General features: G+C 28.5%; 324 protein-coding genes, 11 tRNA genes, 1 rRNA gene, 7 pseudogenes and 1 riboswitch (2 of these 344 running past the window's edge). Of the genes and pseudogenes, 144 read left to right on the plus strand and 199 right to left on the minus strand.

Annotated features, from left to right (window positions below):
- The 4 genes from MHJ_RS01795 to MHJ_RS01815 all read right to left on the minus strand — a co-directional run.
- Positions 1–743 carry the 5' portion of a S8 family serine peptidase gene (locus tag MHJ_RS01795; protein WP_148166899.1) on the minus strand. The gene continues 1636 nt to the left of window position 1, outside the view, so only the first 743 of its 2379 coding nucleotides appear in the window; the start codon lies at positions 741–743; the stop codon falls past the left edge of the window.
- 725 nt (positions 744–1468) lie between these two features.
- A complete protein-coding gene (locus MHJ_RS01805) occupies positions 1469–3856 on the minus strand; it encodes an ABC transporter ATP-binding protein/permease (RefSeq protein WP_011284107.1) in 2388 nt (795 codons plus the stop codon).
- Complete coding sequence (locus tag MHJ_RS01810; RefSeq protein ID WP_237697245.1) at positions 3843–5732, minus strand: hypothetical protein; 1890 nt, start codon at positions 5730–5732, stop codon at positions 3843–3845. Before MHJ_RS01810 ends, MHJ_RS01805 begins: the two co-directional genes overlap by 14 nt.
- A gap of 2 nt (positions 5733–5734) precedes the next feature.
- Positions 5735–6403: a hypothetical protein gene (locus MHJ_RS01815; protein WP_011284109.1), complete on the minus strand. Its 669-nt coding sequence runs from the start codon at positions 6401–6403 to the stop codon at positions 5735–5737.
- Between the two features lie 1371 nt (positions 6404–7774).
- Here MHJ_RS01815 and MHJ_RS03730 point away from each other — a divergent pair.
- Positions 7775–7868 (plus strand) — tRNA-Phe (locus MHJ_RS03730).
- 141 nt (positions 7869–8009) lie between these two features.
- Here MHJ_RS03730 and MHJ_RS01820 read toward each other — a convergent pair.
- Positions 8010–9023, minus strand: coding sequence for a hypothetical protein (locus MHJ_RS01820; RefSeq protein WP_011284110.1), 1014 nt, complete (start codon positions 9021–9023; stop codon positions 8010–8012).
- Positions 9024–9605: 582 nt separating this feature from the next.
- Positions 9606–9800, minus strand: coding sequence for a transposase (locus MHJ_RS04025; protein ID WP_011284111.1), 195 nt, complete (start codon positions 9798–9800; stop codon positions 9606–9608).
- A 213-nt stretch (positions 9801–10013) separates the two neighbouring features.
- On the opposite strand from MHJ_RS04025, the gene MHJ_RS03765 reads away from it, so the two are divergent.
- Both MHJ_RS03765 and MHJ_RS01830 read left to right on the plus strand, forming a co-directional pair.
- Positions 10014–10325 carry a hypothetical protein gene (locus tag MHJ_RS03765; protein WP_167513695.1) on the plus strand — a complete coding sequence of 104 codons (312 nt, stop codon included), beginning with the start codon at positions 10014–10016 and terminating at the stop codon, positions 10323–10325.
- 47 nt (positions 10326–10372) lie between these two features.
- Positions 10373–10930 carry a hypothetical protein gene (locus tag MHJ_RS01830; RefSeq protein WP_237697246.1) on the plus strand — a complete coding sequence of 186 codons (558 nt, stop codon included), beginning with the start codon at positions 10373–10375 and terminating at the stop codon, positions 10928–10930.
- Between the two features lie 853 nt (positions 10931–11783).
- Here MHJ_RS01830 and MHJ_RS03985 read toward each other — a convergent pair.
- The 8 genes from MHJ_RS03985 to MHJ_RS01875 all read right to left on the minus strand — a co-directional run bounded on the left by MHJ_RS03985 (position 11784) and on the right by MHJ_RS01875 (position 18334).
- A complete protein-coding gene (locus MHJ_RS03985; RefSeq protein ID WP_258555395.1) occupies positions 11784–11906 on the minus strand; it encodes a hypothetical protein in 123 nt (40 codons plus the stop codon).
- 581 nt (positions 11907–12487) lie between these two features.
- Positions 12488–12613, minus strand: a complete 126-nt coding sequence (locus MHJ_RS03990) for a hypothetical protein (RefSeq protein ID WP_258556645.1) — start codon at positions 12611–12613, stop codon at positions 12488–12490.
- A gap of 315 nt (positions 12614–12928) precedes the next feature.
- Positions 12929–13005: transfer RNA gene (locus MHJ_RS01845), tRNA-Arg, on the minus strand.
- A gap of 9 nt (positions 13006–13014) precedes the next feature.
- Positions 13015–13089, minus strand: a tRNA-Cys gene (locus tag MHJ_RS01850).
- A gap of 67 nt (positions 13090–13156) precedes the next feature.
- Entirely contained in the window at positions 13157–13993 is an 837-nt protein-coding gene (locus tag MHJ_RS01855; RefSeq protein ID WP_011206194.1) for a Rho termination factor N-terminal domain-containing protein, read from the minus strand.
- Positions 13994–15011: 1018 nt separating this feature from the next.
- Positions 15012–15803: a hypothetical protein gene (locus tag MHJ_RS01865; protein WP_014579804.1), complete on the minus strand. Its 792-nt coding sequence runs from the start codon at positions 15801–15803 to the stop codon at positions 15012–15014.
- Positions 15804–16001: 198 nt separating this feature from the next.
- Complete coding sequence (locus MHJ_RS01870; protein ID WP_044284644.1) at positions 16002–16973, minus strand: DnaD domain protein; 972 nt, start codon at positions 16971–16973, stop codon at positions 16002–16004.
- Positions 16974–16993: 20 nt separating this feature from the next.
- Positions 16994–18334 carry an HAD-IIB family hydrolase gene (locus MHJ_RS01875; protein ID WP_011284119.1) on the minus strand — a complete coding sequence of 447 codons (1341 nt, stop codon included), beginning with the start codon at positions 18332–18334 and terminating at the stop codon, positions 16994–16996.
- A 159-nt stretch (positions 18335–18493) separates the two neighbouring features.
- Between MHJ_RS01875 and MHJ_RS01880 the strand changes: the two genes are divergently transcribed.
- Genes MHJ_RS01880 through hinT form a run of 3 tightly spaced genes read left to right on the plus strand, consistent with a single transcriptional unit; the run spans position 18494 to position 22577 of the window.
- A complete protein-coding gene (locus MHJ_RS01880; RefSeq protein WP_044284645.1) occupies positions 18494–20599 on the plus strand; it encodes a HinT-interacting membrane complex protein P80 in 2106 nt (701 codons plus the stop codon).
- A 15-nt stretch (positions 20600–20614) separates the two neighbouring features.
- Positions 20615–22213, plus strand: a complete 1599-nt coding sequence (locus tag MHJ_RS01885) for a HinT-interacting membrane complex lipoprotein P60 (RefSeq protein ID WP_011284121.1) — start codon at positions 20615–20617, stop codon at positions 22211–22213.
- 31 nt (positions 22214–22244) lie between these two features.
- Positions 22245–22577: a histidine triad protein HinT gene (hinT, locus tag MHJ_RS01890; RefSeq protein WP_011206200.1), complete on the plus strand. Its 333-nt coding sequence runs from the start codon at positions 22245–22247 to the stop codon at positions 22575–22577.
- A 54-nt stretch (positions 22578–22631) separates the two neighbouring features.
- On the opposite strand, the gene MHJ_RS01895 is transcribed toward hinT, so the two are convergent.
- Both MHJ_RS01895 and MHJ_RS01900 read right to left on the minus strand, forming a co-directional pair.
- Complete coding sequence (locus MHJ_RS01895; RefSeq protein ID WP_044284646.1) at positions 22632–24278, minus strand: Mhp366/Mhp367 family surface (lipo)protein; 1647 nt, start codon at positions 24276–24278, stop codon at positions 22632–22634.
- Positions 24279–24391: 113 nt separating this feature from the next.
- Positions 24392–25950 (minus strand): annotated as a pseudogene (locus MHJ_RS01900) (Mhp366/Mhp367 family surface (lipo)protein).
- A gap of 114 nt (positions 25951–26064) precedes the next feature.
- Here MHJ_RS01900 and MHJ_RS01910 point away from each other — a divergent pair.
- On the plus strand, positions 26065–27621 hold the full coding sequence (locus MHJ_RS01910; RefSeq protein ID WP_011284125.1) for an APC family permease: 1557 nt from the start codon (positions 26065–26067) through the stop codon (positions 27619–27621).
- Between the two features lie 376 nt (positions 27622–27997).
- Here MHJ_RS01910 and MHJ_RS01915 read toward each other — a convergent pair whose 3' ends face one another.
- Positions 27998–28744 (minus strand): MIP/aquaporin family protein, encoded by a 747-nt coding sequence (locus MHJ_RS01915; protein ID WP_011284126.1) that lies wholly within the window; start codon positions 28742–28744, stop codon positions 27998–28000.
- Positions 28745–28757: 13 nt separating this feature from the next.
- Complete coding sequence (glpK, locus tag MHJ_RS01920) at positions 28758–30290, minus strand: glycerol kinase GlpK (protein ID WP_011284127.1); 1533 nt, start codon at positions 30288–30290, stop codon at positions 28758–28760.
- A gap of 192 nt (positions 30291–30482) precedes the next feature.
- A riboswitch (TPP riboswitch) is annotated at positions 30483–30575 on the plus strand.
- Positions 30576–30629: 54 nt separating this feature from the next.
- Between glpK and cypl the strand changes: the two genes are divergently transcribed.
- The 13 genes from cypl (at position 30630) to MHJ_RS03770 (ending at position 47003) form a co-directional block, all read left to right on the plus strand.
- The gene (gene cypl / locus MHJ_RS01925; RefSeq protein WP_011284128.1) at positions 30630–31895 is read left to right on the plus strand and encodes an ABC transporter thiamine pyrophosphate-binding lipoprotein p37/Cypl; all 1266 of its coding nucleotides are present in this window, start codon (positions 30630–30632) and stop codon (positions 31893–31895) included.
- On the plus strand, positions 31879–32649 hold the full coding sequence (locus tag MHJ_RS01930; RefSeq protein ID WP_011206207.1) for an ATP-binding cassette domain-containing protein: 771 nt from the start codon (positions 31879–31881) through the stop codon (positions 32647–32649). The genes cypl and MHJ_RS01930 overlap by 17 nt, the downstream gene beginning before the upstream one ends.
- On the plus strand, positions 32642–34348 hold the full coding sequence (locus tag MHJ_RS01935; RefSeq protein ID WP_052259109.1) for an ABC transporter permease subunit: 1707 nt from the start codon (positions 32642–32644) through the stop codon (positions 34346–34348). Before MHJ_RS01930 ends, MHJ_RS01935 begins: the two co-directional genes overlap by 8 nt.
- 107 nt (positions 34349–34455) lie before the next feature.
- The gene (locus tag MHJ_RS01940) at positions 34456–34932 is read left to right on the plus strand and encodes an MAG0490 family ComEA-like DNA-binding protein (RefSeq protein WP_011284130.1); all 477 of its coding nucleotides are present in this window, start codon (positions 34456–34458) and stop codon (positions 34930–34932) included.
- Positions 34933–35099: 167 nt separating this feature from the next.
- Positions 35100–36236 carry a ComEC/Rec2 family competence protein gene (locus MHJ_RS01945; protein ID WP_232039529.1) on the plus strand — a complete coding sequence of 379 codons (1137 nt, stop codon included), beginning with the start codon at positions 35100–35102 and terminating at the stop codon, positions 36234–36236.
- Positions 36155–37084 carry a DNA polymerase III subunit delta gene (gene holA / locus MHJ_RS01950; RefSeq protein ID WP_014579818.1) on the plus strand — a complete coding sequence of 310 codons (930 nt, stop codon included), beginning with the start codon at positions 36155–36157 and terminating at the stop codon, positions 37082–37084. The genes MHJ_RS01945 and holA overlap by 82 nt, the downstream gene beginning before the upstream one ends.
- 314 nt (positions 37085–37398) lie before the next feature.
- Positions 37399–39612 (plus strand): P68 family surface lipoprotein, encoded by a 2214-nt coding sequence (locus MHJ_RS01955; RefSeq protein WP_237697247.1) that lies wholly within the window; start codon positions 37399–37401, stop codon positions 39610–39612.
- 5 nt (positions 39613–39617) lie between these two features.
- Positions 39618–41744 (plus strand): P68 family surface lipoprotein, encoded by a 2127-nt coding sequence (locus MHJ_RS01960; RefSeq protein ID WP_020835723.1) that lies wholly within the window; start codon positions 39618–39620, stop codon positions 41742–41744.
- Between the two features lie 26 nt (positions 41745–41770).
- Positions 41771–42703, plus strand: a complete 933-nt coding sequence (locus MHJ_RS01965; protein WP_011284135.1) for a thermonuclease family protein — start codon at positions 41771–41773, stop codon at positions 42701–42703.
- Positions 42704–42716: 13 nt separating this feature from the next.
- On the plus strand, positions 42717–44894 hold the full coding sequence (locus MHJ_RS01970) for an ATP-binding cassette domain-containing protein (RefSeq protein WP_011284136.1): 2178 nt from the start codon (positions 42717–42719) through the stop codon (positions 44892–44894).
- Positions 44894–45904: a carbohydrate ABC transporter permease gene (locus MHJ_RS01975; protein ID WP_011206216.1), complete on the plus strand. Its 1011-nt coding sequence runs from the start codon at positions 44894–44896 to the stop codon at positions 45902–45904. Before MHJ_RS01970 ends, MHJ_RS01975 begins: the two co-directional genes overlap by 1 nt.
- On the plus strand, positions 45867–46832 hold the full coding sequence (locus tag MHJ_RS01980; protein WP_011284138.1) for a carbohydrate ABC transporter permease: 966 nt from the start codon (positions 45867–45869) through the stop codon (positions 46830–46832). The genes MHJ_RS01975 and MHJ_RS01980 overlap by 38 nt, the downstream gene beginning before the upstream one ends.
- Positions 46833–46835: 3 nt before the next feature.
- On the plus strand, positions 46836–47003 hold the full coding sequence (locus tag MHJ_RS03770) for a hypothetical protein (RefSeq protein WP_011206218.1): 168 nt from the start codon (positions 46836–46838) through the stop codon (positions 47001–47003).
- Positions 47004–47163: 160 nt separating this feature from the next.
- On the opposite strand, the gene MHJ_RS01985 is transcribed toward MHJ_RS03770, so the two are convergent.
- The 7 genes from MHJ_RS01985 to MHJ_RS02015 all read right to left on the minus strand — a co-directional run bounded on the left by MHJ_RS01985 (position 47164) and on the right by MHJ_RS02015 (position 59305).
- The gene (locus tag MHJ_RS01985) at positions 47164–50037 is read right to left on the minus strand and encodes a P110/LppT family adhesin N-terminal domain (RefSeq protein ID WP_011284139.1); all 2874 of its coding nucleotides are present in this window, start codon (positions 50035–50037) and stop codon (positions 47164–47166) included.
- Positions 50038–50049: 12 nt separating this feature from the next.
- Entirely contained in the window at positions 50050–52998 is a 2949-nt protein-coding gene (gene mhp385 / locus MHJ_RS01990; RefSeq protein ID WP_011284140.1) for a P97 family multifunctional adhesin Mhp385, read from the minus strand.
- Positions 52999–53168: 170 nt separating this feature from the next.
- Positions 53169–53648: a PTS sugar transporter subunit IIA gene (locus MHJ_RS01995; RefSeq protein ID WP_011284141.1), complete on the minus strand. Its 480-nt coding sequence runs from the start codon at positions 53646–53648 to the stop codon at positions 53169–53171.
- Positions 53649–53672: 24 nt separating this feature from the next.
- Positions 53673–53963, minus strand: a complete 291-nt coding sequence (locus tag MHJ_RS02000) for a PTS sugar transporter subunit IIB (RefSeq protein WP_011284142.1) — start codon at positions 53961–53963, stop codon at positions 53673–53675.
- 422 nt (positions 53964–54385) lie between these two features.
- Positions 54386–56155, minus strand: coding sequence for a PTS ascorbate transporter subunit IIC (locus MHJ_RS02005; RefSeq protein WP_011284143.1), 1770 nt, complete (start codon positions 56153–56155; stop codon positions 54386–54388).
- A 97-nt stretch (positions 56156–56252) separates the two neighbouring features.
- The gene (locus MHJ_RS02010; RefSeq protein ID WP_011206224.1) at positions 56253–57305 is read right to left on the minus strand and encodes a phospho-furanose lactonase; all 1053 of its coding nucleotides are present in this window, start codon (positions 57303–57305) and stop codon (positions 56253–56255) included.
- A 185-nt stretch (positions 57306–57490) separates the two neighbouring features.
- Positions 57491–59305: a P68 family surface lipoprotein gene (locus MHJ_RS02015; protein WP_011284144.1), complete on the minus strand. Its 1815-nt coding sequence runs from the start codon at positions 59303–59305 to the stop codon at positions 57491–57493.
- Positions 59306–59448: 143 nt separating this feature from the next.
- Here MHJ_RS02015 and MHJ_RS02020 point away from each other — a divergent pair, with 143 nt between their 5' ends.
- The 5 genes from MHJ_RS02020 to MHJ_RS02040 all read left to right on the plus strand — a co-directional run bounded on the left by MHJ_RS02020 (position 59449) and on the right by MHJ_RS02040 (position 65343).
- Positions 59449–60609, plus strand: a complete 1161-nt coding sequence (locus MHJ_RS02020; protein ID WP_044284648.1) for an ATP-binding cassette domain-containing protein — start codon at positions 59449–59451, stop codon at positions 60607–60609.
- Positions 60554–61534: a carbohydrate ABC transporter permease gene (locus MHJ_RS02025; RefSeq protein ID WP_044284649.1), complete on the plus strand. Its 981-nt coding sequence runs from the start codon at positions 60554–60556 to the stop codon at positions 61532–61534. The genes MHJ_RS02020 and MHJ_RS02025 overlap by 56 nt, the downstream gene beginning before the upstream one ends.
- Positions 61518–62357: an ABC transporter permease subunit gene (locus MHJ_RS02030; RefSeq protein ID WP_011206228.1), complete on the plus strand. Its 840-nt coding sequence runs from the start codon at positions 61518–61520 to the stop codon at positions 62355–62357. The genes MHJ_RS02025 and MHJ_RS02030 overlap by 17 nt, the downstream gene beginning before the upstream one ends.
- Before the next feature lie 9 nt (positions 62358–62366).
- On the plus strand, positions 62367–62933 hold the full coding sequence (locus MHJ_RS02035) for a YigZ family protein (protein WP_044272480.1): 567 nt from the start codon (positions 62367–62369) through the stop codon (positions 62931–62933).
- A 109-nt stretch (positions 62934–63042) separates the two neighbouring features.
- Entirely contained in the window at positions 63043–65343 is a 2301-nt protein-coding gene (locus MHJ_RS02040; protein ID WP_011284149.1) for an ABC transporter ATP-binding protein, read from the plus strand.
- Between the two features lie 96 nt (positions 65344–65439).
- Here MHJ_RS02040 and MHJ_RS02045 read toward each other — a convergent pair whose 3' ends face one another.
- From MHJ_RS02045 to MHJ_RS02060, 4 genes are all read right to left on the minus strand, one after another.
- Entirely contained in the window at positions 65440–65772 is a 333-nt protein-coding gene (locus MHJ_RS02045; RefSeq protein ID WP_011206231.1) for a thioredoxin family protein, read from the minus strand.
- 66 nt (positions 65773–65838) lie between these two features.
- A complete protein-coding gene (gene proS / locus MHJ_RS02050) occupies positions 65839–67278 on the minus strand; it encodes a proline--tRNA ligase (RefSeq protein WP_011284150.1) in 1440 nt (479 codons plus the stop codon).
- 44 nt (positions 67279–67322) lie between these two features.
- A tRNA-Gln gene (locus MHJ_RS02055) sits at positions 67323–67397 on the minus strand.
- Between the two features lie 4 nt (positions 67398–67401).
- A tRNA-Tyr gene (locus tag MHJ_RS02060) sits at positions 67402–67485 on the minus strand.
- 247 nt (positions 67486–67732) lie between these two features.
- Between MHJ_RS02060 and MHJ_RS02065 the strand changes: the two genes are divergently transcribed.
- The 5 genes from MHJ_RS02065 (at position 67733) to MHJ_RS02085 (ending at position 74262) form a co-directional block, all read left to right on the plus strand.
- Positions 67733–68137 (plus strand): hypothetical protein, encoded by a 405-nt coding sequence (locus MHJ_RS02065; protein WP_044284650.1) that lies wholly within the window; start codon positions 67733–67735, stop codon positions 68135–68137.
- Positions 68115–69449 carry a site-specific DNA-methyltransferase gene (locus MHJ_RS02070; protein WP_202793361.1) on the plus strand — a complete coding sequence of 445 codons (1335 nt, stop codon included), beginning with the start codon at positions 68115–68117 and terminating at the stop codon, positions 69447–69449. The genes MHJ_RS02065 and MHJ_RS02070 overlap by 23 nt, the downstream gene beginning before the upstream one ends.
- A gap of 52 nt (positions 69450–69501) precedes the next feature.
- Positions 69502–71229 (plus strand): site-specific DNA-methyltransferase, encoded by a 1728-nt coding sequence (locus MHJ_RS03645; protein WP_011284151.1) that lies wholly within the window; start codon positions 69502–69504, stop codon positions 71227–71229.
- A 17-nt stretch (positions 71230–71246) separates the two neighbouring features.
- Complete coding sequence (locus MHJ_RS02080; protein WP_011284152.1) at positions 71247–73679, plus strand: DEAD/DEAH box helicase; 2433 nt, start codon at positions 71247–71249, stop codon at positions 73677–73679.
- Positions 73680–73878: 199 nt separating this feature from the next.
- Positions 73879–74262 (plus strand): hypothetical protein, encoded by a 384-nt coding sequence (locus MHJ_RS02085; RefSeq protein ID WP_002557988.1) that lies wholly within the window; start codon positions 73879–73881, stop codon positions 74260–74262.
- A 229-nt stretch (positions 74263–74491) separates the two neighbouring features.
- Here the strand turns inward: MHJ_RS02085 and MHJ_RS03650 are convergent.
- A pseudogene (locus MHJ_RS03650) lies at positions 74492–75957 on the minus strand (IS3 family transposase).
- Between the two features lie 272 nt (positions 75958–76229).
- On the opposite strand from MHJ_RS03650, the gene MHJ_RS02110 reads away from it, so the two are divergent.
- Positions 76230–77039: a DUF3800 domain-containing protein gene (locus tag MHJ_RS02110; RefSeq protein ID WP_148166903.1), complete on the plus strand. Its 810-nt coding sequence runs from the start codon at positions 76230–76232 to the stop codon at positions 77037–77039.
- 49 nt (positions 77040–77088) lie between these two features.
- Here the strand turns inward: MHJ_RS02110 and MHJ_RS03660 are convergent.
- From MHJ_RS03660 to MHJ_RS03890, 7 genes and pseudogenes are all read right to left on the minus strand, one after another.
- Positions 77089–78516: pseudogene (locus MHJ_RS03660) on the minus strand (IS3 family transposase).
- A gap of 138 nt (positions 78517–78654) precedes the next feature.
- Positions 78655–79512, minus strand: a complete 858-nt coding sequence (locus MHJ_RS02130; RefSeq protein WP_044284652.1) for a hypothetical protein — start codon at positions 79510–79512, stop codon at positions 78655–78657.
- The gene (locus MHJ_RS02135) at positions 79485–80276 is read right to left on the minus strand and encodes a hypothetical protein (RefSeq protein ID WP_002557993.1); all 792 of its coding nucleotides are present in this window, start codon (positions 80274–80276) and stop codon (positions 79485–79487) included. The genes MHJ_RS02130 and MHJ_RS02135 overlap by 28 nt, the downstream gene beginning before the upstream one ends.
- Before the next feature lie 190 nt (positions 80277–80466).
- Positions 80467–81204, minus strand: a complete 738-nt coding sequence (locus MHJ_RS02140) for a hypothetical protein (RefSeq protein WP_011284157.1) — start codon at positions 81202–81204, stop codon at positions 80467–80469.
- 1 nt (position 81205) lies between these two features.
- The gene (locus MHJ_RS03880) at positions 81206–81715 is read right to left on the minus strand and encodes a hypothetical protein (protein WP_237697197.1); all 510 of its coding nucleotides are present in this window, start codon (positions 81713–81715) and stop codon (positions 81206–81208) included.
- Positions 81682–82212: a S8 family serine peptidase gene (locus MHJ_RS03885; protein WP_237697198.1), complete on the minus strand. Its 531-nt coding sequence runs from the start codon at positions 82210–82212 to the stop codon at positions 81682–81684. The genes MHJ_RS03880 and MHJ_RS03885 overlap by 34 nt, the downstream gene beginning before the upstream one ends.
- Positions 82139–83179: a S8 family serine peptidase gene (locus MHJ_RS03890; RefSeq protein WP_237697199.1), complete on the minus strand. Its 1041-nt coding sequence runs from the start codon at positions 83177–83179 to the stop codon at positions 82139–82141. The genes MHJ_RS03885 and MHJ_RS03890 overlap by 74 nt, the downstream gene beginning before the upstream one ends.
- 465 nt (positions 83180–83644) lie before the next feature.
- Here MHJ_RS03890 and MHJ_RS03895 point away from each other — a divergent pair, with 465 nt between their 5' ends.
- The 5 genes from MHJ_RS03895 to MHJ_RS03590 all read left to right on the plus strand — a co-directional run bounded on the left by MHJ_RS03895 (position 83645) and on the right by MHJ_RS03590 (position 86572).
- Positions 83645–84061: a hypothetical protein gene (locus tag MHJ_RS03895; RefSeq protein ID WP_044284653.1), complete on the plus strand. Its 417-nt coding sequence runs from the start codon at positions 83645–83647 to the stop codon at positions 84059–84061.
- Complete coding sequence (locus tag MHJ_RS02155) at positions 84036–85442, plus strand: site-specific DNA-methyltransferase (protein ID WP_408631358.1); 1407 nt, start codon at positions 84036–84038, stop codon at positions 85440–85442. Before MHJ_RS03895 ends, MHJ_RS02155 begins: the two co-directional genes overlap by 26 nt.
- A 125-nt stretch (positions 85443–85567) precedes the next feature.
- The gene (locus tag MHJ_RS03670; RefSeq protein ID WP_160585767.1) at positions 85568–85744 is read left to right on the plus strand and encodes a hypothetical protein; all 177 of its coding nucleotides are present in this window, start codon (positions 85568–85570) and stop codon (positions 85742–85744) included.
- A gap of 140 nt (positions 85745–85884) precedes the next feature.
- Positions 85885–86205, plus strand: a complete 321-nt coding sequence (locus MHJ_RS03585; protein ID WP_237697200.1) for a hypothetical protein — start codon at positions 85885–85887, stop codon at positions 86203–86205.
- Positions 86177–86572, plus strand: a complete 396-nt coding sequence (locus tag MHJ_RS03590; protein ID WP_052259111.1) for a hypothetical protein — start codon at positions 86177–86179, stop codon at positions 86570–86572. Before MHJ_RS03585 ends, MHJ_RS03590 begins: the two co-directional genes overlap by 29 nt.
- Before the next feature lie 28 nt (positions 86573–86600).
- Here the strand turns inward: MHJ_RS03590 and MHJ_RS02165 are convergent, their stop codons facing one another.
- The gene (locus MHJ_RS02165; RefSeq protein WP_011284162.1) at positions 86601–87980 is read right to left on the minus strand and encodes a hypothetical protein; all 1380 of its coding nucleotides are present in this window, start codon (positions 87978–87980) and stop codon (positions 86601–86603) included.
- A 778-nt stretch (positions 87981–88758) separates the two neighbouring features.
- Between MHJ_RS02165 and MHJ_RS02170 the strand changes: the two genes are divergently transcribed.
- The 6 genes from MHJ_RS02170 to metG all read left to right on the plus strand — a co-directional run bounded on the left by MHJ_RS02170 (position 88759) and on the right by metG (position 94641).
- Entirely contained in the window at positions 88759–89199 is a 441-nt protein-coding gene (locus MHJ_RS02170) for a division/cell wall cluster transcriptional repressor MraZ (protein WP_011206239.1), read from the plus strand.
- 1 nt (position 89200) lies between these two features.
- Complete coding sequence (rsmH, locus tag MHJ_RS02175; protein WP_011284163.1) at positions 89201–90091, plus strand: 16S rRNA (cytosine(1402)-N(4))-methyltransferase RsmH; 891 nt, start codon at positions 89201–89203, stop codon at positions 90089–90091.
- 30 nt (positions 90092–90121) lie between these two features.
- A complete protein-coding gene (locus MHJ_RS02180) occupies positions 90122–91105 on the plus strand; it encodes a cell division protein FtsZ (RefSeq protein WP_044284655.1) in 984 nt (327 codons plus the stop codon).
- 228 nt (positions 91106–91333) lie between these two features.
- Entirely contained in the window at positions 91334–92347 is a 1014-nt protein-coding gene (locus MHJ_RS02185; protein ID WP_011284165.1) for a nicotinate phosphoribosyltransferase, read from the plus strand.
- The gene (locus MHJ_RS02190; protein ID WP_011206243.1) at positions 92337–93107 is read left to right on the plus strand and encodes a tRNA1(Val) (adenine(37)-N6)-methyltransferase; all 771 of its coding nucleotides are present in this window, start codon (positions 92337–92339) and stop codon (positions 93105–93107) included. The genes MHJ_RS02185 and MHJ_RS02190 overlap by 11 nt, the downstream gene beginning before the upstream one ends.
- A complete protein-coding gene (gene metG / locus MHJ_RS02195) occupies positions 93100–94641 on the plus strand; it encodes a methionine--tRNA ligase (protein WP_011284167.1) in 1542 nt (513 codons plus the stop codon). Before MHJ_RS02190 ends, metG begins: the two co-directional genes overlap by 8 nt.
- Here the strand turns inward: metG and MHJ_RS02200 are convergent.
- From MHJ_RS02200 to MHJ_RS02210, 3 genes are all read right to left on the minus strand, one after another.
- Positions 94638–95399 carry an ECF transporter S component gene (locus MHJ_RS02200; protein ID WP_237697201.1) on the minus strand — a complete coding sequence of 254 codons (762 nt, stop codon included), beginning with the start codon at positions 95397–95399 and terminating at the stop codon, positions 94638–94640. The genes metG and MHJ_RS02200 overlap by 4 nt on opposite strands.
- A gap of 314 nt (positions 95400–95713) precedes the next feature.
- Positions 95714–96397 carry a ribonuclease III gene (gene rnc, locus MHJ_RS02205; protein WP_011284169.1) on the minus strand — a complete coding sequence of 228 codons (684 nt, stop codon included), beginning with the start codon at positions 96395–96397 and terminating at the stop codon, positions 95714–95716.
- 64 nt (positions 96398–96461) lie between these two features.
- Positions 96462–96989 (minus strand): hypothetical protein, encoded by a 528-nt coding sequence (locus tag MHJ_RS02210; RefSeq protein ID WP_193325075.1) that lies wholly within the window; start codon positions 96987–96989, stop codon positions 96462–96464.
- Between the two features lie 188 nt (positions 96990–97177).
- Between MHJ_RS02210 and MHJ_RS02215 the strand changes: the two genes are divergently transcribed.
- The 7 genes from MHJ_RS02215 to ruvB all read left to right on the plus strand — a co-directional run bounded on the left by MHJ_RS02215 (position 97178) and on the right by ruvB (position 106737).
- The gene (locus MHJ_RS02215) at positions 97178–98851 is read left to right on the plus strand and encodes an Mhp366/Mhp367 family surface (lipo)protein (protein WP_014579826.1); all 1674 of its coding nucleotides are present in this window, start codon (positions 97178–97180) and stop codon (positions 98849–98851) included.
- A 492-nt stretch (positions 98852–99343) separates the two neighbouring features.
- Entirely contained in the window at positions 99344–100693 is a 1350-nt protein-coding gene (asnS, locus tag MHJ_RS02220; protein WP_011284172.1) for an asparagine--tRNA ligase, read from the plus strand.
- Between the two features lie 61 nt (positions 100694–100754).
- The gene (locus MHJ_RS02225; protein WP_011284173.1) at positions 100755–101345 is read left to right on the plus strand and encodes a hypothetical protein; all 591 of its coding nucleotides are present in this window, start codon (positions 100755–100757) and stop codon (positions 101343–101345) included.
- A 1-nt stretch (position 101346) separates the two neighbouring features.
- The gene (locus tag MHJ_RS02230; RefSeq protein ID WP_237697203.1) at positions 101347–103608 is read left to right on the plus strand and encodes an ATP-dependent helicase; all 2262 of its coding nucleotides are present in this window, start codon (positions 101347–101349) and stop codon (positions 103606–103608) included.
- A gap of 1 nt (position 103609) precedes the next feature.
- Positions 103610–105034 (plus strand): hypothetical protein, encoded by a 1425-nt coding sequence (locus MHJ_RS02235; protein WP_011284175.1) that lies wholly within the window; start codon positions 103610–103612, stop codon positions 105032–105034.
- Positions 105035–105137: 103 nt separating this feature from the next.
- Positions 105138–105803 carry a Holliday junction branch migration protein RuvA gene (gene ruvA / locus MHJ_RS02240; protein WP_011284176.1) on the plus strand — a complete coding sequence of 222 codons (666 nt, stop codon included), beginning with the start codon at positions 105138–105140 and terminating at the stop codon, positions 105801–105803.
- The gene (ruvB, locus tag MHJ_RS02245) at positions 105781–106737 is read left to right on the plus strand and encodes a Holliday junction branch migration DNA helicase RuvB (protein WP_011206256.1); all 957 of its coding nucleotides are present in this window, start codon (positions 105781–105783) and stop codon (positions 106735–106737) included. Before ruvA ends, ruvB begins: the two co-directional genes overlap by 23 nt.
- A gap of 15 nt (positions 106738–106752) precedes the next feature.
- On the opposite strand, the gene MHJ_RS02250 is transcribed toward ruvB, so the two are convergent.
- The 5 genes from MHJ_RS02250 to MHJ_RS02270 all read right to left on the minus strand — a co-directional run bounded on the left by MHJ_RS02250 (position 106753) and on the right by MHJ_RS02270 (position 113259).
- Positions 106753–108645: a DUF2779 domain-containing protein gene (locus MHJ_RS02250; RefSeq protein ID WP_044284657.1), complete on the minus strand. Its 1893-nt coding sequence runs from the start codon at positions 108643–108645 to the stop codon at positions 106753–106755.
- A 26-nt stretch (positions 108646–108671) separates the two neighbouring features.
- Positions 108672–109820 carry a DUF1410 domain-containing protein gene (locus tag MHJ_RS02255; RefSeq protein ID WP_011284179.1) on the minus strand — a complete coding sequence of 383 codons (1149 nt, stop codon included), beginning with the start codon at positions 109818–109820 and terminating at the stop codon, positions 108672–108674.
- 256 nt (positions 109821–110076) lie between these two features.
- Positions 110077–110799 (minus strand): hypothetical protein, encoded by a 723-nt coding sequence (locus MHJ_RS03790; RefSeq protein WP_011284180.1) that lies wholly within the window; start codon positions 110797–110799, stop codon positions 110077–110079.
- A 125-nt stretch (positions 110800–110924) separates the two neighbouring features.
- Entirely contained in the window at positions 110925–112610 is a 1686-nt protein-coding gene (locus tag MHJ_RS02265) for a site-specific DNA-methyltransferase (RefSeq protein ID WP_044284658.1), read from the minus strand.
- Between the two features lie 331 nt (positions 112611–112941).
- Complete coding sequence (locus MHJ_RS02270; RefSeq protein ID WP_225972978.1) at positions 112942–113259, minus strand: hypothetical protein; 318 nt, start codon at positions 113257–113259, stop codon at positions 112942–112944.
- A gap of 287 nt (positions 113260–113546) precedes the next feature.
- On the opposite strand from MHJ_RS02270, the gene efp reads away from it, so the two are divergent.
- The 4 genes from efp to mnmA all read left to right on the plus strand — a co-directional run bounded on the left by efp (position 113547) and on the right by mnmA (position 118176).
- Complete coding sequence (efp, locus tag MHJ_RS02275; protein WP_011284183.1) at positions 113547–114104, plus strand: elongation factor P; 558 nt, start codon at positions 113547–113549, stop codon at positions 114102–114104.
- Positions 114105–114141: 37 nt separating this feature from the next.
- Complete coding sequence (locus tag MHJ_RS02280; RefSeq protein WP_011284184.1) at positions 114142–115989, plus strand: transketolase; 1848 nt, start codon at positions 114142–114144, stop codon at positions 115987–115989.
- Positions 115990–116161: 172 nt separating this feature from the next.
- The gene (locus MHJ_RS02285) at positions 116162–117058 is read left to right on the plus strand and encodes an MAGa3780 family membrane protein (RefSeq protein ID WP_044284659.1); all 897 of its coding nucleotides are present in this window, start codon (positions 116162–116164) and stop codon (positions 117056–117058) included.
- Positions 117058–118176 (plus strand): tRNA 2-thiouridine(34) synthase MnmA, encoded by a 1119-nt coding sequence (mnmA, locus tag MHJ_RS02290; protein ID WP_011284186.1) that lies wholly within the window; start codon positions 117058–117060, stop codon positions 118174–118176. Before MHJ_RS02285 ends, mnmA begins: the two co-directional genes overlap by 1 nt.
- Positions 118177–118215: 39 nt before the next feature.
- Here the strand turns inward: mnmA and MHJ_RS02295 are convergent, their stop codons facing one another.
- From MHJ_RS02295 to MHJ_RS02340, 10 genes and pseudogenes are all read right to left on the minus strand, one after another.
- Positions 118216–119442: a YbhB/YbcL family Raf kinase inhibitor-like protein gene (locus MHJ_RS02295; RefSeq protein ID WP_044284660.1), complete on the minus strand. Its 1227-nt coding sequence runs from the start codon at positions 119440–119442 to the stop codon at positions 118216–118218.
- Between the two features lie 204 nt (positions 119443–119646).
- Positions 119647–121035, minus strand: coding sequence for a hypothetical protein (locus MHJ_RS02300; protein ID WP_148166905.1), 1389 nt, complete (start codon positions 121033–121035; stop codon positions 119647–119649).
- A 213-nt stretch (positions 121036–121248) separates the two neighbouring features.
- Entirely contained in the window at positions 121249–123168 is a 1920-nt protein-coding gene (locus MHJ_RS02305) for a hypothetical protein (RefSeq protein ID WP_011284189.1), read from the minus strand.
- 122 nt (positions 123169–123290) lie between these two features.
- Complete coding sequence (locus MHJ_RS02310; protein WP_044284661.1) at positions 123291–123803, minus strand: MPN499 family protein; 513 nt, start codon at positions 123801–123803, stop codon at positions 123291–123293.
- Positions 123796–124692: an HAD family hydrolase gene (locus MHJ_RS02315; RefSeq protein WP_237697204.1), complete on the minus strand. Its 897-nt coding sequence runs from the start codon at positions 124690–124692 to the stop codon at positions 123796–123798. Before MHJ_RS02315 ends, MHJ_RS02310 begins: the two co-directional genes overlap by 8 nt.
- Positions 124676–125398 carry an L-ribulose-5-phosphate 4-epimerase gene (locus tag MHJ_RS02320; protein ID WP_011284192.1) on the minus strand — a complete coding sequence of 241 codons (723 nt, stop codon included), beginning with the start codon at positions 125396–125398 and terminating at the stop codon, positions 124676–124678. The genes MHJ_RS02315 and MHJ_RS02320 overlap by 17 nt, the downstream gene beginning before the upstream one ends.
- A complete protein-coding gene (locus MHJ_RS02325; RefSeq protein WP_044284663.1) occupies positions 125388–126278 on the minus strand; it encodes an L-ribulose-5-phosphate 3-epimerase in 891 nt (296 codons plus the stop codon). Before MHJ_RS02325 ends, MHJ_RS02320 begins: the two co-directional genes overlap by 11 nt.
- Positions 126253–126921 (minus strand): 3-keto-L-gulonate-6-phosphate decarboxylase UlaD, encoded by a 669-nt coding sequence (locus MHJ_RS02330; RefSeq protein ID WP_011284194.1) that lies wholly within the window; start codon positions 126919–126921, stop codon positions 126253–126255. Before MHJ_RS02330 ends, MHJ_RS02325 begins: the two co-directional genes overlap by 26 nt.
- Positions 126922–127235: 314 nt before the next feature.
- The gene (locus MHJ_RS02335; protein WP_044284664.1) at positions 127236–129446 is read right to left on the minus strand and encodes a putative immunoglobulin-blocking virulence protein; all 2211 of its coding nucleotides are present in this window, start codon (positions 129444–129446) and stop codon (positions 127236–127238) included.
- 76 nt (positions 129447–129522) lie between these two features.
- Positions 129523–131181 (minus strand): annotated as a pseudogene (locus MHJ_RS02340) (LppA-related lipoprotein); the annotation flags it as partial.
- A gap of 150 nt (positions 131182–131331) precedes the next feature.
- Here MHJ_RS02340 and MHJ_RS02345 point away from each other — a divergent pair.
- On the plus strand, positions 131332–132990 hold the full coding sequence (locus tag MHJ_RS02345) for an IS1634-like element ISMhp1 family transposase (protein WP_011284197.1): 1659 nt from the start codon (positions 131332–131334) through the stop codon (positions 132988–132990).
- 67 nt (positions 132991–133057) lie between these two features.
- Here MHJ_RS02345 and MHJ_RS03775 read toward each other — a convergent pair whose 3' ends face one another.
- The 12 genes from MHJ_RS03775 to MHJ_RS02400 form a co-directional block, all read right to left on the minus strand.
- Positions 133058–133222, minus strand: coding sequence for a hypothetical protein (locus MHJ_RS03775; protein WP_167513697.1), 165 nt, complete (start codon positions 133220–133222; stop codon positions 133058–133060).
- 196 nt (positions 133223–133418) lie between these two features.
- The gene (locus MHJ_RS02355; protein WP_237697206.1) at positions 133419–135272 is read right to left on the minus strand and encodes an Mhp366/Mhp367 family surface (lipo)protein; all 1854 of its coding nucleotides are present in this window, start codon (positions 135270–135272) and stop codon (positions 133419–133421) included.
- Between the two features lie 783 nt (positions 135273–136055).
- On the minus strand, positions 136056–140477 hold the full coding sequence (locus MHJ_RS03900; protein ID WP_237697207.1) for a hypothetical protein: 4422 nt from the start codon (positions 140475–140477) through the stop codon (positions 136056–136058).
- Positions 140478–141121: 644 nt separating this feature from the next.
- Positions 141122–147538 carry a DUF1410 domain-containing protein gene (locus tag MHJ_RS03905; protein WP_011284201.1) on the minus strand — a complete coding sequence of 2139 codons (6417 nt, stop codon included), beginning with the start codon at positions 147536–147538 and terminating at the stop codon, positions 141122–141124.
- 100 nt (positions 147539–147638) lie between these two features.
- The gene (locus MHJ_RS02365; RefSeq protein ID WP_044284666.1) at positions 147639–152240 is read right to left on the minus strand and encodes a hypothetical protein; all 4602 of its coding nucleotides are present in this window, start codon (positions 152238–152240) and stop codon (positions 147639–147641) included.
- Positions 152241–152374: 134 nt separating this feature from the next.
- Positions 152375–159568 (minus strand): DUF1410 domain-containing protein, encoded by a 7194-nt coding sequence (locus MHJ_RS02370; RefSeq protein ID WP_044284667.1) that lies wholly within the window; start codon positions 159566–159568, stop codon positions 152375–152377.
- Between the two features lie 342 nt (positions 159569–159910).
- Positions 159911–160507: a ribosome biogenesis GTP-binding protein YihA/YsxC gene (gene yihA / locus MHJ_RS02375; protein ID WP_044284668.1), complete on the minus strand. Its 597-nt coding sequence runs from the start codon at positions 160505–160507 to the stop codon at positions 159911–159913.
- Positions 160508–160648: 141 nt separating this feature from the next.
- A complete protein-coding gene (locus MHJ_RS02380) occupies positions 160649–161446 on the minus strand; it encodes a TIGR00282 family metallophosphoesterase (protein ID WP_044284669.1) in 798 nt (265 codons plus the stop codon).
- A gap of 75 nt (positions 161447–161521) precedes the next feature.
- A tRNA-Thr gene (locus tag MHJ_RS02385) sits at positions 161522–161597 on the minus strand.
- Between the two features lie 94 nt (positions 161598–161691).
- A complete protein-coding gene (gene metK / locus MHJ_RS02390; protein WP_044284670.1) occupies positions 161692–162828 on the minus strand; it encodes a methionine adenosyltransferase in 1137 nt (378 codons plus the stop codon).
- 89 nt (positions 162829–162917) lie between these two features.
- Positions 162918–163802, minus strand: a complete 885-nt coding sequence (locus MHJ_RS02395; RefSeq protein ID WP_011284207.1) for an ABC transporter ATP-binding protein — start codon at positions 163800–163802, stop codon at positions 162918–162920.
- 120 nt (positions 163803–163922) lie between these two features.
- Positions 163923–171878 (minus strand): ABC transporter permease, encoded by a 7956-nt coding sequence (locus MHJ_RS02400; RefSeq protein ID WP_044284672.1) that lies wholly within the window; start codon positions 171876–171878, stop codon positions 163923–163925.
- Between the two features lie 192 nt (positions 171879–172070).
- Between MHJ_RS02400 and MHJ_RS02405 the strand changes: the two genes are divergently transcribed.
- From MHJ_RS02405 to MHJ_RS02425, 5 genes are read left to right on the plus strand one after another with little or no spacing between them, the layout of a single operon-like run.
- Positions 172071–172655, plus strand: a complete 585-nt coding sequence (locus MHJ_RS02405) for an FMN-dependent NADH-azoreductase (protein ID WP_011206287.1) — start codon at positions 172071–172073, stop codon at positions 172653–172655.
- Positions 172656–172668: 13 nt separating this feature from the next.
- The gene (locus MHJ_RS02410) at positions 172669–173274 is read left to right on the plus strand and encodes an FMN-dependent NADH-azoreductase (RefSeq protein WP_011284209.1); all 606 of its coding nucleotides are present in this window, start codon (positions 172669–172671) and stop codon (positions 173272–173274) included.
- A gap of 58 nt (positions 173275–173332) precedes the next feature.
- Entirely contained in the window at positions 173333–173554 is a 222-nt protein-coding gene (gene rpmE, locus MHJ_RS04030) for a 50S ribosomal protein L31 (RefSeq protein WP_011206289.1), read from the plus strand.
- Positions 173555–173571: 17 nt separating this feature from the next.
- Positions 173572–174009, plus strand: a complete 438-nt coding sequence (locus MHJ_RS02420) for a Dps family protein (RefSeq protein ID WP_044284673.1) — start codon at positions 173572–173574, stop codon at positions 174007–174009.
- The gene (locus MHJ_RS02425) at positions 173987–174901 is read left to right on the plus strand and encodes an RluA family pseudouridine synthase (protein ID WP_044284674.1); all 915 of its coding nucleotides are present in this window, start codon (positions 173987–173989) and stop codon (positions 174899–174901) included. Before MHJ_RS02420 ends, MHJ_RS02425 begins: the two co-directional genes overlap by 23 nt.
- A gap of 60 nt (positions 174902–174961) precedes the next feature.
- Here the strand turns inward: MHJ_RS02425 and rplA are convergent, their stop codons facing one another.
- The 4 genes from rplA to MHJ_RS02445 form a co-directional block, all read right to left on the minus strand.
- Positions 174962–175657 (minus strand): 50S ribosomal protein L1, encoded by a 696-nt coding sequence (gene rplA / locus MHJ_RS02430; protein WP_011206292.1) that lies wholly within the window; start codon positions 175655–175657, stop codon positions 174962–174964.
- A 1-nt stretch (position 175658) separates the two neighbouring features.
- Positions 175659–176108 (minus strand): 50S ribosomal protein L11, encoded by a 450-nt coding sequence (gene rplK / locus MHJ_RS02435; RefSeq protein WP_011206293.1) that lies wholly within the window; start codon positions 176106–176108, stop codon positions 175659–175661.
- 114 nt (positions 176109–176222) lie between these two features.
- A tRNA-Leu gene (locus MHJ_RS02440) sits at positions 176223–176307 on the minus strand.
- A gap of 5 nt (positions 176308–176312) precedes the next feature.
- A tRNA-Ser gene (locus tag MHJ_RS02445) sits at positions 176313–176405 on the minus strand.
- Positions 176406–176699: 294 nt separating this feature from the next.
- Between MHJ_RS02445 and MHJ_RS03910 the strand changes: the two genes are divergently transcribed.
- The 4 genes from MHJ_RS03910 (at position 176700) to MHJ_RS03925 (ending at position 180769) form a co-directional block, all read left to right on the plus strand.
- A complete protein-coding gene (locus tag MHJ_RS03910; RefSeq protein ID WP_011284212.1) occupies positions 176700–177197 on the plus strand; it encodes a hypothetical protein in 498 nt (165 codons plus the stop codon).
- A gap of 59 nt (positions 177198–177256) precedes the next feature.
- Positions 177257–177538 carry a hypothetical protein gene (locus MHJ_RS03915; RefSeq protein ID WP_044284675.1) on the plus strand — a complete coding sequence of 94 codons (282 nt, stop codon included), beginning with the start codon at positions 177257–177259 and terminating at the stop codon, positions 177536–177538.
- Positions 177522–178094 (plus strand): hypothetical protein, encoded by a 573-nt coding sequence (locus MHJ_RS03920; protein ID WP_237697209.1) that lies wholly within the window; start codon positions 177522–177524, stop codon positions 178092–178094. The genes MHJ_RS03915 and MHJ_RS03920 overlap by 17 nt, the downstream gene beginning before the upstream one ends.
- Before the next feature lie 593 nt (positions 178095–178687).
- The gene (locus MHJ_RS03925) at positions 178688–180769 is read left to right on the plus strand and encodes a hypothetical protein (RefSeq protein WP_237697210.1); all 2082 of its coding nucleotides are present in this window, start codon (positions 178688–178690) and stop codon (positions 180767–180769) included.
- Between the two features lie 206 nt (positions 180770–180975).
- Here the strand turns inward: MHJ_RS03925 and MHJ_RS02470 are convergent, their stop codons facing one another.
- From MHJ_RS02470 to MHJ_RS02500, 7 genes and pseudogenes are all read right to left on the minus strand, one after another.
- Positions 180976–182355, minus strand: a complete 1380-nt coding sequence (locus MHJ_RS02470; RefSeq protein ID WP_044284676.1) for a M17 family metallopeptidase — start codon at positions 182353–182355, stop codon at positions 180976–180978.
- Between the two features lie 143 nt (positions 182356–182498).
- Complete coding sequence (trmB, locus tag MHJ_RS02475) at positions 182499–183104, minus strand: tRNA (guanosine(46)-N7)-methyltransferase TrmB (RefSeq protein WP_011284216.1); 606 nt, start codon at positions 183102–183104, stop codon at positions 182499–182501.
- 23 nt (positions 183105–183127) lie between these two features.
- Complete coding sequence (locus MHJ_RS02480) at positions 183128–183907, minus strand: hypothetical protein (protein WP_011206298.1); 780 nt, start codon at positions 183905–183907, stop codon at positions 183128–183130.
- Positions 183908–184059: 152 nt separating this feature from the next.
- Complete coding sequence (locus MHJ_RS02485; protein WP_011284218.1) at positions 184060–185001, minus strand: aromatic motif membrane protein; 942 nt, start codon at positions 184999–185001, stop codon at positions 184060–184062.
- Between the two features lie 4 nt (positions 185002–185005).
- A complete protein-coding gene (locus MHJ_RS02490) occupies positions 185006–187069 on the minus strand; it encodes an aromatic motif membrane protein (protein ID WP_014579889.1) in 2064 nt (687 codons plus the stop codon).
- Positions 187069–187786 (minus strand): annotated as a pseudogene (locus MHJ_RS02495) (ABC transporter ATP-binding protein). Before MHJ_RS02495 ends, MHJ_RS02490 begins: the two are co-directional and overlap by 1 nt.
- Positions 187786–189567 (minus strand): ABC transporter permease, encoded by a 1782-nt coding sequence (locus MHJ_RS02500; RefSeq protein ID WP_011284221.1) that lies wholly within the window; start codon positions 189565–189567, stop codon positions 187786–187788. The pseudogene MHJ_RS02495 and the gene MHJ_RS02500 overlap by 1 nt, the downstream one beginning before the upstream one ends.
- A gap of 180 nt (positions 189568–189747) precedes the next feature.
- Between MHJ_RS02500 and MHJ_RS02505 the strand changes: the two genes are divergently transcribed.
- The 4 genes from MHJ_RS02505 (at position 189748) to MHJ_RS02520 (ending at position 194116) form a co-directional block, all read left to right on the plus strand.
- A complete protein-coding gene (locus MHJ_RS02505) occupies positions 189748–190662 on the plus strand; it encodes a lactate dehydrogenase (protein WP_011206303.1) in 915 nt (304 codons plus the stop codon).
- Between the two features lie 74 nt (positions 190663–190736).
- Entirely contained in the window at positions 190737–192473 is a 1737-nt protein-coding gene (gene ptsP, locus MHJ_RS02510; protein ID WP_011284223.1) for a phosphoenolpyruvate--protein phosphotransferase, read from the plus strand.
- Between the two features lie 174 nt (positions 192474–192647).
- Positions 192648–193388, plus strand: a complete 741-nt coding sequence (gene nadE / locus MHJ_RS02515; RefSeq protein ID WP_011284224.1) for an NAD(+) synthase — start codon at positions 192648–192650, stop codon at positions 193386–193388.
- Positions 193388–194116 (plus strand): YebC/PmpR family DNA-binding transcriptional regulator, encoded by a 729-nt coding sequence (locus tag MHJ_RS02520; RefSeq protein WP_011284225.1) that lies wholly within the window; start codon positions 193388–193390, stop codon positions 194114–194116. Before nadE ends, MHJ_RS02520 begins: the two co-directional genes overlap by 1 nt.
- A gap of 29 nt (positions 194117–194145) precedes the next feature.
- Here the strand turns inward: MHJ_RS02520 and MHJ_RS02525 are convergent, their stop codons facing one another.
- The 10 genes from MHJ_RS02525 to MHJ_RS02570 form a co-directional block, all read right to left on the minus strand.
- Positions 194146–194802: a 5'-methylthioadenosine/S-adenosylhomocysteine nucleosidase gene (locus MHJ_RS02525; RefSeq protein WP_014579894.1), complete on the minus strand. Its 657-nt coding sequence runs from the start codon at positions 194800–194802 to the stop codon at positions 194146–194148.
- Positions 194783–195868, minus strand: a complete 1086-nt coding sequence (locus tag MHJ_RS02530; protein ID WP_011284227.1) for a nicotinate-nucleotide adenylyltransferase — start codon at positions 195866–195868, stop codon at positions 194783–194785. The genes MHJ_RS02525 and MHJ_RS02530 overlap by 20 nt, the downstream gene beginning before the upstream one ends.
- 3 nt (positions 195869–195871) lie before the next feature.
- Positions 195872–196792 carry a Cof-type HAD-IIB family hydrolase gene (locus tag MHJ_RS02535; protein WP_011206309.1) on the minus strand — a complete coding sequence of 307 codons (921 nt, stop codon included), beginning with the start codon at positions 196790–196792 and terminating at the stop codon, positions 195872–195874.
- Positions 196793–197354: 562 nt separating this feature from the next.
- A complete protein-coding gene (locus MHJ_RS02540; RefSeq protein ID WP_011206310.1) occupies positions 197355–198728 on the minus strand; it encodes an MSC_0618 family F1-like ATPase beta subunit in 1374 nt (457 codons plus the stop codon).
- A 2-nt stretch (positions 198729–198730) separates the two neighbouring features.
- Complete coding sequence (locus tag MHJ_RS02545; RefSeq protein WP_011284228.1) at positions 198731–200269, minus strand: MSC_0619 family F1-like ATPase alpha subunit; 1539 nt, start codon at positions 200267–200269, stop codon at positions 198731–198733.
- A complete protein-coding gene (locus MHJ_RS02550; RefSeq protein WP_044284677.1) occupies positions 200269–202503 on the minus strand; it encodes an MSC_0620 family F1-like ATPase-associated subunit in 2235 nt (744 codons plus the stop codon). The genes MHJ_RS02545 and MHJ_RS02550 overlap by 1 nt, the downstream gene beginning before the upstream one ends.
- Positions 202496–202966, minus strand: a complete 471-nt coding sequence (locus MHJ_RS02555) for an MSC_0621 family F1-like ATPase epsilon subunit (protein WP_011206313.1) — start codon at positions 202964–202966, stop codon at positions 202496–202498. Before MHJ_RS02555 ends, MHJ_RS02550 begins: the two co-directional genes overlap by 8 nt.
- Positions 202967–203833 carry an MSC_0622 family F1-like ATPase gamma subunit gene (locus tag MHJ_RS03800; protein ID WP_179695988.1) on the minus strand — a complete coding sequence of 289 codons (867 nt, stop codon included), beginning with the start codon at positions 203831–203833 and terminating at the stop codon, positions 202967–202969.
- A gap of 18 nt (positions 203834–203851) precedes the next feature.
- Positions 203852–204412, minus strand: coding sequence for a DUF2714 domain-containing protein (locus MHJ_RS02565; RefSeq protein ID WP_011206315.1), 561 nt, complete (start codon positions 204410–204412; stop codon positions 203852–203854).
- Positions 204413–204430: 18 nt separating this feature from the next.
- The gene (locus MHJ_RS02570; RefSeq protein ID WP_044284678.1) at positions 204431–205972 is read right to left on the minus strand and encodes an MSC_0624 family F1-like ATPase-associated membrane protein; all 1542 of its coding nucleotides are present in this window, start codon (positions 205970–205972) and stop codon (positions 204431–204433) included.
- 331 nt (positions 205973–206303) lie between these two features.
- Between MHJ_RS02570 and MHJ_RS02580 the strand changes: the two genes are divergently transcribed.
- Positions 206304–207107, plus strand: coding sequence for a Cof-type HAD-IIB family hydrolase (locus MHJ_RS02580; protein WP_011206317.1), 804 nt, complete (start codon positions 206304–206306; stop codon positions 207105–207107).
- Positions 207108–207151: 44 nt separating this feature from the next.
- Here MHJ_RS02580 and MHJ_RS02585 read toward each other — a convergent pair whose 3' ends face one another.
- The 4 genes from MHJ_RS02585 to MHJ_RS02600 form a co-directional block, all read right to left on the minus strand.
- A complete protein-coding gene (locus tag MHJ_RS02585; protein WP_044284680.1) occupies positions 207152–207847 on the minus strand; it encodes a hypothetical protein in 696 nt (231 codons plus the stop codon).
- A gap of 109 nt (positions 207848–207956) precedes the next feature.
- Positions 207957–209417 (minus strand): magnesium transporter, encoded by a 1461-nt coding sequence (mgtE, locus tag MHJ_RS02590; protein ID WP_044284681.1) that lies wholly within the window; start codon positions 209415–209417, stop codon positions 207957–207959.
- Positions 209418–209426: 9 nt separating this feature from the next.
- Positions 209427–210035 carry a diadenylate cyclase gene (locus tag MHJ_RS02595; RefSeq protein WP_011206320.1) on the minus strand — a complete coding sequence of 203 codons (609 nt, stop codon included), beginning with the start codon at positions 210033–210035 and terminating at the stop codon, positions 209427–209429.
- 235 nt (positions 210036–210270) lie between these two features.
- Positions 210271–213018, minus strand: coding sequence for a hypothetical protein (locus tag MHJ_RS02600; protein ID WP_044284682.1), 2748 nt, complete (start codon positions 213016–213018; stop codon positions 210271–210273).
- Between the two features lie 351 nt (positions 213019–213369).
- On the opposite strand from MHJ_RS02600, the gene MHJ_RS02605 reads away from it, so the two are divergent.
- From MHJ_RS02605 to MHJ_RS02630, 6 genes are all read left to right on the plus strand, one after another.
- On the plus strand, positions 213370–214584 hold the full coding sequence (locus MHJ_RS02605) for a phosphoglycerate kinase (protein ID WP_011284237.1): 1215 nt from the start codon (positions 213370–213372) through the stop codon (positions 214582–214584).
- Positions 214585–214758: 174 nt separating this feature from the next.
- On the plus strand, positions 214759–215013 hold the full coding sequence (locus tag MHJ_RS02610) for a hypothetical protein (RefSeq protein WP_011284238.1): 255 nt from the start codon (positions 214759–214761) through the stop codon (positions 215011–215013).
- 116 nt (positions 215014–215129) lie between these two features.
- On the plus strand, positions 215130–217112 hold the full coding sequence (locus tag MHJ_RS02615) for a PTS fructose transporter subunit IIABC (RefSeq protein ID WP_011284239.1): 1983 nt from the start codon (positions 215130–215132) through the stop codon (positions 217110–217112).
- 2 nt (positions 217113–217114) lie between these two features.
- Positions 217115–217396: a polysulfide reductase NrfD gene (locus MHJ_RS02620; protein WP_020835810.1), complete on the plus strand. Its 282-nt coding sequence runs from the start codon at positions 217115–217117 to the stop codon at positions 217394–217396.
- Positions 217397–217398: 2 nt separating this feature from the next.
- On the plus strand, positions 217399–218331 hold the full coding sequence (locus MHJ_RS02625) for a type I phosphomannose isomerase catalytic subunit (protein WP_044284683.1): 933 nt from the start codon (positions 217399–217401) through the stop codon (positions 218329–218331).
- Positions 218332–218634: 303 nt separating this feature from the next.
- Positions 218635–220293, plus strand: coding sequence for an IS1634-like element ISMhp1 family transposase (locus tag MHJ_RS02630; protein WP_011284242.1), 1659 nt, complete (start codon positions 218635–218637; stop codon positions 220291–220293).
- A 361-nt stretch (positions 220294–220654) separates the two neighbouring features.
- Here MHJ_RS02630 and p216 read toward each other — a convergent pair whose 3' ends face one another.
- The 10 genes from p216 to MHJ_RS02680 form a co-directional block, all read right to left on the minus strand.
- Positions 220655–226291, minus strand: a complete 5637-nt coding sequence (gene p216, locus MHJ_RS02635; RefSeq protein WP_011284243.1) for a P97 family cilium adhesin P216 — start codon at positions 226289–226291, stop codon at positions 220655–220657.
- A 126-nt stretch (positions 226292–226417) separates the two neighbouring features.
- Positions 226418–230701, minus strand: a complete 4284-nt coding sequence (locus MHJ_RS02640) for a P110/LppT family adhesin N-terminal domain (protein ID WP_011284244.1) — start codon at positions 230699–230701, stop codon at positions 226418–226420.
- A gap of 290 nt (positions 230702–230991) precedes the next feature.
- Positions 230992–232272 carry an MFS transporter gene (locus MHJ_RS02645; RefSeq protein WP_044284684.1) on the minus strand — a complete coding sequence of 427 codons (1281 nt, stop codon included), beginning with the start codon at positions 232270–232272 and terminating at the stop codon, positions 230992–230994.
- Positions 232256–233884, minus strand: a complete 1629-nt coding sequence (locus MHJ_RS02650) for a hypothetical protein (protein ID WP_011284246.1) — start codon at positions 233882–233884, stop codon at positions 232256–232258. Before MHJ_RS02650 ends, MHJ_RS02645 begins: the two co-directional genes overlap by 17 nt.
- Position 233885: 1 nt before the next feature.
- Entirely contained in the window at positions 233886–234941 is a 1056-nt protein-coding gene (locus tag MHJ_RS02655) for an asparagine synthetase A (protein WP_011206331.1), read from the minus strand.
- A 208-nt stretch (positions 234942–235149) separates the two neighbouring features.
- The gene (locus MHJ_RS04010; protein ID WP_044284685.1) at positions 235150–237474 is read right to left on the minus strand and encodes an ATP-binding cassette domain-containing protein; all 2325 of its coding nucleotides are present in this window, start codon (positions 237472–237474) and stop codon (positions 235150–235152) included.
- Positions 237474–238526 carry an ABC transporter ATP-binding protein gene (locus tag MHJ_RS02665; RefSeq protein ID WP_011284249.1) on the minus strand — a complete coding sequence of 351 codons (1053 nt, stop codon included), beginning with the start codon at positions 238524–238526 and terminating at the stop codon, positions 237474–237476. Before MHJ_RS02665 ends, MHJ_RS04010 begins: the two co-directional genes overlap by 1 nt.
- On the minus strand, positions 238526–239683 hold the full coding sequence (locus MHJ_RS02670; RefSeq protein WP_011206334.1) for an ABC transporter permease: 1158 nt from the start codon (positions 239681–239683) through the stop codon (positions 238526–238528). Before MHJ_RS02670 ends, MHJ_RS02665 begins: the two co-directional genes overlap by 1 nt.
- A complete protein-coding gene (locus MHJ_RS02675) occupies positions 239676–240716 on the minus strand; it encodes an ABC transporter permease (RefSeq protein ID WP_011206335.1) in 1041 nt (346 codons plus the stop codon). Before MHJ_RS02675 ends, MHJ_RS02670 begins: the two co-directional genes overlap by 8 nt.
- Positions 240716–243565, minus strand: a complete 2850-nt coding sequence (locus tag MHJ_RS02680; RefSeq protein ID WP_408631359.1) for an OppA family ABC transporter substrate-binding lipoprotein — start codon at positions 243563–243565, stop codon at positions 240716–240718. The genes MHJ_RS02675 and MHJ_RS02680 overlap by 1 nt, the downstream gene beginning before the upstream one ends.
- A 998-nt stretch (positions 243566–244563) precedes the next feature.
- Between MHJ_RS02680 and MHJ_RS02685 the strand changes: the two genes are divergently transcribed.
- Both MHJ_RS02685 and lpdA read left to right on the plus strand, forming a co-directional pair.
- The gene (locus tag MHJ_RS02685) at positions 244564–245484 is read left to right on the plus strand and encodes a 2-oxo acid dehydrogenase subunit E2 (protein ID WP_011206337.1); all 921 of its coding nucleotides are present in this window, start codon (positions 244564–244566) and stop codon (positions 245482–245484) included.
- The gene (gene lpdA, locus MHJ_RS02690) at positions 245484–247331 is read left to right on the plus strand and encodes a dihydrolipoyl dehydrogenase (RefSeq protein ID WP_011284252.1); all 1848 of its coding nucleotides are present in this window, start codon (positions 245484–245486) and stop codon (positions 247329–247331) included. Before MHJ_RS02685 ends, lpdA begins: the two co-directional genes overlap by 1 nt.
- A gap of 231 nt (positions 247332–247562) precedes the next feature.
- On the opposite strand, the gene MHJ_RS02695 is transcribed toward lpdA, so the two are convergent.
- The 6 genes from MHJ_RS02695 to MHJ_RS02720 all read right to left on the minus strand — a co-directional run bounded on the left by MHJ_RS02695 (position 247563) and on the right by MHJ_RS02720 (position 252769).
- On the minus strand, positions 247563–248771 hold the full coding sequence (locus MHJ_RS02695; protein ID WP_011284253.1) for an acetate/propionate family kinase: 1209 nt from the start codon (positions 248769–248771) through the stop codon (positions 247563–247565).
- Complete coding sequence (locus MHJ_RS02700; protein ID WP_011206340.1) at positions 248771–249724, minus strand: phosphate acetyltransferase; 954 nt, start codon at positions 249722–249724, stop codon at positions 248771–248773. The genes MHJ_RS02695 and MHJ_RS02700 overlap by 1 nt, the downstream gene beginning before the upstream one ends.
- Before the next feature lie 119 nt (positions 249725–249843).
- Positions 249844–250857 carry a hypothetical protein gene (locus MHJ_RS02705; RefSeq protein WP_011284254.1) on the minus strand — a complete coding sequence of 338 codons (1014 nt, stop codon included), beginning with the start codon at positions 250855–250857 and terminating at the stop codon, positions 249844–249846.
- 4 nt (positions 250858–250861) lie between these two features.
- Positions 250862–251281 carry a hypothetical protein gene (locus MHJ_RS02710; RefSeq protein ID WP_011206342.1) on the minus strand — a complete coding sequence of 140 codons (420 nt, stop codon included), beginning with the start codon at positions 251279–251281 and terminating at the stop codon, positions 250862–250864.
- Between the two features lie 224 nt (positions 251282–251505).
- On the minus strand, positions 251506–251898 hold the full coding sequence (locus MHJ_RS03940; RefSeq protein WP_237697212.1) for a hypothetical protein: 393 nt from the start codon (positions 251896–251898) through the stop codon (positions 251506–251508).
- Positions 251879–252769: a hypothetical protein gene (locus MHJ_RS02720; RefSeq protein ID WP_237697213.1), complete on the minus strand. Its 891-nt coding sequence runs from the start codon at positions 252767–252769 to the stop codon at positions 251879–251881. Before MHJ_RS02720 ends, MHJ_RS03940 begins: the two co-directional genes overlap by 20 nt.
- A 244-nt stretch (positions 252770–253013) precedes the next feature.
- Here MHJ_RS02720 and p46 point away from each other — a divergent pair, with 244 nt between their 5' ends.
- From p46 to MHJ_RS02750, 6 genes are all read left to right on the plus strand, one after another.
- Complete coding sequence (p46, locus tag MHJ_RS02725) at positions 253014–254273, plus strand: surface antigen P46 (RefSeq protein WP_011206345.1); 1260 nt, start codon at positions 253014–253016, stop codon at positions 254271–254273.
- Positions 254274–254398: 125 nt separating this feature from the next.
- Positions 254399–255937 (plus strand): sugar ABC transporter ATP-binding protein, encoded by a 1539-nt coding sequence (locus tag MHJ_RS02730; protein ID WP_044284687.1) that lies wholly within the window; start codon positions 254399–254401, stop codon positions 255935–255937.
- Positions 255937–257187 (plus strand): sugar ABC transporter permease, encoded by a 1251-nt coding sequence (locus MHJ_RS02735; protein WP_011284258.1) that lies wholly within the window; start codon positions 255937–255939, stop codon positions 257185–257187. The genes MHJ_RS02730 and MHJ_RS02735 overlap by 1 nt, the downstream gene beginning before the upstream one ends.
- Entirely contained in the window at positions 257159–257755 is a 597-nt protein-coding gene (locus tag MHJ_RS02740) for a hypothetical protein (RefSeq protein WP_044284688.1), read from the plus strand. Before MHJ_RS02735 ends, MHJ_RS02740 begins: the two co-directional genes overlap by 29 nt.
- Positions 257742–258635 carry an ROK family protein gene (locus MHJ_RS02745; RefSeq protein WP_044284689.1) on the plus strand — a complete coding sequence of 298 codons (894 nt, stop codon included), beginning with the start codon at positions 257742–257744 and terminating at the stop codon, positions 258633–258635. The genes MHJ_RS02740 and MHJ_RS02745 overlap by 14 nt, the downstream gene beginning before the upstream one ends.
- Before the next feature lie 577 nt (positions 258636–259212).
- On the plus strand, positions 259213–260871 hold the full coding sequence (locus MHJ_RS02750; protein ID WP_011284262.1) for an IS1634-like element ISMhp1 family transposase: 1659 nt from the start codon (positions 259213–259215) through the stop codon (positions 260869–260871).
- Positions 260872–260938: 67 nt separating this feature from the next.
- On the opposite strand, the gene MHJ_RS02755 is transcribed toward MHJ_RS02750, so the two are convergent.
- The 3 genes from MHJ_RS02755 to MHJ_RS02765 all read right to left on the minus strand — a co-directional run bounded on the left by MHJ_RS02755 (position 260939) and on the right by MHJ_RS02765 (position 263080).
- Complete coding sequence (locus MHJ_RS02755) at positions 260939–261868, minus strand: hypothetical protein (RefSeq protein WP_044284759.1); 930 nt, start codon at positions 261866–261868, stop codon at positions 260939–260941.
- Positions 261869–261903: 35 nt separating this feature from the next.
- Positions 261904–262431 (minus strand): hypothetical protein, encoded by a 528-nt coding sequence (locus MHJ_RS02760; protein WP_044284760.1) that lies wholly within the window; start codon positions 262429–262431, stop codon positions 261904–261906.
- A gap of 394 nt (positions 262432–262825) precedes the next feature.
- A complete protein-coding gene (locus MHJ_RS02765; protein WP_228365393.1) occupies positions 262826–263080 on the minus strand; it encodes a hypothetical protein in 255 nt (84 codons plus the stop codon).
- 391 nt (positions 263081–263471) lie between these two features.
- Here MHJ_RS02765 and MHJ_RS02770 point away from each other — a divergent pair, with 391 nt between their 5' ends.
- Positions 263472–263744 (plus strand): hypothetical protein, encoded by a 273-nt coding sequence (locus MHJ_RS02770; RefSeq protein WP_044284690.1) that lies wholly within the window; start codon positions 263472–263474, stop codon positions 263742–263744.
- Between the two features lie 535 nt (positions 263745–264279).
- On the opposite strand, the gene pepF is transcribed toward MHJ_RS02770, so the two are convergent.
- On the minus strand, positions 264280–266103 hold the full coding sequence (pepF, locus tag MHJ_RS02775) for an oligoendopeptidase F (protein WP_044284691.1): 1824 nt from the start codon (positions 266101–266103) through the stop codon (positions 264280–264282).
- Positions 266104–266331: 228 nt separating this feature from the next.
- Here pepF and MHJ_RS02780 point away from each other — a divergent pair, with 228 nt between their 5' ends.
- Entirely contained in the window at positions 266332–272253 is a 5922-nt protein-coding gene (locus tag MHJ_RS02780; protein WP_044284692.1) for an SGNH/GDSL hydrolase family protein, read from the plus strand.
- 101 nt (positions 272254–272354) lie between these two features.
- On the opposite strand, the gene tuf is transcribed toward MHJ_RS02780, so the two are convergent.
- The 5 genes from tuf to deoC form a co-directional block, all read right to left on the minus strand.
- Positions 272355–273563 carry an elongation factor Tu gene (tuf, locus tag MHJ_RS02785; protein ID WP_011284269.1) on the minus strand — a complete coding sequence of 403 codons (1209 nt, stop codon included), beginning with the start codon at positions 273561–273563 and terminating at the stop codon, positions 272355–272357.
- Between the two features lie 298 nt (positions 273564–273861).
- A complete protein-coding gene (lon, locus tag MHJ_RS02790; protein WP_011206374.1) occupies positions 273862–276474 on the minus strand; it encodes an endopeptidase La in 2613 nt (870 codons plus the stop codon).
- Positions 276475–276644: 170 nt separating this feature from the next.
- The gene (locus MHJ_RS02795) at positions 276645–277340 is read right to left on the minus strand and encodes an MPN527 family putative ECF transporter permease subunit (RefSeq protein ID WP_011284271.1); all 696 of its coding nucleotides are present in this window, start codon (positions 277338–277340) and stop codon (positions 276645–276647) included.
- Positions 277341–277342: 2 nt separating this feature from the next.
- On the minus strand, positions 277343–277957 hold the full coding sequence (gene upp, locus MHJ_RS02800) for a uracil phosphoribosyltransferase (RefSeq protein ID WP_011206376.1): 615 nt from the start codon (positions 277955–277957) through the stop codon (positions 277343–277345).
- 92 nt (positions 277958–278049) lie between these two features.
- On the minus strand, positions 278050–278715 hold the full coding sequence (gene deoC / locus MHJ_RS02805) for a deoxyribose-phosphate aldolase (RefSeq protein ID WP_011284272.1): 666 nt from the start codon (positions 278713–278715) through the stop codon (positions 278050–278052).
- A gap of 441 nt (positions 278716–279156) precedes the next feature.
- Here deoC and gyrA point away from each other — a divergent pair, with 441 nt between their 5' ends.
- A complete protein-coding gene (gene gyrA, locus MHJ_RS02810; protein ID WP_011206378.1) occupies positions 279157–281718 on the plus strand; it encodes a DNA gyrase subunit A in 2562 nt (853 codons plus the stop codon).
- Between the two features lie 50 nt (positions 281719–281768).
- Here the strand turns inward: gyrA and msrB are convergent, their stop codons facing one another.
- From msrB to pyrH, 7 genes are all read right to left on the minus strand, one after another.
- Complete coding sequence (gene msrB / locus MHJ_RS02815; protein ID WP_011206379.1) at positions 281769–282197, minus strand: peptide-methionine (R)-S-oxide reductase MsrB; 429 nt, start codon at positions 282195–282197, stop codon at positions 281769–281771.
- 75 nt (positions 282198–282272) lie between these two features.
- Positions 282273–282734: a hypothetical protein gene (locus tag MHJ_RS02820; protein WP_011206380.1), complete on the minus strand. Its 462-nt coding sequence runs from the start codon at positions 282732–282734 to the stop codon at positions 282273–282275.
- A gap of 59 nt (positions 282735–282793) precedes the next feature.
- A complete protein-coding gene (locus tag MHJ_RS02825; protein ID WP_011284275.1) occupies positions 282794–284083 on the minus strand; it encodes a glucose-6-phosphate isomerase in 1290 nt (429 codons plus the stop codon).
- A 138-nt stretch (positions 284084–284221) separates the two neighbouring features.
- Positions 284222–288628 carry a PolC-type DNA polymerase III gene (locus MHJ_RS02830; protein WP_011284276.1) on the minus strand — a complete coding sequence of 1469 codons (4407 nt, stop codon included), beginning with the start codon at positions 288626–288628 and terminating at the stop codon, positions 284222–284224.
- A gap of 33 nt (positions 288629–288661) precedes the next feature.
- Positions 288662–289588 carry a phosphatidate cytidylyltransferase gene (locus MHJ_RS02835; RefSeq protein WP_011284277.1) on the minus strand — a complete coding sequence of 309 codons (927 nt, stop codon included), beginning with the start codon at positions 289586–289588 and terminating at the stop codon, positions 288662–288664.
- A 1-nt stretch (position 289589) separates the two neighbouring features.
- Positions 289590–290150 carry a ribosome-recycling factor gene (locus tag MHJ_RS02840; RefSeq protein WP_011206384.1) on the minus strand — a complete coding sequence of 187 codons (561 nt, stop codon included), beginning with the start codon at positions 290148–290150 and terminating at the stop codon, positions 289590–289592.
- 3 nt (positions 290151–290153) lie between these two features.
- The gene (pyrH, locus tag MHJ_RS02845) at positions 290154–290864 is read right to left on the minus strand and encodes a UMP kinase (protein ID WP_011206385.1); all 711 of its coding nucleotides are present in this window, start codon (positions 290862–290864) and stop codon (positions 290154–290156) included.
- Between the two features lie 159 nt (positions 290865–291023).
- Between pyrH and MHJ_RS02850 the strand changes: the two genes are divergently transcribed.
- Positions 291024–292373, plus strand: coding sequence for a hypothetical protein (locus tag MHJ_RS02850; RefSeq protein ID WP_014579943.1), 1350 nt, complete (start codon positions 291024–291026; stop codon positions 292371–292373).
- 38 nt (positions 292374–292411) lie between these two features.
- Entirely contained in the window at positions 292412–292939 is a 528-nt protein-coding gene (locus tag MHJ_RS02855; protein WP_228365394.1) for a tRNA threonylcarbamoyladenosine biosynthesis protein TsaB, read from the plus strand.
- A 145-nt stretch (positions 292940–293084) separates the two neighbouring features.
- Here the strand turns inward: MHJ_RS02855 and MHJ_RS02860 are convergent, their stop codons facing one another.
- The 6 genes from MHJ_RS02860 to MHJ_RS02885 form a co-directional block, all read right to left on the minus strand.
- Positions 293085–294743 (minus strand): IS1634-like element ISMhp1 family transposase, encoded by a 1659-nt coding sequence (locus MHJ_RS02860; protein WP_011284281.1) that lies wholly within the window; start codon positions 294741–294743, stop codon positions 293085–293087.
- A 170-nt stretch (positions 294744–294913) separates the two neighbouring features.
- Positions 294914–295750, minus strand: a complete 837-nt coding sequence (locus tag MHJ_RS02865) for a leucine-rich repeat domain-containing protein (protein ID WP_044284693.1) — start codon at positions 295748–295750, stop codon at positions 294914–294916.
- A gap of 35 nt (positions 295751–295785) precedes the next feature.
- Complete coding sequence (locus tag MHJ_RS02870) at positions 295786–297501, minus strand: hypothetical protein (RefSeq protein ID WP_044284694.1); 1716 nt, start codon at positions 297499–297501, stop codon at positions 295786–295788.
- Entirely contained in the window at positions 297486–298310 is an 825-nt protein-coding gene (locus MHJ_RS02875) for an ABC transporter permease (protein WP_011284284.1), read from the minus strand. Before MHJ_RS02875 ends, MHJ_RS02870 begins: the two co-directional genes overlap by 16 nt.
- Positions 298303–299163 (minus strand): ABC transporter permease, encoded by an 861-nt coding sequence (locus MHJ_RS02880; RefSeq protein ID WP_011206391.1) that lies wholly within the window; start codon positions 299161–299163, stop codon positions 298303–298305. The genes MHJ_RS02875 and MHJ_RS02880 overlap by 8 nt, the downstream gene beginning before the upstream one ends.
- Entirely contained in the window at positions 299150–300484 is a 1335-nt protein-coding gene (locus tag MHJ_RS02885) for an ABC transporter ATP-binding protein (RefSeq protein WP_011284286.1), read from the minus strand. Before MHJ_RS02885 ends, MHJ_RS02880 begins: the two co-directional genes overlap by 14 nt.
- 524 nt (positions 300485–301008) lie before the next feature.
- Between MHJ_RS02885 and MHJ_RS04035 the strand changes: the two are divergent.
- Together MHJ_RS04035 and MHJ_RS02900 are read left to right on the plus strand one after the other, a co-directional pair.
- Positions 301009–301467: pseudogene (locus tag MHJ_RS04035) on the plus strand (putative cysteine peptidase); the annotation flags it as partial.
- A gap of 302 nt (positions 301468–301769) precedes the next feature.
- The gene (locus MHJ_RS02900; RefSeq protein ID WP_011284288.1) at positions 301770–303179 is read left to right on the plus strand and encodes a hypothetical protein; all 1410 of its coding nucleotides are present in this window, start codon (positions 301770–301772) and stop codon (positions 303177–303179) included.
- An 80-nt stretch (positions 303180–303259) separates the two neighbouring features.
- On the opposite strand, the gene MHJ_RS02905 is transcribed toward MHJ_RS02900, so the two are convergent.
- Positions 303260–303955 (minus strand): potassium channel family protein, encoded by a 696-nt coding sequence (locus MHJ_RS02905; RefSeq protein ID WP_011284289.1) that lies wholly within the window; start codon positions 303953–303955, stop codon positions 303260–303262.
- 297 nt (positions 303956–304252) lie between these two features.
- Between MHJ_RS02905 and MHJ_RS02910 the strand changes: the two genes are divergently transcribed.
- Positions 304253–305737 carry a TrkH family potassium uptake protein gene (locus tag MHJ_RS02910; protein ID WP_011284290.1) on the plus strand — a complete coding sequence of 495 codons (1485 nt, stop codon included), beginning with the start codon at positions 304253–304255 and terminating at the stop codon, positions 305735–305737.
- Between the two features lie 307 nt (positions 305738–306044).
- On the opposite strand, the gene MHJ_RS02915 is transcribed toward MHJ_RS02910, so the two are convergent.
- From MHJ_RS02915 to MHJ_RS02935, 5 genes are all read right to left on the minus strand, one after another.
- The gene (locus MHJ_RS02915) at positions 306045–307703 is read right to left on the minus strand and encodes an IS1634-like element ISMhp1 family transposase (RefSeq protein ID WP_011284291.1); all 1659 of its coding nucleotides are present in this window, start codon (positions 307701–307703) and stop codon (positions 306045–306047) included.
- Positions 307704–307971: 268 nt separating this feature from the next.
- On the minus strand, positions 307972–312093 hold the full coding sequence (locus MHJ_RS02920; protein ID WP_044284695.1) for a hypothetical protein: 4122 nt from the start codon (positions 312091–312093) through the stop codon (positions 307972–307974).
- 322 nt (positions 312094–312415) lie between these two features.
- A complete protein-coding gene (locus tag MHJ_RS02925; RefSeq protein WP_011206399.1) occupies positions 312416–312844 on the minus strand; it encodes a PTS sugar transporter subunit IIA in 429 nt (142 codons plus the stop codon).
- Complete coding sequence (locus tag MHJ_RS02930) at positions 312835–313938, minus strand: mannitol-1-phosphate 5-dehydrogenase (RefSeq protein ID WP_011206400.1); 1104 nt, start codon at positions 313936–313938, stop codon at positions 312835–312837. Before MHJ_RS02930 ends, MHJ_RS02925 begins: the two co-directional genes overlap by 10 nt.
- Positions 313938–315413, minus strand: coding sequence for a PTS mannitol transporter subunit IICB (locus tag MHJ_RS02935; RefSeq protein WP_011284294.1), 1476 nt, complete (start codon positions 315411–315413; stop codon positions 313938–313940). The genes MHJ_RS02930 and MHJ_RS02935 overlap by 1 nt, the downstream gene beginning before the upstream one ends.
- A gap of 32 nt (positions 315414–315445) precedes the next feature.
- Here MHJ_RS02935 and MHJ_RS02940 point away from each other — a divergent pair, with 32 nt between their 5' ends.
- Positions 315446–316225, plus strand: coding sequence for a MurR/RpiR family transcriptional regulator (locus tag MHJ_RS02940; protein WP_044284696.1), 780 nt, complete (start codon positions 315446–315448; stop codon positions 316223–316225).
- A gap of 318 nt (positions 316226–316543) precedes the next feature.
- On the opposite strand, the gene MHJ_RS02945 is transcribed toward MHJ_RS02940, so the two are convergent.
- From MHJ_RS02945 to MHJ_RS03950, 9 genes are all read right to left on the minus strand, one after another.
- The gene (locus MHJ_RS02945; protein WP_011284296.1) at positions 316544–318058 is read right to left on the minus strand and encodes a PTS ascorbate transporter subunit IIC; all 1515 of its coding nucleotides are present in this window, start codon (positions 318056–318058) and stop codon (positions 316544–316546) included.
- Between the two features lie 15 nt (positions 318059–318073).
- Entirely contained in the window at positions 318074–318349 is a 276-nt protein-coding gene (locus MHJ_RS02950; protein WP_011206404.1) for a PTS galactitol transporter subunit IIB, read from the minus strand.
- Positions 318339–318794, minus strand: coding sequence for a PTS sugar transporter subunit IIA (locus MHJ_RS02955; protein WP_011206405.1), 456 nt, complete (start codon positions 318792–318794; stop codon positions 318339–318341). Before MHJ_RS02955 ends, MHJ_RS02950 begins: the two co-directional genes overlap by 11 nt.
- Complete coding sequence (locus MHJ_RS02960; protein ID WP_011206406.1) at positions 318781–319095, minus strand: hypothetical protein; 315 nt, start codon at positions 319093–319095, stop codon at positions 318781–318783. The genes MHJ_RS02955 and MHJ_RS02960 overlap by 14 nt, the downstream gene beginning before the upstream one ends.
- Complete coding sequence (locus MHJ_RS02965) at positions 319096–319764, minus strand: hypothetical protein (RefSeq protein WP_011206407.1); 669 nt, start codon at positions 319762–319764, stop codon at positions 319096–319098.
- Positions 319757–320380, minus strand: a complete 624-nt coding sequence (locus tag MHJ_RS02970; RefSeq protein WP_011206408.1) for a hypothetical protein — start codon at positions 320378–320380, stop codon at positions 319757–319759. Before MHJ_RS02970 ends, MHJ_RS02965 begins: the two co-directional genes overlap by 8 nt.
- The gene (locus tag MHJ_RS02975) at positions 320367–321023 is read right to left on the minus strand and encodes a ribulose-phosphate 3-epimerase (protein ID WP_011284299.1); all 657 of its coding nucleotides are present in this window, start codon (positions 321021–321023) and stop codon (positions 320367–320369) included. Before MHJ_RS02975 ends, MHJ_RS02970 begins: the two co-directional genes overlap by 14 nt.
- Positions 321024–321784: 761 nt before the next feature.
- Positions 321785–323464 (minus strand): hypothetical protein, encoded by a 1680-nt coding sequence (locus tag MHJ_RS02980; protein ID WP_011284300.1) that lies wholly within the window; start codon positions 323462–323464, stop codon positions 321785–321787.
- A gap of 61 nt (positions 323465–323525) precedes the next feature.
- On the minus strand, positions 323526–324959 hold the full coding sequence (locus MHJ_RS03950; RefSeq protein ID WP_044284697.1) for a hypothetical protein: 1434 nt from the start codon (positions 324957–324959) through the stop codon (positions 323526–323528).
- Between the two features lie 642 nt (positions 324960–325601).
- Between MHJ_RS03950 and MHJ_RS02990 the strand changes: the two genes are divergently transcribed.
- Entirely contained in the window at positions 325602–327260 is a 1659-nt protein-coding gene (locus MHJ_RS02990; RefSeq protein WP_011284262.1) for an IS1634-like element ISMhp1 family transposase, read from the plus strand.
- Between the two features lie 434 nt (positions 327261–327694).
- Here the strand turns inward: MHJ_RS02990 and MHJ_RS02995 are convergent, their stop codons facing one another.
- Positions 327695–329374 (minus strand): hypothetical protein, encoded by a 1680-nt coding sequence (locus MHJ_RS02995; RefSeq protein ID WP_011284302.1) that lies wholly within the window; start codon positions 329372–329374, stop codon positions 327695–327697.
- A 61-nt stretch (positions 329375–329435) separates the two neighbouring features.
- Positions 329436–330869: a hypothetical protein gene (locus tag MHJ_RS03955; RefSeq protein WP_081430770.1), complete on the minus strand. Its 1434-nt coding sequence runs from the start codon at positions 330867–330869 to the stop codon at positions 329436–329438.
- Positions 330870–331503: 634 nt separating this feature from the next.
- On the opposite strand from MHJ_RS03955, the gene MHJ_RS03005 reads away from it, so the two are divergent.
- Positions 331504–332166 (plus strand): S1C family serine protease, encoded by a 663-nt coding sequence (locus MHJ_RS03005; protein ID WP_002557698.1) that lies wholly within the window; start codon positions 331504–331506, stop codon positions 332164–332166.
- 129 nt (positions 332167–332295) lie between these two features.
- Here the strand turns inward: MHJ_RS03005 and MHJ_RS03010 are convergent, their stop codons facing one another.
- From MHJ_RS03010 to MHJ_RS03025, 4 genes are all read right to left on the minus strand, one after another.
- Positions 332296–332550, minus strand: a complete 255-nt coding sequence (locus MHJ_RS03010; protein ID WP_044284698.1) for a hypothetical protein — start codon at positions 332548–332550, stop codon at positions 332296–332298.
- On the minus strand, positions 332531–333271 hold the full coding sequence (locus MHJ_RS03015; RefSeq protein ID WP_044284699.1) for a hypothetical protein: 741 nt from the start codon (positions 333269–333271) through the stop codon (positions 332531–332533). Before MHJ_RS03015 ends, MHJ_RS03010 begins: the two co-directional genes overlap by 20 nt.
- A 20-nt stretch (positions 333272–333291) precedes the next feature.
- The gene (locus tag MHJ_RS03020) at positions 333292–335157 is read right to left on the minus strand and encodes an AAA family ATPase (RefSeq protein WP_044284700.1); all 1866 of its coding nucleotides are present in this window, start codon (positions 335155–335157) and stop codon (positions 333292–333294) included.
- Positions 335158–335434: 277 nt separating this feature from the next.
- Positions 335435–336799, minus strand: a complete 1365-nt coding sequence (locus MHJ_RS03025; protein WP_011284308.1) for a dihydrolipoyl dehydrogenase — start codon at positions 336797–336799, stop codon at positions 335435–335437.
- Between the two features lie 188 nt (positions 336800–336987).
- Between MHJ_RS03025 and MHJ_RS03030 the strand changes: the two genes are divergently transcribed.
- A complete protein-coding gene (locus MHJ_RS03030; protein WP_044284701.1) occupies positions 336988–338142 on the plus strand; it encodes an amidohydrolase family protein in 1155 nt (384 codons plus the stop codon).
- Between the two features lie 54 nt (positions 338143–338196).
- Here the strand turns inward: MHJ_RS03030 and MHJ_RS03035 are convergent, their stop codons facing one another.
- From MHJ_RS03035 to MHJ_RS03045, 3 genes are read right to left on the minus strand one after another with little or no spacing between them, the layout of a single operon-like run.
- Positions 338197–339027, minus strand: a complete 831-nt coding sequence (locus tag MHJ_RS03035; protein ID WP_044284702.1) for a class II fructose-bisphosphate aldolase — start codon at positions 339025–339027, stop codon at positions 338197–338199.
- Positions 339027–340808: a PTS transporter subunit EIIC gene (locus MHJ_RS03040; RefSeq protein ID WP_148166908.1), complete on the minus strand. Its 1782-nt coding sequence runs from the start codon at positions 340806–340808 to the stop codon at positions 339027–339029. Before MHJ_RS03040 ends, MHJ_RS03035 begins: the two co-directional genes overlap by 1 nt.
- A 23-nt stretch (positions 340809–340831) precedes the next feature.
- The gene (locus tag MHJ_RS03045; protein ID WP_011206422.1) at positions 340832–341596 is read right to left on the minus strand and encodes a glucosamine-6-phosphate deaminase; all 765 of its coding nucleotides are present in this window, start codon (positions 341594–341596) and stop codon (positions 340832–340834) included.
- A 367-nt stretch (positions 341597–341963) separates the two neighbouring features.
- On the opposite strand from MHJ_RS03045, the gene rpsD reads away from it, so the two are divergent.
- The 3 genes from rpsD (at position 341964) to mutM (ending at position 343956) form a co-directional block, all read left to right on the plus strand.
- Entirely contained in the window at positions 341964–342581 is a 618-nt protein-coding gene (gene rpsD, locus MHJ_RS03050; RefSeq protein ID WP_011206424.1) for a 30S ribosomal protein S4, read from the plus strand.
- A gap of 113 nt (positions 342582–342694) precedes the next feature.
- Positions 342695–343129 (plus strand): RpiB/LacA/LacB family sugar-phosphate isomerase, encoded by a 435-nt coding sequence (locus MHJ_RS03055; RefSeq protein WP_011284312.1) that lies wholly within the window; start codon positions 342695–342697, stop codon positions 343127–343129.
- Positions 343129–343956 carry a DNA-formamidopyrimidine glycosylase gene (gene mutM / locus MHJ_RS03060; RefSeq protein WP_011284313.1) on the plus strand — a complete coding sequence of 276 codons (828 nt, stop codon included), beginning with the start codon at positions 343129–343131 and terminating at the stop codon, positions 343954–343956. The genes MHJ_RS03055 and mutM overlap by 1 nt, the downstream gene beginning before the upstream one ends.
- A gap of 110 nt (positions 343957–344066) precedes the next feature.
- Here the strand turns inward: mutM and MHJ_RS03065 are convergent, their stop codons facing one another.
- From MHJ_RS03065 to MHJ_RS03105, 9 genes are all read right to left on the minus strand, one after another.
- Positions 344067–344681 carry a hypothetical protein gene (locus MHJ_RS03065; protein WP_228366113.1) on the minus strand — a complete coding sequence of 205 codons (615 nt, stop codon included), beginning with the start codon at positions 344679–344681 and terminating at the stop codon, positions 344067–344069.
- Positions 344682–344764: 83 nt separating this feature from the next.
- Positions 344765–345898, minus strand: coding sequence for an endonuclease/exonuclease/phosphatase family protein (locus MHJ_RS03070; protein ID WP_011284315.1), 1134 nt, complete (start codon positions 345896–345898; stop codon positions 344765–344767).
- Between the two features lie 21 nt (positions 345899–345919).
- Positions 345920–346804 (minus strand): 5'-3' exonuclease, encoded by an 885-nt coding sequence (locus MHJ_RS03075; protein ID WP_011284316.1) that lies wholly within the window; start codon positions 346802–346804, stop codon positions 345920–345922.
- A gap of 2 nt (positions 346805–346806) precedes the next feature.
- Positions 346807–349752 (minus strand): DNA polymerase III subunit alpha, encoded by a 2946-nt coding sequence (locus tag MHJ_RS03080; protein ID WP_011284317.1) that lies wholly within the window; start codon positions 349750–349752, stop codon positions 346807–346809.
- 50 nt (positions 349753–349802) lie between these two features.
- Complete coding sequence (locus MHJ_RS03085; RefSeq protein WP_011206431.1) at positions 349803–350132, minus strand: ribosome-binding factor A; 330 nt, start codon at positions 350130–350132, stop codon at positions 349803–349805.
- Positions 350133–350143: 11 nt separating this feature from the next.
- Positions 350144–351943 carry a translation initiation factor IF-2 gene (infB, locus tag MHJ_RS03090; RefSeq protein WP_011206432.1) on the minus strand — a complete coding sequence of 600 codons (1800 nt, stop codon included), beginning with the start codon at positions 351941–351943 and terminating at the stop codon, positions 350144–350146.
- Positions 351910–352200: a YlxR family protein gene (locus tag MHJ_RS03095; RefSeq protein ID WP_011206433.1), complete on the minus strand. Its 291-nt coding sequence runs from the start codon at positions 352198–352200 to the stop codon at positions 351910–351912. Before MHJ_RS03095 ends, infB begins: the two co-directional genes overlap by 34 nt.
- 9 nt (positions 352201–352209) lie before the next feature.
- Positions 352210–354054, minus strand: coding sequence for a transcription termination/antitermination protein NusA (nusA, locus tag MHJ_RS03100; RefSeq protein WP_044284703.1), 1845 nt, complete (start codon positions 354052–354054; stop codon positions 352210–352212).
- The gene (locus MHJ_RS03105; protein WP_011206435.1) at positions 354047–354274 is read right to left on the minus strand and encodes a hypothetical protein; all 228 of its coding nucleotides are present in this window, start codon (positions 354272–354274) and stop codon (positions 354047–354049) included. Before MHJ_RS03105 ends, nusA begins: the two co-directional genes overlap by 8 nt.
- 306 nt (positions 354275–354580) lie before the next feature.
- Here MHJ_RS03105 and MHJ_RS03110 point away from each other — a divergent pair, with 306 nt between their 5' ends.
- Positions 354581–356581: a pullulanase gene (locus tag MHJ_RS03110; protein WP_193325076.1), complete on the plus strand. Its 2001-nt coding sequence runs from the start codon at positions 354581–354583 to the stop codon at positions 356579–356581.
- A gap of 100 nt (positions 356582–356681) precedes the next feature.
- Here MHJ_RS03110 and glpO read toward each other — a convergent pair whose 3' ends face one another.
- Genes glpO through trpS form a run of 4 tightly spaced genes read right to left on the minus strand, consistent with a single transcriptional unit; the run spans position 356682 to position 361044 of the window.
- On the minus strand, positions 356682–357845 hold the full coding sequence (gene glpO, locus MHJ_RS03115; RefSeq protein ID WP_044284704.1) for a type 2 glycerol-3-phosphate oxidase: 1164 nt from the start codon (positions 357843–357845) through the stop codon (positions 356682–356684).
- A 60-nt stretch (positions 357846–357905) separates the two neighbouring features.
- On the minus strand, positions 357906–358325 hold the full coding sequence (locus tag MHJ_RS04040; RefSeq protein WP_044284705.1) for an MAG3450 family membrane protein: 420 nt from the start codon (positions 358323–358325) through the stop codon (positions 357906–357908).
- Positions 358318–360057, minus strand: coding sequence for a threonine--tRNA ligase (gene thrS, locus MHJ_RS03125; protein WP_011284321.1), 1740 nt, complete (start codon positions 360055–360057; stop codon positions 358318–358320). The genes MHJ_RS04040 and thrS overlap by 8 nt, the downstream gene beginning before the upstream one ends.
- Before the next feature lie 3 nt (positions 360058–360060).
- A complete protein-coding gene (gene trpS / locus MHJ_RS03130; protein ID WP_044284706.1) occupies positions 360061–361044 on the minus strand; it encodes a tryptophan--tRNA ligase in 984 nt (327 codons plus the stop codon).
- Positions 361045–361110: 66 nt separating this feature from the next.
- Between trpS and MHJ_RS03135 the strand changes: the two genes are divergently transcribed.
- The 24 genes from MHJ_RS03135 to MHJ_RS03250 all read left to right on the plus strand — a co-directional run bounded on the left by MHJ_RS03135 (position 361111) and on the right by MHJ_RS03250 (position 389852).
- On the plus strand, positions 361111–361467 hold the full coding sequence (locus MHJ_RS03135) for a PTS transporter subunit EIIB (RefSeq protein WP_020835878.1): 357 nt from the start codon (positions 361111–361113) through the stop codon (positions 361465–361467).
- A 36-nt stretch (positions 361468–361503) separates the two neighbouring features.
- Positions 361504–364704 (plus strand): DEAD/DEAH box helicase, encoded by a 3201-nt coding sequence (locus MHJ_RS03140; RefSeq protein ID WP_044284707.1) that lies wholly within the window; start codon positions 361504–361506, stop codon positions 364702–364704.
- Positions 364691–365437: a ribonuclease HIII gene (locus tag MHJ_RS03145; protein ID WP_014579979.1), complete on the plus strand. Its 747-nt coding sequence runs from the start codon at positions 364691–364693 to the stop codon at positions 365435–365437. Before MHJ_RS03140 ends, MHJ_RS03145 begins: the two co-directional genes overlap by 14 nt.
- Positions 365421–365723 carry a YneF family protein gene (locus MHJ_RS03150; RefSeq protein WP_011206445.1) on the plus strand — a complete coding sequence of 101 codons (303 nt, stop codon included), beginning with the start codon at positions 365421–365423 and terminating at the stop codon, positions 365721–365723. The genes MHJ_RS03145 and MHJ_RS03150 overlap by 17 nt, the downstream gene beginning before the upstream one ends.
- A 7-nt stretch (positions 365724–365730) precedes the next feature.
- On the plus strand, positions 365731–367248 hold the full coding sequence (gene gpmI / locus MHJ_RS03155; RefSeq protein ID WP_011284327.1) for a 2,3-bisphosphoglycerate-independent phosphoglycerate mutase: 1518 nt from the start codon (positions 365731–365733) through the stop codon (positions 367246–367248).
- 164 nt (positions 367249–367412) lie between these two features.
- A complete protein-coding gene (locus tag MHJ_RS03160; RefSeq protein ID WP_044284709.1) occupies positions 367413–368786 on the plus strand; it encodes a hypothetical protein in 1374 nt (457 codons plus the stop codon).
- Complete coding sequence (locus tag MHJ_RS03165) at positions 368758–370545, plus strand: hypothetical protein (RefSeq protein WP_044284710.1); 1788 nt, start codon at positions 368758–368760, stop codon at positions 370543–370545. Before MHJ_RS03160 ends, MHJ_RS03165 begins: the two co-directional genes overlap by 29 nt.
- A 200-nt stretch (positions 370546–370745) precedes the next feature.
- Entirely contained in the window at positions 370746–372137 is a 1392-nt protein-coding gene (locus tag MHJ_RS03170) for a hypothetical protein (RefSeq protein ID WP_044284711.1), read from the plus strand.
- Positions 372109–373899 (plus strand): hypothetical protein, encoded by a 1791-nt coding sequence (locus MHJ_RS03175; protein ID WP_044284712.1) that lies wholly within the window; start codon positions 372109–372111, stop codon positions 373897–373899. Before MHJ_RS03170 ends, MHJ_RS03175 begins: the two co-directional genes overlap by 29 nt.
- A gap of 219 nt (positions 373900–374118) precedes the next feature.
- Positions 374119–375900 (plus strand): hypothetical protein, encoded by a 1782-nt coding sequence (locus MHJ_RS03180; protein ID WP_044284713.1) that lies wholly within the window; start codon positions 374119–374121, stop codon positions 375898–375900.
- A 197-nt stretch (positions 375901–376097) separates the two neighbouring features.
- Positions 376098–377492 carry a hypothetical protein gene (locus MHJ_RS03185; protein WP_044284714.1) on the plus strand — a complete coding sequence of 465 codons (1395 nt, stop codon included), beginning with the start codon at positions 376098–376100 and terminating at the stop codon, positions 377490–377492.
- A 57-nt stretch (positions 377493–377549) separates the two neighbouring features.
- Positions 377550–379337 (plus strand): hypothetical protein, encoded by a 1788-nt coding sequence (locus tag MHJ_RS03190; protein ID WP_014579984.1) that lies wholly within the window; start codon positions 377550–377552, stop codon positions 379335–379337.
- A 254-nt stretch (positions 379338–379591) separates the two neighbouring features.
- Positions 379592–379697, plus strand: a 5S ribosomal RNA gene (gene rrf / locus MHJ_RS03195).
- Positions 379698–379733: 36 nt separating this feature from the next.
- The gene (gene whiA / locus MHJ_RS03200) at positions 379734–380597 is read left to right on the plus strand and encodes a DNA-binding protein WhiA (protein ID WP_044284715.1); all 864 of its coding nucleotides are present in this window, start codon (positions 379734–379736) and stop codon (positions 380595–380597) included.
- A complete protein-coding gene (locus MHJ_RS03205) occupies positions 380587–381387 on the plus strand; it encodes an MAG0110 family membrane protein (protein ID WP_014579986.1) in 801 nt (266 codons plus the stop codon). Before whiA ends, MHJ_RS03205 begins: the two co-directional genes overlap by 11 nt.
- Before the next feature lie 50 nt (positions 381388–381437).
- Positions 381438–381995 (plus strand): inorganic diphosphatase, encoded by a 558-nt coding sequence (locus MHJ_RS03210; protein ID WP_011284337.1) that lies wholly within the window; start codon positions 381438–381440, stop codon positions 381993–381995.
- A gap of 254 nt (positions 381996–382249) precedes the next feature.
- Complete coding sequence (locus MHJ_RS03215; protein ID WP_044284716.1) at positions 382250–383605, plus strand: BMP family ABC transporter substrate-binding protein; 1356 nt, start codon at positions 382250–382252, stop codon at positions 383603–383605.
- Positions 383606–383766: 161 nt separating this feature from the next.
- Positions 383767–385281 (plus strand): ABC transporter ATP-binding protein, encoded by a 1515-nt coding sequence (locus tag MHJ_RS03220; RefSeq protein WP_014579989.1) that lies wholly within the window; start codon positions 383767–383769, stop codon positions 385279–385281.
- A gap of 2 nt (positions 385282–385283) precedes the next feature.
- On the plus strand, positions 385284–386996 hold the full coding sequence (locus tag MHJ_RS03225) for an ABC transporter permease (protein ID WP_011284340.1): 1713 nt from the start codon (positions 385284–385286) through the stop codon (positions 386994–386996).
- A complete protein-coding gene (locus MHJ_RS03230; RefSeq protein WP_044284717.1) occupies positions 386996–387907 on the plus strand; it encodes an ABC transporter permease in 912 nt (303 codons plus the stop codon). Before MHJ_RS03225 ends, MHJ_RS03230 begins: the two co-directional genes overlap by 1 nt.
- Positions 387908–387965: 58 nt before the next feature.
- Positions 387966–388520 carry a thymidine kinase gene (locus tag MHJ_RS03235; RefSeq protein WP_011206458.1) on the plus strand — a complete coding sequence of 185 codons (555 nt, stop codon included), beginning with the start codon at positions 387966–387968 and terminating at the stop codon, positions 388518–388520.
- A 78-nt stretch (positions 388521–388598) separates the two neighbouring features.
- Positions 388599–388672, plus strand: a tRNA-Gly gene (locus MHJ_RS03240).
- 96 nt (positions 388673–388768) lie between these two features.
- Complete coding sequence (locus tag MHJ_RS03245) at positions 388769–389038, plus strand: HPr family phosphocarrier protein (RefSeq protein WP_011206459.1); 270 nt, start codon at positions 388769–388771, stop codon at positions 389036–389038.
- A 217-nt stretch (positions 389039–389255) separates the two neighbouring features.
- Positions 389256–389852, plus strand: a complete 597-nt coding sequence (locus MHJ_RS03250) for a PTS sugar transporter subunit IIA (protein WP_044284718.1) — start codon at positions 389256–389258, stop codon at positions 389850–389852.
- Between the two features lie 328 nt (positions 389853–390180).
- Here MHJ_RS03250 and mip (MHJ_RS03255) read toward each other — a convergent pair whose 3' ends face one another.
- From mip (MHJ_RS03255) to rplJ, 9 genes are all read right to left on the minus strand, one after another.
- Positions 390181–392637 (minus strand): Ig-specific serine endopeptidase MIP, encoded by a 2457-nt coding sequence (mip, locus tag MHJ_RS03255; protein WP_044284719.1) that lies wholly within the window; start codon positions 392635–392637, stop codon positions 390181–390183.
- A gap of 22 nt (positions 392638–392659) precedes the next feature.
- The gene (locus MHJ_RS03260) at positions 392660–394747 is read right to left on the minus strand and encodes a putative immunoglobulin-blocking virulence protein (protein ID WP_044284720.1); all 2088 of its coding nucleotides are present in this window, start codon (positions 394745–394747) and stop codon (positions 392660–392662) included.
- Positions 394748–395261: 514 nt separating this feature from the next.
- Positions 395262–396155, minus strand: coding sequence for a DNA cytosine methyltransferase (locus tag MHJ_RS03265; protein WP_237697251.1), 894 nt, complete (start codon positions 396153–396155; stop codon positions 395262–395264).
- A complete protein-coding gene (locus MHJ_RS03960; RefSeq protein ID WP_237697217.1) occupies positions 396125–396490 on the minus strand; it encodes a hypothetical protein in 366 nt (121 codons plus the stop codon). The genes MHJ_RS03265 and MHJ_RS03960 overlap by 31 nt, the downstream gene beginning before the upstream one ends.
- A gap of 61 nt (positions 396491–396551) precedes the next feature.
- Positions 396552–396971 carry a tRNA (adenosine(37)-N6)-threonylcarbamoyltransferase complex ATPase subunit type 1 TsaE gene (locus tag MHJ_RS03270; RefSeq protein ID WP_011206465.1) on the minus strand — a complete coding sequence of 140 codons (420 nt, stop codon included), beginning with the start codon at positions 396969–396971 and terminating at the stop codon, positions 396552–396554.
- A gap of 6 nt (positions 396972–396977) precedes the next feature.
- Positions 396978–401216, minus strand: coding sequence for a DNA-directed RNA polymerase subunit beta' (gene rpoC, locus MHJ_RS03275; protein ID WP_011284346.1), 4239 nt, complete (start codon positions 401214–401216; stop codon positions 396978–396980).
- 56 nt (positions 401217–401272) lie between these two features.
- A complete protein-coding gene (locus MHJ_RS03280; protein ID WP_011284347.1) occupies positions 401273–404935 on the minus strand; it encodes a DNA-directed RNA polymerase subunit beta in 3663 nt (1220 codons plus the stop codon).
- A 214-nt stretch (positions 404936–405149) separates the two neighbouring features.
- A complete protein-coding gene (gene rplL, locus MHJ_RS03285) occupies positions 405150–405515 on the minus strand; it encodes a 50S ribosomal protein L7/L12 (RefSeq protein ID WP_011206468.1) in 366 nt (121 codons plus the stop codon).
- A gap of 11 nt (positions 405516–405526) precedes the next feature.
- Positions 405527–406024, minus strand: coding sequence for a 50S ribosomal protein L10 (gene rplJ / locus MHJ_RS03290; RefSeq protein ID WP_011206469.1), 498 nt, complete (start codon positions 406022–406024; stop codon positions 405527–405529).
- A gap of 430 nt (positions 406025–406454) precedes the next feature.
- On the opposite strand from rplJ, the gene MHJ_RS03295 reads away from it, so the two are divergent.
- Both MHJ_RS03295 and mip (MHJ_RS03300) read left to right on the plus strand, forming a co-directional pair.
- Complete coding sequence (locus MHJ_RS03295) at positions 406455–408953, plus strand: putative immunoglobulin-blocking virulence protein (protein WP_044284721.1); 2499 nt, start codon at positions 406455–406457, stop codon at positions 408951–408953.
- Between the two features lie 13 nt (positions 408954–408966).
- The gene (gene mip / locus MHJ_RS03300) at positions 408967–411444 is read left to right on the plus strand and encodes an Ig-specific serine endopeptidase MIP (protein WP_044284722.1); all 2478 of its coding nucleotides are present in this window, start codon (positions 408967–408969) and stop codon (positions 411442–411444) included.
- Positions 411445–411472: 28 nt separating this feature from the next.
- Here mip (MHJ_RS03300) and MHJ_RS03305 read toward each other — a convergent pair whose 3' ends face one another.
- A complete protein-coding gene (locus MHJ_RS03305; protein WP_011284350.1) occupies positions 411473–413122 on the minus strand; it encodes a DpnII family type II restriction endonuclease in 1650 nt (549 codons plus the stop codon).
- A gap of 1171 nt (positions 413123–414293) precedes the next feature.
- Between MHJ_RS03305 and MHJ_RS03310 the strand changes: the two genes are divergently transcribed.
- The 3 genes and pseudogenes from MHJ_RS03310 to MHJ_RS03750 form a co-directional block, all read left to right on the plus strand.
- Positions 414294–415385, plus strand: coding sequence for an ATP-binding cassette domain-containing protein (locus MHJ_RS03310; protein ID WP_237697218.1), 1092 nt, complete (start codon positions 414294–414296; stop codon positions 415383–415385).
- Between the two features lie 10 nt (positions 415386–415395).
- The gene (locus tag MHJ_RS03315) at positions 415396–417009 is read left to right on the plus strand and encodes an ABC transporter ATP-binding protein (protein WP_011284352.1); all 1614 of its coding nucleotides are present in this window, start codon (positions 415396–415398) and stop codon (positions 417007–417009) included.
- Positions 417010–417274: 265 nt separating this feature from the next.
- Positions 417275–417577 (plus strand): annotated as a pseudogene (locus tag MHJ_RS03750) (IS1634 family transposase); the annotation flags it as partial.
- A 172-nt stretch (positions 417578–417749) separates the two neighbouring features.
- On the opposite strand, the gene MHJ_RS03320 reads toward MHJ_RS03750, so the two are convergent.
- The gene (locus tag MHJ_RS03320) at positions 417750–420107 is read right to left on the minus strand and encodes an HsdM family class I SAM-dependent methyltransferase (protein WP_237697219.1); all 2358 of its coding nucleotides are present in this window, start codon (positions 420105–420107) and stop codon (positions 417750–417752) included.
- Between the two features lie 339 nt (positions 420108–420446).
- Here MHJ_RS03320 and MHJ_RS03325 point away from each other — a divergent pair, with 339 nt between their 5' ends.
- Both MHJ_RS03325 and MHJ_RS03330 read left to right on the plus strand, forming a co-directional pair.
- Positions 420447–422057 (plus strand): ATP-binding cassette domain-containing protein, encoded by a 1611-nt coding sequence (locus tag MHJ_RS03325; RefSeq protein WP_044284724.1) that lies wholly within the window; start codon positions 420447–420449, stop codon positions 422055–422057.
- Between the two features lie 8 nt (positions 422058–422065).
- Positions 422066–423682 carry an ATP-binding cassette domain-containing protein gene (locus tag MHJ_RS03330; RefSeq protein WP_044284725.1) on the plus strand — a complete coding sequence of 539 codons (1617 nt, stop codon included), beginning with the start codon at positions 422066–422068 and terminating at the stop codon, positions 423680–423682.
- 87 nt (positions 423683–423769) lie between these two features.
- Here MHJ_RS03330 and MHJ_RS03335 read toward each other — a convergent pair whose 3' ends face one another.
- Positions 423770–425521, minus strand: a complete 1752-nt coding sequence (locus MHJ_RS03335; RefSeq protein WP_237697220.1) for an MIP family Ig-specific serine endopeptidase — start codon at positions 425519–425521, stop codon at positions 423770–423772.
- Positions 425522–425652: 131 nt separating this feature from the next.
- Entirely contained in the window at positions 425653–427785 is a 2133-nt protein-coding gene (locus MHJ_RS03340; RefSeq protein WP_044284726.1) for a bifunctional metallophosphatase/5'-nucleotidase, read from the minus strand.
- Between the two features lie 353 nt (positions 427786–428138).
- On the opposite strand from MHJ_RS03340, the gene MHJ_RS03345 reads away from it, so the two are divergent.
- The 5 genes from MHJ_RS03345 to MHJ_RS03965 all read left to right on the plus strand — a co-directional run bounded on the left by MHJ_RS03345 (position 428139) and on the right by MHJ_RS03965 (position 433045).
- Positions 428139–428876 (plus strand): lysophospholipid acyltransferase family protein, encoded by a 738-nt coding sequence (locus MHJ_RS03345; protein WP_011206483.1) that lies wholly within the window; start codon positions 428139–428141, stop codon positions 428874–428876.
- A complete protein-coding gene (locus tag MHJ_RS03350) occupies positions 428876–429625 on the plus strand; it encodes a segregation/condensation protein A (RefSeq protein WP_044284727.1) in 750 nt (249 codons plus the stop codon). The genes MHJ_RS03345 and MHJ_RS03350 overlap by 1 nt, the downstream gene beginning before the upstream one ends.
- Positions 429615–430202 (plus strand): SMC-Scp complex subunit ScpB, encoded by a 588-nt coding sequence (scpB, locus tag MHJ_RS03355; protein ID WP_044272663.1) that lies wholly within the window; start codon positions 429615–429617, stop codon positions 430200–430202. Before MHJ_RS03350 ends, scpB begins: the two co-directional genes overlap by 11 nt.
- 6 nt (positions 430203–430208) lie before the next feature.
- Complete coding sequence (locus MHJ_RS03360; RefSeq protein WP_237697221.1) at positions 430209–432485, plus strand: lysylphosphatidylglycerol synthase transmembrane domain-containing protein; 2277 nt, start codon at positions 430209–430211, stop codon at positions 432483–432485.
- 173 nt (positions 432486–432658) lie between these two features.
- Positions 432659–433045 (plus strand): hypothetical protein, encoded by a 387-nt coding sequence (locus tag MHJ_RS03965; RefSeq protein ID WP_237697222.1) that lies wholly within the window; start codon positions 432659–432661, stop codon positions 433043–433045.
- Here MHJ_RS03965 and tsaD read toward each other — a convergent pair.
- Positions 433029–433997, minus strand: a complete 969-nt coding sequence (gene tsaD / locus MHJ_RS03365) for a tRNA (adenosine(37)-N6)-threonylcarbamoyltransferase complex transferase subunit TsaD (protein WP_011206487.1) — start codon at positions 433995–433997, stop codon at positions 433029–433031. The two genes, MHJ_RS03965 and tsaD, sit on opposite strands and share 17 nt — an antisense overlap.
- Positions 433998–434080: 83 nt before the next feature.
- On the opposite strand from tsaD, the gene MHJ_RS03370 reads away from it, so the two are divergent.
- Positions 434081–434171: transfer RNA gene (locus MHJ_RS03370), tRNA-Ser, on the plus strand.
- Between the two features lie 362 nt (positions 434172–434533).
- Here the strand turns inward: MHJ_RS03370 and nusG are convergent.
- From nusG to leuS, 12 genes are all read right to left on the minus strand, one after another.
- The gene (nusG, locus tag MHJ_RS03375; protein WP_011284361.1) at positions 434534–435106 is read right to left on the minus strand and encodes a transcription termination/antitermination protein NusG; all 573 of its coding nucleotides are present in this window, start codon (positions 435104–435106) and stop codon (positions 434534–434536) included.
- A 19-nt stretch (positions 435107–435125) separates the two neighbouring features.
- Complete coding sequence (locus MHJ_RS03380; protein WP_232039558.1) at positions 435126–435272, minus strand: preprotein translocase subunit SecE; 147 nt, start codon at positions 435270–435272, stop codon at positions 435126–435128.
- Between the two features lie 91 nt (positions 435273–435363).
- The gene (gene rpmG / locus MHJ_RS03705; protein ID WP_081430772.1) at positions 435364–435504 is read right to left on the minus strand and encodes a 50S ribosomal protein L33; all 141 of its coding nucleotides are present in this window, start codon (positions 435502–435504) and stop codon (positions 435364–435366) included.
- Positions 435505–435554: 50 nt separating this feature from the next.
- A complete protein-coding gene (locus MHJ_RS03385) occupies positions 435555–436100 on the minus strand; it encodes a sigma-70 family RNA polymerase sigma factor (protein WP_044284728.1) in 546 nt (181 codons plus the stop codon).
- Positions 436101–436120: 20 nt separating this feature from the next.
- The gene (gene rlmB, locus MHJ_RS03390) at positions 436121–436822 is read right to left on the minus strand and encodes a 23S rRNA (guanosine(2251)-2'-O)-methyltransferase RlmB (RefSeq protein WP_011284364.1); all 702 of its coding nucleotides are present in this window, start codon (positions 436820–436822) and stop codon (positions 436121–436123) included.
- Between the two features lie 33 nt (positions 436823–436855).
- A complete protein-coding gene (locus tag MHJ_RS03395; protein ID WP_044284729.1) occupies positions 436856–438070 on the minus strand; it encodes a class I tRNA ligase family protein in 1215 nt (404 codons plus the stop codon).
- The gene (locus MHJ_RS03400; protein WP_011206493.1) at positions 438057–438740 is read right to left on the minus strand and encodes a YgjP-like metallopeptidase domain-containing protein; all 684 of its coding nucleotides are present in this window, start codon (positions 438738–438740) and stop codon (positions 438057–438059) included. The genes MHJ_RS03395 and MHJ_RS03400 overlap by 14 nt, the downstream gene beginning before the upstream one ends.
- Entirely contained in the window at positions 438724–439956 is a 1233-nt protein-coding gene (locus MHJ_RS03405; RefSeq protein ID WP_011206494.1) for a CNNM domain-containing protein, read from the minus strand. The genes MHJ_RS03400 and MHJ_RS03405 overlap by 17 nt, the downstream gene beginning before the upstream one ends.
- Positions 439956–441347: a replicative DNA helicase gene (gene dnaB / locus MHJ_RS03410; RefSeq protein ID WP_011284367.1), complete on the minus strand. Its 1392-nt coding sequence runs from the start codon at positions 441345–441347 to the stop codon at positions 439956–439958. Before dnaB ends, MHJ_RS03405 begins: the two co-directional genes overlap by 1 nt.
- Positions 441340–441777 (minus strand): 50S ribosomal protein L9, encoded by a 438-nt coding sequence (gene rplI, locus MHJ_RS03415; protein WP_011284368.1) that lies wholly within the window; start codon positions 441775–441777, stop codon positions 441340–441342. The genes dnaB and rplI overlap by 8 nt, the downstream gene beginning before the upstream one ends.
- Positions 441758–443698: a DHH family phosphoesterase gene (locus MHJ_RS03420; RefSeq protein ID WP_237697223.1), complete on the minus strand. Its 1941-nt coding sequence runs from the start codon at positions 443696–443698 to the stop codon at positions 441758–441760. The genes rplI and MHJ_RS03420 overlap by 20 nt, the downstream gene beginning before the upstream one ends.
- A 60-nt stretch (positions 443699–443758) precedes the next feature.
- A complete protein-coding gene (gene leuS, locus MHJ_RS03425; protein WP_011284370.1) occupies positions 443759–446131 on the minus strand; it encodes a leucine--tRNA ligase in 2373 nt (790 codons plus the stop codon).
- Positions 446132–446278: 147 nt separating this feature from the next.
- Here leuS and uvrB point away from each other — a divergent pair, with 147 nt between their 5' ends.
- Together uvrB and MHJ_RS03435 are read left to right on the plus strand one after the other, a co-directional pair.
- On the plus strand, positions 446279–448318 hold the full coding sequence (uvrB, locus tag MHJ_RS03430; protein WP_044284730.1) for an excinuclease ABC subunit UvrB: 2040 nt from the start codon (positions 446279–446281) through the stop codon (positions 448316–448318).
- A 21-nt stretch (positions 448319–448339) separates the two neighbouring features.
- The gene (locus tag MHJ_RS03435; protein ID WP_011284372.1) at positions 448340–449203 is read left to right on the plus strand and encodes a Sua5/YciO/YrdC/YwlC family protein; all 864 of its coding nucleotides are present in this window, start codon (positions 448340–448342) and stop codon (positions 449201–449203) included.
- A gap of 40 nt (positions 449204–449243) precedes the next feature.
- Here MHJ_RS03435 and MHJ_RS03440 read toward each other — a convergent pair.
- The 5 genes from MHJ_RS03440 to MHJ_RS03460 all read right to left on the minus strand — a co-directional run bounded on the left by MHJ_RS03440 (position 449244) and on the right by MHJ_RS03460 (position 452367).
- Positions 449244–449320 (minus strand) — tRNA-Ile (locus MHJ_RS03440).
- Positions 449321–449390: 70 nt separating this feature from the next.
- The gene (gene rpsI / locus MHJ_RS03445; RefSeq protein WP_011206502.1) at positions 449391–449789 is read right to left on the minus strand and encodes a 30S ribosomal protein S9; all 399 of its coding nucleotides are present in this window, start codon (positions 449787–449789) and stop codon (positions 449391–449393) included.
- Positions 449790–449792: 3 nt separating this feature from the next.
- Positions 449793–450227: a 50S ribosomal protein L13 gene (gene rplM, locus MHJ_RS03450; RefSeq protein ID WP_011284373.1), complete on the minus strand. Its 435-nt coding sequence runs from the start codon at positions 450225–450227 to the stop codon at positions 449793–449795.
- Between the two features lie 132 nt (positions 450228–450359).
- Positions 450360–451139 (minus strand): 16S rRNA (adenine(1518)-N(6)/adenine(1519)-N(6))-dimethyltransferase RsmA, encoded by a 780-nt coding sequence (gene rsmA, locus MHJ_RS03455; RefSeq protein WP_044284731.1) that lies wholly within the window; start codon positions 451137–451139, stop codon positions 450360–450362.
- Positions 451120–452367: a TatD family hydrolase gene (locus MHJ_RS03460; protein ID WP_044284732.1), complete on the minus strand. Its 1248-nt coding sequence runs from the start codon at positions 452365–452367 to the stop codon at positions 451120–451122. The genes rsmA and MHJ_RS03460 overlap by 20 nt, the downstream gene beginning before the upstream one ends.
- A 95-nt stretch (positions 452368–452462) precedes the next feature.
- Between MHJ_RS03460 and MHJ_RS03465 the strand changes: the two genes are divergently transcribed.
- The 7 genes from MHJ_RS03465 to MHJ_RS03495 form a co-directional block, all read left to right on the plus strand.
- Positions 452463–453455, plus strand: a complete 993-nt coding sequence (locus tag MHJ_RS03465; RefSeq protein ID WP_014580023.1) for a ribose-phosphate pyrophosphokinase — start codon at positions 452463–452465, stop codon at positions 453453–453455.
- A gap of 22 nt (positions 453456–453477) precedes the next feature.
- On the plus strand, positions 453478–454086 hold the full coding sequence (gene rsmG, locus MHJ_RS03470; RefSeq protein WP_011284377.1) for a 16S rRNA (guanine(527)-N(7))-methyltransferase RsmG: 609 nt from the start codon (positions 453478–453480) through the stop codon (positions 454084–454086).
- 138 nt (positions 454087–454224) lie between these two features.
- Positions 454225–456108, plus strand: a complete 1884-nt coding sequence (locus MHJ_RS03475; protein ID WP_011284378.1) for an SGNH/GDSL family surface lipase p65 — start codon at positions 454225–454227, stop codon at positions 456106–456108.
- A gap of 197 nt (positions 456109–456305) precedes the next feature.
- Entirely contained in the window at positions 456306–459245 is a 2940-nt protein-coding gene (locus MHJ_RS03480; RefSeq protein WP_011284379.1) for an AAA family ATPase, read from the plus strand.
- Between the two features lie 121 nt (positions 459246–459366).
- Positions 459367–459519 (plus strand): 50S ribosomal protein L33, encoded by a 153-nt coding sequence (gene rpmG, locus MHJ_RS03485; protein WP_011206510.1) that lies wholly within the window; start codon positions 459367–459369, stop codon positions 459517–459519.
- 1 nt (position 459520) lies between these two features.
- A complete protein-coding gene (locus tag MHJ_RS03490) occupies positions 459521–460558 on the plus strand; it encodes an aminopeptidase P family protein (RefSeq protein WP_011284380.1) in 1038 nt (345 codons plus the stop codon).
- 54 nt (positions 460559–460612) lie between these two features.
- On the plus strand, positions 460613–461373 hold the 5' portion of the coding sequence (locus MHJ_RS03495; protein WP_044284733.1) for an LppA-related lipoprotein. 925 nt of this gene lie beyond the right edge of the window; 761 of the gene's 1686 nt are visible here — the first part of the coding sequence; the start codon lies at positions 460613–460615; its stop codon lies off the right edge, out of view.

Consider the following 461373-nt stretch of genomic DNA (forward strand, 5'->3'; position numbering starts at 1 on the left):
TGATCATACTCTACTATTTCTTTTTGTTCATTAAAAAATTTTGGTTGCACGGGCCTAAGAAGTCTTCATAGTTTATTATGATTATCATTTAGTATAGTATGGAATCACTTATTAGAAAACCGTTGGTTTGTAATTTTAAATAATTCAAATGGAAATGGTTTTTCAGAAGTTGTTTTCGGTAAATTATTAATTATTAATGCAATAAAATCTAATTCTTCCAGAAGTTTAAGGGCGACATCCTCGTCTTTAACATCGATATTTATTCATATTATTGGCGATAATTTGCTAATATATTTACTATTAATTTTAATATTATTTTGCAAAAATAACTTAGTTATTTGATCGAAATATTTGTTATTATTAGTTGTATAATGATTAATGTCATCAATCATCGAATTATTGGCAGAGTCACTAAAATCTAATAATAATTTAATATTTATGGTTTCCGTGTCTAATTTTTGTTCTTTAAGGTTGTAATTATTCTTGTTCTCTTTGTGTGAATAACTTTCGAATTTTTTTTTAGAATTACGGCTGAAAATTTTTTTGTGTTTTTTCTGTTGTAAAGAAGAAAAAGAATAGCCTGGTTGAGAATAAATATCTATATTTTTACTAAAAATTGGGTTATTTATATAATTTTTTTTATTATTAATAGGTGTATCAGACCAATAAAACACAGTAATAATTACTATTGCGGATAGGTATAAAATCCATTTAATTAATCGTTTGTATATTTTTTTATTCATAATTTTATCGCTTTCTAATTTGCATTTTCTTAGAGACTAAACAATGACTAAAATAAAGGAATATTCATATCTAATAAGATACAATAACACTAAACTATGAATAGCAAATAAATTATCTATAATATAAATTATAACAATTTTTCTAGCTTCTAACTCAAATGGGGATAATTTTTTTTGCTCTTTTTTCATATTTTAGTCCTTTATGATAAATTTTATCAAAACAGATTTACCTTAAACCACAAAATATTTAATATTCTCCATTTTTAGTAAGATCTAAATTGTGGCTAACTATCAAAATAGTTTTTTTTCAAAAAGAATTTTAACATTTTCAAGATCAAGATTTCCAGTAGGTTCGTCCAGCAAAATAAAGTCAGATTTAGGTGCTAATGATCGCAAGATCGCGATTAGTTATTTTAGCCGCCTGATAAATCACTCATTTTATTAGCTAAATTTTCTTTTCTTTATTATAATATTTTGAAATTAAACTAATAAGTTTCGGCAAATTCTTTTTTGGATCTATATTTAAATAGATATTAGTTATATAATAAAGCCGATTAAATTGAATTTGGTTTGGTAAATTAGGGACTATTTTTAAAATTGAATTTATTTTTTCAAGTTGAGATTTATCATCTGTCATTTTTGCAAAAGCGAAAATATTATTCGCAGTTTCGAAATCATATTCATTTTGAAAATTGTTAATTTAGACATAATATAACCTAGAAAATTTATAAACTATTTTTAAGAAGTTCAGTAACAGGTTTTTTGTAATATCTTAATGATATGAAAAAATAGATAAGAAAAATAAGTAGGCTAGTTGCGAATCAAATTAAAATGAAATTAATAAAAATTTGTGTATAAGTTGGACTGATAAAATCAGCGGTTGTTATCAAATTATAAAAATATGGCATGCTAGGCAAACTTATTATTAGACCTGATATTAAAATTAAGGAAGAAATTACAAAAATATTTAATATGTGTAAGAAAAAGATTTTTCTAGTTTTTTCTCCTAGTGATTTAAGAATTCCAATTGATTTTATCTTTGATTGTGTTAAATTTTTTGCATAAAGAACTGAAAAAACTACCAATAAAACTATAAGAATTATTTGAATAACAAGCAAAACTGCTTTTATTAAAAAAGTGGAGCTTAAAACTAAAACTTTTATTGATTCAAGATCTTTTGAATATAAAAAATTTGAAAAATCCTTTTTAAATGAGGCTAAATTTTCATTGATATTGTCAGATTTTAAGAATATTTTTGCAGCTTGTGGTCTTATTTGGTTTCTATATTCATCACCGTCATTGTGCATTATGATTTGGTACTTAAATTCACGTCTTTCTTCTTCGGGGGCGCCAACTTCAGATTTTTGTTCCTGCAAATGATGGTTTTCCTTTAGATCAAAAGTTCCGACTATTTTAAAAGGAATATCATGTCCAGTTTTGTTTGATAATCGAACTTTAGACCCTATTTTTAGCATCTCGTATTTGTCGATTTTAAAATCATTGTTTTTGTTCAATTCAGTAATTCTATTGTTTAAATTATCGATAATATTATTTATTTTATCAATAGTGTTAACTGAAACAACAATTTCATCTTTATTTTTAGGAAGCTCACCATCACTAATTTTTAAATTTTCTACCTTTAAATCTTTTAAAAAATGTTTTTTTTCCACTTCCAATACTTGAAAATTTTTTGCATTTAAAGGAGCGATTGTTATATCGTTGAAAAGCGAATCGCCGACTGTGTTTTTAACAAAGAAAGCTTCATTAATTTTTTTTGTTAAATTATAATGTAAAAAAGAGGGTATTCTACCTAAGACATTAGTTGAATAGTTTATTCCGACAATAGCAACTTCAAAAATTGTTGGAATTTTATCAACATTCGAATTACGTATAGCTTTAATTTTAATTTTTTTGCCAATAGGATCGGTAATTTTTAATTTTGTAACAACTGAATTTGAAATAATTATCTCATTTTCATTTTGTATAAAATTACCTTGAAGGTTTTTGTCATCAAATTTAAACCTACTTTTAAAAAAATCAGATTGGTCGATTAATTCAATAGTATTTTTTTCAGAAATTAATTCTTTTCCCTTATTATTATAAGTAAAAGCAAAATTTTGAGTTGAATAAACAGGAATAATTTTATTAACAATGTCTTTTTTAGTATTGAATTTCTCGATTTCTCCATCAAAAAATGGTGATATTCCCCTTTTTTTAACCTCAAAAGAATCCAAATTGTATTGATGAATTCGTTGCGAGTCAATACCCTTTGCATGCGTATCAAGTGTAGCAAATAAATTTAGGCTTAAAATGCTAATTAGAAATGTGATAACTAGTAAAGTTGTAATAATTATTTTATTTTTAAAATCTAGCTTCAAAAATAAAATAATTGATCTAAATTTATCACTTATTTTTAAAGGTTTTTTTTCAAATCTAAAATCATAATCAGTTTTATTTAAAGATTCGCCTTTATTTATTTCTTCGATTTTATCAATTTCTAATACAGACTCATTTTTTAGGTAAATTATTCTATCGCCGTATTTTTTAGCAAGATCTAAATTGTGGCTAACTATCAAAATAGTTTTATTTTTCTTTAATATTTGTATTTTTTCAAAAAGAATTTTAGCATTTTCCACATCAAGATTTCCAGTAGGTTCATCTAACAAAATAAAGTCAGATTCACGTGCTAATGATCGCAAAATTGCGATTCGCTGTTTTTGACCACCTGATAAATCACTCACTTTATTTGCTAAATTTTCCTTTGAAATATTAACAAAACTTGCATTTTCTTCAATATTCTTTTCATCAATATTAAAATTTATTGCATTTGTCCCAATTTTAATATTTTCTATGCCAGTAGCAGATTCAATTAGGTTAAAATCTTGAAAAACAACGTCAATTAAAGGGTTTTTAACAACTTTGTTATCTTTATAAAAAAGAATTTCACCTCCATCTTTTTGACTAAAATTAGCAATTAGGTTAATAAGAGTAGTTTTCCCAATTCCAGAAGGTCCAACGACAAAGACCAACTCATTAGATGGAATATCTAGGCTAAAATTTGTAAAAATAGCTCTTTGATTAAAATTTTTAGTCAAATTTTTAATTTTTACCATTTTTAAGTAGCCAATCTATTTGATAAGTCATATAAATAGTTTTAATATTCAAAAAGTGTGTTTTACCTATTTTTTTATCAATTTTAGATAAAATATCTTTTTTTAACAATGAAATAAATTTTTCTAATTTAGTAGAATCTATTTGGTGCTCTAATTTTGATTTAATTGTACTTTGAAATTCAATATACCAAAAAAGATGTTTTAAAAATTCAGCGTTATTTATATTTTTTTCATTAAGATTTTGGTTTATAAATTCAACAATTTCCTTGTTGTCGTCTAATTCATTTTTAAAAATAAACTTAATAAATAAGTTAATAAATTTTAAAAAAAATGGAGCATTTTTTTCTAGTTTTACATTTATAATATTGTCAAAAATTTGCTTGGAAACATTAATTTTTGTTGGCTTGTCTGTATTATAAAAACTATTTAATAGCGCAATTGTTTTAAACAAATAAAAAAAATCAATTGGTTTTTTTACAAATTTACTATAATCAATTATTGTATTTAAAAAATCTTTTTGACTCTTAAAAAAATCGGGATGATTCTTAATTGAAAAAAATACATAATTATATAAGTCCTCAAAAAAATCAGGATTATTTTCTGGTTTTTCAGTTGTTTGCTTAAATAAGGTTTCTATTGTTTGATTTATTTTTTGCACTTGATTATCTTTTTTCTCACTCAAGTCTAAAATCTGTTTTACAAAAATAGTTTTTGTGATGTCAGGTTCGTGAGCAAATAAACCATTTTCAATGCCATAATCTACAATTTCTTCACTTTTTTTAAGTAATTCGGGCTCTATTTTTTTATTATTTCCAAAATAATAGTAAAGAAGACCTGAACCATAAAAACTTGGATCGCTTGATAAGCTAAAATTTATTAACCAATTTTTAGTAAAGTCATTTATTTTTGACAAATACTCTGATGAGTAGTTATAAAAATTCTTGCTAAAATAGTAAAAACTAACCATTGGTGTGATAACCAAATTGCTTTGGTTTTCTTTTCTATCTTTATTTTCAATAATTTGTCTAAAATGGTTATCTCATTTTTTAATTAAAACATTTATTGATTTTTGTTTTTCATTTATAATGTCTACAAAATAATCCTTATCTAAATTATTAATTATTGTTAAAATAGCGATATATTTTCTAAAAAGTAGAAAAGATTTTTTTTCTGAAGTTTCATGAGGTTCATTATCACTTATTAGTACCTCTTCACTTTCAAAATTTGCTTTCTTAAATTCATTTTTAATTCAATCTTTAATATCGAAATATTTTTGAAAATCATGCCCATTTAATTTAAAATATAAAATATTTCATGCTAGAGCTTGAAAATCCTCATCATTAATATTAATAAATTCCCTTTTGTTTTTGTCATAATATTTTGAAATAAAATTAACGAGTTTAGGAACGTTATTAATTGGGTCAATATTAAAATAAATATTGCTTATTTGGTATACATCGCTCAAACTAAATTGTATTCTTCGTGATAAATTAGGCGTAGTTTTTAATATTGATTTAAGTTTCTCAAATTGCTTAATATTATTTGTAATTTTTAAAATTGCTAAAAATTCATTTGCATATTCGTAATTATACTCTCCCTGAAAATTATTTTTTAGAGCATAGTCACTCTTTTGTGTACCTTTTTTTAATTCGTCTTCTAAAATAAAACTGTTTATTTTTTCTTGATCGGAATTAGAAAAAATAGATGCAGATTTTGAATTACTAGTTAATGTTTTAGGCTCGAATCTATTTATTTCAACCGCAATAAAGCTATTAAAACCATAATAAATTAATGGCACACTTATAGCAATTGATCCCAAACTAGCGCCAATAATAGAAAAAATAACTCATTTTTTTGTAAAAATTTTAGGTATCATACCTATTCTTCTAAACTTTCGGACAATCATGAAACTCTATGATAAGAAGAATCAGACAATATACTTGCAGTTTTATATTTATATTTGGCATGTGCAGACGCTGAACTACCAAAGGTCGTTACTTTGTATTTTCAACCATGAAAATCATAATCTATTCCTGCATATCTATGATTATAATCGGTAATTGAGTCAACCAGATATCCATTTGAGTCAATGGAAACACCTGTATTTGCACTTGCCTTAGCCGAAAATTTACCATCGTATTTTATTTCTCCTCCTACTGAAAACGAAGGACTTCCCATTCCAGAAATTCAAGATGTCACCTTTAATTCTAATTTGTCCGGGTTAGAATAATATGAATTTCTTGGTCTAAATTTTGTTCTTGCTTTTCCAGTTCATGAAATTTTGTCTTGATAAAATCAACCGCCATAATATGATAAATGTTGGTGGCCTATTAATGATATTCCGAAATAATAGTCTTTATCATATCTTTGAGCAAGTTGTACTACATTATTTTCGTTTGCTAAAAGCGCAATTCCTGGAAACAATAAAAAACCCTTCGCATTTATTTTTTGACTAGCAACAATTGCCGGTGTTGTGACTGCAAGCGTTAAACTTGTTAATGCTGTTAAGTTTAGTAAAATTTTTTTTATTTTTTTTGTAAAGAACATAAAATATCCTTAGCAAATTTTTACTCATAATTATATTATGCTAAATTAAATAACAAAGAACAAAAACAAGAAAAATACAAAAATATAATTTTTGTTAAAAAACGGTAAAAATTATATTTTTATTCATATTCTATTTTTACAAACTATAAATTCTATAAATATAAAAAAAGGGGAATATTAAATATTTTAGTCCTTTATGATAAATTTTATCAAGACAGATTTGCCTTAAAATACAAAATATTTAATATTCCTAAACAAACTTTAATTAAACAAATATAAAATTACTCCTTTGAGTTTCAATTAAGGGGGTTTTTTATTATTTTAAATTTAACCCTTTGCAAAAAAAAAAAAAAAAAAAAATGATTGGTCTGAAATAAAATTAAGTTATAATTAGACTCACTTAAGAATAATTAATAAATTTTTGATGTTAGAATTAAGGAGGAATTAATAATGTTTTTTTCATAAGAAAATCAGAAAATGCGAATTTTCCACTATTTTTTTAAATATAATGGAATGCCATAAATTTAACCGTTTAGAAACCTACAAATTTATGGCTTTTAACTATTGTTCTTTCAAAACTTCAAATGTTTGTTTTTTAGGCTCTATTTAAACAAGAATAAGCTTTTTATTTAAATAAAGTTTAAATAGTAGTTGTATTTTTTTTATGATTTTTGTTATTTTATCCATAAATTGATTTGTGCCAGTGTTTTATACTAAAAAAGTAGTTTAAATACTTCATATTTTGCTTTTTAAGTTAAAATTTTAGCTTTTTTAGTTTGCTTTATTTGATTAATAAGTAGATTTTTCTTTTATGAGTCTTAGATTTAAAATTCAGTGTTTTTTCCTTGATAGTCATTATTCCTGAGTTTGCCAGTTTGATGGCAAAACTAAGACAAAGGGTTTAATTTAATACCTGAAATCAGCAAATGATATTTAAAAATCGCGATGGTGTTCCTAGTGACCCGAATATTTGAAATAGGTATGATTTTTACTTTGATATCTTAATAAATCAGTAAAAATAGGTAATTAACTTTTGCCAAAAAAGTTAAAAAAGTGCCCAAAACCGGACACTTTTTTAAGATTATCTTATTATACTGGGAAACTTGTGAAAATCAGCCAATTCACAAATTTATTAACTTCAAAAATTTTTTACCAAAAAATTTTTTTGTGTTATAATTATTACTAATAAGAAAAAATCATTATTTTTAGTTATATTCTTCTTACAAAACTTAACCCTTTGCTAATCATTTATTCTTAGGAGCCATTCTTTTGAACTTTTATTTCCTTTAATTTAGAAGTTTAAAAATTTGAATCTAAATTAATAGTAATCCTTTTTGTTGTATAATTATAGTGTTAAATCTTTGTTACTTTGGATCAGTACTCAAGAAGCTTTAAGAAGATATGTTGGAAAAGTATTAAGGGTTCAAGAAAACCCGCTCAGGTTCAAAACCTGTCTGATCCGCCATATTAGCTTCCGTGGGTAAATTGCTATACACCTTAGATCGAGATTCTAATCCGGAAACGAGTGCAAGTTCAAGTCTTGTCGAGAGCACTATGTTTTTTAAATTTAAATAGACTTTACTTATTATTTTATAAAAATTTCAAATTAATTATCAATAATCACTAAACGGTCTATAAGTTCGCTAATGAGTCCTTGAGTTAGATCGATTAATGAAATAATAGCACCAGCATTTGAAAGTACAGTTGAAGCTAATAATGCTGGTCTAACAGTTGTTTCTATTTTTTTAACATTCTTTGCAAGAGTTAAAACTCCTCGAAGTCATTTGTTGACGCTTCCAACAATACCAATTGTATTTCCATGGCTTGCTATTTGTTCTTTGATTTTATCCCTTATATCAAAAGGGGCTTTTTGTAGTTGATCATAAAATTCTTTGTATTTTGCTGAAAGATAAGTAAGCATTGAACCTGCCGCACCGGCTGAAATAGCAGCAACAAAATTAAGAGCAAAACCATAAGCCACAGCTAGTGCAAAATTTATGGCTGCAAATGAAGCAGTTTTTACATGTGATCTTCATACTCCGGCTGAATATCTATTATAACTATCATTGTTCTGAGGAATTCCGGAGGCAGGTATTCTACGGAAGCTTAATTTTCTAGGATCTCAAGGGAATGGAGTACCCATAGATCGGCGGTTTTGTGGTTTGTATTTGTATGCAAATGTTACTGATGGCATTTTGACTTTGTGTTGATATTGTTTTTTTAATTGGTCAAAATTAATGCCTTGTGTAGCTAAGGTGTCTTTTGCAAGTTTTTCAAGATTTGCCCTTGGATTTGCTTTTACTTTATTAATAAAATTATTAAAAACTTTTTTAAATCTACCAAGATTGCCAATTTTTCGCGCTTCTAGTTCAACATCTTGAACATTTAAAAAATTAATGCTAGAATTTTGTTCTAGTTGGCTAATAACGTTATTAGCTTCTGAATCTAAAAAATTGTTAAATTCTTCATTATAAGTTAGACTTGTTGAATCTTTTTGAAGCCAATTTTTTTGGGAAATAACAGAAATTAGTGGAACACTAATTAATAAACTAGCAAAAATTAAATTGGTTAGTAGGCTTAGGCCAAAAATTTTTTTAATATTTTTGTTTTTTATTTTCATAAATCACCTCGTTTGTTTGAATTAAAAAATTTAGTATATATCCTTATTATATAATAAATATTATATAATAAATTTTTTGTTTTCAAATTTTTTTCTTTGTTTCTTTTCTTAATGAAAAAATCTGGAGTGTTTATAATTTTGTGTTTTGAATTTTTATGGATTTCTCAAATAGAAATCTAATTTAATTTTACATTATTTAACCGATTAGGGAAAATAATTTCTAATTGTTTTTTAATTATGTCTCAATTTCTTACCTGCCTTTGTCATTTTTTAGATGCGTTTTAGAGCGTTAAATAAGTTATTTTTGAAAGGTAATTCACACTTTGAATTCCGCTTAGATTATCACAAGAAATTATTAGAACATCTTGCAGCCCACGAGTTTTTAGTTACTAAAAACATCAACTCAATTACTTGCTGATTCCCTATTTTTAGCCCAAAATCCCAGTACTCTTTATTGTCCTGCCAATCAATTGCAAGAATAAGATAAAGTGATTTTTTGAGAAAAACACCGTTTTCTTTAACATTAAAAAATATCCCATCAGTCTACAAAATTGGATAGGAATTCTCAATTTTTTGCGATTTTTACTTTTCAATTTCAGGTAATAATTTGTTCTCAAAACTGCGATTTCGATCTCTTGGTATTTTTAGATGAATATTATTACTATTATAATTCCCAGTTTTGCCCGAAAACCCGTTTGGCTTATTCAGTCTATGTACACCATTTTCGCTTCGGTTACTTTTTTCATAGCCTAAATGTTGGCTTAATTCCGCCTTTAAGAGCGCCTAAGCAAAAGTTTTAGACATATGCGAAATTTCGTTGTGAAAATCTCCTTTTTTAATTTTTTATGATCAGCGTATTTTATGATAAAATTTATCAAAACAGATTTACCTTAAAACACAAAATATTTAATATTCCCTACTTTTTATACTAATTAAAGTTAAAATTAATTTAATAATTTTATATAGTTCAAATAAATTTAAAGGACAATTATGAAAAAAATATTACCTTTTGGTTTGCTAATGCTCTTGGGCTCAATCCCAGTTATTATAGCAGCTTCAATCAACAAACCAAAAGAAGAAAATTATAATTCATATGCTAATATGAATCACAAAAAAGATAAAGTAAACGTTTCTTTATTACGCGAGGAAGCAAAAAAAACATTAGATCATATTAGAAAATTAGATGCTAAAAACTTTAGCACTAATTCTGAGGAAAATAACCCCACAAAAATTGTTGATTTTACAAAATTTGAAAATGATTTTAATTCTTTCCTGGATAAAATTGAAAAAATCCTAGTGTAGATTTAGAAGAATTAGCAAAAACACAGCTTAAAACAAAAGGGTTGGATTTGGACAAAATTATTAAAGAAAATTCTAAAAACGTCAAAACTGAATCTTCCAAAAACACCAAGATTAATTCAGTTAACTTTTCTTCTTATTCAAATACTGATTCTACGACCTTTGAACAATTAGCAAATGAAATTTGAAATGGTCATGTAAAATCATCAGTTTTTGCTGCTATCAATTATGCTCTTACAATCGCTTATGGCTTTTCTTGAAATTTTTTAGGCGCCGCTGCATCTGGAATAGCCGCTGGAACTTTAACTTATTTAGCTGTTGAATATAAGAATGCTTATAATAAAATAACTACTGACCCTGAGTGGGCAAAAATTAAATATCAGTTTGTTAGTATTTTAGATGATTGAAATAAGGGTTATATTCAAGGAATAAAATACTCTAAACTTGGTATTGTTATCATAGTTAAAGTAATCAATCATTTAAGAAATGAAATATTAAAAGCTAGACCAATTTTACTATCTGCTAGTTGAGTGTCTACTAATATAAAAATTGCCATTGCTATAATTGATATTATTCAAAATATAATTTGAAGATACGTATGAAAATAGAGGTTAACCAATTTAATTAGATAATGTTTAATAAGGAAAGTTTAGAAAAATTTTTCAATTTAAAATTCAATAATTGAATTTTTTTTATTCCATTTTTTGGTACTAATACCTATTATAAATTATTCGATTTACTTGTAGAATACAACAGTTTTGAGCCGATTTTATATTATAAAACCAGACTAATTTCATGACTTTTCTATTTAATTCTTAATTTATTTTCAATTATTTTGACCATTTTATTATTTTTGTTAATTTTTGTTTATAGAGTTCATTTTTTTTCTTTTGGTGAAAATTTTGCTTTTAGCCATGAAAATAAACATAATTTTTTTTATGACTATAATATTTGATTTCCAAATATTATGAATGTGGCCATATATTCTTTCATTGCATTTTTTGGGTTTTTTTTAAATGCTTTTTGAGCAAAATTTGTTATTTACTTTTTTAAGAAATTTTTATACCGAAAATATAATTTGAAAAATAAAACCACAACCTTTGAATTTTTAGAAAATTTTAATTTAGAATCTTTTGTAAATTCCGTTCTTGTTGACACTGAAAATTGTAAAAAAAAGAGGAAGAAATCAAGAAAAATTTGTTGAAAATATCAACATAGGGGCACAATAATTAGCTTTCTAATAGAAGGAATTCCCTTCCCTAAACATACTAGACGTTTTGTTAAATATAATTATATTAAGTCAAGGAACCGCAAGGAAATTAGTGAATTTGACTGGGTTGTAACTGAGGTGCAAAACCATTATTGATTTTATACATTTGTTTTTGCTTCAATTTTTAATAAAAATGAAAAAAATTTTAACAGAAAAAAGTTTTTCTACTACTTATTTAAAATTTTATTTTTTTATATTTTATCAATTTGAATTCTTCTTTTTTCAACAATTTTTGTATTCTTTAATCATTTTCTTCTTGATGAACCGACATTTTTGTTAAAAATTTCAGCATTAGGATCTGTTATTGTTGTCATTTTTCTATTCGTTGTTATGCTAAAATCTAAGTTTATTGAGTGGACATACCGCCGCATCAAAAAGCGTTTTTTTGACGCTAAGCTAATTAAGTCTGAAAAACAAGATTCAATATAACTATTTTTTTAACACCATTATCTAAATGCCCTTAAATTAGTGGAAAAATTCAGATTATTGCTTTTTATTTATGATTTTTATTCCACTGTTTTTGTTAATTTTTGGCATTTTATTTTTAAAAAATCTGAATAAATAACTTATTTAATATAAAATTTGAGCCTTTATATGAAAAAGCAATAGTTACATTTTCAAAATTTTTACTTCAATATTGGTTAATTTTCATTGGAAAAACCCAAAAAATTCAATAAAAATGATTGCAGAGTTAATCCTGCCTTTCTAAGAACATTTTTGGATTATTTCTTGATAAATTTAACTGTATTTCCAAAAAACCCTTAATTTTCTATTTCTTTTTTGTGTTAGCGGGATTTATTTTTCATAGACTTATCAAACTTTTTTGCCAATTTATTATTAAATTGTTTCATATACATGCAAAACTGACCGTTTGTGTGAAATTTTACATTTTTCATTATTGATTTTTTATAAATTTCCCTAAATTCTTCTGCAAAATGTAAAATTTTGCTTTTAAAACCTTTAAATTCCACAATTTTGCTGTATGCAATTTTGTCTCAACTGTTAATTTTAATTGTTTCATTTTAACACCTTTTTTGAATCAACTAAAACCAACATACTAATTTATAGTTTATCTAATTTTACATTTTTTTGTCTAGTCTCATTTTTTATAGTAAAACTTAACTCATAAACAATTTGTAAAGGCAGGCCGGATTATGAGGTTTAGCATTTCACCAAGAGAGTTTCAAAAGGAAGACAAACAATTTTATTAGACTATAAAAGCAAAAAATATTTTCCTTTTGTAAGCGGATAAACTGGCTTAGAAAAGAAAAAATCCTTATAAATAAAGGATTTTTTCAAGATTAAAATATTAAACTATCAGATGGAATTTTATATATGGCGCGCCCGGAAGGAGTCGAACCCTCAACCTCTTGGGCCGTAACCAAACACTCTGTCCAATTGAGCTACGGGCGCAATAACTTTTGGAGGCACCAACCGGACTCGAACCGGTACATCAAGGTGTTGCAGACCTATGCCTTACCATTTGGCTATGGTGCCAGAAACTAAAAATATTTTTACATTGAAATTATAGCAGAAAAAATTAAATTTCAAAGAAATTATTTTTTTATTTTTCTTGCTGTCCCAAAATTCGGATTAGAAGTTCGATTAGCTCCTGTTTTTTTAAATCTTGATATCCAGAAATTTCTAGTTTTTTGGCAATTTCATATAAATTTGTCAATGGTAATTTTTCAAGTGCAATTCTAATTTTTTCCGTTTTTGAAATTGGTTTTTCCGTTTTTGCATTATTTATTTCATTATCAACATTTAAATCAGAAGGATTTGTAGTATTATTTTGGTTTGTCTGATGCGGATTATTTTGAGCCATACTAAAAATATCCATATATTTTGAGTAAGTTTGGGGATCATTTTTTAGTTCATTAATTTGTTTTTCAAAGATAATTATTGAATGTGATAGTCGAAAAATTGATTTAATTTTCAAAACTCTTGTATAAAAATAAGGTATTAAAAAGAAAACAAGCCCGACAAGAATAATCTGAATTACTAAAATTAGAATAAAATATTTGTCATCTTTTTTTAAATCTTTAATCATTGACACTGTTGAATGCAAAATTGAAATTAACGACAAGCTAAACCCGATTAAATTTACAAAAAAAGACCGATTGCCAAGACTAGCAAAATCCTTTTCTTTATAAGAAATAAAAAGCGAAATGATATAAAAAAATAAGGTAGCACCAGTAAATAAAATTGACAAAATTGATAAAATAAGTTCAATCCTTTTGGAATCAAAATTTAATATGATTTGCACCCCTAGTAAAATTGCAAGTAAAGCAAGTAAAATAGGATAGGTAAAAATTCAAATCCGATATTGTTTTTTTTCATTTTTTCACAATTCTGCCACTGACGGGATTTTTTTATTACCAAATGGATTTCCTAAAATCATAAAGTCCTTAAAAAATTTTATTTATTTACATATATAATTATAATTCAATTTTTATTAAATATTATAAAAAAATAATAATTTTAAGCAATATAAATTTGCTCTTTCGTCTTAGTTAAATAAAAGTTCCTATTATTATATGAAAAAACCCGGAATTACACCGAGTTTTTTCATATGGTGGAGGTGCGGGGAATCGAACCCCGATCCAAATAAAAAAAATTAATAGAGTCGACAGTTTAAATTTATATAGAAATAAAAAGTTTATTTAAAATTAAGAATAAGTAAAGGAGTAAGCATTCTTAAATAAAACTAAGGAGGATAATCTTATAAGTTTGATAAGTTTGATTATCTAAATTTAAATATTTTTCAAGTTACAGAAATGGGAGGCCCGTATACATGATAAAATTTAAATTTTTAAGGATATATTATAATAAATTGATTAAACGTATGCAAAATTTAATTGGTTATATGATAAAAATGGGTAATCAATTTTTGCTTCGTTTGGAGATTTTTTTGAATTTTTTGCGTTTTGATTATTTCGGTATTATGGTCTACCAAACCACTGCATCTTAGAAATTTTTTTTAATTGTCAAAACCAAAACACCCCCATTTATATTAGATATTTTTTTAAAAAAAATTGTAAAAAAAGTTTTTACAAAGTTAATTATAACATAAATTTTAAAAAAATTAATTTTTTTCTTTGCTTTTTTTATTAGCTCAAATGATAAAGTAGAAAAAGGTATGATTGTGTTAATTTTTTTAGTTTTGATATCGTATATATAAACAAATTTGGAATAATAAACCAAAAATGTATTATCGTGAAATAAAATCCTAATTTTTAATATTTAATTGAATAATTTTATTTAAAAATTTAAATTATTTGGTATTTGATATTCCTGCTGGGAATCAATTTTTTGTTTTCTTATATTTTTATTAAATTGATTTTTTACTAAAGAATCATCTCAATTTGATTCAATTTCCAGTTAATAATAATCTAAAACTTGACTTTTTATAAAAAAAATTAATTTATTTTTTGGGCCTTAGCTCAAATTGGATCAGAAAAACCGTAGTTTTTAATAACGCCAATGATTTTTTTTTCACTATCCTTATTATTGCCATAAAAATTGTCATCAAAACCTAAAAATGTTATTTTCTTATTCATTATTCTATCAATTAAAATATTTGCAAGCTCAACAATAAATCACTTTGTAAAATTATTTACAAGGTCAAATTCAATAAGTAAAATTTTAACATTTCTTAATTTATCTAATAAATTTAGTTTATTTTCATAAATATAGTGACTAATTTCCGACAAACTAAAAAAACCAACATTATTTGAGTTTTTCGCAAAAATAATAGCAAAAGATTTTAAAAGTTCTGAACGTTGAATACTATCCCCACCTTTTAAATAAATTAATTTATGGGTAGTTATCATTTTTTTAAATGAGTTTTTATATTGTTTTAATGGTAGAATTTTTTTAGATTTTGGGTAATTTTCTTTTACATATTTAGCAAACTTTTCAGCATTTTTAAAACTTATTTCTGGTAACAAAAAGTAGTCAAGCCATTTTTTCTGAACAAAATTTTCATTATAGATAAAGGTAGTTTTACTCACAAGCCTTCCAGTGAATAAATTTCGCACTATTTCGTATTTATAATTAGGTTTGCTTAGAAATTGGATTGCTAGCCAAAAAAGATCAAGATTTTCGATAAATTCTTCTTTAGTAATTGAAAGATTTTGTATTCATTTTGCAAAATAAGGGTTTTTCTGTGCGGAATCATAACTAAAATCAAGTTGCTTTTCATTTCTCATATTGTGTTTGCCTATTTTATTTTTGTTTGTTAATAATTGATTATTGAATTATTATTTTGATTTTTTAAATTAAAAATTATTTTCTTAATTTTCAGATTATTGTTTTTTTATTAGTTAAAAATACGCTATAATTGCATTAAAAATTTACCTTATAAAAAACTAAATTAATACAAATTTGATAATTTAATATTTTTTTCTTTAGAGTCAACCTTCACCTGAATTTAATTCATCAACAATTCAGTCAATTTCCCCTAAATTATTTTTTGTTTCTAAATTTGAAAATTTACTATTTTTTTCAAGTTGTTTTTCATCTTCGATGTAAACTAAATTATTTTTGTTTTTCAAAATAAGTAATTTTTGACTATTTTTCTGTTTCTGTTTAAAAATTTCTTTTAATTCAATTTCAACATCTTTCCCATTAATTATTTTATTATCTCATAAATCATCAAGAATTTTTTTCATATAATTAAAAATTATTTGATTATTAGTTTTATAACAATAATCAATTACACAGTTAATTGCATAATTTGAAAAATTCCTTTCATTTTGGTATGCTTTTAATGCATTTCGCACCCGTGGTCGTATTATTTTTTTTGCTAGATATAGATGATAGTCCTCAAAATCCAAGCCTTTTTTTGCTTTTTCATTATCAAAATCTTCTGGAAAAGTAAGTAAATTATTAATTTTTTCGCTATTCAACTCAAAGAGTTCATAAAATTTTTTTGAAAGATTACGTAAATTTAATGTATCAATTTGCTTATTTTTACTAATTTTTTGTGTATTTTTAAATTTTTGAATTAAATTTGTATATGTGGATAATGTTATTTTTTGAACAATTAATGATTTAAGATATGGATTTTTATCGATTTGATTTGAATTCAATGGAGCCTTTAAATTAATAAAATATTTTTTTTGTTCAGAATCATAAAATGTTTCAATCAAATTTAGTGATTCTAAAATTTCCCGATTTTTATTAAAATTTTCAAAATTAATTTCAAAAATTTTTTCTAAAAATTCATAATCCACTGTCTCATCAACATTTTTAATACTTAAAAGGTATCGAAATAATGTAGAGCATTGCGATCCAATAATCGGATAATAAAAGTATAACAAGTTATTTAAATCATTTTTGTTAAAATCAAATTTAGAAATTACAAAACAAGGATGCATAATATTTACAAATTTTATTATTATTTAAAAATTTTAGAAAAAAATTTTAGGAAAAATCCCGGTTTTTTCCATTTTCGATTGGAGATTTTGACATCGTAAAATTGAATTTTGCCCGTGTTTAGGGCCTGATTTTTTAATTTAATATCGTTTTTGACTTTTTTTCTTTTAATGTTTAAAAGTTGTTGTTTTTTACTGGTATTAATTCAAACCACCTTTGAAAAAAATTTGCCGAAATTTGCATTCTTTGTTCATAAATTCGGTATTTCAACAAAATGATAATGATTTTTGCTTAAATGATTTTCTAAAAAAGGGTATATTGATTTTTCGATCAGATCGCGATTTTGCTTACTTTTTAACATAAAATTACGAATTTTATTCTTATTAACGATATTTTCATTAATAAAATCTGGTCTGATTTTCTTGATTATTTTAAAACATTCTCCGCTAGCTAAATAACAATTATGAAAAAATTCATCTGTATATAAGACAGAATAACCAAATTTTTCAACTTTCTTCAAAAAAGTTGTCTTCCCACTGCCGTATTTACCAACAATTGCCGCAGATTTTGGCTCTAGAATGAAATTATTAATTACTTTTGCAACCCCAAATTTTCGTTTATAACCGATAAAATCAGCATTTTTTTTAGCATTTTTTGCACCTGATTGCATAATTATTAACATTTTTACAATTTTTTTTGTTGAAATATCATTTTCGGAATCACCAATATGTAAGGCATAATCTAAAGAAATATTGCTAAATTTAGTGATAAATTCGACTGCTTTTCCTTTTGAAGCGCTAATATCCGTAATTTCGATAACTCTAAATTTTCTAATCAGGCAAATTTGAAGATTATCAGAAAATATTTTTTCTAAAACGTAAGCAAATTTCTTAATTTTTCAAATATTAACCGAAAAAATCAAAATTTTTCTAACATTTTCAGGGACCAAAATTTGCCTAAATGGTCTAAAATCGAAACTTTTTAAAAAAAAGTTCAAAAATTTTATAAACAAATTTTTGAAAAAAAATACTTTCGAGTTAAATGAAATTACAAAATTAAATCTTTTTGTAATTTCAATAATTTTACTAATAATTTCTTGTTTAATTCCAGTTTTAAAAAGTGTGCTAAAATTTTTATCAAAAATTTCAGCACCATTTTGACAAATATAAAATTTTGCCTTAATTTGTCTACCAATAAGGGCAACTTTGGAATTAAATTTTCTTCCTGTTGAAATTACAATGATACATTTATTTGCTAATTTTCTAACAGCATCCGAATTTTTCTTTGAAATTCATGCTTTTCTACCCCTGCCAATATCTAAAAGTGTGCCATCAAGATCAAAAAAACAAATTTTATAGAACATATTTAGCTCAATTTTTTAGATTTTTAACTATAATTATAATAAAAAGTGGTAAAATTATTACTTAATTTGAATAATTATTTGTTTAGATTTCTTAAAAAGTTTTAAAAAACTATATATTATAATATAATTTTAAGGCTACAAGTTAAGGATTTTATTTTTATGAAGAAACAAAATATATTTCAGAAAATTGCTAATTTAAATTCTAATATAAACCAGGAAAAACCAAAAAAAACTCCAAAAAATAACAAAAAAGTTTGGATTTCAATTATTGCTGTAGCAGGTTTTCTAACTGTTATTGGTTTAGGTGTTGGAATTCCGCTAGTTTATTCAAATGTTCCTAAAAATTTTTTATATAAAAGAGATCCAAAATTAGATATTATCCTTCTTAAATCGCCAAAAAGTAATAAAAACCTTAAAGTTGAAGACTTATTAAGTGTTTTTAGATCCAATCATTTAAAACAAAAAGAAAATTTAGAAGAGGGTCAGAAATATTTAATCGAATTTCTTTATAATCAAGAATATCAAGCATCCAAAGTTTTCCAGGCAGCTTGAGAAAATTCTAATTCAGATAAAACGACCGGGAATTCCCGTAATTTTGCTCTTGAATCATTTGCTGAAATCCGTGAAAGTCAAGTAAAATATCTTCAAGATGAAAGAGCTAGATACCAGAAAACTTTCGGCTTTAATAATTGAGAATCTGAATTTAACAAATATCTAAATTCAGATTCTCGTTTTAATAATGCCATTAATTTTGATCAGGCAGTTGATGCTCTTACAATTGAAAAAGCTCGTGATGTTGCTTTTGGCCGATTTAAACTTAGTTTTAATAAAAATTTTACCAAAAGTGATATTCAGGACCGGGTATTAAATGATGATATCAAAGATGAAAAAGGCAAAATAGTCTATAAAAAGGGTGATAAATTATTTAAAGATATTATCGAAATCGGCATAAATGGCTTTATTCCAAATATTATAAATAACCAAAATAATAAAACTGAAGAGCAAAATGTGACTGCTTTTTTAAGCAACTCTTATATAAAAGAGTATATGAATCCCCAAAAAATTATTAATGAGATCTATTTTGATGAAAAAGCGCCTTTAAAAGGAAATTTCAATTTTTTTGAAATTTCCCAGATTAGCATTAACGCAAAACCAAATAATAAGGACGCAAAAACACCTTGGGATCTATCAAAACAAACACTTGAAGAATTATTAACTTATAAAATTCTTAAAACAGATGATAATACCGAACTTGCCCTAAAAGTAAGTAATAATCTTGAATTAATTGAGAAATTTCAAGGCGGAAATTCTGAAGATAGTAGCCAAAATAATCAGGACAAAATTCTGCTTTCAACAATTGATTATCAAAAAAACAAAGAAAATGCTGCTGTTTTTGGTAAACAGCCAATTGCATCTCTTAATCAAATTCTTAATAATAACGAGGCTGGTTATGTTTTTGCTTTCCTTGGCGATTTTGAAAATTCAGAGAAGACTGATAATCTTTTTAGCAAAGTTTTATTTGAAAAATTAAAACTTTTAGTTTTTAAAAATAGTCCAAGTTTGTTAGTTGAACCTAGTTTATTAAATTCAAAGTCAATTACTGAAATCAAATCCTTAAATGAAAGACTAAAAAACTTCATTCAGGGACTTTCAGATAACGAACTAAAAGAAGCTGGCAAGGCTTTCTTAGAAACTTTTGGGGCTAGTCAAAATGATACGCGTACCAAATTAGTCTATAAAATACGGGATAATTTAAATGTTGTCCTTGATTCAAGTGGGATGAAAGTGCTTGCTTATAATAAAATTGCAAGTCTTGAAGAATTTAATGAAATTATTAAAAAACAGTTACAATTAAGCGCAAATAATCAGGTGGATCCCAAACAGGATGCAACAATTAATTTAGACCAACTTTTTGCTGATATTTCCAATAATGATTTCATTCAGGCGCTATTAATTCGCAATTTAGAATATCTAAAGAAGCTTTCCGAGGCAAAAAAAACTCAATCAGAACAAGATAAAACTGAATTTTTAGAATCAATTAAACAATCTGCAGCTAATTATTTAAATTTTTATATTCTTGATCAGGTTTTAAAAATCAATGCAAAACTTCAGGATTATATCTCAAATGCAACTTTAAATGATTTAAATGCCGATTTTTGGTATAATAATCAAAATGAGCGTTGGGAGCTAAGATCAGATCCAAATACTGAACTTCGTCAAGCGATAATTAAGCGGCTTGAAAGCTTGTTTAAATTTAGCTATTAAAAGAAAGGATAATTTGTGAAAACTCGATTCAAAAAGAAAAAAAACTGGTATACATCTCTATTTTTTCTAGTACTAAATTTTTCCTTTCTTAGTCTTAGTAGCTGCAGAGTTATAACTGAGACTTCAGAAAAAGCACAAGAAGATAAAAAAATTAGTTCTGAAATTGTAAAAAATTATATCGAGAATGCTTTTGTTGAAAACATTTTACAAGAAAATGTTTTCAAAACAACAAGTCCAAAACTTGTTTTAGAATTTGAAAATACAAATTCGGAATTTTATAAAAATACAAAAGAAGCTTTTAATTTTTATCAAAAATACCAGGTTAGCCTTGATCCGACTTTTTCACTTAAATTAGTCGCTGATCTCCAGGAAAAAAACGCACTTTCAAGCGCAGATTTTGCCATTCTTTCAGCCCAGGCAGGTTATAATAAATTATTTGATAGTCAGGCTTTTATTATTTTATATAAAAATTTTGCTACTGGAATTTCCCAAATTGTTAATAAGATGCTTTTAGTAAAATATTATCTTGTTAGTCTTGGACCTGATTTAATAAAAGATTCACAAATTTATAAGGATGGAATTGCAGCTTCAGCCTCTTTTACAACAAAGGAAATTTTTGAAAATATAGACCCAAATTCTCCTGATTTTTTCCTAATTCACCTACTTTTAACGAAAAATCCGGTTCAAATTTGACAATTTGAATCAAGTGATCAAAGTAGTATTTCAACCTTTTCACAACTAAAAGTTAAGGATCTAAACTCATTTAACAACCTTTTACGCAGCGAAAATATTACTTCAAAACTTACAAGAAAAGAAAAAGACTTTGAAAAATTAGCAAAAAATGATAGTCTTGATACAACAAATATGCTTGGATATGCCGGGATTTTGTATCGTCAAGATGCAAATTTAGCAGATTTAAGCTTTCAATTTGAAGATTTACGCAAGCAAGGCGAAGTCAAATCCGGCTTTTTAGATCCACAGTCAAATCGAATTTGATCTTCTGAACAAATTAGAAATTTTAGCCTAATTAATAAAGCGAAAATGTTTCCAGTAGAACTAAGGCCAAATTTTGACTTTAAAACAGGTAAAGATAAGGTCCAAATTTCTGATTTTGAAATTAAAAATGATAACAGTCTTCCTGAGGCAAAATATAAAATTAAAGCAATTATCCCTTCTCGAGAAGGTTCTGGTAATAATTTTTTTGTTAGTGTAATTGTTGAGATCGAACTTGGTTCAGCAAAATATTTTTATAATGTTGATGTTAGTTGGGATGAGACAAAAGCATATTATTATCCTGAAATTAAACCCCAAGGTGAAGATCTTCCAAAACTTAGTCAAGGAATCCCAACAACTTTTAAAGATCTTTCAAAAATTTCGGTTAAATACGTTAATAAATTAGCGCCTTTATATGATAAAATAGTGCAAGGCGAAAACGGAAAACGAGCCTATTTTTCTCTTGAAAATACACCTTGAAATACCCAAGAACAAAAAATAAAACTCGCTTATTCTTTATATTTAGCCGATGAGACCGGAATTTATCGGGATGCAAAAAACTTTTTTGAAGGACTTGGTTATAAAATTGAATCAAAAGACGAGATTATCAAACTAGATTAGCGCTAAATTTTACTAAATTAGACAGGAAATTATGGAAAATACTACTTTATTTCTAGATATAATTGCAAAAAAATTACCAGCAAAAATAATTTATGAAGATGAAAAAGTTATTGCTTTTTATGATAAATTTCCAGTTTCACCAGGTCATTTTTTGGTCGTACCAAAAAATTATTCACGAAATTTATTTACAATTAGCGATGAGGATTTTACCTATTTAATCAAAAAAGCACGTGAATTAGCACTTGTTGAGCTAAAAAAATTAAATGCAATAAGTTTTAAATTATTAATCAATAACGAAAAAGAAGCACAACAAACAATTTTTCATACTCACATCCATATTATTCCGTTTTATAAAAAAGATTAACTAGCTAATTATCACAATTTAAAAAAACCAAAAAAATTTGAATTTTTGTTTTTTTTATTCCTTTTTTAAATAAACTTTATTGATTTGATCAACTAAATTATATCTATTTGTCTTAAGTGCAATTCCCGAAGACATATGCGAGGTTAAACGAAATTGATCATAAAAGAGAGATCTAACATTTCCATTTATTGTTAAAATCGATCCATTTATAAAAGCTAAAGTTCCATCGGCATTAAATACACCTGAACCTGAGGCTCCTGGCCCATTAGAAGCAAAAAAGTTTGCCGAAATTAGTTTAGGGTTTTGTGGGTTCCTGCGGAAATTAACACCTTTAAAAACGTTTTTTGAAATTAAATTATTAGCCCAAAACATCCCAATTTTTGTTGTATAATCAAAGTCTTGATCATCTCAACTTTGTTCAGAAATTTTAGTTGGTTTTAATTTTGAAATTTTTTCTCAATATTTTTTAAATTCATTAAAATTTGATACAAATTTCTCAAATTTTCCATTTGCTAGGGTATGAATTGTCTTAATTAAATCTTGATGATTGGTCTGAAAATATTTTATTAAACTTTCAGTTTCACTAATAAATTTTGAATAATTAAAATAAAAAACAGCAACATCCAAACCTTGATTATCAAAATTAGGAACTTCAAAAAAGTTGTTATATAAATTTTGCATATAATCAGTTAATTCTTTGATTTTACACTCTCGACAATCAACCGGGAAAAGTTCTTTGCCATTATCTTTGAGTCATTTTGTTTCCCAAAGACGAAAAAGAATCCGATTATCTAGTTCTTTAATTTTAAAGTCATCATAGTATTGTAAAAATTTTTGTAAGTTAGCATTAAGGGAATTACCGGTAATTTTGGTATTCATTACTTTTCAAAATGGGCCACCGTTATGGTAAGGATATAAAACGTGTCTGTTAGTTAAAAAAGCGGCTTTTCCGGAATTAGCGTTTAAAAAAACTGCAGTTCCAGGGGCAAACCGAATGTTTCGAGTAAAAATATTTGCATATCTTTTTTCTTCAAGACTATCTGATTTAAATCCAAAGTAAGGTAGAATATAATAATTTCCTAGTCTATTTGGGTTAAAATAGGAATAATAATTTGCTTTTGCATTAACATTATCGACTAAATTATTATTCATTTTTTTTATTAGAAAAATATTTAAATTATCATTTTTCTGACCTAAAAAAGTAGTTTCATTTTCTTTTTTTATAACATTTTCCCAATTTTTAAGCTGATATTTATAATAAGTTGGCGTTTTAGCAATATTTTTTACCTCATTTTTGCTAAAATCGCTTTCGCTGGCTTGTGTTAGTTCATTAACATTAATTTTTGTTGAATTTGGATTTACCTTAGCAAAATCAAAACTAGTTTGGTCTGATAAATCACTTGTAGATTCGGACCAAAAATTGCTATCAGTGGTTTGATTATTTTCCGTTCTTTCTGTTTTTTCTGTTTTATTTTGGCTATTTACTACATCTTTTTTTTGGGTATTTTCTTCAACTGGACTTACTTTTGATTCTTTTGTTGGATCTAATTTATCTTCACTTTTTTCGGGAGTTTCTTCACTTCTTATTTCCGGTAATATTTTTTTCTTAGTTTTGCTAGATTCAATTTTATAAGTACAACTTAGAACTAAAAAAGGACTTATAGAACTTAAAACTAGAAAATATTTTACCATTTTTTTCATAATAACTCTCGCTTTTACATTAAAAAATTATCAATTTTTACTTTTTAAATTTTAATTCTGTTAAATTAAAAAACATAATTAAAATTATAACAAAAAACAAGTAAATTTATTTTTTATTTTAGATATGCCTTATAAATCTCATCAACTAAATTATAATCCTTAGTTCTTAGGGTAAGTGCAGATGACATATGCGAAGTTAGCCCGAATTGATCGTAAAAATAAGGCCCGATACTACTTACACCTAAAATTGCTTTGTTTAAAAATGCAAGCGAACCATCAGTGTTAAAAATTCCACTTCCTGAGGCTCCTATTCCGTTGGCTGCAAAAAATTTTGGTGTAATTACATTTGGATTGTTACTTGAATTTTCTTGATCTTGAGGCTCAGGAGAAAAATAAACTCCTTTGAAAATATTTTTTGACACAAAATTTTGTGCCCAAAACATCCCTATTTTTGTTGTATAATCAAAATTATCAGCTTCTCATATTTTATCAGAAATTTTAAGAGGTTCAAATTTTGAAATTTTTTTTCAATATTTTTTAAATTCATTAAAATTTGATACAAAATTATCAAATTTTTCGTTAGCAGGTAATTCAATTGAATTTACAAATTCTTGACCTTTTGCCCTAACCCGATTTATTAAATCTTCAATATCTTTAATGAATTTTGCATAATTAAAATAAAAAATTGCAATATCTAAATTATTATTTTTAAAATCATGCTTTTCTTCAAAATAATCATCATATAAATTTTCCATATACCTATCCAACTCGTCAATTTTGCCTCAAGCGGGATTATACGGAAAATTTTTATCATCAAATCATTTAATTTCTCAAAGTTTAAAAAGAATGCGATTATCAAGTTCTTTAATTTTAGAATCATCATAATATCGCATAAATTTTAGATAACGAGGATTGATTTGGTTATTTTGGTCTTTTTTATTCATTAGTTTTCAAAAAGTTTGAACTGAATCACCAATAACGTGTTTGTTAGTTAGAAAAGCTGCTTTTTCAGAATTAGCATTTAAAAATACAGCTGTTCCAGCGCCAAAACGGATATTTCTTGTGAAAATATCAGCGTATTTTGTCTCTTCAAGTGAATCAGATCTAAAACCAAATCAAGGGAGTTTATATAATCTAGATTCTATCCCCCCCAAGATAAATTAAAATACGTAAAAGGATTTTTTTGGGCTCTAATATCGCTAACTGAAATATGTTCTGTATTTTTTAGTAAATAAATATTTAAATTTTCGCTTTCTTGACCTAAAAAAGTAGTTTGATTTTCTTTTCTTATAACATTTTCCCAATTTTTAAGCTGATATTTATTATAAACTGGAGGTATTGGCTCTAAGGAGTTTTTATCAGTCTGACTTGGATCTAATTCTTTAAAATCAGTTTGATTAGTTTGTGATAGTGAATTAGTATTAATTTTTAGTGAATTTTGATTAATTTGAAAAAAATCAAGACTAGATTTTTCTTTTTCTTGATTTTTTTCAAGTTCAGGTAAAATTTTATTTTCTTGTTCTTTCTTTTCTTGGTCTAAGCTATTTGCCTCCTGTTTTTCTTCAGTTTTTTTGGTAATATTCTTTTTAGAATCAATTTTATCATTACAACTTAGAACTAAAAAAGGACTTAATGTGCTTAAGATTAACAAATATTTTAGTGATTTTTTCATATTTTAGAACCCCTTTAAAATAAAAAATTTAAATTTTTTAAATATTATTTTAATTTTATATTATAATATTTTTTTATTAATAATTAAAATTAAATTTACAGAAACGAGATAAATATGACGCTTAAAAGTTCGCGAAAGCTAGGTTTTTTTGCAGCCCTGTCAATGTTAGTAAGCTCGGTTGTTGGAATCGGGATTTTCTTTAAAAATCAAAGTGTTGCGGATATAACAGGATATAATGGTTATGCTTGACTTTTTGCTTGAATCATCGGTGGCATAATTTCACTTTTTGCGGCAATTACTTTTTCAGAAATTAGCTTTTTAAAACCAACAAAGCTCAACGGGCTGCCAAATTGAACCTGACAAACCGCTGGTAAAAAAATGGGTTATGGTGTTTTATTTAATTATAGCTTTTATTATTCAGGAATTCTAAGCATAGTTTTAGGATTTTTTTCTTCTGAAATAACAATTTTCTTTCTTCAAACAGCAGGGGCTGATATTAATGTTCCAGTTTGAGGCCATCTAATAATTGGGACAGTTTTTTGTATTTTTTTCACTAGCCTTAATTATATTTCAATAAAAACATCAGGATGAATTGCGCTTGCATCAACAATTTTAAAATTTATTCCTTTAGTATTTGCAGTTTTTGCAGGAATTCTATTTCCAAAAACTTATAATGCCGGCGGTTCTAATGCCTTTGTTCAAACAGCTACAAATAGTTTTAATTTTGCAAAATTAATTCTTGCTTTGCCTCCAGTTTTATTTGCATATGATTCATTTTTATCTGTTGGTTCAATTCATAATAGGATCGAAAAAGCAAATAAAAGAGTTCCAATAATTATTATAGTTGGGATGATAATTATTGCGGTTGTCTATACTTTGATTGGTTTATCATCTGCATTGCATAATCAGGGCACAATTAGTGGCTTGATTAGTGATGTTTTTCCAAAAAGTTCTGCAAAATCAATTAGTATTTTTGTTGGATTTTTCCTACTAATTTCTACATACGGTGTAACAAATTCCCTTAGTGCAACCTATGTAAATTCAGTTACTGATTTAGTTAAATTAAATGCGATTGTTGGCGCATTTAGTCTTAAAAAGAAAATGAGTCAAGTAAAAGTGACGATTTGTTACCTTACAATAATTTTATTTTTTTGGGCTTTAATTATTTATATCCCTTCAGTTTCTGTACCTTTTCCATCTGCTAATAATTCTGGTTCTGGTTATGGTACTGATGTTGTTGTTGATTCGATGTCCAATTTTCCAACATTAATTTTTATGTGAGTTTATATGGCTGTTATTATTGCTTATGCACGAAAAAGAAAACAACTTATGGATTCATCAAAGCAAATAAATAAAACATTATTTTGAACAGCTGCAATAATTTCTTCTATATTAATTCTTACAGCTATGGTTGCATATATTTATGCACAAATTGATGCTGTAACAAATGAAAAAAATTCAAGTTCAGGTTCTGGTGTTTTTGCAGCTAATGGGCTTATTTTAACAAATCAGGGAAATTTCTTAATTCTTATTTTTCATTTATTTGTTTTTAGCACCCTCCCTTTCATAAATTATTTATTAATAAAAATAGTTGATAAAATTAATGTACTTGATTATTTTAAAGCTAGCGAAATTGAAAATTTAGAAAGCAAAACAACCACTAGAACATAAACTTAAATTGTTAATAAAATAAAATTATCACATAAAAAAAGCGCTAATTTAGTGCTTTTTTTATTGAATTAGAACAAAAATTTTATTTTAATATTTATTTTTCTATTAGTAAGACTTTAAAAAACCCTTTAATTTATAGTATTTTTTATTTATGTTGGTTTTAATAATTTCATTTTTATAAAAAAAACTTTTTATTCTATTTTTAGGTAATTTTTTTATAATTTATAAAATTTAATTTTAACAGGGAGTCAAAAATGGACTTTTTAAGTAAAAAGTTTCTTTTTTGTGGTTTTAATAAGCTAAATAAAATCACTAAAAATTTAAAAAAAGACTATAAATTTATAGTCTTTTTTTGTTTTATGGTCGATAAAATTATCTAAAGTGCATAAATAATTAATCCAAGAATTAGACCTGCTAAACTAGGAGCAATAATCGGATTTAAGGAATAAGAAAATCCAAAAATCTCTTGCCAATTTTTAATGGCAGCAAATTCCTTTCTTCTTTTTAAAACTAGATTAGCAAAAAGAAAATAAACTAATCTTGGGCCAAAATCACGGGCGGGATTAACTGCATATCCAGTCGAAGATCCTAGTGAAAGTCCAAGTGAGAGCACAATTAGTGCAACAATTACTGGTTTCATTGTTGAAAAAGTTTTATTTAATAAAAAAATTGCTGCTAATAAAACGGTAGTTCCGATAAATTCATAGAAAAAATTAGATATATATGATTTTTTAAAAGCAGGGCTAGTATGATGGCAGGCAGCGATAATTTCTGCTTTTGTTTCCTTTATATGACTTCAGTTGATAAAATTTAGAATAACTTGAGCAAAAATTGCCCCTAAAAACTGAAAAGGAATCAGCGCAAGTAATTCGCTATTTTGAAAAATAATGCCAAAAAATATTGAAACTGCCGGATTTAGATGAGCCGGCGCATTTTCGATAATTCCATTTGAAATAATTATTCCTAAAAGTACCCCAAGAGCTCAACCTAGTGCAATCACAATTCATTTCCCAGATTGATTTGCAAACATTTTAGTCGCATTTACACTATAATTTACGCCATTTCCGAGTAAAATTAGTATCGCAGTCCCAAGAAATTCTGATAAAAAAAAGAGATTATTCATCTTGGATTCCTTTTTATTTAATATCTTTTTTCCAATTTAGCGTTTTTCTAACAGCTAAGTCCCAATTGGAGGTTAATTTTTTTACCATAAATTGGTCAAATTCAGGGACAAAAACTTTTTCAGGAACTAAAATTTGCTTTAATTCAGCTAGTGAATTCCAAAATTTGGCATATAAACCTGCAAGAAAAGCTGCTCCCATTGCTGTTGTTTCAATATTTTTTGGCCTTTGGATTTCAACCTGCGAAATTGATGCCTGAAATTGCATTAGATAATCACTTTTAGAAACTCCACCATCAACTTTCATCAAGCTGATTTTTGTTCCTAGATCTGATTCGATCGCCTTAATTAGATCATTTGCCTGAAATGCAATTGATTCAAGACTTGCTTTGATAAGATGTTCTTTTTTTGTTCCCCTTTCAAGTCCAAAAATTGCCCCACGCGAATAGGAGTCCCAATAAGGTGCCCCAAGTCCGGTAAAAGATGGAACAAGAATAATATGATAATCATTTTTTTTAGCTTTTGAGACTAAAGAATCGCAATCTGAAGAGTTTTCAATCAAAGAAAGTCCATCTCTGAGCCACTGGATTGCGGCTCCGGCAATAAAAACTGATCCTTCAAGTGCGTACTGGATTGGATTATTTCCGATTTGTCAGGCCACTGTTGTAAGTAAATTATTCTTTGATTTTATTAGTTTTTCACCAGTATTAACTAGCATAAAACATCCGGTTCCATAGGTATTTTTAACCATTCCAAATTCAGTTGCAAGTTGACCAAATAAGGCCGATTGTTGATCACCGATTAGTGCATAAATTGGTACTTTTGCTTTTGCATTAATTGATCAATGAAAAGGAGAAACAAATCCAAAATCATCTGCTGATGCTAAAACTTTTGGGAGAATACTGTAAGGAATTTCTAAAAGATCAAGAATTTTTTGGTCTCATTTTCGTTTTTTTATATCAAATAACATCGTTCTTGAAGCGTTTGTTATATCAGTTGCATGTACTTTTCCGTTAGTTAATTTTCAAAGAAGTCAGCTATCAATTGTTCCTGCTAAAAGATTACCAGCAGCTAAAACTTCCTTTGCTTTTTTAACATTTTTTAAAATTCAGCGAATTTTTGTCCCGCTAAAATAAGGATTAATAATTAGACCTGTTACTTCTTTTATATAATTTTGATAACCTTTTTCAATTAAATAATCACAAAAATCACTCGTGCGGCGATCCTGCCAGACAATTGCATTATAGACTGGCTCGCCATTTGTTTTATCTCATAAAACGACAGTTTCCCGTTGATTTGTTAGTCCAAGGGCAACAAAATCAGTCGATTTTAACCCTGCTTTTGTTTTTGCTGCCTGCATTGTATAGACCTGAGTATTCCATATTTCAATCGGGTCATGTTCGACTCATCCTGATCTGGGAAAATGTTGACTAAATTCTTTTTGGACAAGCGAAATAACCCTACCTTTTTGGTCAAAAATCAAACTTCGACATGAAGTTGTCCCCGAATCGAGGGTGATAATAAATTTTTCAGCTGTATTTTTTAGCATTTTTTTAAATCCTTTCAATTTTTATATATTTGAATTATAACATTTTAATCCAAAGTAGCCCTGTGAAATTAACAATTTTGTTAATTTTTTAATTATTTTTGAAATTAAATCTTATAAAATAATAAAATTTAGAAATTTCATTATTTTTTTATAAAAAAAATTTATAATTCTTCCTTCTATGATATAATAATTTCAGGTAAACAGAGGTGTCCATTTTTGGGCTGAGAAAAACTCTTATTAGTTGACCTAGGTAATGCTAGCGGAACGAGTTTGTCTTTTTTTAATTGAATCGTCATAAAACACCTTAGTTTACTGAAATTTTAAAAGGAAAACTGATTTATGATGGTTAAAATAAATAAATTTAATTCGAAAAAAAAGCATTTTTTTAAAAAAATAACTTTTTTTTCGTCATTTTTTCTAAGTTCACTGCTTTTTATTTCAGCAGGCTGTTCATCTACAAGTAATGAAAAAGTAGCACAAGTAGCAGATCTTGAAAAAAATTGAGATACACAAGTAAATCTTGGTCTTGGTCAAAGTTGATTTGAGGCAAAATCAAAAGATCCAGATCGGGTTTCAAAATTTTTAGAAAATTTGAAAGCCGAGTTTAATAAATTAAAAAATGCAAATCCAGATACAAAGGATTTGCCAAATGTAAATTTTGATTTTGTCGGCATTGATGATTCAAAAACTAAAATATCACAACTAAAATCTTCAGATAATTCAACTTCAGCGATTGATTTTGCAATCATTGATGCTACCACAACAATCGAAGACGATCCTGAAAAAGAACTTTATAACGGACTGCAAACTTTAACTTGAGCTTTTAAAAATAGTTCTGATAGTCCAGTTTTTTATCAAAATGGGACTAAAAATGATCCTTTACGCCAATCAGCTAAGGAATTAAGCGATCTTTTTAATAAAATTCCCTATGATCAATGGAAAAGTACTCAAGAAGGCGAGCAAAAATGAGACGGTATTGCCTATCGTTTTTTATATGATAACTCTAGTCCAAAACGGATAATTTCATATTATCGAGGGATGATTATGATAGCAGGAGATGATTCAACTCGCGAAGAGATCAAGAAAGCCTGAGATCAAAAAGACTGGGAAAAATTTCGAAATTTTGGAATTATCCACGGAAAATTAACCTCAGCTGGCAAATTCAAAATGCAAAATTTTATCATTAAGAAACATTTTGGTGCTAATTTTCCAGCAAAAAGTCTAAATGAAGATAGGATAAACCATCCGGATAAATATCTTCAGGCTTATGGATCTTCAATTGGACAAGATCCAAAATATAAAATTGCCTTTGATGATGAAGCTTCATTTGCTTGAACTGAAAGCAAAAATGATAAAAAACAGTATTATTCAAACGAAAAAGACGGAAAAATTGAGATTTTAAGCCTAACTAATCCCGCTTCATATGATATTGGTTCATTCCGTCCAAGTTTTAATAAAATTCAGGCCGATATGATTACTGAAGCTTTTGTAAATCTTGCAAAGAACGACAATGATAGTTATGGACCAAATGTTGGTTATAATGGATACAAAAAAATAAATCAAAAAGATCCTGAATTTCGCCGGATTTATGCAGAATCTAACTAAAAAATTCTGTCTTGAATTAAAAAATTTTTCTTATAAACATATTAAAAAAAGCAAAAATTTAGTAGAAAATCTAAATTTTTCTCTTTGTAGTGGTGATGTTTTATTTGTGATTGGCCCAAGTGGTCAGGGCAAATCATCCTTGTTTTTAGCACTTTTTCAGCATATTTTAACTTCAGGCGAGTTAATTTTTCAAGGAAAAAATTTATTAACAGAGTCAAAAATTAATAAAAAAAAAGTGGCCAAGTCAATTGGATTTTTAAGTCAGACGGCTACTTCAATTAATTTTCAGAGTGTTTATGCAAATTTAGTCAAAAATTTGCCAAATTATAAAAACATTTTTTATAATTTATTTGCAATACCAACAAAAAAACAACACCTAGAAATTGAAAAAATTCTTGATAAACTAGGGCTAAAAGAAAAGATTTACGCAATTTTTCAGGATTTATCAGGCGGTCAACAACAGCGGGTAGAAATTGCAAAGCTGATGTTACAAAATCCAAAAATCATTCTTGCCGATGAGCCAACTTCAGCACTAGATCCGAAAACAGCAACCAAAATTATCGATTTAATTATTGAATTTGGAAAAAAAAATAATTCAATCACATTAATTATTTCACATAGCATTTTTTTAGTAAAAAACTATAAAGAAAAAATATTACTTATTAATGAAGGTAGAGGAAAATTTTATAACTCATTTTCTGAAATTAATGAAAATATGATCGAATTAATTTTTGGTGAGGAAAACAATGGCTAATTTATTCCCTAATAAACCTTATCAAAAGTTTAAAAAATCTAGAATCATCCTATTTTCGATCTTTATAATTTTATTTATTATTTCTTTTTATTCAATTTTTTCCAAAATTAATAATAACGGCTGAAAAATTTTTCAGAAGAACCTTAGTAATTTATTTAGTTTTTCAAATATTCACCCTTATTATAATGATTCAATTTTTGCTTTAAGTTTTAAATTTTTATGAATTACGATTAAATACACGCTTGCTGGAACGTTTTTTGGAACAATTTTTGCTTTTTTTACTGCAATTTTTAGCTCCCAATTTATTAAAAATAAATTAATAAAAATCCTTATTTGGTGAGTTATTATAATTTTAAAAAGCTTCCCAATTATTTTTGTAATCGACCCGATGCGGCTAATTTTCGCCCCAAAATTAGCAGCTTTTTTAATTATTTTCTGATTTAGTTGAATTTGACTACACCGTTATTTTCATTCATTTTTAAATTCTCTTGACTTAACTAGTTATAAAAAAGCAGTTATGAGAGGCCAAAATTGGTTTATTTCCTTTAAAAATGAAGTTTTTCCCTTTGTGGTCAACAAATTTTTTGGGCTTTTTTTGTTTAGTTTTGAGGCAAATATCCGTTGAACAACAATTATTTCGGCAACTGGGGTTATCGGAATCGGAATTTTGATCAATGATGGTATTCAAAATTCAGCTCTAGGCTGGAAAATTATTGGAATTCCCCTTTTAATTCTTTTATTTTTTACTATTATTTTTGATTTTTTAATTATTTTTTTTAATAAATTTATTCTACATAAAAAATCTGTTGACATCCGGCAAAAAAATTCTTTTATTTTATGAATCAAAGTCAATTATGACCGAATTTTAAAGGCTTTTTTTATAATTTTTTTATTAATCTTAATCATTATTAGCCTTACTGATATTGAAAATTGATCGGTAAATACTTATCAAGTCAAGCGTTTTTTTAATTCCTTGTTTGTTTTTGATTGAGAAGTTTTTTTACTTGGTAAATTAGATAATCCTCTTTATATGATTTGACATTTCTTTTGCCAAATCATTGTTTGTTTGACAATAATTGCTTTTATTTCAATTTTTTTTGCAATTATGGCAAACGAAAAATTAAATAATTTACCAAAATGACTGATTTTTAAATTTCTTTTAAATCTCTTTCGAATCATCCCCTCAATTATTATTTTCTATCTTTTTGTTAGTTTCACGGTTAGACCTATTTTGTGAGTTACCTGTTTAGTTGGTTTTAAAAATGGAATAACGATGGCAAAAAAGCTCAATGAGACACTAAATTCGCTTGACTGAGAGAAATATCAACTTTTAAGATTAAAGCAATGAAGTAAAAAAAAAGCAATAATTCATTATATTTTTCCTTCAATTTCTCAAGAATATTTTAAATATTTAACTATTGAAATTGCTAATTCAGCACATGATTTACTCCTTTATGGAATTTTTGGTGGTTCAATGCTTGGGCTTAAAATTTCAACACTTTCACAGACAGGAATATCCGGTGACCGTGGTGGTTTTTTTACTTATTCATGGATTGCTTGATTTTTGATATTAATTATTGAAGTTACTCTGGCTCTAATTGAAAAAAATTATTTCAAAAATTTTCTCTATTTGAATTCAAAATTTTGGAATATTTTACTAAAAACAGTAAGACCGAAATTTTTCTCAAGATTTAAATAAATATCTAGTTTAGTTTCTTGAAATTAATAAAAATAGGAAAAATATTTAATTTTTCCTATTTTTTTCTTTTTTTTCAAAAAAAAGCTTAAAAAATTTAATTTAGGTAAATGCGGAAAGCACATATTGTTAGTTTGGTTATTCTAATTGGCGGATTAATCGGTTTTGGTTTTATAACATATAAATTACAATCACATATCACTCCAAAAAAACAAATTGCGATTACAATTTCTCACGGGGTTCGCAATCCAGGAACTAAATTTTTCGACTATGGGGTGAATTGACGGAAAGTTTTTCAAGAATTTGATGTTATCCGTGGTTATGATATTAGCAAATATAACCTTGATTTAACAGTGAAAAACGATCAACAAGTCGAACTAAAACCAAGTGGTTTTTTAACAAAAATTGAGAAAATTTCGCTTAAAAATGCGGAAAAATTAAAAATAAGTCGAGAGATAGTTGAAAAAATCCGTGATTTTTTAAAAGAAAATAAAAATAAAAAATTAACTTGAAAAGAATTGGAGTGAAAATTAGAAGTTGATTTTGAAACACTAAAGAAGCTGCAAGAAAATTTTACTCTTGACTAGCAGTTTTTCTTGGGCTAATTTTCCTGATTTTAACAGTTGATAAATTTAATTTTTTATGAATAATTTTATTGTTTTTTCTAATTTTTTTTCTAATAATTCTCTCTGAGTTTAAAAAAATTCTTATTTTTATGTTTTTAGCGGGAATTTTTTTAATAATTTATTGACTAATGACACCCAAAATTGATAATCAAGCTCTAAATTTTGAAGCTAAAGTAGTTGATAAGGTGAGTTTCGGAAATTTTGTTGAATATAAATCTAATAAAATTTTTATTCGGGGACAAAACCAGGAAATTGGAACTAATTTATGAATATCAGGTGTATTATCCCGCCCAAGAAATCAATCAGATTTTGATTTAGTAACATATTTAAAATCAAAAGGTTCACTTTTAGTTCTTGATAATCCAAAAGTTACCGTGCTTGAGACATCTAAAAATATTTTTACAAAAATAAGAAATTTTTTTAAAACTGATGGTAGATATTCAAAACAATTAATCCCGATGATTTTCCTAGCAGAGACACCTCCAGAAGCAAATGATTTTCGAAAATGACTTGTAAATCTTGGTATTTATCAAATCTTTGTTATTTCAGGTTTTCATATTAACCTTTTTAAAAAAGCAATTTTTGGAGTTTCGAAAGCTTTTAAAATCAAGCCTTTTATTTATAAGCCGATTTTTTTTGCTTTTTTATTATTTCAGTTATTTCTTTTTAATTTTGCTGTTTCTTTTTTAAGGGGTTTTATTTTTTGAAGTTTAATTGAGATTAATAAACTATTTTTAAATAAAAAACTCAATAAAATTGAGCTATTATCAATTAGCGGGATAGTAATTTTATCAACAAATCCGTTGATTTTTTATTCAATTGGTTTTGTTCTAACTTTCACAATTTCCTTTGTTATTTTAATTATAAATCAAATAAGCTTTTCGAAAAAATGACATAAATTTATAGTGCAATTTCTATTTATTAATTTTTTTAGCGCTGCTTTTTCTGCCTTTTTAAATTCCCAATATAATTTTATTGCCCCTTTAAATGTAGCATTGTTTACTCCATTTTTTACGCTTTTATATACAAGTTTGTTTATTTTTATTTTCAATCCAATAATTATTGAGTGAATATGTAAAAGTTTTATTCAAACGGTTGAATATATTAACGATTTTCAGTTTCTAACTTGAAATATTAGACCAAGCTTATCATTTTTGCTTTTTTCTTGTATAATTTCGTTAATATGTTTTTTGTCTTTGGAAGTGACAATTACATTGTCCAGAAAGAAATTTCAACAATCGCAGAATCTGAAAATTCTAAAATAATTAATTTTTTCATTAATGATTCATATGAATTTATTAAGAAAAATATTATTAATTTTTCGCTCTTTGACAACAAAAAAACCTTTGTTTTTAATGATTTTTTATACTTTTCAACTGATGAGAGCGCAAATGAATTTTTAATTTCAAAAATTAAAAATACAAATCATACAATTATTTTTAAGTATATTCTTAATGAAAAAAATTCTCTTTCTATAGTTAAAGACTCAATAATTTATAAATCTTTTTCAGATAAGGCAAAAATAATTCATACTTTGGAAATTAACCAAAAGAATATTCTTGATTTTATCAAAATTAGCCTAAAAAATTTAAAAATTAACTTAAAAACAAGTGAAATTATTGAGCTTGAATCACGCCTGCCTTTTAATGGTATGATAATTCAAAGTGAATTACTAAAACTAAAAAGTCTAAATTTACCAATAAATTCTAAGATAATTCATAATTTTATAAGCGATTATTCACGCCATTCAACATGAGGTTTTATTAATTCATTTGTAAGTTTGGATTTAAAAAACACCTTCGGATTTTACCGCCAAAAAATATTAGAAGGTCAAACTTTAAGTCTGTTAATTGGGCAGATAAATGCAAAATTAACGCTTAGTTTTTTGATTTATCTTGAAAAAAAGCTTGGTCATAGCAATTTAGAAATTTCTCAGAAAATGGGAATTTCTAATTTTCAAATAAACAAAGCAATCGATTTATATACCAAAATTAGTATTGAAAAACTTGAAAATATGATAATAAAACTGGCAAAATTAGATACTCTAATAAAAAAATCACAAGTCAATGATAAATTAGCTTTTGAATTGTATCTACTTGACCTCATTAAATAGTTTTTTTTGGTTAATTTTTTTGTTTGTTCGGGAACAAGATGAATAACTTAGAAAAAATAATAGATTTTTTTGTTACTTTTTCAAAAAAAAATGTATAATGAGGGTAAATGTTGAGCACAACCGAAAATTATTTGTGGTTATTTGGTCAAAGTTTTACAAGGATTGGCCGAGATAATTTTGATAATTTTTTGTTGTGCTTTTTTTATAAAAATTTTATGGGGGAAAAATTGTAGTTAAAAATTTTAATATCTAATTATAAAAATATAAATTCTTGCTAACTAATTTTAGAAATAATAGGAACTTTTTAAAAAAAAATGAATAAAATTCAAAAAATTAAATCAAAATTTTTAAAATCAGCACTAATTTTAAGCACAATTTTTTCTGTCCCACTTTTAAGTGCGGCTTCTTGTTATAAATCAAAAACCGAAAATCCGGCTACACAATCACAAATTAACAACCCGCTTCGTTATGATACTGAATTAGATAATTCAATTGATTTTCGAATAATTTTTTCTGGATCAGATCCAAGAAATAAAGCTTTGACCAAAATTTTACAGAAATGAAACGAAAAACCCGAGGTAAAAAACAATCAACCTGGATATTTTCCTGCCAAAATTGATCAAGCTATTGCAAATTATCAAGATGATCAAACTTCACTTACAAATTATCTTGAGGCAAAAGAAAATAAAAAATTACCCAATTTAACGCTAAATTATCCAGCACTTGCAAGTACTTTAAACAAATACGGAATGCTTTTAGATTTTAGTAGTCAAAGAGATTTAGATGAAAAAATCAAGTCCGAATATGATGATAAATTTCTTGTTGAAATGAAAAATCTCCCCGGAATTAGCGCTGAAAGAATCCCGTTATTACCAATTCTTAAAACCTCGAAAGTGCTTCTAGTTGACAAACCAGTTTTATCTTATATTCTTGAATCTGCTAAAAAATCAAGTCAAAATTTCAAAATTGCTGAATCCGATCAGCAAAAAGTTAAAGAACTAGATCCCCAAAAAACCGATTATGAATATATTTCCAAAATTTGGGGACAATATCAAAATTTTCCCCTTGATCAAAATGGTTTTGATGGATATACTTTTAGTTTTGAAAAACTTAATAATTTCAGTGATATTGTTGATTTTCTTAGTAGGGTTAAAAAATCTTTTCCCGATGCCCCTAAAGGTCCGCTAACTGAAAAAGTCGATTTTCTTATTGGTTTTAATGATGCAGCTGCCCTATTTTTATTTGCAGCTTTTGCAGTTGCCGATGGTAATTATAATCAGTCAAGTTATTTTCGTGATGATGAAAAACAGCTACTAAATTATAATAATTTATTTAATAAATCAACCAAAAATTACCAAAATACTAAAAAAGCCTACGAAATTATGGCAAAATTAATTAAGGAAAAACTAGCTGGTCCCTGAAAAAAATCTTATGCCAGCGATTATCTTAAAAATCACCAGCTAGTTTTTGCCCTGACTTCTTCAAGTCATTATAGTCGTAATTTTGAAGAATTAGGTCAAGTTTTTCTCCGTTTTAGTAAAGATTCTTTCCAATTTGACTATCCAGTTGGATCAAAATCAAAAATTTGAAAACTAGTAGATCAAGAAAATCTTCCCAAAAATGCGATTGCCAAAGTCCACCAAATTCTTGATAACAAACCTGGTTATGTCTATGTTTTAGCACCTAATTCTACTAGCGAAAATGATATCATCCTTGATCCACAAGTTGATGCAAAATTAATTCAGGAAATAAAAAATACTATAAAAACAAAGGGCGAAATTAATAATTTCAGCTTTTTAAGTTCAGATCCTGATTTTGAAAAATGACTTTTAGAAAAAAAACAGACAAGTTCTGATCTTGCCAGTCTATATTTGGATTTTGGCCAAGAAAGTAAATATAAACTAATAAAACAAAGTAAAAATGTCACTCTTTTTTCAAAGTCCTATCAGAAATTAAATGAAGATGAATTAATGATTCTCCCTGAACCCCAAAAAGTCGAAAAATCAAATAAATTCAACATTCTCACCCTCCAGGGTCCTTCACTGATTGGTTTTCATAATAACGAAAAAGAAGATGTTGCCACACTTAATTTTGTTAAATGATTTATTTCCCAAAAAGAGGAATTTCTAACAGAAAACCAGCAAAAACTTGAATCAACACCAGCAGATTTTCTAGCATTTGCCGCGGGAAATTTAAATCCGACAAAAGCGAATTTAAATTCGGATTTTGAAAAAAATCCACTATTTTTGCAAAATCCAATTTTTCAAATTCCGCTTGCAGAATTCAAAAAGCAGTTAGAAAATCCAGAAAAATACCGTCTTTTTTCAGAACCGGCCGGAGTTGATTCAAATACATTTCGAAAAACCTTATTTTCAACTATAACCCAAATTAATAACCAATTTTTGCAAGATCCCGAATTAGATCTTAATTTTGATTATTTCCTTGAGCAGTTAAGAGCGAATATTGCCCTATCAGTGAAACTGGAAAAAGATCAAAAAAATTCGCAAAATAAAACAGTTAAAAATTAAAAATTATGGAGAAAATTATAATGAAGTATCTTAAGAAAAATAAGCAGAAAGTTAAATTATCCTATAAATTTAGGCGTTTTTTCCTAACCAGCGCACTTAGTTTTGCTCCCTTGGCTTTAGTTGCAAGTTGTGTTAATAATTCCCGATTTGATTCAAATGAGGATAATAAATTAGTTTTTGGTCATACTTTTTCATCTTCAGGAAAAGAAGCAAAAGCACTTGAGAAAATTATTGAAGTCTGGAATAAAACTGCAACTAATCAAAAAGATTTTATCAAAATGGAAGCACAATATTTCCAGAATGGCTATAATGGATCAGCGGCTTCGATTACAAACTTTTTACAGACAAAAGATCGGATAAAACTGCCAAATATTGTCACAAATTATCCTTCACTTCTGGCAATAGTTAATAAATATTCAATGACTTTTCCGCTTGTTAAAGATTTTAGTTCTAATCAAGAACCACAAGATGAAAATGAAAAAGCAATAAAAAAGTTCCTAAAAGAGCAAGGAATTTCTGATTTCCTTGAAATTAATAAAGAAGTTCCTTTCCTTGATACAAAGGGAGTTTATACCCTTCCATTTGGAAAATCAACTGAAGTTCTTACAATTAATAAAGTTTTGTTTGGTTGAATGATTAATAAAGCACTTGCTGATCCAAAAAAGCCAGCAAAAATTAAAGAAGAAGATAAACCTTATTTTGCCGAATTTCAAAAATTAGCCAAGGAAAAAACTGGTGATATTAAGGAAATTGAAAGAATCTGAAAAAAATATGTCTCAGATGATCAAGGACTTGCAGGCTATGAATTTCGCCGATCCGATCTTGAAAATTTTACTGACCTACAGAAATTATCATCACGAATTCTTCGTTCTTTTCCAGAGGCCCTTTCAGGAGGATCCACTGATTCGGCAAAATCAGTTTTAGGAATTGATAATCAAGCAACGCTAGTTTTTGCTCTTGCCAGATCAGTTTCAGAAGGTAATCGATCACAGGAAGTTACCGTTCTTGATAGGCAAAAGAATTTAATTGATTATATATCTTTTATAGATAAACCTGATTCAATTAGATATAAAAATTTAGAAAAAATTTTTAATTTATTAAGCCAAGGGATAAAAGATCGCTCAATTTATTATACATCTGCAGGGGAGTATAATTCAACTTTTTTCCGGAATCATCAGCAAGTTTTCTCAATTGGTTCAACTTCAGGCTATTTCCATAATTTTGTCAAACCAACAGCGACAAATTATCAAATCGGCTTTAACAAAAATGATGGTCTTAAGTCAGTTTATAGCGTTAGCTATCCCAAATTTAGCGCAATTGTATCACTTGAAGATCTCAAGGATATAACCAAAGATCTAGAAATAACAGCAACCGATGGTAGCTCTAAATTAAAAATTGATGCTAAATTTTTAGGAAAACTCAAAGAATATGCACAGCAAAATCCAGTTAAAAAAGTGTTTTATTTTACTGATCGATCAGAAAAACCTTCAGGTATCTTCGAAAAAGATTATATTGTTTTAGGCAAATACAAAAATGATAAAAATGAAGAATTTAATGGCCTTGTAATTCCAACTTATACAGAACTCTATAAAAATTCTGGATCAAATGCCCTTAATGATGATGAACTTGCACTTGAAGCCCCACCGCATAAATTCGATGCAAATAGTAAAATCACCCCCATTGTCGCCCAAGGTCCTGATCTAATTTTTATTCATTCAACTGAAAAAGAAGATAAAGCCGCAAAAGCTTTTGTTAAATGACTTTTGACAGAAAAAATAGTCTTTGAGGAAAATAGTCAGGAAAAAATGACTCCGCTTGAGTATTTTGCCAGAGCAACCTCATATTTATTGCCAATAAAATCAACGCTTGATAAAACCCATTTTAGTCCAAAAAATAGATCTCAGAAATTCATACTTGACCAATTTAGTAAATTTCTTAATGCTGATTCAAAAGGAAAATATTCGCTTGTCTATGATAATGCCGATGCAAATGCTTCATCCTTCCGTGAATCACTAGATTCTTCAGTTGCCCAGATGCAATCATTAAAAGCAAGTGATGGAAAAGTGCGTAGTTTTAAAGAGTTTTTAGAAAAACTAGAGGGAAATTTAGGTCCTGCTTTTAAATCAAAATAAGCAAATTATTTAGTTTTTTAAAAATTATGAAAAAATTTATAAAAAAATTACTTTTTAGTTCAAGTGCAATAATTTTGTCACCTTTATTTTTTATTTCTTGTTATCAAAATGAAGCAACTCGTTTATACCAAGAAGCCCAAAAATACTATAAAATACGTGATTTTTTAAAAAATCCCTTTAATGATTTATTTGATCAACAAAGTGATTATGCAAAAGATATTGCAAAATTTTTAGATCAAAATTATCAATGAACTCAACAAGATAAACTAAAATTTAAAGATGATAAATTACCTGATCAACAATATTTTGATAAAATATTAGCCGAAATTGTTGAATGAAAAGATGGAGATACTGTCATATTAAAATCACTTAATTCTGAAAAACTTCCGCAACTTTTTAGCGTTCGACTTGAAAGTATCGATACTCCCGAAACTGGAATGATTAACAAAGATGGTAAATACGAAAAAACTAGCGGAGTTGAAGCAAAATTCGCTAATAAAGCAACTGAATTTGCCAAAAAAATACTGCCTGTAAAAGCAAAAGTTTATTTTGTTTTTCATAAAACTGGCCCATCACGTTCTTATGAGCGTTATGTTGGTAGCATTTTTTTCGGCCATGATGAATTTTATAAAAATTATTCCCTTGAAATTGTCAAAGCTGGTCTTGCAGCTCCAATTCTCCATAGTGGATTTAGCGCAATAAATGATCCAACGACAATTTATTCATATCTTTCGATCAAACAAGCATCAGCGCTTGAGAATGCAATTAATAAAAAATTCGGCGTTTTTGAGGGAATAAGGGATAAGAAATTTAATTCAATTACTCAAGTTCTTGAAGAAATATGGAAGACCCGAGGTCTCCCCCCGATTAGTAATTTTTTAGTTTTAGGAGATAAAAATAAGAATAAAAATGTTGTTGACTGGTATGAATTTGGTCGAGAATTAAAGGAAAAAAAATAAAAAACGGAAAAAAATGAAAAAAGATAATGAAAATCTAGACTACCAAAATGCTGATTTTGAATATGAAATTAAAAAAATTCGGCAGGCGGCCGAAAATCGTTATAAGTCAAAATCTTTGATTCCAGCAATTGAAATCAAAGATCTAACCATTGATTTTGGTGAAACACTTGCAGTTGATAAGGCTAATCTTAAAATTTTTAAAGGTGAACTTGTCACCCTTTTAGGGCCTTCAGGGTCTGGAAAAACAACGATTTTAAACGCAATTGCCGGGCTTTTAAAACCCACTTCGGGCCAGATTATTTTTAATGGGGATGATGTAACTAGAAAATCACCTCAGCAAAGAAAAATTGGACTTGTTTTTCAAAATTATGCCCTTTATCCGCATTTAAATGTTTTTGGAAACATCGCTTTTTCACTTCATAATGACCCAAGATGAAAACAACGAGCCCTTGAAAAATCTATGCACGCCCAGGTAAATGCTAATTCGATTGTTTTAGCAAAAAATGGCGCTTCCCTTGAAGAACTTGAAAAGTATAAGGCACTTTTATTTGATTATTTTAATGTTTATCGCCAGTTAGAGCATGACTATAGCGAGCTTAAAACTGAAATGTATCTTGGCCTAAACCAGCTCAAATCAGATTATATTTTAATTGATGCCCATAAACAATCAGAAATTAAAAATCTAACAATTGATTTTCTAAAACTAGGTAGATCAGCATCAATTTTTTGAGCAATTTTAAAGAAAATTTTCAAGAAAAATCAAAGTGAAATCTGCCCAATCCAACAGGCAATTTCTTATCGGAAAGCTTATAAATTAAAGCTAAAAAAAATCAGAGAAAAAGCAAAGGCTGATAAAAAGGACTATAAAAACCGAATTATTCAGGAAAAATATGCAATTAAATATGCCCCTGAATTAGTCAAAGCCCGTAAAATTTTTCTTGAAGAAAAATCACAATTATTTGAAAAATTAGAAAATCTTGAAAATTTATATAAAAAATTTAAATTAAATGCGAAGTTAGAATTAACAAAAATCAAAAAAGGTTATAAAAAATTTCGTACTAAAACGAAACTAAAAGATGAAGAATCACTAAATCTTGACTATCAAGAACAAATTGAAGCCTTCAATTTTCAAAAAAAAGAAAAAGAATTATGATTTAAAACCCAAATTCAAACCGAAAAAGCATTAATTAAAAATGAGAAAAAACTCGAAAAACTAGAGCAAAATTACATTGAAAACAAGAAAAAATTTCTAGAAAATAACAGAGCTGAATCACCAAACTTATTACTTTTAAAATCACTTAAACAAAAAATTAAAAGTTATAAAGCCCAAACTTTAAAACGGTTTTTAGAATGAGAAAAAAACCTGATTAGTAAATTTTCCCTTAATATCGAAAAATTATCAGAAGCTGAACTAAAAGAATATCAGGAATATAAATCAAAAAATATTTCGATTAAGGAAGCAATAAATCAGGCCGTACTTCAGACAGCCGAAAAAGTTGAAATCACCAAAAATCTGGCTAAAAAACCGACAAAATTATCAGGAGGTCAGCAACAAAGAGTTGCAATCGCCCGTGGAATCGTCCGTCATCCTGATATTTTATTAATGGATGAGCCACTTTCAAATTTAGATGCAAAACTGCGAGTCCAAACAAGGCAATGAATTAGAAAAATCCAGACAGAAATCGGGATTACAACTGTTTTTGTTACCCACGACCAAGAAGAGGCAATGTCAATTTCAGATAGAATAATTTGTATGTCAACTGGTTATATTCAACAAATCGGGACTCCAACTGAGTTATATCATAAACCTAAAAATGAATTTGTTGCTTCTTTTTTAGGTGTTCCAGAAATGAATATTTTTGATGCTTTCTATGATCAAAAAAGTAAACGCGTTGTTATTGACAATCAAGTAATTTACGAGAATTTAGAAAATTATCCCTATGAAAAAATCAGAGCCGGAATTCGCGCTGAGCATCTAATTGAAGATGCAAATGGCAATTTTTTTGGAAAAATTGCTGCAATTGAATATCTCGGAAAAGATATCCAAGGGAAAATTGAAATTACAAATTTAGGTCTTTTTTCGATTATTTTAAAGAAAAAACCAACCTATGAAATCGGCGAAATTATCCAGTTTAGCTTTAAAAATGGCAAATTACATTTATTTGATTATCAAACAAGGGAAAGGATCTAATGAATTTTATCAGCGGTTTTTTTTATAAAAGGCGGATTCGCAAATCGCGTTTAGAACTAGGGATTCTCGATCAAAAACACCCGTTTTGAAAGCCTTTTTTGGTGCTTTTACCTTCAATTTTAGTAATTTTTTTATTTACCTTTCTGCCTTTTCTTTATTCAATTTCAAAATCTTTAACAATTGAGATCAACCATAATATCGCCGGAAATACCCGTTTTGGCTTTGATAATTTCATTGATTTGATCACAATTGATAAAAATTTTCATTATGCAATTAGAAATTCAGTTGTCTATTCAATTCTAGCCCTTCCTTTTGGTCTAATTATTAGTTTGATAATTGCATCAGCAATTGCTTCCTTGCACCGAAAATATGCCCGTGGATTTTGACAGACGATTTTTTTTATGCCCTATGTAACCTCAGGAATTGCGATTTCAGTTGCATTTGGTTATATTTTTGATAGTGAAACTGGTTTTATTAACAAACTTTTTGGTATTTCAACTAGATGACTAAATTCGGGCAATCCCGGTTCGCTGCATGCACTTTTTGTGGTCTTGATCTCGGGAATCTGACGTAGTCTTGCTTTTGAAGTTCTAATCCTAACAACCGCAATGTTATCAGTAAATCCAACACTTTATAAGGCAGCAGCAATCGATGGCGCCTCACCGATTCGACAGTTTTTCAAAATCACTTTACCTACAGTTTCAAAGACAATAAATTTTTTGATCACAATTGGAATCATCGGCGGAATTAAGGTATTTCCGGTCGGAATTTTCCCAAATGAGACCGAAGCAATTACAAATGGAGGATCAACTTTGCTTGTCTATATTTATAAAAATGTCCGCGGAACGCCTAATTTTGCCCAGGCAGGAACATTAGCAATCTACCTTTTTATTTTCGGAATTGCCCTTTCTATAACAGTAAAAAAATTTTTAAATGGGATATTTTGAATATCTAATAAAATTTCGGAGAGATATGTTTATTCTAAGATTAAAAATTCGCAAATTCATTAGCGATCGCAAAACTGCAAGAGTTATTGAAAACATTAATTCCCAGGTCAAAAATGATAATTTAATTAGTGCAATTTTTAATTTTATCTTTAAATTTATAGTACTTTTTGTTTTTGGTATCTTCATTATTTTCCCTTTTTATTTTATGTTTGTCTATGCTTTAGCCCCCGAAGATCAGATTCTTGATACCCGGGTTCCGGTTTTTTGACCTAATCAATTTACCTGGGATAATTTTACAAAAGCTGCTCAGTCTGGTTATTTTAAAGCCCTTGGAATTACTGCGAGTGTATCTTTAATTGCCGTTGTTGGAAAAGTATTTTTTTCAATGACTTTTGGTTATGCATTTTCTTTAAGAAAATGACGATTTAAACAGTTATCCTGAGCCATTTTCTTATCAATTTTAGTTCTTCCCGAGACAGCTTTAATAATTGGCCAGTATCGAATTATGGTAATGCTTGGTTGAAATGATGGGTTTCAGTCAATTTTTGCCCTAACAGCCCCATTTATTGCCTCAGTTTTCTCTGGTCTAATGTTCCGTCAAGCCTTTGAAGAAATTCCCGATCGGATCAAGGAAGCCTCAATGGTTGATGGCTGTTCACGAATTCGCTACTTTTTTAAAGTCGCAATTCCAATGGTAAGTCCAACAATTTGAACTGTCGGAATTCTAACAGCATTAGCCGCCTGAAATGCGACATCCTGACCACTTGTGATTCTCCAGTCAAATTCGGCAAATGTTCAAACTTTAAATATCTGATTGCTCCAAAAAGTTGGTGTTGCTGATGAGACAATGCAAGTACCAGGAGGATATTTTAAAAACATCCGGATGGCCGGAGCGCTTTTGGCGGTTTTGCCAATGTTTATCGTCTATTTTGTTTTTAGATCAAGAATTATGAAGGCAGTTTCCCGTCAAGAATCAACAGTGAAAGGTTAAATTATGCTTAATTTTAAAGGATTTTTCAAAAAACAGAAGCAAAAAATTAATCTTTTATTTCAGTCAGGATTTATTTGGTTTTCGATGATTAGCGGCCTTGTTTTTACCGGACTAATTATTTGAGGAATTATTTATTTTTTTCAACAAGCTTTTACTGATGGATTTTTATAAGCAAAAATTATTGAAGAACTTTGTTATATTTTTCCTAATTTAATATTTCTAAATTAGGAAAAATAATATTAAAGAAATTATTTAAATATTAAAAAAGTTGACTAAATTTAGTCAACTTTTTTTAATAAATTAGGAATAAATAATCTGTTTTTTAAATTTTTTATTCCATATATTCGCTAAGGAATTTTTCAAGGATATTATTATATTTTTGATTATCTTTTGGTTTATCAAAGAGGGCAAAACCTTTTAGTGTTATTCCGGTTGGTTTTCTACTATCATCTTGTTGTTCTTTGTCAATATTTTCTTGATTGTTGCTTTTTGTTGTACCTAAAGTTAGATTTTTAGCTAGATCGAGATTTTGAAATTGGCTCTCAATTTTGGCTTTTCAGCTAAAAATTTCCTTTTTCCCTTTTTGATAATCACTTGAAAAAAGCTTCATTTTAAGGTATTTTTCTGCATTTTCGCTTTCAACTGTTGCAACCAGAACCATTGTAGCAGCCGGAGCATTGAGGAAATCATGTGATTTATCTGATTGATTTTTAGGATAAAGCGCAACTTTATTATGTTGAAGAAGTTGTAAAAGGAAATCATGAACATCTTGATAAGTTCCGTTAAAAGTTTTTTGCAGCCCACCTGAGGCATCGGTCCATTTTAATTGATTTTTATTATTTTGCTCTACCTTTTCAAAATCAGCACCAATTTTATTAAACCCGGTTAGTAATATTTCTGGTTCGATTAATAAACTGAATTTTGAACTAGAATTATCACTTGCGCTTAATAGAAAATATCTTAAAAGTGATCTTCGTGATAATTTAGTGGGTTTAAAGGCATAAAAAATTGTCTTACCCTCATCAAGTTTAAGATTTTTTGATTGTTCTTGACTTGAGTTTTCAAGACTTATTCCACCTTCAGCTAAATAAATACCGGCTTGATCTAGATGTACTTTTTGCTGCGATTTATTTGAAGGTTCTGGATTTACCTTAAATTTTAAATTCGGATTATTTAGTGCACTAATCGATGCAAGTACTGGTTTATTTTGATATTTTTCGGTTGTTGTAGTTATATTTGATCGTCAATCAAGGAATAAATCGGTATTTGTACTTTGGACTAATGCTTGATAAGCTTTATTATCAGGGGCAACTTTGTCAATTTTGATCTCAAGTGTTTCTTTTGTTATTCCTTCAACTTTTAGTTCTAATTTTAAAATAAATTTATCCCGATAAAAAGTTGATAAATATAATAAAGTGTTTGTCGGGAAACTAGTTTTTTCTAAATTTTCAAAAAGTTTAGATAAGTAAGTTCCACCATTTTCTGCCTGGATTGTTTTAGTTTCAACTTTTGGTACTTGTTCACTTTGATCAGTTTGTTCACTTTGGGAATCTTTACTTGATTTTTCTTCTTTTGCTTGACCTTTTTCCTGACTTTCTTGTTGTTTTACCTCTTCATTAAATAAAACTGCACCAACTTTTTGCATTTTACCATTTGGTGGAGCCATTTTTGTTTCTAATTTTTCATTTTTACTTGTTGAAAAATTAAGAAAATCAAATAAAGGACTCATTTTTTTAGTAATTCCCTTAAGTTCAAGGGGTTTATTTAAAAGATGGGCAATTTTTGTATTAATTGTTGAGGCGAAAACCGTTACTGGAAGATAGCTTTTGACCTCAAGTTTTAAATTATCAAGATTTTTTGCCGTTTTAGCATCAAATAATTCAAGCGCATTTCGAAAATATCCAGAATAAATTTCTTGTGTTGCATCGTAGTCAAAGTCGAAATTATAATTATATTGTTTATCTTGAGTCAAATTTAGACCTGCAGGAACTTGATCATTTACTAAAAAAGTTCCTTCTAATTTTAAATTAATAGTTAATAAATTCTTATTCTGACTAACTTTTTCAGGTTTTTTAACTAAAAAAGCTGCTTTTTTGGCCTCAAAATTAGGAATTAAACCTTTAATATCAGCAAAAAAAGTTGTATTTGGCACTGATTTTTGAATAAATCAGGACTCAAATTTAGTTAAATCAAGACTTTTTGGATTAGAAGACAATGAAAATAATTGTGCAATATCTAAGTTATTTTTGGCTAGGTATTTTGAAATTTCACTATTAAATTCATAGTTTTTCAAAAAACTTGCTAAAAATTTTCCCCCATATTTCTGATTTGTTTTTGGGAGATCAACAAATCTAAGGGGAAAAATTTTCTCAGTTTTAGCTGTTTTATCATATAAAACCATATTAAGAACAAGCTCATTTTTTTCATCATTTATACTTGCAAAAACTAGTTTATTATCTTTTAGATCCGGTTTGATTTCAAAATTTTCTGGAAGGATAAAAATTGGTTCAGAATTTAGGCTAAAGGAGGCCCCACCAAATTCGCCAAAAGTTTCATATAAGGCAATTTTTGAATCAGAAAGTTTATTAAACCGTTTTAGTCAAGCATTATAAAATAAAATTGCTATTTCAGTTGCGGTTTTTCCTTTAAGTGATTCAAGATTTCTAAGACTAATTTGGCCAGTGAAATTTTCGGGTAGAAATTGGAAAGCCTTTTCTTGACCTGAGAAATCAAGGTCGAATTTTGCAGTATAATTTATGGTTTTTGAATGATTAGTTACATTAAGTCCGATATTTTTTAGCTTATTTTCTTTGATTTCAAACCTGGATTTATTATCAGGGATAACCAATTTAAAACTTAGATCAGGATATTTTTGACTTAGACTACTTAAATCAACTGCATCAGCTAGATCGAAACTATAAGATTTATCAAAGTGAAAATTTAGAGCATCAAAAGCGTTTAGTCGCTTGGCAAATTTAGGTTTTACCTTTAAATTTGCAACTAATTTATCAAATTCAGCACTATTAAAATTAGTTCTTGAGGTCAAATTTTGTGCTTTTCCAAGATCAATGTTATAAGAATTTAGTTCTAGATTATATTTTTCGGCTTGGGATGAAAGTGCATAAGGAATTGTAACAGCAAGACTTATAATTGTACTAATTCCAATAATTGAGAAAATTAAATATTTTAGCTTGTTTTTTTTCATTTTTTCTCCTTTTTATTTTAAAGCAAATAGTGATTCTGAACTTTCAATAATAATTACCCTAACTGGCTTACTTGAGTGAATCTGTGGCTGATCTTTTTTGTATACATATAAATCAAAATTATGTCGTATCTGATTGCCAAGTTGAGATATTGTATTAGTAAGAACTCCGGGAATTTCTTCGCTTTGATGAATTTCTTGTTGTTCTGGTTTAGCTGCTACTGGCTTGGCTGCTGAAGGTTTTGCAGCAACTTTTGCTGCTTCAGGTTTACTACTTTCTAAATTTTTACTTGTTTTTATTATATAAAAACCATAATCTGGGTAATTATTTTCAAAAAATTGACTAAAAGGTAGATTTTTGATCTGATTATCAATTTTAACTGGAGTATTTTCCGTTTTAATTACTTGTTTTATACTATCAACAAGTTGGGTATAATCTTCTTTTTTAAGGAAAATAATTTGGTCTGCACTTGGAAAATTAGTAGCAATTTCATTTAATTTTTCTACATCTTCACTAAGCAATTTATTATTTTCATTAACTACAAGATCCAAAGTTTCTTTTTTTGTTTGGTAAATCACTTGAATTAAATTCCCATTTTGATCAACTGAACCAATTTTATATCAATATTTTAATCTTAAATTATTATTTGGATTAGTTTTTTCCTGACTAACTGCTACATTTAGGCTTATAGGTTCGAGTTCAAACTGAATTTTATAGTCTAAATTTTGCCCGAGTGATTCAGCAAGAAGTCCTTGATCTTTTGAATAAATAAGCGAATAAAAAGCAACTAGAAATTCACTAAGATTTGTAATTGGATTTTTACCTTTTTCTTGGATAAAATCTTTTGGTTTAATTGATTTTGCAAGTTCTCTTATATGTTCGACAAAATCTCTCGTGTTAAATGCGCTTTCAGTTTTGATTAAGTCCAAAGTATTTTTTAAATTTGAGTGAAGGTAAAAACTATTATTAAGATAATCAGGGGAAATTAGGTAGTCATTATTTAATGAAAAAAGTCAAAAATCGGAGGTCAGTGAAACTGCTTTTTTCTCAGGAGGCTGAATTTTTATTTGACTTAAATGTTTAAATAAACTATTTTGGTCAAGATTTTCAGGCCATTGTGTTTTTGGATCAATTAATTTAAATTTATTTAAAAGATCATATCAATATTTTGCAACAAAACTGATATCCCTTTTTGCAAGTAAAGATAAAAATGTACTAACCTCTTGATTTGTTTTAAATGACTTATTCCAAAGATTAATAATTCCCTCAGACATTTTCTCAGGAACTACACTTAATTTTGCAAATTCTTCAACATTAGGTAATTGTGAATTATGAACTAATAATTTTAAGCGATCTTCGTTAAATTCATAGCCATAATAATCACCATTTTCAAGGATATTTTTTAATTTATCAAATTTATTGGCATTTAAGAGTGCAAGAATTTCTGATTTTGGCGCACCCTTTTGGTTTGCAATTTTTTTTCTAGTTTCTGGTTTAAATTCAAATTTTGTCTGTTTAATTTGCTTTACTAATTCAGCATCATTTTGCCCGAGACGGTTTAGATGTTCAATAGTTTGGGAAAAGTTTTTTTCAGCGACAATTTGATTTTCAGCATTTCTAAGAATAATTTTTCCGAAAATTTTGGCAACAATTTGGTTATTTTTAAAAGCCAATTTAGTTGAATTAGCATCTAATTTAATATCTAATTTTAAATATTTTAAAAATTTTGCATAATCAATACCGGATAATTTATTTTCAAATTCAACTTTTTTCAGAAGCGGAGTTCTAACAATTTTTGCTATAAGGTTCTTGAGAAAATCTTCTCTCTCGTTTTGAGTTGCAAAAATTTGGTTATTGTAATAATTTAGAAAATCTCAACCATTAATTTCGGCTTCTAAATTTTTTTCAAAATTTATTTGTGGGTAATAATCATCTTCAGAAAATTCAGTTATTTTAATATTTTCAGCGACTGTTTTATCAAGGAAAAAATTATTAAGATCAATGTTAATTCCAAAATGAAACTTTGAACTTTTATTGAGATCAGCCGCAATTTTTTTAGCAAAATTCGGCGAAAAAGCAGCATAAAATGTTAATTTATAAATTCCTTTTTGACCTGTTTTTGCTAAAAAATCCTGACCTAAAATTTGATCTCTTACAAGTTCAATCTGATATTGCGGATTTCATATTCCACTTTCATCTAGATAAGAAAATTCTTTATTATTAAGAATCTCGGCAATAATTTCTTCTAAATTAAAATATTTATTAATAATTTTGCGGGCTTCATTATTATTTATTGCCCAGTTTACTTGCTTTTCAAAGTCTTCTAATTTTACTAATTTTGTAAGTTCTTTTTTGGTTGATAAACTAAATTCCTTGTTGGTATAAGCTCTTAGTTTTTCCAATTTTGAACTTGAAAAATTAGCGAAATTAGCAAGTGAATAATCAGGGAGATAATTTCAGATAACTTTTTGGGTTAAAAGATCAGAAATTGCCTTTTTATCATCAGGTAGTTGATATACTAAACGATAATAAATTTCAAAAGATTGTTCTTGATCAAGTGGTTTTAGATCAAAAACATCAAGTTTGTAACGATTTCAGCCATAATCAGTGGCAAAATTAATTGGTAGGCTCGTGTTATTTTTTTGGTAAAAATCAAAAAACTGGCTATAGTCAATCCCAGTTTTTTTAGTATTATCAGCATTAAAAAGCTGTTTTTTAAGATCAAAATAGCTTAAATTTCCATTTTGATACTCATCTTTTAGTTGAATATTTGTAATTAATTTTGCTTGATTTTGTACTTGAAGTCGTGGATCTTTGATCTTTCAATTAGCAACGGTGACAAGCGGAATTGTGATTATTGCAATTCCGAAAAAAACTGCGGCCCCAATTGTTAAAAGATTTTTTCTAGAAAGGTTAGTGTTTTTTTTTTTTTTTTTTTTGTAGTGCAAGTTGGTGTTTTCCATAAATTTTTTGATTTCCTTAATTTCTTCAATTAAAATCAATATCTCTTAAAAAGAAAGTTTTATACATTAAGAATTATAACATTTTTTTCAAAGACTAAGAAAAAAAAAAAAAAAAAAAAAAACCTACAAAAATTGTAGGTTCTCAAAAATTAGAGAAAAACCTAAGAAATTTAGGTTTCTAAATATTTAGAAAAATCAACTTTCTCAAGCAGTGAAATAATTTCTTCCTTGCTTTGGGCGTTTTTAATCTTTTCAATATTTGCAACATCTTCAAAAGCGGCAACAATTTGGGGGAGTGCTACCGATGTATGAATATCTGAATTGGTAGCTGCCAGGGTAATTAAAATCTGAACTGGACGACTATCAGCTTCAAAATAAAATGGTTTATTAAAAACAACAAGTGAAAAGCCATTACCAAAAACGCCTTTTCCAGCTTCTGCATGAGGCATAGCTAAAAAAGGGGCTAAAATATAATAAGGCCCATTTTCGATTGTTGATTGAATTATCGCATGAACATATTCAGTACTAATTAGACCTTTATCTAATAATGGTTGACAAGAAATTTTGACTGCATCTTGTCAGTTTGATGCTGTCTGATTTATAAGAATTGAATCATTTTCCTTAAGACTTGTAAGTAAATTAACTGACATATAAAAAAATCCTTGATTTTTTGGCTAACTTAGTTCTTTAAGAACCGGAGTTAGCGCAGATTTTATCTCATTTTCATCCATTAAATTAGTTACGCCAACAATTTTTGCTTTTTGTTTTTGACTAAATTCGCTAACAAGATGTTTGGAGGCAATAATGATATCAACTGAATTAGTAAGACCTTTGGATTGGCCCATTGAAAGCGCTTCAACTGTGGCATCTATTCCTAATTCTTTGACAATTTTTTGAACTTTCAACTTGATAATCATTGAAGTTCCCATTCCATTTCCACAAGCAGCAACAATTTTTAATGCCATAAATACCTCTTTTAAATTATTTTTAATTAAAAATAAGATTTGAAATTAAAAAATCTGAAATTTGAATTTAGTTTAATTATACCTTATTTTTAAAAAAAGTTAAATAAAAAAGAGAAAAAAAGTTATAAATCTTGCAAGGATCAAAAATTTTTATAAAAAAATATTATTCTTTATAAAAATTTTTAATTTATTATCATTTAATTTCATTTTTTAACTTTTTTTAAAAATCAGTGTCAAAGCAAAAATAACTAACTTTTAAACCGGAATTTTAAGCTTTTTATGAAATGAAATCAGCTCTAATATTAATATTAAAAAAAGTTTTGATTTTTAGTAAAATCAAAACTTTTTGTTTAAAATTCCTAATTTTTTCCTTTTTTCGAAAAAAATTTAAAAAATCTTTAATATTAATGCACCAGCAAAATTTAGACTTCTTTATTAATTAGATCCACTTCAACTTTTAGTAGTTTTTGTAGTCAGGTTTTTTTTGTTTGGTTAGTAGAATCAACCGCTTGACCTAATAAAATAAGAAGGAGAATCGCAACGATGATCGCAATCCATCCAACAACAAAATGAAACTGTCCAATAATTAAAACAAGTCCAAAGAAAAGGTTTCAATCACCCATTCCCAAAAATCCGGTTGCAACCGGATTTTGGCCTAATGGAATTCCTTCACCACTAATATTTTGTACTAATTTAAGCGCAAAGGAAATTATTATAATTTCAAAAAATCCAATAATTGCTGGAACAATAAATGAAGCTTTTCAACCACCAGAAGCATTGGCAAAAACACCCATAGCCCCAGAATTGAAAAAGAGGGTAATAAATAAGGGAACAGCAACAAGGGAAAAATTATTTCCCGGGATTGCCGCAAGTCCGATTGTAACAAAAACAGCAAGGAATTGACCAAAAACCCCACCTAAAAATCCGTAAGTTACGGCATTAATTGAAAATCCATAAGTTGCGGCAATATCAACAGCAACTACCGCTCCCGGAATTATTTTCTCGGAAATCCCATGGAATGACTGTTGTAATTCAGTAACAAACATTCTTACCCCGGTCATTAAGGCTACTAAAGTTGCTACAATTTTAAGTACTCCACCTAAAATTAAAAAGACAAAGTTAGCCCCACCTAAGGAAGAATTTCAAGCTGCTCCAATTTCTTTAGCTGCAGTTTTAGCTGCAGATGTTGCGCTTTCAGGAGCTGCAAAGCCGTTAAATTTCGGATTAATTACATTTTCAATTCCGTGATAGCCAATGATAATTGCAAAAAGTACGGCAAATAAAACTAAAATGATAATTGTCTGGGTAAAAATATTATCTTCAAAAATTTTAAGCGAACTAGGCAACTTACGATTTTCAGCACTTTGCTCTTTTTTCCCAAAAAAGCGACCGATTTTATAACTTGTAAATAAACTAAGCATCTGTTGATGCCCAACTGCAAAACCAGCATTTTGGGTAACTAAATTAGTAATTTTTAGTGTTGCTCCCGATGCAGTTGCCCAATAAATTCCTAAAAATAGCCCTGAAATTAGCACTAGTCCAACTTGAGATCCAGTTGAGATAGCCCCATCATCAAGAAGCGGGAATGTCCGGAATAAAATTACATATAATAAAGCAGTTACAATTGATGATTGCTGGAGCATTACATGTCCTGTAATCATAATTGAGTTTGTATTTGTAAATCTTTTTGCTAAAACCATTAAAATATTAATAATAAAAGCAAAAATAAAGGTAAAGGAGATCAATGTAAGAAAATCATTAGCAGCCCCAAAACCTTTTTGGAGAAAATTATTAGCGGAAGTCCAACCAAGATAAGGATCTAAGGGCACAACTCCCCCTTCTTTAATTCCTCCGATTGCGTTAAAAACTGGTTTTGCTAGCCCAACAAGTCCGCCGGATCCAACCGTTAAAAGGAAAACTCCAATTGCAGTTTTTAGAGCGCCAAGAATTGCATCGACTTTTCCACGGCCAAGAGCGAGATAACCAAATAATACAAGCGATCCTAAAAGCAAAGGATTTTGCCGGAGATAGTTATCCAAATAAACTACCCGCACTAAAAAGTTAAGGGCACTTGAAAAACTTTCTTGATATTTTCCCATTCTAACCCCGAGTGTGATCCCGATGATTAAAATGTTAATTAACAAGAAAATAAGCAAACCAAAAAGTAATTTTTTATTCTTATTTAAAGACATTTATATTTCCTTTCGAAAATTTAGTCTAAAAAGATCGATTAACGTATAAAAACCAGGGTTTTTTAACAAAAATTTTTGTTAAAAAAACGAAATTCTTCTAGATTTTAAAGGATTTTTTTAATTCAATAATATAATCTGGAAGAATTGATGGATCAAATTTTCTTGGCTGATCAAAGGCAAGAATTTCAGCTGGATTATTAACAAGAATATTATTAATTGTTTCCTTGCTAATTCCAACTTGTTCTAAAAGCGGAATAAACCGATCGAATAAATAGGTTAGTCCAAAAGTTCATTTACCTTTAAGTTTTCCATAATTTCGCTGATATAAAACACGACCGGCATCAAGTGATAAGGTAATATGTTTTTCTAGTCCTAGATCGACAAGATATTTAATATTTTCAGCAAGAGTTGTATCAGGAAAATACTTAACCCGATCAGGACCATCAAAACATAAAGATACCCCAAGTTCTTTAATTATTTTTGCATAATAATATTTATCAGGGTTTTTATTAAGATGTGAGATCTGAATTTTCCGTGGATTTGCACCAAAATCAATTAAATATTTTGCCGCTTCATAGGCCATTGTTCCTAATTGGGTATGAACCAAAATCGGTGCCCCGGTTTCAATTGAGGCTCTTGCTGCAACCTCAAGTGATTTTAATTCAAGTCGATCAATTGCTCCATATCCAGTTCCGGCTTTAATAATTCCTGCTTTGGCTTTTGAACGTCTAACCACAGGACCTGAATAATTATATTCATCCATTCCCTGTGTAATTTCAGCAACAACCATTTTTACAATTTCATCTGTTGGTGCAAGCGCAAGTCATGATGCGCCTTTATCATAGAAAGCCGCTTTATGAAATCCAGTTGCCATAATAATATGCACTTTTCCTTCAAGAGCTTTGGCAATCTCTAACATTCGATAGACATCCCGACCAACATTTGGGGGATCCATTGTCACTATTGTTTTTCCACCCCGGGAAGCATATTCAAGTGATTCAGCAATTGCAGCCTCATTTGATAACATTACAAAATCCGGATGTTCGTGAGCTTCTGGCCCATAATTTTTAATTAAATGATCATGACAGTCAACAACACCTAATTCCGATGGGTGAATATCACCGAGAACAGTTCGTGAAAATTTGTCCATTTTTTAAATAAAATTTATCCTTTCGTTAATTTTGAATTTAATTTGAAAAATTTTTTATTTTTTTGTTATTTTAAACATTTTAATTATAACATTAAAATTATTTTTTATAAAAATAAAAAGCAAAACTAATTTTCTAGTTTTGCTTGCAAAATTAAAAAAAAATTAGGATTTTTTAAGTAAAAATTTTAATTTTGTTCATCAATTAATTTCAGAATTTCCTGCCCGGTTTTGATCTGGGGATTTTCAAACCGGGTTGATTCGATTAGCGAATCAAGTATGATATTAGAAATTTTTGTAGCCTTAAAATCACCATTATCGGTAAGAATTTCTGATTTTTGACCGTTTTTATTATCAAGGGCTTTTAGCATTGACTCCATTGAGATGATTACTGAACGCAGATTTGCTGCTTTTTCGTATAAATTTCAGTCAATTTTTTTGGCATCTTCGCCGATTAGTTCAAAACTTTTTTTATTTTTTTTCTCAAAATCTTTAATTGTGGTATAATATTGATTATATTTTGCTTTGATTTCATCAAGTTTTTCTTTGGTGACCATCGTTTTTAACGGGATAAAATAACCCGTATTTTTCATTAAGTAGTCGGCATTATCAATTAATTTCCCGTCAATATCGTTTTTTCCTGTATATAATCAGGTTAAAAATTTCTGCGTTCCCTTATCAATTTTTTCATTTCCAGTTTTTATAGGAATTAAAGATGAACCGCCTGAATAATAAATTGAAACGGGGGAGTCAGGTAGAGCTTTTAAAGGCTGATTTGTATGGAAAATGTCATTAAAAGTTGCAAATTTTTTAGCCTTTTCGGGCATATTTTTGGCAAATAAGTTTCTTGAGGTTGCTGAATCCATTGATTGCTTGATTCCAACTCCGGGAATATAACCAAAAACCGTGCGATATTGTAAAAGATCATGACTTCCTCACTGGCCAATTCCCGGCGCTTTAAAATTTTTAAACTGGAAAGCTTGAAGGATTTTTGTCTGATTTTTGACTTTTTTGGTCAATTTTTTATTACTTTTAACGTATTTATCATAGGTTTTTATAAATTCTTGGCGCAAATTTGGATCTGAATTAATTAAAAAGTCTAAATTTTTACCTTTTGGACTCCAGAAAGGACTACCTGTTTTTGAGATCAGATCCTTATGGAAAATTATCTGGGAATAATCAAGGTCAAAAATTGTAGCATTCTCAGTTGCCTCATCAAGTTGGGCATCTTCTCTAAATTTGACTCCGTTAATAAATTTAGTGGCAAATTCAAGAGCATTTTCAATATTTTCAAAAGTCGAAAGATCAACTTTTAGGTCCTTAAAAACATCTGGGGCTATAATATCAATTGCCCTGAATAAACTGTTTTTTGGGGTAGAATTCCCATTATTTTCAGCTTCAACTGCTTTTTGATAGAGCTCACTTGATTTATCAATACTACCTCCGCCTTTTTCGATTAGATCAAAAATTATTTTTAGATTATCAAGGTTAAAACCAAGAGCATCAACATCATTTTTATTAAAAGGGATATTATAAAACTTATTCTGACCAAAATCAGAACTATTATAGGCGCTAACAAGTTTATCAACAAATAAATCAGGGCCTAATTTTTCGTTCTTGATTTCCAAAAGTCGGTTATGTTTTGCTAAAACTGAGGCAGTTGAAAGATCGCCAAGAACAAGGCTAGGAATCTGATCGGAGTTTGAATCAAGTAAATTTTTGATATTCTGGGTGAGCTGGGACTGTGTTTTTGCATTTGATTCATTATCAAGCACAAGCCGAACTGGGACAAAATCAGGATCGTCTTTAAACGTCTTATTATAATAAGGAATTAGTCCTTTTTCATTTTTTCCATATTCATTGAGCCCAAAAATTAAAGGCCAAAAAACACCCTGACTTGTGTTTAGTACTACTTGTTCTTTCTGACTACCGCACCCAGCGGCAATTAGGAAAAATGAGGGAGATAAAATAGGGAATAATTTTAAATATTTTTTGAAATTCATAAGATTTCTCGCTTTTTAATTTTTGTGAAATTTTTTATAAAAAAATAAGAAAAATTTTTATTGTTCTTTTAAAATTTTTTGAATATAATAAATTATAAATTAGAAATGCAAAAATTTTGCAAAAAAAAGGTAAAATTTTCATTATGGAAAGTCAAAACAGTGCGATTAAGATTAAAAATTTAATTTTCTCTTATGATAAAAAAGAGTTTTTAGAAATCAATAATCTTGAGATTCCAGCTAAAAAAATTACTACAATTTTAGGGCCTTCAGGGTCAGGAAAATCGACTTTTTTAAATTTATTAGCGGGATTTTTACCTTCAAAAGCAGCAATTGAATATAGCCCGGAATTTGAACATTTTGGCTATATAATGCAGAAAAACAATCTTTATGAAGAAATAAGTGTTAAAAAAAACCTATGGATTAGTACAAAGAACTCTTTAAAATGAAGGAAAAAAGTCTGATTATTAAGTCTTAGGGAATTTGCCAAAATCAAAAATTTACCTGATTTTGGCAAGAATTTAACAAATTTTTTTATAGAAAAATCAGATTCATTTTGAAAAAAAATTGCACAAAAAGTAAATTTTTATATTTTTATCATAAAAAATGTAAAATTTTATTATTTTTATATTAAATTTTGCAAAAAACAATTTGAAATTGAAATTAAAAAAATTTTAAAAATTCTGGAAATTGAAGATATTTTTGAAAAAAAAGCCGCAAAAATCAGCGGCGGCCAGGAACAAAGGGTCGCTTTTGCCAAGTCAATTATAAAAGGTGATAATATGGTTTTAATGGATGAACCTTTTTCCTCCCTTGATACAAAAATAAAAGAGGCAACTATCAAATTATTACTTAAAATCAAGGATGAATTTAAAATGACAATCATTTTAGTAACTCATGATCAAAATGATGCAATGAAGATTAGTGATAAAATTATCCTTTTAAATAAAGGCAAAATTATTCAATTTTCAGTACCTGAAGAACTTTTTGAAAATCCTAATTCATTATTTGCTGCAAAATTTATCGGCTCTCCCGAGATTAATTTTCTTGAAAAAACCGCGGAAAAAAATTTTTATATAAGAGGAAAATATGTTAAAATTTTGCCATGCATAACTAAATCAAACGGCAAAATTTTATATAAAAAAAATCTTGCTGAAAATTTTTTCTACCAAATTTATGATATTGAAAAAAATACTAATCTTGAAATTGTAACTCCGATTGATATTACTGATCAAAAAGTTCAAATTGAGTATGATCAAAGCAAAATTCTTGCCTTTGATAAAGAGGGTAATCGTGTTCGGGATTAAAAAAAATACTATAAAAACCGTTGTTTTTAACAAAAATACGCAGGCAATTTTACTAATTAGCCCTCTTGTAATCTTTCTTTTAATTTTTTCTGTCTATCCTATTTTTCAGTCATTTTTTAATGCTTTCAAGGTTGAAAATAATACAAATTGGCGGCTTGGATTTAGTAATTTTTCTAGCCTTTTTTCCAAGTCAGCTTTCAGGGACGCTCTAAAAAACAGCACAATTTTATTTTTTTTAAGTTCGCCAATTGCGCTTTTTTGTGGATTTGTAATCGCAATTTTGCTTACAAAACTTAAAAACAAAATTGTGCGCAGTTTTCTTATTAGCGGATTTTATTCACAATTTTTCATCTCTGCTTTTGCAATTGGAATTGCTTTTAGTTTCCTTTTTGGTGAAAAAAATGTTTTTTCTAAAATTTTAGGCCTTAATTTTTCTTTTGTTGGCGACCAAAATCGTATTAGTTTGATTTGACTTTATCTAATTTTTCAATTATGAAGGGCGATTCCGTTTAATTCAGTTTTGTTTTTTTTCGCTTTTTCAACAATTAATGCAAAATATGAAAAAAATTTCAAAATTGATAAAATTAGCCTAAAAGATAAAATTTTTAACCTTTATTTTAAAGAAATTAGTACCCAATTTATGGTTATCGCCTACACAAACTTTGTTTTTGCAACGATGTTATACCCGAATGTAATAACGGCAAATTTGAACTTGGATCTCAACCACGGGCATACGCTGGCTTCTTATATTTTGAATGTGCGTGATGATTTAGGACTTCAGGCAGCAGCAAGTTTTGTGAGTTTTCTATACCTTTTAGCAATTTTTTCTACTTTTTTAATTTTTCGGCCAAAAATCTGAAAAATAATTTATAAAAAAATAAAAACAAAAATTAAAAGAAAGGTTGAAAATGCACTTAAAAATTAATTTTAAAAACTCTTTTATTCAACTTTTTCTTATGTTTTTGTTAATTTTTTTATTAATGATTTTTCTATTTCCGCTATATTATTTAATTTTAAATGCAAGTTTACCTGATGAATTACAGGATAATCCGAATCTTTCATTAAAATTAGATAGCTATTTATGAACTAATTTTCAAAATTCAATTAACGAAAATTTCTGAAAAGCGCTAAAAACTTCAATTTTTGTAATTTTATTAATTAATTTTATTAGAATTTTACTTTATTCACTTGCTAGTTTTGGGCTTTGAATGGCTAATAAAAAAATTAAATTAGTATTTATTAGTCTATTTATTGTAATTTCTTTTATTCCCGAAATTAGCATTTATATCCCGCTATCAAAAATTCTTAATGTCAATTATCTAGTTACAAATGCGCCGGTTTTTTCGTTAATTACTAACCAATTTTTTTCCTTCTTTAACTTTTTTTACCTATATAGATCGATTAAAAAAATAGAGAAAAAACAATTTTTTCTAGCAAAAATTGATAAACTTTCAATTTTTGCAAAGTTTAAATTAATAATTTTCCCAAAAATTAAAATTTCTTATTATTTATTAATTATTTTCACAACAATTCAAGCCTGAAATGATTTTCTCTGGCCAAATTATATTTTTTCAAACCGATCTTTTCAGACAATTTCGACATGATTTCATTATTCTGGCCAATCAAGTTTGGGATTTCTGCAAAATATTCAGGCTGCAGGATCGCTTTTTGCAATCCTAGTACCTTTATTTTTTTATTTAATTTTTGCAAAATTTATAAACAAAGCGACTGCTAATAATATAAAATAAACTCTAGAAATGAAAAAAATTATCACAAAAAATGCAACTTTTGAATTCGAAATCAAAAAATCGAAATTTATCTCGCTAAGCTTTCTACTTAAGCATAAGAAAAATTTTGAATTTTTACTTAATTCTGTCAAAAATGAGCATAAAAACGCTACTCATATCGTGTATGCGGTTTGTTTTAGTTTGGAAAATTGTAAATTTAGTGATGCAAATGAACCGAAAGGTTCAGCCGGAAGACAAATTTTCCAGATTTTACAGCGAAAAAAACTAATAAATTCACTAATTATGGTCATACGTTATTTAAATGGTGGCAAATTAGGGCTTGGCCTGCTACAAAATTCCTACAAAAAGGCGGCTCAAGAAGTAATAAAATTAAGTAAAATTGCAGATTTTACCTCCTTTTATAGCTATAAAATTAATACTAAAATTAAAAATTTTAATTTTATTTTACAATTAATCAAGAAAAATAATTGTAAAATAATCAAAAAACAGTTTTCAGAAACAGTTGAAATTGAATTTGAATGCCAAACCAAATTAGATAAAACCTTTGGTTTTGATTTTTTCGAGATAAAAAAATAAGAAAAATCAAAATTTTAATACAAAAAAACTTTCAAAAAACGTTTTTTTGTATTAAAATTTAAGGTAAATTAAAAAAATAGACTAAAAACTAGCGATATTAAGAGAAAAAATGATTCAAATTCGTAATGTTACAAAAAAACTAGGCACAAAAATAATTCTTGATAATATCAGTGTTGATATTCCAGCTAATAAATTAACATTTATTTCGGGCCAGTCGGGGGTTGGAAAAACAACGCTTTTGCATATTATCGCGAGGATTGCCTATGCTGATAGTGGTCAAATTTCTTTTTTTGATAATGAACAGAAACTAATAAAAAACCCAAATGTTGATATTGTTTTTCAAGATTTTAACCTAATTGATAATATATCGGCAGTTGATAATGTTAAAATCGGCACTAATATTTTAGGTTATAGTTTCAAACAAGATGAATTTGTCAAAAATGCAAATTTTTTAAATTTGGATTCAAGTGTTTTTAAAACTAAAATGGAGGATTTATCCGGTGGTGAAAAACAACGGATTTCAATTCTTCGATCCCTAAATCGTGGATCTGAATTTATCCTATTTGATGAACCAACAGCATCACTTGATAAGGAAAATGAGCAAATTATTTTTGAAAAAATTAAACAAATGTCGAGAAATCATACAATTGTGGTAATTAGCCATAATATTGAAATGGTAAAAAAATATGCTGACCAAATTATTTATTTGGATAAAAATGGTCCACCAATTACTGAAATTATTGAAAATAATTCTGATAGAGAACTTGAAAATAATGAGATTCCACCACCAAAAGTAAAAAAAATTTCAAAAATTTTTCAAATTAAGAATAAACTACGAATTTCTCCAATTTTTGTGATTGCTGATATTAGCAAAAAAATAACCTTAACCATATTAATTATAATTGCATTTTTAGCAGCAATTTTCTCAATTAGTTTTGCTTTTCAGTTAAATCTTGGTACTGAAAAAGTTAGTCGGCAACAAAAATATACCCTCGCACTTGATAAAAATTTATTAGAAAAAAAGTCAAAAACTACCTTTAATTTAGATGAAATTAACCAAATCGAGCATTTTGAGTCAGTAAATTCGGTAGTTCCAATTTATTCGATTGCCGATTTAAGTTTTTACTATGAAAACCGAAAAACAGGTTTTGATTCAATCGAGCAAGTCAAAATTAATAAATTTTTTAAGAACAGAATCGAAAATGATATTGTTAATTTTGAGGGAAAATTTATTGAAAATGCTAATGAAATTATCCTTTCAAATGCAACAGCTGAAAAATTAAAAATCAAAAATCCAATCGGAAAAACAATTTATTTAGCCCAGGGAAAAGTTACAGAAATTGCAGCTGCAAAAAACAAAATGGCCCTAAAAATTGTTGGAATTAATCACGGAATTAAAACCTCGGTAGGCAAACTTAATACAAGCTTTAATCTTATTAGTTTTCCAACTTTTATTGCAACAGAAACAATCTTAGCACTAGAAAATTTAGTAATTCAGAATAACAATTTGCAAAAAAAGCTAGAAAAACAACAACTTTTTTCCCAAATTAGTTCTTATTACCCTAATGAAAATCAGCAGAATTCCGCACTCGTCCCGTTTAAAATTCAGTTAAAAAGTACTAATGCACAACCAGAAAATTTAAAATTAATCACCGGAAGAATAGCAAAAAAAGTCGATGAAATACTAATATCTACAAGCGCGGTTGATTTAAATGCAAAATATAAATTAAAAGTTGGTGATGTAATTGAATCAATTTCACCCCTTGATCAAAAAGTTAATCTTGTTGTTGTTGGGATTTTTGAATCAAAAATCTCGGAACTATACTATCATAATCAAGCCAAAGAATTTTATAACCATTATCAACCAGAACAATTAGCGGCTTATCTTGTCAAAACAGAGGAAAATAACGGGCTTGATGGTGAGGCTAAAAGCGCTAAATTCGACCTAAAAATTATTCCACCCTCAAATTTGATCAGAGTAATAACAAGTCAATCACTTGAAATCATCGCGATTATTAACAAGGTAACTTTTGCTGTTTTTATCATTTTTGTCATCATTTTAATTGCTTTTATTCTTGTTTATGCAAAAACAATTTCTGAATCAAAACAGAAAATGATTGGAATTCTAAAGGCGCTCGGCGGCTCAACCCTGCTTACACTTTTTTATCACACACTTAATATTCTGCTAATTTCGCTTGTTGTTCTTGGTCTTAGTTTTTTAGTGATTTTTCCATCGATGGAATCAATTCATACATTAGTTGTTGGTAATGAATTACCTCCAGCTTCAAAATATCATTTATCACTAATTTTACTTTCATCATGAGCTGGGCTTTCAACTGTTTTTATCCTAATTTATGTTTTAATGTCACTGATAACTTATAAAAAAACAACACAACAATTGCTACGCTAAAATAAAAAAATACTTAAATTCAAAGTATTTTTTTTATTTTAGAATCTAATTTAGGAACTTGTATCAATCTATTTTAAAAATTGTAAAAAAAATTAACTAACTAATTAATTTTGAATTCTTTAAATGACCTTCAAGAACTTCTGTGGTAACATAACCCTCAAAACGGCGAACTTGTTTTCCGTTTTTATAAAATAAGGATGTCGGGGTTCCTTGAACTAAATTTTCACGGGCAAAATTAGGATTTTCGCGGACATTCATCCGAATTATTACTAAGTTTTGGTTATCAAATTTCTTATTTACTTCATCAATTGTATTTTCATATAAAATGCATGCGCCACAATTTGGTTGATGGAAAACGATAACTACATTTGGCGATGTGAGAATTTTGTTGTTAATATCCTCAGTTGAGTGGATGTCAAAAATTGGCATATTTCTCCTTTTCTATTTAATTTTACTACATTTTTTGAATTTTTAGAAAAAAATTTAATTAAAAATTTAGTAAGATTTTGCAAACAAAACAAATTTATTTGTTTTTTCGCCACTAAAAATTGAATTTCCTGTCTGTGGTAAGGCAAAAAATGAATTTTTGGGAAGGATGCAGCGGGCAGTAGCTCCGGTTTTTTCCTGAATTTCTTGCTCTCTTTCGGGAGATTCACTAAAAGGGGCAATTACAAATTTATTATTTTTTATTGCCTGTTCGAATTCATTAATAGAATTTACAAAAACTGTATTTTCAAGAAGTCGAATTTTTGCTTTTTTGAATAAATCAGCTTGAATTTGTTCAAGAATTTTACGGCATTTTTCTTTTAACAGATCAATATTGAAAAAAAATTTTTGGTGGTTATCACGTCGAACTAAGCAAATTTGATTATTTTTGACCTCATTAGGGCCAATTTCAATCCGAATTGGTGCGCCGTGAACCTCTGAATTATTAATTTTGTATCCGATTTGTTGATCCGTGTCATCAATTTTATAAGAAATTTTAGCGTTTTTTAAAATTTTTGCGATTTTCTTTGCAAAAATTTTAACTTCTTGATTTTTTTTAGAAAAAAATTCAAGAATATCAACCTGAATTGGAGCAATTTTAGGTGGGAAAATAAGTCCGTTATCATCGCTATGAACCATTACAATTGCCCCGATTAGGCGTGTTGAAAGTCCTCAAGAGGTTTGGAAAGGGATTTGACTTTTATTTTCTTTATTTTTATAGAAAATTTCAAAATTTTTTGCAAAATTTTGACCTAAAAAGTGAGCAGTAGCAGATTGTAGGGCGCGAAAATTTTGCATCATTGCTTCAACTGTATAAGTATTTACAGCGCCAGCAAACTTTTCACGCTCAGTTTTTTGGCCTGAAATAACCGGAATGGCCAAATAATTTTCTAAAAAATACTTGTAAAATCGGGCTATTTTTTTAGCAAATTGGTCAGCTTCGACCTTACTTGCATGGATTGTGTGACCTTCTTGTCATAAAAATTCTGTATTTCGCAAAAACGGGTTAGTAGTTTTTTCTCAGCGTAAAACTTGACTTCACTGGTTTAATTTAATTGGCAAAATGTTATTTTTTGCAATTTCTGCCTTAAAATAATCTGCAAAAAGAAGCTCGCTTGTTGGTCTTATATAAATATTTTCGACTAAATTTTTACCCCCAACTTTGGTAATGGTTAGTAATTCAGGAGCAAAACCTTCAATGTGCTTTTTTTCTTTTTCAATAAAATCCTGTGGAATTAACAGAGGGAAATAAACATTTTCAATTTTTTGCTTAACAAAATAAGCATTAACAATTTTTACGATATTTTCCCAAATTTTATAACCTAAAGGTTTAAAATAAATTGTTCCCTTAATTGGGCCATAATTCATTAAATCTGCCTGAGTAATAACATCTACATATCATTTTGCAAAATTGGCTGTTCTTGATGTTATTTTCTCAGGTTTTTTCATAAACTTGTTTTTTTATAACTTTTTGGGTGTGGTGAATTAACATATGGCTGCCCCAGTTAGATTCGAACTAACGAATGACGGTACCAAAAACCGTTGCCTTACCGCTTGGCTATGGGGCAAAAATGGTGGGGGGTGAGGGATTCGAACCCCCGAATCCGAAGAAAGTGGGTTACAGCCACCCGCATTTGGCCGCTCTGCAAACCCCCCCTTAATTAGCGAATGCAAAGTAATTATAACACATTTTTTTAAATTCTCATTTTTTTTTTTTTTTTTTTTTCATTTATTACTTTTTAAATTAAACTTTTAACTTAAAATTTGACTTTGGTTTTCTTATTTCCTTAATTTAATTTTAAAAAAAGGAAAACCAAAGTAAAATTAGCTAAATATATTAGCAAATTATATTATAATTTTTATATTTTTATGATAAAAATCATATTAATAAAGGAAATTTTCAATGACAGATCCAAAAATCCCGAATTTATTAGAAATATACAAACAAAAATTAGATGAAATTTCATCAAAAGAGCTAAATTCAGACCAAAAAAATTTAGCAATTCAAATTTTAGAAAAATTTGAACCAAGTAAACTTGAATATGTTTTTCAGTTTATTTCTCAACGAATTAAAACCGGTTTTCGCTTTGATTCTGCCCCTGAAAGTGATACAAATACTGTTGCTATTTTAGAAAAAGATGAAAATCTTAGTTTTAAATTCAATGAAAATAATCAAAATCCAAATACCTTAATTATTGGTGAAAATTATGATGGATTAAAAAATTTATTAGTAATCGAGAGAGAGGGGGAGAGGGAGAGGGAGAGGGAGAGGAGGCTTTGATATAATCTATATCGATCCGCCTTATAATACCGAGGCAAGTAAAAATGATGGGAATTCAATTGCTAATGAAAAAGAAGATATAAAAGCAAGTAAATTTATCTATCGTGATAAATTTTCGCGTAATGGTTGACTAAATTTAATGAATGAACGACTAAGGCTAGCAAAGGATCTTCTAAAAGAAGATGGAGTTATATTTGTTTCAATAGATGACAATGAACAAGCTTATTTAAAAGTTTTAATGGATGAAATTTTTGGGGAAGAAAATTTCGTTGCTAATATCGTTTGAAGGAAATCATCAATTGGTTCTCATAAAGATATAAAAGATATCAAAACTGTCAATGTTGTAAATGAATACATAGTAACCTATGCTAAAAAGAAAACTAAATTAAGATTTGATTATGTAAGACATTCTCAAGAAAAGTTAGACAAAGAATATAAGCTTAAAGATGATAATTTTGAACAATATGGTTATTATAGATTAGAAAGACTAGCATATAAAGGATTGGATTATCAAGCTTCTCTAGATTATGAGTTAGAAGCTCCTGATGGAACTAAATTTAGAATTTATCAAAATATTAAAAAACCACAAACAATGTGTTATATATGATCCAAAGAACTATTTGACTATGCGAATTCTTTAAATTTAGTAGAAATCAAAAAAACTCAACAAGGCAACTGAGTTGCTTATAAAAAAGTTTATCAATATGCTAAATTCGATGCAAGAACTAAACAATTTATCTTAGTTGAAAAAGGCGTTCCTTTTACTAATATGATTATTGCTAATCAAAACAATCTACATTTGAATATTTTGACTGAACAAGGTTCTAAAGAAATGACAAGCATTTTCAAAGATAAAATGTTTGACTATCCAAAACCAGTTGAATTAGTAAAGTATTTAATTAAAATGGCATCTAGCAAAAAAGACATTAGAATCCTTGATTTCTTTGCTGGTTCTGGAACTACTGCACAAGCCGTTTTAGAACTCAACAAAGAAGATGGTGGAAGACGTTCTTTTGTTTTAGTAACTAATAATGAAAATAATATTGGTCAAAACGTGACATATGAAAGACTTTATAGAATTAATAAAGGACAAGGCACAAAAGGTCAAAAAGACTTTGAATGAATCAAGAAAAATGAAGCCTTTGATACAAATTTAAATGTATTTTGATCTAAAACTTACAATACCTCTTTGTTAAATAACGATATAACAAATCAAGAATTAAAAGATAAATTTAAAAAACTATTAAAAGAATTTGGAATCCATAAAAATAAATCAAAAGTTAAAGATTCTGTATTAAAAACTCTTTCTTCTTTAAGACCATATAAAGAAGAAAATTAAAAAAAATAATTTATTTGCTACAATCTTTATAAATTATTTATAAGGAGAAAAAATGAACAAAAAAAAAGAACTTTTGAAAGATCATTTAAAGGAGTTAGAACAAATTTCTAAATCATCTTTAAATGAAAATCAAAAAGAATTAATTAAATTAAACTTAGAAATTTTAAAAAATAATGACAAAATTTCTATAGATGACTTTGAACAAATTTGAAGATTTTTAAAACAAAGAGTAGCAACTGGTTTTGTTTTTGATGAAGCTCCAGAAATTAATAATCAAAGCATCGCAATACTTGAAAAAGATGAAAAATTATCTTTTTCTTCTTCAAAAATGAAGGATAATTTACAAAATTCTTTAATCATTGGAGAAAATTATGATGTTTTAAAGAACCTTATAGGAGTAGAGAGAGAGAGAGAGAGAGAGGATTCTAACTTCGATTTAATCTACATTGACCCTCCTTATAATACACAAAAGACATCAGATGATGGAAATAATTTAACTGATGATCAAATAACTGCTGACAAGTTTATATATCGGGATAAATTTTCAAGAACTGGTTGACTAAATTTATTAAATGAAAGATTAAAATTAGCAAGACAACTTTTAAAAGAAGATGGAGTTATATTTGTTTCAATAGATGACAATGAACAAGCTTATTTAAAAGTTTTAATGGATGAAATTTTTGGGGAAGAAAATTTTGTTGCGAATATGGTTTGAAGGAAGTCAGCGCAAGGTACACATAAAGATGTTGAAGTTGATAATTTAAACACTGTAAATGAATACATAGTAACATATGCTAAAGATAAATCAAAATTTAAATTTGATTATGTAAAACATTCACAAGAAAAATTGGATGAAATATATAAATTTAGAGATAAAAATTTTGAAAAATATGGTGCATATAAATTGCAACCACTTGTTAATAGTTGAAACGGTGCCTGATACAGATCTGGACAAGATTATGAATTAGAAGCTCCTGATGGTACTAATTTTAAAATATGACAAAATATCGATAAGCCACAAAGTGCATCTTATTCTTGATCTAAACCTACCTTTGATAAAGCTAAAAATTTGGGTTTAATTGAATTCAAGAAAAATAAACAAGATTATTGAGTAGTTCATAAAAAAGAATATCAATATGCTAAATTTGATACAAAAGAAGGTGTTTTAAAAACTGTAGCAAGAGGTGTTCCTTTTACAAATATGATTGTTGCAAATCAAAATAACTTAGAGAGTGATATTTATACATCTGAAGGTGCTAGAGAACTTAATTCCATCTTTAATAGTAAAGAATTCGACTATCCAAAACCAGTTAGATTAATAAAATATTTAATAAAAATGTTATCTAGCAAAAAAAACATTAGAGTCCTCGATTTCTTTGCCGGTTCAGGAACAACGGGACAAGCAGTTTTAGAACTTAACAAAGAAGATAACGGAACTAGAACATTTACATTAGTAACTAATAACGAAAATAATATTGGTCAAAACGTGACATATGAAAGACTTTATAGAATTAATAAAGGACAAGGCACAAAAGGTCAAAAAGACTTTGAATGAATCAAGAAAAATGAAGCCTTTGATACAAGTTTAAATGTATTTTGATCTAAAACTTACAACACATCTTTGTTAAATAACGATATAACAAATCAAGAATTAAAAGATAAATTTAAAAAACTATTAAAAGAATTTGGAATCTATAAAAATAAATCAAAAGTTAATGATTCAGTATTAAAAACTCTTTCTTCTTTAAGATCATATAAAGAAGAAAATGAAGAAAAATAAAGTAAAAAAGGAAAATAATGGAACTTAGTGAAAAACAATCTCAAGCTGTTGATTTATTAGTTGCTAAATGAGATAATGCCTTTAATAATCAACAAAAAGCCTCTGTTACTTTTAAAGCACCAACAGGTTCAGGCAAAACATTTATTATTGCAAACTTTATTGATAGGATAATGGAAGAATTTGATAAAAACTCAGCTAAAAAACTGGTTTTTATTTACAATACAATTTCTAATGCTGAATTACCTAAACAAACTTTAGATAAATTTGAACAATATAAATTTTATTTAAATTCAATGAAAAATGCAACCATAAAATATAAAGAATCCCCTTCAAAACAAAAAGAAGCTAAAGGCGATCAAGAATATAATATTTTAGCTAAAGAAGCTGATGTTTTCATTTTTGGAACTTCTTCATTTGGCAAGTCAACTATCTTTGTAAAAGAAGGAAAATTAGATGCTTTTATTGATGAATTAAGATCAGATTACTATGTTATTTACATTAGAGATGAAGCACATATTGGTACATCAAAAATAAGTGAAAAAGCAGATGCAAAATCATTTGATAAAAAAATAAAAGAACTAGACAACGTTTTTGAATTAATGATGACAGCTACACCCAAAGAAAATGATGATATCGTTGAAATAACAAATAAAGATTTAGATGAAGACAACTGAAAACTTCTAAAAGCTAACAAAAAAATTAATTTAAGCATCCCTCATGAATCTACAGATGAAATAGATAATTCATTTCTATTAGAACAAGCTTGTAAAACTTTTTCTAATATTAAAAAACAATACAAACAAATTAGTGATGATGAAAATTTAAGAAATTTATGAAAAGTAAATCCTGCAATGCTTATTCAAGTAAAAGATAAAATTCTTGAAAAAGAAGCTGAATTTAATAAAGAAATAAAGCAAATTATTAAAGTTTTGGAAAAATATAATTTAAGTTATGCTAAATATTTTTCAGAAGAAAAAACAAAAACCGTTGCTGGTCACACTTCAAAAACAGACTTAAATTCTTTGTCTAAAAAAGATAGTGATGTTGATGTAATAATTTTTAAAGTTGGACCTGCAACTGGTTGAGATATTCCTAGAGCTTGTATGTTAGTTCAGTTAAGAAATGTTTCTTCAGAAACGCTTGATAAACAAACACTTGGAAGAATTAAGCGTTTTCCTATTCCAATAAAAATTTACAATGAAGATCACAGAAAAGAATTAAATAATTCAATAGCTAATGAGTTTTTTGTTTATTCAAACAGTAAAAAGTTTGATCAAAATTTAGGTGAAAGAATCTATTATTTAAAAGATCAATACAAAAACAAAAAATTTGTTGTTGGAGAAATTGATAAATCTAGCATAATTAAAATAAATCAAACTTACAAAGAAAAAGTTTATGAATTAGTGTCTAATGAATTTGAACAAATTTGTGAAAAATTCGAGAAGTTTAGGAAGAAAAATCAAGACTTTTTAAGGATTACTAGAAAAAATAATATCAATGAAGGAAGATTTATTGAAAAACTAATTTTCGATCAAATTGAGCTTGAAATTTTCAATGAATCATTGATAAAAAAACACAACAATCTAATAACTAACGATATGTGGGACAATATTGAATTAATTTATAATCAGAAAATTAATGAAAATATTAGAATTTCAATTAATTATTATAAATATTACATCTTGACTGAATTACTAGATGATATTAAAGAACTAAATGTAAAAAATTGAGAAAATACTAATCCTAATTTAAATATCAAACACATTATTGCTCCACCAGAAGAATATATTGAAGAATATGAAATAATTGATATTAATGATTCAAAAGATTCTTTAAAAAATTATATAGAAATAAAAAGTGAAATCGAAAAATATGCCTATTCAAATAATAAAAAAATAGAAAAAAATCAAGTAAAAATTTCTGTAGATTCAAAACCAGAAAGAGATTTTGTTGCTTTTTTTACTAGTTGATTAGAAGATGATGCTGATGAAAATTTGGAAATTAATATTTGATTTAGAAATTTTAAAAATAATTCAAAAAGTATATTTTGAGATTACTTTGAACAAACACAAGTAAAAAAATCTTATCCTGATTTTATTGTTTGCATCAATCAACACCAAATTAATATAGAAATTAAAGGTAAAGGTAATAACGACATAAGCCCTGAAAAAACAAAAGATTTAATTCAAATGACACAAAAATACGTAAAAAAAGCAAAAGAAAATTCTTTAAAAAATAAGCAAAAAAATAACTTGAATTTTACTTCATTAATTTGTTGACCTAAAAATGAAAGAGCTGATAATTTCTTATGTAAAGGTGCTTCAACATTAGAAAAAATAAATGATTTATTTAGACCACAATCTTATTTAATAACCGAAAGAAAAGATGCACAAGAATATGACATTAAAGAAGAACATCTTAAAAAGATTTTTCGAAAATTAGCAAACTAATTGCTTTAAAAAAACTACATTTTGAGCAGATCCGCTTTTCTTAGAAAAATAGAAAAGGGGATCTGCTCAAATTAATAGTATTTTTATTTTTATAATCTACAAATTAAATATCACAATAGACTGAATATAATAAAATAATTAACTTTTTGCTTGGGGTTATATATATATATATATATATATATATATATAATATTTAATTATGAATTTAAATACATATTTTAATCCAATAAATTTAACAGCAAAAAAATTAAAAGATATTATAACGGCTTATTGAATTACATTATTTTTACCCTTAATTGGTGTAGTGTTTATAATAATAGCGGCAGTAGTAGCTCATAAAGCCGTCGAATCCGCTTACTATGCTGATTCATTATCTGAGAAAAGCTTTGCAATTTTTGCTGGAACAGCAGGAATTATGATTATTATTGGAATCTTAATTGTTGCAGGAACTGGTATAGCAAATTTTGTGATTCTCATTATTATGCTTGTAAGAATTTTTGCTCTTAAAAATTTATTAGCTCCATATCAATTCGCACAACAAAACCAAATGATTTTGTATTATTTGATGCATATAATAAATTAAAATTTTCAGGTCTTATGGGGATATTAATTTTTTTTCTATCTTGAACAATAGTTATTCCGATTATGTGAATAATAGGGATTTTTAAAGCCAAATCTGCTGCTAATGCAGTTATAATACATTTAATGAATAGTTTAAATAATTAAAATTTACACATCATTTTCAAATAAATAAAATACTATTAGTTTTGAGGTGATACCCTCTTCTTGAAAAAAATTTTTGAGTGTTTTAATTAATTATAATTTGAAATGAATGTTTCCCTAAATTTAATAGGAGACATTCATTTTATTTTGTCTTTAATTCGTTTGTGATTGTAATAATAAATATAATTTGCAATTGCTTTGTAAAGTTGTTTAAAAGTTAAAAATTCTTTTTCGCGACCATAAAAACATTCTCTTTTTAATGTCCCAAAAAACAATTCAATAACGCTATTATCTAAACAATTTCCTTTTCGAGACATAGACTGAATTATTCCTTTTTGTTTTAATTTTTCTGAAAATTGTCTATGTTGATATTGTTAACCTTGATCACTGTGAAAAATTAAACCTTCAAGATTTTTGTGCTTTGAAAATGCTCTTTGAAGCATTTTTCTAATTTGTTGGTTGTTAGCGCTTATAGACAAATCTCAAGCAATAACTTCGCCATTAAACATATCTAAAATTGGTGATAAATATGCTTTTTCCAAATGGTCCGCTAAATTCAGTTACATTTGTAGTTCATTTTTGATTTGGTTTATTTGCAACAAAATTTCTATTTAAAATATTGTCTGCGATTTTGCCAACAGTTCCTTTGTAAGATTTGTATTTTCTTCTTGGACAAATTGCTTTGAGATTGAATTTTTCCATTAATCTGCGAACTTTTTTAAGTCCAATTTTATAGCCTCTATTATTAAATTCAGCTTTTATTCTTCTTTTTCCATATCTTGCTTTATTTTCTTCAAAAATAAGCTTTACTTGGCTTATAATTTCTTCATTTTTCTTGTCAAAATCTTCTTTTTTGAGTTCATAATAAAAAGTAGATATAGGAGAAAACTCTTTTAATACTTGAGTTAAGCGAAGGTTTTTATCAGCTTTTACTTTATTATAAATTTTTTTTATTTTTTCTTGCCTTGGTTGATTTGAGTCAAAGATCTCTACCAAGGCTTTTCACTTTTTTAGTGCTTCGATTTCCTTTTTTAAAAGTTTAATTTCTTTTTCTAAGTTTTTTTCTCTTTTTTTAAAGTGGTTATTTTTTTCTTCAAGAAGTTTGAGTTTTTCCAATACTGATATTGAAGAATTTAATTGATCTTTACTGTCAAAATTTTTTGATACTTTTGTAGATTTATTATTACTAATCTTAGATTTCATTATTGGTCTTCCTTTGTTTAATTCTAAACCAATAATTCCCGATTCTAAATATTTTTTCGTTCAAAAAGATATTTGACTTGGATTAAGATTATTTTCAAGTGAAATTTTAACAATTGGTTCATTAGCTAAAAATCTTTTAACAACACTTAATCTTTCGTCTATAGTCCATTCTTTATTTCGTGGTTTTTTTCTTAAGACCTTCAACTCCTAATTTGTCATAAATTTTTTCTCAAAAATTTACTTGATTTAAAAATTTTTTTTGACTTGTATTAGCGAAATCAGGCTTTTTAATTTCAATTCCTTTTTTGTATTTTTTTACACATTCTAATTTAAATTCTAATGAATATTTCATAAAAAATCCCCTTTTCTATTTTTCTAAGAAAAGGGGATCTGCTCAAAATATAAGTTATTTAATTTGTATACATTTGAAGACTTTTTAAAAACAGAAACTATAAAATAGTTGTTAAAAACGAATATTTTGTTAAAATTAATATATAACAGATATTTATTGATTCCTATGTGGGTTTTAAGCGTAATATTAAGTGCGCCAACTTATCTGGCTCCTTTATTTGAAGGAGTTTTTTTATATTACTTTTGCTTGCTTTTTTTTTGTTTAATTTAGATATGGAAAAACAAGTTCAAAAAATATTTATTTATTTAGATGAATCTTCTAGAATCGACTTGTCATCTAGTAAACTTCGTAATAATGTATTTAATTTTGGTGGATTTTATTGTTTAAATGAAGAAAATTGTAAAAACATTTTAAATAAAGCAACTTCTAAAGAAATTTGGATAAAAACAAAGCAAGAAGGTAAAGAAATTAAAGGTAAATCTTTACATTTAAAAATAAAAAAAGAATTAATTACTTTTAAACATGCAATAGGAATTGTTGCATTTTTAAAAATTTTAGACAAGAAGTTTTTTAACTCAAGCGATAAAAATTATTTTAAATTTTATATGATAAGTTATTTAATAAATAGCATTATAGTAAAATTAAAATATGAATTACGACATCCTATTCAAATACATTTATATTTGGATCGAAATACAGAAGTTGAAAAAGAAGATACTTGAAAAGAAAGTTTAAAATCTCAAATTTGAAAAGGATTGAAATCTAAAATAGATTATTTGACTGATGAAGTGAAAAAACTATATACTCTTGATTATGAACCTGATATTTTTATTGAAAGTATAGATTCAAAAATGGATGACAACATCCAATTAGCAGATGTTATTGCAAATACATTATATCAAACTTATAATGACTTGAATCTTTCATGAATGGATTTTTGTTATACTAATTTTTTTAATATTAAATTTATTGGCGATAAACCAAGGGTACCAAAACTTATGAATTTTCAAAAACTTATTCATAATCAGTTATTTGAAGAATTTTGAAATTGTATTGAGTATTTAGATAACAAAAAAGAGTAGACTCCTGAGATGATACCCTCTTCTTGAAAAAAATTTTTGAGTGTTTTAATTAATTATAATTTGAAATGAATGTTTCCCTAAATTTAATAGGAGACATTCATTTTATTTTGTCTTTAATTCGTTTGTGATTGTAATAATAAATATAATTTGCAATTGCTTTGTAAAGTTGTTTAAAAGTTAAAAATTCTTTTTCGCGACCATAAAAACATTCTCTTTTTAATGTCCCAAAAAACAATTCAATAACGCTATTATCTAAACAATTTCCTTTTCGAGACATAGACTGAATTATTCCTTTTTGTTTTAATTTTTCTGAAAATTGTCTATGTTGATATTGTTAACCTTGATCACTGTGAAAAATTAAACCTTCAAGATTTTTGTGCTTTGAAAATGCTCTTTGAAGCATTTTTCTAATTTGTTGGTTGTTAGCGCTTGTAGACAAATCTCAAGCAATAACTTCGCCATTAAACATATCTAAAATTGGTGATAAATATGCTTTTTCCAAATGGTCCGCTAAATTCAGTTACATTTGTAGTTCATTTTTGATTTGGTTTATTTGCAACAAAATTTCTATTTAAAATATTGTCTGCGATTTTGCCAACAGTTCCTTTGTAAGATTTGTATTTTCTTCTAGAACAAATTGCTTTGAGATTGAATTTTTCCATTAATCTGCGAACTTTTTTAAGTCCAATTTTATAGCCTCTATTATTAAGTTCAGCTTTTATTCTTCTTTTTCCATATCTAGCTTTATTTTCTTCAAAAATAAGCTTTACTTGGCTTATAATTTCTTCATTTTTCTTGTCAAAATCTTCTTTTTTGAGTTCATAATAAAAAGTAGATATAGGAATAGAAAACTCTTTTAATACTTGAGTTAAGCGAAGGTTTTTATCAGCTTTTACTCTATTATAAATTTTTTTTATTTTTTCTTGCCTTGGTTGATTTGAGTCAAAGATCTTTACCAATGGCTTTTCACTTTTTTAGTACTTCATTTTCCTTTTTTAAAAGTTTAAGTTCTTCTCTAAGAAGTTTAAGTTCTTCATATACAGATAATGAAGAATTTGATTGATCTTGACTGTCGGAATTGTTTGATACTTTTGTAGATTTATTATTACTAATCTTAGATTTCATTATCGATCTCCCTCTGTTTAATTCTAAACCACTAATTCCCGATTCTAAATATTTTTTCGTTCAAAAAGATATTAGACTTGGATTAAGATTATTTTGAAGTGAAATTTTAACAATTGGTTCATTAGCTAAAAATCTTTTAACAACACTTAATCTTTCGTCTATAGTCCATTCTTTATTTCGTGGTTTTTTTCTTAAGACCTTCAACTCCTAATTTGTCATAAATTTTTTCTCAAAAATTTACTTGATTTAAAAATTTTTTTTGACTTGTATTAGCAAAATCAGGCTTTTTAATTTCAATTCCTTTTTTGTATTTTTTTACACATTCTAATTTAAATTCTAATGAATATTTCATAAAAAATCCCTTTTCTTAAAAAAAGAAAAGGGGATCACCTCATTTTTGAAGGATTTTTTTTATTAAAACTTACGATTTGCAGTTGTATTTAATCAGTTGTAAATACTTAATAATACTTTTAAAAATTAAATAATTTTTTTATATTTTCCCTAAATCTTTCATTACTTTTTCTATATCAGTTTCTTGAAATAATGTAATTTGCTCTTCTTTTTTAATGGCAATAACACTGATTTGAGCTCCTTTGTTATTTTCGATTCTAGGAATTAAATTATTGCTATTGCTATTTACAAAATATAATTTTTTAGATTTTTCAAAATCTAAATATCACTGACCCATATTAGAAGAATAAAGGTTAAAAAAGCTTAAATTAAGTTTTTCTACTGCTAAATATAAATTATATTTTGACAATATATTTTCAATGCTTTGATTTTCAAAGAATTTATTTATATATTTTTCTAATACTGGCTTTAAGACATTAGAATCTAGTTTATTAAATTTATTTACATTTGTTAATGTAAAAGTTTTAAATTTATTCTGAGCAAAAAAATTATCAAATTTTTGTTCATTTTCTTTTATTGAATTGTTGTTTATAGTTGAATCAGCAACAAATTCTTTTACATTTGAATTTAATTTATCACTACTTTTTAAAGTGTCTTTAAAAATTCAATATGAATTCATAAAATATTTTTTTTGATATTCTGCAAAGTTGTCTTCGCTTTTTTTAAGAAAGAAATTATTAAAATAATTTTTTAAAAATGATTGTTGATAAGTTTTGGTTTTTAATAAATTTAAATCTATTTTATATTTTTGCTCTTGCGGAATACGATTTCACAAGAATAAAGCTACACTACTCATCGAAATTGTAAATATTATCAAATAAGATCATAAAACTAACAGTGAGATTTTGATAGGTTTTGTTATTTTAGTTCTTTTTTCTTGGCTAATATCATTAGCAAATCAAGAAAACTTTAATTTTCATTTGTTTTTTTGTCTCAAGGTAGCCCCTTCCATTCTTGTAAAAGAGTTTTTCAATCTGTTTCATTATTAAAGGCAATATTGTCTTCTTTTTTAAAGGCTATTATACTTATAGTTGCACCATTATTGGTATCGCTTGATTCTTGCGGTCATGGATAATAATTTACAAAATATAATTTTTTATCTTTAAGAAAATCTAGATTCCATCAACCCATTCTAGAAGAGCTTAATGTGAAATTCGAGAAAGAGCTATTCTTTACAAAATAATATAAGTTATATGTTTGTAGTACTTGCTCTACACTTTGATTAGGAAAAAATTTTGTTAAATATTTTTCAAATACAGGTTTTACAATGTTCGAATCTAAATTATCAAACTCTGTTTTTAAAGTTAATGTACGAGGGATTTCTTTATTTTTGTTAAAAAAATCTGAATATTTATCTATGTTTTCTTGAATTTTATTTTTTTCTTCATCTGTATTGGATTCTGTTTTTTGGATGTGAGAATCAAGTTGGTCACTACTTTCTAAAGTATCTTGATTAACTCAATAAGTACTCATGAAATATTCTTTTTGATATTTATTAAAATTATTTTGAATTTTTTTAAATATAAATTCATTAAATGAATTTTTTAAATAGATTAACTGTTTTTCTTCTTCATCTGATAGATTAACATAGTTGGGTTGATCAAGTTTATAATATAAACTTAAATAATAAATGGAAACAGCAGATATAGAAACAGAAATAATTGTTGATAAAAGTAATAAAATTTTCTTCGTTTTAGACATATTTTAATCCTTTCTTACAGTGTACAAATTTTTTAATTTATTGAAAAAATATATTTAAATTAGCATTTTCCTTCATTTTTGAAGCAAATTAGTAAATCTAGAATTGTAATATTTCAAACAAATTGACTTACTACTAAATTTATTTTTTAAATTTTTAATTCTAGCTAATTTAGAAAATACGAAATTATATTTAAATCAATTTCATAATGGTATCTATGTTGCTACTTTCAAAAAATTCTATATTTTCAGATTTTTTAAAAGCAACAATATTAATTTGTGCGCCTGTATATGGAACCATAGTATGAACTATGGGACGTTGTGGAGGCTCTATAAAATATAGCTTATTGAATTTTAATGAATCAAATCATCATCAACCTAAATCTGTTTTTGAAAGACCAAATGAATATATTTCACTTTCTTTTACAAAATAATATAAATTATATTGATCAAAAATTTGTTCTATATTTTGATTAGGAAAAAATTTACTTAAATAATTTTTAAAAATAGGTTTTAAAATATTTGAATCTAAATTTTCAAATTCTTCTTTGGTTTTTAGTGTGTAATTAGTAGCTTTATTTGTTTTAAAATAATTATCAAATTTTTGTTGATTTTCATTTCGAATTCTTTGTTCATTTTCACTTAAATTTGATTTAAAGTAAAATTCGGATGGAAATGGTTGCTCAACTTTGTCTAAATATTTCAGTGTTTCTCTATGAAGTCAATATGAATTCATAAAATATTTTCTTTGATATTCTTCAAAATTATCATTAATTTTTTTTACTACATTATTATCAAAAAAATTATCTTTTTCTTGGTTTAAAAACTCTTTATTTTTGCATGCTAAAGTAAACAATCCTATTGTTGGAATTAAGACAACACTTGATAAAATTTTGCGAATTTGTAAAGATATTTTCCTCTTTTTATTCATATTAGTTTTCCTTAAATACAGTATGTGTCACTGCAATAGAATCATCTACTGAATTTTCAAATAAAGAACTTTTGTATTTTTTAACTATATATCTATAAATTCCAGAATCTTGAACTTTAAATTTAATTAATTCTACATTACTGTTGATACTTAATGATGAACTTACACTTTGTCAATATCCTCTACTATCTAATTTTTCTAATACTAAATCATAGTCAGTGAATAAAGCTTGATTTTGACGTTTTTTAGTTTCTTCAAGTTTCAATCTATTTTCGTTTATATGTTTACTTTTTCAATCGCTTAGTTTTAGTTCATAATCAATTCCCTGAGCAGTTTGTTTTGCAAGTGCTCATGTTGGAAATAATCATTCTCATCAATTTGGATGTTGTAATTCTGGTTTATTCTCGTTTTCTTTTAGCAATCCTGAGTTAAACATTCAACTAAGTGCTATATTTATTTGTTCTCCAGCTTGTAAATTTAAATGTGAGCTTTCAAATATACCGCCATCCACATCGGATTTAATAACAGATTTAGTATTAATATTTCAGCTGCTTCTTGCATTTTTTCAACATCTATTAAACCTGCTCCATAAGTTGAATCAAAACCATTTCCTTTTTTATTTAAATTTTTGTATTTAGGTAAATGTGCAGAGGCAGCTAGAATAGACATTGCAGATGGTACTCTAAATTGATCATTATTTAATCAAGAAAATTTATCAAAAATATATGAAATAGCACCAGTAACTACAGGAGCAGCAAAACTAGTACCTCTGATTTCATCATTATTCTCTAAGAGTATCTCCCCTGGTGCAACAACTAAAGGTTTAGGTAAGTTTAAATGGTTAGACTCTAGTTCTCTGTTAGAAAAGTTCGAAATTTCAATGTCATTTAAAAAAGAGTTTTCTCTATATTTTGTTGATCCGACAGAAATTGCGTTATATGCTAATTGAGTGCTGTCATTTCCCTTTTTTATTTTGTTTGTTATGACCATTTCCAGCAGCGAAAACATTAACTACACCATATTTTCTTGAAATATAATCTATGAAAAAACTATCATCATCATAAGGGAGAGAGTAATCAGCAGTTGGTCCATAGCTATGGTTAATAAACTTTACATTATTTTTTAAAACCAATCATTCAAGAGCGTTTTGTCAATTAAAGTTATTAGAACTAAAACTTGTGAAATAAATTTGTCCATTTGAATTTATTCCGTTTTTACCTGCTGCAACCATTGATACATTAGTCCCATGTGTATCATTTAAATTTTCTGGAGTAAATAATTTAACTTCAGGTGTATGTACAAATTTATAATTTCTTTGTAATTGAGTTGTACCTACTTCTAAAATTCCTATTTTTGAACCTTTTCTGTGATATTTAAAAAATTCTGTTTGCTTTTCAGGATTTAAATTTATTTCTTTTAAAAGTAGTTTTTTATTAATGTCTGAAAATCTAGAAATATAATAGCCATTCTGTTCATTTTGGGAAACTACATCATTATTTTTGATAATAACTTTTTTATAAAAAACAATTCTTTTTACAAAATCTAATGTATCAACATATTTGATAAATTCTTTAGATTTTTCTACATCATTAAAGTAAAATCAAACAATAGGTAGCATTGCACTAGTTTGAATTTTTCAATTTATGTTTTTGTTTTTAAAGCCTCTTTTTATTTTATTTAGAAGAGAATCTATTCTTTCATCTAAATTTCCTTTTTCATTAAAAACATCTAAATATAGTTTTAATTCAATTGTATCAGATACCTTGTCTGATAATTTTTTTCCATCAGTAGATTTGGAAGTTGGAATTTTCCAATCATTAACAACAAATTTTTTACTTGCAAAATTTATTGTTGCTAATTTTTCATTATTAATTAAGTTTTTATTTTGATTAAATGAAAAAATAGGTACAAAAACTAACGAAGTTATTGTACCTATCGCAAATGAAAATTGAAAAAATTTTTTTACTTTAAGCATATAATTCTCCAATTTTTGAATTTTTATTAAGAAAAAAAATATATAAAGAAAATTAAATTTTGAAATAAATATTCAAATTATTTTAAACCAAATGTATATGGATTTTTTCCTTATTTTGTCTTCTTTTTTAGATTTGTTTATGTTATTTTTTTAATTTTTGTTTTGATTATATCATTTTTTTAAAATATTTAATTAAATTTAAAAAAATAAATAAGATAAATAATTTTTAAGTGTTATTATTCTTTGAATTTAGATTAGTAAAGTTTTTTCATAAAAAATAAAATCACACATTTTTTTAAAAATTTAGCAAAAAAATTTAGTTTTTTTTTTTTTTTTTTTTTTTTTTTTTTTAGCTTTATCAAATTTAACTTTTAAATTCAAATTAAACAAATATATTAATAGTTAATTTAATAAAATATATTATAATGTTTAAAATAAAAATTGTATTTACAAAGGAAATTTTCAATGACAGATTCAAAAATCCCAAATTTATTAGAAATCTACAAACAAAAATTAGATGAAATTTCATCAAAAGAACTAAATTCTGACCAAAAAAAATTAGCCTATGAAATTCTTGAAAAATTCCCGGATAATAAACTTGAATATGTTTTTCAGTTTATTTCTCAACGAATTAAAACCGGTTTTCGCTTTGATTCTGCCCCTGAAAGTGATACAAATACTGTTGCTATTTTAGAAAAAGATGAAAATCTTAGTTTTAAATTCAATGAAAATAATCAAAATCCAAATACCTTAATTATTGGTGAAAATTATGATGGATTAAAAAATTTATTAGTAATCGAGAGAGAGAGAGAGAGAGAGAGAGAGAGAGAGAGAGAGAGAGAGAGGCGGCTTTGATATAATTTATATCGATCCGCCTTATAATACTGAGGCAACTAAAAATGATGGGAATTCAATTGCTAATGAAAAAGATGATATAAAAGCAAGTAAATTTATTTATCGTGATAAATTTTCGCGTAATGGTTGACTAAATTTAATGAATGAAAGATTAAAATTAGCAAAGGACCTTCTAAAAGATGATGGAATAATTTTTGTTTCAATCGATGATGCCGAACAGGCTTATTTAAAAGTTTTAATGGATGAAATTTTCGGGGAAGAAAATTTTGTTGCTAATTTTCCATTTATTTCAAATTTATCAGGTCGCCAAGTAAATACAAATTTGGCCCTTTGCCATGAATATTTATTGCTCTATAAAAAAAATAATTTCATATTTAATAAAATTGATAAAGATTATGCCAATAACTTTATGCCTATTGTTTATCCCGAGAGATCTAATGTGATTTTCAATGAAGACCCTGATGTAAATAAGGAAATTTATGATAATAGCCCAGAACAAAAAGAAGATAACTCCACTCAATACATTTTGAGAGATAATTTAGAAAATTCAAATGGTGAGTTTAACCCTAAAACTCGTCCTAATTTATTTTTCCCAATTTACGCGCGGAAAATTAATGAGAAAAATAAATTATGAGATATTACGGTGGAAGAGCCTGATTCAAAACATGATTTTATTGAAATTTGACCTCGTAAAAATAGCAAAAATATTCAATTAGTTTGGCGTTGAGGTAAGAAGAAAATAATGAACCAAATTAATGATCTTGTTATTGTGGAGCCAAGGGATAAAAATGATAAAAATTATAGAATAAAAGTAAAAATATTTGATCAATCCTACACCGTTAAATCATTTATTTTAGGTAAAAAATTCAATAATAAGTCCGCTACTAAAGAATTAAACAAGATATTTAGCGAATCTTCGGAAAAGGTTTTCAATTTTCCTAAACCCACTGCGTTAATAGAATATCTAATTAATTTACACCCCAATAAAAATGCAAGAGTTCTTGATTTTTTTGCCGGAAGTGGGACAACTGGTCAGGCAGTTTTAGAACTAAATTTCCAAGATGGAGGCACTCGCAGTTTTACTCTGATAACTAATAATCAAAATAAAATTGCCGAAAATGTAACTTATGAAAGACTTTTTCGAATAAATCACGGTTTTGGAACAAAAAAAGAGCAAAATTTTGACTGGATTAAGAAAAATCAACCTTATAAAACTAATTTAGATGTTTTTCGAATTAATTATTTTAATACAGAAATTTTTAACAAGGAAAATGATGTTAATTTATTAGTTAAAAAACTAGAAAAAATGTTAACTAATTTTGGAATTTCTAGCAAAAATAAGATAAATCTAATTGAATATCTTAACTATCTCCTTGCGCTTTTGCCTCAAAAAAAGGATAAAAAATAATGTATTTAGATAGATGTCCAAAAAAACGTTGTTAAAAAATTATTTAAAAAAGCGCGTAATTCTCTTAGTAAAGAAAAAAAGAAGCAATTTATTTTAAAGCCCCAACTGGTTCTGGAAAAACTTTTATGATGATCAATTTCATTGATTATTTAATTACTTGAAGTAAATCTCAAGATAAGCTTAAACTTGTTTTTGTTATTGCTACCTTATCAAGTGCTAATCTCCCTGGGCAAATCCAGGAAAGTTTTCTAAAATATAAAAATTATATTAATAATAAAAATCTAAAAATTCATCGTATTTAAAGTCCTTCAAATCAAAGACAAGTACAAAAATCGAAAAAAATTATAAATTTTATGCAGAAGTCCATAATGTTTATATTATCGGCTCGGCTTCATTTCGGAAAAATTCAATTCTTCGCCAAGAAGAAGCAATTGAATCATTTTTGGTCGAGATCAAATCTAAAAATTATAAATTAGTATATATCCGCGATGAGACTCATATCGGAGGCGATCTAAAAATCAGAACTAATAAAGATGATCCTTTTTTTGAAGAAAAAATGCAAAATAGTGCTAATTTTGTCTTTAAAATGACAGCAAACCCTGATCAAAAACATAATCTAATCGAATTAAGTGAAAAAGAACTAAATGGCGATAAAATAAAACTGCTAAAAACAAAAAAATACTATAATTTAGGGCTTAAGTCAAATTTAGAATATGATAATGAAATAATTCTTAATGCCACTTGTAATTTATCTTGAGATTAAAACTTATAAAAATGATAATGATGAGCAAAAAACCGAAAAATTATATGAAAACTATAACGAATATATTAAAACAAATTCCGATAGCAATATTAAATTAACAATGGTCACATGTTTTGTTGATATTCACAAAAATGTTCGAGAAAAAGCGCTATATTTTTCCGGGGCCTGATCAATTTACAAGTTAAACTCAAAACTAAATGACATAAATCCAAACCAGAAAGATCTTCATGATATAATAAAAAGTAATTCTATTCTAAGTTTATTTGAAGCTTTTAAGTTATTAATCAAAATGAAGGAAAATGCCCATATTTTTTTAAAAAATATGGGAATTTTTGCAAAAAACATTAATTTTTTTGCAAAAATTTAAAAAACAGGAAATATAAAACTAAGAAAAACTAGTAATATTTTTTCATATCATTACTAACAGAATTAAAAACAAAACCAACTAGCTTATCTTGTTCTTCAATTGGTAAATTTGGATTAGTTTTTATTACATTATATGCATAAATAAAGGCAGGATGGAGCGAGTTACTAAGTGGTCGCCCAATTTGATATAGATTACACCATTTTGCATTTAATTTTTTGCGTAAGGTTTCATCAACAACTTTTATTCGGTATTCCTTGACTAAATTAAGATAAGAAAAAATTTTAAAAATTCCAAATGTGAGTCAAAAATTTTTAACGCATTCCGATCATTTAATCGGTATAAAAAAACAAATTCCAAAGAAATAACTCAATGTAGGAAATCAAGAAATATAATATAGAATTTCGATATAATTATTAGTTATCTTTAAAATATTTTCGTTTATGATAAAAAATATTAATTTATCGGTAAAAAGTGGGCTTAATAAAAAAATTAGTCTTACTAAATAGTTGGTTAATAAAAAAGACGAGTCTAAAATATAATAAAATATAATTTTTTGGCTTTTTTGCCGATTTTTGGAATTATTAAAATAAATTAGAACTTGAATAATCATCAAAAAGGCGATAAAAGAACTAACAAATACGATATATGGTCAAAAAATAAAATTACCAAAACCAGCAAAAATTAATCAAAAGATTAACATCAAAAATGAGACAAAAAAGGTTATAATTGTATAATAGACCGATTTTGCCGTAAAAGAAATATTTTTTCAAAGCTTTTCAAGGGGATTTAGCTTTTTTTCTAGAGTTTTTTCATGTTTTTGAAAAATTTCAAAATTTAGTTGATAAAAACTATTGATCCAGCTTGTATGTTGTTCGCGATAATTCATTTTTGCGTTTAGATCAGAAATTTCAACAACTGATTTTGTATCGGCAAGATAATTAAAGAATTGATTTTCATCTTCATGTAACAGGTTTGAATAGTTTTTTTTTACCTTTTTTGTAGTTTTTTTTGGCTCGACAAACACATTATTTATATTTTTTTCTTGTTTATCCTGTCCTGCTTGAAATGTAGTTCTATTTTCCAAATAATTTGCATAATTTGCACTATTTTTAGTCTGACTATAATATTCAGGACTATTTTTTGCCTCAATTTCATTTTGATTTAAATTAACTTCAGCTTCCTGAATGTTTCCATCAAATGGGTTAGGGTTGCTTAATTTTTGTTCTTTTACATAATTTGCTTTTTGAAAGTTGCTATTTTGCTGATAATTACGGTCGCGGGAGGCAAAATTACTATTTTGACTTTTGATATTACTGTTTTGACTAGGGTTTCTAGGGATGAAAAAATTTGATTGTTTTGCCTCCTTAAATTTAGAGTTTGCCTTATTTTGGTCCTGGTTTCAATTCATAAAACCCCTTTTTCCTCAATTTTTTACTTGTTTACTATTTTATTTTATTTTATTTAATTTTACCATAAATAGCTGATTAAGTTAGCCTAATTTTTGGGCAAAGTTAAAAAAAACTATTAACCTAAAAATTCATAATCTGTTTTAAACCTTAATGTAGTTTAAGTATTTTTACAAAAATTAACCGAATAAAACAAATTTAGCTAAATTTTCCTAAATTTTTCCACTGGATAAATTATAGTTGATAAAATTAGAATTTAAATTTAATTACTTTGAATTTAATATAGAACTATTTTTTTATAAAATTTACTTATTTATATTATATAGGCAAAAACAGGATTTAATTGTTTTATTTACTGAATTTTTAATTTTATATTTGAAATTAAGTTTCAAATTAAATAAAAATTTATAAAAAACAAGACTTTTTTATAAATTTTTCTAAAAAAATGAAATTTTCGAAAAATAAAAATTAAACAAAAATCTTTTTTCAGAGAAAAATTACCTAGAAATTAATTACTCAAATTTTTTTATTAATTACCACTTTTGACTAAAAATTTGCAATTTTTTCTAAAAAATTAACCACAAAGTTATCTAATTTTAATAATTAAGCTAATTTTTGGTCATTTTTACTCCACTTAACTAATTTTTATATAAAGAATTTTTATTTTTTTTCGGTCGACTTATTTTAGTAAAAAGTAATTTGTAAAAATAAAAAAAATATTTTTTTGGTTTTTTTTCTTTGTTAGTGTATAATTGTGGTTGATAGTGGAGACAAGCGGAAATGTTTGGAACTGTTTTTAGAATATTAGACGAGAAAAATAGAATTGTAATGCCTCCTGCTTTTCGAAATGAACTTGAAGGCGACTTTTATATTTCTGCTAATTTGGAGAAAATCCTTGAAATCAGAAGCCAGACAGAATTTGACTTGTTAGCCCAAAAAATAGGAAAAGCAAATTCACTCGATCCTAAACTTCGTGATTTTGCAAGATATTTTTTTGGGAATACAGTCAAAGTTTCTGCTGATAAACAAGGACGATTTTTGATCCCGAAAAATCTTCTTGATCTTGCCACTATCAGTAAAAATTTATATTTAATTGGGGTTAATAACAAAATTGAAATTTGACCAGAACAAAGATACGAACAATTTTATGCAAAATTTTCTGATAGCGAAATGACCGCTGATCTTGAAAAAGAGTTGCTAAAATCGGGAGTTGAATTATAAAATGCATGTTCCAGTTTTGTTAGAGGAACTTATTTTAGCCCTGGAAATTAACCCAAAAGGATTTTATGTTGATTTAACTTTAGGACGCGGCGGACATTCCTTAGCGATTCTTGAAAAAATTAGTAATGGAAAATTGGTTGTTTTTGATAAAGACCAGGATGCCTTAGATCAAACAAGACCAAAATTATTGGCATATAAGCAAAACATTGAAATTATTTGGTCAGATTTTTCCAGATTTGATTTCTATCTTGAAAATTTAGGAATTCAATTTGTTGATGGATTTATCATCGATTTAGGAGTCTCATCTCCGCAGATTGATGATCCCGAGCGGGGATTTTCATATTCTAAAGATGGCAATTTAGATATGCGAATGGATAAGAGTCAAAAACTTAGTGCTTTTATTGTTCTTAATGAATATCCCTATGAAAAATTAGTTGAAATTTTCTTTAAATATGGCCAGATTCCCTATGCACGCGAAATTGCCAGAGCAATTATTAACTCTCGCCCTTTGAAGACTACTTTTGAGCTGGTGAATCTTGTAAAAAAAGTAATTCCTGCGCTGGTGTTAGTTAAAAAAAATTTTATAAAAAATGTTTTTCAGGCTGTTCGGATTGAAGTTAATAATGAACTTGATTCCTTGCAAAAGTTGTTAGAAAAGTTACCAAAATTTTTAAAGCAAGGATCAAAAGTAGCAATTATTACCTTTCATTCGTTAGAGGATCGAATCGTTAAAAAAGCATTTTTGGATCTAATTAGAAAAGACAAACTGGAATTTTTTCAAAAAGGTTTACCAAAATTTTCTATGAAAGTTTTCCGACCAAAAGCTAATGAATTAAAGTCAAATCCGCGAGCAAAATCAGCAAAATTACGACTTCTTTTAAAAAATAGATAAAAATTGGAACCAAAAAAAGGTAGAAATACTATGGAAAAATGTAGTAAAATTATGCTAATGGGATTAGGTGATTTTGGATCAAAAATTGTTGAGTCAATCAATTTTGATCAAGCTAGTTTTCCAAAATTTTTTATTAATTCAGCTGATGAATATACAAATTCCAATTTTTTAAATAGGCAAAATTCACTAATTATTCCACAATCAAATTTTAGATATAACTGACAAAAAGCAAATCGGGCTATTTTAGATAAAAGTTTAGAAATTAAATTGGCCCTTGTCAATGTTAGAATTTTGTTTTTGATTGTTGGTCTTGGTGGCGCAACTGGTTCAGGTTTTAGTCTTGCCATTGCAAATATTGCCCAAAAAATGGGAATTATCGTAATTGTAATTGCAACAAATCCTTTAGAAAATGAATCAAAAATTCGCCAGCAAACGAGTTTTGATGTTCTCAGTGAGCTAAAAAAAGTAGTGGATTCATTAATTATAATATCAAATGAGCAAATAAGCGAAAATTATTCTGGCTTTTTTCTTGAAAATATATTTAAGTTAATAACCACAAATATTCAAGCCAAAATTGGAATTATTCTTAAGGCTTTCTGCCAAAACAATGCATTAGTTCATGTTAATAATTCAATCAGCGAGTCGATTCTTGCAAATAATAACTTTGTTTTCGTTACCTCAGCAATCGCTAAGGGTGAAAATCGGGGAATTATTGCAACTAAAAAGGCACTTAAAAACCATTTTGTCGAATTTGATCTTTTCGCTGCGGAAGAAATGTTAGTAACAATAACAGCAGATAATTCGATTTTACAAGCCGAAATTAGCGATATTCTTAACATTATCCGCAAAAATTTCAATCAAGATTTAAAATTTTCATACGGACTTTATCAAAATCCGCAATTAGGAAATCAGGTTGAAATCGGCATTATCGCATCACAAAAAAAGCATAGTTATGAAAGTAAAAAAGCAGCAAAATTAAATCTTGCTTTCGATAACGCATTTAATATCTTTTAAAAAAATTCAGTTTTAAAATTTATTTACCTTTTAAATAAAAAAATAAACACCTTTCTAAAATTATAAAAATTAAAAGTTTGCAAACCATAATTTTATAATAAAAAGGTGTTTTTTTTATAATTTTTTTAAAAAAATTTTTTTTACTTGCAAACTATAAAAAATATAGTATAATAAATATACGTAATTTTTCGCTCCTTTTTTAAATGGGGCTTTGATTTTAAAACTATTATGTCTAAATGAAACAAAAATAAATATATATCCGATTATTTTTTAGATAGTCAAAAAGTTCTTGCAAAATTTAACCCAAACAACATCGTCATTTTACAATTTTTTCAACGCCGCGAATTTGCTATTCTTGCTGGAATGAAAGAAGTTATTGAATTACTAAAAGAAAATACCGATTATAAAAAGTATAAAATTCGCTATTTAAAAGATGGCAGCCGTCTTGGGAGGAAAGAAATTGTCCTTGAATTAGAGGGTCCGATTCATTTATTTGGTCATTTTGAAGGGATGATTGATGGAATTCTTGCCCGTTCAACCTCAATTGCCACAAACGCTTATTTATGCAAAAGAGCAGCTAACAATAAGGATATTATTTTTATGGCTGATCGTTCTGATCATTATCTTATGCATGAAATTGATGGAAAAGCAGCCCGAATTGGCGGGATAAATCTTTTTTCTAATCAAGCTCAAGCAGGAAATGTCAGCTTAGAAAATTTTGGTTCAATGCCTCATTTTTTAATCCAAAATTTTCAAGGAAATTTAATCGAGGCTTGTAGGGCATATGCAAAAGTTTTTCCCGAAAAAGAATTAGTTGCGCTTGTTGATTTTAACAACGATGTTTTAACTGCCGCCCTTGAAGTGCTTGCCGAATTCGGGCCAAAATTAGCGGGTGTGCGAATTGATACATCTAAAAATATTGCAGATAAAATGTTTGTAGATCCCCAAAGTGATGAATTTGGAATTAATGCAAAATTAGTTAAAAAATTACGGCAAGAACTTGATAAAAACAACGGCCAACACGTAAAAATTATCGTTTCCTCCGGGCTTAATCCTCAGAAAATTAAAAAACTAGAAGAAGAAAATGCGCCAAGTGATGCCTATGGAGTCGGTGAATTTATGCTTCAGCTTCGGCACCATTTTAGTGCTGATGCTACCGTTTTAAACAATGAAAAAATCGCTAAGTTTGGCCGCTTTTATCGAAAAAATCCAAAATTAATCAGTCTTGTTAATGAAAAATAATCTTGAACTGAATAATTTAGGTTATAATGACGATCTAAAAATTTGACAAGATAAAACTAGCTTTAATTATTCAGTTGATACAATTTTGCTCGGAAATTTCCTTACTTTATCAAAAAAAATTAAAAAAGCACTAGAAATTGGCACAAATAATGGCGCTTTGGCAATTTTAGTTGCTCATCGCAAATCTTTGCTTGAAATTGATGCACTCGAAATTAATGAAAACGCTATAAAAATAGCCCAAAAAAATGTTGAACTAAACAAAAAAGGTTCACAAATCAGGCTTATTCATATGGATTTTAACCATTTTTGACCTTTGCATAATCAAAAACAGTTGCAAAAATATGACCTAATTTTTGCAAATCCGCCTTATTTTAAAATCGGAACTAAAAAATTAAAAAAGGTTAATTCCGATTTTTTAAATGCCATCTATGAATTTAGTCTTAATTTATCACAGTTGATTTCAGGTGCAAGTAAAATTATCCAACAAAAAGGCAAGCTTGCATTAGTCTTGCCAATTGAACGTTTTGTTGATCTAATTGAACTATTAAGAGAAAATCATTTTGAACCCAAAAAAATTCAGTTTATAATGACCCGGGTTGGCTCAAGTCCCAAATTTGCACTGGTTGAATCGGAATTTAAAGGGCAATGAGGGACAAACTATCTTCATAATCTTTATCTTCACCCGCAAAATAAAAATTTACATATCTATCGTAGAGAAATTCAAAGATTATATGTTGCAAGAAAGGTCAAAGATGACTAAAAAATGTTATATCACAACTCCAATTTATTATGCTAGCGGGAGACTCCATATTGGGCATCTTTATACAACAGTGCTTGCATGAGTAATTAGAAATTTTAAAAAAATGTCCGGATTTGAGGCTAGATTGTTTACTGGTTCTGATGAACATGGTCAAAAAATTTCTCAACTAGCTGCAAAAGCAAATCTTGAACCCCAGGAATTTGTTGATAAAAATGTCGAAAATTTCAAATTTTTATGAGAAAAATTTGAAATTGACTATGATTATTTTCAAAGAACAACAAATTTAAATCATAAAAATTTTATCAAAAAAATTTTTCTAAAAATGTATGAAGATAATCATATTTTCAATGGTGAATACCAAGGGCTTTATTCGATAAGTGATGAGGAATTTCTCAGTCAAAGTCAAGCTGTTTATCAAAATGGAAGCTATTTTCACCCCGTTAGTGGGGCAAAAATGGAATTAATAAGTGAGAAATCCTACTTTTTTCCGATCAAAAAATTCCAAAAATGACTAGAGGATTTTCTTTTGGAAAATCCCAAATTCATTTTTGATTCAAAAATCGCAAATGAATTAAGGCAGAATTTTTTACAAAAGGGACTTGAAGACTTATCAGTGACAAGAAAAAATCTAAAATGAGGTATTTTTCTTGATCAAAAATTTGAAAATCAGACAATTTATGTTTGACTTGATGCACTTTTTAGTTATTTATCAGTTTTTAAAGACCAAATTGATTTAGAAAATCCTAAGAAATCAAATTTTTGAACTGATTCTGCCCAAATTATTCAAGTAGTTGGCAAAGAAATTGCCCGTTTTCACTGTATTTATTGGCCAATTTTTCTAAAATCGCTCAATTTTCCCCTTCCAAGCATAATTTTAACTCACGGTTGACTAATCACCCCTGAGGGAAAAATGTCAAAATCAAAAGGAAATGTGATAAATCCACTTGATTTGCTAAAAAAATTTGATCCAGAAATTATTAAATTTTATTTTGTCAGCCAAATAAACACTAAAAATGATAGTGTTTTTGATGAAAATTTATTAGAAAATTTTTATAATTCTTTTTTTGTAAATACTTTTGGTAATTTAATAAGTAGAACAATTGCCTTGATAGTGAAAAAATTTGATCAGCCTTTATTATTTGAAATTGCGGATCTTGATTGAACAGATATTAGTTTTTATGAGAAAATCCTGCTTAGTTTAGATGAATTTTGCGATAACTTTGATCAACTAGAAATTGAAAAAGCATTTAAAACAGTAATTGAATTAACAAAAAATTTAAACGGCTTTTTTGATATTAAACAACTTTGAAATCAAAAAAATTTAAAAAAACTGGCCCAAGGTTTAATTTTGGTTCTCAATGGAATTTATGCTATAACTGTTTTTTTAAGCATCGCAATGCCTAAAAAAACTAACGAAATTCTTGAATTTCTTGGAATTAACGAGAAAAACTTTCTACTTATTACTAAATTAGATAAATTTGATAAAATTAATTTCAAAAAATTAGAAAAACCATTTTTTCCACGAAAAAATTAATAACCTAAAATTCAACGATAATTATGTTTTTTGTTTAAATATTGGACTAGAGGAACCAAACGGATTAAAATTAGGGCATAAATTGGGAAGGAAACAGTTGATTTTAAAATAATTGGCGTTAGATAAAAGAAAAAATAATCCTGAACCAGACGGTCTTTTCCTTTCCTGTTAAAAAACCGATTATAATATTTTATAAAAGCAAAAGGATGTCAGAGTCAGCGGAAAATTAAAAAACAAAAACCAAGAACAAAAAGTGTTATCAGAGCTATTTTTAACTTTTTTGTTCGTTTTTTTCAATAAAAAATCAACAAAAAAGTTGAGAAAGTAAGCAGAATTGATCCAAAAACTGCAATTAAAATTAGAACTAATTTTTTGCTAAAGACATTTTTTCAGTCTTTTGCTACTTTTTTTATTACTTGTTCTTCACTAAAAAAGTAATAAAAAAAGACGAAAATGACAATTATATATGTTCCAATAAGCAAAAATATTAAAAAAATATCTTTTTTTGTAACTAAACTAAAAATTAAAGACGAAATTATTGCCACTAAAATTGGAATAATTCCATATTCAGGGGTTCAAAAAATAACTCGACTTGTTAGTAATAATTTACCAAAATCAAAACTAAAAGCAACAATTATTCCCTTAAATCAATGTAAAAGTATACCGATTAGAACATAAAATGGTAATTCAAAAGCGATATTAAAACGAGTTGGAACAGTAGTTTTGAATAAAAAAGAAACAATTAAGAACACTGCCATTAAAAAACCAGATATTACTAATTCAAAACTCGAAAAACGAAAAATCAAACGGTTTTTGTAAAAGAAATTTTTAATTTTTTTTACAAAATTACTTAAAAACAGTGTCATAATCACAAATTATAGCAAAAAATGGACAAAAAATTTGAAAAAATAACCAAGTAAATAAATTTTTTTTTAAAAAAATTACTTAAAATATTGCATATTTTTGAAAATTTCTAAATTAGGCAATATTTTAATTTTTATTGTTACTAATATCAATCAAAAACTAAAAAATTAATGAATTTATTTTTAAAATTTATTTTTAAAAACTAATTTTACTTTTCCTCAGTCTCTGCAAAAATATTTAAGGCGTTAGTAGCAGCGGCAAATTCTGCTTCCTTTATCGATCTGCCATATCCAATTCCGTACTTTTTTTTCTCCCAAATAAGATCAACGCGGAAAGTTCCATCAACTAATTTTGTGTGTAGGTAGTGGATCTTGTTTGAGGTTGAAAAAGTTTGAATTTTTTCCTGAAAAATTGACTTTGGGTCTTTATACTGTTTTTCAGTATCAAAATTTACATCTTTATATAAATACTCAGACAAGAATTCGTTTAATTTCTCAAAACCTTGATCTAATAAAATCGCCGCACAAAAAGATTCAAAAATATCGGCTTTTAACTTGTTGTTTTCACGAATTTCACTAGCACCTCTACCAAGCAAGACATAATTCATTAGCCCAACTTTTTTTGTTGCATTTGCTAAACTCGAAGTTGATGTAAGTAAGGATCGAATTTGGGTTGAATTTCCCTCATTTTTATAAAAATTATCATAAATCACCTTTGAAACCGCATAATTAATTACCGAATCACCAAGAAACTCAAGCATTTCATAATGTGGTTTATCAGGATTAATAAAATTATAACTTTTATGAGTTAGCGCTTGAATGTAAATCTGTTTTGAATTTGGGATTATTTTTAATTTTTTTAAAAGTTCAAGAATTTTATCTTCAATTTCCATTTATCTCCTTATTTTTTATAGAAAATTTTAAAAATTTTTGTCTAAATAATATTTTAAAATTAAATTAATCGGCAAGAAAATTTATTTTAAAACTTTGTTGCCCAATTATATGTGGCTGACTTGAGTGAAAATGACCAAATTCAAGCTCAAGTTCTAATTTTTTATTTTGGTCATCAAATTGATGGGCCATTTTTATAAAACTTACTTGTTGGGCAGGAAGATTATCAGGTAAAGGAATTTTTGCAACAGGTATAAAATTGAGAATTTTTAATTTTACTAACTTTTTGATTACAATGTAAGTTATTTCACCTTCATCTAAACAGGTTCTTGCATTATTAGCACAAGCGAAAGGAAATTCGGTATTATTTTGTGACTTAATCTCATTAAAAAAATTGCTAAATTTATTTTTAAATTTATTATATGAATAATTTTGACTAGTCAATTCAAGACGATATAGATCTTTTTTGAATTTATCATCTGGTTGAAATGATGGTATAGAATTAGGCTGGCTAAATTCAATTTTAACACTATTTCCCCCACAAGAAACCAAAAAATTAACAACTAAAACATAGGAAAATAGTCATTTTTTCATTAAATTCCTTCTACAAATTCAGACAATTAAATGTCTAAGTTATTTTAAAATTATATCATAAAAAGTTTATTAATGATTAACATTTAAATTTAATTAATAATTTCTTTAGCGGATTTCTTAACTTTTTTCCATTTTTTTATATAATTATTTAGATACTTAAATTTATTGCCTGTTATTGAGGAGGCTAAATGACAAAAAGGAAAAAAATTTTACTTTCATTATCTGCAATTTTTCCAATTAGCCTTGCTATTGGCGGTTATTTTATTTATAGTTATTTTTCTCGGGCTTGATTAAATAAAAATTTTAGTGGTCTTGAGCTACTTCTAAATGATAAATCCATAAAAGAAAAAAGTCAAAAAAAAATTAATAAAATTGATACAAATAGCATAAGTAATTTTTTAGAATTTAATAGTTATGCTACTTTTGCAAATCAAGAAAATGATGATTTAAATATGGAATTAGGTCAGAAGGAAGCTTTTTTTAGTATGCTTTCTGATTTTGACCTTGAAAAAATTAAGAAAAATCACATAATTTTTCCCGAAGAATATAAGATGTTTAATTTTAATACTGATAATAATTTTGTCACAAAAGAAAATGAGAAAAAATTTCTTGGCTCTGAAAATGATGATTTGTTAGTCTATGATCTAAATTATCCAAAAATTAATGAGCTAATTGAGGAAAAAGAACCATTTAAATCTGATATTTTGAATCAAAAATTTACACTTTTTGATTCAAAAAGCAGAAACCAAATTTTTCAGCTTGATAAAATTGGTGTTTATTCTCAACCACTTAAATCAAATAAATACGATTCAATTTACCAAAAAAATATTAAATTTCGCACTGCAACGGCAACGATTTTAGATGCTAGTAACGGCAAAGCATTATTGATCACAAATAATCATGTAATAAAACCAAGCGAATATAGTTATAAAGATGCAAATTTTCAAATAAATTCGCAAAATTTAAGATTTTGAAATAAATTAGGCGGTAATTTTATCGAGTGATATGAAAATGGCAAGATTTATCATCTTGATAGGGATAACACCGCTTTTCTTTTTTATTTAAAAGAGGTTTTTGAGAATAAAGTCACAAAGTTTGATCAAGGAAAAGTTTTAGAGTTTCTTATTGATTTTTATAATAAATATTTCTTAATTCCTACTGATTTTGATAATAAAAAATTCGATGTTGGCATATTTTATTTTAAATATCAACAATTTATTGAAGACTTAAAAAATCTTGCAAAATTTTATAATGAAAAAAGGGAGGAAATACTTACCAGAATTCAACAAAATAACAAAATTAACCATAATAGCAGCGAGAGCAAAAACACAATTGAGTCCAAATTTAATGATTTTTTAGGCTCATATCAAGGATTTATTAATTTCTGGGAAAAAATGCAGAACGCTCCTGCTGTAAAAATATCACCAAAAATTTGAAAAAAAGGAGATTTTAGTTACGATCTCAATCTTTCCTTGTTCTGACCAAAGTCAAAAGCGATGAAAAACAACTTTAAAGGGGTTTATGCCACTAACCCACAAGAAAATTTTTCTCGACTCTCCTTATATTTTTATACAAACAACGGCCGCGGAGCCTCAGGTTCTGGTGTTTTTAACAAGGATGGCGAACTACAATTTATTAATGCATTTGGCTTAATTGATAATTTTTATACGGATGATTCGAAAATTGAAAAAAATTATTACGATAAATTAAATACCAATATTTCATTATCAGGTGGGATCCCCCTGGTTACCGAAGAATATAATTTAGCTGAATCGATCAAACAATTTTATCCATCAAACCAAAAGAGTGGCTTTAAATACCTTGCCAATGAAAATGTTAAAGTTATAAAAGTTTTAAAATAAAAAACTCGTAAGTTTCAAAATTAATAAAATTTACGAGTTTTTTATTTTTCATACCGGCGCACCAGTTGATAGAATTATTATGAGGTGGGAATTTAACCCATATTTCCAAAAATAAATAATATTTAGTTTTTGAAAACTCATAATAAATATGAAATCGAAAAATATTATACCACAAAATTATTTGGTTAACATTTTTTTTTTTTTTTTTTTTTTTTTTTTTTTAGTTATCTATGTTAAGGCTATAAAAAGGATAAAAAAATTATTTTACAACAAAAAAAGTTTAATTTTCTAAAAATTTAAATTTTTTTATTAGAAATAACAAATTTTTTTACGAACATAAGATTAAATTTTAAAAATTTAGAAAATTTTATAATTCTTGTATTTTTGATAGAAAATGTTTTAATTTTAACTTATTTTTATTTTAATTATAGTAAAAAAACCTAAATTTTATGATATAATAAAAGAGTTTTTATAATAATATGGGGTGAAAATATGTTCCAAACTATTAACGAAATTTCCATTCATCCTGAATTATATAACCAAAAAAAGGTTCTAATTCAGGGCTGGATAACTAACATTCGCGGGAATTTAAAAATTATATTTGTTGAATTAAATGATGGTTCTTCATTTAAAAATTTACAATGTGTATTAAAAAAAGAGTTTATTGACTTTGATAAAATAGAAAATTTAGCCCTCGGTGTTGCAGTTGAAATTTCCGGAATTTTTTCAAATACACCTGAACGTCAACAATTTGGCGAAGTTTTAGTTGAGACTTTGGAAATTAAAGGTAATAATTATAACACAAATTTTCCGATTCAAAATCAGGAAATTTCCCTTGAGGTTCTCCGCCAAATGCCTCACTTTCGCCATCGAAGTCGTTTATTTCGTGTTATTATGAAACTAAGATCAGCGCTATTTTTTGAAATTCATAAATTTTTTCGCAGGCAAGGATTTATTAATTTTTCAGCCCCAATTCTAACCTCAAATGATGGCGAAGGAGCTGGTGAAGTTTTTATCGTTGATGATGAAAATAAAGATTTTTTTAATAAAAAAACGACCTTAGGTGTAACCGGACAACTTCATGCTGAAGCTTATGCTCTTGGTTTTAAAAAAGTTTATACATTTGCCCCAACATTTCGGGCTGAGCGTTCAAATACGAGAAGGCATGCTGCCGAATTTTGGATGATTGAACCCGAAGTGGCCTTTTTTACTTTAGAACAAATTATCGAATTAGCAGTTAAATTACTTCAAAAAGTAATAAAATCAGTAATAATTCGCAACAAAGATGAGTTTATTTTTCTAGAAAAAGCCGGGGATAAAAATCTCCGAAAGCGTTTGCTTCAATTTTGTGATTCTCAAGTTACTCAAATAAGTTATGAAAAGGCGATTGAATTGCTTTTAGAACATCAAGAAAAATTTGAGGAAAAAGATTTATTTTTTGGCTGTGATCTAAAAACCGAACATGAACGGTTTTTAACCGAAGAAATTTTTCATATGCCTGTTGTAATTATAAATTATCCTAAAAATTTAAAAGCTTTTTATATGCATCAAAACGAAGATGGTCAAACTGTAGCAGCCTTTGATTTATTGGTTCCGGGAATTGGGGAGTTAATTGGGGGCTCACAACGCGAAGTTCGCTATGAAAAATTATTAGCGCGGATGAGTGAATTGAATATGAATATTGAAGAATTTCAGTGATATTTAGATCTTAGAAAGTATGGTAATCCTGGATCAAGTGGTTTTGGGCTTGGTTTTGAACGACTTTTAATGTATATTACTGGAATTGAAAATATTCGTGATGTAATTCCCTTTCCCCGGACAAGTAAAAATATTCTAATGTAAAACAGGGAGAAAATTGAATAATTCTGAAAAAGCACAGTTTTGACGTCGCTTTCTAGCTGGCTTAATTGATTTTATCCTGCTTTTTGCTTTGTTTTTATTATTTTTTTATTTATTTTTGATTCTAACAAACTGAGCAAAAATAAAATTTTACCTCTGAATTATAACAGTTTTTTTTCTAACTTTTACTTATCGAATTTTTATGGTAAGTTTTTCTTTACAAACTTTAGGTCAATTTTTAACTAATACAAAAATATATTTTCTTAGAGAAAATCTTAATTTTAAAGCAAAAATTTTAGTTTTACTAAAAAAGGAAATATTTTTAAGTCTTAACTGAATTTTAACTATATTTATTACTAGTTTATTAGTTGATTTAAGTTTTGGTCTTAATTTTAATTTTTTTGAAAATTTTATCAGTCAAAGTCAAAAACTAAATTTATTCCAACAAATTAGTCTTAGTTTTCCGGCCTTATTAGCAAAAGTTAACTTTTTTTTCTTAATCATTAATAATTTATCAATTTTTAGTAGGCATAAAACAACAATTATTGACCGTTATTCAAATACCGAAATTCATCTTAAAAAATCAGGTCTAGCCAATAATTTTTTAAATGCAATTCCGGCGAATTTTATCCCGGTTGATTGGAAAGGTAACTAAAATGTCATCGCAAAATATTTTATTACAACTTAATGAAAAACAAAAAATTGCTGTTATCAGTAACTCTAGCCATCTAAGAATTGTTGCTGGTGCTGGCACTGGTAAAACTAGTGTGCTAACCAAAAAAATCGCTTATATTATCAACGAATCTCTTGCATATCCAAGTCGAATTTTAGCACTTACTTTTACAAATAAAGCCGCAGAAGAAATGCGTAATCGGGTGGAAAAATTAGTTGGGGAAAAATCAAAGGATATTCAAATTCTTACTTTTCATTCACTTTGTAATTTAATTCTCCGACTTGAAGCAAAAAATATTGTTGAACTCTCTGAGATTCCGCTTAGCGACTACCGTTTTAACATTATTGATGAACAAGACCAGAAAAAAATTGTTGAAAAACTTTTAGGAAAATATCTAAAAGCAAACGATGACCGCGATGAGACAAAAATTAGTGCTTTTGATGCAATTAAATTCATTTCTAATGCCAAAAATTGAGAAAAATCACCTGAGGATTTGCTAAAAAGTATAAATAATGAACTTGATCAAATCAAAGTTCAAGTTTATCAAAAATATCTTGAAAAAACAAAAGAAAATAACATTATTGACTTTGATGATCTTTTACTTTATACTAAAATTGCCTTTGAAAAAAGTCCAGAAATTAGGTCTAGATGGCAAAGAAAATTTGATTTTGTCCTTGTAGATGAATTCCAGGATACTTCCTTGGTCCAGTATTTAATTTTAAAAATTTTTATCAAAGATAAAACACGTTTAGTTGTTGTCGGCGATCCTGATCAGACAATTTATTCTTGAAGAGGAGCCGATCCGTCTTTGATCTTAAATTTAGAGCAAGATTTTCCCGATCTCCAGACGGTTATTCTTGATAAAAACTACCGATCAACGCAAAATATTCTCGATGCGGCTAATAATTTAATTGAAAATAACCAAAATCGGATCAAAAAGAAATTAGTTGCTAGTTCAAAGGAAAAAATCGAAATTCACTTTGAGGATTTAGCCAATGAAAGGGGAGCTGAAGTTGAATGAATTTACCGAAAAATTCAGGAATTAATCACAAAAAATAAGGTAACTTATCGCGATATCGCCATTTTAGCACGCTCAAATTTTTATTTTAAACAAATAGAAACTAAATTTGATGGCCATAATATTCCGTATTTTCGGCACGGAGCTTCCCCGCTTGTAACCAAAAAAGAAATCCGTGAAGCGCTTTATTTTCTAAAAGTAATTGATAATTCCGATCCTTATGCTTTTGAACAGATTATCAATGTCCCGCCTAAAAAAATTGGAATAGCAACAATTAACAAACTAAATGAATTAGCAGCCCAATTTGGTCTTAATTTACACGATTTTTTATTTAAATATTATTCTGGTAAAATAAATTTTAAAGGAAAACAAGGAAAAATTCCCTTAGGCCATGATAATCAGCTTAAAATTAAGGTACTTTTAGAAAGAATTAGCGCCGCAAAACGGTTTAAAAGTCAAATTGAAGAAAAAAAACCTTGTATTTTTCAGTTTTATTCGCAAGTTCTTGACTCTTTTTTGAAAAAAATTGATTATTTTGATGCAATTAAAGATGCAAAACAAGCCTCTGATACTCGCAATCTTTTAGAAAAATACTATAAAATAATGGATAATTGACAAAAAGCCAATCCTGAAAAAAAATTATCCGACTATCTTGATTATGCAGCTATTTCTCATTTTGAACAAACTGAATCACAAAATAAAATTAATTTATTAACAGTACATTCCTCAAAAGGTCTTGAATTTGAATATGTTTTTCTTGTGGGAATGAATCAAGGGGTTTTTCCGGCCCAAAAAGTACTCGATCAGAACTCGACAAGCGAATATGAAGAGGAAAGAAGACTCGCTTTTGTAGCAGTTACGCGCGCAAAACGAGTTTTATATATAACAAATGGTTATCGCGCGCCTTCTTTTGCCCGCGGTTTGCCACAAAAATTTAAAACTAATCAAAATATTGTCTCTGCTTTTGTTAAAGAGATGAAAATTAAAGCTGAACGGTTTGCCCAGTTTCGTAAACTTGATGAAACAGGAAAACTAAATTATACCAAAGATAAATCAGAAATAGTGGAATTTGTTGCTGGTGACCAAATTAATCACTTAAAATTTGGTCGTGGCATCGTTTTAGAGGTCAGATTTGACTCAATTTTAGTTAAATTTTTTGAAATTCCTGGCGATAAAGGGATTAAAACACTAATAAAAACACATAAATCAATCGATAAAATAACCTAAAATGCTATTAAATTGACAATCTTATTTACTCGTTGCCCTGATTATTTTAATCTCGCTTTCGTTTCTTCTTTTATTAATTTTTAGCTTAGTTTTTATTTATAATAAGAAAATAAAAACAACTAATATTGTCCCGCTAACTTACGATGTTGATCTAAAAAGGATCCGAATTAACGATGTTTTTTCGCTCCCGGCCCTCAAATTTATAATTAAAAACAAAAATTTACTATCCGGACTTTGAATAACTCAGGCGGATTTTGTCGAACTTCTTGAAGAGAAATTTCAAAAAATTTTTTTCAATAGCCTTACCAATTGGCAAAAGCAAATAATTTCAATAAAATTTAAAAAAAAATTTTTTTTTAACAACCATTTTCAGGTTTTTTTTCAGGCAAAACCGGAAAATGGTTTTGTTATCCAAGAGGTAGAAAAACCATTTTTTTCTTTAAGAAAGAATAAAAAAATCTTTAAAAATCGAGTAGTCGAAAAATTAATTCTGAATTTTGAGCTTCCCAGTTTTCTTATAGCTTTTAGTTTTCCAGCCAAAATAAGTACTGAATTTATTAAAAATTTTTTTCTTGCATATAATAAAAAATTTTTATTTTTGAAAAAAATTTCAGATTTTCAAATTTTTAGCTTCGAGAATATTTTAATAATGCAGATTTGCGCAAAATCGACAACAATACTTGAAAAAATAAAAAATTATTATAAAAATTATCTAAAAAATCATAATTTAACTACTTTTTTATTTTGACTTATTATTGATCTAGACCGTAAAATTAATTATGACTGAAAAATTGAAATTCAGAAATTTTTTGATTTAATTATTAAGGAAAAAACCAACTTTTTAGAGTTAAAATCAAGTAGAAAACTTTTTCGACAAATTATTGAGACTAACGAAATTCAGCCCTTATTTAATATTGAAAATTATAAAATTGGCGAGGTTAAAGATTTTAAAAATCATAAAATTTTCTATCAGGTCTATGATTTTGACTTTTATAATAGTCAAAAAATTTCGGACTTACTAAAATTTTTTACTGAAAAGTCAAATTTTGACCATTCTAGTAAAATTTATAAAATTAACGATGTAATTGCGCAAAAAATGCGTAATTTAGTACTTGATTTTCAAAAATTCACCTTTTTAATCACTTCAGAAACTAAGATTGCTGATATTGATCTAAGTTATATTGACAATCTTTGCTATCAAAAAACTGTTGATTCAAAACTTTTTTACTATCTTAATACCAAAAAACCACCATTATTATTCCTAAATGATAATTTTAACGCGCTTGAGAAAAACGAGGCAAACGACATCATTATTTCATCGCTTGGTGAATATGCAAGAAAAGAAAAAATTAAGCTGGTAATTAAAAAAGAAATGATCAGAAGATTTAATTTTTCCCAGAAAAATTTTCCGCTTTATTATTGATAAATCGGAAAATTAACCAATTTTTCCTTATTTTTTCCTTTTTTAAAGTTTTTTTGCAAAAAATTTTAATTTTAGTTGAAACAAAACAACCAAAAGGGAGCAAAAAATGCAAATCTATCAATTCGGAAAAATTGTCTCAAAAAACAAAAACTATTTAATTCTTGAAAACCACGGCAGTGGCTATCTTATTTATGTACCTCGAATCGATCGTTTTAGCCGCGACGAAAATCGCAAAATTTATATTTATGAACATGAAAATGACTATACAAAAATAACTTACGGTTTTGCGAGCTTCCGTGAGCGGATTTTGTTTGAAGATCTAATTTCAATTCAAGGGGTTGGACCTAAAACCGCAATTTCTGCACTTAATTCGGGAATGCAGAATTTAATTAATTTAATTGCCGCAAACGACTGAAAAACGCTGGCAAAAATTCCTTATCTTTCTGAGAAAAATGCAAAACAAATAGTCTTTGAATTTCAAAAAAAATACGAAAGATTTAACGAAAACCATAAAAACCAAACAGAGGAAACAAATCAAGACTCTCAAGAAAAAGAACTAGAAAAAAAGGATGATTTAGCTGATATTACCATCCAAAAATCAAATCTTGAAGACAAAACGGCCGCAAATCTTGAGGATACTTTGAAAATGCTTGGTTTCAAACCACGTCAAATTGATTATGCGCTTACAAAAGTTGAACCTAATGAAAATTTTGAAAATTTAATTGAAAACGCAATTAAAATTATATCAAATGCCAGAGAATTTAGAAATTAGACCAAGCAGTTTTGAAAATTTTATCGGGCAAAAAAAATTAGTTGAAACCTTACAAATTTTAATTAGCTCATCACAAAAACGAAAGCAATCACTTGATCATATTCTCTTTTATGGACCACCAGGAACAGGAAAAACGACACTGGCTAACATCGTTGCAAATGTTCTTGAGGCTAAAATTAAATATGTTCAGGGGCCTTTGCTTGAAAAAAAGTCAGATGTGCTTGCAGTTTTAGCAAATATTTCGCCGGATACCATCATTTTTATCGATGAAATTCACGGAATTAATAAAAATATTGAAGAGCTTTTATATTCTGCAATGGAAGAATTTGTAATTGATCTTCAGATTGGCGTTGATGGGGAGAGAAAAATTATGCGGATGAAACTCCCGCAATTTACACTAATTGGCGCTTCAACTAAACTTGCTCAAATTTCAACGCCATTACAAAACCGTTTTGGTTATGTTGCTAAAATAGTTGATTATACACTTGAAGATATGATCCAGATTATTCGGAATTCCTCAGCAGTTTTAAAACTTAAAATGAATACTGAAATTATTAAATATATTGCAAGTTTTTCCAATAATACACCAAGAATTGCCAATAATTTATTAAAAAGAATTCGTGATTTTGCGCTAGTTTTAAATGCAAAACGAATTGACAAAGACATTGTTAATAAAACTTTTGATAGTATTGGAATTTATAATCAAGGTCTTTCGCAGATAAATATTGAATATTTAAACCTCCTTGTAAAAATTTTTAAGGGAAAATCAGTGGCACTTGATGTAATTGCAAATGTTTTAAAAGAACATCGGCAAACCATTATCAATATTATTGAGCCGCCATTAATTGAGAAGGAATTAATCGAGAAAACCTCGCGTGGTCGGAGGATTACTAAAAAAGGTAGGGATTATTTACTCGAACTAAAAACTAATTAAGTTACTTTTTTAGCTTTAATTCTCAAAAAGTGTAACTTTTTGGGGTTTGATTACCTTAATATTAGACGCATTATTTGCATTTTTATAAATAAATTTGAGAAAATCTCAGACCATAATCATTGCAATTACATCATTTTGGCAATAAATTTGCAAATTTTTCTTTGTTATTTCCCACTGATTATCACCAATAAAATTAAAATAACGATCAATTGATTCGATCATCGCCTCAAGTCCGTTTTTTATTGCTAATTGTTTATAAGGGATTATTAATCTTTTAAGGTTATATTTATATTTTGTGATAAAATTTTCAATTTTTTTAATTGAATAACAGCCCTTAAGATCCGAGATTACTAGTCAATATTTCGCAAAAGGGTCTTTTAAATCAATCGTTTTTTTAATAATTTCAGCTACTTTTAACTCATATTCTTCTAATTTTTGTTTTGCTTTATGATATGGAAGTCTTTCAAGATAATTTTTGAAAATTATCTCAAGCATTTCTTTTAGTCTAGTGAGTTCATAAGATTTATTAAAAACCACATAAAAATCGGCATGTTTATGATAAATTTTATCAATTATAAGGAAAAAATTTTCTCAAGTATAATTTTTTGGATCAAAAACAAGATTTCTATCTGAAAAATTTTGATTCAAAATTTGGCCTCTATTAGTTAAAACTATCGAAACCTGGGAAACAATTTGCTGAAAGGGTTGGACATAATCAATTGGCGGAAATGGAAGGGAAAAAGCTTCAAAATCATACCAGACAATTTTTTTTGCATATAAATTTAGTAAAAATTTTTTTAATTCCTCAATTTGATTAATAATAATGCTATTATTTTCTTGAAAAAAATTAAATCAAAAAGAATTTTTTTCAAGCATTAGTAATTTTTCTTCATCTTCGATTAGCGATAAGGCATCTTTTGCTTTTAAAAGGGTACCACTAATATTTGCAAGTTGAGGATAAAATTTTGTCATCAGCATATTAAAATCAGGATTTTTTTCAAAATTCCCATTATCAGAAATCTGTGGTGGACTAAAAGTTTTTATGTTTTTAGCCTCTTTGATTTCGGATAAAGCATCAATTATTGGAATCATTTTGATAATTTTTTTGGTTTTTTTAGGCCCCTTTGGTGAATTTCTACTAACTGTGTTTCTAAGAAGATTTTTAACAAGACGATTTTGTTCAAGAAAATAAGGATTATTAAACTCTAAAAGTGTAAGGCCGTTTTGTTTAGCGATTTTTTTTGCAAAAAAATAATAAGGACCTTCACGATCTATTTTTGAAACTGACTTGACACCTTTGTTAGTTGAAACTCATAATGTTTCACAAAATTCAGTTTGATTTTTTCTTGGATTCTCAACTGTATCAATTAAAAAATAAGAAACTTCTTCAATTGGATTAAGATCATTTCCAAATCCACGAAGCGCATAAGTTGTAATTCAAAAATTTCAATTTGCGGCTAAATAGTCTTTAATTTTTGTTGAAGTTGATAATTTTAGGATGCTTATTTTTTTATTAAATACAAAAAATACAGAAGAATGAGCTACGGCATCTTTATATTCAAAACATGGGTTAAATATAATATCACAATTTCCACTTTTATAAAAACTAATTGTTTGCGCAATTTTTTTTTCAACTTCTGCCGGATAGACAATGCAAATTTTCTTCTCAGGATATTTTTTTTTAATAAAAGTATGAAATTCCGTTGTAAAATTTTTAAAAATATTAATGTGTAATTCAGAAAAATCGGTAGGATTTTCACTTAAAGCTTCAAAATTTCAAACTGTATTCTCAAAATTTTCCTCATCAAAATCAGGATTTTCGGGAAAATTAGAATCTAAATTGTTTCAGATGAAATATTTTTGTCTTGTATGTAAACGAAAATAGTGGGAAAAATTAATTTTTTTCATCTAGATCTACCAAATATTTTAAAAAATTATGTATCAATTTCTAATTTTTTTTCTAAAACCGAATGCTTAATTTTTAAAATATTTGGTGAATCGACTACATTTTGATCAAATAAACGGGTTTCACGTGCTAATTTATTATAACCAGCAACAATTTTATAAATATTATGCTGTTTCTTTCATGGTAGTTTTACTCGGAAAATAAAACTATTTCCCTCCCCATCAGCTGGCCTTATATAATTCGCGATATACTCAACATCATTATTATTTATTTGATCAAAACCCGATGATACACCTTCATTCTCGCGCTTGAAAACTAAAGAATAATTATTAACAGTATTTGCTTTTACAACACCGGGACTAAATTTAACTTCAAAATCAACATCAATATTTTCAAGACTAGAATCAATTTGTCCAGCGAATTTTGCATTTGAGACTTGAACATCAATAATATCGGCTTCTGTTCGAAATGATAAGGGGAATAAATTATTATCATAAGTTAATAATTTTCCTTTTTGATCATAAAGTCCCGAAATTACATAATTAGTATCACGGTCTAAATTTTTTAGACTAACATAAAGAAATTGATCAGATTTAACATTATGTTTAAAAGATTGAATTTCATAATCTGATCTAATCATATTTGCTTTTCGATAATGGACATCGATAAGTTGGGAGGATAAATTTTGATCAGAAAGAGCTACACGAAAATCAAATTGGCTTGAAGGATCTAATGAATCCATTTTTTTATATGAATTAGAAATAATCACAGGACTTGGATTAGTTCTAAAAACATTACCTTTAACAAATAATTGTTCTTCTATTTGACCATTTAGGCGAATAATTTTAATTACATATTTAGAATCAGGTTCTAAATCAGTAATTTTTAACAAAATTTTAGGTTGATTATTATGCAAAGCACGACGAGCTGAAAATTGAACTTGTTGATAATTTTCAGTATTTTCCTTTTTTAATTCAACCTTAAATAGTTTAGCTATTTTATCCTGGGGAATGATTTTAACATTATTAAGAACAAGTTCGACAGATTGAGATTGAAGATTTTGGACTAAAATTTCCGGACTTTCTTGATTACCACACGAAACAAGAAAACTAGGAAAAATAACCATCAAACTGGTTTGAAAGATTAGGCAATTTACTTTCTTAGTTCAGCTTTTCATTTTAAATCCTTATTGTCTTCTTCTTGTATCTTAAAAAATTATATCATTTTTCAAAATAAAACCAAAAAAAATTAGAAATTTTTCCTAATTATATTTATATTAAACAATAAAATTATTCTTAATTTATTTGAAAAATTTATATTCCAATAAAATTGGTACAATTTTATCAAAATAATATTTTTTCAATTTAACCTTTAAAGTTTCAATATTCCCATTTAATTCAGGATAGTCATAAATATATTTATTCGATTTCCGGTTAGGGATTAAAGTTTTTGTATTTAGTTAGTTCTTCATCGATCTGATAAAGTCCGTATTTAAAGTGTTTTTCGTAATTTTTGGTTTGTGCCGCTTGTTTAAGAATTATTTTTCAGATCTCTAAAAGTTCCTTTTCTTGATCGTCAAAATCATAATTTCCAAGACTTTTTAGAGCTAAAGTTTCTTTTTGACTAAGATCATCAAGGCATAATTCATTTAAATAAATAGTTGAATTATTTAAATCTGGATGGGCTAGACTTCTGATATGATTAGTTAGACTCAGGCTGACAAAAAATAAGTTTGAAAGCAAAAAACATTCTAATTTATAGTGTTTTTTGCTTTTTAGTTCTTGTAAAAACCGGTTAAAACCATCCCCTGATTTAACAAGATAGGTATTTTCTCATCTACCATCCATTATTTTAAAAATTCCGGCACTAAAGACGATAAGGCCGACTAAAAAATTATTTTTATGCAATCAAAAATCGTTTTCGCAATAAGACTTTGCTCTTACTAAAGCGGATGATGCGGAAGAGGTAAAGATAAGCACACTTGATCTTAGGTAAGCAATAAAATAATCATTATCTAAATTTTGTAGCAGGCCGTACAAACTTTTGCCAGTTCTTATGCTAAAAAGACCGTTATATTCGCAAGAAAGTCCTTTTTCAGGGACGACCACTCTTTCGAGATTTTCGCTTTTTCATTTATAAATAGTTTGACTAAACATTTTTTTAGTTTTTTAAATTTTTACTGTTTTAATGAAAAAAATTTCATTTTTTTCTTTACTAAGAGAATTATGCGGTTTTTTAAATAATTTATTAACAACGTTTTTTTGGGCATCTATTAAATACATTATTTTTTATTCTTTTTTTGGGGTAAAAGCGCAAGGAGATAGTTAAGATATTCAATTAGATTTATGTTATTTTTGCTAGAAATTCCAAAATCAACTAGCATTTTTTCTAGTTTTTTAACTAATAAATTAACATCATTTTCCTTGTTAAGAATTTCTGTATTAAAATAATTAATTCGAAAAACATCTAAATTAGTTTTATAAGGTTGATTTTTCTTGATCCAATCAAAATTTTGCTCTTTTTTTGTTCCAAAACCGTGATTTATCCGAAAAAGTCTTTCATAAGTTATGTTAGTTGCGATATTATTTTGATTGTTTGTGACTAAAGTAAAAATTCTGTTTCCGCCATCCTGACGGTTCAACTCTCAAACTGCATGACCGGTTGTTCCACTTCCGGCAAAAAAATCAAGAATTTTTGCATTTTTATTGGGATGAATATTAATTAAATACTTAATTAATTCAATTGGTTTGGGATGATCAAAAACCTTTGTTGAAAAAATATTTTTTTGCTCCTGGGTGCCTTCAGTTCCTTGGGCTAATAATATTAAATTAGAAAATTTCGAAACTCTTTCAATTTTTTGGTTATTGTTATCAACGAATTGGTATTGTTTTGAAAAAACCTTTTCATTTTTGAAAACAATAAAACCATTTTTGATTCCTCAATCTAATTTTTTCCTAGCTCAACGCCATCTCCAATCTTTAACAGCGCGGTTTCCCTGATGCCTGGCTTGTCACTTTTCTTGACTCCCGCCAGCATAATAAATTTTGCCATTATATTCAATCGGATAATCAAGTCCTTCAGATCACGTTAATGAGGCACGATCAAGTTGGATCAACTTATATTTTCCTCTTTCTTGAATATACTCATCAGAAAATTTATATGAACCGTCATTAATATTTTGGACATAAATATTTGTTGTTAAATGTTGAATGTTTTTTGAATAAGCTAATACATACTCTGTTAGGACTTTTACAAATTTGGAGTCTGCCGCTGATCCCTCGTTTTTCTTTTGCCAAACTAAATTAGCAACAAAATTTTCCTCGCCAAAAATTTCATCCATTAAAACTTTTAAGTAGCCGTGTTGATTATCATCAATTGAGACAAAAATTATCCCGTCGTCTTTTAAAAGTTTTTTGGCTAAATTTAGTCGCTCATTTAATAAATTTAGTCAGCCATTTCGCGAGTATTTATCTCGGTAAATAAATTTTGAAGGTAAGATATTTTCTTTATCATTTGCAATCTGGTTGCCTTCATTAAAACTAGCCTGAGTATTATAAGGTGGATCGATATAAATTATATCATACCCGGCTGCGGTCGCTCTCTCTCTCTCTCTCTCTCTCTCTCTCTCTCTCTCGAGAACTAAAAGATTTTTAAGAGCATCATAATTTTCGCCAATTATTAAAGTATTTTGATTTTGATTATTTTCATTGGATTTAAAACTAAGATTTTCATCTTTTTCTAAAATAGCAACAGTATTTGTATCACTTTCGGGGGCAGAATCAAAGCGAAAACCGGTTTTAATTCGCTGAACGACAAACTGATAGACATATTCAAGTTCCTTATCCGGGAATTTTTCAAGAATTTTGTAGGCTAATTGTTTTTGGTCAGAATTTAGTTCTTTTGATGAAATTTCATCTAATTTTTGTTTGTATATTTCTAATAAATTCAGGATTTTTGAATCTGTCATTGAAACTTTCCTTTATTAAGATAATTTTTGTCATAAAAAATATAAAAATTATAATATAATTTGCTAATATATTTAGCTAATTTTACTTTGGTTTTCCTTTTTTTAAAAATTAAATTAAGAAAATAAGAAAATCAAATTCAAATTTTAAGTTAAAAGTTTAATTTAAAAAGTAATAAATGCAAAAAAATCTTTCTTAGACTAACTTTTTTTTAGTTTTTTGAATTTTTTGGGCTAAATCTTAATTATAATAACCAAAAAATTCAAAAAAATGACGAGAAATAAACAAAAAAACGCTTGACCAAAAAGTCTAAATTTAAAATTATTACTGTTTTTACGTTCTTTTTATATTTTTTCCCTGGTTTTCCTCTACTGAGGCAGTTTCGCCATCTTTTAACGTAACTGTAAATGAATTTCCCTCGGAAGCACGCATAAAATTATCAACTTGCAGAGGCCGCGCTATGTTTAAAACCTTTTTAATTTCAGATCTTCACTGTTCTCAAGCAGACGAACTTCTTACCAAGTGCGGATTCAGTGCGGCATAACTTTGTTCTCAAATTCTGCTTGTTTTTATTTCGCCTAAATTTGAAACTGAATTTCCCGAGACAAAATAAACCGTAGTTCCCACTGAACCTGCAACAATTGGAGTCAAAGATAGGGCACACTTAAAAGGTCGACGCAGTTTTTGCTTACTTTATTTACATTTACAATTCAAATTTAGTAAATCAAAACTCAAAACTAAACCAAAAGTTTCAAAGAAACTTTAACCTTATAAATTATATCACAATTTTTAATAATATTTTAAAATTTTATGTTATACATTTCTGAATTAAAAGCTTGTTTTTAAAAATATTCAATAATTTCATTTTTAGATTTTTTTTTTTTTTTTTTTTATGCTATAATTTATAGTTACTTTGTTCATTGTCAAGTGGAGGCGGGATGATTAATGTTAATGAATTTCGACCTGGCATTACTTTTGAATTTGAAAATGAAATTTATGTGGTAATTTCAGCCCAACATTCAAAACAAGGTCGAGGGCAAGCGAATGTAAAAACAAAAGTAAAAAATTTACGCACTGGTGCAATTACTATTAAAACTTTTTCTGGTGGAGAAAGGGTCGAAAAAGCTCATATTGAGAAAATTTCGATGTCATTTCTTTATAACGATGGTGCAAGTATCGTTTTAATGGATGATTCCACTTATGAACAAGTAGCAATCGAGAATACAAAAATTACCTGGGAGCTTAATTTTTTAACTGAAGGAATTAAGGTAAAACTACGAAAATTTAACAACGAAATCCTTGATATTGAACTCCCAGCTAAAATCGAATTAAAAATAACTTCAACTTTTGATGCTGTAAGAGGAAATACAACAACAAATCCAACAAAACGAGCAACATTGGAAACAGGTTATGAAATCGATGTTCCTTTATTTATTAAGGAAGGCGAAAGTGTAATTGTATCAACAGAAGATGGGAAGTATGTCTCACGAGGGTAAAAACGAAGGATAAAAAATAAAAAGGGAAAAAATTAAAATGCTCAAAAATAACATTGAAAATTTAGCAATAAATTCTTTGAAAATGCATGGTGTTGCTGCGGTTAATAAAGCAAATTCAGGTCATCCTGGAGTGATTTTAAGTGCTGCGAAAATGGTTTATGCATTATATCGCGATCATATGAATTTTGATGTTGAAAATCTAAATTGAATAAATCGCGATCGGTTTATTTTATCAGCCGGACATGCTTCTGGACTTTTATATTCTTTATTATATAATTTAGGAATTCTAGAGCAAAAAGATCTTGAAAATTTTCGCCAAATGGGATCAAAAACTCCAGGACATCCAGAATATGGACATACTTTAGGAGTTGAGGCAACAACAGGACCACTTGGTCAAGGAATCGCAATGGGTGTTGGCCTTGCGATGGCGCAGGCACATTTGCATTCTAAATTTCCCGAAATTAATCATTATACTTATATTTTATGCGGCGATGGCGATCTCCAAGAGGGAATATCTTATGAATCACTTTCGTTAGCCGGTCATCTGAAACTAGAAAATCTTATTATCCTTTATGATTCAAATGATATCCAACTTGATTCCCCTCTTGATGTGGTTTTTAGTGAAAATGTCCGTCAAAGAATTGAATCACAAGGTCTTTTTTACCAATTAGTTGAAAAAAATGATGTTAATTTAATCTCAGAAGCGATTACTAAGGCAAAAAAATCAAAAAAACCAAGTTTTATCGAGATTAAAACAATTATCGGCGAAGGTACAAGCAAAGAAAAAACAAGCGATGTCCATGGTGCTCCACTTGGAAATGATATTCTTACTTTGAAAAAAAATCTTAATTGAGAATATGATGATTTTTATCTTGCAGATGAACTAAGACAACACTGAAAAAATACCCTTGGAAAACGAAGTCAAAAAGCATTTGCTGAATTTAAAATTTCAAAAGAACTTAAAGAATTTCTTGAAAAAGGGCAAAATCTTGATTTTGAAATTGATTTAGATCTGGCAAAAAATCAGGCAACTCGTAATACTTCTGGCCAAATTCTTGATTATATTTCCAAACATCTTCCTTACTGAATCGGAGGTTCGGCTGATTTATCAGTTTCGACGAAAGCCAAAGGGAGTGATGGAGTTTTTAGTTGCCAAAATTACCAGGGAAGAAACATTATGTTTGGTGTCCGCGAGTTTGCAATGGCCTCAATTGCTAACGGGATTGCTTTACATTCAGTTTTACGTCCTTTTGTTTCAACTTTTTTTGTTTTTGCAGATTATCTAAAACCAGCTTTGCGACTTTCAGCAATTATGAAATTGCCAGTTAGCTACATTTTTAGTCATGATTCCTTAATGGTAGGGGAAGATGGACCGACTCATGAGCCAGTTGAACAACTCGCAATGTTAAGATCATTACCAAATCTTGCAGTTTATCGACCTGGCGATGAAAACGAATTAAAAGCAGCCTATGAATTAATTTTAGCAAAAAAAAATCATCCTTCAGCTCTAATTCTGACAAGGCAAAACATTAAATCTTTTAATTCCTGCAAAAAAGGCTTTAAAAAAGGAGCTTATTTAATAAGAAAAGCATCTTCAAAATGAGCCCTGATTGCTACCGGTTCTGAGCTCGGTCTTGCCAATGAAATTGCTAATAAATTAGATGTTAATCTAATTTCTTTATCAAATTGACAGAATAGTCCAATTTGAGATCCAAATTATGCAATTTCACTTGAATTAGCCACAACTTTTGGCTGAAAAGCGCATGCAAAATATAATTTTGGCCATGATGATTTCGGATTTTCAGCCCCAGCTGATAAAATTTTAGAAAAAATTGGCTTTAATTTTGATAATTTAGTTACAAAAATAAAGAAAATTATAATTTAGATTAAAATTTTCTTTATTTTTGTAAAAAAACATTAATAGAAAATAAGTAAAAATTCTCACTTTTTATTTTTCTTATTTCAATTAAAAATATGGACCTTTTTAATTGAAATAAGATTTTTTTCTATTTTTAATTTTTTTAGTGTATAATATTATTTAATTATTTCTCCCTATTATGTCAGAAAATAACAACTCGTATTTATCGACTAAGCTTGACCATTTTTCGGCTTGAAAAAAAGAGCGGAAAATTGCTCTAATTTTTTCTTTGATTATTCTTGGAATCACCTTTTTTCTGGTGGGTTATGGAATGATTAATAATCGCCAAGAATTTGTGGTTGATAAATTTTATTTTATTAGTTTTAGTAATTATTTCCAAAATTTTAGTGTTTTTTTCTATCTAACTTACCAGTCAAATCTCATTTATGGACTTGTTTTATTTAGTTTTGTCCTAAGACCTTCAAGGCTAAAATTCCAATTTTTATTTGTTTTTACAGTGATTTTAACTATTGTTTTAATTGTTTTTTGAACCGTAATTGCCTGAAATTTACATATGGATATTACTTTTTTGCTAAAAACTTCAACAGTCCATTTTTTTCATCCCGTTTTTTCAATTCTCGTGCTTTTTTGGTTTCGCAAAGAATTTATGGTCAATCATCTTGGCCTAAGTCTTGCTGTTATTTATTCTGTTTGTTATTATTTATTTTGTCTGCTTTTATATTTTTTTACAATTAGACAGTGAATTAGTCCTGAATTTAAGGCAAATAATGAAAATATCCCAGAAAAAAGGTCAGTTTTTTTCTATACAGGACTAACAATTTATCCCTTTCTTAACTTTTTACACCCATTTTTTTATTCAGGTGATAATCATTCAATGGTGATTCTACTTAATTTGCTAATGAGTTTCTCAGTTGTATTACTTCCTTATTGAATTTCGCTTTTTTACATTAATGTTTTTGGAATCAAAGCACTAAATTGAAGCTTTTTTGCGTGGATTAAATCGCTTTTTATTCGCTTAAAAAACTTTTTTTGGGTTGCAAAACCAAAAAAAGAAGAAAATTTTGGAGAAAAATAGTGGCAAAAATCGTTGTAGGACTTTCCGGTGGGGTTGATTCAGCAGTGAGTGCTTATCTTTTGAAAAAAGCTGGTCATAATGTGATTGCAGTTTTTATGCGTAATTGAGACTCAAGTCTTAATAATGATTTTTTAGGTAAAAAAAATGAAAAAAATTTCACTATTTGCCCTCAAGAGCAAGATTGACTTGATGCTAAAGTCGTAGCAAAACAGTTAAATATCCCGATTTTCCGTATTGATTTTATCAAAGAATATTGAGATGAAGTTTTTAGTGACCTAATTTTAAAATACCAAAGCGGCCTAACCCCAAATCCGGATATTTTATGTAATAAAAATATTAAATTTAAGCACTTTCTTGACTATGCCCAAAAAGTTCATAATGCTGATTTTATTGCAATGGGCCATTATGCAAAAACAGATAATGGAAATTTGTATGCCGGAGCTGATTCTTTAAAAGACCAAAGTTACTTTCTTGGGCAGTTATCAAAATCCCAACTTCAAAAAACCATTTTTCCTCTTGGAAATCTGCATAAATCCGAGGTAAGAAAAATTGCTAACGAGCTAGGGCTAATTAATGCAAAAAAAAAAGATTCAACCGGAATTTGCTTTATCGGCGAAAGAAAATTTACTGATTTTCTTCAGAATTACATTCCTGCCCAACCCGGTAATATTATTGATATTTCTACAAAAAAAGTGCTTGGAAAACATATCGGGATTATGTATTTTACCATCGGACAGCGCAAAGGTTTTGGACTAAGCGGGATGAAAGAACCTTATTTTGTAGTTGGTCATAATTTAAAGGAAAAAATTTTATATGTATCACCCCAAAGTGAAAAAAAATGACTTGAATCTGATAGTTTAATGGCTAAAAACGCTAATTTTTTAAGTGAAAATTTTAGAAATCTTGATAATTTAAGTGCAAAATTCCGTTATCGCCAGGAAGCAATCCCAATTAAAATCGAAAAAATTCAGGATAATTCCTTCTGAATTTCCTATCAAAAATATCAGGCAATCACGCCAGGCCAACAAGTTGTAATTTATCATCAGAATCAAGTTATTTTAGCAGGCGAAATTGCTCTACTTTTTAGAAATGGAAAAAAACTTGACTATCTTGACTAGAAAAAGCAACTTAATATATTCCCAAATTAATTTAAAAAATTAAATTAATTTGAAAAAAGTGCGGTTATAACCGATCACTTTTGATTTGATTGTTTGCAGAACATCAAAGGAATTAAGTGGTCTATCTAAATTGCGTGCAATCTCACTTCAGTTGATTTGACTATTTAGACCAAAAATTTCTAACTGGTACTTTCCTTGTCCGCTTGTTAGGCCACTAAGATAAATCAACCCATATTTTGACTTGATAAATTCAAACTTTTCTTCTGAATCTAGTCCTAATTTTTGAGCTATTGATCCAGCACAAAATAGACCAAAACTATTTAGAATTGGATATTCACTTTCGAATAAATCATAAGGATTTTTACCTGGTTTTAACTCGGTTTTATAGTCGTTTTCTTCCTTTATAATTCCTACCCGAACTCAGGAATTAAGACCGACTCCAAGTGAATTTGTCTCGGCAAAACTTGTAATTATTAGCACATATTCCTTAATTTTTTCCGATTCTGAATAAATTTTTAGATCAAAATTCCGCGCACTAAAAAAGGGACTAGCACCTTGTTTTCCTAAAAAATCAAGATCAAGAACATGGTAATCATTTTCGCGGGGCAAAAGTGCTTCGGAACTAAAATTGATTGGTTGAAAATCAAGAAAAAAATTTTCTTGATTTTTTGGTAAAGGTGCATTTAATTCTGACTTTGATATTGATTTCTTTGAAAGCAAATTGTTTTCCATTTTTCCATGAGAACGATATAAAAACGAAGTTATTCCATAATCAAGTACATGATTTTTGATCAATTCAAGAAAATCATCATAAAAAAGCCGCTTATTTTTAAGATCCTCTGGAATTATATTTTCAACATCAAGGGCAAAAACCTCAAGTCGATAATTGTGATCTTTTAAAGGTGGCAGAGGCCCAAAATAAACTCCATCAGGATGTTCACGATAAAATTCATCTAGCAAATAATTTGTTGCATGCTTTGTCATTGAATTTTCAAATTGATACATTTTTTCAGGTCGGGCAAAGGAATCATCCCATTTTAGCTTATTTTTTTTAATATTTGCCGCAATCCAGTGGATAAAAACAAAACCTAATTCACCAGTGGCTTCATAATCAATTAAGGTGACAGCATAAGATTTTGCCGCTTTAATTTTATCTCATTTTAGCGGAAAACTAACTGAATTAGGGTACTTTTTTCCTAAATTACCATTTCCAAATTTAGTATCTAGAACCCCATTTTTAACATTTTTAATATAAATTTTTATCATAATAGCTACAAGAAAATATTTTTCCTATTTTTACAAGTTAAATTTAGTTTAAAAACCCTGTTTAATTATTTAGTTTTTTGAATTTTTTGGGCTAAATCTTAATTATAATAACCAAAAAATTCAAAAAAAAGACAAGAAATAAACAAAAAAGCGCTTGACCAAAAAGTCTAAATTTAAAATTATTACTGTTTTTGCGTTCTCTTTTTATTTTTTCCTTGTTTTTTCTTCTACTGAGACAATTTCGCCATCCTTTAACGTAACTATAAATGAATTTCCGCCGGAAGCACGCATAAACTTATCAACTTGCAGACGCGGCGCTATGTTTAAAACCCTCTTAATTTCAGATCTTCACTGTTGTCAGGCAGACGAACTTCTGACTAAATGCGGATTCAGCTCGGCATAACTTTGTTGCCAAAGATAAATTACATATTCTGCTTGTTTTTCGGTAATTTGTGTTTTTGGAAAGCTAGCTATAAACTTTTTCATTTGGTCAGAATTTTTTAGTCTATATTTCGAAATCCGATTTTTAGCTTCATTGAAAGCTTTTTTTATATCATCTGATTCCCTACCCGTAGGTTGAACTTTTAGAATTTCTAAATCCCTTTCAATATCCTTAATTATTTTATTAACGGCTTCTTGGTTAGAATCAAGAGGTGTATGAATTTGCTGGTTATTATGTTGTTTTTCCTTTGGTTTTTCATCCTTTTTAACTTCTTTTGGGCTTTTTATAATTTCTTCTTGCTTTTTAGTTTCAGCTTTTTTATTATCTGATTTTTTTTCAGTTTTTTGAACAACATTCAAATTTTCGTTTTTTGTTGGTTTTCGAGTTAAAAGCTGTGGAGTTAAAACTGAAGGAATAGACTGTTTTTCTTGATCTTTTTTCTCATTTTTTGGAGAGCTGGATTTTTGAATTACAATACTAACTGGAGGAATTTTTGGGTTTAAAAGGTTTTTCACTGATTTATGTTTTTTATCGGTACTGATTTTAGGTGGTATTGCCGGTTTTGTTTTTGGGGTTTGTTTATCTTTAACTTTCTCTTGTTCTACAATGATGAATTCTTTATCTTTTTGTCTCTGAGCAGGGTTGTTTTCTGGAGCTTTTTTATCTAAAATAGCTATTTGAACTGGGTTTTTTGTTTCATTTTTTGATGGTTCGGGTTTTTTAATTTTCGTTATTTTTTCTTGCGGTTTTTCCCTGGTAGAATCAACTTCAATTAAAATTTTCTTGTTTTGACTTGGTTTTGGAGCGACTTGTGGTACAATTTTTTCTTGTTTATTAGAAATTATAATTGTTGTTGGTTTAAGTTTTTCTGGGTTTTTTGTTTTTTTAATTAATTTTTCTGGTATAACTATTGGTGTTTTTTGAATTTTAGGAGCTTGTTTTTCTTCTTGTTTTTCGGGAATTTGATTTAAATCATTAATCTGTGAAGGAGAAAATGGCTCAAATTGACTTTGAATTTGTACATTTTCCCTGCTTGTTTTTATTTCGCCTAAATTTGATACTGAATTTCCCGAGACAAAATAAACCGTAGTTCCCACTGAACCTGCAACAATTGGAGTCAAAGATAGGGCTCACTTAAAAGATCGACGCATTTTTTTTAAATTAAATTTTCCCTTTTTTTAATCATTCCCTGCAAAAAATTACATAAAAACATATTTTTTCTATTTATATTATAACATATTATCACTAAATATTCAAGCTATAAATTAAAACTTTTTGTTTACTTATAAAAAATACCTAAAAAAAATAAATGTTTTGATTTTTTTTAGGTATGATTAATACTATAAATAAAACAATTGGAAGTTTTATCTTTTCAACCTATCAAATTCCTCAACCTTATCGGATCCAATTATATAATAATTGTTATCGAATCTGCCGCTCCTCAGAAATTGGGAATATCTATCAAAAAGCGAAAGGCTTGATAAATTATTCTCAAGATTTGCGGGTTGAAATGGTAAAAGTGTGCCTTTTGTTAGAAAACCACCAATATCAATTCGTCTTTGAACATAAAATATTTTAGGATTATCCGGATCTTGTTTCTTTATTTCCTTTTCTAATTCGAGCAAATTTGCACTATAAAGGCCACCCTGAGAAAAATTTGCTGTATTTTTATAATACTCAGTCGGTTCAAATTTATGAATTTTATCGTTAAACTTGTATTTATAAAAATCATTAACAAGACCGATATTTTCAATCTTTTGTGGTTTTGGACTAGGACCTTGAACTATCGGCGGTTTTTTTTCTTCTTTTTCTTGTTTTTCTTCTTTTTCTTCTTTTGGTTGTGGTTTTTGTTGATCATTATTTTTTAATTTACTATTATCATAAGCGGCAAAATTCACCGGTTTTCCATAAAAATTTTGATTTTGGGGTAAGTGGGGACCTAATTTTGGAAGATTCGGTTGCTCTTCAAAAGGATCTTTTCGGTTTAAATCTGGATTTTGTTCTGGTTCAATTGATTTATCACCATTATTTATTTCAGAATCTGGGTTTGAATCAACGATTCAATAAAGACGGTAAATTGCGTTTTTAATTTTGTTTTCTTTCTCATCGGCAAAAGTTTTATCATCAACAAAGAAAAAAGCGCGCGGCTGAACCTTGTATTTACGGCCATCTTTGCCTATTATTGTAAATTTTTCTAGTCTTGTTATTAGTTCTAATTTCTTTTGGAAATCTTTGTCATTAATCAAAGGGAGTTTCAAATTATCAGGGTTTGATATGTCATTTATTTCCCTTCTTTTTTGGAGTTCTAATTCCTTTAACTGTCTGTAGTTATAATTTCATCAGTAGGCATTTGAAAGTGGTTGGGTTGTTGCCTCGCGAATCGTATCGACAATCCGGGCAAGCGCACCCCTAGGGATTGGGATCTGGATGGCTTGTTTTTCGTCTTTTTGCTCTTTTTCATCATTTTGTTCTACTACTTGAGCTTCTTTGGGTTTTGTTTTTTCAGAATTTCCTTGAGCACTATTAGATTCTTTATTAGCATCTTCATCTTCGCTCTGGTTCTGGGCTTGACTTTGTCGGTCATTTTCATCTTGACCATCTTGATTTTGCGGGAGATTTTTTAAGGCTTGGGCTAGGACATTCGGATCAATTTGGTTGGGCGAAATTGGAATATTGTTATTTTTTTGTTTTGGGAAAATCTCATTGAGATAAAATTTTGCATAACTACTTACTAGTTTATAATAAAGATAACTTTCATCAAGGTCGATATTATTTACTGAAAACCCAGCTCCATAATCCTGCATAATAAAATCGGGATTTGCCTTTAAATTAGTAGATTTTAGGTATTTTTCTTGGGAAGGACGCCATTTTTTTAAAAATTCTGATGCTGAGAGATAAGAAGTTCCTTGATAATTTTTTCTGACATATTCAGGAAAATCTGGATCTTTAGCAAATTGTTCAATTTTTTTAAGGATTACATCCTTTTGCTCATTATATAAAAAACGCTGAAATAAGAGTGGATTTAGTCCTGGATATATCAAGGAATCTTCATAATATTGACTAATAAGAGCGGAAAAATAATATTCGGCAATCAGATTTTTTTCAATTGCAAGGGGAATTTCTAGCATTTCTTTTAAGAGTTGGTATTTTTCTGTTGCTTCTGGATTTGAAAAAGTTCTTGTATTTAGGTCTTCTTTTAGAATAGCATGATCCGAACAAGCAGCAGAAATCAACGGAAAAGTAAATGCCGGTAAAATTAATAAATTTTTTATAATTTTTTTCATTTTTAGTTAGCCCGCCTTATTTTTATATATAAAACTATAAAAAATTGGGTTATGATTTTTTATAGTTTTATAATATTATTTAAAGATAAATAATACCATATTTTTTAAGGAAAACAACCATTTTATTCATAAATTTCTTTATAACCCATTCTTCTTCAAAAAAATCCTTTAAATTCTTTACTAATTTGGTTTTTTTTAATATATTCACGCTGAAATTCAACCATTTTTTGATAGTAATTTTTTGAAAAAAATGGAATAATTCCTTGATAAATTAGCTCCAAAGAACGTTTATCCAGAACAATTTTGCATTCCTTAACCGGATAAAAAACAAAAAAACCATTATCTGCTTTGTTTTTCAAGGCGTTTTGATCAAGATAAAAATCAATTCCTCTTAATTTTAAGGCAATATTGAAATTATAAAAATTATGATCGCCATTAAAACTAAAAATTATTTCTTTTTGGAGAAGGTTGTTATTTTCAACTATTTCAGCTAAGCTTTTCCCTTTTTTAATTACATATCCGGTTAACCGTGGGGAAAAAATTTTCCAAAAACTAGGAACAAGTCAATAGCCATCAACAAAATGATTAATTTTAACTTTTTGAAAATTGTTTAAAAAACTGGCTAAATTAGTCATAACATTTTGCTAAAAACTCGGGAATGCCGTCTTGATCATTAGATTTAGTAATAAAAGTCGCTACTTCTTTTAAACTTTGATCAGCTTGACCCATCGCGACTGAATATTTGGCAATTGCAAACATTGGCAAATCGTTTTTGGCATCCCCAAAAACTATACTGCGGTCAAGGTTAAGTTGATAATTTTGGGCTAAAAATTTTAGACCCTCACCTTTATTAGAACCCTGAGACATAATATCGATTACTTTTTCTTGGGATTGCACAAGGTAGATATCCTCAATTTTTTCAAGTTCAGAACTTGCTTTTTGAAATAACTTAGGATCAGAATCAATTTTGATAAGCAAAAATTTTACCACATCAAGCTTTTCAAGTTCTTTTTTTGTTAATTCCTGATAGTCATAAAAGGTAAGTGGTAATTTTTCGGCCTTAGAAAAATTTTTATTCTGCGATCTTAAATAAGTAAATCAAGAACTTTTTTGATTTTTCTTAGAAAAAGCAAGCATTTTTGTTGTTGTATAGACTAGAAAAACTACTTGATATTTTAAAAGAATCTCAAAAATTTTTCCAACCTTTTCAGGGAGAAAGGTCTTCTTGAAAACTACTTCATTTTTTTTAAAATCGTAAATCAGTGAGCCATTGCAACTAATTACTGGATAGTCAGGTTTGACTTGATAATAATATTTTTTAATAAAATATCACGGTCTTCCTGAGCAAAAAATAAATTTTTTAGGCTTTTCAAGGCCTTGAAGTCAATCAATGAAGGCTTTTGTTCGAAGGCTGATTTCATGATCTGAAGTTAGTAAGGTCCCATCAAGATCAAAAACGATATTATCAATCTGAGCTAGTTTATGAAGATCTTTGGGGATAATTTGACTACTTTTTTTGTCCATAATAGGCGTTTTTTCCGTGTTTGCGCTCATAATGTTTTTTTTGGAGAATAGGATTTGCTTGGTTTTGGTAAGGATTAATCACTTTTGTATAAAAAGCCATTTTGGCTACTTCTTCGAAAGTCATAGCAAGTTTAACTGCATCCTCAGCAGATTTATTTGACCAACAAAAAGGACCATGTTCTTTGACTAAAACAGCTGGAGTTCCGATATAATCAAGCTTGTTTTTTTGAAAGTGATCGAGGATAACAAGCCCGGTATTATGTTCATATTCACCTTGAATTTGTTGATCTGTTAGTGAATTTGTACAAGGAATTGAACCATAGAAATTATCTGCATGGGTTGTGCCTAAGGCTGGAATGTCTTTTCCGGCTTGGGCTCAAGCCACTGCAAAGGGCGAATGGGTATGGACGATGGCTTGAATTCGTGAATCGGCTTTGTAGATCAGTGAATGCGTGGGAGTATCACTTGAAGGGTTTAGATTAGTTTCAAGGACATTATTTTCAAGATCAACAGGAACCATATCTGAAAACTGCATTTTTTCATAAGGAATTCCGCTGGGTTTTATAACATAATAACTGCGATCTTTGCTAATTGCTGAGACATTTCCCCAGGTATGAAGTGCTAATTTGGACCTATAAAGTAAAAGATTTGCTTCTAAGACAGCTTTTTGGAGTTCTTCAAGTTCGTTACGGTCTTTAATTTTCATTAGCTAACCTCAACTTTTCTTGAAAAAATTCACGGGCTGAACGAATTATTTCAACCTGTTTTTGAAAATTTTGCTCAAATTCAGCATTTTGGTCAAAATTTTCTGGTTTATGTCACATTTCAATTACAAATGGGACATTAATTTCTGCATTTATAATGTATTTAAAAGCAGAAACAAAATCAACATCACCTTGGCCAAAATCAAGATTTTTGAAGGTATCAGGCAAGGTATCTTTAAAATGAAAAGCAATAATTTCACTTTTGCCGAGCTTAATCTCGACTTCAAGATCATTGGAAAAACGCGATAAATTTCCAAGATCGGGATATAAAAATACTCCGCCACCGACTGACTTTTGCAAATATAAAAGTCTTGTGATTGTCCCGGCGAATTTTCTATCCATTGACTCAAATGCTATTATTATACTATATTTTTTTGCTAATGCAACAATTTTTTTCATTGTTTTGATGAAAAAAATTTCCGAATTTGGATGGGGTTCCTCATAATAAATATCATAAGCGGCAAGTTGGATAATTGAAATTCCGAGTTTTTTTGCTAAAATTAAGGCTTTTTCCATAATTTTTAGCGCTTTTTCGCGGATTTTTGCACTTGCAGAACCAAAAGGAAACTTTCGATGTAAGGACAAACACATTGAATTTATATAAAAATCATGTTCGATTAGAGTATCTAAAATTACTTTAATCTCATCATTGGAAAAATCAAGGCGAGAAGCAAACTCATCTGTTTCATCAACTGACATTTCGATAAAATTAAAACCAGCTTCTTTGGCGATTCTAATTTTATCGATTAACGAAAAACGTTTATCAATTGCTTTTTCGTAGATACCGACAAAAAAATTAGGTTCAGTACTTTTTAAACTCATCCTTGAATTCCTTTGCTTTTGCCTCTGGATCTTTTGCATCACGAATTGAACGGCCGGCGATAAAAATATAAATTGGGATATCCTTAAATAATTTAATATCCTCAACTTCAACCCCGCCGGTGATTGTAACCTTAAAACCTAAATTAGCAAGTTTTTTGACAATATCAATATCTTTTTGGGCTCATTTTACCCCGGAAGCTTGCGAATCACGTGGTCTGTGTCAGACTACTTGCGGAACTCCTACTTCTTTTCAGTCAGATACTTGATCTCAAGCAAAATTATTTGTCATTTCGACTTGAATTTCAGTGGTTTTGCCATTTTTTTGGTAATATTTTTTTGAAAGATCAACTAAATCCTTAATTGTCGCTGTTTCGGCTGCACAAATTACAGTGGTAAAATCAGCGCCTGCTTCGAAAAACATTTTCCCGAAAATATTTCCGGCATCCGCAATTTTACCATCTGCTACTATGATTTTATCAGGAAATGCTTTTCTTAATTCCGAAATTGCTTTTTTACCTTCCGAAGCTAACAAAATTGTTCCAACTTCGATAATATCAATGTACTTTTCTGCCTTTTTTGCCGACTCGATTGCCTCCTGAATACTCTGATTGTCAAGGGCGATTTGCAAGAGCGGGACTGCCATTTCTCTCCTTTTCACGATTTTTTTGTTGGTTTTTGTGATAGTAATTATACACTAAAATTGAATTTTTCCAAGAAAAAAATTCAAAAAAATTCGGAAATTTCTTTGCGAATTTTGCAGGGAAAATGACCAAAAAATTAATTAAAAATCAGGCCTAAATTCTCTAAAAAAGTCCAATTTTTTTTAAAAATTGGTAAAAAATTGCCTTGTTTTGGCAATTTTTCAAAATTTTAACTAAATTTTAGCTAGTCACACAACGTAGTTTTGGCTATATTTTTTAAAAAAAACAAGAGAAAACGGGGTTATAAGCAGAAAAATTATTTCTTATTTGTTTTAACTTCAACTGGTAAACCTTCTAAATTAGAACCAAGTTGGGGAAAAAGCGAGGAATCAATAACTATTTTTGAAAAAGCACTGCTTCGTTTTGCGACTTTAAGGAAATTAATCAGATCGGATTTAGCCGCCTCAGAATAATTTCCATTTAAAACTAAAGTTGCATTTTGAACTTGTTTACCGGATTTATCTTTTAACTCAATTATGGAAAATTCATGAGGTCCAAAATTTAACCTTTTACCAAACTGACCATCAAAGTCTTCTAGTTTAACCGTGTATTTTTTCTCGGAGCTAGAATTAGTTGAATCAGTCTGGGAATCTTCATCAATTCCAAATGAAAGATTCTTGAATTTAAGGTAAAAATTTGCTTGCTCTTTAATTCCGGTATCAGTTTCCCAAGTTGAAATTTCATCATTAAAATATTTATTTGTCCCATCGAAGTCAATACCTTTTAGAGTTTTAATACTTGTTTTACTAAAATCTAAATTTGGCGGATAACCACCTCGCCCGCCAAAATATCCCTGGAAAACTCGTTGGTTGATTTTTGAACCAAAGGCAATTTTTAGACCTTCGTTAATTTTGTTTGGATCTGATTGATCTTTGGATCAAGTTAGAGTATCAAAACGGATTGAACCAGGCAATTTTAGGGCGGGATTATAAAGTTTTATATTGGGTTTATCAACATAATCTCATTTAACAAAATCGACATTTTTTAGCGCATTTGGATTAATTGCTCAGGCTCCATCGTCATTTTGACGATTTGAATAAAGGGATAATTCTAATAATTTATGATTTTCAAGTTTTGATAAAGCTAAAAGTCCTTCAGGATCTTCGACAAAAAGCCGTAGGGAAAGAATTTTTTTTGGTAATTTTGCAATTATACTTTCAATTGTTGAAGAATATTCACCTTTGACATTTTCAAAGACAACCTCTTTTAGATCTTGTTGGGTTTTTTCAAGACTTTCAAGAATTGAAGAAAATTTGGAAAGCGCATTTGAATCGGAAGCATCAAGGACTAGCGAAGAAAAACTATTATAATTTCCTTGAACCGGGAGGTTATTTTCTTTTTCTTTTTGATACTGGATAAGTTTGATCCCGGAAGAAACACCTTGGGATTGAAATGATTTAACTTGTTCCGAATTTGCATCTAAAACTGTTTTAGTCCATCCCTGGCGTCTTAGCGAACTTAATACTGTTGAGTCATTATTTTCTCAGGAACTACCATAAGGAGCGATACCACTGGCATTGTTTTTAATTACTGATCTTCTATACCAGTCGTTTTTAGGAATCCAACCATCCGAGTCGGGATCAGGACTATAACCTTGCTCTAAAAATCCGAATTCAATTTGATCAAGTTCACCTCTTTGGAGACGAGCAAGTCGGTTATTATGATGTTTTAAATCTTGGTTTTGGCGATCTAGTTGGTGTTGTTCAAGGGAAATTTCATAGTTAATAATTTTATCTCAGTCTTTTCCCTTATGGATTTTCTCGTCTCAATAAACCGATTTTTCTTTTTGCTCACGTTGAAAATTTAGATCTTCGATATGTTGTTCAATCCGATTTTTTTCGGTAGTACGTGCACTAATATTATATCGTGTTCTTTGAATCAGAGTTTGGATTGCCGAACCATATTTTCCCGAAAGATCAACGCGTTGATATTCATCTTTTTTTGGGATAGGAGCGTTTTGTCTTGGTCTTGTAATTATTGGCTCTTCTTTTGGTAGTACCGTTTGTGCTCCTGCTGGGGCTGGTTGATTTTTGCTTAAGTCAGATTTGGGCGGATTAGGTAGGATAGTGGGGGCTATAATTATTGCAGCGGTTTCGTTTTTTTTTGATTTGGATTTTTCTTCAAGGTTTATCTCTGGTTTTAGATCAGTTTTTTTAACAGTCGGGATTTCGGGAATATAAACTGGTTTTTTTTCAGTTTCTGAAGGTGGAGTTGGTTTTGGGGCTTCAGGTACTTCCTTTTTTGGAGGAGGCTGGATATAATCGGTATTAGCGACTGGGGAAAAATTATCTGTATTTGGGTTATTTTTTAAAATAATCGAAGGAGAAATTGTAAGATACTGAATTCCGTATTTGCTTTGATAATCTTGTTTATAATAAGCTCCTGAAGTTCCAATTGCCGATAACAAAAGTCCAAAAGTTAGTGAAATTAAGATCAGCCTTTTCCGTCGCGTTAGATAAATAGCCATTTTCTTCCTTAAAATTTAAAGTAAAATAAATTATAGCAAAAAAAAAAAAAAAAAAAAGAAGTAAAAATTTAAAAATTTATTCTAGAATAAATTCAAGGGGAATCTCGCCTTTGATCGTTTGTCTTTGAAAGTTTGAAAATTGGAGACTTTGACTATTTGGTTCTAAATATGCATTTGGCTCTAAATGTGCATATTCAAGATCAAAACTATATAATAATTTTTTATCTTTAATTTCCATTTGCATTTTATTGGCGTTTTTATATAATTCTGTTCATTTAAGCGAGATTATTTGTGGATAGGCAAAAAAGTTATTATTGACTTTGATATATTTATTTACCTGAAATTCCTTAAGGATGATATCAGAATCATTATTTTTTAGACGGAAAACTAAATTATCCAGTAAAATTTTTCCAATTTGCCCTTTTTGGATCTCAGTTAGACTCTGACCATTTTGATTCTCGCGGAAAATTTTTTTATCACGAATTTGGGGCCAAATAAGGTTTGGATCAATTTGGAATTCAAAGTCAGAATCTCCATTTTTCTTAAGATTTTCAAAAGTAAATTCCTCGGGTTGGCCGATATTTTGCTTTGTCTCTTCAGTTTTTGTTTTTTGAACTTTAAGTTTTAGTATCCCAGTTTGATCATTTGCACTTGCGCTAAGAATATCAAAAGATCATTTTTCGAGATCCTTTGCATTTTTTAGACCTAAAAATTCAGTTTTAAGACCAACGGAAAGTGAAACCTGAGAAAATGCAGCACTAAAATCACTAAAAACTGGAAGATTAAAATAGGATTGCTTCCCAGAATTTACAAGTGCATAAGCTAAAATTGAAGGACTAATTTTCGAAAAAACCGGTGAAAGTTGTTTTTTATATAAGATAGCTTCTGTTTTTTCTAGTTTTGATCCTTGGTCTAAGTTTCAAAAAAGGACAACATCTTTTGTTAATTTTAGATCCATTCCTTTTTTTAGTAATGAAAGTTGGACATTTTCAAGTTTATGTTCGTTTATATTACTTGAAGAATCGACTTTTTTAACTTCTCAAGGGAAGTTAAAAATTATTTGATAATTATTATCATCGAAATTTTCGAGTTTTTTTATAAAATTTGTATAGTGAAAAGTTGATGGTTTTTCTTTGAGACGATATAAAAGTGTTGTAATGTTATTATTAGAAAATTTTTTTTCGGTTGGAGATAGTTCTAAAAAATCAGGAATTTTAGCAAATTCCTTCTCTAATTCTTGTTTATCTTGTAGAATTTTTTTATTTTCCTTTAGTAGAGCATCTTGTTTTTCTTTTGCTTGCTTGGATTTTTCAAGTTCAAAGCTAATTTTTTCAAGTGCAAGTTTTTCCTTTTCAAGGACAAGTTTTTCTTGTTCTGCTTTTCTAAGTTCTTGTTCCTGTTTTTGTTTTTGCTCTTCAAAATTGTCCTTTTGGATCTCTAGTTTTTGATCGGCTAAATTATGTTTTAATTGGTCGATTTTTTGATCAACTATTTCTTCTTTTTTTATAATTTCTTTAGTTTTTGTTTTTATTTTGATAATATCCTGGACTTGTTTTGGCTTTTTACTAACCTCAAATTCTCCAAGATCAACTTGTTCTTTCTTATTTTCTTGGAATTTACTTGAGCTTGTTTGATCTGAACTAGATACCTGACCAGATTTATTTAATAGATTCTGGTTATTTCTGGTTTGGCTGGATTTTGCTATCACTTGTTCTAAATTTGGATTTTCCTGAGTTTCCCAGTTTGATGGCGAAAATTCACTTTTTAGTGAATATGAATATGCAGAAATCGCCGTAAATCGGTGTTTTTTACCCGTAAAACCTTAATTTTTATTAATTACAATTAATTACAATTTTAAAGTAATTTTATGGTATAATTATAAATTATGAAAAAGCATAATTTGATTTTGTTTAATGTTTGAGGATCTTCAAAAGATAAAATATATAAATATGTTGGCTGAACACAAGGTTATGGGAAAGCTCCAAAACGTTGATTTAGTATAGGAAATGTGCAAACTTTGGAAAAAATTAATCCAAATGCTATTCAAATTATCAAAGAAAAATTGAAATTATTTTCAAATTTAGATGACAAAGATAAAATCAAGACAACTTTACTTGATTCTATTAAAAATTCCGCCATAATCGAAGGTTCGGTTTTTATTGGTGGGGAATTAATTGAAAAACTTATTGAAAAGCACAATATTTTTGAATCACTTCCTAAAAGTAGACATAAAAATATGAGACAAATTTTTAACTACTTAATTTCAAAGCGAATTACTGATCCTGGTAGCATTATTAATGCTTTTGATAAAAAGGATGATTACTCAAATCAAATAAATACTTCCAAAAATAGCTTTTATAGACTCTTAGATCTTGTCTATGAATCACAAAATCAACTTTTAGATAGTCTTAACAAAATGGTTATAAGCGAGCTTGGAAAAAGGGACAATGAATTTTATTTTGATTCATCAACAGTCTATTTTGAGACATTTGAAAGAAATGGATTAGGAATTCCTGGCTATTCTAAAGATGCTAAATTCAAAGAAGATCAAATTGTCATTGCTTTAGCATGCGATAAAAATGGCATTCCTTTTCATATTAAAGTTTTTAAAGGAAATACAGCCGATTCTAGTACCCTAATCCCTTTTGTATTAGATATTGAATCTAAATATAATATCAAAAATATGACAATAATTGCTGACCGTGGCATGTCCACTGCTGCAAATATTCGATTTCTTGAATCAAAAGAATATAATTTCATTATTTCTTATCGTGCAAAGATAGGCAGTCAAAAATTTAAAAATTATTTATTAGATCCTAGCGATTATGTTGATCTAAATACAGATTTTAAGTATAAAAAAGAAGAATTTTATTCATCTTATAAAAATAAAAGATACACTGAAAATATTAGAAGAAGAATTATTACTTACAGTAGAAAAAGAGCAATAAAAGACAGCAAGGCTCGCGAAGAGCAAATCCAAAGTTTTATTAAAAAACAAAATAAAGATGGTTTTATTGAAGTAAACAAATTGTTTGGTAAAAAACCTAAATATTTTAGGGAAATTTCAAACATGAAATTTGAATTAGATCAAAGTAAAATTGACAAGGACAAACAATTTGATGGTTACTATGTCTATGAAACAAATATACTAAATTTAAATGTCTTAGACATAGTTGAAAAATACCAAAAACAGTGAAATATTGAAGCTAATTTTAGAAGTCTAAAAGGTTTATTGAATATTCGTCCTGTATTTTTAAGAATAGATGAGCATATCCTAGCTCATACATTTTTGTGCTTTATCTCATTAGTTATTTTAAAAACTATAATTTTTAAAATCAACAAACATATTAGTGATAACAAGTTATTTGCAAACAGTCAATTAACTGAAGTTGGTTTAGTAACGATGTTGCAAAAATTAAGACAAAGGGTTGAATTTAACACTTTAGATCAACAAATGATATTTAAAAATCGCGATGGTGTTCCTAGCGATCCCAATATTTGAAATAGGTATGATTTCTACTTTGATATCTTAATAAATCAGTAAAAAAATAGGTAATTAACTTTTGGCAAAAAACTTAAAAAAGCGCGGGAAACCGGACACTTTTTTAAAATTATCTCATCAAACTGGGAAACTCGGGTTCTAAATTTGGATTTTTTGTTGTTAAATCCTCAGGCTTTTTACAAGCTGCGGCAACAAAAAACAACGGGATAAACAAAAGAATTATCCCTAAAAGTCAAAATTTAAAACTAAATCTCCCGACTTTTGCTTTCATCATCCCACCCCTTAAATTTCGTAGATGAAATTATAACATAAATTTTTTGTTCTACAAGAAAAATTCTAAATTTTTTTGGAGCACGGCAAATCCGAGTTTTTTTTGATCGCTTTACGTAAACTAATAAAAAAATCAAAATCTCAAAATTTAGTACTAAGATTTTGATTTTTATAAAATTTTTGTCAAATTTTTTCAAAAATTATTTTTGACTTGAAGGTTGATCCTCGCTCTGTGGCGGCTGATTTTGATAATAAAATCTGATAATTTCACTAGCTAGATCAACCTTACCATCACGGAATAAAATCCCAATTGTTAACTGGCTCGATAAATTATTTTGGTCATAATAAAGTTTTTTCTGATTATCGGATAAGACAATCATCTGGTTCATAAAAACTAGTTCACCATTTTCATTAAATACCCCAGAACCTGAGGCTCCTGGCCCATTAGCAGTAAAAAATCTTGGCATCCCATTAACAACATAAACACCTTTAAAAATATTTTTACTAAAAGCAAGTTGCGGTCAAAAACCAGCAATTTTGGTGCTATAGTCAATATCTCCATCCTTTCAGATTCTACCATTAATTTTTAAAGGACTAAATGTTTTTGCATAATCCCAGAATTCTTCAAAAGTTTTAAATTGTTCGCGAAAAAAGAGAATTGGACTATCAATTGTAGCACCATTAGCAAAACGGAATGTTGAGATTAAAGATTCTTTATGTCGATCATAGAAAGCAAGAACATCTTTGATATCTTGACGAAATAGTCCGTGGTTAAAATAAAACATTCCTATATCACGGCCATAATTATTAAATCCTTGAGCTAGTCTAAACCAACGATTATGGAGATTAATACTAAAATTAATTATTTCTTCTTGACTTGCATCCCTAATTGGGATATTTCTTTTTTCACCTTCAGTAAAATTTCCTTTAGTCTGAAGTTCGTGAACAGTGCGATCATATTCAGATTTTATTCAGAAAAGGGATAAAAGCCCGGAAAATCCAAGAGAAGATAGATCATTTACCTTATCATTATAATAAAACCGCATAAAAGGATAACCCATTCTTTCTCAGAATGGGCGCCCATTATAATATAAAACATGAGCGTTTGTTAAGAATAGACTCTCACCATCTTTATTATCTAGTAAAATTGCCGTTCCTGGGGAAAAACGAATATTACGTTGAAAAGTTTGTTGATATTTTTGATCTGTATAATCAAGTGATTTAAAGCCGATATAATTTAGTGGGAAATAACGCTGGCGAAAATCTTCATTATAATAACTATGATAAGCAATTTTTGCTAAATCGTTATTTGTTACATTCTCTTTTTTGATTTTATCAAATAAGTAAATATTTAGATCTTCGTTTTTTTGACCTAAAAACATATTTTCGTTTTCTTGTTTGATTCCCTCAGGGGATCCAAGATAAAAAGATTGGTAAATACTTGGAAAATTACCAAAACTAGAATCAAAACCAACTTTTTGAACAACTTTTTGATCAGGACTACTTAATTCCTCAACCTTAAATTCATTTTGTGATTTTTGGTTAATTTTGCGAAATTCCTCTTCATCTTGGAGATTAATTAACGAATCCTGCCCGCCTAGTAATGAATTAAGACCTGAAAAATCAAGTTTTTCTCCTAATGAAGTATTATTACTAGGATTTTCAATTAAATTATCAACTGCAATTGTGTCTTTTGACTTACCAGAATTATCAGATTCTGGACTTTTTGGAGCAGCATCAAGTAAATCCGCGCCCCTTAGCATCGGATTATTTAAAGGATTTTCTAGATCCCCTTCGTGATTAAAAGGTTTTTTTGAAAAATCGAGATTCTCATCTGCCTTATTTTTTTCGGATTCAGGGTTTTCTTTTTTTGTGCTTGGTAAAGTTAAATTATCCCCATCTTTGCGAGGTTGGTTTTGAGGTTGGTTTTGAGGTTGGTTTTGAGGTTGGTTTTCTTGCTTCTTGGTTGTAATCTCTGTCTTATCGTAGCAAGAAAGAACACCCAAGGGCAAAAAAGACACAATCAATCAATAAAAGAAACGTCAAATTTTCATGATCCACCCCCGACTTAAAATAACTTGGCTATGTATGCTGGCATTATACCATAGATAAATTAAAAACCAAAAAAAATTTTTTCTAAAAAAGAAATTAACTACCTATCAAAACCAAAAAACTAGTTCTAGCTAGTTTTTCGGAATTAGTATTATTTTTACCTATGGTATTTTTTGTCCACCTGTGTTTCTCGCTTTTTGTTTTTAATTCTGTACTTATCGTAGGAAGAAAGAACACTCGAGGGCTAAAAAGACAAAATCAATCAATAAAAAAACGTTAAATTTTTATGATCCACCTGCGACTTAAATTAAAATAACTTAGATATGTATGTTGGCATTATACCATAGATAAATTAAAAAACAAAAAAAGTTTTTCTAAAAGACTAAAACTATTATTAATCACCTATCAAATCCAAAAAACTATTTCTAGCTAGTTTTTTGATTAGGTTATTTCGTTTACTAGATTTACTATATAGTTAAAACAAGCTTAATTTGATATTTGCAAATTGTGCTGGAAGCAATTGCGTTCTGTGGATTATTTTGAGCTTGTTTTTCGGTGATTTTGGGTGCACTATTGGTTTTTTTTTTTTTTTTTTTTTTCGTTGTTCCCTGGGTTATGAAATTGCCACCCGTTATTGGTCTTTGTACTGATACTTGGTTGTTATCTCCTAGTGAGTGTTCCGACTTTGTTTTTGTTTACTTATTTTGTTTTTTATTGATCGCTTTTTATGTTTTCTTGTGCTGAGAACGCATTCCCTAATGATTGGCACCTGCTTCTCGTCCTACTTACTCGTCTCCATCATCGTCGTAGTAATCCGATAGTTCTGGGGGATTGACTGGGTTAAAGACTTGGTAATAATTGTCTGGACTATATAGGAATGGTAGATAGTTGCTCCCTTCTTTGACTAGGAGTGCTACTGGTCATCGTTCGTTTTTTACCCCTGTTCACTTAATCTTGGGGCCGCGAGTTCTGCCGTCGTTTATTAATTCACTCTTGCCTACCTTGAGCTTATTTTTTGCTTTTCCATTGATATAAATTGCTGCTATTTTTCTTGTCGTTGTTACAAGAGATTCTCCATGGTAATCGAACATATAACCTGAGGTTGTTTTGGTTGGGTTTTTAGCATTTAGGTATCAGGTATCGTTTCTTAGCTCGTCCTTAAAGGCAAACTCGAACCCCGGTGCTGATCAGAAGAGCTCTTCGTTTATTTTGGTTCGGTTTATTACCCAGGACTCCGGGATTAGTTTTGCTTCTTCTTCTCTCCACTTGTTGTTTCATTCTACTCCATTTGTGGGTAGTGATATCGCATCATGGGGGTTTGCGTGATGCGTTTGGGGCATTACAAAGCCTGGGAGGTTTGGTGTGGGGTTTTCTGCATTGATCGATATTGCACTTGCGATAGTGTTTTCTGACTTTTGTTTAATCCTTAGCCTGATAGGGAGTTTAGATATTGAATTTGGTTTGAAGGCGATTTTTTTACCCATCAGACTTGTGGGAAGCCTATATTTGCCTTGGTCGACGTTAATATTTCAATATAGGGTTACGTATCTTATTTTTTTATCTTTTTCTGGGGTTGGCTCTTTCTGTTTACGGCTTGTTCTAATCGCTACGGGTGGGCCTGTTATTTGAATTTCTTCGATCTTACCTGCAAGATTTGGTAGTCTTTGATCCCACTCTTTACCCTTGGCTTGTTGTTCTTTGGGTTCTTGTTCTGTTTTATCCCAGAGCACCTCAAGTCAATCTTGATCCCTATATGGGGTTAGGTCTGCGAACTCTCCATATGGATTTCATTCGGATCCAGTCGGCATTATCTGATCTAAAGGATCATATACTGCATAGGTAAATCCCATTAGTCCTGGCATTATATAATCAATATGCATTGGTGTTACTGTTGCAATTGTGGTAGAAGACTGAAAGGAAATACTTGAACCTGGTATTTGGGATTGTTGGGTTTGCAGTTGTTGTTGGGAGGATTGAAAGGACCCATCCACGGTCATTGGGTTGGAGTTAAATTTTTCGGGGTTTTTGATCTCTACGGTTATGCTGGCTCCGATTAGGGTTTTTAGGGTATATGGCTGGAGGTCAGCCGAGGCTATTTGGAGTTCGGGGTTTCAATTTCATTCTTTTAGCACCGCTTTTCCATTTATTTCCGTTCCGTTTATCTTTACCTTGAGGTTGTTTTGTAATCATTTCGGTCCTATTGTCGTTACTGCTTCTGGATTAAACTGGACTTTGACTTTTTCACCTCTGTAAACCTTATATGAAATTGGTATCGTTCACCCTCTTATTAACTGTGGGCGTATATTTTGAGGGGCAAATAGTATTTCGACGCTGCGGCCGTGTTTTGTGTTTTGGTCTATGCCCTCCAGGGTTATATCTTTGATATTTTTTAACATCGTTTCATTTAACTTAAGCTCTTTTTGTTCGTCTAATTGGTGGTTTGGAATGTCTTGCCTGTTTTTGGGTAAAATTTTAACTATTTTATATATACTTCCGGATTCAAGATTTGAAAGAGCAAAGGTTAGCTTTGAATTTGCTAGGTTAACACCAACCGGTTCAGATTCAAGCTCTTGCTCGTTATAAGCAAGATTGTATTTTGGTCCTACTTTTTTATATTTTAAGATCATTGGGATCCCTTGTAATGATTTTGCATCTTGAACACCCATTGTAACCTCAATTATTACTTGGGTTGGGGATACTGGAGTTATTTTAACCGGATTAGATCTACTTAGGTTTAAATATTTAGCTGTTGTCCGAAACTCTCTTTCGTTTTTACGACCCCCATTAATTATTAAATTATCGAATTCTACTTTAAGGTTATTCTGTAGTGATTTAATTTTTTGTGCCTGGCTACTTTTTTTTAGAATTAAATTTATATCTGTGTACTTTGTAAATTTAATAAGGTCCTTTTCCTGAGCCTTGAATTTGTTTTTCTTCCCTTCTTGTTGCTGTCATTCGATCGTCCTTGTATAACTTTGACTTTCCCCTTCTTTTTTTACTTGGAGTTCTGTATCAAAACCTGCTTTTGTAAGATCATCAGTTCAGCCCTCTAATGTAACTGTTGCTGTATCATCCTCAGGATCTGTAGTTACCTTTGTAATTAAAGGCTCGGTAATAAATTCAAGATCGACGGTTTTTTGACTTGTCGATCTTTTTTTACGTCTGGTTTGATTTCTTTTCCACCCCTTGACTAAATCAACTTCACCTTTGTGGGTATTTTTATCAACTGTTAAATTTACTGTTTTGGATGTAAGTGCTTTTATTGTATACCAAATTCCAGGTCTAAGAGTATTATCAAACTTGAATGTTGCTTTTAGTTCTTTTTGGCCATTTGATGGGGCTGAAATAAATGTTGTTGAGCCTATTGATTTTACTTGTTGTCCTGATTCTGAATTTTCAAGATATAAGGTGATTGTCTCCCCTTTTAAAAAAGCATCATCTTCGGCAAATGTAAGTTCAATATCTGCAGAATTAGTTGTTACATTTGTAATTGTCGATGAAGTAAGATTTGCTTTATCTGCTCTTGAATAAAAACGTCTTTGGATTGCACTTTCATCTTTTATTGGATCATCAAAAGTTAATTGTCTACCACCATTATTAATTCTTTTAATTATATATTCTTTACCTTTTTTAATTGTAGATTTTACTTGAAAATTTATTGTATTATTTTTCTTACCATCTTTTCTTTCCCCTACCTTATTTCTAGATGTTGTTCTCATTGCTTCTTTGTTTTTTAGTTTTCAAGATTCAGGGATATATTTATTACCAAAGTTTTCATCTATTTCTGAACTAAGGGTAAGTCGTTTTCCATCAAGAAGACCGTTGTTATTAAAAAGTTCAACAAAAACATTTGTCTGACCTTCACGGATTGCTTCATATTTAATTGATTTGATTGCATTTTCGGTTAAAAGGTTATAATTAGTTCTTTTTGGTTTTGCCCTTAAATTCTGCGGCAGGCTAACGGCAAATTTGTCGGCCATTTCTGGTTTTAAAGTAAAAATATAATTCTTGATTGTATATCTATCCCCAGGAGTTAAATTTTTAGCTTCCAGTTGGACTTTGATTGTACTACTACTTTTACTATCTTTAATTTCGACTGTATTTGTATAAAAAACATCCTTATCAACTGATTCAAGCTCAAGTTGAATTTTATATTTATCTTTTAAAAATCCTAGATCTTTTTTGGCAAATTCAACTTCAAATCAACCTTGTCTGAGCTCGGCCTTTCTATTTTGGTTTTCTTGCCTACTATTTTTTGTTACAGCCATTTGATCTGTTGTTGAAGTTTTTACATTCTCAATTGAGGCTGACTCAATTGATGTATTAATAATTGTTGGCCATTTTTCGGCTGTATCGGTTTTTAATTTATTACTATCTTTTTCCCAGTCAGCCTTATCAATAAATAAGTCAAAATCACCTTGTTGGCCATTTACATTTTTTAGTTTAACACTATCAATTAAATACCAACTTCCTTTATCAAGGCCTGTAAGTTCAACTTCAAGACGAGTTAGGGTTGAATCATCATTTTTTGACTTTGTTATTAGTATTTGTTCGTTTTTTACCTCTTTTGCACTAACTTGGAGTTCAGAAGAAGTCTTAGCCATTTTATCAATAGGATCACTAGGGTTTTGCCAGCCATATTCTTGATATTTATTTTTTAATTTTTTATATTTTATTTCCATTTTTGAATTTTCAAAAGTTAATTTTTGTGAGTTTTCAACATCAAAAATTAACTTTATTGAATTCTCGCGGGCTACATAAGCTAGTTTGGTAATTAAAGGGGCCGTGTTAAAATTAAATGAAGGAGTATTTTGTGGGCTTGAAGAAGAAAAAAGTGAAGTAGTAATCCCATTTTCATTAGGTACATTTATTCTAATTTTTTGTTGGGGATCTAAAAGCCCGATTACTTGATACTTTGCCCCTGGATCAAGTCCTTCAAGGTCAAATTCATAATAGAAATTAGCCTGATCTGGGAGATTATTCTTCCAGCTTTGCTGTTCAGTTCTAAACTGATCGGCACTAAAAATTTGAGCCTCAACTTCTTTCTGCCCTGTTGTTGATATTCCGTATTTTGATGATTGGTAGACAAGTTTTAGTTTTGTTTGTTTGTCTTTTAGAGGTTTATCTTCTGAACCAAAAAAGACTCTAACTTTTGCTTTATTCCATGGGGTTGGACTAGAATTTGATCGATCAGGTTGATAGATCACCCCAAGGGCGTTTGCCGATAAAAAATCGGTTTTGAATTTTTTAACTTCTTGAGCCGAACTAGGTTGACTACTTAATTGACTTGCTTTGGCAGTTTCAAGAACCTTTATATCATTAAATTCGATGTTTTGGGGGGTTTTTAGCTGACTTTGATTTCCTTGATCTTCTTTTTCAAATTCGATTTTATTAATTGTATAATCACTTGCTTTAGCAAGTCCTTTTAAAAGGAAAACTGCTTTTGAAGTTTTTCCAATCTCATCCCCGACAATTTCAGCACTTGCACTAGTCTCAGAATTTGAAGAACTTACTTGACTATTTTCAAGCTTAAAACTTCCTTTTACTTTTTTCCCGATATAAGATCCATAAGGATCGTCAATTACAATTTCAATTGTTGCAGTAGTTTCCCCGATATATTTTTTTCTAATTGATACAACTTGGGAGTTTGTATAAAATGATCGCTGCGAAATTGTAATTGATTCTTTAATGCTTACAGGAGGAAGCTCAAGATGGGAAATTGCTTTGATAGTTTTAGTTTTTTCATCAAGGAATTTAATATGATCGATTATATATTTTCCTGGCTGAGAAATGTTTTTGATTTCAACTTCAACTTTTGGGTTCTGCCCATTTTGTTTTTGAAGGGTTGCAGTTATATTGTTTTTATCAATTTGGACTTCTTCAAAAAGACCTTTTGGATTTTTATAGACATTGCCATTTTATTATAAACCTCTAAAAATCCTTGGTATTTCTTAGCAAATTCAAGTACAACTTTGGCTGAATCTTTCTTAAAATCGGGTTTGATCTCGATTTTATCAACTTCAACTTTATCCGGGAAAGTAATAAATGCTCTTTTTGGATTAGCTTGTTGACTAAAGCGGAAAAATCCTGATGTATCTGAATTTATCTGTTGAGCTTCTTCTTTTTGAATTACACTGTCAACATTAGTTTGGTCATAGGCGATTTTTTCAATATAATACTGGGCAAAAAGATCAAGATCTTTAAGGGTAAATTTAAAAGTAGTTGAATTTTCAAGACTACTTTGATCGGATTTAGCTGAAGAACTTGTACTTTGAGGTCTTTGGGCTAATTTTTTAATTTCAGCTTCAACTTCTTCAATAGTTGCCTTAGCGTTTTTCCCACCGACAACTTTTTTATATTGAATTTTAGCTTTTAAAGAAGTTTTATTTTTAAATACTTCCCCACCATCTTTAAGACTAAAAATAAAATCATATTGATTTGGATTTAGCCCATTACGAAACTGCTGAATTGAATTAATAATTGGAAGAGTTGCAAACTGGCGGGCATCATTTTTGACTTTAGCACCATCAAAGTAGAAATTAATTTTTTGAATCCCTGAAGTCGTAGTTGATCTTCTTAATCTTCTTGCAGAATTTAGTTCATTTTTGAGCCCAACAATATGAAAGCCATTTCCGCCTTGAAGCGATCTAAGCTCAGCTTTAAATTTAATTTCATTTGAGCTTTGACTATCCTGGCTTAATTCAACCTCTTTTTCTTGAGAATCACCGACTTGATAATAGACAAGTTTTAATTTATTTTTATAATCATTATGTTTTAGATATTGATCTTTTGCATCAAAGGTTAGCGTAATTGTTGCCTGATCATTTTTTTTATCATCTTTTTCAATTTTTATAATTTTAGCACTTTCAGGATAAATTATAAAATTTGACCCAAAGGCGATTTTCCCGTTATTGGTGATCTCGCCTTCAATTTTTGAATGGGTTTTTGTATCAATTTCTTTGATTGCAAAATCAGAAAAATTAGGGTTATTTTGGCTAGTAGAATTTTGATTTTTTACAGTTGGATCGACTTTGTTTGTTTGTGAACCATTTTGCTGACTTTCAGAATCAGCTCAGGTAAGTGATTCTAACTTATAAGTTGCATTTTTTTCAAGATCACTAAATTCAAAACTAATTTTGGAATTATTGGCTTTTGCTGAAAATTCAAGATCACGACTCTGGGGATTATTTGTTCCATCGCCAGCTAATATTTTCTTAAGTCTAATTTTTATATCTCTGTCTTCAAATCCACCGGCTTCAATTCCTCTTCCAGCAAGGGGATCGACAATATCAAAGTTAGCAATATAAGTTGTCTCGTCTTTTTTAGTAATTGAATAAGAAATCACTTCGGGCTTGGTTGCAAAATATAATTTTGAAAGTACCTTAGGGGGATTTTCCTCTTTTTTCTTTTTAGATCCAGCATCTTCATCATCGAATTTAAAAATTCTTAGTTTTTTAGGCCCTTGTCCATCACTTACATCTTCAATTTTGACAAGCAGATATAATGCCCCGGCCTCAAGTTGGGAAGAAGCATCTAATCTAAGATCTAGTTGTGGATTTGTATTTTGACTAGAACCTGTAGTAAATTCTTTTTCAATACTTACTTGCTTTCCGGTAATTGAATGTTTAAATGTAAATCTTAATTTGCGTTTCTTACCATGTTTTTCCTTTGTCAGGAAAGTTTCTTTTTTATCGAATTTAATTTGAATATCCGCTGAATTATTATCTGATTGATAAGCTATATCAACAATTGTTGCCGATTCAGCTTCAAGTTCAAAGTTTTTGATGATTTTGGTTTGGGACTTTTGATGACTAGAAAACCCTTCAATTTCATTACCACTTGCATTACTTGCAGTTATTTGCTCTTGGGGTTGTTCTGCTACTTTTGCTTCAGTAATTTTATAACTAGCGGCTTTTTGGAGCCCGTTAATTTCAAAAATAGCAAGTCCGTTTATAATCTGGGCGGTATAAACCTTATTTTGGTTAGAATTAGGAAGCTGGGCTCCGTTTTCGCCTTCTAGTTTAATTTGAAGATATTTTGAATTTCAATTTGCCCCTTTATCATTTAATTTAATTGTAATTCTTGCTGAAGTCTCTGAAGTAGACTCTGGGCTAATCTCGGCAAGATTAGGGGTAGGTGAGAAAAATTGTTTTTCAAATCCTGCTTGGGTATTCGGGGATTTATCAAATTCGAATTTAAATTCATTTTTCTTAAGATTTTGTTGGTTTCGAACTGAAACTGTTTCATTTTTTAGTTTTAAAGACTCAATTTCGTATTTATCCCCGGGATTTAAATTGTTAAGGGAAAAACTAATTGTTTTATTATTGACATCAACTTTGGCTTCTTGTATTGAAACTGAAGATTTTGTTGATAAATTATTATAAGTTAATTCAATATCTTTTTGGCCTAAATAATCATCTAAATTATCAAAAGTTAATTTAATAGTTAGACTATTTGTTGTTATTGATTCATATTCGATTTTATTGATTTTGGCAGTCTGGGCGCTTGTAATAAATGTTTTTTTTGGCTCAAGATTTTTACTTTCGACTTCAAAAAGTTCAATTTCTTCTTCTTGGACTTGCTCAGCTTGGACATTGACAAAAACGGCATTAAATTCGGATATATTTGATCTAAAAGGATTCTGGCTAGCTAAAAGTGAACGGGCTTTTCTTACTTTTGGCTGATTTGCTTGTTTTTCAAATTTTACTGATTTAATTTTATATTTTGCAAGCTTATCAAGATTGATAAAAGTAAAATTATAAATTCCATTAAGGGAGACTTGCTCAAGTCTTAGGTTTGAATTTGATCCATTTGAATTTTGAACTTGCCCATTTTCGCCGATCTTTTCAATTTCAAGTGTGACTTTTTTCCCGGCGGTATACCTTCCGCCATCTTTTAGTTCAAGATGAACCTTGGCTTGACGCTCAACTGAAGTATCAATTTCTAATTTTTTAATAACCGCTGAAGTAGCAATTATTTGATCTTTATAAAAATCAAGATCATCAAGATAAATATTAACTTTTGGATGCTTTGGATCGTCTTGTTTTACTTGTTCAAAACCTAAAATGATATATTGTTGTCCATTTTCAAGATTTTTAAGTTTAAAATTAGTTTTTTGGGATACTATATTTGTCTCTGCTTGAACGATTTGTTCTTGACTTTCACCGCCGAATTTTTTATATCTAACTTTTAGTTTTTGACTATCTAAGAAATCATCAAGTTTTTCTGTATTTTGACTGTCTTTGTTATTTGTTCTAAGAAAATCACGGCCGAATTCAATTTCGAATTCTGCTTCATTTTTTGTTCTTTTTGTCAGATTAAGACTTGTTATATTAGCTGTTTTTGGGATTGTAGAAAACTGTTTTTTCTCATTTGTAGCAAGTAATTTTGCTTTAAAAGGGATTGTTTTGGCTTGAGTCTGACTTGTCTGGAAGGTTGAGACTTGATTTGGGCTAGTTAAAGAAAGCGATCTTTTTGCCCTTTTTGGGCTAGCAGAAGGTGTATCAAGAATTTCTAAAGAATTTTCATTTATTTCATAAATTCCTTGTTTATAAAGATCGGTAATATCAAATCTAATTCTAGCACCAACAATTGGGGCGGTGATCTCCCCTTGTTTTGCTTGGGCTGAACTTGCTTTTTGTCTATCACCGTTTTTTTCAACTAAGGTATATTTAAGTTTGGCAGTTTTTCCATTATATTCGCCTTTGGCATCAGCAAGAATAAAGGTTGCGATCACCCTTTGTTCATAAGAATTATCATAACCGACTTCAATAATTGCGCTTTTGGTATAAAAATATTGTTGCTTAGCATCAAATTTATTTGTAAAATCACCAAAAAGCATATTCCTTTCAATTATCTCTTCCTCGCCATTAAGACCAAGAATTTTGCGGGCTAAAACAATCGAATTAATATTATATTTTGATCCAATCTCTAAATTTGAAAGACTAAATTCTAAAGTATTTTGATTATTATCTTTTGCGCCTTGTGAATTTTGTCCAATTTTTGTAGTAGTTGATAATAATTTTGATGATCCTGCAAGGGAATAATAAAGTTTTACCTCATTATTTCCAATTGCCTTATAAGTTTCAGGGGTAAAATCAACTTTAAGTTTGGCACTTGTTTGTTCTTCTTGCAGGTTGTTAATTGATTTTATAACTAAAGGAGCATGAACTCCAAAAATTCTTTGGGCCTGACTAATTGTTTTTGAAACTGGAAGAATATCATTTGAACCTTTTGAAGATTTATAATTATCAATCTCGATTGCTTCAATTTGATAGTCAAGTCCTTTTTCAAGATTTTCAATTAAAAGCGAGGAAATAACCGTATTTGACTCAATTTGGGCCTTAATTGTTTTTGTAGTGCCCCCTGGTTTTAATTCTTTATATTTAATTGTTGCTGATTTTAAAGGTTCAAGGGCGTTTTTAATTGCAATATTTAAGGCAATTTCAGTCTCAGATTTTTTAATATAAGTAATTGAAGATATTGCCGGACGAGTTGTCCAATTTAGTTGGTCAGCATAAATATTAGGCCCAAAATTTAGATATAATTTATTAACAAATTCTTGATTATTATCAGCAATCCCAATTGAGTCAATAAAATAATTAGTTCCTGGTTCTAAATTAATTAGATCTCAGGCAAGTACAAGTTTATTTCCTGAGATATTAAAAGCACGGGCCTCGGATTTAATTAGATTAGTTGATCCGGCAACTTTAAAATATAAAGTTGCAATTTTATCTTTGATAAAATCATCAGCTGAATCTAGAACAACGCTAATTCGACTTGAATCTTCACTGATTTTATCAATTGTAATTCCCTCAATTTGGGCACTAGTTGCATGGGTAAAAAATTTTTTTTCTTTTGGATCGAAATTTTTTGAAAAAAAGATTGTACTTGTTGGTTGTTGACTACTTTCTTGGTCAAAATTAGTAATATTACCTAAAATCTCAAAGGAAGCAATTGTAAAATGTTTTTCTTTTTCAAGATTTTTGGCAAATGAAAGCATTTTATTCCCGATAACCTGACCAACTGTTGAAAGCATCTTAGAGGGTTTATCATCGGCAAAAAAATTAATTTTTATATCTTTTCCATTAAGTAAAAGACTTTGATCGTTGAATTTAACATCAAAACTAGAAGTATTATTGCCATCAACAAAAGTTTTAATTCGGGCAACCTCAGGGGAAGAAATAAACCAGAGTTTTTTATCAACACGAAAGGAAAGACTACCAGAATTATTCCAGATTCTTGAAATTCAGAATTTAGCCCCACCAGGAATATCGCTTAGATCAAGATTGGCATAAACTTTTGATCCTTGAATGATTAGATCAACATCATTTGCAAGTCCAAATTGGTAATTATCACTCTCATCTTTTCAATAATATTCAAGATTTATTTTTTCATTATTATTAAGTTTTACTTTTTTTGAATCAAGAACTAAACTAATCTCAACAAGGGCGGAATTAAGTCCATAAGCTTTTTGGCTTAAACTTTCAATTTTCCCTGAAATCGGACTTGGTCTAAAAAACCGATTGGCTAAAGGCGAGATTTCAAGATCAAAAAGCGAATTTGGATTATCAAAATAATATTTTAGATCAACAATTTCATAGTTTTGACCGCGGACAAGATTATTAAAACTAAATAAGGCGTTTTTTCTTTTATCCCCTTTGATTTGTCCATTAGCTGTTAAAATCTTATTTGTTCCTACTTGTTTATAATAAAGGATTAAATTCGCTTCTTCTAAAAGATTTTGACTATCTTCAAGGTCAAGATCTAAAATTGTTGTATTATCAAGATCATAATAACTAAATTTTTCAACTTGATTTTTCGTTGAGAAAAACTGGGAAGTTTTTAGAAAACTAAAATAATAACGCGGATTATTCGGGCTTACAAGTTGAACTTGATAAATCGAACCGGGTAAGAGACTATCAATATAAGTCGAAAAATTATCTAATTCTTGATTATAGACTATTTTTGATTTTACCTGATATTTTGATTTTTGATTAATATAGACAAGTTCAAGATCAGCATTTTTAGCCCAAGATGTATCAGCCTGATTTTTTCCTTGAAGTTTAAAACTAAATTCACCTGTTGCTGCCTGAATATTATTACCAACAAATTCAGTGACATAAATAGTTTTTGGACTTAGTAATTTTGCAAGATAAGGGGATAGAGCTATAATTGATCCGGTTATAAATCCAGATGCAGCTAGTAATTTCTTATTTAGATATGAATTTAGTTTTTTATCATTTCTTACTTCGTTTTTCTTTGCCATTTTCTTCCTTTCAAGTTAATTTACTATTGAGATATACCCGTCCAAAAAATCGTGTTGCTAAACCCTATTTTTTGGTTTTTAATTATGCTTTGGCTTTAGGTTATACTGTTATTACTTTTCATATGTCTTCTCTTCGGACCCAGGTTATGACATATGGTGTTTCCGCGTCAACTGTCATGCTGTTATCGTTATACATTGGTAGTATGTATTTGTGGTTGTTGATCTCTTTATAGTATTTGTCTTTTGTATATTTGGTGTGCGTTTTCTGTCGTAGTCAGGGGTTTTGGTTTGGGTTAGGTGGTAGGTGTGGAAAGACTAGGATTCCGAGGAATTTGAGTTGCTCGCCTGGTTTTGGGCTATGTAAAGGGTCGGTTGACGAACTTTGTAACTTAAGTTTGATTGTTATTTTTCCGTTGGTTAATTGCTGGGAAAAGTCAGCATCTCGCCATAATATTATTGGTAAGCCGATTTCATTTCGTATTAGATACATATCACCTTGGTTATTTATAAATCAACCATACATGACAGAAGGCATTACTTCTTGGACGAATTTAACTTGTTGGCCTTGGTTGGTTTTTGTATATAAACCAACGGTCATTGTCTTTGAATTTTGGTCGTATTGGACATCATAAATACCAAAGGGTTTTTGGCTCATTTGCTTTTGCTTTTGGCTGGTTTGGAGTTGTATATTTCTATCTACCTCTGGTTCTTGACCGTTTGCGCTGGTTTTTTTAACTCTAGATGATGGGCCTATGAATATTGTATTATCTCAGTTTATTCCGGTGAGTCTATCTAATTTGGAACTAAACGTGTTTGATCTAGATAACCCTCGAGCTTGGTTAGTAAATATATTTCCTCAGAATGGATCTGTTTTATCTACTTGGGGATATGTAGCCCCTGTAAGGAAAACCTTGGGTTCGTTTCAGGGTGTAAGGATTTGATTTTGGTAGTAGTTTTTGATTGCTTCTGTTGTTTGAAAACCGATTCTATATCGGTGGCTTTTTGAGTTATCCCTGTGGTTTTGGGGTTGCTTGTATGTTATGAATCATCCTAATTCGACCTCGTTTGGATTTGATTTGCGCTTTTTTGTAGTTCTCTGTTTTGTTTCCCATTGCCTTGCTCAGTTTACCTTGGTTTTACTCTTTTCCTCGTTTTTGGTTCATTTTACTTTCTTTTCAATTTTATTTACTAGTTCACTTCATTTTTTATTTGGGTCTGTGAGTAACGAGGAAAATTCGTTATTAATTTTGTAGCCTGATCAACTTAATGTTAAACTAACATTTGATTTGTTTGATTCGGGTCCAAGACTTTGGACGGCTTGATTATAGTTACTTTGGTCCGCTATACTTTTACTGATGTTTTCTTCGAATTTATCCCTGATAAAATCCGCTTTAACTTTATTTTGGTTTTTTCTTACCTTGCGTGGATCATAGAGTTTTGCTTTTATTTTGATCCCCACTCCTGATACAATCTCGGAACTGGTTTCTCTTATAAATGCTACGTTGGTTTTTTGTTTTCAGTTCTCAATTTTTATTAATGTTCCATTACTGTAGACTCTTATTGGGAATCTGGAGTCCTTGCGTTTATCTTTTTCGTTACTCTCTGCTGAGGGCATAGTGATTCTTTCTTCTTCCGTCACGGGGTTGGTTTGTTGTTGGGACTGACTGGCGCTTTGATTTTCCGTTTGATGATCATATCAGCTTGTTGGTGTTGATGGTGAGCTTCTATCGGGTTTCCGGAAATAATATGCTCTTAACTCTAGACTAATAGATTCATTTTCAATTCAGCTACCATCTCCTTTAAGGGTTCATTTAAAGTAACGATAGGGTGACGGGTCGAGGATTGGGGATTTCGGAGTAACTGATGTTGTTTGGGGGCCACTATTGTTAGAGGAAAAAACCTGATTGGATTTTTTAGATTTCAACTGATAGTAATAGGGGATTTTGTTCATTCCGCCCATCTCCTTTAATAAGCGGTTTATGTCTTCTGACTCTGTTATGTATACATTTTTATTATTATTTCCTAATACTTTGGTTTGCTCTATTTTGTTTTGGTGTTCAACGTTTTGGTTAATTGTTTCATGGGGGTTTATATAGGGTATGTATTCATTATTAGTTACTTCGGCAACTCTATCGATCCTTCATTTTTCTGTTGATTGTGGACTGTCGAGCGTTTTGAGATATTTTTTGACTAGTTTATTATTATTATTATTATTATTATTATTATATAGAGCAAAGTTTCATTGTTCTAGTTTTGTTTCATCTAGTACTTTTCACGGGTCATAAAATTTTAATATTAGTGATTGCTCTCAGGTATCATTACGCCCTTCGGGATTTGAAAAATCTGTCATTCTAATTGTATGAAGATCTGGTTCTTCAATTTGGGTTGTAAAAGTTAATTTATTACTATCGTTATTTTCTAAATTTAGGGAAGGGCCATTATTTGATTCAATTTTTGTTATAACATATTTAGTTGATGCTCTTAGTTGCTTTCATCTGTTCTTTTTGGATCATTCTCCTAGATCCGTTACTTTTTTATTTGTAAGCGAAGCCGTTAACGTTTTTTTGGACCTGTCAAATTTTAAAGCAAACGGTAGGGTAACTTTTTTATCTTTTTCATACTGATCGGCTGACTCAAGTGTGATCATTAAATTTTGTTGCATTTTGTTTTGGTCGCCACTTTTATTTAACGCTCACATATATACTGGATCCAAGTCGATATCAATATTTTCTTCATTGTAATTATCTGTGTCCTGCTCGTTTTGTCAAAGCCCGGCTCAGGGTTGCTGTGTTAATTTAATTTTATCCTGAGGTAGTTTATCAAAAGGCATTTGGAATTCTTTTTCCTTTTGCTGGATATTGGAGGGTTGTGTTGTTTGCATTTGCTTACTAAAGTTGATCCGCTTATTATTTCCGAAAGGAATATCATAAACCCCTCATTTTATTTTATCAATCTTGTATTTAAGGAATGGAATTAGTCCATTAAATTGATATTTGACCTTAATTGTATTTCCAGTTGAACTTTCTAATTGGCCAACCTTTGATATTTTTTTTGTCTCAAAAGGAAGAAAGCTTTTTGCTTCTTTATCAGGGTCTGGTTCTATTGTTATAACAATTGGGGTTTTTTCTAGATCTTTAAATGCATTTTTATTTCCTACAAGTTCGACTTCGAGTTCAGCATCTGTATCAGAACTAGCAGTTACTTTTATTACTTTGACTACTGGCGGAATTCTTACCTGTTTTTCTAATTTAGGTGTATTGGCTAGATTATATTGGTTTTTAGGGAAGTCAACCTTAACTTTGATATTTTTCTTTTTACTTACTAGAGATTTAAGCTTGTTATTTTCTTTAATTTCAAGTTCGAATTCGATTTTTTGACCCGGTTTTAGTTTCCTCTGGGCGCTTTTTTCTTTTGTTGTATCAAGATTAATCTTTAAGACATAAGGTGTTGCTTTGTTTGTATTATCTGAGCTGACCTGAAGGTTAGTTTTTTCAACTAATACTTGTGAACCTGAGACTTGGTTATCAACCTCTTTTATTTTGACATCGATTTTCGAGCTATTAATCCAGGCATCATTCTTATCAAAATAAAGATTTACATACCCTTTTACTTCTTCACCTTCTTCTGGACCTGAACTACTACTACTACTACTACTACTACTACTACTATGACTCGATGAACTTCCTGTTCTTACATTAACTTGTTTAACATCGGCAACAAAAATTTTCTGGATTATAGGGGTAAACTCGCTTTTTGTTTGGCTAAGTGATCTTTTACGTCTTGTTCTCACTTGTGTATTCAAATCAGGGATCTCAACCCCACCAATTTCAAGTTTTTTAATTTCATAGGTCTCAAATCTATCAAGATGTTCAAGACGAAATTCAATTACTCCCTTTTTATTTACCGGCTGGAATTTTTCCTTAGAAGTAAATGAAATTTCTTTTCCATTAGAGTTTGCCTCTGAAGATTTTACAACGGTAATTGTTCCATATTCCTTTGGGATTTGTAAAAATCTATCATTAAATGAAAATTTAATTGTTCCTGAACGACCATCGGCATCTTCATTTTCATCCTGAGATCAATTTACATCTTCAAGATAATTAAATTTTGCTCTTGTTTCAAAGAAAGGTGCTTTGTTATTGATATTAAATCTTACAACTTCGGCTGAATCTACCTTTTTAACCTCTTGACCCCCTGTACCTAAAAAAGAAGGACTAGCTTGATTTTGTATGTCAATTGTATCAATTTTTAGATCCTGATTTTTATCACTTAGGGGTTTTTGTAACCCGTGAGTGCTTAGGCTTACTTCAACATCTTTTATTGTAAATTTTGTGATTTTATAGGCAGTATTTGCACTAAGATTTAAAGATGAATTTTGATTGGCTAGAGTTTCTTTTGAAATTCGAACTTTTGAAATTGGACCTTCAGGGACAAAGACAAATTTTGTGGTTTGGGGTTGTTGTTGTTGTTGTTGTTGTTGTTGTTGTTGTTGTTGTTGTTGTTGTTGTTGGGCCAAATCAGGATTTGTCCCTTTAACTTCTTGGATTTCAACCTCGATTTTATGTTTATTTCGCCAAAGATATTCATCTTTTTCATCAAATTGGAAATAAACAGTAGCTGCTTCATCTTCATAGGCTCCGATTTGTGAAAAATTAGTAAGTCAAGCTTTTTTTGCCGGGGTAGTAAATTCCGTTTTATCCATTCTTTCAGTTTTATAATCAGAAATATCAATTTTTTCACCTTTATAAAAATAAGCTTGAATTTCATATAAAGAAGCTTTATTTAAATTAGTTTCAAAACTAATTACATATAAATGCGACTGACCTTGTTTTTCATCTAGCTTTTCGATTTTTGCAGCTGGGAAATTATTTCTAATTTGTTTAGAGTTTTATTATATAATTGTACTTTAAAGTGTTTTTTGTCCTGATCTTGTTCTTTTAGATCTTCTGAAGAAATAAATCAAGCATAAATTTTGGTCTCAATCCCTGAAGTTTTATCTTTTTCCTCAGTAGAAATAATTTGATCGTAAACTCTAATTGGGATTCCCTCAATTATTTGTTTTTGACTTATTGGTGTTTGTGGTATTAAGCCTTGAGGATTTTTAAATTCGGCTTGGGTATTAAACGATTTATTAAAATCGATTAAATTAGATACTGAAGTAGACCTTCTTTTTCTTGATCTTTCTGAGACTTCTGGTTTTCCTATTAGTTCAACTTTTTCGATTTTATATTTAAATCCTTCAAAGATTTTATTTTGGCCTATCTGTTTTTCTTCTGTTTTTGAACTTGAAGTTTTTGGATCATTAACTTGATTAATAAGGGTATTTGTTTCTTTTTCAATTGGATTTGTTCGAGTATCTAGTTGTTTTAGACTAAGTTGCTTTTGCTGGGATTGTCCTGTATTATCATAGATATCCTCAAGTTTGACTTGTATTGTTCCATCAGATTGGATTTTCCCTTCAACTACTGACATTGGAGTATTAGAATTTGTTTTATCTTGTCTTTTATAAGAAACTTTGACTTTATAACCTTCAAGATATGAAGCCGATTGCTCATCTAATTGGATTTTTACATAAACAACGCTGTTTTCCTTATCTAATAAAGTTCTTTGAATATCAACTACTGAAAAACTTGCAGGGGTAGTTCGGAATAATTTATCTTGAAAAGTTATACTATCATCATCAAAATTAATTACTTGTTCAGATTTCCCGTTATTTTCATAGACAACAGAGACTAATTGATAATAATTAAGCGGTTTTAGATCACTGGCTGAAAAAGTATATTCACCACTTGAAGAATTTGGCTGTTGTTGACCCCCTTGATCTTTAAGTTCGGCTGTTTTTTCTTGGCCAGATGTTATATCAATGTATTTTAATTTTATTTTTCTTTTATTTTGGCTTACTTTTTCAAGTAATTTCGTTGTATTTAATTTGATTTTAATTTCAGCATTATTCCCTGAAAGATTAACTTTTTCAATATTTACAACATAAGCGGCAGTATCAAAAGTTTTTATTAGTGTATTTGTTTGTTGCTTATCTTGACTAAGGGGGTCTAATTTTAGACTAACAGCCGCAAAATTATTACTTGTATTTGTGCTTGGTGCTGGACTAGGTTGGGTTGCAAACTCACTTACTTGATAATTTAGAGCACTACTAAAAAGACTTAGATCCCTTTTTTTACGGCTAGGAGCTTGTGGTGAGTCTTGAGATGCACTTAGCGAGCTTGTAGATCGATTTTGATCGGTTCCAATATATTTTGCAAGCGGGAAATGTTTTATTATTGCCTGATTTGTATTAGTCTGAGGGAGAAATTCCATTTTGGTAATTTCATATCTAGTACCAGAAGGTACTTTATTTTTAATTTGATCTTTTTGAATATCAAAAATTGCAAGTCCATCTTCTTTTACTACTGCCTCAGCAGTAAGCTGGGCATCCTCAGATCCATTATCCCCTTGTTTTTTAAAACTGATTTTAATTTTATTATTTACTAAAAACCAGTTTTTATTTACATCAAAAACCATTCGGATAACCGCTCCGTGTTTGCGATATTCGGTCTGTGATATTGACTCTGGAAGTACTTCTTTTGCAGTTGTATGGAATTTCTTTTGGTCCTGAGTTAAATTTCTAAGAAATCCAACTGGAACACCACTTACAAAAATATCAACAATTGAATACAAACTATATTTTTCTAAATTTTCAAAGGAAAATTTCGCTGTTGCTTCCTCTCCCTGATAAGAGATTTGTGCCTGAGCTTGAAAAATTGCCCCGGTTCTTTGGGATTTAATCATTAAATGAATTTGACTTGCCTGTCCTTGTTTTGACTTACCATTTGAATAGGCTTCAAAAAACTTTTTCGGGTCTTTAATTTTAATTTCAATCCCAGCGGATGTATCAGATAAATTAGTATTACTAATCTCAATTTTTTGAGGAGGATTACTTTGGGTATTTTTAATTAAATCCTTATTGATTGTAATTGAGGAAATTAAAGATTTTGTAAAGAAATCTTTTTTCATTGGAGTTTCTACTTTTTGTTGATCAAATTCGACTTTAAGGTTTTTAAATTCGTTTTCGGGAGTGCTTCTTTTTGATCTTGTAGACCTTGTTATAGGTTTTTTTGTAATTTCTAAATTTTTAACTGTATATCCAGTGGCCTCGCCAAGATTTTCAATTTGAAAACTTGCTTGATTATTTTCAATTGCTACTTTTGAAGTTTTTGTACTATTTTGCCCGCCACTATTCTGTTTATTTTTAAGTTCATATTCGAGTGTGGCTTCAAAATCGTTATTAAGTGATCCATCTTCAAGGGAGTCAAAAAAAGTTGTAAGTAAAACGCTTGTCGGGCTTAGATCAGAATATTTGATATCAACAACTTTAATTGAACTAAGTTTGGTTTTAAACTGCGTTTTTGAAGTATCATTTTTAATTGTTTTTGCAAAGGGGATTTGGTAGATCCCATTAGTTCTTACAACTGATAGTGAACTAATTTCATATTCAGTAAATTTATCAAGATTATTTTTAAATTCAAAAGTAGCACTTGCTGCACCGGAATTTTCTTGAACTTTTGCACTTGCTAAAACTACCTTACCGGTTTTTTTATTTCTTAGGGTTAGAGTTGTAACTTGGTTATTATTTAGTTTTAAAATTTCATTATTTGAATTTGAAAAGGTTATTTTAATTGTTGCTGATCTTTGAAGATCTTGTTGACCTTGGCCTTGGCCTTGATTATGCCCGCCCCTGGTTTGACTAGGATTAAATTCGACATTCGAAATTACTATATCAGTGGCAAATTTAAGTGTTTTTTGTTTTGCTTGATCGTTAATTTCGCCGATTTGTCTTTGTTGACCTTTGATTATCGCGCTTGTAAATTCATTGACGATCTCGAATTTTGGGCCTGTATTTTGATATTCCTTATTTGTAAAAATTGCATTCTTATTAATTATTTTAAGCCCTTTGATCTTAAAATCGGTTCCTTCTTTTAGATGATCAAAATTAAGGCTGGCAACAAGACGACCATCGCCTTGCCTGATGATTTTTACTTTTTTAGTCTGATTGGTTTGCCCTTCTTGCGCAATGACTGTAGAAACGCTTTGAAATTGAGCCTTAGGTTCTTTATCTTCGATTATTTCAACTTCGATTTCTTGATTTTCAAGATAGCCATCGCGGATTGGATCAAAATAGATCTCGGCTTTAACCCCATCTGATTTAATATCAGAATAGACAAGATTTTTAACTTCGATTTTATCAACATTTACATTAAATGATTTTTTATTTTCAAGTTCGTGATTAACCCAGATACTTGAATCAACTTGAGAATAATCATTAATTGATACAAGAATATATTTTTGATTTCGATCAAGATTTTTAAAATCAAATTCGGCAGAAATTAGTCCGCTTTCGTTTTTAGCAGTCCCTGTTGCAGTAATAATTGCATTTGTTTTTTCATTTTTCATTAACAAGGTTAGCTGTTTTGAATTTTGTATCAAAATTTGTTCTGCGTCTTTAAAGGAAAGTTTTACTTTAACTTGCTCGCTTTTATTTGATTGAACCTCAAATTTAAAAAGTTCAGGGGCTGAATAAATTTTTGCCTGACTATCACTTGATGTAATTCCTGGGGCATAAGATTGAGCTTTAATTTCAAAGCCTACTGAGGTTTGAATATTTTTATCTTTGGTTAGATTGCTAATCTTTTCAATTTCATATTCACTTCCGGGTTGGGTATTCTCAAAATTTAGTTTTAAAACTAATTTTTCATCAACATTTCCGGTTGCCTCAATTGTTTTTGCATCTTGATTTTGATTTTTTGGTTTTAGCATCACTTTGATTTGATCATTTTTTAAATAGATATCTTTGACGGGATCAAAAGTTAATTCAAGGCCGATTTTATTATGTTTTTTCTCGAACTGGACAATTTTTACTACACTTGCTGTTGTTGCAACTGTATAAAAATTACGCTCAGGGGCTTTTTCATCTTTTAATTTAGGAGCAAAATTTATTCTTTGGGAATCAAGAAGTAGTTCTGTAATTGTATAATGACTTAATTTTTCAAGATTTTTTAGATCAAATTCGGCTGTATTTGTATTATTAGAGAATTTTATTGTAGTTTTTTCAGAAGCGGCAGCCCCATTTGCATTATTTTTTAAGAAAATAATTGCATTTTTATCTGATTTATTTGGTCTTTTGCCAAAATTTGGATCTTTGATATTAAAATCAATTATAATTTTTGCACTATCTTGTTGGGGTTGACTTTTAATTGATTGAATCTGGGGGATTGTATAAAAATAAGGGGGTTCGCCTTGAGTTTTATTAGAATCTTCTTCTAATTTATTATTAAGATATTCATAATTTAGCTCTGTTAGCCCTGAATCTTGGCCTGGGGCTGACTCAAGTCCGGCAAATTCGTATTTTTTTCCAGGATAAAGATTTGATAGACTAACTTTAATTGCATTATTAACTACCTGAATGTATTCAGGGTTTTTATTTTCTAGTTCTTGACTTTGAACGGTTTTAGATTCTTCTTGCTTTTCCTTTCCTTTTTTATCTTCTTTTTCTCTTTTATCTGTAACAGCTTTTATATTATTGCCTACTTGATTTGGATAGGAAACTATTTTATTATTTTCGTCTTTAAATTTGACTTTGAATTTATAATTATTTAAATAACTATTAAAAGTTGGATCAAAATAAATTGTTGCAATTGCGCTAGTTTCACTTATATTATCAAAATTAGAACCAAAAATCTTAATCTTTTTATAACTAGTACTAAATTTTGCATTTTGTTCAAGAATTCCTGATGAACTAAAAAATTCAGCAAGTTCAGGAATCTCAAGATCGACAACTTGATATTCGGTTTTTGGATCTAAATTTTCAAGATTAAAATGGAGAATTAATTTATTATCACTAAGGATATATTCTTTTTTCTCTGGGCCTGGAGTTCCGCTTGCTTGATTTGTTGGGGCAAGATCGACTTTGATTGTGCTAGAAAGATTACCAAAACCGGGTTGACCAAAAACGAGTTTGGCACTAAATTCATTTTTGGCCCCGGTTTTACCAACTGAATTTTTAAAATCCCCTTCAAGACTTACAGCAACTTTTGCACTTGTCTCTGTTATTTGATCAAATTTAATTTCTGAGACACGATATTTGATGAAAAATTCATCATAAGGTAATTTTTGTGCACTTGATTTTCCTAAATCAAATTGGATTGCTACGGCTAGATCTGGTTTTTCGGCAATCTCAATTTTGGCTAGTTTATAAACAGAAGATACTTCAAAATCCTCAAGATCAAATTTGATCTCAGAACCTTCGGCTTTAGCAACCTTTGATTTATATAATTTAGCAGGATTATCTTTTTTATAATAATATAAATAAAGATTTTTATCATTTAAATAAGCAGACTCAGGGAGGAAACCAAAGGTATATTCAACTTTACTTGCCAAAATTTTTGGCTCTAATTTAATAAAAGTTTTAAGATCGGAAATTGTTGTAATAAAATTTCTTTTTGGTGAGCTGATCTCTAAATTTTTATTTCAAAGAAAAAGAATATTTTTATAGTCATATCCATCTTTTTGCAAACTAAAAACTGAATTTGGCACCTTTGAAATTAATAAAAGTTTATCAAGGGCATATTTTGTATCATTTACAAGACCTTTGGCTTTAAAACTGATTTTATAGATCCCATTTTCTTGTCCCTGAAAAAATGTAGCACTTGTTGGGATAATTGAGCTATCATCTAAATATAAAAGTGCTTGTGCCCCTTCAAGATTATCAGCTGAGGCAATTGTTAGATCGACATTAGCAAAAGTAGCTCCAATTGCAATTTTTGAATCAATTACTGCTGCTGGGGTATAAAAATTTTTAATAAAAGTATTACCAAATTCGATCTGGGCACCTTCAAGTTCAAAACTTTCGATCTGGTAAGTACGACCTGGATCTAAATTATTTAGATCAAAACTAGCAAGATCGGCAGAATAAATTGCACTAACTACATAAGTCTGACTTGTTTTAAGATCTTTATAGTGCATTTTAATTATTTTATTTTGTAATTCCTGGGTGGATTCAAAACTATCAAAATTAATATTTAGCCTTTTTTGGGAAAAAGATAAATTTTGGTCAATTAACGATTTAGTTACTAATTTGAATTTAGCAGTTTTGGTTTCAAATAAACGTTTTTTGGTACTATCTTTTTCAAAATCGATTTTTGGATCAAGGGCAATTTTCTGCATCGGTGAAAGGGGAATTTCTTGCCGATTATTTGTATCAACATAACGAATTGCGCTGATCTTATAATCAAGTCCGGGGTGTAAATTATTTAGGGCAAATTCAACTTTTCCGTCTTTAACAATTCCGGCATCAACATAAGAAGTATGGATTTCTTGGGCGGTTTTAGCATTTTCAAGTTGGCTTTCAAGATCATCTGCTTGATTTTTTAGGACATAATAATATTCAAGGGCGACTTTTTTCCCTTCTAGATTTGCTGCCTCATCGGCAAATTTAACTGATACTGAAGCTGTAGAAGGAGTTCTGGCCTCAAAATTGATTGTTGATACAGCAGGAGGAGTATCAACAAAATTTGTCACATTTTGTCCAAAGCCAATCACTTTTTTTGCCGAAAATCTTTTCTGTTTTTTATCATCAAGATAAACTTTTAGATAGTAACGACGCCCAAAACTGAGATTGCTATATTTAGAATTTATTCTTCAATAACGACTAAATTCATCATATATGGCAGTATAAGTAGCTACAACCTCTTTTCCTTCTTTATCTTTTGTAAGATCAACATTTAAATCCTGATAATTTAGTTTAAAAGAATCAAGATCACTAAGGGCAAACTCAATCTCGTAATTGATATTATCTTGATTTATATGTCTAAAATCGACAATGTTGTACTGAAGTGTATTTCAGGACTTAAGAAGGAAAGGGAGAAAACCAAAAGAACCAACACTAAGGCCACCAAAGGCTAAAAGTGAAAGAATAATCGCACGTCTTTTTGACTTTTTCATCGCTTTTTTTGATTTTTTGTCATTGATATCATCCATTTTTCACCTCTTTTTTCAGTTTAAAATTTATAAATTTTTGTTATTTATGAATTTTCCTAGATTATATTAAAAAAAGAATAGACGTTAAACAAACGCTATTGTTTCTTCAAAAAAAATATAGATAGGCTAAATAAAAAATAACTAGATTTATTGATAGTTTTAAATGATATACAGTAATTATACTATATTTTTTAAAACTTAAAAGAAATTTTTCAAAAAAAATTTTTTAGGAAAAATTAACGGTATTTTTACTTAAATAAGGATAATTTTTAATTTTTTGAAATAAAGTTGTTTTAAAATTAGAATAATCTTAAAAAATAAAAATAATTTCATTTTTTAAGATTATTCTAATAATTCCTGTAATTTTGATAAATTATTCTTGTTTTTTGCAGATATTAATAAGCAATTTAGTTTTAATTTTTTACATTGATTTAGTAATATTGCTCGGGTTGACTGATTAGTTTTATCGATTTTATTGGCTAGAATATGAAGTTTGAAACCTTGTTTGATGATATATTCAATCATAATATAATCAAGATTGGTAAAACCAACTCGGGCATCAAGAATCAAAAAAACAGCGGAAATTGGCTGATCTTTTTGGAAATATCCCGCAATTATTCGGTCAATTTGGTCTTTTTTTGTCTTTGATACGGCTGCATAACCATAACCAGGAAGGTCAACAAATAATTTTTCACTTTCATTTTTATAGAAATTTAGCAACTGTGTCCGCCCTGGTTTTGTTGATGTTTTAGCAATTTTTTTATTCGCTAAAGCGTTAATTAGAGTTGATTTTCCGACATTTGAGCGACCAATAAAGGCAAATTGTGGATCAGAATAACAATTTTCTGGGCATGATCTAAGAAATTTTCACACTTTTTCCCCGTTTTTGACCTTTAAAAATCAAGAAATTAACCAAAAAAATAATTTACATTTTACCATAAATTAAATAAAAAAGCTAATACTTACTTAAAAATTTTCCAATTTTTTTATGTTTTTTATTAATTTAATTGCTTCCTAACTAAATAAATTTAGATTTTTTGGTCTGATTTCCTAATAAGTTTTGACTTAATACGAGATTTTTTACTTATAAATATTAATGGGGAAAATTTTCTGCTTTTCTAATTGTTGATTTAACTCTAAAATTACTGCATTAAATTGACAACTATTTGCTGAAATCCGAAATCTTGCATTTTTTTGATAGCGAATTTTTTTATAGACATCAAGAAAACTCACACCAATTGCATCATTTGCTGGTCCGGTCATCCCGACATCTGTGATAAATAAGGTTCCCAGTGCTAATTTTCGGGCATCTGCAGTTTGGACATGAGTATGAGTGCCTAAAAGTGCATTAATTTTCCCGTTAAGGTAGATTGCCAAGGTATTTTTTTCACTAGTAGTCTCAGCATGAAAATCAACTATATGAAAATCAGCTTTATCCTGGGCAAGAACTTGATCGATTGCATCAAAAAAATTATCGGCAAACTGATGATTCCAAGGCTTGACTAGTTTATTAAAAGCAACTCCAAGAAGTGAGGTAATCCGGAAGGTTTTGCCGTTTTTTTCAATTACCGTTGAGCCATTTCCTTGATATTCGGGGGCAATATTTAAGGGTCTGACTATATCGGCGTTGTTAATAATTAGGTTGATTTCTGGATTTGATCAGACATGATTGCCGACTGTAAAAATATCAACCCCTAATTTTTTTAAATATAAATAGTCTTTTTTATTAAGACCTTTTCTGCCAGTGATATTTTCAGCCTGGACAATTACAAGATCAAATTGATATTTTTGTTTTAAGAGTTCAAGTTGTTCTTTAAAAATTTCAATTCCAGGGGCACCAAAAATATCACCAACGAATAATACAGTAGCAGATTTCATCTTGGGCTAAACTTTTTACCTTTGCAAATTAAGTAAAAAGATGCCGATTTTTAGCATCTTTTGGTCAAAATGGTATGGTGCCAACAACAGGAATTGAACCTGCGACCCCATCCTTACCATGGATGTGCTCTACCGACTGAGCTATGATGGCAAAATAATATTAACATTATAACATTTTTTTAATTTTTTCCAAATAAAAAAATGCTTTTTTTAAAGTAGTTAATCATTTAGAAAAAGTTTTAATTTTAAATTTTTAGATAATCCTTAATTTTTTCAACCATATCAAGCTTTTCTCAGGGAAGATCGAGCTCATCACGACCAAAATGACCATAAACTGCTAAATTTCGGTAGATTGGTTTCCTCAAATTAAGCCGAGAAATTAAACTAACTAGACGAAGATTAAATACGTTTTTAATAATTTCAATAATTTTTACCGTTGGAATTTTAGCATTTTTTAGGTAAGTAACATTAATTAGTTCTGGATATTCATTACCGATTGCATAAGCAAATTGTAGCTCGATTTCGGCAGCTACTCCGGCGGCGACAAGATTTTTTGCTATTCACCGGGCAATATAAGCGCCACTTCGGTCAACTTTTGTATAATCTTTTCCACTAAAGGCGCCCCCTCCATGTTTTGCAGCATCCCCATAAGTATCAATTATGAGTTTTCGCCCCGTAAGCCCTGTATCACCAATTGGTCCTCCAATTGTAAAATCACCGGATTTGTTAACTTTTTTTTCAAAGTCAATATTTAAATTATATTTTTTTGCTGCTGGAATCATAATTTTGTTAATTACAAATTCAACAAAATTATGATAGTTAAAATTCTGCTGATGTTGGATTGACATAAGCATACTTTTAACTTTTGGTTTACTGTTTTGATCATAGTGAATCTCAACTTGGGATTTCATATCCGCACAGGCAAATTGAAATTCACCTATTTTCCGGAGTTCTTCAGCTTTTTTAACTAAAAAGTTAGCCAAATTTTGTGCTAAGGGCATAAAATTTGGGCACTCGTTAGTGGCAAAACCATAAACAATCCCTTGATCGCCAGCACCGATTGTACCGTTTTTCTGATCGACAAGGGAAGCTATCTCGCCGGATTGGCGATTTACATTGGAAATTATTGTAAAATCATTTTCGTTATAACCAATTTCAAATAAAATCTCTCAAGCAATTTTTACAAGATCGACATAACCACTTGTTGAGATTTCTCCCCCAATTATAATTAGGCGGTTTGATGCCATTGTTTCAACGGCAACTCGTGCGTGCTCATCCTGTTTAAGAATTTCATCAAGAATAGCATCGCTAATTTGATCACAAATTTTATCAGGATGACCTTTTCCGACTGATTCAGCAACAGAAATTTTCGCTGCTAACATTTACTTCCCTTCAAATTTTCATTATATTATACCATTTTTTTTAAAAAAATGAAAAAATTTTTTAGAAAAAATTTTTGCGCAGGGTTTTATTAGGAATTTTTTGCTTTTTGGGCTAAAAACTCTTCAAAACTAAGGGATTTATGTCGTTTTGTTGTCAATTTTCCGTTTTTAAGCTTGATAATTAAATCGGCTAAGGCCTCCATTGCTGGATCATGTGAGACCATAACGATTGTGGTTTTGTATTTTTTGTTGATATATTTCAAGGCGCGTAAGACAATATTGGTATTAGTTTCATCAAGGGCGCCAGTAGGTTCATCAGCAAAAATTACTTTGGCATTCTTAACAAGAGCACGGAGAATCGAGATTCTTTGTTGCTGTCCCCCAGACATCTGCGATGGGAATTTGAACTTGATATCATCAAGTTCAAATTCGGCAAAAAGTTGCTCAATATCAAGTACTTTTGACTTATCCTTTTGAAGATAGGCGCCAACTTGGACATTATCATAACCGTTAATGTTTCCCAAAAGGTTATAAGACTGAAAAATAAAGGAGACATTTTGGCGCCTAAATTTGGTAAGTTCTCCGTTTTTAAGATAGGCAAGATTGACTGAATCAACGATAATTTCCCCTTCAGTTGCTCGATCTAGTCCTGACATTAAGTTAAGAATTGTTGACTTTCCCGATCCTGATTTTCCACTAAGAATTGCAAAATCACCAGCGGCAATACTAAAATTAATATCCGCAAAAACTTTGGTAACAACTGATCCAAAAAGATAATATTTTGCTACATTTTTAAAGTCAATAATTGCGCCTGGCGAGTTTGTCTTATCAATATTTCCGCTCTTAACTCGGGGATTATCATTGGCTCAACGGATTAATTTAAGCTGTTTTTTTGTTAGATTTGCTTGATTTGTATCTTTGATAATCGCCAGGGCTTGGTTTTGTTTTTCTACTTTTTTTGTTTTGGAAAATATATTATACACGATTTTCTCCTTTTTGTTGTAAAAAAATTAAAAATTTTTTTGTACAATTTTTTCTGGTCTAAAAAAGAAAAAATTGGTTTTTTTTAGCTGTTTTTTGAAAAAATTTAATTTTTAGGTTTTATCCTTGATTATATAAACTGATTTTTTGCTTGTAAGAAAGTATCAAAGAAAACTTAAAACGAAAATGAAAACAACTAAAATGATTCCAAAAGCAAGGAAAAAGGTCGAAATTGAAAGTCCAAGCGATAAAAATATTGAATTTGTAAGGAGAATATAGGAATTAAAAATCTCCATCGCAATAATGACAAACGGAATTGAAATCAGCGATGAAATCAGCAGAATCGGTAAATAAATACTATAAAATAGGCGCACTTTCGTTTTATTAGCATAACCTAAAACATCTAAAATCGCAATGTTTTGCTGATTTTCGTTAATAATTGAAGAGGCAATAATCACTAAAATAATTAAGGAAACAACAAGAAAAATAATAACAACAATATTAATTCCCGCTCCAAATAAGTTAGCAAAATTGGAAATAAAGTTAGTTTCAATATTTTTTGCCTCAAGACCGGTAAGTCCAATTTGGTAGATTGTCTCGCCATAAATTTCATTAAAATTTTTTAGTGCTTTCTTGATTTCCGGAATATTCTGATTTACAAAAGAAGGGTTAGTAAGCGAGGCAAAATCAAGGGCTGAAGACGAATTTAGTCAAGGTTTTTCTTGATTTTTTTTATCAAAATTAATCAGATCAAGAATTTCTTGCTTTGTATAGCCAGCAATTTGGAGCGCGCCTTTGGTTTTATCAGTTTCATTTTCACTAAAAGCGAAAATGTTTGCAAAAAAACCGATGGTATCATCTTTGTTTAACTGATCAACACTAATTTTGGAACTACCAGCCCAATATCCTGAAGGTGAATACAAGCTAAAAGATTTGCTGATCTGTTCAATTTCCGGGTTTGAAAGAATTATACCATTAAATGGCGATAAATTATAATTTTTTAGAATATTTTCAAATTGATCAAGTCCTAAAAGTTTGTTAGCGATGGCCTGTGAGGTTATAAGTTCGGAGTTTATATATGTATCGGAAATGCCAATAATTACAAATTTAGCTTTCTTTTGCGGTAGTTTTTTGATTTTATTATAATAACGATCAACGTGATTAAGAATTGGGACTTCGATTCTAGACCCAATTCCTAAATTATGTTTTTTTGCAAAAACATAATTGATTATCAAAGGGTAAATTTCATCTTTTATTGGGTATTTTTCAATTTCTGCTAATAAATTATTATTATATTTATCTTTTATCTCAATTATTGAATTTTTTTCAGTTTTTGGATTATAGCCATAAATTTTGATACTACTTTCGGTATTATTTTTAGCGCCATAAAAACTGTCAATATAAGTATAAACTTGATTTTTTGGCAGATTTTCATTAGCGTTTTCACTAAATTCAATCCCGGCAAAACTGATGGTAAAGTCTTTTGCCACTTGATTATTTAAATAGGAATCAACTAAAAATTTGCGATAGGCATCACGGTTATTACTTTGACCAAAAATTGAGACTTCATAGGCGCGATATTCGTTTTTATCTTGATCAAATTGATAATACCAAAAACGACCTTGATTTGGATCAGAAGAATCAACTAGATATTTAAAATACGGCTGTTTTTGCTTGATTTTTTCAGGAATATTCTGCACTTTTTCAATCTGGTGGACAACTTTATTTGAAATTGCAAAAATGTTATTCCTTAAAGATTCAGGAAGATTTGCTAAAACGATATCAAAAATTGAGGCTTTATTTGCCTGATTTACTTTAATATTTAGACTTGAACGCGAAATGACAACCGGATTTCTACTTTCTGAATCAACCAAGCCGTTTTTGGAATTAATCCCAAAAACGCTTGGATTTCCGGGACGGAAATAATTAGGGGAGTTATAATTAACTTCAGTATTTTCCCCGGCGGGAACATAAAGATTTTTCCCAAGATCTTTTGCATTATAAACAACAAGTGGGCCCCCTTCTTTTGTTGGCGAAAAGAGGTTGATTTTATAAGCATAATGCCGGTTTTGATAGGTTTTTTTAATACTATTTTGGAAAATATTATAAGAAGATAAAGAAAAAATCAAGACAAATTGGACAATGACGATTGCAATAATTAATGAAATTATTTTTCAAATTGAATTAATTACAAGTGAAATTGAAAATTTATTAACAATTTTGCTTTTTCAGAATAGTTTTGCGACCTTTTGGGCAAATTTTGAGGTATTAATTTCGTTGATCCCTGAAAGTAAATGATAAGGTTTTTGTCTTAGGTTCCAAAAAATTACCAAATAAATTAGTACTGAGATAACAAAAAAAGGAATAATTAGCGAAAAAACAAAAGAAATGGGCTCAAAATTATAAATATTAATATCAAATTCTCAGAACTGTGAAATTAGATTATAAAGTGGGATTTTTCCAAAAAATCCGGATAAAAAGCCTAAACTACCGCCTAAAAACGCAATTATAAAGCCAATTGAAAGAAACGAAGAGGCAATTTCAAAAAGTGAATATCCTTGAGCACGCAGAATTCCTAGGACCTTATTATTTGTTGAAATATACCGTTTGATAATAAAAGCGATTGCAAATAGGACTAAAATTGACAAAAAGAGGCTTAAATAAATATTAGTTTTTGAAAAAGTTTCAATAATATTTGTTCCAACTTGAATTCTTAGGGCTCTTTCGGGGTTTAAATGATCGATTTCGTTAGTAAAAAAAGTGTGCTGGGAACTATTAGAGGCAAAATTTTTGGCAATAAAACTGTCAATATCAGCCCGAAATTTTTCCCTGTTTGTACCAGGCTTAAGCCGGATTAGGAAATAATTTTTAATTGGATTTGATTGATAAGAAAATCTTGCCTTATCAAATCCGAATTTATTTACATAGGCTAGCACCTGATTTTGTCCATCAAGTTTGACGTTTTTCTCATCAATTACAGGATATAAATAATCAATACTAAAATCAGTGCCAACAATTATGTATTTTAGACCGCCAGCATTTAAAATGTATTTTGGATCAAGAAGTTCAATTAATTTTTCAATATCACTAGCTGAATCAGGAATTTTGCCTTGATATACTTCTTTTTTATTTTTTTCAAGGTAAGATTTATTAACTTTGACTACATAACCGCTTGCATTATTAAGATTAATTGAATTATTTGCCAGGCGGGCAACAATTATTTTCGAAAAAAATTGATCATAGAATTTAGCTACATTAATCCCAAAAAATTCGGGATTTTCTTTGCCTTTTTCGCTAAGAAAATCCGAAATTGAGCGCAGACGATAATAATCAAGTGAAACCTCATTAACATTTTTATTAAACCAAAACGGGGGAATATAATTTTTATTTGGTCTGCGGTTGACTAATAATTTGATAAATTCAGTACTTTTATTTGAAGAATCACTTACAATTTGACTAATTTTTGGCAGACGATTTTGGAGAATAAAGGCAAGATTAAAATTGTTTTGACCTTCTTCGCTCTTAGCTTCAGGATTTGTTGTAAATCAGAGTGGAATTTGAACAAGTTGGGCAGCAAAAAATTGACTAAGACCAAGAGATTCAAGATTTAGACCTGAAAGTAAAGGATTAATAGAAGCAAATTCCTGAACAAGTAAAGAAAGAAAACGTTTTTTAAAGGCTGAATCTGAAAATTTTGGATTAAGCAAAAAATTTTCCATTATATATTTTAGGGCCTTATCAAAACGGGCCTCAAAAGGATAATTTTGGGAATAATAGCTAATAAATCCTAAATTTTCGACTAAATCGGCAAGATTATCTTCAAGTCAGGATTTTAGTGAAGTTTTTCTATTAAAATCATCGATATAACTTTTAGCAAAAACTGGATCGGCTAAAAGTTCTTGAAATTGGGGGTTTTTTTCTAGATAAAGACTTAAAAGATAAGGTTGAAGAATTGCCCTTGAAGGTTTAGGGAGTCCTAAAAATAGACCTTCTTGATCTTTTAGATTAGGTATTTTAGCTAATAATTCGGTATTATTTAGCTCATTTTTGAGTCATTCTGATTTAGTTGCCTGAAATAATTTATGAAAAGCCTTGGATAAATCCAGATTTTCAAGTTTATTTTCGGAAACAAAACGAATTCAAAAACGCAAGGTTTTTATTACTAATTGAGTAATTATTTCCGGATTTTGGATAATATTTTTCTCAAGTTTGTTAATTTCGGCTTCAGAGGCAAGAATATAAATTGGTTTTAATTTTAAATTAAGGGAATTAGGGCCCAAATCTTCACTAATTTTTTCAGGAATTCTAATTGCATTTAAAATATAATAGAAAATATCGCCAATTGAGCCAGTATTTGCAAAAATATTATCACTTTCAAGACTTGGAGGTTTAATATTACTAATTTGATTCCCAGTTTTTTGGTAATTTTCTAGACGAAATAGTCGATAGATTTCCTTGATCTGGAAAAGTTTTTGCCTAATATCCTCTAAATTCTCAAGATTTTGGATTGTTAAATATTTATTTAGGAATATACGTTGCTTTAAATTTAAATCACTAATTTTTAAATTCGGATTTTGTTCTATTTTTTCAAGGATTTCCTCTGAGACAAGATCAATTCGAGTATTTCTAATCCCTAAATCGGGACTAGTGGATGACGAATTTCAATTTGCAGCAAGAAATTGAAGATCGTAGATATCAATTTTTCTAGGATCAGATTCAGGAAAAAAATAGGAAAAACCAAGTTGACTAGCTTCAGAACTCTTACCTTTTCCCGAAGCATTTAACATTTTAATTAACGAATTTATTGTTTTCTGGCGGGATGAGTCGCTGCGAAAAAAAGTCGAAATTAGAGCAATTATATAATCATTTGGGCTAAGACTTGACCGTTTTGCGAATAAATTATTTTTTTCTTTTTGTTTTTCTTGATCACTTAATTCTAAAAATTTGTCATAACCATAAGAATAAGGTGTTTTTCTTAGAAAAATCAAATTTTCTTTAAAACTTTTTAGGTCAAAATTGGTAATTAACTCGTTTAATCCTTCATTAATATTTGAATAAGCTAGTTCATTTTCTTGTTTTCCGTTTAGTTTTTCAAGAATTTTTATGACTTGATTTTGATGGTTTTTAGCAAATTTTTCAATAATTGGTTTTGCTAAAAATCCAAAAAAACCTTTGGTTTTCTCATCAACTGCTGCAGAGAAAATGCGAGCAAAATCAATTTCATTAACTATTTCAATCAAAGCGGATTTTAACATTTGCTCATCAATGGATCCAAGAAGTGCATCAACAAGATCACTGGAAGTAAAAATATTTACCAAATTTTTATTATTCTGATTTTTATTATCAGAAAATCAGTTATTAAGATATTGGAAAAATTTTTCAAAATCAAGGGCATAAATAATTTTTTTAACACCCTTAAGTAAATTTATTGGATCTCTAATCGCTTTTGCAAGCGCCTCAGGGGAGGCATATTTTTGAATATCATCAAAAATGCGAATTCCACCAAGAAGAAGGGCCGGATTTAGGGCATAAATTTGCTTTATAAAAAAAAGACTTTTTTCATAATTTGTCTTGCCAGAATTTTCTGTTTCCTTAATTATCTGGTCAAAAAAATTACCTAAAATATCATTAATTAGTGTTGGTCTGTTTGTTTTTAGTAAAATATTACCAGCTCTAGTAATTAGATCGATTACTAAATTATAATTTTTGATTCGATAGGAGAGAATATCAACAAGTCTAATTTCTTCAGCAGCCTTGGCAAAAGCATTAATTACTAGATCAACATCGGGTTTTAAGAAGAAATTTTTATCAACTAAAACCGAGTTATTAATTGCATTTGCAATCTGGATAAATAATGAACTAGCACTATTTTGGGTTTCAATTTCGTTTTGGACGTTAGTAGAAAAATAATAAAAAATTAAGGGAATTGTTGCAATATTTGAATAATTATCAACTTGTTTGGTTCAGCCATCTTTACCAATTTTTGCATCAATTTCAAAATTATTATTTTCAAGAAAATTAGCAAGCAAGCTCAAAACGCGTTGCTGAGAAGAAACCGGGTTTATATTTGTATCAACTTTAATCAAATTTTCGGGTAATAAACTTCAGTGATACTGACCAAAATTTTTAAAAATATAACCAAATTGATTATTAGGTAAGGCAATTATCCCGTGCAAATCGGCTTTTGGGAGAATATTAAATCCTAAATCGGGCTTATTAGTTTTAATTTTTTTTAGTCTAACAATTTTTATATTACGATAATAATCATAATTTAGTGATTTATTATGTTTGAATTCAACATCGCCAAAGTCAACTTTAAGATCGACATAATTAGGATCAATTCCGTAGTTATCAAAAACATTAGCAATAATTTTTGCCTGAAAAATTGGTGGAATTTTTCCTAATTCTGCACTAGAAACTTTTGCATTCTGAGAAAATAAACGGCTTTTCTTAGCGTTATTTTGATCACTAATCTCTTGAAAAAGTCGACCTATCTGCTGCTCTTGGATATAATCCTGATTTTGAAAATTAATTTTATTAAAAATTCTTGGACTAATTCCGGAATTAATAAAATGAATTACTTGTTTTGCACTTGCATTCTCCGTTTTTTGCTGGACATCAATTGTAAAAGTTTGTCTTGTACCGATGCCATCAACGACTTTTTCTTCTTTTCCCTTAATTTTTTGGGAATAATTTTGCAGATGTTGGTAAAAATATAAATTAGCATATTCCTGAACATTTTGTGCTAGACGGAGAAAAGTTGCATTTTTTATATTCGAATTTGAAATATTATTTAATTCTTCATTTGTAACAAGTGCTAGATTATTTTTATTAAGTTTTTGAATCTCGGCGATTGAAGTTCTTAATAAACTTGAATCTCCTTGTTTATAAAAAGGAATGCTAAGATCGGTGATTGAAAGATCAGAAGAGACAACATTTTCAGAGCTACCATCTATTGTTCTAATTCTTTTTTCTCAGTAGTTAATATTTTCTAATTCTTTAAATTTTTTGGGATAATTTGCCTTTAAATAAATTAAATATTCCTTAATAAAACCAGAAAAATTTTGACCTTTTGAGTCAATTTCTTTTAATTTATAACGGTGATTTATATACTCAATTTTGGTTTTTAAATTACGAATTCACTCTTTTTCTAATTTATAAATTTGACCTGGATCAAGAATTAAAAATGAACTAGATTCTCAAATTAGATTATTTACTAAATTAAACTGATCAGATCTAATCTGCATTTGGATTCCATCAGATCCCTTTTTAAAATTAATAAAACTATTTGAATTTTGCAAGTCGGCAAATTCAAATTCACCATTTTCTTTTTGGTAAATATTTAAAAGTGGTAATAAATCCTGGGTTTTTAGCTCATAGCCGATTCCTTGTTTTTTTCAGGAAGCCCCTAAAATTGGATCAAAGGTTGCAACTTTTGTTTTCCCATTAATTACAAGCGGATTAATAGAGCTAATAATAATTTCCTTACCTTGGTGAAAAAATACAAGGATATCGCTTGGTTTATAATTTTTTGTATCGAGACTGATTATTTCATTTTTTCGAATTTGGTATGTTTCTAATTTTTTACGGAAATTTTTTTTATCATTTGTAATATAAATCGGAAAAAATGCTTGTTTTGTTAATTCAAAACTATCATTTTTTCCTAATAATTTTCCATTAAGGTAAAACTCTCGGGAAAACTCCCCAGAGGAAATATATTCATTTTCTTTGGTTTTATCACCTAAAATTTGAGATAAACTGATATAATTACTATTAATTATTAATTGTTTTTTTTCTTGATTTGTATTTAAAGGTAAGTAAATTTCTGGCTCAAGATAGTCATATCCATTATTTTGGGCATTACCAAAATAGTTAAATTCGGTACTAATTGTTGCATCCTGAAGACCTGAGGTTTCCTTATATTGATCAAGTCGGCTAACATAAGCACGGTTTGTGGTAAATAAGGCGGTAAAAATTGCGGCAGTAAAAAAAACTAAAGTTATTAGGCCGATAAAAATAACTTTGGTTTTTAAAAACATCGCAAATATATGTTTAAAAATCTTTTTCATAATATGGCGCCAAACCCTAAATGCTATATAATTATAAAGGAAAATTTAAAAAAACCAAGGAAATTTTGCTGATTCTCAAACTAAAAAAGAGAATTTTTTTGGCTAATTAACTCTTATTTTTTTAATTTTGTGGTATAATTACATTACAAAATTATCCAAAAAAAAAATGTTTTTATATTAATTGGAGTAGAAATGATTGAAGTTTTGTATATAAAATCGCATCTAAATTATGAATCAACTTGTAATAAAGTAGCGGATCTTTTTATTGGTGAATTAAAAAGGTTAAATCCTAGAATAAAAATTAGTGAATTTGACCTTAATAATGAAAAAGTGGGAAAAATTTCGCTAAATTCAGAAAATTTTTCCCACTTTTGACAAGATGTTAATGCTGATTTTTGAATTGAAAAACTAAAAAATGTTCAAAAAGTAATCATCTCATCGCCAATAATTAACTGGGGATATTCAGCTCAGATTAAAAATTTTTTTGATGCAATCTGTCTTGCGGATCGTACTTTTTCTTATAAATATGCAAAAAAAGGTGGATCAGTTGGCCTACTTAACAATCTTGAAAATGTACAAATTATTTTAAGTGCTCATTCAAAACAAGCTGATTTTGTAAGTCCAAGTCCGGCTGAGACAATTTCAGGAACCTTTAATTTCCTTGGTGCCCAAAAAATTAATCCAGCTTTAATTATAGAAGAATCACATAAATATAAAAATGCAAATTTTGATAAAAATTTGCTTGATAATATCAAAAAAGCAGCGGAAAATTTCTAAAAATGGAGAAAAAATGAATATTCTTGTGATAAAGTCATCTGTTAATGAAAAAAAAGGTTCTTATTCTTCGCATTTATCCGATCTTTTTATTAAATTTTACCTCGAAATTCATCCTGATGATCAAATTGAAGTCTACGATTTAAATCAGTTTGGGCTAGCAAATACAAATCTTACTATGAAAAATTTTGAGGATAAAACTTTTTATCAAAAAGCTGAATCTGATTTTTGAATTAACAAGTTAAGAAATGCTGATAAAATTGTTTTTTCAACCTCAATGACAAATTTTAATTATTCAGCGACCACTAAAAACTTTTTTGATGCAATTACGGTGCCAAACAAAACCTTTTTACTTGATAAAAACACCGGAAAATATACCGGATTATTAAAAAATATTCAAAATGTACAAATTCTAACAGCCCAAGGAGCCCCGCTTGGTTGGTATCCTTTTGGAAATCATAGCGCCTTAATTAAACAAATTTTTGAATTTCTTGGCGCAAATGTTAGATCAGATTTTTTTGTTCTTGATGGTACAAAGGTAGCTCCAAATAACCAGAAACCAATTGCTGATTTTGTAGCCCAAAGACAAAATCAGATAAAAATTTTAGCAGAAAATTTTTAAAATATTTACAAAAATATAGTATAATTTAATAACTTTTTACTTACAAAGGAAGTATAAAATGAAAAAAAATATTCACCCGGTTCAACGCGAGCTACTTCTTAGTTGCTCAACATGCAATTCCGAATTTAGAATTAAATCGGTTATCGAAAAGTTTACAATTGATATCTGTTCTGGATGTCATCCCCAATTTACGGGTGATCGTTCACTCAATCGGACAACAGGGAGAATCGAGAGATTTCGTCGTATGGCAGCAAAAGCGCATAAAAAAACAAAAAAATAAGAAAAAAACAACTAAGAATGATAAAAACACTAGAGCAATTACAGTCAAGTTTAACTATTTTTTATACAAATGTTAAAAATTTTCATTGAAATCTCCAGGATAAAGACTTTTTGGTGCTTCATAAATTTAGTGATAAATTAGCCCAAAAAACCAATAATTTTATTGATAATATTGCAGAAAAGCTCCGATCATTTGGAAAAATTGCGCTTGCTAATTTTGAAGAAATTATCCAGAATTCTGATTTTGAATTATTTAAGTCCCAAATTTGATGTTCTAATGAAGTACTAGATAAATTAGCAGAGCAGATTAAAAAAATTCTTGAAATTTGCGGGAAAATTCAAGAAGATCGCGATGAAGATAAAATTGGTTATTTAATTTATCCGCTAATTGATGAAATAATTCTTTACTATCACAAAGAATTATGAAAAATTTATGCTCAAAAATCAAATTCTTAATTTTATTTGGGATCAAGAGGATATCCGCATTGATATTTTAGTAGCAAAATTAGCTAATTTATCACGAAAAGTTGCTCAAGATTTAATTTTAGAGAAAAAAGTCTTAATAAATAACAATTTGGTTCTCAAAAAGAACCAAATTGTTAAAACTGGCCAAAAAATCAAGATTTTTAACGACTATAAAAGGCCAAAACCTCAACTTGAGCCAGCAGAAATAGATTTTGAAATTATCTTTCAAGATCAAAATATGATTCTAATAAACAAACCCAAAAATTTGGTTGTTCACCCTGGTGTTGGGAACTGAAAAAACACACTCGTCAATGGTCTAATTTCTCATTTTGACAGTCTTGAACAACTTGATCATATCCGGCCAGGAATTGTCCATCGGCTCGATAAGGATACAACAGGCTTACTTTTAGTTGCTAAAAACGCAAAAGCTCATAGTTTTTTTGTCAACGAACTCGCAAATCGACAAATCAAACGCTTTTATAAAGCAATTGTTATTGGAAAAGTTTTACACAAATTTATGAAAATTAATTTGCCGATTGGCCGGGATTTAAAAAATCCTCTTAAAAAAACTATTAGTTTTTTTAACTCAAAACCGGCGATTACAAATGTCGAACTAATTAAACATTTTAGCTACCAAAATCAAGATTTCAGCCTGGTTAAATGTCAACTTGAAACCGGGCGAACCCATCAAATTCGCCTGCATCTTGCTCATATTGGTTATCCAATATATGGCGATCCAATATATGGCAAAAAAATTGACGAACTTGGACAAAGACTTCATGCTTACAAACTAGTTTTTAAAGATCTTAATGGTCTAAGCCGCGAATTTGAGGCAGACTTACCAGAAGAATTTAATATAGCTTTTGAACAGAAAGAATTATAATCTTAAAACATAAAAAAAACTTTTTTCAAAGTTTTTTTCTTTCCTTTAGAATACTAACTGCTATAAATTATCAAAACGAATCTTTATTGAGGGGCCCATTGAAGCTGAAACTGTTAGATTTTTGAAATAATTTCCTTTAACCGTATTTGGTTTTAGCCGTTTAATTAGTCTTAAAAGTGTATTAGCATTTTCAACTAGTTGGGGTACTTCCATATTAGTTTTACCAATTAGCGAGTGGATAATTCCGTATCGATCTGCGCGGTAGTTTGCTTTTCCTTTTTTAATTTCGGCTACTGCCTTTTCAGGATTAGGGCTTACAGTTCCAGTTTTTGGGTTTGGCATTAGTCCTTTTGGCCCTAATTTCTTTCCATAACGCCCTAAAATTGGCATTAATTTGGGTTCAACAACAATTACATCAAAATTAAAATTATCAATTTTAAGATTTTGTTCTAATTCTGCTGTTGAGTAAATAAGATCAGCACCAGCCTCTAGTGATTTTGCAGCAACTTCTGAAGAATCAGTTGCCACTAAAACCCGAACAGATTTTCCCGTTCCATGAGGAAGAACCACGGCTCCACGGAGTTGCTGATCAGCTTTTCGTGTATCAAGATTTAGACGAATTGCTAAATCAACAGAGCCAGAAAATTTTGTATAGGAAGTTTTTTTGACTAATTCCATCGCCTCTTCGAGGCTGTAAAAACGATTTTTATCCACCATTTGTCGTGCCTGGAGTAAATTTCTTGAAACTTTTTTCATTTTATTTTCCTCCTTGCTTTTGGATAAATTCTTCAATTCCCTCAACCTCAACGCCCATTTGCATTGCTGTACCATAAACTGTTAAAATCGCTTTATCGAGATTTTCGGTATTTAAATCAGGTAATTTATATTCCGCTATCTCTCTTAATTGGTCAAAAGTAATTTTTCCTACTTTTTCAGTTTTTGATTTTTTAGAACCTGATTCAATTTTGGCTGCCTGCTTAATTTTATAAGATGTTGGGCTAGTAAATAACTGAAATTCAAAACTTTTGTCCTTAAAAACAGTTATTTTTACCGGAACCGGTTCATCTCCGCGATTTTTAGTTTCATCATTAAATTTTCGGGTAAACTCTGGCATAACAATCCCAAGACCTGCAAGGGCTGGGCCAGGTTTTGCTTGCCCGGCATTAAATTGCAATTTAGCAACCCGGACAACATTTTTCTTTGCCATTTTAGAACAACCTTCTTTCTTTTAAAATTTAGATTTTCTTAGTAACATTTAACTTCTTTTCACCAAATCAAAACTTAAAAATTTAACACTAAATTTCTTTTTTAAACTTTGATTTGGTGCTCTCGACAAGACTTGAACTTGCACCCGTCTCCGGATTAGAACCTCAATCTAACGTGTATACCAATTTCACCACGAGAGCATTAATGGCGGATCAGACAGGATTTGAACTTGCGCGGGCCCGTTGAGACCCCTAATACGTTTCCAACATATCCTCTTCAGCCACTTGAGTACTGATCCTAAAGTTAGTATTAATAATATTATATCATAAAAGATAAAAAATTAAAAATAACTATTTCACTTTTAAAACTCCCAACCATTTTTTTTTTTTTTTTTTTTTTTTTCTTTTTTTTTTTTTTTTTTTTTTATCTTAGCTTTTTTAAAGTATTATTAATAAATTGTGATATAATTTATAAGGTTAAAGTTTCTCTGAAACTTTTGGTTTAAATTTTGAGTTTTGATTTTAAATTGTAAATAAAATAATAAATAAAATAAAGAAAATAAAGAAAATAAATTAAATAAAATAAGGAAAAAATGCGTCGATCTTTTAAGTGGGCCCTATCTTTGACTCCAATTGTTGCAGGTTCAGTTGGAACTACGGTTTATTTTGTCTCGGGAAATTCAGTTTCAAATTTAGGCGAAATAAAAACAAGCAGGGAAAATGTACAAATTCAAAGTCAATTTAAGCCATTTTCTCCTTCAGAGACCAATGGTTTAAATCAAATTCCTGAAAAACCGATACAAAAACAGGAAGAAAAACAAGCTCCTAAAATTCAAAAAGCACCAATAATTATACCAGAAAAATTAATTAAAAAAACAGAAAACCCAGAAAAACTTAAACCAACAACAATTATAATTTCTAATAAACAAGAACAAATTATACCACAAGTCGCTCCAAAACCAAATAAAAACCAAAAAATTTTAATTAAGGATAAAGAATTTGAAGGAGAAAAACCAAAAGAAGTTGTAAATAATCAAAAAAGTAAACCTTTAAAAATTCAAGAAAAAAACAACCTGACCTTTCACTTCTAAATAAAAAAACTCCAGAAGTCATTGATCCTAAAGTAAAAAAAGAAGAAGATGTTGCTATTGTGATCCCTGAAAAAAACAAAAAAGAAAAAAATATTACAAAACCAAAACCTCCCGAGCCAAAAATTTTAGGTAATAAATTAATAAAAAACAAAGAAAATACAAAAATTTCAACTGCAAAAACAGATATAGTAATAAAAAAACCTGAACAAAACCAGGAAAAATATAAAGAAAAAGTAATAAAACCACCGATTTTACCGGTTTTATCTGCTCAACCTTTAGTGCAAAAATCTCCCAAAGTTGAAAAACCACTAGAAACACCAGTAAATGAAAAAAAAAATTAAGACTGAACTAACAAAGGAACAAAAACAAGAAAAAATTATAAAAGTTCCACTAAAACAACAACAAATTAAGGAAGAATCAGAAGAAAAAACTAACAATCAAGAAATCCAAACGCCTATTGATCAAAATCAAAAACAAGTAGATACAATCCTAAAAGGAATTCAAGAAGATCTTAAGATCCTGGCAAACCCACCAATAAATAACGAATCGAGCCAAACAAAAGCCAGTTATAATGCAGCCAAAAATCGTATTTATAACTATAAATTTACAGATAAAAAACAATTTGATTTATTTAAAAAAAGTTTTCCCAAAACGCCGTTGACAGAACAGCAAGCTAAGTATATTTTTGATTTTTGGGAAAATAATTATGCTCAATTTAATCCCTCAATGGCAAGAATGCAATCGGCTAGAAATATGTGAAGAGCTGAAATTAAAAAAGTTTTAAACATAATTCCAAAGCCACAAGTTGGCGCTTTCAATCGGGCAAGTGGAGGACAAACTTTTATAATTGATTTAAGAAATAAAAATGATAGTGGTTGGGTTCAAGCGCAAAAATAACCTAATTTTTATTTTTTTTAAACTATTTATGCTCAAAAAAAATAAAAAGTACTTAAAAGGACACAAAATTTCTTAATTTGAGCCCTAATATTGTTCATATTTTTTTAATTTTGTAAAACATTTTTTATGTCTATAAGACAATATTACTCCAAAAATCGTAAAAAAATCTTAAAAAGAACCTATTAAAACTGTTATTTTTGCATTTTATAGTATAATTTAATTCTGAATTTAAAGGATAAAATAATTTTTTTCAAAAAAACATCGTAATTTAAAGGATTTTTTATGGATTTTAACCAAAATACTGCCTTGGCCGAGAGAGAGAGAGAGAGAGAGAGAGAGAGAGAGAGAGAGAGCAAGGTGAACGTGCTCTTAAATCAGAATTTTATAATACATATTTTCTAAGAGTTGATAAAAATCTTTCAATTGATCAAATACAAAATAATTATACCGACGGAATTATTAATGGAAATATTCTCGAATTTAAGTTAAATATTACTAACTTAAACTCGACTTTATTTCAGGTAATCAAATATTTATCCCGTTTGCGAATCAAAGGAATTCCGGTTCCAAAAAACATTTTCCTAATTTCCCTAATGGAAAATAAGGCATTTTTTTATGATTCAAGTGACTTTTTAGAACAGATTGAAATTGTTTATATCGGTGCTTCAAGTACTAATAATTTGGATTTTTATACAAAAATCGAGCCTGTAGAACTAAATTTAGCCCACCCTGAAGAACAAGAAAAACTAATTTTTTACTTAAAACAGCAAAATTTTGTCAAAATTAACATCGATGAAAATTGCATTGTCGGCTGAGCGAAAAAGTTTTTTAGTGAAAATCCCGGGAAAAATAAGCAAGATTTCATCGGCGATAATACCGGTTTGACCCGAGTTTTAGGCGAGATCAGAACCCCAAATCTTTTTAAAAACTACATAAATCCTTATCAAAAAGATTCAAACATTCGTTTTGAATATTTAATGGATCAGCTAAATTCCAAGATCCAGCAGAAAAATTTAGGCGCTTTTTATACTCCAAAACCTTATGTTTTAAAAGCTTATGAGCTTCTAAGAAAAGCGATTGCCGAAATTCCAGCAGGAAATGATTATATTATTTTAGACCGTTGCGCCGGAACTGGCAATCTTGAAAAGTGACTAACTAATGAAGAACTTTCACATACGATCATTTCGACTTATGAATATTATGAATACAAAGTTTTACTTGAAAAATTAGGAGATAAAGTAAGACATATAATCCCACCAGTTGAGGATCAAAATACTTTTTTGCAAGGACTGGTAAGTGGAGCAAATGCCCTAAGTTTTGAGTATATTAATAATAAAATTATTAAAGAATATGTTGATAACCCAAAATGTTCAATAATTATCTTTGAAAATCCACCTTATGTCGAGCCGACTGCAATTGAGCAGCAAAAGCTAAAAACTGCCAAAGAATCCAGGGAATCCTGAAAAAATAACTATGTTGTACAAGAAGCAAAAAAAATTAGCCATTTAAAAGGAGCGGAATTTAACGAACTTGCCAACTATTTTATCTGATCAGCTTTTGAATATTATATCAGAAAAAAAGGCGATGCTTTAATTGTCTTTTCGCCAGTAAAATATTTTAAGTGGCAGAATGTAGCTAACTATAAAATCGGTGGCGGTTTTGGGTTTAACAGAAAACATTTTCATGCAAGTCCAGGATTTGTGAGCCTAATTTGGTGGAAATATGAAAAGGCAGAATTTAATGAAGTAGATCTTGAAGTTTTTGATATTGATCAAGAAAAAAATGAAATTTCCTTCATTAAAACAGTAAAAATTAAAAAAACTAAAAAAATGTTTAGTCAAACTATTTATAAATGAAAAAGCGAAAATCCCGAAAGAGTCGTCCCTGAAAAAGGACTTTCTTGCGAATATAACGGTCGTTTTAGCACAAAAACTGGCAAAAGTTTGTACGGCCCGCCACAAAATTTGGACAATGATCATTTTATTGCTTATCTAAGGGGGGATGCTTTTACTCTAGGGCCTGCCACAGTCGCTTTAGTAAGAGCAAAAACTTATAACGAACATGGTTTTTGATTGCATAAAAATAATTTTTTAGTCGGCCTTATCGCCTTTAGTGCCGGAATTTTTAAAATAATGGATGGTAGATGAGAAAATACCTATCTTGTTAAATCAGGGGATGGTTTTAACCGGTTTTTACAAGATCTAAAAAGCAAAAAACACTATAAATTAGAACGTTTTTTGCTTTCAAACCTATTTTTTGTCAGCCTGAGTCTAACTAATCATATCAGAAGTCTAGCCCATCCAGATTTAAATAATTCAACTATTTATTTAAATGAATTATGCCTTGATGATCTTAATCAAAAAGAAACTTTAGCTCTAAAAAGTCTTAGAAATTATGATTTTGACGATCAAGAAAAGGAACTTTTAGAGATCTGAAAAATAATTCTTAAACAAGCGGCACAAACCAAAAATTACGAAAAACACTTTAAATACGGACTTTATCAGATCGATGAAGAACTAAATACAAAAACTTTAATCCCTAACCGGAAATCGAATAAATATATTTATGACTATCCTGAATTAAATGGGAATATTGAAACTTTAAAGGTTAAATTGAAAAAATATTATTTTGATAAAATTGTACCAATTTTATTTGAATATGAGTTTTTAAAATAAGTTATAATATAAATAAAAAAGCTAAAATATTAAAAATTTTAATAAAATTAAGGTTACAAACACAGTTTTTATCTTATAAAAACTAAAAAAAGTTAAATTCAACACGTACTTTTTTTAGTTTTTAAGTTATAAGTTAAACAAAAAGTAGCTTGAAGATACAAAAAAATCTTTAGGTTTCTTTTTTAAACTAAAAAAATATTTTAGAATTAGTTTTGCTTTGCTAAAATATATTCAACTAAAGACCTAACCATAACACCAGTTGGGGTATTTTTGACAAAAGCAGTCGCGGCAATATCCAAATGAATAAACGGTTTATCTTCGACAAACTCAGCTAGAAACATTGCGGCAGAAGAAGAACCGGCTTTGCCGGAAAAATCAGTATTTTTTAAATCCGCCACTTTTGAATCACGGATATTTTGGGCAAAATCCTGATGAAGAGGCATTCTTCAAATTAGTTCTCCGGCTTCTTTTGATGCCTCGTTAAAGTTCTTTCAAATTTTTTCCTCATTTGCAAAAGCTCCAGTAAAGGTTTCCCCTAAAGCAATACGAATTGCTCCTGTCAGAGTTGCAATCGAAATAATTTCACTTGCTTTTTCTTGTCTAATCGCATAAGTGATTGCATCTGCTAAAATGAGCCGACCCTCGGCGTCAGTATTATTAATCTCAACTGTTTTACCATTCATTGATCTTCATACTGCATCGGGCGTATTTGCATCGCCATTAAGACGGTTATCGGTAAGTGGTAAAACAGCGACAACATTTGCTAAGGGATTAAATTGTGATAAGGCATCAATTGCAGCTGCACAGATTATCGCTCCTGACATATCAATTTTCATATCATTCATATACATGCCAGTTTTGATATTATAACCACCTGAATCAAAAGTAATTCCTTTACCAATAAAAGCAGTTTTATATTGTGATCCTGGAAGCCCTTCATAAGAAATCACTACTAATTTAGCATCATAAGTTGATCCTCTATTGACCGCTAAAAGCAGGTTCATTCCTAATTTTCGCACTTCATTTTCGCCTAAAACCTTGACCGTTAATTTTGGATTTAGGTTCATTTTCTTCTGAATCTCGCTTGCAAGAAATTCAGAACTTGCCATATTAGGGGGCATATTTTGGTAATAACGGGCATAATTGACGCTGTTATTAATTATTTGGTATTTATCAATTATCGGTTTTAGTTCATCTAAATAACTTGAAACCACTAAAATATCACGATTTTTAGCTCGATTTTTAGCATAATCGGCTCTTAGCGAGAAGATATCAGATCTTTGAAAAGCAATAACTTCGATTAAATATCTCAAGAAAGAATTTGGAAATTTATCAAAATTAATTTGCATATCACGGGGATAATGACCTAATTTTGCAGCAATTTTGCGAAAACGGTTCGGAGTTAATTCTTTTGAGCGGGAGCCTAAATTAATATAAGCCTTTTTTTGCCCAAGATACTCGGTAATAGCTAAATCTTCTTTTATCAACATTGGAATTTGCGAATCAGAATAAGCTGGTTCAATGGTTATTCGATTGGATTCAAATTTATTTGAATACTTGATAAAAATTTCAGAAAAATTTTTCATACTAACTTTGATAGTCCTAGTAATACATTTTAATAGCAATGCAGTAAATAAAATTATAACACAAAAAAGTTAAAAAATTAGAAATATTTTTTTAAAATATTTTTTCTAATAAAAAAGTTAAACCTATATTTAAAAATATAGGTTTAGATAAAAATAGCTTCAAGATAATGGATTTTATAATTTAAATTAACTCATTTTTCCTCATAAGTTGTTTTGATATTGCTGCTATTTACTAAAGAATTATGCAAATCATTTGTTTGATAAGTGATTTTTCAACCATTTTCTTTTAAAGATTCAATTGAGAATTCAAAAAATTTTAAATTATCAGTTTTTAATTTTAAAATACCATCTTTTACTAATAAATTAGCATAAATTTCCAAAAAATCTTTGTAAGTCAAGCGGCGTTTGTAATGACGATTTTTTGGTCATGGATCAGGAAAAGTAAGCCAAATTGTGCTTGCCTTTCCTTTTATCCGGTCTAATAAATCTTTAGCATCACTTATGAGGATAAAAAAATTACTTAAATTATATTTTTTTACATATTTTATTGCTTTAACTGCGGCAGAAGGATACTTTTCAACGCCTAAAAAATTTTTATTGGGATTATCAAAGGCAAGTTGACTTATCATTTTACCCTTACCCATTCCAATCTCTATTATTCAAGAATCATCAATATTTCAGGGTGTTTTTACAAGTAAATTCTGATTTTGAATTCTTTCAAGCGCATCAGGAATATTTCTTAGACGCATATTAAAAAATTTTATATTTTAAACTATGCATGACAACTTAAATCGTGTTGACCACGCAATTCAAAATGTTCATCAACAATTCCGCTTTCGATTTCTTCGATTGTAAATGTTGTATGGTGAATATGTTTTAAAGTGTATTCAACCGGGATTTCAACCTCGGTGATCGCCTCTAACTGACTAATTTGAACCTCTTCGGTATTAACCATATCTATTTGACGGGCAATTTCGTAATTCTGCTCAATTTCAACAAGAGGTTCCGGTTCAACTACTGGTTCAAAATAAACTGGTTCAATTAGTGGCTCAGGTTCTAATGGTTCAGGTTCAACCTCTAATTCTAATGGTTCAGGTTCGTGAAAAACTGGTTCTGGTTCAATTGCTAAAACTGGAGCAGGTTCTTCAACTGGTTCCTCAAGTTCCTCAACTTCCTCCATTGCAGGATTTTCTTCAATTTCAGTTCCTCAATGCATAATTTTTACGCCCTTACCATCCCGCAAATCGCCGGTATAAATCATAATTAAAGTGATAATATTTCAAAGTAATGAAAGTCCAAGAATCGCTCCACCAGTAATTGTTAGAATATAAACATCGTTTCTAATCTCATCTTGTGCAGACGATCCTAAATACATCATCTGGGAAATAAAAATCATTAAAAGACCAACAATTGTAAAAGTAAATCTAATTATTGCAAGACTAAATCTACCTAAATACCAGAAGCCAAAACCAAACAAACCAAGCAAAAGTTCGTTATAGAATGCATCACTTTGTAAAAGGCCATCTTTTCTTTTTTTGTCTAAACGTGGCATTTTTTCTCCTTTTTTTTGCGAATACAGATAAAATTATGGTTTTTGAAAGAATTTAAAAATCAATTTTAACCTATCGATTTGAAATTATACAATAAAAACAAAAAAATGATATAAAAAAAATATTTTTTTTATCTTTTTTTATTTTACCTTTTTTATTCTTTTTTCTGGAAATCGACTAACGTATAATAATAAGGACTTCCTCCTTGATTTTCCTCAAAAATTGATTTTTCAACAAGTGAAATATTAACCCCTGAAATTCCGCTTCGATAGTTTGAAATAATCCGGGCATATTCATCAAGCGGGAATTTTTCGACTGTTTTGTTTAGGAATTTTGGATATATTCGAATTCAAGGACTTAGATTTACTCTTGTATTAATTAGTTTATTATTTTTATATTCTTCTTGCATATTAAATGTGAAAATGTAATTTTCCTCATTTAATAAGAAAATTTTATAATTTTCAATGCCGTTTCCTTCAGTATTTTTGGATTCATTTGCTAATTTTACAATTACTATATCGTTAAATTTATTGGACTTTGGCAGATAAAAACTATTTTTGAGTGCTTGATTTTTCAGATCTATGTTAAGATCCTCATTTTGTTGTTGAAATTGATCAATTTCTGCTAGTCCACGAACAAAAATCGCTGATTGAAGATTGGCTAATAACCAGAGTCAATTATTTTCGAATAAATCATTAAATGATCTTTTTGCTTTTTCATATAAAAGCGGATTTTCCTGTCTATTACCAAAAGCTGTACCACTTGAATTTCCAGGTCAGGGATTTATTGGATTATAAAAATTTAATTTAAAAGCTAAATCAAGGATATTTTTTTCAGTTTCAATTTTTTTTATTCGACTAATTAGTTGTTTTTTTGAATCCTGACTTGGATAAATTTTTGTTAACAGTTCTAAAATGATACTATTTTCAAAGAAAGGTTGGGCAATATTTTTTTCTGTAGAACTAATTATAGCAAATTTTTGGTATTTTTTTTTTAAAAAATCCGAAAAATTTACTTGGTTTGCGCAGCTTAGCAAAAATAGACTACTAAAAAATGGTATAAAACCAAAAAACAGTGATTTTTTTAACTTTTTCATTTTATTAACTAAATTTCTCACTTATAATCATTTGTGCTGGTAAATTATAGCGAAATTTTTCAACAAAATCTTTTTCAAAATCATTATAGCTTTCTTGAGATTGATGGTATAAAGCTTGGTGGAAAATTTCGGTAAGAATTTTTATTGAAATTTTGTTTTTTGTTTTGGGAAAATAAAAAACAAAAGGATTTAAAGTAACTTTTGGAATTTTGCTTGATATATCCACCTTTAAATTAATTAATGTATTTTGCTTTAGAATATAAAGATCTTTAAAGGTGGTAAGAATTAAGGATGTATCGCCTTCAGCAATTGATTCAAGAAATTTATTTGCATAAAAAAAAGGCTCAAAAAGTGGTTCCTGATTTCTAACATATTCCTTAAATTCCGGACTATGACCAACTTTTTTACCAGTTACTTCATTAAATTGATCAGGAAAAGTGTATCATTTATGGAATGTAAGACTAATTTTATCAAGTCTTTCGAGAATAAAAAGTCAATTTTGGCTTACAAAATTTTTATATTCGGCAATAATTAAGTCAAAATCTTTTTCATTTCTGTTTATACTAGCCATTTTTTGGTTAATTAATTTCCAGTCTTTTTCTAATTTTTCAATATTTTGCTTACTATGATAATTATTTAGGAAAGAAATTCTTTCTTTATCGTTATTTTTTCAGATTGCATTAAAAATATATTCATAAACTCGGCGCGTACTAAATTCCTCTATTTTTTCATTATTTTTTTTAATCTCTAGTTTTTTATCAACAAAAGAATTATATTTATCGAGATAAGTTGATTTTGGAGTTGTATTTTTATTGAGTTTCTTTTCTTCTTCTAGACTTTTTTCAAGATCAATTGAGTATAAACTGTATTTATAAAATTTAAAAGGACTGTTAAAATCAGAAATATCAGAGGTAATGTTAGTAAAAAAGTTTGATTTTTCAAGGTCTTTTTTCTCGTTAAGAATTTCTTGTTCTACTTTTGTCTCAAGATTTTCAAGCTGATTTTGGTATTCGATCTCAAGTTCTTTAAGTTTTTCTTTGGCTTTTTCGTTCTCAAGCCGTGTCTGGTCAGCGTCTTTTTCTAATTTTTCAGAATTTTTTACTAAATTTAAGCTTATATTGCTATTTATTTGACCAACCTTATGAAAAGTTGGTTTTTTTTGCAGGGATTGCAAAAATTCAAGCTGCTCTTTACTACATTTTTCCGGATTTTCAAGGCTACAATAACCAGCTTCATCTTCCTCTTCATCTTCTAGATTTTCATCAGTATTTTCGGGTTTAATTTCTTGTTGAATTAGCGATTTTTGCTCCTGGAATTCATCTTCAAGATTTTCCCTTGCTGTTTTTAATTTATTCTGGAAGTATTTTTTCTCTTTTTCGTTAATCCAATTTTCAAGACTATTTATAAACAAAAATTTATCAGGAATTTCCTCATCAAGATAGAACATATTATAATCTAATTTAGTTTTAAGTTCTGATTTTGAGCCAAAAACAGTGAATCTAATAAATTTATTTTTATCAAAAATTAAATAATAAACATTATTTATCTCAAATTGATTCTGGCCAGAATTAATTTTGATAAAATCAAAATTTTTATTAGAAATTTTTATTGTTTTATCTTTGATTTTTTCTACCTCAAGCTCCTGCGGATTTTTTAAAAAACGCGTTTGATAAGGGTTAAAAATAAATGATAATTTTTCAATATTTTCTAATAAAAACAGTCAATTTTTTGCTAGATATGAATGAATTGTATAATTTGCATTTTCCCTTGTTGTTAAATATTCATCATTTATCGAACGAAAATAAGGTTTTGAAAAAATAAGTGAATATTTTAATTCTTGACTTATTTTTAGGCCATTTTTGTTGATCTGATTTATGATATAGTCTTGTTTTTGCCCTTCATTTTGAGCAAAAATTGAATCAACAAATTCCTGAATTCTTTGATTTTTTAATAAGGATTTATTCTCATTTTTGGGAATAAATTCATAAAATTTATAAATACTACTACAAGAAATAAGACCAAAAAAAGGAGTTACTGTTAATAAAAAAAATGAAATTTTTTTTAGCATTATTCACTTTCACGACTATTTTGAGAATATTTTTGATACATTTTATATAAACTATCAGTTTTTTGACCACTATAATAAATCTTACCTTTGTCGATTAGAGTCAAACTATCAATTAATGTATCAATTTCATATAAATTATGACTTGACAAAAATATTGTTTTACCTTGTTTTTGAAGAATTTTTATAATTGCACGGAATTCATTTCGCGCTGAAGGATCAAGATTAGAAAATGGCTCATCAAAAATAATTAATTCTGGATCATGAATCAAAGATTGGACTATCATAATTTTGCGTTTTTGACCAGATGAAAAATTAAATGGTTTTAATTTTGCTAAATTTTCAATTTTTAAAAATTTAAAATAATAGTCAATTTTTTTCTTTACCAGTTCTGGTTCCATTTTTGATAAAAGGCCAAATTCATATAAAAACTCATAAGAATTTAACTCACGGGGAAAAAAAGAATTTTCCGGAACATAACCGATGAATTTTTTTGCCTCAGGTAACTTATTTAGAAAATTGTTAATTAAAATTTTTCCGGAAAATTTTTGATAAGCATCAACAATGCACTTAATTACTGTTGTTTTCCCCGCGCCATTTTTGCCAATAAATGCATGAATTTGGTTTTTTTTTAACCTTAAAACTAACATTTTTAACCCCTGCTTCTGATTTTGAATAAATTTTTGTTAGATTTTCTACTTCCAAAATCCAATCAGACATTATTTATAGTCCTTTCTTGAATAAATAATAAAGATAAAAAATAATAAAATTGCAGAAATTAGGGCCCAGATTACTGGATAAATTTTTTTTGAGACGACCTGATAGTGGCTTTTGATTTCCATCATCTGTAAAACTGGCTGAAATAAAAAATTATTGCTTTTTGACAAGTTAAAACGTTTAATTACTTTATTCTCAAGCACTCGTTGTTCAGAACTAAATGAGGAAAAGCCGCCGATTTGGTAGTTTTCTTTATCAATTTTGATAAAAATTGGACCCGGATCGTAATTATTTTGCTCATTTTTTAAAAAATTATCAAGTATTTCCGTGTTTTGTCTATTAAAATAAAGTCAATAAATTAGCGCAGTTGCAAGATAGATTTTTTTTTGGACTTGATTTTCAACTTTTTTAATATCAAGTTTTTTTGCTAAAACCGCAGTATTTTCATCATTTAGTTCCAAAAGCTCTTTATTAGCTGAAATTGTATCCGAAATTTTTTCAAGAATTTCTTTCTGACTTACTTTATTGCTAAAATTTGCAAAAAATTTATTTGCAAATTTATCAAAAATTGGTGAAGATAAAAGTTCTTTTATTAAATTTCACTTTAATTTCCCAACAAGATCAGAAGTAAGACCAAAAGTCTGGGAGTCCTGAGGTAAAATTTTGGCAAAATTAGCAGCATTTTCACTTGCATAAATAATTTCGCGGTTTTCTAGATTTTCAAAATGGGAATCATTTTTAAGCGATCCCGGGACTAAAAAAACTTCCTGTGATGTCGATAATTTATATTTTTTTAATTCTGGACTTGTAGATAAAAGGTAATTATTTTTTTTTGATGCCAAATTATTGGAATAAATATAATTTTTTAGGAAACTTTCGGGGATTCCGACTGCATTTTCAATTGCATCCCGATCATTTGGCTCAAAAACATTAATTAACTGATAAGGAATCAATAAATAAGAAGCCGCCTGTCAAGCTTGAGCTGCAGCTGAGCTATCATTTCAAGCCTGTTGGATATATTCTACTTGCCTTTTTGAAAAATTTGGGTTATCTACTTGTTTTGGTATAAGGAAAAATTGGTCTTTTTTTTGATTAAGGTAGAATTTTTCAACATCTACAATTGTATTTGAATCATAATTTTGATGTTCTAAATTAAGAATTTCTGCAAAACGGTTAATAGTTGATGTTGCACTAAAAGCTGAACTAGATCCAATTAGAATAAAAGGAGAAAATGAAAAAACTGCAATTGAAAGCGATAATTTTGAACTAAATTTATTGCCAAATAAAGCTGTCATTGCCCCAAAAATCATAAAAGAAAAAAAAGAAGATAAAAAACCTCATAATAAAGGCGAATTTACCTGACCTAAATATTTAAAATTTATCATATAAAAGGAAACAAGTAAAAAGCTGATAAAAACTGACCATAAAATCCCAAAAAAAGTTAAAAACAAAAGTTTTGTAAGAATAAAATATTGCCGCGAATAAGGTTTTATAAAAGTTATTATATCAACACTTGAAGTTGATAAATCCTTAAAAATTGATAAAAACATATAAGAGGCAATAATTATTGTCAAAGAGAGATTTATAAATAAAATAATAAATGAGAACAAACTAAAACTTTTCTCAGTTGCATAGAATTTTGCAATTAAAGCAAGCATCATTGTCATTAAGAAGGAAAGAGTAATGAAAACATAAATTACTTTTTTTTTAAAACTTAACTTGAATAGAAATCTAAAATATTGATTAGATCTAAAAATATTTGTCCTGACTTGTAACAAAGTCAACCTCTTCTACTTATCTAATATTGTTGTATAATATTAGATAATAATTTGTAAAATTTTAAAATTTTTACTAAATTAAAAAGCGGAAAACCACTTTTAAAAAAATAAAATTAATATCTAAAAGTGAAATTATAACATAAATTATCAAAAAGTTACTGTTTTTTATTTTTAAGGAAAAAATTTATGATAATTGGCTTTATCGGGATAACAAATACGAGTATAAATTTAATTTCTAACCTAATTTTGACAAGAAATGAGGTGGAATTCTTAATAATAGATAATAATTTTTTACGTCTAAATCAAATAATTGAAGAATTTAATAGTATTATCGACTATGGAAGACATAAGAATAAAATTAATTTCACAAATTATCAAAATTTGGAAAAAGCTGATATTTTAATTATTGAACCAAAGCAAAATCAAGCGCCAGGAATGAATTTAACTGATCAGGCAATCGAAAATGCTGAATGAATTTATAAAACTGGATTTTTAGTACGGAATTCAAATTTTAACGGAATTACTTTTATTTTAGGTTATTATAATTCGATTTTGTGTAAAATTTTTAGTTCCACATCTGGACTTGTAGGGAAAAAAGTCTTTGGAATTGGCACTATTTTAGAAAATATTTATTTTAATATGCTTTTAAAAAAAACAAATTCTGATCTAGCAAAAACTGCTAATCTTCTTATCCTTGGAGATCAAGGAAATAGTTTTTTAATCAATCAAGATTTTAAAAATAATGAAATAACAGATAAAAATAATGAAATATTTGATAAACTTATTCAGAAAATAAATGAAAAAAGTTTAGAAAAAATTATTAGAAAAACGGCAGAAAATTGACTGTTAGCATCAATTTTACTAGATATTTTACTAGATATTTTTCAGCAAAAACAAAGTTTTTTCCTAATAAATTCTTGAGTTGAATCATTTTATAATATAAAAAATGATTTTTTCACAATTCCTGTCAAAATCGATCTATCAGGTCAAATTGAAACTAAAAATATTAACCTAAATAAGCAGGATCAGCAAAAATTAATTCAATTTATGTGAAAAAAAGATGAACTAAACACGCTTATTGACAAATATTTATTAAAATAAGATAAAAATTTTATTATTTTTTGATATAATTTTTTTTAGTAAATAGTTTTTGTGTTTAAAACTGGAAGGAAAAGATGGCAAAACTTAATTCTTATAAATTTAAAGGAATCGGGGCCTCAAGCGGAATTGCAATCGCAAAAGTTTTTAAATTAGTTGAACAAAAAATTGAAATTAGTGATCAAAAAGTTGAGGATATTAGCACTGAAATTCAAATTTTTGAAGAGGGGGTAAAAAAATCTGTTAGCCAAATTGAAAAAATTAAAAAATTAGCAACTAAGTTAGCAAAAGATGAGCTCGAAATTCTTGATGCTCATATTTTGATTGCAACAGATCCTGTTCTTAAAGAAGATACAATCAATTTAATCAAGCAAGGATATTCAGCTGCTTATTCTTTAAAAGAAACGGCAAAAAATCATACTAATTTTTTACTTGAAACCGGGGATGAATATTTAATGGCTCGAGCAACTGATATCAAAGATGCCTCACAAAGAATTATTAAAAATATTTTAAATTTGAATATTTTAGATTTAAGTGCAATCGATAAGGATGTAATAATTGTTGCTGATGATCTAAAGCCCTCAGATACCGCCCAACTAAATTCATATGTTAAAGGTTTTGCAACTAATATTGGCTCAAAAACTTCGCATTCAGCAATTATGGCGCGAAGTTTAGAAATTCCAGCAATTTTAGGTGTTAGTGATATTCTTGAAAAAGTTGAAAATGATGATATTTTAGCAATTAATGGCGATCTTGGTTATGGAGTTATTAACCCAAATCAAGAAGAAATTGAAGAATTTGAGCGCCAAAAAGCCAATTTTGAAGCAGAAAAAGAAAAATTACAAGAATTTTTAAATAAAAAAGCAACTAGTGCTGATGGAAAAAAGGTTGTAATTGCTGCTAATATTGGATCAGTTGAAGATTCATATGCAGCAAAAAAAGTAAATGCTGATGAAATTGGGCTTTTTCGCTCAGAATTTTTATATATGGACAGGTCAAATTGGCCTTCTGAAGAAGAGCAATTTTTAAGTTATAAAGCCGTAATCGAGAGTCAAAATCCGAAAAAAGTTGTTGTTAGAACCCTTGATATCGGCGGCGATAAAACTTTAAAATACTTTGATTTTGCAAAGGAATTAAACCCTTTTTTAGGCTATCGGGCAATTCGTCTTTGTCTTGATAAATTAGAAATTTTTAAAACTCAGCTTCGGGCACTAGTAAGGGCTTCTGAATTTGGAAATTTAGCAATTATGTTTCCCATGGTTGCAAGTCTTGATGAATTTTTTCAGGCAAGAGCGGTTTTTGATGAGGTATATAATCAAATTAAGGCTAAATATCCAAATGTTGCTCCAAAAAGCAACATTAAAATCGGAATTATGATTGAAATTCCGATTTCTGCAATTCTTGCTGATAAGTTTGCCGAACATGTTGATTTTTTCTCTATTGGCACAAATGATTTAATTCAATACTCCTTTGCCGCTGATCGAATGAATGAAAAAGTCGCTTATTTATATCAAACTTTAAACCCCGGTCTGTTAAAACTTATTAAAATGACGATTGATGCTGCCCATGCAAAAGGAAAATGAGTGGGAATGTGTGGCGAAATGGCAGGGGATATCAATGCTGTACCGCTTTTATTAGGTCTTGGACTTGATGAATTTTCAGTTTCTGCAAGTAGTGTTTTAAAAGTTAAGAAACTAATTTCCGAACTAAATTATCAAAAAATGCAGGAAATAGCAAAAAAAACGCTTGAATTTTCAACTGAAGAGCAAGTAATAAAATATCTTGAGTCTTTAAATTTAATTCGCCATAACTAAAAAAGCACTTAAATTTAAAGACTTTTTTTATATTAAATACAAAAAAATATCAAAAACCGAAAAATTTAAAAAAAAATAATATAATTTTTCGGTTTAGCTCTAGAATATAATTTTTTTTAATTCGTATTTTTTTCTTTGGAAAAAAATAAGTTTTTGATATACTTTTAAAAGTTTATGATAAATAAGCAAGATGTAATAAATTATTTTAATTATCTTATTGAATGGATTAGGCAAGAAGTTAAAAAAGCCCAGAAAAAAGGTGTTATTTTTGGACTATCGGGAGGTGTTGATTCAGCTTTAGTTGCTGTTTTAGCAAATAAAGCTTTTCCAGATTCACACTTAGGCTTGATAATGCCGATTCGCGATATGATAACTGATATGGTTGATATTGATCTTTTAGTTAAAAAATTTGGTATTAAAAATAAAGAAATTAATCTAAAACCAGCCTTTGAAAATTTGAAAAAATGCTTTAATTTAAAAAATAAATTAGCAAATTCAAATATCCAACCACGCCTTAGAATGACTAGTTTGTATGCATTTGCCCAAGAATTTGATTATTTAGTGCTTGGGACAGATAATTTTTCGGAAATGTATCTAGGATATTTTACAAAATATGGCGATGGCGGGGTCGATTTATTACCAATCGTTAATTTAACTAAAGTTCAAGTTTGAAAAATGGCAGCTGAAATTGGGATTCCAGAATCAATAATTAAGAAAAAACCAAGTGCAAATCTTTGAGAAAATCAAACTGATGAAAACGAAATGGGATTCAGCTATGGTGATTTAGATCTTTTTATGGAAAACCCAAATCTTGTAAGTAAGGAAATTGCTGCAAAAATTACAAAATTACATGAAATAAGTAGTCATAAAAGGGATCAAATTCCTCGTCCTTTAAAAAAATTAGGAGAAATTTAATGGCTGGACATTCAAAATGAGCAAACATAAAACACCGAAAAGGTGCTCAAGATGCCCTAAAAGCAAAAATTTTTAACAAATTTTCCAAAGAAATTATGGTTGCAGTTGCAAAAGGCGGCTCAGATCCAAATTCAAATCCTGCCCTTAGACTAATTATTTCAAAAGCAAGAGCAAAATCAATGCCAAAATCAAACATTGAAAAGGCTATCGCAAAAGGCGAAGGATCAACAAGTAATGGTGAAAATTTTAAAGAAATAATTTATTCTGGAACGTTATCTCATGGAATTTCGGTAATTGTTGTAATTCTTACAGATAATATAAATCGGGCAATTGCATCTTTACAAGCGCTTTTTCGGCGGGCAAATGGTCAAATTGGCAAACAAAACTCAATTCCTTATCTATTTGAACAAAAAGGTTATCTCGAAATTGAAAAAAATAATCTAGACGAAGACGATTTAATGCTTTTTTCCCTTGATAATGGTGCTGAGGATTTCCAAAGTGATGAGACAAATTATATGATTTATTGTCAGCCTCGAAAAATAAGTGAACTAAAAAATGAAATAGAAAAAAAATTTAGCCCTAATTTCCGCGCTGTTGAAATTAGTTATTTCCCGAATGAATGAGTTGAACTTGATCAAGAAAATACTGAAAAAATATTAAACCAAATTGATAATTTTCTTGATGATGAGGATATCCAAAATGTTTATCATAATTTAAAATTTGCATAATTTAATAATTACGCAAATTTTTTTAATATTTATATATTTTCTAGTAAAACAAGACTGAACTCAACAGCCTTTTTTAGTCCTTTTTTAATTGAATTATTTACCATTTCTTTATCAGTGTTGCTCTCAATCTGGTCAGTTAAATATTTAACACAGTAAAAATTTAGCTTATTTTTACTTGCTGTTTGGGCAAAAGCAAAAGCTTCCATATCAAAAAAATGAACAAATTTAAAATCCTTAACTTGCTTTTTCTTAAAGATAAAACTATTTGATGAACCTAGATTAAACTTCTTACCAATTTTATTATTTTCATAAAATTCTGGTTCACTAGGAAGTTTACCCGGCGGATATCAAGGTGTTTTGGCATCTAAAAGGTAGAATCTTTCCGGAAAAACTAATTGTTTTTCCATTTCTGGAAAATTAATTGATAAATTTGCGCCACAAGCTCCATAATTAATAAGATTTTCAATTGGAAATTCTTCAATAATTTTTTGGGCAAAAATTGCTGCATTAATCAGGCCAATACCTGTATTAATATAAAGAAAATTGTATTTTTTATACCGATAGACAGCAATTTTTTTTTGAAAAATTTCAATATTTCTTAACAAAATTGCGCCGAATTCTTCTAAGTTTGCTGCTTCATTAGTATCGGCATAAAAAATTGCTGATTTAATTTTGGTGTCTAGCATAAATTTTGTTTTGCTCTCGTGAATTTGGTAAATCTTTATGGTTGTTATAGGCGATTTCAACTAATTTTTGAAATGCTTTTTCTAGATCCTGTCTTGCTAATTTTCGTAATTTTTGCACTCCTAGAAACCGCCGACCGCGGGCTAATTTATCGGCGACATAAACAATCTTATCAAATAAGGACATCTCAAAACAGAGGCTCGTATGACATGAAATTGCATAAATAATTTGCTCAAAAGGTAAACAATAAACATTTTTAAGTCAAATTGAAGCCGAAAGTTGATGAAGTTGATATTCTTGTAAATTCTTAACTGAAATTTTTTGACTTCTTAGAAATTCGAGATGTTGATCTTTTGTTCATTTCTTTGTAAGATCGTGAAATAATCCAGCATAATAAGCTAATTTAGAGTCCAAATTGTTAATTTTTGCATACTCATTTGCTAGTTTGGCCGTATTTTTGGAATGAATTAAGCGCTTGGAATAACCTAAAAAACTTGTTAAAATTTCTTCGGCATAAAGAAAGTTTTTACCTATATAAGCTCTAACTTTTGAATCAAGACCGGAAAATTCACCTTTTCTAATTTGTGATGAGCTGAAATTTGGCAATTTCGTTGGTAAAATTAAACCGTTATAACGTTTGAGTTGGCGTAAATCTGGATAATTTTTACGGGTAAAAACAACAAGTTGAACTTTTTCAAGAATTTCTTTATAATTTTTCCATAATTTAAAATTACGAAGATTATCGGAACCAATAATTAAAAAGATCTTTGTATTAGGGTATTTTTTTTCAAAAAAATTAATGGTATCGATTGTATAACTAACTTTTTTCGCTTTAATTTCAAAATCACAAACATCTGTTTTTTCAATTTGAACCAATTTGAGCATCTCATAGCGGAATTTTGGATCAATAATATTTTTTTTTTGCTTCTTAAGCGGATTTATGTAATTGGGGACAAAAAAGAGTTTATCAAGATTTAAAAATTCTATTGCTTTTTGAGCAATTTCTAAATGCGCTTTGTGAACAGGGTTAAAAGTCCCTCCATAAATAGCAATCTTTTTCAAAGTCATCTTTTAATAATCAATTGCTCCGACTGTGACAGTGGAACGTATTTCCTTAATTTTTTTTGATTTGGCAATTTCTTTTTCTGGATTTTTTAAAAATCGGCGGATGTAATCGCCTACGCCACCTTCTTTATTAGTTTTGTTTAATACCACGGTTGCTTGTTTTTTTACCTGGGGCGGTGAATTTTTCATAGCTACCGAAATAGTTGAAACCGTAAACATTCCGATATCATTGTAACTATCTCCTATTGAAATAATGTTATTAAGATCAATTTTATAATAACGAGATAGCATTGAAACTGCCTTTGATTTATTGACCCCAATTGCTGTCATATCAAATACAAAAGTATGATTTTCACCTTTTGATCAAGCAGAAAATTCACCTAAATCACCATAACGTCGTTCTAAATAAAATTTAAAGTCAGCAACATTTGTTGTTGGTTTTGTATCTAGAATTAAACACGTCGGTTTTAAAGGGATTTTATGAAAATTAAGACCTGGTTTTAAGTTACTAAGATGGTTAAATCCAAAAACTTGCTCAAGTTGTTTATCGCGTTTTTTAATTTTAGCCCATCCTGGACCTTCGATTGCCACGTTAGAAATTTCAGCTTTAACCCGTTTATCGCCCATTATATACAAAATATCGTTTAAATTTATGTAATTTATGATTGGAACAAAGTCACTATCAGTCGGGTTGTGAACAAAAGCGCCGTTAAAATTAGCGACAATTGTGTTTAACCCGAGCTTTTCATAAACGGGTTTTGTTGATCTTCAAGGTCGGCCTGTTAAAATACAAACTATATGACCTAATTCAATTGCACGCTTAATTTCTGTTTCAGTATCAGGATGAATTTCTGAATTTGCACTATCTGATAAAACGGTTCCATCAAGATCCAAAACAAATAAAAAACGGGCTTTTAAGGTTTTCATTTTCGAAAATTATACTATAAATCTGTTAAAATATAACAAAAAAATCTAAAAATAAAGTTATATAATTATTATTAACATTATATAGTAAAACTTGATAATTTAAAAGTTTTTTTTTTTTTTTTTTTTTTTTGCATCTAAGCGGCTACATTTTATAATAAATTAATAATTTTGTAGTTTTTAATTATAAAAAAGCTGAAAATGTTAATTATTAAACGGTTATTTTTAATAAATTTAATGAAAATTAAAAATTTTCGATGAGAGAATAACAAGATTTTAGCTTCTTTTAAACAAAAATTTTCATTCTTTTTATTATTATAACGCTATTATAACAAAAATTAAAAAATTTCCAAATAAATTTGAAAATTTTTTAATTAACATTTTCAAGCTAGTTTTTAAAGAATTAAAAGCAAAATTATCAAAAAATAAACTAATAGTCGGAACAATTTAATCTATTTTTGGTATAATACAAAAATTTTAAAAAAGGAGAAAAATAGGAATTTCTGGCCTTTTTTATTATTTTTTGAAATTTATTAGCTTTTTTATTAATATTAGGTAAGATTGATTAGCTTTCTTTTTTGAAAAGGTCGTCAACTGAACCTATAAAAGCAAACTCACTTGGGGAGACATCTAAAAATTCACCGTTAATGATACGGATTACTGAATCAATTGTCTTTTCAAGTGGGACATATACTCCGGGTTCCTTGGTAAACGCGGCTGCCATAAAGAAATTCTGGGTGAAAAAGTTTTCGAGCTGGAGCGCTTTTCTTACGATAATTTTGCTCTCGGCATCAAGCTCGTCAAAACCTAAAATTAAGATAACATCCTCTAAATCCTTATATTTTTTCATAATTGATTTAGCCGCAATAATTGCATTAAAATGTCTTTCACCAATTATATTAACAGAGACTGAATTTGAAGTTGAAACAAGTGGGTCAAAAGCCGGGAAAATATTACGAGACATTTTATCACGGGAGAGCACAAATGATGAATCAAGGTGAGTAAAAAGTGAAATTGCAGCTGGATCAGAGAGGTCATCCATCGGGAGAAAAACAGTTTGAAATGAAGTAATTGATCCGTTTTCATTTTTAAAAAGTCTGTCCTGAATAAAAGCAACATCGGAAGCCATTGTTGCATGGTAACCTCCGATTGAAACATTTTTTTCAAGGGCAGAAGAAACCTCATTTGTTGCCTGAATAAACCGATAAATATTATCGATAAATAAAAGCACATCTTCTTTTTCATAATCACGGGCATATTCAGCCGCTGTTACCCCCATTGGCACTATCATCGAACGAGCGCCAGGAGTTTCGTTCATCTGGGCCACAAACATTGTTGATTTTGCCATTAAATTTGACTCTTTTAGTTCTAAAAATAACTCTAGACCTTCACGGGAACGTTCTCCTGAACCAACAAAAATTGAAGAAACTTTCTGTCTTTGTTTAGAAACATTAAAAATAATTTCCTTCATTAAAACGGTTTTACCAACCCCGGCTCCACCAAAAATCCCGATTTTATACCCTTCAAAAATCGGCACAAAAAAATCAAGCGCCTTAATTCCGGTCTCTAATAATTTATGTCTAATGCTAAAATTTTCTTTTCCAACATTAATTATCGAGTTAATCGGAATTGTTCTTGGTCGATATTGTGGTGTATTTTGGGATTGCCCTAAAATGTTAAAAACTTGATTTTTTGCTGAAGGACCAACCGGTACTTGTAAAAAATTAAGAGTATTTATTACTTGTGAGCCAACTGCAATTGGAGCCGCTTTGGCAATTACAACCGCCCTGACAGTATTATGATTAAGAATTTTTTTAATAATTAAAACCGTGCGGTTTTCATGCATAACTAATGCTTGTTCGAGCTGAATTTTTTCCAATTCACTTGTGAATTTGATCTCAGCAACGTTTGTCCAGATCTGTGATATATAGCCAACCATTTTTATCTACCTCCAATTGTCTGCGATTTTTTAATGATATTATCAAGTAAGCTCTCTTCCATTTTCGGAAAACTAAGGGGAATTTCCAACTGAGTTAGTGATCCGGTTTTTGCTAGAAACTGATTTGTTAGAGTTGCAAAATATGAACCAGCAAGTTCATTATCAACAAATTCATTATTTGTATATTTATTAAAAACTTGTTTCGCAAATGGATCTGTTTCCACAAGCACCCTTATAAAATCAACAACTTTTGTAGGATCTTGAACATCTTTTAAAAGTCCTCAAGAAATTATTTTAATCCCCATTAAAACACTTGTTAAAGAATAATGAGAATACCCTTTTTGAATCAAGAACTGTTCAACTTGTGATCCTTTAAATAAAAGATCGGAAGTTTCCTTGTTAAGATCATAGTCTAATTTTTCTAGTTTTGCTAGCTTTATTTGTTTTTGGTAGTTATAATAAAGTGAGGAAATTTCTTTTGAAATTAGACGAATATTTTGAGCTTGAACCGATGATCCAGTCCGAGATACCGAAAGTCCGATATTAATAGCCGGGATTTTTCCCTGAGCAAAAAGGGCAGAAGAAGTAATAATTTGCCCATCGGTAATCGAAATTACATTTGAAGAGACAAGGGCGGTGATATCATTATCAACGGTCTGGAGAATTGGCAGGGCCGTAATTGATTTGCGGCCAATAAATTTTCCTGATCGTTCTAAAAGTTTAGAATGAGCAAAGAAAATATCAGCTGGGAAGGCTTCTTTCCCAATTGGCTGATTTGTTAAAAGGGCGACTTCACGCCAGACACTAGCATGTTTTGTTAGATCATCAAAAACAATTAAAACATCATAATTATAACTAAGATTTTCAGCATGAGCCATTGCAAAATAAGGAGCTAAATACTGATCAAAAGGGCTAGTTGAAGGGGCATGGAGCACAATTGTATTCGCCATTGCTTCATTTTGGACCAAATCGTGATATAAAGAAACTAAGTTTTGCCGTTTTTGACCGATTGAGACATAAATACATTTTGTAGTTCGTGAGTCTTTTTGGTTAATTATTGTATTAATTCCGATATGCGTTTTTCCAGTTTGACGATCGCCGACAATTAATTCACGTTGTCCAAAACCTATCGGGTTAAAAAGATCGATTGCATAAATTCCGGTATAAATTTGCCGATCAAGTAATTCACGGCGTAAAACGCCGGCGGCAGTCTCGAATGCCGAGTGCCGATATTGTAAAAAAGTTGTTGGTCTAGCCGCGCGCGGCTCGATTATATTTCCTGATAAATCAATGATTTTGCCAAAATATTCCATTGAAGTAAGGACTTTATCAAAATTTGGAAGTTCGATTAGTTCATCATTGATCTGAATTTTCCCTTTTTGGTTATTAAAAAGTAAATAAGCTTGATCCTGAGAGGCCTGAATTACGACAGCTTTAATCTCTGGTTTATCTTTTACTTGAAAAAATTGTTGTTCCTGCCAGTTATACTCACCTTTAACAAGAACTACATAATCTAGAACGGATGCAACTTTTAATGCCATTATTGATCTCCTTTATTTTTTTGACTTACTAAATTTTGTTTTCTTTTATAAATAATTCGGCGTAAAAAGACGGTTAAGGTAATTAAAATTCCGGAAATTGTCCCAATTATTAAGTATAAAAGATTATCCTCAAGTCATTTTGAGGTATTTGCTAACTTATATTCTTGAATTAAATCTGCAAAATTTTGAACTGCATTTCCGCTGTCTTGACTTTGGCCTGCTGAGTTTTGGTCTTTATTTTCATCTTTTTGAGCAAAATAGGCGATCTGGCCCAAAATTTGACTTAACTGATTGATTTCCCGACCTAATTTTGTCATTTTCAAAAATGAATTAACCAAATTTGAGGTTAATTTATAAGATTCATTATGAAAAAGGGCAATTTTTTCGTGGGCCTGTGCAAAAAAACGGTTAATATCTTCACGAGTTAGATTGAGTTTTTCCAAAGTCGCATCAAGTTGTTTGGCGGCTTCAGAACTTGACTCAGCTTTACCATCTAATTCCGAAATTGTTTGTTTTGCCCTATTAAATTTTTCCTGAAGAACATATAAATTAATAAAATAAATTAAATAATAATGAAGTCAAGCTTTATTATTATCGATCTCGGATTTTTTAAGATAAGATAAAAACTGAAACTGGGAAGCTGAAAAAACACTTGATAGCGAAGAATTTATATATTCTCGGGCCATTTTTTTCTGGGCTTCTAAAAAATCTTGATTATAAAACACTTTTGTAAGTAGATAGAAAAAATTATAAATTGTTGTTTGTGAACCAGGGGAATAATAGCGAATTTGGTCAAAACTAAATTGATCATTGACATTAACAGTTTCAAAAAAATTATCAATTACGGCTGTAACCCCTAAATTTGAATGGTATAAGTTTGTTGTAATTGCCTGTCTTTGCCAGGGACTTGCGCCTTCAAAGTCATCATATTGGAGACTTTCATAAACTTTTTCATATTTTTTCTTATCCGATGATTCGCGGACTTTATTAACAAAGTCAGTAATTTTAATCCGCGCTTTAATCTTCCCGTCTGTTTCACTAATAGATTCAATATTATATTTAAAACGGGAATTTAAAGGGTTTAAAAAGAAAAAAATCTCGGATTTTTTTTCTTGGGATGCTGAATTATAAAGATTTATAATCTCGCTTACGGACAAATTTGTATATTCAGGAGCAACAATTGGGGGTAGATCAGGAGCAATTCGGACTTCAAATTCCGGTTTTTCGGAGATTTGAGGGGGGTTTTGTTTGGTAATTTTTTTAATTGCTAAATTAATTTGTTCTATTTCTGATTTTGAAGAAGACGGATTTGGCAGTTGATTTAAAGAAAAATCCAGTAAAAGCGACTGTTTTTCAAAGTAGTTTTTGATCCAGTCATTTCAGGTGGATACCCCTTCTTTGCCCATTGGTTTTGAAGCTAATAAAATATTTTCTTTATCATCAATACTTTCACGGTCAAGATTTAGATTAAAATTCTTTTTATAGACCGGAAATTCTTCCTCTTTGAATAAATATTGTTTATAACCTGATTCTAGTCCTTTAAAATAAGTTTTGATCCTTTCCTCAAATTCTTGACCTTTTAAAGTATTAGGAACATCCAAAACTTTATCAGTTTTTACTCCTTGAATTTTTGCATAGTCATCGTTTTGGTTATTTCCCCATTCAAGCCCTTGATAATTTTCCTTATCAAAAGTGACATCTCCACGTTTTAGTTTTAAATTATTTGCAAAAGCAAAGGGGCTAATGATATTCAAACCATATTTGCGGGGATCTTTTTTGATCCCCTCACGATTTTTCTGGAAATAATAACGTAGTTGAATCCAAAAAAAACTTTGTTGTAGTCTTTCTTCGACATTATCCTTATTTTTGGCATTAATATCGGCTAGTTTTGCTTTAATATCATTATCAACCTGCCCAATAAAACGGTCAATAAATTCCTCTTTTTTGCTTTCCCATCAAGCCTGATTTTTTTTAAGATCTTCATTAGTGATCGGTGTTGGATCTTTTTTTGGATCAGCATCAGCTTTTTTTTGATCTTTTTCCCCATTTTTTTCTTGATTTGACTGGCCTGCCTGGCCTTTATCATTATCAGTTTGTGGTTTTTCTTGACTAATAATTTCCTTTTGGGAATAATTAATCGCTGAGGTTAAGAAAAAAAGCGGGGAAAAAGTTAAAAATGGAAAAAATCGGGAAAAAATCAACTTATTTTTTCTATTTTTTTGTTTTTTATACATAATTTACCTCAGTTCTGACCAGAAAAAATAATTCTTTAAGTCGATTTTCTTCATTGACTTGTTTTGTTAGTTGATAATTTTTGTATAATTCCAAATTTTCACCAATTTCTAAATTTGCTTTTAGTTGTAATTTATGCAAAAGTGTGTTTTTGTTTTTTTGTTGAGCTTTTTTTTGAAAGAAAAATTCTTTTTTATCAACCTTATAAAAAATTAGATCTTCAAAAAGATGAATCGAAACTGTATCTTCAAGGGAAAATAAAAGCGAGTGATGAGCAAAAAAGTAGTAAATTCCACTTGAAATTTCCACTTTTATCAACGAAAATTCTAAATTTGAGACAATAAAAGGTTGAATTGGGGCAAAATATTTTTCTTGTTCAATATTAAGGGAAATTTTGCAATTTTTTAAAGTAATAATTTTATTTTCGGGGGTTAGAATCCGAAAATTTCAAAGTTTTGCCTCCATTTAGAAAACTCCTTTCGGCTTTCTTTTAATGACATTGAGCTCTTCAATTTCTAGTTCCCGCTCGATTTTGAGAATTGATGTTCGCAGATGACGCATTTTCTCTTCAATCTCTTTTAAAAGCGTATTTTCATGGATTAGCTTATTTTTATAGACAATAAATTGGGACTCTAATAATAAAATTTGGACTGAAGTTACAAAATAACTAAGAATTTGACTTTGATAAAATTCTTCAAAATTTGGAAAAAATCTTACTCTTTCTAGATTTTTTTCAATTTTTTCAAGTACTTCCTGATTTGTTTCCATTTTGAATTCAAAATGGTTTAAAGGGAAAATTGTTGCGATAAAATCGGTGATTTTATTTGAATAAACTGCCATTTTTACAGTTGAAAATTGTCGATTTTTGATTCCATAATTGATAATTTCACCAATTTTCGTTGAATTTTTAAAAGTATTATCCAAATTTTGAAAACTTTCAAGAATTTGCATCTTATTTTTGTTAGCAAAATTAAGTGCCCGATCGCCTAAAGTAATAATAAAATCTTTTTCTTTATAGTTTTCAAGAATTTTTGCCTCAATTTGGTCAAAAAAGTTCTGGGTATATTTCTCATCAGAAGAAGGATAAATTCAGAGACTAACATTTTGGCGAATCAATGCTTTTCTAGTAACTAACGATAATTTAGTGCTAAGCGATCTTTGATAACTAAAATTTACCAAAAAGTACTGACCAATTAGAAAAAATTCATAAACATTGCGAATTGTGCGTAAAAGAAGGTTAATTTTTATCAAAGAAATATTCCGATTTAGTGAAACTAAATCGTAAATTTTTGCAAAGTTAGCCCGTTTTTCCTTTATTTCATTAATATTCATAATTTAAAACTTTCAAAATTAGGCTTTTTTTGGCTTATTTTGCTGATTTTGGATATTTTCAAGACTTGAGACTAAAGAAACTTCACTAAAAATCACTTTTAATGTTCGCGTCTGTGGATCAAAGAAAATAATACAACCCTCGACAACCTCGACAAAACGGTTTTTATTGGCAATAAAATCCCAAGCTAGAATGTTTAAATTTGCAAGAACTGAAGAAAAACGTTGATCGTTACTATCGCTAAAAAAATTACTTGCCATCACATTTGAGGATTCTTTTAGAGTTACAATTGGTACAAGACCTTTTGAGCCAAACCGGGATGAACGCTGCCAGGAAATGACAAAATTTTTAAAAACTAATTCAGTTGTAGCCTTATAAGCTGCTAAAACTTTTTGGTGGTATTTTTCACGGATTACTGAATTTGCTTTCTGAGAAGAAACAAGTAAAGTTAGATTAAATAGCGCATCAAAACTAACAAAATTTGGATGATTAATTAAATCATAATAATCACGGAACTCGGTTTTTGTATCAATAGTATTTGAATTTGCTTCTTTTTTTGCAGAAGATCCAAAAAATTTCATAATTAACTCCTATTTTTTTTAACTTTTTGACTTAAGTGTTTTTAAATTTTCCGACTGGGAATTTTTAGTATTTACTTGTTTTTCAAGCACTTTGTAATCTAATTGCGATTTTTTTGTTTTTAAAATTAAAGTATTTTTTCCAATTGATACTAATAAATTAACAAAAACGAAAATTCCAACTAAAACACTAAGAATTCCATAAAAATAGAAACTATAGTCAATATAAAATGTCGATACTAAAGGACTTTTTTCGGCCTCAAGTGCAACAACGGCATTTGTATAAATATGAATATTTAATAAATAAATGAAAGTAAAAAGAATATATAAACTAGTAAAAAAGCTAAAAATGAGCTTTAATCATAACGGAAAATCTTTCTTTGTTCTAATCAATAATGAATAAGTAATAATAAAAAACACTATTTGACTTAAATTGATTCAAATAGTGGCAAAAACTACATAAGATAAATAGGAACTAACAAAACTGGAAATAAAAGATATCAATAGGACAAAAGCAAAAAAACTTAACTTGTAATCCTTAATTTTCTTTTCTAATTTTGTAAAATTTAAAAGGAAATAAGTAGCTAATAAAACTAGATGAATCGAAATTCCGATAATCATTGGCAAATAATTTGTTGTTAAATTCTTTCCAAAAGGTAAGAATTGAACAAAATTTGTGCTTGCAAAAATATTTATATAAATACTATAAAATAAAAGTGCAAAACTAGCAAAAATTAACAGTGAAAAACTTGGCACTATTTTTTTTAGTCGGAAAAAACTTTGACGGTAAAAGTAAATTTGCGGACTAAAATAAAGTAAGGAAAGCACTAGTAAAAATACCAAAATTGCAATTAAAATGAAAGAATTACTAATTTTTCCAACTTCGGCAATAAAAGTATATAGCCAATCTGCAACCGGGTTACCATAACTTACAGTCGCGATAATATCAGCTTCCTCATTTGAGAAAACCATTGATGCAAAAAGTCCAAATAAAATCCCAAAAATAATTAATGAGGCTGCCAAACTGACGTGACGAAAAATAAAAAACTTTTTATAATCATAATTTATTTTATCATTTTTCCGACCAATTCAGAGCCAGAGACTATAATCAAGGAAAATTAGGACAAAAATTTGTGTTGAAAATACAAGAATATAAGTTCATTCTGTTGTAAGTCAAGCAAAATAAATAACAATATTAACTAAAAAAAGACCAAAAAATGCCGATAAAATAAGATATTTTTGCAATTTTTCCTTAAGGCTTAAAAATTTAAGTCCTTTAAAGAAAAAGGCAAAACTAAAAAATAAGAGCAAAACTGATCTTGTCATTCGAACAGCAAGAAACTCACGCATTTCATCTTCAATTGGATTGAAAAATGTTGAAATACTTGAGACTGGCTGATCAGTATTTGAAATATTTAGAAATGATCGTGGTCCATCAAAAAAAATGGCTAAAGCCAAACTAGTTAAGAATAAAACAGTAAGCAAAAAATACAACCACTGCTTTTGGCCATTTTTTGATGGGTTTATTTCTAACTTGAAGACTTTTTTAGATCTAACCTTCATTATTTCTCCTTTCCTAGTTTTTTCAAAGATGAAATATATTATAACTTTTTTTTTTTTTTTTTTTTTGCCAAAAAAATGAAAATTAAATAAAGGTACCTTAAAAAAATCAAGGAGAATCACTATTTTTTTTCTAATTTTTTTAAGGTATAATAATAATAATAATAATAATAATAATAATACTGATTAAATTAGGCAAAAAGTTAGTTATATAATAAAAAAAAGAAAAAAACGAGAAATTTTAAGTAAAAATTCATTTTAAAACTATTAAAAAACAGTTTTAAGCCAGTTTTTTATAAATTTTTGCTCATATTTCTTTATAATTTTTTAAACTATGCAAAAAAAAATAATTTTTAGCGACATCGATGGCACACTTTATTGTCATGATTTTAAAATTAGTCTTGAAACTATTGATTACATAAAAAAAAACAAGGATAATTTTATCCTTGTTCTTAATACCGGAAATCCACTGGCTTCCCGAATTTTTCAGGTTGCAAAAAATCTTGAAATTCGTTATATAATCAGCTCAAATGGCGCTTTATTCAGCGACCTTGAAAGTGGAAATCATACTTTAATTAACGGTTCAATTTCCCTTAAGGAGCAAAAATTTCTCTTTGAAATTGCCAAAAATTTAGATTTACAACTAAATTTTTGAAATACTGAAAAATATTTTAGTTTTAATGCAAAAACAAAATATTTTTCATTTTTTATCTACCCACATCTTCAAGGGGAAAAAGAGGTAATCTTTACTGATTCATATCAGGAAAATGTTGTTAAATTAGAGTTAATTGGACCTAAGGCCCAACTTGATCAGGCCTATGACTTACTTGAAAAAAATCAGGAATTAGAGGCTGTTTTCATTAAAAATTTAAGTATTGAAATTACTAAAAAAAATACAAACAAGGGAAAAGCTGTTGAATTTGTCAGCAAAATTTTCCAAAGCGATCTTGATAATGTAATGACAATCGGTGATAGCGGAAATGATCTTTCAATGCTTAAAATCACCAAATTTTCCTATGCAATGGCAAATGCATCAAAAAAAGTCAAAGAAACAGCTCGATTTCATACAAGCGCATGTAATCAAGACGGGCTAATTTATGCGATTAAAGATTTTTTATACCGGAAAAAATTTGACTAAAATTATATTTTTCGAAAAAAATATAAAAAAATTTCAAAATTAAACTAAATTCAGTTAATTTTGAAATTTGTTTCAGTTTTACGCTGTTGAATCAGTTGGAAAAAGAAAACTAAAATCTGAATTGTTGCAATCGTTAATCCAATAATTTGGAAAATTAGCGCAGTCAGTCAGTTATTATCATTATTTACCAAAATTTGTAAGAATTCATAAATTATTCAGAAAATATTAAGAGTTGCTAGATTAACTAAGAAAGTTAGGGGAATAAATTTTATTGTTTTTTGTTTTATTCCTAATATAGTTTGTGGTAAAAAAGCAAAATTTACACAAAAACCGGCAATTATGCCAAGATATGAAGCCGCGCTAATAATCTGACGTTCAGGAACAATTTTAGCTAAATAAAAAATAAAAAGTAATAAAATTACTAGATAGACAAGAATTCCTGCGCCAATAAAAGCAAGATTTTCTCCTTTTTTCTTCTCCGTTTTAAGCTTATATGTATATACTTGGATCAAGAAAACTAAAGTTATTAGCCCACAAAAAACTTGGGTAATAAAAAGTGGGAGATCATATAAAGCTAGTCCTAACAAGGTAAAAAAGAAAATTCCAATATAATAAATTCATCAACTAAGTAAGGAAGTTTTTGGTGGTTGTTTGGCAATGAAAGTATTAATTACAAGTGGAAGGCCAACAATGGCGGTGAAAAATGAGGCAATATAGCCAATTATATCAATATAGTGCACTTTTTTTATCCTATCAAATTTATAATTTACAATTTCTGAAATTAATTTCAGAAATTGCCTTAATTAATAAAATTTTTGAAATTTATTAATTAAATTAATAGAACCATAACTAAATTAGAAGAAAGACAACAATTGTAATACCAAAAAAGATTAAAGTTGAGATTGAATCAGTAACAGTTGCCAAAATTGGTGCTGACATCACAGCCGGATCACGTCTAATCGATTTTGCAATCATCGGGATGATTGCTCCAAGAATTTTTGAAAAAATAATTACTACTAATAATGAAATCGAGGAAGCTGCCGAAATTATTAGAATGTAGTCTCTGATTGTTAAATTCGAAATTGAATTATCAGGGATATTAACATTTTTAATATCACCGGTTAGGGCAAAATAAATCACAAGTCTTAAAAAGTTTAGAATCATTAAAATTGTGCCAATAATTAGGCCAACGCTAATCTCTTTAAAGAAAACTTTTTTAAAAAAGTTAGTCTTATCAACTTCTTTTAGCGAAATTGCCCTGACAATTGTTGTTGCTGACTGCGAGCCGGCATTACCTGCTGAACCAGAAATTACCGGAATCATTGAAACAATTGTGGTAATAAATGAGGCAAGACCGATTGATTTAATTGCATTATTTTGACTTATTGCATTAGTAAATTCTTGAATGATAAACTGGGACAAAGTTGATCCAAACATTAGGATGATTAGTCAAAAAACTCTTGATTTTACGATCTGTTTAAGTGTGGAACGAATATAGGATTCTTCAACTTCCTGAGGTGAAATTCCTGCTAGTTTATAAATATCACTTGTTGCTTTTTCCTTGACAATATCGATAATATCATCACTTGTAACCATTCCGATTAGTCTCTGGCTTGTATTTACAACCGGGAGTACTGAAAAATCATTTTTGGCAAAAACTTCGGCTGCATAATCTTTTTTATCAGTTGTAACAAGAAAAGGGACTTGAAAAACAATTTCTTTGATCTGAGTATTAGGATCAGAAAAGACAATATCTTCTAAAGTAGTTGCCCCGATTATTTTCTTGTTTTGATCAACGACATAATAATAATGCACTAATTCGGAGATATCTTTATAGTTTCTAATTTTTTCAAGTGCTTGATGACAAGTCGAATCTTTAAAAAGATAGACGATATCAACTGACATAAAAGCGCCAATTTGATCGTCGGTATACTGCAAAAGTTGATTTATTTGTTTACGAGTATCAATGTCAATGTTGCGCAAAATTCTTTTGGCAACATTATCAGGGACTTCATCAAGAAGTTCGACAATTTCATCAACATAAAGTTCATCAAGTAATTTATTGATTAGCTCATTTGGTAAACTTAGTACTAATTTGGTCTGAATTTCTGGTGAAAAGTAGGTGAAAATATCACCTGCAGTTGCAGTATCTAACATCCTAAAAAATAAAAGTCGGTCAAACGGAGAAAAACTTGAAACTTCTTCGGCGATCTCTGATAGTGGTTTTTGTTTTGTATAATTGCGGACTTCAGTAATTTTTTTGGTAGTAACAAGCTCAAAAAGAAAAGAACTTTTTTTATCTAAGCTCATTATTTTTAACTATTTTTTGTCTTCAGGTTTGACCGCATTTAACTCTTTTGTTAAAATTTCAACAAATGAATCAAGACTTGTAACCTTAAAAAAATTAGCATCCCTAACAATTACAACTTCACCACTTTGTTCTGAGACTACAATAGTAATCGAATCTGAGACCTCTGAAATTCCCAATGCAGCCCGATGACGGGCGCCATAACGATCCTCCAGAGTTGATTCAGAAACTGAAAAATACGTTGATGCATACGAAATTCGATCATCAACGATAATCACAGCACCATCATGAAGGGGAGAATTTTTCTGAAAAATTGCAATCAAAAGTGATGAATTAATCATTGAATCAATTTTGACCCCATCAGTGGAAAGATTATCCAAAAGTGTGTTTCTCTGAATTGTGATAATCGCGCCGATTTTGTTTTTTGAAAGATGTTTAACTGCAAAAAAAAGCTCGTAAACTATTTTTCTTTGTGTTGAAATTCCAAGGTCAAGAAAACTACGACTGACTTTGTTTTTATGCAAAGTTTTAATATGATTAAAGATAAAGAAAACAACAAAAACAAGCCCTAATACTAAAATTAGTGCCACTAGTATTAAAATTGGAACATCTAAATTCATCAGGCTCCCTTCCTCCCCTTATTTACAATCACAGGCTAAAATAATTTACATTTAAAATTATATCTTAATTTAATTATATTAGAAATATTTCAATATTTTTCCTTAAATTTTCCTTTTTTTGGAGTCTTAAATAATAAAAATTCTACTAATCTTTGCAAAAAATAAAATTTTTTATAAAAAACAAAGATTAGTAGAAAAAATTTTGTTTTTTTTTACAAAATTTTTAAAATTGGTACTAAATTATACCTGCCCCATATAAAACAAACATAATCACAACCACAAGAAGCACAGCAATCACAGCAAATAGGACGAACCATAAAACATAGGAAGGCAAGCCTCAAATTGTTGATTTTTCGGTAGCAACAATAATAATTTCTTCATCTTCATCAACACTTGATGTTGAAGCTGCTATTACCCTAGTTGCCTCATCGACACTGAGATCGCCAAGCCCAACGCTTAGACCACCTTGAAGATTATATCCGCCAAAACCACGTTTGGTATTGAATAATTCCTCATCGACCATCGCATTATGTTCATCTCAGTTCTGATCAAGTAATGCTTGATAAACGATCCCTTGAAATAATGGGATAATTGCTGGGAATTTATTAAGTGGGTAATTTCCTAGCGCTAAAAACTGCGGATAAATTTTAATTCAGGAATAATCAAGAACGATTTCGACAATCTGAGGAATTTCTTCATGGACAATTTTTTTGCCATGAGCTAGAACTAAAAGGGGACTTATATGGTGAAAATTATCATCATGGACTTCATAATTAATAATTTTTAGAAGGTAGTCAATTGAAAGATTTCTCTTGGCAAAAAGGTAACGACAAGCTGGACAATTTTTTGCTTCTAGTAAAAAAGCTCGGTATTTAAGGCAGAATTTACAGAAATAAACATGAACACAGGAGGGACAATTTTCATTATAAGGTAGTTTGTGGCCCTGACCAAACTGATATCTAACAAGCGCGCGGGAGTCAAAATATGGATAATAAGAAAGTTGGTAAATTTTCTCTTCAATATTAATATTTCTTTGTTTTAATAGTTCCTGGCAAGCAAGGCATTTTCTAGCTTCTTTATAAAAAGCGCGCAATTTGCTGCATTTTGGACAGAAAAAATTATGATTGCATGTCGGACAAGGAGAATTATAAGTTTGCTTTCAAATTAAAGAATATAAATTCTGATAATCATTTACACGTAATTCACTTAATTTTTTCTCAATATCAAAATTTTGGAGCCTAAATCTTTCAAGACAAGTTGGACAATTTTTAGCTTCTAATAAATAAGTTGCATATCGCTGACATCATAAACAATTTGCATTGTGATTGCATGCCTGACAAGAAATTTTTGAACCTAAATTTTCAAGGTGTTTTGTATATGAACCATAACGGAGCTCTAATAATTTGGCATCAACATTGAAATTTTTGGCTTTAAATTTCTCAAGACAAGCTGGACAATTTCTGGCTTCCAATAAATAAGTGCGGTATTTCTGACATCAAGGGCAAGTTGCATTGTGATTGCATGCATAACAATTGCTTAAATAAGGGTTTTTTAATAAAATATAAGGATAAGAAGGATGGGAAAGCTCAAAAATTTTCCTGTTTATATCAATATTTTTAAACTTGAATATTTCTAAACATTTAGGACAATTTCTGGCTTCTAATAAATAGGTGCGGTAGCGCTGACATCAAGAACATAAAGCATTATGACTGCAAGCCTTGCAGATCTGCGATTCTTTTTTTACTAAATTTTCTTTTTTTGATACTAAATTACTAGAACGAAGCTCTAATAATTTAGTATCAAGATCAAAGTTTTGCTCTTTAAATTTTAAAATACAAGCTGGACAATTTTTTGCTTCTAATAAATAAGTGCGGTATTTCTGACATCAAGGGCAAGTTGTATTATGAGAACAAGCTGAACATGAAGTTTTGAAAGAGCTAAACGAAGAGACTGAGTCGCAAAATTCAGAATGCTGATAAGCGATATCGGCTTCTTTTTCTCCAGCGACCTCGAGATCCGGACTATTAATTATACCATATTCCTTATGGTCTAAAACTTTTTTTTCAACTTTTTTTTCAATACCGACTTCAAATTCTTTTTCTTGGCCTTTTAAAATCAAAACTTCGGACGTAGAACTCACATTTTCAAGTATTTTTTCGTCAAATTGATCGGAAATTTGTTGGTTAAAGATTAAATTATCATCTTGATTTTCAAGTTTTTCTTCTAATTGAAAATCTTGATCCTGTTTGATTAAATTTGGGTTTTCAGGGTTAAAACTTTCAAAAAAATCATAAGCATCTGAGGGATTTTCTAGATTTTCTAATTCTAAATTTTCATCAGCTTTTTTGCCTTGTTGGGGAAAACTAGCCGAATCTAAAAGGATTTTTTCATTTTCACTGACTAATTCAGGTATTTTATTTTCTAGACTATCTTCTAAAATTTCGAGCTCAACAAGATGACAAGGACATTGATGACTTAGGGCTTCAGTTTCATTATCTTTTTGACAGATAGCACATTCAATTTTTTGATCGGCACCGTTTTGTTTGATCGCATAAAGAATTTCATCGATGGTTTTCTCATCCTCGGTAATGATTAATTCAGTTGCCTGTTTTTGATTCTCGCTATTTTTTAAAGGATTTTTTAAATTTTTATCGGATTTTTTTGTTTTTTCACTTGTTTGGGAAGCTGAATTATCAAAATCGGAAAATGTTTTAGCTAAAAATTCTTCACGCTGAGCCTGATTAAGCGATCTAAAGTTAATCGCTAAAGGAAAAGAGATTACCGATCCAAATTTATTCCCACGTAAAACTCAAAGTCGCACTGGAGTTTTCAGGCTTTCAATCTTAAGAAAAACATCAGTAAGTGAGTTAAAAATACCAACGGTTTCTTTTGCAAATTTAAGACGGTAATAGCAATCTTTTTCCTTGTGAAATTCATCACAAATTTCCGTTAAATAAAATCTTAAAGTTTTCGTTTTGTTCATTTTGTTTAGCGACTTCTTTTAATTATAAACTTAAAATAATTTAAATTATAGAATAAAATTGAAATTATATGACTAAAAAATAAAATTTTACGTTTTGCTTTTCAAAAATCTATTTAAATTGTACCATAAAACAGAAATAAAAATAACCTTATTTATTCAAAAAATTTTATAATTTTACATCTTACTAATTTTTTTAACACTTTTTTTGTTAATTTCAAGATTTTACTTAAATTTTAAAGGATTTTTTTAATTTTGCGTTAAAATTGTTAATAATTTTTTTCTTGTTTTTTCTTAGTTTTTCAACTTAATAGTTTATAATATAAAAAAAATAAAATTTTCAAAGGATAAAAAATGCAGCCAACCTACAAAAATAAAAAGTTTATTGATGATATTGATTTTTTAAATAAAACTGTAATTCTCCGTGTTGATTTTAATGTGCCGATCAAAAATGGAGAAATTAGTTCTATAAAAAGAATCATTGCAAGTCTTAAAACTATTAAAAAAATTGTAAATAATGGCGGTAAATTAGTGATTTTATCCCATCTTGGCCGGATAAAATCCAAAGAAGATCTCCCAAAAAAATCCCTTAGAATAGTAGCTGAAAAATTAGCTGAAATTTTAGGTCAGGAAATTAAATTTATCCCTGAAAACCGCGGTCCTAAAGTCGAAAATGCAATTAACCAACTTGAAAAAGGTGAGATTTTAGTACTTGAAAATACAAGATTTCAGGACCTAAATAATAAAGCTGAGTCCAAAAACGATGCTGAATTAGGCAGATATTGAGCCTCCCTTGGTGATGTTTTTATCAATGATGCCTTCGGAACTCTTCATCGGGCTCATGGATCAAATGTCGGAATTGCAACTTATATTAAAGAATCAGCAATTGGTTATTTAGTAAAAGAAGAATTAGATGCCCTTTCAAAACTAATTTTTTCCCCGCAAAGACCATTTTATGCAATTATCGGCGGGGCAAAAATATCCGATAAAATCGGGATAATTTCAACTTTATTAGAAAAAGCTGATAAAGTTTTAATCGGTGGCGGAATGGCTTATACTTTCAAAAAAGCACTTGGTTATAAAATTGGTCTTTCGATTTATGAAGATGACAAACTTGAACTTGCTGCTAGTCTAGTCAAAAAATATCCAGATAAATTAATTTTAGCCCTTGATGCGGCTCTAGCCCCAGAATTTGCCGATCTTGAACCTTTATATAATCAGGAAAATCCCCTTGAAATCCCTGATCATTTAGAAGGAATGGATATTGGCCCTTTAACAATTGAGTTATTCAAAGATCATCTAAAAGATGGAAAAACTATCCTTTGAAATGGAACTTTAGGCGTAGCCGAATTTAAAAATTTTGCCCGTGGAACCAAGGAAGTTGCCAAAATTATTGCCAATCTAAAAGATTGTTATAGTATCATTGGCGGGGGAGATTCAATCGCTGCAATTGAAGCCGAAGGTCTTAGTAATTCATTTTCCCATATTTCTACAGGCGGAGGTGCTTCAATTAGTTTTATTGAAAACGGTGATTTAATTGGTCTTGGCCCAATCCAGGAAAAAGACTAAAAGAGCTTTAAATTTAAAGGTTTTTTTAAATCACGCAGATTTAATAACTAATATTTTTCCTAATTTTTCTAAAAAATATTAGTTAATGAAATTTTTTTCATTTTATATCATTTATAATATAAAAAATGAAAAAAATTATGAATTAGTTTAAGATTTTGAAACTAACTTAATTTTATGAAAACCGTTTTTTTTGATGTAAAGATTGTTAAGTTATTAACAAAGACAGTGAAAATAATTCTAAAATTAGCACAGGAAAATCCACAGTTTTTCTACCAGGCTTTCTTAAAATCACTTGCATATCAAACCAAGGGCTGAATTTCTTTAAAAATTAATCAACAATTCATCTTTGATGTTGTTTTTTTCATTATTTGAAATTTAATTTCTGATATATATCAGAAAAATTATCAAGGATTAAAACTCATAAATTAAAAAAATTTAGAAATTTTTATATTTTTTTAAAATTTTTTTTAATTTCCTTACTTTTTTTAAAAAAATAGGCGATTATTTATTTATATCGATAAATAATCTAGAGAAAGGAAAATCTTATGGAAATTTTTAAAAGAAATTTTGTTTTCCTAAAACAAAATTTAAATTCAAAATCCGAAGTTTTTGAATTTATTGCCAGCAAGGCTTACAAACTGAAAATCGCTGAAAACAAAGAAGAAATTATCAAAGATCTGGAATTCCGCGAATCACAGATCTCAACCGGTCTTGAAGCAGGATTTGCAATCCCGCATGCTCAAAGTCAGGCAGTTTTGACCCCGAGTTTATTTTTTATCTCCCTTGAAAATGGAATTGAATGGGAAAATTTTGATAAAACTAAGGCAAAATATCTTTTCTGCATTTTGTTACCAAAAAAAGGTTTTGCAACTAGACAAGTTGAACTGCTTGCAAAAATTGCTAGCATAATTCTTGATCCTGAAATTAGTAAAGTTCTAACATCGGATGATCCAGATTTTGTCTTTAAAAATCTGGAAAAACATTTTCTTGAAAAATTAGTAGATAAAAATAGAGAAAATCAAGAAAATGTTAAAAATCTAAAAAAAGTTATCGGAATTACTTCTTGCACAGTTGGGATTGCTCATACTTATCTTGCAGCCGAAAAATTGGAAAATGCCTTGAAAAATAGTGGCTATTTTCCCAAAATTGAAACGCGCGGCTCGGCTGGTCCAAAAAATATTTTAACTAAAAATGATATAAAAACAGCAGAATTTGTTATAATTTCTTCCGATCTCGAGATTGATACAACTGCTTTTATTGGCAAAAAAGTTTATTTTTGCACAACAAAAGATGCAATCCATAAATCAGAAAAAATTATTGAACTAGCTCAAAAAGCCCCAATTTTAAAGGAAAATTTTCAAAAAACAGTCAATGAAGAAGCCAAAACAAGTCAAGGTAATTTCCTAAGACATATAATGGCTGGAATCTCTTATATGATTCCTTATATCATTTTTGGTGGAATTATGATTGCTTTATCCCTTGGAATTGGTAAGTCAATTTATGGGAATAACTCTATAGCTCCCAAAGGTGATTTTCTCTGGTGAATGTTCCAAATTGGTCTGATCTCCTTTCGATTAATGATCGGCGCTTTAGGTGCTTATATTGCCTATTCAATTTGTGGACGGGCCGGGCTTGCCCCTGGATTTATTGTCTCAACTGTGGCTAATTCAAATGATCTTTTCTATGGAATTGGTGGAATCGAGGTCAAAACGCCAATGGGATTTATTGGTGCAGTTTTATTTGGTTTTTTAGTCGGTTATAGTGTAAAATATCTTAATAGTCTAAAAATACAAAAATCACTTGCGGGTATTATGCCGATTTTTGTAATTCCGATCGGCGTAAGTCTTTTTTGGTCACTAATGGCAATCTTTATAATTGGGGCGCCGATCGGCTGAATTTTAGACAAATTTATTGAAGCACTCAAGTCGATTTTTCTTAAAAAAGATAGTCTTGGCCTCGGAATCGCCTTTCTCTTAGGGCTTTTACTTGGGTCAATGATTGGTTTTGATATGGGAGGTCCTATTAACAAAGTTGCTTATTTAAGCGCTACCGCGCTTGTTGCTAGTCAAATTTATGAGCCTATGGGAATGGTGGCAGCCGCTATTCCCGTTGCCCCTTTTGGAATGGGTCTTGCAACTCTTATCTGAAAGAAAAAGTTTTCCCAAAAGGAAAAATCCCTGGGAATTTCAGCATTTGTAATGGGGTTTATCGGGGTTTCCGAAGGAGCCATTCCCTTTGCGATTGTCGATCCAAAACGGGTAATTAGTGCTAATGTAATCGGATCAGCAATTGCTGGCGGTCTTAGTGGTATTCTTGCAGTAACTAATTCCGCCGGACACGGCGGGCCAATTGTTGCTATTTTAGGGGCAATTGGATCAGACAAGCACGGACTTGGTCTGGGAATCGCCTTTTTCTTGATTGCAATAATTATTGGTTCGCTAACCACGGCACTAATTTATGGTTTTAGTAAAAATCGTAGTATAAAAATTTTCACTTTTTGAAAAAAATTATGAAACCGAAACAAATAATTATGAAAATTAATAATAATAATAATAATAAAACAGTTTTTTTAGTAGTACTTGTAGTTGCACTTGTTTTGATTATTGCCGGAATTATAATGCTCATCTTTGGAATTCCGCAATATAAGGAATTTATTAGTCAAGTACTTAAACAAAATGCTAAACCAAGTCATAGCCCAATTTTTATTTATGGTGTTTTTTTACTGGTTTTAGCTATTCTACTTTTAATTTTAGATATTTTTATTGCAAATGATATCTGAAATAAGAAATTACAAGTAAAGGAGATTAATTAACCATGAAGATGGTGAAGATGGGGGGGTTAATTTATCAATTAACAAATCCACAGATTAAAGATAAAATTTGAGCCGGTGACCGACTTGATAAACAAATAAGAAAACGCGGAAAAATCGGCGAACTCTGACTAATTTCAGCAATCAGAGGTTCTGAATCACTAGTAGATGGCAGCTATCCGCTTTCGCTTTTTTATCAAGAAGTTCCGGAATTTTTTTGCAATTATCCAAAAAAAACCTACCCAAATCTCCATAAAATTATTGATGCGGGTCAACCTTTAAGTCTACAAGTTCACCCAGATGATCAATATGCCAAAAAAAAATATAACTCACTTGGTAAAAATGAAGCCTGATTTGTTATAACAAGAGGGAGAAAACCATTCCTGATTGGAGCAAAATCACTTGATTTTATCGAACATATGAACAAAATCACTAATGAAAATATTAATGATTATGTTAATTCTTATGCGCTTCAAAAAGGCGATCTTGCTTTTATCCCTGCCGGAACTATCCATTCGATTCCAGAAAAAAGTCTTGTCTATGAAATTCAACAAACAAGCGATATCACTTTTCGAATCTATGACTTTGACCGAGTTGATAAATATGGCAAAAAGCGAAAACTTCATCTTCAAGAAGCTAAAAAAGCAATAAAACCGGAGCTAAAACCTGTAATTGTCAAGAAAGACAGGGGAGTTGCGCGTCAATTATTACTTAAAAATGAGCATTTCCATCTAACTCGAATTGAAGTTGATCTTGAATATATTCTTCTTCCTAAAGAAGATGTCTATTGATATGAGGTTGTTATTCTTGAAGGTATTGGTATAATGGCAGGAACTAAATTCAAAAAATTTGATGCCTTTATTATCAGTGGGCATCTTAAAAAGCCGATTTTGTTTATCGCGATGAATGCAATTATTTTAATCAACGAAGTTAGATAAGAAGTTTAATTATACCATAAAAAAAGTTTTCTTAAAAAATGCAAGAAAACTTTTTTTTTTTTTTTTAAAAAAAAAAAAAAAAAAAAAAATTTACTATTATTATTTGGGTAATAAAAAAGACCCGTAATAAAATTACGGGCCCTAATCCTGAGTTTCCCAGTTTGATGGCGAAAATTCACTTTTTAGTGAATATGAATATGCAGAAATCGCCGTAAATCGGTGTTTTTTACCCGTAAAACCTTAATTTTTATTAATTACAATTAATTACAATTTTAAAGTAATTTTATGGTATAATTATAAATTATGAAAAAGCATAATTTGATTTTGTTTAATGTTTGAGGATCTTCAAAAGATAAAATATATAAATATGTTGGCTGAACACAAGGTTATGGGAAAGCTCCAAAACGTTGATTTAGTATAGGAAATGTGCAAACTTTGGAAAAAATTAATCCAAATGCTATTCAAATTATCAAAGAAAAATTGAAATTATTTTCAAATTTAGATGACAAAGATAAAATCAAGACAACTTTACTTGATTCTCTTAAAAATTCTGCCATAATCGAAGGTTCGGTTTTTATTGGTGGGGAATTAATTGAAAAACTTATTGAAAAGCACAATATTTTTGAATCACTTCCTAAAAGTAGACATAAAAATATGAGACAAATTTTTAACTACTTAATTTCAAAGCGAATTACTGATCCTGGTAGCATTATTAATGCTTTTGATAAAAAGGATGATTACTCAAATCAAATAAATACTTCCAAAAATAGCTTTTATAGACTCTTAGATCTTGTCTATGAATCACAAAATCAACTTTTAGATAGTCTTAACAAAATGGTTATAAGCGAGCTTGGAAAAAGGGACAATGAATTTTATTTTGATTCATCAACAGTCTATTTTGAGACATTTGAAAGAAATGGATTAAGAATTCCTGGCTATTCTAAAGATGCTAAATTCAAAGAAGATCAAATTGTCATTGCTTTAGCATGCGATAAAAATGGCATTCCTTTTCATATTAAAGTTTTTAAAGGAAATACAGCCGATTCTAGTACCCTAATCCCTTTTGTATTAGATATTGAATCTAAATATAATATCAAAAATATGACAATAATTGCTGACCGTGGCATGTCCACTGCTGCAAATATTCGATTTCTTGAATCAAAAGAATATAATTTCATTATTTCTTATCGTGCAAAGATAGGCAGTCAAAAATTTAAAAATTATTTATTAGATCCTAGCGATTATGTTGATCTAAATCCAGATTTTAAGTATAAAAAAGAAGAATTTTATTCATCTTATAAAAATAAAAGATACACTGAAAATATTAGAAGAAGAATTATTACTTACAGTAAAAAAAGAGCAATAAAAGACAGCAAGGCTCGCGAAGAACAAATCCAAAGTTTTATTAAAAAACAAAATAAAGATGGTTTTATTGAAGTAAACAAATTGTTTGGTAAAAAACCTAAATATTTTAGGGAAATTTCAAACATGAAATTTGAATTAGATCAAAGTAAAATTGACAAGGACAAACAATTTGATGGTTACTATGTCTATGAAACAAATATACTAAATTTAAATGTCTTAGACATAGTTGAAGAATACCAAAAACAGTGAAATATTGAAGCTAATTTTAGAAGTCTAAAAGGTTTATTGAATATTCGTCCTGTATTTTTAAGAATAGATGAGCATATCCTAGCTCATACATTTTTGTGCTTTATCTCATTAGTTATTTTAAAAACTATAATTTTTAAAATCAACAAACATATTAGTGATAACAAGTTATTCGCAAACAGTCAATTAACTGAAGTTGGTTTAGTAACGATGTTGCAAAAATTAAGACAAAGGGTTGAATTTAACACTTTAGATCAACAAATGATATTTAAAAATCGCGATGGTGTTCCTAGCGATCCCAATATTTGAAATAGGTATGATTTCTACTTTGATATCTTAATAAATCAGTAAAAAAATAGGTAATTAACTTTTGGCAAAAAACTTAAAAAAGCACGGAAAACCGGACACTTTTTTAAAATTATCTCATCAAACTGGGAAACTCGGAAAAAAAAAAAAAAAAAAATTTACTATTATTATTTGGGTAATAAAAAAGACCCGTAATAAAATTACGGGCCCTAATTTTCACTAATATGTAAAAAAAATTACAAAATATTTAACATATGAATTTGAATTATTTGGCTAATTTACTTTCTTTGCATAAACCCTAAAATAAATAGAAAAGTAAATTATAAACCATAATAATACTAAAATAAAATATTTAGAATAAAAAGAAAGGAGGATAAAAAATTTAAAATTTAGATTTAAAGAGAGGTTATTCTACTATTTTTTTAGAGATATTAAACTCTTTGAAAACATTATTAAAGGCGTTATTTGTAAATGCGATTGTTTTAACCTGTCAAGGAGCTACATTAAGATTGGCGACATCGTTAGAATCTCCTGTTCCGCGATAGAAGTCATAGATAACCGAAGAATTAATCACTGGAAGTCATAAAGTATTAGGACCTTGGATCTGCATTACCCCAACAAAACGTATATTACCGGAATTAAACATTTCTTCAGGGATAACAACTTTAAATTTAATCCATTTTTGCTTGTCTTTATCTTCGCTTGATTTTTCTGGGCGATCTTGCTCCTGGACTCTTAGCGCGGCTATTTGGTTATCATCATTTTGGAAAACAAGCCTTCAATCTTGTGTTTTGAAATTCGGCCCATTTTGGAAACCTAATGGTCCGTATTTTCATAAAGGTAAAGGAGCATTTGTTGTAAGGACAAATGTCCTTGTTTTTTGATCAAAGCTGGATTTAAGCGCTTGGAGAGCAAATCCTTCTCTGATCTTCTCCCAGGTAGGGGTCTGCCCCTGGGAATTCATATTGCTGTTTTCATTTTCTCAATTACCAAAAAACACTGTTGGCTTATAAAATTTCTCCTTTGAGCCGCTAATATTTGGCCATCATTGAGTAATATTTGGAGCAATTAGTTTTGTATTATCTTCAAGTTCCTTTACATCTTTAATAAAGACATCAGCAATGTTAGCAGTTATAACATTTGGCTGATTGGTAATGATATCTTTATCATACCAGAACGTGAGATATGCAGACCCCCAGTCAGCATAGTTATTATTAACTTGCTTCTGGATTACTTGTTTTAATTTTGCTCCAGATCCCCGATCTGAGCCTTCAGGTTCAACAAATAAATTAGTAATAAAATCACTTGAATTATATAAAGTAACCTTTCAAGGTTGATTTAAAACTAGGTTAAGATAATTTTCAGGTAGTTTTTGATTTGGATTTGGATATTCTTTTTGATCAGGATGAATATTTGTTCATCCCTTAGCAATTTTAGGGGATTTTTTCTCATATTCATTTAAATAGTTTTTAAATAAATCATATGATTTTAACAGTTTTTCTTCCCCTTTTTTATTTGAAGCATCCTTAATTTTTGCTAGTTCATTTCCAGGATCAAAAATTCTAATTGAAAGACCTAGTTTACCATGATATTCAGTGTTTTTAAGACCTAAAGCCTGAATAAAATCTTGCTTAAATCGCTTTTGACCGTTTGAGGAAGTTCCGCCCTTGAGTTGTTCTGAACCAATATAACCATCAAGGCCGGTTGATCAGGGAACACCAATTGATCGTTCAACCAAATATTTTGGTTTGATCATTATTATTTTATCAGAATAGTTAGAAAGATTAGTATTATTATCTCGTTTAAGAGCTATGAGTGCGGGGGTAAAAGTTTCGGGCTTAATATTTTTATTAAGTCTTTGGATTAGACCCGAGCCTTGATTACCCCCGCCTGGTTGTTGTTGTTGTTGTTGTTGTTGTTGAGAACTCACATTTCCTTTATTATTTAAATATTTATCTATATTTCTTCAGTCCTCATTAAAATAGAAAAAGGGATTATAATCAGCAAAAGTAATTGGTGTATTCATTAATCTTTTGATATTATTAGCTCTTAGAGAAAATTCTAATTGATGATCACCTGCTTCATTTTTGATTACTTTTAAATCTTCAATTTTATAATTTGGATCATTATTTACTAAATTTGATAAGGTAAGACGGTGAGCTTTTGTTAAAGGATTAAGAATATTAAACTCGTCTTTTGGATTATAGGTTTCCAGTTCTTCTTCTTTTCTAACAGCTTTCTTTTGTTGTTGTTGTTGTTGTTGTTGTTGTTGTTCAGTTTTTAGACCAAGCTCTCTTATTGTTTTAACTACCGGGCTAAGACGCAACATTTGCTGGTGAATCACCAAAGGAATACTTGCTAGTCATTTATCAGAAATATTTCCGCTGGCATCAACTGGTATTTGATCTTTGAATTTTAAGACAAACTTTGTCTTAGCCGCAAGCGGGGTTCTTGGATCATATTGCTCAACCCATTTAGTATCGAATACTTCGGGAGCAGCACTCATTTCTGGTGCTTTTTCAATTGTAGTATTAACAATTAATGACATTGTCTCATCTGATAAAACTCGAATAGTTTTTCCGTTGTCTTCAAGAGTTTTTGCTAATTTAAATTCAACGCGGAAACTAAGCTCTGAAACTTTCTCAACATTGATAATCTCGAATTCAATTTCTTTATCATTTTGTTGATAATATTGGATAAATTGATTCCCTAATAAAATTGCCAGTTTTTGTTTTAAAAGACCTGCTTCTTGATTATCTAGGCTCTTATTTCCTTGTTTTGAATCATCTTGTCCTTCTTGGTCTAAATCAGCTTCTTCTTGGAAATTAGTACTAAAATAAGGGGACTCGATTATTGAACCAAAAGTTGAGACATTTACATTTTGGCTTTGCCCGTTTTGATTTAATTTACCTTCAAATCAATCTTTTTCGGGACTTGAACTAATTTGGGGAATTACTGGTTTTTTAAGTTTATCATGAATTAAAGTATAGCCATCATTATTTAGTTTTTTAGGTAGTGGTTTTTCTTTTTGTTTATGTTGAACTGCTAAGGAAGTTGCTAATTTTTGGAAAACCCCAAATCTTTCAGTATCAAGATAAAAACTTTGAAGACCTAAAGGTGCATTTTCAACTGCTTGATTAAGTTGATCAATTGTATCTGCTTCTAATTTGGATTTCCCTGAGGTTTTAAGATAAATTGTTCTACTTGAAGAACGAATTACTTCTTGATTAAACTTGCCAGCATTATCATCAAAACCGATTGCATAATGGAATTTTAATTGATAAACATCAGCTCCTACTTTTTCTTTTACTTTTGGATCTAGCTCAGCTATTTCTTCAAAAATAATAGTTGACTTTGCCCCTGAATCTTGATAATAATTTCAGTTATTAGAAAGAGCAGCTGAGGTATAAAAAGCAGTTAAAAGCTCTTGTAAATTGGAAATTTGTCTAAATTTAGCATCTAAATTATTTTTTGGTTTAACTTTAAGTTTATCACCTAGATAAGTCCAATAAAGATTATCGCGAGTTTTGTTAATTCAAGATTCTTGAAGATCTTTTAAAAGTTTATACTGAAGCCTGTTATTTTGATCAAATTCGTTTTCATCACCAATGATTTTTTCCCAGATTTTAGTACTAAACTGGGCTAACTGATCCTGATTAGATAGATTTTGATCTTTAAATTGGCTAATAATTTCTTGTTCTCAAGGGCTATTAGAGTTTTGAGAACTACCAATATTTGAACTATTTTTTCTTAATTCTTTTGGTAAAAATAAAGGAAGACCAAATTCTGGGGCTTTAATTTCACCATCATAATAATTATTAAAATCAAGTAAAGATAATTTGAAATTATCTTTTTGACTAAATAAAGGTGTTTTAATCCTAATATTCTTAAGATCTTCAAGATTGAAATCAGAAGGAAGATTTTCATATCCTTCAAATTGAAGACCCGCTTTTTGTCCTAATTTTACTAATTCGTGGATTGTTTGTTTTGGATCAAGACCTAATAAATAACGGTAATATCCAAAAAGTGATCATTTATTTTGGAAAGCAGGAGAAGCACTTGAATAAATCTGCCAGTATTTATTTTTTTCGGTTTTATCTAGAACAAATTTTGCATTTTCTATATCTCTAGAGCTTGGAATTCTTGGATTTACTTCAAAAAGTTGTTCTTTTAATCTTAAAGAAATATTATAAGTATGTCTATTGGATAAAAGTTTGGCTAATTTGGTATAATCTTTGGCCTTAATTAGTTCTTGAATTTGTGATTTTGCTAGATAATAACGTTGATTTTGGACATCCTTTATCATATAAGGTTTATCCGGACTTGAACCTAAACCGGCCTTTTCTTGCTGATATTGAATCGGGGAATTCTCAGGAAGTCTTTCAGTAATATTATCATCTTCTTCAAGACCATCTTGATTATTTATTGCTTTTAAATTCTCATCTTTTTGCTGGCTAAATTCTTTAAGACCCTTTTTCGCTTTTTCTTTTTCCAAACTTGCTCTTTGCTCTCTTCGGGCTTGTTCAAGTTCTTCATTAACACCTGGATATAAAAGTCCAAAAGCTTTTTCGATTTCAACATCACGGAAGTTATCTAATTTAAAAGTTACTTCTTTTTCGAATAAAGTTTTAATATTAGGTTCTTGATCACCTAAAATTGAAGATTTAAGACTAATTTTGATTGGTAATTCAATGAATAATTTTTTTGTAATTGAACTTTGTTTAATTTTTGCTTTTGAAACTAAAAAAGTATAATCAAGATGACTGGCTAAATCATCAAAAAGAAAATTATATTTTCCTAATGAAAACCGAAGATTACGAGCTAAAGTTGCATTAACTAAATCTTTAATTGAATTAGGTTTAGAAACTAATTCCTGAAGTTGGGAATAAAAACTTAGAGCATCATATTCATATAAACTAAATTTCTCAATTCTTGGTTTTTGCTGATCTTTTTTAAATTTAACCCGATCTTTTAAAGATCTCTCACTAGCAGGGACAGGTTTAACTTGGGAATTACTAGTAATTGTCTCTGATTGGCCTCCAAAATAATCAGAGACATCTAAAAGATCAACATCTAATTGATCTTTTAGATCATTTTCATTAGCAAATAAACTAGTTCCATTACTTGCTTTTAAATCGATACTACTTAAGAAAGTCTCATCTTTGTATTTATAGTCTTTTAAAATGGTTTTAGCCTGAGGACTAAATTCGGTTCGAAGATAAAGTCTGACGGTTTTTTGATCTTGATTAAGATCACTAGCTCATTCTTTTCCATTTTGCGGATTTCTAATAAAAGAATAAACAAAAGGATCAACTAAATTGCCTTTTTCAAAACTAAAATCGGCTGTCTGCAAACGAATATTTGCTTTTAGAGCTTCAAGATCAAAGAATTTTTCAAGATAAACTCAAAGTTCGTCCTGATTTTTAAACTGATTAAGTTTTGCTATAAAATCACTTGAACGGGTCAGTGCAAGCGGCTTTATTGATTGAGCAGAAAAATTAGATAAAGGATGGATAATTAAATTATTAAAATTTTTATCAACGATATAAGAATATTGACCCAGGGCCGCTTTGGGCATATCAAGTGGTAAAAGATAAATAAATTTAGTTGCTGATTGAGCTATATTTCCATCTTCAAGTTTTTCTTTTAGATGAAATCCAAGACGAAAACGTTCTTTATCATCCTCGGGGCTAAATTCCGAGATAACCACCTGATATTTTTTCGGGATCTCCAAAACGGTTCTCCCATTATTAGTCAAAAAGTCAAATTTTGAGACAAAATCAGTAAATTCTGAACTTTTTGGATCAAAGGTTTTCCAATTTAAAAGTGCTTTTTTAACACTTTGATAATCGCTTGTAAAATTTGCAATCGAAGGTTTAAATGCAACAGAATCAATCAGTCCTAATTGAGATATTACTCCTTGAGTTGGATTTACACCCCGATATTTAACTTTTGAAGCCAAGCCAACAACTGTCCCAAAAACAGTTGAACCAATAATTGCCGCCGCTGTGGCTAATAGTAATGTTGATTTTTTGTTTTTCATAAAAAACCTCCGGGTTTTTCTAAAATTTTTCCTTTTTGTCTCTTTGTATAAATTATAATATAAATTTAAAAATTTTTATCTAATTTTTACTAAATTTTTTTTAAACTAAATTTTCCTTAAAATTTTCTAAGAATAATTCTTAAAATATTGATCCATAAAGGCTTTGCGCACATTTAGTCTTGCTTTATCATTTAAGAGTTTATCGCCTTTAAATACCGCAAACCCTTTAAAGGTCATACCCACTCGGTCTTGGGGATTAGAAGCTTGTGGGGTTGTATCACCGATCTGTCCATAGTCAAATCCTCTACCTAAAACAGAAGCTAGCTCGGTTTCTCAGTTTGTATCCTGGTTTTGGTATTTATTTTTATCTTTGATCTTAATTTCGGATTTTCAAACTTTTAGTTTGCTATCTTCTCTTTCTTGTTGTTCAGGAATTATCGTAATTGTTGCACTTTCATCATCAATTCTTATTTCCATTAATCAAGTTTGACCAAGATAATGTTCAAGTGGTTCGATCTGATTTGGTTTAGTTTGTCTAATATCTAAATTGAAGGTCTCAGCTTCTTTATTTTGGCTATTTTCTTTAGTTTGAGGCGATGAAGATGCACCTGGTTTTGAATCTTCTAAAAGAATAATCTCAGTTGATTTATGTCTAGGAAGATCGGCTACTTGTGGAGGTAAGATCTTATCATCATTAACTGGTTTTGCCCCGATTAGTTTTCAGACTAATTTAAGGTTTTCTTGGTATTTGGTTTTTACTAGTTCAAGATTAGAGAGTCCATATAAAGATTTAAAATGAACATTGGTTGTTGATAAAAGTTTATAGTTTCTTCCTGGAGCTGTCTTTGATCCTTTTATTCCTAAAATTTGTTCAGGTTTAAATGCTAAATATAAAACTCCTTTAGTAAGTGCAGTTTTTCTTAGAGCTTCTTTGGATGCTTGGAAAGTATAAGGATCATTTTTTTGATAGTCATACACAAGTGAAGATTTAAGTCTTAGACCCTGACTTGATTCTTCTGATAAAGGTAGATTATCAAAAAGTTTATGTACCCGATAGGAAGATTTAGTATTATTAATTGAATTAATTGCCGAAACAAATTGCCTTCCTTGAAGATATGGCTTGTCCCCTGTATCTTGTTTATATTCAAGACCGGAAGTTCCATCAAGGAAAATATCAGGAGCATAACGAAGTGATTTTTCAAGGGCAATATTAGTTGCTGATATACCATGTAATTGGAAAAGGGATGCAGCTACTTGAATATTTTCCTTATCAAGTACCCGGAATATAACATTATATGTTCTTTGGGGCGTATTATATCATCTACTAAGTGATAATTTCTGATCTGGGCCAACTTTAAAAGTTTCAAAAATATCAAGATATTTAACAAGATAATCACCAAAGGCTAATTTTTCAGGTTCAATTTCTTTTTCTGTTTGTTCATTGGTTTGATCTTTTTGATCATCTTGAAAAGTTGTTATTTTATGAGTTTGGTATGAAGCTGAAGATGATGCTGCTTGTTGGCTTTGACCTTGTCCAGAATTTGCCTGATTTGTCTGGGAATTTTGAGCAGTATTTTGTGTCCCTGAAGACTCATTAGTATTTGAAGGACTAGTTTCTGAGCTAGTTTGTTTATCTTTTTCTTGGTTTTGAGTTTGAGTTTCAGTTTTTTGCTCAGGGCTTTGAGAATGTTTTTGTTGGTCTTGTTCTTTTTTATCTTCTTGTTTTTCTTGTTGTTTTTGGTTTTGTTTATCTTCTTGTTTTTCCTGTGGTTTTTGGTTTTGTTTATCTTCTTGTTTTTCCTGTGGTTTTTCGTCCTGCTCTGGTTTTTTCTCTTCTTCTAGTGGGGGAAGAACTTCTTCTTTTGGCGGGAGTTTTACAATGGTTATTTCACTAATTGGATTAAGTTTTTCTTGAAGATATTTTTTTGAGGCCTGTTTTTCTTCTTGACTTAGCTCAAAATATTTATCAAGTTTAGCTTGAGCAAAAATCTTGTCAATGTCTGTTGAATAAATTTGGTATTGATTATTTTTATTAATTCCAACTCTGTGGAAATTACCAACTAATTTTTCAAGTTCTTGTTGAATTGGATTACCTTTAATATCAATATCAATTGGATAAGTTCAACCCTTTAATTCATAAGCTGAATAACGAATTTCTGAACTAAATATTGAATTTGCAGCTGCAGCTCCAACTTTAAGATCTAAAGATTTCCCTTGCTCGACTAGTTTTTTACCTTGTTTGTCAAATTCAACATAGTCGCCTATCTCTCCGGCGTCGATATATTGTTTATTTTTTGAATCTACTTCTAATTTAAGATTAGCTAAAGGACTAATTTTTAAATTAAGGCGGATTTTATTTGCATCAATTACATCACCTGCTTGAATCTGACCTGTTTTTTTAGCAAGATCAAACTCTAATTTATAATTTTCATAAGATGATCTTTTATTTCTAAGATCAAACCAAAAATTAATATTATCAGGAAGAATTACTTTTTGGTTTTGATCTTTTAAAAGTGTTCTATAATTTCAACCATGAATTTTTAGAATTTCTTTTAGCTCTGTTTTTGCTTGATCCTCTAAATTAATTGGTTTTTCCTCAGGTTTTGCTTCTGGTTTTGCCTGGGATTTTGTCTTTGGGTTTGTCTCCGGGTTTGCTTGCTCTTGGGTCGCCTTTGTCTCCGAACTAGATTCATTAGAAGAATTACTTGCCTCTGAGGTCTTCGCAGTACTATGTGAGGATTCAGTTTGAGGACTTGCCATTTGTTGGGCCCCATTAGAAGATTGATTATTTGTTGAAGTAGAACCTTGCTCGGTATTAGAATTTGTTGTTGGTGCTGGTGTTTTTGGTGGTGTCTCTGGTGAAGCTTGAATTGTTGCTACATTGTTTTTGCCAGAATCAGAACTTTTACTTTTCTGAGGGCTTTGGCTTGTCTGGCTTGGTTTATAAAGTTCCTCTAAGAATTTTTCTACTTCATTTTGCCCACGAAGTTGATCAAATTTTTCCCTTGAAAAACTTCAAATTACTTCCTGAATTTTTTTTCGCGGATTTTTTCTTAGATATTCATTAATCTGAGGTCTTATAGTTAAATAAGCATTCTGGTTTCTAAATATCTGGCTAAATACTTTATCTTTGATCTCGCCAATTGAAGCAAGCCCGTTTATTGGCAGGATTAGATTTTTTTCCTTCCTATTTTTATCTAATAATTTAAGATGAATTGATGCTGTTCCTGCCTGGTCATCTATATCAAGTTTTATTAATGATTTATCAGAAGAAACTGGTAATAAAGTATATTCATTTGGTAATAAGCCTTGAAGTCCGGAAGCCGCTAGTAATTTAAGGCCACCAAAATCTTTTAGTGTCTCAAGTAATGCTTGATTTAATTTTTCATTTTCAAATACTAATTTTTTCACAGGCTCAATAACTGGGGCTGCAACTTTTGGTGCCTCAGCTGGTTTTTCTTGAGCTGGCTTTTCTTGAGCTGACTTTTCTTGAGCTGGTTTTTCTGCTTCTTTAGGCTTCTCTTGCTTTTGATCTTGTTTTTGTTCTGAGCCTTGAGTGCTTTGCTGATCTTTTCCTTTTTCCTTTTCGGACTTAGATTCCTTTTCTGAGCTTTGACTTGTTTGCGCGGTTTGATCTGTTGAACCTGAGGAACTTCCACCACTGGATCCCCCAGATCCTCCAGATCCGCCCTCTTGTTGTTGTTGTTGTTGAAACTCAGTAATTGAATTAGTTAGTGCTCTAACTTGGATAGTTTTTGTTTCTTGAAAACTTTCTGGGGAAGTTTTTCTTAGATGAGTTAGTAAAACATCTTGGAATTTAATAGAAAAAGCTGAAGGTAGAACTATTTCGGTAGCAAAATTTTTCTTTAATTGATCTTTATCAAGTTCGTAAGTTGAAGATTCAGCAACGAAATTTTCGATAAAATCCTCTTTTGCAACACTTGAAAACCCACTAAGACTTGTATGAAAAGCTCGAGTAGCTACTTCTTTTTTTGTAATTGCATCAAAAACAAAAACAGTTAAATTTCTAATTGAATTACCTTCAACTTTAGTATTATCATTAACCTGAACATTAAAAAATAGATGCGCGAATTTCTTATCGATTTTGGAAAAATCGATTGCATCTGTTAATTTAAAGGCATATAAAGGATTTTTATGGAGTTCAAAAGCTTGACCAGCTGATATTTTACTTCAGTTTTCTTTTAAGCTAAAATTACTGATTATCTTGGATAATTCAGTATCATTTATTGGTGACAATAATTCAGTTGCAGATTTATCATTTTTAAATTGATTAAGATAAGAGGATCTAAGCGCTGAATTTTGAACAGCCAGACCCACTCCCGCGGTTATCCCAATAAAACTAAGACCTGCTAGAACGATTATTGCTTTGTTGCGAATTTGTTTCTTCATAATGTTAAAATTATACCAAAAAGATTTAAAATTTTTTTATTTTTATTTTAATTATTTTTTCGAATTTGGAATTCTATTTAAATTATAAATTATTTTTTAAAATTTATATTCAAAAAGTTTTTAATTTTTTCGTTTTTTAGTAAGTCGTTACCTAAATTTTTTAGCTATTGAACTAAAAAATTTATCCAAAAAAACTAATCCAAATTAGTTGTTTTTTTAACCAAAAATATGAAAAACAATCTATTTTTCCTTATTTTTTCCTTTTTTTTTAAATTTTTTAAACTTTTTTCTTAATATTTTTTGAATCCGCCAGCAATCCGAAAAAGTGAATAAGAGTTTATAAGCAACAAAACTGATAACACAATTACAAAAACCAGATAAGAAAAAAAATATGAACTAACTAGCGTAATAGCGGTTGTAATAATTGAAAAAATGCTAGAAAAAATAATTCTTGCTGCTAGTTGAATTCCATTTTGGAAATGGAATTTCTCTTTTGTAAATAAATTATAACTTAAACTATAAAAAGAAGGCAAAAATAATGAAAATAAAACTTGAACAAATATAATAATTATAATATAACTATAAAATTGGAAATGCATATTGGCGCTTTTAGGGATTATAAGTCAAATAAGATGGACTAAAATTAAAGGAAAAATTAGAAAATTAATATTAAAAATCTTACCTTTTTTATTTGAAAGTCAAAAATTTATAAGAGTTCCAATAACAGCGGCAAAAGAAAAAGCGATATTCAAATAAGGTCCTCAAATTTGAAAATCATAATAAATTAAATTTTTTTGATCTAAATTTATTCCTGAATTAATGTATTTAAAAAATTGCGCAAATCCTGATAATTTCGGAATCATAATTATTGAAATTACAAGTGATCCTGAAAAAATAAACAACCACTTATAAAAATTGATTTTTGGGTAATTATGAATTACTTTTTTAGGTTTTTCATCTAACATACTAAATTCGATTTTTTGGGAATTTAGTTTTAAAGAATAATATAAAAATCCTGAAACTAAATAAGTAAATAAATTAAAAATTATCATTCAGTAAAATTCTAACTTTGTATATAAAAAAAGTCCAAAAATAGCCGAAAGCAAAAATCCCATACTAGTTGCAAAAGTAGACAAAATATTAATATTTACCATTTGTTTCTGATTTTGGGCTAAAAAATAGACAATATTTTTTAGATAAATAAAACGAAAAGAGTGAATAAAACCTAATAAAGTGTTAAAAAAAATCAAAATTATTGAAAACTGATAAGTTTTAATATCTAAACCAAAGAAAAAAATAATAAGTAAAATTCCAAGGACAAGCGCACTAAAAAGATCAGAAATTAGAAGAATTAACTTATCATTTTCTCAGCGTTTTACAATTTTTGTACTAAATAAATAAACTATTAAACTTGGTAGTTGAATTAAAAGATACAAAATTGTTACTAGTCAAAAATCTCCAGTAATTTTATAAATATAAAGCGAGGATGAAAATTTAAAAGCTTCCGAGCCAACCAAGGAAAAATTTAATGAACTTGTATATTTACAGGCGTTTTTAATGAAATTTGTCATTAATTTCCTTGCAAATTCATAATAAATAGAAAAAATTTTTTAATAAAATTTTTGAATTATTGCTATGAATTTTTGAAGCCGGAATTGATAGGGTAATTGAATTTTGATTCTGAAAATTGGTAATATCAGTAGAACCTGATCCAAAAAAGGGTCTAAATTCAAGCCCGTTTTCATCAAAAAGATTTTTTACTTTTTCATAAATATCGGAATTATAAGCCATAAAAGGATCGGCAACTCTTATTTTTACCCCCTCAACATCCCAATTTTCATCTTCGCTAACATCTAAATTAATCAAAAATTTGTAATTTTCAACTTCTTGAATTAGCTCCTTGTCCTTTGTGCCCTGAAGTTGAATTTCTTCTTTTGTTGTTAAAACGATATTTGCATCTGAGATAAAATCAACAAGTGTTTTTAGTACTAAATTGGAAATTTTATTATCGTGATTTCGGGCCCAAATTACAAATTTTGCCACCTTCAATTTATTTTTTGGCAGAATTTGGTAAATTTCTTTGTGATTAATTTTATCACAAAGTAAATTTGGGCGGTTAATTTTTCGTTGTTTTTCATCAGAAAAAATTAAATTATCCATTTTTTGGCAGAAAATTTGCCCGGTTTTTTCACCATTTTTATCAAAAACCTCAAAAATTCCACTTTCTCAATAAGGGCTTCCCTGATTAAAAACTTCTCCGTTTATAACAATTCCGCCAACTTCGTCAGTATGTGCAATAAATAAGGTATTTTTTTTGGGGTTATTAAGTGAAAAAGTTCCACCTTTTGTGGATTTAGTGATTTTTCCTATAAGAATTTTTTTGATAAAAGGTTCTTCAAAACCCGTCAAGGAGGGAAAATTTAGAAAATCTGTCAGTGATTTGTTTATTTTTGCAATGTTTTTTTGGATTTTATCAAAAAACATTGCAAGATCATAAATACTTTTTGTATTTTTGATATAGTCAAAAAATCCGTAGATAAAATCTTTTAGATCTGGCAAAACATTGGTTAAATACTTATCTAATTTTTTAACATCAAAGTGAATTTCGAGCATTCGATCATAGTTATAATATAAATAAATAAAAAAAGAATTTCAGCTACTTACCAAAAATTCTTTTTTATGGAGGGAATATTCTAATAAATTTTTATTTCTAAATTTATTTCAAAACATCACCAAATCGGCTATTATTGAAGTCATTTTTTGATGGCTATTATGAGGATAGACATCATCTAGGACATAAGTCATCATTAGAATTTTTTTAAAAAATGCCGATTCTACCGATGTTTTTCAAATATTCTCCCACTCTGTTTTTTCTAAAAATTCTTCTGGAATTGTTTCTAGTAAAATAAATTCAACATTTATGTTGTTAATTTTTAGAATTTTTAAATTTTCATCAACTCGAATGGGAACAGCAAATTTTTCTGCTAGTAAAAAAGTGATAAATTTTTGCCTTCAAATTAAAGGCCCATTCAAAAAACCAAAGTCTAAATCATTTGGAACGCGCTCGATTAACTTTTTAGACCAGTGAATATAACTTCCTTTGAGGAAAATTCTTAAATTTAGACCTTCTTTTTTGTTAAATTCCTGCAAATATGCAGCAATTATTTTGATCGTTTCTGTCATTTTAGGGGAGAATTTCCTTGTCAGTTTCTCTCGGGATTAGTTGAACTTCGCGTATATCATTTTTTCCAATTAAAAATAGCATCAATCTTTCCATTCCTAAACCAAATCCAGAAGTAATCATCGGAGTTTTTTCTTTCATTTCTAAATATCATTTATAATTTTGTGGGTTATTTTTGTGGTTTAAAAGGGATTTTAATGTTTCATTATAATCAAAACACCTTTCACCACTTCCAACTATTTCTCCGATTCCCATTAATAAATCTGAATTAATCGCAAAACCATCTTTACTTTTTTGATAAAAAGGTACATTAATTTCTGGAAAATTATCTAACCATAAAATTTTATCAGAAAAATAATTAATTAAAAATTTTTCACCTTTTGAATTTATATTTAAAAGTAGTTCGGTTCGATCGATGCCTTCTTTAAATTTTTCATCTAATATTTTTATAGCATTTGTAAATAATAAATTATATTGATCAAAGTTTAGTCACTTCAAAAGTCTTGGTACATTATTTTCATTAAAATAATTTAGTTCAGCGGAATGTGTTTTAACTAAATTTTTAACTAAATATTTTAGATAATTTATAATCATTTTTTTTGTTTCAACTAATGGTTTTTTTGTTTCAATCTCAAAATGATTAAATTGATGTAAATGTCTTTCATCAACATTTTCGCCACGAAATGTTGGGGCAATATATCCGACTGATTCAACATTTTTTGTTCTTAAAAATAATTCCAAATGAAATTGCATGCTGTCTGCTAAATAAAACTCAAAATTCGGATTATTTTTCGAAATAACTTTATAAGGTAGTGAATCACTTCCGAGCCCCATAGGACTTGAAATACTTTGTGTTGTTATTGGACAATTTACTATTTTTACATTGTTATCGCGCATTCACTTGTATGTTAAAAAATTAATTTCTGAATAAATTGTTAATATTTTGGCATAACTTTCACTTGATATGTGCTTTATAAAATCATGCTTAAAATTCTTAAAATTCACAGTTATTGAGTTTCCTTTTTTATATTTTTTTGCGTAGTAAGGAAATTCTAACAAAATTTTTAGTTTTTTAAAACAAAAGCAAAATTTTTAAAATTTTTTTCATAAATTAGTATCAAACTTAATTATTAAAAAATAATTTTTAATTAAAAAAAATTAAGATTTAAGATTTTAAATTAAAATATTACCAAAAAAAATGTTCTAAACTTAGTTAGAGCTGTAATTTTTTAAAAATTTTTTTCAAAATCACAGCTCACAAACCACTTTAGCTTTGTAATTGTCAGGATTTTAGTTGTTTTTTTGTCCCATAGACAAAATGATCCTCAGAAATCGCGAATTCCTCGATCACATTTGGATATTTTTGTTCCTCTAAATATTGATTATTAAATAAAATTGGGGTAAAAGGAATATGAGCATTTGAAATTTTTGGTACTGAATTTAACAAATTAATTGTATAAGGATGGACTGGGTTTGCAAAAATTGCCGAAGTTTTTCCTTTTTCGACAATTTTTCCAGCATGCATTATTAAAACTTCATCGGCAATATATTCAACAACTGATAAATCATGGGCGATAAAAATTAGAGAAAGATTTTTTTCTTTTACTAATTTTTTTAGCAAATTAATAATTTGGGCCTGAATTGAAATATCAAGTGAAGCCACTGGTTCATCGGCAATTATAACTTTTGGTTCAACAATTAAGGCTCGAGCAATTGCGATTCTCTGTCTTTGACCACCGGAAAATTCATGGGGATAACGATAGGCATATGATCTTAAAAGATTGACGCTTTCAAGTGCTTCATAAATCAATTCGCTTAAAACAAATTTGCGAATTGATTTTTTAAGAAAGAAAAATGGTTTGGTTTTCATTCCATAGAAAAGTTGGATATTTTTATAAATCCGATTTAAATTCTGCTGCTCAAAACCAAGCGATTTAATTATTGCCGTTTTTTCAAGAAAACGACTTTTTAAATTAGCAATTAACTCACGAAAATCGTGTTTGTGAGCTAGTTTTGAACCAAAAACTCGATGAACTAGTTTAATTCTTTGCTCATATGACTGGATTTTTTCAATGAAATTAGTATAATTTAGCTTTTCAACATTGATTTTTTGCTCTTGTTTTGTTTTCCAAGAGGTATATTTTCTAATAAAAAGGTCTTTTTCTTCTTCATAAATTGCTTCTTTTTGGGCCAGTTTTTCTTTTAATTCATTGAGTTTTTCTAGATTTTCGGCTTGCGGACTACTTCTTTTTTTATTATATGAATATTTATTTTTAAATTGGAGAAATTTTGTTTGAAAATTTACTTTTTCTTGATAAGTTTTTTTACGATTTTGGGCAATTTCTTTTAAACCTTGAATATCCAAAATGATAATTTCGGTACGGATTAATTGACTAAATAATTTTGTATTTGTATAATTTTTTTCATCTTTTTTATCGAAAGTCAAATTTTTATACTTTTCAATTTGACTTTTTTTGAAATTATTCATAATTTCAAATAATTTTTCAATCTCAGAAATATTAAGAAAGGAAAAAAGGTTTTTTTCAAGTAACAAAATATTTCTCCTATCAAGAAATTTGGCAATTTCCTTATTGATTATTGCTTGTTTTTTAAAAAATGAATAATTTTTTAGATCTGTTGTTACTAGCGCTTTGTTATTTGCAATTTTATATTCATAATTAAATTCGTCAATATAGGAAGTCAACAAATTGTTTTGAGCGGTGAATTTGTCAATCTCGAGTTGGGCCTCTTTTTTTAAATTAAGCGCTTTTACATTTAATGTTTTAATGAAAAAAGCTTTTTCTTGCTTTATTTTTTTTAGCTGGTCTTCATAATCTTTTTTAGCACTGCGGTAGTCAAATTCGACTTTTGCTTGCTGTTTTTGTCGGTAAATTTTTTGGACTTCATAGAAATAATCATATAATTTGGCCACATTTTCATAGCCAAGATTATATGATGAGCTAAATAATTTTTGTAATTTTTCAAAATAAAGCAAATAAGAATTAAAAAATTCGTTGATTTTTGCCTCTGTGATTTTATCGGTAGAAATTTGCGCTAAATTTTCTTCTATTTTTTCAATCCGAGATTGCCAGAAATTAATGAAATCTTGAAATTCAAAGTTACGTTTTTCGAGCATTTCAAGTTCAATTTCAAGATATTTTTGTTCTAAAGTTTTGGCAAAATGGAAAATTAGATCTGATCAGTCAAGGAAAATATCATCCATTTTTGACTTAATTATTCCGTTAATTACCAAAGTTTCTTTTAGAATGGAATAAACATTTTTCTGTTTATTTAGTGAAGAAAATGGATCTTGAAAGATCATCTGCATATTTTTTCTTAAGAAAAGATTCTGTTTTTTTGATAGTTTTTTTCCAGAAATTACTTGATTTAAAAGTTGAACCTGACCCCCAAAATTTTCATAAAGGCGAACAAGACAACGACCAATCGAGGTTTTTCCTGAACCGGATTCGCCAATTAGTGCTAAAACTTGGCCTTTTTTTAGCTCAATATCAATTCCATCAACGGCTTTAATAGTCCCAAATTTGTTTGTAAAATATTTTTCTAATTTTTTTGTTTCAAGAGCAATTTCCATTATAACACTTCTTTAAATAATTTTATTCTTGTTTTTAGTTCTTGATTTAGTTCAACTTTTGGAGCTTTAGGATGGAGCAATCAAGTTGCAGCTTCATGAGTCTCAGAAATTGGAATTAGTGGAGGTTCTTTTTCAAAATCAAGTGCTAAAGCATATTCATTTCGTGGAGCAAAAGGATCGCCGGCTCCTAAATTTTTTAGATCAGGGGGAGAACCTGTAATTGTATATAGTTGATTTTCTTTGTTAGTCCCTTCAGGAATCGCCGAAATTAGCGCTCATGTATAAGGATGTCTTGGATCTGTGAAAATATCTTGGCGGGTTCCTTTTTCAACAACTTTTCCGGCATACATTATATAAATATAATCACAAAATTTTGCAACTATTGAAATATTATGGGAAATAAAAATAATTGCAATTTTATATTTTTCCCTGATCTCATTAAGTAAGGCTAGAACTGAGGACTGAACAGTTGGATCAAGTGCTGTTGTCGGCTCATCGGCAATAATAATTGAAGGTTGCTGAGCAATTGTCATTGCAATTACGATTCGCTGTTTCATCCCTCCTGATAAAGTATGAGGATAAGAATTAAAACGTTTAGTAGCATTTTCAAGTCCAAAAGATTCAAGTAATTTAATCAAAAAGTCTTTCTTTTCTTGAATATTTTTAAAACGGCTATCATTTTTTAGCGCATCTAAAAGTTGTTTACCAATTGTTCTTGTCGGATTTAGTGCAACAAGTGGATCCTGGGGAATATAGCCAATTTTATGTCCTCTAATTTGTCTTCATTGCTTATCTTTTTGAAAATTAGTTACATCAATTCCATCAATTTCGATTTTATCTGCGCTGGTTTTAGCAAAATTATTAATTCCTAAAAGTGCTTTTGCACTTACTGATTTTCCAGAACCAGATTCGCCAACAAAGGCAATAATTTGACCCTGATAAAGACTTAAATCGATCCCTCTGATTACTTCAAGATATTCTTTTTTTCCAGTTTTAAAACTAATTCGGAGATTTTTTACTTCTAAAATCCGCTTTTTTTGCTGATTTTCCATTATTTTCTTCCCCCAATTCTTGGATCAAGGACATCATGGATTCCATTTGCAATAAATCGAGAAGTAACTGCAAGAATTACTAAAATTATTGAAGGTAATAAAAGTGCCATTGGATTTTTATTAGCAAGTGAAACTGATGAATTAATAATAAGACCTAAATTAGGACTTGAATCAGGTCCTTCTTTAATAAATCCTAAAAAAGCAAGCGCGGCAACTGTTGTAATTGAAGCAAAAATACTTGCAATAAAAACAGATAATAATTTCCCGAAAATATTAGGGAGAATATGATAGTAAATCTGACGTAATTTTGAAGCCCCAATTACTTTAGCAGCATAGACATATTCTTCATCTTTGACCATTATTGTATATAATCTTGCCTGATAAGCCGGTCTAGTTCAACCTGTAAGTGATAAAAGTAGAATCAAAGTGAGAGTATTAGGACCAAAAATTGCAATAAAAATAATAAATAAAATAATTCAAGGAATTGATCCAAAAATATCAATAATTCTTAAAATCACATTATCAATTCAGGTGCCAATATGAAATCCAAGGTAGGTACCTAAAATAATTCCAATTAAAAATTGGATTAGAGCAATTATAATTGCAATTCCTAGAGCATTTAAAGTTCCTTGTCAAGTTCTTAGTCAAATATCCCTACCATATTGATCGGTTCCAATAATTGAGACAAATTTTTTCCCATTTTCTAAAATTGACATTACCTGATAAGGATTTATTTGAATCTGCCAGCGATTTGGGAATAATTCAATTGTATCTCCTTTAATAAGTTGAATTTTATTTTCAAGTTCAATTGACCTAATTTTTTCTAAAATATCCGTGGATACCGTTGTTTTTATAAGACCTCAGCCACTTGGAAGTTGCTCATTTACAAGGACAGGATCGGCTTGTGAAATCGGTTTTGTTGAACTATAAGGACTTAAAATTACTGAAAAAATTGCAATAATTAAAAGCGATAAAAATAAAATTGTTGAAATCAGCGAAATTTTAGAGCGAAAAAATTTTAGAATTGCATCTTTTCAAAACTCAAGTATTCTTCCGGTTGAAATATAGTTTTTCTCAGAAAAACTTGCAGGTTTTAAAAGACTAATTTGCTCTTTTGTTAGATTATAGCGCTGGCTAAATTCTTTTGAACTAGGCATTATTTTTCTCCTTTCTTGGATAATTTCTGATTTTCCAATTTTTAATTTTTTCTCATAGACTTATTGGTGATTTATTCCCAAAACTAATTCGTGGATCCATGAAAAGATAGACAAGATCGCCGATGATATCAACGATTAAAGAAAGCGAGGTAAAGAAAATAATTGAAAACATCGAAATATTAACCTCGCCATCAAAAGCCGCGCTTACTAAAATACTTGAAGACCCCGGAATTCTAAAAAATTGTTCTAAAACAATTGATCCCGAAAGGAGAATTATATAAGAAAAAATTAGCGATCTTACAAGTGGAATTGCTGCATTTTTAAGGACATATTTAAAAAATATGTCCATTTTTGATAGCCCTTTTGCTTTGGCAATTAAAATATATTCAGAAGATAAAACGGTAATTACCTGATTTCGAACAAGAAAAACATAACCTGCAACTGAGGTAATCGAAAAGACAAAAATCGGCGGAATCAGCGAGGCTAGTGCAGTTGAGATCCCATAAGTTGAAGGGTCTTTGAATTCAAAAGGAAGACCAATTTTAATTGCAATTAAAACTACAAAAGGAGCTAAAACAAACGAAGGAATTGCTACAAAAAAAGTTGAGATCCCACTAATTGCTGCATCTTCGATCCGATCGCGGCGATAAGCAGCAACTGTTCCAAGAATAACTCCTAGAAAAGCACTAATTAAAAAAGATGGAAGAGAAACTAAAATTGTATAACGTAAAGGGCCAAAAAACAAACTAGGAATTTGACCATCTTCACCGGTTTTATAAATCGGGCCAAAATTTCCTTTAAAAACTTCTGCTGTATAAAATCAAAGTCGGGCTAAAGTTGATTGATCAAAATGGTATTTTGCCCGTAAATCAGCAAGTTTTTTCCCTTGATCGGCTACTTTTGATCCTTTTTCAACTAAATCACCAAAAGGATCAGGAGAAAAATTAGCAAGTAAGACAAAAACAATTATATAAATTGCTAAAAATGTAATCAAAGCAAGTAAAAGCCGTTTAAAAAAGTATTTCAGCGCCATTATTTTTCTCCTTTTTTATTATTTTTTTCCCATTTTTCTTTTAAAGGTTTAATGACAATCATATCTGGGGGTGTAAATGCATCATAAGTATCGTTTGCATTGGGAATTTCCAAGTTTGGATTTTGTAAAATTGCATAAGGGGTAGAAGAAAAAACGCTGACAAGATCGCTAAGGCCAAAACCTAAAAGCGAGGTAAGTTCGGCACTTAATTCAACAAGATCCTCATCAGAATTTTCTTCTTGAAAAGTCAAATTAAAAATTGCTGATTCAGCTAGAAAATCAAAATCAATTAAATCACCTTTATTTTTGTTTTTAGCATTAAGTTCTTCGACAAAGTTTTTCCAAACTTTGATTTTTTTTCCTGGATTTTCTGGATCATCTTCTTCGATCACAGACCCAATTATATAATTTGTTAAATCCGGGGAAAAATGTTGATTATGCGCGCCAAAATCAGGGGCATTTGTAGCATCTTTTCATTCTTCAAATTTGCGTATTCAACCTTTTTTTGCAAATTTATCAAAAAAATTTTTTGCTGCAAGGGCATATTTATAAATAAGGGGATAAGATTTTGCAATCTCAGAATTTTCGCCTCTTAGATAAATTGCTGAAAGCATTGCATAGCCAATGCCGTTTCTTTGAATTTTTCCATCTAAAACCGTTCCGATTCCGTTATAGTCATAACTCCAACCGCCAAAATCAAGCCCGCCCGTGCGGGTATATAAATAATTTGAGCGTCTTGCAAGGTCAGTAATTGGTCAGATTCGCTTGATTTTAAGTCGGGGATCGAGACTTTCGATTGCATCAGCGGCATTATTTATTGCTGCAATTGTTTTACTTCCGGTATCAGTATATAAACTATGACTAGTTCATTCAACTTTTTCATTTGGGCCAAGTTTGTTATCCTGTCAAAATTTATCAAGAATTTTTTTCATTCTTTCTTTTAAAATGTCAAAATTTGGTGCTTGAAATTGTTTTTTGCCGTTTTTTACATTGGCAAAATTTTGTTCTCTTTCGGATTTAGGATCTTTTTGATAATAAATTTTACCTGTAGCATCAACTAATTTAATTGTATTTACTTTTTGGTAAAAATCACGGGGTGTTTTTGATTTTGGATTTGAATTTAGTTTATTATCCGGGGAGATAAAATTATATCAGGCAAGTTGTTGGGAGGTAATTGCTTGTGAGGTTGTATATAAATTTCAAGCATTAGCGATTATCTGGCGGAATTCCAAACTTGGACCTGAAATCAAGTGTTCAATAATTTTAGCACTACCCTCAGCGATTTCTTTAAGGGGAACACCAAAATTTAATCTAGCAAAATTATCATTGAATCCATAGTATTTCTCATCAAAACTCACACCCGTTTCGGCCTTAAATTTCTGCCTTAGAGAGCCTGGAACTAAAAGAGAATAATACCATTTATGAAGGTCGTTTTTACTTTCTTGCCGATTTAGTGTTCAGCCAAATTTTGCTTGATTATTTGCTACCAAATTTTTCTGGGACTCACTAAGACTATCAAAACCGATTGCATTAATTGTCTGTTCGCGATAAGAATTAAACTGGGAATCTGCAAAAGCAGAAGCAGATGGATATTTTGAATAAAGAACATTAATTTTCTTAAAAATATAAGGAAAACTTTCTTTTCAACCAGTCCGGGGAAAATATTCATTGATCATTCAGGATTGTTTATGTTGATCAAAAACTGTTGGAAGATAAGGTGAATTATAAAGTAAATCCTTTTTAAAATCCTGGCCATATCAATAAGCCCCGAATTTTAAAGCATCGCCTGTTTCCCCAAAACGGCCTACTAATTTTCCATCTTTTTCTTTTGCAAGTTCTTTTGTTCTTTTATCAATAAAATCGGAAGGAACTGGTCTAAGCATCCCTGAAAGAACGATTTTATCAATAAAACCATTGAAAAAAACCTTTTCTTTATTTGCTCCTTTTTGAAAAGTAAGTGCTTTTTGGCCTTTAAATTTTTCAAGACTACCTTGATATTCCTGAATATATTTATTTTCATCATCTAAATCTTTTGGATCAAGGCCAAAAAGTTCAAGGAGATAAAAATTAGTAATTGTATTAGTAAAATAATTTGATTTTGGATCATAATTAGGAATTTTTTCCTGTGCTAACTTGTCAATTTCTGGACTTCCGCCAAATTTTTCGCGCTCACTTGGAACCGAAAGTCGCTGACTGCGAAACCCATAGAAATAATCCCGCGGTTTTAGATAATATCCTGAAGGTTTTCCATCCCAAGTAACCCAGTTTATTTGATCTTTTAGAAAAAACTGAACTTTTTTCGCTTTTTCAAGCGAAGCAGCAAAAAATTCGGAATTAATTGAATTTTTTGCTGCTGAAGTCAATTTTATTACTAATGACTTCGGTTTTTGACCTGGTTTTAGATAACCTAATTCATGTTGATCACTATCAAAAACTAGTTGAGTTCCATCATTTTGAGTAACCAAAATTGCTTTAATATTCACAAGGGCATTTCAGGAATAGCTTGGTTGGCTTGGTTCATATATAAATCGCTTGTCTTTTTTGGTTTGATCAGCTGCTAAAACACCGTTTTTTTCAATTTTTAGTTCATTTTCATAAACTGTTTGGATCAAAAATGAATTATTAAAATAAAGTTGTGAACTAGTCAATGGCGATGTGAAAGTGTTATTAAAACTTTTAAAAGCCCCAGGTGAAGAAGTTGCGCTGTTAACATTAATATTAAATTCCTGCCGCTGCCAGGCTGGCTGAACCCCGCAGGATAAAAAACTAACTAATGAAGTAATACTTAAAACTGAGCCAATAAATATTTTACCCACTTTTTTCTCCTTTTTTTTTTTTTTTTTTACTAAAAAAATAAAAAAACTACTATTTTGAATAGTAGTTTTAAATTTTAAATGGTGAATTTACTATATCAAAACAAAAACTACTATTATAAATAAAGCAAAAATCTAACATTAAACTTGCGAATAATGTTATTTTTTACTTTATATTTATAAGTAAAATTTGTCTGCATTGTATTTCCTGTAAAGCTATTATAGCACTTTTTTTAAAAAAACCAAAAAATTTCAAAAAATTTTTTTTCTTGGTTTTTTTAAATTTTGTTTTATAATATTTAAAACAAAAATTGAAAGAGTAGTAAGGCCAGCCCAATTGCAATTTTTGCTTTTATATATTATAAATAAGGTGGAATTATAATTTTATATTTTCCCCGCCGGAAAAATGATCCTAAGCCTTGCTTCAGCTACTTTTGTAATTGGGGTTTCTTTTTCTATTAACGAAAGTATATGTAAAAATTCTAATAAATCAAGGTAAAAATAAAAAACCTTTGTTTTTATAGTGTTTTTTAAAATATTATCTTTAGAAACAAAAAATTAATGCCGGTTTTTTAGAAAAACCCATAAAAGATTTTTAAATAAAATTTCAAAAATCTTTTATGTTTTTAAAATTATTAAAAAAAATTATATTTTTGTTAATAATTTTAAAAAAACGAAAAGAACCAAGAAATTACTAAGAAATTAAAAACTGCTTTTTTAATTAAAAATCGCAAAAAGCACTTAAATTACAGCACTTTTTTTACTTTTAGAATTTTAGGACAAAAAAACAAAAAAATTTTTTTAAATTTCTTATTTTTTTTGATATAATTTAAATTCTAACCGTTTTGGATTTTTTTGAAAGCTTTGATTTTTATTTTTTGTTCTTTGAGTTTTAGTTTTTCCATAACATTAAATTATGCTAAATGAAAAATTTCCTTTTGTTTGGCCGTTTTTAATATATAATTATAATGTATATTTCTAATTATGAAAAACCTTATAATTTATAGTATATTTTAATAACTAGGGAAAACAATATGTCAAAAATTTTAGCAACCCCAAAAGCAAGAGCGATGGCAAAACATGCTAATATTGATCTTGCTGATCTTAAAATTCAACATCGGAAAATTGAAGCTTCCGATGTTGAAAATTACATAAAATCCTTAAAATCAGCACAAACTAGTGCTGAAAAAGTAGAAGTTTCATCGTCTCAGCAGGCTGAAAAAACTTCTATTCCCGCGTCAATTCCGCCTAAATTAGAAGGAAAACGCGAGAAAATCGCTCCAATTCGAAAAGCAATTGCAAGAGCGATGACTAATTCTTGAAATTCAGTTGCCTATGTCAACCTCGTTAATCAAATTGACGTTAGCGATCTTTGAAAACTTAGAAAATCAGTTTTAGACCCTGTCCTAAAAACATCAGGTGTGAAACTAACATTTCTTGCTTTTATTGCCAAAGCCATTTTGATTGCTCTTAGTGAATTTCCTGTTATGGCAGCAAAATATGATGAAGCAACAAGTGAAATTGTCTATCCTGATACTTTAAATTTAGGTCTTGCTGTCGATACTGACGCCGGGCTTATGGTTCCAGTAATTAAGGATGCTCAAAAGCTTTCAATTGTAGAAATTGCAAAAGAAATTGTTCGTCTTGCCAAAGCTGCCCGTGAACGTAAAATTAAACCAAGCGAAATGCAAGGTGGATCATTTACAATCACAAATTATGGATCGGTTGGTTCACTTTATGGTGTTCCAGTAATAAATTATCCTGAACTGGCAATTGCTGGAGTAGGAGCTATTATTGATTCAGCCGAGGTCAAGGATGGTCAAATTGTTGCTTCAAAAATTATGCATTTAACAGTTGCTGCAGATCATCGTTGAATTGATGGTGCAACAATTGGTCGTTTTGCTGCAAGAGTTAAAGAATTATTAGAAAAACCAGAAATTTTAGGAATCTTATAATGTATAAATTTAAATTTGCTGATATCGGTGAGGGACTACATGAAGGTGTTGTTGCCCAAATTTATAAAAAAGAAGGGGAAACAGTCAATGAAGGTGATTCGCTTTTTTCTGTTGAAACTGATAAAATAACAGCGGATATTCCTTCCCCAAAAACCGGAAAAATCGTAAAAGTCTTAATGGCAGAAGGCGATACAATCCACGTCGGTCAAGAAATTTATCATATCGATGATGGCTCAGGAGCTGAAGCTGAAGTTGAAGAAGCAAAACCTGAAGCCGAAGAAAAACCCGCTGGAGGAGCCAGTGTTGTGGGCGAAGTTAAAGTTAGTGATGCACTTTTAAGCTTTGATTTTGGACCAAAAAAAGCAAAAACTGCTTCAGCAGAAAAAGTTTTAGCCGCTTCAGATTCAAAAAAAGTTGAAGACAAAATTGAAAAACCTACAAATTCAGGTAAAATTTATCAAGGTCAGATTGAAAAAGAATTTGATGTAATTGTTGTGGGTTCTGGACCTGGAGGTTATCTTGCTGCTGCTGAAGCTGGAAATGCCGGACTTTCTACCTTAATTGTTGAAAAAGAATTTTGAGGTGGAGTTTGTCTAAATGTTGGATGTATTCCAACAAAAGCAATGTTGAAAACCGCCGAGGTTTTTGATTATCTTGATCAATTTAGTGATTTTGGACTAAGTGGAAATTCTGATCTTAAAATTTCCTGAGAAAAAATGCACCAACGAAAAACCGAGGTGGTAAATAAATTAGTTGGGGGTGTCAAGGCAATTGTAAGATCGGCAAAAGCAACAAGTATTTTTGGTAAAGCTGAATTTGTCGGGGCACGTGAGATTAGTGTTGATGGTAAAGTTTATCGTGGAAAAAATGTGATTTTAGCAACTGGTTCAGTTGATCGAAAATTAAATCTACCCGGTTTTGATAAGGGTTATAGATCTGGAAAAATTATTACCTCAAAAGAAGCCATTAATTTAGAGCAAAAAATTGATTCAATTGTAATAATTGGTGGTGGGGTAATTGGTGTTGAATTCGCCCAAATTTTTTCGGCTGCCGGAATTAAGGTAACAATTTTGCAAAATCTGCCAAGATTATTAGCAAATCTAGATAGTGAAATTTCGCAGATAATTACTAAAAATTTAGTTGATAAAGGTGTTAAAGTTATTACAAATACCAACATTCTTCGTTTTGAGGATGATCAAATTATCTATGAATTTGAAGGTAAAACTGAGTTAATTACCGGTGAAAAAATTCTTGTAAGTATCGGTCGGCAAGCAAATTCTCAAGGTCTTGCTGAGGTTGGAATTGAACTTGATAGTCGTGGTAGTGTTATAGTCGATGATCAATGCAGAACAAATGTTGATAGAGTTTATGCAATTGGCGACCTTTCGGCTAAGGCAATGCTAGCACATGTTGCCTATCGACATGCGGTTGTTTCAGTAGCAGCAATTTTAGGTAAAACTGAAAAATATCAAGAAAAAACAGTACCTGCTTGCGTTTATACCCATCCAGAAATTGCTGTGGTTGGTTTAACCGAAGAACAAGCAAGGCAAGCCGGCCATGATTTTGTCATTGGAAAAGCAAGTTTTTCTCATATTGGGAAAGCAATTGCTTCTGGAAACGCGTACGGATTTGCTAAATTAATCATTGATAAAAAATACGGGGAAATAATTGGTGCTCACATTATCGGCCCGGTTGCAACTGATTTAATTTCAGAGATCGTAATCGCAATGGATAGTGAAGTAACAGTTTATGAACTTGCAGCGGCAATCCACCCGCATCCAACTTATAGTGAAATTATTTGAGAAGCTGCGCGTTCTGCAGTTACAAAATTGAAGAAAATTAAATAAATTATAAAAAATTCAATTTGGTTTTAAATTCTTAAAAACGATGTAAAAAACTTTTTTGTTTTACATCGTTTTTTTTAAATTAATTTTAGCGCAGATTTTTTACTTTAATTTGAAATTAAGTTAAAAATGAAAAAACACTATAAATTAATATACTAACTTAAAAAAAATTAGGTTTTTGTTTTTTTTAATAAAAACCTAATTTTTTGTTGTATAATATAAAATAAATTAAATTTAATTTTCCCAAACGCTGATCGCATTTTTGGCAATTAAAAGCTCTTCGTTAGTTTTAATTACAAAAATATCAAGATCGGATTCAGGAGCTGAAATTTTCTCAATTGGTCCAAATTCTGGGATTGGTTTTAAGTTTTTTTCTTGGTCAAGAACTAAATTTAAGCCGGGTATTTGAACTTTTTCGATTACCAGGGACCGAATAAAAGCTGAATTTTCGCCAACACCACCTGTAAAAACAAGCGCCTTAATGTTTTTACCGACCTTATTTATATAATTTACAAGATAATCAACAATTTTTTGGACATAAACTTCAAGGGCAAAACTTGCCTCTAAATTACCACTATTTTTTGCTGAAATTACATCGCGAAGATCAGAAGATACCCGTGAAAGCCCTAAAAGTCCGGAATTTTTATTTAGTAAATGATCAATTTCGCTAAAAGAAAAACTTGCCTCATTTGCCAAATATGGTATAATTGATGGATCAATATCACCGCTTCGAGTCCCCATGGCAACCCCGGCTAGCGGTGTCATTCCCATTGAAGTATCTAACGACTGTGAATTTTTAATTGCGCAGAGTGAAATTCCATTACCAATATGCATATTGACAAAATTTACCTTGTCAGAGTCATAAATTTTTTCAACTTGTGTGGTAATAAATTTATGAGAAATCCCGTGAAAACCGTACTTTCTAATTCCATATTTATCAGCAATTTCGGCATTAATTGGGTAGGTATAATTGATTTTTGGGATAGTACCATGAAAGGCGGTATCAAAACTTGCAGCCAGTTTTGCATTTGGAATTAATTCTTTAACTGCTTTAATTGTTGCCAGGGCGCCGGGATTGTGCAATGGCGCAAATTTTGCAGCTGCTTCAATTTTGGAAATTGCCATCTGATCTAATTTTGCCGGAGCTTTAAAACTTGCCCCACCATGGACAATTCTAAATCCAACAAGTTGGAATTCTTCAAGATTTTCAACAAGCTGATTTTCCTTCCAAAAGGCAATTTGGACTGCTAGTGCCTGACTGTGATTTGCAAAATTATCTTTGTATTTATAGTCTTTTTTGCCAAAAGACATTTTGATTAGACCATCTTCAAGACCAATTCTTTCAATTAGGCCTACACCTAATAATTCAAGATTTTCCTTTTGGAAAATCTGCCATTTAATTGATGAAGAACCAGCATTTACTACTAAAATTTTTGCTTTCACTATTTACCTTCTTCAACTTGTAGAGCGCTAATTAGCACGGTATTAAAGACATCTTGAGTTGTTGATCCCCGGGATAAATCATTAATTGGGGCATTAATTCCGGTAATTATTGGGCCAATTGCCCCAAAATTTCCCAATCTTTGGGCAATTTTATAGCCAATATTTCCTGCATCAAGATTCGGGAAAATTAAAATATTGGCGTTTTTACCTACATTTACTTCATATTTTTGGCGGCGAACTTCAATATCAAGGGCGGCATCAAGCTGAATTTCACCATAAGCTTCAATTGGAGATGTTGCATTAAACATTTGCGTCGCTTTAGCCACTAATTCTGACTGCGGTGATTTTGCTGATCCTTTTGTTGAAAAGGAAAGAAAAGCTGGTTTTGGATCAAAACCTAACTGAATAGCAAAATCAAGGGCATTTTTAGCAATATCAACAAGTTGATTCTCATTTGGAGCAATATTTACTGAAATATCACTAAATAAATATTTTTCCTGATCTTTATGCATAATCATTACTGATGAAATTGTTTTTATATTTGGTTTTGGGCCGATTATTTTAAAAGCTGCGCGTAAAATTTCGGCTGTTGGGTAATTAAGACCCCCGACAACTGCATCTACTTTTTTCTTTCTTAGTAGCATTGTTCCATAAAAAGCATTTGATTGAAATTGAATTTCGGCTGACTCAGGAGTTTCTTTTCCCTTGCGGAATTTAAGAAATTCCTTAATAAATTCCATTTTTTCTTGAAAATTAACTATATGTTGATCAACGTCAAGATTTGGAATTTCTTCATCAACTAGTAAAACCGGTTTTACTAAATTTTTTTCCTTTAAAAGTTTTGCCGCGGCAATTGCTCGCGGATCAGCGCCATCAATAATTAGAACTGAGCGTAAACTTTTTGTCTCATTTTGTTGCTCAAGTCTTGCTTGAAGATATTCTTGGTATGTCATGTTTTCCTTTCAAGTCCTAGAAAATTAACTTTTAAATTTTAAATCAAGTATAATTTTATACTTTTTTTTCGAAATTTTCATAAAAAAGCTTTAAAAAATCTATTGCTTATTTAAGAAAATTAATCAATATCTTCGATAAAACCAAAATTTAGATCATTAGGTCGTGTAAATTTATTTTTCTTTTTTAGACAAATATATAAGGTATTTTTAAAATCATCATCATTTTCGAAATTTTCAATTTCTTCAAAATCAGCAAGTCCAATTGTTAAAATTTTATAATAGGATTCAAAATATTCCCTAAATATTTTAAAATTCAAAACAATCATAAAAGTAAAAAATGTAGCCTCAAGGATGATAAACACAGTTAATCCAAGATTTTTATCTATAAAAATTTTACTAACCAAATCAGTTTTGAGTCAATTTGAGGCAAAAGTATAAAATAATTCCTCGATAATTGATAAGGTTATAAGAATAAAAAAGAGAGCGAAAAATGATCAGCCAAGAAATGACATTATTGCCAGATTTTTATTCATCGACTTAATCTCTTCAAAATAATTGACCTTATATTCACGCAGTCGGAAATCGTTTGCATAAGGTTTTCCGTCTTTTATTGAACATTTTTTAACTAAAAAATTAAAAATTTGTTTTTTATTTGAACCTATAAATAAACCCAGAGGCATAATACTTAATAAGTCAAATCCAGCAACTTTTTCGGTGTTTTTATAATTAAATTCTTGAAATTCTTGCCAGAAATTATTGCTAATTAAGAAATTTTTCCTCACATTTTCAGGTTCGAAATGGAGAGATAAACCAGAAAATAAAAAATTATTTTTCTTAAAGATACGTCCACCTTTTAAAATAAAAAATAAAGCAAAAAGAAAAAAAATAATTGATAAAGTTCAAAAAATTCAAAGAACTTTATCAAGATTTTTAACAAAAATATTAAGATCAGCTATTTTTTCTCCATTGTTTTCCAGTCAGTTTTTAAAATTTATCTCTAAAAATAGACCTATTCCTAAAAAATAAAAAAATAAGCTTAAAAAAAATACGATTTTAAGCAAAATTAACTTATTTTTTTTAATTTTCCGGTGAAAAAATAAAACATATTTTCTAATCTCTTCACGTTTTTTCATATTGTTAATAGTTGTTTTTCAATTGACTTGTTATTACCAAATTAGTTAAAACTGAAATAGCTGAGACTAAAGTATCAAGAATACTTATTATTGCACCTAAAGGATTTGCATATTTTATCGTTGTTAGAACACCGCGTTTTAATTTCCCTGCAATTTTTAGACCATCAACTATTTTATGAGCAGAAAAAAATGCTTTTTTAAATAATGATTCAGTAACAAGATCACGTAATACTGTATTTGTTATTTTTCTTCCTAGTATTTTTGAAACCATTACTTTCATTACCTTTTCAATTGTAGTTTTAATTAAATAACGTACTGCAGATGCTTGAGTTGATATATTTATGATATTATAAAAAAAGATAAAATCAGGGTCTTTATTCTTCAATTTGGTTTTTAATTCGTCTTTAAATTCTTCAAAATTCATCTTTTATTTTTGCATCGTTTAGAAAATCATCAATCAAATTCTCTTGTTTTAGTTTTGTTGTTTTTATATTTGTATCAGTTTTTTGAGATAAAATTCTTTCATTTTTTGGTGGGGTTGGCGGGTTTTTGTGTTTTTCAGGATTTGGTTCTATTTTTTCTTGGATATATAAAACATTTTTTGGGTGTATATCAAGTTCAAAACTAGAACTTGTATATTCTAAATATTTATCTAAAACTTCTATTGGAGTTATTTTTTTTAGTTCTAATTGCCTCTAAATTATCATAATGATCAAATTTAAATCTTGTTTTTAATTGCAAATCATCAATATTTTCTAAACTAAAATTTAAAAAATTTTCTATTCCTGGATAATCGTCAAAATCAACATTTTCAATATTTCCCTGCATTTGTAGGAATTTTTTTTCAAATTCTTTCTGCGCATAAGCGCCATCAGAAATTGACATTTTTACCGGGGTTATTTCATAAATTTCTTTTGGCAAAACCATTGCAGGTCTTGGATTTCTTCCTTGAAAAATATCCATATTTGCAACTTGATAGACAGGGGCTAAAACCCCTGGAAGTTGGGATAAATCACCTAAATTAAATAGAATTTTCTTCATAAATCATCCCATTATTTATAATTTTTGCTAGTTGATCAAGCTGATAAAATTTCTTTTCCATTTCTTCTCCTAGCGCCTTAACTATACCTAGAAAAGAATTATTTTTTGAATAAATTTCAAAAATATTAAATCCGAGATTTGGACTTCAAAAATAGATTTTCTCTTCTTTTTCTCTTCAGAATTTAAACCCTTTATTTTCTAAGGTAATTTTTAGATTTTCACTAAAAAAATTTTTGTCAATAATTAAAAAATTTTCATTATCACAAACATTAAAACCGAAAGGAATTATACTATGCTTTAAATAAAAAACAATATTTTTTGAAGTTGTTATTTTGAAAAATGTAGAAATATACATAGTACCAAAACAAAAATCATCAAATACATAATCTAAATCTTTTTCCTTAACCACAGATCAATATTCTTGGCTAATATTTTTGATTTTTAATTCGTTATTTGATGCTAAAATTTCAAATTTTTCCACGTTTTCAAATAAAAAACCGCTCTGGTGAACCATTTTATTTATCGATCAAGAATTAAAATCAAAAACAAATTTCCTTTCACGATAAACCGTTTTTAAGAAAAAACAAATTAAAGATGAAAAAAATGCCACTATACCAGAGGAAAGAGCAGTATATAAAATAATGAAAATTACATTTTCTTCATTTGTGCCAGAATTTTTAAGAATTAGTACATTAAAAAGTAGAACAAAAGTTATTAATGTAAACATTACCGCAATTCTTAAGAAAAAATTAAAAGTTTTATCTATTTTTTTTAATCGAAATCCAACCAGCATAAATCTTTGTCAGTATTTATCAAGTCGGTATTTTTTCATTATTTCTACTAAAATATTATTTGAATTTGTATTTTCCATAATCTAAAATTTTACATTTTTTTATAACAATTTTTAAAAATTACCCTTTAATTTATAGTATTTTTTTATTTTTTAGTCTAAATTATAAAATTATCTTGAATTTTATTTGAATTTTTATAATTTAGTACTAAAAAATACAAATATTTTTTCCTATTCTAAGAAAAATTCATTTTTTAAAAAAAATTGATTTTTATAGTATAATTTATTTGTATAATTGAATTAACTTGATTTGAAAGGGAACAAAATGAAAAAAATGCTTAGAAAAAAATTCTTGTATTCATCAGCTATTTATGCAACTTCGCTTGCATCAATTATTGCATTTGTTGCAGCAGGTTGTGGACAGACAGAATCAGGTTCGACTTCAGATTCTAAACCACAAGCCGAGACTCTAAAACATAAAGTAAGTAATGATTCTATTCGAATAGCACTAACCGATCCGGATAATCCTCGATGAATTAGTGCCCAAAAAGATATTATTTCTTATGTTGATGAAACAGAGGCAGCAACTTCAACAATTACAAAAAACCAGGATGCACAAAATAACTGACTCACTCAGCAAGCTAATTTAAGTCCAGCGCCAAAAGGATTTATTATTGCCCCTGAAAATGGAAGTGGAGTTGGAACTGCTGTTAATACAATTGCTGATAAAGGAATTCCGATTGTTGCCTATGATCGACTAATTACTGGATCTGATAAATATGATTGGTATGTTTCTTTTGATAATGAAAAAGTTGGCGAATTACAAGGTCTTTCACTTGCGGCGGGTCTATTAGGAAAAGAAGATGGTGCTTTTGATTCAATTGATCAAATGAATGAATATCTAAAATCACATATGCCCCAAGAGACAATTTCTTTTTATACAATCGCGGGTTCCCAAGATGATAATAATTCCCAATATTTTTATAATGGTGCAATGAAAGTACTTAAAGAATTAATGAAAAATTCGCAAAATAAAATAATTGATTTATCTCCTGAAGGCGAAAATGCTGTTTATGTCCCAGGATGAAATTATGGAACTGCCGGTCAAAGAATCCAATCTTTTCTAACAATTAACAAAGATCCAGCAGGTGGTAATAAAATCAAAGCTGTTGGTTCAAAACCAGCTTCTATTTTCAAAGGATTTCTTGCCCCAAATGATGGAATGGCCGAACAAGCAATCACCAAATTAAAACTTGAAGGATTTGATACCCAAAAAATCTTTGTAACTGGTCAAGATTATAATGATAAAGCCAAAACTTTTATCAAAGACGGCGATCAAAATATGACAATTTATAAACCTGATAAAGTTTTAGGAAAAGTTGCTGTTGAAGTTCTTCGGGTTTTAATTGCAAAGAAAAATAAAGCATCTAGATCAGAAGTCGAAAACGAACTAAAAGCAAAACTACCAAATATTTCATTTAAATATGATAATCAAACATATAAAGTGCAAGGTAAAAATATTAATACAATTTTAGTAAGTCCAGTAATTGTTACAAAAGCTAATGTTGATAATCCTGATGCCTAAAATTTCTAAAAGTTAAAAATTTGATCTTATTTTATTAAAAATTAACATAAAAAATTAGCTTAAATTTTATATAATTTACCTAATAAAATTTAGAGCTAATTTTTTATTTATGAAAGGATATTAAATTGAAAAAAACTAATATTCTATCACTAAAAAAAATAAAAAAAGTTTATGGTCCTGTAATTGCTCTTTCTGATGTGACTTTTGTTGTTCCAAAAGGGGAAATAACTAGCCTAGTTGGTGAAAATGGCGCGGGAAAATCGACACTTTTAAAAATTTTATCAGGAGTGATTCCTGCTGGACAATATGAAGGTGATCTAATTTTTGAAGATAAAATTATGGCTTTTGCAAATACAAAAGCCTCCGAACGTGTCGGAATTGCAATAATTCATCAAGAACTTTCAATTTCACCTTATTTATCAATTTGCGAGAACATGTATATCGGTAATTATCCGACTAAATTTGGCAAAGTTAACTGAAATAAGATGATTTCCGAATGCAAAAAATATCTAGAAATGGTCGGTCTTGATGAAGATCCAACAACAATTGCTGGCTCTCTTTCGATTGCAAAACAGCAAATGGTTGAGATCGCAAAAGCACTTTCAAAAAATGCAAAACTACTAATTTTAGATGAACCGACTTCCTCTTTAAATGATGAAAATGCTTTTCGCTTACTTGATATTATGAAAAGTTTAAAAAGTAAAGGAATTACTTCGATTTTTGTCTCCCATAAATTAAATGAAGTCAAATATGTCTCTGATAATATTGTTGTAATCCGCGATGGTAAATTCATTTCCCAGTATAATAAAAATGAAGAAATAATTGATGAAAACCGGCTAATTCAGGACATTGTTGGCCGGCCTTTAAAGTCCAAATTTCCTCCTAGGGATTTAGATCGAAAAATCGGGGAAATTATTTTTGAGATCAAAGATATAGTTATTCCTCATGCTAGTATTGCAAATTATAATGTTGTCAAAAATGCTTCCCTTGATGTAAAACAAGGCGAAATTGTCGGAATTTCCGGACTTGTTGGATCGGGTCGAACCGAATTAATGCTTTCACTTTTTGGGCAGTATTATAACAAACCTTCAAGTGGCAAAGTTTTCTATAAAGGTAAAGAAGTAAAATTTACTAACACAAAACAGGCAATCAAATCGGGAATTATGTATGCTTCCGAAGATCGAAAAAATGTTGGTCTAATCCAAATTTTTTCGATTCAAAATAATATCACTTCCGCCGCTTTGCATTTATTTTCAAAATGAGGAATTCTAAATAAAAATAAGGAAATAATTAATGCCCAAAAACTAAAAAAAGATGTAAGTATTAAAACAAAAAATATTCTAAATAATGTCGAATCCCTTTCTGGGGGAAATCAGCAAAAAGTTGTAATTGCCAAAGCTTTAAGCACCAAATTTGACCTTCTAATTATCGATGAGCCAACAAAAGGTATTGATGTTGGCTCAAAATACGAAATTTATAAAATTTTACTAGACCTTTCATCACAAGGTAAAACAATTATTGTAATCTCTTCGGAAATTGAAGAACTTTTAGGAATCACCGATCGAATTTTTGTCATGTCCCAGGGAATTATCAAAGGTCAGATAAAAACTTCTGAGGCAAATCAAGAAAAAATTATGCAACTAAGTATTGGGGGTCTTATCTAATGGAATTTTTTAATAATTTTAAAAATAATTTAAAAGATTTTGCAAAACCAGTTAAAAATTATCTAAATGAGACAAAAAGTGGACATTATCTTCAAGCCAGCCTCCACCATCTAAAAAAATTTTCAATGTTATATATTTTTCTTCTGGTTTTTGTTATTTTTTTAGGGATTACCAAAGGAACTTTATTACAAGCAAATACATTCACCCTTTTATTTCAAAATAATTCTTATATTATTATTTTGGCAATGGGGATGCTACTTGTAATTTTAAGTGGAAATATTGATCTTTCTGTTGGAACTCTTGTCGGTCTTTTAGGACTATTTTCGGTTTATATTTATAATAATACCGGCCAAAGTATTTGACTAACTTTTATACTTACAACGCTAATCGGGGCTGCAATTGGTTTTATCCAAGGCTGACTTATTGGTTATGGAAATATCCCGGCATTTATTGTAACTTTAGGTGGATTTCTTGCTTTTAAAGGGGCTCAACTTGTCTATTCAAATGGGGCAACACTGACTCCAATTGGATCCGTTGATTCAACTTATATTAAGGGAACAATTGAAGGAATCCCTGATCTAAAAGTAGGGAATATTTGAATTTTTTCTTTACTTTTACCTCTAATTTTAGGCGCAATTATTGTTAGTCTGCGAACTTGAGGATATTATACAAAAAGAAAATTTGGCATTAAAGTTCAAAATATTATTATTTTTACAATAATTCAAGTAATTATTTTTTCTTTATTCCTTGCTTGTGGTATAATATTTTCACTTGGAGATAAATCAATGCGTTACTATGTTTTATATGTAGGTATTGCACTGGCTTTATTTACTTTTCTTAGCCAAAATACCGCTTTTGGGCGCTCTGTTTATGCAATTGGTGGCAACCGGAAAGCTGCTCTATTATCCGGAGTCAATGTTAAAAGAACAACAATGATAATTTTTATTATCATTGGCGCACTAGCCGGATTTTCTTCGATTATTTTCACAGCTACTTATTCTTCTGCGACTTCTTCGCGAGGTGATGATCTTGCTCTTGATGTCATTTCAGTTGTCTTTACTGGTGGAGCTTCAGTCTATGGTGGAATTGGATCGGTTAGTGGAACGATATTAGGAACATCAATTATCGGGGTAATCAACCAAGGTTTGCTTGTTCTAAATGTTGCCGAATCACAAAAATACATAATTAAAGGACTAATTTTAGTTGCTGTTGTTGGATGAGATGTTCTCTCAAATAAGAAAAATAACTAAAAAAATCTTTAAAACAAAAGAAAATAAGTCAAATTTTTCCTTTTGTTTTGCTTGTGAAAAACAACAAATCCATTTTTTCAATGAAATTTTTATTGAAAAAATGGATTTTAAACTTGTTTTACTTGAAAATAAAAATTATGAAATTATTAATTTAAATTTTAAATACACAAAATCGCAAAATCAACATTTTCTTCCTTTTGAAGTCAGCCATAAATTTTTAAAAATTCAAGGAAGTATCATTATCACTTTTAAAGCCGATCAGATAATAATTGAAAAAAGAATTAATGCAAATAGGAAAATCAAAACTGCCATCAAAACCAAAATTATTCTTGCAAATCAAGTAATAAAAAATCTAGAACCAGATCAAGTTTTAACAAATTTTCAATCTTATCAGGTTAATTATTTTTCTTCCTATCAAAACTGAATTCTTCAAAATAAAAATGAATTAATTGATCTACTTGAAATCCAAGATACTAGAAAAGCTCAAAAAAATTGAAAAACTACTAATAATAATATAAATTATCATACTATCAAAATAAAAATTGGACTAAAAAATGATAAAATATAATTTTGCCACTATCGACATCGGCGGAACAAATACACGTTTTGCAATTTTTAGTGATAATAAAATCACAAAAAAAATTAAATTTGCCACTGATGTTATAAATTATAAAAAAATTCTTGATAAAATTCTTGATCTAGTTAGCCAATACAAGATTAACGCAATCGCCTTGTGCATCCCTGGTCCGGCTGATTATCAAAAAGGGATTATTCTCTCTTCGCCTAATTTAATAGGCTGAAATGGAATAAATATTAAGGAATATCTCCTAAATAATTCTAAATTAGAATATGCTATCTTTGAAAATGATGCAAATGCAATGGCATTTGCCAATCATATTTTTTATAAAAATACCAAAAAAGGCGTAACTCAGTTTTATACAATCTCAACTGGTTTTGGTGCTGGACTCGTAATTAATAATAAAATTTTTCATGGTGCTAATGGTTTTGGACAGGAAATTGCACATATTCCAACCTCAAAAATATTTAATAAAAAGCATCATCTAAATAATTATGCAGCTGAATTATTTATCTCGGGAACAGGAATGTCTTTAAGAGCTAAAGATAAAAACTTAGAACAAACCGAACCAAAAAATATTATCGCACTATCTCAAGAAGATAAAGGCTACAGACAAATTGTTGGCGACTGTATTGATACCTTGGCGCGAACAATTTCGATAACAATTGGAATTTTAAATCCTAATTTGATGGTTTTTGGCGGTTCTATAGCTGAGTATAATTTTTGAATAATTCAAAAAGCGATCAAAAAAGCGAAACAGTGAACAAATAAAGACCAATGAGAAGCTATAAAGTTTGAAAAAGATCCTTTTGGTGATGATTCGGCTTTATTTGGGCTTTACTACCTAATATTAGAAAAAACAAAGAAATAAAGCTAAAAATAGGAAAAAATTAGGAAAAATCAGCTATTTTTATCTTTTTTAGAATTTTTTTGCATTTTTGCCTAATTTAGGTAGAATCAATTTTTGTTTTCAAAATTTGATTAGCTATGATTTTGCCGTATTTACTATTAAGACAAAAACATTTGTATCAGAATGCTTTTTTGTTCAAATTATACCTTAGTTATTTAATTTATAAGATTTTTTTGTTTACTGTTTACTTCAAAAAAATCTTATAAATTAAGACCTAGTTCATTAAAAACATCCTCTCATTTGGGGTTATTTTCATTCGTAACACAAAGAAATAAGTTATTTTTATAACGCTCATTTTTTTCAAAATTTTCAATTTTTTCAAAATCAATAAGCCCAAATGTTAAAAATTTATAATATTCAATTAAATAAGGTCGAAAAATTCCTGAGTTTCCCAGTTTGATGGCAAAAATTCACTTTTTAGTGAATATGAATATGCAGAAATCCCCGTAAATCGGTGTTTTTTACCCGTAAAACCTTAATTTTTATTAATTACAATTAATTACAATTTTAAAGTAATTTTATGGTATAATTATAAATTATGAAAAAGCATAATTTGATTTTGTTTAATGTTTGAGGATCTTCAAAAGATAAAATATATAAATATGTTGGCTGAACACAAGGTTATGGGAAAGCTCCAAAACGTTGATTTAGTATAGGAAATGTGCAAACTTTGGAAAAAATTAATCCAAATGCTATTCAAATTATCAAAGAAAAATTGAAATTGTTTTCAAATTTAGATGACAAAGATAAAATCAAGACTACTTTACTTGATTCTATTAAAAATTCCGCCATAATCGAAGGTTCGGTTTTTATTGGTGGGGAATTAATTGAAAAACTTATTGAAAAGCACAATATTTTTGAATCACTTCCTAAAAGTAGACATAAAAATATGAAACAAATTTTTAACTACTTAATTTCAAAGCGAATTACTGATCCTGGTAGCATTATTAATGCTTTTGATAAAAAGGATGATTACTCAAATCAAATAAATACTTCCAAAAATAGCTTTTATAGACTCTTAGATCTTGTCTATGAATCACAAAATCAACTTTTAGATAGTCTTAACAAAATGGTTATAAGCGAGCTTGGAAAAAGGGACAATGAATTTTATTTTGATGCATCAACAGTCTATTTTGAGACATTTGAAGGAAATGGATTAAGAATTCCTGGCTATTCTAAAGATGCTAAATTCAAAGAAGATCAAATTGTCATTGCTTTAGCATGCGATAAAAATGGCATTCCTTTTCATATTAAAGTTTTTAAAGGAAATACAGCCGATTCTAGTACGCTAATCCCTTTTGTATTAGATATTGAATCCAAATATAATATCAAAAATATGACAATAATTGCTGACCGTGGCATGTCCACTGCTGCAAATATTCGATTTCTTGAATCAAAAGAATATAATTTCATTATTTCTTATCGTGCAAAGATAGGCAGTCAAAAATTTAAAAATTATTTATTAGATCCTAGCGATTATGTTGATGTAAATGCAGATTTTAAGTATAAAAAAGAAGAATTTTATTCATCTTATAAAAATAAAAGATACACTGAAAATATTAGAAGAAGAATTATTACTTACAGTAAAAAAAGAGCAATAAAAGACAGCAAGGCTCGCGAAGAGCAAATCCAAAGTTTTATTAAAAAACAAAATAAAGATGGTTTTATTGAAGTAAACAAATTGTTTGGTAAAAAACCTAAATATTTTAGGGAAATTTCAAACATGAAATTTGAATTAGATCAAAGTAAAATTGACAAGGACAAACAATTTGATGGTTACTATGTCTATGAAACAAATATACTAAATTTAAATGTCTTAGACATAGTTGAAAAATACCAAAAACAGTGAAATATTGAAGCTAATTTTAGAAGTCTAAAAGGTTTATTGAATATTCGTCCTGTATTTTTAAGAATAGATGAGCATATCCTAGCTCATACATTTTTGTGCTTTATCTCATTAGTTATTTTAAAAACTATAATTTTTAAAATCAACAAACATATTAGTGATAACAAGTTATTTGCAAACAGTCAATTAACTGAAGTTGGTTTAGTAACGATGTTGCAAAAATTAAGACAAAGGGTTGAATTTAACACTTTAGATCAACAAATGATATTTAAAAATCGCGATGGTGTTCCTAGTGATCCCAATATTTGAAATAGGTATGATTTCTACTTTGATATCTTAATAAATCAGTAAAAAAATAGGTAATTAACTTTTGGCAAAAAACTTAAAAAAGCACGGGAAACCGGACACTTTTTTAAAATTATCTCATCAAACTGGGAAACTCGGGAATAAGCCCAAATGTTAAAAATTTATAATATTCAATTAAATAAGGTCGAAAAATTTTTGAATTAATAAAATACAAAACAAAACAAAGAAAAACCACAAAAAAAACACTTAAAATTGAAAAAACAATATTTGAGTATGACAAAGTTGGCCCCATTTTTACTTTGGAAACCATCTTAACAGACTTGAAACTATAGAAAATGATAGTTTCTAGTACACTTTGCAAAAGAAAAACAGAAAAAAGGGAGAAAATAATTGTTAAAATAATTCAAGATAATACTGAAAAAATAAACAAATTTAAGGGTTTCTTCTTTATTTTTTGAAAATAATTAACTTTGTAATCTTGTAAAATGAGATAACCTTCATATAAATTAACATCTTTAATTGAACATTTTCTCGTTGGAATATGACTTGAAATTTTCTTTTTTTGTTTTGAAGTAAAAATAAATAGACCATTATAAAATGATTCAAATTTTGAAATTGTCAAATTATCATTATATTCAAAATTATCAAAATCTTTTAATAAATTATTAGTTTTTAAAAATTCTTTCTTTATTGAATCTATTTCAAAATGGAGTGACAAACCTTCTAATAATTTATTATTTTCTTTAAGAAATTTTCTGCTTTTAAATAAAAAAAATAGAGCTAAACAAAGAAAAATGATGGTTAAAATACTTAAAATAATAAGAAAAATATTCATAATTTTGATTCACCGAGCAAGATTATCAAATGATTTTCCATTTTTAATTACAAAAGATTTAAAATCAAATTTTATAAAAAGGGTCAGTGATAAAAACAAAAAAAATAAAATTGAAAAAATTGAAGAAATTAAAATATCATTTTTATTTTGTTTTATTTTAAAAATAAAAAAAGCTACATATTTTTTTATTGAATCATTTTTGGTCATAATTTTCCAAATTTCATTTAAATATAATTATCTTCTTATTGATTATTGATAATAGCAGCAATCTCATCTAAAAGTTGAAATTTGACTTGAACTTCCTCATTTATTTTTTCAATTATTTTTAAAAAAGAAGGTTTTTCAAGAATAATTTCAAAATTATAAAATGGTTTATTTTGATTTTGAAAAACTAATTTTTCAAGTTTTTCTTCTAAAAATTTAAATTTATTTTGCTCTAAAAGTTTCTTATTTTTATTATTAATAAATTTAGATTCAACAACTAAAAAATTTCCGTTTGTAATACGGTCAAAATTCGAAAATATTTGTGAAAAATCTAGATAAAAAACTAAATTTTTTGATGTTGTTATTCTAAAATTAAAATCAATCTCACCTTCACCTGCAAAAATTAAATATTTTTTTGCTAATAATGATAATTGTGGAAGAGTTAATTTATTTACTATTACCGGCTTTTTAGTAATATCAGGGATTAGTTCAACTTTTTGAATATTTTTAAATGTAAATTCAATTTCTGAAATAAATTTTTCCATCGCCACTTTACCAAATTTCATCTCAAATCTACGTTTTGGGTTTAATCAAGTAATTATAAAACTAGGTAATGCGAAAATAGTGGTTATAATCCAACATGAAATAGCGGTGTAAATAAGTTGCCAAATTGCAAATAAACGGTTTTCATTGGTGGTTCAATCAGAGGAATATGTTCTAAGAGATGATAATTGCAAAATTATTACAATTATGGTAAAAATAGCCGCTAATGGAAGAAAAATAGACCAAAAAAGCTTTAAAATAAAGTATATTCTATTTAATTTTTTAGTTAAAAATTTCCCTCAATACCACTTAACCTTCTTCTCGTGTAAACCATATTTGCGTAAAATTTCCTCAACTATTTTCCTATTTTTCTCTGATTTCATAATTTTGTCCTAATTTGAAGAAAATTAAAAATAATTATAAATTTTTGGAAAATTCTTTACTAAATATTGACTTTTCATCAAGACTAGCAAAATTCTTATCAAATTCCTTAAAAAATGGCTCATTAATAGACATAATTCTAGTAGGTGTCATAAAATCAATTTGGGGTATAACTACATTAGATTTTGGATTTTTTTCCTTAAAAATATCCATATTTCTAACTTGATAGACAGGGACTAAAACCCCTGTAAGTTGGGATAAATCACCTAAATTAAATAGCATTTTCCTCATAAATCACCTTTGGAATTTATAATAGCTGCTAATTCATCTAATTGATAAAATTTCTTTTCAATTTCAAGTTTTATATTTTGAATTATACATCAAAAAGAAGGCTTTTCAATAAAAAATTCAAAAATATTAAGAGGTCAATTAGGGTTTAAAAAATGAAATTCTTCGCAATCATCGTTTAAAAATTTGAACTTTTGGTTTTCTAAAAGTGACTTAATTTTACTATTGATAAATTTTGAGCCAATAATTAAAAAATTTTTATCCCCGTCAAGCTTATAATCATAGAATATCCGAAAATATTTTGAATAAAAAACTAAATTTTTTTGTTGCTATTTTAAAATGTGAATTAACAATACTTTTATTATCAAAAATAAAATTCTAATCTGTAAGTATAATGCTCTTAACCTTTGAAATTGAAGTTAGTTTTAATTTTTCGATTAATTCACCCTGTTCATTATCAACAACTACTTCAACTTTTTTAACATTTTTAAAGTTAAAATTCATTTCTGAAACTATTTTTTTTATCGATCAGGAATCAAAATTAAGACTAAATTTTCTGCCTGGATTTAATTTAGAAAAAATAAAACAACCTAATCATAAAATAATGCCGATAATAAAACAAGAAATAGCAGAATATAAAAATTGCCAGATTAGAAAGTTTTTATAGTCAATTTTTAGTTTTACAGAGTCCTTATGTAAATATAATAAGGGAAATAATAAGAAAAATAAAAGCTAAGAGCACAAAAAATCCAACCAGATTTTAAAATTGAATATAAATAATTCAATTTTTGAGTTAAAAATTTTTGTTGCCTTTTCCGAAAAAACCTTTTATTTATTGAATATTTTAGTAAAATATCTTCAATTATCATAATATTTTTATCTTTGGGCATATACAAAAAACCATCAACTCTATAATTTAAATTTTAGTATATTTTTTATATTAGATTAAATCTAATTTTCTTAATAATACAGATAAAATATACAAGTTTAGCTTTTTTTTAGGAGTTTTTAACAAATTTATGTTGATAAATTAAAAAAAATTACTATCTTTGGTTATTAAAAAGATGTGCTTTTAACTTTGACTAATAAAGTCCCGGTTTTTTAAAATTTTTTAGTCGCCTAAATTTAGTTGAAATTAAAAAATCTTGGAATAATAAATTGATATATTTTTTTGATATAAATTAATATAAAATTCTTGCATTTTAGAAATTAATTTTAAAAATTTTCTTACCAAGCCGAATATATTCATCAATTTGGGTTTCAAGAAGTGAAAATGCTTCTGTATAAATTAAAGAATCCCCAAGGTCAATCCCGGCTTTTTCCAGAATTTTACTTGGTCAATCAGAGCCACCTTTTGAAAGGAAGTTTTCAATGTAATTGTCAAGGGCTTTTTTACCTTCTTTTTTATATTTTTGAAAGAAAGCATTAGCAACAAGATAGCCAATTGCATATTTATAAACATAATATCCATAATAATAATGTGGGACAATTACACTATAAACAAGCGGTTTTTCATCATCAAGTGGGTCATTTGGATTATATTTTTGTAGAATTTGCTTATAAATTCCCACAAAAGCTTCATAAGAACTAATTGGTTCACCCTTGTCAATTTTATTATATAAAACTGCTTCATAATCCGCTCAAATTACCTGACGTTGGACAGTCGCAATAAAATTTGAAATTTGTTGAGATAATATTTCAAATTTGAAATTTTCATCACCTTGTTTTTCCAAAAGGTAGTCATCGAGCATTAACTCATTAAAAATTGAGGCAATTTCTGCAAGGAAAATTGGATATGAGCTATTATGATAATTCTGGTTTTTATCAGAATAATAAGAATGGAGCGAATGACCTAATTCATGTGCTAAAGTATGAACTGCGTTTATAGTAAAGTCATAATTCATTAAAATATATTTTTTTTCAAGCCCATATGAACCCCCAATTGAATAAGCACCAGATCTTTTTGAATCAACATAATGATAGTCAATTCATCTTTGGCTAAATGCTTTTTCTACAACATCTTTATATTCTTGACCTAATGGTTTGATTGCCCCAAGCACTATTTTTTGTGCATCTTCAACAGAATAATTATTTTTTGTCTCAACTAATGGAACTAAACGGTCTCAACTATTCATCTTAGTCCCAAATTTTGCTTGATAAAATTTTTCTTTTGCTTTTTTGAATTTTTCAAAAATAGGCGCTGAATTAGCGACAAATTGAAATAATTTTTCTAAACTTGTAACTGGAAAACGATCAGAACTAAGACTTGCCTCTAGCAGTGATTGATAATTTCGCATTCTTGCATCCACAGAACTTGACTTAATATGCTGATACAACAAATTTGCAAAGGTGTTTTTATGTTCAAGATAAGCTTTATGATAGTTTATATATGCATTTTTTCGCACTAAAGGAGACCCTGTTTTTAAATAATTATAATAGTTTGTTGAATTAAGAGGTAATTTCTTATTTTCTTCGTTTAGAACATCCTGAAATTTTGTTTCTGAATTTGAAAGAATTGAGAAAATTTTATAAACCGAAATTTCACCAAAAGATGATTTTGTAAGATAACTTTCAACCTCATCAGCAAGTTTATGTTTTTTATTATCAAGTCGATAATTTAGCTCTTTTTGATAAGGTTTTACTCTTAAATCGTTGATTCAAGAACGAATTTTATCCTCATTTTTATAAAAAATAACATCAATTGAGCCTAATTTTGACTCAAATTCAGACATCAAGAAACTAAAACGTTCATTAATTTGACTAAAAACAGGATCAATTACATTGACGCTGATATTGTTTGAAATATAATTAAGAATTTTATTGTATTTTATCCCAAAATTAGCTTCTAGTTCCTTATATTCAAGAAAATTTTCAACATTTTCAAATTGTTGATCTTTTTTTGATATTAAATCATTAGAAATTTCTTGAATACTAGAAAAATTTTCCTCAATAGTCTTACCTTCAAGTAGCACATCTAAATCAAAACGGTATTTCTCAGGAATTTCAGAATATTTTTTATATTGCATTTTATTTACCTTCTCAAAAATAGAAAATAATTTTTTAGTATTTATGGTATAATTTTTTCTCGGTAAAATAAAACGATTAAAATTCTTTAAACATTTTAAAATCGAGTATAATTATTTTAAATTTTTATTACCTAAATATCTAATCCAATAAATTATAGCATAAAAGGTATAAAAAACAAAATAAATCATTATAAAAATAATAAAATAATCAATAGAAAAAAGAGAAAAATGCAAAAACCTGATTTTTCTAAAGCTTTTAAAATCTTTTTATCATATTCTTCTTGCTTAACTTCAAGTCTAGCTCTTTTATCCTGTTATTCTTCCTTAACTTCAAATCGAGATAGCAGAACACCAAATCAAAATGAAAACGAGTTAACTGACAAAAAAAACACAAATACTTCCAATAGATTTAAAAATAACGTAATTTTGAGCGAAATTAAATATTTAACACTTGGCGATTCAATTTCTGCAGGGTTCAACTGGGACTATAGTTTTGATTTTCGGGGTAATATTAACAAAAATTTGAAAATTAAAGGACTTTCATATGCAGCATTTTTTGCCGATTTTATTCAAAAAATTAAACCAAATGCAATAAAATCCTTTGATAATCTTGCTCTTTCTTGAACAACAATTAAGGACTGGCTTTATCTTTTAGATTCTGAAAATGAAAAATTTCAAAATTTTGACAAGATACGTTTAAATTTTAATTACGAACTTGATAAATTAACAAAATCACCTTATGGAAAGCAAATTCGTGATGTTTTTGGTAATTTTTCTGCTAAAAATTACCCAAAATTAAAAGAAAAAATTAAAAACGCTAATCTTTTAACAGTCTCTCTTGGCGCAAATGATTTAATGGAATCAATTGATTTTAAAACAATTGCAAAACCCAACCAAAAAATTGCCACTAAAGCCGAAGCTGCTGCTGAATTTGTTGCAAAAATTAATTTAGCTATTGTTAAATTAGAAAAAAATTTAAATATATTTATTGAAAAAATCCGAAAAATTAACCCTAATTTAGAAATAGTTTTAGTTGGTTATAACATTTTGTTTTCATCTTCAATGAAATTTTTTGATAAATTATTGACAAACGAGCTCGGTCTTCCTAATAATTACACAATTATTGCACTTAAGCAGTTAAATGAAGCGGTTAAAAAAGTAGCTCAAAAACATGGGATTAATTTTGTTGACCTTTATAATGAAAGAAGTTGGTTAGACAAAACAAACAAATTCGCAAAAAATGAATTTGACATTCACCCTTCAACTAAAGGTTATAAAAAAATGGCACAGGATTTATTATTTAAACTTGCCTTAGAGCAGGGTCCTAATTTTAAAACTGATTATTTTGAAAAACTAGACTGAAATCAAGAATATTTCGAAAGGGATTCTAACTGTTATAAGCGAGTTTTAAATCTTGGGCCAAATTCAGAAATTTTTAAGACTCTAAGCATCGATAATTCAGTCAATAAGTTTATTACTAATAAATCTGAAATTGAAGAAATTAGTAGTGCTGAAATTGAAAAGGTTAAGAATTCACAACTTGCAATTCTTTCAAGAATTTGATATGAGGTGAGTTTTGGAACTTTTATTGATGGTTTTTTACGGTCAAATACTCAAATTAGTGAAAAATTACGGGAAATGTTGATTAATTTTTGGCAACAAAATGCAAAAAATAATCCTTCTTTCTCCAAACTTTTACATCAATTTTTACAGAGCGATTTTTGACTTGAGATCATCGGTCGATTTCAAAATTACATAAATGACGTAATAATTAATCAAAATTTAGAAAAAGCCACAATTTCAGGACTAACTAATTTCCTTTTTACCGACTTTAGTGAGAAAAAACTAATTAGCGTTTTTAAGGATGCAGTTAATTCTGATTTTGCCAGTCAAAATATTAATAAAATTAAGGAACTAATTTTTATTTGTGTTTTTGGACAAAGTGCAATTCAGGAATTATTAATTAACAGTATTATCGGAATTTCAGCTGAATATAAAAGTGATTTACAGGTAATTTTTAGTTTTGAATCAACCCGAAATTTATTTACAAAAATTATTAATGATTTTGTTTTAGAATCGGCAAAATATGAAAATGTTAATAATTTTTTAGATATTCTTAAAATTTTCCTAGATAAACCAAAAAATTACGAAAATATTGTAAAATTCTCACGAAATTTTATCTCTGAAAGTTTAAAACACCGCAAAACTGTAAACTTTTTAGTACAAATTATTAACTCAAACTTTAATTTGAACCTATCTGAAGATGATAAAAATGCATTAATTAGTCTTTTACTTTCAGTTTCTGATACAATTATTCGCACAAAAACTTGAGAAAAGCTAAACAATGAAGGTGCTAAAAGTTTTTTAAATATTGTTAAAAATACTGATTTTAGACATACTAGTAAGAAAATTTCCACAATTTTAGGTAGTCAGGTTCAAGGCACTTATGCACTTTTTTTTAAAAATACTACAAATTTAATAAATTTATTGCATGAACTTTTATCATTTGATTTGAGCAACTATCAAATTGAAGTACTAAAAAGATTACTAACAAAACTATATCCATTAATTTCAAAATTTAAATTAAGTTATTTTATTTCGACAGATTCACCAAATTATAATAATTTTTCTGTTTTTTTCAACTCTGTTAAGGGTTTTTTAATTGAAAATTCTTTTCAAATATTCAACAAAATTATTAGTGAAGCAATTAATGATTTTGTTGTTAATAAACTTTTATATCAAAAAATTGGAAATTTAAATCGTTTTGGATTTGAATTCCTAAGAAATAATTTAGAAAAATTTGAAGAAAATATTTTTGATTTTTTAGCAAAATGTGTAAATAATATTGATTTTTTTACGAATTTGTCGGACTTAATTAACAAATCGCTTCAATCTGAAGGGCTTTCACAAAAATCAGTGCTAACTTTCTCCAAAATCATCAAAACTATTTTTGATGATTTTGGAGAAAAATATAAAAATAAACAATTGAATAAAAATGAACAAGATGAAAATTTGATTTTTATTTTGGTAAAGGAAGCAATAAAAAGTTTTAAAAATTTTACCAACGATAATTTTAATAAATATAATGAGCTAAAAGTAAATTTAGAAAAAGCAGAAGATGAAAAAAATAATTCTAAAATCAATTTTTATAAGACAAAAATTGATGAACTTGAAAATAATTTGTCAATAATAAATTTCTCAAATTTTTTCCTAAAAAACTTAATTGAAACTGATATAAAATATAAAATTTTAAAAAATATCGCAAAAATTAATTTAAAAAATAAAATTGGTAGTCAGGATTTAATTTTATTTTTTAAAGATCTCTTTAGTAAATCATTTTTACACAAACAAATTGTTTCTAACCTGGAGAATAATAGAATTTTCGGAAAAGAAGGGGTTAAAAATTCTCTTTTAGAACTTTTAGTTAACTTTTTCAACTCAAATCAGGTAGAAAAACTACTTGAAAAATTTGTTGATTACTTTTTTGAATCTAAAAAATTCGAAAAAACAACAGATTTTACAGGTTTTGTTACTAATTTTATAAAGGAACATGCTGAATTAATTGAAAAAATTTTCGGCCTTTTTCTTGGAGATACTGCAACCTGAAACTCACTCTCAAATTTTTTAATGTCGATTTTTCAAGCTTCTAAGATTAATTTATCTGAAAAAGCAACTACCACAATTTTGACTTTAGTACGTAATATTTTTACAAAATGAAAAAATTCAACCTTAAATTTTGAAAATAACCAAAAAAAAGAATCGCCCTTAGTTATTCAAGCATTAATTAAAATTATTTTTGATAGTTTTTCTGATAAACATACTCTTACCAAATCAATTTTTGAAAGCATAATTGATAGTTTAAGTGTTGATATTGCAAATAATTATTATAAAAAGAATGAAAATAGTTGATCAACATCAGATCAAATTAGCCAAAATGAAATTGCAAACTTATTTGCTGAAATTGCACAAACCGAAGCAATTTCCGAAAAAATAAAGTCAAATTTTATAAATATTCATTTAGAATATAGGGAAAAAATACAGCAAATTTTTGATGCATTTTTAAAATCTAATGCACTTGTTGAGTTATTTGACGGATATTTTAAAATAATTGCAAAAGCCGAAATTAATGAGCCGCTAAATAATTTTTCATTGGTTAAATCATTATTTGAAAACCAATATTTTACCAAAATTATTGGTAAATTTATTATAAAATTGGAAAATAACGTTAATTTAAAACAAAATTTTACCTTATTATTAAGCAAAATTTTTAACGTTAATTTTGAAGAGAACGAATTTGAACCACTTTTTAAACTAATAAAATACATAATCCAAGATAATATTAACAATTACTATAGCAATGAAGAAGATCCTAAAAATTTTCTCTATAAAAAATTGACTAATAATTCAAATTTATCCAGTGAAAATACTAGCCAAAATAATGAAAATTTAGGCACAGAAAATAGCGAAAATACTATAAAATACGGTATTTATTTTAAAAAAAATGCCCTACTAACCAAACTAGTATCTCTTATCTCTAAACTTGCAAACACAAATCTATCTACTGCTAATATCAATTTTATTTTAGAAAATGAAATCGGAAATGAAGAATTTATTATCGAATTTCTAAAACAAATTGGTTGTGTATTTGATAAAATCACCAAAACAGATCAAGAAAAAATTTGGGAAATTCTAGTAAAAATTTTTAAATCTAATTTCCTTAAGAAAGGAATTGAATTTTTCAAATTTTCTAATTTTAATAAATACAAATTGTTTGAAGAATTAAGCATACAGAAAAAAGAACAAATTAATTCAGCCCTTAGAAGTGCTATGGAGAACTTTCTTCCTAATCCAGTAAACAAACTTTTAATTTTTAGAATTTTTAATTTTATTAACCAAAATCCCGATAAATTCAAAGAAATTAGAAAATTTTCAGGGTTATTAACTGAATTTCTAAAAGATAATCAAACAAGTTCTAATATGCAAGAGAATCAAAAGCTTACTGAAAAAATTGACAATTCAGCATTTTTAAAGTCATATTTATGATATTTAATAAATTTTTTAGTCAAAAACGAGGAATTTAGTCAGCTTATTGTTAGTCAAATTCTTGAATATTTACATTTAGATATTAAAGATGAAAAAAATTCTTACCTAAAAACAAAAGGAATTTCTAATCCAGAAGAAATAATAAAAAATTTTTTAAACCATTTTATAAATCTGGGATTTGAAAATAAAATAATTGAAAAAATTCTTGACCAAATAATTAATAGTGTTAAATCTGCCCATTTAGAAGCAAAAAGTAATTTTTTCGATAATATTTTAACAAATTTAAAATTATCAGAAGTACTAAATTTAGATTTACTTGTTAATTTAGAAGAAAAAATTACTGATGAAAAAACACTAAACAATAAGTTGCCTCAACTAGAACCAAAAATTGATGAGCATAATTTAATAATAAATTTGCCGCAAAATCAGCAAATTCCTATTGATTCATTTGTTGATTTTTTAGACCTTATTTTTCTAGCATCACCAAAATGAAATAAGGAAAAGCAAGCTGAAGTCTCCCCACTTCTAAAAGAACTAAACAATATAACATATACTGGAATTTCATTTGCCGATTTGTTAAAATCTAACCAAAGGGATCTAAAACTTGAAGCGATTTCAAAGTTATTTTCAAAAATTTATAGTGAAAACATCACTAAGGAAAACTATAAAAATAGTGCTAGAGGTCGAAATTTATATAGATTTTTATTAATGTTACTTTTTTATGCTTATGAATCACGCATAAAAAATAGTCCATTGAGGACAAGTGCCTTTTATGGGTCTATTCTTAGTTCATCCACTGCTTCGGAAATGATCCTAAATTCGCTAAAAAATGCAGGAAAAAATGAAAAAAATAGTCAAAAATATAGTGAATTTATCGATTTTTTAAAAGGAAATCCAATTAAAGTTAAGGGTTGATTAATAAATACATGGTATACCGCAAAAGATGTACGGCTTGATGATATGTTAACTTTAATTTATTATAATAATGAGGATAATCGGTTTAAAAACGAAACTGGGCAGGAAAAACTTAAAGACCAAATTCTTGAACAAATCAGACAAGGTCATTTCCCTGACAATTTTGAAAATCCAAAAATAATTTCTAAATAAGAAAAATTATACACTAAAAAAATTTATTTCAAAAATAAAAAACTTCAGTTTATTCTGAAGTTTTTTTATGAATATTTTAAATTATTTTTAAATATTAAAAATTATTTAATAATTTCGGTAACTGTTCCGGCACCCACGGTTCTACCACCTTCTCGGATCGAGAATTTGGTTCCCTGCTCAACGGCAATTGGGGCAATTAATTCAACGGTAAGATCAACATTATCCCCCGGAATTACCATCTCGCGACCTGGTTCAAACTCGATTCCGCCTGTTACATCGGTAGTTCGAAAATAAAATTGTGGTTTATAATTTTTGAAAAATGGTGTATGCCTTCCACCTTCTTCTTTTTTAAGGGCATAAATTGCAGCTTTAAATTTTGTATGCGGTATAATTGTTTTTGGTTTTGCAATCACCTGACCACGTTCGATATCTTTTCGATCTACTCCACGTAGGAGAACACCGGCATTATCCCCAGCCATCGCAGTTTGAAGATTTTTATTAAACATTTCAATTCCGGTGATTACGGTCTTTTTAGGTTCTTCGCGATAACCCACAATTTCCACTTCTTCGTTTAGTTTAACTTGACCTCTTTCAACTTTTCCCGTTGCTACGGTTCCACGTCCTGTAATTGTAAAAACATCCTCAACGGCCATCAAAAAGGGTTTATCCATTTCCCGAACAGGTGAGTCAATATAAGAATCAACTGCGTCCATCAATTCAAGTACTTTTGCCTCCCATTCAGGTTTTCCTTCAAGGGCCCCACGAGCAGATCCCCGAATAATTGGAGTATTATCGCCATCAAAATCATAAGAAGAAAGAAGTTCGCGAATTTCGACCTCAACTAAATCAACCATTTCTTCTTCGCCTTCAAGTAAGTCAATTTTATTAAGGAAAACAACCATTTTTGGGACACCAACTTGTTTTGATAATAAAATGTGTTCACGAGTTTGAGGCATTGGGCCATCGGTTGCTGCAACCACTAAAATTGCTCCATCCATTTGGGCCGCTCCGGTGATCATATTTTTTATATAATCGGCATGACCTGGGCAATCAACATGGGCATAGTGCCGTTTGTCAGTGCTATATTCAATATGGGCGGTATTAATTGTAATTCCTCGTGCTTTTTCTTCAGGAGCTGCATCAATTGAGGCATAATCCTTTGCCTCCGCGAGTCCTCTTTTTGCCAAAACAGTTGAAATTGCTGCTGTTAGTGTTGTTTTTCCATGGTCAACATGACCAATTGTTCCAATATTAATATGTTCTTTGGAACGATCAAAGTCTTTTTTTCCTGTCGTTTTAACAACTGCCATATTTTTTCCTTTCGCTTATCATTTATTATATCGTAATTATATTATATTATATTATTGTTTTAATAAAACCTTGCAAAAAACCACCGCTGAATAGCCTTGCAACTATTTCCTATCCTTTTTTTGCAGGTCGGATTAAAAAAAAATAAACATTTTCAAAAATAATTTTTAAAATGATTCTTTTTATAATTATACCAAAATTTGAAAAATTATTTTAAGAATTTTTTTAATAAAAAAATAATTTAGAAATTTTACTTAAAAACCGCAGTTTTTAAACTGATTTTATTTTTTAATAGTTTTCCTATTTAAAAATAAAATCATAAATTTGTTGATAAGTATCAACGGGAATAAACTGGATTACGTCTTTTACCTCCTGCGGAATATCGACTAAATTTTTCTCGTTCGCCTTTGGAATAAAAATAATTTTAATCCCATTTTTATAGGCCCCCATCGTCTTTTCTTTTAGTCCGCCGATTGCTAAAACCTTCCCGCGCAAGGTTATCTCCCCTGTCATTGCAATATTATGTGAGACCGGCTTTTGCGAGAGGGCTGAAATTATTGCTGTTGCAAAAGTTATCCCTGCTGATGGCCCATCTTTTGGAATTGCTCCTTCGGGTACATGAATATGAATTAAAGTGTTTTCAAAATCAAAATTAATCCCAAAATCCTTGGCCTTTGACTGAACATAAGAAAGGGCAATCCGGGCTGATTCTTGCATTACATCCTTAAGCGAACCTGTTAGTTTAATATCGCCTCGTCCGGGAATCGTGCTTACCTCGATCTGTAGAGTTGATCCGCCAAGTGGTGAATATCCAAGTCCAGTTACCGTTCCAATTTGGGGACTTGAATCGACATTATCTGGATCATATTTTTCAATGCCTAAAAGTTCACGAACAAATTCAATATCAATTACAAAATTTTGATCTAATGTTTTCTCAAGTAATTTTACAATAATTTTTCTTACAATTTTATCAATTACTCGCTTAAGACCCCTAACACCGGCTTCGCGTGTATAGTGGCGAATCAAAAAGTCAATTGTTTGATCCTGGATTGGAAAATATTTTGGATCTAGAGCATTTTCTTTTAAAACTGCCGGAATTAAGTGGGATTTTGCAATCTGGATTTTTTCAATAAAAGTATATGAAGATAATTCGATAATCTCAACCCGATCAAGTAAAGGCTCAGGAATATCATAAATTTCATTGGCAGTAGCAACAAATAAAACTTGGGAAAGATCATATTCTAATTCAAGATAATGATCCTGGAAAAAACGGTTTTGTTCAGGATCTAAAACTTCAAGCATCGCCGCAGATGGATCCCCTTTAAAATCAGCTCCCATTTTATCAATTTCATCAAGTAAAATTAAGGGATTGGAAACTCCAACTTTTTTTAGGGCTTGAATAATTTTTCCCGGAAGAGCGCCTACATAAGTACGGCGATGTCCTCTGATTTCAGCTTCATCACGAATTCCGCCAAGGGAAATTTTGACAAATTCTTTACCAATTGCTTCGGCCACCGCCATTGCAATTGAAGTTTTCCCAGTTCCTGGTGGACCTACTAAAGTAAGAATTGGAATTGAATTACTTCGTACTTTACGGATTTTATGACTTAAAAATAAATTTGAATCAATATAATCTGAACCAACTTTTTCCAATTCGGGTTTGCCTTCAGATTGCGAGCGCCTATGAATTAAGGCAGCAAGATATTCAATAATCCGCTTCTTGATTTCATCAAGTCCATAATGGGCTTCTTCAAGTTTTTCTCTGACATTTTTAATATCAAGAATATCTTTTTTTACCTTTTTTCAAGGGAGAGCGACTAAAAGATCAAGATAACTTTTGGTGATATTTGACTCGGGCGAGGTTACTATCATTGACTTTAGTTTGTTTGTCTCTCGCATAATTGTTTTTGCAACCTCTTTAGGGAAGACTTTTTTCCCTAGTTCGGAATGAAGAAGTTCTTCGATCTCATCTTCATAACGGGAATCCTCCCCGAGTTTTTTTCTAATTGCTTTAATTTTCTCTTTTAGAATAAATTCAGTTTGTTGTTTGTCTAAATTTGTTTTTAGAATAACATTAATTTCATCTTCTAGTTTAATTTGCTCAGCAAATGTATGAATATGTTCGTATAATTTTTTAATTTTTGCTGGATAAGAGTTATAAGAAAAAAGTTGGTATTTCTGGGGATAAGTCAGACTTGGCGAGCATGATAAGGTATTTGTTACACCTTTTATATATTCGTTTGTACTATATTCAGAATTAGCACCAAATTTATCAACAATTAAAAGTAATTCAGTTGGAATTCTAAAATTTTTTGCTTTTCGGGCCATCTCTAATAAATCATTGATCAAATTTATATGAATTTCGGGACTTTTTATGGTTTCGCGGACAGGTTTTATTATAATTTGGCCAACTTTTGGATTTTGAGGATCGTTGATTAGCTCGACTAATTGGACTTTTTCGGTTACAATAAAATCTAAAATTACTGTTTGTCATTCACTTTTATCTGGACTTGTTTTTGCCCGATAACTCTGAATTCTTGCCAAAGAAGCATATTTTGAAAGCTCATCAAGGTCATAAATGCGCGGTAAAAGGCTATTTTCAAAATCACCAACTTTTCCATTAAGAATTTTTGCCTGATTTTGAATATCATTTTTTGAATCTTCAAAACTATTAAAATCATTTCTTGGAAATTTTATAACACTAGAATTCTTTTTTTTAGTATCTTTTTCCTTCTCTTTACGATAAACAATTAAAAAATCCTTATTTGTTAGTGTTGGTCTTGAATTTGAATGATAAAAATCTTTGAGAACTTTAATCGATTCCGGATCGCTGAAAGTAATAGATTGCTGTAGGGTATTTTGAAAATAAATGTCCTCAGAAGCGACTAAAAAACGATAGGAATTAGTTGGCATATTTAAAAAATCTCCATTTTTGTTTTATATTTTATTTAATACTTGATGACAAAAGTTGCTTAAATGCGATAATTATACCATAAAAAATCAACAAATTTAATTGCTAAAAAACAAAAAAGAAATTTATTAGGAAAATTAAGTTACTTTTTTGTTCTAGTTAAAATTTTTATTTAATTTTTTACTCTTTTTGATAAGAAATAATCAGCAATTATATAGATTGGCAAAGCCAAAAATGATTCCAGGGAATAATTTGCTAAATTAAAAGGGGCAAAAGCGCTTAAAATAAAAGTTCAATAAGAAAGTTTCAGCCCTCCAAATTTTTCCCTAATCTCAGACCAATGCTCAATCATTTTTAATAAAGAAATTGATTCAGTAAGTTTATATAATTTAAAATACACCGGTGTAATTAAAACGCCATTTAAATAAGTCATTAAAAATGTTGTAACCAAAACAGCAAAAATTAGTGCTAAAATAATAAAAGTTTTAGTTTTTTTTGAGTTTATAAAAATCTTTTTTAATAAAAAGCGAAAAGATAAAAAACTAAAAATATAAATAGAAGAAGCTAAAAATAAAATAAAATGACCAAAATAAACAATATCAATTCCGCCAAAAGTATTAAAAATTAGTCAAGGTCCAATTGAAAAACGAATTAAAAGGCAGATAATTCCAATCCCAAACCCCGAAATTAAAAAAATTGGGATAAAAAAAAGGGTTGAAAGATCGACTTTAAGACCTAGATTTTGAAAGAAGGGCCAGCTGAAATAATTATGCGAAAAAATTAAAAAAATAATCGAAAGTGAAAGTAAAATTCCGGCTACTGTTAATTTAAAATTTAAATTAGAACGCCAAAAAATTGAATTAGCCATATTTAGTCACTAAAAAAACGATCCCCTGCATCGCCAATTCCTGGAATTATATATCCTTTATTGTTTAATTTTGGATCTTTTTGACAGAAAAATATTGAAATTTGCGGATATCGTTCTAATATTTTATCAATTCCTACCTGAACTGTTAACATCGTTGCAATCACTATTTTTTTATATCCTTTTTCAAGAATTATTTCAATTGCACGGATTAAAGTATTCCCTGTTGCTAAAATAGGCTCTAAAACAATCGCAACTGAATTAGGATTTGCTTGTGGCAAACTTTCAAAATAAGTCTGAATTGATAAATCTGAATTTCTTTTTAAACCAATTGGTGCAACTTTAGCATAGGGAGCAAGTTCAAGAAAGGAGTCAAGCATACCAAAACCGGCCCTTAAAATCGGAATAAAAACGAGTTTTGTAATAATTTTATGACCTAAAAATTCATGACCTAATACCGATTTAGCTCTAAATTCTTCTGTTTCTAATCTAGATAAAACTGGAAAAGCAAGCAATTTTGATATTTTTTTAATCGAATTGCGGAAATCTTTTAACGTTGTCATTTGCCTTATTCTAGCAATTTCACTATCAATTAAAGGATGATCAACTTTTATTTCCATATTAATTTCTCCTTTAAAAATTGTTTTTTTACAAAACAATTTTTATTTTTTTAAAATAGTTGTATTATAACATAAATTTTAAAAAAAATAAGTTAATATTCATTTTTTTTATCAGTCAAATTTTTGATAATACTTACTGATTTTGAGGTGCCAAACCTTGTTGCCCCAAGTCGGTAAAAATTTTCCATATCGGCTAGATTTGTAATTCCGCCTGCGGCTTTGATTGCCAATTTTTCGCTTTTGTTTTCTTTGATGATTTTTAAATCCTGTTCACTTGCACCTCGATAGGAAAATCCTGTTGAAGTTTTAATAAAATCGGCATTGGTTGAACTAACTAATTTTGTAGCATCAGCAATTTCATGAGGTGATAAAAGGGCTGTTTCAATAATAACTTTAAGAATTTTAGTGCCGATTTCCTTCTTAATTTGATTAATTTCGTTAATGATAAATTGAAAATCCTTCTCTTTAAATTTACCAATATTCATCACCATATCAATTTCATCTGCCCCATGAGCGATAGCAAGTGAGGCTTCTTTTTGTTTTATTGCACTAATTTGACTTCCTAAAGGGAAACCAATTACTGTTACAATTTTAATATTGGTATTTTTAAGCTCTTTTTTTGCTAATTTTACTCAAATTGGCGCAATACAAATTGCCCCAAAATTATATTTTTTAGCTTCTTCAATTAAAATTTTAATATCCTGAGAAGTTGCCTGTGGTTTTAAAAGTGTATGATCAATTATTACGTTAAAATTCATATAAATTACCTAATTTTTCTTAAAATTTGCCCAAAAATACTATTTTTTTCTTAAAATTTTCATTTTTGTAAAAGTTTTTAGCTAATTTTATTTATTAATTTTAGTTATTATACCACGTTTTTATACAAAATATTTATATTTTGGAATTTTTTGCTGCCACAGACATAAAAATTAAATCAATGATAAAACTATAAAAGTTGCTTTTAAAAAGTTTTGATAAATTTTATAATAAAAACTAATTTTTAATTTAAAAAATGTGGTATAATATAAATTAAAATCATTTGAAATTTTACACTTGTTTTTAAGGTCAAATTTTGACTTTTTAAAAAAAATAATTGGTAAAAATACTTTAAATTTTCTATTTGAAAATTCTTATTAAAACATAAAAAATATGGTATAATTTATACTTACCACGCGCTTTTATATCAAAAAGGAAGAAAAATGCTTGAGGAGAAAGACAAAGATAAGTCAAATTTTGACAATAGCGAGTTCGATATCGAATCAAATGATGAAATAGATGATGAAGATACTAACTATAAAGTCAAACCCACAATTTTAGAATCAATAACAGATAATATTTCTCCAATTAAAATTGAAGATGAAATGAAAGCTTCATTTCTTGATTATTCAATGTCTGTTATTGTTTCGCGTGCACTTCCGGATGTCCGTGATGGGTTAAAACCAGTCCACCGTCGGATTCTATATACAATGGCTGAACTCGGAATTACTTCGGGAACAAGTTATAAAAAATCCGCTAGAATTGTTGGTGATGTTCTTGGAAAATACCATCCTCATGGAGATGCTTCTGTCTATGAATCGATGGTGCGAATGGCTCAACCTTTTTCTTTACGTTATCCTTTAGTTGATGGTCATGGAAATTTTGGATCAATTGATGGTGATGAAGCAGCAGCAATGCGTTATACAGAAGCTCGACTATCAAAAATTTCAAATAAAATGATTGAGGGGCTGAAAAAAAATACTGTTGATTTTCGGCCTAATTATGATGCAAGCGAAGTTGAACCTGAAGTTTTACCAGCAAAATTCCCTAATTTGTTAGTCTCTGGAGTCTCAGGAATTGCGGTAGGAATGATGACAAAAATTCCGCCGCATAATTTAGGTGAAATTATTCATTCCTTTATAATTTTTGCCAAAAATCCAAAAATTGAAATTAACGAGTTAATTTCAAGTCTACCGGGGCCAGATTTTCCCACTGGCGCAACAATTTATGGTAAAAAAGGAATAAATCAGGCTTATCTAACCGGAAAAGGTTCTTTTATAATAAGGGCAAAAGCAAAAATTGAGAACCTTAATTCCGGCAGATCGCGGATTATTTTCTATGAAATTCCTTATGAGGTAAAAAAACCAGCAATTATTGAAAAAGTTGCATTTTTAGTTAGAAATAAAAAAATTTTAGGAATAAAGGATGTCCGTGATGAAAGTAGTAGACACGGAATTCGCGTTGTTTTTGAGATTAAAAAAGGTTTTAGTCCCGAAATTATCCTAAATAAACTTTATCATAGTACCGATTTGCAAATTAATTACTCTATAAATATGCTAGCACTTGTTAATGGTGTGCCAAAATTGATGAATTTGGCACAAATTTTCAACTATTATCTTGAGCATCAAAAGGAAATAAATCTACGTTCGCTTAATTTTGACCTCGAAAAAGCAACAGAAAAATTGAATGTCTTAGAGGGGATTAAAGTTGCAGTTGAAAATATTGATGAAGTAATTAAAATTATAAAATCATCAAAATCTGATCAAGCAGCCCAGGAAAAATTAGCGCATACATACAATTTAAATTCTGGGCAGACAAAAGCGATAATTGAAATGCGACTTGGACGGCTAACCTCACTTGCAATTGAAAAGTTAAATAATGAAATTGAAGAGTTAAAAGTTGAGATTAGTGAAATTAAATCAATTATTGACTCCCCAAAGAAATTAATTGATTTAATTATTGAGCAACATAAAAATGTTGTTGCTCAATTTGGTGATCCAAGACGATCTGAAATTATTCCTGAAATTGATTGCTTAGATGAAGAAGATTTAATAGCTGATGAGCAAGTAATTATTTCGCTAACACAAAATAATTACGTAAAAAAAATGGTGTTAGATGAATATCGTCTACAGAATCGCGGGGGAATTGGGACTTTAGCATCAAATCATTATAAGGATGATGAACTAAAATCATTATGCATTACAAATACTCTCAGTGATCTTTTAATAATTTCCTCAAGTGCTAAAATTTTTAAATTAAGGGCGCACCAAATTCCTGATGGCTCAAAACAAGGCAAAGGAATTCCGATTCTAAATTTAATTAAATTAGAAAAAAATGAGAGTATTTCTAACTTAATTCCTTGAAATCAAGAATATGATAATCACTGGCTAATTACAGTTTCTGCTTTCGGAAATATTAAAAAAACAGCCCTTAGTGCGTTTCGAAACATTACAAAAAACGGAAAAATAGCACTAAAACTAGTCGAAAATGACTATTTAGTCTCAGCTTTTATAGCCCCTAACAATCCGGATCTTAATATTTTAATCGGCTCATCGCAAGGTTTTGTTAATCGCTGGTCGATAAAATTATTACGAGATAGTGGTAGAACTGCAATTGGAGTTAAAGGAATCAAACTCGAAGAAGGACATAAAATAATTGGAGCTTGTTTTGCTTTCGATAACCATTTTATTTTTAGCCTTAGCAAAAAAGGGTTTGGGAAAAAAACTCAAGTAGGTGAGTATCGCCTTACAGGGAGAACGACAAAAGGACTTATGAGTCTGGATGCAAAAAAAGCTGGAAATCTGGTGTTTATTTCCGCAATAAAAAATAATGAAGAAGCAATAATTACAACAAAAAAAGGGTTTGCAATTAGAATTGATCTTGATATGGTGCCAATAATAAGTAGAAAAACTAAGGGTGTAAAAATAATTACTCTCAAAAAGGGAGATGAAATTACCGCAGTTAGTTTGATCAGTAAAAATGAAACTGAAAAACAGAATGAATAAATAAATTATACCACAACTTTTTTGTATTTTAAAAAAATTATTTTATATCTTTATTTAAAGAACTCTAAAAGATGACCTAAATTATGTGATTTTAGTTCAGATTTAGGAATAAATTTAAGCGATGCTGAATTAATACAGTAGCGCCTCCCCCCGAATTGTTTTGGACCATCGCTAAAAACATGACCTAAATGCGAATCAGCGTTTTTTGAACGCACTTCGATTCGAGTTAGCGAGGCACTAAAATCCAGAACCTCCACTATTAAATTTTCATCAATTGGTTTTGAAAAAGATGGCCAACCTGAACCTGAGTCATATTTATATATTGATAAAAAAAGTGGAGTTCCATCTACAATATCAACATAAACTCCTTCTTGATAATTATTATTATAAAGATTATCAAAGGCAGGCTCAGTAAAATTTTGCTGAGTTACCTTGTATTGCAATTCTGTTAAATGGTCTAATTTTTTTTCTTTTTTCATAGTATTTCTTTTTGTAAAAAATAAATTATGCTATAAATTTAAGGGTTTTTTAAAAAATTTAAGATCAAAAAAATTTTAGTAATATACTATTTGCTGATCAGGGTTTATCATATCATTTTTATGGCGTGAACACAAGGATAAAAACATAAACGTAGCAATTATATCAAGCCAAGCGATAAAAATTCCTACAATTGCAATTGTTTTTATTGTTGAAAGTTTTGATAATAAAAGTTGGTTATTTCGAATTTCAAGATCATCGGCAAGACTGTTTAATTTAAAAGCAAAAATCACTAGAACTATTCGGTCGGCGATTGTTAATAAAATTCAGATAATAAGCATCGTTACAAATACGCCTAATCAAGACCCAAGATCCTGTTTTAAATCCTTAAAAGAAATATCCACAAATAAAATTGGGCCAATAAACCAGACAAGCAAAAAAATACCTAATAAAAATTTTAACCGAAGTATTAAATGAGCAATTCCTAATCTTCGAACAAATAATAATTTTCTTTTTCTTTCTTCTAAGTCAAAATTCATAATTTAAAAATTATAACATTTATTTTAAGAATTTAAATTATTTTTTTAGAAAAATAAAATTATCTATCCCATCCTAAATTTTTTGCCAACTCGTTTTTATAACTTTCAACTCCCGGTTGGTCAAAAGGATTTACCCCGAGCAAATAAGCCGACATTGCACAAGCTTTTTCAAAAAACATCACAAGATGTCCGAAAGTTTTAGGCGAACTATCTGCAATTTCAAGCACTAAATTTGGATTATTTCCATAGGAAGAATGCGCTAATGTGGTTGCTAGAAATGCTTGAAAATTTATTTCTGATACTGTCTTTCCTGAAAGTTTATTGATTTTTGTATTAAATTGCACTATTTTTTTAATTCCAAGGTCAAATTTTGGCTTCTTAATATAAATAATAGTTTGAAAAAAATTTTTACTACCATCTTGAATAAACTGACCTAGCGAGTGTAAATCTGTTGTAAAAATTGCTGATGCCGGGAAAAGACCTTTAAGATTTTTACCTTCAGATTCGCCAAAAAGCTGTTTTCATCATTCATTAAAATAGATTAGAAAAGGTTCATATGAAATCAAAATTTCAGTTTTATAATTAAAATTTTTATACATCAAAAATCGAAAAAGCGCGTATTTGTAAGCTAAATTTTGAGAAATTGAGCTTGTTGAATATCTTTTATGTGCTTCTATTGCGCCCTGAATAATTTCATCAACATTAATTTTTGCAAAAAGTAAGGGGAAAAATCCAACTGATGATAAAACGCTAAACCGACCACCAATGGATTCAATGACTTCAAAAATTTCTAATTCGTTAGACTTTGCAATCTCTAAAAGTTCACCTGATTTTATACTTGTTGTTACAAAAGTTCTTGTTTTTGCGAGCTTTTCACCAATTTGATCTATTAAAAATTGATATAAAATTTGAAAAGTGATGGCTGGTTCAATTGTTGAACCAGATTTAGAAATTACATTAATTGCAAAATTTTTTGTTTTTAAATATTCTATTTTTTGGTATAAATCAGTTGATGAAAGCGAATTGCCTAAAAAAATAACCTCGGGTTTGTTTTCAAAAGGGCCTAAACCTAAAATAAAATCAAGAGCCGCTTTTGCACCCAAATATGAGCCACCAATTCCAATGACTACCAAAACGTTTATGGAATTTTGATGTAAATTTTCCACTATTTTTCTCATTCTTGCAATTTCTTGAGGGTTAATAGCTACTTCTGGGAAATTATTTCAACCTAAAAAATTAATATCAGGACTATTTTTGTCATTGATTCGGTTGTGAAATTCATTAATTTGGTTCTGAAAACCTTGATAATCTAGTTTAATTTCTGTTTTTACTTCTAATTTTAAGCTCATTTTTTTTCCTTTTTTAGAAATTTAGGAATTTTTTTATGTATGATGAAGGTTTTTTGAACTTAATAACTACCATTTGATCATAAAAAATCAGTTTTAATATTAATAATTATACACCTTTTTAGCTATTTTTGCTAATTTTTAGTCAAATATATTTACTTGCGCCCTCTTGGATATTTTATCAAAAATACCTAATTCCTTGAGCTTTTTTAATGATGTACTATTTGTTTCGGTTCTCTTTTCAAAATCCTCAATTGATGAAAAAGGTCTTAAATTACGAGCCTGCACAATTTTTCGAGCATTAACATCACCAATACCATCAATTGCAATAAATGGCGGAATTAGTGAATTATTTTCTTTGTTGATTATTCATTCCTGAGCTTCTGATTTCTCAAGACTTACCTTTTCAATTTCAAATCCACGGGATTTAAGTTCAAGACTAATCTCTAAAAATTGGATTAAATCCTTTTCTTTTGCACTTAGTTGCTGGATTCCCTTTTGACTTTCAAGTCTTTTTTTATTAAGAATACTAATTTTTTCGCGAATTTTTTCTACTGGTTGAATTAAAGTTTCAAGATCTTTAACATCAGGCCGGATTGAAAAATAAGAAGAATAAAAAGCAAGCGGGTGATAAAGTTTAAAATATGCAATTTTTCATGCCTTCATTGCATAAGCAACTGCGTGCGCCTTCGGGAATAAATAACCAATTTTCTGGAGTGATTCAATATACCAACTAGGAACTTTTTTTAATTCTAGTAATTCTTTTTCCTGATCTGTTAGCCCCTTGCCTTTTCGGACATTTTCCATAATATTAAAGGCAACTTGGTGGTCAATATTTTTTTGCAAAAGGTAGATCATAATATCATCCCGACAAGAAATTAGCTCGTTAATTACGTGCTTTTTTTCTAAAATTAGTTTTTCAGCATTATCTTGTCAGACCCCAGTACCATGTGCTAGACCACAAATTGCAACAATATCTGCAAATGATTTTACTTGTGCAATTTGCAACATTTTTCTTACAAATTGCGTCCCGAATTCCGGGATACCAATTGTGCCTGTAACCTCACCAAGAATTTGATCGGAACTAATTCCTAATTCTTTACATGATCTAAAAAGTGAAAGAATTTTTGGATCAGATTTAGGAATTTCATCGGATTTTATATTTGTTAACTTTTCTAAATGGAGCAAAATAGTTGGATCATCATGCCCTAAAATATCAAGTTTTAAGAGATTATCATGAAGGGCATTATAGTCAAAATGCGTTGTTTTTCAGTCCGATTTTTCATTATTTGCAGGATAGTTAATCGGGGTAAAATCCTCAATTTCTTGATTTTGCGGAATTACAATAATTCCGCCGGCGTGTTTGCCAGATGTTCGTTTAACACCTTGAGCTTTTGTTGCTAAAAAATCAAGAAAAGCGCTGGTAAAATAAGAAACTTCACGGTTAAGATCAAATTTTGGATCAAGTCTAGCGCGGTATTCCCCTAATTTTCGAGCTAAACCATAAACAGTTTTTTCAGCATTTGTAAGAATTGTTCCCGCCCGAAAAGTTTTATTAATTCCAAATAAAGTTCTAACAAAATCATGCATTTTTAACTGAGTCTGGCCCGAAAAATTAAGATCAATATCTGGAACTTTTTCAACATTAAATCCTAGAAAAGTCTCAAAAGGAATATTATGCCCATCTTTTTCCATTTTTTTATAACAATCTAAGCAATTTTTATCTGGTAGATCATAACCTGATAAAAATTGCTGGGATTTAGGAAATTCCACTTTGCTACATTTTTTACATCAATAATGAGGTAAAAGTGGGTTTACATCGGTAATTCCTGTTAGAAAAGCCACAATTGAAGAACCTACTGACCCACGTGAGTCAACTATTGCACCTTGTGATTTAGCCTCAGTTACAATATGCTTGGAAATTCAATAAACCACGTGAAAACCCTGGTTTATTATCGGTTCTAGCTCGGTTTTAATGCGATTTTCAATTAATTTTGGCAAAAATCTGCCATATTTTTCATAGGCTTTTTTATAAACAAATTCTTTTAATTTTACCTCAGAATTATCAAAACTGGGTGGATATAAGCCGGATTTAATAATTTGAATATTGTTTTCAATTAGATCAGCAACAAAATTGGAATTTTTAACAACAATTTCCTCAATTAGTTGCTGATCTTCTAGAAATTCAAACTCTTTTTTCAATTCTTCAGTTGAAAAAAAGTGTTTTTCTGGAAAAATATGACTATTGCGAAAATCTTCTCGCTCTTTTTCACGATGATCAAAAAGGACATGATTCACGCCGCCGACACCTTTGGCATAAATATAAAGTTCATAAAAAATTTTTTCTTTTGGCAGACAGTAGCGAACATCGCCAATTGCAACAGCGGGAATCTGGAGTTTTTTTGCTAAATTTATTAAATTTTTTAACATATCTTCAATTTGATCTTTAGTAAAAATTTCTCTTTTTACTAAATGTATAAAAGCACTTGGAGGCGGAATTTCGATAAAATCAAAAATATGAGCAAATTCTGCAACATTTTTAGGGCCAAAATAAAGCATTGTTTGAATCAAAAGCGACTCTGGGCCACCTGAACCAATTAATAAATCTGGATCTTTTTGTAAGTGATCATAAAAAATTAATGGTCGAGAAATTAGATTTTCTGTATTAGCCAGCGAAACTAGTTTGTATAATTTTTTAATTCCTATCTGATTTTTAGCAATTATGGTTAATTGTTTTGGGAAAACTTTTTCTGGACGAAGCTCGAAAATTGAGTTTTTTATTTCAGAAAGTGAGGTTAGATCATTAATATTTTGACTTTTTAGCTCAGCTAAAAAGTTTTTTCAAATAGTTGTTAAAATTTTTGCATCATAATCAGCACGGTGGGCAATTTCTTCATCATATTCAATTTCATATCTTTTTGCTACATTTTTCAAACTATGACTTTTTTCATTTGGATTCAAAAAACGGCTAACTTCAAGTGTGTCAATAATTGGATTTTTTAAGGATTTTTTTGCTTTTTGTCTAAAAAACTGTTCTAAAAAACTAAAATCAAAGGCAGCATTATGGGCAACTAAAACTGAATCTTTGATAATTTTTGTAATTTTTTCCAGTGCAATTTCCCAAGAAATTGCCGTTTCATCAATCATTTTCTGGCTAATTCCGGTGATTTTTGTAATTGCAGGCGGGATTTTTCCTGTAGGTTTAATAAAAAATTGGTGCTTTTCAATTTCAATACCATTTTGTAATACGACTGCACCAAATTCAACAATTTCATTATAAAAAGCTGAAAGTCCGGTTGTTTCAAGGTCGAAAATCACAAATTTTAACTTATCAAAAATATAGTTTTTTCCGTTAAAATTAATAACTTTTTCAATTTTTGAACGATATGTTGAAAAAGTGGAGCCATAAATTGGCTTGATGTTAGTTGATTTTATTGCATTATAAAATTCAGGGAAAGCCTGAACTGAGTCAAGATCGGCGATTCCAATTGCTAAATAACCATTTTTGAGAGCATGTTGGACATATTCTTTAGCACTTGAAATTCCATCCATTGTTGATTTTCAAGTACGCGCAGCGATTTCGACGCGTTTAATTTTGGCAGTATCAAGCTTTTCATTTGGAAAAAAAATTGAAGAATCAATTCTTTTAATTTCATATAAATTTAAGTCAACATTTGATTTATAACGTGATGTAGGATCTTTTATTTTGGCTTTAATATTTACTAAATCACCAACTTTTAAGTCATAATTTTGATTTTTTATTAAAAATTTACTAACACTAACTGCCTCTGTATAATCATTATTATTAAGGAAAATTTTTAAAATTAGTCCACCTGTTTTAGTTTTTATTGGGCTAATTTTATAAATTTGAGCATCAAATTGCACGTTCGGATTTTTATGAGAACGGATAAATTTTAAGTCTATTAGTTCAAAATCAATTATTTTCTTATTTCTTTCGGAAAAATTTGCTAAAAAATTATACTCAAGTGGGCGCATCACAGTCTCAAGATCTAAATTGAATTTATTTTCAATTACTGGCTTTTCTTCAAGTATAAAATCAAGATCAAGATGAATTAGTCCAAAATATTTTATAATTTTTCGCATTTTTTTTTCATATTTGGACATAAATTCAAAACTTTTTGCATCAGAAAAAATAATTTTAAACCGAGATGCATTAGCTCTTATAATTTCCTTATCATTAAAAAATCCTTTATTTTTCGATATTCCTTGCATTATCCCGTTTAGATATTCTAATAATTGTTGATCAGTAAAATAATTTTGTTGAATTTCAAAGTCAAATTCAATCTTACAGTTAAATTTGGATTGCCTATTTGTTTTTTGAACTAAATCGATAAATGCACATAAATCATTAAACTTTGGAAGTGTAGTTTTTCTAAATATTGCAGAAAATATTTGTGTTTTTAGGCTTTGATCATTGACATTTTCTACAGTTTCTGCGCTTGTTTTTTCGATTATTACCACATCATCTCAGTCATATGGATTTGATCAATTTATTAATTGGGAAAATTTTCTGAATTTTGTATTCATTTTTACCCTCTCCTTGTATTTAAAAAACAAAAACTAACTAACTGTAATTACAATAAATGAGAATACTAAAAATACAAAAGAAATCGAATCAAGCCGGTCAAAAATTCCTCCATGACCTTTGATAATTTTCGAAAAATCCTTTATTTTTAAGTATCTTTTTATAATTGAGAAAAAAATATCGCCGATAATTGCAGCAGAAGGCAATAACAAAATTGTCAAAATTTTTAATAATAGATCTCTACCAGTTGAAATATTAAAATCGAAATTAAGAATTATAGATATTACCAAAATCAATGAAAAAATAAAGGAACTAATAAAGCCTTCAACTGATTTTTTCGGTGAAAAATTAAAATTTGTCCTAAAAAATTTTTTAGCAAAAATTGAACCAAAAAGATAACCAAAAGTATCGCTAGTTATTGGAATCGAAATTAAAAAAATGACTAAAAAAAAGTTAAAAGTATTTAAAATTCATAGTGATTTAAAAAACAAAGTCGATATAAAAATGATACTAAATTTTAGTATTCCAGCAAGAAAAAATCCTCCTGTTTTTTCAATTTTATTATCAAAAAAACTAACTATTAAAGTAAGTGGAAAAATAAAAAAAATGTGATAATCTAAAAATTGCCATTTAATTAAAAAAAATGCTAGATTTCAGTCAAAATTTGCATCTTTTGAAAAACTAGTTTCAATTAAATCTTTTCTTACTGGTAATACAAATAAAAAAATACCCAAAAATGCTAGTAAAAAAGTATAGATTTTTTTTGACTGAAAATGATTGAAAATCTCAAAAAGACTATAAAATAAAAGACAACCTAAAAAAATAAAGGAAAAAATCCGACCTCAAAAAATAAAGTAATAACCAATAAATAAAGCCGGGAAAACAACTACTAAAACTAAAAAAGCAACTAAAAACCTGATAAAAAAATCAGCTGGTAATTTTTTAGGCCAGGATAGGCTCATTTTAAATTGTTTGAATTGCTTTTACTTTTTTATCAAAAAGTTGATCAATTTTTTCTATTTCAGAATTAATATTTTTCTGAACTTGACCAAGATAATCTTTTTCTAAATCCTCAGAGAATTCCTCTTTTTTTATCAGTTTGTTAATATCTTGTCGGATCAGACGCATTCTTACTTTGCCTTCCTCGTGAATTTTTTTAAGTTTATGAATTGCTTCTTGGCGTTTTTGGTGAGTTGGTTCTGGAAAAATTAGTCGAACTTGATTTGCTTCTTTTTGAACTTGGGCATCAATTTTTGCAGCTACAATTGCGCTTGCAATTTCTTTTACATACTTAGTTTCATAAGGTTTTACTAAAAGTTGTAATGGAAGTGGAGCAGAAATTGAAGCGATTTCGTTAATTGGGGTTAAAACATCATAAAAATTTACTTTAATATAAGAAATTAACTGTGGATTTGGAGCTCCAATAGTTACTTTCTGAAAACTTTTTTCAAGATAGGAAAAAACATCTTGAGCTTTTTCAATCAAGATGTTTTTATAAAAACTAAATTCAATTTCGTTCTTCATTATCTAATAAACCTCCGTGTGTTTAATTTGTCTTTTGATTAATTTAGAAATGCTATTTTTTTCTTTAATATCAAAAATTAGTAATTTAATTTTATTATCACGAGCCATTGAAAAAGCTGTTGAGTCCATTACCTTTAAATTTTTTTCAATAACTTGATTATAAGTAATTTTATCATATCTTAGCGCATTTGGATTAATTTTTGGATCAGAGTCAAAAATGCCATTGACATTATTTTTGCCCACTAAAATAATATTTGCACCCATTTCGGATGCAAAAAGTGTTGCAGCACTATCAGTTGTAAAAAATGGGCGGCCGGTCCCGCCAACAAAAATTAAAACATTGTTATCTTCTAAATATTTCATCGCTTTTTCCCTGACAAAATACTCACAAATTCGCGGGTCTAAACTCATCGAGGATAAAACTCGAGTTTTAATTCCCAAATCGCGGAAAACTGAATCAAGGGCAAGCCCGTTCATAACAGTTCCAAGCATCCCGATATAATCAGCGGTGTTCCTGTTTATACCATTTTTTGCCGCGGAAGTACCGCGTCAAAAATTTCCGCCGCCGATAACAATTAAAATTTTATGCCCTAAATTCTGTATTTCTTTGAGTTGAGAACCGATTTGTCTTACAAGTTCATAATCGATTGCCAGAGATTTTTGTTTATTTGCAAGACTTTCGCCTGAAAGTTTAATAAGAATAGTTGAGTCCATATTAGCCTTAAAAGTTTCTTTTATTATACTTTATTTTTGAAAAAAAATGTATTAAAAAAAGGAAAATTTTAGGAAAAAGTTGCAGATTTTATTTTTTTTGACTAAAAAGGCCAAAAAAAATTAAATATAAGTGAGAAACAAGGAAAAAGGAAGTTAGAAATGAAAAAAATTTTTAGGCTTTTAGGAGGTTTAGGTATTGTAATTTCAAGTCCTTTTTTCATTTTTAGTCAAAAAGGACAGATTATTTCTAATCCTATAGAGCTTAATTTTAATTTTCAAGAATTAGCTAATAAATTAAATTTCGATCGAAAATTAAACAGGTTATACCGAAATGTCAAAGTCGGAGTTTTAATTGAAGAAAATGGCGATAAAAATAATATTGACTATAATAATTTACAAGCAATTTTTGAATTTTTCTCGCCAAGTTCCGAACTTGTTATCTATCGTTTTAAAACAAAAGAACAATGACTTGAAGGAATTAAACATTTTGAAACTGTCGGTATTGAAATGCTTATTCATCTATACAAAAAAGAAAGAACTTTTTTAGATGATTTATTTTGAAAAAACGGCGAATACATCAAATTAGGTGATTTTCTGGATCTTTGAAGTGCAAAAACCGGAATTATAAACTTTTTTGATGGCAGCAGACCCCCAGGAAATGAAGTTAATAGTCATTTTAGTTTTTTTGCTAAAACTGATGACCGTTTTAAGACAAATAATCAAATGCTATCACATACAAAAATTTTTGGCAATGGTTTAGGAATTATAAAATCAAATCATTTTGTTTTGCCAGAACTAAAATATAATTATCAACTAAGCCCGCATTCTTCAAATATGGAATTTTATTCTGCTTTTTTACTAGCGGCGCTTTTTAGTCAACTTTCATCAAGTTTTGATAGTTATGAAAGTCTAAAAGATCGAAATTTAAAAATTATTACTGCTCTAGCATTAACTGCAAACCCTTCAGAGAATAGCAATTTAGCCTTTAATGGCACTCATTTAAATGAAGGTTTTGGATTTATAAATTATACTGACGCCCATTTTACAATCCAACAACAAAATTATTTATATAATAAATATGATGGAAGTGAATATACAACAAGTCCTTTTGAATTAGTAAAGAATCAAAAATTTTCAGCGATAGTTTTTTCTGATAAATTCACCGAAAGACTGATTTTTGGAGAATATTTGCCAGGATTTTCAGGCATTTTTCACAATTTTCAAAAAAATATCAAATTAATTACTAATGCATCTTTTTACGGTCTTCCTGAATTTAAAGTAAATGATTTTGATATTTCCATTGAAATTTTCCGCGGTGGTTGGCATAAAATAATTGAGGCAAATTCAACTATCAGTCCATATGATAAAATCAGTTTTAAAGCTTTTGAAGATGGACAATACCGAATAAAAATTTCAAGTCAAAAATTTTTACCTGACAAACAAAGCAAATATTTTATTGCCTGAAGAAGATATCCTTCTGATTTTGTAACAAAAACACACTGAAATTAAAACATTTTTTACTGTTTTGTATTAAAATGTTTTATATTATGAATCTTTTTGTTGATACAACAGGTAAATTTTTAGTGGTTGCGATTTTTGATAAAAATTTTATTTTAATTGATTCAAAAATTAGTGAAATAAAAAATAAAGCTGATATTCTACCTGATTTTTTAGGTAAAATTTTGCTAAAAAATAAGTTAGAAATCACAGAATTTACAAATTTTTTTATCAATTTAGGTCCTGGAAGTTTTACAGGTTGCCGAATTGGACTCACTTTTTTCCGGACAATTGCACAATTAAATAAAAAGAAGATATGAACTTGTTCAACATTTAATTTATTATCTTTTAAAATACTTGAAAATAAGCAATATTTTATTGACTATAGTGAAAAATCACAATTTAGCGCTTTTGCCCAAAACGGAAAAATAACTTCTAAAATTTTCGAAATTAAGAAAAAAACTGAAAAAGCAAGTCAAGTAAATTATAATTTAATTTTTTTAAATTTTGATAAAGCAAAAAAATTATTTAAGAAGGAGGTTGATTTAATAAATATTTTTCCTTTATACATAAAATAAAGGAAAAATATTAAAAAAACTAGCTAAAAATATTTTCTAATTTGCTATTTTCCCGAGTTTCCCAGTTTGATGAGATAATTTTAAAAAAGTGTCCGGTTTCCCGCGCTTTTTTAAGTTTTTTGCCAAAAGTTAATTACCTATTTTTTTACTGATTTATTAAGATATCAAAGTAGAAATCATACCTATTTCAAATATTGGGATCGCTAGGAACACCATCGCGATTTTTAAATATCATTTGTTGATCTAAAGTGTTAAATTCAACCCTTTGTCTTAATTTTTGCAACATCGTTACTAAACCAACTTCAGTTAATTGACTGTTTGCAAATAACTTGTTATCACTAATATGTTTGTTGATTTTAAAAATTATAGTTTTTAAAATAACTAATGAGATAAAGCACAAAAATGTATGAGCTAGGATATGCTCATCTATTCTTAAAAATACAGGACGAATATTCAATAAACCTTTTAGACTTCTAAAATTAGCTTCAATATTTCACTGTTTTTGGTATTTTTCAACTATGTCTAAGACATTTAAATTTAGTATATTTGTTTCATAGACATAGTAACCATCAAATTGTTTGTCCTTGTCAATTTTACTTTGATCTAATTCAAATTTCATATTTGAAATTTCCCTAAAATATTTAGGTTTTTTACCAAACAATTTGTTTACTTCAATAAAACCATCTTTATTTTGTTTTTTAATAAAACTTTGGATTTGCTCTTCGCGAGCCTTGCTGTCTTTTATTGCTCTTTTTCTACTGTAAGTAATAATTCTTCTTCTAATATTTTCAGTGTATCTTTTATTTTTATAAGATGAATAAAATTCTTCTTTTTTATACTTAAAATCTGCATTTAGATCAACATAATCGCTAGGATCTAATAAATAATTTTTAAATTTTTGACTGCCTATCTTTGCACGATAAGAAATAATGAAATTATATTCTTTTGATTCAAGAAATCGAATATTTGCAGCAGTGGACATGCCACGGTCAGCAATTATTGTCATATTTTTGATATTATATTTAAATTCAATATCTAATACAAAAGGGATTAGGGTACTAGAATCGGCTGTATTTCCTTTAAAAACTTTAATATGAAAAGGAATGCCATTTTTATCACATGCTAAAGCAATGACAATTTGATCTTCTTTGAATTTAGCATCTTTAGAATAGCCAGGAATTCTTAATCCATTTCTTTCAAATGTCTCAAAATAGACTGTTGATGAATCAAAATAAAATTCATTGTCCCTTTTTCCAAGCTCGCTTATAACCATTTTGTTAAGACTATCTAAAAGTTGATTTTGTGATTCATAGACAAGATCTAAGAGTCTATAAAAGCTATTTTTGGAAGTATTTATTTGATTTGAGTAATCATCCTTTTTATCAAAAGCATTAATAATGCTACCAGGATCAGTAATTCGCTTTGAAATTAAGTAGTTAAAAATTTGTTTCATATTTTTATGTCTACTTTTAGGAAGTGATTCAAAAATATTGTGCTTTTCAATAAGTTTTTCAATTAATTCCCCACCAATAAAAACCGAACCTTCGATTATGACGGAATTTTTAATAGAATCAAGTAAAGTAGTCTTGATTTTATCTTTGTCATCTAAATTTGAAAACAATTTCAATTTTTCTTTGATAATTTGAATAGCATTTGGATTAATTTTTTCCAAAGTTTGCACATTTCCTATACTAAATCAACGTTTTGGAGCTTTCCCATAACCTTGTGTTCAGCCAACATATTTATATATTTTATCTTTTGAAGATCCTCAAACATTAAACAAAATCAAATTATGCTTTTTCATAATTTATAATTATACCATAAAATTACTTTAAAATTGTAATTAATTGTAATTAATAAAAATTAAGGTTTTACGGGTAAAAAACACCGATTTACGGGGATTTCTGCATATTCATATTCACTAAAAAGTGAATTTTTGCCATCAAACTGGGAAACTCAGGAATATTAAAAAAACTAGCTAAAAATATTTTCTAATTTGCTATTTTTAGGTAAATCAAGCAATTTCGAATCAACACTAATTACATTATTTTTAAAAGCAGATTTTCGAATTATTAATGGTTTGGAATTAGGGTTAAATTTAACTTGATTAATTTGATTTGTCTCAAAACTACCTGGAAAAATTTCGGCTAAAATCAAATTTTTTGACAAATCAAGTTCGGTGATTTTATTATCAAAAAAGGCACCAGTTTCAATTGTTTCTAGTTTTGTTGCCTGGGAAAAATCTACTGTTTCTAAACTGTTTTTTGCAAAAGCTTGTTTTCCAATTGATGTAATAGAAGGGGGTAAAACGAGCGTTTTTATATTGTTTCCTTGAAAAGCGAAACTCCCAATCCTCCTTAATTTCATTGCTTTTGAAAAATCAAGTTCTTGAATTTTTTCATTTTGATCTAAATTTGCACTATCGACATAAAAGGCATAATCATCAATCTCAAGCAAACTTTCAGGAAAAATTACTTTTTTCAGAGTATAAAAATTAATTTTTTCGGGCTCAGTTTTTTTATCTTTTTCTTGATCTGTGTTTTTTTTAACGTCTATCTGCGAATTTACTTTTTGATAAAAACGGGATTTTAAGCTAAAAAATGCTGATTTTTCAATCTTTTCAAGTCTAGATGCTGATAAATCAAGTGTAAAAGTCTTTGTATTTTCATCAATTATTACATAGGGCGAGTCTTTATCATCCTTGCTTGCTAAAAGAGTTTCAGCCTGGGAAATTGTCTCGCTACAAGATAAAAAAACAACTAAAGGTAAAAAAATTGGGCTTAATTTTAAAAATTTTTTAAATTTTACCATAGATTTAAAAAGTATACCATAAAAGCTAAAAAATCCTAATTTTTTGTTCTTAAATTATAATAAGTCCGAATTTGCGAAGCTAATTCTTCATCAATCGGTTTTAAAAAAGTGTAATTAACTACATACCGGCGCTCATTTTCGTTATCTTTTGTTGGCATATTTCCGTATAAAGTTTGTTCCTTTTGCTGTGACAGATAGATATTCAGTGCACGAAGAGAGGATTTTTTAAAAATTTTTGATTTTACTTTATAAAAAGTTAGGCTTTCAGAATCAGTAATAATTTTATCTTGTTGATCAACAAAAACAGTAATATCCTCACCATCTTCGGCCTCACGGACACTGGCGCCGGCATTATTAAAGTAAAATTTTTTGAAAAATTCAAATGATTTTCTAAATGTTGGTGTATAATTTATATAATCAAAATTTGCTAAAACAGGAAGCAAACTATAGTCAAATTTAAATCCTTTTCCACTTTTTTTTATAAATGTTTTTGTTGCTGGATTCTCAAGATAATTAAATTTTACCTCGGATTTAATAGTAGCAATCATTTGATCAACTTCAAGTTCTTCGCCTTTAAAAACTCCTTGATAAAGTGAGTTATAAACTTTATTGGTTAGTTCTTCAGATGTATTTTTCAGAATTATTCAACCATCTAAAAGTGTTAAATTATTTTTGGGACGGATAATTGCGATTGTATTTTCCTCTTGAAGTTCTTCGTAATTATCCTTTGAAAAATGAGCATCAAGTGCATCACCATTATATAAAAGTGCTACATCTTGGTTTAAGGATGGGTCAATTATTGCATTAACTAGTTCAAGTCCTGAAGTTTTAAAGACATTGTGTCTGAGGTCAAAATAGTCAAAACCTGTAATTTCAGCAATATATTTAATAAAATTATCAACTAAAAATTTATAGTTATCTTTGGTAATTTTTTCTCCATATTTACCAATTTTTTCACTACCAATTAAGAGATTATCACGCATTGCCTCAGTTCATTCAAAAAAACTAAAACCGTTTTTTGATAAAGTTTTGCCAATCCCTGCAAGACTTTGGTCGTTAAATTTAATTCCTTTTTCTTGGATCTGAGATCTAAATTCTGGACTTCAGTTTTTTTGAAATCTACGTAAATTAACTCTTTTTCCGTCCTTTTCATAGTCACCAATGATATAGGCAATTACTTTATCCTGGGTAAAATAAGGAATAAAAAATTCTCAAAAACGGTCTTTTATTCCATCATTATCGGTGTCTAAATCCTTTTTAGGGTCTTCCGCTTGTTTCATAAACTGGTCATATTTATCGATATGCTCAACAATTTCAGGCCGAAAAATTTGCTCGAAAGCCTGCCTTTTTTTATCAATAAATTCCTGTTTTTCCTTTAAAGATAAATTTTGGTAATTTTCTGGTTTTCTAAAAACTTTTACCAAATCTCAATTTGGAAAAAGTTTTGAATAGTCAATTTTTTGCAAAAGTCCTTTTTGTGCTAAACGAGCAATTTGAAAGTCTGAACCAACACCTGCAATTGTCCGATTATCCTCGATTGCTTTTGTAAATTCACTGATATTTCCAAATTCCCGGTAATTAAAATCCTTGTTAATAAATTCGCGTCCTTGATCAGATATATAAGATTCATAATTATAAATAACGGGTTTAAATCCAAACTGTGATTTTAAAAAAAATGCTATAAAAAAAAGGATAATTAGACAAATAAAAGCCGCGAATTTGCCAAAAAGATAGACTAATTTGTTTTTCATTTTCCACCTTTTTTAGTCTTATAATAAATCCAGATAAAATTTGAAATAAATAGGAAAAAAAGCATAATAGTTCCTAACATCAATGCTCAAGTTTTAAAAGTTCCTTGGTATAAAAGTGTCCCGACTGTTTGTGCATTTGAGGTAATTTTTGTAATAATAAAATCATCAAAAGATAAAAAAACAACAACAAAAAAAGTCGAAATTATCGCTGGAAACATATGTTTTAGATAAATTAAAAATCAAGCTTTAGTTTTAGAATAGCCTAAATCCTGGGCTGCTTCGTATAAATTAAGGGAAAATTTTTCACTTTTTGGAAATAAAAGGAGAATTCCATAAGGAAAAGTCATTACAATGTGTGAAATAATTGCCCGATATAAACCTTCACTGGCAGCCGAAAGTGAACCAAATAAAAAACTTAAAATTGTTGCAAGTGAAATTGCTGTAATTACATCTGGATTAATTAGCGGAATGTTTGAGCTTAAAACTACATAGGTTTTTATTGTTTTATTTTTTTGTCGCCAGAGAGCAAAAACTGTCAAAAGTGAAAGAAAAACAACAACAATTGCTGCAAAAAAAGCAATAATTACTGAATTAATAAAAGCGCTAGCAAAACTTTCTTTGCTAAATTCATCAAAAGCATGCAAGGAAAATTTATTTAAAGTATTTGAAACAAATCCTTTTTTTGAAGGTGAATTAAAAGAAAAAACTGCCCCGACAATAATCGGAATATAAAAAAGAATAATTAAAAATCAAACGTATGATTTTTTCAAAATTTCATATTTTTGGAAAAAATCAATAATTTTAGTCATATTTAAATCCTTTAATTTTCATTATAATAATAGGAATAAAATGAATTAGACTATAAATTCCAATAAAAACTAGCAGGGTCACCAAAACAAGCGATGAAACCCGGGCAAGATCAAAAGGATTGGAAATATTTGCAGAATTATTAATCAAATTGCCAATTAATTGGTTTTGTGATCCATTTGGTAAAAGTTTATCTGAAACCACAATTGAGGTAGCTGCCATTAAAAAAACAAGCGCAAAACCGGAACTAATTGCCCGAAAACTATAAGGAAGAACAACTTTTATTAAAAGTCAAAATTTTGAATAACCTAAATCAGTCCCGGCTTCTAGTAAATTTTTGGGCATATCGCGAAAAATTGTATATAATGGCAGTACCATAAATGGAAAATTCAAAAAAATTAAACCTAAGACCATAAAAGAATTATTATTAAGACTACCTTCATCAAAAAGTAGTAAAAATAAACTTCTAAGCGCAAAAACTTTAGCAATTGTGAAAATAATTAAGGGGCTAGCTATCAATGAAAGCGAATAAATTTTGAATATTTTTGATCTTGAATTTGCAACAAAAAAAGCATAGGGAAATGCTAAAATTAAACAAATAAAAGCCGAAATTAGACCAACAAAAATTGAACGGCCAATAATTTGCCAGGTAGTTTTTTCCTTTATTAATAAATGATTATCAAAACTTTGACTATTATGTACAAGCGGACTAACTGATTTTCCAAAAAGTAAAATTAATGGAATTATCACAAAAATCAGGGCAAAAATTACATAGGGAATTACAAGACTGATGCGCGGATTTAAACTTTTTTTGAAATTTTTTCAAAAATTTTCAAAAAAATTAAATTTCAGCATTTTCCATCTCCATTAAATGAATAGCATCATCATCTCATTTTAGAAAAACTTGAGTCTCGAGGTCATAAAAATCGTTAGTTTCGACATTAATTATTGTATTTTCTACTTTGATATCAAGTGAATAGTATGAACCTTTATAAATATTTTGGATAACTTTTCCTTTAAAATAGCCTGAATTTAGGTCAATATCGATATCTTCTGGACGAATCAGGCAATCTAATTTTTGGCCTGGGATAAACTCATCATGAATTGTATATAATTTAAGACCAAGAATTTCGACCTGATTTTTTTTAATGTATTTTGCCTGAAAAAAATTAGAATCACCAATAAAATTAGCCACCCATTTATTAACTGGATAGTCATAAATTTGTTTTGGTTCATCGTATTGGGCGATTTTTCCATTACGGATTATGGCGATTTTATCTGATAATTGCAAGGCTTCATCTTGATCATGAGTAACAAAAATAAAAGTTAGGCCAAGTTTTTGTTGAATTTTTTTTAGAAAAACTTGCATTTTTTGCCTAATTTTTGTATCTAAAGCTGATAAAGGTTCATCAAGTAGGACAATTTCAGGCTCAATTACAAGCGATCTTGCAAGTGCTACGCGTTGTTTCATTCCTCCTGATAATTCCGAAATTGCTCGATTTTCATTTCCAGTTAGACCAACAAGGTCAATAATATCGGTAATTTCTTTATTAATTTCCTGTTTTGTGATCTTTCGGGTTAGGTATTTTTTTTTAAAACTTTCTGATTTGGATGTTAGATAATTTTCTCAATTTGAATATCTAAAATCAGAATCATCTAATTTATCCTGTAATTTTTTACGTTTTTTAATATCTAACTGTGGATTTTCAAGCAGTTTTTCTAAATGAGCCTGTAAAATTTTTAACTCTTTAATCTTTCGCTTTTGCTTATCCTGTCATTTTTTCTTTAAGTGCTCAAATTTTTTCCAGACTACATCCGGAATTTCTTCTGCCTTTTTTTTAATTCTTTTTAATTTAAGACCAAATTCAATATTTCCACGAACTGATAAATGTGGAAAAAGTGCATAATCTTGAAAAATTGTAGCTGTATCACGTTTATGTGCCGGAACGTCTTTTATATCGATGCCATTAAATTTGATTTCGCCGCGAGTAGTTCATTCAAAACCACCAATTAAACGTAAAATTGTTGTCTTCCCGGACCCTGAGGGCCCTAAAAGTGTGACAAAATCTCCTCGTTTAATGTCCAAATTTATTTGATCTAAAACTTTTTTATCACCAAATTCTTTATCAACATCAACAAGGGAGATAATTATTTCACTTTTTTCAATATTTTTCATTATTTAAATTTTCCCCTTAAATTAGATAAAATAAAAATAACTTCTAATTTGAATAAAAAAATATTTTATTCTTAAAAAAAATATGAAAACTTCATCTTTGAAGAAAAAAATCTTCTCTAATGAAGAATAATGGGGAATCTGTCAAAAATATTAAGTGAAGCGGATTCGAAATAAAAAGCAGCATCATCAAAAAGTGATGCTTCAAATATATAAAGTTTTAATAAATGTAAGTACTTTTTCTCGAATTCCATAGGTAGAATAAAATTATATTATATTTTTAATATTTTTTCTTAATTTAAAAAAATTTATATTTCAAACCCTTTTGGATGCTAAGGAAAAACTAATTTTTATGATATAATTTTAATTTTGATTTGCTTTTTTTGGTAAATTAAAAATTTAGTGTTATAGCTAAATTAGAAGAAGGAGAAAAAATATGTATGATAAATTTAATAGAAAATGTAGTTGTAAAAGCAGAGCAAAATAACAAAATCCCAAAAAAACAAATAGATTATTTTATTAAAACTGCTACCACATTAGAGAGTTTTCTAAAAGATAAGGAAATAAAAAAATATATTACAACTGACTACTCCACTAGTTTTATGCATTCAAGTAGTCCAGAAAATTTTTTGCTAAAAAACCAAATGCCCGTTATGGTTGCGTTTGCTAATTTCAATGTTGGACACAATATTATCATATAATATGGTTATGACCCAAAAACAGAAAAATATTTAGTAAATTTTGGTTGGGAGAATTATTCTAATTTAGTTATTTCAAAATGAGATATCTGAAGTTTTTGATCACTAGGGTATTGGTGATCTTTTAAAATTGATGATGATGATGATGATGACTATAAGAAAAAACATCCCCCAAAGCAAAAATTACTGAGTAATAACGGTCAAATTTTTTCCTATTCAGAAATATTTGAAAATGATCAGGAAATAAATAGAAACGGAAATATTGTCAGAAATTACGATATTTACTAATTTATTAGGAAATAGGAAAAGCAAAAGGAACTTTAATGCATAAAAGCAAAACTGGAAAAAAATCAAGATATAAGAATTTTTTTAACTATTCAAAAAATAATTTTAGAAAAAATTGACTTTTAAGTATCTTTTTTTCTATTTTTTCAATTTTTTCAATTTTACTTTCATTATTTTTATGGCAATTGAACAAAAAATTCGACACACCTATTTATAAATTTCCAGACCAACAAATTACAATTGTCAAAAAAAATGGCCATGCTTTTAAAAATTAAGAAATCAAAGAAATTGAAAATTTAAAATCTGTGACTTCAGTTTCAAAAGGCGAATCAATATTAGAATTCGGCGGATTTTCTAATTCGGATTCATTTGGTTTTAGCTCTTCGCCTACTTGAATTAAATCAGTTGATATTAATTCTTTTTCTAAAAATAATATGAAAAATTATGTTAATTTTCAAGGACGATTTTTAGAAAAAGACAACGAAATAATAGTTTCACAAGATTTTGCAAATTTAAAAGATGTAAAAATTGGTGACACAATTGAATACAAATACAAAATACCTGATGTTTTAGCTAATCAAGACCCAATAATTCATCGCGAAAAATTTAAAATAGTTGGAACTGTTGGATATATTAATACTAGTTCAGATTTTTATATTTTAATTTCAAACAATGGTTATAAAAACTTAGTTAAAAATATTTTCAATTTTTCGAAGAAATTTTTAATTCAAGACAAAACAGGCAAAAATAATGAAACTGACTTTGCTAAATTTTTGATTCAAAATTTATCACTTTATGGAATAAAAAAGGAAATTTCAAAAAACAGTCAATTTCCAAAAATTACTGAATATAAACAGTTCAATTTTATAAAAAATTTCAGCCTTGATAACAATGTTAAAACTCCCATATCTGGAAAAATTCCTGCAAAAAATAATGAAATTCTTGTAAATCAAAAATTAATTGATCTTTTTAAGCAAAAATTAAATCTTAATTTAAATATAGGTGATGAGATAAATTTTACATTGCAAAATCCCAACTTTTTATTTTTTAAAGACCAGCTCTTTATCTTCAAAATTAGCGGTATTTTTGATTCTGATGAAGCAAGTCAGATTCTATTTAATAAAAACGTAGTTCAAGTTTTTGATAATGCACTAGATGATAATCTTCCTTTCAAACTAGACATTTTTCATAATTCAGGCGAAAATCCAGTGCAAAATTTACTCTCAAAATTAGAAAAAAAGGGATATGAAGCGATTAAAAAATTAGAATATGAAGCTCACGTTGGAGTCGCTGAGATTTGGTCAGTAATTCTTGGCGTTCTAATTATGATTATTCTTCTAATATCATCCTTTTTTGCTTATGGTTTTGGTTTAAAACAACTCAAAATAAATAACCTAATAATTGATGGTTTTTCTGCAAATGAAAATAAAAAAATAGTAATAAAAAAAATAAATTCATACTGATTTTTTATCTTAAGTCTTGTTTTTCTAACTAGTTTTCTCTTGTTTTTCCTTTCTAGTCAGTTACCATTTTTTAATCACTATCTTGAAAATAGACCAAAAAATTACATAATTGGCCGAATTAGTTTAGATCTTTTTTGAATTTCATTAGTTTATCTTATATTTTCAACAATTATTTTTGAAGCTACCATTTATTTTAAATACTGGAAAAATTTTGTGAAAATCAAAAATGTAGCATCAACAAAAAGGCTTTAGAAAAAATTGCCTTAAATTTGTAAAATCCTTGCTAATTTAATCAAACAATTTACAAAAAGCCTATAAAAACATACACTTTTTTACTTTTTGATTGATTCTAATTTTTGTAAAACTGTTGCAACATCACCGATTTTTCCAATAATCGTAATTTCATCATTTAACTGAATTATTGTCTCGGCTGCTGGCAAGAAAGTTTCTTTATTTCTTTTAATTAAAACCACATTAACATTAAATTGACGTAAATTCGCATTTCTAATACTTTTGTTTATATAATGAGGCGATTTTACATTAACACTTCCGGCAAAAACTCCATTTGCAATTTCTTTAAGACTATCGGCATAGTTAAGAAAATTTTTATCCACCGTCAAAAGCGCCATTTTAATTCCAGCTTCTTCTTCAGGGCTAATAATTCAGTCAACGCCAATCTGTTTTAAAACCCGCGCGTGCCTTTTATTTACTGCCCGGGCCGCTATTTTTAAATTATTAAATAAATTAATTTCGGCCTGTAATTCTAATAAAGTTGCAATAATTTCAATATTATCTGAAGTGGCTACTATAATCGTGTCAATATCTTCAAGCCCAACCTCATTTCGCATCGCGTTAATATCACTTGCATCCATAATAATGGGTTCTATAGTCGCAAATTCACGAATAAATTTAAGATTTTCCGCTTTCTTATCAATCACAATCACATTATGACCTGATTCAGCAAGCTGGGAAATTGCCGCTCTCCCTAGTCGCCCTGCTCCAATTATACAGATATTTGCTCGTTTCATTTGACTAAATTGTAGACCAAAATTGAAAAAATTTTTAAAATTATCCAAAAAAAATAAATTTAAAATTTTATAAATAAAATTTTTTATCTAACTAAATCAAAAAAACACTTTTTTTTATAGCATTTTTTGATTGATATAAAAAAATTATTTTTCTTTTAGATTTTTGCTTTTGATTTTTATAAAAACTAGTATAATTATATCACTAACTTTGAAAAATGGGCTTATTTTAGATTTTTTAGCTTACTGATATATAAAAAACACTAGAAAACAAGGAATAATTTATCAAAACGGGGAAAAATGAATTTGAAAATTAATTTCAAAAGTTTTCTAAAATCACTTTTTCGGCTAAAAAAAATTCATATAATTTTTGCTGTTTATACCATAGTTATTTTTCTTGGTGCTGGCTTTTTAGTTACGCCTTTTGCACATACAAACGCCGTTGACAAAATTAGTTTTCTCAGCGCACTTTTTACTTCAGTTTCTGCCTTTAGCGATACCGGACTTAGTTTGGTTGATACCGGAACAAGTTTTAATGTTTTTGGCCAGACTATAATTGCAATTCTGATCTCCCTTGGCGGAATTGGAATTTTTGCGGTAAAATTCTATATTTTTAACTTGATTTTTGGAAAAAAAATTAGTATTTTATCTCGTGAAATTCTCAAAATTGAAAGAGGATCAAGTAGGTTAAATGATCTAAAAGGTGTAATTAAAATCTCAATTAACCTCTTTTTAATTCTAGTTTTAATTTCAAGTTTGGCGCTAATGCTTCATTTTTATTATTATGAAATTAGCCCAAAAAAATTCTCTTTCCAACAAAGTCCATATAAAAATTTAGTTTTATCACTAAGATTTGCAATTTTTCATAGTATTTCTGCAATCAATAATGCTGGTTTTGATATAATTGGCGCCTATAGTTTCGAGCCTTATTATTATTCTTATTTTTTGCAGATTATTATTATAATTTTAACAATCATTGGCGGGATTGGTTATCCCGTAATTTTTGATTTTTATAGTTATTTTCGGATAAAACTATCAAAACAGAAAGTGAAAAACTTTCGCTTTTCACTTTTCTCAAAAATTTCACTTTTAAGTTATTTTGTAATTTCGTTTTTTGGTTTTATTTTATTTATTGCTTTTGAGGCGAGTTCAAAATCCAATCTTACTTTTTGAAATCAGGTCGAAAATGGTAACTGATTTGATAAGTCCTTTGCACTTTTATTTCATAATTTTATGTCGCGTTCGACTGGTTTTTTAACTTTTGATCTAAAACAACTTTCACAAGCAAGCACGTTTTTAACAAGTTTATTAATGTTTATCGGCTCTGCGCCGGCTTCAACAGGTGGCGGAATTCGTGTTACAACTTTTTGGATTTTTATCCTTGTAATTATTTCAAGAATTCGTGGATCCCAAGATGTTAATGCTTTTAGAAGAAAAATTACTACAGATAAAGTTGTTTCAGCCTCAATTGTTTTCTTTATTTCACTTGTTTTAGTAATTTTTCTTGTTTTTGTTGCTAGTTTTTCCCTTGATGATTCAATTAATAGAGGCAAAACTATTCCATACCAAATTCATCATTTAATTTTTGAAGTTACTTCTGCTTTTGGAACCTCAGGACTATCAACTGGACTAATTCGCGACTTGTCAACTGTTTCTCAGGTCGGATTTATGATTATAATGCTGATTGGACAGCTCGGAATTACTTCATTTATTTATGTTTGACAAGGCGATAATATCGGAAAACAGAATAAAACTTATATTACAGAAGATATTTTAATTGGGTAATTTATATACTTAAAATTTAAAAAACACTATAAATTACAGTAAGTTAGTATACTGATTTAACCTAAACATTGATTTTTATATATTTTTGGCTTTCTTATTCCGGTAATTTCAATTTATAATTTAATACAATATAAAAAAATATGGCCGTTCTAATCTAAATTTCAGTTTTCAAAGAAATTTTTAAAAAAAACCTAGGTTTTTTTAAAAATTTCTCCCGAGTTTCCCAGTTTGATGAGATAATTTTAAAAAAGTGTCCGGTTTCCCGTGCTTTTTTAAGTTTTTTGCCAAAAGTTAATTACCTATTTTTTTACTGATTTATTAAGATATCAAAGTAGAAATCATACCTATTTCAAATATTGGGATTGCTAGGAACACCATCGCGATTTTTAAATATCATTTGTTGATCTAAAGTGTTAAATTCAACCCTTTGTCTTAATTTTTGCAACATCGTTACTAAACCAACTTCAGTTAATTGACTGTTTGCAAATAACTTGTTATCACTAATATGTTTGTTGATTTTAAAAATTATAGTTTTTAAAATAACTAATGAGATAAAGCACAAAAATGTATGAGCTAGGATATGCTCATCTATTCTTAAAAATACAGGACGAATATTCAATAAACCTTTTAGACTTCTAAAATTAGCTTCAATATTTCACTGTTTTTGGTATTTTTCAACTATGTCTAAGACATTTAAATTTAGTATATTTGTTTCATAGACATAGTAACCATCAAATTGTTTGTCCTTGTCAATTTTACTTTGATCTAATTCAAATTTCATATTTGAAATTTCCCTAAAATATTTAGGTTTTTTACCAAACAATTTGTTTACTTCAATAAAACCATCTTTATTTTGTTTTTTAATAAAACTTTGGATTTGCTCTTCGCGAGCCTTGCTGTCTTTTATTGCTCTTTTTTTACTGTAAGTAATAACTCTTCTTCTAATATTTTCAGTGTATCTTTTATTTTTATAAGATGAATAAAATTCTTCTTTTTTATACTTAAAATCTGCATTTACATCAACATAATCGCTAGGATCTAATAAATAATCTTTAAATTTTTGACTGCCTATCTTTGCACGATAAGAAATAATGAAATTATATTCTTTTGATTCAAGAAATCGAATATTTGCAGCAGTGGACATGCCACGGTCAGCAATTATTGTCATATTTTTGATATTATATTTGGATTCAATATCTAATACAAAAGGGATTAGCGTACTAGAATCGGCTGTATTTCCTTTAAAAACTTTAATATGAAAAGGAATGCCATTTTTATCGCATGCTAAAGCAATGACAATTTGATCTTCTTTGAATTTAGCATCTTTAGAATAGCCAGGAATTCTTAATCCATTTCTTTCAAATGTCTCAAAATAGACTGTTGATGAATCAAAATAAAATTCATTGTCCCTTTTTCCAAGCTCGCTTATAACCATTTTGTTAAGACTATCTAAAAGTTGATTTTGTGATTCATAGACAAGATCTAAGAGTCTATAAAAGCTATTTTTGGAAGTATTTATTTGATTTGAGTAATCATCCTTTTTATCAAAAGCATTAATAATGCTACCAGGATCAGTAATTCGCTTTGAAATTAAGTAGTTAAAAATTTGTTTCATATTTTTATGCCTACTTTTAGGAAGTGATTCAAAAATATTGTGCTTTTCAATAAGTTTTTCAATTAATTCCCCACCAATAAAAACCGAACCTTCGATTATGGCAGAATTTTTAAGAGAATCAAGTAAAGTTGTCTTGATTTTATCTTTGTCATCTAAATTTGAAAATAATTTCAATTTTTCTTTGATAATTTGAATAGCATTTGGATTAATTTTTTCCAAAGTTTGCACATTTCCTATACTAAATCAACGTTTTGGAGCTTTCCCATAACCTTGTGTTCAGCCAACATATTTATATATTTTATCTTTTGAAGATCCTCAAACATTAAACAAAATCAAATTATGCTTTTTCATAATTTATAATTATACCATAAAATTACTTTAAAATTGTAATTAATTGTAATTAATAAAAATTAAGGTTTTACGGGTAAAAAACACCGATTTACGGCGATTTCTGCATATTCATATTCACTAAAAAGTGAATTTTCGCCATCAAACTGGGAAACTCAGGAAAAAAATATGGCCGTTCTAATCTAAATTTCAGTTTTCAAAGAAATTTTTAAAAAAAACCTAGGTTTTTTTAAAAATTTCTAGATTGTTTATTGCTTAATGATTATCAGCTTTAATTAAAATCCTTATTTTTATTAGCAATTCCTACAAAATGAATTCGTGCAATCGAAATATATTTGTTCCCCATCTTGTTATTAAAGTAAATTATTATCTTTTTTAATCGTTTTTTAACATTTACTGTAACTGAAAGTTGGCCCCCGACTCCGATAATTTTTTCCGGTTTTGCAATATTTTCCTTTGGTAATTGATGAATTTTTCCTTCCATATCCTCATATGAAACACTAATATAATCGTGTCATCAATTGTTTTTATGAACCGGCGTATAGTCACCATTATCAAAAAAGCGTAGGCGAAACGTTTCAACATAATAACCATGCGGATATTGTCTAACATTTTGCGGAATCATTTTAAATTCACTAGCTTTATCACTCCAGTTATTATCTAAATATCAGTAAGTATTTCCTTCGTCAAAAACGTTTTCTGGACGATATTTATACCCAAAATAAGTTGAATATTTTGTATCACCAAAACCCCAAATTTGTCTTGGATTTTTCAAAATGTTATAATTTACATAGTTAAAATGCTCTTTTTTTAGAAAACCTGTGAAAGTATTTCCCAAATAATTAAGCTCATATCTAGGTTCTAAATAAGTCGTTAATTTTTCATCCTTTACGATTTTTAGGTCACTAAAAAGTGTTGAATTTGTTTTTGTTAGTGCTAATTGAATTTCGCTTTCGGAAATTTCCTGCGGAAATTTTCACAAATTTTGTTTTGCAAATTCAGCTCATTTTTTGTCCATTTCAGTTCTAATATCATCAAAACTTGTTAATTTTATTGTTGTAGCTGAATTTTTGATCTCCAAAATTTCCTTTTTTGGATTTTGTTTTCAAGTAAATGATTTTATTATATAATTTCCAGTCTTAATTTTTTCAATTTCAGATTTTAGAAAATTAAAACTGAATTTAAAGTGAAAATTCGATTTTTTATGAGCAGAATTTGTTGCTGAATTACTTAGTTTTTCAATTTGTGCTTTGTAAAATTTAAGAAAATAATCCTGTTTTTCTTGGTTTTTTAGTTCCAAATTAAAAAATAAATTACTCTGACTTAAATCAAAATTTGAATAAACTTCCAAATTAAGAAGTTTATTTTTTTCATCTAATTTTAGGCCATTCACCAAATTAAGTTCGCTTTGAAAACTGAATTTTTCTGAATTTTCTTTATTATAGTAATTAATTTTTTGTTCATTTCCAAATTCAATAGTTTCAATTTGGTACTTTTCGTTTATAGTTAAATCTTGAAATTTTAGCTTTAGGTATTGCAAATTAGTCTTGTTTTTATTGGATATTTGATTATTTTGACTAGAGTTTTCAACAGTTGCTTCGACTTCAAAAGTCTCATTTTTACTATTTTTATAAATAATTTTTGCCTTGTCGTTTTCCTTAATTTTTCCCAGATTGTCATTAAAAGGAATTATTGCATCAATTGAATTTGGATGCTGGCTTGAAAAAACAGGAATTGAATCCTTGAAAATTTCATTTACAATAATTTTACTACTTTGCGACTTATCGACCGTAATTCTTGTATTATCAGAATTTTTTACCGCCACTAATTCATAAAAAGTATTAGTCTTTTCAAGATTTATTATTGTTTTGTTATCGTTTTTCCCATTCTTTTCAAAAAATTCTGACTCTAATTCTTTGTTTGTGGAGTTCCCTATTTCACGGAAAACTAATTTTGCTTGTTTGGCACTAAATTTATTTCCCTCAGTAAATTGAATTTTTAGAGTTCGTTTTTTATCAAAAGGTGATGAGCTTTCATCAGAAATCGTCAATCCGACTGTGTTTTTAATAGTTATAAACTCAAATTTTTCTGCATTTTGACCATTTGCATCATAAAAAGCGCCTTGTTGATTGTTTAAATTATAATTTTTTCAAGCTTTTTCTGGTTTATTATTGAAAAATAACTGTTGAATTTTGTATTTTGTTTCACTTTTAAGTCCTATAAAATTAAAATTTAGCACCCATTTTTCATTAGTTTTTTTAATTCTACCTTGAAATTTGCCTGTTTTTTCACCTTTTTCTGTTGTTAAAACCGCGCTGATTATTTGATTTTCACCAAAAACATTATCTAAACTTTTTAATTCGACACTAAAATTTGCCGAATTAATTGTTAAATCAGTAAATTTTGCACTATCTTTGACAACTTCAATTCCTTTTGGTTCAATTTTAATCTCGAATTTATTAACTGCAACTCATTTTTCGTCTGTTTCAATTTTTTCAAAAGTAAAAATTCTATTAGAATCAATTTTTTCGAAAACAAATTCAGCATCTTCGCCTTGAATTTTGTTTGAAATAGATCGGAAAATTTCATTATTACTTTTTAGGACTAAAACTAATTTTTTACCATTATTATTAAGTATTTTTGCACTAACAACTAATTTATCTGTAGAAAATTCCTTAAACTTGAGTTCCTTTAATGTTAAAATCGCGGTATCAAAGACAAAATTATTGCTAAAATCAATTGGAACTACCTTGTTATTTTGGCGAAAATTAACTTTATTAATTAAATATTTTTTGTTATTTTCAAGATTTATGTTGTCAAAAACTAGTTTTGAGTTAAAATTTTTAAAATTAGTTGCCACTGTCTTATTAGTTTTGGCATCTTTTTCGTTAAAATTCACATTAACTTGAATGCGATCGAGATTAATTTGATCAGAAGTTAGGTCCATTTTTAATGAATCAAAATTTGTTTGCTCAATTTGTTTAAGTTCAATTTTATTTTCTAGTGAAAAAAGATTTGTTTTTGCAATGTTTTTGTGAAATTCTGATCCATTTTCTTTTTCAAGCCATAATTTTTTTTGAATTTTAAAAGGTTCTAACTTTTTAATCTCAATTTGTTTATTAGGTAAAACATTAAAATGAAATTTTAGAAAAAGTTTGTCAGCTTCTTCTAAAATTTCACCGATAGATTCAATATTTTTTTCGCCTTCACTTGCAAAAATTTTAACTATATCACCTTGTTTTAATGTTTTATTTTCATCTTCTAATTCCAAATTTGCCCAAATTTGGTCAATAAAATCACTTTTTAGTTGTTTGATTTCTTTTAATTTTATTGGTTCAAAATATTTTACAAATGAAAAATCTTCAATATTGTTTTGAATCTTAATATCGTTTAGTTTATTTTTTGAATCATAATAATGAATATTTGACAAATAATATTTTTTATTCGTTAAAATTTTGTCAAAAGAAAAGTGGTATAATTTCTTATCAAAATCAAAATATCCATATTTTGAGGTTAATTTAGTTTGTCCATCTTCTGAATTTATCGTCAAAACCAAATTTGAAGATGTTAATTCAGGATCAATAAAATTAAAATAAACATCAACAGCGTCTTCATTTTGCGCTACTTTTTGAATTATTGAAAATTTTTTCTCCTGAATTGTTTCATTTTTTGAAGATTCTGTATTTTTTGGTAGTAAAATTTTTGCCTGTTCTGAATTTTTAGCAAGGTTTTTGAGTGGTTTTTTAACATCAAATTCAACAAAAAGATCGTTTAAATTGATTGGTTGATTCATTTTTGTTTTCTCATCAAAAAAATAAATGCCGCGAAGAGCCAATTTTTGATCTAAATTTAGTAGACTAGAGGTTAGTTTTGAACTTGCACCGGTTGAATCAACATTGACATTTTTTTCAATTTTATATCCTTCCTCATTTTTTAAAATTAAAAAAACATCTCGATTTGCGGTAAGATTTTTGTTAAATTGTAATTTTTCAGTTACGGTATTTCAAAAAACAGGTTTAAAAATTGGCGCATTTTCATAGGTAGCTTTAAAAATTTGGTATCCTTGAATTTCGATTGAAGTTAATTTGAAGGAATCATCAAGATTTAAAGGGTGATTTATTGTTAAATTACCGAGTTTGTCAACTTCAAAAGAAACAAACTCGGAATCAAAATTTTTATTTTGGAATTTAGACCTTACAATTTTACCTGCAAATTCTTTACTCAAGACAAAATTTACTAAAATATCACCATTTTTATTATATTTATATTCATAATTATAAATTCTTTCATAATTTAAACTTCTTGTACTCAAAATTATAATGCCCGAAAAAGATGAAACCACAATCCCAGCGATTCCAAAGATTAAAAACAAGTTTTTTTTGACAATTTTCATTATTTTTCTCACTTTTTTTCTTTTTTTCCATCACAGAAATTTAATTTTTGTTTTTTTTAAAATAAAAAGAAAATGATCTATTTTGTAGATTTAAAATCAAAATAGATCATTTAAAATTTTATTGGATAAGCTCAGGAAATTCAATTTTAAAAACTAGATAATTTTATCACAAAAAAATATAAAAGTAATAAAAAAATTTCAAAATACCTTATTTTTAAACATTTTAACTCTAAATTTAAGAAACTAAAATAAAATTTTAACACATTGAATTTTGCTTAAAGAAGCTAGTTAAAACAAAAAAGCATTAAAAATATGCTTTTTTTTAATTATTTATAATTCAATCTAAAATTTTTTGCTTTGATAAATCAGAATCATTCAGAATTTCTTCAACTTTTTCTACATCAATAAAGGCAAGGCCGATTTTTTGAATATAATCAATTTGTTCAGAATCTTTAACCGCAAGCCCAATAACAAATTTAACAGGTTGGCCGTCTCAATTAAGTGTGTTTTTGAGGTGGACAATTTCGATGCAATTTCTAAAAATTAGATTATTTCCTTCAAAATTTCCGTGCGGTAAGGCTAAAAAATTTCCTAAAGCTACTGAAGATTCCAGGTCTCGTTTTTCCATTGACTGCAAATATTCAAATTCACAACAGTTTTTTTGTTGGAAAATTCTAATTAATTTTTCAAAAGCTTGCTTTTTTGAGGTAATAATTTGATTTAAATGAATATTTTCGAGTTTTAAATTCATTTTTTCAGCCTTTTCTTTTGATTTTTATAAAAATTTAGCACTAATTTAATTTCATTTATATCTAAATTTGTTTGATTTTTTAGGAAAAATTCGGGACTTTCTGCCAATTTTTTCTGCATTTCGAGCGCCTGATTGTCATTTTCTCAGTCAAAATTTAATATATAAGCAAAAGTTTCATAAATAATACTTAACTTTTCAGATGATATTTTCGATTTTTTTGCATATTTTAATAACAAATCAAATCTTTCGTTTTTTGAAATTTTTGTAATAGGATTTCTTGCAACTCGCACAACTAAATCTTGCAAAACGGGATTTTTGAACCTTTTTATTGTGGTTTCAAAATATTCATTCATTATTTTTTGTTCTATTAAGGGATTTATAATCAAAACTGTCTGTTGTAAAACTTCCTTCATTTTTTCAATATAATTTTGAATTATGACGGAATTTAGCGCCTCATTAATAAAATTAAACTTTAAATTATAAGCAAAATAGGCAATTCCTGAGTGTAAGGCATTGACAAAAAACAACTTTCTAAGAATAAAAAAATCGAGATTTTCCAAATATTCAACAGTTTTTAGCTTAATTTTTTGTTGCTTTTCCTCTAAAATAATTTCTGAAAATGTTTCTGTATAAACGTTTAAATCATTTGAACTTGGCGCGATTTGGTCAATTGTTGTATCAACAAAGTTTCAAAATTGGCACTTTTCCAAAATAGTCTTAAAATAAGAACTTACTCTATAACCATTTTCAAAGCAAATAATTTGCTTATGTTTTTCTTCAATTTTTGCTAATTTTGCAAAAATTGATTTAAGAAAAACCAAGTTTTTTGCGCCGATTGAGGTTGAAATAATATCAGCTGAACTTAATTTTTTTAATAAATTTTCCTTGTTATTTAAATGGATTGCTTGAAAATTAGTTATTTTATATTTTTCACCATTTTCAAAATTAATGACATAATAAAAACCGTTCTTATTCAAATCATTAACCAAATTTTGATTAACATCGACAAAAATAATTTCAAATTGATTTTGATGGTATAGTTTTGCAATCAACCCGCGCCCGATATTTCCGGCGCCAAAATGAACCACTTTCATTACAAAAATCCTTCTTTTTCTTGTATTTTTTTAATTTTTTTTGCTAAATTTTCATAAGATTTTTTATCTAAAAATTGAGTTAAAGTAATAATTTTTGCTGTTGAATTTTTCGCTTTAACACGATCCTCAAGACTTTGAATTGTGATGATAATTTCTTCAGCCCCTGTTAAATCTGCAATTGCTAAATTAGTAATTTCAACATTTCTAATTCCATTTTCCTTTAAAATTTTTCGAAAAATTGAGGCCGCCATCACTGAAGAACCCATTCCTGCATCGCAAGCAAAAACAATTTGTTTTCAATTTAGATTATTTTCAGTTGGTTTTTTTAGTTTTATTTTTTCACTTTCTACTAATTTTTTGGCACTTTCTAAGGCAAAAGTTTCTTTTTTTGTTTTTTTTCTATTAATCAACTTAGCCAAAAAATTAACTCCTCAAGCGGCAACTAAAGTCGCTACCGCAGAGCCAAAAATTCCAATTGTAAGCCCAACTAGTGAATTTGTTGATTTTTCAACTTGAAGATATTGAGCAATAATTGAACCTGGCGAAACAGGAGCAACTGCACCAACATTAAAAATTTGGAAAATTGCATTCGCAAAAACCCCGCCTGCAATTAAGGCCAAAATCAAAATTGGCCTTAAAAGTGCAAAAGGGAAATAAACTTCGTGAATTCCGCCTAAAAAATGAATAGGAATTGACGAGGTTGCTTGACCTTTAATAATTTTCTCTTTTGAAAAAATTAAATAAAACAGCAAAAGTCCTAACCCCGGTCCGGGATTTGATTCTAATAAAAACAAAATTGACTTGCCGGTTTCAGTGACTTGAATTGCACCCAAAGTTGTAAAAACGCCGTGATTTATAGCATTATTTAAAAAGAGTATTTTTGCGGGTTCGACAATTAAAGCAATTAGTGGGTATAATTTTCACTGTCCCATTTTTGCTGTTAGAATCCCGAGTGATTTTATAAAATATCCAATAAAATAAATTGATAAATAATAAACTGGAAGAAGCAGAACAAAGCCGAGAATGCCAAGGTAAAAATTATTCACCAACATTTGATAGCCACTTGGAATTTTATGAATCCAAAATTTTTCGCTATGTTTTAAAATAAGTGCAGAAACTGGGCCAAAAAGCATAACTGAAACTAGCATCGGTGCGGTTCCGCCAGTGATTTGGGAAAAAGTCTCTGATTGGCCAGCGGCGACTGATGCAATTGCAACAATACCAGCAATTGCTCCGCCCCGCATTTTATAAATTTTATATCCTCCTAAAAAACAAATTAAAATTGGAATAATATAGACAATCCCGATTTTGACCATTGTTGCTAGTTCTTTATTTGGGGTTCAGCCTGTTGGGATAAAAAAGGATGTCAACAAACCTCAGGCTATAAAAATCCCAATAATTGGCATAATCATTTGGCCTAAAAGTGAGCCGAATGCCTGAATTTTAGTTTTAAGCATTTTGAACAAATTAGCCATAAAACTCCTTTTTCTTGGTATAATTTTTAAAAATGAATAGTAATTTAATTGATCAACTTTCATTGTTATTAAAGCAAAATCGGAATTTTATTGATAAGGAAATTGCCAGTTTTTTGCTTTTAAATATTCAAAAAATAATGTCTTTAAAGTTGGAAATAATTGCCAAAAGTGCAAATTGTTCAACTGCTTCAGTTATAAAATTTTGTAAAAAACTAGGTTTTAAAGGGCTAAAAGATTTATTGCCCGCTTTAGATCGCAATTATTCGTATTTAAATTTCCAAAAAAAACGTTATTCTGAGAACAAAATTAGTCAAAAAAATCAAATTTTAAGCAAATATCATCTGTTGATAATGAATAATCTTGATAAAATTTATAATCTAAACTATAATTCGATGATAAAATTTGTAAAATTATTACAAAAAACTCGACATATAATGCTTTTTGGGAAAGGCTCAAATTTAGAATCTATCAATATTTTTGCAAATTATTTATCAAAATTGCAATATCATATCGATTATCATTATGATTTTGAGGTTCAACAAAAATGGACTGAAAAATCAATTGACTCAAGTGTTTGTGTTTTTTTTAGTTTCTCCGGGATGCATTCAATAATTGATGAATTAGTTAATAAAATGAAAGCAAAAAATTGTATAATTGTCGCTTTTACTGGAAATTTTGAAAGTAATTTATATAAGCAATCTTTAATTAGTTTTTTAACTTTTAAAAATGAAGATGTTCTTGAAAATCACACCTCTGCACGTATTTCTTTTATATATTTAGTAATGCAAATTATTAATTTGTTGAAAAATTAGTCGGTATTTTTATATACCACAATCAATTTTAAGTTTTTAAAACGATAATTTATATTTTTAAAATTAATTTTACAAAAAGAAATAAAAATTACTTTTTTATTTTAAATTTTTTAAAAAATAAAAAAAGACTAATTCACTTTAACATTTTATGTTAATTTGAATTAGTCTTTAAATTAAAGAAAATTTTCTAATTTTTAAAACCAAAAAAAGCAATTTAAAAATTATACTTTAATTTATAGTATTTTTTATTTTTGGAGTATTAAAATTTTAAAAATATAAATAGATAAATTTTTTATAGTAAATTTGAAAAAATCATTCTTAAGCGGGTTTAGCTCGATTTTTAAAGTGTTTTTTAATAATTCCATCAATTATGAAAACAAAATATACAAAAAGGCTCAAACCTAAAATTATATATTTCCCAGCTTTTGGAATCAGACCAAGAATCCCGGGAATATAACCAATAAAATAGTCAGTATCTCCTCAATTTAGCGTAATTAGTGATTGTTTATTAGTCCCTTTTATTAAATTTCCAAGTTCATTTGTAGCTAATGGCACTCAATTTCCAAGGCCAAAAAATACAGGAATAAAAGTGATAATTAACCCACTAACAAAAGAACCAATAACTGCTCCTCATATTCCGCCTTTGATATTTCCAAAAACTCCAGAAGTTGCCCCTAGAAAAAAATGAGGTACAAGTCCTGGTAGAATTATTGCCGGAATAAGTGCTGAATATCCAAGTCCAAGGGTAATAAAAAATCCAATAATTCCGGCAAAAAAAGAAGAAATAAAGCCAATAATTATCGCATTTGGGGCATAGGGGAAAACCACTGGACAATCAACAGCAACTTTTGCATTTTTAATTAATTTATCAGAAAATCCTTTAAACATTGGCACTAATTCACCAATAAAAAGTCTAACTCCAAAAAGGATAATTTCAACTCCGGCCGTAAAGGTAAAAGCCGAAATTATCATTGTAACCACCCAATTTTTTTGTGCTAAAATACTAATTACACCTGCATCGGCAGCTTTGTCAAATTTTCCTAACTCATATAAAATACCTGCAGGTAAAAAAGCAAAAATATAAAATAAGAAAACTGTCAGTGAAATTGAAACTAAAGTATTTCGAAAAAAATACAGTGACTGGGGAAATTTAATTTCTTCGGTTGAAAGTGGCTTTTTTTTGGCAATTTTTGCAATTCCTTGACCAATTAGTCCTGAAAGGGCATAACCAAATCCGCCAGTATGACCTAGGGCAATTTCATTTGTGCCGGTAATTTGGAACATATATTTTTGCTGAACTGACGGTGAAACTACCATATAAATCGCCAAAATACTTGATCCAGCAATCAATGCCATTGCAAAATCACTCGAATTATTTTGAAAATCATAACCCGAAGTATACATAACAACGGCTAACATCAGTGACGAATAATATAAAACATGTCCAGAAAGATAGACATATTTTAGTCGTGAAAAGGTTGCAAGAATAATATTTAAAATCATTGCAATCACCATAATTAGCGAGCCTAAAGTAGCAATACTTGGCAGACTTTCAGTGAGAGCGCCAGCAAAAGCATCATTATTTGGAATCACCCCGTTTAAATTATAAACCCTTTGAAAAAGCGGTTGGAAAAAATTAAGTGAGGAAACTAAAACTCCAGCACCACCACCTAAGACAAGAAAACCAACACTAACTTTAAAGGAACTTATAATGATTTGTGAAAAACTTTTACGCATTGCAACTGCGCCGATTAGACTAAAAAGTCCAACTAAAAGCGCCGGTGTGCCCACAAAATCTTTTAAAAAATTTAAAAGTCAGAGGCCAAAATTCATAAATTATCCTTTCTTTTAGCTTATTTTTAAAGTTTTTTTTAATTTTATCTCGAGTTCTTCTTTTGATAAAATATTAGTCAAAATTACCATTTTACTTTTATCAAAATCAAGACTTGGGGCAACATCAGCGCCGATTATAACTAAATCAACATCAAAAGAATCAAAACTGGAAATGTTAGTATGCTCAACTGAGTCATAATTTATCTTTAATTTTTCAAGGACAGATTTAACATTTAGCTCTAAAAGTAGTGAAGATCCTAGTCCTGAACCACAAACACATTTAATTTTCATTTTTTAAACCTTTGTATTTTTTAATAATTTGATAAAATTCTTTAATTGTTCTAGAAGCATAAATTTCTTTTTTGAAATCTGAATTACCAAAAAAAAGCCCAAATTCTTGAATTAAAGCAATATGATCATTAGAATTTGGCGCACTTAAAGTAATAATAATTTTTGCTTTTTTATTTTTTTGGTTATTAAAAGTGATCATTTCATCTAAAACTAAAATTGAAGTTCCAACTTCTAGACAATAATCGCCAACTGGGGCATGCAAAAGTGCGACACCTTCTTCAAGTACATAATAGGCGCCGTATTTTGCTGTTTGTTCCATGATTGCTTTTTCAAGATCGTAAGTTGCTTTTTTATTTTCAACTAAGATCCTTACGCCCTCATGAACTGCTTGGTTTCAGTTTTTAATTTTACAAAATTTAGTCATTTTTTCATTAAAAAGTTCCATTATTTCCTCCTATATTAATAAAAGCGAGTGTCATAAACAATATAAATGCAAGCAAAAGAACGCCAATAAAAGCAAAAAAGACGATTCAGCCAGCTTTTGTTGATGTTTTTGTTTGAATTTCTTTTGGTTTTGGCATTGATTTGATATAAAAAAATTTATTTGGATTGTTCTTTAAAATAATTGCTTCATTTTTAGACTTTTGAAGTAATTTTTCTAGTTCAATTTCACTTTTGTTTTCAAGCTCGCTAATTTCAAAATCATATAATTCAACAAGTTGTTTTTTTAATTCTTTTTTTCGCATTTATTTCCCCAAAGCATTAAATTTGTTGATAAAATTTTGTAATAAAAACGGATAAAACAAAAAATACTTCTTTAAAAATGCGAGTTTTTTATATTTAAAATATGAATTAGCCACTTTAAATTCGTCCTTTTCTAATTTTGTTAGCAAAATTTGCTTTGATTGTTTATATGATTGTGAATAAATTTTTTGATTTAGAAAAAAATCCAGAAATACCACAAAAACAGTTAAAATCAAAAAACACAAACTAACTATTAAATAGCTTAAAAATGAAAATAAAAAACCCAAATGAAAACTTATAAGAAAACTGGAAAAAATAAAAATATCAATTTGCAATGATTTTTTGCTTTTTAGGAGATAAAAATTATAAAAGTAAAGCAAATTTACTACACCATAAATATGGTTTTCTAAATAAAAATTAGGAATTTTAATTATTTTTTCACTGATTCAAATAGGTTTTAAGAAAAAATCTTTAATTAATAAAATTATGAATTTTTGTTGATATTTATTAATAAAACCTTGTTTTATCGTTTCAAGATCAAGTTTAATTGAAATTTTTAGTTTAGAGTATTTAATTTTTAGATTAACTCTGTAGATAAAAAAAATAAAAAGTTGAACAAGGACAAAAATAATTCAAGCAGCTAAAATGTACCAAGACAAATTTTTAAGCATTTTTCTCCTTATTAAACTGGTTAATTGAGCTAAAATAATCAATTATTTTTTTGGGAATGTAAATTTTTTGACTATTTTGTCTTAGTTTTTTTATAATATCGTTTTGGCTTCAAATTTCAAATCTAGTTTTGTTGTCAATTTGATTAAAATCAATCCGATCATCAACTAAAATGACAATTTTTGAATTAGAAAATTTCTTATCTAATAATTTAAAAAGTGAGTCAAATTGGCTTTTAGAAAAGTAATTTTGCTTTAAAATCTTACCTTTTTTCAAAAAAATAATGTTTTCATCAATTATTATTTTATCAATACCCACTTGATAATTGATAATATTAGAAACAAAAAAAAGGTTTGACTCATTGACAATAAGACCAGGTAAAACTGAATAATTTAGTTTTGAAAAACGATTTTTTAAGAGCAAATTTGTCATAACTTTTACATCAGCAGAGGCATTTATAATTTCAAGAGCATCAATTGTGAATTGTTCTACCGAAATTAGTTTATATTGAGATATTTTTTCTGGGGTTTTTTCAAATAATCTTTTGAAAATGAAAAAAATCAAAATAAGAAACAGCAACCCAACCGTTGAATACAAAACAATATTAATTAAGGGCATTTTTTTGATTTCCTCAAAGTCTAGAGAATTCAGAAAAATTTGGATATGAAAAAATTATGCTACCACCAATTACAACATCAACGTTTCATTTTTCAAACTCAATTCAATTTTCCTTGCGCAATCCACCGTCGGTATAAATTTTAATTTTTTTATTTATCGAACGAATTTCGCCAATTTTTAAAAAAAGTTGCTGATTTAAGGGCTCACCGACTCCGCCAATTTTATCTATTGTCATTAATAAAATGACGTTTGAACAAGAAATTATTTCGCAAAAGTCTTCAATTTTTTGATTGGCTTGAATCATTAAACCAAAATTTATATTAGAATAAGACTTATTTAATCTTTTAAAATCAGTTTTTGAAACTTGTTCGGCGGGTAAAAAAATTGTTTTAAAACCTATTTGAATTAATTTTTCAACTTTTTCAAGTGAATTTTTACACATCAAATGAGCATCGAATTCAATATTAGGGAATAACTTTATTAAATAATTTGCAATTTGGTAGTTTAGTCCAAAATTTGGGGCATAAATTTGATCAACAAAATCAATATGGGCGTATTTTAAGCCGTTATTATGCAATTTTGTTAAAATTTTAATTACTTTAAAAATGTTAAGTGCGCTAATGCTTTGTGAGTATTCCAACACTAAACCCCATTCACGATTTTTGTAGTTAATTAAATTCTACTTTTTTTTTTTTTTTTGCAAGCATCTTTAAAATTTTTTTCATTCCAACCGAAAAAAATTAAAAAATCATTTGTTTTCTATAAAAAACAGGGAGCAATGTTTAAATTAGTATATTAATTTTTGGCACTATCAAAAAAGGTGTGACAAAATGAAATAATGCAAATCTACAGCTGAAGATGAATCTAAATACATCAAAATTGCAAATCTAAAGGGTAAAAATCGCAATTTTACATTTTACAGAAGAATTTAGCCAAATTTATAAAAAAGAAAAATGCAAAATAGACACAAAGAGTCAATTTTGGATGTATATGAAACAATTTAATAAGAAATTGACATATAATTAAAAAAACAATTAGAAATTATTTTCCCTAATCGGTTAAATAATGTAAAATTAAATTAGATTTCTATTTGAAAAATCCCTAAAAAATTTAAAACACAAAATTATGAACACTCACTTTTTTTAGTTTTAAAATTTTAACATATATTAAAAACTTTTTAGGGAAAATACCTAAAAATATTATATTTTAAAAGAATAAGTTATTATGTTAATCAATTGCAAAAAATAAATTACACTAAAATTCAGGCACATTTTTGCAAATAAACATAATTTCAACTATCAAAATTACTATTTTTAAATAGATAATAAAAATGAAAAACAAGTTAAGAATTTTAAAAATAAACTTAAATCTTTTGTCTTTAAATTTATTAATTAATAAAAAGATCTACGATTCCCCTTCTATCTCAAGATATTTTTTATTTTTATGACCGCGAAAATCTACTCTCGCAATTTCTTCATAATATTGATCTCTGCCATCCAAATCCCTAGAAAAGGGAGGGTGTTCTTCTAGAATTAATTCTTTTTCTTGTTGGCTATATAAATTAGTATTTTCTAGAAAGTCTGTAAAACGATCAAATTCATGGTCTATTTCTTTTAGATATTTATTCAATGCATCCCGATATAAAATTAATTCTTCCCTCGATGATTCAATCACATTTTTAGATAAATTGTTATACCTTGGTGATCTAGAAACAAAAAATTCGGGATCTATGCCATCACGCAGAAAAATATCTTGTTCAAGTTTGACCAATTTTTGTTTAAAATAATATTTTAAAATTTCGTATTTACCTTGATAAATATTATCATATAAATTTGAATGACCAAATCAGTAATAAATTTTTTGATTATCAACATACAATAAAATGAAATTTTTTAATGCAATTGGCAAAATTCATCCTTCGCCTGATCCATAGGCGGGGTAGTAATATGGTTTAAATCAAAAAACTGGCTTTTTTGAGTCAAATTGGGAAATTATTTCATCAAAAAGTCCGTATTCTTGCCCACCAAAGTAAAAAATTTCGAAATTTTCAAGTTTTAATTTCGCCCATCTTGGTAGAATTAAATAATCAGGTTTATCGGGGTAAAAATATTGACCTTCAATTTCATATTTTGGGCCAAATAAAATTTGCAACAAATAGATTAATTCAATTTTATTTGTCCAATTATTCACACTATCATAATAAGTTTGGCCTTTTTTACCAAAAAGTTCGATGCAATATTTTCGATATTCTGGGCCAAATTTATCAAATCAACTAAGAATAAATTTATCACGATTTTCAATATTTAAGTTAAGCTTTTTAATCCCGTATTTTTCAAATTTTTTAAGCAAATTTTCATAAGTTTCAAAAGTAAATACATTTTGAATTGGTTGAATTTGGGTTTTTTCACTAAAATTATAATTCTCTTTTAATAACAAATTGTAAATATTTTCTACATTTTGTCCTAAATATGCTTTATTTATATCTACAAACTTTGAATTATATTCATATCTATTTGATAAAAAATCAAAGATTTTTTCGTGATAATTTGCTAAATTTTTTGGTTTTGCATAAGGAACACTTTCCTGTATTTCCTTAATAATTAAAGCTTCAATTTCTCTTAATTCGCTTTTTGATTTAAACATTTTTGAAAAGACAGCCGGATAAGAGATTGAAAATTCGCATTTTTCAATATCATCAAAGTTTTCAAAGACAACAGCAACAACTTCTTCAAAACCTTTACCGTCGTATAAATCATAGGAAGGACGAAGTTCATCGATAAAATCAAAATTTTCTTTTCCATTTTTTTCACAATATTCAACGTTTGCTCAACCGCCAATTAAACACCTAATATCATTATAAAAATGGAAATTATTGAGTCTTTTGGAGAAAAATGCACTTTTTGTGATATCTTCTAGTTTTAAATTATAAATATAATCTTCTTGTTTATAATTTAAACTAATAATTCTTTCAATTGGGTTAGGATAGAAGCCATTACTAAGGTAATATAATAAAAAATTTTCATAATAATACTCATAATTACAATTAAACAATAACTGAACTTCATGCTCAACTATGTTTCGAATTGAACAACGACTTTTAATATTAATTTCTATATATTTTAGTTTTTTTAACTGTTTTTTTGCCTTAGATAATGAATTTATCAGCTTCTCCATATAAAAAATGCACCTTTTCAATATTTAACATTTTTTTTCTTTTTATAAATTCGCGCTTTATGCCCCTTTTTTCATTCCCTATCATTCTTAATCTTCTTACATGATAACTGGGAAAATATATTTTGACGTATGATTGATTATTTTGAGCTTTACTTGGTTGAATATCAAACTCATTTTTAGGGTTAGTTCAATCAATAGCATCATTAGCTAGCCCTTCCCCAACAACAAAGCGATCTTTAGTAAAACCGATATCTTTATTTAAATTATTATTTGGATCTGTTAGCCTTCCATTTCCTAGAATCAAATTTGCTGTATCTTTTGTTTTTTCAGCCAAAGTTCTCATAACTAATTCGTTATGTGAATAAAAATCAATAGGAGAATTTAATTTTTCCCTGATATAATCACGGTCATCTTGATTCATTTTATCTTTTATTAAACTAGGCAGCAAATTATCAATAACAATTTGAGTTAATACTGATTGGGCTAGCAAACTCCCAACGGCTAAAATTCAGGCTTGAGTTGCTGATATTTCTTCCTGACTAATAACAAAATAAGGTTTTAAGTTTTCAGTCTGAAAATTAAAAAATCAAGCAAGATGGATTCCCGTGTATTTTTCTAATTTTTTTTTATCTTTTACAATAGAAAGTTTTAAAGTAGTTGCCTTTGCTTTTGTTTTAATGCTAGACTCACCTTTTTCTTTTGGCAATTTTTCTAAGTCAACCACAATTGAGCTTTCAGTTCTTGAAATAATCGGGCTATAATCAACTGGCGAATACTCACTTCTGCCGTTATCAATTCATCTACGTAGGCTATCAACAACTTTTGGAACAGTTTTTACAGCTGCTACAGTAGCTGTTGTTGCTGCTACTGCAGCAATGGCAGCTGCAACAGCTTTTGTAATAAATGGAATAAAAGGAAGAAGGAAAAAGAAGGTTTTTTCAACCCGAGTTTGATTTTGAAGTTCTCTAAAGTCAAAAACGTGCCCTTCAAATCTTAGTTTTGGTATACCTTTTTCAAAATAGAGTTCAGCTTTTTTGTTAACAAATTCAAGTGAAGCACTATTTAAAATTACCTGACCATCTTGATTAATTTGAATTTTAATATCATCTAGATTAGGAGTCTCTGAATGGGTGCTTGTTTTGTTTAGATGTGTTTGGGTTTTTTTAATATTTGCGTTGATAACAAGCGAATTTTGTTGGTTTTTGGCGGAAACAATTTGGACTAAATCATCAAAATTTAGCGGTTTTTTTGAATTTAATAAATCTATATCACGGGTTTCGAGTTTAAAATCTGAATAGCTTTTTGTATTTTGAAAATGTCAAAGAGGACCAAAAACACTTAGTGTCAGTGAAAAGAAACCGACAATATTAGTGATAAACTTAAAAAGTTTCAGTTTTTTCTTCATGTTTTTTCCTTATTTATATATTCTTTAATCTTTAAGATTATTATTGATTTAAAATTATAACATATATTTAAGAATTTTTCTGAAAATATCATTTAAAAATATTGTATTTTAAAAGAATAAATTAATACAAATTAGTATGCTAATTTTAGACATCTTCAAAAAAGTGTGTCAAAATAAACAATACAGATTCACAGTTGAAGACAAATTTAAGTGTATCAAAATTGCCAAATCTAAAGGTTAAAAATTGCAATTTTACATTTTACAGAAGAATTTAGCCAAATTTATAAAAAAGAAAAATGCAAAATGGACACAAAGAGTTAATTTTGGATGTATATGAAACAATTTAATAAGAAATTGAAATATAATTAAAAAACAATTAGAAATTATTTTCCCTAATCGGTTAAATAATGTAAAATTAAATTAGATTTCTATTTGAAAAATCCATAAAAATTTAAAACACAAAATTATGAACACTCACTTTTTTTCCTGAGTTTCCCAGTTTGATGGCAAAAATTCACTTTTTAGTGAATATGAATATGCAGAAATCCCCGTAAATCGGTGTTTTTTACCCGTAAAACCTTAATTTTTATTAATTACAATTAATTACAATTTTAAAGTAATTTTATGGTATAATTATAAATTATGAAAAAGCATAATTTGATTTTGTTTAATGTTTGAGGATCTTCAAAAGATAAAATATATAAATATGTTGGCTGAACACAAGGTTATGGGAAAGCTCCAAAACGTTGATTTAGTATAGGAAATGTGCAAACTTTGGAAAAAATTAATCCAAATGCTATTCAAATTATCAAAGAAAAATTGAAATTGTTTTCAAATTTAGATGACAAAGATAAAATCAAGACTACTTTACTTGATTCTATTAAAAATTCCGCCATAATCGAAGGTTCGGTTTTTATTGGTGGGGAATTAATTGAAAAACTTATTGAAAAGCACAATATTTTTGAATCACTTCCTAAAAGTAGACATAAAAATATGAAACAAATTTTTAACTACTTAATTTCAAAGCGAATTACTGATCCTGGTAGCATTATTAATGCTTTTGATAAAAAGGATGATTACTCAAATCAAATAAATACTTCCAAAAATAGCTTTTATAGACTCTTAGATCTTGTCTATGAATCACAAAATCAACTTTTAGATAGTCTTAACAAAATGGTTATAAGCGAGCTTGGAAAAAGGGACAATGAATTTTATTTTGATGCATCAACAGTCTATTTTGAGACATTTGAAGGAAATGGATTAAGAATTCCTGGCTATTCTAAAGATGCTAAATTCAAAGAAGATCAAATTGTCATTGCTTTAGCATGCGATAAAAATGGCATTCCTTTTCATATTAAAGTTTTTAAAGGAAATACAGCCGATTCTAGTACGCTAATCCCTTTTGTATTAGATATTGAATCCAAATATAATATCAAAAATATGACAATAATTGCTGACCGTGGCATGTCCACTGCTGCAAATATTCGATTTCTTGAATCAAAAGAATATAATTTCATTATTTCTTATCGTGCAAAGATAGGCAGTCAAAAATTTAAAAATTATTTATTAGATCCTAGCGATTATGTTGATGTAAATGCAGATTTTAAGTATAAAAAAGAAGAATTTTATTCATCTTATAAAAATAAAAGATACACTGAAAATATTAGAAGAAGAATTATTACTTACAGTAAAAAAAGAGCAATAAAAGACAGCAAGGCTCGCGAAGAGCAAATCCAAAGTTTTATTAAAAAACAAAATAAAGATGGTTTTATTGAAGTAAACAAATTGTTTGGTAAAAAACCTAAATATTTTAGGGAAATTTCAAACATGAAATTTGAATTAGATCAAAGTAAAATTGACAAGGACAAACAATTTGATGGTTACTATGTCTATGAAACAAATATACTAAATTTAAATGTCTTAGACATAGTTGAAAAATACCAAAAACAGTGAAATATTGAAGCTAATTTTAGAAGTCTAAAAGGTTTATTGAATATTCGTCCTGTATTTTTAAGAATAGATGAGCATATCCTAGCTCATACATTTTTGTGCTTTATCTCATTAGTTATTTTAAAAACTATAATTTTTAAAATCAACAAACATATTAGTGATAACAAGTTATTTGCAAACAGTCAATTAACTGAAGTTGGTTTAGTAACGATGTTGCAAAAATTAAGACAAAGGGTTGAATTTAACACTTTAGATCAACAAATGATATTTAAAAATCGCGATGGTGTTCCTAGTGATCCCAATATTTGAAATAGGTATGATTTCTACTTTGATATCTTAATAAATCAGTAAAAAAATAGGTAATTAACTTTTGGCAAAAAACTTAAAAAAGCACGGGAAACCGGACACTTTTTTAAAATTATCTCATCAAACTGGGAAACTCGGGAATAATGTAAAATTAAATTAGATTTCTATTTGAAAAATCCCTAAAAAATTTAAAACACAAAATTATGAACACTCACTTTTTTTAGTTTTAAAATTTTAACATATATTAAAAACTTTTTAGGGAAAATACCTAAAAATATTATATTTTAAAGGAATAAGTTATTATGTTAATCAATTGCAAAAAATAAATTACACTAAAATTCAGGCACATTTTTGCAAATAAACATAATTTCAACTATCAAAATTACTATTTTTAAATTGATAAAAATGAAAAACAAGTTAAAAATTTTAAAAATAAACTTAAATCTTTTGTCTTTAAATTTATTAATTAATAAAAAGATCTACGATTCCCCTTCTATCTCAAGATATTTTTTATTTTTATGACCGCGAAAATCTACTCTTGCAATTTCTTCATAATATTGATCTCTGCCATCCAAATCCCTAGAAAAGGGAGGGTGTTCTTCTAGAATTAATTCTTTTTCTTGTTGGCTATATAAATTAGTATTTTCTAGAAAGTCTGTAAAACGATCAAATTCATGGTCTATTTCTTTTAGATATTTATTCAATGCATCCCGATATAAAATTAATTCTTCCCTCGATGATTCAATCACATTTTTAGATAAATTGTTATACCTTGGTGATCTAGAAACAAAAAATTCGGGATCTATGCCATCACGCAGAAAAATATCTTGTTCAAGTTTGACCAATTTTTGTTTAAAATAATATTTTAAAATTTCGTATTTACCTTGATAAATATTATCATATAAATTTGAATGACCAAATCAGTAATAAATTTTTTGATTATCAACATACAATAAAATGAAATTTTTTAATGCAATTGGCAAAATTCATCCTTCGCCTCCACAATCAACGGAGTAGTAAGATGGTTTAAATCAAAAAACTGGCTTTTTTGAATCAAATTGGGAAATTATTTCATCAAAAAGTCCGTATTCTTGCCCACCAAAGTAAAAAATTTCGAAATTTTCAAGTTTTAATTTCCCCCATCTTGGCAGAATTAAATAATCAGGTTTATTGGGGTAAAAATATTGATCTTCAATTTCATATTTTGGGCCAAATAAAATTTGCAACAAATAGATTAATTCAATTTTATTTGTTCAATTATTCAAATTATCATAATAAGTTTGGCCTCTTTTACCAAAAAGTTCGATGCAATATTTTCGATATTCTGGGCCAAATTTATCAAATCAACTAAGAATAAATTTATCACGATTTTCAATATTTAAGTTAAGCTTTTTAATCCCGTATTTTTCAAATTTTTTAAGCAAATTTTCATAAGTTTCAAAAGTAAATACATTTTGAATTGGTTGAATTTGGGTTTTTTCACTAAAATTATAATTCTCTTTTAATAACAAATTGTAAATATTTTCTACATTTTGCCCTAAATATGGTTTATTTATATCTACAAACTTTGAATTATATTCATATCTATTTGATAAAAAATCAAAGATTTTTTCGTGATAATTTGCTAAATTTTTTGGTTTTGCATAAGGAACACTTTCCTGTATTTCCTTAATAATTAAAGCTTCAATTTCTCTTAATTCGCTTTTTGATTTAAACATTTTTGAAAAGACAGCCGGATAAGAGATTGAAAATTCGCATCTTTCAATATCATCAAAGTTTTCAAAGACAACAGCAACAACTTCTTCAAAACTTTTACCGTCGTATAAATCATAGGAAGGACGAAGTTCATCGATAAAATCAAAATTTTCTTTTCCATTTTTTTCACAATATTCATTGTTTGCTCAACCGCCAATTAAACACCTAATATCATTATAAAAATGGAAATTATTGAGTCTTTTGGAGAAAAATGCACTTTTTGTGATATCTTCTAGTTTTAAATTATAAATATAATCTTCTTGTTTATAATTTAAACTAATAATTCTTTCAATTGGGTTAGGATAGAAGCCATTACTAAGGTAATATAATAAAAAATTTTCATAATAATACTCATAATCACAATTAGACGATAAATGAATTTCATGCTCAACTATGTTTCGAATTGAACAACGACTTTTAATATTAACTTCTATATATTTTAGTTTTTTTAACTGTTTTTTTGCCTTAGATAATGAATTTATCAGCTTTTCCATATAAAAAATGCACCTTTTCAATATTTAACATTTTTTTTCTTTTTATAAATTCGCGCTTTATGCCCCTTTTTTCATTCCCTATCATTCTTAATCTCCTTACATGATAACTGGGAAAATATATTTTGACGTATGATTGATTATTTTGAGCTTTACTTGGTTGAATATCAAACTCATTTTTAGGGTTAGTTCAATCAATAGCATCATTAGCTAGCCCTTCCCCAACAACAAAGCGATCTTTAGTAAAACCGATATCTTTATTTAAATTATTATTTGGATCTGTTAGCCTTCCATTTCCTAGAATCAAATTTGCTGTATCCTTTGTTTTTTCAGCCAAATCTCACATAACTAATCGATCATTTGAATAAAAATCAATAGGGGAATTTAATTTTTCCCTGATATAATCGCGGTCATCTTGATTCATTTCATCTTTTATTCAACTAGGCAGCAAATTATCAATAACAATTTGAGTTAATACTGATTGGGCTAGCAAACTCCCAACGGCTAAAATTCAGGCTTGAGTTGCTGATATTTCTTCCTGACTAATAACAAAATAAGGTTTTAAGTTTTCAGTCTGAAAATTAAAAAATCAAGCAAGATGGATTCCCGTGTATTTTTCTAATTTTTCTTTATCTTTTACAATAGAAAGTTTTAAAGTCGTTGCCTTTGCTTTTGTTTTAATGCTAGACTCGCCTTTTTCTTTTGGCAATTTTTCTAAGTCAACCACAATTGAGCTTTCAGTTCTTGAAATAATCGGGCTATAATCAACTGGCGAATACTCACTTCTGCCGTTATCAATTCATCTACGTAGGCTATCAACAACTTTTGGAACAGTTTTTACAGCTGCTACAGTAGCTGTTGTTGCTGCTACTGCAGCAATGGCAGCTGCAACAGCTTTTGTAATAAATGGAATAAAAGGAAGAAGGAAAAAGAAGGTTTTTTCAACCCGAGTTTGATTTTGAAGTTCTCTAAAGTCAAAAACGTGACCTTCAAATTTTAGTTTTGGTATACCTTTTTCAAAATAGAGTTCAGCTTTTTTGTTAACAAATTCAAGTGAAGCACTATTTAAAATTACCTGACCATCTTGATTAATTTGAATTTTAATATCATCTAAATTAGGAGTCTCTGAATGAGTGCTTGTTTTGTTTAGATGTGTTTGGGTTTTTTTAATATTTGCGTTGATAACAAGCGAATTTTGTTGGTTTTTGGCTGAAACAATTTGGACTAAATCATCAAAATTTAGCGGTTTTTTTGAATTTAATAAATCTATATCACGGGTTTCGAGTTTAAAATCTGAATAGCTTTTTGTATTTTGAAAATGTCAAAGAGGGCCAAAAACACTTAGTGTCAGTGAAAAGAAACCGACAATATTAGTGATAAACTTAAAAAGTTTCAGTTTTTTCTTCATGTTTTTTCCTTATTTATATATTCTTTAATCTTTAAAATTATTATTGATATATAATTATAAATGTATTTAAGAATTTTTCTGAAAATATCATTTAAAAATATTGTATTTTAAAAAAATAAATTAATACAAATTAGTATACTAATTTCAGACATCTTCAAAAAAGTGTGTCAAAATAAACAATACAGATTCACAGTTGAAGACAAATTTAAGTACATTAAAATTGTCAAATCTAAAGGTTAAAAATCGTAATTTTGGATTTTACAGAAGAATTTAGCCAAATTTATAAAAAAGAAAAATGCAAAATAGACACAAAGAGTCAATTTTGGATGTATATGAAACAATTTAATAAGAAATTGAAATATAATTAAAAAACAATTAGAAATTATTTTCCCTAATCGGTTAAATAATGTAAAATTAAATTAAATTTCTATTTGAAAAATCCATAAAAATTTAAAACACAAAATTATGAATACTCCTTTTTTTTAGAATTGAACCTTTTAACTTTTTGCACATTTTAATTATTAACTTTAATTATAATAGTTTTAATATTCTGTGACATAATCAGAGCTTTTTAAATACTTTTAGGTTATAATATACCTTAAATTTGTTATTTATAAGACACCTTTAAATAAAAATGAAAAAATTTACTAAAAAATACGGCTTTATTGGTTTATTTTTGGCTCTAAATCTTGGAATTTTGTTGGCAAACGTTGCTTTGCTAACAAATAATTGAATAAAACTGAATCCAAAAGTTAATCTTGAAAGTCTTTTAAAGTCAATTGTTGAAATTAAGATTCAAAAAAATGAGGAAATTTCTTTTGCTACCGGTTTTGTTATAGATAATAAAATTATTACTAATAAACACATTCTTGAAAATAGCGATGAAATTGATATTTTTTATCGGCTTGCAAATGAAAAAGACTATAAAAAAACCAGAATTATAAAAATTTCACAAAACTATGACATATTAAGTTTGCAATTAAACACACAAGTTAAAAATCTTGAAATAGAAGAAAATTTTAATTATGCCGATGAAATTTTTACAATTGGAAACCCACATAATCTTGGCTTGACAATCAGCAAAGGCATTATTTCAGGAACTAATAAATTAGCAAATCAAAGTTTTGTTCGAACTAGTATCACAATTGAGCCAGGAAATAGTGGCGGACCTGTTTTAAATACTAAAAACAAAGTAATTGGGATAATGACTTTTCGCCTTATAAATGAAAAACCAGTTCAAGGTATTTCTTTTTTTCTCCCTTCAAGTCAAATAAAAGAGTTTTTAAATTCAAATTAAATTTTTAATATTCTAAATTATTTACTATCAAAAACCATTAAATTAATATACTCCAAATTATTAAAATTTGTGATTAAGTTTTACTCTAGTAAGAAATTGTAGTGCGCAAAAACTATTATTAAATCCTCTTTATTTTTTAAGATTTGAAAAGGTAATATTTCGACAAAGATAATAAAACGCCTCGTTAAGGCTCGGATGGGTATAAGCCATTTTTTGCAAGTCAAAAATTGTTAATTTTTGTGAAAGTGCAAGGGCAATTTGATTGACTAGAAGCGAAGCCTCTTCAAGGAAAATGTTACATCCAAGAATTTCAAAAGTTTTAGAATGGAAGAATAACTCGATAAAACCGGCTTCAATTTCGCCATTAGCGTGGGCGCGGGGCAAATTTTTTGCAAAAATTTTTGCTTTTTGTACTTTTTGTACTTTTAAGAGTGTTTTTTTTGTTTATACTTGCTTTTGACAAATTAATTTTTTTTGGGCTAGTTGTTTTTTCTTTATTTTTATTTGGATTTAGAAATGTTTCAATATCTAAGTTTAATAATTCCATAATTCGTAATTCATCAATTGCATCAAGTAAGGCATTATGTGTTTCTAAATAATTTTCATCTTTGGTTAACATTCTGTATATATCTTCTGCCTTTCATCCTCTTTTTAAATTGCCGTTTTTACTTGTTTCTGCATTTAATTGAATATATTTGTTAAATTGTTTGTTTTTAGCGAATATAGAAATATCGTTATGCTTGAATGACTTGTGCAATTCAGGCAAATGTCTAAAATCAAATTTTGTATATGAAAACCAATTTTTGACTTCATTAGATTTCAAGAAATAAATTAGTTGAACAATCATTTCTTCGCGTGTTTGAACAACATTAGCATCTTGTTTAAATTCAAGAGGAAGGGGAGCTAAAATATTACGGGCATACATTCCACCTACTGTTAAATTGTTTTTTATTATTCAATATTCTTTATCAAATCATTGAAAATCAGTGCTATCAGCAATTACGACTCCAACGGAAAAAACTTCACTTTGATAGTTTGTTTCTACATCAATTACAGCAATGTTTTTATTCACGTTAGTAATTTTTTGTTTTTTAATTGCTTCCATCTGATTCCTCAAATTCTTTTTTACGTATTAGGTTTATAAGCTCCTTTTGAAATTGTTTGTACGAGTTTTTCGCTAAATTCTTCTCGATTTTTGATTTGAATTTCATGCATTTCGTTATTTCTAATATTCCACAATATACCTTTTTCCTTTTCTAAGGCTAGCATATATGAAGCAGTTTGTAAAAAATGATCAGTTGTTAAATTACTAACAAATTTAAGTTCATAAACTATATCATTCTTGATAACATCAGCGATTCCCTGAACTTTTATTCTAAGATTATTATCACTAAATTCCAACCAACATTCTTGTTGAATTATCTCGTCTTTTTCAAGCACTTTTGATAATCTTTTATGCATTTGATCAACAGCATTATCATCAACAAAATCGGGTGAAACTTGTTTAATGTATCTTTCTTGTTGTGTTTCCAAATAAACAAGAAAGAGTGTTAAATCTTTTATTGAATTTCTTTCACTAATATAATCTTCATAGTTCTGTTTTAGCTTTTTTATTTTTGCTGGTCGGTGTTTATAACGTTGTTCAAAAAAATTGATAAAAAACCTAATTTCTTTATCTATATCCCAATCATCGAAATAAGATGCTTCAAGATAGATCCCTACACATGGTGTAAGATCAATTAAATCATCGTGTGTTTGTACTTTTATTTCGGTTGTATCTTCGGTTTTAATTTTTTTTACTTCAAGCATTTTGAACATATTCTGAAGATCAATATCATACTTGTGATCAAACATATCAGACATTCAAAATGAATCACTGTTTAATTTTACTAAATTTTTGGATTGTTTGATGATTTCTTCATTTAATAGTTCCTTTTCGTCTTTTGGATTTGAAAAGATAATTTTTTCTTTCCCTCTACTTGCTGCTACACAAAATATGTTTTTTACAATTTCATAATTTGCTGTAATTGGACTTAAACGCTTTTGTCAATAATCTATGGTAAAAACAAAAATAACGCAAATAGGTTTTTCCAATCCTTTTGAGCTATCATATGTTGTAAAAATAGCCGAATTTTTTTTGGGCGACAAATTTGCGTCTCTATCTCTTATAGAAGCATAAACGGTTTTTTTATTAAAAATATCACTATGATTTTCTTCAAGATAATTTAAAACTTCTGTCATTTCATCATTAACTCAGGGTCCTGGCCCTAAACATAAGATATCAGCAGGTTTTTGTGTAGCCAAAAACTCCTTAATTTCTTCCAGTTCCATATATTGGATTTGACAATTTTTGTTGACTCCATTAATTGTTTTACCCCAAATTCGACCCAACATATTAGCGTGTTCTTTTGGCATTCTGAAGGAAAATGTTAAGCTAATTTTTTTATATGATCCTAAAAATTTATCAATAAAATCAGTAACATTTAATTTTGTATTATCGTAAATTTTCTGACTAATATCTCCAACTGCAACAATTTGTATATTAGGATTTTCTTGTTTTATTTTTTCCAATAACCAAGATATTTCTTCAGTAATATCTTGATATTCATCAATTAGTAGAACATCATAAGCGCCAACAGAAATGTTATTTCTTAAAAATATTCTAATTGAGTCTGCAGGGGAAGAATTAATACCATTTCTTCGCAAAAATCCATATGCAAATCCGTGATAATTTTGTACCATAACATTTTTGTTTTTAATCTTGTTTTTAGCTTCAACTTTTAATAGTCTGTTGTAAGTTAAGTACAAAATTCTTTTATCAATAGGAAATTTGTCGCAGAGAACCTGAATCACTGTTGTTTTTCCACTTCCAATACAAGCATCAACTAGGATATTTTCCCCTTTTAATGCTAAATTAACAACATTTTGTTGCTCTTCTGTGAGTTTATCTGCAATAATTTTCTGTTTTTGTTTTTCAGTTTTTCTAGCCATAATTCCGTTAGTTATTAAGTGTAATTATTAATAATATTAATTTAAAATTTAATTTTACTTTTTTTTTTTTTTTTTTTTTGCAAGTAATTCTATAATTTTTTTTATTTAATAGAAAAAAATAGAAAAAAATATAGAATTTTCATATTTTTATAAAAAATTAATAAACCTAATTTATTGATTTTTTAAAACTAATAAAAAAATATCCTTTTATTAATGGATATTTTTTTATTAGCAAGCAAAACAAGAAAAATTTAAAAAATAAATTTTTAAATCCTCTTTATTTTTTAAGATTTGAAAAGGTAATATTTCGACAAAGATAATAAAATGCCTCGCTAAGGCTCGGATGGGTATAAGCCATTTTTTGCAAGTCAAAAATTGTTAATTTTTGTGAAAGTGCAAGGGCAATTTGATTGACTAGAAGCGAAGCCTCTTCAAGGAAAATGTTACATCCAAGAATTTCAAAAGTTTTAGAATGGAAGAATAACTCAATAAAACCGGCCTCAATTTCGCCATTAGCGTGGGCACGGGGCAAATTTTTTGCAAAAATTTTTGCTTTTTGAAAATCAACATCCAAATTTAATAATTGTTTTTCTGTCTTCCCTACAGAAGCAATTTCCGGAATTGAATAAATTGCCCAAGGAATCAATTCTGCGCTAAATTCTTCATCAGAACTACCGAATAATATGTGCTTTGCAACAATATCAGCATGTTTGTAGGCAGTTGATGAAAGCATCATTTGACCCGTAATGTCACCGATTGCATAAATATTTGGAACTGAAGTTTGCATAAATTTATTGATTTTTAGAAATCCACGGTTATCTAGATCAATTTTTAAACCAGAGAATGCCTCATTTTGGGGCTGACGACCGATTGCCAAAAGAATATTTTTGGTTGTATGAGCAAAAATTTTGTCTTCTTTTTCAAGTAAAAGTTGCCCATTTTCATATTTTTTGACTTTTGTTTTAGTAAAAATTTTCACTTTGTTTCTGTCTAAAACAAAATTTGCCGCCTCGGCAATTGAATTATCAAAATTGGCAAAAACACGATCATTTCCTTCAATTATTGTAATTTTTGCCCCAAAACTAGCATAAAAAACTGCAAATTCAAGCGAAATTGCCCCACCGCCAATGATTGTTAGTTCATCAAATTCAATTTTGCCTTTAAAAAAATCATCAGAAGTAATTAAATTTGCTTTTTCAGCACCTTCAATTTTAATTTTTCTTGGTTTAGAGCCTGTTGCTATAACTAATTTTTCAAAGAAAAATTCTTCATTTTCTGCTAAAACTGTATGATTTGATGTAACTTTTGCTTTTTTATTATAAAAATCAACACCAGAATTTTTTAATGTTTCTAAAATTGAGCCTTGTAATTTTAGTGAATTATTTTTTGCTCTTTGAAAAATTTGCTTAAAATTAAATTTCGCTACTGAATTTAATCCAAATTTTTCTGCATTATCAAAATAAGATTTAATTTTTGCTGATTTAAGAATTGTTTTTGTAGGAACACATCCTCAATTTACACAAGTTCCTCCGAGAAATTCTTGCTCAAAAAGCGCAACTTTTTTACCATTTTTACCCAAAATAGCAGCTAGAGAATGACCCCCAGGGCCACCACCAATAATAATTACATCGTATTTTTGCATTTTTTCCAGCTTTTTCTGTTTTTTTTTTTTTTTTTTTTTGACTTTTTTATTTTTAGTATTACTACTAATTATAACTAATTTTTGAATTTTATTATATAAAAAATACAAAATTCAAAAATTACTAAAAAATAACTGAAAATATGGTATAATTATAGCTACAAAGTTATAGCTAACCTAAATATTTAAAAATGATTTATAAAAATCTTAGAATTGTTAGTCATTCTGATGAATTTATAGGTTGAATTGAACTTGATAAAAACGGAATTATTGTTGATTTAAGTAGAGGAAATACAGAATCTTCAGGAATTGACTGCAAAAACCACGTTTTATTACCGGCTTTTATTGATTCGCACACCCACGGCGGCTATGGATTTTCATTTGATGACTTTTCAGATAGTTGCTGGGAACAAAATTTTTTAGATTATAAGGAAAAACTACATAAATTTGAAGGTGTAGCAGCAATTTTTGGAACAACTATTACCCAGCAATGGGAAAAAATTAAGGAAAATAGTGAATTTTTTTTATTTTTGCTTAATAAATATCCTAATTTTTTACTAAATTGATATTTAGAAGGTCCGTTTATTTCTGAGAAAAAAAAAGGGGCACACAATCAAAATTTAATAATCAAACCAAAAAGAGAACATTTTAAGTTTTTGGCAGAAAAGTTTAACAAAAAAATTACAGTGGTAGTTGCCCCTGAAAAAACTTCAGCAAAATTAATTGATTCTTTTTATAAAACAATTAATTTTGCGATTGGGCATTCGAATTCTTTTGATTTCAAAAAGAATCATAATTTAAAAAAGTACTATAAATTTACGCACTTTTTTAATGGATGTTCAAATTTTGACCACCGAAAACAATCACTTGTCAACCTTATTTTTGAATCAAAATTACCTAAAAATTTTCTTGTTGAGTTAATCACTGACAACCTTCATATTAAAAATTCAACCCTCAAATTTACAATTAAAAATATTAAAAAAGAAAATTGGGTTGCAGTCTCAGACTCGCTTGCCCAAAAAGGACTTGATAATGGATTTTATAAATTAGGAGAACTAAAAATTGAGAAGAAAGGTGATTTATTCTATCTAAAAAATTCAAAACAAATTGCCGGAAGTGGGATGTCATATTTAAAAATTCTTAAGAATTTAAAGTTAAATTTGAAACTATCTTGACAGGAAATAGTTTTTTGTTCCTCTTATAATGTGGCAAATTCATTGGGAATTCTAGATTTTTTTGGGTCAATTAAGATAGGACAAAAAGCAAATTTTGTAATTTTAGATGATAAATTTGAACTAAAAATGTCAATCATTTTTGGCCAAATTTACCGCGAATTTGCAAAATAGTCTATGAATTTAAAGCTTTTTTAAACCAGAGAAGAAAAATAAAATGTTAGATTCTTATGCTATTTTAAGATAAGAAAGAATTTTTTCTGTCATCTTTTCAATTCCTTTTTCATTAATTTTCCGAATATCAAAGGCATTTGGATTTTCCTGAAAATATAGTTTCACCTGTTCGGAAAAACTAACTAAAAGGTCTGTAAAAATATTGATTTTGTTAATTCCACAACTAATTCCTTTTTGAATTTCTTGAATCGAAAGACCACTTGTTCCATGCATAACAAGCGGAATTCTATATGCTTTTTTGAAATTTTGGATTAATTCTCAGTTAAGATTTGCCTTTTTCTTGTAAATTCCATGAGCAGTTCCAAAAGCAATTGCCAAAAGATCAGGTTGAGTTTTTTTATAAAAATCTTTTATAATTTCTAGGTCAAGAATTTGCTGATTTTCTGCTTGATGACCAATTTCCTTCCCGCCGATTTGGCCAATTTCTAACTCAAGGAAAATATTTTTTTCCTTGGCAAGTTCCTTTGCTTTTAAAGATTTTTCGATATTTTTAGCAACATCAAATTTTGAGCCATCAAACATAGCAGAATTAAAACCTAATTCAAGATATTTTTCAAAAAGTTCTAAATCATCACAGTGATCAAGGTGAAAAATAAATTTTCCTGGTGAATTTTTAATCGCCGAAACAATCATTGGTGCTAGAAATTCAATACGGGAATATCTAATTCCTCCCAAACTTAACTGAATTATTAAGGGTTTTTTAGAAATTTCACCTGCTTTAATTACAGCAAAAAGTGTTTCTAAATTTATAACATTAAAAGCAAAAATTGGTTTATTCTCTGCATTTAGTTTTGAAAATGTTTCTTTTGGATCGATAAAAACCATTATTTTCCTATCATTTTTTTAAGATAATCAGCTACAAATTCAACATCGGTTCCAATAATAATTTGATATCCTTTATTTCCAACACGGACAACTCCACGGCCGCCGGCGGCTGTAATTTTTGCATCTAATTCATCATTTTTTGCATTATCTTTAAGAATTAATCTTAGCCGTGTTGCACAATTTGAGACTTCTTCAATATTTTCCTTACCTAAAATTTCAATAAAATCTGCTGCCATTTTTTGATAGTCATCAGCAAATTTTACTTTATTTTTAGTTATTTTTTCTTGATCAGGTAGAAATATTTCCTGATTTTGCAAGTCAGTTTTTTCATCTATTATACTAAATTCTGGCCCAATTTTATCTTCACGACCCAAAGTTTTAATATTAAACTTTTTAATACAAAAGAAGAAACTTGAACCTTGAATTACAAACATTATCGCGGAAAAAACCCAAATTCATAGTGGATTTGCCAAAACTCCAAAGTTTTTTGCAAACGCCCATGACCTTGGAAAAGAAACAATATAATCAATAAATCCAGCAGAAAATCCAATTCCGATACTCATTCCAGTTCAAGATACAAACATGTAAATCACTGAGGTCAAAAAAGCATTTAAAAGTCATAAAAGTGGTGAGATGAAAATAAAAGTAAAAATTAAAGGCTCATCAATTCCAGTAAGAAAACTTACAAGTGTCGCTCCTGCTAAAAAGGTAGTAATTGTTTTTCTTCTTTCTTTTTTTGCAGCAAAAATCATTGCAACTGCAGCTCCAGGAAGCCCCCCTAAATATAACGGGAAAAATCCGGTTGTAAACCCACCAGAGCCAATAATTCCAGTATTAAATGCAGTTATATCCCCATTTACAGTATAAATTTCACCTAATTTTGCAACAGTTTCTCCCACCTGATTAATCACGGGGGAAATTAATTTACCCTTAATTGGCAATTGAAATCAGACAAAAGTATTCAAAATATGATGAAGTCCAAAAGGTTGTAATAATCTATTTAAAAATGCATAAATTGAAACATAAAACCCTCGAGCATAATGATTTGCACTTTGATCTGATAGAGCTGAACCAATTTTAATTAGTCCATATTGGGCTCAAGGTCAAATAATTGCAAATATCAAACCAAGCGGAATTATTGAAAGAATTCCTAACATAGGCACAAATCTGCGGCCTCCAAAAAAAGAAAGTGTTTGTGGTAGTTTAATATTTTTGTATTTATTATACAAAAATGCAACAACAAGTCCAACACTAATTCCGCCAATAACTCCTGAATCGAGCTGATAAACTGGCTTTCCTGCTTTTAAAAAATACAAAAGTTGCGTAAATCCTTTGAGTTGACCGGACTTAGCAACTAAAACATTTTTATAAATTGCCTCCGCTAATTGGTTCTGTTTTAGAAGTGTTGACATCCCATATCAAACAACAGCAGCTACAAGAGCGGCCTCGCCACGGTTGTCTTTGGCAAAACCAAAACCGATTCCAATTGCAAAAATTATCGCTAGATTATCAAAAACTATTCCGCCTGGGGTTGAAATCAGCCTTCCCCAAAATTTTTGCGTCTCGGATATTCCAATTGATCCATTTGCTAAAGGATCCTGAATTAGTGCACCAATTCGTAATAAAAGTGCCGCAATCGGTAAAACGGCAATTGGGAACATTAGTGATCTACCAAGCCGCTGTAATTGATTCAAAATTCGGTTAAAAATCGAATTTTGACTATAATTTTCGGCCTTTTTTGGCCGAAAAAACTTTATTTTTTTTACAAATCCTACTGACATTATAACTAGTTTTTCTAAATTTTTTAATACCAAATTGCACTTTTTAAAGTTTTTTCTGATAATTTTGATGCTGCCTTTTTATCTAAAATGAAAGTGCAATTTGGATGTAATTGTAAAAAAGAAGCACTAATTTCTGTATTAGGCTCATCTTCTAACATTGATTTTGTCACATCGGCCTTATGAGAGCCAAAAGAGATCATAATAGCTTTTTTTGTATATTTTAAAATTGTTTGAATTCCCATTGTAATTGCTTGTTTAGGACATTGATCAAAACTGGAAAATTTACCTTTTCTAACCATATCCTCAATTGTTTCAGGGGTTAAATTTGTCACATGTGTTTTAGAATTAAATGGAGTTTTAGGTTCGTTATAGGCCATATGACCGTTAATTCCAATGCTTATATATTGCAAATCAATTGGTTTTTTCGCTATTTTTTCCTCATAAAGTCTAGCTTCTTTTTCAGGATTTAGAGCTTTAGAATCTGGAATATTTATTTGTGAAGTTGGAATATTGACAAAGTCAAATAAATTGGTTTTCATCTGTTTTATAAAAGCTTCTGAATGATTTTTGTCAATTCCGACAAATTCATCAAGGTTAAAAGTTGTAATTTTTTCCCAAGAAGTCCCGTTCTCTTTGCGATCTTTTACTAAAAGTTTATAAGTCTCAACTGGCGAGATTCCGGTTGCAAAACCTAGGACTGAATCTGGCTTTGTTCTAATTTGGTCGATAAAAAGATTTGCACAATATTTGTGCAAATCGCTTAATTTTTCAAAAATTAATATCTTCATTTTGTCCTTTTTAATCTAAAATAGTAATAATTGAAATTTTATCACGCATAAAATAAAAAATAGTAAAAAAAGCGAAAAAATTTTTTTATATTGCAATTTTTAAATATTTGTGATATAAATAATGAAACACTATACCGGAAGCATTAAATTTTTCGCTTTTTTTCTTTTTTTAAATTTAAAAATGAGTTATAATATAAAAGCATTTTTAAATTAACAGCATTAAATAGTTTTAGATAAAATTCAAAATTTGTTAAGATTTGCGAGTAGTTAGCTGTAAATGAAAGCATTAGATTTTGAATCAATTTAGAATCTATTTAGTTTTCTCTTTTTAGTCTAAAAATGCGAATTTAAAATTAAAAGGAGAAAAATGTCACGTTATACTGGCTCTATTTTTAGAAAATCACGGCGTCTTGGTTTTTCTATTCTTGAAACAGGAAAAGAATTTGCTAAAGGAAAACAAAGACGATATGCTCCTGGTCTTCATGGTCTAAGACGTTCAAAACCTTCCGATTATGGGGTCCATCTTCGCGAAAAACAAAAAGTACGTTTTATGTATGGGCTCAGCGAAAAACAATTTCGCAATACTTATCGAAAGGCAACTAAAAAAACCGGAATTGCTGGAACATTGTTTTTACAAGCGCTCGAATCACGACTAGATAATTCAGTTTATCGTGCTGGTTTTGCTGAAACTCGGCGTCAAGCACGTCAACTTGTAAATCACGGTCATTTTTTAGTAAACAACAAAAAAGTAGACATCCCTTCATTTCAGTTAAAACAGGGGGATATTTTCGAACTTACAACCCGGAAAGACGGAAAAATTAGAAAAAATCAACAAATTTTAACCTCTTTGGAAACAAGAACGCCAGCCGCATGACTTGAAGTTGACAAAGATAATTTCAAGGTTGTTTTTAACCGTATGCCGGAACGATCAGAATTAAACCAGGAAATTAAGGAATCCTTAATCGTTGAGTTCTATAGTAAATAATCAATTTTTTAATTCTAATTAGTATTTTTAGAAAAAAATCCAGAAATAATTTTTAAATGTTTTTGGATTTTTTTCTAAATGTGATATAATTTAGGTGAAATTCTAGGAGAAAAATGCCTAAAAAATTTGCTATTACTTCAGATCATGCTGGTTTTAAAAGAAAAGAAGAAATTATTGAGTATTTAAAAAACCAAGGTTTTGAAGTAAATGATCTTGGCCCAAAAAATGAGGAATCAGTTTCATATGCTGTTTATGGTAATAAACTAGCAAATTTTTTGCTAGAAAATCCTGAGCAAATTGGGATTGCTATTTGTGGAACAGGATTAGGAATGTCTTATGCCTTAAACCGATTTAAAAAAATTCGAGCTGCGCGAGTTACATGTGAAAATGATGCTTATCTTGCAAAATTACATAATAATGCAAATGTGATTGCACTTTCTGGCCGTTTTAATTCAAAAGATGAATCAATTTCTTTTATTAAAAAATTTTTAGAAACCGAATACGAAGGTGGCCGTCATCAAGAAAGAATTGATGAACTTGATAAATAATGCCAGAATTACCAGAAGTTGTCACGGTTGTAAACGCCTTAAAAACCGAGGTAATTGGTAAAAAAATTAAAAATGTTTTGGCCCGTGATAGTAATTTTATCAAGGAAATTAATTTTTTTGATTTTCAAAAATCCATTGTAAATGCGACTATTATTGACATCCAAAATCGGGCTAAACATATATTAATTTTTCTTGACAACCGAAAAGTTATCTTATCACATCTAAGAATGAATGGGAAATATTTTACATATAAATCGCCTCAATGAGGAAAGTATGACTATATTTCCTTTGTTTTTTCTGATAATAGCGTCCTAAATTACAACGATAGTCGTAAGTTTGGAACTTTTATGATTCGGGATGTGGAATTATTATTTAAAACTAAACCACTTAAAGATTTGGCGCCTGAACCTTTTTTTATTAAGGTTGATGATTTTTATCAAAAAATCAGAAAATCAACACGCTCGATTAAGGCAATTTTGCTTGATCAAAAAATTATTAGTGGACTAGGGAATATTTATGCTGATGAAGTTTGTTTTGCAACAAAAATTTTCCCGGGAAAAACTGCAAAATTGATTTCTCGAAAAGAGGCAGAATTAATAATTTACTTTAGCAAAAAAATTCTACAACAATCAATTAAACTTGGCGGTTCAAGCATCAGTTCTTATACATCTTTGAATGCAAAAGAGGGAAAATTTCAAAATTTTTTAAAGGTTCATACAAAACAAAATTTTCCTTGCTCAAATTGCCAAACTAAAATTTTAAAAACAGTTATTGCTGGTAGGGGAACATATTTTTGCCCTTTTTGTCAAAAATTAGACAATTTTTAAGTTAAAATACTATTTTTGAAGTGTTTTTTAGTAATAAATTTATAATTTTTATGGCTTAAAAGCCAGTGAAACGCGCAAAAAACCCTATAATTAAGTTTTTTTAGTTTACATTATTTATTATAAAATTTTTTATTTCAAAAATTAGTAAAAACATTAACTAAATAAACAAAATCATTGAATTTTTCAGTTTCCAAATTAAAAAATTCAATGATTTTTTCAGGAGAAATTCCTAAATTAATATATAAACAGACATAATCAAAATAAGGATTATTTAGTCTAACCCACTCAAAATCTAGTAGAAAAACGTGTTTATCTGAGGTAATAATATTTTTAAATTGTAAATCGTTATGAGAAATTACAAGTTGATCAAATTGGTATTTCTGCACTAATTTTATATATTTTTTATCTATTATTTCACTAACGTTTCAGTCAAATTTAGCAATCTTCTCATTTTTTTGCATATGAAATTCCAAGACTGCAAAAAATAGTTTCTGCAGATTAGTTTCTAAATTTTTAGGGCTTAAAATTTCGCCCTCTATCCATTTCTTAATAAAATTACCTTTGGTGTAAAAGAAAAAATTAGGATTATTTCTGATGAAATTCTCCTCATTTTTTCAATTTACAAAATTGTTAATAGCAATTCGAATTTGAACTTTATGATTCTTAAAAAAACCTAGAAAACTGCAGTTATGATAGCCACAAGAAATCAGTTGGTAATTTGTCAATTTTTGCCTTATATTTTTTGGAAAAACATCGAAATTTATAGTTTTTTTTCAATTCATTAGTCATTAAAAAATAAAAAAAATTTTTAATTCTGACTGTTTTGGCCTAATTCAAGATCAAAATAAACCATTGTATGATCGGAAATTCCTTTAATTCTGTTTATTTCCCCTAATTGATTAATTTTATAATTCATTGAGCGACCATCTTTTTTCCGAAGCTCATCATATTTTTCTACATTAGCAATATTTTTTTTAAAAATTGAAAAAATATCAAATTTTTGCCCGTTATTTGCGACAAGATTGCCTTTATAAAAAATTTTATCATAGGAATTTGAATATTTGCCAAAAGTATTTGAAAGTGAAGTTTTTTCTTCTTTATCAAGCAATGATCTATAGGAATTTAGTGTTGATTTAAACAACTTTTCAGAATTTTCGGCACGGATATTTGTATCAGCCATAAAAATTATTTCTTTGTTTTCGCCGTCTTTTTTATCAATTTCAACTAATAAATTTATCAAATCACGAGCTTCTGCGGCTTCTTGAGAACCTTGTGATGTTTCCTTATCCTGAATTTCCCCACGATTTTTTTGCACTCCTGGAGCATCAAAATGACCAATTACAAAAGTAAAATCCTCTTTCCTTTCTGTTTTAGTATTAAATTTAACGGCTGCAAGCGGTCTGGCTCATTCTAATTTAACACCTTTTTGGATCAAATAAGGATTTGATGGACTGGCAAAATTAGCTATTTCTAAAAGTGAAGACTTATATAAAAATGTATATTTTTCCTTCTGATTTACCTTGCCCTCTTCGGCAGTGGTTATTTCTTTCCAAGCGGCATTAGGATTTAGCGTATTTAATTCCTTAACAATATCAGATCCATCGCCGGTCTGCGTTATCTCCGCTAAGCCAACTAGATCCAGCTTTGTAGAGTTTATTACCTGCGAAATTGCATATGTTTTTGCTGTATTTGTTTTTGAGGATTTATTTGAATAATTTAAAACATTTCAAAAGCCAATTCGAATAGAATTTTTTTTATGATCTGGAACTAAATTAGTATTTTCTAAATTACTTGTTGAATTTAATTTTTCAGTTTGATTAAGGGCAGCTGTTGTTGAATTTGATTTATTTGTTGATGTTTGATAAATTAAATAAGCTCCGAGTCCGGTGGCTAAAGAACCTAAAAAGATGGAGGAAAAAAGAAATAATTTTTTAATTTTCATATTTACATTAATACTATTTTTTTAATATTTACTAGCTAATTCAGTTAGATTTTCGTATACTTTTTTTAATTCAAGTTCGTTTAAAATTTTCACTAATAATGGACTAATTTTGATGTCTAATTTCTGGAAAATATCAAAATCAAAATTAGCCTTATCATTTAATTTAATAAAATTTTTAAAAAATAATAACTGTTTTATTTTTTGATTAATTTGATTTGCGATTTTTTGATTAATTTTATCAAGATTTAATAAAATATTATCTAAATTTTTGTATTTTTCTAGTAATTTTATCGCTGTTTTTTTGCCTAGGCCCTCAATTACCTTAATATTATCAGAAACATCCCCTGCTAAAACCTTAAAATCAATCACTTGAGAGGGCGAAAAACCGTATGATTCATAAAAATTTTCCTGTGTATTAATATTTATGAAATTATTTTTAATTTTTGTAATAACTTTAGTTTTTTTATCAACTAATTGTAGTAAATCTTGATCTGCACTAAATATGAGTATTTCTGCTTCATTATCTTTTTTCTGAATCTTTTTTTTTAGCGATGCTATTAGATCATCGGCTTCAAAATCTTGATGTTCTGATCATAAAAAGTTCGCTAAACTAAGTATTTTTTTAATTTGATCCATTTGAAAAAAAAGTGAATCAGGAGGTTTTATTCGCCCTTTTTTATAATCCGGATACATTTGATGGCGCGGGGTTTTCGCGCCAAAATCAAAAGCAAAATAAACATTATCAGGTCTAAGAAGCTTTAATAATTTAAAAACAGAACTAAAAAAAATATGAACTGCAAAGGTCATTTCCCCTTTTGAATTAATAAGGCGATTACCATGAAATCCACCAAAAAATGATTTAAAGGTTAATCATGTTCCATCAATTAATAATATTTTTCTAGCCATAGTTAGCAATTTTTTGGACTTCCTTTTAAATAGAATTTGCCTGGTTTTGAAAAAAACACTATAAATTCATAGTGTTTTTTTGTCTCAAGCAATAAATAATCTGGGTTTTTAGTAAAGATTTTGATCTCATTTTCATCATCGGCTAAAATCACCATAAAATATTCGCTATTAGCTTTTCTTAATCTTATTACATTTTTTAGCTCTAAAATTAGCCGATATTCATTCCCAATTCTTAAGTCTTTTAGTCTGATTTGATTAGTGAATAAGTAATTATTTTGGTCATCAACAAACGACATTCCAAGATATTTTACCTCATTTTCATAATTTTTTTCTTGATTATAAGGAATTTTTTCTAAAAATTCTAAATCCAAACCAAAATTATCTGTTGTAAGAACTAAATTTCCGTCTTTATCATTAAGCACAAAACTAGCATGATTCCAAAGTAGCTCAAAATTATGAGCTAATGTCTCCTGATTGCCAAAATCGCTAAGAGTATTTGCAAAAATCAATTTTTCAATTGCCACTTTTGAAAAATTGACTAATTTCATTCTTTTAATGAAATCTAAAAAATTTTTATATATCCCATTTTTTGATCTTTCATCAATAATTGTTTTAATCGCAATCGTTCCAAGGCCTTTAACCATTAAAAGTGGAAGAAAAATTGTGTTTTTCCCTTTATCAAAAACAGCATTTTCTGTTGAAAAATTAATATTTGGCCTATGAATTTTAAAACCAAAATTTCTCGCTTCACCAACATATTTTTTAATTTTTGCCTGCGCGCCGTTTTCATTTGAAATCAACTCAACAAAAAAATAAGCAGGATACTTGGCTTTTAAATAAGCCATTTTATAAGCTAAAGTTGCATAAGCTACCGCATGCGCCTTGTTAAATCCATAGTCAGAAAATTTATAAATTAAATTATAAATATCTTCAACCAATTTAGGTTCATATCCTAAATTAGTCCCGTTTTTAATGAAATTTTCCTTAATTTTATCTAGTTTTGTCTCATCTTTTTTCGAAATTGCAACCCGGATTATATCTGCTTGTTCGAGGTTAAAACCAGCTACAACCTGACAGATCTGCATAATTTGTTCTTGATAAATAATTACACCAAAAGTTGATTCGACAATTTTATCATATTCAGGAAATATTTTCTCTCAATTATTTCTCTCCTTATTTTTTGCATAAGTAGGAATTTGCTGAATTGGGCCAGGACGAAAAAGCGAAATTATCGCAATTATGTCATTAATTGAACTAACCCCAATTTTTTTAATGCTTGCGGTCATTCCCGGTGATTCTAATTGAAAAATCCCACTTGTTTTCCCTTGGGATAGTAAATTATTTGTTGAATTTTCACTAATTGGTAGCTGATTAAAAGTGATTTTATGCCCATCTGAATTAATTTTCGCTAGAATATTAGCTACTATTGTTAAATTTTTCAGCCCTAATAAATCAATTTTTAGAAGGGAAAAATCCTCAATAAATTCTGCAGCATACTGAATTTGATTTAAATTTTCCTTAGAATTATGAACAGGCACTAATTTTGTAATTGGAATTTTTGATAAGACTATTCCGGCTGCATGAGTTGAGGACTGTCGCGGCATTCCTTCTAAAAAAGCGCTGATTTTATAGATCTTTTTATAAATTTCGCTATTATTTTCGGCCTTAAAATTATCACCTTTTTCAATTAATCTTCGAAATTCTGAGGATTTTTGGTCATATAATTGGGATAAATTTGCATTGTTCGGAATTAATTTTGCATTTTTGTTTATTTGGATTTCGGGAATTCCAAAGGTTTTTGAAATATCACGAAAAACACTTTTAGCTGCTAAAGTGGAAAAAGTAATAATTGTCGCGCAATGGTCAGGCCCGTATTTTTCAAATAAATAATCAATAACCTCTTGACGTCTTGTATCCTGAATGTCAATATCGATATCGGGCATCGTAATCCGTTGCGGATTTAGAAATCTTTCAAAAATTAAGTCGTATTTTAAAGGGTTTACAGAAGTAATTTCAAGTAGATAGGCGACTAAAGAACCCGAAGCAGACCCACGACCTGGCCCAATCAGGATTTCATTTTTCCTGGCCCATTTTAGAAAATCTCAAATTATCAGAAAATAATTAGTAAATTTTAGTTTGCAAATTGTTTCATATTCATATTGCAAACGCGCTTTCCATTTATAATTTGACAGTTCAATTCTGCGGTTTTGAACCGCTTCCTTAAGGATTTTTTTTAATAAAAGATCGGATTCAAGTCCATTTTTGTGGTCTAAGTCAGGAAGATTAAAATCAATTTTGGGAAATTGAATTTGAATATTTTCGACAAGATAATTGGTTCTTTTAATGATAATAGGATCAATTTCTTGTTCTCATTTATTAAAGTCAAAAAATTTGGTACTTGAATCTAAAGTTGTACCTTTAATTTTTGAAAGTGCTTCAAGGTAAATTTTCTCCTCTGCAAAAAGTAAATTTCGCTCTTGAAGATAAACAGCATTTTCAATTTTAGGATTGTTTTCAACAATATAATAATTTTTAAGTTGATTTTCGCCAAAAAGTTTGCCTAATTGTTCTTTTTTTTGAGCATAAAACCCTTTTTTGGGGTGATCAACTATAATTATATCATCTTTTTCTGCAAGATCTGTTAAAAAAAGGTCTTTTTTTTTTGTTTTTTTTGAGGAAAATTCCGAAAGAATAACATATCCTGAATAATTTTTGGCTAGCAAAATAAAATTGAAATTTTCAATTTCAATTTCAAGTCCAATTACCGGATTTATCTTGTTTTGCTTACATAATTTATAAAATTTTGGTACCCCAAACATTGAATTTAAATCCGTTATTACCAAAGTTTTTAAATTATTTTCAAGCGCAAATTTTATCAAAGAGTCTAATTTGATCGTTGATGATAAAAATGTGTATTCAGTTCTTGTATGTAAATTAATTAATTGCATATCTTTGGTTAAATATTAAAAGTAAAAAAAGCGTTTTTTATGTGCTTTTTTTACTTTTCTTTTTGAATTTCACTAAATATTTTATCAATTTTTTCTACTCTTTCTACAACTGGATCTAGTAAAAAATGGAGTTGTGGAACTTTAAAACCTTCAAGGAGATTGCCAAATTTAAGCCTAATAAATTTTTCCGCTTTGATAATTTTAGCTAAATTTTTTCTTTGACTAAACTGAAACTCTAAATAAACAAAAAGATGGGAATTATCTGCTGAAAGTCGAACTCAATTAACAGAAACCGGCATCCTTTCTAGAAAATATGTCTCGATTACTTTTGAAATAATTTGAAAGTAATAATTTTGTTTTTTCTCGTGACTAACAGACATTCTCTTCCTTTTTATTCCTCAATTTCAACATCTAAAAATGCTTTTAGCTCATCACCTATTTCAATATCATTAAATTTATAGATATGAGTTCCAAACTCGTTGCCGACCTGAACTTCTTTTACCGGATTTTTATCTCTTTGTAGGGATTCAATTTTTCCTGAATGGATCAGTTTTGAATTTCTTCAAAGCTCAATTTTACAATTTTCGACAAATTTTCCCGAAAGTACACTACATCCTGCAATTGATCCGACTTTTGAAAATCAGAATTTAGCAATAATTTTTGCTGTCCCGATCTGCTGAAGTTCATATCTAATCTCACGCATTCCACGGACTTGTTTTTTAATTTCATCAACAATTTTATAAATAATTGTATGTTCGCGAATTTCGACTTGGGCTTGTTTTGCTTGGGCTTTAATTGCAGCTGGAATTTGTAAATTAAAGGCATAAATTATTGAATTTGAAGTTTGGGCAAGTAAAATATCTGCCTTATTTACAATGCCGACACCAGAGTGCAAAATGTGAATATGCACTTGTTTTGATGCAAGTTTTTCAATTGTTGAATGCAAAGCCTGGGCAATTCCGGCAACATCGGCCTTGATAATTATATTTAGTGTTTTCTCTTTTGTTTGCTGTTTTGTTTGCACTTTTGTCTTTGAAATTTTCTCTGACTGTTTTCTTTCAAGAGCTAATTGTTTTGCAAATTTTTCTTCGTGAAATCCGAAAAATTTATCCCCGGCTTCCGGGACATAATTAAGCCCAGTGACAATTACCGGAGTTCCCGGGGGAGCAAATTTGATTGGCTGACCATTGGTATTTTCCAGTGAACGAATCCGACCATATTGATAACCAGCAACGATAAAATCTCTGACCATTAAAGTCCCATTTTGAACCATTAAAGTTGCAATTGTCCCTTTATTATGGTGCAATTTTGCCTCAATAACTGTCCCGATTGGATAGCGATTTTTATTTGCTTTTAATTCTAAAATTTCTGCAAGTAGTAAAATTGAACTAAAAAGGGTATCTATTCCTTGACCCGTTAGTGCCGATCCATAGACAAAAATGTTACTTCCACCTCATTCTTCGGTGACAATATTAAGCGCAGATAGTTCATTTTTGATCCTATCAACATCCTTGTTTGGCTTATCCATTTTATTAACAAAAACGATTATTGGCACATTTGCGGCTGCAGCATGGTTAATTGCTTCTTTTGTCTGAGGCATCACTCCATCATCAGCAGCAACAACTAAGACGATAATATCGGTCACTTTTGCCCCGCGGGCGCGCATTTGTGTAAATGCTTCATGACCAGGAGTATCAATAAAATTAATAATATGACCTTGAAAAACAACTTGATAAGCACCAGTATGCTGGGTAATTCCACCTTTTTCATTTTTTGCAATATTAGTTTTCCGGATATAATCAAGTAAGGTTGTCTTTCCATGGTCAACATGACCCATAACTGTGATGATTGGCGGACGGGGGCTAAGATCTTTGTCCTGATCAAGAATTGAAACTTCCTCCATAAAATTAGAGGCATCAATTTGGACTTCTTTTTTAAAATCAAGCCCAAATTCAAGGCATATTTCGGCAATTTCGTCTTCAGAAAGACTATGATTTAAATTATACATTTTTGCCTGATGGAAAAAATAAGTAATAATTTGATTCACTGAGACATTAATTTTTTGAGCTAATTCAGCAATTGTCATTATTCCTGAAAAAAGGAAGACGCCGTTATGAACTTTAGTTTCAACAGTTTTTAATTGTGCTTTAATTTCGCTTACATTTGAGATTCGTTTTTGACTTTTTTTCATAGAATTTCTACCTCATTTGCTAAATTTGTATAGGCAAGAGTGGAAATATTTGTCTTAAATGCACGATTAAAAAGTTTTTTTTGAATTGCTTGTTGAATTTTATCATAATCAGCAAAAATATATGCGCCTCTGCCACCAATTTTTTTATCAAAAAATTTATCAATTACTAACTTTTTATCAATATAAACAAATCTTATTAATTCACTTACTGGATAAATTTTTTGATCAACAATACATTTTCTTGTATAATTTTTCACTTTTTTATCCTAGAAATCAAAATCATCAATGTCAATATCGTCAACCCCTGTATATTTTAGAAGATCATCATCTAATTTGAAATTTTTTATTTGTTTTTCATTTTGGATATATAAATCTGAATTTTGGTTAGGTTCTTGACTAGCTTTTTGGATTTGAGCTTCATTTTTTGCTCATTTTTCCTTCTCTTGTAATAATAATTCTTGTTTTTTTTCCTCTTCTTGGTGAATTTTATCGATTAACTCGTTTTCACTAATTGCCTCATTTAGAGCCGAATCAAAAAGTGAATCTGCATCAAAAAAAGATCTTTGACTAATATTTTGGAAAGAATTAGAATCTTTCTCGTTTTCAAAGCCATAATCAAAATCTTTTGAAATATTTTCGCGGATATTCTGGCTTTTGTTAAAATTACGCGATTTAGTTGCTGCTTTTGCTAGATTATTCTTGTTTTTTGGAAATTCTTGGTGACTTCTTACCTGTTTTTGCTCATTTTTTGGTATAAACTCGTTTTCAATCCCATAAGGTTTTTCTAACTCGCGAATATCAGATTCGAATTGCTGTAAAATTAAGTCAAAATTATTATTACCTTGACCATATGAATTCCGATGATTTTGATAAATTCTACCCTGCTGGCGATGAATATACTCATTTTTAAGACTGTTTAGTTCTTGAATGTCTTTAATATTTCCATTTCATTCAATTTTAAAATTTTGATCTTTTAGCGCGCTTGAATACGGGATAATTTGCACTTGACAACGTGTTAGATCTGCTACTAGTTTAACATTTGAACCGTTTTTTCCAATGGCTAAACTATGTTGAAAATCAGGAACAACTACGATAAAACGACGTAATTTATGACCTATTTTGAACTCTTTTACGCAAATAACTTTTGAAGGCGACATCGCATTAACAATAAATTTGACAATATTATCATCATATTTAATCACCTCAATTTTTTCACCCTGAAGCTCTTGAGAAATTGCAAGAACTCTTGAGCCAGTTGCTCCTACAATTGAGCCGATTTCAGAAATATTATCAGCTTCGGCATCCTCATTTCTGCGAATTGCGACTTTACATCTTTCCCCTGGAATCCGTGCAATTGAAGTGATTTCAAGAAATTTTGACTGTAGTTCAGGGATTGCATCGATTATTTTTTTCTTGACAAGTTGAACTGATTTTGAGGATATCACAACCTGCGACTGTTTTGTATTTTTTGATACATTTTCAATTACAACTTCATGTTTAGTGCCTATTTTTAAATTTTGTCCACTTGCATAATGGCTTGGCATAAAGGCAGAAACTTTATCATCGTCAATTTCGAAAATATAACCAGCAGCAATTTTATTAGTAACAGTGGCCAAAACTACGTTATTTTTAAGCGATAAATATTTGTTATAAACATTATTTCGGACAATTTCAGAAATTTTTTGCTTAAAAGCGTGCATAATTGCCATAAAAAGTCAATGTTCAAAACTTTCAAGATTAATTTCAATTGAAAAAATATCATCAACCTGAATCTCAGGATCAGTTTCTTTTGCCTTTGATAGTAAAATAAAAGAAACAAGATCGTTAACTTTTTCCTCATCTGTAAGATCATCAAAATAATTTTCTTCAACAACAATCCCGTTTGTATTAAAAACTTTAAAACTCAATTGTTCAAGATCAGCTTCAATTTTTATTTGCGCATCTGGGTCAATTTTCTTTGTTATTACAAATTCAATTGCTTCCTGAAAAATATCAATAACTGCTTCCAGATTTAATTCGCTATTTTTTGCCACATCTTGGATAGCTTGAATTATTAATTTTTTACTATCTTTTGAACTAATTTTTGATTTTTCGGTTTTTTTTCTATTCATTTTCGAAATCTTGCCCTTTTGAAAGTACTTCTAAAATAAAATTTTTCTCATCGGTCTCAATTTTATCGATAAAAATGGAAATTTCTTTTGAAATTTCCTCAACTTGTTTTAAAGACCGATAATCAGTGATAATTCGCAAATAATTTATCCCGTTTTCTAGAACAAAATTAATTGATAAAATTTGCTTAAATTTACTTGCTAATTGCTCAATTAAGCTCAAATCTACCTCTTTTATTTTAATTTTATTTGTTTTTAATTATAATATATTAAATAAAAACTAAAAGGTCGTCAAAAAGACAACCTTTTTTTAAATACAAAAATTTTTAAGGTTGAATATATTATACCACTTTTTGATTAACAAATAAAAATAAAAAATATTTTTTAATGTCACTATAATATTTATTCTTTTATGGTATAATAATATTTTTTATATAATTAGTTTTTTATCGTTAGTAATACAATATAATAATGATAACGATTTTTATGTAAATTTGTAAATTTTAACATTTTCTAGGCTTATATTAATATGATTTTTAATTATAATACTAGTTTATTCCGTAAGAATTTCCGCGGTGAATCATATTGAGGACCACTTGGTTTAATTTTTAACGGCAATAATTTTGAATTCTACCTTTGATCACCTAATGCAAATCGGGTACATTTTGCAATTTATAAAGATCCGGAAGACAAAATTCCGGCTGAAATTATTGTGATGTCAAAAAATAATGATGTTTGGTTTTGCCAAATTAATGCCTCTTTTAATGGATATTCCTATAATTTATTAATTGAGCATCACGATTTAAAAATAACTGAGGCACTTGATCCTTATGCCTTTAGTATTGCGCCTTTTGATTGAAAAAAAAATGAAAGTCCAAAAGCATATTTAATTGACATTTTTTCCGAAAAAACTGGAAAAAATCCTTCAAAATTAGAAGGATTTAACAAAAATCCGCAAATTGATGCTCAAATTTATCAGCTGCACATTCGAGATTTTTCATCTATTAGTAAAAAAACAGAAAATAAAGGTACTTTTATCGGAGCGCTAGAAAATGATGTTTTTAGTTATTTAAATAGCTTAAAATTTAATTTTTTACAATTATTACCAATCCACTCTTGTTATAATTTCAGCCAAAAAAACGCTAGCATCCTCCACAAAGGGGATGGAAACGGTCATTTTAGCACTTATAATTGGGGTTATGACCCAATTGGTTACTTTTCGATAAATTCAAGTTATTCAACAGATCCAATGGATCCATATCTGCGAATTTTTGAGTTTAAAAAATTTGTTGACTCCGCCCATAAAAATAAGATCGGAATTGTTCTTGATGTTGATTTTAGTCACACCTTTAAAAATTCAATTCTTGAGGATGTAGCTCACGGGCATTTTTACCGGGATGAAGCAGCTGTTTTACCTGCCGGATTTCCGCCACTTGATACACGAAAACCAATGGCATTTAGGCTAATTTTGGATTCCTTAATTTTTTTTACTAAATATTATAAAGTTGATGGATTTCGCTTTAATTTAGCATCTTTTTTAGATAAAAAAGCAATTACAGTTATTGCCAGTGAACTAAAAAAAGTTAATCCAAATATTCTTTTATATGGTGATTTTTCAAATTTTAGTGACCTACCAAGCAGAAATCGACTTGAAAAAGGGAAAACAGGAAATAGTTTTAACTTTGGATATTTAAACGATACAATCCAAACAGCAATTATCGGGAGCGGAAATCCGCGTGATAAAGGTTTAATTTTATCAAAAACTAGTAAAAAATTCGCTGCTTATGTTTCTTCAATTCCGGGGAACATTGCAAATTTTGACTTCCAAAATTTGCCATATTCAAAAAAAAAATACGACCTTTTTGCAAACGATATCAGCCTAAATCTTGCCTATCTTACTTGTTATAATGGCCCGACTTTAGCCGATAAAATTCTTAGTGCGACAACGCGAATTGGAAAAAGAGAATTTCTTGAAATCTACCGGCAAGCCTTAATGATGGTCAATTTTGTCCAAGGAAAAATTTCACTTAGTGCTGGGACTGAATTTGCTTTTTCAAGAATTTGTGATTTTTCTGGGGGCAGTTATCAAAATTGCTATCCTAATTTAAACATAAAAAGACCGCCTTTTTCGTTTTTAGCGGGCAAATATCTTGATTTTCATTCTGATAAAACCACAGATTTCACAAATGGATTGAATTTTGAAATTCTTAAAAACAATGAAATCAAAGAGAAAATCTTTGATTTTCTTGCCGAAATTAATCAATTTCGCCAAAATTCTCCATTTTTTCGGCTTGATACAAACCAAAAAATCAAAAAACAGCTAAAATTTGAAACTGTTGATAACAATAAAGGATTAATTATCTTTAAAATTACTGCTAAAAATAAAGTGATTAAAGTTATTCATAATTTTTCACATCTTTCTTATGAATATGATTTTAAAAATTTTAATATTCTTTTTAGCTCAAAGATTAAAGTTATTCCTAATTTAATTCAGAAACATCAGTCGATTTTATTAATTAAAAATAGCTAAATTAGACAAAAAATTTTTATTTAAATTTTCTGGTTAATTTGAAAAATACTTTAATTCATAGATAAATTTAAATATTATATCTATTTTAGCCAGAATTAATTTAGATATATTCAATAGTTTCCACTAATTCGGTTTTTTTAACCAAATCAATCCGATTTTTTACAAAATTGACTATTTCAAGAGCAATTGCTGGGGAAGCTGACAAACCAGGGGACTGCATTCCGGCTGCAAAAATAAAATTTGGGTCATTAAAAGCTGGTTTAATCACAAAGTCACTTTTCTCAGCTTCGATTGGTCGGGAACCTGCTAAAGCAAAAACCGTTTCTGAATAATCAAGGCTAGGAATTATTTTATGACCAATTTTTTGAATTTCTTCATTCAGATCAAAATCAAGGCAATTTACCTTATTTTTCGATATATTTTCTTTAGCTGTTGGCCCAACTAAGATGTTTCCGTCTGGCCGAGGCGCAACAATTACTCCTTTTCCGTATTTTGAAGGGACTAAAAAATAAATATTTTTTATATTGGGGTGATTTTTTAAAATTAAATATTGACCGCGCCTTTGTTTTTGACTAAATTCGCCAAAACCGGCTATTTTTCCGATTTCATCGGCATAATGACCGGCGGCATTTATTATAATTTTTGACTGAAAAAAAGGATTATTTTGGTTTTCTGTTTTAATTAGGAAAAAATTTTGACTATTTTTAGAAATTGAAATAACTTTTGAACTACTAAAAAATTCTAAACCATTTTTCCTAGAAATTTCCAAAAAAGCATACGCGGCCTTAACTGGATCTACCACCCAGGAATTCAAGCACTCAAGCGCTAAGACTGCTTCTTCTGATACATCTGGATGCGCTAATTTAAGTTCTTTTTTGCTTAAAATCGATAAGTTTTTAGGGTCAAGACCGTTAATAATTCCTCGTTTATAAAGATCGTAAATTATTTTTTCTTCTTCAGAGTCAAATGCCAAAACTACGCTTTTGGCTTTTTGACGCGGAAAAATAATTTTTTTAAAAATATTTTCAGTCCATAATTTATGGCCTAAAACATTGAATTTTGCTTTTAATTTTCCTGGACTTGGATCAAAACCACAATGAATTATCCCTGAATTTCCTGTTGTTGTCTCAGATGCTGGGTATTTTTTTGCTTCTAAAAGTGCAATTTTAAGCTCAAATTTACTAAGTTCATAAGCAATATTAGTTCCAATAATTCCCGAACCAATAATAATTACATCGTAATTTATATTATTTTTTTCTGTCATAATGTAATTCTTCCCCTAAAAACAGTTATATAATATAAATTATAACTAAAATTTTTGATTTTAATGTTTTTTTGTTCTTTTATTGATTAAATTTAATTGGGCTTTTTGCACAATTTTTTTCTTAATTATTAACGAAGGAATAATTAAGAAAATTGATAAAAAAACCAAAAAAACACGTAAAATCACGAGACTTTTTGAATCATTTAAAGGATATGTTACAAGCAAAATGCTCAACGAAAAAAGGATTATCGGATAATAAAAAATAAAGGAAAAATTAACAATTTTTAATCTTATCCAAATAAATGATATCAGAAAACATAAAAAAAAATTTAAAATTGTTATTAGAAGCAAAATTCAGAAGGAAATTATAGTTTTTCCATAAAAATCAGGCGAAAAAAATGCATAAATAAGGCTAATCGGAAGAATTATTGTAAGCAATGCAAATAAAAAATCAGGAATTTTCGTTATTTTTTTATACATTTTTTTCGCTGTTTTTCAACAAATCGACAAAATCAACTAGGGAAATTCTAAATAATTCAGGAGAACCAAATTTTCTATAGGTAATTTCATTTTTTGTAATTTCCTCATCCCCGATTATTACCTGAAAATTTATTTTTTCTAAATTTGCCTCGCGGATTTTGCGCGAAATGCGCTCAGATCTGAGATCAATTTCCGAATTAAATCCAAGATCAAAAAGAATTTTATGAATTTTTTGGGCAAAATCATTATGTTTTTCAGCTACTGGAATAACAATTATCTGTTTTGGCGAGATTCAGAAAGGTAAATTTCCCTTGCTTTGTTCTAATAAAAGCGCTATAAACCGTTCATAAGTGCCTATTAAACCGCGGTGAATTAAAATTGGAGTTTCTTTTTTATTATACTCATTTATAAAGGAAATTTTAAATTTTTCAGGTAAAAGGAAATCAAGTTGTAAAGTTGAAATTGTTAACTCTTTATTTAGTGCAGTTTTAACTTGGAAGTCAATTTTGGGACCATAAAAAGCAGCTTCACCGATTTTTTCTATATAATTAATTTTATTTTGATCTAAAAACTGCTTTAAATCAGCTTCTGCCTGTTCCCACATTTGATCATCTTGAAAAAATTTATCCTTGTTTTTAGGGTCTCTTTTTGAAAATGAGATATAAAAAATTTGGACCTTAAAAAAATCAAGTACCTCAGAAATCATTTGAAAAAGATGACTAATTTCACTAAAAATTTGACTTTTACTAACAAAAATATGCCCTTCTGTTAAATCCATAGCTCGAACGCGTTCAAGGCCTAAAAGTGCTCCTGATTTTTCATAACGATATAATCGTGATTGTTCAGAGATTCGATATGGTAAATTTCGATAACTAAAAAGTTGCTGTGAAAAAAGGATAATATGATGTGGGCAAGTCATCGGACGCGGAATTAGCTCCTCGTTTTCAATTTTTAAGCCTTTAAACATATCATCGCGATAATGTAATAAATGTCCGGAAATTTTATATAATTCCTTATGGCCAAAATGGGGCGTAAGAACCTCTTTAAATCCGTAATTACGGTCAAATTCAAGAATTTTTTGGCGAATTTTATTATAAATTCGCATTCCATTTTCAAGTCAAACTGGAAAACCATGGCCAAAATAAGAACTAAATGTAAACAGTTTTAATTTTGCCCCGATTTTTCGATGATCTCTTTCTTGTCTTTCTTGTAAAATTCCAAGAAATTTATCAAGATTTTCTTTTGAATCTCAACTAGTTCCATAAATTCGGGTTAACTGTTTGTTTTTAGAATCACCTTTTCAATAAGCGCCGGCAATTTTTAAAAGTTTAAAATTTTGAATTTTTCCTAGAGATTCAAGATGATTTCCATAACATAAGTCTTCAAAAAGTATGTTGTTTTTACTATCAACTATTGAAAAATAAGTGATTTTTTCACCTTTTTTTTCTAGGTCATTTTTTAATTCCGCTTTATAAATTTGATTTTGAAAATCAAGGTTCTTCCCATCGGTTTCAACAATCTTTAGATTTTTTGAAACCAACTTTTTCATTAATTTCTCAATTTTTGGAAAATCAGATTGCGAAATTGAGACTGAAAGATCAAAATCATAATAAAAACCATCATCAAAAACAGGGCCAATTCCAAATTTTACACCCGGATAAAGAATTTTAATTGCTAATGCTAAGAGGTGTGAACTTGAATGATTTAATTTATAGTCAATTTTTAAGTCCATAAATTATAATCCTATTTTTTCTTTGATTTTTTCAAAGTTAGAAACAGCAACTTCTTTTGCTTTTTTAGCGCCTTTTTTTGCATAAATCTCGACTAAATCGAGATTTTTTTGATATTTTTCTTGTAAATCTCTTAAAAATTCAGCAACTATTATCCCAACTTTTTGTTTTAAAAACTGGTAAGATTTTCCCTCAAAAAACGCCTGAGTTTCATCAACTGGTATTCCAGTAAGTCCCATAAAAATGTTTAAAAGATTGGCAACTCCAGGTTTTGCAAAATTAAAATTAACTTCATTATAAGAATCTGTTTGTGCTTTTTGAATTTTTTGATATGCCTCATCAGGACTGTCTGTTAAAAAAATAGTCGAATTTTTTGATTGAGTAGATTTGGACATCTTTTTTTCTGGATCAGTTAGCGACATAATTTTCTGTGTTCTTTCAGAAATTATTGTTCTTGGAATTTTAAAGTCGGTTTTATAAATTTTATTAAATCTTTGGGCAATTTTCCGCACTAATTCAAGATGTTGCAACTGATCAGCACCAACTGTTACAAAATCTGGGTTATACAAAAGAATATCTGCAGCCATCAAAATTGGATAAGTTAAAAGTCCGGTGGGAATTTTTTCAGTATTATTATCCTGTTTTAAACGCGCTTTGTCTTTGAATTGGGTCATTCTCGAAAGTTCACCAATTGTAGTTTCAGACTGTAAAAGTCAAAATAATTCAGAATGTTGGCTAATTTCAGATTGAAAAAAAAGCACTGTTTTTTCTGGATCAAATCCGCATGCAAGATAAAAAGCAAAAATACTTTTACGGTTTTCAGCTAATTCTTTTGGATCAATTGGCAAAGTAAGCGCGTGAAGGTCAGCAACGAAAATAAAATTTTCGTATTCATTTTGCAGATCAAGACTAGGTTTTATCGATCCTAAATAATTCCCAAGCGTTAATTTTCCTGTTGCCGTAATGCCAGTAACCAATCTTTTTTTCATAATTAAAAAATTTTAACATAATTTATATAAAAAGTTTTAAAAATAAGTATAATTTAAAACATAATTATGAAATTAGTTTCTAAAATCATTTATTTTTTTCTACAAATTTTTACTTTTGGTTTATTTGCAAAATATCTTAAAAAAAAACATAATAAAAAGAATTCTGATTTCACTTATGAACAAAATTTTGACTTTAAAATTGAGGTTTTAATTAACTTGTTAGGCGGGAGGTCAAATATTAAAAAAAGTGATTTTAATATTTCCCGATTAAGAATTAAACTAAGATCAACAGAAAATCTTGATTTTGAAAAAATAAAGAAATTAAAGGGGATTTCAGGTATTTTTGTTAGCTCAGATACAATAACTTTGATAGTTGGTAATAAATCTAAAGCAATTTCAGAAGCAATAAATAATTTTGGATAAGTTTAGAAATGTTTAAAAAATCCTAAGGAAATTACAGTGAAAATACAAAAATTTGGAACTCAAAACCGTGAAAATCAAAAACTAAATAATACAAACCAAAATTTAAGTTATGAACGTTTGCTTGCAAACTTAATTACAGTCGAAAGGGCTGATTCTGCACTTTTTACTAGAATTGATAATGAAAATTATATCGATTTATATGGCGCTTTAAAATTAAGTGATTTTAAAAAATTAATTAATTCACCGATCTCATCAGTATCACTTGCATCAAATGAATTTGATGATTTTAGTGAAAAAATCGAGTCAATAAATACAAAGGATGAACTAGTTGAATTTCTAAAAAGTTCAGATTATAAGCTAAATCCGCTTTTATTAAGATCGTTAAATACTGATTTTGAAGGTGGAAAAAAGGAAATTTTAAGTAAAATTTCTTATAAAAAACAAACAAGCCTAGCAAAATGGAAGCGACTAATTAAGAAAGCTTATGATATTTTAAGGGACAGAAATATATGGCCAGTCCATATCGGTTTTGGATATATTTCGCTTACAATTGAAGATAGAAGTTTTTTTGGTCCTTTATTTGTCAAGGAATGTGAAGTTACTATTGTAAACTCAGTACCAAGACTAAACGCTGATGGACATATAAAATTGAACGCTAAATTGCTTACTTTTTTAAGAAAGCTCGATATAGATTTTAATTTTGACTTTGATTTTTCCGAATTTTCAATTACGGAATTAATGGAAAATGTAAAAAAATTCTATAATGATAAATTTGAAATCCCAAGTATTGAAGGTAAAATTCCTAAGGAATTTGCAACAAGTGAAGATAGTATAAATTTTCATCCTGGTGCCGTTTTAGGATTTTTTAACATTGGTGGCTCACACCAACGAAGCATTATGGAAAAAATGATAAAAACAGGCGAAATTCACAACCTAATTGAAGTTGATATTAATAAAACTGGTTATCGGACAGCAATTGAAAAATCAATATTTTCACCTAAATTTACAGGATTTTTTAAAATCCAACCAACTAATTTCACACAGGATTATGCCCATATTTCAGCAATTTTGCAAAATACAATTATCTGAGGCCCCCCAGGAACCGGAAAATCACAGACAATTGCAAATATAATTTCTAATATTATCGCGCTAAATAGGACAGCTCTTGTTAGTTCACAGAAAAAAATTGCGCTTGTTGTCCTAAGAAAAAGACTGAAAATGATGTCATTTTTCTGCCTTTTTGTCATTAATGAAAAACTTGAAAACTATAAGGATTTTTATAAACCAATTGAAGAATATATTGAAATTATTGAAAATTTCAATATGGAATCCAAAATTGATGAAATCAAAGTTTTCTCTGATGATGATCGGAAATATTTAGAACTTTTAGCTAACATTTTCCCAAAAACTGACATTCTCAGAAACACTTTAGAGGCTTATAAAATAATTGAAACAGCCAATAATTTTTTCGCCCTTAATGTTGCTGAAGCAATTTTTAAACTAAATAAATCAATAAAAATTAATCCAAAAAGATCGCCAAGAACAGAAACTAAACTAAAATTGCATATTGTCGAAACTCAACTTAAAAGAAAACTAAAAATTTATGAAAAAGCACTTCATAGTGTTTCAAAAGATTTACGGGAAGATGTAAATTTAATTCTTGAAAATTTAGCAAATTATGATGATAATCTAGAAAATATTTATAATAAAATTTCAAAATTGGAAATTTCCAATTTTGAAAACCTTGAAAAATTCCTGAATTTTTCAAGAAAACCAAAAGTTGAAGTTCTTGATGATAAAGCTTTATTTATTTTTCATGCAAAAAAAGTATTTGAAATCCTTGCTAAATTAAATAATGATAATGAATTCCAACAACTTTATACTCGTTTTCGTTTAAGTGTAAAGCAGAAAAAGAAAATGTCACCTTATAAATTTTTACTAAAACATTCTGAAATTATTAAGGTTTTATTTCCGGTAATTATTACAACCCCTGACATTGAACTTATAATGTTTGAGAAAAAATATTTTGATTATGTAATAATCGATGAGGCTTCGCAAATGTTCCTTGAGGAAGCTTTGCCTCTTTTATTTTATGGAAAAATAAAAGTTTTAGTTGGTGATCACCAACAAATGCAGCCGATTCGTTGATTTGCCTCTAAAATAAATGAAGAATCTGAAGATGATGCCTTTGCAAATATTGAATCAATCCTAGAATATGCCCATTCTAAAGGTGTTTTTAATATTATGTTAGATAAAAATTATCGCTCACATCATGCTTCCCTGATGACTTTTAACTCACGCCATTTTTATGAATCAGAACTAAAAATTGCAAATAATTACAAATTTGAAGGCACTGATGTAATTGAAGTTCAAAATGTAAATGGCCAATGAGATGGACAACAAAATCTTGTTGAAGCCAAAGCCGTTGTCGAAATTGCCCAGAAAAATATTAACAAATTTCCAACAATGATCATTCTGGCCTTTAATAAAAATCAGCAAAATGCAATTGAAAGAATCATTTTTGAATCCTACCCTGAAATTGAAAAATTAATTTATACTGATAAAATTATCGTTAATAGTCTTGAAAATATTCAAGGAGATGAGGCAGATTTAGTAATAATTTCAGTTGCATATGACCAAAGTGCGAAATTCGTTTCTACTTATATTGCAAGAAAAGGTGGAAAAAACGCCCTAAATGTAGCTACTTCTCGCGCAAGACAAAAAATGATAATTTGCAAATCAATAAATGCTGATGAAATTCAGAATACTTCAAATTCTGAAGATCTTGAAATTTTTAAAGAATGAATTAACTTTTTAGACCTTGATATCCAATCACAAATTCATTATTCACGCAAGAAAAAGACAGAACTCTCACTTGCTGAATTACAAAATGTGCAAAAATCTAGATTTTTTACTGATTTTCAACAGGAATTTATTGAAGAATTTAGCAAAAATTTCCCTGATTTTGAAACAAAAACAAATTTTGCTATCGGTAGCGAGGAAATTGATGTAGCTATTTTTGATCAGAGTCAACTTTTATTTGCAGTCTACCTTGATTCTTTAGAATACAAAGACCCAAAAGAATATATTAAATATTTTGATGCTATCAAGTTTATTGAAGAAAAAAAATACCCTGTTTTCATTCTTAATTTTGTTGAATGGAAGCTAAATAAGCAAAAAATAATGACCAAAATTAAAGAAAAAATTCTTACTTTGAAAGAAGATGATCTTGTCTAAAAACCAATTATATGCTCTAGATGACTTAGTTATTGGTTGTGATGAAGTTGGAGTTGGTGAATATTTTACAAATTTAACTGTATGTTGTGCAGTTTTTCGTGAAAAAGAGATTAAAAATGAACTTTTAATACAAATAGTTGATTCAAAACTTTTAACAGAAAAAAAAATTTCTGATCTTTTTCAGGTTATAAACATAGACCAAAAAATAAAACATAAATTTACCAGTCTTGAAATGAATGAGTATAATAAACTTATTGAAGATGGACTAAATTCACATCAAATTAAGTCACTTTTGTATTTTCGAGTTTTAAATGATTTGATTTTGAATCTTGAAAATGAAAAAATTAATAAAATTTTTATTGATGGATTTGTAAGTGAAAAAAAGTTTAAGGAATATTTTGCAAAAATAGCGGAATTTTTAAAAATTGAACCTTGAGATTTTCAAAAATTCCCACTTATCTTAGAAAAAAAAGCTGATACAAAAATTAAGCAAGTAGGCGCAGCCTCAATAATTGCAAAATTTGCTTTAAGTCAAAAATTTGCTAAAAGGCAAGAGAAATGAAAGGCTGTTTTTCCTGCTGGTTCCAATCAGATTGAAAAAATTGTTAATTTTTGTGTTGGTCAAATTGAAAAATATGGCAAAATTTTTCTTGAAGAAAATGTTAAACTTCATTTTAGTATCACTGAAAAAATTTATGCAAAGTTAGAGGAAAAAAATGGGAAAAATAATTAAATTATTCGCTGAAAGCACTGAAAAAATCGCCACAAATATCAATGTTGCTGGCGGAGTTGGTCTTGGTGGCTGAATCGGAATTACAATTTCGGTTGGAATTATTCTTTTTATTGTTGGTGGAATCATTGCTCTTGTTGTTTCAAAAAAAATGTTTGAAAAACAAATAAGAGAAAATCCTCCAATAACCGAAAATATGATCAGGGCAATGTATATGCAAATGGGTAGAAAACCATCAGAAGCCCAAATTAGAGCAGTAATGCGCTCTGTCAAAAATGCAAAAAAATAGGAAAAATGTGAAAAAAAAATTAGTTTTAATTATTATTGACGGACTTGGATTGCGCCTTGAATCCCAAGGAAATGGTTTTGCACTGGCAAAAACACCTGTTTTTGATAGACTTTTTCAAGAATATCCAAATAGTTTAATTGCTGCTTCTGGTCAAGAAGTCGGACTTCCTGAAGGTCAGATGGGCAATAGCGAAGTCGGTCATTTAAATATTGGCGCTGGTTTTGTTGTCTATACAGGTATTTCAATTATAAATAATGCTTTAAAAACAGGTAAGTTTTTTGAAAATGAAAAATTTATTTTAGCCTTTAGGCATAGTATCAAAACTGGATTTCCGCTGCAAATTATGGGTCTTTTTTCACCTGGAGGGGTCCATTCCCACCAAGATCATCTTTTTGCCCTGATTGATTTTGCCGCTAATTTTGGGGTTAAAAAACTAAATCTTCACCTTTTTGGTGATGGGCGTGATGTTGGCCCAAAGTCAATTAAGCCCTGAATTAAAATGTTAAATTTAAAATTAAAAAATTATGAAGATTATAAAATAGCTTCAATTTCTGGCCGTTTTTATTCAATGGACCGCGATAAAATGTTTGACCGTGTCGAATTAGGTTATAATGCACTTTTAGGAAAAGCAGAAAATACCTTCACTGATCCAATTGATTATATCAACTTTCAATATGAAAAAGGGGTAAGTGATGAATTTTTTGAACCTGCAATTAACCTCAAAGTCAACAAGAAAGATTTTTTAGCTGATGATCATCCAGTGATTTTTTTCAACTTTCGACCTGATCGAGCAAGGCAGCTAAGCCACTTAATTTTACAGACTGATTTATATGAACAAAAGCCAAAAAATCCTATAAAAACCGATGTTTTTGTTTCAATGATGAAATATGAAGGCATAAATTGCCTAGTCGCCTTTGAAGAAATGAGAGTCGAAAATCCTTTGGGAAAATTAATTTCAATGGCTGGATTTAGGCAGCTTCGACTAGCTGAGACACAAAAATATGCCCATGTCACTTTTTTTGTTGACGGAGGTGTTGAACTTGAACTAGAAAATTCAGATAGAATTTTAATTGATTCACTAAAAGTGCAATCATATGCTGATTTTCCACAGATGTCAGCTGTTGAAATTACTGATAAACTTCTTGAAGTTGGGCAAAATTATGATTTTATCATCATGAATTTTGCAAATCCGGATATGGTTGGTCATACCGGAGATTTGAAAGCAACTATTAAGGCTGTTGAAATTCTTGATTTTCAAATTGGTAGAATTTGCAAATGGGCAGAAGAAAAAAATTTTGACTTTTTCATTACCGCTGATCATGGAAATGCTGAATTAACAGAGGATGAAAACGGAAATCCGTCAACAAAACACACAACTTTTCCGGTTATGTTAATTTCAAGTGATAAAACCATCAAACTAAAAAGCGGAAAATTAGCAAATATTGCACCAACCATTTTGGACTATTTAGGACTTGACAAACACCCTGATATGGACCATGATTCTTTGATTATTAAAGACAAATAATTTTTCTTTATTTGAAAAAGTGTCCTAATTTATAGTATTTTTTAAAATCCACCAAAAATTTATTTTTTCTTTTTCTTTTTTTTTTTTTTTTTTTGATAAAGTTACATTATAAAAACGTATTATCTACTTAGATAAAATACTAAAAAATTGGAGTAAACAAAAAGATGAAAAAAAGTAAGAAAAATTTATTTAAAAAAATAATCAAAATTTCTCTTTTTGGTATTTTTTCAACTTTATTTGTAATTTCTTCTACTAATGACAATCTACAAATTCAATCTGTTATTAGTAGAAGAAATACGGAAAATTGAAGTGAAAAGTCTCAAAACACATATAAAGTTAGTCAAATGGCTTCTGTTAATAACGTTGACGAAGATGAAATTTCAAAAGCAATTCTAAAAATCAAACCAAGAGAAGATGAGTTTGTCCCAGCAATCCCACTTTTATTTGGGGCGCTTGGTGGAATTCTATTTGGCGGGTTATTTTCAAGTTGACTTAGCCAAAATCCACTACCCGAATTACCTCGATTGGGCAATGTTGGCTCATATGCCCCACAAATTGACCAAAAACCAAGTCAAAATACTGAGAAAAAAGTATCAAAAAGGTATGAAAATAATTCATACCAAAGTTCTTTTCTTGATTATTTCCAAAAAACTGAAAAAAAATCTAAAATTGATAATTCTGGACCTGTATATGGGCCATTTTTGCCTGGCGAAGATAAGCGCGAACTCGACCCAATTGTTGCAAAAAGTGCTAATTCAATAACAATTGATCTTAATATTTTATCGATAATAACTAAAACAAAATTATCAGAGAGAGTTGCAGCCTTAAGCAGAGTCGAATTTGTCGAAATTACTGATAGAAAAAAATTAAAAGATTATAAAGATATTCATCTTGCATACTTTTTTGACGAAGTTCCAGGTGGAAAACCAAAATTTATAATTAGCAAAACTAAAATTAGTGAACCGGTTGCTTGGGAGCTTTCAATTTTAGGTCTGCAAATTGAATTAGGAATTCCAGAAATTTTAGAAAAAAATTTCTTCCCAAATATTCGATTACAACCATTAGATTTAATAGAAAAATTTCTGAAAAGACTAATGTTTAGACCTAATTTTTATTCTTATAATAAACATAAAATGCAGCAATTAGCCTACAAAATTGCCGCCACAATCAACACAATAAATTATGGAAATTTAGGATATAATGTTCCATATTTAAATAATGATAATGATCCAAATTATCCCAAAAGTTATTATATTGTTGAAGATTTTTATGAAGAAATATTTGATAAAAACGAAAATTGATACATAAATATGCCATCGGGGGAAACGTGATATTTGGATGGAAAGGAAGAAGACCCAGTCGAGAGAGAAAACCAGAGAAAAAAAATAGCGAAAAAAAGTATTTTTTTTAAAAATTACCATGTTAGACGATATAAATTGCATCCTAATAATAAGAAAGATAGAGTTTGAGAACCAAACCTAAAAAAAGTTGAAGGAATTCACTATTTATATGGAGACCCAGTCAAATTCCCTTATTAAAATTAAAGAAAAATTCCTAGAAAATAGATATCGAGAAGTAAATATCCGAGATTTTTTTTCAACAAGAAACATTTATATGCACTGGAAAGAACCTTATATTTGGGTTAATGGAGAGAAAAAATTTAACTGTTTTTCTATTTCGTGTTATTGTGATGATAAATTTGATCCTTTTTTGGAGATTAACGGCATTCCATCATATAAAAATACCCGCAATCCAATTGAGGATATGATCGCAATTCCTTATAAACAAGGCGATTATATTTATCGACTTCGTCTGGATGAAATCCAAAAAGCTACTTTTTTTTCAAAAGAATTAAGATTTTTTAAATTTTATAAAAAATCAATTTCTAAAGAGATTTATAAAATAATCAGCGAGAGATATCATCGGGTTTCAAAATCTCGTTGAAATCTTGATGGTATTTTTTGAGATAATAACTCCTGAAATGATATAAAAATGGTGGTAGTTGCAATTGAAAATATCGAAGATGCTCAGAATTGTCAATATTCAATTTCTTTTCCTTCAATTTTTAGAATGAGTTATACAAATAAAACAAGGCTTAAAGAAGTCGAGCAACTAATAATCAATGAAATTGAAGAATTAATTCCGTATGCGAAACCGAAAAATCTTGAAAATCACAGAGAAAAAATTTTTGATTTTTTGTCAATCCAAAATGAGTATAATTCCAAATATTTTGATCCAGATAAGATGTATTTAGGTGTTAAAATTGAGGGTGATTTAAAAAAGATCGAAAAAGAATTCCAAGATTTTGAAGCTAATTACCCACTTGTATTTAATGTAAAAACTTTAGAAACTTATGAAAAAATTTTAGAAAAATTTAAAAAATACAATATTAAGAAATTTGATCTTGAAAAAGACGACAGAAATCAAATTTTAATTAGTTGGCTTGACAAATTTGGGCCGGAATATCAAAAACATTGTATTAATCTATTCGGAAAAGATGGTGAAAAATATTATGATGAACTTGAAAAATGGACAAATAAAATAAATCTAATCCAAATTTTCCAAATTATGTTTGGACCTTTAATCTATTTTATATGAACATATAAAACATCACACACCCTCAAACCAGATGCTGTTATTTTAAAAAGTTGGGGTTGTCTTAATCCTTCAAAATTTGAATTATATTATTTTGGAGGTCCCGAATATGGAATTTATGATGAAATTCTAGAAAAATTTGACTCAAAATATCCTGTTTTCTGAGTAAATACCGCGTATGAACCGAGTGGTCATAGCTCAACAAATGGCTGAATTCCCGATATTATTACAAAAAATTTAATTTTAATTCACCGGGATGGCGACAATGTTTTATACTGAATTGGAAAATCACCATTTTATCATCATGTTTATAATGGGAAATATTTTCCATTAAATTTATATTATAACAAAAAAATTTCTGATATTGAAAGAGATATTTTTTTGCGCGAAAACAAAGATCCGGAATTTTATTCATATGATTATAATTTATATATTGATGTAATTAGAAGATCAAATTCTGAATTAAGTCAATTATTTGATTATATTAATTTATATGAAAAAAAATATAAAAAAGATAATCCAGGTAAAAGTTTTCAAGATTTTTTGCATAAATCTGATTTGCTTACTAAAAGTGCAAGAAGAAGATTATCAAAATTTGAGCTAACAACATTTTATAAGGTTTATGAAAAAACAGTTAATTATATTGACTTTGATAAAAATGAATATTATGATTTTAGGTTAAACGCAATTTATAAAAAATAACGGTAATTATTATGTTTTTTTAATTTATAAGATTTAATTTATCTAATTTTTCCTAATTCAGACTAAAAATATAAGCAATAAAACAATTAATACAAGCCTAAAATTTATAAAAATTTTGTTTTTTCTGATAAAATTTAGGTATTACAACTAGTTTTTTGCTATAAAAATTAGTCAAAAAAAGACTAAGAAGGAGGACGGTTATGAATAAAAAAAGTAAAAATTTACTTAAAAAAGTCTGCAAAATGTTCTCTTTTGCAGCATTTTCAACTTTAATAATAACTTCTTATAGTAATAATAATTTCCAAGATAAAACTCCGTCTAGCCAAAAAATAACAGAAAATTTAAGCAAAAAATCCCAAGAAGTCAATAAAATCAGCCAAATGGCGGCCGTTAATGAACTAGAAGATGAAGAAATTTCAAAAGCAATTTTGGAAATTAAACCTAGAGAAGATGAGTTTGCCCCAGCAATCCCACTTTTATTTGGGGCGCTTGGCGGAATTCTATTTGGCGGGGTATTTTCAAGTTGACTTGGCCAAAATCCACTACCCGAATTACCTCGATTGGGCAATGTTGGCTCATATGCCCCACAAATTGACCAAAAACCAAGTCAAAATACTGAGAAAAAAGTATCAAAAAGGTATGAAAATAATTCATACCAAAGTTCTTTTCTTGATTATTTCCAAAAAACTGAAAAAAAATCTAAAATTGAGAATTCTGGACCTGTATATGGGCCATTTTTACCGGGCGAAGATAAGCGCGAACTCGACCCAATTGTTGCAAAAAGTGCTAATTCAATAACAATTGATCTTAATATTTTATCGATAATAACCAAAACAAAATTATCAGAGAGAGTTGCAGCCTTAAGCAGAGTCGAATTCGTCGAAATTACTGATAGGAAAAAATTAAAAGATTATAAAGATATTCATCTTGCATACTTTTTTGACGAAGTTCCAGGTGGAAAACCAAAATTTATAATTAGCAAAACTAAAATTAGTGAACCGATTGCTTGAGAGCTTTCAATTTTAGGTCTACAAATTGAATTAGGAATTCCAGAAATTTTAGAAAAAAATTTCTTCCCAAATATTCGATTACAACCATTAAATTTAATAGAAAAATTTTTGAAAAGATTAATGTTTAGACCTAATTTTTATTCTTATAGTAAACATAAAATGCAGCAATTAGCATACAAAATTGCCGCCACAATCAACACAATAAATGGAGCAAATTTAGGATACAATATTCCATATTTAAACAATGATAATGATCCAAATTATCCAAAAAGTTATTATATTGTTGAAGATTTTTATGAAGAAATATTTGATAAAAATGAAAATTGATATATAAATATGCCATCAAGTGAAACATATTATTTAGAAAACCCAAAAATAGACCCAAATAGAACTAAAAATATCTGAAAGAAATTAGAAAAAAAGTCTATTTTTTTTAAAAACTACCATGTTAGAAGGGTTAAATTCAAACCAAGTGATAGAGAAAAAAATGAAAAAACGGGAAAGGATATAAGACATAGCGACCTAAAAAAAATAGAAGGAATTCATTATTTATATGGAGATCCAGTTAAATTCCCTTATTAAAATTAAGGAAAAATTTATCGAAAATAGATATCGCGAGGTGATTCCGCGCGATTTTATTTCAACAAGAAATATCTACATGCACTGAAAAGTGCCACCTATTTCGGAAATCAATGGTGAAAAAATAGTTGACTGTTGGCCTCCTTTACCTTATTGTGATATTAAATTTATGCCATTTTTAGAATTTAACAATTCTTCCTCAAGTTTGGGATTGCACAATCCAATTGAAGATATGATTGCAATTCCTTACAAACAAGGCGATTATGTTTATCGATTTCGGCTTGATGAAATCCAAAAAGCTACTTTTTTTTCAAAAGAATTAAGATTTTTTAAATTTTATAAAAAATCAATTTCTAAAGAGATTTATAAAATAATCAGCGAGAGATATCATCGGGTTTCAAAATCTCGTTGAAATCTTGATGGTATTTTTTGAGATAATAACTCCTGAAATGATATAAAAATGGTGGTAGTTGCAATTGAAAATATCGAGGATGCTCAAAATTGTCAATATTCAATCTCTTTTCCGTCAATTTTTAGAATGAGTTATACAAATAAAACAAGGCTTAAAGAAGTCGAGCAACTAATAATCAATGAAATTGAAGAACTAATTCCACATGCAAAACCGAAAAATCTTGAAAATCATAGAGAAAAAATTTTTGATTTTTTATCAATTCAAAATGAATATAATTCCAAATATTTTGATCCAAATAAGGTGTATTTAGGTGCTAAAATTGAGGATGATTTAAAAAAAATCGAAAAAGAATTCCAAGATTTTGAAGCTAATTACCCACTTGTATTTAATGTAAAAACTTTAGAAACTTATGAAAAAATTTTAGAAAAATTTGAAAAATACAATATTAAGAAATTTAATCTTGAAAAAGATGACAGAAGTAAAATTTTAATTAGTTGGCTTGACAAATTTGGACTTGATTACAAAAAACATTGTATTAATCTATTCGGTAAAGAAGGGGAAAAATATTATGATGAAATCGAAAAATGAACTCATAAAATAAATCTAGTCCAAATTTTCCAAATTATGTTTGGACCTTTAATAGATTTTGTTTGAACGCGCTCAAATTATTACATAACCAAACCTGATGCCATCATTTTAAAAAGTTGAGGTTCGCTTGATCCTTCAAAATTTGAATTATATTATTTTGGCGGTGTGGAATATGGAATTTATAATGAAATTTTAGAACAATTTGACTCAAAACATCCTGTTTTCTGATTGAATACTGGTTATGAACCAAGTGGAAGAACCGGCACAAATGGCTGAATTCCCGATATTATTACTAAAAATTTAATTTTAATTTACCGTGATGGGGAAAATATTTTATACTGAATTGGAAAATCACCATTTTATCATCATGTCTATAATGGAAAATATTTTCCGCTAAATTTATATTATAACAAAAAAATTTCTGATATTGAAAGAGATATTTTTTTGCGGCAAAACAAAGATCCAGAATTTTATTCATATAAATATGATTTAAATATCGATGTAATTAGAAGAACCAACGAGCAGTTAAGCAAATTGTTTGATTATATTAATTTATATGAAAAAAATTATAAAAAAAATAATTTAAATGAACATTTTGAAAATTTCTTACACAAATCGGACTTATTAACTAAAAGCGCAAGGAGAAAATTATCAGCATTTGAAAGAACATCGTTTTTTACTAAACACAAGAAAACTGTTAATTACATTAATCCCGAAAAAAACGAATATTATGATTTTAGATTCAATGCGCTTTATAAAAAATAACTGTAATTATTAGTTTTTATTATTATTAAAAAAATCGTGTTGCTAAATTTTTGTTATTTTTGATGCTTTTTTGGTTTAAAAAGAGGGGTAAAAAGGTTATCAGAAACTAAAATCGTAATACGATTACATTTAAACACGCCAAAATTAACTCTCAAAAACGTGTTTTTTAGTTTTAAAAAGAATCAAACCTAAAAAAAGTTGAAGGAATTCGCTATTTATATGGAGAACCAGTCAAATTCTCTTATTAAAATTAAGGAAACATTTTTAGAAAATAGATATCGAGAAGTAAAGGTCCGCGATTTTATCTCGACAAGAAATATCTACATGCATTGAAGAGAACCTTATATTTGAGAGGTGAACGGAAATAAGGAATTGCGTTGTCTTCCTTATTATTGTCAGCGTGAATTTATTCCTTTTTTAGACTTTGCTGCCACTAGTTCCTACAAAGACGGCCACAATCCAATTGAAGATATGATCGCAATTCCTTATAAACAAGGCAATTATATTTATCGACTTCGACTTGATGAAATCCAAAAAGCTACTTTTTTTTCAAAGGAATTAAGATTTTTTAAATTTTATAAGAAATCAATTTCTAAAGAAATTTATAAAATAATTTATGAAAGATATCATCGCGTGGCGAAATCTCGTTGGAATCTTGATGGAATTTTGTGGGATAATAACTCATGAAATGATATAAAAATGGTGGTAGTTGCAATTGAAAATATCGAAGATGCTAAAAATTGTCAATATTCAATCTCTTTTCCGTCAATTTTTAGAATGAGTTATACTGATAAAATAAGACTAAAAGCGGCCGAACAATTAATAATTGATGAAATTGAAGAACTAATTCCGTATGCGAAGCCGAAAGATCTTGAAAATCACAGAGAAAAAATTTTTGATTTTTTGACAATTCAAAATGAGTATAATTCTAAATATTTTGATCCAAATAAGGTGTATTTAGGTGCTGAAATTGAGGAAGATTTAAAAAAAATCAAAAAAGAATTCCAAGATTTTGAAGCTAATTACCCACTTGTATTTAATGTAAAAACTTTAGAAACTTATGAAAAAATTTTAGAAAAATTTGAAAAATACAATATTAAGAAATTTAATCTTAAAAAAGATGACAGAAGTAAAATTTTAATTAGCTGGCTTGACAAATTTGGGCCGGAATATCAAAAACATTGTATTAATCTATTCGGTAAAGAAGGGGAAAAATATTATGATGAAATCGAAAAATGAACTCATAAAATAAATCTTATCCAACTTTTTCAAATTATGTTTGGGCCTTTAATCAATTCCATTTGGGAACTTTTTAAATCTCGTATGATTAAACCAGATGCTATTATTTTAAAAAGTTGGGCTACACTTGATCCTTCAAAATTTGAATTATATTATTTTGGAGGCCCCGAATATGGAATTTATGATGAAATTTTAGGAAAGTTTGGTTCAAAAAATCCTGTTTTTTGATTCGCAACCGCATATTATCCAAGTGATCAAAGCGCAATGAATGGCTGAATTCCCGATATTATTATTAAAAATTTAATTTTAATTCACCGTGATGGGGAAAATATTTTATACTGAATTGGAAAAAGTCCATTTTACCATCATGTCTATAATGGAAAATATTTCCCACTAAATTTGTATTATAATAAAAAAATTTCTGATATTGAAAGAGATATTTTTTTGCGGCAAAACAAAGATCCAAAATTTTATTCATATGATAATTTATATATTGATGTAATTAGAAGATCGAATTCTGAATTAAGTCAATTATTTGATTATATTAATTTATATGAAAAAAAATATAAAAAGGATAATCCAAAGGGAAGTTTTCAAAATTTTTTACGTGAATCTGGTTTTTTAGCTAAAAGTGCAAGAAGAAAATTATCAAAATTTGAACTAACAACATTTTATAAGGTTTATGAAAAAACAGTTAATTATATTGACTTTGATAAAAATGAGTATTATGATTTTAGATTAAACGCAATTTATGAAAAATAACTGTAATTATTATGTTTTTTTAATTTATAAGATTTAATTTATCTAATTTTTCCTAATTCAGACTAAAAATATAAGCAATAAAACAACTAATACAAGCCTAGAAATTTATAAAATTTCATTTTTTGTGATAAAATTTAGGTATTACAACTAGTTTTTTGCTATAAAAATAAGTCAAGAAAAGCCTAAGATGGAGTGTGATGAATAAAAAAAGTAAAAATTTACTTAAAAAAGTTTGCAAAATATTTCTTTTTGCAGCATTTTCAACTTTGATAATAACTTCTTATACTAACAATAGTTTCCAAGATAAAACTTCGTCTAGCCAAAAAATAACAGAAAATTTAAGCAAAAAATCCCAAGAAATCAATAAAATCAGCCAAATGGCGGCCGTTAATGAACTAGAAGATGAAGAAATTTCAAAAGCAATTTTGGAAATTAAACCTAGAGAAGACGGTTTTTTACCTGCCATTCCTCTTTTGCTAGGTGGTTTTGGTGGAATTTTGTTTAGCGGATTATTTGCAAATTGATTTAGCCAAAACCCACTACCAGAATTGCCACGAATTGGTGGTCACCAATCATATTCACCTCAATTTACTGAAACATCAAGCGAAAACAACAAGAAGCAACCATTACCAAAAAAACCAGAAAAAACTTTTGAAAATAATCCTTGATTTGGCCCAACAAAAATTTCTAAAAATCAAAAATTAATTCCTAATAATTGACTACAAAATGATCAAAATTCTAGTGAAAATCAAAATTGGCTATCTGCATTTTCAAACCCAAAATCCGAAAAACACCAAAAATCTGGTCCAGTATACGGTCCTTTTTTACCAGGTCAAGACAAACGGGAACTAAATCCGATTATAACAAGGACGCCTAATTCAGTTACTATTGATTTAAATATTTTGGCAATAAAAACTAAAACTAAATTATCAGATAAAGTTGCAACTTTAAGTAGAGTTAAATTTGTTGAAATAACAAACAAGGACGAACTAAAAAAGTATAACGATATTCATCTTGCTTATTTTTTCCCAGGTATTGGAAATTATAAAGCAAAATTTATAATTAGTGAAACAAAAATTAGCCAGCAAGCAGCTTGGGCACTTTCAGTTTTTAGTCTCCAGGAAAGCATGGGCCTTCCAATAATTTTAGAAGAAATTTTTTTCCCGAATTTAGAGTCAAATTCATCAATTGTAGTCGATAAAGTTAAAAGATTATTGAGTTTTAAGTCTGATTTTTATTCATATAGCAAAACAAAAATGCAACAATTGGCTTACAAAGTTGCATCGACAATTAACATAATAATTGGTGCTAAATTTGCTTATAATGTCCCATATTTAAATGATGATAATGATGAAAATTACCCAAAAGGTTACCTTGTTAAGGAAAATTTTATTGATAAACCTTTTGATATGGAAGAAAATTGATACCAAAATATGCCATCAGATGAAACATGGTATTTAAATGGGAAGGGGATAATAAAAAAAAGAGAGGAAGAGATTAAAAAAAGGTTGAAGAAAAAGAAATTTTTTTCAAAAATTATCATGTTAGACGAGCAAGGCTTCATCCAAAAATTAAAGATGAAAAAGCACTAAAAGGTGAAAAAATCAAATTTGAAAAACTAAAAAGAGTAGAAGGAATTCACTATTTATATGGAGAACCAGTTAAATTCCCTTATTAAAATTAAGGAAAAATTTATTGAAAACAGATATCGAGAAGTAAATGCTCGCAATATTCTTTCGACACGAAATATTTATATGCATTGAAGGGAACCTTCAAATTCAGCTAATGGCCTTAAGGATTTCCGGTCTCAATGCAGACTTACATATTGCCATCAAGAATTTATATCTTTTTTAATTTTTAATGCTACAGAGTCAGATAAAATTGGCCACAATCCAATCGAAGATATGATTGCAATTCCTTACAAACAAGGCGATTATGTTTATCGACTTCGGCTTGATGAAATCCAAAAAGCAACCTTTTTTTCAAAAGAATTAAGATTTTTTAAATTTTATAAAAAATCAATTTCTAAGGAAATTTATAAAATAATTTATGAAAGATATCATCGGGTTGCAAGGTCATGTTGAAATCTTGATGGAATTTTTTGGGATAATAACTCTTGGAATGACATAAAAATGGTTGTAATTGCAGTTGAAAATATTGAAGATATTGAAAATTGTCAATATTCGATTTCTTTTCCTTCAATTTTTAGAATGAGTTATACAAATAAAGCAAGACTTAAAGAGGTAGAGCAACTAATAATTGATGAAATCGAAGAACTAATTCCATATGCAAAACCGAAAAATCTTGAAAATCATAGAGAAAAAATTTTTGATTTTTTATCAATCCAAAATGAGTATAATTCGAAATATTTTGATCCAAATAAGGTGTATTTAGGTCCTGAAATTGAGGATGATTTAAAAAAAATTGAGAAAGAATTTCAGGATTTTGAAGCAGATTATCGCCTTGCATTTAATGTAAAAACTTTAGAAACCTATGAAAATATTCAAAAAAAGTTTAAAAAATATGGAATTAAAAAATTTGACCTGGAAAAAGACGATAGAAGTAAAATTTTAGTTAGTTGACTTGACAAATTTAGTAAGGAATACAAAAAGCATTGCATCAATTTATTCGGAAAAGAAGGCAAAAAATATTATGATGAAATTGAAAAATGAACTAATAAAATAGATCTTATTAAACTTTTTCAAATAATGTTTGGGCCAATAATCAATTTTGTTGGAGCTTATTCAAACTATTACATAGCAAAACCGGATACAATAATTTTAAAAAGTTGAGCATCGCTTGACCCTTCAAAATTTGAATTATATTATTTTGGTGGACCAGAATATGGAATTTATGATGAAATTGTGAGTCAATTTGATTCAAAAAATCCTGTTTTTTGAGTAAATACCGCGTATGAACCAAGTGGTTATAGCGACACAAATGGCTGAATTCCTGATATTGTTATTAAAAATTTAATTTTAATTCACCGTGATGGGGAAAATATTTTATATTGAATTGGAAAAAGTCCATTTTATCATCATGTTTATAATGGAAAATATTTCCCACTAAATTTGTATTATAATAAAAAAATTTCTGATATTGAAAGAGATATTTTTTTGCGCAAAAATAGAGATCCAAAGTTTTACTGATATAAATATGATTTAAATATTGATGTAATTAAAAGATCGAATTCAGAATTAAGTCAATTATTTGATTGTATTCATTTATATGAAAAAAAATATAAAACCAATAGCTCAAAAAAACATTTTGGAAGCTTCCTACATAAATCTGATTTTTTAACTAAAAGCGCAAGAAGAAAATTATTAAAATTTGAAAGAACGTCATTTTTTGAAAAGCACAAAAAAACAGTTAATTATATTGACTTTGATAAAAATGAGTATTATGATTTCAGATTAAATGCAATGTATAAAAAATAGCGCTAATTATTATGTTTTTTAATTTTATAGTTCTGATTTAGTTTATTTTGCTACAAAAAAGTTCAAAAAATAGTGTTTGTGGGTTCAAAATTTAGTAAAAAAACTATTTTTTAGTGTATAATTCTATTCTAGATACATATATTTTTTTAAGTCTTTTAGCCACCAAAAAAAAAAAAAAAAAAAAAAAAAAAAAAAAAAAAAAAAAAAAAAAAAAAAAAAAAAAAAAAAAAATTATATGGTATAATATTAATTATAAGAGTAACAATAGCAAAAGGGATCACCTGAATCCATTCCGAACTCAGTAGTTAAGCCTTTTTACGCCGAAGATACTAGAAATAGGAAAATAGGGAGTTACTCTTTTTTTTTTTTTTTTTTTTTATGTAAAAGAGTTTAGAAATGGCATCTTTTAGCCAAAAAATTAAAATTGAAATTCTCTCAAACCGGCTTTCCCGGCCAAAATTTTTTTCGTTACTAAAAGGTTTAATTTTTAGTGCTTCAAAATTTGAGGATTCAAATTTTTTCATCATTAGAATTAATAGAAAAGAGATTTCAAATAGATTACGTGAAATTTTTCAATATTTTCAATTAAAATTTCTCGATACAAAGATAAATAAAAATTGAATTTGTGTTAATAAAAAGGTAATAAAAATCCAAAAAAATCCACATAATATACAATATTTTTTTGCTGGCCTTTTTATTGGTGGAGGGTCAATTTCACATCTTGAATCAAAAAGATATCATTTAGAGATTTCGTTCTTAGATAAAGAAAAATGTGAAAAAGTCAGTGAAATTCTACAAAAAAATGAATTAGAGTTTACTTTTCGACAAATTTTCCACCAAAATTATTTTAGGTTATATTTAAAAAAGGTTAACGAAATTATTTACTTTTTAATGGTAATAGGAGCGCTGGAACAAGCATCAAAGCTTGAAATCTTAAGAATTAAACGTGATCATTATTTAAACGCAAATCGTATTACTAATTTTGATATTAGTAATGCTAAGAAAATATCTAGTTCTTCAGCAAATTTCACTAAAAAATGAAATTTAATTCAGAAAAACAAGTTAACTGCATTTTTTAGTGAAAAAGAATTGATCTTCTTCAATGTAAGAACCACTAGACCTGAATTAAATTTACAAGAAATTTCCGAAATTTTAAAAAAGATGTATAATATTAATATAACTAAATCTGGTCTAAATTATTGACTTTCTAAAATGAATAAAATACTTAAGAAGAAAGAAGGAGAAAAAAATGAACAATAAAATTACTTACAACCAGCGCGACTTTAAAGCATATAGTCGATCAACGGCCTATATTCAAAAACAAACAAATCGTTTGTTAGGTTATTCCTTATTTTGACTTGGAATTGCCATTTTATTTATTGGTTTATTAACTTTTGCGATTTTATCAATTGATGCACTTTTTGATTTATATCAAATTTTTGTGTTTTCATTATTTTCAAGTATAGCAACAATTATTTTAATTACTCTTTTAATATTAGGACTAAATTTTTGAATTTCCTGATATATCGGCAAGAATGCCTTAGCCGAAAAGCCGTCAACTGTTTTTTTAGGTTTTCTATTTTTTGTTTTTATAATCATAAATTCTCTTACGCTACCTTTGTTTTTTGCTTTCCAAATAATTCAAGGTAATTCTAGCCTTGTAATGCTTGCAGTTGCTGGCGCAGGAGTAATTATGGCAGTCGTTGGAGCTCTTGGTTATTTCAATATAATTAATTTTGGAAAACTTCTGCCTTTAATTATAGCGGGAATAATAATTCAGTTTGTAATTGGTTTAGCGACACTTTTTATCTTTTCTACATTTTTAGAAACTTTATATTCAATCATCGGAATTACCGTAACTCTTGGAATAATTGGTTATGAATTTTGGCTTATCCGCAATCAGTCATGCCAAATTCTTGCTTTTTATACAGACGAGGCAGAAATTAAACGCGTTTTTTTCAGAATTGCAATTTGAAATGCTCTTGGTTTATATATTTCATTTATTCGTTTAGTTATTTTTATAACAAGAATTATGGCTTCAAGGTATTAGAAAAAATAATCTAAAAAACTTATTTTTAAAGGATATTTTATAAAATATAAATGGAAAATAAAATAATTTTAGTTGATATTGAGATAAGTAAAGGTTCAAATATAAAATATGAACTTGATTCTAAAACAAAAAAATTAGTAGTTGATCGAATTTTATATGGTGATTTTGTCTACCCAGCAAATTATGGTAGTATTCCAAAAACTTTAGATTGAGATGGCGATGCTCTTGATTTTTTAGTCTATTCAAATCAAAAATTTCTACCAGGAACCCAATTAAATGCAAGACTTTTAGGGGCTCTTGAAATGATTGATGATGGTGAAATTGATACAAAATTAATTGGTGTCCATAATGATGACTACCGTTTTGATCATATAAAATCTCTTGATGATCTACCGCAGGAATGACTTGATTCGATTTATTATTTTTTTAGCAACTACAAAAATTGAAAAAAACCCGGAATTACTAAGGTTTCAAAGTTTCTCAAATATGAGCAAGCATTAAAAGAATATAAAACTTGCCAAGAATTATTTAATAAATATAAGGACTTTAAAAAATCTGAATTTTTAAAATTAATGATGGAACAATTTCCTGAAAAATATCAAAAATAATTTCAGAAAAATTTGAATTTTTGTAAAAACCAAATAAATTTTAAATTTTATTTGGTTTTTTTTCTTTTTAACGAAATTATTTTTGTAAATAATAAATTTTTGCTTTAATATACAAAAAAAAGGATTAAAAAATATTGGAATTTTTAAAAATTTTTTAGTTTTTGTAATATAATAGAAAATGTAAAATAAAAATTAATTTATTAAAAAATAATTGAAAGTCATCGTAATTAAAACAATTAATTAGGAGAACAACTATGAAAAAAAAGATAAAATGAAATAAATTTCTTGGCTTAGGCTTAGTTTTTCCGCTTTCAGCAATCGCAACAATCTCTGCCGGATGTTGGGATAAAGAAACAACTAAAGAAGAAAAATCAGCCGATAATCAAAATAAGCAAATCACTGATGTCTCAAAAATTTCAGGACTAGTTAATGAACGAAAATCCGAAATTATGGCCGCAAAAGCTGATGCAAACAAACATTTTGGGCTAAATATGGCAATTGTAGCCGCTGATGGAACGGTAAATGATAATTCATTTAACCAATCAAGTTGAGAGGCAATTCAACAACTTGGCGCTCTTACTGGAGGTGAGATTACTTCAGTAGATAGTTCAACTGCTGAACTTGAAGGAAAATATAGCTCACTTGCTAATACCAACAAAAATGTTTGAGTACTTTCTGGTTTTCAACACGGTGATGCGATCACAAACTGATTAAAAGTCCCTGAAAATAAGCAATTATTTACTGAAAAAAATATTATCATACTCGGAATTGACTGAACTGATACTGAAAATGTAATTCCAACAGGTCGATATATTAATTTAACCTATAAAACTGAAGAAGCCGGATGACTTGCAGGATATGCGAATGCTTCCTTTTTGGCAAAAAAATTCCCAAGTGATCCAACTAAAAGATCAGCAATTGTTATCGGTGGTGGGATTTCGCCAGCTGTAACTGATTTTATCGCTGGTTATCTAGCCGGAATTAAAGCTTGAAATCTAAAAAATTCTGATAAAAAAACAAAGATAACAACTGATAAAATCGAGATAAATCTTGGGTTTAAGGTTCAAAATACTTCAACAAAAGAAAGACTTGAACAAATTGCTTCAAAAGATAAACCTTCAACACTATTAGCTGTCGCTGGACCACTTACTGAAATTTTCTCGGATATAATCGCAAACCAAAATGATCGTTATCTCATTGGTGTTGACACCGACCAATCACTTGTTTATACAAAAACTAAAAATAAATTTTTCACCTCAATTTTGAAAAATTTAGGTTACTCCGTTTTCAGTGTTCTTAGTGATTTATATACCAAAAAATCAAATTCAAGAAATTTAGCCGGCTTTGAATTTGGTAAAAAAAGTGCAACTGTTTATCTTGGAATTAAAGACAGGTTTGTCGATATTGCTGATACTTCTTTAGAAGGAAATGATAAAAAACTCGCAACTGAAGCCATTTCTGAAGCTAAAAAAGAATTTGAAGAAAAAACTAAGACAATTCCTGCCGAAGAAGTTCGTAAAACTTTAGAAATTCCGGAAATGCCTGATAAACAACCTGATAAGCAACAGGAAAGCTTAGACAAACTAATTACCGATATTAATAAAAATTAAGTAAGAAAAAATAACAATTTTTTAACATTATATCTTTTTTTAGAGATTAATTTTCTTCTAATTTAGTTTAATTTAATATAAAATTATATTAAATTAAAAAAATAAAAAATCCGGACTATTTTTGTTCCGGATTTTTTATTTTTGTGTTACTATTTAATATAATGATAAATCAGGATTATGCAATTGAATTTATTCAAGTCTCGAAAAAATTTGGCAGTTTTTATGCCAATTACAAAATAGATTTTAAGATTAAAAAAAACACAATTCATGCTCTAATTGGCGAGAATGGTGCTGGAAAATCGACACTTATGTCAACACTTTTTGGAATTTATACCCCTGATGAGGGCCAAATTAGAGTCAATGGTAGGCAATCTTTTATTGATAATCCAAATCGCGCAGCAGATTTTGGAATCGGTATGGTTCACCAACATTTTAAACTTGTTGATGCATATACTAATTTTGAAAACATTATTTTAGGTCAAGAATTTAGTCATTATGGCATTATCAACCGTGAAACTGCAAGGCAAAAAATCAAAATTTTACAAGAAAAATACAATATTTCCTTCGATTTAGATCAAAAAACCGGTGATGCCTCTGTTGTTATTAAGCAAAAAATTGAAATTATAAAAATTTTATACCGTGATTCAGATATTTTAATTTTTGATGAACCAACTGCAATTTTATCACCACAGGAAATTGACTCATTTTTAGAAATTCTGAAATTTTTTGTCAAAAATGGGAAAACTATCATTTTTATTTCGCATAAATTATTAGAAATTAAAGAAGTTGCAAATTCGGCCACTGTTTTACGGGCAGGAAAAGTCGTTGCTAATTTTGAAAGTCTTGAAAATGTTACAATCACGGAAATGGCAGCGGCAATGGTGGGAAAAACTGTTGTTGAATCAAAAAATACTAGTGAATGCCACTTTGGCCAATTAGGCTTAAAAATTGAAGGTCTTTCTGCTAAAACTGATAAGGAAATCGTTGATTTAGACCTTGAAATTCACAAAGGCGAAATTCTTGCAATTGCTGGAATTGAAGGAAATGGTCAGTTAGAACTAGAACTTGCTCTTTCCGGTCTTATAGCCTCAAAAGGAAAAATTCTTGTCTATGATAATGAAAATAAGCCTATAAATCTTGAAAATTTAGGACCGTTAGCCCGTTTTGGTCTAATTTCTTATGTACCCAGTGATCGTCATAAATATGCAATCGTCCTTGATCTACCAAACCTAGATAATTCAATTATTAGAAATTTACGAAACGAAAATTTTGTTAAAAAAACGTATATCAAATCACAAAAAGTGCAAGAATTATATGCAGAAATTCTCAAGAACTTTGATGTCCGCGGTGATTTAATTGGCTCAAGAAATTCTAGACTTTTATCAGGAGGAAATCAACAAAAATTTGTCTTAGGACGCGAAATTCTAACTCCCCATGAAGTACTTTTAATTGTTCAGCCAACCCGAGGACTAGATATTGGTGCAATTAATCTCGTCCACCAAATTATTTTAGACCAAAAACAGAAAAATAAAGCAATTTTACTAATTTCTTATGAACTTGATGAAGTTTTAGCGCTTGCGGATACAATTTGTGTACTCAATAAAGGCCGAATTTCCAAAAAATTTATGCGCACTGAAATTGATCGCTATAAAATTGGGCAACTAATGGGGGAGTAAAAATGATGAAAAATTTAGTTAATCCGCTGCAATTTTTTTTCAAAAAAATTGACAAAATTAGTCTAAAAAGTTCTTCAGAAAAGATTTTTTCGACTCTTTGGGCGATTTTTTTCGGAATTTTAATGTCATTTATTTTTATTCGCGCCTTCGGCTATAACCCTTTTAAAGTTTATTATACAATGTTTTTTAAAATTGCTTTTGCTAAAAATCAGATTCGAAATCTGCTTTTGACAAGCTCAATTTTCATTTTTGCCAGTATTGCAATTGCGATTCCTTTTAAAGCTGGACTTTTTAATATTGGTGCGCCCAGTCAAATGATGATTTCAGGGGCTATTTCTTTGCTAGTTTTCTTGAATTTAACCTCAATAAATATTTATTTACGTTTGTTTTTAGGTGCTTTTTTGGGAATAATGGCAAGTGGAATTCTTGGTTTTTTAGTTGGAATTTTAAAATCCTTTCTGCGAATTAATGAAGTTATTTCGACTATCTTATTAAATTGAATTATTTATTATATAATAAAATTTTTGCTAACTTCAACTAATTTAGATATCGGTTTTATCTCAAATTCACCACTTACAAGTAAATCAATTAGTGAGACAAGTTTTCTGACTTCAATTTTTCTAACAAGAAATTTTGCGGTAATAATGTTATTTTTAGGACTTATTTTTGCTTTTTTAATCTGATTTATTATGCAGAAAACAACAATTGGGCTTAGAATAAAAATTACTGGACAAAATAAAAATGTTGCATCTTATGCTGGAATTAATAATAAAATTATGACTATTTCAGTAATGAGCTTTTCAGGAGTAATCGCAGGAATTGCTGGATTTATTTGGTATATTTTTTATAAACGATCTTTTACACTTAGTAGCGGGATGCCCCGTGAAGGTTTTGATGCCATTTTGGTGACACTTCTAGCCTTTAATTCGCCTTTTGGGATAATCCCTACCTCCTTTTTTTATTCAACACTTTCAATCGGCGCCAGCGCCCTTGAGTCACACTCAATTCGTTTAAATCAGGATACAATGCAAATTGTGATTGGAATTATTATTTATTTATCAGCAATTTCAGTTGTTTTTGTTAATTTTCAGCCAATAAAGTGAATTTTAAATTTCTACTTTTTATTAAGTTCGCGGCAATTTTTTGGACCGAAAACAGTAAAATTTCGCTCATTAAAATTAGAAAAATCTAAGTTTAGTTGGTTAAATTTAGTTGGTCTAAAAAAAATTGCTCCCGAAAAAATTGAGGAAATTAACTATGAAATTAATAATTTAGAAAGTCGGCGAATTCAATATTTAGATTGATTTTTAAATGATAAAATAAATATTTTACATATTTATTTTAATATTCAAAAAATTAATATAAAATTATATTTTTTGAAAAAACAAACACTAAAAATAAAAAACCATCATAATGTTTTAATTTGGAAAAAAATTAAAAAAGATATTAAAAATAATTTTGGCATTAATTCAAATTTTAGAAATAAAACTTTAGAGGAAAAATTAGCATTTTTTGAACAAGTTGGTGAGAAAAAAAGATATGCAAATCAAAAACTAAATTCTTTAGGTTATTATGATCTAAAAAATAATCGAAACACCTTTAGACAGCAATTTATCGAGCAACATTTACAATTTAAAAGTCTAAAATCAGAAATTATTAGTAATTTTAGAATAGAAAAAAAACAAAAATCTGAAAAAAACAAGGAAAAAAAATAATGACTATAGATACAATTATCCCCATTTTAACGCTCTTTTTTCTATTTTTTTCAATAATAACTACCGGCTCAATTGCTGGATTATATAGTGAAAAAGCAGGAATTGTCAATATTGCAATTAACGGAATTATGATTATTGGAGCAACAACTTATGGTCTTTTTTCAATTTTAATCGGGATTCCAAATATGGCAATGCAATTATTACTGATTCCACTTGCTGCACTTTTTTCGGGGCTTTTTGCACTCTTACATGGGTTTATCACAATAAAATTAAAGGGAAATCATATAATTTCTGGGGTAGCCCTTAATATTCTAGCACCAGCAGTCTCCTTTGTTTTATTAAAAATTTATGGTAAAAGTAACCGTTTTGAATCAGTTGTAAACGAACTTGCTTTTGGACAGAACAAGGAATTTCTTAATATTTTTTCACTTAAATTATTTATTTTAATTGGTATAATTGTTATCACCTGATTTATTTTTTCAAAAACAAAATTAGGACTACGGATTTCCGCTGTTGGTGAAAATCCACATGCCGCAGCCGCTGCAGGAATTAATGTTGATAAACTTAAATGATTAGGAGTTTTTCTATCAGGAATAATCGGCGGAATTGCGGGGGCTTTTTATTTCCAGTATGCCGGATCAACTTTTCGGGGAAATGTTCAAGGTTTGGGATTTTTATCACTAACAATTTTGATTATGGGCCGCTGAAAAATTATATTTATTGTAATTTCAGGGCTGATTTTCCCATTTTTATACACTTTATCAATAAATTTAGCCGGAAATTTCGGGAATTTCCTCCCAATTGTTGAAGCTGCGCCATATCTTTTTACAATCATTTTACTTGCTCTAAGTTCGAAAAAAGATTTAGCCCCAAAAGCACTTGGAATTCCTTATGATAAATCACTAAAATAAATACACGAAGAAAAAAATCTAATGAAAAGGGACCTAATTTAGGTTTAAGAGTTATTTTATGTACAAAAAATTTTTTGATGGGGTCATTGAAGTAATTACAGGGCCAATGTTTTCAGGGAAATCTGATGAGTTAATTAAAAGGATAAAAATTCTAACTTATGCCGATATTAAAACTTTAGTGATAAAACCTTCAGTTGATTACCGTTTTTCCCAGTGCGAAATCGTCTCGCGGTCAGGTTTGAAAATTCCCACTTTTTTGGCCAGAACAACACAAGAAATCCGGGATTTATTTACAAGAGATAACTACCAGGCAATCGCAATTGATGAAATCCAATTTTTTGACGAGGAAATTGTAACTTTTTTAGAACAAATCGCCGATAAAGGAATTCGGGTAATTGTCAGTGGCCTTGACCAAGATTTTCGCCGCAAGCCTTTTGGTAGTTTACCAAATTTAATGGCAATCGCCGAAAATGTTACTAAATTACAAGCAGTTTGCTCACTTTGTAAACGCGCTGCAACAACAACCGCGCGTAAAGTTCTTAATGAGGCACAAACTTTAATTGGTGATCAAGACGAATACGAAGCGCGGTGCCGTGCTTGTCATAGTTTATAATTTTTTTTTTTTTTTTTTTTTTTTTTTTTTTTTTTAGTTTTTCCCCGCGTAATTATGGTATAATTATTTTTTGCATACGCAAGTGTAGTTTAATGGTAGAACTTCAGCCTTCCAAGCTGACTGTGAGGGTTCGATTCCCTTCACTTGCTCCATATCTTTTTGACCACTTAATCCTTTTTTGAAAAAATATATTGAATTATTTTTTCAAAAAAGGATTTATTTAATATTTTTAAATACAAAGGAGAAGAATGGTATCATTTTCTGCAGTTGTAATTGATAAATTAGGTTTCCATGCCCGCCCAGCTTCAAAAGTTGCCAAATTAGCAAGTGAGTTTAAATCTGAAGTTAAAATTTTTAATGGTGAAAAATCAGGGAATGCAAAGTCAATTATGAACATAATGGCATTAGGAATTAAATCTGGAACTGAATTTCGCATTGAAATTACCGGTGAAGATGAAAATGAAGCAGTTAAAGCAATTAAAAATTTAATAATTGAAGAAAAACTAATTCTTGAGTAGCTAAAATAAATAAATTTTTTCTTAATTCTTCCAAAAAAAACCCGTAATAAATGACGGGTTTTTTCTTTTTCTCCATAATCTTTTATTATTAATTATGGAGAAAAAGAAAAAAATTATAAAAAAATATAATTTTTAAACTAAACAACAAAAAAATTAAAAAATAATGTAAAATTTAAGGAAATAAGTTTATTACTTATGCTTAAATTTAGGAGGAAAAATGGGTTTTTGTTTTAAAGGTTTATTTAGTAGAACAACAAAGAAATGTTGTAAAAATTGTAAATGCAAACAAAATAACAACTGTAAATGCGAATATGAAGCTTGTGAATACAATACAGCTGAGCAAATTTTTGCTCCTTCAACAGGAAAATTGATTAAACTTTCTAGGGTAAAAGATGGTATATTTTCTAAGGAAATGCTAGGGAAAGGATTCGCAGTCCAGGTAGGAAATACCGGAAAAAAGGACATTTTTGCTCCAATTTCTGGAAAAGTTAATATGGTTTTTCCCACAAAACATGCCCTTGGCTTTGCATCTTTAGATAATAAGACACAAATTCTTCTACATCTTGGAATCGATACAGTTGAACTTGAAGGAAAAGGAATTGAAATTTTTGTTAAACTTAATCAAAAAATTCAAGCTGGCGATAAGATTGCCGCTGTTAATCTTGATTATCTAATTAAATCAGGAATTACTAACACTGATATTATTGTTATTGTCCTTAATGAATCAGAATACAACAACTTTAAATTTCTAACTTCTCCACAGCGAGAAATCGACACTATTCCATTTTTAGTTGGAACAAGTAGTAAATCCTAAGAACAATTTGATTTATGCCTTTTATTTCTTAAGTATGGCTAATTATACACTAATTTTTTTATTCCAAACTTTTTTTTTTTTTTTTTTTTACGGAAAAGAACAATAATTATGAAAAAAATAAGAACTAAAATTTTAACTTAGAAATAAAAAACACTATAAATTTATAGTGTTTTTTATAAAAATATAGTTATAATTGGTTTTAAAATTTTTTATTATTTTTTAAATATAGTGCTAGAAATTTAAAATTTATTTTAAAAAGTTAAAAATACTTATAAGGCAAAAAATAAAAATTATCACATAAATTCAAAGACATTTTGATATTATTAGATTATTTTCAGTCGCCAAAAACATCAACTTTGTTGATATCGCCAAAACCATTAGGAAATAAATAAGTTTTTATATTTTTCCCTTTATAAAGTTGTTGCATCGCTTGGAAGTAAGATTTTCTTTGATGCTTTGAACCATAAATTAGGTCGTATTTTGGTAAAGAATATTTACCATAGTAACCATTATAATCATATCCATATGATCTTAAATTTAAAGTTAAAGCAGTTGAAGCAAGTCTGTCGTTTGCAAAAACAAGTGAATAAAGTTTATCATCTTTATAAACACCAGTTCCTGACATACCGGCTCCTGCGGTAAAATTATCCAGCAAGGTTCCTAAACCTCAAAATAAATAAGGGGTTTCCTTGAAAGTTCGCGAGTGCTGATCGTATTTAGTTACCTTGATAAAACCTGAAGAAACATAAGCGTTTGAGATAAAAAGATCTGTTAGTCCGGGCTTATTTATAAAAGATCGATAAGATCTTGACCAAGAAAGATCGCCGCCATCTTTAAGTTTGGGATTTGATAAATCCCTGTTAAAATAAAGTTCATGATCCTTGTTAACATGGGGTGAAAGGCTATATTTTCGCGTATCTCAGGCTTGTTTATTTTGATATTCGTTTAAAGTTGAATTAAGTTCGCCTTCTGAGACTGGAAATCCGAGACCGTAAAACTGATTTGGAGCTAATTTTTCATATTCTTGTTCATTTAAAAGGTTAGTATCCGAGATAATTGTGCTTTGTTTTTGATTATTTTTTGCATCTTGGTGCTCCTTATATCAATCCCCTGTTATCAGTTTTGCTTGATCTTCATTATCAAAAGTTAGTTCCATAATTGCAAAATCAAGTATTTCTTCCATATTTTTATATTTTTCTTGCTCAGTGAAGTCCCCAGGTTTTTTTTCGAATACATTAGTCCCAAAAACCACTGTTTTTACGTTAAGTTCAGCATTTTTTGGTACTTCTTGATTATTATTTAGTTTATCACTATAGATTTGGTAGTTATTACTTTGATCTAATTGTTTTCCGGCATTATGAAGATTACTTGATTTTGTTCGCACCGAAATTCTTATAGTATCATAATAAGCATCGCGACGACTTTCACCAGTTGTTGGCATTATATTATTGAGGTCAACATCATTTTTTATCTTGGTTAGTACAAGCGATCAAGTATTATATTGTCGATTATAAGAATTATAAGCATCTTCATCACGGCCATAAATTGAATCAGGATGATAGTCATTTGCGACTAAAAGTCGGTTTAAAACATGAGCATTTGTGATAAAATATCAAGTAAGCGGATATTTTTGGCCATCCTCTTTTTTGTAATCGAGAATATTCATTGTCCCATGGAAACCTTTAGAAAAATGGACAATTTCTTTTGGATCTAAATATTCAGGTTCACCTTGGCCGCCATCAGGACGAAATTTTAGAAAATCTCCATTGACAATTTCAACACCAATTGAATTTTTTGTTAAATTTTTATATTCTTGATTTGGTAAAATCCGGGGAAGGCCGACTCTTCCAGGTCCACCTCTTAGTAGTTGGCCAGTTGCCTCATCGACATGAAGTGCCGGGGATGTATCTCCTTTTTGATGTTCTGGAATCTCGATACTAGTAATTTTACCAGAAGAATCAAATTTTGGGACAACAAAAGTTCGATAAGCGGCATTATCATATAAAGGTTGGCCGGCCTTTTTAGCTTCTTGATTAAGTTGTGATTTTAGATTTTCGGGTAATTTTTTTGTTTTTCCATAAGGGTATTCAACTAAGCCATCTGGGTTTTCAAGACCGACGATTCTAGCCGGGCCGCCGCCAAATTTTTGAATAAAATACTTATATTCATGATCGGGGAAATCATATTTATATTGATCAGCAACAATTCGTTTGCCGTCTTTGATAATCGCTCAATTTTGGCCTTTAGGTGTAATTTCCTTTAATTTTTCATAATATTGATTAACTTTATCAGCTGGAATTTCTTGTTTTGGTTGCTCAGGTACCTCCTGTTTTTTCTCAATAGGTTTTAAAATATCATTAAAAGAACCAATAATTAACTTTGTTAAATGATCAATTTGATAATTTTGTTTTTCAAGTTGATAATCTAAAGATTTTTTTGTATTATCCCAGTCTCTCTGTTTGTTTTCAAGATCAGGATTTTTGAATAATTTTTCAAGATCAGCTCTAATTTCATCAAGTTTTTTACCAAAATTATGATAAGCTTGCTTAGAAGGCAAGTTTTCAAAATTTTGGTATTCGGAATTTAGTCGCGCTTTTAGTTCATCTCTAATTTTTTCAATATCTTTTTGATCTGTCTTTGGATTTGTTTTCTGGTTTGTTGTTGATAGATTTTCCTTGCTTGTTTGTTTAGAACAAGATCAAGATATTAGTGAAAAAGTAGTAAAAACAAGCCCAAAAAGTAAGAAAAACTGCTTGTTTTTCATAGAAAAGTATTTTTTTTGCATAATTTACCCCAAAAAATTTAAACTAGTTAACAAGGTCCGAATCTGAAGATTCTGCTACTTGTTTTCCTACAAAAACTTGAGCAGTCCCAATTGTTGGGCCAACTTTATTCTTAATTTCCTCGCTTTCAACATAAATCTGGGAAATTCCATTCCCTGAACCATTAGCAACTTCGATAAATTTTTGCAGCTGCGAAATTGCATCACCTTCGGGACTACCAGAAATATAAACGGGATAGCCATAAATTGATTGGCCATTTACTTTTACAACGACTTTTGGACTCTCAAAGCCGCTGGCAAATCTCTCGGTAAATTGGGCACCATTTAGATCAGAAAATTTGAAATTTAGACGTTTAGAGCCAGAATTTTGCCCTTTTATAATCAGTTTCTTGAATTTTAGCTGCCTAAATCCAGTATAATTTTCTTCAGCATATGGATCATCTTTTCAAGTTCTAACTTTATCATTAAAACTTTTATCAAGTTCATCAAATTTAATTCCTTTAAAAGTATTTACATCAGTTTCAGAAAAATCAAGTGTAGTAGGCCATCCACCTTTTCCACCGTGGGCCCCTTGAAAAACTCTTTGTTCAATTTTTGAATCAAAAACTATTTTTAGACCATCATTAATCTTGTCAATATTATCATTTTTTTCTCATCTTAGCCCATCAAAAATAATTGAACCGCCAATTTTGCCCTGATTTGAGCCATAAGATGCTTGATTATTATAGTCAAAACTAATAAAATCAACATTTTTCAGCGCATTTGGGTTGATTTGCCAGTCATCATCTAGTGAATTTTTTTCTGTATAAATTGATAATTCTTTTAATTTTTTATTCTCAAGTCCACGAAGCGATCGAGTTGCGCCGGTATTATTTAGAAAAACTGATAAAGTTTTTATTTGCTCAGGGATTGCCTTGAAAATTTCTTCGGCATTCTGGAGCGAATGCGTTTCACCGATATTTTTGATTCTTAAAGCTTGAACTTTGCTATCTTTTTGGGAGATTTTTGCCATTATCTCCTTAAATTTATCAAAAGCCTTATTATCATTTGCATCAAGTTCAATTAATTTTAAAGGTTGTTTTTTACTTTTTTCCTCATTTTCATCATTTGGACTATATTCATAAACCTTAATTGAATTTGTATATTCACTGCCAATTTCAGAACTAAATTCTGAGCTTTTATTAGTTCTTGTCCAACCTGGAAAATTTCCATTCGAGATATCATAAGGTGAAAGCCCTCAATATCCGGGAGTATTAAAAGTTCGGCTTTGATTATGTTTTTTCATCCTGTTAATTACAGGATTTTTTGATTCATCTTCATATTCTCAGACATTCGTGGATTCTGTTGATGGCAAAAGTCCTTGACGAAGTCATTTTAATTCATCGGGACTAAAGGATGTTTTTTCTGGCCGTGATTTTAGCTGCTGAAGATACTGTTTTTCGCGATTAAGATTATATTTTGGCAGGTCAATATGGCGCTCGTAAGCTTCTTTTCATAGTTGTCTTCCTGCTGGTGAATTAGGAATTTTCCCCCTTACCCAGTCTTTGTCAAAATCTTCACGGTAACGGCGTTCAATTTCTTGAACTTGCGCTTCCAAACGGCTAACACTTTCTTCATATTTTTTTATCTCAGCTTGAAGACCTTGCTTATAACGGTTTAACGCTTTTTCGATTAAAGAATAATCGAGCGATCCATAGTCGTCCTTTTTTTCTTCAGTTTTTTTGGGAATTTCACTTATAATTGGCGCTTCAATTTTCTCCTTAGGTATTATTGCCGGAGGAGGCGGAGTTGGTTCTACTTTTTTAGGTGTTATGGTTATAATTGGTTTTATTTCCTCTTTTTTTTCTTCAGGAGGTTTGATTAGCTCGACTTTTTGTACTTGTTTTTTAAGTGGTTTAAACTCAGAATTTGTTACAGGGGAATAAAAACTTAGATCATTTGGATCGTTTTTAGCAACACTTGAGGGAGCTTTGGAATTATAACTAATCTGTGAATTAAAGCGAAAAAAATTACTAAACTGCGGATTCGCAAAAAAACTCATTCCGGCTGCAATTACAGCAACTGTAAGTCCACTCAGAACAATTTTCTTTCTTTTCGATAAATAAAACAGCATAATTTTCTCCTTTTTTTCTTAGTTAATTTGACTATAAAATCCTAATTATACTTAATTTAGTATTTTACCACCTTTTTTTTTTTTTTTTTTTGCGGAAATTTAAAAAATTTTTTCAAAAAAAACTATGAATTAAAAGATTTTTGGTCTTTAAAACCGAAAATTAAGTAAAAAAAATACCTTATAATAATTAGAAAGCCAAATTTTTGGTATTATAAGAAGACTTTAAACTTATAAAATTAAAAAATTAGATGAAAATGATGCTAGAATCACAAAATTATTTATTATTTTTAACCTTGTATAAATTGATAATTTGGAAGTCAAAAATTCTTCAATTATGAACCCAATACTTGTTGAGGATTCAATAGAATTATTTTCATCTTCAAGTAAATTATAATCTTCTAATTTTAAAGTTAATTCATTTCCATAAACCTTAAAGATTTGTTTGGTATAATCCTCAATTTGCTTCTGGAAAAATTTAAAACCTTATAATACATCTTTCTTATCCAGAGATTTTTTAATAGCCAGGCCGATAGCCTTTGCTAAAAGTGGGGGCACCGCATTTCCAATTTGCACAAGTTGTCATTTTTTTTGACCCTTTAAAAATAAAACTATCAGGAAATGACTGTAAGTCAGCCAACTCACGCGGAGTTAAAACCCTTGGAAGTTTAGGATGGAGATTCACCCCGCCATGATTTTTTTTAACTGTACAACTAGGCTGATCTCAAGGTGATTTCTTCCAACCATCAGAGTAATTTTTATAAACGCTTTGGCCTTCGGATGTCTTTAAAATTTTTTCCCTCATTTTAGCTGAATGTTTTGTAAAAATATGATTAATTTCAATATTTTCTTCTCAATTCATATATTTTTCAATACACTGACCTAAAGTTTTATAATTTTCTGGGCTAAGAATAGCTGCAGGGAAAAAATTTGTCAAACCAATCCGGTTTGCAATAAAAATTACCCGTTTTCTTATTTGAGCGACTCCAAAATCGGCACTATTTAATGTTGCTACATTAATCTTATAGCCGATTTTTTCAAAATCTTTTATGATTTTGACCTCAATTTGACCAGAAAGCATGGTTCTAAGTCCTTGAACATTCTCCATTAACACGAATTTTGGCTTTAAATTCGCAACAATATCTAACATTTCAAGGTATAAATTATTTCGGGGATCATCAAAGACGCGATTACCTGCCATCGAAAAGCCCTGACAAGGAAAACCTCCAGCAATTAAATCTAGTTCTTGATCCTTGAAATGATCATAAAATTCGGATTTTATTTTAGAATCTCTAATATCGCTTAGCTTAAAAAGTTCTTTATTTTTTGACCTTTTTTTAAAATTATAGGCATAGGTTTCAACGGCTTGTTTCATTATTTCTAAACTTGCCAAGGGCAAAAATCCCGCCATAACAAGACCACAAGAAAGGCCGCCAGCACCCGAAAAAAGATCGATAAAATTATAACCATTGTGATAACTTGAGCTCCAGCCATCAAGTTTCTTCATTTCTTCATTTCTTCTGAGATCTCAATAAAGTGGACTTTTTCTTTAGTTTTTCCTAAATTTTTCCTTAGTTTTTCTTGTTTTCTATAGGATGATTTTCATTTTTGATAATCAAATTCCGAAACTAGATACTTATTATTTTTCTTTATTGAGATTAAAGTTTTTCTTGCAATTTCTCTTCTAATGAATTTTTGACTAACAGCTTCAAGGTCTACAATTTCGGAAATTTTATAGTATTTCATTTCTAGTCTATTATATATTAATTTTTTTTAAATTTTTTTATCAAAAAAAGGAAAAATTTAGTTAATTTCACCAGATTTTCACCGATCTGGTCTCTAGATCAAGAATTTTAAAACTTATAAGAACTGAATTTCTTGAAAATTCAGTTAATTTATCAGCCCATTCGATTGCAACAAAATTATCTTCAAAATAATCATAAAACTCATCGAGTTGACCGGGAAAATTATCAAGATCAATATGAACTAAATTTTCATATAAAAACATAAAATTAAAAGAAGGGGATATAATTTTAGTTTTTATCCCGATTTTTTTGGCAAATTTTTTTACAAAATCGGTCTTTCCAGAGCCATAATCACCGACTAAATAAATAAATTGTACTTTATTTTCAAGTATTTTTTTAAAAATAATCTCCAAATCAACTATAGATTTGGAGATTATTTCTTTTGAAAAAATATAATTTTTTCTTATTTCTTCATAGTCCATAAATTACTAACGGTTATTCTTCATAAAGAAACTAAGTGGATTACGGATATCAAATTTGGACTTTGGTTCATAATTTGAATTAGTTCCAGCTGGAATTTTATGCCCGACAATAATATTTTCTTTAAGCCCTTCAAGTTTATCGATCTGGGAAGAAATTACTGAATGAACAAGTATTTTTGAGGTTTCCTGATAACTCGCGGCGGCTAAAAATGAATTTGAAAGAAGAGGAATTTGTTTTGCTCCTTTTACTATTACATTCCCAAAAGCCGGATTTTTATTCTGGGAGATCAGTTGACCATTAACTTCCTGATAATCGCTAATATCAACAATCGATCCGATAAAGAAATTAGAATCACCGTTTTCAATGATCTGAACTTTTGAAAGCATCTGCCTGATTATGATCTCAATGTATTTATCTGAAATCGAAATTCCTTGCATTCGATAAATTCTTTGAATTTCTTTTAATAGGTAATTTTGTAGTGTTCTAGCATCAGAGACAGCTAGTAATTCTTTTAGAATAATTGGTCCTTCGACCAATTTTTGTCCCGGAATGACTTTATCTCCGACTTTTACACGTAATTTTTGACTTTGCTCAATACGTATAATATGTTCAGCTTTTTCATTTTTGCTTGTTTTGTACTCGATAGTAATTAAAAATCCTTTATTTGCCGCATTTTTTTCGGCAAGATCAGAAATTTTGGTTATAATACCATAATAAGGCGAAATTTTTGCTGGCTTACCTCAAGGATGCTCATGCGAGTCAATTAATTCAATTAAACGGGTAAATCCCCCTGTAATATCTTCAACATTAGCAACCCCACCGGTATGGAAAGTACGCATTGTTAACTGCGTTCCAGGTTCTCCGATCGATTGAGCAGCGATAATTCCTACGGCTTCACCAATTGAAACAAGTCGATTTGTTGCTAAATCTTTCCCATAACATTTTTTGCAGACACTATTTTTGATATGGCAGGATAAAATTGAACGAATCTCGACTTTTTTAATTCCGGCAGCAACAATTTTTTTTGCTGTTTGTAAATCAACCATGGTGCCCGCACTTGCTAATTTAATTCCCCGGGAGTCATAGACATCTTTATTTAAAAAGCGACCTTCGATTCTTTCTAGTAAAGGAACAATTATCGTATTTGTTTTAGTATCAATTATATCTTTGACGACAAAGCCAAAATCAGAAAAACAATCTTCGGCAACAACGACAATATTTTGGGCAACATCGACGAGCCGACGAGTTAAATATCCCGATTTTGCCGTATTAAGTGCCGTATCTGTAAGTCCTTTTCTAGCCCCATGGGTTGAAGAATAAAATTCAAAAGAGGTAAGACCTTCAAGGAAAGATGACTTAACTGGAACTTCAACAATTGAACGAACTACCCTTTCATTTTCAGCATCAACTTTAAGAGCTTTAACATTATTTGCCATCAAACCTCGCATTCCTGCAAGTTGGACAAAGTTAGAAATATTACCACGAGCCCCTGATTTCATCATCATTACAAGTGAATTTTGATTATCATCTTTAATTGACTGATTTAAATCTTCTTGGATATCATTTTTGATCTGCGTTCATTTAGCGATTGCTAAAACATATCTTTCATCATCGGTGATTAAACCTTTTGCATAAAAAGTGTTTAATTTATTAATATAATTTTCACCTTCTTTGATAAATTCATGTTTTTTTGGCGCCATTTTGATATCTGAAATCGCAATTGAAGTTCCCGAAAGAGTTGAATAATGAAATCCTAAATCCTTAATTTTATCAAGAATTGAACAAACCATGTTATTGTATTTGAACCAAATTTTTTCTAAAAGTTCAGCTTTTTCGTGATCTTCTAGGACACGATAAGACTCAACTGGACCATTTTGTTGAAGTTGTTTATATAACTGTGAATATTCAAAAATTGTAAATTCACTTAATTTTGAAAGATGGGGAACTGGTAATTTTTGTTTTTTATAGTCACGTAATTTTTCATAGCGTAAAACGCAATTTTGATAATTGCCAAAATCAAGTTGATCAATTACAGTTGCAATATCTTCTTTTGCTAAAAGACCATCATAAGTATCAAAAATTTGGCGGACAATCTTGGCAATCGCTTTTTTATTTAAAGGTTCATTAACCTTTAAATTTTGGATATACTCGCGAAAATTTGTTCCATAAGGAAGGACATATTTTTTGATCTGACTAGGATAATTTAGTTCTAATTCATCAACATTATCATCAAAAATAAAAGGAAAATTTGCCGGGAAAATGTTATTAAGAATAAATTTTCCCACCGTTGAAATTAAATGTCCGCGCATAGTTTTGGCAATAAAAGGTTTTACCTGCTCAAAAGGTAAAACAACCCGGGCATGAAGCTCAACACTTCGGAATTCATATGCTTTTAGCATCGCTTCATAAGTTGAAAAGAAAGATCCTTCCCCTTTTGCTCCGGCTTTTTCCTGAGATAAATAATAAAGTCCGAGCACCATATCCTGAGAAGGATTAACAATTGGTTCTCCGTCTTTTGGGCCTAAAATGTTCTTATCTGCAAACATTAATTCCTGAGTTTCACGGATAGCTTCAGGAGAAATTGGAATATGAACAGCCATTTGATCACCATCAAAATCGGCATTAAATCCGGCGGTTACAAGCGGATGTAATTGAATCGCTTTGGCTCTGACTAAAACAGGTTCAAAAGCTTGAATTGAAAGGCGGTGCAAAGTTGGAGCCCGATTTAAAATTATTGGTTTATTTTGGATGACTTTGGCAACATGAGGTCAAATAATTGGGTTTTCTTCTTCAATCATTTTCCTTGCCATTTTGATTGAGCCTACTTTTTTTTCCTGAATTAAATTGCGAATAATTCAGGGTTCAAAAAGAACAGCAGCCATTTTCCGGGGAAGCCCGGCTTGATGCATTTTTAATTTCGGGCCAACAACAATTACTGATCTTCCAGAATAATCAACCCTTTTTCCTAAAAGATTTTGGCGAAATCTTCCTTTTTTTCCAGTTAAAGCATCAGAAATTGACTTAAGCGGACGGCCTTCTTTGGTTGTTACTTGATTTGTTGATTTTTTTTGATTATCAATTAAAGCATCAACGGCTTCTTGGAGCATCCGCATTTCATTTTGGATAATAATAACAGGAGCATGAGCGGCTTTTCATCTTTTTAGACGGTTATTTCGAATAATGATTCTGCGGTATAATTCATTGCAATCACTTGTTGAATGACGGGAGCCATCTAGTTGAACCAACGGACGTAAATCAGCTGGAATTACCGGAAGATTGCGAATTATCATCATTTTTGGATCTTGACCAGAGTTAATAAAAGCATTAATTACTTGCAGTCTTTTATAAAGTTTATCTCTTTTTTGATTTTTAAGAATAATTTTCTTATTTTTATAAATTTGTTTCTGAACCCCGGCAAGTTCAGCTTCAACTGCCGCTTTTTCAGCTCTAAGATCAATTTTATCAAGCAAATATTCAATCGCGAGCGCTCCTGTTGCAATTCGAGCACTTGAAAATTCTTCAATTATTTCATTAAGTTCATAATAATCAACCCCATATTCGCGGCCGATTTTACTTGAAGTTACATCAGCTAATTCAGAAATTGACTCTGCTAAGGCATTATGTTCCTCGCTTCCAGGAGGATAAAATTCAATTATTTCAATTAAGGCGTTTTTATAAATTAAGCCGGCTTCGGAAATGTCAATGATTTTGTTTTGTTCTAAGGATTTAAGTCCCCCAGTTTCAAGGACAATATGTGATTTATAATAAATTAGATTTTCAATTGCGGCTTTAGTAATTGTGGTAGGAACTTTAGAATTACCCTCAAAAACTTTAAGGCCAAGTAATTTAGCAATAATTGAATGGTCGATTTTAAAAAATCAAAAATGTAAAATCGGCGCATTTAAAGCAATATGACCCATTGAATAACGCCGGGCCATTTTTGATAAAATTCGTGATCCACGAATTTTACATTCTTTTGTAGCGATGCATAGCTGATTCTCGTTTGATTTCCGATATTTCCTTCCACAAACTGAACATTTATAATCAACAAGGGGACCAAAAATTAACTCATCAAAAAGACCGCCGCGCTCGGGCTTAAAAGTTTTATAATTAATCGTTTCGGGACGATGAACCTCTCCCCTTGATCATTCAAGGACATCCTCAGGAGTTGCTAAAGCAAGGGAAATTTTCTGAATTGAATTCTCGGAAATCTTTGCATATTGGCGCGAAACTTTTGTATTCATTTTTTAAATTCTCCTTTAAAAATAAGAGTATTTTTTTATTTTGGCTATAAAAGTTATTATCTAGTCAACTTGTCAAAGTCGATATTTTCTTCATCAAAATCAGCAAATTCTTCTAGCTTATTTAGTTCAATCCGGCCATCTTGATTATATTCGTCAATGAAATTAGATGGAATTTCGGGTAATTCTAAAGGATCTTTTATTTCTTCAACTTCTTGATTTTCTTGATCATTTTTATGAACTTCTAATTTAATCAAAAGTCCACGAAGTTCATAGGCTAAAACATTAAATGATTCTGGGGTTCCCGGACTAGGAATTTTTCCCCCTGAAATTATATTATTATAAAGTAAATTTCGTCCTTGAATATTATCAGATTTATAAGTTAAAAGCTCAGAAAGAACGGAAGTTGCCCCAAAAGATTCAAGTGCTCAAGTCTCCATTTCACCAAATCTTTGACCTCCATTTTGGGATTTTCCCCCTAAAGGTTGCTGGGTTGTAAGTGAATAAGGGCCAATTGATCTTGCATGCATTTTATCATCGACCATATGTAGTAATTTTAGCATATACATATAACCAACAGAAACAGGATTTTCAAAGGGTTGGCCACTAATTCCATCAAATAATTTGAATTTTCCTGACTCAGGAATATTTGCCTCATCAAATAATTTTTTGATGGTCTCAATTTTGATCCCATCAAAAACCGGAGTGACAAATTTTGTTTTTAATTTTTTGGCAACCATCCCTAAATGAAGCTCTAAAACCTGACCGATATTCATCCGCGAAGGTACCCCTTGCGGGTTTAGGACAATATCAACCGGAGTTCCATCTTCTAAAAACGGCATATCTTCAACTGGAAGAATTACAGAAACAACCCCTTTATTTCCGTGTCTTCCGGCCATTTTATCCCCGACTTTAATTTTTCTTTTTTGGGCAATCAAGATTTTTATTAGCATCCCAACGCCTTCTTCGAGATTATCTCCTTGATCACGGGAAAGAATCTGGACATCTATTACAGTTCCGCCCTCGCCGTTTTTAACCCGGAGGGAAGTATCTTTTTGGGCAAGCGCTTTTTTCCCTCAGATTGCTGCCATTAATTTTTCTTCAGCGGTGGGATTATCTTCACCTTTTGGAGAAGTTCGGCCAACTAAAATATCGCCAGTATCAACTTCTGAACCAACAATTACAATTCCATTTGCATCTAAATGAAGACGAGATTTAGCCGATGCATTGGGAATCTCGGCGGTAAGAATATCATTTCCGGCTTTCGTTGAACGAAATTTAATTGTTTGCTCTTGAATGTGAATTGAGGTAAAAACATCGTCTTTTACGAGCTTTTCGCTAATTATAATTGCATCTTCATAATTATAACCATATCAAGTACTAAAAGCGACAAGAACATTTTTACCTAGGGCAAGTTCGCCATTATCCGTTGAAGGACCATCGCAGATCAACTGCCCTTTTTTGACTTTATCACCAACTTTAACGGTTGGTTTTTGTAAAATTAAGGTTTCTTGATTGGATTTTTCAAAATAACGGAGGTAATGAATCTCCGGTTTTTCGCCATCATCAATGATGATTTTTTTTGCATCAACATAAGTAACTTTTCCGCTAATAGACGCGCGGAGATTTGTTGCTGAAAAACGGGCAACAGCTTCTTCAATTCCGGTAGCAACAAGTGGGGCTTCTGATTTAATTAACGGCACCGCCTGGCGCTGCATATTAGAACCCATTAACGCTCTATTTGCATCATTATTTTCTAAAAAGGGAATTGCGGAAGCAGAAATTGATGTCATCTGCATTGAAGAAACATCAATGTAATTGACTTGTTCGGCATCAAGGACAAGATAAGTTTGATTTTTTCTAACTGTTAATTTATCAGGGATAATTCGATTATTTTGATCGATTTCAACTCCTGATTGTGCAAAACTTTTATCAAATTCTTCCGATGCGGCTAGCCAGTGAACCTTTGAATAGTCAACAATGCGATTTTTTACTTGATAATAAGGGGTGATAATAAAACCATATTGATTAATTCGCGAAAAAACTGAAAAATTAAGAATTAGACCTATATTTTGCCCCTCGGGAGTCTCAACTGGACAAATTCTACCATAATGGGTTGTATGAACATCCCGGACTTCAAATTGAGCAGTATCACGATTTAGACCGCCAGGGCCAAGTGAGGTAACTTTTCTTTTACTTGCCATTTCCCCAAGCGGGTTAATTTGGTCCATAAACTGCGAAAGTTTTGAGGAGTTGAAAAAATTTTTAAATTGATTATAAATTGGCTTATTATTAATAATTGATTTTACTGTTAACTGCGAAAGATCCGATTTTGTTGAAATTTTTTCCTTAGAATTCTTTTCAATTTTTGTAAGTGCAATCAAAAATTGATTTTGTAAAAGTTCGCCAACACTAACTATCCGTTTATTAACAAGCGAATCTGGATCATCACTTTTCCCTAAATTACTTAATAAATTAAAATAATAAGAAACAATTGCAATAATATCTGATAAAACTAAGGTTTTTTCATTCAAATTTGGATCAGTTGCAATAACATTTACAGGCTCACTTTCTTGTAACATTGATTTTTTATTTGGTCAAACTTTAACAATTGCTACATAAAAGCGTTTCCATAAATTTTCATTACGGGTAATTTCAAGTTGCCGGGCATAAATTGTTGAATCAACTCCTTCAATTTCGGAAAGAGGAATTTCTTCATTGTTAAATTTTTCTTGAATTTCTAAGGCTAACTGCCTTGTGATATAAGTCCCTTTTTTAAATAAAATTTTATTTTTTTTTGATACTAAATCTTCGGCAAGGTAAGTCTGGGAAATTCGCTCGACCAAGTTTAGCTTGGCATTGAGCATAAAACGGCCTGTTGAAGCTAAATTATAACGTCTTTCATTAAAAATTATTGAAGGAATAAGATTTTTTAGACCTTCTTCGGTGATCCGATCATCTTTTCTGACTATTCGATAAATTAGCTCTAAATTTTCTTCAAGTGATTCTAGTTTATGTCTTCTGATTGATTCAAGAAGTTCAGGGGAATTTCCAAAATATTTTCTTACTGTCTCATTTGTAAAACCGATTGCACGTAAAAATGATAATAATGGAATATTTTTATGTTTATCGATTCTGAATTTAACAGTATCGACTTGATTTCCAGTAACTTTATGGAAAATTTCCATTCAAGAACCAAGTTGGGGAATAATTTCTACCTTATTAAAAAGGTCATCTGCTTGTTGATTTCTAACATTCTCACGAAAACAAACTCCTGGAGAACGAATTAGTTGAGAAACAACAACTTTTTCAAAACCATTGATTATGAAAGTTCCGCCCTGAGTCATAAACGGGAATTCTGCTAGTAAAATTTCCTGTTCTTCCATTTCCCCATCTTCGGAATGAACTTTGACAAGGGTTACATAAACTCTGGCAGAATAAGTTTTACCTTTAATTTTTGCCTCGCGGATCGCTAAATATTCATTTTCAGGTTTTTCTACCCGAAGTGAACCGCGGCGAAAACTTATTTCTAATTTTCCATTTGCTGAAACAATTGGAAAAATTCGATCAAAAGCTTCGGGAATCCCCACATGCAAAAATCAATCAAAAGATTCACGCACCGGATCTAGAAAATCCGGAGTTTCTAAGGTTTTATTCGCAACCCCATAAAAGCGACGATCAGTGCCAATTCCATAGGATTTTAATTTATATATGTGATTCATTTTTCCCTTCTTACCATTTTTTCAATAAGTTTTTAAATTATATTAGAAACGTAAAAAAATAAAAATGTTTTTATAATTTAATCCAAAAAAATTAAAGAAAAATTTTATTGGGATATTTTTTTATAGAAAAATAAAAAAATAAAAAAATAAACAAAAACGGTGTTTAAAACACCTTTTTGAATTTTAATTAAGAACTAATTTTTCTAAGAAAAAATTAGTCAATCGAAACTTCTGCTCCCGCTGCGACTAATTTTGCTTTATATTCTTCAGCTTCTTCAGGTTTTATTGCCTCTTTGAGAACTGAAGGGGCTGCATCAACAAGTTTTTTTGCATCCATTAGACTTAGACCTAAAAGATCTTTTACTACTTTAATTACAGCAACTTTTTGTTGTCCGGCAGCTTTGAGTGTTAATTTTACTTCGGTTTTTACCTCTTCGGTAGCAACTGGAGTTGCAGCTACTGCAACTGCTGATGGATCAACTCCAAATTCTTCTTTAAGTGCATCAACAAATTCCATTACTTCTTTAATGGTCATTTCTTTTAATGATTCAATAAATTGTTCTTTTGTAATTTTAGCCATTTTTTCCCTTTCTAGGCAGTTATTTTTTGTTCATCGATTAATAATTTAAGTCCAAAAGCGAGTTGTTTTAATGGACTTTGAAGACCAGAAGCTAACATTGTTAGTGCTTCTGTATAACTTGGAAGCGCGGAAATTAATGCATTTTCTGCGGCGCTGACAACTTGATTGTCATAAATTCCACCTTTTAGAATTAAAAGTGGTTGTTCTTTGGCATTTTTAGCAATTATTTTTGCTGGGGCTATTGCATCTGTTGTTCCAAAAGCGAATAAATTTGGACCAACTAAATCAGTTTGTAAATCTAAATAACCGTTGTTTTCAGCAGCTATTTTAAAAAGCCGATTTTTATAAACTTTTGAAAGAACGCCCGCGGATTTAAATTCTTTACGTAATTGTTCTAATTCATTAACAGTCAGTCCGCGGTATTCAACGATTGCCAATGATGAAGAATTTTTTAATAAACTATCAATTTCAGCGACAATTTCAACTTTTCTTTTACGAAAACTATTCAATTTTGCTCTCCTTTCTTTAAAAAAATAAGGGGCAATACTGAAAGATACATTCAAATAACAAATTAAGCCACACCGGCAGTTATTATCTCTATGTATTGCGTTTTTGAATTATACCAGAAAGCGAAAATAAAAAAAGTTTTTTTTTTTTTTTTTTTGCTTTTTTTTTTTTTTTTTTTTACAGGTAAAATTTATTTATTCTTAATTTAAAGTAGAAATTTTTTTATTTATATTATATAATAAGTAGTTTAAATGAAAAGCAACTTATCCAAATAGCAAAAATTTTTGTTTCTGGTTAAGTTAAAAAATCTCAATTATACCATAAAAAATTTAAAAATTAAAAAAATTTTTATGAATCTGTGGTAGAATTATATCTCAATATATAATATAAATAAGGAAAATTAAGCGGCTGACAGAAAAAAAGGAGAAAATTATGCTGTTTTATTTATCGAAAAGAAAAAAAATTGTCCTTACCGGACTTACAGTTGCTGTAATTGCAGCCGGAATGAGTTTTTTTGCTAATCCCCAGTTTAGTAATTTTTTTCGCTTTAATTCACAGATTAGTTATAATTCCAAAGCTCCTTCAAGTGTTGCTAAAAACGATCCAAATGATCTAAGTTTTTATTCCCCTGTAACAAATTCAGAATTTGACCCGCTTAAAAAAAGTCAGCCAAAAGCGGATCTAATCAAACCTCTTGAAGAAAAAAAAGAGGACATAAAACCACAACAAATCCAAAAAGAAGAAATAAAACCAGAAGCTGAAAAAGAAAGTTTTGATCTAATTACTACCCCAAAAACGCAAACAAGCCAAAATCCAGAACAGACCCAAACTGAGACACCAAAACGTGTTGATGCCGAATATGGATATGTCACCCTTGATTGATCAGGCCTAAAAGTTAAAGCTTATGTCAAGAAAAAACCAAATCGCCAGTATTCAACTTATGATGTCCAAAATGGCTTAGCTAATCGCAAACCTTACCAGGCCCAAGTTGTTGATGAAGTTCTAAGTATTGAAGTTACCCCTGAAATTCGGGAAGCAAACAGAAAAAATGCAGCCCAGGCTCTTAAAAATTCCGTTCAAGGCTCAGCTTTTAGTATTTATGCTGATACAATCGCTCAAGGCGATGATAAAGTTGCTGCAGTTGTTGCCCAAAATTATGAAAATTATTATAAAAATATGTTTTTAAAATGGCGGGAATTATTTGAAAATGGCGATAAAGTAAGAGATTTTCTAACCCAAGAAGGTTATAATAAATATCCGGATATCAAAAGCAAATATGAATCTGATCTTGCCAAAGCCGAAATTGAAATCCGTAAAGCTGAAGCAGAAGTCCAAAAAATCTATAATGAAAGACCCCCAAGAACTGGATTTGATGGCTCAGGAAAAGAAACTTTTACCGAAGAAAATAAAATAAAACTACGTGATTGACAATTAAAATATAATGAGGCAATCAAAAAACAAGAAGCAGCAAAACAATTAAAAGAAGATGCAAAAAATACTAAATATGCCAAGTTAATTTATTATCTTGATTATTCTAAATTTGTTAAAAATTCAAAAGAAAATGATGACTATCTTTCAAAAGGATTTACAATCAATCCGGATAATTCCAATATTTCCGTTGATGCTGAAGGTACACTAAGGTCAAATTCTTGATCACCTTTGATTAATCAAGTAACTTCAGTCTATAAAAAAGATAATGAAACCAGACGAGCTTTTGGTTATGGAAGTTATTGATGAAGATCTGGGGGCCAAATTCTTGATGGAACTTATGAAGGATGAACTAAAAAAGATATTACTTCTTCGCAAGAATATGCAAAATATTCTGTATCTAAATCAGATGGAATCGAAATTGCCGAGCTGACCAAAAATACAGATAATACTGCCCAAACTGCTCGCGATAAAGGGATAGTAATCACAATTGATTTTTCAAATGAATCAGGGTATAAAAAAACAAAAAAACTAATCGAAGATCTTAAAAAAGATGGAAAACAAATCACCTCTTATCGTTTTTTTCATATTGGAAAAAACGATGCAAACCAGAAATTCAAGGATATTCTAGAAACTCTCCCAGAAAATTTACCCCAACTTGAACTTTTATTTGATAATACAAATACCTCCGCCCTTTTAGCTTTAGAAAATAAAAAAATTGATGAACTTTCAATTTATACCGAAGGAAATTCACTTTCTGATGACTGAGCAATTAATCCTTGAGCCCTAAAAAACACGGCCTGATATAATACAAACGATTATAATGTTAGTTTTGATTATGCTCCAGGAGCTAAAGTTGCAACTAGAATTACTTTTAATTCATTAGCTTTTGATGATAGTGACTATCAAGGAAATGGGGATTATAAAAGGATAAATGATGGTCTAAGAATGGCTTACTGAACTAGAAATAATGAAAAAGTTTTCCAAGGTAGCTGGGGTCCTGGCCTAAGTCCGGATATTAAAGAATCCGAGAATTCTTATCCAACCGGACTTGATCTTACAAGGGTCAAAAAAATGAAATCACTTAAAGGTCTAATTTTCTCTGATCAGCAAAAATCTACAAATTCAAAACCAAGAAGACTAACTCGAATTGGCCTTTATAATGACTCAGAAAATTTTGAAATTCCAGTTGATGAACTAAATCATGCCCAGTTTGATGTCCTTGATACCCACCCGATGATGCGACCAAAACCAAAAATTTTCTTTGCAAATAATTCAGCAACAAAACGGATTAAAGTTACAGGAAATGGGACTCTAACTTCTCAAGGGGCAACTAATCTCCGCATTCTTTTAGAAAATGGTCGACAAAAACATGATGATACAAAAATTTTTACTGATCAAAGAATAATTGTCGACCCTAACAATTCTGCGCTTGCTGCTTCGCTTAGTTCAGCCGGATTTCAAGTTGATCAGTCAGCAACTTCGCAGATTAAATTTAATTAATTAGGTAATAATTATGAAAAAGAAGGCAAATTTTAAACTTTTACTAACAAAAAACTGGATAATTCCTAGTATTTTTTCATTCCCTTTTTTGATCTCAGCTGCTTGTTCTAGCCAAAAACAACAAGAAAATAAGGATTCTTTAGATCAAAACGGTCAAGATTTAGACAAAAAAGAGCAAAAACCTGCACCTTCAATTCTAAAAGATCAAGAAATCTCCAAGGAAAATTTAGATAAACTACCAATTATTCTAAAAAAAATTGATGGGTCTACTAATTTTGAAAATTTAACCATTGAATCAGTTGGTAATGATTTTTCCAGACTTGAATTTGAAACTCCAAATGAAGATGATCAAAAATTAATTGATATTAAAGTTTTAAATAAAAAATATCTTAATAGTGATTTTGAAACTAGTTTAAATGAAGGGGCCCTAATTTTTAATCTAAAAATTTCTTCAAAGAAAAATCCTGAAATTGTCCTTGAAAAGGATGTGCCAATTTCAGGATTTCGAAAATCACGAAGTAGTGAAATTAACTTTAATTATGGCAAACGTTTTGCACCTGATTCTGATAATGAATGAAGTCAATATTTTGCCAAAAATAATTATCAAAGATATACATATGATGCAAAAAAATACATGGAAACTCTTGAAAAACAACTCGCATATATCTCTGGATTACCTTATTTTGATATTAAATCTTGGCGCCCTGAAGTAAAAAGAAATCAAGAACAAATTAATAAATATAATGAAAAAGCAAAAGAACTTAAACTTGATAGCTACGAAGATGCCCTAAAAAAAGGCTTTACAATGCCAGTCTATGATGCTAATGGTAATGTTGAAGGTCTTAAACTTTTAGATCGCGATGAAATTCCTAAAGGGCCAGCCTGATGAGATCTAATCAACCGAAATGAGAATCAAGCAAGCGGACTTGCCCGCTATATCCCAAATGAAAAATATAAAAAAGCAGCCCTACAAACTTATTCAGTTTATTTTGCTTGGCCAGCAACAATTGATGATGTTGGAGCTGAATATATAAAACCTTTTCTTGAAGGGCAAAGAATTGGGGCTAACCCGATGCAGCAAACAAGCCGGGGAACAATGTGAATTCTTGATTTTGCCCCTCCAACTGATTCAAGTCAGCAACCAACTAAATGATATTTTGGAACAAATAATCACGTAGTTGAATCTTATAAAAAAAATGCAAGTCATTTTAGCATGACTATTTTAAAACCGGAAGTTGGAATTAGAACAAAACTAAAAACTGCAAAAGGGGCAAGTGATGAATCTTATTTAACAGCTAGTTTTTCCCGAGAAAATTTAGAGCAAAATGCTAAAACTGATAATCCTCAAAATAAAACTGCTGAGTATATCTCCCCTGATGGTTATGGAATTCCTGGAATTAGAATCATCTATCGAGCAACCGATTTTATGACAACTTCGCCAAAAGATTTTTTATCAGAAGCTGATAAAAAAAATGAAAAATATAAGGATATTGAAGAATTTGCTGATTTTGCTGTCCTTGAAGTTGATTTTTCCAAATTCAAAGTTCCCGATCAATATTCTTCCCGTAATGACTTTATCAAAGCAATCACCAATGACTATTATAATAAAAAAGAAGATCATATCAAATTCTTAAAAACTTCCTATCTTAAAAATTATGAAAAAGCGGATACAAAATTAGCAACAACTGATAATTCCAAAAAAGAAAATACTGACCAACTTTTTATTGTCGGATACCCGCAGGCAACTGGTGATTTTTTCCTTGATAAATATCAGGATTCCTATGATTATAATCACTCAAAAATCGGATATTCTCTCTGAATGAATTCTGAGTCTTCTTTTTATAATAATTTAGCCAGCGATGAGAATAATCCTGAATCAAAATCGCAAGATAATGCAAATAAAGGAAATTATTTTTCTTTAAATATTGGTTATCGTAGTTTTGCTGATAAACCTGGACTTGCTGATGGTTTTATTACAGTCCCAAAGGTTGGCAAAGAACTTAGTAAATCGACAATTATGGCTGATCCTGTCCATAAAAAACAGGTAAAAAAAGAAGTAATCGAAAACGGGAAAAAAATAATCAAAGACCTTGGCGAACTCGATGTTTTAAATCAAAAAGCTTATCTTGGTTATGGACTTTATTATATTCCTAGACATTTTGCTCCACATGGGGGGGCCTCAGGATCGTCTATTCGGAATCAAAATAATGAACTTGTCGGTATTTATTTTGTTTCAAATCAGACGGCAAAAACAGGGCTTGCGGTCGCTTTTAGATCGGAAGGATTTGACTATAAGGGTTTATATGGAAAATATAATCTTCCCCAATATGATTTAATTTATGGCGGAGGTAAGGATCAAAAAACTTCGTTTCGACAAGCTCTTGAAACTATTTATGGTAGCGAATTTAAAACAAATTTATTTAAAAACGGGGTAAAAGAAATTCCGGCCGATTATAAATTTAATAATTCAAATTCAAATACACAAAAATAAGCCCGAATAATTAAACTAAAACAAAAATTTAAAGCTTATTTTGTTTTGCTATCTCTGATTTTAGAAATAATTCAAATGTAAATAAGTTAAAAAGAAAATGATTATGGAAAAAACTTCGTAATTTTTCTTTCTCTAAACGAAGTCCTGTACCATCAGTTATTCAAATAAATTCAAAATTAAATTTTTTTGCTTTTTCTGCTAAAGCTTTAAATCTTTCAATTTCCGAATTAAATTTTGACCCAGAAGAATTAAAAAAATTTGTCTCAACTACAAAAACTTTTTGATTTAGCATAAAAACAAAATCAAAAAGTTTTTTTAATTCGGTTATTTTTTCCTGCTTTTTATAAGTAATTTGGTATTTTTTTAATAAATTTTCCACTTGAAATTCCATAAATTTACCACTTTTATTTTTTTTATCATTACTTGATAACCCTACTTCGATTCCAAATAAATAATTAGAAATTGATTTGATTTCCGGATTTATAAATATTTGATTGACCAAACCTGTTAGGTTTAGAAATTCGTATAAAGAATTAAAATTATCTCATTGAAATTTTTTTTCATTAAAAGCATCATCTATATAAAAAAATGAAGAATTTTTTTGAACTTTTTTAGCTAGAAACAAAGGCAGATACTGAAAAATAGAGACATTTTCCTTAAAAACACTTCTTAGTTTTATATTAAAATCAAAAATATTATCTGATTTTAATTTCTCAAATATCTCTAAATCTTTTAAAGAAAGACTTATTTTATTAATTTTATTTCAGGAAACATAATCCTTTAAAATATAAGAAGTATTTCTTAGAGACTTAAAAAATACTTCAAATTCATAGTTAATTAATGCGCCGTCATCTACCTTATAATTTATAATAATTACCTCATTTGCAGCCAGAATTCTATCCTGGCTATTAGAATTTATGAATCTGTTAACCGGTATTTGAAAAATACTAAATTCTTTTAAATTATTTAAAACTAAAGAGGTAGAATGATTTGTAAACATTCACTTAACTTTTTTAGCATTTAATTTTTTTAAAGTATCAATAAGCTCCAATGTATCTTGTTTTTTCCAGCCATTTCTATCATAATTTGTAAATGAATTATCGTTTTCTGAATCATACGGAGGGTCTATAAAAACAAAGTCATTTTCTTTTGCTAGCGATAAAATTTCAAGATAATTTTTATTATAAATTTCTATAGAATTTTCATTTAAAAATGAAGAAATATTATTTAAATTTTTAAAATCAAATATAGTAGAATTTATAATTTCTGCATTATTAAAAGGCACATTAAATTCGCCTTTGGAATTCACACGGTATAATCCGTTAAAACAGGTTTTATTTAAATAAATAAATCTGGCTGCTTTTTTTATGCTATTTTCAGGAATTTCAGACCTTAATTTGTAAAAAAACTCCTTAGAATGAAGACTTTTATAAATTTCTAACTGCTTTGTTAAAGTATCTAAATTAATTTTGATTTGCTTCCAGGAATTAACTAATTCGGAATTTATATCATTAACAATAGCATTTTCAGGTTGTAATTTTAAAAATAAAGCTCCACCACCTAAAAAAGGCTCGATATATGAATTAAAATTTTTGGGAAGCAAAGACAAAATTACATTAATTAACTGAGTTTTCCCACCAACCCATTTTACAAAAGGCTTTAATTCAGATTTTGACATAAACTAAATTATATAAGCAAATAGAGATAAAATTATTTAAAAAAACCCAGAAAAAAAGAAAATTTTCATAAATTATTCCACGTTTTCTGTAAATAATTTCATTTTTTAAAAAATTTTTTTAGCAAATGAAATTATTTACATTTATATTAATTTTAAGAAGTTGATAGTAAATTTTTAAAAACAGCATCAGAGTTTCCAAACAAAAAATAAGAGTTTTTATTATTTAAAGATGAAAATTCACCACTACTTATAAAATAATTATACTTTTTTTAAAAAAAAGTATAATTATAATGTTTAATATAAAAACTGAAAGGAGACCAAATTATGGTGACAAATGAAAAAACTGTTATTATAATAATTATAACAACAAACGGCGGAAAATAAGGTTAATTAATAATTCACACACACAATCACCCTTTTGTTGTTCATTATAATTTATATTTATTAATTGCTAAAAACAAATAAATATATAATTTTTCCCAATAAAAGTCATAAAATATGCAAATTTTAAAAAAAACTAAATTTTCAAAACAACTACAAACAGAAGAATTTTCTAATATAAAAATTATATAATTTTTATATTAGAAAATAGTTTCTTAATTTTATTTTTATATTTTTATGAATTTTTTTAACCTTAATATAAAGAAAAATAATGAAATTATTTCAAAATACTATTCAAATTTTAAAACAAGATAAAAAAAATAATTTCATAATTTTTTTACTACAAATTATTTTTTTGACTCTCTTAAATTTACACTTTTATTCCTACTCTTTTATCCTTGGCTTTGTCAAAAAAAAGGTGCCAATTCAAGACAAAAATTTTATTTTGTGACTTTTAATTAGCAGCCTTTCTTTTGTTTTTTTTATTATTTTTAAACTTATCTATGTTTATCACTCAAATAAGACCACCTTTAAAATTTTTAAAAAAAACACCAATAGATTATCAGAAAATATAAGAAAAAAAACATACGAAGAAATATTAAAAAATAAGGAAACTTATATATCTTTTTACAATCTGAATTTAGATCTTACAAATTCGCTTAGTATGACAATTTATAGCCATTTATTTAAGGGTGTTATTTATATTATCTCCAGCACTATATTTATTTTTTTACTAAGCACTAAATCTTGAATTTTAATTTTACACTCGACACTTGGTGCCACCATAAGTGTGATTTTATTATTTAAATTTTCACCGTTAATTACAAAATTACAAAATAAAATCCAACAACTTTTTCAAAGTTATGCCGGAAAACAAATTAAATTATTCGGGTTATTTAATTTGTTTTACTTTTTCAATAAAAGAAATGTTTTTACTAAATATCTTAAATCACAATTATTGGAAAAATATTCCCGCGAATTTGGTCTACTGAAAAATTTTCAATATAAAACTTTTTTACTTAATTCCGGTTTTTTATTTTTTGTTCTTAGTAATTCTATAACTTTGTCGATTTTAACATATTATAAAACATTCGATGTTACCTTATTTATTTCCTTGTTTAGTATGAATTTGGTAATGGTAACAGGATTTTCAAGTTTTTTCACCTATTTATTAACAGCACAAGCATTAAATCCATATGTTAATAAAATTTTCGAGAAAATAGATACTAAAAATGAAAAAAAAATAGTTTTGCAAGAATTAATTTCAGAAATAAATTTACAAAATTTAAATTTTAGTTACAGCCCCGAAACCCGCGTTTTTTCAAATTTAAACCTAAGTTTTGAAAAAAACAAAAAATATGCGATAATTTCACCTTCAGGAAAAGGGAAATCATCACTTTTAAAGTTAATTTCCGGAGTTTTAACTAATTATGAAGGTAAAATTTTAATTAATAATTCAATTGAATATAAGGAATTAGAACCAAAACAGTTAAGAAAACATATTGCACTAACAACAAATGAAAACATAATTTTCGAAGACACTTTGGCAAACAACATAACTTTATGAGATAAAAATCCCGATTTAGATTTGCTAAATTCTTTAATAAAAAAGTATAAAATTGATAATTTTTCAAAACCAGAAACTGAAATTAGCTCAAAAAATTTATCTGAGGGCGAAAAACAAAAAGTTGCATTGGCCAGATTAGAGTACAAAAATTTAGATATTTGATGTTTAGATGAAGCTCTTGATAACATTTTCAAGGAAGATGCTTTTGAAATTTACAGTGATTTACTTTCAAAACCGAATAAAACAATTTTTATCGCAAGTCACCACATTCCTGAAAAAATAAAACCGATGTTTGACCAAATAATTGAAATTTAAGGAGGAATTTATGGTAAAATCTACAAAACATTTCAAATTTATCCTTTGAAATTGATTATATTTGATTTTTACGATTTTTTTTAAAATTTATCTCATTGTTGCTCCTTATTTTATTTTTACTTTTATTCTAAATGAAAATTTAACTTTTTTTTGGGTAGCCACAACATCTTTTTTAGGGGTTAGAATTTTTAATATCTTTTTAGATTTTATGAATCAAGCATATTTTAAAGGGTTTTTGATCTTTCATAAGATGAAACTTGCCGAAAAAATAACAAATTTTTTGGAAAAAACGACTTACAAAAAATATAACGAAAATTCAAGTGGGTTTTACTATTCGGAAATTGAAAATACAATAGAAAAAAGCGTTTCACAATTTTATGCAAATTTATTGTCCTTTTTGCAAACTCTTTCCATAATTTTGATGACTTTAGGTTTATTTTTTTATATAAACTGGATTTTAGCGTTAATTATTGTCGGTGTTATAACCTTTTTTGTAATTACAACTTCTTTACTATCTAAAAAATTAACCAAACTTCAATCCGCAAAATTGCAAGCAATTTCGGATTTTAACAATTCTTTAAGCACTTATCTTTTAACTTTGCCGCAATTAAAAACCTTAAATTCTGATGATAAATTCGAATTTATAATTAATAAAAGAAACAAGAAAAATTGAATAACTAGAGAAAAATATGGTATATTTTCCGACTTAATTTCATTTTTTAATGAATATTCCAATAATTTTTTCTCCGCAATAATCACAATTGGAATTGCATTTTGGACACTTTATTATAAAAATAATAATAGCTCTGAAATTGTTTTTGCAAATATATCTTTAATTGTTTTAGTGCAATTATCGTTTAGTGAGTTTTTTGCAAATGCAAAAACACTTTTTAATAACTACCCAGCAATAATTTCGGGATGAAAAAATATTAAAAATTTTGAGCAAAAAAACAAACTTAAAGTTGAAAATTTAGAAGAAAATTTACAAAATTTAGAAGGAGAAATTTCTTCAATTTTAATTGAGAATTTAAACTTTTATCTACCCGATAGAAAATTGTTTAATAACCTAACTTTTAAAATTGAAAAAGGGAAAAAATACATAATTCAAGGAGTAAATGGTTCTGGAAAATCTACCTTAGCCCGAATTTTATTAGGAGTTGAAAAAGAATTTCAAGGGAAAATAATAGTGAATAATCATTTTGATATCAAAGATCTTTCCCCTTTTTCTTTAAATAATCACATTAATTATGTCTATAATAACCCAGGTATTATTTACGGAACTATTTTAGAAAATATTTCGCTGCTAGAGCCTGAAAAAAATAAGAATCCAAAAGAAATTTTAGAAAATATAAACCTTCAAAATTTTAGTTTACAGGATTCTCTAGACGAAAATAATAGCTTATCAACAGGTCAAATCCAAAAAATTCACCTCGCACGCTCGCTTTATTCTCCAAAAGAAATTCTCATAATTGACGAGGGGCTTTCGAATTTAGATAAAGAAAATTATGATAAAATTCTACTTAAATTACTTGAAAATAAGGATTTAACAATAATTTTGATAACTCATCATTTAAATAATGAAAATCTAAATCTTTTTGATCAAGTTATTAACCTAAATGTTTAAAATTACATATAATTTTAGTTCAAAAGGCTTTAAAAATGAAAAAGCGGTTTTTATTTTTTTATATTAAAATGTTACTTAGATTTTACTCAAAAAATTTGGTGGTAAATTTTAAATTACATAATTGCAAATTAACTTTAAACTTCGTTGTGTTCTTTGAGTTTTTTGACAAATTTATTTCTTAAATTCTTTAAAAAATACCAAAAAAAATAAAAAAACGTAATAAATTAAAATTAATTACATTTTAAAAAAATTTTATATAATATTTTTTCCTGTATTTTTAAGAATAGATGAGCATATCCTAGCTCATACATTTTTGTGCTTTATCTCATTAGTTATTTTAAAAACTATAATTTTTAAAATCAACAAACATATTAGTGATAACAAGTTATTTGCAAACAGTCAATTAACTGAAGTTGGTTTAGTAACGATGTTGCAAAAATTAAGGCAAAGGGTTGAATTTAACACTTTAGATCAGCAAATGATATTTAAAAATCGCGATGGTGTTCCTAGTGATCCCAATATTTGAAATAGGTATGATTTCTACTTTAATATCTTAATAAATCAGTAAAAAAATAGGTAATTAACTTTTGGCAAAAAACTTAAAAAAGCGCGGAAAACCGGACACTTTTTTAAAATTATCTCATCAAAGTGGGAAACTCGGGTGAAATTCGATTAATTTCATTTTTTTAGTATCTTCATAAATATAAACTAAGAAAAATTAACATTAATATATTACAAATTTATTCATAGTAAAGCTTATTTTTTAAATCTAAATTAGAAATAAAGTCATTCATATATTCAGTATGAATTTGATTATTTTGATCTATCGGTAATTTTATTTGAATAGAAGGAATTTGATTTTTTTGTACTCTTCCATGCCCAATAGATTTGAATAATCTTTCACTAATAACAATGGCTAAATAGAATTTAGATAAAGGAAATTGATTAAAAATATTTCTATATTTTTCTTTTAAATCACAAATATTTACAAAAGAGGTAGCGCCAAATTTAAAATCACAATAATAAGTTTTACCTCCGCCGCCGTCACCTCCATTAATAATACAGAATTTATCTTGAAAAACTTCTTCTACTAAATGATTTTCTAGTAAACCACCAACTCCATTATTATCTTTTTTAGCAATTATAATTGGTATTCCTTTTTCAAATTTATTTTCTAATTTTCTATCTATAGATTGCCTTTGTTTTCCTTTAGAAATAAAATCTAAAATTTTATCAATAGCAAAAAATTTAAATTTTATATTTTTGTACTTAGATAAATTTTTTTTCTTTAAAATTACTTGATTTTCTATTCCAGAGAGTACTTTACTTGCAAAATTTTCTTTCATATACTTTTTAAAAACAGATTCTTCAATATCAAAAGTTCTATTAGTATTAAATCTTTCAAAAGAAAGTTCTTCATCAAATCTTAAATTACGTTCTAAAGCCTGTAAAGGAGAAAATTGTCCTTTTAAAATTTTTTGTAATTCCTTTATTTTTAAAGCAAATTTATCAGTTTTATATCTTCTTTCATTAGCATAAACAAAACCATCATCACTAAAATCTATTAAGAAAATATTTTGTGTATGTTCTTCAATTTCCTTCTTTTTTGAGGCTAATTTTTGAATTTTCTTAATTTTTTCTTGACTATATTTTTCTAGAACAATAATTGAAGTATTTACTGCTGCATTAGGTTGAAATACATCTCTTGGTAAAGAAATTATATGACTTACCTTAGCCATCATAAAAATCCTTTTTAAATATTCTACATTTGCTTTAACCCTTCCATTTAAAGAAGATTTAGGTACAATAGCAGCAATTTTCCCTTTTTCCTTTAAATTTTCAAGAGTCACATAAACAAATTTAAGTTCTGATTCTTTTTGACTAAAAGGAGGATTCATTAAAACTTTAGAATATTTATCTTTTAAAAGAGGTAATTCTTTAAAACAATCCTTTTGAATTATATTACTACTTCCATCTCCATGTAAAAGCATATTAATTCCAGCTAAAGTAGCATTAAATTCATTTAATTCAATACCTATTAATTTATTATTTTTAATATCTTTACATGCTTGATTAGAATATTGTTCTTCTTTTTCTTTGCTTAATTTTTTATTTTTAAAAAAAGAATAAACATCTTGAAACATATTCGCCATTGCATTAGTTAAAAATGTACCAGATCCACATGTAGGATCTAAAACAACATCATTCATAGCATCTACTTGTATTAAATCATACATCAACTGCGCAATATGATCAGGAGTAAATACTTCACCTTTTTCTTTTGCATCTGCCGAGTTTCATTTTCTAAACACTTTTAAAAAAGCATTCATTATGTCATGACCTTTATAATTTTTATGACTAATATTTATAAGGTTATAAACATTTGAAATAAGTTCAACAATATTATTTAACTCAAAAATATCAACAGTTTTAAATGTGCTATTGTATAAATAATTTTGTAAATTTTGAAGCTTAGATTTTAAATTAGTATTATTATCAGAATCAGGAATTTGATCAATAGAAGCATTTTTAATACTATCTAATAAAGCAGAAGTAGAATTTCTGTTAAACTCTATGCTTTTTTTTGTATTGCTATATTTGTAAGCTAACATAACTATACCAATAAATGGAACAGTCATTTGTTTATCAATTTTAGCTTCTCTAAAAGCATTTGCTAGTTGTTTTGCAAATCGATTTATTAACTCTTCATTATTTTCTTTAGAATTTTTAAAGTATTTTTCTTTGTAATATGTATGGTTTTGAAGTTCTTTTTCTTCATGTAAAAGTTTAAATTTACCTTTTTTTCCATTTCTAACATAAACATTTAAATCTTTTCCATTATATTGAAATCCTATAATATCTTGGTGTTTTTCTAATTCCATATAATCAAATAATTGATTTTGAAATTTAGCATTCTCTTTTTTTGCATCTAAAATAAAAATAACACCATCATAAAAATAGTATCCATCAGGTTTTGTAGCTTGATAACCATTTTTGTCTTTTTTATATAAAGGAACAGATCCATCTGTTTGATTTTTAAGTCCTAAAATGGAGCTGAATTTTTCTACAACTTTGAATTCTGATTTTAACATTTTCATCTTCATCCTTTACATATTTTTATAATTTTATAATTTTACCAAAATAACAATTATTAATTGATGATTTAATTACTTTTTTTAGTAACTTATTTAATAAAATTTTTAAATAGAAATTTGATTGATGAAAAATTAAAGTAGTATAATATTCATTGTAGAAGTACAAAATAAAGGAATAATATGAAAAGAAAAATTACAATTACAGAGCACGATGATGGTTCAATTACAATCAAAATAAAATAATTACATATAAATACTTATAAACTTCTATATTAAAAAAATAACTTAATTGTTATTTTTTTAATATTAATTTATTTATAAAATCAAAGCATTCAGGAAATTATGAAACTTTTTAGTATCATAAACTATTTTGTTAATTTAAATAAACCATCTAATATTTTTATTTTTTTTCTTAAGTTTTTATTGTATTCTTTTTTAAATCTTCATTTATTTACGTATTCTTATTTAATAAAATTTATAAAAAACCAAATAGAAATTCAAAATCCAGAATTTATAACTTGAATTTGTACTTCAGCTGGATCTTTTGCTTTGTTTTTTATCATTGAATTAATATTAATTTTTAAAACAAATAATGTTTTATACAATAGCAAAAGAAAAAATATTAATTTTTTAACTAACAAAATTGCAAAAGAATCTTATGATTATATTTTAGAAAACAAAACTTCATATATTTCTAAGTACAATGTAAATTTATCAGTTGCTTTTTCAATGAATGAATTAATTTATTCTATTCTTTTTTCATCAATTTTTAATATTCCTATTACTATTTTATTTTTGTTTTTGACAGAAGTAAATATTTGAATAATTATTTTACATTGCGCTGTTGCTTTGATTATTTCTATTATTATATTAATAAAGTTTTCTTCAGTTTTAAACAAATTACAAGAAAAATTGGAAAAAATATTAAGTTTAAATGCAAAAAAACAAATCAAATTTTTTAGTTTATTCAAACTATTTTACTTTTTCAATAAAAGAAAAATTTTTAAAACCTTCTTAAAAAATCAAGTTTTAGATAAATATACAAAAGAATTTAAATTACTTAAACAGTTTTATTACAATCAATATTTTTTGGAAATTATTTTTTCAGTTTTCTTATTTAGTTCATTAATTACTTTATCAGTTCTAACATATACTAAAACATTTCCTTGAGAATCCTTTATTAGTTTATTTTCTTTAACTACTAGTTTTATTTTTTCAATTTCTTCAGTTTTTTCTTTTACTTTAATCTTTAAAACTCTTACACCTTATTTAGAAATTTTTATTACTCCACAAGAAGTAAATTCTTCTACAAAAATAGAATTAAATGAGGAAATAAAAAGCATTTCAATTAAAAATTTAAATTTTAAGTACAATGAAAATGAAATGGTTTTTCAAAATTTAAACCTGGAATTTTTAACAACGAAAAAATATGGAATAATATCACCTTCAGGAAGAGGAAAATCCACACTTTTGAAATTAATTTCTGGTTTAATCACTAATTATGAAGGTCAAATACTAATAAACAAAAAATTAGAATACAAAAGTATTTCAGATGAAAGTTTAAGAAAAAATATAGCTTTACTTACAAATGAAAATGTTATTTTTCAAGATACTTTAGAGAATAATATAAGTTTGTGAGATAAGAATTTAAACAAAAAAAAATTAGAATTTTTGGTTAATAAATATGGAATTTTAGAATTTTCAGATTTAAATAAAGAAATAAATAATTCTGTTTTATCTGAAGGTGAAAAACAGAAAATTGCACTTGCAAGATTAGAATACCAAGATTTAAATATTATTTGTTTGGATGAAGCATTTGATAATATATATAAAGATGATGTTTTAAAAATTTATAAAGATTTTTTATCACAGAAAAATAAAACAGTTTTTATCGTAAGCCATCATATTCCAAAAGAAATTAAGCATTTATTTGATGAAATTATTGAATTGTAGAAAAAGCAATGAACCAACCACCAAGACATTTTTGATTTATTATTTGAAACTGAATTAATGTAACATTTACTATTGCTTTTAATGTTTTTAGTATTATTTCACCTTATTTTATTTTTTATTCTATTATCAATGAAAATTGGTTTTTTCTTTTGTTTTGAAGTATATCTTACCTTTTAACTTCATTAATTTTAAGATTTTTTGAAATAATAAATACTGGTTATTTTAAAGGTTTTTTAATTCATCATAAAATGAAGCTTTTTAAGCAATTCCAGTCTTTCTTACTAAAAGCAACATTTAAACAGTATAATGAAAAATCACCTGGTTATTACTATTCACAAATAAACAATACCACCGAGACTATTATTTCTACTTTTTATTCTGAATTGTTTAAAATTATCAAAATTATTTCTATTATTGGAATAACTTTAGGAATTATATTTTACTTTTCTTGAATCTTAGGTTTAGTTACTATTTTAATATTATCAATTTTCTTTTTATATACATTATTTTTATCCAAAAAATTAAGTGCTTTATTGGATACAAAATTGAAAAAACAATCAGAATTTAATTCGTCTTTAAGTGATTTTTTAAAAAATTTACCAACTTTATACGTTTTAAATAAAACTAATAAATTAGAAGATGTTATAGATATAAGATATCAAAGTCTTTTAACATACGAGAAAAAATATTCAAAATTATCAACTTTTATTTCTTTTGTAAATAAGAATACAAGCAAATTATTTTCGTTTTTATTTACTATATCGATAGTTGTATTTTCTCTTTGAGATTCTCATAACAATATAGATAATGAAGTAATATTTGCAAATATTTCTTTAGTAGGTTTAGTACAACTATGTTTTGATTCTTTCTTTTCCAACATAGAAGAACTTTTTGATTCATTTCCTAATTTAATAGCAAGTTGAAAAAATATTAAGTCTTTCAAACAAGATCTTGTATTTAAAGTAGAAAATTCTGAAAATCAATTACAAGATTTAGATGGAACTTTTTCTTTAATTAGTATTAAAAATTTAAACTATAAATTGGAAGATAGAGTTTTATTTAATAATTTAAATTTAGAAGTTCAAAAAGGTAAAAAATATTTACTAAAAGGAGCTAACGGGTCTGGAAAGTCCACATTTTCAAGGATTTTATTAGGCATTGAGAAGGAATTTGAAGGTCAAATTTTAATAAATAACAAATACGATATAAAAAAAATAAATCCTGATTCTATAAATAACCATATTAATTATGTATACAACAATTCAGACTTAATTAATGCATCAACTCTAGAAAATATTTCGCTTTTGGAACCGAAAACAAAAGATGAGATTAGGCCGTTATTAGAAAAGGTAAATTTTGAAAACCTTGATTTAGACAAGAAAATTGATTCTGATGTTGATAATTTTTCCACTGGGCAAATCCAAAAAATCCACCTTGCACGCTCACTTTATTCTCCAAAAGAAATTTTAATAATTGACGAAGGTCTTTCAAACTTAGACAAAGAAAGTTATGTAAAAATCATATCTGAACTTATTGCGGATAAAAATTTAACATTAATTTTCATTACCCATCACTTTGATTCAGAAGTTTTTGCTGAATTTGATCAGGTAGTTTCACTAGATTAAGAAAAAAAAGAAAAATTATTAAAAAATAATAAAAATAATGCTTTTTTCCTAATTTTTTCCTTTTTTTAGTAATTTGGTTAATTTTTCTTAAATTCCATCAGGAAACAAAGCGGTCTTACGATCGCCATTTTCAAAGCCATTTGGATAAATTTCCTTTAAATTTTGTCTATAAGATCGAGTTTGACTCGGGAACTTTTGTAGGTTAGAACCATCAATTAAATTGTAAGCCTTGATAGTTTTCTCGCCATCGCTAAGATCTTTTGAAAGTAAAAATGGTGTATATGAAGCTCTGGCTAATAAATCCCACCTGTTAGAGCTTAGTGCTACTCCGCTATAAACCCCAATCATTTGACCAAATTCGTTATAAACAAGCGAACCAGAAGCCCCAAAATAAAGGGAGGAAAATTTGATATTCTGATTAAACCCATAATAATCACCTAATAGGCGATGAAAAACTTTTGTATATGGGTTAAGGTTAAAACTTAACATTTTCCCTTCATAATCATTAGTGGAGATAGCAAACGTGTTTGCATTTTCAGGAGATCGATGATAAGATTGCATTGTTTTATCGTTTCTCTCAATGGGATTATTTCAAGTAAGCACTGAATTTCCACCATCAAGTCCAGGATAGCCCAGAACATAAACGTTTTTGGAATTAGTTAAAAACTCTTTGTTTTCATGCATTTTTGAAGCTGTAACATAATCAATTGTTGGCATATAAAAAGAAATTTTTTTATCTTGATTAGGAAGATCAGCTTGTTTATTTCGTTTTAGATAAGAATCTAACGCAGCCATTGCTTTTTTTATCCAATCTTTAAGCGTTTCATCGGCGTTTGCCAAATTAACTTCTAATTCAAAAACAGCAAAATCTGTATATAAAGGAATAAATTCGTCTTTTTCTAAGCTGCTTTTGATAATTTTGCTTTCTGTAAAATCTTCCTCTGGTTCAACTTGTGATTTTAGATATTCAAGTCGCAATTTTGATTTATTTTTTATATCATCTTGAAAGGGTTTTATATAATCTCTATTAATAAAATCATAGCCAGCAAAAATTAATTTAGGCGCTGAAAAAGCTGTTGTTTTTATAGTAGAATTAGCTGATAAACCTGAACGGTTTGCATTTGTAAAATTTTCATCTGAGGCATAAAATTTAGCTTGATTATTTTTATTAGTCGAAAAATCATAATTATTATTATGGCTTGCGAAAATTTGGGGAGCTTGAATTGATTTTCCTAGTGAAATAGAAGTTGCTTTATCCTTACTTGGGTCTTCATAATTTAGTTTTTTTCCAAGATTTTCATCTAAAGTATTGGATAAATGCGAGGCAACATGCAGATTTGTCGCAAAAAATAATTTGTAATTATTTTCATCTTTTTTATGATAATCTAACAGTCAAATAGTCCCATTTTCAGTTGCTAAAAACTTATTCTCCTCGGGTTCACCATAAAGTTTAACACCTTTAGCTAATGTTATGCCAAATTTTACTGAAAATGTTCGATCGTACAGTTCCTTATACAAAATTTGAGGATCAACTGCTTTATATTTTTTAGCAAATAACGGATATTCGTTTGCCTTTAAATTCTTAGTTGCAAATTGAGGAAGCTGAAACACATCTGGTAATTGCAAGCTATTATTAGGATTTGCTTGGCTTTTATCAGGAAGAACCTCTACTTGTTTTTTTTGTGTTTTTGAATCAATATTTTCGTTTTTTTCTTCTTTTTTGGTTTCTTTGATTTCGTTACTTATTTGTTTTTCCGACACTTTATCATTTTTACAAGAAATTAAAAAGAAAAAAGCGGGAATTATTGCTAAAAATAAAAAATTTTTAATCTTTTTCATATCAATCTCTAGTTTTTTCTTTTTAATTTTAACCTTTTTTTTTTTTTTTTTTTGCAAAAAAAGGTAAAAAAATAAAAAAACACACTCAAAAGTGTGTCTTTTTAAAAAAATTAAAATAATTAAGATTGACTTTAGCTTTTCGTTAGAGCTTCTTGAGGAATCTCAACTTGTTGATTTTTTGTAAAATCAGAACTTAAATATTCTTGGAATGTGTGGGCAAATAGATCTTTTTGACTTGAATCTTTAGTTAATTTGTCCAAATATTGACCATATTTAATTAAAGAATCAATATATTGAACTCCCTCATAAACTTTTTCAATATCCCTGTTTTTACCTAGATTTAACATTTGATAGCCGTCCCCGCCCGCTGAAAGATAATCATTTGTGCTTAAATAGTAAAATTTGTTATCATCAATCGGCTTGTTATTAATTTTAAAGGATGTTGTATCTGGTTTTCAAACCCAGGATTCTATTTTGGTTTTCGGATCAGTCCCTTTTTCAACTTTGACTTTATAGGAAATATTTGAAGATAGTTGGGCAAATGCGCCTTGTTTCCCCATAGAAAGTCCGTATTCGAGAGTTTTTTTAAGTGTATCTCCTTTTAGTTTAATAGTTACAATCCTATTCCCAAAAGGACTAACCCCTAAAACATCTCCTCTTTTGATTTCACCACTTTTTAGATCTGTTCTAAGACTACCACCGTTTATAAGTCCTAAGGAATTATCAAGTGTTGCAATTTCATTTTTCGTACTTTGTACTTGTTCTTTTGAACTTTTTGCATATTCCCAAGCAATGGCATCTGCTGTCATTACCCCTAATGAAGTTGGTTTTACCCGTCCAATTCAGTAAGGAGTTTTGTTGATCTCAATTGATTGAACATGTTCAAAAACACCAGGCGAATTAAATACTTTTACATCATTTTCTACATCATAAACTTTATGAAGTTTTTTGATATAATGTTCTGATAAATCTCTGGTTACAATATTGATTTGGTTAATATCTCTTAAAGATTGTACAATTTTTACTATCTCGCCAGTTTCAGTATCAAAAACTAAATCAATGTCCCCGAGCCATTTTGCATAGGCCTCAGTTTGGGTTACCCAAACTTTTTTATCTTCTTTGGGTTTGTGAATTTCGATTTTTGTATGCGAATGCCCATCGATGACTAAATCAAGGCCATTTCCGGTTTGTTCTGCAAGATAATCTGAAGTTCATTTATGTTCTGTGCGCCCAACACCTAGGTGCGTTGTAGCAATTATAAAGGAAATTGAAGGATCTTTTTCCTGAATCTCCTTAATTACCTTTTGGGTTTCAGGTACTGGATCGGTAAATTCAACTCAAAAAGAATTTTTTGGGTGGGAAGTAATTTTTGTATCTGGAGTTGTCAGCCCGATAACTGCAACTTTTAGACCATTTTCTAATTCCTTTATTATATAAGGTTGGAAAACTCGCTTCCCTTGTTTAAATTCAGCTGGTTTTATGGCTCTTTCATCTGTAGATTCTAAATTTTTAAGTTCCTCTTCTGAAGGTTGTCTTCAGTAAACATTAGCGGAAATAAAAGGCATTTTTCGGCTAAATTCATCTTTGTTTCCCTCGGCGGCAAGATCAAGAATGTGTCTAATTCCATAGTCGAATTCATGGTTTCCAATCGCAACTGAATCATAGCCTATATATTTGGCAATTTTTGCAATTGTCTTACCTTTATCTGTATCCGAAAGTGGAAGTCCTTGAATTAAATCTCCGGCAGATAAAAGTAAATCCTTGTTAAATTTTTTCAAGTACTGTCCCGTTTTATCCATCCCTGAATAATTATTGTGTTTGTTATCATCATATTCTAAGCGACCGTGTTCGTCGTTTGTATGAAAAATTTTTACAGTTTTAAGTTTTGAATTTTCTTTTTTTTCTAATTCATGCAATTTTTTAAAAAGATAATTGACCTGATCAATTAGGGGATCAATTTTGGCTTGGGCTTCGCTAATAATTATAGCGATTTCATCTGTATCACTTTTTGGATTAGTTTTACGGATTTTGTCTATTTTTGCTTGGAAATCATTTAAGGTATCCGAATATTTCTCAACTACAGAAAAATATTCTTCCCTAATCTTTTCAGAATTTTCTTTAACTTGAGCGCTATTTTCAGTTATTTTTTGAGTATTTTTTGTAACCTGAGTAGCGTTTTCACTACAAGCAGCACTAACAATTAAAGGAATTCCGGTAATAAAAGTTGCAATAGTGCAAAAAGGTAATAAAAGTTTCTTCTTCAATTTTCTCCTCTTATTTTTTGTTAAAATTGTATTATAACTTAAACGCCTTAAAAAAGAAGAAAATTTCTTAAAATTTTTCTTCCTTACTTTGTATATGAATAAAAAATTTGTTTAACCTATATTATCGAAAATAATTTTGGGCGTTTATTAAAGCCGAAAAATTTTTATTAATTTTTAAAAAACACTTGTTTTTATAGTATTTTTTGGGTTCAATATAATTTTTTAAAAATTTTTTTAATTTATAATTTTTTTCTATGATATAATAATTTAAAAATTTAGTTTTTAATTTCAACAGCCCACAAAAATTAAAAAAATAAATAAAAAAGTATAAAAATTTTTAAGAACGAAAAAAAATGATAATAAAATTACGAATAGTTCTTTTTTCATTGTTTTGATTGCTAAAATTACGTAAAATACGGTCTGTTTGAAAAAAATACACTAAAAAAAAAGTCGAATTTGCGCCTGAATATCGAAATAATTTAATTTTAAAATACTCAAAATTTATTTTAAAGCTTTTTCGACTTAAAATAAAAGTTTTTGGCTATGAAAATTTACCAAAAACTGCTGCAGTTATAATTTCAAACCATAATTCGTTTGCTGATTATTTTGTTTTATGCTCAGCTCTCGAAAATCCTGAAAAGGGCGAAGGCCAAACAAACCCTATTTCAACTTTTTTACTTGAAAAACAGTATTTTAATCGAAAAAACAAATGAATTTTTGGTATTTTGGATTCACTTTTTTTGACCGAAGATCCAAAGAAAAACATCGCAGAATTAGGAAGTTTCTTAAAAACTGCCCGGGAAAAACGTATTTATGGTATCGTTTTTAGTAAGAAAAATGAAAAAAAATCAAATTTTGACTTCCCTGTTAACGTTTTTAACGCCACAAAACAGACTGGACTAGCAATAATTCCTGTTTCAATTAATTTTTCTGATGAAAATTCTTATAAACTGAATCGCAAAAAAGTACAAAATATTGAAATTTTTTTTCATAAACCTATTAAAACCGCCGCTGTTTTTGCCCAGACAGGCAAATCTCTATTTCTAACTACCAAAAAAGCAATTTTTCAGAATAATGGCGGTGATAAATAATGAATTTTGATGGCAAATTTGATGTTAAATTAGGCAACTTTTCCGGTCCTTTAGATTTACTACTTGATCTTGTTAGGTCAAAAAATATTAATATTCTTGATATTAATCTTGTCGAACTTGCTAGTCAGTATGTAAATATCATTGATAATTTAAAGCAAAAAAGTATTCAAATTGCTGGGGAGTATTTAGTAATTGCATCAACTCTAGTTCATTTAAAGTCAAAAATTATTTTTGCATCTGATAAACAAGAAGAATTAGATTCTGAAACTAAACAGGACCAACTTGAATTTTTAGCACTCCTTTCGGACTACCAACAAATTAAAAATATTACCAAAATGTTAAAGGAGCAACAAGAGCATCGAAATGACTATTTTGAGAAAAGCACCTCAAATTATAGTGATTTTCGCAGGCCGCATAACCCTAACAAACTCGATGGACATTCATCCCAACTAATTTTATCGAAGGTTTTAAAACTAATGTTTGATCGAATAAGGGCAAAAAATCGTTTAAAAATTAGCACAAAACAAGTAGAGGTCAGCGCTGATAAACAAACTCTTTGACTCAAAAATATCTTAGAAAAAAAAGGCAAATTTAGTTTTGAAGAACTTTTTAACCTACCGAGTATGAAACATTTTGTCATCACGATGATTTCTCTACTTGAAATGGCAAAAAAACAGGTGTTGCACTTAAAACAAGAAAGTCAATTTTCTGAAATTTTAGTTTTTGAAGGAGGTTTTGATGAAAACTAGAATTATTGAGGCAATTTTATATCTCCAAGGGGAAAAAGGAGTTTCATCACTCCAATTACAAAACTGTCTAAAATTAGCAAAAATTAGTGAAGCGCGCAAACTTTTAAAGGACTTTGCCATTGAATTCAACCGGCAAAAACGCGGAATTTTAGTGGTTGAATTTGATGATATTTTCAAATTCGTTACCGCAAAAGACCTAAAACCCTTTATAATTGATTTTGTCAGCAATGAAAGAAAATACCGCCTGAGCAATTCATCAATCGAGGTAGCAGCCATAATTGCATATAAACAACCAGTAACACGCAGCACAATCGCACAAATTCGGGGCGGGATTAATTCGGACTACATTGTCGGATCTTTATTAGCAAAGGGAATTATCGAAGAATTAGGGACGGCTTCAACACCCGGAAATCCGACGCTTTATGGGGTAACTTCAAGGTTTTTTGATTATTTTAAACTAAGATCGGCAAAAGATTTACCAAAATTTCAAGAATTTGATCTTTTTAGTCATGAAGACCAAAATTCACAGGTAGATAATTTTGATCTTTTTTCATCCCAACGCGAAAACCAAAAATAGTTCAATATGAAACTAGGTCAAATTAGTGCCAAAACTACTTTTGAAGAACAAAAATTTATTTTTTTTAATCAAGATTTTCCGCTTGAGATAACTAATTCAAAAATTATTGGTTTTATTTCAAACCAGTCAAATTCAATTAACGAAAGTTACATTTCTAGTATTGGATTAGTGATAGCAGAGTTTTTAAAGCAAAATAATTTGAAAAAAATTCTTATAAATAACAGTGATAATAATTTTGGAATTGCTTTTGGTTTAATTTTTTATAATATTTTAGCACATAATTCTGAAATAAAAGTTGAAATTTTTGATGAAAGCTGAGGTTATTCCCAAAAACTTGCCCACCATTATTTTATTAACAATGATTTTGATTTTTTTATTAATATTGAAGTTAATTTAACAGATAAAAATTCAAGTCTTGCAATTTTGTCATTTTTCAAAAAAAATTTGACCTTTTTAAGCGCTGATGACGAAAAATTAATTAACAAAGCCGAAAAATGTCCTTTTTTATCCCAAAATAGTCAAATTAAAAAACCAAAAAAATTCAGAATTAATTGAAATGATATTATCGAATTCCAAAAAAGCATAAATTTAGACTTGCAAAAGTTAGAAAAATTCTATCAATTTTATGAACCTGAATCGACATTTTTAACTAATTTTTTAAAGCGAAACTTTGACCTAAAAACAGCTAAATTTCTGCCAATCAGAAAAAATGCTCCAATCGAAAACATAATGAAAAAAATTAGCGATAATTCGATAATATGGAAAAAAATCACAACAAGCGCTAAATTCAAAACAAATGTAGTTTTTTGACTTAAACAGAATAAAATTCTTGCTGGCTTTCGCAAAAATTTTAATTTTAATATCATAAAAGAAAAAGATTTACAACTATTATTTCTAGATTACCTTCGAAAAAATTGACAAAATGGTAGACATTTTTTAATTAGCAAACAAAGTGATAGTTATATTTTTGAGTTTGTTCAAAAAAATTTTAATGCAAAAATTAAAAGTTTTTGTGAATATACAGAAAATCCTGAAACTGAAATTATCAAAATTCAATCACAAGAACAGCAAGAAATTGTAATTATAATGGAAAAAAGTTTTTATTTTATCCCAAAAAGTGCTGAAAAATCAACTGTTTTTGGCCTAAGTTCACATTTTTCAGTGCTTTGATATATAAAAGTTTTTGACTTTTATCTTAAAAATAACCAAAATATTCTTGAGATAATCCAAACAATCAAAACCGAGATTAACTATGTCTTCCATCACAAATTTAAGTTAAAAATTGATCCAGTAAAACTTGATAATATCATAAATCTACTTATTTCCGAAAAAGATGGTGAATTTAAACCTCAAGGCTTTAAAATTAAAAATTTTTCTAATGATAAAAATGTTATAAATCTTAAAGTTAATCTTAAAAAAAAGGATTTTTACACGCTAACTTATTTTAAACCAAAAAAACAACTCACATTATCGACTAATTTTTTAGCAAAAAATCACACCGAAAAACAAGCTGTTTTTCTCGAAAATTCTCTAATTGATAAAATAAGGCTTGTAAATAAAGATTCAATTTTAACAAAAACAAACCAGAAAAAAAATATAATTAAATTTTCTTGTTTTATTACAACAATTATTGTAATCTTAATAATTTTGTTTTATAATTTCTATAATTCTAGTTTCTCTGATGGCTCGACAACAAGAATTTTTGAAAAATTCTACGAATTTTTCTTTAAACCTAGGAAAAATCGACTAGTTTTCTTAGGAGTTTTTGGCCATTTTCTTTTATGAAATATTAGTACAACCTTTCAATTACGGCAAATTTTTAAGAATCAAGGGATTAAAACAAAATTTAGGCACCTATTTATTGGTACTTTTATTGCCCTTTTTATGCAGTTTTCCACACCATTTTCATTTGGGGGAGAAATAAGTTATTACTGGTATTTGCAACGAAAACAATACCCATTAAAAAATATTAGCGCGACTTTGACTTACAACGCTTTACTTCATCAAGTTTTTAATTTGTTAATTGCTATTATTTTTTTACCAGTTGGTTTTGTTTTTTATCCTGAGCTTTTTGTTTTTGATTCCTGGGAAAAAATTGCCTTTTTTACTTGATTAATTACAAATATTATTCTAAATGTGTTTGTTTTGTTGATAATTATAATAATTTCACTTTGAAAAAAATTACAATATTCCTTAATTAAAATGCTTGTCTGGCTTTTAAACCTCAATTTTTTTAAAAAAATGAGGACAAAAAAAGAGTTGAATACCGTTTTCAATTTTTAATTGACAATTTTAAAAATCATTTTATTAAAATACTTTCCAATAAAGCCTTATTAACAAAAATTCTTTTAATTTATAAATTGCCACTGTTTTTTCTTAATTTTTCTTTTGTTATTTTAATAACAGCGATGGAAAAGGGAGGATTTAATCTAAAAAACCTTAGTTTTATACATTATTTGAAATTTATTTCAGGATTTACAATCCTGCAAATTTCAAATAATTTATCGCCCTCACCAGGGGGAGTTGGTTCGGTTGATGTTATTACAAAATTAATTTTTCAAAGTTTTTTTAATGAAAAAACAACTATAACATTGGATATTTTTAACTTTGCAAACAGAATTTATACCTGATTTTTGCCTTATTTTATCTCAGCACTCGGAATTCTCACTGTCTGAATTGGAGAAAAAAGAATTGACTATTACCAGCAAATTCGCCAAACTATGAAAAATAATTCAATTCTAAATCTTGAACTTAAAAAGCAGAATACTAATTTTTTTAAGTATGCTTTATTTTTTTGGACTTTAGTTATATTTTCTTTAATTTTATTTATTTTTCTTCATTAAATTTAAGAAAAATTTGAGCTGCTTTTGCTATCATTGCCCCATTATCAGTACAGAATTCTTTTTTTGGAATAACCACTTTATATTTATTTTCATATGTTTTAATTAATTTCCGAATTTCTGAATTTGCCGCGACCCCACCTACTAATGTTATTGTTTTTACATTTTTTTTAGTTTTAAGTGCTAAATCAAGCTGCCTTTTTAAATATTTTATAACTGTTTTTTGAAAAGAAACAGCAATTTCAACAACTTTTTTTTGCGAAAATAAATAATTTTCCTTTAAATTATTAGTATAATTTATTACTTGGGTTTTAAGGCCGCTAAAAGAAAAATCTAACGGATTTTCAAGTACTTTTGGCAGGCTAAAGTCAATTAGTTCCATATTTCTTACATTATTTTGTTGCCAAATTAAGTCAATTTTAGGTCCTCCGGGGTAACCACAACCCAAACTTCGGCCAATTTTATCATAAATTTCACCAAGAGCATCATCAACTGTCGAACCAATAATTTCTAAATTATTTTTGTTTTCAGCAAAAATTAATTGAGTATGACCCCCTGAAATCAACAAGGATAATACCGGGAATTCTAAGTCGTTTTCGATTGCAGCCGACCAAAAATGCCCTAAAAGATGATCAATTGGAATTAACGGCTTATTAAAAAAAAGCGAGAGCGCGCTGGCAAATAAAAACCCAATTTTTAAAGGCCCTATCAATCCCGGATTTTTTGTATATGCAATTGCATCAATAGTGGAAAAATCGATATTTTTTCCTAATAATTTCTCTAAAATTATTGCTAAATTGCGCGAATGCTCTCGCGATGCAAGCTCAGGAACTGTTCCTCCAAATTGTTCATGGAGTTCAAATTGACTAATTGTTAACAAAATTTCCACTTTATTTTCGCTAAAAAGTGCAACTGATGCATCATCATGTGAAGTTTCGATTCCTAAAATTTTCATTTTACCTACTTTTTTTAATTTTTTATTTTTATTTTTTCTATGTTATGTTATAATTATAATATAAAACTTAAAATATATAATATGGGTCAGTACTCAAGAGGCTGAAGAGGACGCACTGCTAACGCGTTAGGGGAGTTAAATCCCGCGCAGGTTCAAATCCTGTCTGACCCGCCATAATTTATAATATTGCTTGATAAAAATTCGTTTTATTTCTAATTTTATCTTGTTAATTGATAAATTATACTCTTATTTTCTTTACAATATTTTATTGTTTTTATTAATATCTAAGATTTTTTAAATTTCTTTTATTTGTTTTATATTAAATTTTTTACTACGAAAATATTAAAAAAATAATTATTTCTTTTTCATTTTTTAGTTTGATATTCATTTTATTTTCCTTTATATTTAATATTTATTATAATTTGAGTATATCATTTAACTAAATAATAATACAATTAAAGCAATAAAAAACCAGAAATTTCTTAATTTTGAAAATTTCTGGTTTTTTTTTATTAAAATAATTCAATATATTTTAGCTATTTATCAACTTTTTTTAGATTTTTATACTCGAAAGTTGCTGGAGTTCGGCGACCAAAAACACTTTCAAGCTCGACGGTTATTAGGGTTTTAGTTACATTCATCTCGATGATTTTCCCAAAATCATCAGAAAAAGGGCCATGGGTTACTTTCACTCAATCACCGATTTCTCAATTAATTGTGCCGTCGTTTGTTTGTTGAAAATTAAGAATTTGTTGATCTCATTTTTTTCTCATTCTTTCAAATTGACGCGGTGAAATTGGTGTTGGTTTTGTTCCTCTACCATGAGACCCGACAAGTCCTGTTACATATTGGGTATTACGCACCACAAATCAAGCCTTGTCAACCATATTCATCTTAATGAAAAAATATCCCTTATATAAATTTCGGTATTTCAGCTTTTTTTCTCCTGGTTTATTAGGATTTTCTTCATAATAAGGGACGTCAAATTTCGTTATTTCTTGGAAATGTTCCTCTAAATTTTCGTATTTTATCCGATTTTTGAGCAAACTAATGGCAGTATCCTCTTTTGAAGAAATAGTTGAAATCATATACCACTTGTAAATTTTCATAACAAAACTAACCTTTTTTTTAAATTCCGACGCCAGCCTGATTCCAAATAAGTGCCGCAATAACCGTAACTGCAAAAAAAACAAACATAAAAATTGTGGAAAAAAGCAAGGATTGACCAAAACTTTTAAAGGTAACACGGCCGCTAGGCCATTTCACTCTTTTCATTTCCTTTATAAAAAGACGAAAATAATACTTCTTTTTACGTGTTTTTTTCAGTTTTGGCGTTTTAATCGGTCTTTCCAACTTTTTTCCCTTTCTATTTTTCTTCCTGATGTAAGGTTGATTTACGGCAAATTTTACAAAATTTATTAATTTGCAGACGATTTTGCACTGATTTGCTTGTTTTATAATTCCGATTTTTACACAAGCTGCAACTTAAACTAATTTTCTTTTTCATATAAATTATAAACTAAATTTATTAGATAACTTATAATTATAACCTAAAAATTAAAAAAAACTACGTAATTTATTATTTGTTAGTCGAATAAAATCATTGACTTTCTGGGTTGTAAGTCCTATTTTTTTAGCAATCTCCTTTGTCGGAAAGTCCTGAATGAAAAACATTTGAAAAATTTCGTATTCAACTTCATCAAGATTGCTAGTAATTCGGTTGTAAATATCTTGAATTTCATAGTATTCCTGATCGGATTCAGCTGCAAATTGGACTGTTTCTGATAAGTCATCAAGTGAAATTGAAAAATTGGCAATTTGATAATTTTTTGTTGTAAATGAAGTTGCATAACCTAACATAAACAATTTAATTTTATGAACTAAATAATTTTCTAGTGGAATTCCCAAACTCGGATCAAATTCTTCATAAAGATTTACAAATTTTTCAATTGAAGCGTTAAATAAATCCAAATAAGTTAGCGGAATTTGATTAAAAGTTTTCATTACCTGTTTTGAACAAGCTAATAAAATATGTGAATATTTATTTAAAACCTTTAAACAGCGTTTATTTTTTTTTATCTTTTCTTTTCGCTCTGGTGACATAGAAAACACATTTTTTCCCTTTATATTTTTGTTTTTTTTATATTTTGTTTTAGAAAAAAAAGAATAATTCCGGTCGCGACTGTCACATTTAGCGAGTTAACTGTTCCTTCAAGCGGGATAAAAAAAGTTTGATCACTTGCATTTAAACTGCTTTTTTTGATTCCAGTTCCCTCATTACCTAAAATTATTGCGCAAGGATAATTAAACTGAATTTCCTGGATTTTTCTACTTTTTTCTTTAAGATCAGTGGCATAAATTCAAAAATCCATCTCTTTTAATTTATTAATTGCTGAAACAATGGAATTAACTAAAATAAATTTAAGGCCGACAAAACCACCAGATGAGACTTTCATAGTGGTCTCATTCAATTTTGCTGCTCGCCTTTTAGGTAAAATTATATGCTTAATTCCAAAACAATTTGCAGTTCTAATGATATTTCCAAGATTATTTTGGTCCTGGATATGATCAAGGATCAAAATAATTTTTGGTTTATCTTTTACTAATGTATCAATTTCAAAAAATTTAAAATTCTCAAGAACACCAACAAAACCTTGGTGATTCAGTCTGACAAGTTTATCTAAAAAATCACGACTAACTATTTTTACTTTTTGTTTTAAGAAAATTTGATCATTTGTAGGTTTTAAAAGGTAAATTTCCTTAAAAATAAACCCATTCTTGATCGCGTCGGCTAATGAATTTCTGCCACAAATATATTTAACCATACTTTCAATCTTTCAAAAGGAAGATGGAAAAAATTATGAATTTTTAAATATTTTTCATAATTCTTCACGGATTTTATCGGCCTCGGAATAGTTTTTATCCATAATTAATTTGTTTCAATTTTTGATTTTTTCCTGACTTTCGGGGTCCAAACGCATTTTTGTGAAATTAAATCTTAAATTTAGAAAAATTTTTCTTATAGTTGAATTTTCTTTTTGTTTTATTAATTCCATAATTAAAAAATTAGCTTTTGCGAATTTGCCCTCAATAAATAAATTAAGCACTTGTTCAACTTTTTCAGTCTTTTCGTTTTTTTTGTCAAAATATCACTCAAAACAGATCTTTTGGTATTTTTCGATTAATTTTTTATGATTTTTAATTAATTCTTCAGTTAAATTGATTGGAACTGTTGGGTTTATTGACAAAAAAATACTTCTAATAATATCTGGATTATATTTATGCGAAAAATTCTTTGCCAATAGTACATTATTCAGAGATTTGGCCATTTTTTTTCCATTTAAATTAACAAACCCAGAGCGAAACCAGTTTTCGGCAATTGGATTTCCCGTTAGAGCAAAATGTTGAGCATTTTCGTTTTCGTGATGAGGAAAAATTAAGTCAACCCCGCCACCATGAAGATCAAGTGATTTTTTTTGAAAATAATCATAGATAAGTGCTGCACATTCAGTATGTCAACCAGGTCGGCCTAAACCGAACAAAGACTTAAAAAACAAGCCTTTTTGGGTTTTTTTTCATAAAACAAAGTCATTTTTTGACTTTGTTTTTTTAGTATTTTTATCCAGTAATGATTCTATTTTTTGACCAGAAATTATTCCGTAATTAGGAATTTTTAATATGTCAAAAACCAAGTCATTGTTTTTGTTATAATATGTAAATCCCTTTTTTTCTAAAAGTTTTATATATTCTATAATTTTTTCTATTTTTTCGGTCACCTTAACGATTTTTGTTGGCTTTTTTATATTAAAAATTTCTAAAATTTTAAAATATTCGTTAGTATATTTTTCTGTTAGCTCAGCCTCAGAAATGCCTAATTCTTGTGCTTTTTCAATAATTTTATCATCAATATCTGTGATATTATGTAAAAAATTTATCGAAAAACCTTTGTTTTTCAAACATTCAAAAATAGCATCAAAAATAATTATAGTTCTTAAATTTCCAATATGAACATCGCTATAAACTGTTGGCCCGCAAAGATAGATATTTAAATTTTTTTTATTAATTAAGTTCATAGTCATTTAATTTTCTAATTAATTCCTTATAATTAGGAATAATTTCAGCTACTTTTTCCCAAAAAAGTTTATTATGCTTGCTAAAAAAATGGTGCACAAGTTCATGGACAATAACATAATCAATGATTTTTTTAGAAAAAGGAAGTAAAAAATAGCTATAATGAATTTTTTTTCGCCGATAATTTGTTCCCCAGGCAGCATTTTTACGCGCTATTTTGATTTCATAGTTGGGAATTTCCAAAATTTGAGCTCAATAATTTGTCCTTTTTTTTAGATAATTTAAAAAAAAATTCATTAAAACTTTTTGAATTTTGGCTTCTAAATTTCGCGCTCTTGTTAGGGAGAAAACTAAATTTTCAGCTTGTAAAAAAAGTTTATTTTGCGTTTTGACTAAATTATAGTAGTATTTTTTGCCAAAAAGATAAAAACTAGACTCAGAAAAATTAAGTATAACACGTTTTGGCAAAATTTTCACTACTTTTTGAAAAAAGTTAGAATTTTTAACTATTTTTATTAGTTCCTCAAGTTTTACTGCCGGATTTGAACGAACCAAAATAAAATCATCAACCATTTTTATTATAATTTTAGAAAATTTGGGTGAATAATCAAGAAAAATTGTGTAAAATTTACCTTGAAATTCTAAAACCAATTTTTTATACCTGGTTTTCATTTTTGGTTATTTTTACTTCAATGTTGTTGGCATTTTTACTAATTATTTCGAATTCTAAACTATATAAAGGTGATCTAAAATAAATTTTATCTCCTAAAATCAGCTTTTTTTTGGGTTTTTGGGCTAAAAGTCATTGATTTAGATCTTTAAAACTCACGGGCAAGTCAACCTTTAAAGCTTTGTTAATTGTTACAATATTTGTCTCAGCCTTAGTTGTAATCTGATTTGGATTGATCTGGTAGAAATCTAGATCATCACGGTAGTCATATTCATCATAAATTGGCCCGAATAAACATTCAAGAATATCCTCAAAAGTAAGAATTCCAATTATTTTTTTATTTTCTACATTATCAATGACAAAACCAAGGTGAGATTTTGCTTTTTTTAAAATTTCATAATTAGTCTTAATCAAATTAGTCGCCAAAAGTAAAGGAGTTTCGACAATATGGTCGTTAATGTCGAATTTATCAAGATACAAAATATCTTTTGAAAGTAGAATTCCGATGAAATTATTCTCTTTTCAGACTGGAATTCGCGAAAAATTGTGATCAATTATCACATTTTTTATTGATTCAAGACTATCTTCGTAATTAACATAGACAAGATCTTTCAATTTTGTAAAATGTTTTGCGGTTTTAAAAGAGTCAAAATCAAGCGCTCTGATCGCCAGATCTGATTCTTCTTTTTCAAGAACTTCTTCGCGCTGGGCTTGCAAAATTATTTTTTTTAGCTCATTTTCGGTATTAGTAACATTTATTTTTTTGACAAATTTTGTCATCAAGGTTGCAAGTGGGTATAAAAAATAATAAAAAAAACCGATAAAAAATCAAAAATATTTTAAAAATAAAATCGGTTTTTTGCGCCCGAAAATCTTTGGATAAATTTCGCCAAAAATAATTAAAGGCGGGGTTGTTGCTGCAATTGAGATCAAAATCTGCAGTGATTCATTAATCGGCAAACTGGAAAAAAAAGTCGAAATTATAATCGAAATTCCGATATTTACGATATTATTTCAAATTAAAATGATTGTTAAAGTTTTTTCATAATTATCATAATAGCGTAAAATTTGCTTTTTTCCCCAGAAAGAATCAGCAATATTTTCATCAACTTTTACCCGACTTGTTGCAGTAAATACAGTCTCGCTTGCAGAAAAAATTGCCGAAATAAAGAATAAAATCACTAAAACAACGGATAAAATAGCAAAATATAAGGCCATTATTCATCCAATCCTAAATTAATATTTGCTTTTTTATTATATGAAGACTCCGGAATTGCAGGACTAAACTTGCCAAATTCAGGAAAAAAATCAAAAAATAAAGTTCCAATCGGTCCATTTCTATGTTTTGCAATTATAAGTTTCGTATTTGGGCCCTGTTCTTGATCGGGTTTCTCCTCTTTTTTGTGATAATAATCCTCACGATGTAGAAAAGCGACAATATCAGCATCTTGTTCAATTGCTCCAGATTCCCTTAAATCCGATAGAACTGGGGTTTTATCCTCTCTTCTTTCAACATTTCTTGAAAGTTGTGAAAGTGCTAAAATAGGAGTTTCGACCTCACGGGCTAGTTGTTTTAATTTTCTTGAAATAATTGATACCTCGACTTGACGGTTATAATTTTGGTTTCTTGTAGCTGAATTAATTAGTTGTAAATAATCAAAAATAATTAAATCATATTTTAGGTTATTTCGATATCTTTTTTGAACTTGTCAGTAAATATCATCAATATTAATCGATCCAGAGTCATTAATTATTAATTTACAGTTTTTAATTCGGGTTTCAATTGCCTTTTCGATTGCTTTTAAATCTTCCGCTCTTAAATTTTTTGGGATTTTAAATTTTCCAGATTCAACCCCAGAAATAAGCGAAAGAAGTCTTGTAACTAAATCAGAATTAGACATTTCAAGTGCAAAAAATAGGACAGATTTATCATTTTCACAAATATTTCAAGCTAAATTAAGGGCAAAAGCTGTTTTTCCGACTGAAGGCCGGGCTGCTAAAATTGTTAGATCACCTTTTTGAAATCCAGAAGTTAATAAGTCTAAATTCTCATATCCGGTCGAAATTCCTTTAATTAAATTTTGACTAGTACGTAATTCTGTTAAATATGCGAAAATTTGAACTGCAATCTCATAAATCGGAATAAAAGTTTCATTTTTAGTATTAAAATTCAGAAGATTTATTTTTTGAAGAATTTCTGTGGTTATCTCATAAGAAAATTTTGTTCCGGAATTTAGTTCTTTTGTTGAATCATCAACAATTTTTTTTAGATCTCTTAAAGTTTTTTTTTCATTTATTATTCTTAAATGTTCAGTGATTTCCGAAGGTAGCGAAAAATTGCTGTTATATAAATTTACAATGTAGTTGCGCCCGCCGATTTGATCTAATTTACCCGTTCTTTCGAGTTCCTGAAGAACTAGGGTAACCTCAGGATTTTTTGTTTGATTTGCAACATTTTTTATTGCTCTTACAATTTCAGCTAAATTTCTAACACTGAAATCATCCGGATTAAGTATGTCAATAAAATTAACAACTTTTTCAGGATTTGCTAAAAGAAAAGAGATGATAAATGCTTCAAGTTCAGGAGAATTATAACGAGAATTATTCATCTTTTGTGATATTTATTTTTAATTTAGCAATAGTTTGAGAACTTAATTTTATATCAACAAAACTAGTGCCAAAAGTGGAAATTCCACTTGTTTGGATTGCTTGTTTATCAACAAAAATCCCTTTAATTTCAAGTTCTTTTTTAATTTTTTTAGCTGTAATTGCCCCATGAACTGATTCTTTATTTCCCTTTAATTTAAACCAGAGAACTAGCTTTTCAATTTCGATTTTTAGTTTGGCAATTTGTTCCTGTTTTTCTTGTTTTTCGATCTCAATTTGCTGTTTTCTTTTAACTAAAAGTTTTTCTGTTCGGGCATTTAGGGGCTCGGCTAACTTATTCTTGAATAAAAAATTAGTGGCATAGCCAGGGGAAACATCGATAATTGTATTCGCTTTTCCATCTTTTGTATCTTTAATTAGGATTACTTTCATATTCTCTCCTTTTAATTGCTAGTTTGATATTATTGACAAATTCAGAAAAAGTCTCAACTGTTGAATAAGCGGCTGCCGAATTAAAACTACCACCCCCACCAACCTGCTCGGCGATATATTGAACATTAACAGTTTCAAGACTTCGAGCTGACATTTTATAATTTTTTTGTTGCGGTAATTTTGCAACAACAAAAGCAGCTTGCCGATTTTTAACTAGTAAAATTTGATCGCAGGCAATTGCAACAAGATCGGTATCAATTTCACGATCTAGACTTGAAAGAAAAAATCCTTCTTTAATTTCAACAACATTTTCTAAAATTTCCTTAATTGTTTTTGATTCTGACTCGTTTAGTTTAAGAAATTCGGCTGTTTTTGCTGTTTTTGCGCCCCATTTAACAAGAGCCGAAACAGCTGAAAATGTTGAAGAACTTGCTGTTTTTTTTAGTTGAGCTGAGTCAATATAAATCCCATTTAGTAAAATTTGGGCCCATTCGGGATCGATTTTTAGATCAGAATGAAAGGTTAAAAGGATTAAATGCGTGATAATTTCGCAGGTTGAAGAAGAAGAAACATCAATATAATCATGAACTAGCTCCAAAAGTCCTTGCATTTTCGGGGAAATTCCGTGATGGTCAAAAATAAAAACGTTTTCAAGACTGATATGGTCAAAAGCTTTAGGATTTTCAATTCTTTCAAGATCAGAGACATCAACTAAAATGGCAAGACAAGTATCATTATTTTTTGAAGCTAAGGAAATTTTTGTTGAAGTAGCTGGTGAAATAAAAATTTCTTTTTTAATTATTGATTCAGACTGGGATAAAAATAGTGTGGTGGTAGGATCAAAGGTGCGATTCTGGATATAAAAATTTACCTTTTTTTTATAGATAATTTCGGCATATCTTTTTAAAAAGTTACCTAAAACAAAGGCTGATCCAAAAGAATCAAGGTCAGAATTAATATGACCATAAATGATAATTTTATCAATTTTTTCTAATTTTTCAACCAAAATCCGCGCAATTCGTTTTAACTTTACAAGTGAATGATGATTTAAGGATTCGCTATAAGATCCATAAGAAAAAGGTTTTTTTCCATAGGGATAAATTGAAACCTGATTACCACCGCGCGCCTTTGAGAAAATTAGGGCTTCGTTTGCCAATCTTTTGATTTCGACTAGATTTGTAGTGGCAATTCCAAAACCAACAGAAAATCAAACTTGAGTTGTATCATCAATTTTCGTATTTTTTTCATGAAAAATGTAGAAGTGATTTTTCTGTCAAATCATAAAAGTTTCATAATGAAGAACTAACATAATCCGGCCATCTGCATATTCTTTGTATAAAAAGCCAAATTTTTGTGCTAGTTTTTCAAAGAAATCATTAATAAAAATTTTGATTTTAGGATAGTCTTGATCACTACTGCGAAAATTAGAAGAAACAAGATTATCCACCTCAATTTCGGCAAAAACAAGCGAATTATTCTCATATCCCTGCGAAATTGACTTAAAAAGTGTGATATCTTTATAAGAAATTCAATAGTCAAATTTGTTAAAATTAATCTCAAATCAATTATTTCCCCTTTTGATCTCAAATTTTGAGGGAATATCTTCTGTTTTTTTATACTGGGGGAAAAGGTAGAAAATATCGCGATTAATCAGTCTTTCAGGATATAAATTTTTAACATATTTTGAAACTTTTACTATTTTATAGGTCGATGATAAATTAATTATTCCAAGATTGTTTTCCTCATTTATTAGATCAAATTTTTGATAATAAAAATGGTTTTGTTTGGTGATAAATTGGTATAAAACAACTATTCCAATGGATAAAGAGATGATAAAAACAGCAAAAACAATAACGGCAACGGCAAAAAAAAGGTAGAAATCAAAACTATCATAAAAAATAACCTTTAATAACAAGGTCAAAATTTCTGCTAAAAAGCTTATAAATGAAACTGAAAAGGGAAATAAAAATTTTTTCATATTTTAATTATTTTTGAGAATAAAATTTAGAATTTTTCTCGGGATATAAATGACTTTTATTATTTGCTTATTTTGCAAATAGTTACGTATTTTATAGTCTTTTTTGGCAATCTCGATGATTTCTTCTTGTGATTTTTCATCTGTTAATTCGAGAATTCCGCGGTTTTTCCCATTAATTGAAACAGGTAAATGAAAAGTATTTTTAAAAATTTTTGACCGATCAAATTGAGGTCAAATCTGGAAATTTAAGGGTTTTTGTCCTAATTTTTCAAGTAATTCTTCTGCTGTATGCGGTGCAAAAACTGAGAAAATAATTAAAAAATCTGTCAGATAATTTTTTGAAGGAATTTTTTGCTTTTTATTTAGAAAATTAATGTAAACCATTAATTTTGAAATTGCCACATTGAACTTAAAAGTTTCGATTAAATTTGTGATTTCGAAAACAAAATTATTGAAAAAATACGTAAATTCATAGTCTTTTTCAAGTTCGGGGTCAATTTTATAGTCAGCTAAAATTGTTCTTTGTACCCGTTGAATTCAGTTAAAAATTGAAACTACTCCATTTTCATCTCAAAGTCGAAGATCCCCAATCGGACCCATAAACATTAAAAAAATTCTAATTGTATCAGCGCCAAATTTGTCTATGATTTCCGTAGGATTTATCGTATTTCCTTTAGATTTCGACATTTTTTGACCATCAGAACCTAGTAACATTCCTTGATGAATTATTTTTTGAAAAGGTTCAGAATTTGGAACTATCCCCGCATCAAATAAAACCTTATGTCAAAAACGGGAATAAATTAAATGGCCAACCGCATGCTCCTGACCCCCTATATAAAGATCAACTGGCAGCCATTTTTTGAATTTATCATAGGCAATTTTTGAATCAAGCGGCAAATATTTATCTTTTTCTTTTAAAATAAAAGCTAGATAATACCATGAGCTTCCGCTTCATTGTGGCATTGTATTTGTTTCCCGGCGGTAGTATTTCCCATTTTTTTCAAAGAAAACTCAGTCTTTTATCGATGCAAGTGGGGACTGGCCATCACCAGAAGGCATAATTTTATCAGTATGTGGGAGCTCAACTATTTTCTCTTCAAGATAAATCTTTCCTTTTTCATCAAAATAAACCGGAAAAGGTTCTCCTCAGTATCTCTGACGGGAAAAAACTCAATCTTTTAGTCGAAAAATTGTAGTTTTTTGAACTAAATTCATTGAATTTAGCTTACTGAAAATAGAATTTGCTCCCTCTTTAATAGTCAAACCAGAAAATTCTGCAGAATTTATAAGTAAATTTTCTTGATTTATTACTTTAACATAATCAATTTGGAAAATTTGAGCAAATTCTAAATCAGCTAAATTATGGGCAGGAACCCCCATAATTGCAGAAGTTGCATAGTTATTTAGAACATAATTTGTAATATAAATCGGAATTTTACTTGAATTTAAAGGATGAACCGCATATAATCCAGTGAAAATTCCTGTCATTTTACTTTGTAATTTTGGACTTGAAAAGCTGTTTTGCTCAATAAATTGGCTGATTTTTTCCTTATTTTTAGCCAATTTTTGAGCAAAATTATGTAAAGGTGCAAGGGCTAGGAAACTTACTCCATAAAAAGTTTCGATTTTTGTTGTAAAAATTTCAAGAAATTCACCGGTTTTTTCAATTAAAAATTTAATTTTTCACCCTTTTGATTTACCGATTCATTTTTTTTGTAAAGTTTTTAAAGAATCAGGAAAATCAACTTGATCAAGTCCATCAAGTAATTTCTGTGCATATTCAGTGATTTTTAAAACTCACTGTTTCATTTTTTTTAAAATTACAGGAAAATTTCCTCTTTCACTGACAAGCGCACCATTTTTTTCCCTTTTTAATTCCTCATTTGCTAAAACAGTGCCTAATTCCGGGCATCAATTGACTTCAACTTCGCGAATCTCAGCTAAATTTGCCTTATATAATAGTTTAAAAATCCACTGAGTTTGGACATAAAATTCTGGATCAGAGGTGTTAATTTCCTTATCCCAATCATAAGAAAATCCAAAAGAAATTATTTGTTTTTTAAAATTTTCAATATTTCTTTTTGTAAATTCACCCGGATGATTACCTGTTTTTATCGCATATTGCTCTGCAGGCAAACCAAAAGCATCCCAACCCATCGGATGAAGCACGTCAAAACCATTTAAACGTTTAAATCTAGCAACAATATCAGAAGCCGTATAGCCAATCGGATGGCCTAGATGCAGACCAGAAGCCGAAGGATAGGGAAACATATCGAGAATATAGGCTTTTTTTCTAGATGTCTCGGTTGTTTTGAAAACCTTATTTTTATACCAGTAATCTTGTCACTTTTTTTCAATAGCTCGGTGATCTAACATGATAGTTACCTAAATTATAGCATAAATTTTTAAAATTAAAAGCCAAAAGTGACTTTTCTAAAAAGGAAAAATTAGAAATATTTAAAAAAGTACTAATTCCAAAAGCATTTTTTGAATATAAAAACCAAAAAATGCTTAAAAACAAAGATGTTTTGTGTTAAAATTTTCTTAAAAAATTTTAAAAAAGTAATCGGTTTTAATATGTTAATTGAAAAAGAATTTAAAAAATTCAAACTAGTTGCAAATTATAAACCAAGCGGTGATCAGCCAAAAGCAATAAAAAATTTAATCAACGGGATAAAATCCGGAAAAAAATCCCAAGTTTTGCTTGGAGTAACAGGATCTGGAAAAACCTTTACAATGGCGAATGTAATTGCCTATTTTAACAAACCAGTAATAATTTTATCACATAATAAAACTTTAGCCTCACAATTATATAGTGAATTTAAAGAGTTTTTCCCGGAAAACCGCGTTGAATTTTATATTTCCTACTTTGATTTTTACCGGCCAGAAGCTTATTTGCCAACAAAAGATGTCTATTTAGAAAAAACTAGTAAAACAAATTTTGACCTTGAAACTATGCGAATGTCAGCCCTAAACGCCTTGATGATGCGAAATGATACAATCGTTATTGCCTCAGTTGCTGCAATTTATGGGACCTTAAACCCGGATGAATATCAGGATAATTTCTTAGTTTTAGAGGTAGATCAGGAAATAAAACCAAATGAATTAGCCCTAAAACTTGCCAGAATCAAGTATGAAAATAATCAAATTGAGCAAAAACCGGGAATTTTTTCTTTAAAAGGTGATGTTTTAGAAATTTTTCCAGCTTGAAGCGATGCTTTTAATATCAGAGTGGAATTTTTTGGAAATATAATTGAGGCAATAAACATAATTCATCCAGTTTCAAAATCAATAATAAAATCATATAATTCTTTCACAGTTTATCCCGCAACTGCTTATAGTGTGAAAAAAAATATAATTAACAGAGCGATCGAAACCATCAAAATTGAGCTGGGTGAGCAGCTCGAATTTTTTGAAAAAAATAATAAATTAGTCGAAAAACAACGACTAAAAGACCGAGTCAATAATGATATTGACTCGCTTTCTGAATTCGGAATTTGTTCAGGAATTGAGAATTATGCCCGCCATATTGACGGACGCCAAAAAGGCGAAAAACCATTTAGTTTACTAGATTATTTACCCCAAGACGGCCTAATTTTTATTGATGAATCCCATATTATGATCAGCCAAATTAAGGGCATGTATGAAGGTGATCGAAGCCGAAAACAAACCTTGGTTGACTATGGTTATCGACTACCTTCAGCTCTTGATAATCGGCCCTTAAAACTCAGTGAATTTGAGAAATATCAACAGGCAAAAATTTATGTTTCAGCCACACCGGCCAGCTATGAAATTGATAAAACAAATGGCGAAATTGTCTCGCAAATTATCAGACCAACTGGACTAATTGATCCAGAAATAGTAATTGAATCTACCAAAAATCAAATGGAGAAAATTTTTCAGTATTTGCTAAAACAGAAGGAAAAAAAAGAAAGAAGTCTCATTTTAACTACCACAAAACGACTGGCCGAAGAAATCAGCAAGTATCTCCAGGAAGAAAAATTACAAAATGTCTATTATTTGCACTCAGAAATGACGACTTTTGAGCGCGATGAAATCATAATTAAGCTTCGAAAAGGAATTTATGATGCAATTGTCGGGATAAATTTACTTCGTGAAGGCGTTGATATCCCGGAAGTTTCTTTGATTTTTGTTCTTGAAGCCGGTCTTGTTTCTTTTTTGCGATCAGAATCTTCTCTAATCCAAATTATCGGGCGGGCTGCCCGTAACGATCATGGAAAAGTTATCCTTTTTACCGATACAGTCACTGAAACTATTGAAAAAGTTTTAAAAGATAATGAAAATAAAAGAAAAATTCAAATTGAATACAACCAAAAAAACAAAATTATCCCAAAAACAATAAAAAAACCGATTCCCGACAGCATCAATCCAAACAGTTTGAAAATCAGCAAAGTCCTTCGTGAAAAACAAAAAGACAAAAAAGAGATGGAAAATTACATCAAAATTCTCGAGAAAGAAATGAAAATAGCCGCAGATGCAAACCGTTTTGAGGAAGCAATTCAAATTCGTGATTTGATTGCCGAAATTAAATTAAAAATTTAATAAATTATAAGAAATTCAGCTATGAATACAAAAATTCAGATAATTTTTGGGCAAAAAGGTGCTAATTTGACCTTTTTAGATTCACAAAGTCAAAAGAAAATAAAAGTGAAAATCCCAATTTTTACAATATGTTTTCAAAAAAATATACCAAAATACCTTAATTTTAATCTAAAATTTATTTTAAAATTAAGTTATTTTGAAAATTTTATTTATTGACTTATTGAGCAAAATTTACTTTTAGAAAAACAAATTTTTCAGCAAAAAATGCTGAAAAATAAAGTATTTTGTTTAAAAATGGTAAATAATTTTCACTTGTTATTCTGAAAATATAGTTTTAAGGATATTATAATTTTTATTGAAAATGATGAAAATTTTGCTTCTTGATTTAAACAAAATTTTCATATTTTCAAATTAGAAATAAAGAAATACCAAAAACTTTTTCTGACAACAACAGATACAGTTCCGGGAATTGCCAGTTTTTACAAAAATTGCGATTTAGATGCAATTTTTGTAATCAAAAAACGCGATTTTTCAAAAAAAATTGTTACTTTAGTAGCTAATTTAGAACAAATAAAACCACTAATAAAACAAGAAAATTATAAAAAATTAAAGAAAATTACAAAAAAAATCTGGCCTGGAGCTACCACTTTAATAATAGAAAATCAATCTTTTCGCATCCCAAACCAGGTCAAACTTCTTAAACTTCTTAAAAAAAACGGGCCAGCATTTGTCACAAGTGCAAATATTTCCAATGAAAAACCTCTAGATCTTGTTTCTGCAAAAAGAAAATTTTGGCAAATAACCAAAATTTTTAATTTCGGACCTGGAACAGGAAAAGTTTCTAGAGTTTTCGACCTTGATAATAAAAAATGAATTAGAAAATAAAAAAATCCCTAAAAAAGGGATTTTCCAAAATAATTTGATATGGTGGGAACGAATGGGATCGAACCATCGACCTCACGATTATCAGTCGTGTGCTCTAACCATCTGAGCTACGCTCCCGTAAATAACTATTTTTTAATAGTTTTTATGTTAATTCATTAAAATTATAACAAATTTTTTAAAAAATGAATTAACGTTTTGAAAATTGCCTTGCTCTTCTGGCTTTTCTTAGTCCAAATTTTTTCCGTTCTTTGGCACGGGCATCTCGAGTTAACATCCCAGCAACTTTTAATCCTGGCCGGTAGTCTGCAGAAACTTTCAACAAGGCACGGGCAATTCCAAGTCGAATTGCGCCGGCTTGCCCCGAAATTCCTCCCCCATGAGCATTAACTCTAATGTTGAATTCTGAAACTGTGTTTGTAATTGACAACGGCTGCAACGCATCTTTAATCAAAATATCGGATTTTAAGTACTCTTTTGCAACACGGTTATTAATTTTAAATTGACCATTTCCGTGTTTTAAAGTTACTCGGGCAACTGATGATTTTCTACGTCCAGTTCCATAATATGATAATTCTGGTTGATTCATTTTCTATTTTACCTCTAATTTTTCCGGATTTTGACCTAAATGTGGATGTTCTGATCCTGAATAGACATAAAGATTTTTGCGCTGCTTATCCCCTAATTTTGTATGCGGAATCATACCATAAATGGCTCTTTCTAATAAAGCAATCGGTTTTTTCGCGCGCATTTCACGGGCTGTTCTCACTCTTAGACCACCAGGATATCCGGAGTGATTATAGTATAACTTTTGCTCTTCTTTTTTTGCGGTCAACAAAATTTTCTCAGCATTAATAATAATAATTTTGTCACCCATATCAACATTAGGTGTAAAATGCGGATAATGCTTTCCGCGTAAACGCGAAGCAACAAAAGCGGCTAAACGACCCAGAATTTTGGATTCTGCATCAATTACAAACCATTTTTGCTTGACTTCTTGGTGCTTGACAAAAGTTGTCTGTCTCATAATCAGCCTTTCATTTTAGTGGTTTTGAGTGCAAAAAAAATAAGAAAAAATAATAAATAAGCAACCAAATTTTTGGTTGTCAAGAATGTATTAAAATTATACAATATTTTTTAAAAAAACAAAATATTTTTTTTAAAAAATATTGTTAAAATAAAAGTCGGCTAACCTTATATAAGTTACCAAATCAAGCTGTTGAGGTCTTATATTTTGAGCAAATTGAAAAAAATTATAAATTTTTTCAATTTGCTGCTTATTTAGAAAAAAAATAAGATTATTATATAGAGTTTTTCGTTTAAATTGAAAGCATTTTTTTGTAAACCAAAAAAATTGCTCCGTTTTTTTGGCATCCAAGTTTGTTCTAAGATCAAAAAAAACAACAGCTGAATTGATTTTCGGCTTTGGAAAAAACGAATCCGGTCCAACTACAAACAATTTTTTGACATGCGCTATATATTGTGATGCAAGCGATAATTTTGAATAAGTTGGTGTTTTTGGTTTGGCAACTATTCGATCGGCGACCTCATTTTGAACCATTAAGATAATTTTATCAAATTTTTCAAAATTTGCAAAGATTTTAAACAAAATTTTTGAGGTAATATAGTAAGGAAGGTTGGCTATAATTGTTTTTTTTTCTTTAAATTCGAGTTCTGCGAGCAAAAAATCTTCGTTAATTATACGAAGATTTTTATTCTTGAATTTTTTTTCAAGAATTGGAATTAAATTTCTATCAATTTCATAACAAGTAACAAATTTTGCTTTTTCAAGTAAAAAATTTGTTAAAAAACCGGTTCCACAACCTATTTCGATAATTTCTTTGTTTTTAAGATCAATATTTTCAACTATTTTTTCAGCAATTTTTCTATCTTTTAAAAAATTCTGACCTAAATGCTTCTTAGGAACCGGTTTTTGCATTTTTTACTTTAAAAATTTTCCTTACATTTCTATAAATTATTTCAGAAAGTTCTGTTTTTGTCAAATTTTTTAAATTTGCTATCGTTTGATAAGTTCACTGAATTTGGGGAGAAACATTTGGTCAAAGTTGGCGATTCGGTTCAGGGCTTAAATAAGGCACATCGGTTTCGGTAAAAATTTTCTCAAGCGGGGTTTCTTTAATTATTCTTCTTAATTCAATGCTTTTTTTGAAGGTAATAACTCCCGAAAATGAAAAAAAACAGTTGTTTTTCTTTACTAATTTTTGAAATATTTCATAATTTGTTGAAAAATTATGAAATATGAAATTAATTTTAGAAAATTTAGTTACAATTTCTGAAATTAATTTCATTGCTTGATTTTCACCTGACTTATCGCGAATATGTAACATAACTGGGATTTTTTTTGATTTTGCGATTTGAATTTGATCCAAAAGCGCTTTTATTTGGACATCTTTTGGCGGATTATTTTCATAGTAAAAATCAAGACCGACTTCGCCGATGGCTAAAACTTTATCATCAATATGATTTTCAAGTAGGGAAAAATTATCATTTTCTGCGACCAAAGTTGGATGAATCCCTATGATTTTATAGATTTTTTTTGAATAATTACCTATTTTTTTAATTTCTTCAAGATATTCTCATGAAGTTCCAACAACGAAAATAAGTCCAATATTTTTTTTAAACCAATTATCAACTTGTGCTTTTGAATCTTGAAAATATTCTGAAAAAGGATGGCAGTGAATGTCGATAAATTCGTATCTTTTTACCAAATTAAACTTAAAAGTATTTGAATTGCCATCAAAAGATATGGCAAATTTTTGAAAAAAATTATTAATTTTTGTGTCCAAATTGCTAATTTGAACATAAAAAGTTTCAAAATGATAATTTTCTTCTATAAAATCGAGAATAAATTCACCAATAATATTAATTCAGTTTTTATCTAAAAACTGACTAAAAAAAGGCAGATTTAGATAAAAAGTTTGTTCTTTTCTTGAAAGTACAAAAAAAGCAAAAATAAAATCAGCTTGTTTATGCTCATCAACAACCAAAAATTCATAATTTGTTTCAAAATTTTGATAATAATCAAAATTACTGATTTTATTTTTGCCTTTTTTTGTTACTACATTTAATTCTAAACTAAATTTTTTAATAGTTTTCTGAAATAATTCTAAATACCGCGGTAAAAATTGCTGAATTTTTAAATACATAGTTAATTTTGATAATTAATAGATAAAAATTTATTATAATTTTGTTTTATTATAATACAATTTTTAATTATAATATAAAAGGAGAAAGAAATAAAATGAATATTGATGCAAAAAAAAATATCATCCTTTTTGGAATGGAAAATTCCCTTGACTTAGCCAAAAAAATTTCGAAAATTACAGGAATCCCACTTTCTGGGATTGAAAGAATTGTTTATGCTGATGGCGAAGTTTTACTAAAATCCAAAGAAACAATTAGAAATTCGACTGTTTTTGTAGTTGCAAATACCTCCCGCCCTGTTAATGAAAATATTATGGAACTTTTAATCTTCATTGACTCGTTAAAAAGAGGTTATGCCCAAGAAATTATAGTAATTCTTTCTTATTATGGTTATGCAAGACAAGATCGAAAATCATCAGGAAGACAGCCAATTACTGCAAAATTAGTTGCAAATTTACTTGAAAAAGCGGGAATAACCAAGCTAATTTTAGTAGATATTCACAATCCAAGTATTCAAGGTTTTTTTGATTTTTCAGTTGATGAAATTCATGGACAGTATATTCTTGCAAACGAACTTGTCGGAAAAAATAAGGACTATGTTGTTGTCAGTCCCGATCATGGAGGCGCGGTTCGGGCAAGAATTCTAGCCGAAATTTTGGGTAAACAAACAAATGTTGCTGTGATTGACAAAAGAAGGACAGGCGCTAATAAATCCGAAGTTTTAGGACTAATTGGCGATGTAGATGGAAAAGATTGTATAATAATTGATGATATTATCGATACAGGTGGGACGATAATTAATGCAGCGAATGTCATTAGAGAAAAAGGGGCAAAATCTGTTGTTCTAGCCGCTACTCACGGCGTTTTTAGTCATGGTTTTGAAAAATTTCAGGAAAATCCTAATATTGACAAAGTAATAATTACCGATTCAATTGATAATAAAAAACTTGCTAAAAAGTTTCCCAAACTTTTGATAACCTCGCTTGCCGAATTTTTGTCAAAAAGTATTTTAGCCTGCATTTTTTCGACTTCAATTACAAGTATTTATGAAGAAACTAAGCAAAAATTAATTAAAAAGAACCTAAATTAAACACTTTTTTAAAAGATTTGAAATGTATAAACGATTAGTTCAGGAATTCTTTCCTAAATTAGATTTTGAAAATTTAGAAAAATACGTAAATTTAATTGAATTTAGTAATAAAAACTTTAATTTAACCGCTTTTTCTGGTGATATTCTCTGAAAAGAGGGAATTTTTGAGTCAATTTTTACAATGAATTTCATTGTTGGTCTAGTAAATAATAAAGAAAATAAAAAATTAAAAATTTTGGATATTGGGGCTGGATCAGGTTTTCCTTCAATTCCTTTTTTGATTACAAACCCAGAAATTGAGCTAACAATTTCTGAGTCAATGCAAAAAAGATGCCAGTTTTTAAAGGATGTTTCTGAAAAATTAGATTTGAAATTCAATTTAATTTGCAAACCAGTTCAAGAAATTAATCCACAAAAATTTGATATAATAACTGCCAGAGCAGTGGCAAATTTGGAAAAGCTTGAGAAAATTACAAAAAAAATTCATTTTCCAAAAACGCTTTTAGCTTTTATTAAAGGGCCCAAAGTTTTTAATGAAGTTCAAAATTGTAAAAATTGTAATTATAAAATCATTAAAGTTAATAATAATATAAATAAAAAAATTTTTATCGCATTTAAACAAGTTTCTTAATAATTTTGAATTTTAATTTAGAAAATATAAAAATCTTGTTGATTTTTATATAATTTTTTAACCTTTTTTTTTTTTTTTTTTTTTTAGGAATATGGTAAAATTTAGTCCATCTATCAAAAATATAGAAAAGGAAAAATTATGAAGAAAAAAGCAAGAAAATTCTTAAGACTAACTTCGCTTACACTAGCGCCTTTTTCGGTCTTCACCACTCTTATTTCAGCTGGTTGTTTGCAAAAAAATTCTTTGCTTTCAGAAGTAAATTATTTAGCCCTAGGTGATTCACTAACAGCTGGATTTAATGAAGAAACATACCGTGATTTTCAAGGTACTTTAGATAAAGATGGTAATTTAAGCGGTCAATCTTATCCTGCTTATTTTGCTTATTATCTACAAAAACTTAATAAGAATTCACTTGTTTCTTATGATAATTTGGCAATTTCTGGGACAACAACAGAAAACTGACTTTACCTTCTTAATCCAACCAAATATCCAAATGGAAAAATGAGCGATAATCCGTTAGTTACAAACTATTCAGGAAATGAAAAATATAATGAAATAGGCTCTGTTTTTGGTGATTTTAATAAGGATTCCTATCCTGGTTTAGTCGAAAAAGTTAAAAAAGCAAACCTTTTGACAATGTCAGTGGGAGCTAACGATCCTTTTTTAGCAATTTTTAATGAATTTAAAAAATGAGCAAGTATAATAAAACCAAAATCAGAGGAAGCAAAAAAATTACTAGATCCAAATGAAAGAGCGAATTTCCTAGCAGAAAAAGGAATGCTTTTAAAGGCGGAAGTTAATAAAAAAATTGAGGAAATAAACACAAATCTTGATAATTTAATTAAAGAATTAAAGGCGCTTAATCCAAAATTAAGTATAAATTTAGTTGGATATAAATTGCCAAATTCCGGTTTTATTAAGATTTTAAAGTATCTTTTATATACTTATGCAAAAATTGAAACGGACTTTATCAATGAAATTCCCGAAAAAATTAACAAAATTATTCGTGAAACCGCCATTAAAAATAAGGTAAATTATATTGATGTCTATGATAAAAGTATTTGAAATGATTCTGATAAAAATTTAATGGCGAAAAATTTTGACTTCCACCCTTCAATTCAAGGTTATAAAAAAATTGCTCACCAACTTTTGTTAAAATTAACTCTTGACCAAGAAGAAAAAGATGATTCTAATGCTGAAGAGCTAAAAAATACTACAAATTTCGATGATTTTGATGAGAATAAACCGACCTATTCCAAAGTTATTGACCTAAGTGTTTTTGCAAAATCAAATAAAGAATTTCTTGAAAAATTAAACGAAAATAAGCAAACTAGTGAATTTATTGCTCAAAAATCCACTTTTGACACCGATCAAGAAGCTGCAATCAAAGACGACAAACGCACTTTTGGAAATATAGTTCGAGAAATTGTATCTTTACCAATCTTCGATAATTTTGATTTTAGAGAGTTAATACCTGTTAAAAATCCATTTGTAAAAGCAATTATTAACAGCTATTTAGGGAAACCAGCTGGTTCTCTTATAAAAGATATCGAACAACTCGAAAATAAAGTGAAAGATTACGCAAGACCTAATATCAAGATTTTCGATACAATTATTGACTCATTCATAAGAAAAATGGTAGCATTTTTTGCTGAATTAAACACTGATCAAGAAATAAAAGAATTCAAAATGTCACCTCAAATACTATTTCTGACACTAAGAAATGCAATACTAAGTCCATTTGATTTAACTAAATTAAAAGACAGTGCTACATTTAAAATTTTAATGAATCTCAAACCAGAACAAATATTAACTCTACTAGGCCTAGGTAAAACCCCTTCAGTTCCTAAACCTGAAAAACCAAAAGATCAAGGTTCTATGCCACAAACAGATACTTCTAGTCAAAAACAAGAAAGCGGAACAGGTTCAACAGATTCAACAAAAGCTACAACTGAAAACCAAAAACCAGCTGAGCAAACAAATTCTTCTGAGCAATCAAGTACCGATTCTAAATCAAACTAATTTTTTAATAACTTATAATTATAAAAAACCTAAACTTATTTCAGTTTAGGTTTTTATTTTCTAATTTCAAATTAGAAAATAAGACTTTCTAAAAAAGTCTTATTAAAATGTTAAAAAAACCTTGTTTTTTATAGACTTTTTTAAATTTTTTATTATAATATATAAGGAAAAATTTTAGTATTTCTGACTGTGAAATTATGAAGTTAATAAAAATTGAAATTGAAGGTTTTAAATCCTTTGCTGAACCTGTAAGTATTAAATTTGATGGTTCAATTGTTGGAATAATTGGGCCAAATGGCTCTGGAAAATCCAATATAAATGATGCAATTAAATGAGTTTTAGGCGAAAAATCAGTTAAACAATTACGGGGCCAAAATATGGATGATGTCATTTTTGCTGGCTCAAAAACAGTTATGCCTGTTAATAAAGCGATGGTAAAACTGACATTTTTAGATGAAACTCGTGAAGATAGTGCCCAAATTTTCACAATTTCCCGAGTTATCAAAAGAGGACAAGGAACTAATGAATATTTTTATAATGATCAATTAGTTCGCTATAAAGATATTAGAAATTTAGCAATTCAAGCTGGAATTTCCAAGTCTTCACTTGCAATTATTTCCCAAGGAACGATTTCTGAAATCGCCGAATCAAGCCCTGAACAACGAAAACAAGTAATCGAGGAAGTCGCCGGAACTGCAAAATATAAAATTGATAAAACTGAAGCTCTAACAAAATTAGATCAAACCTTGATCGCAATTGAAAAAATTGAAATCAGGACAAAAGAGCTTGAAAAACAAGTAAAACAGCTTGAAAAACAAGCAGAAAATGCAAAAATTTACCTCGAAAAATCAAAGCAATTAGAATCTGTTGAAGTCGGCTTAATTGTCTCTGATATTAAAAAGTACCAAACAGAATTAGATCAAGTCCAGGAAAAATTAAATGATCTAAAATTTCAAGAACCTAAATTTATCAGCGAAATTGAAGCAAATGAGAAAATAATTATTACAAATACACAAAAAAGGTCAGAAATTGAAGCTGAAATCAACACTAAAAACCGCGAAATTCACCGCCTAAAAGAGCAAATTAATACCCTAAATTTAGCTTATGCAAAAGCAACTCAACTTCAAGAAATGATTTTATCAAGTGAAATTAGTGTAAATTTTGAGCAAAAAATGGCTGCTTTGCGCCAAAAATATAGTCTTATAAGCGCGCAAAAAGACAATTTTGCAAAATTAATCAGCCAAAACAAGCTCAAAAAACTAGAAATTGAAGAAAAACTTAATACATTTAGGACACAAAAGGGTGAAATTGAAAGGAATTTATACAGTCTAAATTCCGAAAAAATTATTAGTCAAACTAGAATCTCCGAGCTAAAAAAGTCCTTAGAATCAATGTCTTTTTTGCCAAAGGGGACAAAAATCATTATCGAAAATAGCTTTCTTTTTCCTGGATATTGTGGGCTTGTCTCTGATTTAATCAAAATTTTCCCAAAATATACAGGCGCAATTGAAGCCGCATTGGGTCCAACTTTAAAACAAATTGTTGTTGACCAACCTGAAACCGCAGTTTCAGCAATTAATTTTCTAAAGAAAAATTATGCAGGAAGCGCAACATTTATCCCCCTTTCAACATTAAAACCGCGATTTATTCCCGATTTATATCTTGAACATCTAAATTCACAAAAAGGTTTTATAAATTTAGCTAGCAATTTAGTCGATTTTGAAAAAAAATACAAGATTTTAGCGGATTTTTTACTAGGAGGGATTATTGTTGCTGATACAATTGATTCAGCAAATCGAATCGCAAACTTCCTTAACCACAAAAACATGATCGTAACTTTAGACGGCGATGTTATTAGAACTAGCGGGATAATTTCTGGGGGTCATAAGATAAAAAATGATTCTTCCTTTTCAATTCAGTATAAAATCGATGAACTAACAAATAATTTGAATTTTTTTGAAGAAAAAATTCAAGAATTTAAAGTTAAATCTAATGAATTTGAACAGTTAATTACAAGAGAATCTGTATTTTTACAGCAAATTAATATTAATCTTAATGATTTAGAGCAAAAATTTAGTAATTCTGAAAATGAATTAATCGAAATTAAAGCTCAAAATGAAGGTCTTGAAGAGAGTCTAAATCAAAAAGATGACCTAAATTTAAGTCTAAATCGAACTTTAAAAGAAAAAATTGAACTTGAAAATGTGGTTTTAGAACTTGAAAATCAATGCAAAATTTTAAAAACTGAAAAAAAACAGCTCGATAATCAAATTTCAGAACTTACAGTTTTAGTTCAAGAACTTAACCAAAAACAGCGAAAAATCAACGCAGATCTTAACCAAAATCAAAATTACAAAGACAAATATGAATTTTTAATTACAAATTTACGAAATAATTTATCCCAAAAATACAGTCTAACTTTTGAAGGCGCAGCTCAAAAATATGAACTTGAAATTCAAGAAAAAGATGCTCGCGAATTTGTAAATAGTCTAAATTTAGAGATTAAAGCGCTTGGAAATGTTAATTTAGATGCAATTAATGACTTTGAAACAACGAGTCAAAGACTCGAAAAACTAAAAAAAAGTCAAAATGAACTTGAAACTGCCAGGTCAAAAATTTTAGAAGTTATCTCGGATTTAGATAAAATTATCATTGGAAAAACCCAGGAAATTGTCGATCTAGTTAATTCCGAGTTTAACCTTGTTTTCCAGAATATGTTTGGTGGGGGAAGTGCAAAAATTTATTTTAGTGATAAAAACGATATTTTAAATTCGGGGATTGAAATAAGTGCCCAACCACCTGGAAAAACTATCAAAAATATTAGGCTTTTTTCTGGGGGCGAAAAGGCAATTATTGCAATTTCACTTTTGTTTTCAATTATTAAGGCAAGACCAATTCCGCTTTGCATTCTTGATGAAGTTGAAGCTGCCCTTGATGAGTCAAATGTGATCAGATATGTGGAATTTCTAAAGCAGTTAAAACAAAAAACGCAGTTTTTGATCATCACCCATCGGCACGGAACGATGTCCCGAGTTGATCAACTTTTAGGAATCACGATGCAAAAACGAGGAGTAAGTTCAATTTTTTCTGTTGAACTTTCAAAGGCAAAAGATCTTTTAAAAGAACAATTACAGTAATTTTTCCTAACATTTTTTCTAAATTTTTTTGCTGAAAAATGTTGATATGGAAAAAGCGAAAATTTATGGTATAATTTCTAAACTAACAAAATAATAAAATTTAGAAAAAAGGAGAAAAACAATGGCAAGAGAAGGTTTAACTCTAAGATGCACTGACTGTAAAATGGAAAATTATATTACTAAAAAAAACAAGAAAACCAAACCAGAAAAAATTGAAGTCAAAAAACACTGTCATAAATGCAACAAACACACTTTGCATAGAGAAAAAAAGTAAAATGAACCGCAAATATTTAGAAAAAGCGTTTTTTGATAACCATTTAGATGTAATTATTTCTTTTTCATTCCAAAGTCGACTCTGACTAACGAAAATTGCGGCCTCCGATGGAATTTTATTTATTGAAAAAGATCAAGCTTTTTTGTTTGTTGATGGTCGTTATATTGAAAAAGCTGAAAAAGATGCTAAAAATTGTCAGGTTTTTTTAACTACCAAGGCAAATCTTGAAGATTTTTTCAAGAAAAAACCGTATCAAAAAATCGGCATTGAATCTGAATATTTAACTATTGAACAATTTGATAAAATAAGAAGTTGATTTCCAAATGCCGATTTTGTTAAGTTACAAGCCCAACTTTTTCGAATTATAAAAACAGAAGAAGAAATCAAAAATATCGAAAAAGCTGTTGAAATCTCACTCGCGGCTTATAATAAAATATTTCCAAAAATCAAACCGGGAATGACGGAGAAAAGTATCGATGTCAACCTAAATTATCAAATGAAGCTTTTAGGAGCCGAAAAAGAATCCTTTGATTCAATAATTGCAACTGGTTCTAATTCGGCAATGCCGCATTGAAGGGCGAGTGAAACCGAAATTTTAGATAATGATCTTTTAAAAATTGATTTTGGTGCGCTTTTTAACGGTTATTGCGCTGATATTACAAGAACTTCTTATCTTGGACAGATTAGTGAAAAAAAATTAGAAATTTTGGAAATAGTAAAAAAAGCTGCTGAAATTGGTAGAAAAAAAGTTGCTCCTGGGGTTAAAGCCAGCGAAATTGACCTTGCTTGCCGGAATTTTATCACCGAACAAGGCTATGGAAAATATTTTATTCACTCAACTGGCCACGGGGTTGGTATTGATATCCATGAATTGCCAGTTGTTAGTTCAACTAGCCAGACAATTTTAGAGCCCGGAATGGTAATAACTGTTGAACCCGGAATTTATATCCCTGGACTTGGAGGCGCAAGAATTGAGGATGTTGTTTTAGTAACTGAAAGTGGTTTTCGTACCTTGTCACGAAAAGGTGAAAGAATTTAGAATTGAATCAAAAATAAAAATTTTTTAACCTTTTAGATAAAAAAATCATTAAAAATGAAAAAAGCAAAGCGAAATTATAAAATTTGGACACTAACAACCTTAGTACCAATTTTTTCAATTTCTCAAGGTTGTTCTGAGGTTCAAAAATTACCGGATGTAAATCCTGTTTCTAAGGTTATAAAAGCCGGAAATGAAACTAAAAAAATTGAGGATGACCAAGAAAAACTAGATAAAATTGAAAAAATTGAAATTAAAACGGTAAAAGAACAAGAAAAATCTGAGACTAAAAAAGTGGTTCCTGTAAAAAAACCAGAAAAAGTTGAAAAAATTGAAATTAAAACTATAAAAAAACAGGAAAAGCTTGAAACTAATACAAAAAAGCAGCCCGAAATAACTAGTCCAAAAGTAGAAATAAAAAAAACTATTAAAAAAACAGAAAATCCTGGACAAAATGAGAAAAATGTTGATCTAAAACCAAGTCAAAAACCAGCTGAAAAACAGCAGGAAATTAAGAAAGCCGATGTTGGAATAACACGTAAAAAAGAAGAAATTTTGAAAAAAAATGAGCCTGTTAAATCTCTAGATAAAAATGAAATTTTACTTACTGAATTAAAGGCTCATCTTGGAAATCTGCCAGATCAAATTCAGGTTGCTAACGCACGAAAAAATGATAACCCAATGACATTAGTTTATAAAGCAACAAATGAATACAAAAATCTTTCGTATTATAATATTGTAAATCCAATTGGGGAGGATAATGAAAAGTATGAGCTAAAATTAGACTTTTTTAATGCAAAATACAACAAAAACGGACA

Origin of the sequence: Mesomycoplasma hyopneumoniae J (genome assembly GCF_000008205.1) — a bacterium.
In the GTDB taxonomy this organism is placed as follows: Bacteria; Bacillota_I; Bacilli_A; order Mycoplasmatales; family Metamycoplasmataceae; genus Mesomycoplasma; species Mesomycoplasma hyopneumoniae.